Consider the following 461,373-nt stretch of genomic DNA (forward strand, 5'->3'; position numbering starts at 1 on the left):
GACGCGCTGGAACTTTGTTATGACGTGGTCAAACTCTCTCTCGGCCGTTCTGCGCTGCTGGATGCCGCTTTCGAGCGCGCCACGCTTTACCGCAACCGTCTCAAGCGCCTGAAAGATGTGTCGATCCCCGGTTACAGCTACTGGTACGAATGCAATTCACGTCATTTCGTCCTGGCGCTGACGCCGTTGTCGGTGACTGACAAGTTCAGCGAAATGATGAAAGAAAAACCGGGGGCATGGATTTTCACCTCTGCAACGTTGTCGGTGAACGACCAGTTGCATCATTTTACGGAACGGTTGGGTCTGGATGAGGCAGAAACGTTGTTGCTGCCGAGCCCGTTTGATTACGCCAGACAGGCTCTGTTATGTGTTCCGCGCTTTTTGCCCGAATCGAATGTGCAGGGCGGTGCAAAACAGCTGGCACGTATGCTGCGCCCGCTTATCGAAGCCAACAAAGGCCGCTGTTTCTTCCTGTGCACGTCTCATAAAATGATGCGCGAGCTGGCAGAAGAGTTCAGGGCCAGCCTGACGCTGCCGGTTTTATTGCAGGGTGAAACCAGTAAAGGTCAGCTGCTGGCGCAATTTGTCGAAGCCGGTAATGCGTTACTGGTTGCCACCAGCAGTTTCTGGGAAGGCGTGGACGTGCGCGGGGACACGCTGTCATGCGTGATTATCGACAAATTGCCGTTCACGTCCCCTGACGATCCGTTGCTCAAAGCCCGTATTGAGGATTGCCGTCTGCGCGGCGGAGATCCGTTTAATGACGTACAACTCCCGGATGCTGTTATCACCCTTAAGCAGGGCGTCGGACGTTTGATCCGTGATACGGATGACCGCGGTGTGATGGTGATTTGTGATAACCGGTTGGTTATGCGCCCTTATGGCGAAGTTTTCCTCAACAGTTTGCCGCCCACACCACGTACCCGTGATCTCACACACGCGATTCGCTTTTTACAGAACGCCGAAGAGCAGAATTAGCCCTTTGTTTATGCTAAGATGCCGCCCCGAAAAAGGCTCTTATACCCGTCACATTTCACGTTGCAGATGCGTTGACTGCGCTCGCTCACCCCAGTCACTTAGTTATCTAAGTTCCCGGGGATTCACGAGCTTGTGGTCTCCCTGCAACTCGAAGTATTTAGGGTATAACTTATTAATCTCCCCGCCTGAGGTCTGGCATGTCCACGCGAATTTTAGCAATTGATACGGCGACAGAAGCCTGTTCGGTTGCGCTTTACAATCAGGGCGAAACGCTCGCTCATTTCGAACTCTGCGCCCGCGAACATACGCAGCGTATTTTGCCGCTGGTGCAGCAAATTCTCGCCGAAGCGGGACTTTCCCTGAAACAACTCGACGCACTGGCTTTCGGCCGTGGCCCCGGCAGTTTCACCGGCGTGCGCATCGGTATTGGTATTGCCCAGGGCTTATCGCTTGGCGCGGAACTGCCTTTGTTACCTGTCTCAACGTTGCAAACGATGGCACAGGGTGCTTATCGCCAGACCGGCGCTGATCGTGTGCTTGCCGCCATTGATGCACGTATGGGCGAAGTGTACTGGGGGGAATTTACCCGTGATGTACAAGGTGTCTGGCACGGCGAGAATACCGAAAAGGTCATCAAACCTGAACAGCTTCTGGCGCGTGCAGGTGAGTTAACCGGGCGTTTTGCCACAGTAGGCACCGGCTGGGAAGCTTACCCAGATTTACTGGGTGAATCGCCGGTGGTGGAATTATTTGATGGCAAAATGTTACTGCCACAGGCGGAAGACATGCTGCCGCTGGCGCTCCGGCTCTGGGAAAACGGTGTTCGCGTTAATCCGCAAGACGCTGAACCGACTTACCTGCGTAATGAAGTTACGTGGAAAAAGCTGCCGGGCCGATAAACGATGGCAACTTGTGCATCAAAAGACGGTCAAAATGAAGAGTTTGCACAGGAGTCATCGTAATGCGTAAGTGGTCTGTTGTTCAGCAGTTATCAGGTATTGCGGGTAAGAAAATGGCGCTGAGTGCCGTGGCGCTCAGTGTGCTGGTATTATCCGGTTGTGTCACGGTACCCGATGAGATTCGGGGTACGACGGCTACGCCGCAAATGAATTTACAGGCCGTACAAGGTGCGCCTGGTTTGTATGTCGGCCAGGAGTCGCGTTTTGGCGGAAAAGTAATCTCTGTGACCAACCTGCAAAACAGGACGCGTCTGGAAATCGCCACCGTTCCGCTGGATGACGGTGCTCGTCCGATTTTAGGGGCGGCATCGCGCGGGCGTATCATGGCCTACATTAACGGCTTTGTGGATCCGGTGGATTACCGTAATCAACTGGTGACCGTCGTCGGGCCTATTACCGGTGTGGAAAAAGGCACCATCGGCCAGACGTCTTATGATTTCGTCACCGTTAATGTCAACAGCTACAAACGCTGGCGGATACAGCAACAAGTCGTTATGCCTCCGCAACCTATCGGTCCGTGGGGCTATGGTTTTGGTGGACCTTATGATTCCTGGGGGCGAGGGTTTGGTCCCGGCTGGGGGCCAGGCTGGTATAACGCCGCACCGGCACGGGTCGAAAACGTCGTCACCGAGTAGACCGCCTCCGCCGCACGGCGCACCGCCTGCTCGTGGCGCACCACGCCCGGCGGCAGTAAAACCGGCAGCGGCACATGGGGTTGTGCCGCTGCCAAAGAAATGACATGAAGAAAAGATCGTTGTTAAGGCGGCTTAATTGCCGCCTTTTTATTTTTCGCCATGGACGGTTTGGCAAAGTCAGGGCGCAGAAAAAGTGACCCGCCTCTCAACCTCGACATTGTTTGAAACGCAACTGGTAAGCTGAGTTAAAATATTGTTAAAGACGTGATAAAACTCGTCGAATAGAGACGGCAACAGAACATGATTTCAGGAGTGATACCTTGGAAAAGGTTTGGCTAAAACGATATCCGGCAGATGTTCCTGAGAACATCGATCCAGATCGCTACAGTTCGCTGGTCGAGATGTTTGAAAATGCCACACTGCGTTACGCAGACAACGCGGCATTTATCAACATGGGCGAGGTGATGACTTACCGCAAGCTCGAAGAGCGCAGCCGTGCTTTCGCCGCCTATTTACAAAATGAACTGGGACTCAGAAAGGGCGACCGCGTTGCCCTGATGATGCCTAATTTGCTGCAATATCCGATTGCCCTGTTTGGTGTATTGCGCGCCGGTATGGTGGTGGTCAACGTCAATCCGCTGTATACGCCGCGCGAACTTGAGCATCAGCTTAACGACAGCGGTGCCAGTGCCATTGTGATTGTTTCCAACTTCGCCCATACCCTGGAAAAAGTGGTGTACAAAACCCAGATTAAGCATGTGATCCTCACCCGGATGGGCGATCAGCTTTCTGCGGCGAAGGGTACCCTGGTTAACTTTGTGGTGAAATATATCAAACGGCTGGTGCCGAAATACCACTTGCCGAACGCGATTTCCTTCCGCACCGCCTTACAGCGCGGGCGTCGTCTGCAATACATCAAACCTGAAATCATTAATGATGATCTGGCGTTCCTGCAATATACCGGTGGAACCACAGGGGTGGCGAAAGGGGCGATGCTGACTCACCGTAACATGCAGGCGAATCTGGAGCAGGCGAAAGCAGCCTATGCGCCATTGTTACAACCGGGGCATGAGCTGGTAGTGACCGCGCTCCCGCTGTATCACATTTTCGCCCTGACGGTGAATTGCCTGCTGTTTCTTGAACTGGGGGGTAAAAGCCTGCTTATCACCAACCCGCGCGATGTCGCGGGGATGGTCAAAGAGCTCGGTAAATATCCGTTCACCGCCATCAGCGGCGTAAATACGTTGTTCAACGCGTTGCTCAATAATGAAGATTTCCGTGAGCTTGATTTCTCCTCGCTGCGTCTTTCGGTCGGCGGCGGAATGTCGGTTCAGAAATCAGTGGCTGAGAAGTGGGAAAAACTGACTGGTAAACATCTGCTGGAAGGTTACGGGCTGACAGAATGTTCACCCCTGGTGGCGGGCAATCCGTATGATCTGAAACATTACAGTGGCAGTATCGGCCTGCCGGTCCCGTCCACGGAAGTCCGTCTTGTGGATGATAACGGACAGGATGTTGCACCGGGCCAGCCTGGAGAGCTGTGGGTCAAAGGTCCACAGGTTATGCTGGGTTACTGGCAACGCCCTGCCGCCACCGACGAGGTGCTAAAAGATGGCTGGTTATCGACGGGCGATATCGTTACAGTGGATGAGCAGGGCTTCTTACGGATTGTCGATCGTAAAAAAGACATGATTCTGGTTTCCGGTTTCAATGTTTACCCTAACGAAATTGAAGAGGTGGTTTCACAACATGACAAGGTACTCGAAGTTGCCGCCATTGGTGTGCCGGATGAGTCGTCGGGTGAAATCGTCAAAATTTGCGTGGTGAAGAAAGACGCCTCACTGACCAGCGAAGAGCTACTCGCACATTGCCGCCGGTTATTAACCGGTTACAAAGTACCGAAGATTGTTGAGTTCCGCGATGAGTTGCCGAAGTCAAATGTCGGTAAAATCCTCAGAAGGGAACTTCGTGACGAGCAGGTGAAACCTAAAGCCCGTCCGAAGCAGGATGCGGCATAGCAGATTGCCTGTTCAGTCAGAAAGAGTCAGATTCATAACGCCGGCGCTGTCCGGCGTTATCACGTTATAACGCAGTAATGATTAAGAGAATGACGTTTTGAATTATCAGTTGATCACCACCAATGACGCGCTTGAGCAAGTTTGTCTTCAGGCAAAAGCGCACAGTAAAATTGCGCTGGATACCGAATTTGTCCGCACCCGCACTTACTACCCGCAACTGGGGCTCATCCAGCTATTTGATGGCGAACGTCTGACGCTGATTGACCCTTTGCCGATCACCGCCTGGCAACCTTTCATCGATTTGCTGGTTAACCCTGATGTTATCAAATTCCTTCACGCAGGCAGTGAAGACCTTGAAGTGTTTCTGAATGCCTTCGGGGTGATGCCTTCGCCGCTGATTGACACGCAGATCCTCGCCGCCTTCAGCGGGCGCCCATTATCCTGTGGTTTTGCGCGTCTGGTGGCGGAAACCACCGGCGTTGAGCTGGATAAAAGTGAATCGCGCACCGACTGGATCGCCCGTCCGCTGAGCGAAAAACAGTGCGTCTATGCCGCTGCTGATGTGTGGTATTTGCTGCCGCTGGCCGATCAACTGATGCGCGAAACCCGGGAAGCAGGGTGGATGGACGCTGCACTGGATGAATGCCTTGCCCTGTGCCGGCGTCGTAAAGAGGTGCTGCAACCGGAACTGGCTTATCTGGAAATCAGTAACGCTTTTCAGTTGCGTCCGCATCAGCTGGGTTGCCTGAAGTTGTTAGCTGCATGGCGCCTTAACCAGGCCCGCCAGCGTGATCTGGCCGTTAATTTTGTCGTACGTGAGGAAAACCTCTGGCAGGTGGCGCGCTATCAGCCAACGTCGCTGGGGGAGCTGGAAGCGCTGGGTCTGAGTGGTCCGGAAATTCGCTATCACGGACGTACGTTGCTGGCGCTGGTGGAAGAATCTCATGCACTGGAGGAAACTGAACTCCCCGCACCGGTTCTGAACCTGATTGACCAGCCGGGTTACCGCAAAGTGTTTAAGGATATTAAAGCACTCATTCAGACTGTCAGTGAGGAAAGCAAACTGAGCGTGGAAATGCTGGCTTCACGTCGCCAGATTAATCAGTTACTGACCTATCACTGGAAGTTAAAAGATAAAGAATCACAACCGGAATTAATCAGTGGCTGGCGGGGGAAGTTGTTAGCCGAAAGACTGAAAGAAATTTTGAGTAATTACTGATCCTTCTTTTATGAAAGAAAGTGGGTAAGCGTTAAAAAAAGAGCGGGCATATGTCCCGCTCTTTTAATTTTATATTATCCCGATAACGCTTAAGCATAAAAAATGCGTAGTAGGCAGTGTAGAGAGAGTAAATTCCAGCCTGAATAAGATGAGTCTTAATCAAATTTATCAATAATAAAAACAAACAGAGGGGAAATGAGTTTCTTACATGGATATATATACAGTGATTATTTACGGCGCAGAGACAATAACAGAAGGGATCGAGATAAAGGGCAGTAGCCCCCTGCGGTAACAGGGGGCGCTATACTGAAAAAAACACCTGCAAACAAGCTGCTGTCATTTAGGCGCTTCTTCTGATTCAGGCAGGGTGACGTTAAGTTCCAGTACGGAAATATCGTCACCTTTTTGCTCGAACTGAACCTGCAGCATTTCGGGGTCAATCTTAATGTACTTACAGATGACCGCCAGAATGTCTCGTTTCAGTTCAGGCAGATATGATGGTTCACTATCCCCTCGACGCCGTTCGGCTACGATGATCTGTAGCCGTTCCTTGGCTATATTGGCTGTCGATTTTTTGCGGGACAGAAAGAAATCTAACAATGCCATGGTTTATCCCCCAAAAAGGCGTTTCAGGAAACTCTTCTTCTCTTCCTCAATGAAACGGAATGCGCGTTCTTCCCCAAGCAGACGGCTGACAGTATCGTCATACGCTTTCCCTGCATCAGATTCCTGATCCAGAATGACCGGCTCGCCCTGGTTGGACGCACGCAGTACAGACTGATCTTCCGGAATAACGCCGATCAGAGGAATACGCAAGATTTCCAGCACATCTTCCATGCTCAGCATGTCGCCACGGCTGACACGGCCCGGGTTGTAACGGGTAAGAAGCAGATGTTCTTTGATAGGCTCTAAGCCTTGTTCCGCACGACGGGATTTTGAAGACAAAATGCCCAGAATGCGGTCGGAGTCACGAACGGACGAGACTTCAGGGTTAGTAGTAATCACGGCTTCATCGGCGAAATACAACGCCATCAGTGCGCCGGTTTCGATGCCCGCCGGAGAATCACACACGACGAAGTCAAATTCCATTTCGGCTAAATCGTTGAGGATTTTCTCTACGCCTTCGCGGGTCAGTGCGTCTTTGTCGCGGGTTTGTGAAGCCGGAAGAATGAACAGGTTTTCGGTGCGTTTATCTTTGATAAGCGCCTGATTCAGCGTGGCATCACCCTGGATCACGTTAACGAAATCATAAACCACCCGGCGCTCACAGCCCATAATCAGGTCGAGATTACGCAGACCGATATCAAAATCGATAACAACAGTCTTTTTGCCTTTTTGAGCTAAACCGGTAGCAATGGCCGCGCTTGAAGTGGTCTTGCCAACGCCCCCTTTACCCGATGTAACAACTATGATGCGTGCCATGAATGGATTCCTTGTCAAAAGGGCTTAGTTTAAAGGTTGTATGGTTAACACATTATTTAACAGGCTAAGGCGTGCAGCCTGACCGAGATAATCGGCCGGGATTTGATCACTCAGCCAGTATTGCCCTGCGATAGAGACGAGTTCAGCGCCTAGCTGCGTGCAAAAGATCTGACAATTTGCATCGCCTGCGGCGCCAGCCAGCGCTCTGCCTCTCATCATGCCGTAGATATGGATATTGCCATCGGCAATCAGCTCCGCACCTGCGCTGACACTGTTGGTTATGATGAGGTCGCTGTTACGGGCATAAATTTGTTGGCCGGATCTGACCGGGGTACTGACAATGCGGGTTTTAGCCGGGGCATTGTCGGGCACAACAGGAGCCGGTGGTTCTGAGGCGATACGCTGTGCACGGCCTTCACTCAGCAGCGGTAAGCCGGTGCGGGAAAGTGCGCGTTTTTGCGCTTCATCTTTGCAACCACTGATGCCAACAATGCGAAAGCCTGCAGAAGCGACAGCCTGTTGAATGTCTTTCCAGTTTGCTTCACCGTTCAGCGAGGCAACGTTGATAACAACAGGGGCATTTTTCAAAAAAGCAGGCGCTTGCTCCACTTTTTCCTGTAATGCCTGATAAATAACCTCAGGTTGTGAACTATGTAAATGAACAACCGATAAGGTAAAACTGCTGCCTTTTAGTTCTATTGGCGATTGTGACATCTATCCTGACTCAGTCTCAGCAACTCTAAATCCCCGGAATACCACTCGGGGGGCGATATTCCGATGTACGATAAGCATGTTATAGTTACAGTTATATCTAGGCAAGCCACCGTTTCAATAAAATAGAGTTAAAAAAATGCTTTGTGTGATCTATAGAAGTACTAAACGCGACCAGACTTATCTGTATGTCGAAAAAAAAGACGATTTTTCCCGTGTACCTGAAGAATTACTGAAAGGTTTTGGCGTGCCACAATTTTCAATGATGTTAAACCTGGCGAACCGTGAAAAACTGGCCACGGCGGATATTGCTAACGTGCGTCAGTCGCTGGAAGAACAGGGTTATTATCTGCAAGTTCCGCCGCCAGCAGAAAGTTTATTGAATATTCATCTTAACGACGCCAGTAAATAACGTATTCCTGACATTTGTTACGGCAATCCTCGAACTTTCGGACGGCATGACTTGCATTCAGGGTTGTCGTGCTCAAAGCTTAGAGTGATGAATCACTTGCAGAAGTCAAAAGGAAGAAATTGATGAAATTGTCGGCACTGGCCGTGTTAACACCGCTGATCATCCTCAGCGGTTGTGCAGCACAGAAAGCTACATCAGAGCAAACTCCCTCACCGTCCACTACGGCTAACCCGCCAATTGCCGCCGCACCGGCAGCGCCTTCAGGCAAAACATCTCTGGCTGAACAGGGGCGGGATCCTGCTGAATTTCCGGCTTATGTCGAACAACTCAAAGCACAAGCCCGCACACAAGGGATCAGCCAGCAGACAATAGACAGCACCTTCGCCAACATTCATTTTGTTGACCGCGTGATCAATTCAGATCGCAATCAGCTCGAAAAGAAAATTACCCTCGACGATTATCTGACCCGCGTTCTGCCTGAGTGGAAAATTAAGCAGGGACAGGAGCAGTTTCAGCGTAATTTGCCTGCGCTGACCCGCGCCAGCGACCGCTATGGCGTTCAGCCGCAGTACATTGTGGCGTTATGGGCTATGGAAAGCAGCTTCGGGAAAATACAGGGTAAAGAAGATGTCTTCTCCGCGCTGGCCACACTGGCTTTCGAAGGGCGTCGTGAAGCGTTCTTCACGAAAGAATTTATGTCTGCGCTTAAAATTGTCGATTCAGGACACGCCACCAGCGATATGATGAAAGGTTCCTGGGCAGGTGCGATGGGACAGTCGCAGTTTATGCCAAGTTCTTATCTGACCTACGGTGCTGACGGTAACGGCGATGGCAAAATAGACATCTGGAAAAACACCGATGATGTTTTTGCCTCTACAGCCAATTATTTAGCAAAAGAAGGTTGGAAGGGCGATCAGGGCTGGGGTCAGGAAGTGAAATTACCGGCTAACTTTGATGGCGCTCTGGCGGGGCTGAAAAACAACCAGATGCATCCTGCCAGTTACTGGCAGCAGCGCGGCGTAACGCAGGTTGACGGCAGCCCGCTGTCCTCGACAGCCACCCGTGCATGGATTATCACACCGGATGATACGCAGGGGCGCGCATTCCTGGTTTACGATAACTTCCGCACGATCATGCGCTGGAACCGTTCAACCTATTTCGCCCTGAGTATCGGCATGATGGCCAATGCCATTACGGGCGCTCAGGTGCCGGTGATTTCCGGCGATTCCGCTCCGGCACCTGCTGCACCGTTAGCGCCGGCACCGCATAACCCGTTCAGCGGCTGAAATTCCTAACCTCAAGGAGGGGCTGTATGTACCAACACAGAGACTGGCATGGCGCGTTACTGGATTTCCCGGTCAACAAAGTAGTGTGTGTCGGCAGTAACTATGCCGATCATATTAAAGAGATGGGCGGGAAGAAAGCGGCGGAACCGGTGCTATTTATCAAGCCGGAAACCGCCTTATGCGATTTTCGTCAGCCCATTGCCATTCCGAAGGATCTGGGTTCGGTACATCATGAAATCGAGCTGGCAGTGCTTATCGGCACACCGTTGAAGCAGGCGACGGAAGATCGTGTCGCCAATGCTATCGCCGGTTACGGGCTGGCGCTTGATCTGACGCTGCGGGATTTGCAGACGGCGTTCAAACAAGCCGGACAACCCTGGGAAAAAGCCAAAGGGTTTGACGGTTCCTGTCCGATGAGCGGATTTATTCCGGTGAGCGAATTTGGTGATGCACAACAGGCTGAACTCCGGTTAGAGATCAACGGAGAAGTCCGTCAGGCCGGGAATACCCGCGATATGCTGACACCGCTTCTGCCGCTGATTGCCTATATGAGCCGCTTCTTTACGCTGCGTGCGGGTGACATCATTCTGACCGGTACGCCACACGGCATCGGCCCGTTAAAAGCGGGTGACGAAATTGTGGCTACACTTAATGGTAAACAGGTTAACTCACGCGTGATCTGACGGTGTTTCTCCTCTCCGCCGGAGCTTTTTTCCGGCGGCTTTACTTGCATCTGCAGGCTAAAGCGTCTATATAAGCACCCTCATTTTCTCTATACCGGATGCACATCATGACTGAACCCGCTTTTTGGCAGCAAAAAACGCTGTCTGAAATGACCGACGAAGAATGGGAAGCATTGTGCGATGGCTGCGGACAATGCTGCTTGCATAAGCTGATCGATGAAGACACCGATGAAATCTACTTCACCAACGTTGCCTGTAATCAGCTCAACATCAAATCGTGCCAGTGTCGCAACTACGAACGTCGTTTCACGCTGGAAGAAGATTGCATCAAACTGACCCGCGAAAATCTGACAACCTTCGACTGGCTGCCGCCAACCTGCGCCTATCGTCTGATCGGTGAAGGACGCCCGTTGCTCCCGTGGCATCCGCTGCTGAACAAAGCATCAAAATCAGCCATGCACACGGCACAGATTTCCGTACGCTACATCGCTGTGCGTGAAGATGACGTGGAAGACTGGCAGGATCACATCCTGAACAAGCCAAGCTGGGCGAAATAAGCTGATTTTGTCCGTCATCAGAAAGCAAAAAGCCCCGGCAATTTATGGCCGGGGCTTTTTTATTACCGATGCTTTTACACTAGATCCCGGAGTCGGGTGTGACACCGTTCATGGCACTCAGTGCTTCAGCATCCAGCTCCGGATCGGCTTTATCAATCAGCCGGGTTAGTTCAATAAGCGCCTGGAATTGTTCGAACAAAATCGTCGCGTCTGATTTAAGCATCTCATCAGCAGAATCGAGCACTGAATTGATGGCTTTATTGACGCTTTCGATAGTTTCCTGGGGGCCGCCATTTTTACCAAGCGTTAAAAATACAGCACTCAGCAAAAGGGACTGAGCCTCAACCTGAGCGGTAAGTTGCTTGGAATCAGCTTCCATCCTGGAGATCTTTGCGACCATACTTAAGATGATATTTTTCATTCATTGCCCCTTCAGACAAAGAGTATTTGTTGCTTCTTATTTCTACGCCAGGTTATGAAAACTTCATAATCATATTTGGTAAAACTCAGCGGATTGTCGAAGCCGCTGAGAACATCAGGCATCAGGACGCTTTTTCCCTTCTTCGATAAAATCTTCATCAATCTCATCGGTATTATTCTGATGATCTCTGCCGGAAAGAATGTTCCAGCAGGCGATGAATAATGCTGCAATCAGCGGACCAATCACGAAGCCATTGATGCCATACACTTCCATGCCACCCAGGGTGGTGATCAGGATAAGGTAATCCGGCATTTTAGTGTCTTTACCGACCAGTAACGGGCGTAAGACGTTATCCACAATGCCAATCACCACAACGAAGAAGACCACAATAAAGATCCCCTGCCAAAGCATGCCGGACGCGAAGAAATAAATCGCTGCGGGTACCCAGATAATGGCCGATCCCACTGCCGGAATGATCGACAGGAACGCCATCAGCGCGCCCCAAAGCAGACTTCCGTCCAGACCGGCGATGTAAAATGCAACACCGCCCAGCGCACCCTGTACAATCGCCACCACAACGGTCCCTTTTACTGTCGCGCGCGAAACTGCTGCAAACTTCATAAACAGGTGATGCTTCACATAGCGTGACAGCGGCAGCGTGGCGAGAGTCATATTGACCAGATAAGCGCCATCTTTGATCAGGAAGAACAAGATATACAGCATGATGCCGAAACCTACGACAAAGCCGAACGTGCTCTTACCTATCACGAAAACACTCCCGGCAAGATACTGGCTGCCCTGAAGTGCTGCATCAGAAAGTTTTTTCTGGATCTCCGCCGTGCTGTCGAGATCGTTATCCGACAGGAAGTGTCGTGCCCACCGTGGTAAATGGTGGATAAAATCTGCCAGGATCACGGGTAACTGTGTCTGATTTCCCTGCAGTTTGGTGTAAACCGTATTGAATTCAAGCGCCAGCGACGAGGTTATAATCGCCAGCGGTGTGAAGACAATCAGACAAATAATCAAAACGGTCAGCAGAGAGACGATACCGTTACGATCGCCGACAACCTGTTTAAGCCGGTTTTTTAGCGGATTGAAGATGACAGCAAGAATAATTGCCCATAGTACGGAAGAATAGTAAGGCCTTAATACATCAAAAAAAGCCAAAGTTACGATAAGAAGAATCGCAATGAAAAAGCCTTTTGAAAATCCCTTAATGAACATGTTTTTTCCTCTGATAAATCTTTTAGCCCTCGTAGCATAGAATGCATTGAGAAATTTACAAAGGTAGGTTTCTTTTTATGCAGCGCAGCGTGCCGGGAAGGAGAAAATGTGACCTCTGATCAAAACCAACGTCGGGATTAATGGGACTCCGCCATTGCCCCCGCGTTAATACCTTGTCATTCCATTTCCCTTAAATGCCACTGCTGCCTTCTTCCCTGATGTTTAAAGTTTATTTAAACAGGCCGTATAACACGAAACCAGCGACGATCCAGAAGGCGACGCAGGCTCCAACACAAATGACCCAAATGGCCCAGACGGGAAGATTTTTCATTGCACGTTCCAATAATGGTAATAAAACTCACAGAGGCAGAAAGCCCGTGTTGATCGGGCGCTGCAGATAATACATCACGTCTGTTAGGGATAACATCTTCTCCTCCACAGACATAAAAAAAGCGCCATGATAGGCGCTTTTTTGTTTCAACGATAGTTTAATTAACGACCAAATAAATCGCGGCGTTTGGGTTTGACGAACTGAGCCAGCAGCACCAGAACAGCAATTACCATGAACACGCTGAAAATCACAACCAGCCACTGGGGCATGCCCAGTGACAGGAATTCCCACTGTTTTTCTGCACAATCACCGCTGGCGATAAACATCCACGGGAACCACTTGTCCAGTGGTAACCATGTTGGGAAACGCGCGGCAAAATCACAGGTGGCGAACGGAGAAGGGTGCAGCTGAATCATGGTGTGTTCCCATGACAGGCGGATACCTTCGTAAGCGCTGTAGATCCAGATAAGGATCCCGGCATAACGCAACCACGTAGAAGGCGCGATAGCACCGACGAGGCCAGCCAGCAGAATCCCCATCAGGGCACAACGTTCATAAATACACATGACACAGGGCTTAAGTAACATCACGTGTTGGAAATACAGTGCAACCAGCTCAAGTGCCAGTGCAGTCAGAGCCATCAGAAGCCATGCACCGCGGCCTTGTGAACAGCGGTTAAGATATTGCAACATAGAAAATTTTTCCCTGCAGTGAGCTACTGACACGCAGTGTAAACCAATTGCTTGCCGCTGCCAGCCTGTCCGATTAAATATTCGGTAAATAATTAATATAAATCGGACAATTCGACTTTAAATTCTGTAATTTTCTGAGTGAAGCCGTTTAGAGGAAATTACTGACTCACGCTTACCCCGATCAATGCACCGTCATGATTTGCGTTACCGGGGGCAAACTCAGCCATCCCATGTCGTTAAACCACTGCGTCATATCGGGCAGCAGATACTGAACACACAACAGGCCAACCAGCGTCATGACGACGGTGTATGGCAATGCCATCCAGACCATTCTTCCATAAGAAAGCCGGATCAGCGGTGCGAGGGCAGAAGTCAGCAGGAACAGGAATGCCGCCTGACCATTTGGTGTCGCCACGGAAGGCAGGTTAGTACCGGTATTAATCGCCACCGCCAGCATCTCAAATTGTTTCAGATCGATGATGCCATTTTCCAGCGCCGATTTTGCTTCGTTGATGTAAACCGTACCGACGAAAACGTTATCTGACACCGAGGAAAGCAATCCGTTGAACAGGTAAAATAGCGAAAGCTGGCTCGATGGCGCAGCCTGAAGCACAAAGTGAATGATAGGGCTGAACAGATGTTGTTCTACGATCACGGCGACAATGGCAAAAAACACCGTCAGCAGGGCGGTAAACGGCAGTGAATCCTGGAATGCCTTGCCGATCGCATGTTCATCCGTGACGCCGCATAATGCGGTTGCAAAGATAATCACCGTAAGGCCAATCAGGCCAACTTCTGCCAGATGGAATGCCAGCGCAACAATCAGCCACACGCCAATCAGCGCCTGTATGGCCAGTTTAATACGTTCCTGCCGGGTGCTGTTCTCGCTGTTCTTTTGATCAAACTTTTTAAGTACTTCATACACAGGGTGTGGCAGTTGCGCACCGTAGCCAAACCAGCGGAAGCGTTCTACCAGGGCACATACGATTAATCCGCAGATAAAAACGGGCACGCTGACGGGCGACATGCGGATCAGGAAATCGGTGAATTGCCAGCCTGCACTTTTCGCGATGATCAGGTTTTGCGGTTCGCCAACCATCGTCATCACGCCGCCGAGTGCCGTACCGACACCGGCGTGCATCATCAGGCTGCGTAAAAATGCGCGGAATTGTTCAAGTACCGCCTGGTGCTGCTGATTACCCGTAAACGAACTGTCATCGGTGATCTCAGCATTTTCGTTCTGATTTGAAGCAACGTTGTGATAAATCGAATAAAAGCCCGCTGAAACGCTGATCACCACGGCAATCACGGTCAATGCGTCCAGGAATGCGGAGAGAAATGCCGCAGCAAAACAGAAAGCCAGTGAAAGGGCGATTTTGTTGCGCAGATTCAATAACAGTTTGGTGAACACGGTTAACAGTAACTGCTTCATGAAATAGATGCCAGCAACCATGAAAATCAGCAACAAGATGACTTCCAGATTAGCAGAGACTTCTTCGCGGATGCGCTCTGCGCTGGTCATGCCGATCATCACGGCTTCGATGGCGAGCAATCCACCCGGCTGCAGCGGGTAGCATTTAAGCGCCATGCCTAATGTTAAAATGAACTCGACGACCAGCAACCAGCCCGCGATAAAAGGACTGACCAGGAAGAAAATCAGCGGGTTAATGATCAGAAAAGCCAGAATTGCTATTTTGTACCAGGCTGGCGACTGACCGAGAAAATTCTTTATAAATGCACGACTGTAGGTTGTTTCCATATTCCCTAAAGATCCTTTATATAGCTTGTCAATATGTCAAAAAGATAAGTAAGTTTAATCGTCTGACTGGATTTTTCCAATGCCAGGGACAAGGTAATAAACGCTTGAAAAAGGTGAAATTCTGTAAGCCCTTCCACAGTTTCAGCATTAGTTCCCTGCGGACGCTATAACAGGGCATTTTCATCTGGTATGATGAGCAGAACTATATCCCTAATAAAAGCCCCACACGGAACGACAAACACATGGTTATTAAGGCACAAAGTCCTGCCGGTTTTGCCGAAGAGTATATCATCGAAAGTATCTGGAACAGCCGCTTCCCTCCGGGCTCCATTTTGCCTGCTGAGAGAGAGCTTTCAGAACTCATTGGCGTGACCCGAACCACATTGCGTGAAGTGTTACAGCGGCTTGCCCGCGACGGTTGGTTAACTATTCAGCATGGCAAGCCGACGAAAGTGAATAATTTCTGGGAAACATCCGGCCTGAATATTCTTGAAACGCTGGCGCGTCTGGATCACGACAGCGTACCGCAACTGATTGATAATCTGCTGTCCGTGCGTACTAACATCGCGACGATTTTTATCCGTAAAGCGATGCGTACCAACCCGGAGGAAACCCAGCAGGTTCTCGCTAAGGCTACAGAGGTGGAAGATCATGCCGAAGCGTTTACGGCGCTTGATTACGGTATTTTCCGTGGTCTGGCATTTGCTTCCGGTAACCCGATTTATGGTCTTATCATCAACGGGCTGCGGGGTCTTTATACCCGCGTCGGACGCTATTACTTCTCCAACCCTGAAGCGCGCAAATTAGCCATCAGCTTTTATAAAAAACTGTCAGAAATTTGCCACGAAAAAAGCTACGAACAAATTGTGGATTGTGTGCGCAATTATGGACGTCAGAGTGGTGAAATCTGGCACAGCATGCAGGGCGCGATGCCGGGTGATCTGACTGAGCAAAAGCATCGTTAAGAGTGAGATAGACAAATATCAGAAAGGGCGCTCAGCGCCCTTTTTTAATGCCAGAAGCCTATTCAGTTACAGCGGCGTCGGACGTGGCGGGCAGCGCTCCAGCAGTTCAACGCTGCCATCTTCATTGAGTTGCTCGATGAAGACATCGAAGCCCCACAGACGGTGGACGTGTTTCATGACTTCACGACGGCTCTTATCAAGCGGCGCGCGATCCTGAGGAATATAGCGCAAGGTCAGCGAACGGTCTCCGCGCAAATCCACATTCCAGACCTGAATATTCGGTTCGTGATTGCTCAGATTGTATTGCGCCGATAATTCCTGACGGATTGCACGATAACCTTCCTCATTATGGATGGCGGCGATTTCCAGGTAGTTATTGTGATCATCATCGAGCACCGTAAACAAACGGAAATCACGCATCACTTTCGGTGAAAGAAACTGGCTGATGAAGCTTTCGTCCTTAAAGTCACGCATCGCAAAATGCAGCGTGTCGAGCCAGTCTGACCCGGCGATATCCGGGAACCAGTAGCGGTCTTCCTCCGTCGGCTCCTGACAGATACGCTTGATGTCCTGCATCATCGCAAAACCCAGAGCATACGGGTTGATGCCACTGTAATAGGGGCTGTTATAAGGCGGCTGATACACCACATTCGTGTGACTGTGCAGAAACTCCAGGATGAAACGGTCGGAGACTTTTCCTTCGTCATACAGATGATTCAGGATGGTGTAATGCCAGAACGTCGCCCAGCCTTCGTTCATGACCTGTGTTTGCTTCTGCGGATAAAAATACTGGCTGATTTTACGCACAATACGCAAAATTTCCCGCTGCCAGGATTCCAGCAGAGGGGCATTTTTTTCCATAAAATACAGCAGATTTTCCTGGGGTTCCGGCGGGAAACGGCGTGCCTGTTCTGGTGTGTCTACACTGTCTTTGCGCGGCAATGTTTTCCACAGGGAATTCACCTGGCTTTGCAGGTATTCCTCGCGGCTTTTTTGTCGTGCCAGTTCCTCCTGCAGCGATATTTTTTGCGGACGCTTATAGCGGTCAACCCCGTAATTCATCAGCGCGTGGCAGGAGTCCAGCAGTTTCTCGACTTCATCGACCCCGTAACGCTCTTCGCATTCGCTGATATAACGTTTGGCGAACAGCAGGTAATCGACGATGGAACTGGCGTCGGTCCAGCTTTTAAACAGATAGTTATTTTTGAAGAAAGAATTATGCCCGTAGCAGGCGTGCGCCATCACCAGCGCCTGCATGGTGATGGTATTTTCTTCCATCAGATAGGCGATACAGGGATTGGAGTTAATGACGATTTCGTACGCCAGACCTTGCTGCCCGTGTTTGTACAATTGTTCGGTTTCGATGAATTTCTTCCCGAACGACCAGTGTGTGTAATTGATCGGCATGCCAATACTGGAATAGGCATCCATCATTTGTTCGGAGGTAATGATCTCGATTTGATGCGGATAAGTTTCCAGCCGGTAGGACTTTGCCACCCGGTCAATCTCTTCAAGATAGGTTTGCAATAACTCAAACGTCCAGTCCGGTCCATCGCTAAGACGTTTGTCCTCAGTTTTATGCTCATGGGTCACTGTCGTCATAAGCCGCACCCTCATTCAGTTATGGACGTTACAGAGTGTTTGATTCACAACCTTTTCTTAAGATTTCGTACGTCCATTGATAATCGTAGCTCAATCTGAGTGTGTCGTTAGATAAACACCTTGAATCCCTTCCTCAACAAATCTATATCCTTATGGCAGGACACTGTCAATCGGGGGCCATGAAGAACCCAAAGCCGCAGGCAGTCAGGCTTTGGGTGAACAACCGGAGAGAATAAAACGAACGGCGGGGATTAACTGCGGATAAATTCTAACAAATCTTGATTTATCTGATCTTTATGGGTGCTGCACAAACCATGAGAGGCACCCGGATAAACTTTACGTTTACCATTCGGTAACAATTTAAGCGCGGCTTCGCTGGAGGATGCCGGTGGCACAATCTGGTCATCATCACCGTAAATCACCAGCGTCGGGATAGTCATTTTTTTCAGATCTTCGCGCTGGTCGGTTTCAGAAAACGCTTTGACACAATCATAAAGTGCCTTGATTGAACCCTGCATACCCTGCAACCAGAAGCTCTGACGCAAGCCTTCGGATGCCTGCGCACCCGGGCGGTTAAAGCCATAAAAGGCATCAGGCAAATCGAGGAAGAACTGTGAACGGTCTTTCCGTACGCCTTCACGGATCCCGTCGAAAACAGAAAGCGGCAAACCGACCGGGTTGAATTCAGTTTTGATCATAATCGGTGGCACCGCGCCAATCAGCACCGCTTTTGCCACACGTGAAGTGCCATGCCGGCCGATATAACGGGCCACCTCGCCACCGCCGGTGGAGTGCCCGACGTGAATGGCATCCTTAAGGTCCAGATGCGCTGTCAGCTCGGCCATATCATCACCGTACTGGTCCATATTATTGCCCTCCCAGGTCTGGGAAGAACGTCCGTGGCCGCGGCGGTCATGGGCGATAACGCGATAACCTTTATTCGCCAGAAACAGCATTTGATCTTCAAAAGCATCAGATGACAGGGGCCAGCCGTGACTGAAAACCACCGGCTGGCCGCTGCCCCAGTCCTTATAAAAAAGTTGTGTACCATCTTTAAGCTTCAGAAAGTTTGAGTTATTCACAGGCGACTCCTTATGGCTGAAATGAACAGTGCGGATATGAATCCACTCGAAGTGTAGGTCAGTAATTAAACAGTTGCGATGTGCATCACATTTTAAACTGACAATATCGCAGGACTGGGTGGCAAAAATTAACCGATGTTGAACGGGGGGGGATATATTGAAACCTGGTGTCCCGGTGACGCCGTCAGAATTTCGCTTATTAAGGGCACTATTCTTCCTGCTCTCTGCGCCTTACGGATCAGCTTCTGCTTTGCCTCGTTTATAAATCCCCGTTCAACCGGAACGTCAATTTTCTGTCCGGGACGAGGGAATATCACACTTGCGATGGTTTATGGTGTTTTGTTCTTTAAATGTAACGATATAAAAGAATAAAAAACTAAAACAAAACGCCGCCTGAAGTCCCGGATATCTTCTGATTTCAATGAAGTCATTGCTATCATATCGCCATAAATTTCTTCCCGGATGGCCAGAATGTTGCGAAATATCGTTATTTATTTGTGGCTATTGAAAAAAATGCTGTCATGAACGATAAATAAATGTGAAAGACCTCACGGTTATGAGTGGCTGTGTTGGTGATTTTTCTTAGTCAGGTTAATTTCCTGTCATCAGAATATTATGCTTTGTTTTGTCGCGGAGTGGAGTCGATATGCGTGTGGTGATTTTAGGCAGTGGTGTGGTCGGTGTCGCCAGTGCATGGTATCTGGCTAAAGCGGGCCATCAGGTGACGGTCATTGATCGTCAGCCAGGCCCGGCAGAAGAAACCAGCGCGGGCAATGCGGGACAGATCTCACCGGGCTATGCCGCGCCATGGGCGGCTCCGGGTGTTCCGGTCAAAGCCGTTAAATGGATGTTCCAGAAGCATGCGCCTCTGGCGATCCGTCTCGACGGAACGCAGTTTCAGCTGAAATGGATGTGGCAAATGTTGCGTAACTGCAATATGGACCATTATCAGACTAACAAGAGCCGCATGGTTCGTCTGGCGGAATACAGCCGTGACTGCATGAAAGCGCTGCGTGACGACACCGGCATTCAGTACGAGGGCCGGCAGGGCGGCACATTGCAGCTTTTCCGTACCGCACAGCAGTTCGAAAGTGCAGCGAAAGATATTGCCGTGCTGGAAGACGCCGGTGTGCCGTATCAGTTGCTCGAATCCAGCCAGCTGGCGATCGCAGAGCCGGCGCTGGCACAGGTCGCGCACAAACTGACCGGTGGCCTGCGTTTACCTAATGATGAAACCGGTGACTGCCAGATGTTTACCCGTAAACTGGCCGATATGGCGCGTCAGGCGGGCGTTGTTTTCGAATTCAACCGCACTGTAGATAAGCTGCATGTTGAAAATGGTGAGATCACCGGCGTGCAGTGTGGCAATGAGATCGTCAGGGCGGATGCTTACGTTGTGGCATTCGGTTCATATTCGACTGCGTTGCTGCGCGATCTGATCGCCATTCCGGTTTATCCGCTGAAAGGCTATTCGCTGACCATTCCGATTACCGATCCGGCCTCTGCACCGGTGTCTACCGTGCTTGATGAAACCTACAAAATTGCCATCACCCGTTTTGATAACCGCATCCGCGTGGGGGGGATGGCGGAGATTGTCGGCTTCAACCTGAAGCTGGCGCAGGCGCGCCGTGAAACGCTGGAGATGGTGGTGAAAGATCTCTATCCTCACGGCGGTAATGTCGGACAGGCAACCTTCTGGACGGGGTTACGACCGATGACACCGGACGGCACGCCGATTGTCGGACGTACGCGCATTAAGAATTTGTATCTCAATACCGGCCACGGGACGCTCGGCTGGACGATGGCCTGTGGCTCCGGGCAGTTGCTGTCGGATATTATGTCCGGCGTGACGCCTGCGATCCCGTCCGATGATCTGTCGGTTGAGCGTTACAGCCCGGATTTCATCGCCCGTCCGGCAGGTCCGCATAACATGCATCCGGTAGGCTGAATCTGCTGTAATCCCATCCCATACGGTGATTGACATTGTATGGGTTTTACTTTGCTTATTGCCGGAGCCGGTATGCCACGCCCGATTTCAGCCACATTATCCCTGTCTGCATTAACCCATAATTTACACCTCATTCGCGGCTTTGCCCCTCGCAGTAAAGTCTGGACGGTGGTGAAAGCGAACGGTTACGGTCATGGTATTTCCCGTATCTGGCGCAGTTTATCGGCCACCGATGGTTTCGCCTTGCTTGATTTCAATGAAGCCATTTTATTGCGTGAGTCCGGCTGGCAGGGGCCGATATTACTGCTCGAAGGTTTTTTTACGGCTGAGGATTTGACGAGGGTTGATCAATATCGTCTGACCACGTCCGTACACAGCGAATGGCAAATAAAAGCCCTTGCACATGCCAGCGTCAGCCAGCCGGTCGATATCTACCTGAAAGTAAACAGTGGTATGAACCGTCTGGGTTTTGCGCCGGAACGTGCCGGGGATGTCTGGCAGCAGTTACGCGAGCTGAAGCAGGTGGGAGAAATGACGCTGATGAGCCATTTCGCCACTGCTGACAGCGTGGAGGGGGTTGACGCGCAGATGGCTGCGATTAACCTCGCCGGGCAGAATATCCGCGGCCCGAGATGTCTGGCGAATTCCGCTGCGACGTTGTGGCATCCGCATACGCATCATGACTGGATCCGCCCGGGAATTATTATCTATGGTGCGTCGCCGAGCGGTGAGTGGAAAGATATTGCGCATACCGGCCTGCAACCGGTGATGACGCTTAACAGTGAGCTGATCGCCATACAGGAGCTTAACGCCGGCGCACGGGTGGGTTACGGCGGGCGTTACAGTGTCACGCGGCCTCAGCGCATCGGCGTGGTGGCCTGTGGTTATGCAGACGGATATCCGCGCCATGCCACTTCCGGTACGCCGGTTTGGGTTGATGGCGTGCGAACAACGACAGTCGGCACGGTTTCAATGGATATGCTGGCCGTGGATTTAACACCCTGTCCGCAGGCACAGATTGGTTCGCCGGTTGAGTTGTGGGGAAATAATTTACCGGTGGATGAAGTGGCAACGGCGGCCGGTACGCTGGGCTACGAATTGCTGAGTGCGCTGGCACCCCGCGTACCGGTATCGACAATCGGTTAGAAAGTATTACGGTTCCAGGCGGGTCAGACGGCCCGTCGATTTTTTGCTCGCACGACGTGCCAGCACTGCCAGACATCCGCCTGCCAGCATCACCAGCGACAGGCTCAGTTTAGGCTGTAACGGTAATGCCATGGCGATAAAACCGAGTAGTGCACCGCCCGCCATTTGCACCGAACCTACCAGGGCTGAAGCAACGCCTGCTTCGCCGGAGAACGGTTCCAGTGCATAACTGGTGGCCGGACCCACCAGAAACGCCAGACCGGCACAGGCGCTGGCGACCGGCAGCATATACAGCCAGGTGGCGGTTTGGTCTGCAGGTGAAACCAGCGTAATACCGGCAATCAGCCCGAGGCAACCGGCAAACATAAGAATGCCGCCGGCAGTCAGACAAACCGGGCGTCCCACTTTATGAATAATGCGGTTGGCGATAAAACTCACCGCCATAATCCAGAAGCCGTTCGCCCCGAATACCAGCGAAAATTGCAATGGCGTCAGCCCGGCGATGTTCATCAATACGGTCGGTGCCAGCGATACATACGTCAGCGCCATCCCCATGGCGCCGGCATTTACCAGTGCAAAGGTCATGAAGCGGGCGTTGAACAAAATGCGGGCATACTGACGGAAAGGCAGACCGCTGTTGGTCCGGGTATCAGCAGGGCGTGTCTCCGGTAGTTTGAATATCACCAGCAACATCACCGCCAGCGTATAACCGGCCAATGCCCAGAAAGGTGCACGCCAGCCATAATACTGGGCGATCAGGCCGCCGATCAGCGGGGCCAGTGCAGGGATAATATTCAGTGTGCCGTTGAGAAAACCATATGCGCGGGCGGCCTCATTGCCACTCATCCGGTCGCGCACGCTGCTGAAAATCACCACGGACGTGCAGCAGACAGCCAGCCCCTGAATGACGCGGGATAATAAAAACATCCACGGTGTGACGGACGTCGCGGCAACGATTGCACCCGCCAGATACACCACAACGCCGATAATGGCGATCGGGCGACGACCCCATTTATCAACCAGCGGACCGGCCACCAGCTGTCCGAGCCCCATCACCAGAATAAATAATGAAATTGAGGACTGGATCACCGCCTCGGTGCTCTGTAAACCGAGTGCAATGGCGGGAATGGCAGGCAGGTATAAATCAATACCTAAAGGGCCAAGCAGCACCATACTCAGCAGCAGGAAAAGAAATTTTTGCATTGAAAACATCACTGTCAGTCATCCGGAAGGACGCTAAGGGTAATGATTTCGTTAATGAATGGAAAGAAGCTTGTGATAATCAGACCGGTGAGCACGGTGAATAAATCCGGACACCCGCAGGTGCCCGGTAGCTAAGCCATGACGGAAGGCTTATTTTTTCTTCCAGAAATCATCAAATACGGTTACCGGCAGCTGACGTTTATGCTCAGTGCGCAGGTACCAGCCCTCAATAATGGCGGCATATTTATCGTCGATTTTCTTGCCTTCCAGATAGTCGTCGATCAAATCATAGGTTACACCGAGTGCGGCTTCATCCGGCAAGGCAGGGCGGTTGTCTTCAAGATCCGCCGTCGGGGCTTTTGTATACAGATGCGCCGGGCAACCCATTTCCCTGAGCAGTGCTTTCCCCTGACGTTTATTCAGACGGAAAAGGGGATTAATATCCGTACCGCCATCGCCATATTTGGTATAGAAACCGGTTACGGCTTCGGCGGCATGATCCGTCCCGACGACCACGCCTTTTTTCATCCCGGCGATGCTGTACTGCGCTTTCATGCGCTCACGGGCTTTTTCGTTCCCTTTAATAAAATCGCTCAGTTCAATGCCAATTTCACGTAAGGTCGCTTCGCTCGCCAGAACAGCATTTTTGATATTGACGGTCAGAACCTGATCCGGCTGAATGAACGCAATGGCATCCTGACAGTCCGATTCATCCGCCTGCACGCCATACGGCAAGCGCACGGCAATGAACTGGTAGTCGCCATCATGGGTTTGTGCACGTAATTCATTAATTGCTGTTTGGCAAAGTTTGCCGGTAAGAGTAGAATCTTGCCCGCCGCTGATACCCAGAACCAGTGTCTTGATGAACGGGTGGGCCAGCAGGTAACTTTTGAGAAAATCAACGCTGGCACGAACTTCCTGTGCGGCATCGATGTGGGGTTTAACGTGCAGAGCCTGAATAATCTCTTGTTGTAAAGCCATGACTACTCCTCCTGAAGGCTGCCTTCGAGGAACCCGAGGCAAAAATAAGACGTTATCAGGGTAAAACTACCCCGCATTACTCAAAAGGACAAGATTCAGCGACGAGTTAGGCGGAAATCTGTACGCTGCCGGCTCGCAATATTTCGAACCAAAGCGGCAGGAAGAAGTAAAGTGTGGCGCGTAATAAATCATTTTCGCCCCTCATTGGAATAAAAAATCAATGAACAGGATTGTAATGATTTCGTATGTTTCTATTGCCGGAAATATATGTCACTCGGAACTATCCAAAAAAGCCGCTTTATTAAGATATCCTGGGCTGAGTGCGTTATATTTGTTGCGGTAGAAATATTTGTATGCATATGCCATCGAAATGGAGTTGCCAGGCTTGATTAACGGATCCTAATTAATGGCATAAATCGTGTGGTTCCAGTGTCGTTATTTGCCTTAAGTCCTATTGGGGAAACAAAATGTTTTTTCGGGTTGTTCGTCGTTTACCAGCTTGTGCCGTAGTCTGCGGTGCAGCGCTGTTCAGTATTTCAAGCCTTGCAGACACCACCATTTTCACCGCGTTAGATGACCCTGCTCAGGCGAAAAAGCCGTTCGAGGGCAATGTTCAGGCGGGTTACAGTGCGCAAACCGGTAACACCAGCAACTCCACGCTGAATGCTGATACCACCATGACCTGGTTTGATACCAACACGGCATACAGCCTGTGGGGTTCTGCGCGTAATACCTCTTCTTCCGGTGTGCGTTCCTCCGAGAAGTATCAGGCCGGTGGCCGTACACGTTATAACCTTGACAACGCGAACTATGTGTTCGGTCAGGGCAGTTGGCTGAGTGACCGTTATAACGGTTACCGTTCACGTACTGTGGGTGCCGTCGGTTATGGACGTCAGATCTGGAGCGGTCCGGTTCATACACTGAATCTGGAAGCCGGTCCGGGTGTACGTCATGATGAATTCGAACAGGGCGGTAACACCACCCGTGCGCTGGCTTATGCCTCAGGCACTTACGGTTATCAGATCAGCGATACTGCGCGCTTCACGCAGGGTGTGTCTGTATTAGCGAACGACGAAACGACGCTGAACTCAGAAACCGCGCTGACCGTTGCGATCAACTCCCACTTCTCGTTGAAAGTGGCGTATGACGTCACCTATAACACCAAGCCACCCGCCAGCGCGCCGGATAAAACCGATACCGTGACGTCTGTAAACCTGGTGTACGGTCTGTAACTTCCTTTCGGGACGTTATGCCAAAAAGTCAGAGGAGAAATCCTCTGGCTTTTTTTATGGCTTATTTTGCCAGAATATTAAACTGGATTTTAAATAAGCGGAGGGCTGTTAAACGAAACGTCTGACTTTCATTGTCTGAATTCTGCTTTTTTTAAGCATACGAAAATACCTGGAAAAGACCGGTAACCCTGCAGGCAGCATAAACGGGATGAATACCCCTACAAATCATAATTTCTTATGATTCAATTTTTTCTCTTGTAGAATTTTTTACGGAAATTTAAAAAAAATGCCTAAAGTAAATTTTATCCCTGCCGATAGGAGGTGAATGTTTAATCTTAGATCAATGCCATAGCCATTTCTGATGCTGTGTTTTTGAGGCATACAGCAAAGTGGTGCAGGCCCGAGAAAACAGCGGATATGGAAATCATAAGCACTGTTACACCATTAGCCCGCACTGTTTCAGCGTACGTGCGTCTTGCCCAGCGATGGCGCGTTTCCTGTCTGCTGGTGCTACCGGTGATATTTTCCCTTGCCGTGCAGGCCGCGCCGCTCAGCCCCGCCGACCGCGACAGTATCGAACAGCAGCAGCGGCAACTTCTGCAGCAGAACCAGCAGCAGCGTCAGGAACTGGAGCGCAGCACGTCAGTCGCCCCCGCGCCGCAAACTCCCGTACACTCCGGCGGCCCGTGCTTTGATATTCACGACATTACCCTCAGCGGCGCAGACCATATGCCCGCGCGCATCCGGCAAAAACTCACTCAACCCTATCTGCAACAGTGCCTCGGTATTGGCCAGATTAATGCCCTGGTGAAACAGGTCTCCGACTGGTATATCGGCCAGGGCTATATCACCAGCCGCGCGTTTCTCACCGAACAGGATTTGTCTTCCGGCACGCTGCAACTCACGGTGATGGAAGGCAAACTCGAAGCCATCAAAATGGAAAACCAGCGCGGCGCAATGCTGGCGATGGCGTTTCCGGGGCTGACCGGTAAAATTCTTAACCTGCGCGATATCGAGCAGGGGATGGAGCAGATTAACCGGCTGCGCAAAACGCCGGTGCAGATTGAAATCCAGCCCGGCAGCCAGCCAGGATACTCCATCGTCAACCTCACCTCAAAGCCTGAGCTTCCCCTGCAGGCCAGCGCCGGTTTTGATAACTCAGGGCAGAAAAGCACCGGCACCGGACAGGTCAGCGGCTCGCTGACCGGCAATAACCTGCTCGGGCTGGCGGACCAGTGGTTTGTCAGCGCGTCACGCAGCAGCGACGGCGCAAGCGACCACGACGCGAAAAGCGTGCAGGCGGGCGTCAATCTGCCTTACGGCTACTGGCTGTTTGATTACAACTACAGCTACAGCGACTACCTGAGCACCATTGAATCGCAGGGCTATCTGTGGCGCTCCACCGGCGACAGCCAGGCGCACCGCTTCACCCTTTCCCGCGTACTGTTTCGCAACGGCGACATGAAAACCGCCGCCAGCCTCGGGCTGACGCACCGCCTCAACCGAAATTATCTCAACGATGCCCCGCTGGAAAGCAGCACCCGCAGCCTGACCAGCTGGACCGCCGGTATCAACCACAGCCAGAAACTCTGGGGCGGATACGCCACGCTTAACCCGGCGTTCAGCCGTGGCGTGCCGTGGTTTGGCGGCGAGAGTGATGAAGATAAAAACCCGGATGCCCCGCGCGCGGAGTTCTCTAAATGGACGCTGTCCACCAGCTATTACCGGCCTGTCACGCAACGCATTACCTGGCAGACCAGCGCCTACGGCCAGTGGGGCGATGACCGTCTTTACGGCAGCGAACGCCTGACGATTGGCGGCGAAAGCTCGGTGCGCGGGTTCAAAGAGCAATACCTCTCCGGCGACAACGGCGGCTACTGGCGCAACGAGCTGGATACCCAACTGTTCGCGCTGCCGGTGCTCGGACAAATCAGCGCCGTGACCGCGCTTGACGGCGGCTACCTGCAACGCAGCAATCACGACACCAATGCGTCCGGCACCTTATGGGGCGGGGCGGTGGGTTTATCGAGCAGTAACGCACATTTCTCCAGCCAGTTTACCGTCGGCTGGCCGCTGAGCTATCCGGACTCACTGGCACCGGATCGCGTCACGGTCTACTACCGCATCGGCTTTGCACTTTAGCGTTGTACCTCTACATAAGAGAGAAGGAATTCGGCGATGAAATCGATCACAGAGCAACCGGTCGCGTTATGGCGTAAAGCGCTGGCCTACGGGCTGATGGGATGGCTGGTCTGGCAACCGGTGATGCCCGCATTTGCGGCGGGTATCACGGTAGCCGAAGGCAACACCCGCACCGATCAGGCGGGTAACGGCGTGCCGGTGGTGAACATCGCCACCCCGAATCAGTCCGGGATTTCGCATAACAAATACAATGATTTCAACGTCGGCCAGCAGGGCCTCATCCTCAATAATGCCACCGGTAAACTGACCCGGACTCAGCTGGGCGGGCTGATACAGAACAACCCCAATCTTACGGCAGGTCAGGAAGCGAAGGGCATCATTAACGAAGTGGTGTCGTCGAACCCTTCGCAGCTTAACGGCTACATGGAGGTCGCCGGTAAAGCCGCCAACGTCATGGTCGCCAACCCCTACGGCATCACCTGTAACGGCTGCGGCTTCCTCAACACCCCGAACGCCACGCTGACCACCGGCCGTCCGGTGCTGGGCGCGGACGGTTCGCTCCAGTCCCTCGACGTCACGCAGGGTGCGATCACGGTTGAAGGTCAGGGGCTGGATGCCCGCACGAGCGACTCTTTTTCACTGATTTCCCGCGCCGCGCAGATTAACGCCGGGCTGTACGCCAGAGACCTGAACGTCACCCTGGGTGCCAATCACGTCGATGCGCAGGGTAATGCCACGCCGATATCCGGCGCAGGCGTACCGGCGGTGGCGATTGACACCGGCGCGCTTGGCGGTATGTACGCCAACCGCATTCATCTGGTCTCCAGCGACAAGGGCGTCGGGGTCAACCTTGGCAACCTGAACGCGTCGGTCGGCGATATGCAGATTGATGCCAGCGGCAGGCTGACGCTGAGTAATGCGACCGCCACCGGCAAGCTGACGGCGAATGCGCAGGCCATCGCCCTTAACGGTACCCAGCAGTCGGGCGGCGATATGGCGCTCACATCGGCGGGTGACCTCACCAGCAACGGCACACTGGTGGCGGGCGGTAACGCACAATTGCGGGCACAAACGCTGACCAACGGCGGGCTGATCCAGGCGCAGGGCGCACAGACCGTCAGTGCGTCGGCCCTGAACAACAGCGGCAAAATGCAGTCCGGCGGCGCGCAAAACATCACCGCTAATACCCTCAGCAATCAGGGGCTGATCGGCTCGCAGCAGGGGCTGGATTTACAGGTTGCGGACCAGATGGACGTGGGTGAACAAGGCTCGCTGTTTGCCGGTGACCGGCTGAACATCGGCGGCGGTCAGATGAACGTGGACGGTACACTGACCGGCAAAAATGGCCTGACGCTCAACAGTACTTCCCTGAACGCCGGGCAACACTCGCTGATCACCAGCCTCGGCGATATTCAGCTCAATGCCGCGCAGCAGGCGCTGGGCGGCCAGCTGTCGACCTCCGGCAACGTGGGCCTGAACGCTACGGATCTGTCCGTCGGGGCGCAGGGGTCCGTTCACAGCGATAAAGATTTATCCCTGACGGCAACCGGCAGCGCCACGCTGGCCGGTGCGCTCGACGGCAACACGCTGGAAGCCGGTGGCGGTACATTGCAGGTGACCGGCAGCGGTTCGCTGGCTTCAACCGGTGATATGCAGTTATCCTCCGCTCAGCAACAGCTCGATGGCACCACCAGCGCGGGCAATACTCTTTCGATTAACGCTGACCGGCTTAATGCCGCACAGGGTGGTAAAACCTCCGCACAAAATGACGTGCAGGCCACTGTTGCCAGCGGCGGGCAGTGGTCCGGCAGCCTGATTGCCGGGCGTGATCTGAACTTTACCGCACACGATTTCAGCAACGGCGGCACGCTGGCCGCCAACCGCAACGGTCAGTTCAGCTTCGGCACCCTGACCAATAACGGCCTGCTGCAGTCTCTCGGCACGCAGCAGCTTGACGGCGACACCTTCAATAACAACGGCACGGCGCAGTCCGGCGGTGACCAGACGCTGACCCTCAGTCAGTTCAATAATCAGGGGCTGACCGGTACCCGCGGCGACTTAGCGCTGACCGTGCGGGACGGCGTGACCAACGGTGATACGGCAACCTTACTGGCTGGCGGTCAGCTGACACTCAACACCGCACAGGCGGATCTGGGCGGCACGCTGACCGGCACGCAGGGGGCGACGTTTAACGCCACCGCGCTGACCACCCGCGCCGGATCGGTACAGTCCAGCCAGGGCGATGTGGCTCTGAAGACTGATACTGCGAACTTAAAGGGTTTTCTCTCCGCCGACGGCAACGCGGCGCTGACCACGCAACAGCTCACCACCGGCAACGGCTCGCAGACGCAGGGTAAAAACGCGCTGGGGATCAGTGCGTCTGAAAAAGCCGATCTGGCCGGGAAACTGGTGACACCGGGCACGCTGACGGTGCAGGCCGGTACGCTGACCAACGGCGCGGCGCTGGGCGCGGACACTGTGGATATCACGGCCACCTCGCTGACCAACAGCGGTGCCATCACCGCCGACGACGGCCTGCATGTGAAAGCCGGTACCTTGCAGCAGCAAGGCAGCCTGTCTGCGCTGAGCCAGATGACGCTGGAAGGCCAGACGCTGGTCAATCAGGGCAACGTGTCGGGCGGTAACGTCGGCGTGAATGTCACCGGCAGCCTGACCAATCAGGGCACCGGCGTGATATCGGCGGGTAATGGTCTGACCGTGACGGCACCGGTTGTGACCAACAGCGGCCAGCTTCTGGCACAAACGGTCGGCGTGAATGCCACGGGTATCAGCAATAACGGGCTGATGCAGGGCAACGGCGGCACCACGCTTACCGCCAGCACCTTAACCAACGGCGCGCAGGGGCAGGTATTGTCCGGCGGCACGCTGGGGGTGCGGGTGGGTGATACCCAGAATCAGGGACGTTTACAGGGCAGCCAGCTTACCCTGACCGGCAACAGCCTGACCAATGGCGGCACGGCATTAGGCACGAATGGCCTGAACGCACAGATGCAGGGGGATCTCACCAACAGCGGCAGCCTGCTCTCATCCGGTGATGTCACGGTGAACGCCGCCACGCTGGAAAACAGCGGCCAGTTGCTCAGCGATAAAACCGCCACGGTGACGGCTGACCATCTGACCAATCAGGGGCAAATCCAGGGCGACACGCTGGCGCTTACGGCGAACAACGCAGACAACAGCGGCAACCTGATTGGCCTGAAGGGCCTTACGGCGCAGCTGCAGCAGGATTTAACCAACGCCACGTCCGGCAAGATGCTGACGCAGGGCGCACTCACCGTCACCGCCGCGCACGTCACCAACAACGGCAACTGGCAGGCCGACAGCGCCGATGTACACGGCGGTCAGTTAGATCTTAACGGCGCGATCCAGACCGCCTCGCGCGCCAACCTCAACCTGACCGGTGCGCTCAACACGCAGGCGCAGGGCAAAATCATTTCCACCGGTCTGGCTATTTTGCAGGCGGCGAACCTGAATAATCAGGGGAACTGGTCGGCGGATAACCTGACCCTGACCGGTGATGCGCTGACCAGCAGCGGCGGCATCAGCGGTGTCAGCGCGCTTACGGCCACGCTCAGCGGGCAACTTCAGGTTCAGCAGGGCGGCACATTACTCAGCGGCGGCACCGCCACGCTGAACGCCGGGAATATTGCTAACAGCGGCACTCTTCAGGCCGGTAACCTGACGCTCACCACCAACAGCATTTTAAACGCCGGGCAGTTACAGGGCCAGCAAAGCCTGCAGGGCACGGTACAAAACGGCATCACCAACCTGAGCGGCGGCACCGTGCGCAGTCAGGGAACGTTAGATTTGGGCGCGCAGACGCTGCTCAATCAGGGGCAACTGCAGGGCGACGGCGTCACTCATCTGACCCTTTCCAATAATCTCAACAACCAGGGCACCTTACTGACCGGCGGCAGGCTGACGGTGTCTGCACCGGTGCTGACCAACAGCGGCACGCTGCAGGCGCAGGGCCTGACCCTGACCGGCGGCACGCTCAACAACAGCGGTACGCTGACCGGACAGGGCGACAGCGCGCTGAACGTCACGCAGATGACCAATCAGGGCCAGCTTCAGGGCGACCGGCTGACGCTGACCGGTAACGAACTGCATAACACCGGCACGGTATTGGGCAGCCAGTCGCTGGGGCTTAACGTTCAGAACGCCGACAACCAGGCGGGCGGCAGACTTTACAGCGCAGGCAACCTGACGCTGGTGACGCCGGTGCTCAATCAGGCGGGCAGCCTGCTGGCGCTGGGGGATATGACGCTGCAACTCGGTTCGGGTTTTACCCAGACCGGCACGCTGGCGGCAGGGCAGACCCTCAGCCTCAGCACGCAGGGCGACCTGAACGTGCTCGGCACCCTGCAGGGCAACGGCATCCAGCTCAGTTCCACGGGCAACTTTACCAACAGCGGTCAGTTGCGCGGCGGCGGTGGCACGGTGGGCGTGGACGCCAGCAGCATCCAGCTCAACGGCAGCGGCAGCGTGCAGTCCGGCGGGGATATCCGCCTGGCCAGCCGTGGCGTGCTTAACAACAGCGGCTTTGTCGGCGGGGCGGGCAACGTGGTGATGTCCGCAGCCGGGCAACTGACCAACAGCGCGCTGCTGTACGCCGGTAACAACATGCAGTTGCTGGCCGACAGTATTCACAATAACTACGGCGATATTCTGGCAGGCAACAGCCTGTGGCTGCAGCGGGACGCGGCGGGCAACGCCAACAGCGAAGTGGTCAACACGTCGGGGGATATTGAGACTACTAACGGCGATATCACCATCAATACCGGGCATTTGCTGAATCAGCGGGACGGGTTGAGCACGTCGAGTACCTATCAGGCGGCGAATAGCCCGGCATCGCTGGGGCAGGCCACGATGAGCATTCAGCTCGGCTTGTTAGATGATGATGAAATTGGGGTTTATACCGGAACGGGCTGGCGTCACACCGGTGGGAGCAATGGCAAAGGAGACGGCGCTGAAGAAGAATATACTTTTGTTGGTTTAGCGCCTACGAAAGCTGCCTCTGACAGAAAATTTCTTGTAGGTACTTCCACTGTAACCGCCATTGCCAGCGGCGGGGCGGGCCGCATTGCCGCAAACCGCAATTTAACGATATCTGGCGACACGTTAGATAATATTGCCAGTACTGTTCTTGCCGGAACCAACATAACGCTTTCCGGCACCAACCTGAACAACCAGTCCTATGAAAACAGCATTGAGAATGAGTACCTGACCTATCAGTACAGTGGCACAACAGGGGTGCAACCGGCCGATGCCACCGTTATCCCTGATATCCGGAAAGGGAAAAGAAGGGGGGTAGAGTACAGGACGGATTTAGGGGATAAGTTTACCTACACATTAACCGGTGGACCCGCTTACGAAACCCTCAGCACCGGCGAAGGTCTCCGCGCCGTTATTCAGGCCGGTGGGGCGGTTAACGCCAGTTTCAGTAATAACATCAGCAATACCACGACCTCTGCTAACGCAGGCGGTTTATCCCATGCGATAAGCGCACCGTCACTGAACGGCACGTCGGGCCTGCAACCGGTCAGCGGTTCGCAAAGCAAACAGCTGGCATCCGCTCAAAACCTGACCGTCGGATCCGTTCAGTGGAACAATTCCGTCACCGATGCGTTAAAGCAGATTGGCAATCAGGGCGCTGCGCTGACGGATTACCCGCTGCCGACCGGCAATAACGGTTTGCTTGTGGCGAGCACTAATCCTGCCAGCCCGTATCTGATCACTACCAACCCGCAACTGGGCAGTCTGGGGAAAACTGATCCTTCGCTGTTTAATGCGCTTAATGATTATCTCGCGCACCCGACGTCCGGCACGCTGACGCCTGCGGTTCAGCCCGGCACGCCGTCCAACCCGCGCATTGAAACGGCACCGGTCTATACCGACGAGAGCAAATTTCTCGGCTCGGCCTACTTTATGGACCGGCTGAAGCTGACGCCGGACTATGACTATAAGTTCCTCGGCGATGCCGCCTTCGATACCCGTTATGTCGATAACGCCGTGCTCAGTCAGACCGGGCAGCGCTACGTCGGCGGCACAGGGTCAGACCTCGCGCAGATGCAGTATCTGATTGATAACGCCGCCGAACAGCAGGCCGGTCTGGGTCTGCAACTTGGCGTTAGCCTGTCGCCGGAACAGGTCGCGGCCCTGACCAAAAGCATCGTCTGGTGGGAAAAAACCACCGTCAACGGCCAGACGGTTCTGGCCCCTAAACTCTATCTTTCTGCCAACGACACCCACGCGGTGACCGGCAGCGTGATTTCCGGGAACACCGTCAATCTCGACGCCGGGCATATCGTCAACGCGGGCAGTACCCTGCAGGCCCAGACGGAACTGGCCGCAAAAAGCAGCAGTTCGCTGGATAACCTCAGCGCCGGGCTGATTGCCTCTAACGGCAGCCTGCAGCTGAGCGCGCTGGGTGATATCAATAATATCGGTTCTTCGATTAGCGGACAGACCGTGGCACTGGCTTCGGTCAGCGGCGATATTAACAACGTCACGCAGGCGCAGCAGTGGACGGCCGCGCCGACCACCAGCAAAAGCAAAACGTCTCAGCTGACCTTCAGCCAGACCCAGACCGGCGACGTGGCCGGTATCTCGGCCACTGACGGGCTCTCGCTTACCGCCGGTCACGACATCAACAACACCGGCGCCCGGCTCACGGCGGGCAGTGACCTGCAGTTGGTGGCGCTGAACGACGTTAACATCACCGGCAACGCGCTCAGCACCAGCAAAACCACGGCGAAAAGCAGCGCGCAGACCACCGACAGCCAGGCCAGCACGGTCAGCGCGGGCGGTAATTTATCGGCCAGCGCGGGGCACGACCTGACGGTGGCGGGCAGCGCCGTGACCGCTAAAGGCGACGCCACGCTGGCAGCAGTTAACGACATCAACCTCAACACGATGGACCAGAGCAGCCATCAGACCAGCGGAAAAAATCAGGCTGACAGCAACAACGCCACCCGCACGGTGGTGAGCAGCGGCGGCGACCTGACGCTCAGTGCAGGCCGGGATTTGAACTCGCAGGCGGCGCAACTGACCGCCGATCTCAACGCCTCACTCAGCGCCGGTCGCGACGTCAACCTGAACGCGCAGCAGACCAGCACCTACAGCGAAACCCACGGCAGCAAAAGCGTGAGTATCCGTGAAAATGTCGGGCAGGAAGGGACAGCAGTGGTGAGCGGCGGAAGCACCAGCATTGCCGCCGGGCGTGACATTACGACACAGGCTGCGCAAGTACAGGCCACCGGCGACCTGACCCTGAACGCCGGGCGGGATGTGAATATCACTACCGCACAGGAAAGCCAGTACAGCTACGACGAAAAAACTAAAACCAAGAAACACCTGTTCTCCAGCACGACCACGCACACGGTCGCTGAGGACTATGCCACTACTGAAAAAGCCTCGCAGCTGAGTGGCGACAAGGTGTCAGTTGTTGCCGGGCAGGACCTGACGGTGAAAGGTTCATCCGTGGTCGGTGACGAGGATGTGACGCTGAAAGCGGGGAAAGATGTCAATATCCTTGCAGCCACCGATACCAGTTCCAGCTACCGCCTGAGCGAGACTAAAAAAAGCGGGCTGATGGGCACGGGAGGTTTTGGTGTAACCATCGGCAGCGCACAATCGCGACATCAGCTCAATGAAGATGGCACCACGCAAAGTCAGAGTGTCAGCACTATTGGTTCAACCGGCGGTAACGCAAATATTATCGCGGGTGAAAAAGCACATATCAGCGGCGCGGATGTGATTGCCGATAAAAACCTGAACGTTGTCGCGGGCGAAATTGTGGTTGACCCCGGTAACGATCTGTTGAGACGTAAAGAGAGTTACGAACAGAAAAAGAGCGGTCTGACATTGTCAGTGTCCAGCCCGGTGACCGATGCCATTCTTGCAGCGAACAGCACACTCAAACGAAGTGGGGAGGTCAGCGACGAACGGCTGAAAACGCTGTATGCCGTGCAGGCAGCAGATAACGCATGGATAGCTGTCGCGGGTGCCTCTTCCATGGCGACTGATGTAGCCCAGGGCAATCTGAACGCCGTGAAGGTGGAACTCAGCGTAGGTTCGAGTAAAAGCTCATCTGAATCCAGTTCCACACAAAATCAGGTACGCGGGAGCACCCTCAGCGCAGGCGGAAATACCACGCTGGTGGCTACGGGTAACAAAGGTACCAGCGGTGATCTTCATATCAGCGGCAGTGGTGTGACGGGCAATAATGTCACCCTTGTGGCGCAGAATGATCTGCTGCTGGATGCCGCATCGAACAACACCGAGCAAACCAGTAAGAATAACAGCAGCGGCTGGAATGTCGGTGTGCATATATCGCTGGGTCAGGAAACGGGAATTGGTGTGTCGGCCAGCGGTTACCAGTCAAAAGGAACGGCTGACGGTAAGAGTACCGAATATGTTAATACGCGGGTCAACGCCAGTGATGGGCTGAGCCTGAGCAGCGGACGGGATACGGTTATTTCCGGTGCGCAGGTGTTGGGTGAAAAAATCACTGCTGAGGTGGGGCGCGATCTGACCATAACCAGCCTGCAGGATACTGACGAGTACCACAGCCAGCAGAAAAGTGTGAGTGGCGGCGCCAGTTTCACTTTCGGGTCAATGACCGGTTCAGCCTCACTGAGTATTAATAAAAGTAAAACCGACAGCGACTATGCCAGCGTTGGTGAGCAAAGCGGGTTGTTTGCCGGGGATAAAGGGTTCGATATTACGGTAGGCAACCATACCCAACTGGGTGGTGCAGTCATAGCGAGCACTGCAACAGCCGATAAGAACCTTCTTGATACCGGTTCGTTGGGCTGGAGCGATATCAATAACGAAGCGCAGTACAGTGCCAGTAGCCAAGGGCTTGCCGGTGGCTTTTCATCGGAAAAAAATAATAAAGGCGAGCGGGTTAACGGCGGCGGCGTTGTCCCTGTTATTGGTGTTAAGAGCAGCGGTGACGCTTCAGGTACAACGCAATCGGCCATTGCTGCGGGCAGTATCGTCATCCGAGACAGTGAGAAGCAGACGCAGGATATTGCAGGGCTAAGCCGCGATACCGACAACGCCAATGGTCATATCGATAAGATCTTCGATGAGAAGAAAATTGCCGAGCAACAGGAACTGGCGGCGGTGTTCGGGCAGATGGCGAACTCAGCTGCCGGTGATCTTGGTGAGGCGATGGGCTGGGGACCGAATAGCCCCGAAAAAGCCGCGATCCACGGTGTGATAGGTGCAATCCAGGCGAGTTTCGGCGGCGGCAATGCGCTGGCCGGCGGGTTGGCCGGGATGAGCAGCGAAGCGTTTAGTCAGATGATCGATACTTATCTGAGTAACAACACACAACTGGACCGCAATGAAAGAGGGGCTATCACCCAGTGGGCCGCCACGTTAAGTGGTAGTGCAATTGGCGGAATTATTGGCGGAACGACCGGTGCACAGTCCGGCGCAGCCGTCTCACTGGATGCTGAACGCTATAACCGCCAGTTACACCCGGATGAAGTAGCCCGGATCAAGCAATTGTCCGGGGGGGATAAAGATAAAGAAGCGCGTCTGAAAGCGGCGGCCTGTGCGCTGGTGAAATGTTCCGCTGAGTTTGCGGAAGGTTCTGCGGATTATGTGAAAGCGCAGGCGCTGGAACAGTTAGGTAACAGTGATGCGTATGCCAGTGAGCGTACACTACTGGCATCACAGAGCGGCAACCAGCTGATCTACGCAATGGGCAGCTATGCCAGCGCCAGTTTGCCGATGTTCGGGTATTCGGTTAGTGATCAAACCGGGGATGCGCTATCTCACTACGGTGTGGGGACGCGTTTAGGTGGTTTGGTGCAAACCACCGGAGGAGAGCTGCAGGCGCTGGGCGGCATGGCAATGTGCACGACCGGCGTGGCTTGCCTGGCGGGTACTTATCTGGCAGCCTCTGGAATAGATACGGCTTACGCGGGTGCTAATAGTTTCCTGTCAGGCATCAACCAGAAAACCAGCGGTGCGTATTTACTTGAAGGATTGGGCGTTTCTCCGGAGTACTCGGAAGGGATTTATGGTCTGACGCAGGTGGGCGCGGCGGGGATTGGCGGAGTAGGAAAAGCGACGTCAGTTACTGCCGATGTAGGTACAAAAGGCGCTGGCAGTGTCACATTCCATGCGGCTGATGATATTCGGTTCTCGCAAAATAGCTTTTCATTCAATAAAACTGACCGAGACACGGGTAAAAATTACACATACGACGATTTGGTACAAAGCATGCGGACTAATGGTTGGAAAGGTGATCCAGTTGACGTCGTTAAAATGCCTGATGGCAAGCTGACTAGCATGGATAACACTCGAATTGCCGCGGCCAGAGAGGCGGGGATCGACGTTAAAGCTAGCGTCCGTGGATTTGATGATCCATTGACGCCAGCTATTCAAGAGGCTAGAGGGTGGCAGAATTTTAATACTTGGGGTGAGGCCATTACTGGTCGTATAAACAAACAGTCAGGGGGGTTTTCTACTTCTAATCCTTACGGTTCAACAGAACCACCACGTATTTCTGGAGGTGCTAAATAATGAAGCCTTTTTTGTACGACCTTCCAATTTTACCCAATAGTTTTGAATTCCCTGTTGATTATTTAGATGTGGTTTTAGCTGATGAGTTTTTAGATATAGAGCCTTGGCGGCTTCTATCGAAAGATATGGCGACATCTCTTTTTTATTACAGCTCGATGCTTTTGAAGTTTTCGGGGGCTGCCCTGGTTCCCTTTGCAATTATTCAAGATGAGTCAGGGCTGTATAATGATGGCTGGGTTGTTCTTGCTTGTTTTGATGGGGGAGGTAAGGATGGCACTACGGGTGTCCGGATTTATGATTATTCAAAACCGAAGTTAAGTCCTTGGGATAATTTGTCTTATTCTGGTTTCTCTGAATGGTTTAGTGCTGCCAAAGAAGAGTCTTCCCGCTATAAAGCCGAGCAAGTCGAAGACAAAGACAATGGCTATTCCTGATATATGAAAAAATTGGGGACATGGTTCGTTAACCATACGCCATTCTCAGCCTGAAAAAAGTTGAATCCCTGTTGGTGCATCCGCAGGGCTTCAACTTTTAGCACCGCAGGCTTTCCATATCGCTGTCCGACAGCTACGGCTGTGGTTATGTCTTGTGATAGATGCACATGGTGACGTGAACCTGCAATCAATCCTTGCTGAAGAATAGATTCAAGAAAGCGTGTTGCAGTGCCATGGTAGAGGAATTCTGGCGGTTTTTTCTCCATATATTGAAGGTTCACGTCTGGTGTAGAATGTCCCTGAACTGCACGAATACGCTGGCCATCTTCGGAGAGAGTAAAACGTTTCTTATCACTGCTATTTACTACTGTCTGAATTATTGCCTGATCAAGTACGCGGCCTTCTTTCGCCGCGCCGAGAATCAAAGTATTGATATCTGCCCAGCCTTCTACATCAAGTTGCAATCCGATGGTGTCAGGTTTATGACGTAAAATATAACTTAGAAATTTACTTATTTCGTTAAGCATCTTGCTGTCCATGATTGCCCTAATTATGTTTGCCATGGGTGTGATGCCTGAGATATTAGCACACCCAAAACACGTCTCTTCCACGTTTATGACCCTGACCCCGAATATTGACCTTACCCCAAAATCCTGCCCCATTCAGAAACAGGATTCCGGCATGATAATGACTCCCCTGAACGGAGGATGTGCCGATGAAAAAGTCACGATTCACCGAAGAGCAGAGTGTTTTTGCCCTAAAACAGGCCGAGCAGGGAACACCGGTGCCTGAAGTCTGCCGTAAATCGCAGGGGGAATAAGCCCGCTGATTGCCCGGGAAATCAAAAGTCACACGCTGAATGACGACGGTACGACCAATGTCGCGGCTAATGCGATGGCCCATGCCGTCTGGGGCGCTGTAGCAGCGCAAATGTCCGGAGGCAATGCAGCAGCGGGTGCTGCCGGCGCGTTCAGTGGTGAACTTGCCGCGCGTTATATAGCGGAATATTATTACCATGCGACCACTCAGGCGGATATAGATAAACTTTCGCAGAGCGACCGGCAGGAAATCAGCTTACTGAGTACGCTGGCGGCGGGTGTTGCCGGAGCAACAGCGGGCAATAACCTGTCTTCTGCGACGACAGGGGCGCAGGCGGGGAAGAATGCGGTTGAGAATAATGCGCTGGCATTAGGCAGCACTGCATCTGCACTGAATGCAGCAATCTCTGGTGCAATTGGAAATGGAAGCCAGCAACAACAGGATACTAAAGAAGATCAAGGTGCGGGATATACTTGTGAAGGTACCCGCGAACAGTGCGCGGTGCGTGACGGCACCCGTGGACCGGGGCATACGGAGTTACCGATAGCGGATAAAGATCCGACCGGCGGTAAGCTCGAAAATCCGGCCCCGGCGGAGAGCACAGCCACCACGCTGACGACCCCGGATCAGTCGGATAAGAACGGAGCCAGTCATACCGGAAATACCGATGGCGCACCGTCTACTGCCGGAAATACCACCACGACGCCGATCCCGGATGGGCCGAATAAGGATGACTTGGCTTATTTGGCTGATGGGCATATGTTGGGGGCCAATGGAGTTCAGACGTCCAGTAAAACTATATGGAAAGGTGCCGGTAAGGAACGAATAGATGTTGAAAATCCTGCACCAGGACAAAGAGCGGGGCAACTACATTATCAAGATAATAAGGATAATAAATATCTTTATGATCCCAAGACGGATTCATTCCCCGATGCACCTAAGTCGGTAAATAATCTATTGAATGACCCATCATTTAAGAAGGCGATCAATAAAGGGTTGACTCAGTATTTAGGAGAGAAGAAATGAAGTGTAATTATTTGATGGAAAAGGAAATGAAGGTTGCAGATTGGAGGGGGTTATCTCTTCCTGATGATTTGCAGTCATGGATTAATGGCGGTTTTTTAGAAGATAACGGCTGTGTTTTTTTACGCTCTCTATACAAAAATTACCAAGGGTTAGATAATTTCCCTGATAGGACAGGGGTTGAATGTTTTGTAAACTCTTTTCATATTGATGATTATGTATCCGAACGGTATCTGGATTACTCATTTTTATTTTGTGAGCAAATATTAGCTTGCTGGAAAAAATACAATCAGTCCCAGAAATTAAATGTGATTATTTCTCATGATGAATTTGGTGCAGTGGTTAAGTTTCATGTGAAGCGTCAGAACGAAAATTGGTTAAGTAGTAATCTTGAAGGATATAAGGAAGCAGTTTTAGAAACAAGTGAACCTATTTAACGTTAAAAACGTCCTAGCCCTCGCGCCGGGAACGTTATTTTTACCGGTCAGACTCTCCGTGCTGCCTTCATCCCATTGCTCTTGTTCGTGATCTTTGGCGGTTGCCTGGAAATGCTTCAGCAACCGGGCTGGAAATGTTTTGTCATTACCGTCATGCCGACGGTATGACGAAACCATCCGGTCAGGGCCATGCCCCGACACCCTAGCGTTAAAATAAAAACCCCGGCGCTGGCCGGGGATGAGGGTGTGATTACTCGGCAAACATCAGGCCGCCGGGGTAATGCTTCATCCATTTCGCTGCCGCGTCCGTGTCAAAGGCTTCGCAAAAGCTCAGTTTTATTTTTCAGCCTGTAAAAGCATCTGTAGGTGACTTACTGGCGGGCAAAGACGATCTGTAAGCGCCCCGCATATCAAGACAATCGGGAATTGTTAGCTATAAATATTTAAAATTCAGTTGGTGCTAAGAAACTGCTGGAGTTGTTCAAGATATTGCGCAGTCTGGGGGCGATGAGTGCCTGAATCTAAATAAGTCTCTGGCGAGTGAAGCGCAGTGGGCTGGTAATGGCGTTAAAGATCCGTTATATGATGCACCTAGTTAGCAGCAGAATGTGCTTACAAGGACGTAATATTTTCATTCATACACGTCATGGCCTCATAGGCAATCGTAAGAAAAGATTTTGCAGAGAGGAGCGCTTCCCCAGAATGAAGGGTAAATATCTGCTCTCATTGAAAAGGGAAAGGCGCTTGGGAAGAGGAAAAACAGCTGGATAATGCCACTTAACCAGCTGTTTTAAAGGCTAAACATCAGCGTTCTTGAACTTGTTTATGAAACAGCTCCCTGAATACCGGATAAATATCTTCCTGCTCGCGGATATGCTGCATAGCGAAATTATCGAATTTCTCCTGTAGCACTTCGTATTCACGCCACAGCGTCTGGTGGGCGCGGCGGGTGATTTCGATATAGCTGTAATAACGCACCATCGGCAGGATCTTCTGTGCCAGAAGCTGGTGACAGAGCGGGGAGTCGTCAGCCCAGTTATCGCCATCGGAGGCCTGCGCGGCATAAATATTCCACTGCGCCGGGTCGTAGCGTTCCTGAATGACTTCATCCATCAGTTTCAGGGCACTCGACACAATGGTGCCGCCGGTCTCCTGCGAGTAGAAGAACTCCTGTTCATCCACTTCTTTAGCTTGTGTATGGTGACGGATATAGACCACATCGACGTTTTTGTACGTCCGGCTCAGGAACAGATAAAGCAGGATATAGAAACGTTTGGCCATATCCTTGGTTGCCTGATCCATCGAACCGGAGACATCCATCAGACAGAACATCACCGCCTGGCTGGAAGGCTCGGGGCGACGTTCGTAGTTACGGTAACGTAAATCAAAGGTATCGATAAACGGCGTTTTGGCGATTTTTGCCCGCAGCTCAGCAATCTCTTTGCGCAACCGTTCTTCTTCCAGTAACTGTGCCGGTTCGCTGTGCTCGACCTCGGTCAGCGTCGATTCCAGTTGACGCAGCTCCCGTTTTTTACCCGCGGTCATCGCCGTACGGCGTGCCAGCGAGTTTTGCAAAGAACGTACCACACTGATATTGGCCGGCACGCCATTAGACGTGTAACCGGAGCGGTGGGTTTTGAATTCATTCAGCTGCTTGTGCTGGTTTTTTCTCAGGTTTGGCAGCGCCAGATCTTCAAACAGCAGATCGAGGTATTCGTCCTTTGAAATCTGGAATGAAAACTCATCTTCGCCTTCACCGTCCTGACTGGCTTCGCCCTGACCACTGCCGCCGCCGCCGCCCCCCTGCGGTCGTTCGATGCGGTCATTCTGTACAAAGTGGTCATTGCCTGGGTGAACACGGTGGCGCAAGCCACCGCGGCCCTGATGAAACATGGGCTCGTTGATATCGGAATTGGGGATCGAAACCGACTCCCCACTATCCACGTCGGTGACCGAACGCTTGTTGATGGCCTCGGCAATCGACTGTTTGATTTGCGACTTATAGCGGCGCAAAAAGCGCTGGCGGTTCACCGCGCTTTTATTTTTGCCATTCAGCCGGCGGTCAATAAAATACGTCATATTTCCCCCAAACGACGTTGCCAACGATCTTCTGTTATGAGGATTTTCTCACGCGCAGGTACCATTCACACAGCAGGCGGACCTGTTTACGTGTGTATCCTTTCTCCATCATTCTGTCGACAAAATCATCATGTTTTTTCTGTTCATCAGTCGACGTCTTGGCGTTAAACGAGATAACTGGCAGTAATTCCTCGGTATTTGAGAACATTTTTTTCTCAATCACCGTGCGCAGTTTTTCGTAACTGGTCCAGTTTGGATTGCGGCCGCTGTTATTAGCGCGGGCACGCAGCACGAAGTTGACGATTTCGTTACGGAAATCTTTTGGATTACTGATCCCGGCCGGTTTTTCAATTTTCTCCAGCTCGGCATTCAGCGATTCACGATCGAAAAGTTGTCCGGTATCCGGATCGCGGTATTCCTGATCCTGGATCCAGAAGTCAGCGTACGTGACATAACGGTCGAAAATGTTTTGTCCGTATTCTGAGTAGGACTCAAGATAAGCGGTCTGGATCTCTTTGCCGATAAACTCAGCGTATTTTGGGATCAGATAACCTTTCAGGTGCTCCAGATATTTCTCGGCGATATCCTGCGGGAACTGTTCACGCTCGATTTGCTGTTCCAGCACGTAGAACAGATGAACCGGGTTGGCGGCCACTTCGGCATGGTCAAAGTTGAAAACACGGGAGAGAATTTTAAATGCAAAACGTGTCGACAGCCCGTTCATGCCTTCGTCCACGCCCGCATAATCGCGGTATTCCTGATAGGACTTGGCTTTCGGATCGGTATCTTTCAGGCTTTCACCGTCATACACCCGCATTTTGGAATAGCTGCTGGAGTTTTCTGGTGTTTTCAGACGCGAGAGAATCGAAAAGCGCGCGAGCGTTTCCAGGGTTCCCGGTGCGCAAGGGGCATGCGAGAGCTCACTGTTGCTGAGCAGTTTATCGTAGATTTTCATCTCTTCAGACACACGCAGGCAGTATGGCACTTTGACGATGTATACACGGTCAAGGAACGCTTCATTATTCTTGTTGTTACGGAACGTCACCCATTCAGATTCGTTGGAGTGCGCCAGAATAATGCCATTGAACGGCAGGGCGGAGATCCCCTCCGTACCGTTATAGTTACCTTCCTGAGTCGCCGTCAGTAACGGATGCAGCACTTTAATCGGTGCCTTAAACATTTCGACGAATTCCATTAAACCCTGGTTTGCGCGGCATAATGCACCGGAATAACCGTAAGCATCCGGATCGTTTTGCGCGTGGTTTTCCAGTTTACGGATATCCACTTTCCCGACCAGCGCGGAAATGTCCTGGTTGTTTTCATCGCCCGGTTCCGTTTTAGCGATGGCGATTTGTTCGAGAATCGACGGCCAGACTTTCACGACTTTAAACTTCGTGATGTCGCCCCCGAATTCATGCAGACGTTTTGCCGCCCATGGCGACATGATCGTGCCGAGATAGCGCGGCGGAATGTTGTATTCTTTTTCGAGAATATGCGCATCTTCCTGCGGGTTAAACAGGCACAGCGGGTGATCGTTTACCGGGCTGCGTTCGCCGTTGGCGCTCAGCACGTAAATCGGGACGCGTTGCATCAGGGATTTCAGCCGTTCGGCCAGTGACGATTTACCACCACCCACCGGGCCCAGTAAATAAAGGATTTGTTTCTTTTCTTCCAGACCCTGCGCGGCATGTTTCAGGTAGGAGACAATCTGTTCAATAGCCTCTTCCATGCCGTAAAATTCTTCAAATGCAGGGTAACGTGCAACAACACGGTTCGAGAATAAACGCGACAGGCGTGGTTCAAGCGCGGTATCTACCATCACTGGTTCACCGATTGCCATCAACAGACGTTCCGCCGCATTGACATAAGCACTGCGATCTTGCCGTGCAATGGTAAGAAATTCCTGCAGTGTGAACTCTTCGTCCTTGGCAGCCTCATAGCGCTGGCGATAGTGGTCAAATATGTTCATACGATGCCCGTCCTTCGTTATTTTACCCTTCGTCTCTGGAACCACCAACGTGCTGTAATTCCAAATATTCGGGTAACGCACAGGTTAATGAGAGCTTTTTCAGCGCCCCCGGAAGAAAGATCTCCCACCTGATTACAGCAACCCTTATGCCAACTTGCAGAACCCTTCAAAGCTGACAGTCTTGATGATGTGTCACTGTCAGACCCGGTGGGACGGGCAACCGTTCAGGCTAAGTCTTTCATCTATTTATAAGCGTAGTTTGGCATTAAGAAAATTTCCTCTATGGTTTAGGCGTTTTTTAAGTCATATCAATGACTCAGTTATCAGGAATGCTCTGAAAAGCCTTACAGGACGTGCTCTGCAGAGCGGAAGTTGTTTCTTTAGTCATTTTTATTTCATATTTTGCAGTTAAATTGTGCGATCGCCACGGTTTTTCCGGAGATGTCTTTTTATAGGCCGAAAATTGCTAAGCGCGACGTTTACGGTTCATTTAAACTAGCGATGATTTTTTACTTAATGGAATTAAGACAATGAAAATGATTAATCTTAAAACACTGTCACTCGCCGGCGCGGCAGTGCTTTGCAGTCATGTTGCCGTTGCAGGGACCTGGCAGCTGGGTGCTTCAGCGTTAGTTGCCCCTGATCCGTATCGTGGGAATAACGATCATGTTTACCCGGTGCCGATCATCAACTACGACAATGATGACTTCTACTTCCACACCCTGATGGCGGGTTATTACTTGTGGAATGATGACGTCAACAAACTCAGCATCACCGGCAGCTACTTTCCATTAAGCTTCGACCCAAGTGACAGCGATGATAAGCGCATGAAGCGACTTGATAAACGTCACTCAACACTGATGGCTGGTCTGGCTTATTCGCATAACGCTGAGTGGGGGACTGTCCGCGCCAGCTTTAATGCCGATACGCTTGACACCAGCAACGGCATGACCGCTGATCTGGGTTATCTGTATGCGATTAAAGGGGCTAACTGGGCTGTGGTGCCGGGCTTTGGCGTGACCTGGTTCAGCTCGAATCTCAATGAGTATTATTATGGCGTCACCAAAGACGAATCTCGTCGTAGTGGCTTCGAAAGCTATTCCCCGGGCGACAGCTTTAGCCCGTACGTCGAAGTTTCCGCTAAATACAACTTCACGCCTGACTGGCAAGGATTCGTGACCGGCCGCTACCTGCGCCTGTCCAGTGAAGTGACTGACAGCCCGATCATTGAAAAAGAATGGACAGGCGTACTGTGGACGGGAGTGACTTACACCTTCTGATCTGATGCACTGTTCTGGTGAGTGATGTGCACAGTAATGGGGCGATTCGCCCCATTTGCACATTTATGGTTCAACGGGCTTTTCACCCATGACCCAACCGGAGGAAACAGATGAAAGCGAAAACCGTGCAGTTGCCTGATGGCACGACAATACCCGCAATCGGACAAGGTACCTGGTATATGGGGGAACGGAACAGCGACCTCCGTGCCGAAGTGAAAGCCTTACAGCAAGGGTTGGATAGCGGTATGACGCTGATCGATACCGCAGAAATGTACGCCGATGGCGGCGCGGAGAGGGTGGTAGGTGAAGCCATCGCCGGTCGTCGCGATGATGTGTTTCTGGTGTCAAAAGTCTATCCGCACCATGCAGGTGGTGCGAAAGCGATTGCCGCCTGTGAGCAGAGTCTGAAGCGATTAAAAACCGATTGTCTGGATCTGTATCTGTTGCACTGGCGTGGTTCGATTCCGCTACATGACACTGTCGCGGCGATGGAAACATTGCAGCAATCGGGCAAAATTCGCCGCTGGGGTGTCTCTAATCTGGACACTGACGATATGCAGGCGTTGTGGAAAATCCCCGGTGGCAATGAATGTATGACCAATCAGGTGCTGTATCACGCGGCGGCCCGTGGCATTGAGTTTGACCTGCTGCCATGGTGTGAGGAGCACAGTGTTCCTGTGATGGCCTATTGCCCGCTGGCACAGGCAGGAAAGTTACGTCACGAGGTGCTGACGGCACCGGTGATCCAGGAAATCGCCCAAACACGGGGTGTCAGCGGTGCACAGATTGCACTGGCCTGGGTAATACGCACGGGTAATGTCATCGCCATTCCTAAAGCGGTACAACCCCAGCACGTGAAAGAGAATGCGGCGGCGTTGACGCTTAGCCTGACGGAAGAGGAAATAGCACGAATTGACACAGCATTTCCGGCGCCGGATCATAAAACGCCGCTGGACATGGTCTGACATCAGCCCTTCATATCAATCCTCTGACGACAAAAAGGGGCAAAATTGCCCCTTTTTCGTCTTGATTACCCCCACAAACCGGTTATTTCCGGATTGAGAAGGTCACCGCCAGACGCGCCGGGGCAGCATGTGTTGATTTATGTGTCTGGGAAACCTGCGCTGTTTCCACACACACCATGGTTTTATACCCATCATCCGGCATATCAGCCATGCTCACCGAGAGTGCTGAACCCGGGTTCCAGGCCACTACATCAGCATTATTTTCATGCGCAACAACCAGCGTACGTTTCAGAACCGGATCAACGATTTCGCTGGTGGCTTGTGGCTGGGTATAGATGCGGTCAGTCTGGCCCGTGAAGGTCAGGTCACCTTCTTCCTGCTTGGCTTTTGCGCCATCGACTTTATCGATAAAGCTGTTGCCCAGACCTTTGATGCTGACACCGGCGATATCACCAATGTTGAAATAAGTGTGCAGGGCGCTGTTGGCTTCGAAATCACCGGTAGATTCCAGCTCGATATGGCAGGTTGAGCCGAGTGTGAAGCGTGCGGTCAGCGTGAACTCATGCGGCCACAACTCCAGCGTTTCAGGGGAGCTTTTCAGCGTTAAAGTCAGTACTACACCTTCAGCAGTTTCCTGATGATCAGTCAGTTCCCATGCCACGTTACGCGCGAAACCGTGGGAAGGTTTGCCTGCCGGACCAAACCACGGCCAGCAAATGGGAATACCGCCACGAATCGCGACGCCTTCTTTGAACGCACTGGCGCTGCTCATCCACAGTACAGGTGCTTCGCCTTCAGGCTGCCATGACAGCAGATGCGCGCCTTGCAGGGCAATCGCAGCACGTACTTTAGGATGGGTAACCACGAGCACCGGCAGTTCGTCGATAAGACGCTGGCTGACGGAGGTAGAGATCTGATTTACGACCGGAAGAGAAAAGAGTTGTTCTGTCATTATCTAAAGTCCTGTCAGGGTTAAACAATTACGATTTTGAACCAAGACTACACATGAACCAAACCTGTCTGTTTGATCGCACTCATGTGCTGATAAAAAAGTGCATCCGACAGAAAGCAAAAGGGCGACTTGCGTCGCCCTTCAATCAGTTCATCCACATTACCAATTATTTGGAAACGTGAGCGATCAGATCCAATACTTTGTTTGAGTAGCCAGTTTCGTTATCGTACCAGGAAACCAGTTTCACAAAGTTGTCGTTCAGCGCGATACCTGCTTTCGCATCGAATACGGAAGTCAGTTTTTCGCCGTTGAAGTCGGTAGATACTACGTCGTCTTCGGTGTAACCCAGAACGCCTTTCAGATCGCCTGCTTCAGAAGCTGCTTTGATTACTGCGCAGATTTCTTTGTAAGAAGCTGGTTTTTCCAGACGTGCAGTCAGGTCAACAACAGAAACGTTAGGAGTAGGAACGCGGAACGCCATACCTGTCAGTTTACCGTTCAGAGCCGGGATTACTTTACCTACAGCTTTAGCTGCACCGGTAGAAGAAGGGATGATGTTCTGGGATGCGCCGCGGCCGCCGCGCCAGTCTTTGTGAGACGGGCCATCGACAGTTTTCTGTGTTGCGGTAGTTGCATGCACGGTGGTCATCAGCGCTTCAACGATACCGAAGTTGTCGTTGATAACTTTAGCCAGTGGTGCCAGGCAGTTAGTGGTGCAAGATGCGTTAGAAACAATTTCCTGACCTGCGTATTCTTTATGGTTAACACCCATAACGAACATTGGCGTGTTGTCTTTAGAAGGACCAGTCAGAACAACTTTCTTAGCGCCCGCAGTGATGTGTTTACGCGCAGTTGCATCATCCAGGAACAAACCTGTCGCTTCAGCTACAACGTCAACGTTAACTTCGTTCCATTTCAGGTTAGCTGGATCACGCTCAGCGGTAACACGGATGGTTTTGCCATTAACAACCAGGTGACCGTCTTTAACTTCAACAGTACCGTTGAAACGACCATGAGTTGAGTCGTACTTCAGCATGTATGCCATGTAGTCCGCGTCTAACAGATCGTTGATTGCTACGATCTCGATGTCAGAACGTTCTTGAGCAGCACGGAAAACAATGCGACCGATACGGCCAAAACCGTTGATACCTACTTTGATAGTCATATATTCCACCAGCTATTTTTTTAGTGAATAAAAGGTTGGTTGTAAAATTACAAAAACCTTGCTGAGCGTCAAGCGGAATCGTGTCAATTATTGCTGTAAGTCAAAGCGACGACCTACTGCTGCTCGCTTATTGCACGTTCCGGTTTTTTAATCGGCTCACAACCACATGGGGGCGAAAAACAGAATATAAAGAGCCGGATGAACAAGAGTGTGATCGCCATCACAAGTTGTAAGCTGGCTAACGCTGATGCCATACAGTTTAGGACAAAACAGACAGACTCGTTGTTAATTTTTTGTTATTATAAACTGTTATTTACGTTGATTTTTATATTCGTCAGAGAACGAAAACTATGGGCATAGAAACTAAATCCTCCTGTACACTCGAACAACTCACTGAAATACAACGTTATGTCACACAGAAACGCGGCACTGAACCCCCGTTCACCGGCAAGCTGCTGCACAACCGCCGCGAAGGGATTTATCATTGCGTGGTCTGTGACTCAGCCTTGTTCTACTCTGATACCAAATACGATTCCGGATGTGGCTGGCCAAGTTTTTATCAACCCGTTCACCCGGATGCGATAAATTATCTCACTGATAATTCGCATAATATGGCGCGTATTGAAATCCGCTGCACCTGCTGCGGGGCCCATTTGGGACATGTTTTCCCGGATGGCCCGAAGCCGACGGGTGAGCGTTACTGCATAAACTCTGCTTCAATGAGCTTCACTGATGGCAAAAGCGGCGATAAAACCGCCGGTTAATGCGTATGAAAATGGTGATGTAATCTAACCGACAAAATCGATTCAGCTATTATTCAAACCGTATGAATAATCGCGCACGAAAACGAGGTGCCCAGATGGAAATTAATCAACTTATTGATGTGATGACGCCGGAAATTTATGCACGCCTCGCTCTGGCTGTCGAACTCGGGAAATGGCCCGATGGTGTCGCACTGACACCGCAACAGAAAGAACACAGCCTGCAGGCCGTAATGCTGTACCAGTCGCGTCACAATGTTGATGCCCAGCATATGAGCATTGGCACGGACGGGCAGATCGTTACGAAAAGCAAGCAGGAACTGAAACAGCAATTCGCGCAGGATATGCTGATTAAGCTTAAGCCTGAGTGAGTGCCCTGCTAGCGAAAGGGGGTGACTGAAAAAAGGCGCAGATGAGCGCCTTTAAGGATGAATTTTTTAAGGCAGCGGGAAGATATTGGCTCTATTTGACGGCACCTTCCGTCACGCCGCTGATAAATTTGCGCTGAAATGCCAGAAATACCGCCACGATGGGCAGAATAGCAATCATGGCACCGGCCATCAGTTCCGGAATATTTAAGGTGTTTTTATTCTGGAAAAACATCATGCCGATCGGCAAAGTGCGCAGTTCATCTTTATTGACCAGGATCAGCGGGATCAGAAACTCGTTCCAGGTCCAGATAAACAGTAACAGCGACAGCGTTGACAGCGTTGGCCAGATAGCCGGTACCAATATCCCCCACAAAATCTTGCTGCGGCTCGAACCGTCCATCACAGCCGCTTCGACCAGCTCTTTCGGCACCTGCTGGAACGCAGTGGCGACCATTAGCGTGCTGAAGGGGATCGAAAGCGCAACCTGCGGAATAATCAGCGCCAGATAAGTGTTTGTCATGCCCATCCAGTGCAACTCATGATAAAGCGGAATAATAAAAGCTTCCGAAGGTAAGACCATGCCCAGCCCCAGCAAAAATGCCAGGAATTTTTTCCCCGGCAGGCGCAAAAAAGCAAAACCAAATCCCGACAAAATCCCGGCAAAAATGCTGATGACGATCACCGGAATGACCACAATCACTGAATTCAGAAAGTAAACATTAAAATGACCTTCCCGCCAGGCGGAAAGATAGTTGCCGAGTTGCAGGCTGCCCGGCAGGGTGAAGGCTCCCTGAAACAGTTCTGCCTGGGTCTTGAAAGAGGTCATCAGGGCCAGCAAAAAGGGCAGAATAGTCATTATTGCTATCAGCCAAATCACACTGCGCGAGAAAAGAGAAGTGCTACGCATTAACGACGCTCCCTGAGTGCCAGATGGATGAATCCATTTAGAATAAACACCATCACCATACCGATAATCGCCACAGCGGAGGCATAGCCAAAATGGCGTAAGTCAAAACCTTGTTGATACATATAAATATTAGTGACCAGAGTCGAAGTACCAGGCCCGCCATGGGTCATGACGTAAACCAGGTCGAAGGATTTGATGCCCGCGATCACTGTCAACAGCAGCGCGACGCGGATTTCCGGTTTTAGGGCCGGCAGCGTAATGCGCATGAATTTCTGCCGGCGGCTTGATCCGTCAAGTTCCGCCGCCTCAAGCAGTGAGGGATCCATGCGTTGCAAACCAGCCATGAACAGCACCAGGCAGAAGCCAAAAAAATACCAGGTTGCGACGAAGCCCACCGCAGGCAGCGCCCAGTTAAAATCGCCCAGCCAGGCTACGGCGAGTTGTGGCTGTCCGACGGCGCGCAGCAATTGATCGATCGGGCCAAATGCCGGGTTGTACAGCCAGCGCCACACCACACCCAGCACCGCCATTGGCATGATATAGGGCAGGAAAAACAGAATACGCAGCATGCTGCGCTCAACGTGGTGACGGGTATCGTTAAGGAAACTGCACAGCGCGAGGCCAATGACTATCGGGCAAAGCGTATAAAACAGCAGCAGCAGGGCGTTGTTAGCAATGGAAGTCCAGAATGTTGCATCGGAAAACATACGAACAAAATTCTGTATGCCGATGAATACAGGCCACGAGGTTCCATCCCAGGCAGTAAAACTCGCCCAGATTGAAAACAGCAGCGGTGCCAGCAGAAATACGCCGTAGATCAGCAGCGACGGCAAAACAAAAAGCATATTTTGCAGCATTGATTTATTGAGCATGGATATGCCTCATGGTTACCCTCATCATGACCTTCTGCTTTACAGAGGTGACAACAGGCCCGTTAGCCTGTTGTCACATTTTGGGCTGTCTTTTCGCCTTAATGCTTTAGGGTTTTAAGGTATTGCTGGTAATTTTCGTCAAGCTTTTCAGTCAATTGCTGAGGTGTTATGCGTCCGGCCAGCAGTTGTTGCACGTTGGCATTCAATACGTCACCCATGGTCGGCGTTGCCCAGTCGACATAATGGCCCAGTCCGTCATTAGCATTGACGGTAGTCCAGACTTGGTACACGTCGGCCAGCAGCGGATTGTCAGCGGGAAGTTTGGCATTTTTATCTGCCGAGGCGGGCAGGAAACCGGCTTTAAGCCAGGCTTCGGCAACCTTGTCAGAAACAATGTAATTAATGTATTTCGCCGCAGTGTCCTGCTGCGCTTTGGTTTTGGCGGTGACTGTAATAGAGAACGGTAAATCAGTTCCGCCCACCATCAGCGGTGCTTTTACGCCTGGCACGGCAGGCATTGCCGAGAAATGAATGTCTTTATTCGGTTTAAACTGCCCCATGTACCAGGTGCCACTGATGAAAAAGGCGGCCTGGCCATTCTGAAACAGTGAAGCGGCATCATCGCGACCCATCCCCTGATAACCCGGGAAGAAATAGCCTTGGGCATTCCAGTCCTTCATGATTTGAGCGGCTTTTACCAGCCTGCTGTCTTTAAACGAACCTCCCACGTCATAAATCAGATCGTCCAGCGTTTTGCGATCGCTGCTTTCAATTTGCTCTTCCCAGAGGGTTGAAAGCAATTGCGCACCCACAGAACCATCGAGCAGACCCAGCATGATGGGCACGGTGCCTTGTTGTTTTAACCTGGCCAGCGCGGCTTCAAACTCCGGCATAGTTTTAGGTACCGGTATTCCGGCTTTATCCAGCACGGCTTTGTTGTAGTACAAACCCACCATTTCGCCGAGGCTGGCTACGCCATAAAGATGACCGCTGCCAAAGTCTTGTGTATCAGACCAACGGTTGCGTTTGAGGATCGAACTCGGAAAACGCGTTTCCCAGCCGTACTGCTTGGCGTAGGCGTCCATGGGAAAAAGCAACTTCTCTTTGACCAGAGCCCCCATGTCACCGCCGCCCTGGTTAACCTGTGCCACCTGCGGGCCTTCGCCGGAGGAAAGCGCCAGCTTCAGCGGAATGCGCGTGTCGTCAAAGGAGTGAACACTGCGGGTGATTTTCTCACCCGGATTCTGGGCCTCGAAATCTTTGATGGCCTGATCAATGACCTCAGTTTGCGAAGGGTAGTTATAGATATCCCAGGCAGCGATTGTCCCGGCCTGTGCCGGCAGGATACTCAGTCCGAGGGAGAGAGCCAGCAGTGAAAGCAGGGCGCGTGGCGCACGATTGCCGACGGTGTGATGAAGATGTGGTGCATGCAAGGCTTTAGACATGGTGGTGCGTTCCTCTCAATCCAACACAAACAGGCATCCCTTTCTTTGGCGGCAAAGGCACATCCGGCACTTTGCATGATGTTTTGACTCAAAATTCACCCGACTATCAATACTTACTTTAATCATAAAATAAAGTCAAACAGCTTTTAGTATGACTTGTGACCGATTTAAAACCAGATTAATCACTACTGTTAGGGCTAAATCATGCGGTTAAACACTGTACAATATGCTCACTGCAGCGCAATTATTTTAAATGTCAGCGAGAAATTCATATGAATATACTGAACAGTGATTTTCCGGCTAACTTATTGTCAGTCATAGGATAAATTTATGATTATGTGCACGGAGTTGCGTAATATTTACAGCGCGTTAGCCGGGTAATAAAGGATAGGATGTTAACGGGGAATGAGCCGGTAATCAGTTTTTCTTTTGGGTGAACCTGTGATCGTCGTCATAGGTTGACTGATTGCCCGGAATGGCAATTATTATATATTGCAAACTAAGTAGGCATTCTTTAGTTTAAAGACAGGTTTTATACAACCCTGGGGACTTTTTATGCCAACGCCGTCTGTTATTATTCGCCAGGCCACAACCGGTGACCTCGACGTCCTGTCCGCAATTTGTTTGAAAACGTCCGACGCCGGCCAGGATGGCACGGCGCTGTACAGCGATGCCACCTATCCTGGGCTGCGCTTCTCTGTACCCTATGCCGTATTAGAACCTGATTTAGCCTTTGTGCTGTGTCAGAACGATCAGGTTGTTGGCTATGTGGTCGGCACCCGGGATACGGTGGCGTTTAACCGGCGTCTCGAAACGCAGTGGTGGCCAGCCCTGCGTGAAAAGTTTGCCGGTCGTCAGCCTGTCGCGCCGCTTGATGACAAAGTGCTGGATGCCATTCGCCAACCTTCTCCTGCTTCCGATGAACTGACCGGCACTTATCCCGCACATCTGCATATTAATATCTTGCCCGCCGCACAGAAGGGCGGACATGGCCGGATGATGATTGAAACTGAACTCAATGCATTACGTGCAGCGGGCGTCAGCGGCGTACATCTTGGTGTCAGCCTGCAAAATGAGCAAGTTTGCGGGTTCTATTCCAGGCTGGGATTCAAATTTTTGATGCGCAGCAATGCCATTTATATGGGCTTAATCTTATAAAAGAGGACTTATGGCTAACCTACAGCTCAAGGCGATCAAGAAGTCCTATGAAAACGTCAATGTGATCCACGGCATCGATCTGGAGATTAACGACGGTGAATTTGTGGTGTTTGTCGGCCCGTCGGGCTGCGGCAAGTCAACGCTGCTGCGCATGATTGCCGGACTGGAAGAGATTACACAGGGAAGCCTCTGGGTAGACGGCGCAGATATGACTCAGCAACCCGCAACCGAACGCGGGATTGCCATGGTGTTTCAGTCTTACGCTCTGTACCCCAATATGACCGTGCGCGGTAATCTAAGCTATCCGCTGGAAGTGGCGAAACGCCCGAAAGCGGAGATCAAACGGCTGGTCGGGTTGACAGCACAGAAGTTGCATTTAAACGAACTGCTTGACCGCATGCCGCGCGCGCTCTCCGGTGGTCAGCGCCAGCGTGTCGCCATCGGGCGGGCGATTATCCGCGAGCCACGAATTTTCCTTTTTGATGAGCCGCTGTCGAACCTGGACGCCGAATTGCGTCTGCAAATGCGCATTGAAATTGCCAAACTCCATGAATCCCTGGGCAACACCATGATTTATGTGACTCACGATCAGCTTGAAGCGATGACGCTGGCGGACCGCATTGTTGTGCTGCGACAGGGCGTGATTGAACAGGTGGGTTCACCGCTCGGGCTTTACCATGATCCTGACAACATGTTTGTCGCCGGTTTTATCGGTTCTCCGCGGATTAACTTTATGGCGGCTGAGGTGGTGGTGGCCACCGGGGGGCACGTTCAACTACGTATTGCGGCGCTGGGTGTAGAAAGCCTGATTGTACCGCTCCTGCATCCACCGGGTGAGGGCGGAAAGGTCTGGCTGGGGATCCGTCCTGAACATTTCGTTTCTCCGGACAGCGCGGATTGCCAGTTCAGCGCCACATTAACCTTTGCTGAACGGCTGGGCCACACTAACTACCTTTATCTGGATTATGAGGACGAGAAAACGTTGGTTGTTGAACAACGTCAGCTGGAGTTGTGTGCCAACGGCGACACCGTCAGGTTTGGCATCAATGCAAAAGAGTGCCTGCTGTTTGCGCAAAGCGGTGAGAGAATTCGCTAAGTTTTTCCCGTCGGTTGCCTCCTCCCGACGGGAGGAGGCTCCGCTCAGTTACTCTTCGTCTGCCGATGCCGCTAAAATATCAATCAGTTTATTCACCGCAAAGCCCGCTGCGCCCAGCGCCCACATCCTGTTTGAATCAGTGAGAAACATCAGCGGCGTCAGTTGCGGCGTGAGTTTCAGGCGGTTTGCCTGAAAATTCATGGTGATGTTTTCCAGCAAGATCCGCGAGGCCATAGAAGGTTCCATCGCCAGATAAACAACATCCGGATCGAGTGCTATCGAGAGGTTGGCAAGTGAGATGCCGATGTACTGCCCGGCACTGGCCAAAATTTCAAGTGCGGCGGGAGAGGGATGTTGATCAATTTCAAGCAGATTGGTCATTTCAGGGGTATTAGTTTGTGCCGCCAGCGCCTTGAGAATAGCGCCTGAAGATGCCACTTCCTCCAGATTGGCTGATGTCCCGTCACCAATCAGGCCGTTTCCAATTTCTCCCGCCGTCCCGTGCCTGCCGCGATAGAGCTGGCGTTCGATAATGATCCCCGCGCCAATCCCCTTGCCGTAGGTGGCAATAATCGCCGACTGCGCATTGCCCAACTGACCGAACACCAGCGTGGCCAGTGCCATGGCGTTGGCATCGTTTTCGATATAAACCGGTATGTTGAAGCGCTCGGCCAGAATGTTGGCAATGGGCACATTTGTCCAGTCCAGGACTTTGGAGCGAACGCACGAGCCGCTGTCAGGGTCGACAATACCCGATAACGCCAGCCCGATTGCTCCGACTTTGTTGGCATCTACACTTTTAAGGAATTTCGCCAGCGCATCGCTGAGCTGCTTAGGTGTCATGGCACCGCTCGGAATTTGCTGTTCGCCAATCAGCCTGCCGTTAAGATCGGTCATCACAATCAGATTGCGTTCAGCGTTAAGCTGAATACCCACTACGGCTGCCTGATCCGGATCAAGACCCAGTAAAATTTTGGGACGTCCCATCGATTCCCGGCGCAGACCAAGTTCGTGGATGATGCCTTTTGCCAGCAGCCGGTTAGTGGCCTGAGAAACCGTCGACATACTTAATCCGCTGCGGACTTTCAAATCAGACTGGCTGATGGGGGCGTTTTCGACAATCAGACGCAGGAGGCGGGCCGAAACGTTAGGAGCAATTTTGTTAGCAGCGGTCATAATTTTAGGCGGTCATCTTTTGTGTAAGGGGGGCGTTGCGTTGAATTTAGCACAAGCGTTTGATGATGTGCTGCCAACAACAACGCGCCCTGCAGGGCATCACCCTGCGGTGCAACCAGTTGTTGCTGTAATTTGGGTGAAAGATAGGGAGTCACAGGTTGTGCAATGCCGCCCATCAGGCAAACTTTAGCCTGACTGGTGTTCACCAGAAAGGAAAGATGTTGCCCGATATCTGCGGCAAGGCGATGAACCAGCGACAGAGCGTTGCTGTCCTGACGCGCGGCATGTTCGAAAACCCACGGTGCAAATGTCCCCCATTGCGCGGGCGTTGCCGTAAGCGTCCACTGGAGCATATTTTCAGGGCTGTTGTCGAAATACGCCATGACGATATCTGTGAGCGGCGAGGGCGCGGAAAGACCCTCGTGGCAACGCAGGGCGAGCCGAAGTGCGCTGCGGCCCAGCTGCGCGCCGGAGCCGCCATCGGAAAGGGCAAATCCCCATCCACCGACGGAATGAAAATGCTGACCGTCGTAGGCTGTTCCCTGACTTCCGGTGCCGACAATCAGCACCGCGCCTGGCTGGCCCGCGTGTGCGCCGAGGCAGGCAATCTCCACATCGGAGGCGATGTCCCGTTGCAGAAAGGGCATCGGCCAGTCCAGCGCCTGCTGACGAATGCGGGTAACATTTGCACCGGCAAAACCAAAGGCGGCAGCGGTTTTTTGATGCGAACCTGCGGGGAGTTCAGCAATACTGAAGCAGTTTTCAACGGCGGCCAGCGCGGCGTCGATTGCGCCCTTAAAGTCGCTGAATATGTTGGCTGAGCCTGTGCTGCTATGTGCCAACACATTGCCCTGATGGTCGGTAAGTCGTGCCCGACATTGTGTTCCACCGGCATCAATTCCAACGAAGTATTCTGGTTGCAAAATTCCCCTCCTGCCTGACGCCGCAGCACAAGCCTTATAAGCTATTGAAACGGATGACCTGTGATGAGCCAAAAGATAGGGTAAAAAAACATAAATCGCAACAGTAAAAAACATCGAAAATAATTATAAAATTAATATCAATACATTCAATGATATAAATAAATAATGCTCTTTATGCGCTGTCAGGTTTGTTGACATTACTTTTATCACCGTAATAAGTTGGTGTTTAATCATTATACAATTGTATGCCGGGCGACCTTCCTCCGGCGCAGACCTTAGCATTGAGCTCACCTTATTAAGGCAGCCAGGGGATAAAACATGAAAGTAGGCATTGTCGGTCTCGGTTTTCGCATGTCCAATGTGGTTAATGAGTTTCATAAGGTAGACCCGGAATTTAGTATCGCCGGGTACGTTGACCCCGCGCCTGCCGGTCTGCCTAATCTTCATACCTTTGGTATCAAGCCGGGAGATGCGTATTCGTCGCTCGATGATCTGCTTAAAAATGCCGATTTCGACCTGTTAATGGTGGGCTCACCAAATTATCTGCATCTGGAGCATGTCAGGGCTGGCCTTGAGGCGGGTAAGCGAGTGTTTACTGAAAAGCCGGTGGTGATTAACGAAGAGCAAACCCTGGCGATGGCCGCGCTGATCAGGCAATACGGCTCAGACAATATTATTGTGGGTCTGGTGCTGCGCTATTCGCCGTTGTTTATTGATTTGATGCACGCCAGGCAGCAAGGGTTGTTGGGGGAGATTGCTTCGATTGAGGCCACCGAGCACATCCGCCCGTTCCATGGCGCTTTTTTCCAACGGGACTGGCGTCGCTATGAGAAATATGCCGGCCCGTACATTCTGGAAAAATGCTGCCACGATATCGATCTCTATCAGGGCCTGATGGGGGAAAGACCGGTGAGAGTGGCGAGTTTTGGCGGGCGAAAGTCGTTCACACCAGATCAGGAACCCCGGGGTGATTTTAACGCCAGTGCCGGGCTTTACCATAGTAAACCCAGCGGCTGGTCAGGTACCGATGCGGTATTTACCAGCGATGCCGACATTATCGATTACCAGACTGCGTTGATTGAATATAGCGGCGGTGCAACGCTGGCGTTTCACGCCAATCTGAACGTTCCTGATGAATTCCGCCGTTTCTGCGTGATTGGCTCACAGGGCATGGCAGAGGGGGACTTTGTACGTAATTTCTTCCGGGTTCATGATGCACGTTCGGGGGATAAAGTAATTTCTACCGAATACGAAGGTAATGCCTATGACGGTCATTACGGTGCGGATGCACTGATGGCCGAACATGTAGTGAAACATCTTAAGACCGGCAGCCCGCTTAATGTCTCTGTGGTGGATGCACTTGAGGCCGGGTTAACGGCAATAAAAATCGACGAAGCGCGAAAAAAACGTTCAGTCATCGATTTAACAGAAAGCTGGCAGCGTTTCGATCAAGAGTTAGGCCGCGTATCATCATCTTGACCCCCGACACCAGGGAAACCTTTGCGGCAAACCGCCCTCCTTTTCGGGGCGGTTTTTTTCATAAGCCGGGAGACAGCGTCAGCCGGTAATATCCGCAGACGTACTGATTTTCGCACCCGCCTTACGCAGGGTCACAACCGCTTCAGTACTGTCTTCTGGCTGTAAGTTGACACCACGGCAGCCGTCGGTCAGCAGGGTCACCTGATATCCCAGTTCCAGCGCATCCAGCACGGTGAATTTCACACAGTAGTCCGTCGCCAGCCCCATCACATATAAATGCGTGATCTGCGCCGCTTTCAGCCAGTCATTGAGCACCGTTGCAGCACGATGTCCGTTGTCGAAGAATGCACTGTAACTGTCGATGTCAGGATTGGTGCCTTTCTGCACCACAAAATCCACCAACGGCAGGTTCAGTGCCGGATGAAATTCTGCGCCCGGTTCATGCTGAACGCAGTGAACCGGCCACCAGACCTGCGGCAGGCCGTTAAGCTCGCCCTGCGTCCAGGGCTCCGCGCGGGAATTGGTAGCAAAGCTGCGATGACCGGCAGGATGCCAGTCCTGCGACGCCACCACGGCAATATCTTGTTCTTTACACCACGTCATCATTTTATTGGCGACCGCAACCGTGGCGTCGCCGTCAGTCACGGCCAGTGCGCCACCGCGACAAAAATCGTTTTGCAGATCGACCAGCAACAAAGCAGATTTCATCTCGCTCCCCTTATTTATTCAGTCAGTTCACCGCGCAGATTTTGCTGCATCAGTTCGCGGATGACCTGCGGAGAATGCGACTGACTCAGCAGATAATGCAGTTTAGTCAGCGCCGCTTCTACGGTCATATCAAAGCCGCTGATCACGCCTGAATGGGCAAGGGCATTGCCGGTGGCATAGCCGCCCATGTTGACGCGTCCTGAGATGCATTGGGTCAGATTGACTACCACGATGCCACGCTCAGATGCGTCTTTCAGCACTTTCAGCAGATCACCTTTTTGCGGGGCGTTACCGACGCCGTAAGAACGCAGGATCAGCGCTTTCACCGGTTGCATCAGGAAATTTTGTACCACTTCGGCTGAAATGCCCGGATAAATTGTCACCACGCCAATGGGCTGCGGTGTAATGTGGTGAACTTTCAGTTTCGCCGCAGGCACTTGTGGCAGTGAGGGTGTGGAAAGGCGGCGGATGTGGATCCCGGCTTCCAGCAGTGGCGAAAGGTTCGGTGACGCAAAGGCATCGAAACCATCGGCATGTGCCTTGGTGCTGCGGTTACCCCGGTACAGGCGGTTATTGAAGAACAGGGTGACTTCGTTGACCGGATGATTCGCCGCGATATACAGCGAGTTCAGCAGGTTGATTTGCCCGTCAGAACGCAATGCTTCCAGTGGGATTTGTGACCCTGTCACAATAACCGGCTTGCTCAGGTTTTCCAGCATGAACGACAGGGCGGAAGCGGTAAACGCCATGGTGTCGGTGCCGTGCAGGATAACGAAACCGTCATAGTCGTCATAATGCGCCTGGATATCGTCGGCAATGTGTTGCCAGTCTTCCGGCGTCATGTCGGAGGAATCCATCAGGGGCGCATATTCCTGAATAGTGAATTCAGGCATTTCCGGGCGGTGGAACTCCGGCATCAGCGCCAGCTGGCGTTGTAAATGGCCGGAAACCGGAATGTAACCCTGTTCAGAACGCTGCATACCGATTGTGCCGCCGGTATAGGCAACGTAAATAGATTTTTTAGTCATCGAGAGGTTCTTTTTTTAGAAAGGTGAAAGCAACTGCCCTAAGTATAAAGACTTCGCGGCTGGCGTCCCACCATAAAAAAGCCCGGAGTTCTCAGCAAGAAGCTCCGGGCTGTATATTAGGGTGATTCTTTATCCCAACACTGAACCTTACTTCACATCCCCACAGGTCAGGCAAAGTGCGTAACGGTTTTGCGGGTCATTCATATTGCTGAACAGATCAGCCTGCGATTTCAACTCCGTCGCCATTTTGCTGACAGGCGCAGGCAAATAAGCCTGGATCGCAGCCGGTAACATGGCATGGACCGATGTGCTGACCTGCGAGAACACCAGGTCGCTCAGGCTTGGTTCACTGACATACCAGTTCAGTTGCCAGTTTGGTAGCTTCGCCAGTTCAGCGGCTTTCTTCACGGCATCATCGAAATCACCCAGCTCATCCACCAGACCATTGGCTTTGGCATCAGAACCGATCCACACATGACCCTGGGCAATCTGATCGATTTGCTCAGGTGTTCTGTGGCGGGAATCGGCCACCAGACCCAGGAAGGTTTTGTAACCATTCTCAATGTTCAGCTGCATCATCTGCGAGAATTCTGGTGGCAGCGCTTTGGTGGAAGCGATATCCGCCAGCGGCGACGTTGCCACGCCATCGGTATGCACGCCCGCATAATCGAGCGTGTTCTGATAGGTGTTGATCACGCCAAAGATACCGATGGAGCCGGTGAGGGTGCTCGGGCTGGCGATAATATAGTTGGCCGGGGTTGAAATCCAGTAACCGCCGGATGCCGCCATCCCGCCCATTGATACCACAACCGGCTTGCCTGCGGCTTTTGCGGCAGCCAGTTCAGAACGGATCACTTCAGAAGCACTGACGCTGCCGCCCGGGCTGTTAACGCGCAGGATAATCGCTTTCACTTTCGGATCCAGACGGGCATCACGAATTTGCTGTGCTGTGGTGTCACCACCGACGGCACCCGGTTGTTCCTCACCGTCGTTGATCGCACCGGTCGCAAAGATCACTGCGATTTGCGGATCGTTATTGTCCGGTTTTGGTTTCGGCGAGTAATCGTAAATGCTGGTGTAATTAAAGTCTTTGGTGTTTTTATTCCAGCCAAAGGCTTTTACCATTTCATTGTCGGCTTCGGTGCGTGACGCCAGTGCATCAACGAGTTTGGCTTTCAGCGCATATTGCGCCATGTCACCGCCGGTTGCCTGCATCCCCGCCAGCACGCCCGCTGCCCCCGGGAACAATTGTTCAGGGGTTATCTGGCGGTTAGCTGAGACGGTATTGAGATAGTTGGTCCAGAGTCCGCCGATCCAGCGGCTATCGGCCTCACGGGCGGCAGGGGACATATCATCACGGATCAATGGCTCAACGGCAGATTTATAGGTTCCGACGCGGAAGATATGGGTGGTGACTTTCAGCTTATCCAGCAGCGATTTGTAATACAGATTATTGGTTGCAAAACCGTGAAGATCGACCGCGCCCTGTGGCGACAGGTAAATTTTGTTGGCATAGCTGGCCAGATAATATTGCGACTGGTTATAACTGTCGCCGATGGCGTAAACCGGTTTGCCTGTATCGCGGAATTCACGCAGTGCTTTACCGATATACTGCATCGATGACTGATCCGTACCGGTGAAATCGGTCAGCTGTAACACAATCCCGGTAACGTTTTTGTCATCTTTTGCCGCGCGAATCGTATCGACGAGATCAAACAGTGAGTTTTCCTGCAGACGGCTGCTCGAGGTGCCGAGCAATTCGCGACCCCACTGGCGAATTTTATTATTCACAGAAGGTTTATCGACCACCGTTCCGCTCAGGTCAACCAGCAGCGCGCCTTTAGTCGCCTCAACCGGTTTGTCCTGTACGGCATACCAGATGCCAACACCGGCCAGAATGATGAGGATCAGAAATACGTTGAGAATAAATTCTCTGACGAAATTAAGAAGACGCCAGGTCCACTTAAAAAAACCGGCGATAATTCGCCACAATGTGCGCATGGTCTCTCCAACAAGACAGATAAGTCCCGCTATCCTAATGACCCGCCAGAAAAATGTCAGCTTTAAATCATGTCAGAATTTGGCAGTGATGCATTATCTGAAAGCCATCTGACTGTTGGAAAAAGGCGTTACGCTTATGTTAACGTAATCCAAATAGCAATTATTCTCAGGAGAACACCATGGACGCTTTGGATTTATTACTTAACCGCCGTTCTGCTTCCCGTCTGGCTGCTCCGGCACCGGCGGGCGAAGCACTGCAAAATATCATCCATGCCGGTATGCGGGCTCCGGATCACGGTGCGCTCCAGCCCTGGCGGTTTGTGATTGCTGAAAACGACGGTCTGACCCGCTTCAGCGAAGTGCTGCGCGCGGCAGCCATCAAAGACGGTGCCGATGAAAAAGCCATCGAAAAAGCCACGCAGGCCCCCTTGCGTGCACCACAAATTATTACCGTGATTGCTGCCTGCAAAGAAAGCCCGAAAGTGCCACAGTGGGAACAGCTGCTTTCCGCCGGATGCGCCGTGCACGCCATGCAGATGGCCGCGCTGGCGCAGGGTTTTAATGGCATCTGGCGTACCGGCGCGTGGACCGATCATCCGGACGTGCGCAAGGCATTCAAATGCGGTGAAAACGATAAAATTGTCGGTTTCCTGTATCTCGGCACGCCGCAGCTGAAAGCCAGTCTGCAGGTGATCCCGGCCGACAGCTCACCCTTCGTCACGCATTTATAAAACCAGAATGCTCACTGATTAACCGGTTTTGATCGGCCTTTTCCGATTAAACCGGTTTTTTGCTGCCTAAATGAGCGACCACTCTCGCGGATCCTTTTAACCATCTTACTAATTACGCCGCCAGCGGCTAACATAGCCATTCTGCATGATGAGGACGTAGTGAAATGAAGGGTGGGAGAATGGAAATTTTTGTCGCGATTACACCGCAAACAGGTGCCTGTTGATGCGTCTGTTCATTGCCGAAAAGCCCAGCCTTGCCCGCGCGATTGCGGATGTCCTGCCGAAACCTCATCGCCGCGGTGATGGTTATATTGCCTGTGGTAACGATCAGGTAGTGACCTGGTGCGTCGGGCACTTACTTGAACAGGCGCAACCCGACGCCTACGACAGCCGTTTTGCGCGCTGGTCACTGGCGGATCTGCCCATTATTCCTGAAAAATGGCAGCTTCAGCCGCGCGCTTCAGTCGCCAAACAACTCAACGTGATTAAGCGTTTATTGCTCGAAGCCTCGCAGGTCGTCCACGCCGGCGACCCGGATCGCGAAGGGCAATTACTGGTGGATGAAGTGCTGGATTATCTCGAACTGACGCCGGAAAAACGCCAGGCTACCCAGCGCTGCCTGATTAACGATCTCAACCCGCAGGCCGTTGAGCGCGCTATTGAACGTCTGCGTGATAACCGCGATTTTATTCCGCTGTGTGTCTCCGCGCTGGCCCGCGCCCGCGCCGACTGGCTTTACGGCATCAATATGACCCGCGCCTATACCATTCTGGGGCGCAACGCCGGTTACAACGGTGTGCTTTCCGTCGGACGCGTGCAGACCCCGGTTCTCGGACTGGTGGTACGCCGCGACGAAGATATCGAAAACTTCGTGCCGAAAGATTTCTTTGAAGTAAAAGCCCACATTGTTACGCCTGCCGAAGAGCGTTTTGTGGCGCTGTGGCAGCCGAGTGATTCCTGCGAACCCTATCAGGATGAAGAGGGCCGTTTGCTGCACCGTCCGCTGGCCGATCACGTTGTGGCCCGCATTGCCGGACAACCGGCAATGGTCACCGGCTATAATGACAAGCGTGAGAATGACATTGCGCCGTTGCCGTTTTCGCTCTCCACATTGCAGATTGAAGGCTCAAAAGCCTTTGGCCTGAGCGCCCAGCAGATCCTCGATATCTGCCAGAAATTGTACGAAACGCACAAATTGATTACGTATCCGCGTTCGGATTGCCGATATCTGCCAGAAGAGCACTTTGCCGGGCGTCACGCCGTGCTGAACGCTATCGGTATTCACCGTCCTGATCTGATGCCACAACCGGTGATAGATACTGATTTGCGTAACCGCTGCTGGGACGACAAAAAGGTCGATGCGCACCATGCGATCATCCCGACAGCGCGCAGCAGTCACGTCAACCTGACCGATGACGAACGTAAGATTTACGGTCTGGTGGCACGTCAGTATCTGATGCAATTCTGCCCGGATGCGGTGTATCGCAAATGTGTGATCGACCTGGATATCGCGGGCGGTAAATTTATCGCCAAAGCGCGTTTCCTGGCTGAGGCAGGCTGGCGCACATTGCTGGGCAGTAAAGAACGCGACGAGGAAAACGAAGGTACTCCGCTGCCGGTGGTCGCAAAAGGTGATGAACTGTTGTGCGAGCACGGAGAAGTGGTTGAGCGTCAGACCCAGCCGCCGCGGCCTTTTACCGATGCGACATTACTTTCCGCCATGACCGGGATTGCGCGTTTTGTGCAGGATAAGGAACTGAAAAAAATTCTGCGTGCGACTGACGGACTGGGTACCGAAGCGACGCGTGCCGGGATTATCGAACTGCTGTTTCGCCGCGAATTTTTGTATAAGAAAGGGCGCTATATTCATTCCAGCGATACGGGGCGTGCCTTGATCCACTCGCTGCCGGACATCGCCGCCCGCCCGGATATGACTGCTGACTGGGAATCCACGCTGACGCGTATCAGTGAAAAAAGCTGCCGTTATCAGGATTTCATGCAACCGCTGGTCGCCACGTTGCAGAATCTCATCATGCAGGCCAAAACGAACCGGGTGTCTTCAGCATTCCGCAGTCTGCCTTCCAAACCAGCAGGCGCTGCAGCGAAAGGCAAAAGCGCCCCTAAACGACGCAAAGCGAGCACCAAAGGGAAGGACGCAAACAGTGATGAATAATATTTTTATCCGTAAAGCGCTGATGACATGGCTGATCAGTTCCGCATTACTGGCTGCACCCGCAATGGCTAACCGCAGCAATATTGGCAACGGCGCGGATGTTGTGGTGCCCTTGCCGCCGCAAATCTGGGAGAACAGCGGCAACAACAATAACAGTGCGCCGACCTGTCACAATTGTTGCATCTACAATAACCAGAGTTACAGCGAAGGTGCGGTGGTTACGGCTGACAGCGTGGTGTTGCAATGCTCACGTGACCCGAACGTGGTGGGCACCAACGAGCTGAAATGGGAAGTGTTGAAGAAATAACACCGTCTCAATCTTCAGATAAAGAAAAGGCGCGTGACGGGCAACAGTCCGCGCCTTTTTGTTTGCAGTAGCCGGTTACGTGGCAAGTTTCATCAGATAAGCTTCGATCAGCGGAATATCTGCCGGTGCCAGTTCAAACGATAACACTTCGGCGGGCGTTACCCAGCAGATTTCAGAGTGACACTGTAACATTATTGTCCCGGTGAATCCGCTGACCCGCCAGCCGTGCAGACGGATCCGCCGTGCAGCGTGTTGTACCTCGCTGGTGGCGACAAAACCGGTCACCGTCGCGTTAATGCGCATTTCTTCCCACAACTCACGCACTAATGCGGCGGGCTGACTTTCCCCGGCTTCCACTTTTCCGCCGGGGAATTCCCACAAACCGGCCTGATCGCCGGACGCATCCCGTCGGGCGATCAGCAATTTGCCTTCGCACTCAATCAGGGCGGCGACCACCTCAATCGTCTTCATGGCATTATTTCAGATCGAACGTTGCCCAGATAGGCGCATGGTCAGACGGTTTTTCCATCCCGCGGATAGCGTAATCAATCCCGGTGGCGGTGCAACGCGCGGCCAGCGGCGTGCTCGCCATGATCAGATCGATACGCAGACCGCGGTTTTCATCGAAGCCACGCGAGCGGTAATCAAACCACGAAAATTGATCGGCAGTGTCCGGGTTCGCCGCGCGGAAGGTGTCTACCAGCCCCCAGCCTTTCAGGCGATCCATCCACTCACGCTCTTCCGGCAGGAAGGAACATTTACCGGTGCGCAGCCAGCGTTTACGGCTATCTTCGCCGATACCGATGTCCAGATCAGTCGGACTGATATTCACATCGCCCATCACCACGACCGGATTATTCACCGACAAGCGGGTGGTCAGATAATCCTGCAAATCACGGTAAAACTTCTCTTTGGCCGGGAATTTGGTCGGATGGTCACGGCTCTCGCCTTGCGGGAAATAACCGTTGATCACCGTCAGAATACCTTGCGGCGTTTCGATATCGGTCATGATGATACGGCGCTGAGATTCTTCATCATCACCGGGGAAACCCCGGCGTACAGCGACGGGTTCTTGCTTCGTCAGCATGGCGACGCCGTAATGGCCTTTTTGTCCATGATAAAAGACGTGGTAACCATGCTGGCTGACTTCTTCCAGCGGGAACATATCGTCATGCACCTTGGTTTCTTGTAAACCAATAACGTCAGGCTGGTGCTGTTCGATTATTGCCGCAAGCTGATGTGGGCGGGCGCGCAATCCGTTGATATTAAAGGAGACGAACTTCATAGTCGGGAACCATTGGGCGATGAAATCAGAAGGGCGATAGTAGCAGAAAAAGGGCGAAGGGAGAAACCGGCATATGGCGGGTGCGGACAGCACAAATCACTGCCACAGCAAAATACAGACCGGATCATCAGGGTGGGCCGTGGTCATTAAGTGAATTATTTTGTCAACTTTTCGTGACAGTCTCTTCTTCCGCTGTACATGAAAGAGTATTATGCCTGCAGCGATTTCCGCACCGGCAGAAAAAGGTCAACACTGATGCGTCTGGAAGTTTTTTGCGAAGACCGCCTGGGTCTCACCCGTGAACTCCTCGATTTACTGGTTTTACGCAGTATCGATTTACGCGGTATCGAGATTGCCTCGATTGGCCGCATTTACCTGAATTTTTCCCAACTGGATTTTGATACTTTTCGCGCCCTGATGGCTGAAATCCGCCGCATTGATGGCGTAACGGATGTGCGGACCGTGCCGTTCATGCCTTCCGAGCGCGAACACCGCGCGCTGCGCGCTTTGCTGGTTTCCATGCCGGAACCGGTTTTTTCCATTGATATGAAAGGCAAGGTCGAACAGGCTAACCCGGCCGCGATGGCATTGTTTGAACTCGATGAAGACAAAATCCGCACCGTGACGGCAGCAAACCTGATCACCGGTTACAACGTCACGCGCTGGCTGGAAAGCGACAATGCCCAGCCACACACTGAACGTATTGTGATCCGCAGTCAGGATTTTCTGATGGACCTCACGCCAATCCACGTGGATGACGAAGACAAAAAAGGCGGGATTGCCGGCGCTGTTGTCATGCTCAAATCGGCCGCCCGCATGGGGCGCCAGTTGCAGGATCTGACCGTTAACGACGACAGCGAGTTTGACCACATCGTCGCGGTCAGTACCAAAATGCGTCACGTTTTAGATCAGGCGCGCAAACTTGCCATGCTGGATGCGCCGCTGCTGATTGTCGGTGACACCGGCACCGGCAAAGATTTACTGGCTCACGCCTGCCATCTGCGCAGCGCACGGGGTAAGAAACCGTTCCTCGGCCTTAACTGTGCCTCTTTGCCGGATGACGTAGTAGAAAGCGAGCTGTTTGGTTACGCTGCCGGCGCCTATCCGAATGCGCTGGAAGGCAAGAAAGGCTTCTTCGAACAGGCTAACGGCGGTTCCGTACTGCTCGATGAAATCGGTGAGATGTCACCCCGGATGCAGATCAAACTGCTGCGTTTTCTCAATGACGGTACCTTCCGCCGCGTGGGTGAAGAGCATGAAGTGAAGGTGGACGTCCGTGTGATGTGCGCCACCCAAAAAAATCTGGTGGAACTGGTGCAGCGTGGCGAATTCCGTGAGGATCTGTATTACCGTCTTAACGTGCTGAGCCTGACACTGCCACCACTGCGCGATCGCCCGGCGGATGTGATGCCACTGACCGAGCTGTTCGTGGCGCGTTTCTCTGATGAACAGGGCATGCCGCGTCCAAGGCTGTCCTCACAGCTGGCGAATTACCTGACGCATTACGGCTGGCCGGGCAACGTCCGTCAGTTGAAGAACGCCATTTATCGCGCACTGACGCAACTGGAAGGCGGCGAACTGCGCCCGCAGGACATCGTTCTGCCAGATTTTGATGCGGAAGTGACCCTCGGTGAGGAAGCGCTGAACGGCTCGCTCGACGATATCAGTAAACGTTTCGAACGTTCTGTGCTGACCCGTCTTTACCGCACTTATCCGAGTACGCGTAAACTGGCGAAACGTCTGGGGGTGTCGCATACGGCCATTGCCAATAAATTGCGCGAATACGGCCTCAGCAGCCGTCGGGGAGAAACGGGCGACAGCGAAGAGTAATTTGCTTCTCAGGGATCGCATACATAAAAAAAGCAACGGATTACGCCGTTGCTTTTTTTTCATCTGTTGCCTGTGAAGAGGTGATTACTTCAGCACAGCCAGCGCAGATTCATAGTCAGGTTCGGTGGTGATTTCATTCACCAGTTCGCTGTACAGCACGTTGTCCTGACCATCCAGAACCACCACGGCACGCGCGGTCAGACCCGCCAATGCGCCGTCGGTGATACCCACGCCGTATTCGGATTTGAAATCACCGCCACGCAGGGTGGACAATGTGACCACGTTAGACAGACCTTCCGCGCCGCAGAAACGGGACTGGGCGAAGGGCAGATCAGCCGAAATGCACAGTACCACGGTGTTGTCGATTTCACCCGCCAGCTGATTGAATTTGCGCACAGACGTGGCGCAAACGCCGGTATCAATACTTGGGAAAATGTTCAGGACTTTACGCTTGCCTGCAAAGCTGCTCAGGCTGACATCAGAAAGATCTTTAGCGACCAGGCTGAAAGGCTTGGCGACATCGCCTTTTTGTGGGATTTTGCCTGCAACGCTAACCGGGTTGCTCTGAAAGTGTACTGTCTGGGTCATGATTATTTCCTATGTCCATTGGAGTCAAACGGCTTTCAGTTTAGGGTAACAATGCTATGTTGGATATAGATTATTTGTTAATAACTTGTATATGTTGATTGTAACCCGCAGGGCGCATTTCACCACTGGAGACGTTATGAGAAATGTTCGTTTTTATCCGGAAGCCTGGCCGTTACATACACCGTTCGTCATTTCGCGTGGCAGCCGTACTGAAGCGCGGGTAGTCGTGGTTGAAATTGAAGAAAACGGCATTCGTGGCGTCGGGGAATGTACGCCGTATCCGCGTTATGATGAAAGTGAAACATCGGTGATGGCGCAAATTGGCAGCGTGGCAACGGCGATTGAACAGGGCGCTACCCGTGAACAATTGCAACATATGCTTCCGGCGGGTGCTGCACGTAATGCGCTGGACTGTGCGCTGTGGAACCTTGAATCCCGGACGAGTGGCCTGAATTTATGGCAACTGACCGGCACAGAACCACTGGCATCCGTCAGCATGGCGCAGACCGTGAGCATGGGTACGCCGGAAGCCATGGCCGAAGCGGCGCTGGCCTTGCAACAGAAGGGGGCGACGCTGCTGAAAATCAAACTTGATGACCGGCTGATCGCAGAGCGTCTGGTGGCTGTGCGGGCCGCCGTGCCGAATGCCTCGCTGATTGTCGATGCCAATGAAGCCTGGCACAGCGACGGGCTGGCGGCGCGCTGTCAGTTGCTGGCTGACCTTGGCATCCTGATGCTCGAACAACCGCTGCCCGCCGGTGAAGATTCGGCGCTGGAAAATTTTATCCACCCGCTGCCGGTTTGCGCCGACGAAAGTTGTCATACGGTGGAAGGCTTACCCGCGCTGAAAAACCGTTATGACATGGTGAATATTAAACTGGATAAAACCGGCGGTCTGACCGGCGCACTGCTGCTGGCAGCCGCCGCGCGTGAACAGGGTTTTGAGATCATGCCCGGCTGCATGTTGTGCACATCACGGGCGGTTCGCGCCGCTTTACCGCTGACGGCAGGGGCGAAGTTTATCGATCTTGATGGACCGACCTGGCTGGCACAGGATGTCGAACCGGCGCTGAAATTCCACTGCGGCGGCATTGATGTTGCCGGTTCGGACTGATTTCATCCGGCTTTTTATTCATCAAACCCGGCGGTTTTGTGCGTGAAGGCAAATCTGTAACGATTTCTTATAGGGGATTCTTACCGATAATGATAAAACTCGTGAATGTTTCAGGGCGTAGCCCTTTGTCAGTTCAGGAGAATTTATGCCGCAGGGAAATTCATTTCCGCTTTTATCCTATTCCGCATGCGCCGCACTGGTCGCACTGACTGCCGGTCAGGCTACGGCAGCACAGGTTCCCGCCGGTACCCAGCTTGCTGCGAAACAGGAAATTGTCCGTCATATTAAAGACGAACCCGCCTCACTGGATCCGGCTAAAGTTGTCGGTTTGCCTGAAGCGCAGGTGGCGCGTGACTTATTCGAAGGGCTGGTAAATCAGGATGCCACCGGGAAAAGTATTCCGGGCGTAGCGGAAAGCTGGCAAAACCAGAACAATCAGGTATTCCTGTTTACCTTGCGCAAAGACGCCAAATGGTCGAATGGCGATCCGGTGACTGCACAAGATTTCGTTTACAGCTGGCAGCGTCTGGTGGATCCGAAAGGGTCATCATCCGGCGCGTGGTTTGCCGGTCTGGCTGGTATTGCTAACGCTGATGCGATCATCGCCGGGAAAATGCCGGTGGATAAACTGGGCGTGACCGCTGTCAGCCCGACGCTTTTGCGCGTTACTCTGGATAAGCCGGTGCCTTATTTTGTCAGTCTGCTGGCGAACTTCAGCCTGTTCCCGGTACATAAAGCCACTGTTGAAAAATACGGCGATGACTGGACTAAACCGGGCAATCTGGTGGGTAACGGCGCGTATGTGCTGAAAGACCGCGTGGTCAATGAAAAGCTGGTGCTGGAGCCGAATCCGTATTACTGGGATCATGCCCATACGGTGCTGACCAAAGTCACTTTTGTGCCGATCAATAAAGAGTCCAACGCGACGAAACGTTATCTGGCTAATGATATCGATATCACCGAATCCTTCCCAAAAGACCAGTATAAAAAGTTGCTGCATGATCTGCCGGGACAGGTTTACACGCCGTATCAGCTGGGAACGTACTATTACGCTTTCAATACCCGCCGTGCGCCGACCGATGATGCCCGCGTGCGTCAGGCACTCTCACTGAGTATCGATCGTAAAATTATTGCTGAAAAAGTGCTGGGCACCGGTGAAAAACCGGCGTGGCGCTTTACACCGGATGTGACGAACGGCTTCAAACCGGCTGAAAGTGAGCTGCAACAATATTCGCAGGAAGAACTGAACGCACAGGCGAAAAGCCTGCTGGCGGCGGCAGGTTACGGCCCGGCTAAACCGCTGCATCTGACGCTGTTGTATAACACCTCGGAAAGCCATCAGAAGATTGCTATCGCAGTGGCCTCAATGTGGAAAAAAACGCTGGGTGCCGATGTGAAACTGGTGAATCAGGAATGGAAAACCTACATAGACAGCCGCAATACCGGCAATTTCGATGTGATCCGTGCCTCCTGGGTGGGCGATTATAACGAAGCCTCCACCTTCCTGTCGCTGCTGACGTCCACGCACAATGGCAACATCAGCAAATTCAGCAACGCGGAATATGACAAAGTCATCAGTGATGCCAGCCGCGAAACCAGCGAAACGCGACGCAACAATGACTATAACAAAGCCGAGCAGATCATCGCCGGGCAGGCACCGATTGCGCCAATTTATCAGTACACTAACGGGCGACTGATCAAGCCCTGGGTAAAAGGCTACCCGATTAATAATCCGGAAGACGTCGCTTACAGTCAGGAAATGTATATTCTGAAACACTGATCTGACTGACATAAAAAAGCGCCCGCAGTGAATAGCCGCGGGCGCTGATCTTTTATCCCACCCTTCAGCTTTTACGGCTGAACAGACGCAGCAAAAGTGCCGCACCCGCCGCAATCGTTGCCAACGCCACTACCCCCGTCCAGCCCCCGGTTGCCAGCGCTTTACTGCCCAGCGCCGCCCCGGCTGACATACCGATAAATACTACGGTGAACAGCAGGGCATTCAGACGACCACGGGCGGCCGGTTCAAGACCATAAACCAGCGTCTGATGGGCTACCAGCGTGGCCTGAATACCTAAGTCAAAACCGATGGCACTCAGAACAATCAGCGCCAGCTGAGCGTGCGGTGACAACAGCGGTAACAGAAACATTGCCGCAAAAGAAATCATCACCAGCGCTGAGCCCATCTGGGTTACGCGCGCCGGCCCTTTTTTATCCGCTAACGCACCGGCCAGCGGTGCTGCCAGGGCGCCTGCTGCTCCAGCCAGTCCAAATGCGCCGGCCACCGCACTGCCCAGGTGGAACTGTTCGTTGAGCATAATCGCCAGCGTGGACCAGAAGGCGCTGAACGCTACGGACAATAACCCCTGAGCCAGCGCGGCATGGCGTAGTGTTTTATAGTTTTTCCACAGACCAAACATTGAATGCAACAGGCTGGCATAACTTAGGCGTGTGTCCGGCGTAAAACGCGGCAGAACCCGCCACAACGCAATGCCAATCAGCGCGACGCTCAGCGCCGCCAGCTGATACATCACCCGCCAGCCAAAATACTCTGCCACAAAACCACTGAGTACGCGGGACAGTAAAATCCCGACCAGAAGTCCGGTCATCACGGTGCCGACCGTTTTCCCCCGTAGCGCGGCGGGTGCAAGATGCGCTGAGGCGGGCACGATATCCTGCGCCATGGTTGCACCGATGCCGGTGATCAGGCTGGCTACCAGCAAGCCGTGAATGCCCGGTACAAAACCACACAGCAGCAACGCCGCGGCCAGCAGCATGCTTTTCAGCAAAATAATGGTGCGGCGGTCATGGCGGTCACCCAGCGGAATGAGGAACAGGATCCCCAATGCATAACCGGCCTGAGTAAGCGTCGGGATAAGGCCGACAGATAGGGGGCTGGCGTGCAGATTATCGCCCATAATGCCGAGCATCGGCTGACTGTAGTAAATCGAGGCGACGCTTAATCCCGCACCGGCGGCCAGAGTAAAAATGATTTTGCCCGACAGGGCGGATCCCTCAACATGGGATGTGCTGGTAAGTTCTGACATGGCCTGACCCCTGAATAATAAGTTTATAACTGCAAGTACGTGGAATGCATTCTTCACCCAAACGGTTATAAGTGGTAGCCTGCAGAAAGGTAAAACTGTTATACGTGAGGCGTATGAACAATCCCGGCACCAGTGGTATCGACCGCATCGACCTGATGCAAACCTTTGTGCGGATAGTGGAAAGCGGCAGTTTATCCGCCGCCGCGACGCAACTGAGCACCAGCCAGCCGACTGTCAGCCGCCGTTTGCAGTCACTTGAGCGTCTGCTGGGTGCGAAACTTATCCTGCGCACCACCCACGCGATGAAGCTCACCGACGACGGTCAGCGGTGTTATGAGCAGGCAAAATTACTGCTTGAGCGGTGGGTTTCGCTGGAAGATCAGTTAAACGGTGCGGGCGATGAACCGGTGGGGATCCTGCGGGTGCGTGCGCCGCATGCGTTCGGGCAGGACCAGCTGATCGCGCCGCTGACCCGTTATTTACAGCGTTATCCGAATCTTTCCGTGGACTGGATGCTGAATGACCGCACGCCGGACTTCATTTCGGAAGATATCGATTGCGCCATTCAGGTGGGGAATATTGTCGATCCGTCGATGGTCGCCATTTTGCTGGCCGAGGTACCTCGTATTGTGGTGGCGACACCGGAACTGCTGCAACAGCATCCGGTTAACCGGGTCAGCGAACTGCCACAATTGCCCTGGATTTCTTTAAGCACCTTTTACCGCAACGAATTCGCGCTAAAACATGATAACGACGGCAGAATGGAAAGTTGCAGCATCTCGCCGCGTATGGCGACTGACAGTTTATACGCCGTGCGAAAGGCCGTTCTGTCGGGATTAGGAGCCGGCATTGTGTCGGCATGGATTGTTAAAGAAGATATCGCTGAAGGGCGATTGCAGCGGGTATTACCCGGCTGGAACGCCTTACCGCTGCCGGTGTATCTGGTTTATCCGTACTCCAGTTATTATCCGGCGCGCCTGCGTAAATTCCTCGAAATGATGCGCAGCGTGATGCCTGAACTGGCCGAAATGCAGGCGCCCGGCGGAGAGACACACTCTGTGATATCACGACATATTTAACAGCATATGTGTAACATCTTTAGATAAATCCCGTGGCATGATCTGCTTTGGCAGGGGATGCCAGCCATGTTGGCCTGAGTCGGGTTTTTGAATGTCAGAGACTTAACGCCAGACTTAACACTGATAACGAAGAAAAAGCGAGGAACGTCGTGGAAGTCATTAAGGGAAAAGAATTACAGGTTTCAGATGCCGTTTATGCTTTCCAGATGGACGGACAGGGCGGTGTGAATGTCATCAGCCCGCAATGTGTCGCCAGTGAAGATAAACCCTGTTGGTTGCATCTCGATTACACGCTTCCCGCCAGCGAACAATGGATTAACAGCACCCCGGTGCTGCCGGATACCGTGCGTGAAGCCCTGGCCGGGGACAGCGTCCGTCCGAAAGTCATGCGCGTTGGCGAGGGTACGCTGATCACCTTACGTAGTATCAACCTTAATGCAGATGCACGGCCCGATCAGCTGGTCACTATCCGCGTCTATCTTACCGACAAAATGATTGTTTCCACGCGTCACCGGAAAGTGTTTTCCATGGAAGAGATGATCGGGGATATGAAACAAGGCAGCGGGCCGAAGAATACGGGGCGCTGGTTGGTGGAAATTTGTGATGCGCTGACTGAACACACCAGTAATTTCATTGAAGACCTGCATGATAAAATTATCGATATTGAAGATGATTTGATGGAGCAGCAGGTGCCGGAGCGGGGCGCAATGGCGTTGCTGCGCAAACAACTTATTGTATTACGTCGCTATATGGCACCGCAGCGCGATGTATTCTCGCGCCTTGCCAGTGAACGCCTGCCGTGGATGAATGATGATGACCGCCGTCTGATGCAGGAAATTTCGGACCGTTTAGGACGCGGGCTCGATGATCTGGATGCCAGCATTGCGCGTACAGCGGTGCTCTCGGATGAAATCAGTTCACTGATGGCTGATTCACTGAACCGCCGCACTTACACCATGTCACTGCTGGCGATGGTCTTCCTGCCGGCGACGTTCCTGACGGGGCTGTTTGGGGTCAATCTGGGCGGTATTCCCGGTAATACGTCACCGTTTGGCTTCGGGATTTTCTGTGCCTGTCTGGTGGCACTGGGCGGAGGGGTGGCACTGTGGATGAAGAAAAGTCGCTGGCTGTAGAAGGTTAACCTGCTGAAAAAAAGCAAAAAAAAGCCGGTCATAAGACCGGCGTCGTTCGAATTAAATTGTGCTATGCATTAATTCTAAAAATTTGGAAATAAGACAATATGGAGCACAACGCCCATCGCTTGACGTTGCATTCACCTGCGGAATAGATATTGCACCGATCCGGCCCGTCTAATGTTGATTTCGCTCAATCTTTTTGGGGTTTCTCGCTGCGGAAGGCCTGCACAGGCATTTTCGCCTGACGATCTTATTTTCGACATAACAGGAGGTGGCTTTGCACACACGGGAAATTATTCATCAGGCGTATGAAAATACGACGGCTAAAACGTCAGAAATCTGGAATACCCACCGCGGAACGGGCGAAATCCGCACTGAACCTTTCTATCACCCGACACGGCTTGCTATCACCAGTGGTCATCGCGCAGGCTCCCCGATGGCAGCGTTACTGGACGAGTTAGCCACTGCGGCGCAGGGGGATCCGCTGGCCGATGTGGCACAGGTGAACGGAATGCATTTCACCTTTTTCGCCATCACGCAGGCGTTGTATGACAAACCGGGAGACGCGGAAGATCTCGCGGATCTGATCAGTATCTTTGAACAATATTGCCGCAGCCATGTTATGCAGATAAGCGATTTGCGGCTGGTGGCTTTACCGGATCAACTTTTGCTGGCGGGATTTCCGGATGCGGAAAGTTTGCGGGTGAGGCAGGCGCTGGTGGAACATTTACTGAATACGCCCTGGGCAGTAAAAATCAGAGAGCGATATCCCGACACGGAAATCCCGCAAGTCTTCTGGCACAGCACGTTGCTGCGTTACAGCGCGCAATACCTGCCCGAAACGCTGCGTGTCTGGTTCCGGGAAAACCGGCAGAAAGACTTTGGCTCGCTGAGTCTGCCGGTGAAACTGGTCATGACGAATTACAACTGGACTGAAACGTTCACATTAGCCTGAAAAACAAAAAGCCCGCATTGCGCGGGCTATAAGATTCACAACGAACGCTGCGCCGGAGACTATTTAATTTCCAGCACGTTCAGGCGCTCAGCCGGTGCAGCGACTTCATCTTCTTCCGGTTGCCAGCCAGCCGGTTGCAGCGGAATATCTTCGCGATCAAAGGCCAGGTCGCCGCCGTCCACAACCTCGTCGCCGTGACGGATCCCTTTAAAATCGAAAAGATTCATGTCGTTAAGATGTGAAGGTACCACATTTTGCATTGCGCTGAACATGGTCTCAATACGGCCCGGATATTTTTTATCCCAGTCTTTCAGCATGTCGCCGATCACCTGGCGTTGAAGATTTGGCTGCGAACCGCACAGGTTACAAGGGATAATCGGATATTCGCGCGCAATCGCAAAACGCTCGATATCTTTCTCGCGGCAGTAGGCCAGCGGGCGGATCACGATGTGTTTGCCGTCGTCGCTCATCAGTTTTGGTGGCATCCCTTTCAGCTTGCCGCCGTAGAACATATTCAGGAACAGCGTCTGCAGAATGTCATCGCGGTGATGGCCGAGGGCAATTTTGGTACAACCCAGTTCTGTCGCAGTACGGTACAAAATGCCGCGGCGCAGACGTGAACACAGTGAACAGGTTGTTTTGCCTTCCGGGATTTTATCCTTAACGATGGAATAGGTGTCTTCGGTGACAATCTTATATTCCACGCCCAGTGTTTCTAAATACTCAGGCAGGATGTGTGCCGGGAAACCCGGTTGTTTCTGGTCAAGATTGACCGCCACCAGTGAGAAATTCACCGGCGCGCTTTGTTGCAGATTGCGCAAAATTTCCAGCATGGTGTAGCTGTCTTTCCCGCCGGAGAGACACACCATAATGCGATCACCTTCTTCGATCATACCGAAGTCAGCAATCGCTTTCCCTACGTCACGACGCAGGCGTTTTTGCAATTTATTGAGGTTGTACTGCTCTTTTTTATTAACTGTTTGATTATCTGACATTTTTATGTTCGATTCATCTGATGACGCAACAGGGAAAACCTGTAACGCGAGTTTCTTGTTCAGCATACCGGTCGGGTCGCTTTCATGCTTTACCGGCGGATGATAAAAGGCGGGTTCGTTCCCGCAGTCAGCATCCGGCATGCGTACGTGTGGCGCGTATGATACGGATTACGCCGTGAAAAGTCAGCGCGTTTTATAGCAGCATTCCAGCATGCGCCGATTGGGGAAAGGGAGTCGCCGGTCTGTTAAGGGTTTTTGTGCTTTTAATGACGCGCCGCTTATAAAGTGACGAAGGGCAAATACAGATGTTTCTGAATGAAGAGTCTGAAATGTTAACTAAGCTTACTCAAAACATTGTTAAATCAGGATCCCTTTCAGGAGAGAAAGTATGAACAGGAAAAACCTTATTGCCGCATCACTTGCTGCCGTATCCATTCTTTTTGTTGCAGGTTGTGCGTCTAATCAGGCGATTAAAACCACGGACGGGAAAACCATCGTCACGGACGGTAAACCTCAGGTAGATGATGATACCGGTCTGGTGTCTTATAAAAATGCCGAGACGGGTAAAACCGAGCAGATTAACCGCGACCAGATTAAAAATATGAGTGAACTGGATAACTGATTTACCCTGAAACAACCCCTAAGGAGAGAACGATGAACAGGAATTTATTGCCACAAAAAATGCTATTACCTTTAGCTGCTATCATGTGTGTCGCTGCGCTATCAGGCTGCACCCGTACCAGTTATGCCATTCAGACCAATGATGCGCGAACCATAATCAGTGACGGTAAACCGAAAGAGGCCGATTCCGGCTTGCTCGAATACACTGATGCTAATGGTGTGAAACAGCAAATCAGCAAAACTGAAGTGAAACAGGTATCAGAACTCCCGAAATAAATCCGGTGCGTAATCTTTATTTTGTTTCCTATTAAAACCCGTCGTCAGGACGGGTTTTTTATGACATGAATACCGGTATCCGTTCCCCGCAATATGCTATTTTTCCCTGCTGAAAATCCCCGATAACTGTGTAGGAAAATATGCGCCAGAGAACTATTGTCTGCCCGTTAATTGAACATGAAGAAACATATCTGCTGTGTAAAATGCCCTCCGGCCGGGGTGTCTTTCCCGGTCAGTGGGCACTGTCAGGGGGAGGGATGGAGCCGGGAGAAACCATCGAACAGGCATTACTGCGTGAAGTGCGGGAAGAGTTGGGTGAATCGCTGGAACTGTCCCATATCACGCCCTGGACCTTCCGTGATGATATTCGCACTAAAACTTATCCGGATGGTCGCAAAGAAGAGATCTACATGATTTATCTGATCTTCCATTGCCAGGCGAAGAATACCCTCATCACCCTTAACGATGAATTTGAACGTTATGCCTGGGTGCGCAAAGAAGATTTGGCGAAGTACGATCTCAATGAAGCCACGCGCATGACGCTGAAACAGCGCGGATTGTTGTAAATAAACGGGCAGGGCTTCCGGCGGAAACCCTGCGTGATTTTCCCTATCGTTGTGACGTTACTACATGCCGTTTTAAGGCTTTTTCAGCCTGAGCCGCTTTCATGCCTTTTTCTGCGCTGCGATGCAATATCCAGCCAAAGAGCAGAATTGACAGGGCGCACAGCAGGAACAGGAGTCGTCCCCACAGCGGGTTAGGTACCAGCACCATCAGCAGCAAACCCGCACCCATGTACATCGAAATTCGGCCGATTTTATCGCGTTGCAACCGGTCAAATTCATCCTGTTCATGGTCGGCATAGACAGGCGTTTCCCTATCGGTGAAGAACTGTTTGCGCCGGGTTTCACGCGCTGTATTAGTCTCACGATAAAACAAGGTGGTCAGGCAGAAAAACCCGCCGGTAAACACCAGATGCGCAAAGATGTTCCACATGATGGCCACATCCAGCAGCTCACGTGTCGTCAGCGAGATACCCAGCAGGCGGGCGACATCCGGTGCCGTGAACAGATTGGCGACGACATAAGACACGCATAATCCAAACAGTACAGTCACCCACGCGGCCCAGTCCGGGGTTTTGCGGATAAACACGCCGAGGAACAGCGGGACGACAATCGGTGCCTGCATCAGCGTGCCGACTTTCATCATCAGATCGAACAGGCTGACCGTCTGCATGGTATGCATATACTGCGCGACCAGGATCACCAGTACACCATTCACCACGCAGGCAATCTGGCCAACGCGCAACTGGTATTTGTCGCTGCGCTCACTGTGGCGGTTGATGACGGGCGTCCAGAAACTGCGTACAAAAATTCCCGAGTTTCGGTTCAGTGCACAATCCATTGAGGACATGGTGGCAGCAAACAATCCGGCCATCAGCAGGCCCACGGTGCCTGCCGGCATCGCGCGTTCAGCGAAAATCAAATACACCGCATCCGTTGCGTTTTTGCCGAGTTCCGGATGTGCAGTTGCCGCGTCAGGATACAAGATCGCTACCGCCCATGGCGGAATGAACCAGATAATCGTACCGGCCAGCATCAACACTAACGCGAACAATGCCGCTTTTTTGGCATTGAAGCTGTCTTTAGCATTCAGGAAACGGTACGAATCCTGCAGGTTATTGATGCTCTGTACATTCTTGATAAAGAAGAACAGAAAACAGGCCACCAGCAGGGAAATGTAATGCGGCCCAACGTCAGGGCCGGTAATGAAGCCGGACGGAAACTCAGTCACCAGTTTGACCGGGCCGCCGACTTTAAACAGTGCCACTGCCGCACAGGCGATAGAAATAATTGCTACTACCAGCGTCTGCACAAAGTCACTGGCCACCACGCCCCAGGCACCACTCAGCAGTGAAATCACCAGCACCACGGTGCCCGTCACCCACAGTGTCAGCGTGATGTCATGCCGGAATACTGCGCTGGCAAACACCGCCAGGCTGTTCAGCCATACGCCGGCACTGAGGATGCTCAGCGGAATGATCATCCAGGTGAAAAACTGTTCGTTGCCTTTGCCGAAGCGATGGTTGATGGCCTCGGTGGCAGTATCGACGCGCAACTGGCGAAAGCGTGCGGCAAACCACCACCAGGCAATCAGATAACCGAACACGTTACCTGCAAATACGCTGACGACATTGAAACCGTAGCGGTAAGCCTGACCGGCCGCGCCGGTAAACGTCCAGGCGCTGAACTGAATCATAAAGGCGGTCGCGCCAACCATCCACCAGAGCATTCGCCCGCCGCCGCGGAAATAATGGCTGGAGGAACCGGACGCCATTTTTTTGAAGGCATAACTGATGGCAATCATTAAGACGAAGTAACCGATCATGACCAGAACGTTAATATCCATTGTCGTTACTCTCTCGTTTGTAGGGTGAGATGTTTTTTGGTTATGTAATGAGCAAGCGTAGAAGAGGGAATGGAAATTAAAAGTCGGACAAATAAGAAATGCTTAGTTTGTTATCAAATTGTGATTCTGGTCGCTATTTGGGCTTATTGTCTGCTTTTGAGTCAATTCCGACTGGCGAAACTAAAGGTTCATTGCTTTATTAGTATGACTAAAGCGTGAAATCTCAACGGAGCAGCGGCGTGTAGCCGGGAGAAAACATGAAGTTAATTCAGCGCTGTAATGTGAAAGATGCGGGAACGGGGATCACGGTGGGCGCGATGCTGATACTGACGCTGATGGCCGCTTCTGCGGATGCACTGGCGGGCGAACCGGCATTTTTAAATACGGCACAAATGGCCGTTGTCCGTCAGCAACTGCATGATCACCGTGCGGCACCGCAAACGGCAGAGGCCTATCAGCACTTGCTGGCGGCGGCGGATTCCGCGCTGAAGAAGCCTGAACTGAGCGTCACTGACAAAGGGATGACGCCGCCCGGGGGATCGAAGCACGATTATCTCAGCCTGAGTGCGTACTGGTGGCCGGACGAAAGTAAATCCGACGGGCTGCCCTGGATCCGCAAGGATGGCCATGTGAATCCCGCCAGTAAAAACGATCAGAGCGACGGGGTGCGGCTGGCCGATTTTACCGCACGGGTGCAGAACCTGACGCTGGCGTGGTATTTCTCCGGCGAACAGAAATACGCGGATAAGGCGGTCAGCCTGCTGCGTACCTGGTTTATCACGCCGGAAACGCGCATGAACCCGAATCTGAATTTTGCGCAGGGCGTACCGGGCATCTCGCCGGGACGCAACGCCGGTGTGCTGGATGGACGCTATTTTTCCACCCGGATCGTGGATTCATTAGTGTTGTTGCGCGGGGATCCGGCATGGACGGACAACGACGAACAGCAAATGCGGGCGTGGATGCAGGCGTATCTCCGCTGGTTACAGGGCAGTAAAATCGCGAAAAAAGAAGGGCGCACAGAGAACAATCACGGTAACTGGTATGTGACGCAGGTATCGGGCATTGCATGGTATCTGGGGGATAAGGCGGTGATTGGCGATATGGCGAAACTGATGAAAAGTAAGCTTGATGTACAGCTGAAACCTGACGGTACTCAGCCCGCCGAGCTGGCGCGCACACGTTCTTTTCATTACAGCTATTTCAATTTACAGGCGATCAGCATGATGGCGGTGCTGGCGCAGAAAAACGGCATTGACCTCTGGCATTACAAAACACCACAAGGCGGCAGCGTGCTGACCTCGCTGGATTTCATGGCGCGCTTTACCGATCCGTCGGTGCCGTGGCCGTACAAATCACTCGATCAGATCCGTGTGCGTCCGGTGCCTTTGCTCTCCTGGGCGGATAACGCGACGGGGGAAAAACGTTACGAACAGTACATCCGCAGCGCGAAATTTACCTTGCCGCCGGCGGTGAAACCGGCGTCCGGCGGTTATCACGAAGATGTTACGCGTGGTGCGGTAATGGAAGCCGAACGTGACACCTGGCTGCTCTCATTGCCGTCTTTTGCGGCTGGTTATGTCGCGCCGCAGCCGCCGGAGGTACAAAAATGAATCACTGGCAGCCGTTGCTGATAAGCCCTGACGGGGCGGAAAAACTGCACAGGCAGATTAACGCAGATTCCCCTCTGGGGGTGGCGCTGCGTGCGCAAATCGCCACGCTGGAAAACATGCTCATGCAGCCCGTGTCGGTTCCCGGCCAGGGTGAGGCGGGCGGCCCGGAGCATACGCAGCATAAGCAGAACTATCTGGGGATCAACCTGGCAGGGCGTTTCGCGTTGATCACAGGGGAGCCCCGTTATACGGATTACGCGCTGGCACTGCTGAACGCTTATGCTGACATTTATCCCTCGCTGGGCAGCGCAACCAGCAAAGACAGCAATGCTCCAGGACGCCTGTTCCATCAGACACTGAATGAGAATATGTTCTGGCTGTACGCCGCCGAAGGTTATCACTGCGTGATGCCCTCACTTGATGCAGCTCAGCGTGAATATATTGAAGCTAACCTGTTTCGGGTGATGGCGGATGATGCACTGAAGCGGCACAGCCGCGATTTTGATATCGTGCATAACCACGGGATCTGGTCGGTGGCGGCGGCGGCGATCAGCGGTTACGCGCTGGGCGATCCGGCGCTGGTCGAAAAAGCGTTGTATGGTCTGAAAGGTGACAGTGAAAGTGGCGGATTCTTTGCCCAGCTCAGTCAGCTTTTTTCGCCAGACGGTTATTACATTGAAGGGCCCTATTATCACCGTTTCGCGCTGCGCCCGTTGCTGCTGCTGGCGGAGGCCATTGAACGGCGTCAGCCGGCGTTAAAGATTTATCAGTTCCGCGATCAGATTATCCGTAAAACCTGTGAAGCCCTGATGCAGACGGCATTCCCCGATGGCGTCTGGCCTGCACTGAATGATTCCTCTAAAACCATCAATATCCGTGATGACGGCGCGGTGATCGCCGCCAGCGTCTGCTATTCCCGCTATGGTCACCACCCGCAGTGGATCGCTGTCGCGCAACAACAACAGACGGTATGGGCCAGTGAGGCTGCGCTGGAACTTTCAGCTGCCCTGAAAGATGCTCCGGCAACGCCCGTGGACTGGGGAAGCATCGAACTGCGTGATGGGCCGCAAGGCGCGCAGGGCGGCATCGGAATTTTGCGCAGTGGCGCAGAAAATCAGGCTATGGCGCTGATGTGGTATGGCCAGCACGGCAGTATCCCGCGCCTGCATTCGGCACTTAATCACGGCCATTTTGACGGACTGCATCTGAGCCTGTTCAGCTGCGGACGCGAGTTCCTGCGTGATTATGGCTTTGGCCGCTGGGTTAACGTCGAGCCCAAATTCGGTGGTCGCTATATTCCTGAAAACAATAGTTATTGTAAGCAGACCGTCGCACATAATACCGTGGTGGTTGACGAACAAAGCCAGAATGGCGGTAACAGTCTGGAGGCAGAAAAACGCTGGGGCGAACGGCATTTCTTTGTCACGGATAATCCGGCCGGACAAGGCATGAGTGCGCGGCTCGGCAGCTACTATCCGGGTGTCAATCAGCAACGCACGGTGCTGATGCTGAACCTGCCGGAACTGTCCTCGCCGCTGATCGTCGATGTATTCCGGCTTACCAGTCATGAACTCCATCAGTACGATTATTGCCTGCATCATCTCGGTCAGTTTGTCCGCACTGATACCAGCCTTCATGCAGCCAGCCAGCTAACGCCGCTTGGCGAAGGGCACGGATATCAGCATTTGTGGGATTGCGCACGGGCTGGGATGGCGGCGGGGGATTCGGCCTTATTCAGCTGGCTCGACGGTGACAGCTACCGCACGCTGATCAGCGCCTTCCCGGATGGCGGCGAACTGATTGTCGCCCGTACCGGTGCCAGCGACCCGCATTTCAACCTGCGTAATGAACCGGCATTACTGCTGCGAACCCACGGCACTCACGCCCTTTTTGCCAGCGTATTTGAAACTCACGGTAACTTCGATGAAGCCAGCGAAACGTCCCTGGACGCGCGTGGCAAGGTCGAGCGGGTCAGCGTGGTCAGTCATGATGATCAACAAACCGAACTGAATATTTTCTTTGCTGCTCAACGGACGCTAAACGTTCGTATCAGTAACCGCGACGCGCCGGCAGCGCAAGACGCTTTCAGCGTGGCGTGGCAATCCGTTTCACCCCTGAATATCCCTGAATCATAAAGGAGTCATTATGTTTAACGATTTGAAAGGTCAGCGAGTCCTGATCACCGGTTCAACCAAAGGCATCGGGCTGGCTGCGGCAAAAGCGTTCGCGGCGGCAGGCGCAAAAGTCGGTATTAACGGCCACCGTCATGATGCCAGTCTCGACAAACTGGCGACAGAAATCGCTACAAACGGCGGTGAGGTGGTCTATTTTGGCGCAGATGTCACAAAGTCTGCAGAATGCGAAACGCTGGTGGCGAACTTTGTCGAACGGTTTGGCGGCATTGATGTGCTGGTCAATAACGCAGGCGGACTCGGCGGACGGCAGGGGCTGGAAAACATCGATGATGATTTTTATGACCACGTGATGGATCTTAATGCCCGTTCGGCGCTGATGGTGACGAAATTTGCCATTCCGCATTTGCGTCACGCGGCGAAACAGAGCGGCAGAACCACCTCGGTGATCAGCACCGGCTCGATTGCCGGCCGGGAAGGCGGCGGGCCAGGTGCCAGTCTCTACGCCGCCTCGAAAGCCTGGCTGCACAATGTGCACCGCAACTGGGTGAAGGAGTTCACCCGGGACAACATCCGCTTTAACGTGATTGCGCCGGGCACCATCGACACCGTCTTCCATGCGGATAAAAGTGCGGAAGTGCGGGAGAAAATTGCCGGTTCCATCGCAATGGGGCGCTTCGGCACGGCTGAAGAGCTGGCACCGTCTTATCTGTTTTTCGCCTCGCATGCCTGCAGTGGCTACATAACCGGTCAGATTCTGGATGTGAATGGCGGCCAGATGGCGCCATAGCGCACAGTTCGGGAGTTTCAGTGCGGCGCAGGCATGCAGCTCACCGCCGCCTGAACTATGATGACGGCAACCTGCACAGGAAAAAGGGAAGAATATGACGATGCAGTTTGAAACCGCTGCAGGCATGACCCGTGGCCTGAATACCCATATCGCCCGCGATATCGCCCGCAAAATTCTGTCGGGCGAACTGGCGTCGGGCGCGATCCTGCCGAGTGAAATTGAACTGGGCGAACAGTTTGGCGTCAGCCGCACCGCGCTGCGTGAAGCGCTGAAATTACTGACCTCCAAGGGGTTACTTGAGTCGCGGCCCAAAATTGGTACCCGTGTGAAAGAGCGTCCGCAATGGAACATGCTGGATCCGCAGTTGCTGGAATGGATGCAGGGCATGGAAGCGACAGAAGAGATCTATCATCAGTTTCTGGAATTCCGCAAGGCGATTGAACCGCATGCTACCGCGCTGGCTGCGGTGAATGCCAGTAAAGAGCAACGCATTGAACTGTCGCGTATTTACCGCCAGATGTGCCACGTCGCTGAAAATTTCGATGCCCAACATTGGGTGGATATCGATACGCAGTTCCACAGGATGATCTTCATCGCTTCCGGTAACTGTTTTTACGTGCCGTTCGGCAACGTTCTGACCACCATTTTTAAATGGTTTTTTGAGTATTCCTCAAAAGAAGGGGGGATGTGCCTCAGCGAACATCAACGCATTTACGAAGCCATCATGGCCGGCGACGAAGGCGCGGCGTTTTCAGCCTCACTGAGCCTGATGAAAGGGCATAAGCACCGGTTACACCAGAGATAACGCCCAGTAAAACCGTCTCATTCTATTTCCCCGCTGCGCAGATCTTTCTGCGCATTTTTATGTCTGATGATCCCCGGAAGTGATTTCTGATACAAAAATGAAACAAATGTCACGGGCGGTTACGCCACAGTGCCAGTGGCTCATATAGACTTGTCATAATTATTACGGTCTAATCATTTTATCAGGAAAATATATTTTTATTACACACATTGATTAAAGTTAATTATTTTATTCATTAAGCCGGTGAATGTATGAAAATACTCAAGGTCAGTGATTTCTTCCTTTCGAAACATCATGCTTTTAGTTTATTCGATATGAACCGTCAGTCGATGGAAGATGTGCACAGGCATGAATTCGATGAGTTGGTTATTGTCCGCAACGGCAGCGGATTTCATATCATTAACGACCAGGTGGAATTTATTCATAAAGGCGATTTTTTTATCGTCAGCGCTCATGATGCCCACTGCTATGAATCCACCAATAAACTATCAATTACCAATATATTACTGCATAAACAACGACCCTTTCATTTTATCAATAACATTGATCAACTCACTGCGGGGATAAAAGAATATACCACCTCAATAAAAAAACGGCGTACCGGATTAACGGACGCGGAACTGACGACAGTGACTGAACTGACCGATAAAATTACCTGCCAGTGGGACACCCGTTATGATAACGCCTACTTTGCTGCTTCAGAATCTTATCTCTTATCGATGATAGTCATGCTGTACCAATGTGCCACCCGCAGGGAATGCCGGGCCAGTCCGACAGAATCCGGCAAGCGACATCTGCTGAATTATTTACGCGAAAATTACGCGTGCAGTATTAACTGGGATTATTTGTGTGAGGAAAGTGGTGTGGCAAAAAGAACCATGTTCAGATTTATCAAAGAAATGACCGGCTTTACGCCCGAAAAATTTCAGTTGCGTTACCGTTTATTAAAAACCCAGGAGTTATTACGCACCTCCGATTTAACTGTCGGCAAAATTGCTACCCGGTGCGGTTTCTCCACCACATCACGTCTGACGGAGGCCTATAAAAAACAATTTCACAGAACCCCCTCTCAGGAACGAATGAGAGTCAGTAATAGTGTCCTTAAAGCGCACTATTAATAATAACCGTCATAAACAAGAAACGTCTAATAGGGAATCATAATAACAGCAGGTGTTAAGGACAGCTCACGAATTATTTTTTTCACCGTTACCTCTGAAGGACATGATTATGTCAACCATTAAACAACCTAATCCCTGGTACGTCGGGGTGGTTTCCGGCATGGCATCATATATTGATTCTGCCGCAATTGTTTCAAACGGAACGGCCCTGGTTATTTATCAGAAAGCAATAGGAACAACATCGGCTCAGATCGGCATACTTTCCGGCATATTAACGCTGAGTATTGCACTGGGTGCTTTTCTGGGCGGCAGGCTGGGGGATTGTTATGGCAGACGCAAAGTCTTTATTGTCACTATGGCGATGATCATTATGGGTACGCTGTTGCTGGCTTTCGGTAATACCTTTCCGGTGCTGCTGACCGGCACATTGCTGGTCGGGCTGGCTACCGGCGCAGACTTGCCGGTATCTCTGGCGACCATTGCCGAAGCCGCAACGGATAAAAATCGCGGGAAAATTATCGGACTGTCGAATTTACTGTGGTTTTTGGGGATTGGTACAACCATGGCGATTTCAGCCATCGTCGGCGGCTGGGGGCGTCCGGGTGCGCAGATTATGTATCTGCATGTCTGCGCTGTGGCCGTGATTTTGCTGGCGTTGCGCTGGACAATCCCGGAGTCTCCATTGTGGCTGATTGCCCGAAACGAACGGCGTGCAGGGATTGTCACGGTACGTGCGCAGAAAGCCTCGTTTAAGGATCTTATTCACGGGAAATACCTGTGGCCTTTTGTAGCGCTGTGTCTGTTCTATGCCTTTACCAATCTGGCCGCGAATACCGGCGGTCAGTTTGGCACGTATATTGCGGTGAATGTCGTGGGTATTTCCGTCGGGCAACATTCACTGTGGAACCTGCTGACTATGCCGGTCGGTGTATTTGCCGGGATCATGTTTATGCGTTTTGTCGATACACCAAAACGCATCCCGGTATTTATTCTGGGGGCATGTTGTTTTGCGGGGGGATTCTTCCTGCCGGTATTATTTAAATTTTCTCCCGCATCCTGGTTCTGCTGCTTATTTTTTACTGCCATAGGCAGCGGCCTGGCATTTGAAGGGATAATGAAAGTCTGGTCGCAGGAATCTTTCCCGACCATGCTCCGCTCTACTGCGCAAGGTATTATCGTCGCTATTTCCCGGTTGTTATGCGGTGTACTGGCATTTATTACGCCTCTGCTGCTCGATGCCGGTCCGCTGGTGTTGTATACCCTTTTATCCGCTACGGTGGCTTCCGGTTTGTTGATCGGCTGGATCTGTTTCCATGGCAAACAACGGAATGAATTCAACAGCGAGGCCGGTACGGTGACTAAAGAAACGGCATCTGAATATCCGGCATCCGTTATCAAGCAAATCTAGTGGTTTATTTTACCGCTCAGGCAATATTACATGAGGACTCAGGAATATGCTCACAGTGATCAGACTTACATTAAATCAGGAATCAGCATTGTATGGTGTGCAGGAATTTCCGGTATTAGGCTGGGAAATTGCAAGCCATAACAGAAATGTCCGGCAAACCGCTTACCGGATCCAAATTAGCCAGGATCAGGGTTTTGATAAAATCCTGTTTCGGGGCGAATGGCAGGACGGCGAATATTCTAATAATGTCACCCTGAATGAATTCACTCTCATCTCTTCACAGCATTATTTTATCCGGGTGCAGATCCGTGATAATTATGGCGACACCAGTGCCTGGAGTTCGCCTGCGGAGATGATTTCCGGCGTGCTTTATCCCCGTGAATGGCTGGCTGATTTCATCACCGTCGAAACGCCGGCAGATAAAGATAATTCCAGGGCGACACTGTTACGGAAATCTTTTGTTCTGAACCGGGCAGCAGATATTCAGTCGGCTTTTATTCATGTCAGTGCGCTCGGGCTTTATGAATGCCATCTCAACGGTTGTAAAGTCGGAGAAGATAGCCTGACGCCGGGTTGGACGAGTTATCACAACCATTTACTTTATCAGACTTACGAGGTAACCGGTCATCTGAAAAAAGGTGAAAATGTCCTGGGTGCCATTTTAGGTGCAGGCTGGTACAAAGGTGACATGGGTTTCAGCCGTCATCGTAATTATTATGGTGAACGGAGCGCGCTTATTTCTCAGCTGATGATTAATTATAAAGATGGCTCACGTGAAATTGTGGTCAGTGATGAAAGCTGGAAGGGATACGATTCAGCCATTCTGTTTTCAGAAATCTATGACGGTGAAATTTACGATGCACGCCGGGAAACTCCCGGCTGGTGTGCGCAGGGTTTCGCAGAGGATGGCTGGCGGCCCGTCAGCGTGGTGGCGCATGAAAAATCCACGCTGGTGGCGCAGGGAAGTAACACGGTCAGAAAAATGGGAGAAATTAAGCCTGTTGCGCTGATCACGACGCCGCAGGGCGACACTGTTATTGATTTTGGCCAGAATCTCAGTGGCTGGGTTGCGTTCAGGGCCAGCGGCAAGGCGGGTGATAAAGTGGTATTGCGACACTTTGAGGTGCTCGATGCGCAGGGTAATGTGTATCTGGATAATCTGCGCACTGCCAGACAGCGAACCGAGTATGTGCTCAAAGGCGAGGCCGAAGAGACCTGGCATCCGCACTTTACCTGGCAAGGTTTCCGCTTTGTGAAAGTTGAGCAATATCCGGCGCCGCTGGATCTGAATAACTTCACCGCCATTGTTTTGCACTCCTCGATGGAACAGACCGGGCATTTCGCCTGCTCAGACCCGGCGCTGAATCAGCTACATCACAATATCCTTTGGGGGCTGAAAGGTAATTTTGTTGATGTGCCGACGGACTGCCCGCAACGCGACGAGCGGCTGGGCTGGACGGGCGATGCGCAGATTTTTTGCCGTACCGCGAGTTACCTGATGCAAACCCGTAATTTTTTCGCCAAATGGCTGACCGATCTTCGTTATGATCAGACGTCTGAGGGCGGTGTGCCTCACGTTGTCCCGGATATCCTGACCGGCTATTGTGGCAAAGACCGGCTGCTGTCCGAAGGCGGAACCCATTCCGCATCGGCCTGGGCGGATGCCGCAGTGATCAACCCGTGGACGATGTACCTGATGTATGGCGATACGCGGGTGCTGGAAAACCAGTACGCCAGCATGAAAGGCTGGATAGATTTCATGACCGCGCATGCTGAAAACCACCTCTGGCATTACAAATTACAGTTTGGCGATTGGGTGGCGCTGGATGCCAAAGAGGGCAGTTATTTCGGTGCCACGCCCGATGACCTGACGTGCACGGCGTATTATGCGTATTCCACGCAATTGTTCGCCAAAGCGGCGAAAGCGCTGAACCGCACTGAAGACTATCAGCATTACGATGCCTTACATCAGGCCATTGTCAGGCGTTTTCAGGAGGAATTCTTCACTCCATCCGGCCGTCTGGCGGCCAGAACGCAAACCGCACATATTCTGGCCCTGTACTTTAATCTGGTTCCTGATGCGTTCCGTCAGCGCACCACCGATACGCTGGTAGAACTGCTTAATGAACACGACGGGCATTTAGTCACCGGCTTCGTCGGCACGCCATATTTCTGTCACGCACTCAGCCAGAATGGCCGGAACAAAGAGGCGTGGAGTTTACTGCTGAAAGATGATTTCCCGTCATGGCTGTACCAGGTGAAAGCCGGTGCCACCACGGTCTGGGAACACTGGGACGGCATCAAACCGGACGGCAGCATGTGGAGCGCGGACATGAACTCCTTCAATCACTATGCTTACGGCGCGGTGGGCGAATGGCTCTACCGGGTGGCGGCCGGGATTGAAGCCGATGAAGAGCAGCCGGGTTTCAAACACGCCATCATCAGACCACAGACCGGCGGCGGCCTGAGCTGGCTGGATACCCGCTATCAGTCCATTTACGGTGCAATCGGTGTGCGCTGGGAAGTGAGCGGTCAGACCGTGTTCCTTAACGTCACTGTTCCGGCGAATACCTCCGCCACCGTGGTCCTGACGGACGGTCAATCTGTGCAGGAGGCGGACGGGATTGATTTTGTGCGCTGTGCTGACGGATATACCGCTGAGGTGGGTTCGGGGGAATATCGGATCGAGTACCGGTTAGTTTAAGGTCAAGACATTGGGTTGCCACCCAAACGGGCTTCAAGGTCAAGACCGTGGGCGTCGGCCCACACCGACCAGAGACCCGGTAACGCGCGGGCCTCTGGACTCCGCGCTTTTTTAACTGCCTGCTACCGCTTGCTGGCTATGTTTCAGGTACCGCAGTGACAGGCTTGAAATCTTGCCGCTGCGCGGTGCCTTCTCTCGGAGTTACTCGGCCTGTGGCCTCGCCCTTCGGGCCGTCACTTCGTGACGTTGTCTCGCATAGCTCGACCCGAGCCACAGGTCTCGAAGCCGCTCCGTTCAGCAAGATTTCTGAATCGCCTTCAGCTTTTTTAAAACCACAATCAGTTAAGTTGCGCAGTAGAAGCCAGAGGCCGGTTCCAAAATCACGCCGGACGAGAGGTGGAAAACCGCGCGGTATTTTGCGCGGGTTGTAACCCGATGGGAGGGCACCGCGCAGCGGCGGGATTTTGCGGCTATCACCGCGCCCGCTGAAACATAGCCTCCAGCGGAGCGCGCAGTGAAAGAGCCCGGGGGTCTTGGGGGCGGCGGCGATAAGCCGCCCCCAAGTCGGTGTGGGCCGACGCCCACGACTTTGAACTTGAAGTTGAGAAAAAAGACTCAAGACTCTGATTCGGTCTTCTTACCCGCCAGCATGGCCAAAAAGTCATATTTCTGTTGTAACTCTTTCTCCGCCGCCGCATACAACATGTCTGCCACTTCCGGCGGTTGGGCATTTAATCTTCTGAACCGCTGCTCATTATTGAGCGTATCGGTCAGCCCGCCGGATGGCGGTCTGGAATCGAGAGTCAGTGCCGGTTTACCTTCTTCCACGCGACGCGGATCGAAGCGGTACAGCGGCCAGAAACCGGTGGTGGTCAGTTGTTTCATCTGGTCGTGGCTGAGCGCCAGATCATAGCCGTGTTCTTCACACGGGCTGTACGCAATAATCAGCGACGGCCCCGGATACGCTTCGGCTTCCTGTATAGCTTTGACGGTCTGGTTAAGCTGGGCACCGAGTGATATCTGCGCGACATACACATGACCGTACATCATCATGCTCACCCCCAGATCTTTGCGCGATTTGCGTTTACCCTGCTCAGCGAATTTCGTGACTGCGCCGAGCGGGGTGGCTTTCGATTGTTGTCCGCCGGTGTTGGAATAACATTGTGTATCGAGCACCAGCACGTTGACGTTTTCGGTCAGACTCAGCACATGATCCAGCCCGCCGAAACCAATGTCATAAGCCCAGCCGTCACCGCCAATCAGCCAGATGGATTTGTCTACCAGATAATCCGCATCCGTTGATAACTGACGCGCATCCGGTGTGCCGATATCTGCCAGAATTTTACGCAACGCCGTGACATGTCCGCGTTTCACTTCCGGTGCGGAGGTGTCATCGCGCAGTCCGCCGAGCACGTCAGCCGGAATATGCTCTTCCAGTGAAGTCAGCAGACGCAGCACGCGGCGGCGATGCTGATCAACGGTCAGGCGGAAGCCCAGCCCGAACTCGGCGTTGTCTTCAAACAGAGAGTTTGCCCATGCCGGACCACGGCCATCAGCGTTGGTGGTGTAAGGCGTTGAGGGCAGATTACCGCCATAAATAGAGGAACAACCGGTGGCATTAGCGATCAGCAAACGGTCGCCATAAAGCTGGGTCAGCAGTTTGATGTAAGGTGTTTCACCACAGCCTGAACAGGCACCGGAGTACTCAAACAACGGGGTGATCAACTGAGAGGTGCGGATATCAATACGTTCCAGCGTGGTTTTATCAATTTCCGGCAGTTTAAGGAAGAAATCGTAACTGGCGCGTTCTTCTTCAAGATGGGTGATGCGATCCGCCATATTAATGGCTTTGACCGACGGATCCTGACGGTCTTTCGCCGGACAGACTTCAACGCACAGATTACAGCCGGTGCAGTCTTCCGGTGCGACCTGCAAGACATATTTCTGACCGCGCATGTCGCGGGATTTCACATCCAGCGATTGCAGCGCAGACGGGGCGTCTGCCATAAATTCCGGCTGAACCACTTTGGCGCGGATCGCCGAATGCGGGCAGGCGGCGACACAGTGATTGCATTGCGTGCACAAATCCGGCTTCCAGATCGGCACTTCTTCGGCAATGTTACGTTTTTCCCATTGGGTGGTGCCGGTCGGCCAGGTGCCATCCGGCGGGAAGGCCGAGACCGGCAGCGCATCGCCAAGACCTGCCAGCATAGTGGCAGTGACGGTTTTGACGAAATCCGGTGCTGCGTCGGACACAATCGGCGGACGTTTGCGGGGATTTTCAGGAACAGGTTGCAGCGGCACGGCGACCAGTTCTTCCAGCGTGGCGGCCAGCGCCATCCAGTTACGGGTCACGATCTCTTCACCTTTGCTGCGGTAACTGCGGGCAATCGCGCCCTGCAATTCTTTCAGCGCGTCATCGCCCGGCAGAATCTGTGTCAGGTGGAAAAACGCCATCTGCATGACGGTATTAATGCGTGCACCAAGTTTACATTCGCGGGCGATTTTGGCTGCGTTAATCACATAGAAACGCGCCCCGCGCTCAAGCAGTGTGGCCTGTACTTCGAGCGGTAAACGTGACCAGACCTCACCGGCGCTGAACGGGGTATTGAGCAGGAAAATGCCCCCCGGACGCAGACGTTCTGCCATCTGATACAAATCGATAAACTGCCACTGATGGCAGGCGACAAAATGCGCCTGACTCACCAGATAGGCGGATTTGATCGGCTTTGTACTGACGCGCAGATGCGACACCGTCAGGCCACCGGCCTTTTTAGAGTCATAAACAAAATAACCCTGTGCGTACATTGGCGTGCTGTTGCCGATAATCTTGATATTGTTTTTGGTGGCCGACACGGAACCATCGCTGCCCAGCCCGTAGAACAGGGCTTCGAGCGACGCGTGCTGTGGTAACTCTTCTTCTGCGACCGGCAGCGACAAGCCGGTGATGTCGTCATAAATGCCGACGGTAAAACGCGGGCGCGGCTGGCTGAGTGACAGTTCACGGAACACGGCGAGCACGCAATCCGGCCCGAATTCTTTTGAGGATAAGCCGTAACGGCCGCCGGTCACTTTTGGCAGTGAATCACGTTCGCCACGCGAATACGCTTCCGCCAGCGCAGTCATCACATCAAGGTATAACGGTTCTGCCAGCGCACCCGGTTCTTTGGTGCGGTCAAGCACGGCAATGCTTTTTACCGTTTGCGGCAGCACAGATAACAAATATTCAGCGCTGAATGGCCGGTACAGCCGCACTTTCAGCACGCCCACTTTCTCGCCGCGGGCCATCAGGGTTTCAATCACTTCTTCTGCGGTGCCGATCCCGGAACCCATCAGCACAATCACCCGTTCAGCCTGCGGATCACCGATATATTCGAACGGCTTATATTCACGACCGGTGAGGGCAGCAAAGGCCTTCATCGCGTCGATAACGTGCTGGCAGGTAGCATTGTAATAAGGATTAGTGGCTTCACGGGACTGGAAATAGGTGTCCGGGTTAGCCGAGGTGCCGCGGATCACCGGATGATCCGGTGACAGCGCGCGGGCGCGGTGGGCGTCAATCTGCGCCTGCGGCAACATCAGCCGAAGGGTGTCATCACTGAGCGGCGCAATTTTGTTGATTTCGTGTGAGGTACGGAAACCATCGAAGAAATGGATAAAGGGTACGCGGCTGTTGAGACTGGCAACCTGAGAAATCAGTGCAAAATCCTGCGCTTCCTGCACGCTGGCCGCAGAGAGCAGGGCGCAGCCAGTCTGGCGCACGGCCATGACATCAGAATGATCACCAAAAATTGACAACGCATGGGTTGCCACGGTACGCGCCGCCACATGCAGCACAAACGGCGTCAGCTCACCGGCCAGCTTGTACAGCGTCGGGATCATCAGCAACAGACCCTGCGACGACGTGAACGAGGTTGACAGTGCGCCGGTTTGTAACGCGCCATGGACGGTAGAAATCGCACCGGCTTCCGACTGCATTTCCATGACGGCCGGGACATCGCCCCACAGATTTTTCTTTCCTTCGCCTGACCAGGCTCCCGCAATTTCGGCCATGGTTGAACTGGGCGTGATCGGGTAGATAGCAATCACTTCATTGGTGCGATAAGCCACGGAAGCGACTGCATTATTACCATCAGTGGTGATCATGGAATACCTTTTGCTTTGCTCATAATGGCGGCCAGCGCAAAAGTCGTTTTGCTGGCGAGAATGTTAAAAGCTTAGCAGAGGCCGGATTAATCGATTTATCCTGATTGTGTGCAGGGCTATTTCAGCTGATATTTGAAGTGGTTACGCAATGACCACAGGCACTGGGATTATTATTAGCCGCTGTGCTTCAACCGGTTTGAGACAGCGGCTAAATAGGGTACAGAAGAAATGCCCGAGGGGATTAATTAATATCGATACGTTTTATTCCTTTCACCGACATCAGCGCTTCATACAATTTATCCACACTTTGTTTCGGCCGCAGGATCACATCCAGAACCAGTTCACATTTACTTTCATCTTCGTCGCGCTGATTAATTTTGATATGGCCCGGACGAATTCGCATTTTTTGTAACTCCAGTAACACCACCGGCACACTTTCCGGCAGCAGACGTATTTCAATTAAATGGTGATGTCCGACCCAGTGGTTGCTGATCTGGCGGAAAACCTCCAGCACAATTAATGTCATGAACGCGCCATAGATGCCGATTTCATAGAGTCCGCTACCTATCACCAGCCCGATGGCGGCGGTCACCCAGAGTCCGGCCGCGGTGGTTAAACCTTTCACAATCTGTTTCTGAATAATAATGGTTCCGGCGCCAAGGAACCCCATGCCACTGACCACCTGTGCCGCCACACGGCTCGGGTCAAAGCTGACGTGAGTTTGCATCAGAATATCGGCAAAGCCGTATTTCGATACAATCATAAACATAGCGCTGCCAATCCCTACCAGTATATGAGTACGCAGACCGGCCTCTTTGGCACGTAACTGACGCTCAATACCAATTAAGCCGCCCAGGGCACCGGCGAGGGCAATACGAAGTAAAAAGTCTGTCAGCATACAAGCTCCTTATCATTATATTTTCCAGACAATGCAGGGGAAAAAGTGGTTAATTACTGTTAATTTTATTAGCCAAAGAAATAACCCGTAGAAATAAAATGTGTCTGAGTGTTTAAATTTAAGATTATTTTAGGAAAAAGTTGATGTTATTTTACTGAAGGGCTCGACTCAGGCGAAAAACGTCGGATATGATGGCGACTCGCAAAAAAAACCGTCATATTCAGGAGCAGTACAGATGATCACTGCGTTTCGCGTGTTACTGGCCGCCGGTGTGCTGGTGTTAGCCGCATGCAGCAGCCATGACGATTCGGCTGATGTTCCCCAAAAAGGTAACAGCGTTAATATCGGGCAACGTACCGTGAACATGGACAGCCCGGCCTATGCAGCCTGTTCAATGGCGGGCGGGCAATTACGGATGGCGCCGCAACTCGATGGCAGCCGCGTCGGTATGTGTTCGCTGGCCAACGGTCGCCAGTGCTCGGAAAGTGCTCTGATGCAGGGCGTGTGTAAAGCCTGATAATCGCCAGACAGCCGTCTGGCGTTTTTGCATTTAACGCGGCAGCAAATTGCCCGTTTACATCCGGTCTTTCAAACGATAAACCAACTGGTGTTTGCCCTGGGTGAGGGTCAGCTTGCTATCCTGCAAGGTGAGCGCCGCACCGTTATTGAGCACATCACTGATCACATGATCCCATCTATTCAGGTTTTCATCCGGGCATAACATCATGGTGGATGCGAGCCCTTTTACGGTCAGTACATTATTATGCAACTGACCCTGACCCATGAAGTTATTACACATTTTGCCGGATATGTGCATGTCTGAGCCAAATTCAATTTCCGGAATGCGTCCTTGCGCAGCAGGGACAGTCTGCCCATCTACGCTCAGCAACTCAAAACGGTGATGCTGCAGATCAGTCTGTTTAACGCCAGTGTTCTGATTCATGCTGCAAGCCCCCAGAGTTATTGCGGCGGCCAGAACAAACAGTGACTTTTTCATCTTCTCTCCTGAGAAATATTCCTTTGATGCTTGCCATGTCGATACATTCAACTGACTTATGCGATATTTTCTGGAGCATTATAGCGTGAATGAATGAGAATTTTAAGCCCTTAACTCCCTCGCCTGCGAAGGGGAAGGAGCTTAAAACCTTGTCCGTCTTTATCCCGTCATCTTCCCATCATAAAAACGTCATTTTAGCCCGCTAGGTTATGCCCATCATGGTTCAGAGAGATGCATCGCGGCATGAGCTTTTTATCACTCCGTCATATCCGGAAATCCTGGGGAACAAAAATTGCACTCAATGACATCAGCTTTGATGTGGAAGAGGGTGATTTTATTGCCTTACTCGGCCCCTCAGGCTGCGGAAAATCGACATTACTACGGACCATTGCCGGGCTGGAAACAGCAGAAAGCGGCACGTTATATTTTCAGCAATCTGATGTCACCACGCTGACGCCTTCTCAGCGCAAGCTGTCGATGGTGTTCCAGTCTTATGCATTATTCCCGCACATGAATGTTCGCGAAAATCTGCTATTCGGATTGCGCGCACGCGGTGAAGACAAGCGGCATTTTGCGACGCGGCTGGCGGATGTCAGCAAGCTGATGGAACTGGAACCTCTGCTCGACAGGTTACCTGCGCAGCTTTCCGGTGGTCAGCAACAGCGCGTGGCGCTGGGCCGGGCGGTGATCGCCAATAACAGGCTGTGCCTGATGGATGAGCCGCTGTCTAATCTTGATGCCAAACTGCGCCAGAGTATGCGCCGCGAAATCCGTGCAATTCAGAAAAAGCTCGGCCTGACCTTGTTATATGTCACCCACGATCAGACAGAAGCGATGAGCATGGCCGACAAAATCATCCTGCTCAACGACGGCTGTATTGAACAGCACGACACGCCGGATAACCTTTACAACAACCCGACCAGTATTTTTGCCGCGCAATTTATTGGCGCGCCGCCGATGAATATTCTGCCGCTCGAACGCCGCGGGCAGCATCACTATCTTGCCGGTACGCCGTTGCCCGTGGTGGAAAACTTTAATGAAAACGATCTGAGTCTTGGCCTGCGAGCCGAAGATATTCAGCTGATTTCGCCTGAACACGCCAGTTTGACCGCGCAGGTGGTCAGCCATGAATACATGGGGGCAGATACCCTGGTGGCCTGCGCACTGACCGGCTATCCGGCGCTGCTGACAGTGAAAGTTGCGGGCATGAAACGTTTTGCCGACGGCCAGAGAATCGGGCTGCAATGGACCACGGGCGCACAATATTTTTTCATCACAGCAGACGGAAAACGCTGCTTCCACGCTGAGCAATCCTGTTTGCAGTCAGATCAGAGAGTTGCCGTGTAGTTGTCATTTTTTGCAGTTATTTATTTTTCTGACTCATACAACGCCTATTGCCGAAGGGAAAATTATGTCTATTGTTCACCGTTTTTCACGTCTTGCTACCGCCGTTCTGCTCATCACCAGCACCTCTGCTTTTGCAGCAGATCCGGTGAAACTCCAAATGTATTACCCGATTGCTGTCGGTGGGAAAATCAGTCACACGGTGGATACGCTGGTGGAAGATTTCCAGAAAACGCATCCTGATATCAGCATTCAGCCGGTCTATACCGGTGATTACGCCACGACGGTCACCAAAGCGCTTACTGCATTTCGTGGCGGCAATGCTCCGCAAATCGCGGTAATCGGCGATATCGAAGCATATTCCCTGATCGACGCGGGCGCGATTTTGCCAGTCAGCGATCTGGCGAATGACGCGGACGGCAAACAATGGATCGACGGTTTTTATCCGGCCTTTATCCGCCATATTCAGGGCAAAGTGTGGAGCATTCCGTTCCAGCGTTCGACGGTCGTGTTGTACTGGAATAAACAGGCGTTTGAGAAGGCCGGTTTGAATGGCGACACACCGCCTGCCAGCTGGCAGCAGGTGGTCGATTTCGGTAAAAAACTGGTCGTACATGACGGTTCTCAGGTGAAGCAGTGGGGCATTGAAATTCCTTCCACCCCAAACGGTTACTGGAATTTCCAGGGGATTGCAGCCACCAACGGCGGCCATCTGGATAATGGTAAAGGTACGGCGGTGACTTTCGACACGCCAGCCAACGTAGAAGCCCTGCAATGGCTGACTGATCTGGCGCAGAAGGAAGCGGTTTCACCGAAAGGTACTATTGCCTGGGGCACCACGCCGCAGGACTTTATCGACGGTAAAACCGCGATGATGGTCACGACCACCGGCAACCTGACTACCGTGCGTGAAAATGCCAAATTCCCGTTCGGCGTAGCGATGCTACCGGAGAAAACGCAGCGTGGCAGCCCGACCGGCGGTGGCAATCTTTACGTCTTCAAAAACACTACGCCGGAACAACAGAAAGCGGCGCTGGCGTTTATCCGCTGGGTTTCCGCTCCGGAGCAGGCCGCGCGCTGGAGCATCGCCACCGGGTATGTCGCGACATCGCCTGCCGCGTGGGAAACCCCGGTCATGCAGGATTATGTGAAACAGGTTCCGCAGGCACTGGTGGCCCGCGAACAGCTGAAATATTCACAGCCGGAACTTTCAACTTATAACAGTGTGCAAATCCAGGAACTGATGAACCACGCGATTGAAGCTGCCGTCACGCAGGCAAAAACGCCAGCCGAGGCGCTGAGTTCGGCGCAGAAACAGGCTGACCGGCTGCTGAAACCTTATCAGTAAGGATAAAAAGGAACAGCATGAGCACATTTCACGCGGTCCTTCCGGCCACCCGCACACGCGGGTTGTCATTACAACTTTATGGCTATCTGTTGGTGTTGCCTGCTTTAGGATTTCTGCTGTTATTTACCCACTATCCGGCGCTGGCAACGGTATGGGAAAGCCTGTTCAGCGCTGCCCGCAGCGGGCATCCGGCGCAGTTTGTCGGACTGGATAACTACCGTGCGCTGCTCGATGACGATGTGTTTATGTTGTCATTACGCAATAATTTACTGTACGCCCTGATCACCATTCCGCTGTCCGTCGCGCTTGCGCTGCTGATGGCGCTGGCGGTAAACCGCCGTCTGCGGGGGAATGCTCTGACCCGCGCCGCTTTCTTTATTCCTTCGCTGTTACCGATGGTGGCGATTGCCAATCTGTGGCTGTTTTTCTATACGCCTCAGCTCGGTTTGCTTAACAAAATGCTGGCGTTGTTTTCGTTGCCAGCGGTCAACTGGCTGGGCGAGCCGGGTACGGCACTTTACAGCCTGATGGCGGTTTCAGTCTGGCGTGAGGCCGGATTCTTCATGATTTTCTATCTGGCCGCATTACAGCAAATCGACCCGCGACTGGCTGAAGCGGCACAAATCGAAGGGGCATCGCGCCGCTATTTCTTCCGGCGGGTGCAGTGGCCATTGCTGATGCCGACCACATTATTCGTGCTGATCAACGCCTCGATGAATGCCTTCAGGATTGTCGATCAGGTGATTGCGATGACCAACGGCGGACCCGACAACAGCACCAGCTTGCTGCTGTTTTACATTTACCGCACGGCATTCAGTTACTGGGATTTACCGGCCGCGTCGGCAATGACTGTGGTACTGCTGGTGATCCTGGCCGTTATCGCGCTGATTAAATTTAACCTGCTGGATAAAAGGACGCACTATCAGTGAAACCATTTTCTTTCAGCCGTCTGATCCTGAATTTTACTATCTGGCTGGCGGCGTTACTGTGGTTTTTACCGGTGCTGGTCGCGGTCTGGGTGGCTATTCATCCGGCATCGGTGCAGGGCAGTTTTTCACTGTTTGCGCCGCTCACTTTGCAGAATTTCATTAATGCCTGGCAGGCGGCACCGTTTGCCCGCTACTTTATGAATACCACCTTGCTGGTGCTGATGATTGTGGTCTGTCAGCTGATTCTGGCAACACTGGCAGCGTATGCCCTGGTGCGGTTTAAACTCAAAGGTGCCGGGCTTATCTTCGCGCTGATCCTGCTGCAACTGATGATAAGCCCCGATGTGCTGATCCTGAATAACTACAAAACCATTGGTGCGCTCGGGTTGCGCGATACGCTGGCGGGCATCGCGCTGCCGTATTTTGCCTCGGCGTTTGCCATTTTCCTGCTGCGCCAGACGTTTAAAAGTATCCCGCTGGTACTGGAAGAAGCGGCGGTGGTGGAAGGTGCCAGCCGGTTTTATATCCTGCGCAAAATCTACATTCCGCTGGCGAAACCGATCTACGTCGCCTTCGCGCTGGTATCCGTCAGCTTCCACTGGAACGATTTCCTCTGGCCGTTAGTGATCACCGATTCAGTCAAAGTGCGGCCGGTCACGGTCGGATTGCAGTTATTTTCTGCGCCGGAGCAGGGCGTGCAATGGGCGCTGATCAGCGCCGCCACCCTGATGACGGTGTTACCGCTGCTGGTACTGTTTCTGATATTTCAGCGTCAGTTTGTTCAATCCTTTATGCGGGCAGGGATCCGGTAAGATCCCGACAGGAGAATATTATGACCGTGTCCATGTTATCCCCTTTATTATCTGAACGGCAGGAACAGGCACTGGGCAATGTCAGTTCGCTCTATCAGTTGCCGGAAGTCCACGACGCGCTGGTCAATGGCGCAAGGCTGCGCTTCGGGCTGATTGCTGACCCGCAATACGCCGATGCTGAACCAGAGAAAATCCGTTACTACCGCAACAGCCTGAATAAACTGGCCACCGCCATCAATGAGCTTAATGATCTCAAACTCGATTTTGTCGTCACCCTTGGCGATCTGGTGGACAGAGACTGGAGCAGTTTTCAGGCCGTTCTTGCCCGTTATGACGCGCTTCGTCACCCGCATGCGGCGGTGATCGGCAACCACGACGCACAGGTTATTTCCGAGCATCTCGGGGCGCAGAAACCGGCCATCGGCTTACCGAAAAGTTATTATTCCTTCAGTTTGCCGGGTTATCGTTTCCTGATCATCGACGGTAACGACGTCAGTTTGTACTGCAACCACGCCAATGGCGATGACCGTCAGTTAGCGGAATATATGCTGGCAGAACTGACCGAATGCCAGCAGTCACAGGCGCAGCCGTGGAACGGTGCTGTCGGGCGGAAACAACTTGAATGGATTGAGAAAAATCTGCATGAAGCGCGTGAGCAGCGCGAGGCCGTACTGGTTTTCGGTCATTACCCGCTGACACCGGTTAACAGCCACAACTTGTGGAATTGCGAAACGCTGGTGGAATTGCTGTGCCGTTACGACGTTCGTGCTTACTTCGCCGGCCACGATCACCGGGGTGGCTACGACCGTGTGGATAATACGGATTTTATTACCCTCAAAGGCATGGTCGACGGGGAAAGCAGCCTGCCATTTGCCTCGGTCACGCTGGCTGATGATGTGCTGACCCTCACCGGTTACGGCACGGAAATCAGCCGGGTGCTGAGTCGCTGAATGCGCTTCGGCAGTAATGCTAAAAGAAAAGGCTCACCTGAGTGAGCCTCAGACACCTGACCGGATAATGCGATCAGAGCAGATTCGGGCAGGCCACCCCTTTCGCCAGCTGATCAATATTCATCAGTGTGGTTTCTGAAATGCTGGTCAGCGCGTCGCTGGTCAGGAAGGCCTGATGGCCGGTGAACAGCACGTTGTGGCAGGACGACAGGCGGCGGAAAACGTCGTCAAGGATCACTTCATTAGAATTATCCTCGAAGAATAAATCGCGTTCATTCTCGTAAACGTCCATACCCAGCGCGCCGATTTTTTGCTTTTTCAGGGCATCGATAGCGGCGGTGGCATCCAGCAATCCGCCACGGCTGGTGTTGACGATCATCACACCGTCCTTCATTTTAGAGAACGCTTCTGCGTTGAGCAGATGATGATTTTCCGGCGTCAGCGGGCAGTGCAGGGAAATGACATCAGATTCTGCATACAGCGTATCCAGATCAACATATTCCGCACCGAGCTCCAGTGCCAGCGGGCTTGGATACGGATCAAACGCCAGAATGCGCATGCCGAAACCTTTCAGGATACGCATCGTAGCCACGCCAATTTTACCCGTACCGATAATACCTGCGGTGCGCTGATACATATTAAAACCGATCAGGCCTTCCAGCGAGAAGTTGGCTTCACGTGTGCGCTGATAAGCGCGATGAATGTGGCGGTTAAGACACATCATCATACCCACTGCATGCTCGGCCACCGCTTCCGGCGAATAGGCCGGTACGCGGACAACGGAAATCCCCAGTTCTTTCGCGGCGTCTAAATCGACATTGTTAAAACCCGCGCAACGCAGGGCCAGCGTTTTTATCCCCAAAGACGCCAGTTCCTGCAATACTTCGCGGCTGCCATCGTCATTAACGAAAAGGCAGACTGCATCGGCACCTACCGCCGTTTTCGCCGTTTGCGGGGTCAGCAAAAAATCGAAAAACTCCAGTTGATAGCCATAGTGTTCGTTGACCAGTTCCAGATATTTCCGGTCGTAATTTTTAGTACTGTAGACAGCCACTTTCATGGTGTTTCTCCGCAGTGAGTTTGAATCTCTGGCGAAAAGCTTTCTGCATGTTTTATAAGGAATAAACAGTTTCAGAAACTATTCGCAATATGTCACCAAACTAGCAGAGCGCAGGAAGGCAGACAATTTATCCTGTGCTATTTGATTCAGGCGTCCTGGCATTCCTGTCATCAGTTATTACGCTAATTATGATATCTTGCGGGCGTTTAGACCTTTTAGTGAAGCATAAGACAAGGCAAGTCATGAGGAACGGACTAAAGAAAGGCGCGCAGATACTCCTGAGTATAGTGGTGATTATGGCGCTGCTGCTGTGGGTGTTATGGAAAACTGTGCCGCGCTGGTTACCGGTTATCGCCAGCCACTGGCTGCCTGGCGGAACACAACTGGTGCTGAAGGGGACGCCGCGCTGGTCCGGCGGTAATCTGCAATTGCCGGGCCTGCGCTATCTGGCCGGCGACTGCACCCTTGCAACGGCGCGAAATGCCCGTCTTAGTCACGACACCGGTCGCTGGGCGCTGAAGCTCGATGCACTGACGGTCGACACCGCCTGTCTGGCAAAACTGCCCAAAAACGACAGTCAGACAACGTTTTCCCTCTCAGACATTCAAAACATGCTGCCTGCCGGCAGCGTCAGCATTGGTCAGCTTTCCGTAACGCCGTGGCAACGTTACGCCGCCAATGTTCAGATCACCAATCTTGACGGCGTACAGCATCTGTCGGTCAGCGGCGATGCCCTGAAACTTGAGGCCGAACTTGACGGCAACCTTCAGCTTGCCATCCGTTCATTCAGCCTGACACCGCCGGGCAGCCCGCAGCCGGTGATGCTCAGCGGTAAACTGCTGCTTCCGGCGAATCTCGATCAGTTGCCTGAATCCGGCGAACTGCATGCCGAAATGCAGACGGCACAAGTGCCTCAGCCGCTGGATATTACGCTGAACTGGCAGACAACCGAAGGCATACTGACGCTGGCCGAAAAGGGCAGCGATAAGCCTCTGGCGATGCTGCCCTGGAAACTCAACAATAACGAATTACAGATTACGCAGGGACAATGGCGCTGGCCTTATGCGACGCAACCGCTGGCCGGGGGCGTAAACCTGACGCTCAGCGACTGGTCACCGGCGTTTGATCAGACCAACATCACCGCCCGGCTGAACGTGCTGACGCAGGGCCACAACGGCAAGGCCAACGTGGTACTGACACTCGGGCCGGGACGCATTGGTTTACTCGACAGCGATGTAGGCTTTCGCCTGACCGGTCAGGCAAATCTCCAGGCCACGTCCCTGAGTGCGTCATTGCCCGGTCAGCTCAGCGGATCGCTGCTGAATCCGACGCTTTCGTTGCGCAGCGGTTCGCTGTTACGTGCATGGGGTAAGCCGACGCCGGAACTGACCATCAGCGATGCGCGATGGCCGCTGGCAGGGGTCAAAGTGTCCGCTGAGGGCGTGAGCGGGCCGTTACAGGCGATCCTGAAAGCCCGTCACCGTTTCTGGGGCGCGTTTGATCTGCATCTCAGCGGCAAGTCGCTGGCATTCTGGCCTGATGTCGGACTGTGGAATTTCAATTACTGGGGCAATGGCCATCTGCCGCCACTCAATGGCCGCTGGGACATGTCCGGCAAAGGCCAGTGGCATGATAATCTGATCAGCATTAATTCGCTCTCGACCGGATTTGACCGTCTGCATTACGGGCTGGTGGATGTCGATGCCCCACGTCTTACGCTTGTACACCCTTTACTCTGGAAACGTCCGCCCTCCGCCCGCTTCAAACCGCAGTATCCTGATATGCCGACGGCGTTTAAGGGGGACATCAGGCTGGTGGCCCGGAAGATTTCGCTGGCGAACGGAGGCTACCTGCCGCCTGCCACGCTGGCGTTACAGCTCAGCGGCGACAGTCCGGACAGTTTCATGATGCGCGGGATGCTGGATGCCAAACCGATCGGCCCGATCCGACTCAACGGACGCTGGGACGGCGAAAGGCTGCGCGGTGAAGGCTGGTGGCCGAAACAACAACTGACGGCATTCCAGACGCTGCTCACACCCGATCTGAACATCAAATTACGTGAAGGAACCTTCTACGCACAGTCGGCTTTTTCGGCTGCCCGTGGTCAGGGGTTTGTGGCCGGTGGCCACTGGGTGGTGAAAAACGGTGGCTTCTGGATGAAAGACGGCGACCTGAGCGGGCTGGATTTCAGCCTGCCGTACCGCCTTCAGGACCAGGTCTGGCAGCTTGGCGTGAAAAAACCGGTGACGCTGCGTATCGGCGAAGTGAATAATCTGGTCAAAATGCAGAACGTGACGGCCGATTTACAGGGGCATTATCCGTGGAGTGAACAATCGCCGCTGACCCTGAGCAATCTGGGCGTTGATATGTTGCGCGGCCATCTCAGCCTGTCGGCGCTGCGCATGCCGCAACATGATGCGGCAGTGCTGAAGCTCGAAAAAATCAATCTCAGCGAACTGTTTACGGCGCTTAAGCCTAAGCAACTGGCGATGTCGGGGGTGATTTATGGTGAGCTGCCGCTGTATGTGGAAAATCCGCAATGGATCATTCATAACGGCTGGATCAAAAACGACGGCAGCCTGACGCTGCGCCTCGATCCGCAGTTTGCCGATGCCATGGCCAGCGGTAATTTCGCCAATAGTATGGTAATTGGCCTGCTGCGGTATCTGGAAATCAGCCGTTCCGATGCGCGGGTCAGCCTGGATAATCTTGGTGTGCTGACCATGAAGGCCAAAGTTGACGGCGTGAATTACACCGACACGACGCACGGTGGCAACAAAGAAAAACGTGAAATCGTCCTCAATTATTCCCATGAGGAAAATATCTATCAGCTTTGGCGCAGTTTGCGTTTTGGCGACAATCTTCAGGAGTGGCTGCAACAGCAGATGTCTTTGCCTGCTGATGCGCTGTCAAAACGTCCGCCCGCAGCGGGACAGAAAAAGGATCCAACAGTGAGGAAGGAACAATGAAATTGCGACTTGTCGGCCCGGGCATGGTGCTTTGCGTAATGATGCTCAGCGGCTGTGTGCCACGTATCGAACTGGCCGCGCCGAAAGAGCCGATCACCATCAACATGAACGTGAAAATTGAACACGAAATTCATATTAAAGTGGATAAAGATGTGGAAGATCTGCTGAAAAATCAAAGTGATTTATTCTAGGAGCACGTATGTCCGGGCTATTTATCAAAAAGAACGGCATCAAAAAAATCAGCCTGATGTGGCTGATCAGCGGATTACTGTTTTGCAGCCAGGCATTCGCGTTAACGCTCAGTGAAGCCAAACAGCAGGGGCGCGTGGGTGAAACGCTGTCTGGCTATCTGGCTCCGCTTAAACAGGACCCGGAAAGTGTCGCACTTGCTGTAAAAATCAACGACGCCCGCAAGCAGCAATACACCCAAGTTGCGCGGGACAACAACGTCAGCACCGAGGATGTGGCTAAACTGGCCGGGCAAAAACTGGTCGCCAGAGCCGGTAAGGGCGAATATGTCCGGGGCATCAACGGGCAGTGGTTGCAAAAGTAAACGGGGAAAACACAGGGCAAAAAAATAGCGCGCCTTTCAGCGCGCAATAGCTTTATCACAACATCATCTGAGCGGAACGGACAGATTCTTAAGTGAATGGGTGCTCAGATTGTGATAACGATAATTATGCGGCAGACAGTTCTTTGATAGCGGCATCGATTGCTGTTTTCGCATCAGCCTGCGCTTTTGTGGCGACTTCAGGACCGTATGCGATGCCTTCCGCGTAAACGAACTCTACGTCGCTCATGCCCAGGAAGCCCAGGAACAGCGACAGGTATGGCGCAACCAGGTCACTCGGGGTGTCTTTATGGATGCCACCACGGCTGGTCAGAACGATAACACGTTTACCTTTCACCAGGCCTTCCGGGCCTTTCTCGGTGTATTTGAAGGTCACACCGGCACGTGCCACCAGATCAAAATAGTTTTTCAGCTGGGTAGGAATGTTGAAGTTGTACATGGGTGCCGCGATCACGATCACGTCATGCGCCTGCAATTCTTCAATCAGGGTATTGGACAGCGCCAGGGCTTCTTCCTGACGTGGTGTCAGCGGAGCATCGGATGGACGCAGTGCGCCAACCAGTTCACCGTCAAGTACCGGGATCGGATCAGCAGCCAGGTCACGAACTGTTACGGCAGAACCGCTGTTTGCAGCCTGATACTGCGCAACCAGGTAATCGGCCAGCTGGTTTGACTGAGAGAAGTTAGCCAGAATGCTTGATTTCAGAACGAGTATTTTGCTCATTAGTGAGTTCCTTAACGGTGTGATACATAGGGTATTGGTTTTTATAACCACGATGTCCCCGGAATGGAACTTACTTTATTCACAAAGCTTATTCAGTGATAGCGCAATATTTAGAGACCTATCATCGATTTTTTTGAACAACTTAAAATCCAGGCATCGCACGCCTGTTTTCAGCATGTTCAATCCCTTGTGTTAACATAGACGCAAGCAGGTAAGGCATAAACCTTCCTCATCACCCATTCAGATTCAGCCGGTGGCGGCCCATGTCCTCCGGCTGACATGCAACAAGGAATTGTGAACGTGAAATCACCGCTCGCGGCACTATCAGCGCAGTTAGACGGGCTGATGCTACGTGACCGGCAACGCCTGCAACGTCGTTTGCAGGGTGCCAGAAAGATTGATAAACCCGAAGCACTCGATGCGTTACGTGCTGAGATCCAGACTGCCATCAACGAGAGCCTGAAAAAAGTCAGCGCCCGTGAAGCCTCGCGGCCAAAAATCAGCTACCCGGAAAACCTGCCGGTCAGTCAGAAGAAAGACGATATTTATAACGCCATCCGTGATCATCAGGTGGTGATTGTGGCGGGTGAAACCGGTTCCGGTAAAACCACGCAGATCCCTAAAATCTGTATGGAACTCGGGCGCGGTATCAAAGGCGTGATTGGTCATACCCAGCCGCGTCGTCTGGCCGCGCGGACCGTGGCCAACCGTATTGCTGACGAGCTGGATACCACGCTGGGTAACACGGTCGGTTATAAAGTGCGATTTAACGATCAGGTCAGTGAAAACACCCTCGTTAAGCTGATGACCGACGGCATTTTGCTGGCCGAAATCCAGCAAGATCGCATGCTGATGCAGTACGACACGCTGATCATCGATGAAGCGCATGAGCGCAGCCTGAACATCGACTTTATTCTCGGTTATCTGCGCCAGTTGCTGCCCAAACGCCCGGATCTGAAAGTCATTATTACCTCGGCGACCATCGATCCTCAGCGGTTTTCACGTCATTTTAATCATGCGCCGGTCATTGAAGTCTCCGGCCGGACTTATCCGGTTGACGTGCGTTATCGTCCGATTGTGGATGACGCAGATGATGTGGATCGTGATCAGTTGCAGGCGATTTTCGACGCAGTCGATGAACTGGGTCGTGAAAGCATGGGCGACATTCTGATATTCATGAGCGGTGAACGTGAAATTCGTGATACTGCCGATGCACTGAACCGGCTCGATTTGCCGCACACGGAGATTTTGCCGCTGTATGCACGGCTGTCGAACAGCGAACAGAACCGCGTATTCCAGTCGCATTCCGGACGCCGTATCGTGCTGGCGACCAACGTTGCCGAAACCTCGCTGACCGTGCCGGGCATTAAATATGTCATTGATCCTGGCACCGCGCGTATCAGCCGTTACAGTTTCCGCACTAAAGTGCAGCGCCTGCCGATTGAGCCGGTTTCGCAGGCTTCCGCTAACCAGCGTAAAGGCCGTTGCGGACGCGTTTCTGAAGGTATCTGTATTCGCCTGTATTCTGAGCAGGATTTCCTGTCGCGCCCGGAATTTACCGATCCTGAAATCCTGCGCACCAATCTGGCTTCCGTCATTTTACAAATGACGTCGCTGGGTCTCGGTGATATCGCTGCGTTCCCGTTTGTTGAAGCGCCGGATAAACGCAATATTCAGGACGGCGTACGTCTGCTGGAAGAGCTGAACGCCATTAACAGTGCTGTCGATGGCCGCTATACGCTGACGCCGCTGGGGCGTCAGCTGGCGCAACTGCCGGTGGATCCGCGTCTGGCCCGCATGGTGCTGGAAGCACAGAAAAATGGCTGCGTACGCGAAGTGATGATCATTACCGCCGCGCTGTCGATTCAGGATCCGCGTGAACGCCCCATGGATAAACAGCAGGCGTCTGATGAAAAACATCGCCGTTTTGCTGATAAAGATTCTGATTTCCTGGCATTTGTGAATTTGTGGGATTATCTGAAAGTGCAGCAAAAAGAGCTGTCTTCAGCACAGTTCCGCAAGTTGTGCCGCAGCGATTTCCTCAATTATTTGCGCGTGCGCGAATGGCAGGATATTTATACCCAGTTGCGACAGGTAGTGAAAGAACTGGGGCTGCCGGTTAACAGCACACCCGCCGAATACCGTGAAATCCACTGTGCATTGCTGACCGGTTTGCTGTCGCATATCGGCCAGAAAGATGCCGATAAACAGGAATATACCGGTGCGCGCAATGCCCGTTTTGCCGTCTTCCCGGGCTCCGGATTATTCAAAAAGCCACCGAAATGGGTGATGGTGGCCGAACTGGTGGAAACCAGTCGTCTGTGGGGGCGCATTGCCGCACGAATCGAACCGGAATGGATCGAGCCGCTGGCCAGGCATCTGGCGAAAAGCAGTTACAGTGAGCCGCACTGGGAAAAAGCGCAGGGCGCTGTGATGGCAACGGAGAAAGTGACACTCTACGGACTGCCGATTGTGGCGGCGCGTCGGGTGAATTACGGCACCATCGATCCGGTAGTCTCGCGCGAACTGTTTATCCGTCATGCACTGGTGGAAGGCGACTGGCAGACGCGTCATGCGTTCTTCCGCGCTAACCTGCGCCTGCGTACCGAAGTGGAAGAGCTGGAACATAAATCCCGCCGTCGCGATATTCTGGTCGATGACGAGACTCTCTTCCTGTTCTACGAACAACGCATCGGGCAGGAAGTAGTATCGGCGCGTCACTTTGATACCTGGTGGAAAACGCAGCCGCAGGACAGCCTGAACTTTGAAAAAAGTATGCTGATTAAAGAGGGTGCGGGCAATATCAGCGCCCACGATTACCCGAATTTCTGGCATCAGGGTAACCTCAAGCTGCGTATTACGTACCAGTTTGAGCCAGGTACCGATGCTGATGGCGTGACCGTACATATTCCTTTACCTCTGCTCAATCAGGTGAGTGAGGAAGGTTTCGACTGGCAAATTCCGGGGATCCGCCGTGATCTGATTATGGCGCTGATCAAATCGCTGCCAAAACCGGTTCGTCGTAACTTTGTGCCCGCACCAAATTACGCCGATGCCTTGCTCGGGCGCATCAAACCGTTTGAGATGCCGTTGCTGGATGCGATGGAAAAAGAACTGCGTAAAATGAGCGGCGTGACAGTGTCACGGGAAAGCTGGCAATGGGATCAGGTCCCGGATCATCTCAAAATGACGTTCCGCATCGTCGATGATAAAAACAAAACACTTCGTGAGGGTAAGGATCTCACTGCGCTGAAATCGGGTCTGAAAGAGCAGGTGCAGCAAACGCTTTCTGCGGTGGCTGATGACGGCATCGAACAGCGCGATCTGCATGTCTGGAGTTTTGGCACTTTGCCGGAACGCTATGAACAAAAGCGCGGCGGCTATGAAGTGAAGGCTTATCCGGCGATTGTCGATGAAAAGGACAGCGTGGCAATCCGCCTGTTTGACAGTGAACTGGAACAGCAGCAGGCCATGCTCAGCGGGATGCGGCGTTTGCTGTTGCTGAACATTCCTTCGCCCGTCAAATACCTGCACGAGAAGTTGCCGAACAAAGCCAAACTGGGATTGTATTTTAACCCGTACGGTAAAGTGCTGGATCTGATTGACGACTGCATTTCGTGCGGCATCGACAAACTGATTGCAGAGTCCGGCGGGCTGGTGTGGCGCGAAGAAGATTTTGCCAAATTACATGAGCATGTTCGCGCAAATCTGAATGATACGGTGGTGCAAATCGCCATTCAGGTGGAACAGATCCTGACGACAGTATTCAACATTAATAAACGGCTGAAAGGACGAATTGATATCACCCTGGCACTGGCGCTTTCAGATATCAAGGCGCAGATGTCCGGACTGATTTATCGTGGATTCGTGACACAAAATGGCTGGAAACGGTTGCCGGATACGCTGCGTTATTTGCAGGCGATTGAGCGCAGGATGGACAAACTGGCCATGGACCCTCACCGCGACCGTGCGCAGATGTTGAAAGTAGAACACATCCAGCAGCAATGGCAGCAGTGGTTCAATAAATTGCCGCCGGTACGTCAGCAAAGTGAGGAAGTGAAAGAAGTGCGCTGGATGATTGAAGAATTGCGTGTCAGCTACTTTGCCCAGCAACTGGGTACCCCGTATCCCATCTCGGATAAAAGGATTTTGCAGACGATGGAGCAACTGATTTAACGGGTTCTCAACACTAAGAAACCGCCTTATACACACAAAGGCGGTTTTTTTATGTTCTGAAATGGTGATGCTTACGGTTACTGAGCGGGCATCGTTACCGCAGTACTCGCGCTGATTATCCCTGAAGAAAGGGTATTCAGGGCATCGCGGATAGCCGGAACGGCCAGTGCGCGGTTATCGGCCAGATACCGGTCTTTTGCTGCCGGCGCGGAGCTTTGAATTGCGACCAGCGACCAGCCATCGGCGTTTTTCAGCAACAGTGGTGAGCCACTGTCTCCCGGCAAAGTATCGCAGCGGTGCGATAACACGCCTGGCTGTGCCCATCCGGTGATCAGACAATCCTGATGGACGTACAAATCATCCAGATGATCTTCCGGGTATCCTGCCTGAGTCACTTTTCTGCCTTCCTGTTTTAGCAGAGCGGTCAGATCGTCGCGTGTGCCTTCCCACAATGGCAGGGGTTTAATCGGCAATGCCAGCTGTTCATCCGTCAGGCGAACCAGTGCAAAATCAAACGGCGCCGCCTTAGGCGGAACAATCCAGCCATCGCCATCGGCTTTCAGCTTCTTGCCCAATTTCGGATCGACCAGCGTTTGTAATGCGGTGATCTGATATCGCCATTTCTGATGATGAGAAATGAATCGCAGTGCCACAACTTTGTCTATTTTACCCGGAGGTGCCAGCACACAGTGGCCTGCCGTGAGGACAAGATGTTTAGAAATGAGGGTTGCAGTGCATAAATTGCCGCTCTCGGTTTCAATTTGCCCGATGGCCTGCCATGGCCAGTGCACCGCAGCGGCCACCGGTATGCGTTGATCGTGGCCAAAGAATAGGGCTGTTTTTTCTTTCAAACTGATTGAAGGTGTGTCGGAATCTGCATCATCAGGAGAGTCTGCATGTACGAGGGGACTGGCGGTAAAACAGAAAAAGCACAAAAACAGCGGTAACGCGATGCGCATAACATTCTGACCTTGAAAACAGGGAGAACCCAGGAAGCCGTTATTATGGAACGATTATAGACGGTTATATTTCGTGGTGGATATATTTGTCCGGTAACTCAGCCTTTTGAGCCGATGACGGGCGTCATCGCGGGGTACTTCAGAAGTAGAAGAACAGGGTGATCAGTCCGCAAAGGATCAGAGAGCACAGGGTGATTTCGAACAGATAGCGGCGCAGCATCTTCCATCAGTACCTCAAGATAGAAAACCGGAGAAAAAAACACCCGGCGAACCGGGTGTTAAATCATCAGTCTTGATAATGGTGAGTAGATACGCTCACAAAGACTTCTTACTGACTACTTATGCTGCTGGTGTTGCTTTTGCAGCCGGTGCAGCTTTTTTAGCGTGTTTTACGTGTTTTTTAGCAGCCTGCGCTTTCTGAGCTACAGGAGCCGCTTTTTTAGCGTGTTTCACGTGTTTTTTGGCAGCCTGCGCTTTCTGAGCTACAGGAGCTGCTTTCTTAGCGTGTTTCACGTGTTTTTTAGCCGCTTGCGCTTTCTGAGCTACAGGAGCTGCTTTCTTAGCGTGTTTTTTGTGTTTTTTAGCAGCCTGCGCTTTCTGGGCGACTTTCTTGTGAGTCTTGTGCTTAGTCACGTGCTTGGCAGCCGGTGCCGGAGCAGCGGTAGTTGCTGCAGCAGCAGGTGCCGGAGCTGCAGTAGTTTCAGCAGCGAAAGCGACAGAAGACAGACCCATTGCAGCGGCTACAACCAGAGCTAATACTTTTTTCATCTTTAATTCCTCAGAATTTTTGTTTAAGTGTCCACCCCACTGCGGGGCCGGTATGAGGAATACTAGGCGTGTCAGGTCAGGTTGTCCGTGAGTGATTGGTTTCGGCGTGTAACGGAATGTACAAAGGAGGGGTTTTAGGAAAATCAATAAGATAGTCTTTCAACTTCAAATTCAACTTCAACTTCAACTTCAAAACCGTGGGCGTCGGCCCACACCGACCAGAGACCCGGTAACGCGCGGGCCTCTGGACTCCGCGCTTTTTTCACTGCGCGCTTCGCTGGAGACTATGTTTCATCAGCCGCAGTGATAGCCGCAAAACCCCGCCGCTGCGCGATTCCCTTCGTTCGGGTTACAACCCGCGCAAAAAGATGCGCGGTTTTCCACCTCTCTCTCCGGCGTGATTTTGGAACCGGCCTCAGGCTTCTACTTCACAACCTCACTCTCTTTATTTTTTAAAAAGCTGCGGGCGATTCAGAAATCTTGCTGAACGGAGCGGCTTCGAGACCCAAGGCTCGAAGACCGAGAGAAGGCACCGCGTAGCGGCAAGATTTCCAGCCTGTCGCTGCGGTACCTGAAACATAGCCAGCGAGCGGAGCGCGCAGTAAAAGAGCCGGAGATTCTTAAGAGGTGCGGCGATAGGCGCCTCTTAAGGCCGGTTTGGGTGGCAACCCAAGGTCTTGACCTTAAGGCCTGTGTGGGTGGCAACCCACGGTCTTGACTATGCCCCTCCGCCTACAAGTATCGCCCTTCCAGATGCGCCCGGAAGAATGCCGGGTTCAGCGTTTCGCCTGTCGCGTTTTTCATCAGCTGATCTGTCGTGAACCGGCTGCCATGCTGCCAGATATTCTGTTGCAGCCACTGGAACAGCGCTGTCAGGTCGCCACGGACAATATCATCCTGCAACGTGGGTATGGCTTTATTGGCAGTCCGGAACAGTTGTGCAGCGTACATCGCGCCCAGGGTGTAGGTCGGGAAGTAACCGAAGCCGCCGTCGGTCCAGTGGATATCCTGCATACAGCCGTCGCGGTAGTTGCCAACGGTATCGATGCCCAGATATTCCTTCATCTTTCTGTTCCACAGGGCCGGGATATCATCCACTTCAATTTCACCTTCCATCAGCGCTTTTTCGATTTCATAACGCAGGATGACGTGCGCCGGATAGCTCAGTTCATCGGCGTCAACCCGGATAAAGCCCGGCTGGACGCGCTGGTTCAGCTTCATAAAGTTGCTTTCGTCCAGTCCTTCGCGATGGCCGAATTGTTCGATAACCAGCGGATAGACAGATTTCAGGAACGGCTCACTGCAACCCAGTTGCATTTCAAACAGCAGGCTTTGAGATTCGTGTACTCCCATTGAACGGGCGTTGGAAACCGGCTGGCCCAGCCATTCTTTTGGCAGATTTTGCTCGTAACGTGCATGACCGGTTTCATGGATAACGCCCATCATGGCGCTGAGGAATTCATTTTCGTTGTAACGGGTGGTGATACGCACATCCTGCGGGACACCGCCGCAGAACGGGTGCGCGCTGACATCCAGACGACCGGCATCGAAATTAAAGCCCAGTTTGCCCATCACTTTCAGACCCAGCTGGCGCTGTTTTTCGATGTCAAAGGGCCCCTGTGGCGCAATGCGTGTCTCCGTTTTTTGCTTTTCGACCACGGTTTGTAACAGATCCGGCAGCCAGGTTTTGAGATCGCCAAACAGCACATCCAGTTTCTGCGAGGTCATGCCCGGTTCGTATAAATCGAGCAGGGCATCATAGCGGCTTATGCCCGTGGCCTCAGCGCGTAACTGCGCCTCCTGACGGCTCAGTTTCACCACTTCTTTGAGATTTTCTGAGAAGCCTTCCCAGTCATTCGATTTACGCTGGATACGCCACGCCTGTTCACAACGTGCGCCTGCCAGCGATTTGGCCTGAACCAGGCTTTCCGGCAATAAAGCGGCCTGCTGATAATGACGGCGCATTTCACGCAGATTGGCCTGTTCCAGGTCATTAAGCTGTTCGCCGCCAGCCTGTTCCAGCCATTCACCAACCTGCTTCGCGGTGAGGATCTGATGCGTCAGCACGCTCAGCTCGGCCAGCGCTTCCGAGCGGGCCTGGCCGCCTTCCGGAGGCATCATGGCTGCCGCATCCCAGCCTGCAATCGCCGATAAATGGCCAAAGCGGGACAAGCGGGCGAAGGTATCGTGTAATTTTTTATAGGCGCTGGTCATTGTGGCTCCCTTCCTGATTTTCGTTATTAGGCTGTTCTGCAGCCAGGTTGAATGTGGGTTTTACCGGCCAGCTGAAACGCAGGCTGGCACCGCCGAGCGGGCTGCCGTCAACAGCAACCCGCCCCTGATAAGCGACGGCGATGGAATGGACGATTGCCAGCCCCAGCCCGCAGCCGCCGGTGGCGCGGTCGCGGCTCGGATCAAGGCGAACAAAGGGCTCAAAGATGCGGGTCCGTTCTTCCGGCGGGATGCCCGGCCCGTCGTCTTCCACCTGCAGGCAGGCCAGTTCACCGTCGAGCCACAGGCTGACGCGCAATGTCTCCTGAGAATAACGCAGACCGTTGTTGACCAGATTGTCGAGCACGCGTTCCATCAGGCGTAAATCCACGCCGCCGAAATCGGTATTTTGCGGCGCGTCATAAAGGATCGTGCGCGCGGTGATCAGCCGGAAATCATCGACTTTGTCTTCCAGCCATTCGGCCAGATTAACTTTTTCCAGATTAAGTGCCACCTGCGGACGGTCCAGGCGTGCATAAGTGAGCAATTCGTCTATCAGCGCTTCAAGCTGGCCGATATCGCGGTTAATGGCGTTTTGTTCCGACTCCGGCAGATTTTCACTGATTGCCAGCCGGTAACGCAGGCGCACCAGCGGCGTACGCAGTTCATGGGCGATGCCGTCAATCAGAAGTTTTTTACTGGCAACCAGGGTGCTGATGTTGTCTGCCATCTGGTTAAAGGCAACGCCCAGCCGGTTGAGGCTGGATGTCGAATCAAAATCAATACGTTCGTCGAGATGACCGTTACCGAGGCGCAGCGCGGAATTCTCCAGCCGCAGCAAATCCTGCCAGTGTGGGCGCATCCACAGAAATACCGGCAGGGCCAGCGATAAACCGATGAAGATCAGCAACCCCAGATCCAGCAGCCGCATTTCGTGCATATAAAACAGGTACGGAATAGGGCCAACGACCAGTACGTAATGGCTGCGCGGCACACGCTGAATAAAGGTATATTCGTCATCGAGCGCAATAATTTCGCCATCTTTAAGACGCTGATCCAGTGCGGGACTGAGTTTGCGTTTACCTAGCGGCTCGATATGCAGTTTGAAAGACAGATTCAGATCCAGCGTATTGATGGTCTTGTTCCAGTCTTTTATCGGAATTTCCCGCAGCTCACTACGCATCAGGTAGAGCGAGCTTTTCATCAAATCGTTCATGGACTGACGGCCGGTGCGTTCTGCGGTGACTTTGTAAACCAGCCCGACCAGCATCGCCATTACCAGAAAACAGACCAGCAGTAACAGAAAGAACTGAATGAAAAGCTTTTTCATTCCTGCAAGGTCTCCCAGGCATTGGGAGCAAACAGATAGCCTTTATTGCGTACGGTTTTGATGCGAAAGGGCTCCAGAGTGTTGTCGTACAGTTTGCGGCGCAGGCGGGAAATCGCGACATCAATGCTACGATCCAACCCGTCATAGCTGACCCCGCGAAGGTTTTTCAGCAGCGCTTCGCGATCCATAATGCGCCCTGCGTGTGTCGCCAGTTCCCACAATAAATCAAAGTCGGAAGTAGAAAGCACTATCGTTTCATCCACCAGCGTCACTTCACGGTTAACCGGGTCGATGCACAACTGACCGAAATGCAGGGCATTGCCACTGCGGAGTGTCTGAACCGGTTGTTCATTTTGGGTATTCTGCGCCGGACTCTGACGTAAATGCAGCCGCAAACGGGCCAGAAGCACCGCCGGTGGCGTCGTTTTCAGAATGTAATCGTTGGCCCCCATTTCCAGCGATAAAATGTGGTTCATGTCGCTGTCGAGCGACGTAAGCAACACAATTGGACCGGGGAACACCGGCCGTAAATCCCGGCACAGTGTCATGCCATCTTTGCCCGGCAACATGATGTCGAGCAGAACCAGATCGGGTTTTTCTTTTTCAATACGTGCCTGCGCGGTATCGCCACGTGGTTCAACCAGCACGTCAATATCATGTTTACCCAGATAGGCGGCGATCAGGTTGCCGACTTCTGCATCATCTTCAACAAAAACGATTTTATTCATTGGCTTGCTGCTTTAAGAAATCCGGTGATTAGCATAACGTGACCCGCAGGGCGACGCTATCGTGCTAGCGTAATAGAACATGTCAGTTTTGCGCGGTATTTTCCATAACCGCAAAATACTTTGGTCAAATTCTGAAATATTGCCGTTGTCAGTTTCCGTTACGCAAAGCACCGCAAGCGACTGGCAAAGTGTCAGTGAATTATGCCATTATATAGATGAATATCTTCGGCGTTATACATTGATTAAATAATTGATTGACCCTGACCAGGAAGAGGAAGAGGGGATGAATGAAAACCGCCTGGTACCCGATGCGCGCAGTCAAAAAGTATCCTTTGACTATATGGAATACTTGTCCGCATCCTGCAAAAAGAAATGGAGTTTTGTTGATGCTATTTATGGCGTGATGCCATTTTTTGGTATGGTTCTGAAATCCCGTTCGAAAAAAGAAAAATCCAGGCAGGAAGCTTTGCGTGCACTGGCCTTACAGGTGGTTTCCACCCAGGTCAGCGACGAGACCAATATTGTCCGGCTGATAGAACTGGCTGAGCAGCAAAATATGTACAGTATTGATATCAATCTGCCTTACTCGCTGACGGAAGAACAACTCACAGCAATAAAAGTAGAATGCAAACACCTGGTGCAGTTAAGCCAGAATAATGATCATTTGTTAGTCCAGATTATGCAGATGCCTCCCCGGCATTGATTTCCCCGGCTGCATTCATGAAAAAGACCGCTTTCGCGGCCTTTATGTTTTCAGGCTTTCCGCTTATTTTTTCAGTTCTGCGCGTAAGTCTTTCACGTCTGAGGCAGAAACCGGCGCGGCGGCATTTCCCCAGCTGTTACGGATATACGTCAGCACATTAGCCACATCGGCATCGCTCATGGTGGCATCAAACGATGGCATTGATGGCGCGGTCGGTTTGCTGTCCGTTGCCACAGGACGGCTGCCCGCCAGTACTACGCGCATAAGTGAAGTAGCGTCGGTCTGGTTGATAAGCGGTGAATCGGCCAGACGAGGGAACAAACCTTCCTGGCCCATACCGGTTGGGGTATGGCAGGCAGAACAACGATCAGCATAAATATTCTTGCCGGCTATCATCGCCTTATCGTCAGCTTTTACTGGCTCAGGGGCGCTGTTACCGCTGTCATGTCCGCTGTCTTTCAGATAAACCGCCACGGCCTTAAGATCATCATCCGTCCAGTGACGGGACGAATTGGTGACTTCTTCCGCCATCGGACCGGAAGCAATATCGAAACGGTTAGAACCGGTTTTCAGATATTGCATCAGATCTTCCTGCGTCCAGTTACCGACACCGGTGTGTTTGTTGCTGGTGATATCCGGCGCGACCCAGCCTTCTATCACGGTCCCTTGCAGGAATTCACTGTCTTTGTCGCCGCCAAGCAGGTTCTTCGGCGTATGACAGGTACCGCAGTGTCCCAGACCTTCAACGATGTAAGCACCGCGATTCCATTGCGCCGACTTATCCATCTGCGGTTTAAATTCGCCTTTGTTGAAGTTCAGCCAGTTCCAGCCCATCAGACTGGTACGCACGTTGAACGGGAAGGGCAACTGGTTGGTTTCAATTTCATTATGCACCGGTTGCAGAGTTTGCAGATACGCCCAGATGGCGGCGTTATCTTCGCGTGTCACTTTCGTGTACGCCGTGAACGGCATCGCGCCGTAAAGACGTTTTCCGCCGTGACCGATGCCCTCCGACATTGCGCGCTGGAAATCATCGAAACTCCATCTGCCGATACCGGTTTGCACATCCGGCGTAATGTTTGCACCGACTAAACGGCCGAACGGGGTTTCAATTGGCACACCGCCGGCAAAGGGTTTGGCGTCCGGCGTGGAGGCGGTATGACAGGCGGCGCAGTCGCCCACGGTTGCCAGATAACGGCCACGTTCAACCTGTTCGAAAGAGCCATCGCCCGCCGCGTGGCTCAGTCCGCTGATGCTCAAAGCCACTAAACCGAGTGAGAATGACGTTAACTTTTTCATGCGATCATCTCTCCCGGTTTTTTCAGATAGTAGTTACGGATTGCATGGGCGGCTTTAAACGCCAGTGCGCCGACGGTTCCGGTCGGGTTATAGCCCGGGTTTTGCGGAAAGGCAGACGCGCCGACCACAAACAGATTAGGCACATCCCAGACCTGCAGATGTTTATTCACCGAACTGGTGGACGGATCCGCACCCATCACAAACCCGCCGACGACGTGCGAAGACTGATACGGCGTACCGTTCCAGTGACCTTTCATCGGGGTGGCCACCAATTGACGAGGATTCATCGCCTTGGCGATTTCGGCTACTTTACCGGTGCAATAGGCGGCCATTTTCAGGTCATTTGCCGGGAAGTCAAAAGTGACGCGCAGCAGCGGACGCCCCAGACGGTCTTTATAGTTCGGATCAAGCGACAGATAGTTGGTTTTAGTGGTGTAGCTACTGGCTTCACAACCGATTGACATCGAACTGAGATAGTTGGCGACTGTGGCTTTTTTCCATTCGCTGCCCCATTTCGGCGTTCCCGGCGGAACAGGGCGGTAGCCGATGGGCGCTCCGCCGATGGGCGTTACGCGGATACTGCCACCGCCAAAGAAGCCCAGGCCGCTGTGGTCAAAGTTGTCGTTATTGAAATCATCAATGCCCATTCCAACCGCGCCTGCGCCGATGAACGGGTTAAAGTTTTTGTCATCAAAGAAGAGCTGTACGCCGTTCGCGGTCTGATAGGCATAATTACGGCCAGTGGTGCCGCTTAACGTGACCGGATCATAGGGTTTGCCGATGCCGGAAAGTAGCATCAGGCGGACGTTTTCGAAGGTAAACGCACTCACAATCACCAGGTCAGCCGGTTGTTCCCATTCATCGCCCGAAGAATCGATATAGACCACGCCCGTGGCGCGTTTGCCGGTAGAGTCGGTCAGCACCTGCATCACTTCACAGTTAGTGCGGGCTTCGAAATTCTCCTTGCGGATCAGCGCCGGTAATACGGTGGTGATGGCGCTGGCCTTGGAGTAGTTCGCGCAGCCGAAGTTTGTGCAGAAACCGCAGAAGGTGCACGGCCCCATTTTCACCCCGAGCGGATTAGTATAAGGCTCGGAAATCAGGGAGGAGGGCACCGGGAACGCTTTGTAACCCATATTGCGCGCCGCTTCAGCAAACAATGTCGGGCCATAGGGCTGATCGAGCGGGCGGGTCGGATATTCAATCGAGCGCATCCCTTCATACGGGTTACCGCCTTCATGATGTTCTCCCTTGACGTTGCTGGCTTTACCGGAAACCCCGGCCAGACGTTCGAAAGAGGCGTAATGCGGTTCCATTTCATCCCAGTCGGTGCCCCAGTCTTGCAGAACCAACTCTTCCGGGATGGCGTTAGCGCCGTAACGCTCGGTCAGATGACTTTTCAGGCGGAATTCATCCGGCTGAAAGCGGAAAGTAATCCCCGCCCAGTGGTTGCCTGCGCCGCCGGTGCCATTTCCCGGGTGAAAAGAACCCCATTCGCGCATCGGCAACGCGGTTTGCGCCGGGTTGTTGCGGATGGTAATGGTGTTCTGGCGGGTACGTAACATCAGTTCCTGCCGGGAGCTGTAGCGTAACTCATCTGTCACCGTCGACACGTTAAAATCACGGGCGGTATCACGCCACGGGCCGCGCTCAATCGCCACCACATTCAGCCCTTCGTCGCACAACTCATTGGCGATGATCGAACCTGCCCAGCCGAGCCCGATCACCACGACGTCGGTTTTAGGTAATTTTTTTGCCATAATCGTGTTCTGCCCTTAGCTTTTTATTTTCCATGCGTCACCGCCGGAAATACTCAGCGGTTCGAGATCGAGTTTCTGATTGTGCTTGCCGATATAGTCGCGGTAGTCGTAACGTGCGCCGGGGAAGCCCAGCATTTTCCACGACACCATATTGCGGTTACCGCCGTAAATCGGGTCAGCAAAGAAACCTTCCATCGTGTTCTTCAGTGCAATGGCAAAGAACATTTTAGAGTCGATCCCTTCAAGGGTGATTTTTCCGCTCTCGAGACCTGACAGGATGTGATCCTGCTGCTCACCGGGCAGATCTTTGAATAACTTCTGATGCTGTGACCGGGTGTATTTATCTAATGCGGCCAGGCCCAGACGGTAGCGCTGTTGCGGAACCAGCGACGACTGATCGCCTTGTTCCGGCGTGCCATCCTGGAAAGGGCCTTGCATATAAAGCCGGGAGGCGGTGCCGTAGAATCCGGCCAGCTGGCGGTCAATAAATACCGCGCATCCGGCGTCTTTTCCGCCCACGCTCAGATCATCGGCGGGCACCAGACGGTCAACAATGGCTTCCATGGCGGCGGCTTCGGCTTCGGTGAAGAACACCCAGCCATCGGTCTCGATGTGCGGCGGCGGGCTGGCGTCAAAGGGGCTCCACACGGGCGTGCCTTTGAGCGTCACCGCATTTGCGGCTTTGGCTGCACCCAATACTGCGGAGGCGGCCGTGAATGAGAGAATTTGTCTGCGGGTCACGCCGGGCAAGGTTTTTTTGCTCATTTATGTTCCCTGTTTGTACATATCACTTTAAGGTCCGGACGCACTCTGCCAGGGCAGTCGGGTGGCATCGGGATAATCGTTAACCTGCTAAGGATAAATGAAAATAGAATGTAAAGATAAATAGTTCGTTTGTTAAAAATGTTATTAAATGTGTGTGATTGATATCTTTGATGTAATTTTAGGCGATATTTTTTGCGATGTGGCAACAAATTAGCCCTGCGTTCACTCTGGAAATGAATGAGCATGATTTGACTGGCGATAAGGCGGTGTGTGGCCGTTCGTGGCGTGAAGGTTGAATTATGCTGACTGTACGGTAAGATCAAACCTTACTCATGAAATGTGTAAGGTATGACTGAAGTCACAGATTTTTTTTCTGATTTATTGAAGCGATTTGCAGGAAACACCTGCGCCTCTTTGCTGATTGCAGGGGGAGCCGCCTTCTATGCTGTAAGCGCCAGTGCGCTGACGGTAGGATCCGGCGAATACGGCGTTCCCGGTTATAACCTCAACGGTTTTCTGCCTGCCAGTGACCAAAGTTCTGTCTTTAATAACGGAACCCCGGCCCAACCTTCCCGGATGTTACCCAGCCTCGGCAGCCAGTACATACAGAACAATACCGGGCCTACGGCCATGGAAAAACAGCTTGCCACCGCTCTGAAAGAGCTGGGAACCACGACGGCGGACAGCGATGATCCCTTACGGGTGCAGGCGGAAACGCTGGCACTGAGTCAGGCGGCGAAACTGGTGCAAAAAGAAACCAGCAGTTTGCTTTCGCCGCTGGGCACCGTCAGCACCTCGCTGGACATGACCGGCCATAATCTTGACGGCAGTTCCGGTCGGTTATTCAGCCCGCTGTACCAGTCTGAAACCAATCTGGTTTACAGCCAGATCGGTCTGCAAAGCGAGACGGATGCCACGGTTGGTAATTTCGGCCTCGGCCAGCGCTTTAATACCGGTACCTGGATGCTGGGGTATAACGCGTTTGTGGATAACGACTTCGACCATCAGCTGACGCGCGGCAGTCTGGGCGCGGAGGCGGGGACAGATTACCTGCGCTTTTCTACCAATTATTATCAGCCGTTTTCCTCCTATAAAGCCGACAGCAGCACGTCTGCGCAACTGCGGCGTCAGGCGCGTGGCTACGACATTACCACCAAAGGCTATTTACCTTTCTACCGCCAGTTAGGCGCTTCGCTGAGTTATGAGCAGTATTTCGGTAATCAGGTGGATTTGTTCGGCAACGGCACGCGGCAGAGTAATCCGTCGGCAGTGTCGTTTGGCGTCAATTACACCCCGGTGCCGATCGTGACGGTGATGGCCGAGCATCAGGCCGGACAGGATGGGGATAATCAGGATGTAGTGAAACTGACACTGAATTACCGGCTGGGGGTGCCACTGTCGCAGCAGTTGTCCTCACAGAACGTCGCGGCAGCGCGCTCGCTGCGCGGAAGCCGGATGGACATGGTTGACCGCAATAATATGCCGGTGATGGAATTCAAACAGCGTAAGACCTTGTCGGTATTTCTGGCCACGCCGCCGTGGTCATTACAGCCAGGCGAAACGGTACCGCTGAAACTGCAACTGCACGCGCTGAATTCTGTGGTGGCGCTGAGCTGGCAGGGCGATACGCAGGCGCTGAGCCTGACGCCACCTGCGAATAACCGGAATCCTGATGGCTGGAGTGTGATTGTGCCACCATGGGATGATTCCCCGGACGCCACCAACATTTATCATCTGTCGGTGACTGTGGAAGACAGCAAATCGCAGAAAGTCACCTCCAACTGGATCACGCTGAATGTATCCCCGCCACTGACGGCTCAGCCGCAATACGGTAATGATTCAGGGCTGAATTTCTGATCGGGTTTTTCGCTCCCCCCCCTTCGCGGGGGAGAGTCACCACGCTTTATTACCCAAAACTTCATTTTCCTATCCTGCTCATTTCGTGGTCATGTAGTGGATGATGTTCACGTAGTTCTTACCTGCCAGACAATATTAAACGACTTATTAAGGGTTAAATGCATGAATAACCCTTTTAAATTTGGCTTATGTGAGGATAATTTAGATTAATTCAGGAAAAGAGATATGATGAAAACTTGATCAACTCAACCCGCAAGGATCAGCAGGTGGGACATATTTACTCTCTATAGACATAGTGATATTGAATGGCAGCTAACCCCCGAAGATTACCCCCTCGTTTTATCACCAGACAGAGCAATGGATCAGGTAAAAAAGGATTATGACCTTGATCAAAGTCACTACAACCATTTTGGGTATTTCGAGTTACCTGAGCGTTTGTCTTCATGCCCGCAAACGTGGCGACGTGCGCAAAGTGGATATGTCGATGAGGTTTACGATACCGTCAAAGACTCTCTCCGAATAGGCTGGCTGATTGGCATTGATTATATGGAGGATTGGCGTTCCTTTAATAATCCTTTCTATGTAGATGGAAATGGCGATCTGGTATGTGAAAACCCGTACTGGTATGACGAATGGTATCTTCGCGAAATTATTGACGGTTATAACAACGCAGTTGCCAGACGAAACGGCGTGAAGGCATCACCGACTCAGCGGCTTTCTTATGGCGGTTACTACACAGAGCCACAACAACATGCTCAGGCTGCAAGGACGATCAACAGCAAAGCAGCAGGCCGTTTATTGGCCGCCGGAGGCATTTATAATGGAAATAATGAAGGTTTTGCTAAAACAGCGCAGCAACTCGGCGGGGATGCTCAGGCCGGTTATGATCAGGTATTAAATGAGACAACTGTGGGTTCTGCTATTGCAATCACGTCAGTGGTGGCCGGGCTCGGGCTTAGTGGGTTAGGGGCTGTCAGTGAAATTTCCCAGTTAGAAAGACTAGCTCCAAGACACAGCACGTTAGCAGCAGGGGCTGTCCGCGCTAAGAAATTTTCAGGAAATTGGCCGACTGCGGATCTGGATGCAGCATTGAAGAAATTTGCCGGAAATCATCCTTTGGTTACAACTACGAACTCAGGAAAACGGATTTACGCTCACCCTGAGACTGGTGTACAAGTCGTTGAAGACTTAAACGGCGACTATTTCCGCATCAATGACCCCTCCCTGTCAGGCAAAAGAACCTATTTAGATCTTGATGGTATTGTTCCAAATAACAAAATACTTGAAGGGGGCAAGCAAATAGGAAGGACTCAGAGTGAATATAATGAAGTCACGCATTTTAACATTCCAGGACGTAAATAACATGAAATGTATCTCTGTACCGACCAGCCAAGATGCCATGCAACGTCTTGATCTTGATGTATCTCTTGAGGGAGATTTGATCGAAGTTACGATAACTGATGAACAATTTCAGTCTCTAATCGATACAGGTGTTATCAGTCAATTGAACCAGTTCATCGAAATTAACATAGACGAATTCGAAGATGAGAAAATTATCGGCATTCGTGATTTAACATTGGCTAAGAGTATTCTGGGGCAGGTTTCTCCATCAGATCGTGCCAATGCTGAAGTATTGGTGTCCCAAATAAATAAAGCGATTGAGTACAATACTGGCGTATTCTTTTATTTTTGACCTTAATACTCGGAGTGCTCCTCCACCTTCGCCTGTCTCTTGATCAGATCTCCTGATCAAGAGACTTCGCAAGTTTGTAGCCTTCAACGATATTCTGCAGCTTGAGCCAGCCTTCCCACATCACTATCCAGCCTGCACGACCCGTACGTTTGCTGTCGTATCAATGACCCATTTTCGCCAGCGCCGTTCGTAATAGCTGATGATCTGCCGCGCCTGGGTCACATTTTCTACCTGTAAAGAAGATCAACGGAGAAGGAAAAAGTTCAAAAAAAATCCCCGTCATGAATGCCGGGGATTTGTGTATAAGAGTCAGCCCTTCGCAGGGGAGGATTGGCAGGTGTTTAACGGCTAACGCCTGGTTAAAGCACATTACTCTGTAATACCCAAACTGCCGCTTCAACGCGGGATTTAAGTTTCATTTTCTTCAGCAGATGTTTGACGTGCACTTTCACTGTGCTTTCGGTGATATTCAGACGGCGGGCGATCATTTTGTTCGGCAAACCTTCGGCGATCAGTTTGATGATGTCGCGTTCGCGCGGCGTCAGGGACTGAATATCGCGGTCACCGCTCGGGCGGCTTTCTCGCAGGCTTGCCGCGAGAACGGGTGTCAGCGCTTCGCTCAGCACCATCTTCCCGGCGGCGGCGTTATGCAGCGCAGTGAGCAAATCTTCCGGCTCCATATCTTTCAGTAAATATCCATCCGCGCCACGTTTCAGGGCGGTTACCACATCATCTTCATGATTCGATACGCTGAAAACCACGATACGGCCTGAAAGGGCGGTCTGACGCATGCTGTCGAGTGTATCCAGCCCGTTCATGCCCGGCATATTCAGGTCCAGCAGGATCAGGTCCGGATCGAGCTGTTTTGCCAGTTCGACGCCCTGTTCGCCATTACTGGCTTCACCAATAACTTTAAGGCGTGAGTCCAGCGCGATCAGCTGTTTCACGCCGTTGCGCAGCATAGGGTGATCGTCAATCAGCAAAATAGTGGAAGGGGTGGTGTCGTTCATACTTGCTCCTGGGGATTAACTGGCAGGGCTTCGGGCCGGAAACGCACAGTGACTTCTGTGCCGCCCTCCGGGCGCCGGGCGACCCGACATTTGCCGTGTAAGGTACTGGCGCGATCCTGCATGATGATCAGCCCATAATGATTTTGCTGCCCGATGTCCTGCGAAATACCGTCACCGTTATCGCAAATATTCATGCTGATTTCGCCGTCATGACACTGTAATGAAAGCGATACCCGGGTGGCATTAGCATGTTTATAAACATTGTTCAGGGCTTCACGGGCAATGTGCAACAGGTGAATGCCCTGATTGGCCGGAACGGAACGCGGCGGGATCTGATAATCGAAATCAATGGCCAGGCCCATACGGCGTGAGAATTCATCTACGGTATGTTGCAGTGCGGCGTGCAGGCCGGGGGTGTTCAGCGTCAGGCGGAAGGTGGTCAGCAGTTCACGCAACTGGCGATAAGCGGTATTGAGTTCTTCCCGCATTTGTAGCAACAGATTTTTGTCTTCTTCCGGGAAGGCATCAGCGTGCATTTGCAGGCAGGCCACCTGAATTTTCAGGCATGACAGTGACTGCGCCAGCGAGTCATGCAGTTCACGGGCGATAGCCGAACGTTCCTCCATCAGCATCAGCTGTTGCTGATGTTCCGCCTGACGTGCCAGCATCAGAGTACTGGTGAGTTGTTCCAGCAGGGTGTGTATCAGTTGCTGCTGATCGTCATCCAGATACTGCCCTGGCGGCAACTGCGCCAGCAGCACACCGTAATTTTCGCGATCGTCGCGCAGGCTCCAGCTCAGGGACTCGCCACCGTCTTGTGCATGTTCACCGACCTCTGGGATGTCAGGCTGACGTGGCGAAGTGTGGCTGAATTCATTGAATACTTCCGCGCTGTTATTTTCGTATTGCCGCAACTGAATACCCTTCAGCGGGGTCAGTGACTGCAACTCTTTCAGCACCGGTTCCATGCGTGCCTCAGGCGGTGCACTGGTGTGAAGCTGACGGCTCACGCGGTACAGATAATCCAGCATCTGATTTTTTTGTTGCAGATCGGCGGTTTTTTCTGCCACGCGCTGGGCCAGCTTATCGACCATTTCCGCCAGGGCCAGAGACATACTGTTGAGTGAGTCGCCGAGGATATCCATTTCATTATGTGCATCGCCATTCACCACACGGTTACGCTGATAGCGGCGGCTGAAATCCCCGGCGGTAATGGCGCTGGCCTGTGAAAGCAGGCTTTTCCAGGGCGTCAGCAGATGGCGGCGCAGGAACCAGATGGTCAGCGCCATCAGTAAAAGAGTTACCACCAGAAGTCCACGTTGGATCAGCGAAATCTGCTGTAAATGGTATTCGGTTTTGTGCTCCAGTGCCGCGACCAGCTCATCAAGCTGGCCGACAAAGACGGCAATATTGGCCGAGACATCCTGCGGATGCTTAGCCGTAAGAAGCTGGTTGCGCAGGGTGGTTTGCCAGTACTGACGTAACGCCAGAAACTGTGGTTGCAGATTTTCGCGCTCAACAGCCTGTAATAAATCGGCGCTGTTTTGATCAGTTTCCATCTGGCTGATATAGCGGGCACTGGTTTCCTGCAGCGGTACTTCAGATAACAGCCGGTAACTTTGCATGCGCAGCGAACCCGCTTTATTGATCGCATGGGCATTGCCCTCGATACTGCCCGCCATCCACGCCGCCAGGCTCATTCCGCCAATGCCCAGAAGGCCGAGCAGCAGCATCAGCAAGGTGATCTGGCTGATGAGCGACAAAGAAGGCAGTACGCGTTTAAACATGAATAGTATTTCCTGAACCTATAGCGGACGCCGCAGATAACGTGCCGGAATGACACAAACCTGTACTGTGTGGGCATTTTTTATGATCAGGGAGCGTTTCCCTATACCCCCTTGTGATTACTCCTTTATTTCCATGTCATTCATGCTGTCGTTAACCCAAAGAATATCTCTTCTGCAACCTTTTGAATAAAAACAGTTTATTGATTTCCCGCCGGGTACTCACAAAGGATTTGTGGTGATTTTTCCGGCATTATCCACCTGCGTTTGCGTTGATTTGTATCAACATCCCGGGGTGGTGCTCTACCTAGTGTGTGCGACAGAACTCAATCATTACAACAACAATGCGTTGCCACCCGAGGTACACATGTCACATACATCAGCTTCACCGACGGAAAAACCGTCACGCCTGTTGCAGGACTGGCGTCCCGAAGACCCGGCATTTTGGGAAAAAACCGGGCATAAAGTGGCCAGCCGCAATTTATGGATTTCCGTGCCTTGTCTTTTGCTGGGATTCTGCGTCTGGATGCTGTTCAGCCTGGTCTCCGTTAACCTCAACAAAGTCGGTTTTAACTTCACGACGGATCAGCTGTTTATGCTGACCGCTATTCCGTCAGTATCCGGCGCTTTGTTGCGTGTGCCTTACTCCTTTATGATCCCGCTGTTCGGCGGTCGCCGCTGGACGGCCATCAGTACTGTATTTCTGGTGCTGCCATGCCTGTGGCTGGGTTTTGCGGTGCAGGATACCACCACGTCTTATAACGTTTTCCTGATCATTGCGCTGTTGTGCGGTTTCGGTGGCGCTAACTTTGCATCGAGCATGTCCAATATTAGCTTTTTCTTTCCGAAAGCGAAGCAGGGCGGCGCTCTCGGGATCAATGGTGGTCTGGGTAATCTTGGGGTGAGCGTGATGCAGCTGATTGCACCACTGGTCATCTCCCTGGGGGTGTTTGCGGCCTTCAGCGATAAACAGACGCTGGCGAACGGTACTGACATCTGGCTGCAAAATGCGGCCTGGATCTGGGTGCCATTTTTGATCATCGGTACCCTTGCCGCCTGGTTTGGTATGAACGATCTGGCCTCTTCCAAAGCCTCAATCCGCCAGCAATTACCGGTACTGAAACGCGGTCATCTGTGGATCATGAGTGTGTTGTATCTGGCGACTTTCGGTTCGTTTATCGGCTTTTCAGCGGGTTTTGCGATGCTGACCAAAACCCAGTTCCCTGACGTCAATATTTTGCAATTTGCCTTTTTCGGCCCGTTTTTTGGTGCGCTGGCCCGTTCTGCGGGGGGCATGTTGTCTGACCGCCTGGGTGGTATTCGCGTAACTCTGGTGAATTATATCGTCATGGCGATTTTTGCGGGTTTACTGTTTCTGACCTTGCCGGTCGGTGGCGCGGGCGGCAATTTCCCGGCGTTCTTCGCGGTGTTTATGGTGCTGTTCCTGACGGCCGGTCTGGGCAGTGGCTCCACCTATCAGATGATTGCGGTGATTTTCCGTAAACTCACCACTGATCAGGCTAAAGCCCGTGGTGCCAGCGATGATGAAGCGCTGCGTGAAGCGGTTACCGATACGGCGGCTGCGCTCGGTTTTATCTCTTCCATCGGCGCGATTGGCGGCTTCTTTATTCCTAAAGCGTTCGGGACATCACTGGCCATGACCGGTTCACCGGCGGGCGCGATGAAAGTCTTCCTGGTGTTTTACGTGGTTTGTGCGCTGATCACCTGGCTGGTGTACTGGCGTAAACTGAACAAAGGTTTTGCGACCAAACAAGTCAGAAAGTAATCTCAGCAGGCAGTGAATGGAATGAAAGGGGCTCCGGCCCCTTTTTGCGTGATCAGAACGCCGGGCACGTTTGGTATGACATCCGGGGTGGCCCTGCATTTCATGACAGCTTCCTCATGAGAAACCTACCTGTAATCAGTCATAAGCAATAACAATTCAGACTTTTTAAAACCGGTTCAGGGCGTTATAAATAACGGGACGATAACTGAAAAATGGATCCTGTGATGAAAACTGCCCACCTGGTTGACCCTGAACTGCGCCCGTTACTGGCCCTGATGCCTGCAAAAGTGCTGGAGGTATCCGCTTTGCCTGATATGCGCGCTCAGCGGCAGGCAGCGGCACTGGAAAGTTTATTGCAGGATGATGGCCTGCCTGTTTCCGTGGCCCATCATCACATTACGGGTAGCGAAGGCGCGCCGGCGGTGCGTGTGGTGGTGATTTCACCGCAACATGCACGCCAGGGGCGGATGGGTATTTTGCATATTCATGGTGGCGGCTATGTGCTGGGCAGCCCTGAGCAATCGATGCCGCTGACCCGTCCGACAGCGGCGCAGCACGACTGTGTCATTGTTTCGGTGGATTATCGCCTCGCGCCGGAAACACCGTTCCCCGGCCCGCTGGAGGATTGCTATGCCGCGCTGGTCTGGATGACCGCTCAGGCAGAAGCGCTGGGCATCGACCCCGAACATATCGGTGTAATGGGCGACAGCGCCGGTGCAGGGCTGGCGGCCTCGCTGGCGCTGCTGACCCGTGACCGCAATGGCCCGAAACTGGCGTTTCAAAACCTGATGTATCCGATGCTTGACGACCGCACCGTGACCGATCCCAACCCGAATCCGGTGACGGGTGAATTCTCCTGGACGCGCGAGGACAACCGTTTCGGCTGGCACGCCTATCTTGGTCATGACGCGGGTTTGCGGGATATTTCCTGCTACGCTGCGGCGGGCCGTGCAGAGGATCTGAGCGGATTACCGCCAGCCTGGATTGGCGTCGGTTCGATAGATTTATTCCTCGATGAGAATATCGACTATGCACGCCGGTTAATCCGTGCCGGCGTACCGGTGGAATTCAGCATTTATCCGGGCGGATTTCACGGTTTCAATGGCGATCCGGCCTATGCGCTGGCCCGCCGCGCACGTAAACAGCGTCAGGACGCCCTGGCCGGTTTTAATCCGCTGCGTCATCATCATGACTTTGGATTATAATCATCAGCAATCGACAGGGCACAACAACCGGCTGAATTAGAAAATAAATTGGATATCAAACAACTTATCTATTTGTGTAATCTCGAACGCGAACGACATTTCGGCAGGGCGGCAGAAGCCAGTTTTGTCAGCCAGCCGACGCTGTCGATGCGCCTTAAAAATCTCGAAAAAGAACTCGACCTTAATCTGATCAACCGCGGTAATAACTTTGAAGGTTTTACCGCCGAAGGCCTGCGCGTGCTGAGCTGGGCGCGTGAAATCGTCGCCGTCTATGAAGGGCTGAAACTGGAAGTCGAATCACTGAAACAGGGCATGAGCGGGACATTGCGTATAGGCGTGATGCCGCAATGCAGCGTGTCGTTGGCGCAGCTGATTAAGGCGGTCAGCGAGGCGCATCCGGGGCTGGATTATCGTGTCGCGGAAGTCAGTGCCGATCAACTGATAGAAGCGCTGAGCAGTCATTCAGTGGATGTCGGTATTGGTTTTTTTGAGTTCTCGACGCTCAATGAGCTGCGCTTTCAGCTGGTGCCGCTTGATGATGGCGGCGTTGATGTGGTCTATCACCCGGATCATTTTCCGCAGTTGCAGGACATCGGACTGATGACCGCTGAACAGGCAGTCACGCTGCCATTATGTCTGTCTGAGCCGAGCCGCTATTTCCGGCGTTATCTGGATAATTTTTTCCGCCAGGCCGGGCTTGAGCTGCGTCCGCGGCTTGAAAGCACCTCGATTTTCCAGCTGATGCAGGGCGTGTTCGTCGGGATTGGCTGTGCGCTGGTTCCGCGCGGACATCTGATTGATGAGATGCATCCTGTACTGAAACGTTGTCCGCTGGATATCACACCGATGAGCCGTCACGCCGCACTGGTGGTTGCCGAAGCGGGAAGGGCAACGCCACTGGCGCAGCATTTCTTCACAGCCGCCGGGCTTTGGCTGGCACAACAGCAGACAGAAAAACCCGACAGATAAACCATCCTACGACGGTTTATCTCCGCTATTCCTATTGATGAAAAGAATATTTAAGCTCAAGCTTTGGCGCAATATTGCGTTAAATGAATGGAGTAACACATGAAAACATTGAAAGCCGTTGTTCTGGCGATAGCCTCTGCAGGTATTTTGCTTTCAGCAGGTGCACAGGCGTCGAATAATCTTCTGGGACAACTGCAGCAGGCCGCCAACGAAGGACTGAACGGCGGCAGCAAATCCGGTTCCACCGGCACCACTTCTTCGCTGACCTCGTTGCTTAGCGGCGGCGACAGCGCATTAACCTCGACCAGCGCGAACAATGTCGCAGGTGTGTTGCAATATTGCGTGAAGAACAACGTACTTTCCAAAGCCAGCACTGAGAATGTGAAAGATCAGTTGCTGAGCAAGCTGGGTATCCAGACGGCAGAGGGTGCGGAAAGCCAGGATTATCAGCAGGGTCTGGGGGGATTGCTGAAAACCGGTAAAGATCAGAGTGTCGATCTGAATAACCTGGGGAACGGGCTGACGCAGGTAAAAGAGAAAGTGAAAACCAAGGCCTGTGATGTGGTGCTCAAGCAGGCGAAATCGTTTATTTGATTGCAGAGGCCGCTGCAATGGCGGCTTTTAACTTCAACTTCAAATTCAAGGTCAAAACCGTGGGTTGCCACCCACACTGGCCTTAAGAGGCGCCTATCGCCGCGCCTCTTAAGAATCTCCGGCTCTTTTACTGCGCGCTCCGCTCGCTGGCTATGTTTCATAAGCCACAGTGATAGCCGCAAAATCCCACCGCTGCGCGGTGCCCTACGTTCGGGTTGCAACCCGCGCAAAAAACGCGCGGTTTTCCACCTCTCCTCCGGCGGAATTTTGGAACCGGTCTCAGGCTTCAACTTCACAACCTCACTTTCTTAATCTTTCAAAAAGCTGCGGGCGATTCAGAAATCTTGCTGAACGGAGCGGCCTGAAGACCGAAGGCTTCAGGACCGAGAGAAGGCACCGCGTAGCGGCAAGATTTCCAGCCTGTCGCTGTGGTTGCTGAAACATAGCCAGCGAGCGATAGCGGGGAGTTAAAAGCGAAGGGAGATCCAAGAGGGAAAAAGCACTTTTCCCTCTGGTCGGTTTCGGCGCGAAAACGCATGTGATAACCGTAATTGAAAAACCGAAATTTTCTCGGTCGAGCCTTCAGTGCAACTGAGAAAATTTTAAAGAGATCCAAAGGGAAGCCCTTTCACTCCGCATAGACCTTCTCTTTACTCTCACACAAATCCTCAATCAGACAACTCCCGCACCGTGGCTTGCGGGCAATGCAGGTATAGCGGCCATGCAGGATCAGCCAGTGATGGCAGTCAAGTTTGAATTCGGCGGGAACCACTTTCAGCAATTTTTCTTCGACATCATCGACAGTCTTACCCGGCGCGAACTTCGTGCGGTTACAGACGCGGAAGATATGCGTGTCCACCGCAATGGTCGGCCAGCCGAAGGCAGTGTTAAGTACAACGTTGGCGGTTTTGCGGCCGACGCCTGGCAGGGCTTCAAGCGCGGCGCGGTCTTCCGGCACTTCACCGTTGTGTTTTTCCAGCAAAATACGGCAGGTTTTAATCACGTTCTCGGCTTTGGCATTAAACAGGCCAATAGTTTTGATGTATTCCTTCACACCGTCCACGCCAAGTGCCAGAACAGATTCAGGCGTGTTGGCGACAGGATACAGCTTTGCCGTCGCCTTGTTCACGCTGACGTCCGTGGCCTGCGCGGAAAGCAATACCGAAATCAGCAGTTCGAACGGGGTGGTGTACACCAGTTCGGTGGTAGGATGCGGGTTGTTATCACGTAAACGGCTGAGAATTTCGGTGCGTTTTTCCTTATTCATGAACACTTCCCTTTGGCAAACTTTCTTCAGCAGCAACGTGCTGTGCCGCTTTCCGTGCTTTCATGCGCTGATCAATAAGATATTTAGCGGCCAGCAACAGACCGAGGCCGATAAACGCGCCCGGCGGCAGCATGGCCAGCAGGAACGGGTTATCGAGATGCAGCACTTCGACACGCAATACTTTCGCCCAACTGCCGAGTAACAAATCAGCGCCGTTGAACAGTACGCCGCTGCCGAGAATTTCACGCATTGAGCCCAGTACAAACATCGCACAGGTTGCTCCGAGCCCGGTCATCGCACCGTCAAGCGCGGCCAGATGGATCGGACTGCTGGCTGCGCAGGCTTCGGCGCGTCCGACCACAATACAGTTGGTCACAATCAGCGGGATAAAAATCCCCAGCGCCTGATACAGACCAAACGCATAAGCGTTGATCAGCATCTGTACGGTACTGACGACCGAGGCGATAATCAGCACATAAATCGGGATGCGAATTTCATCCGGGATCCACTTACGGAATGCGGAAATCATGGCGTTGGTACAGGTCAGCACCAGCGTGGTCGCCAGGCCTAAACCCAGGGCGTTGGTGGCAGTCGAAGTCACGGCCAGCAGCGGACAAAGCCCCAGTAACTGAACCAGTGAGGAGTTATTGGTCCACAGACCCTGAACGATTATCTTTTTGGCTTCACTCATCACGTGCTCCACAAGGGGTGAGGTGGGAAAGCTGAGACGGTACCGTCCCGATAAACAGCGCCGTGCGTTTTACGGAGCGAACGACGGCGCGCGGTGTAATGGTCGCACCGGTAAACTGATCAAACATACCGCCGTCTTTCTTCACGGCCCAGCGCTCATCGCCTGCACCGTTAACGGTCTGATTGGCGAAATGCTTGATCCAGTCTGAAATGCGCACTTCAATTTTGTCACCCAGCCCCGGCGTTTCATGCTGTTCCAGCACGCGGGAACCGTAAACTTTGCCATGAAAATCAGCCGCCACCAGTAACCGGATCGCACCGGAATAACCATCAGGCGCAGTGGTTTCAACCACCGCGGCCACAGGCTGTCCGTTTTTGCGCGCCAGATACATACGGTGCGGCGTCATGTTACCCAGTGCCTCATCAGTGACGTTGTAACATTCGTTTTGCATGTCGTTGTCGTACACGCCTGCAGGGATCACCTGATCAAACAATGTTTTTTGTTGTAACAGTGCCTGATGTTCAATCGTCGGCTTGGTCATCAGGTTGACCAGTGCCGTCATGCCGGTCATCAGTGCGCCAAAGAAAGCCAGAATCAGGCCGTGGCGTCGCATGGTTGCTAACATCATTCTTCCTCAGCGATGCCCGTAAACGCGTGGTTGGGTGTAGTGATCAATCAGTGGCACGGTGATATTGGCCAGTAAAACCGCAAAAGCGATGCCATCCGGATAACCGCCGTAACTGCGGATCAGCCACACCAACAAACCAATCAGCGCACCGAAAATCAGGCGGCCTTTTGGCGTGGTGGACGCCGTCACCGGATCGGTGGCGATAAAGAACGCGCCGAGCATGGTCGCGCCGGAAAACAATCCGACCAGCGGTGAAGAGTAGCTTTCCGGTGCCAGACCCCACGCGATACCCGCGCAGACAGTCAGCATACCTAACAGGGCGACCGGAATGTGCCAGCTGATGATTTTGCGCCACATCAGGAACAGCCCGCCGGCGAGGAAACCCAGGTTAATCCACTGCCAGCCGAGACCGGCCAGCGTGCCGCTAAACAATGGTGTACTCAGGATCTGATCGGCGCTATGGCCGGAGCGCAGACCGGTTTTAAACGCATCCAGCGGTGTTGCCTGCGTCACGCCATCGACGTTCATATTGAGCTGATAGGCGGTCAGATCCAGACTGTTATGCCCGGTGAAAATAGTCAGCAGTGTATCGGTGAAGCCTGCGTGATGGTGTTGCAGGGTATCAGGCGGCAACCAGGTGGTCATTTGCACCGGGAAAGAAATCAGCAGTACCACATAACCTACCATGGCCGGGTTAAACGGATTCTGACCCAGACCGCCATAAAGTTGTTTGGCAATAATGATGGCGAAAATCGTGCCGAGTACCACCATCCACCACGGGCCCAGCGGCGGCAGGCTGATACCCAGCAAAACCGCGGTCAGCAGGGCGCTGTTATCCCCCAGACGTTTCGTCACCGGCTGTTTTCGCAGTTGTAACACGGCGCCTTCTGCCAGCAGAGCAATCACGATAGCCAGTGTCAGTTGTATCAGCGTGCCGTAACCGAAGAACCAGACCTGAGCGATCAGGCCGGGAATACACGCCAGGATCACCATCATCATGATGGTGCTGGTGTTCTGGCGATTATGCGTAAAAGGTGAACTTGCGATCCTGAAGGCCATCTATTCCTCGTTAGACATTGTTTGGGCGGCTTTACGGGCCTTAACCCGGGCGATCGCCGCAGCCACGGCGGCTTTGCGTGGATCGCTTTCTTGTTGTTTTGGCTCGGTTTCTTCTGCGTCCTGCGCGGCCGCTTTTTTGGCTTTGGCGCGGGCGATGGCAGCGGCTACTGCCGCCTTGCGTTTGTCGTCTGCGGAAGGTTCGGCAGGTGACGCTGTCACGTTTTCTTCACCGGCAGGCTGATGTGGTGCTGCGGCTTTCTTCGCTTTTACACGGGCAATCGCGGCAGCCACGGCGGCCTTGCGGGCATCTTCCTCAGCGGGCGGCTGAGAAACGGCAAGCTCGCTTTCTCTGGCTTCAACAACCACGCCAGTGTTGCCGGCTTTCTTCGCTTTCACCCTGGCAATCGCGGCAGCCACCGCAGCCTTACGGGCATCTTCCTCAGCGGGCGGTGCTGTTTCAGGCACCGGTTCAGAGGCCACAGGAATATCCTGCTGCGCGGCAGCTTTTTTAGCTTTAGCGCGGGCAATTGCCGCCGCCAGTGCGGCCTGGCGCGGATCGACTTCCGGCGTGTCAGCCACGGGTTTTTCTTCTACAGGGGCTTCTGCTGCCGGTGTCTCGCTGAGTTTTACAGCTGCTTTCTGATGCTTTTCTTCCCGCGCTAATTTTTCACGCTCCATACGCGCCTGTTTGGCTTCGAAACGCGCTTTGGCTTCCGTGGCACGTGCGGTTTCGTTATCGATGGCGCGGATTTCAGCCTTTTCCTGACGGTAATACTGCACCAGCGGAATATTGCTCGGGCAGACATAGGCACAGGCGCCGCATTCGATGCAGTCGAACAGGTTATGCTTGCGTGCTTTCTCGTGTTCCTCGCCTTTACTGAACCAGTAAAGTTGTTGCGGCAATAAACCGGCCGGACAGGATTCCGCGCACAGGCTGCAACGGATGCAGGCTTCTTCCGGCCCGGGCTGTCCCAGTTCGGATTCGGACGGTGCCAGCAAACAGTTGGAAATTTTGACCACGGGTACGTTGAGCGACGGCAGGGTAAAGCCCATCAGCGGACCGCCCATGATCACCATCTTTTTATTACCCTGCGGTTGTAACTGACCTTCCTGCATCAGGTGCTCAATGGGGGTACCCAGACGCGCCCAGACGTTGCCCGGTTTTGCCATTGCTTCACCGGTCAGCGTGACCACGCGTTCAATCAGCGGTTCGCCGTCAATGATGGCGCGTTTAATGGCAAACACAGTGCCGACGTTTTGCATCAGCACGCCGATGGACGACGAGTGATGGCCTTTTGGCACTTCGAGGCCGGTCAGGATTTTAGTCAGCTGTTTGGCACCGCCGGACGGGTATTTGGTCGGGATCACCCGCAGCTCGAAACGCACACCGTCGGAGATTTCAGCGCTGATCGCCGCTTTTAGTGCGGCAATCGCTTCAGGTTTGTTGTCTTCGATGCCGATCAGCACACGTTCAGGATGCAACATGTGGCAGAGGATTCGCGTACCCTGGAGGATTTCCATGGCATGTTCCTGCATCAGCCGGTCATCGGCAGTGATGTAAGGCTCACATTCGGCAGCGTTGAGGATCAGTGTGCGGGTCGAGGTCAGGCCCCCCGCCAGTTTACTTGCTGTCGGGAAACCGGCGCCACCCAGCCCGGCAATACCGGCCTGACTGATGCGCTGATTCAGTTCGTCAGCAGTAAGCTGACGGTAATCGGCCACGAATTCACGGTCACACCAGGTGTCCTGGCCGTCGGCGTCGATTAACACACAAAGCTCTTTCAGGCCGGAAGGGTGCGCAGTAATGTGTGGCCCGATGGCGGTAATCACGCCTGAGGTCGGCGCATGAACCGGCACGGTACGGCCACGACCGGTGGTCAGCGGCTGACCTTTTAACACGCGGTCGCCGGGTTTCACACACAGCTCGCCTTCAGGGCCAAGATGTTGCTGAAGCGGGATGATAAAGCGCTCAGGCAGTGGCACGTTGCGCAACGGAACGTGGCTTGACTGAGTCTTCATTTCCGGCGGATGAATACCGCCGTCGAAGTCCCAGATCTTGTCTTTTTTGAGCGCCGCAAACAGATTAAACATGTTACTCCGCATGGATGACCTGAACCGGAATGGATTTCAAATCCCACTTCCAGTTTGCGGTGGTGGTTTTTACCGGCAGCATTTCGATGCAGTCCGTCGGGCAGGGCGCGACGCACAGGTCACAGCCGGTACATAAATCGGTAATCACGGTATGCACGGCACGGGTGGCCCCTACAATGGCATCAACCGGACATGCCTGAATGCACTTGGTGCAGCCGATGCAGTTGCTCTCGTCGATGTAGGCCACTTTACGCACCGGTACTGCCGCCGCGGCGTCTTCACCCATCGGCTGAGGTTCAACGTTAAGCAGGGTTGCCAGTTTGAGCATGACCGCTTCGCCGCCCGGCACGCATTTATTGATGCTGTCGCCATTGGCGACCGCTTCGGCATAAGGTTTACAGCCGGGATATCCGCATTGCGCACACTGGCTCTGCGGCAGAATATCGTCAATCTGATCGACAACCGGGTTGCCTTCGACGGCAAAACGACGCGAGGCGTAACCCAGCAGCAGGCCAAAAACCAGCGCCAGAGCGGTCAGCGCGCCAATTGCTACCCATAATTCAAACATTAGAATTTCACCAGACCCGTGAAGCCCATAAAGGCCAATGACATCAGGCCGGCCGTGACCAGCGCAATCGAAGAACCTTTGAACGGTGCCGGAACATCAGCGACGACCAGACGTTCGCGAATGGCAGCGAACAGCACCATGACCAGCGAGAAGCCCAGTGACGCGGCAAAACCGTACAGCGCGGATTGCATAAAGTTGAACTGCTGGTTGATGTTAAGCAACGCCACACCGAGCACGGCACAGTTAGTGGTGATAAGCGGCAGGAAAATACCCAGCAGCCGATACAACGACGGGCTGGTTTTACGCACGACCATTTCGGTGAACTGCACGACAACGGCGATCACCAGAATAAAGGCCATGGTACGCAGATACACCAGCCCCAGTGGCATCAGAACAAAAGTGTTGACGATCCACGAGCAGATATTGGACAGGGTGATCACGAAGGTGGTGGCGAGCCCCATCCCGATAGCCGATTCCAGTTTCCTGGACACGCCCATAAACGGGCACAGGCCAAGAAATTTGACCAGCACAAAGTTATTGACCAGCACGGTGCCGACGAAGAGTAATAAATAAGAGGTCATAGCAATTGCCCGGACATAATAATCATTAAAAAATTCAGGGTTATTCCGTAAAGGTTTCTTTTACCCGCAGTGAGCGCTTGAAATAAGGCACAAAGACGGCGGCGGCCAATAAAGGTAACAATAAGTTACGCACGGCCAAATCATCGGTAACCGGTGAGAATGCAAAGGCTTTTACTGCCAGAAGCACGGTGCACAATAACCAGATAATATACATTTTAGGTAACGCTCTGGCGCGCTTACAAAATTGCCATAATACCGCAACGGTAAATAACCCCATCCCCAACGTGGTCACTACAGAGAAATACCATTGCAGGGTAAATGCCTGCGAGTTGGTGATTAAATATTCACGCGATTCCGGTACAAATAATGCCATTGAAAACAGAAACAGCATTAATACGACGCTGAGCAGCGTCACAATCAGATACGCCATCGGGGCCAGTAACCACCCGCCAATACGTTTATAGCCCGGATTATTCGACATAAAAGCTTTTCTCACGCTGGTTTTGCCATCAAATCAGCACAGGGAAACTTCCCCGACCTTCAAGGCGCAGTAGCTTAACCCGAGTTCGCTTCAGCCGATATCGTATTTATGTGATCAATACCTTAATCCTTCCGCCGTCTCTGCGTTGACTGCCTTCACGCGCCCCGGTCACAGACTTTTGTATGCTCCGGGGACACGCTCAGTGAACGCACTGATACAGCCTGAACGATTCAGGAATTAAAAGCGGGGAGGATTAGTGCACCGGCACCAGAATTTCGGTGGCGACGATCACCACAATCAGGCCAACCAGCACGGGAACGGAGGTCCGTTTAACCACTTCGAAAGGCGAGATTTTTGCCATGCCGGCCACTGCGACCACAACGCCGGAAACCGGGGAAAGGGTCCGGCCCAGGTTGGACGCCTGCAACATCGGAATGACCAGGTATTCCGGATTAATGCCCATTTTCGTCGCCAGTTTAGGGATGAGTTCAACGAAGGCATAGAACGACGCATTGCCGGATCCGGTAGTCATGGCGGCAAGCACGGTGATCACCACCAGTACCAGCATCATAACGATGCTGCCGGAACCGAAGTTTTGCGCCAGTCCGATCAGGCTGCTGATAAACCCGACAGTACTTAAACCCTGAGCAAACACGCCTGCCGCGACCAGCAACATCACCACGTTGGCGAATGCATCGGCCATGCCGCGATACGCCACGTCCAGACCGGCGAATACCGCTTTGCCGCTACGGTTACGCACGGTTTCAATCAGGGCGGTCAGCAGCATGCAGATCACCAGAATGGTGATGATATGCAGATTCGGCCCCCATTTTCCGTCAAAAATCAGCACACCGATAATCGGCGTGAAAGGCAAAATGGCGTAGAAAGCCGGAGCATTGGTTTCAGCCACATCGTCAGCATTTGAATCGACCGTATCCACCTGGGCTGTGGTATCGCGTTTATCCAGATAGCGTTGCCAGAAGAAATGCGCGACAGCCATTGCGGCGATGGCGGCAATCGAAATAGGCAGGGTGACTTTAAAGGCAAAATCCACCAGCGGCATGTTCGCCGCCTGCGCGGCCAGCACAACGTCACCGGATGTTGGCGAAAGGATGATTGCCGCAGGGGATGCACAAATCGCCGCCGCCGCGCCCCGGCTGATGCCGACGTTGACCATTATCGGGAACAGTGTCGCCATCAGTAACACGCCCAGACCGGTGGCGGAAGATACCGCCAGCGACATCAGACACGCCAGGATATAAGCCGCAACCATCAGAATGTACGGTGAGTTGATCATCTGTAACGGACGCGATGCCAGTTTGACGACCACATCATTGGCCCCAATATGTGTCATATAGGCCGCGAATCCGCACAGCATCATAATCATCATTCCCAGATCGCCACCGCGGCTCATCAGCAGAATTTTGACGTATTCAACGATATCTGTGGCATTCCAGCCGGTACTTTTTGTGCCTTCCGGCAGGATACTGTGGCCCATCATTGCACTGATAATCAGCAGCAATAAGCCACCTACCATCAGCACGCCGGTGGGTGAATAGCCTTTAATGATATAGCGTCCGACAAAGACGGCGACCACCAGCCCGATCAGTAATTCCAGCATTATTGTATTCCCCGAGATTAAATATGGATCCAAGTGAAAGGCGGGCACTTTGCCGAAATAGCTCACCGGGCGTAATGACGCTTATCAATTATGGGTGATGAAAAAGCGGGGAATATTTAAATTTGTGATGCTTAACGGGGAATCACGGGGGGGCGTTTAAAACAAACTTCAAGTTCAAAACCGTGGGCCGACGCCCACGACCTTGACCTTAAGGCCAGTTTGGGTGGCAACCCAAGGTGTTGACCTAAAGACGGTTCGGGTGGCAAACCCAAAATCAAAGCTTCGGGATTTCCCGATAAAATCCCACGCCGATGAGGCGTCCAAACAGAAATGGTATAAATTTCCTTCCCCGTAGCCAGATTTCCAGCCGTGAAGGGGCACGCTTCCTTTGTTTCTGTCCGGCCTTACTGATCATAATCTGTAACGCCTGCGTCGCCCAGGTCGGGAACATGCGACGGCGCTGAATGCGTTTTAAATGCCGCAGCGTCAGGCGTCCGGCCTTGAGCGGTTCAGTGATGATATTCGCCGTCGCCACGGCATCCTGAATGGCCAGATTCACGCCAACACCGCCGATGGGTGACATCGCATGCGCTGCGTCGCCGATGCACAGCAGCCCCGGTTTTGCCCACTCTTTCAGACGGTCAATGCGGATCACCAGCAGGCGTACGTCTTCCCAGCTGAGGATATCTTCCTGAAGACGCGGGCGTTCGAAGGGAGATACTTCGGTCAGCAGGTCGAGAAAGGGCGCGATGCCCTGCGCTTTGAGCGAATCCAGACTGCCTTTGGGAATCGAATACCCACACTGCCAGTAATCTCCCCGGTCAATCATGATGAAGTTTTTCTTCGGGCCGCGGTGGCCCATTGACCACTGCGGATCGTCCGGTCGTTTGTGAATTTTCAGCCATAACACGTCACGCGGCGTGCCATAACGGCGGACTTCCATCCCGGCCTGTTCCCGCACGATGGAATTACGGCCATCGCAACCGATCACCAGACCGGCATCAAAGTGCTGCGTTTCTCCGTCCACTTCAGCAATAACACCGGATACCTGCCCTTTATCCTCCTGCAACGACAGCACCTGTGCATTATGGATCAGCCTGAAATTGGGCAGTTGTGCTGCCTTACCGGCGATAAAGTTAAGGAAATCCCACTGCGGCATAAAAGCGATAAATTTACACTGCGTTGGCAGATGGCTGAAGTCCGCCAGCGTGGTTTCCTGGCCGTCGATTTCACCATATAGCTTTTCAGCGCGCTGGTGTGGCAGGGCGAGGAATTCGTCGAGGAAACCCAGTTGCCAGATGATGTCCAGCGTCGAAGGGTGAATGGTGTCGCCGCGAAAATCGCGCAAAAAGTCACGGTGTTTTTCCAGCACAGTGACGTCAATACCTTTACGCGCCAGAAGATATCCCAGCATTAAACCTGCGGGACCGCCCCCGACAATGCAGCATGATGCTGCTGAAGACTTTGTATCCGGTGTCATAACCACCTGCCTGACTGAATAAATTCATATGATAACAGTTATCATTTGCACTCCTGCGCGTCAATCCATCCCGTGCTACATCACTGAACATTACCTGCACAGCGGTACAACATATCCGGCTTTTTTTGCACCACCGCGATCTGCCCGCCATCTTCCCGCCTGGAACGTTATTTATTCATATTCCATTTTAATCAATTACTTAACGGCGGCTCTGCAAACTGGCAGACAAATTGCAATGTGGTCCACAGGTTGAGTTGTTGGGCCAATTTGGACCGGTGTCCGTTGAAAACAATGTGCGGAGAAGCCAATGAGCGGCGAAATAAATTTATTGCATCCGATCGCGCCACAACAAAGCGACACCCTGGTACTGGATGCGCTGACGCGTTATGTGGCGCAGTCCGGCACCCGTATCGGCGAGAAACTGCCTCCTGAGCGTGTGCTGGCTGAAGGTCTGGCGGTGAGCCGCAACACCGTGCGTGAGGCGCTCAAACGCTGGGAGGCACTGGGAATTATCGTGCGTAAAAAAGGCAGTGGCACCTTTTTGCAGTCTGAAATTACTGCTAACGACAGCTTTCTGTCCCTGCGCTTTAAAAATGATTCCGCCACCATGCTGCATGCGCTGGAAGTGCGCCGGATCATCGAATGTGAGGCTTCGGCAATGGCGGCAGTACGTGCGACGGAAAGCGATTTGCTGTTCATCGAACAGAAACTGGTTGTGATGGAAAAAGTACATCTGAGCATCGGTTCCGCAGGGGCAGAAGACTGGCAGTTTCACGCGGCGATCTACAGCGCCGCGCATAATCCGCTGCTGCTGCAAATGGTCGGCGGCATTTACGACCTGCTGCATGCCTTTTTCGAATCGCCACCGGAACAGGCGCTTTTCAGCGACTCTTTTCCGCTGCACCGCCTGTTATATGAAGCCATTGCGCGCCGCGAACCGGAAAACGCGCGCAGGCTGAGCAACGACATTCTGAACATAACCGAACGTGACATGAAGGAAGTGATCAATGCAGCAAGATGATAAGAGCCAGCCGGTTGAGTTAAGTGAAAACACGCATTTAGTGCATGACGGCCGCCACGATCGCGGGGCGATTTCACCCCCTATCTATCAGTCGTCGTTATTTAGTTTCACCGATTATGACAGCATGATTGCCCGTTTTCGTGGTGACAGCGACCACGCATTATATTCCCGCGTCGACAACCCGACCGTGATCGAATTACAGAAGAAGGTGGCGCAGCTTGAAGGCGGCGAAGCCTGTCTGGCGTTCGGCAGCGGCATGGCGGCGATCAGTAATGCCATTCTCAGCGTGGCCGATCCCGGCGATAAAGTCGTCTGTGTGAATCACGTTTATCCAGACACCTACCGTTTTCTGCGCGGTTTCTGCACCCGTTTCCAGATTGAATCACAGTTTGTCGATGGAGGTTCTCTGGCCGCACTCGAAGCGGCGATTCAGGGGGCGAAACTGTTATATCTCGAAAGCCCGAACAGCTGGGTGATGGGCGAGCAAAATCTGCCAGCCATTGCCGCGCTGGCCAAAAAATACGGCGTAATAACGATGATCGATAACAGCTGGGCGTCACCGGTTTTCCAGAAGCCGCTGGCGGCAGGCATCGATCTGGTTATTCATTCTGCGTCGAAATACATCAGCGGACACAGCGACGTCGTTGCCGGACTGGTGATTTCAAGTACAGAACACATCACTGCCATCAGTCGTTATATCAGCCCGTTTTTAGGCGGCAAACTCTCCGCGAATGAAGCCTGGCTGTTGCTGCGTGGCTTACGCACGCTGCCGCTGCGTATGCGCCAGCATCACGAAAGCGCGCTGGAACTGGCGCGCCGCCTGCAGGGCTATTCGCGTATCACGCAGGTGAATCATCCGGGGCTTGACCCGTTGCCGACTTCCACGCTGACCGGCTACAGCGGCCTGTTCTCCTTTGAGCTCAGCGAAGATATCGACATTCCAAGGTTCTGCAATGCGCTGACCTTATTCCGTATGGGCGTCAGTTGGGGCGGTTTTGAAAGCCTGGTGATGCCGGCCATTTCGGTGCTGAATCAGGCGGGTGAATTCAACTCGGCAAGAGATTTTGGCGTCTCACCCCGTGTGATCCGCATTTCAATCGGGCTGGAAGATACTGAAGATTTATGGCGTGACTTGAAAAATGCCATCGAAAGTGCTTGTTCCTGAAGCCATTTTTTGAAAATACCGTTCCTGTGTTCCGACTTTTTTCACCGTGGAGAATCAAGATTATGCGACACCCGAAACGTCATGTGCTCAGCCTGTTTTCCTGCGCCAGTTTTGCCGCCACTAAGCTGACGCTGGTGGAAGTGATCACCAGCCCGGCACGTACCGAAATGCTGCAAAAGATGTTAACCGCTTACAAAACACAGCATCCTGATGTCGAGATCGAGGTCGTGTCGCTGCCGTGGGGGCAGGCGTTTGAAAAGCTTGGCACCATGATTCAGAGCGGGCAGTACCCGGATGTGGTGGAAATGCCGGACACCTGGCAGGGGCTGTATGCCAGTAACGGTATGCTGGCTGATCTCGAACCCCGGCTGAAAGGCTGGACAGGCACGGCAGATCTGACCGACAAAACGCTGACCATGGCGCGTTCTTCCGGTGGCACCGCAACGATGATCCCGTACGGTTTTTATCTGCGGGCGATGTTCTGGAATAAAAAACTCTTTCAGCAGGCGGGCCTGACTGATGCGCCGAAAACCATGGATGAGTTTATGGCAGATGCGATGAAAATCAGCGCACTGGGCAACGGGATCAGCGGCTATTGCATGCGCGGTGGCGTCGGCGGCACGAATGCCTGGATGATGTTTATGGCGGCAATGAACGGCTCGCCGGACTTTTTCGATAAAGAGGGCAACAGCACGCTGACCAAACCGGGTGCGGTCAAAGGCGCGCAGTTCCTGGTGGACATGTACCAGAAAGGTTATGCACCCAAAGACAGTGTTAACTGGGGCTTTAACGAAATCGTTTCCGGTTTCTACTCCGGTAAATGCGCCATGCTGGATCAGGATCCGGACGCGCTGATCGCCATCAAGAACAGCATGAACCCGGACGATTTCTCCGTTGCGCCGATGCCGCTCGGGCCGAACGGTAAAGCCTACCCGACTATCGGTTATACCGGCTGGTCGATGTTCAAACAGGGCAAACATCAGGATCAAAGCTGGGATCTGATTTCCTTCCTGAGTAATAAAGAAAACAACCTGACCTGGTCGAAATTCGTCGGCACCTTACCGATTTATAAGGGTGCAGAGCAGGATGCATATTACCACGCGCCACAGTTTGCAGGCTGGTTTGCCGAGCTGAACAGCCCGGATTACATCCCGCTGACCATGCCGACGCACCTCAAAGGCTGGGGCTATTTTAACTCGGTGATTGTGAAAGACAGTTCGCAGGAAACGCTGCTCGGCCAGAACGACACCGAAAGCATGGTGAAAGATTGGGCGAAATACCTGACCAAAGAACAGAAAGCCTGGCTGGCTGCGCAAAAGTAAACCGGATGACTCCGGCACGGATCTGCTGCCGGAGTTCCCCATTCCTCTCAACGGAGACGCGTCATGATGTTGGAAGTTTCACCGCCAGACACCGCTGCCGCGCCGCGCTTCCCACGTTTGCGGGCGCTGCTGGAACCCTGGGTTTATCTCAGCCCGACGCTGGTGCTGATTGGCCTGTTTATCTTTGTTCCGATGGCTATCGGCATTTCCTATGCTTTTCAGAACATACAGTTGCTGAACCCGTTCGATACCGGTTGGGTGGGGCTGGATAATTTTCGTACCATGTTTGATGACCGGCATTTTTATGCCGCACTGCGCCATACCTTCAACTGGACACTGACTTCACTGGTGTTGCAGTTCGCGCTGGGGCTGGGCTTAGCTTTATTGCTCAACCGCGAATTCCCCGGCCGCCGCTGGGTGCAGGCGCTGGTGTTTCTGCCGTGGGCGGTTCCGGCGTTTCTCTCCGGCCTGACCTGGGCATGGTTGCTCAATCCGGTAATTGGCGTGCTGCCTTACTGGCTGGCTGATCTGCATATCATTTCCGAACCGTACAATATTTTGTCTGATCCGCAACTGGCGCTGTACGGCCCGGTAGTGGCGAACGTCTGGTTCGGCATTCCGTTCTTCGCCATTACCCTGCTGGCGGCGTTGCAATCGATTCCGAAAGATTTGTACGAAGCGGCGTCGATGGACGGGGCGAGCGGCTGGCAGCAGTTTTGCAAAGTCACGCTGCCGTTTCTGGCACCGATGATTGCCATCACGGTCATGCTGCGCACCATCTGGATCGCAAATTTTGCTGATCTGATTGTGGTGATGACCGACGGCGGGCCGGCAAATTCCACCTCGATTCTGTCGAGTTTCATCTTCACCACTGCATACCGCAAACTCGACTTTGGTTATGCGTCTGCGATGGCGGTGTTCCTGCTGGTGCTGATGACATTTTATGCGCTGGTTTTACTGCGCATCCGCCATCAGTTGCTGAAATAAGGGGCTCATATGAGTGCATTGTCAATTAACGCCTGGCTTCGCAAGGGCGGGCATCGGCTGGGGATTGTGTTCTATCTGGTGTTCGCGCTGTTCCCGATTTACTGGCTGATCAAAATCTCCATCACGCCGGATAAACTGCTCTACAGTGAAGGTGTGCGGATGTGGCCGGGCGAGATGACGCTGGTCCATTTTCAGCGTGTGTTTACTGAAAGCCAGTTTCCGCTGTATTTCTTCAACAGTCTGATTGTGTCATTCGGCACGGCATTTCTGACCACAATCATTGCTGCCGGTGCGGGTTTCGCGTTTTCCCGCTTCAGTTTTCGCGGCAAAACGGTGATGGCCGCGCTGCTGCTGTTTACCCAGATGTTCCCGCTGGTGATGATCCTCGCGCCAATTTACAAAGTGATGGCACCGCTCGGGCTGACCAATAGCCTGACCGGGCTGATTCTGATTTACACCGCTTTTAACGTCCCTTTTGCCACGTTCCTGATGCAGTCGTTTTTTGACAGTATTCCGAAGGATCTGGAAGAGTCCGCGATGCTTGAAGGGTGCAGCCGATTTATGGCACTGCGCAAAGTCATTATCCCGCTGACTCTGCCGGGGATGGCGGCAACCTTAGGTTTTGTGTTTACCGCCGCGTGGAGCGAATTGTTGTTCTCGCTGATGCTCATCAACAAAAACGACGTGATGACTTTCCCGGTTGGCTTACTCAGTTTTGTGTCGAAATTCGCGGTTTCATGGGGCGACATGATGGCAGCGGCTGTGCTGGCGCTCATTCCTGCCTGTCTGTTCTTTGCGTTCATTCAGCGTTACCTGGTTCAGGGGCTGACTGCCGGTGCGGTAAAAGGATAATTCTATGGCTCAGATTACGATTTCCGATCTTCAAAAACGTTACGAAAATGTCGAAGTATTGCGACACATTAACCTGACCATTAAAGATGGCGAGTTTGTGGTGCTGGTCGGGCCGTCCGGGTGCGGTAAATCGACCCTGCTGCGCACGATCGCCGGGCTTGAACTGGCGACGGCGGGGGATATTCATATCGGTTCACGTCTGATGAATCAGGTGGCTCCGAAAGACCGTGATATCTCAATGGTATTCCAGAGTTATGCACTGTATCCGCACATGACCGTGGCACGTAACATGGGATTTAGCCTCGAAGTCCAAAAGCGGCCGAAAGCGGAGATTGAGGCGGCGGTGAATAAAGCCGCCGATATTCTCGGGCTGACCGCGTTGCTGCATCGCCGTCCGAAAGAGTTATCCGGCGGACAGCGTCAGCGTGTGGCAATGGGCAGGGCGATCGTACGCGAGCCCCAGGTGTTTTTGTTCGATGAACCGCTTTCTAACCTGGATGCGCAATTACGGGGGCAGATGCGGATTGAAATCAAAAGCCTGCATCAGCGTATGAAGAACACCATCGTTTATGTGACGCACGATCAGGTGGAAGCCATGACCCTCGCTGACCGCATCGTCGTACTCAACCACGGCCTGATCCAGCAGGTCGGCACGCCGCTTGAACTGTACGACACGCCGGCCAATAAATTCGTCGCCAGCTTTATCGGTTCGCCGTCTATGAATTTCATCAACGGTACGCTGGAACTGGGGGATTCTGCGCCGCAATTGCGGATTAATGGGCAACTGACGCTGCCGGTAGATCCTTTAATCAAGAATCTGCAAAGTGGTACAGAGGTGATTTATGGCGTCCGCCCCGAAGCCATTGTGCTGTGCGAAGAGGGCGCGCCAGACGCGGTGCCACTGGATATCACGCTAATTGAACCTACCGGCCTGAGTGAACTTATTCACGGCAAATTTGGCACTGAAAAGCTGAGTGTTTACAGCATGGTCAGATCGGCCGCCGCGCCCGGAGACCGGGTATGGGTACAGATAGATACCGCGCGGATGCAGTTGTTTGAGGCGGATAGTCAGAAGCGGATGAGGAAAATGGGAGAGTGAAAAGCAGTAAATTTCTCGCGCGGGAATAAGTGAATCCCGGTCGGCTCCTCCCCCTTCGATGAACTGAACCCCTGAAGTTCATCGCAGGGGGAGGCGCGATAAGTTAAACCGCTTTTGCCTCAGGTAAGCGCATCAGCTTAAACCCGACGCCGACACCGGCAATCAGCATCAAACTGATGAATCCGGTGATCCCGTACCAGCCAAAGGAGTGCCAGAAGAATCCGCCTAACGTTCCGGCGACACTGGAACCCGCATAGTAGCTGAACAGATATAAAGACGATGCCTGACCTTTTGCACGACGGGCACGTCTGCCGATCCAGCCACTGGCAACGGAATGGGCGGCGAAAAATCCGCCGGTGACCAGGATCATGCCGACGAAAATCAGCCAGACCGGTGAAAAAGCGGTGATTAAAATGCCCAGCAGCATCAGCGACGTTGCGCCGATCAGCACAGGGCCGCGGCCATAAACGCCGGTCAGCGCACCGGCTTTCGGCGAGCTGTAGGTGCCCATCAGGTAAACGACAGATAAAATCCCGACTATCGCCTGGCTCAGATGGTAGGGCGATGAAAGCAGACGGTAACCGATGTAGTTAAACAGGGTCACGAAACTGCCCATCAGCAGGAAACCTTCGGCGAAAAGTAGCGGCAGACCGCTGTCGCGCCAGTGCAGTTTGAAGTTAATCAGCATCTTGCGCGGTTTCAGCGAGCTTGCCCGGAAATGTTTTGATGCAGGCAGAATGCGCCAGAACATAATTGCCGCCGCGAGGGCGAAGCAGCCCACGAATGCAACGGCGATACGCCAGGAGAAGAAATCCGTCAGCACACCACTGACTAAACGTCCGCTCATGCCCCCAATGGAATTTCCGCTAATGTATAAACCCATCGAGAAGGCGACCACGCTTGGGTGGATTTCCTCGCTGAGATAGGTCATGGCGACGGCTGCCACGCCGCTCAGCGATAAGCCAATCAGCGCACGCATGATGAGAATGCCGTCCCAGCTTTGCATAAAGGAACAGACCAGCGTGCAACCCGCAGCGAGAAATAACGCTACCACCATCACTGACTTGCGCCCGACTGCGTCAGAAACAGGCCCGGTGAACAACAGGCCAATGGCCATCAGACCGGTAGATAACGACAACGACAGGCTACTGGTGGCCGGTGAAACCCCGAAATCATGCGACAACACCGGCAGGATCGGCTGAACACAATACAGCAGGGCAAACGTCGCCAGCCCTGCTGAAAACAGGGCCAGCGTGACGCGGATAAACTCCGGTGTCCCACGTTTGATAAAGGGCGTTTTAAGTCCGGAGCGCGCGGCGGGAGTTTCAGGATTTAACTCGTCGTCGTTGACTGAATGACTGGCTGGTGCGGCAGAAATCCGCCGGGAGGTTTTCACGGTAAGTCCTTAATGCGGAGTGCGGTAAAACTTAATTTTAAAATGTATAAGAATTTTAACGCTGCAGCGGTTATTGTCTAATATATTAATCAGTCAAAAATGATATGTTTAAAATATCAATTGGGCTGGGTTAATCCACATCATGAATCATATCGAACTGCGTCATTTGCGTTATTTCATCGCCGTTGCGGACGAACTGCATTTCGGCCGTGCAGCGGAACGTCTGCACATTTCCCAGCCGCCGCTGAGTCAGCAAATCCAGGCGCTGGAAACCCATCTTGGCGCCACGCTGTTTTATCGTAACAACCGCACTGTAAGACTGACGCAGGCGGGACAGGCATTTTTGCTGGAAGCCCGGCAGATTTTGCAGCGGGTCGGTGAGGCCTCCGCTCAGGCAGCCCGCATTCATCGCGGTGAGTCAGGCAATCTGACGCTCGGGCTGACCTCTTCGGCACCTTTTTTACGCCGTGTTTCACGCACCTTACACCGTTTTCGTTTGTCCTATCCGGACGTCAATATCCGCATCGAACAACTCAACAGCAAACAGCAGATCGAACCTTTGCTGGAGGGAAAACTGGATTTGGGCATTATGCGCAATGGCGGGTTGCCGGAAGAGCTGGAACATCATCTGGTGCTGTCCGAACCGCTGATTGCCGTGGTGCACAGCGATCATCCGCTGAATGCGCTTAAAGAGGGTGAACTGACTTTTCAACACCTTGCCGATCAGCCGTTTGTGTTCTTCTCCAAAGATGTCGGCACGTCGCTTTACGATGACATTCTCGGTCAGCTCAAGGCACAGGGAATTACCCCCTATATTACGCAGGAAGTAGGGGAACCGCTGACCATCATCGGGCTGGTAGCCGCAGGGCTGGGCGTATCGATTCTGCCTGCTTCTTATCTGCGTATTCAGGTTGAAGGCGTGCGTTATTTGCGATTTGGTCACCGGCAGGGCACGACAGAACTCTGGCTGGTGAATCACGCGCGGCGTCCGGTGACCGCCGCAACCCGTGCATTTATGGAATTGTTGTTACGTGAAGAATAAGAAGCTGAAGTCAGAAGATGCTGTATTTCCAGTCAATTCCGAGCGTCTTTTACCGCAATTTGTGCACCGAATCACATAACGAATCAAATAGTTGACGACATATGACAAAAACCCCAACATAGCCCTAATCTTTATTTTGAAGCGCGAAAATAACAGGAGTTTCTTGAGTGATCCCCGACGGGCAACCAGGACATATCGATCAGATAAAACAAACCAATGTCGGTGCTGTGTACCGCCTGATAGATCTGTTTGGTCCTATTTCGCGTATTGAATTGTCGAAAAAGGCACAACTGGCTCCCGCCAGTATCACCAAGATTGTCCGTGAGTTATTACAGGCGCATCTGGTACTGGAAACTGAATTTCAGGATCCCGGCAGCCGCGGGCGTCCGGCCATTGGTTTAGCGCTCGACACTCAGGCCTGGCATTATCTTTCGGCACGTATCAGCCTGGGTTCAATCACACTCGGTTTACGTGATCTCAGCAGTAAACTGGTGGTGGAAGAGGTCCTTCCACTGCCGGAACAGGCGTCACAACCGCTGCTTAAACGTATTATTTCTGAAATTGACCAGTTTTTTATCCGCCATCAGCGCAAGCTCGAACGCCTTACTGCTATCGCCATTACCTTACCGGGCATGATTGACGCGCGTCGTGGCATTGTGCACCGTATGCCGTTTTATCATGATGTGTTCGATATGCCGCTGGGTGACACGCTGTCGGAACACACCGGTTTGCCGGTCTATGTACAGCACGATATCGGTGCCTGGACGCTGGCCGAGTCGTTATATGGTGCCTCGCGTGGCTGTAAAAATATGGTGCAGGTGGTCATCGATCATAACGTCGGGGCGGGAGTGATCACCGGCGGGCGCGTGCTGCACGCAGGCAGCAGCAGTGTGGCGGAAATCGGCCATACGCAGGTGGATCCTTACGGCAAGCGCTGTTATTGCGGTAATCACGGTTGCCTTGAAACCGTAGCCAGCACTGACAGCATTCTTGATCTCGTCCGTCAGCGTTTAACGGTACCCGTTCCGGCCAGCTTATTGCATGGCGTATCGCTGACCATCGAAGCCGTGTGTGATGCAGCAAACCGGGGCGATCAGCTGGCGCGCGACGTGATTATCAGCGTCGGACAGAGTGTCGGACGTATTCTGGCGATCATGGTCAATCTGTTTAATCCCGAGAAAGTACTGATCGGCTCACCGCTTAATTTGTCTCAGGATATTCTTCATCCCGCGATAATGTCCTGTATTCAACAGCAATCACTTCCCGCTTATAGCGAAAATATCAAACTTGAATCGACACAATTTTATAATCAGGGCACGATGCCCGGCGCGGCATTAGTCAAAGACGCGTTATATAGCGGTTCCCTGTTAATTAAATTACTGCAAGGTTAATATCCTTCAGCGTTCAAATTACCGCTGCGTTGGCTGCATTTGTTCGTCCGGATCACTGACATTAACCTGCTCAACGGGATTTTCTTTTACTGCCTTGTTGTCATTTTATTAATCTGGATAGATCTTTTATGTCTGTTTTTAAATAAAAAACATATAAGACCTGCACATTAACCGCACGTACAGTCAACAAAACATTGCGCTAACGCAAACTGCTCTGATCGCGCATCGCCTAGACTTTCTGTCGTTACTTTGTCTCTGGCGGTGTTTTCTTACCGGAGACTATCTTTCAATAAGACGGAGAGATCCCGGAGCCTGAATTCCATGTTAACGCACTTTTTCGTCACGGGGACAGACGCTCGTGTAGGTAAAACCATTGTCACACGTGCCTTGCTTCAGGCCTTAGCCGCGCAGGATCGCTGCGTTTTAGGCTATAAACCTATTGCAACAGGCAGCCAGGAGCTGGCCGACGGGGTTCGAAATAAAGATGCGGTAACTCTTCAGCAGTCATCTTCTATTTCTTATCCTTTTAATAAAATAACCCCGCTGGCCTTAACTGACGAAGACATTTATGCCAGCCAGATCCCCGAAAATGTTTTTGAAATAATGACTCATGGTCTTAATTTCATGCGTGAAGAGGCAGATTCTGTAGTGGTTGAAGGATGCGACGGGTGGAGAACGTTGATCACGCCGCAACTTTTATATTCTGACTGGGTACGTCTGCAAAATATGCCGGTAGTATTAGTGGTGGGTATTCAGGAGGGGTGTGTCAGCCACGCATTATTAACCGCACAGGCAATTATTGCGGATGGTTTACCGTTGCTCGGCTGGGTGGCGAACCGCATTAACCCGTGTCTGGCTCACTACCAGGAAACGATTGACGCGATCAGCGCCAATATTACAGCGCCGCTGCTGGGGGAAATTCCGTATTTACCCCGAGCTGAAAGCCGCGATTTAACCCGGTTTATTAATCTGTCCAGTTTTGATCTGAAGATGATGTCTCAGGCCTGATAGTGACGTTGTCACTACTAGTCTGTAATTAACGGGCGCTGTGTGCAAACTCAGCGCTTTTTTTTGTCTATAATTAAGTGTATCTGCCTGAGTGCACTCATCAAAGCAATGCTAAGAAAACAGAGAACATGGCCGTCAATCATTCGGAAGTCAAAACAGCTGCGGTTAAATCCTCTCATCGTCCGCTCATCCTCACTGCCTGCATGTTATCGATGTTTATGGCTGCGGTAGAAGTCACTATTGTCGCGACGGCCATGCCAACTATCATTGGCGATCTGGGGGGATTCTCGCTGCTCGGCTGGGTGTTTGCGGTCTATCTGCTGACACAGGCCATCACCGTGCCGGTTTACGGGCGTCTGGCAGATTTATACGGCTGTCGCAAAATGTTCTTTATCGGCACCACGCTGTTTTTGCTCGGTTCCGTTTTATGCGGGTTTGCGCCTTCGCTTGGCTGGATGATTGGTTTTCGTGCTTTACAGGGGCTGGGGGCCGGAGCCATCACGCCGGTTGCCACTACATTGATTGCCAATGTGTATGGTCCGCAGGAAAGGGCAAAAGCACAGGGATATTTGTCCAGCGTCTGGGGCGTCTCGGCGATTGTCGGCCCGCTGATGGGGGCATTCATCGTTTCTCATTTTCCGTGGGCAGTGGTGTTTTGGGTGAATGTGCCCATCGGTCTGGTGGCGATGATGATTCTGGTGAAATACCTGCCGCCGGACGGTCAGCGTAAACCGCACACGTTAGATCTTGCCGGTACCGGCTATCTGACACTGTCTGTCGCAGCCTTACTGCTGGCGCTGTTGCAGGCAGAGGAACTGGGATATCTGGCGCTGGCGCTGGTGGCCTTGTCAGTTTGCAGCGCCTGGTTGCTGGTCCGTCAGGAGCGTAAAACACCGGAGCCCCTGTTCCCGCTGGCACTGTGGCAAAATAAAGTCATTATTGCCGGAAACGTCGGCGGGGTGATCATTGGTGCCACCATGATGGGTATCAGCGCATTTCTACCCACCTATGTGCAGGGCGTGCTTGGCGGTACACCGTTACAGGCCGGCACCACGCTGGCTCTGATGTCGATTGGCTGGCCGCTGGCGAGCATGTTCAGCAGTCGTCTGATGCAGGCAACCTCATATCGCATGACGGCGGTCACAGGCGGATTATTGCTGGCAGGCGGCAGTCTTGCGCTGTTAGTGCTCTCCCCATCGTCCGGTTTGTGGATGGCGCGTCTTGCCGCTTTTTCGATTGGCGCTGGCATGGGGCTGTGCAACACCACGTTTATTGTGTCAGTGCAAAACAGCGTGGAGCCTGCCATACGGGGTATTGCTACCGCCTCGACACTTTTTACCCGCATGCTCGGTTCAGCCATGGGTACCGCATTGCTCGGTGCGACACTCAATCTCAATCTTCAGTATCGTCTGCCACAGGTGAGTGATCCCGTACAGCAACTGATGGATAAAGCGACGCGCGGTACGCTCGAAAGCAGTCAGCTGAATATGCTTACGGACAGCGTGGCGGCGTCGCTGCACTGGGTCTTTGTCGTGTCTGCGGTGATTTCGGTGCTGGCAGTTGCAGCCGGTTTACTGATCCCTTCAGGCGACCGCCCGCACTCCGAACCGCAGCGGGAAAACTAACTTGCGGTTCGTTGTTGTAGCCTGACTGCAATTAACATCAGCGTCAGGCTCAGAAACGCTGCCACTGACGCCATGGCCATACCATCACCGACAGAACCCTGTTCAAACTGGCGCCAGACATACACCGACACGGTTTGCACGCCCGCCGGTGACAGCAGCAGAGAGGTTACGAGCTCGCGCGACGCGACGGCGAACACCATCATCATTGAGGCAAGTAAACTCGGAAACACCAGCGGCAGCAGGATCAGGCGTAATGTTTGCGCCGCTGTGGCACCATGCACGCGCGCGGCGGCATCAAGATTTCCGCCTATCTGCTTTAATGCGGCGCTGACATAACGCACCGGATAAGGCAACAACAGGCAGCAGTACGCCAGCAGCAAAATACCCCAGGTGTTATACGGTGTCACCGGCCAGAAGCGCTGGTTCCAGGCCAGAATCAGACCCACACCGACCACAATCCCCGGTAGTGCCGCCGGCAGCAGCGATAAACCGTCAATCAATGCGGCACCGCGAATTTTGCGTGCCACCACCAGCCACGATGCCATCAATCCGGTTGCCCCTGCGATAAGTGCAGTGCCCAGCGCCAGACCGAGGCTGGTTGAAAGTGCGGCAGGGGCATCGCCATGTGCAGCAAACACATTGCCAAAGTGTCCTAAGGTCAGATTCTGCCACGAGAGCCCGCCGGACAACGTACGGGAAAACGCGGTGATCAGCATGGCGACAATCGGCAGCGCGACGGCGATCAGTGCCACCGCCATAAACAAAATCAGCACCGGGATAGTCCAGCCAGCCAGCGATTTCTGTGTGACGTCAGCCGGTTTGCCGGTCAGGCTTTCAACATTTTTACCCGCCAGTACCGCACGCTGCACGCTGTATGCGCAAAGCGCAATCGCCACCAGCATCAGCGAAAGCACCGCCGCACCGGGCAAATCGACCGGCCAGTCGGCGAGGCGTTGTTCGATACCTGTGGTGAGCATCAGAATACCGCTGCGCGAACCCAGTGCGCCGGGCACGCCGTATTCTTCAATCGACAGCGTAAACGCCAGCAATAAACTGGATGCCATCGCCGGTAACGCCATCGGCAGTGTGATGCGTATAAATGCCCGCCACGGACCTGCGCCGTGAATGCGCGCGACATCTGCCAGACGGCTGCCGCTGGCCGCCATGCTGCGTGAGACCGCAAAATACACCACCGGGAAAATATTCAGTGTCATCACCACCACCATGCCCGGCAGCGAAAACAAAAAATCATTCAGATGTAGCCATGGCAGCAGTTGCTGGACATAACCGTTAGTCTGTAACGCCAGCATCCAGGACAGCGCGGCAATATAGGGCGGCAACAGGAAGGGCACCAGAAACAGAATGTCCCACAGCGCGGCGGCGGGCAGCGCAAACAGGCCGCGTAAGGCACCCAATGGGATGCCAATCAGACCGCTGCATATCGCCACGCCCAGTCCGACCTTTAACGTGGTGGCGAACAATTTACGTAACTGAGGCTCTTCGAACACAGGGGGAAAGGCGCTGAACGGCGCGGAAAAGCTGCCTGTATCCAGATGCGGGAAGACAGCCTGCAAGGCGACAAACGTGACCGGCACTGCAACCAGCAACAGCAGTGCAATGCCCGTCACGCCCGGTAAAAAAGCGTTTCTGCTCATTAATGAAATCTCAAAAGCGGGCTGTAATGGTTAACAGCCCGTGAAAGGATTACTGCGGGCTGAACAGCTTCGCAAAACGGTCAAGAACGTCTTTACGTGACGCAGAAGCCTGAGAAACTTCCGGAAGCAATTTCAGTGACTTAAACAACGGACGTCTGGCGTCGATATCGGTACGGGCCGGCATCAGCCAGGCATCAGCCACCATTTTCTGGCCTTCAGGCGACAGTGCGTAATCGATAAAGGCTTTCGCTTCTTTTGGCTGCTGGCTGGATTTGAGGATCATCATCGGGCGCGGCGCGATGACCGTTCCGCTGTCCGGGAAAATCACTTTTACGGATTCGCCGTCCTGCATGCTGGCGTAAGATACATAATCAACCGCACCAAAGACGGCGGCTTTTGCACCCTGTAAGACCGGCGTCAGTGCCTGTGCGTTGGGTCCCGCTATGATCATGCCGTTGGCTTTCAGATCCTCAAACAGTTTCCAGGCCTGCTGTGCGTGGGCATTTTGTAACCCGATCAGCAAATCCAGAGACGCACCGGAAAGTGACGGATCCGGCGTAGTGACTTTGTCTTTGAATTCCGGTTTGGCTAAATCGCCCCAGTCTTTAGGCTCGGTAGTACCACTTTTGGTATTCCATACGATACCCAGGGCGGAAATTCCCTGTGCGACGTAATACGGTGTTTTAAACTGCGCCGGAACCTTTTCTGCGTTCGGGCTTTGGTATCCGAGCAACCAGCCGCGCTGTTCGAGATCGGTGGCGGTATCCCAGGATGCTGAGATAAGGATGTCGGCGCGCGGGTTTGCCTGTTCTGCTTCCAGACGCGCCATCACTTTGCCGGTCGTTGCCTGGAACACATCCACTTTTATGCCGGTTTGCTTTTCATATCCGGCTGCCAGTTTTTTTGCCAGAGAACCCGGCCCGGCGGTGTAGAGCGTCAGCGCCTGTGCACTGCCTGCTGCCATTGCGAGAGAAAGAGTCATTGCTGTCATTACGCCTGTTTGGATACGGGAAAACGTTTTGGAGGTTTTATTGTGTGTGCGGTTCATCATTTTCATTCCATCAAAGGTTAAGCAACAAAAGGTGAAACAACGGAAGGGTCAATCGGGTCAACGCTGGCGATTGCGCCTTTGTCCATGCGCGCAATGCAGTGTGCGAGTGCACGAGCTTCGTGCTGATCGTGGGTGACATACACCGCCGTGGTGCCGAGTTGGCGCAACAGGGTTGCCATTTCCTCGCACAGGCTTTCCCGCAGATCGCGGTCAAGATTCGACAGCGGCTCGTCGAACAGTAAAATTCGCGGCTCGGCAACGATGGCCCTCGCCAGTGCCACGCGCTGTTGCTGGCCACCGGAAAGCTCAGAAGGGCGTCTTGAAGCGAAACCCGCCAACCCGACGCGTTCCAGCGCTGCCATCACTTTCTCCTGCTGCGCTGCACCCCGGATATTGCGCATCTGCAACGGGAATGCGACGTTCTGCTGTACGGTCATATGCGGCCACAATGCATAATCCTGAAACGCCATGCCGAGATGGCGTTTTTCCGGTGGCATATTGATTTTTCCGCTGGCGACGATTATGCCATCGAAACTGATCTGCCCCGACGCCGGATGCAGCAATCCTGCCAGCATTTTCAGCAGCGTACTTTTACCGCAACCGGAAGGGCCAAGCAGGGCGAGGATAGTGCCTTCGGGCACCGATAAATTGACGCGATTGAGTACCGGGTGACTCCCAAAGAAATGGGAGACCTCATGGATGGCGATAGCGGGAGGAGAAGACATGCGCGCAGGCGCATTCCCGCTGATGGTAGCTGGAATGATCATGGTGGGGAACTATCCTCTTTGGGACTTAATTGTGCTGGTGAGCGTAAAGGGGGAATGTGACGGACGGATGACAACACCTTGGGGTGCCACCCAAACTGGCCTTAAGGTCAAAACCGTGGGCGTCGGCCCACACCGACCAGAGACCCGGTAACGCGCGGGCCTCTGGACTCCGCGCTTTTTCACTGCGCGCTGTCGCGGGTATGACGGACATGTTCTGATGCATTGGTGAGTGGCGCAAAATGTCATCGCTTCGCGATTCCCGAATTTCAGGTTTACTCGGCCTACGGCCTCGCCCTTCGGGCCGTCACTTCGTGACGTTGTCTCGCTCCGCTCGGCTCGAGCCATAGGTCTCGAACCGTTCATTCGGTGCCATTTTTGATCACGCCAATACACTTTTCTGAAAATATAAATTCATTCTGTTTTTGAATTTAAGATCGTGCGGCGGTTCAGAAAGCTTGCTAAATGAGAGGTTGCAGACCTGAGGCTGCAACCCCGAAATGAAGGTACCGCGTAGCGGCAAGATTTCCAGCCTGTCGCCGCGGCAACTGAAACATAGCCAGCGAGCGAAGCGCGTGTTGAAAAAGCGTGGGGAAATCCAAAAGGGGAAAAGCACTTTCCCCTTTTGGGCGGTTTCGGCGCAGCGCGTTAAGTGATCACCGCACGTAAGAAACCGAAATTTACGCTAACTCGCTTTAGCAGTGTAAGCCGCCATTGCAGCGGCCTTCTGCAAATAAATCAGCGGCTGCAAAGCTTGTAATACACCTCATTCCACCGGATCTGATTTTTGAAGTCCGGCAGCGTCGTCTCGTTATCAATCACCAGCAGTTCAATCCCGGAAAGCTCTGCATATAACCGCAGCGCGTCGATATCCAGTGCCTGTGAGAACACGGTATGGTGTGCGCCGCCGCCGAGGATCCAGGCTTCTGCTGCTGTCGCCAGTGATGGCTGGGCTTTCCAGATAGCGCGGGCAACCGGCAGTTTTGGCAGCGGATGCGGTTGTTCGATGGTATCCACCAGGTTGACCAGAAGACGGAAGCGGTCGCCCATATCGATGACGCTGGCATTGACCGCCGGACCCGCTGGCGTGGAGAAAATCAGACGTGCCGGATCCGCTTTACCACCTATGCCGAGATATTGCGCGTCAAGCAGCGGTTTCTCTTCTTTGGCAATCGACGGACACACTTCCAGCATGTGCGAGCCCACCACCAGATCACTGCCCGGCTTGAAGTGGTAGGTGTAATCCTCCATGAAAGACGTGCCGCCTTTCAGACCGCTGGCCATCACTTTCATGATGCGCAGCAGGGCAGATGTTTTCCAGTCACCCTCGCCACCAAAGCCGTAGCCTTTCTGCATCAGACGCTGAACGGCCAGCCCCGGCAGTTGTTTCATACCGTGCAGGTCTTCAAAGTTGGTCGTGAACGCGCCGAATTTACCCTGCTCGAGGAAGCGGGTCATGCCGAGTTCAATTTTGGCGGCATCCAGCAGATTTTCACGACGTTCGCCGTTGAGTTTTACCGCATCCGTCAGACGATAGGTGGCTTCGTATTCTTCTACCAGCGTATCGACGTCGCCTTTGCTGACTTCGTTGATTACGCTGACCAGGTCACCAATACCGTAGGCGCTGATGCTGTAACCGAACTGGATTTGCGCAGCCACTTTATCGCCTTCGGTGACCGCAACTTCACGCATGTTATCGCCAAAACGTGCCACTTTCAGATGCTGACTTTCGTTTTTCGCGGCAGCAACCCGCATCCACTGAGCGATACGGCGATGAGATTCACCGTCCTGCCAGTGACCGGCCACTACGGTATGTTGCTGGCGCATACGGGCACCGATGAAGCCGAATTCACGGCCACCGTGCGCAGTCTGGTTCAGGTTCATGAAATCCATGTCCATGGTTTCCCAGGGGATTTCGGCGTTGAACTGGGTATGGAACTGCATCAGCGGCTTATGCAGAATGCTCAGCCCGGCGATCCACATTTTGGCCGGTGAGAACGTATGCAGCCAGGTGATGATGCCCACACAGGCATTGTCATAGTTAGCTTCACGGCATAACGCGGTGATTTCGTCCGGCGTGGTCACCAGCGGTTTGAGCACCAGTTTGATCGGCAACCCGGCTTCGCTGTTCAGGCTACTGACCACCTTCTCGGCGTTCTCTTTTACCTGACGTAATGCCTGGGGACCATACAGATGCTGACTGCCAATGGCGAACCACACTTCGAGATGTTTAAACGCGTCCATTTATGACTCCTGAATATCGGATAGGTAAAATACGAATTAATGTGCCGGTTTTGCTGCAAACAGTGGTTCTGTCGTGGCACACCATTGCTGATAACGTGTGTACAGACGCTGATATTGCTCAACGCGCTGCGGATCCGGCAGCAGTGTGCGTTCAATGCTACAGGCCATTTTTTCCTGAGCGGCAGGGACATCGTTGAATTCCCCGGCGGCGACAGCGGCAAAAATCGCGGCACCCAGCGCGCAGCACTGATCCGAGGCGACAATTTGCAGCGGACGGTTCATGGCATCAGCACAAACCTGCATGATGACCGGCGATTTACGCGCGATGCCGCCGAGGGTAAGCACGTTTTCCACCGGAATATCCTGCTGTTCGAAACATTCCATGATGGCGCGTGCGCCAAAAGCGGTCGCCGCAATAAAACCGCCGAACAGTTCCGGCGCCTCTGTGCCCAGATTGATATCGGTAATGACACCTTTCAGACGCTGGTTGGCAAACGGTGTGCGGCGGCCGTTAAACCAGTCGAGCACCAGCGGCAGATGATCCAGTTTCGGATTTGCCGCCCAGGCAGCAGTGAGATCGGTCAGCAGATTTTTTTGCAGGCTGGTCAGTTGCGGTGCCATTTCAGGATGCGCTTTGGCTGCCTGAATCAGCGGCCAGCTCAGAAGACGGCTGAACCAGGCATACATGTCGCCGAAAGCGGATTGTCCGGCTTCCATTCCGATCATGTCCGGTACCACGCTGCCTTCGACCTGCCCGCAGATGCCGGCAATAGCACGGTCATTGACGCGTTCTTTATCGGCAATGAGAATGTCGCAGGTGGAAGTGCCGATCACTTTGACCAGCGTATAAGGTTGTGCACCCGCTCCGACGGCACCCATATGGCAGTCGAATGCACCGCCCGACAGCACCACGCTGGCCGGTAAGCCAAGACGTTCGGCCCATTCAGGCGTGAGTGTGCCAACAGCCTGTTCGGCGGTAACGGTATCGGTAAACAGCGGATACGGCAGATGTTCAACCAGCAACGGATCAAGTGCGGCAAAGAAATCTTTGGGTGGCAGACCGCCCCATGACGGATGCCAGAGCATTTTATGTCCGGCGCTGCAACGTCCGCGCACCACTTTATCCGGCGCGGTGGTGCCGGAAAGCAGGGCGGGCACCCAGTCGCACAATTCGACCCACGAGGCAGCGGCTTGTTTAACCGCCGCATCTTCACGCGATACATGCAGGATTTTTGCCCAGAACCATTCTGAGGAATAAACGCCGCCGATATAACGGGAATAGTCAGGGAAATTGCCGCTGCGACAAAGACGGTTGATCTCTTCGGCTTCTTCTATGGCTGTGTGATCTTTCCAGAGCACGAACATGGCGTTGGGGTTTTCGGCGAATTCCGGTTTCAGCGCCAGAATGTTGCCTTCTTTATCGACAGGGGCGGGGGTTGAACCGGTGGAATCAACACCGATACCCACCACGCGCGCAGCACGTTCGCTGCCCAGACGTTGCACCACATTTTTAATCGCCTGTTCCATTGCCTCTATGTAGTCGAGCGGGTGGTGGCGGAACTGATTTTTTGCCGCATCACAATAGCGACCTTCATTCCAGCGCGGATAATAAACCACATCGGTTTCCATCTCGGCACCGGTCTGGCAATCCACTGCCAGGGCACGGACGGAATCGCTGCCAAAATCAAGACCAAGAGCAATCGCACCTTGCGTCATTCTTTCTCACTCCTTCAGGTTTGCCGTAGTCATTACGGCGGCGAATCGAATTGCTCTAACAGTAGGAGGATGCAAAAAAGTGAGTGAGGAGGCGTTAGCTGGAAGTATGCACAAATCTGCTCCCAATGATGTTTCTGTGAGGTTGGTCAAATGTTAGCGTTTGGCTAAAATCGCTATATCTATGCACAAACCTGCTGTTTTCCCGCCGTGTGATAGCGCTCTACATTCCGTTGCAAAATTACCGCTAAAACTTAACCCGTCTTACAAGAGAGTGTGACGTAAATCCTCTATAAAACCGGACTTCGCCGCACTTTCACTTTGTTTCTTTACGCTACTGATAACGTTTTCACGATTGCGGTAAACCACCCGATGTAAGACTGCGATTGTGAAAAACAACAATAAAAGTCGGAGAACATCATGCATAAATTCACTAAGGCATTAGCGGCGGTCGGGTTAGCTGCCCTTATGTCACATTCAGCTATGGCCGCTGAGAATCCGAAGCTGGGATTCCTGGTTAAACAGCCGGAAGAGCCGTGGTTCCAGACTGAATGGCGGTTCGCAGATAAAGCCGGTAAGGATCTCCACTTCGACGTCATTAAAATCGCCGTGCCGGATGGTGAAAAAACGTTGAATGCGATTGACAGCCTGGCGGCCAACGGGGCGAAAGGTTTTGTCATCTGTACACCGGATCCGCGTCTCGGACCTGCCATCATGGCGAAAGCGCGCAGCTATGACATGAAAGTCATCCAGGTGGATGACCAGTTTGTGAATGCCAAAGGCAAGCCAATGGAAGAAGTGCCGTTAGTTATGATGGCCGCGACCAAAATCGGCGAACGTCAGGGGCAGGAACTGTACAAAGAAATGCAAAAACGTGGCTGGAAAGTGGCTGATACCGGGGTGATGGCCATTACGGCAGATGAACTCGATACGGCGCGCCGCCGCACCTCCGGTTCGATGGATGCGTTGAAAGCAGCCGGATTCCCGGAAAAACAAATCTATAAAGTCCCGACCAAATCTAACGACATACCGGGCGCACTGGATGCCGGTAACTCCCTGCTGGTGCAACATCCTGAAGTGAAAAACTGGCTGATCATCGGCATGAACGACAACACGGTATTAGGTGGCGTTCGTGCAACCGAAGGTCAGGGCTTTAAAGCCGCTAACGTCATCGGCATCGGCATCAACGGCGTGGATGCGGTGAATGAGTTGTCAAAAAGTGCCCAAACCGGTTTCTACGGTTCCCTGTTACCTAGCCCGGATATCCATGGTTACAAAAGTATCCAGATGCTGAATGAATGGGTCACCAAAGGCGTTGAACCACCGAAATTTACCGAAGTGACTGATGTTGTTCTGATTACCCGCGACAACTTCAAAGAAGAGTTGAAGAAGAAAGGTCTTATGTGATCTTCAGATGTGGTTGAAACAAGCAATACCCCTAAATAATTCGAGTTGCAGGAAGGCGGCAAGTGAGCGAGTCCCGATGAGCTTACATAAGTAAGTGATTCGGGTGAGTAAGCGTAGCCAACGCATCTGCGACTTGAAGTATGAAGGGGAGAGACGCTGCTGCAGAGTGGACGACAGGAAGTTTTACGAACTGTTTTCTGCTGTGCAGCGGCGTGCATCCATACTTACTCAACTTCCAGGTAGCCACTATGACTCAGCAATCTTTCGATAATAAGACGCCTTTGCTGACACCGTCCCTGACGGAGTTTGATGCGGCCAGGCCGTATCTGGAATTCCATGACATTGGCAAAACTTTTCCTGGCGTGAAAGCGCTGGACGGGATTTCTTTCAATTGTTATGCCGGGCAGATCCATGCGTTGATGGGCGAAAACGGCGCGGGTAAATCTACGCTGTTGAAAATCCTCAGCGGGAACTATCAGCCTTCCCAGGGCAATATTCACATCAAAGGCCAGCCGGTCGCATTCAGCCATACCACGGATGCGCTCGATGCCGGTGTGGCGATTATTTATCAGGAATTACATCTGGTGCCGGAAATGACGGTGGCAGAGAACATTTATCTCGGCCAGTTACCGAGCAAACATGGTTTCGTGAACCGAAAATTGCTGCGTTACGAAGCCAAAATTCAGCTTGAACATCTCGGACTGGATATCGACCCCGATACGCCGCTGAAATATCTTTCCATCGGCCAGTGGCAGATGGTTGAAATTGCTAAAGCGCTGGCACGTAATGCCAAAATTATTGCGTTCGATGAGCCGACCAGTTCACTTTCCGCCCGTGAAATTGAACAGTTATTCCGTGTTATCCGTGAGTTACGTGCTGAAGGGCGCGTGATTTTATATGTCTCGCACCGCATGGAAGAAATTTTCGCATTAAGTGACGCTGTCACTGTTTTCAAAGACGGGCGTTATGTCCGCACCTTCGACGATATGACGCAGGTGGATAACAGCAAACTGGTGCAGGCGATGGTTGGCCGTAATCTCGATGACATTTACGGTTACGCACCGCGTCCGCATGGCGAAATCCGCCTTGAACTGGAAGAGGTGAAAGCACCGGGCGTGAGAACACCGGTCAGCCTCACTGTACGCCAGGGTGAAATCGTCGGCCTGTTCGGGCTGGTGGGCGCAGGGCGCAGTGAGCTGATGAAAGGCTTATTCGGCGGCACGCGGATTACCGGTGGCACCGTCCGGCTCGACGGCGTAGCGCTGAATATCCGCAAACCGGCGGATGCTATCCGCCAGGGCATCATGCTATGTCCGGAAGACCGCAAGGCTGACGGCATCATTCCTGTGCACTCGGTGCGTGACAACATCAACATCAGCGCCCGTCGCAAAACAGTCAAAGCAGGGTGTCTGATCAACAACGCCTGGGAAGCGAAGAATGCGCGTAAACATATTGATGCGCTGAATATCAAAACCCCCAGCGATCAGCAACTGATCATGAATCTTTCGGGGGGTAATCAGCAAAAGGCCATTCTGGGTCGCTGGTTATCGGAAGAAATGAAAGTCATTTTGCTGGATGAACCGACGCGCGGTATTGACGTTGGTGCTAAGCATGAAATCTACAATGTGATTTATTCACTGGCAAAACAAGGCATTGCGGTGCTGTTTGCGTCCAGTGATTTACCGGAAGTGCTGGGTCTGGCCGACAGGATTGTGGTGATGCGCGAAGGTGCAATCTCCGGCGAACTGTTGCATGACGACGCCACCGAAGAAAAAGCGCTGGGGCTCGCCATGTTGCGGACACCCGTTCTTGATTCTGCCCATGACGCTGCCTGACTGAGGAGCAAAATATTATGTCGAGTATGACGACCAATTCAGCTAAACCGGATCAACCTTCAGCCGCCTCACGCGGCGGCCAGGGGCTGATGCGTATCTGGGACAGTTACGGCATGTTAGTGGTGTTCGCCGTGCTGTTTATTGCCTGTACCATTTTCGTGCCCAACTTCAGTTCTTTCATCAATATGAAAGGGTTAGGGCTGGCGATTTCAATGTCCGGGATGGTGGCTTGCGGGATGCTGTTCTGCCTGGCTTCCGGTGACTTCGATTTGTCAGTTGCGTCGGTGATTGCCTGTGCGGGCGTCACGACCGCCGTGGTAATCAATATGACCGAAAGCTTGTGGATCGGTGTCGCTGCCGGTTTACTGCTCGGTATGCTGACCGGTTTGCTCAACGGTTTTGTTATCGCCCGCCTGAAAATCAATGCGCTGATCACCACGCTTGCCACCATGCAGATCGTGCGCGGTCTGGCGTACATCATTTCCGATGGTAAAGCGGTGGGTATCGAAGACGAACGTTTCTTCACTCTGGGTTACGCCAACTGGCTGGGGTTGCCTGCGCCCATCTGGCTGACGGTCGGTTGTCTGATCATCTTTGGTCTGTTGCTGAACAAAACCACTTTCGGGCGTAACACGCTGGCGATTGGCGGTAATGAAGATGCGGCGCGTCTGGCCGGTGTGCCGGTGGTGCGTACAAAAATCATCATCTTCGTGCTCTCCGGGCTGGTGTCAGCGGCGGCGGGCATCATTCTGGCGTCACGCATGACCAGCGGCCAGCCCATGACCTCACTGGGCTTCGAATTGATCGTTATTTCTGCCTGCGTGCTGGGGGGCGTTTCCCTGAAAGGCGGCATCGGCAAAATTTCCTATGTTGTTTCCGGGATCCTTATTCTGGGTACCGTGGAAAATGCGATGAACCTGCTGAATATTTCTCCGTTCTCGCAGTATGTGGTTCGTGGTTTGATCCTGCTGGCGGCGGTGATCTTTGACCGCTACAAACAGAAAGCGAAAAAGACCGTTTAATCGGATTTTGTGATAACGCTTTCATCCTGTCATCGTCCGGCATTTAGCGCTATCACGGGTTAAATGCCGGGAAAACGCGTGTTTGTTCACAATATAGTAACCTTTACTGGCAGCGTTTTCACTGCCGGTTAGAATAGATGAAAAGTCCATAGCCATGTGAAGTTTCAGGAGGTTCGATGTATCACCGTATGATTCAGGATCAGCAGCAAAATCCGCTGTTACCGGGTTACAGTTTCAATGCCTATCTGGTCGCCGGTATGACACCAATCCTTGCTGACGGGCCACTGGATTTTGCCATTGACCGTCCCGGCGGCATGAAGGGCTATATCCTTAACCTGACGGTGAAGGGGCAGGGGAAAGTCTTCGACGGCGAAGATACCTTCTACTGCAACCCCGGCGATCTGCTGCTATTCCCGCCGAAAGCCCGTCATCTTTACAGCCGGTCTGCTAACGCTGATTCCTGGTATCACCGCTGGGTTTATTTCCGCCCGCGCGCCTACTGGGCTGACTGGCTCGAATGGCACACCAAAACCCGCGACGTCGGGCGTCTTTCTTTACCGAATAACACTTTGTTGCTGGAATTTGACCGTTTGTTTGCCAACATCGAACAAACGCAGAAATCGGGGCGACGTTTTTGTGAAGAGCTGGGGATGAATCTTCTGGAGCGTTTGTTGCTGCGCGCCATGGAAGAAGATCCGCAGAGCCCGCAAAAAATTATGGATCCGCGTGTTATCGAAGCCTGTCAGTTTATTACCGGCAATCTGGCGGGTGAATTGCGGATTGATGAAGTTGCCCGACACGTTTGCCTCTCACCCTCACGGCTGGCGCATTTATTCCGTGAGCAGGTCGGGATCAATATCCTGCGCTGGCGCGAAGATCAGCGGGTAATCCGCGCCAAATTATTATTGCAGACCACACAGGAATCCATCGCGACGATTGGCCGCGTGGTGGGATACGATGATCAGTTGTATTTCTCACGGGTATTCCGGAAACGTGTCGGGGTGAGCCCGAGTGATTTCCGCCGCCGGAGTGTCGAGATCAACTATCCGGCCAAGCCGTATAAATCCCATCCGTGGCCGGAGCAGGAAAACGCGGTGGCGTATCATTTTTGAGTTTGCAGAGGGGGCCGCTGCAAAAGGGGCGACCTTAAAACCTTGGGTTGCCACCCAAACTGGCCTTAAGGGTGGCTTATCGCCACCACCCTTAAGAATCCCAGGCTCTTTTTACTGCGCGCTTTGCTCGCTGGCTATGTTTCAGGCATCACAGCGATAGCCGCAAAATCCCGCCGCTGCGCGGTTCCCTCCCTTCGGGTTACAACCCGCGCAAAAAGACGCGCGGTTTTCCACCTCTCGTCCGGCGGTATTTTGGAACCGGCCCCAGGCTTATACTTCACAACCTCACTCATTGTGATTTTGTCTTTTAAAAAAGTCAGGGGCGATTCAGAAAGCTTGCTGAACGGAGCGGCTTCGAGACTTGAGGCTCGAAGACCGAGTGAAGGCACCGCAAAGCGGCAAGCTTTCCAGCCTGTCGCGGCGCTGCCTGAAACATAGCCACGAGCAGAGCGCGCAGTTCAAGACGTGGAGATCCCAAAGAGGGCTCGTCATAGCCCTCTTTGGTCGGTTTCGGCGCGAAAGGCCGATTGATAACCGTTATTGAAAAACCGAAATTTCACAATTCAGTTATTAAGAAGTGCGAATTCATTCGCTAAAGAAGCTTTGTTTCAAAGCCCGCTCCACACCCCGCAGTTCTGCCAGTCCCCGCAGGCGTCCAATCGCTGAATAACCCGGATTGGTTTTCTTATGCAAATCATCCAGCATCTGATGGCCGTGATCCGGACGCATCGGGATAGCGCGCAGATTGCCCGCGCGGCGACGGGTTTGCTCTTCGGTCAGAATCGCTTTGATTACCGCCACCATATCCACATCACCGTCTAAATGGTCTGCTTCATGGAAGCTTCCCGGTACGTCTTCCCGCTGCGTCGCACGCAGATGAATGAAATGCACGCGGTCGGCATAGGTGGTCATCATTTTCACCAGATCATTATCTTCACGCACGCCGTAAGAACCGGTGCAGAAGCAGAAACCGTTGTGAATACTGTCGACCGTTTCTTTCAGCCATTGCATATCTTCGATGGTGGAAATAATACGCGGCAGGCCGAGGATAGGGCGCGGAGGATCATCAGGGTGAACCGCCAGACTCAATCCACATTGCTCGGCAACCGGCACAATGCTGCGCAGGAAATGCGCCATGTTTTCACGCAATTTCGCTTTATCAATACCGTCGTAAGTGGCCAGACGTGCACGGAACTGATCCAGTGTGTAGCCTTCTTCCGCACCCGGCAAACCGGCAATAATATTAGACACCAGCTGATCTTTATCCGCCTGTGTCATTGCCGCAAAGTATTCGGCCGCTTGTTTTTGCTCATCCGCGCTGTAATAAGAAGTCGCGCCTTCGCGCTTGAGCAGATGCAATTCAAAAGCCGCAAACGCGATATGGTCGAAGCGCAGGGCGCGTGAACCATCCGGCAGTAAATAGCCGAGATCCGTGCGTGTCCAGTCCAGAACCGGCATGAAGTTATAGCAGACTGTATCGATGCCGCATTCCGCCAGGTTGCGGATAGATTGCTGATAGTTAGCAATATGTTTTTCAACATCTCCGCTACGGGTTTTAATTTCCTCATGCACCGGAATGCTTTCCACGACAGACCATACCAGCCCTTTGGCTTCAATTATGGACTTGCGTTTCTGAATTTCTTCCACCGGCCAGACTTCACCGTTCGGGATATGGTGCAGGGCGGTAACCACGCCGGTTGCGCCAGCCTGACGCACATCATCAAGTGAAACCGGATCGTTCGGGCCGTACCAACGCCATGTCTGTTCCATGTGTTTTCCTTAAAATTGTTAACTGACTGTCTGAATGTAGTTGACGCATGGCCGGTGATAAGTTCAATCTTAATGCGCGGTCTGGTCAGGTGGTCTGCTGGTCAGGCCATCAGACCGACATATGATTCAGCATCAAACCGATCTTTAATGTGATCGGGATAACAGATCTGGGATTCAGCATGAACACGGAGAAAATAATGGCATTACCCACCCTTAAAGTTGAACGGCTGTATCGCCAGATTTCTAATGTCTTGATTAATTGCATTAATACCGGTCAGTTTGCGCCGGGCGCGATGATCCCTTCTGAGCGCGATTTATCCAAACAGCTGGGGGTCAGCCGTTCATCCATTCGTGAAGCCCTGATTGCACTGGAAATCACCGGCTGGGTGGAAATCCGCACCGGCAACGGCGTATATGTCAGCGATCCGCTGCCACAGGCCACACCTGCGGTGCAAACGGTGAATACCGAAGAGGAATTCAGCCTGCAATCACTGGTAAAAGCACGTCAGGTTTATGAATCGATGACAGCAGAACTGGCGGCAATTAACGGCACTGACGATCAGCGCGAAAAGCTAAAAGCCATCGCCCGCGAATTAAACGAACTGAATGCTAATAACGACGCCTTCCTCGAAGCCGATCGCCGCTTTCATATGATGATCAGCGAAATGACCGGCAACGAAGTGCTGCACGATATGATGGGATATTTGTGGGATAAGCGACGTTCACGCCGGTTTATGCGCCTGGAGAGTCATTACACCGAAGTGGATTTCGCCCGTGAAATGAATGCCGATCATCAGGGGATCCTGGACGCCATTTTGGCGAAAGATGGCGCAGGGGCGCGGGCAAGAATGAGCCGCCATTTACAGCATGTGTATGACCAGCTATTTGCAGAATAAATGAAGAGAGCCTAAGCTCCCTCCCTTGCGAAGGGGGGAGCAAAAGAAGCTGCCCCTTAAAATTCATTATGTTCCGACCCGGCTTCACTCAGCTCGGATACGGCACCCACCCGCCGCCGTTGAGCCGGATGTAAATTTTCCCCTGATATTCCATCACCACCGAGTTCTCATTTTCTGATACCAGCGGCGTTTGTGGCAGGTTCGAGCCGAAAGTTTTCCAGTCCATTGTCGGGCTGTTAAATACTTTGCCATCGACTGCGCGGGCGACCATTTCTGAAATCGCCTGATAGCTGCTCTGACCCTCGATTTTCATCGGTGACGGCGCATGGGGGGCCTGCATACCAAAGAATTTCACGCCGACCGGAATGTGGGTAATGCCCGGGCTTGGAATGTCACGCAGACCCGATATTTGCATCTTATCGCCAACCAGGGCAGCACCATGCTCGGGCACCACCAGCAGCATGACTTTGCGGCCGGATTTATCCAGCTGATCCATAAAAGTATTCAGCTGATTCAGCAGGGTTTGTGCACGGTTATGGTAATCCGCGCCTTTATTGCTGCCCACATAACGGTTGCCGTCATGCAGCGGGATCAGGTTAAAGAAGGTCGCGGTGCGCGCGGTACCGGCTTTCTCCTGATTTTCCAGCCAGCGGGAGGACAGCTGCCCGTCGTTGAAAATCGGTGTGCCATCAAATGACGTCAGCTCATAACCCAGACCGGCCTGTGACATTAGCGGCGCTTTCATATCGGCATCATCACGCAAGTTACCGATGTAATTACCGAATACACCCGTATGATCCATAGCCAGTTGGGAAGTGAAGCCCAGACGCGCGAGATCGTCAAACAGATAACACTGCTGACCGGCAGGCTGATACAAATCATGATGCGAGGTCTGACCGCAACTGGCGCGCAGCAGGCGGATAGATGCCGGGCCGCTGTAGGCCGTGGCTGAATTAAAATTACTGAAGACAAAATCGAAACGTGACCACAGCGGTGAACTGGAAAGATTCACGGCATCCAGATCTGACCAGGCCAGCGAACAAATGTTGATCACCAGCAGGTCAAACGGCTGTGCATCAGCAGGCAACGCATCAGGGAATTTCGTCGTCTTGCGCCGTTCGTTTTGGTAAAACTGCTCCAGATAAGCGTTCAGATTGGCATTGGTCGGCGGACCATTCACGGTGTTATCCGTGGCTGATGGCGCAACGGTCACCGGTGTCGTCACGGTATTTTGGGCGATAGCCGGGGGCGTATAATGCGCGAAAAATGGCGTGATGAGGCCGCTGAGGTTAAGCCACAGCAGTGCAATAACGGTAAATGTGGTCAGCCGGATCCACTGGGAGATAAACAGATAACCAACCAGCAAAGCGAAACCGACGGCAATCCACTGCCAGTTGATAAAGCGATCGGCCAGTTCAAGCAGATAACTGAAACTGAAACCGGCAACGTCCGCCCCCTGATTGACGATTGAACGCCAGCCGGGCAGCCAGGTATCGTGATACAACAGTGCCAGCCCGAAAGGCAGGGCCAGCCACTGTCTCCAGCGATGCAGGCGCAGTGAACGTAACGGGAACAGCAATACTGCGGCAAAGACAAGATTGCTCAGTGCATCAAAATTCAGATACCCCATTGAAAGCAAAACAAATTTAAGTAAAAAATAGTAGTTTCAGGCACCCAGGCCGCGCCAGGATTGCCAGATCCGCAAATGCGGTAAAGAGGATTGCGATTCGTTCATAGTGACGTCTTGGATTTCCCTGTTGCGGCGGAGTCATCAGCCGGTTTACCGGAGCGTTTGCGGCTTTTACTGACGGAGCTGGCTGTTATTCGCGTTAAATAGCGCGGCGAAAGGAAAAGGGCCGCGAAACGGTTTTTCCAGCGAGGTAGCCGGTTGCGCAGTACATATCCTGCCGGGAAAAAAATCATCGCTGCCAGAATAAAAATTTCAATAATATCTCTGATGTCCATGCTGTTACTCCGGTGCCCGAATCACAGGCGAATCGCTCACGGCGAGCGTAACGGGCACGGGTTGGTGCACCTGCGCCCGTTTTAACGGTTCTGTTTTATGTTGCACGTATGTTTCTGCCGCCAGCACCGGTGTTGCCATCGGTGGCCTGGCGGCCAGACGGCGAACTTCTGTCTGGATATCCGGTTCCTGACTCCAGAACGTCTGGCTGGTGAACACTTCTTTGACCGGCAGGCTAAACAGAAATGTCAGCACATTTTCCACATCGCTGACCTGACAGTTCGACAGAAACAGATAAAGATGACGCCCGGTAACGGTCAAAATGTCACCGTCACGGCGCAGCGAACATAAAGACATCGCCTGCTGCGGGCTGATCCCGGCGGCAGGGCGCAGAGAAATTAAAATGCCCCGGGATTCCGTCGCCAGAGAGGCGTGATCCCAAATCTCGCGCATCACCTGGCAAAAAACCGGCAGTGGCAGATAACCCTTATGGTGGGTAGGCAGCCGGCTGTCGAGCAGCAATTCGATATCGTCCGGCACATGCCGGGTATACGTGAGGTTTTGCAGGTCATCCAGCAGGGTCAGGAAGTTGGAAAGGCGTGCCGCCTGCGGGACAACCAGATTCGCGCCACAGGCCTGAAGCAGGCGCTGATCGACATAACGCAAAGAGGCATTCATTTCACGCACGACAATTTTCAAACCCGTGCCGCGCTGCATACGTAAAAGATGAACCTGACGGGCCAGCACTTCCACTTCGTCATTGCCGGTAAGGGCGAAAATGACTGTCGCCGAGCGGGCATGCGCCGCTCGTGCGGCCAGTGCTTCGTTATCGTCAAACAGGAACCAGCGTTCTGAAAGCGCAGGCGCACCTTCAAGCACCGAGCGATCGGCCAGCAACATCCACTGGTCATCGCCGGTTTGGTCGGAAACTGCCGCAGAAACGTTTGTTTGAATTTCCCAGCCGGTGTGGTGGCGTATCAGCGGATAAAGCGTGTTGGCTTGCGCGCCCAGTGTGTCATGCCACCAGGAAATACCCCATTGATTAGGCTCAACATCCGTTTTCAAATCTGCAACGCCGTATATATTGCGGTGGTATAAGTGAAGCTGAGTTTTAACCGCATTAATACCGTTTCCATAGCAGATAATAAGGAGCGTTGCACCTTTATTATGGGTGCCAGAGCTCATTTCACTCAACCAGCGGGCGAATTGTTTATCACTTATCGCCTGCCAGGTACTGACCGGGAGTAATAGAATCATTAATGAGGCGGAGTGAGCAGGCAGACGATTAATATCGGCTGCAAGAGAGAGAAACGCTTTCTTGCCATTCGCTAACTGGTAATAAAAGGTTTTTTTCTGATACTTTTTCAAATAAGTGAGAAGAATGTCGTCATCCGGTACTCTGTTTTCATGTGCAGTGCAAAGTAAATTGTGCTGCGGAAAAAAAACACTGACCGGAACTTCACCTTGCTGAGCCTCAACAGTTTGACCGCAAAGATGATAAGCGGCTTCCTCACTGTCGGTATTAACCCAGTAAAGCCCCTGAGATTGCATCTGGGTTAATCCATTCCAGAATGGTTTCATGCCCAATGAAAAGGAGAGTGCCATATAGTTAATCTGCTTGTGTCATTTTTGATTAAAAGTCTGCTTGGGGCACACCGGGAATGTGAGTATAATAAATTCTAGCATTGCCACATTAAATAATCATAATACTTCATAATAATGTTTGGTACTAAAAAACCTAAACAGGTAAGGCCATTTTGGCCATGTTGTCTCAGTATTTAGATTGATGCAGGGAGAAAGAACCGGTGGGAGCCAATATTGCAGACCAGGAAGAATCCGAACCGAAAAAAGATGATGATTTTTTTGCGCTGAGTCGCCTTTTTTCTCTGTCAGAATTAAATTACGTCGATATAGCCCGTAAAGAAAAAATCCCGCAACTAATGTCCCGCTGGCCGTTACTGGCTGAGCTGGCGCAATACGGCGAACACAGCGCGGAGAAAAAATAATATGGCTGTCATTGCCTTACAGGGCGTTCGTGGCGGTACGGGGACCACCTCGGTCACGGCTGCACTGGCCTGGGGTCTTGCGCAATTAAATGAGAAAGTGCTGGTGATCGACTTTTCACCGGAAAACTTCCTGCGGTTGCACTTTGGTATGCCTGTCGCTCAGGCATGCGGATGGCGCTATGCGCACAATACGGGGACGTCCTGGCAAAACTCTGCACTGCGCTACCATTCTCATCTTGATCTCCTGCCTTACGGGCATGTCGCAACGGACGATAACAATCAGCCTGATTTCGACTGGCAAAAGGCGATCACTCAGCTTAAAAATACCGGTGTCTATGACTGGATCCTGATCGACTCTCCGGCAGCCGATCCCTTACCTGCACGCATACTTGCCGACCGCACCGTCGTGCTTCTCCATGCTGATACTCAGTCACACCTGCGTTTACATCAGTATGTGCTGCCAGCCAACGGGCATTATCTGCTCAACCAGTTCATTCCTTCCAGCCAGTTACAGCAGGATATTCTGTTGTTATGGCAGGAAACGTTGCCCGCCCTGATCCCGGTGATTTTACACCGCGATGAAGCAATGGCGGAGTCACTGGCGGCGAAACAGCCTGTCGGGGAATGGAAAAATAACAGCAAAATCAGCCGTGAGATTAACACACTGGCGAACTGGTTCCTGCTGCACTTACGCCATCCCGGGGACGTGCATAGCCAGAAAACGCCGCGGAGCCCGGCAAAATGAACCGTCTGCTCAATCTGTTTCTGGTGCCGCCGGTCGTTCTCGAATTACAAAATCGCTACCGGCATTATCGCGCCAGCCATTCCTCACGTATGGCCGCAGGTCTGATGATTATCTGTGTGGCGTTGTGCTGGTTGTTTTTACGTTTTGAATCCCCGTTCTGGCAGCGCGTTAATGCACAGCGCACCCGCTGGTATCCGCAAATTTCGCCCTCTCAGCCGCGTCTGGCCGATCCGTTGCGTTATATCGTGCAAAGTGTGTGGCTGCTGATCATCCTGCCATCTGAAGGCAGACGCGGGCGTGTGATCTATAGCCGCTGGCCGCAGCAGTTGCGCGGAAAAGTCCATTTGTGGCTCAGATCATTGCCCGGACAGGTCACCCAAAATCCGCTGGAAACTCAGGTCACACGACGTATCGGCAAAATGAACCGGCTTACTAAACGCATACTGGTGTTACTGACTGCTTTGCTGACGATCACGCTGGCGATGTTCTGCATTTCTCAGCCTTTTGGCTATATCGCGCAGTTTGTTTTCGTGGTGCTGCTGTGGAGTATTGCAATGATTATCCGCCGTATTCCGGGACGTTTCCCGGCGCTGATGATGATTGTATTGTCGCTGACCATTTCCTGTCGTTATTTATGGTGGCGTTACACGTCAACGCTGAACTGGGAAGATCCGCTGAGTCTGATTTGCGGTCTGCTGCTGCTAGGGGCGGAAACCTATTCCTGGACGGTGCTGGTGCTGGGGTATATCCAGACCATCTGGCCGCTTAACCGTAAACCGGTGCCCATGCCTGCGGATATCTCGACGTGGCCAACGGTGGATCTGCTGATCCCGACCTATAACGAAGATCTGAGCGTGGTGAAACCGACATTGTACGCCGCACTCGGGCTTGACTGGCCCCGTGACAAACTGACCATTTATCTGCTTGATGACGGCAACCGGCAGGAATTCGCGGATTTTGCCCATGAAATCGGCGTGAAATACATTGCCCGTGAAACGAATGAAAATGCCAAAGCGGGCAACATTAATCATGCGCTGAAACAGGCGAAAAGCCAGCTGGTGGCGATTTTTGACTGCGACCATGTGCCGACCCGTTCTTTTTTGCAACTGACCGTCGGCTGGTTCTTTAAAGATAAAAAACTCAGCATGTTGCAAACGCCGCACCACTTTTTCTCGCCCGATCCGTTCGAACGTAATCTGGGCCGAATGCGCCGTACGCCAAACGAAGGCGAACTGTTTTACGGACTGGTGCAGGACGGCAATGACCTGTGGGATGCCAGCTTCTTCTGCGGCTCCTGCGCTGTGTTGCGCCGCGACGCACTCGATGAAATCGGGGGTATCGCTATCGAAACGGTGACGGAAGATGCGCATACCTCGCTGCGAATGCACCGCCACGGTTACACTTCAGCGTATATTCGTATTCCGCAGGCGGCAGGGCTGGCGACGGAAAGTCTGTCTGCTCACATCAGCCAGCGTATCCGCTGGGCGCGCGGTATGGTGCAGATATTCCGCCTCGATAACCCGCTGTTTGGCAAAGGGCTGAAACTGGCGCAACGGCTGTGTTACGCCAACGCCATGTTACATTTTCTGGCCGGTATTCCGCGCCTGATCTTCCTCACCGCGCCCCTGGCATTTCTGCTGTTACATGCCTACATCATTTATGCACCGGCTGTTGCCATTGCGCTGTATGTGCTGCCGCACATGATTCATGCCAGCCTGACTAATTCGCGCGTACAGGGCAAATACCGTCATTCGTTCTGGAATGAAATCTACGAAACCGTGCTGGCGTGGTATATCGCCAGGCCAACGACGGTGGCGTTGTTTAATCCCCATGCCGGGACGTTCAATGTGACGGCAAAAGGCGGGCTGAACAAGCATGCTTACGTGGACTGGAAAATCAGCCGGCCATATCAAATCCTGATGTTGCTTAATCTGGCGGGTTTATTCTTTGGAATTTACCGCATTGTTTATGGACGCCCCGACGAAATTTTAACCGTACTGGTGAGCATGGCGTGGGTGATCTACAACATGATTATTCTGGGCGGGGCGATTGCCGTGGCGTTCGAATCCAAACAGGTTCGTCAGGCACACCGCGTAGAAGCCAGAATGCCCGCGTCATTACTCAAGCCAGACGGACATATTTATGTCTGCACCATCCAGGACTATTCCGACAGCGGTGTCGGGCTGGAAACCGCGAGTGCAAGCCAGTTTCAGTTTGGTGACAACGTCACGTTAATCCTGGGCCGCGGACAGCAGGAATATACCTTCCCGATGCAGATCAGCCGTGTGTTTGGTGAAAACATCGGTATGCAGCTATTGCCACTCACAACCCAACAACATATCGATTTCATCCAATGTACTTTTGCCCGGGCCGACAGCTGGGTATTACGCGAAGACAGTTTCCCTGAAGACAAACCGATGGAAAGCCTGCGTGAGATACTGGGGCTGGGCATCCGGGGTTATCTGCGGATGCTGGACATCGCCCCGCAACGCTACCGACCGCTGGTGTCCCGAACACGATCGTTTGGCCGCTGGTTGCTGTCTTTTGCTCCGCGTAATCCATCGCTGGCCGTTCAGCCTGTTGAATCCAACCTGATGATGACAAAACAATGAAAAAACTTCCGATCACCACTTTTATGGCATCCGCATTGATGACATTAGCGTTGGGTTCTGCTGCACCGGCCTACAGTGAACAGGCTACTGCACCGGTTGTGCCGGGCAATGAGATACCTGCGCCTCAGGTGACGTTGCCGCTGGTGGCACCGGCGGTGAACCCGATGATTATTCCGGGCGCGCCGGTGCGCAACGTGATATTACCTTTTGCCGATGTAGCACCGAGGCCAGGGGCCATCACCTTGCGCGGTATTCAGCCGAACGGGCAGATTGAATTCGGTGTGCGCAGTGACGAAGTCGTGACACAGGCTACGCTGAATCTCGAGTTCACGCCGTCGCCGTCGCTGATCCCGGTCCAGTCGCATCTTAAGGTGTATCTCAACGACCAGCTGATGGGCGTTGAAGTGATTGATAAAGATCAGCTCGGCAAGAAAAATCACTTACAGATGACGATTGATCCGCGCTATGTCACCGACTTTAACCGTATCCGCCTGGAGTTTATTGGTCATTACCAGAACGTCTGTGAAAACCCGGCAAACACCACGCTGTGGCTGGAAATCGGCAAGGGCAGTTCACTCAGTCTGCAATACCAGAAACTGCCGCTAAGCAACGATCTGGCGCATTTCCCGGTGCCATTCTTTGATGCGCGTGACAGCCGTCCGCTGAGCCTGCCGATGGTATTTGCCGCCTCTCCGGATGCCAGCCAGCAACAGGCGGCGGCGATTCTGGCCTCCTGGTTCGGCACCAAAGCCCAGTGGCGCGGGCAATCTTTCCCGGCGCTGTATAACCAGTTGCCGGAAAGCCACGCCGTGGTGTTTGCGACTAACGGTCAGCGCCCTGATTTCCTCAAAGAAATGCCGCCGGTGAAAGGGCCCGTCGTGCAGATGGTCAGCCGCCCGGATAATCCGTACGTCAAAATGCTGCTGATCCTCGGTCGTGATGATCAGGACTTACTGACGGCAGTAAAAGGCATTGCGCAGGGAAATATCCTGTTCCGTGGCGAAACGGTCGGTGTCGATAAAGTGGATCAGATCCAGCCACGCCAGCCGTATGATGCGCCAAACTGGGTGCGCACCGACCGTCCGATGAATTTTGGCGAACTGAAACAGTATGCAGAACAGTTACAGTCTGACGGCATCCAGCCGAACCCGGTCACGCTCAACATTAACCTGCCGCCGGATCTGTTCCTGATTAACAGCACCGGTATTGATATGCGGCTGAAGTACCGTTACACCTCGCCACAGCTCAAAAACACGTCGCGTCTGAGCATCAGCCTGAACAACCAGTTTGTGCAGGATCTGACCCTGAAAACCGGACACGATGAGGATTCCCGGTTACTGCATCTGTCCCTGTTGCAGGGGCTGCTGGATGGCAGCAAGGATCTGAATATTCCGGCGCTGAAACTGGGTGCGGTAAACCAGATGCGTTTTGATTTTGACTACACGTCGCTGCTGGCAAGCGGCAGCGAGGGCCGCTGTGAAACCTATAACACCGTGCCAAATCATGTAGTGATCGACGACAGCTCCACCATCGATTTCTCCGGATACCGTCATTTTATGGCGATGCCTGATTTGCGCGCCTTCGCGAATGCCGGATTCCCGTTCAGCCGCCTGGCGGATTTATCCCAGACGCTGATTCTGGTTCAGCCACAACCGCAACCTGAGCAACTCACCACGCTGTTTGATGCGATGGGCAATATTGGCGCACTCACCGGTTATCCGGCACTTGGCGTAGGGCTGACCGAAGATGCGGCAAAAGCAAGAACCACCGACGCCGATCTGCTGGTGATCGGTAACTTGCCTGCGGATTTGCGTGACGACAGCATGCGCGATGATAAAAAAGCTAACTTACTGATCGAGGCAGCCCGCGATGCGGTTAACACCCCAATCCGTCAGGCGTCGTTAACGGATAACAACTCACCTGCCAGCGATGCGCGGGTGGATGCCAGTGCGCAAATCAGTGCACAAGGTCCGATTGCGGCGATCGTCGGATTAAAGTCGCCATACTTTGATCAGCGCAGCGTGGTCGCGCTGATGGCAAACGGTCAGCAGGGCTTCGCAATGCTGAACACCTCAGTGCAGGATACCCGACAGCGTGCGCGGATCTTTGGTTCAGTGGCAGTGGTACGCGATTCCGGCATCAGTAGTCTGAAAGTGGGTGATACCTATTATGTGGGCCATTTACCGTGGTGGGAACGGGTATGGAACGCAATGGCGAACCATCCGGTATTGCTGGCAGTCATGGCGGTGATTCTGGTGTTCCTGGCGGCAATACTGCTATGGACCGGGTTACGTTCTCTGGCCCGTCGTCGTCTGTCTGATGATGATCAGGAATAATTTCGTGAACAGACACTCCACGAACCGGCTTTCCCGCAACAAACTGGCGCTGACCATTGCGCTGGCCCTGATGGCTGCGCCTGCGGTTTCTGCCCCGGTTGTGTCGCCGGAACAATGGTTGCTGGAACAGGTACGGATCGGTGAAGCCAGTCATCAGGATGATCTGGTACGTCAGTCACTGTTTCGCCTGGAATTAATCGATCCGCAGAACCCGAAAGTGATGTCCGCCCGTTTGCGTCTGCTTCTCCGCGAAGGTGACCAGACCAGGGCGCAGCAGCAGCTGGAAAAAATTAAACAGGTTGCACCCGGTTCGGATGAATATCAGCAGGCACAGCTGAGCCTGAAAATCGCCTCGCCGGAAATGCAGCAAAAACTCCAGCAGACGCGCTTACTGGCAACCGCCGGGCGGCTCGGTGAAGCTAAGGCGCAATATGACGAGTTGTTTGGCGGCCAGCCGCCGACGCTGGATCTGGCGGTGGAATACTGGCAACTGATTGCGCGCCTGCCGGGGCAGAAAGCCAGCGCACAGGCGCAGCTCCAGGCGCTGAATAACCGGTATCCGGGGGATGTGCAGTTACGCCTGCAACTGGCGCAGATGGCGTTTGATGCAGGGGATAATGCCAAAGCGGTGGCGCTGATTAAGCAAATCGCTGCCACCAATGAAGGGCGTTCGCCTGCCGCTGACTTATGGCTGGCCCAGATTAAAGACCAACCCGTGGGTCATCCGAGCGCTGAGGTCCTGCAAGAGTTTATTACTACGTTTGATACCGGTCCGCAGGTGATTGCCGCACAACAGGAGCTTCAGCGTCAGCAGGCGTTGCTGGCCGATCCGCGTTATCAGGCACGACTCCGGGGTCTGGCGCAAATTAATCGGGGTGGTTCAACCGGCGCGATTGCCCCGCTGAAGCAGGCATTGCAGGCGAAACCCAACGATGCCGAGGTTCTCGGGGCGATGGGGCTGGCTTACTCCCGTGCCGGTAACCGCCAGCAGGCGCTGACCTTATTCCGGCAGGCGAAAGCTGCCGAAACCGACGGCTATAATGCGGATAAATGGAACAGCCTGATCCAGACCAACAGTTACTGGCTGAAAATCGATCAGGGCGACAGGGCGCTGAAAACCGGACAGCTTGAACAGGCTGAAGCGGCCTACAACCAGGCACAGCGACTGGACTCCCGTGATCCGTGGGCGCAGATCGGGCTCGGCGATGTGGCGGTTAAGCGTAAAAATGACAGGCAGGCAGAGCGGGCTTATCGCCGCGCACTCAGGCTGGAGCGCGATAACAGCAGTGCCCAGCGCGGTCTGGCAAATATCTATCAGCGTCAGTCGCCGCAAAAAGCCCTGGATTACATCAGTTCACTGCCGGCTGCTTCACAGGCGAAACTCAGCGACAAACAGCGGGGACTTAAAAGTGACGTTGTCACAATGGAGGCGGAAAAATATGCTGCCCGGCACAACTGGAATCAGGCCGCGAACCGCTACGGCGAAGCGCTGAAGCTGAATCCGGACGATGTCTGGACGACCTACCATTACGCTAATGCCCTGCGTGAGGCGGGCGAACCGGCGCAGGCGGATACGGTTTTCGAACAGCTTGCGGCGAAACGTCCGGTGGATCCGCAACAGGTTTACGCTTATGCGCTCTATCTTTCCGGCTCCGGTCGTGATGATGCCGCTCTGCACCATCTGAATACATTGCCGCAGGCGAAATGGGACGCCAACATGCGTGAAGTGGCGCAGCGCATTCAGCTCGGTAAAACCCTGGCCGCTATCGATACTTCACTGGCCGCAGGTCATACGCAGCAGGCGAAACAGCAGTTGCAGCAGGCTGATCTGCATGACCTGAGCCTCAATCAGCAACGGCAGATCGCCATGGCCTGGCGTGATGTCGGTGACACGACCCGGGCCTTTGCGCTGATGCAGCCATTGAAAACGGCTGCGCGTTCACAACCGGCCGGACAAGACAAAGCACTGATTTATCGCAATGCCGCCAGCCTTGAGCAGCAGCTCGGCGAGCCAGAACTGGCGCGTCAGGATTACGGGCAGGCGATGGTCGCCAGTGGCATCACCGACAAAACGCCACAGGACAATGACAGTTATACACGTCTGATCCGCAACAATCCGGCGGATGACTGGCTGAAACGCGGTATCCGCTCTGACGCAGGTGATCTTTACCGTCAGCAGGATATCAATTTCACGGTGGATACGGATTCGTGGACCTCGAGCGGTACGCCGGGCAAATCTGATCTCACCGCCAACACCACCATGTTGCAGGCAGATATGCCGGTGTATCAGGGGCGGGGATTCCTGCGGGCCGACTGGGTGCGTATGGATGCCGGAACCTTTGATAACGAAAACGGTAATTACGAAGCCAGTTTCGGCACCTGTCGTGATCAGAACTGCCGCCGATATCGCAGCCAGACCGCTAACGGTGTCAGCCTTGGCGCGGGCTGGGAAAATGAACAATGGAAAGGGGATTTAGGCACCACGCCGCTGGGTTTTCCGGTGGTTGACTGGGTAGGCGGGCTGGCTTACAGCGGAGACTGGGGTGATATCGGCTGGACGACCACGGTTTCACGCCGTCCGGTGTCCAGTTCGTTACTTTCTTTCGCCGGCGCAAAAGATCCGGGCACCGGCACCACCTGGGGCGGCGTTCGCGCAACCGGTGCCAGCCTTGGGTTAAGTTACGATCAGGGGCTGGCCAACGGGGTGTGGGCTGACCTCAGCGCGCATCAGCTGACCGGTGAAAATGTCGAAGACAATACCCGCGAACGCCTGATGGGGGGGTACTACTACAAGGTTATCAACGAAGATAACCGCCGCGCGACAGTGGGCCTCAGCTCCATGCTCTGGCATTATCAGAAAGACCTTAGCGGCTACACCCTGGGACAGGGGGGATACTACAGTCCGCAACAATATTTCTCGGTTGCCGTACCGGTGAATTACCGGCAGCGCACGGAGAACTGGTCATGGCAACTCGGCGGCTCCGTCTCCTGGTCTCGCTCCTCAACCAGCGATCAAAAACGTTATCCGATCCAGAATCTGATCCCGGATTCATTACCGGATAAAAATGCCATTGAAACCGGCAGTAGTGGTTCTGGTTTTGGTTACACGTTGCAGGCACTGGTTGAACGGCGTGTCAGTTCTCACTGGACCATCGGCGGGGGAATTGATATTCAGCAAGCGAAGGATTATACGCCAAGCCATTTCCTGCTGTACGCGAGATACTCGATGAGCGGCTGGCAAGGGGATCTGGATATGCCACCGGAACCGTTAGTGCCGTACGCGGACTTTAAGTAATGCCAGACCGGGCATTAGGGCGGTTTCTTGCTTGCAGCGAAAGCTGAATCGAGATGATTTCGGTTTCTTAACAGCGGTTATGACGTTAAACCTCAAGACCTTGGGCTCGCCGCCCAAACTGGCCCAGAGGACGCGTAAGCGCGCGCCCTCCGGATTCCGCGCTTTTTCACTGCGCGCTTCGCTCGCTGGCTATGTTTCAGGTACCGCAGTGACAGGCTGGAAACCTTGCCGCGTTGCGGTTCCGTCACTCGGTCCTGGAGCCTTTGGTCTCCAGGCCGCTCCGTTCAGCAAGCTTTCTGAATCGCCCCTGGCTTTTAAAAAAACAAAACAAGTAAGGTTGCGACGTAGAAGCCTGAGGCCGGTTCCAAATACCGCCGGAGGGAGAGGTGGAAAACCGCGTGTCTTTTTACGCGGGTTGTAACCCGAACGAAGGGAACCGCGCAGCGGCGGGATTTAGCGGTTATCCTTAGCGGCCAGCGAAAAGTGAAATTAACCAGCGCCTTGTTTATAGCTGTCCGTCCCCCAATCCACCATTCCCTCCAGCAACTGCCTCAACAGCACCTGTAATTCGGCCGCCTTGTCAGGTGAATACGAAAACGGTTCAATCTCCTCCATATAATTCACCTGCGCCAGCTCAAGCTGAACGGCATGAATATCCCGGTCAGGCTGACCATAAGCTCTCGTGATATATCCCCCTTTAAACCGGCCATTAAGCACATGACTGAAGCGGGTTTGTTGCTGGCAGGTTCTGTCGAGAATTTCACTCAGCGCCGGTGAACAGCTTGCGCCGCTGTTGGTGCCCAGATTGAGATCCGGTAGCCGGCCGTCGAAAAGACGCGGTATCACTGACGCAATAGAATGTGCATCAAACAGCAGCGCATAGCCGGATTCCTGTTTCATACGCGCCAGTTCTGACTGTATTTTCTGGTGATAGGGTTGCCAGATTTGATCGAGATATTGCTGGCGCTGAGTGTCTGCCGGCGTCATGCCTGGTTTAAAGGTCTCGCGTCCGTCAAAAAGCGTCTCGGGGTATAAACCTGTCGTGGCGGTGGTATACAACGGTTTATCGTCAGCAGGCCGGTTCAGGTCGATAACGAACCGTGAATACTGGCCGACCAGAATACTGGCACCCAGTGAACGCGCAAAATCATACAGCTGCGGGATATGCCAGTCGGTATCGGAAAGCGGAAGAGCGGCATCGCTCAGACCGCTGGCCACTTCTGGCGTAAGCTGCGTCCCTGCATGGGGGATGCTGATCAGTAACGGCGCGGTACCCTGGGTAAAATGGTATGGCTCAGCGATAACATTAGCAGTTGAAAGACTCATGAACGGAACTCTCCTCGTACTTCTCCACGATAGACAACAGTGCAGGGCAACTGACCACCCAGCCAGTAAACCAGTTCCGCAGGACGTGACAGCGGCCAGTGTATAAAATCAGCAACTTTTCCCGCTTCCAGCGTGCCGTGTGTTTCCTGTAAACCGAGCGCGCGCGCACCGTGGCAGGTGATCCCGGCCAGTGCTTCCTCAGGCGTCAGTCGGAATAACGTACACCCCATATTCAGCATCAGACGCAAAGAAAGCGCAGGCGATGTGCCCGGATTAGCATCACTGGCCAGCGCCATCGGCACCTGATGTTTGCGGAACGCCTCCACAGGCGGGCATTGCGTTTCGCGCAGCAAATAATATGCCCCCGGCAGTAATACCGCGACGGTGCCGCCGGCGGCCATGGCCTGCGCATCTTCGTCCGTGGCGTATTCCAGATGGTCGGCTGACAGTGCATGATGTTTTGCCGCCAGCGCGCTGCCATGCAGCGAAGACAGTTGCTCGGCGTGTAATTTTACCGGCAAACCTAAGGCTTCTGCGGCATTAAAAACCCGTTCAACCTGGTCCGGTGAGAATGCCAGGTGTTCACAAAAGGCATCGACGGCGTCGGCCAGATTTTCACTGGCAACGACTGGCAGCAATGTATTGCAGATGAGATCTATATAGTCATCCGCGCATCCTTTGAATTCCGGCGGCAGGGCATGGGCGGCAAGGCAGGTGGATTTCACGTCGACCGGCAGCATGACGCCCAACCGGCGGATCACCCGCAGCATTTTCAGTTCACTTTCTACGCTCAGTCCGTAACCGGATTTAATCTCAACACAGGTCACGCCTTCGGCCAGCAACGGTTGTAAACGGAACAGCGCCTGTGCCAGAAGTTCATCTTCAGTGGCCTCACGGGTCGCATTCACGGTGGACAGAATACCGCCACCGCCTGCAGCAATTTCCGCATAGCTGACGCCGTTCAGTCGCTGTTCAAATTCTGCGCTTCGGTCACCGCCAAATACCAGATGCGTATGGCAGTCAACGAAGCCCGGGGTGATGATCCCGCCCTCGAATTCATGCTGTGTGGCGCCTGCGAAAACCGGATAATCTCGGGCGGGGCCGGTCCAGACGATCTTCCCGTCTGCGACCGCAATCGCGCCGTTTTCAATCAGGTTGTAATGCCCGTCCTGCATGGTCACAAGGGTGGCACCATGCCATACGCTGTCACAACGCGCAGGCGGCTCGGAGGAAAAAGAAGGGGATATTGCTACCGGCATGACAGGCTCCAGGCTGAATTCATCTTGTATAGACAACTAAAGTCAACCTAACGCATAACGGTAAAACCGGCAAGTCAGCCAGCGATAGTTTTTTCTTATTACGAGACGTCTTCCAAAATTCGAACGAAGCGATAGCGGCCATGCAAAGCCGCCATTAAGGTGTGCCGGAATCAGCCATGGCTGGTGAAACGTCCAAATAATTGATAACGGGAACCCGGATAAATCAGACGCGCGGAAGTCACTACGCGGCTGCCGCTCCAGGTCCGGCGGTGGATCAGGAGGCAAGGCTCATGTTCATTAAGTTGCAACAATTCGCGCTGCTCATCGCTGGCACTGATGGCTTCAACGCGATGTTCACCCGCCGTCAGCGGCGCGATTTCCATCAGATACGTATAGGGTGTCTGCTTGTTCAGCACCTGTTGCAGATAATCGGGGGCGGTTTCCGGGTTCACAAAACGGTCTTCAATCTGCACCGGTACGTTGTTCTCGTAATGAACAATCTGCGAATAAAATATCATCGTACCCGTGGCGATACCCAGTTGCAGCGCCTGATCAGCGTCGGCCAGGCGTGCCTCGCACACCAGAATCTTACTGTCATGACGATGACCGCGCCGGGCAATTTCATCGGCAATGTTGTGCACTTCCAGCATCGGGGTATAAGCCTTGGCTTCGGCCACGAAGGTTCCGACGCCCTGCATGCGGATCAAAAATCCCTCGCTGGTCAGTTCGCGCAGGGCACGGTTGATGGTCATCCGGCTGACGCCAATCTCATTGACCAGTTCACTTTCAGACGGCACCCGCTGATGCGGTTTCCAGACACCGGCGCGGATTTGGCTGATGATCGCCTGTTTAACCCGCTGATAAATTGGCGCGGGTGTATCGCTCATCGCGGCCGCCAGTTCAGACAATGTTTGCTGCGACACTCCCTGTTGTGGCACGGCACCATTTTGCAGAAGTGGTGTGGGCTCCGACATGACTCTTACCTCACTCAATGAAATTCCAGAAATATTGGGAAAGTTTGCCTGTCCGCCCGGCAGTTTCCATCAGAGGAAAGTAAACGGAAAGGGCGTGACAGAAAACGAAATTTATAAAAAAAGGGTTGTTGCAAGTTTACAGCGCAATCAGGCATATGTATATGTATAGACAAGTCGCTTAAAAGTTTTGCAATTGTTTCCATAAAATTGCGTTTATGTTTCTTCTTACTGCTCAGGAATGCTGTCATGCCTGCTTATTTTGCTCCACGCGCTTTACTTGCTGATGGCTGGGCGCACAACGTGCGGCTGGATGTCGATGTTGCCGGAATGCTGACTGCGGTGATCCCGGACGGCGATCCGCAGGGTTGTCTGCCCCTTTCCGGCCCGGTGGTTCCGGGCATGCCGAACCTCCATTCGCATGCATTTCAGCGGGTGATGGCCGGACTGGCGGAAATCGCCGGGGATCCTCAGGACAGTTTCTGGACCTGGCGTGATCTGATGTACCGCATGGTGCAGCGCCTTACACCTGAGCAGGTGGGTGTCATTGCGCGTCAGCTCTACATAGAAATGCTGAAAGGTGGCTACACACAGGTGGCCGAATTCCACTATCTGCATAATGATATCAGCGGACAGGCTTATGCCGACCCCGGCGAAATGGCCGCGCATCTCAGTGAAGCCGCCTCGCAAACCGGCATCGGGCTGACCATGCTACCGGTGCTTTACAGTTATGCCGGATTTGGCGCACAACCGGCACAGGCCGGACAGAAACGGTTTATTCAGGATACGGACAGTTATCTCAGGCAACAGGAAGTTATCCGTAAACGGCTCAGTGGTAAAAGCCTGCAAAATCAGGGGTTGTGCTTCCATTCCCTGCGCGCCGTAACCCTTGAGCAAATGCAGCAGGTGTTGCAGTCCGGCGATAAAACCCTGCCGGTGCATATTCATATCGCCGAGCAGCAGAAAGAAGTGAATGATTGTCTGGGCTGGAGCGGGCAGCGTCCGATTTCCTGGCTGTATGACAATCTGGATATTGATTCCCGCTGGTGCCTGATCCACGCCACGCACGCTGACCGTTTCGAGCTGGCAAGTATGGCAAACAGCGGAGCAGTCGCGGGGTTGTGCCTGACTACTGAGGCTAATCTGGGGGACGGGATTTTTCCCGGCGTCGATTATCTGGCACAGTCAGGGCGTTGGGGCATCGGTTCCGACAGCCATGTTTCCCTGAATGTGGTTGAAGAACTGCGTTGGTTTGAATACGGGCAACGCCTGCGTGACCAGCGGCGTAACCGGCTGACGACTTCAGCGCAAAACTCGGTGGGCGATGTGCTTTACACGCAGGCATTACAGGGCGGCGCGCAGGCTTGCGGCGCGGCCATCGGGCAGCTTTCTGTCGGTTATCGTGCCGACTGGCTGGTGCTCGACGGGCAGGATCCTTATCTCGCTGCGGCAAAAAATCATGAACTGCTTAACCGCTGGTTATTCGCCGGTAATGCCGGACAAATTCGTGATGTGTATGTTGGCGGCGTACCGCGCATCGTGGACGGCCAGCATGAGCAACAACAGGCTGCGGCGGCGGATTTTCTGGCGCTTCTCCGCCACCTTGCGGAGGATGTCGCATGATCGCCTGGCACCATTTTGCTTTCGATGAACTGCCGGTCAGCCCATGGCGTAACGGCGGTGGCGAGACCCGTGAAATCTTCAGTTTTCCTGCCGGTAGTCATGATTTTGACTGGCGCGCCAGCATTGCCACTATCGCACAGGACGGGCCGTTCTCGGCATTTCCCGGCATTGACCGCTCCATCACTTTGCTGAACGGGGAGGGCGTGCATCTGCAGGCACCGCCTGAGGTTGATCACTTACTCCATGTTGCCGGTGAGCCGTTTGCCTTCAGCGGTGATAGTGCGCTCAGTGCCCGTCTTCTGGGCGGTGTGACGACCGATTTTAACATCATGACGCGACGGACTGAATGTGTGTCACGGGTGGTTACCGCGCAACAACATCTTCATGTGACCCGTGAAAACGGCGGGGTGGTTTATGTTATCAGCGGGACGTGGCAACAGGCGGATGGCCAGCCCCTGCGGGCGGGCGAGGGATATTACTGGTCTGAAACAGCGGCAGCATCGCGACAGGCATCGGTGAGTCTGACCCCTGTTGATCAGGTACAGAGAGGCCTGCTGTTATGGGCGGCCATTACACGATAAATACTCTGCAGGGTTGCGCTAAAAGGGAGCATGCAACGCACTGAATTGATTCACCAGCCCGCATGGGACGAGGCGTAACCGCCGCCGGATGTGGCAAAACGGCATCAGCATAAACTGGCATAAAGCTTGCTTTGTTATTTTCGACTCACTTGTATAGACAAGAATATACAGTAGCGTAATTTGCTTGCGGCGTTTGACAGTCACAGGCATTTCCCCGAGACAGGCATATTGGCAGGAGTGGCAGATGAGCAACAAGATTACCAGGGTTGTACTGAAACGTTCGTTGTCGTTGTTAGGGCTGGCAGTAGCGCTGGGCAGTATGGCTGTCAGTGCGGCGCAGGCGGCCGATACGCCGGTTGCTGTGGGTATTTCGGGCTGGACGGGGTTTGCCCCCCTGACACTGGCAGACAAAGCGGGCATCTTTAAAAAGAACGGTCTGGATGTCACGTTAAAAATGGTGCCCCAGCAGTCGCGTCATCTGGCCATCGCTTCCGGTTCCCTGCAATGTGCGGCGACCACGGTTGAAACCTATTTAACCTGGAACGCCAGCGGCGTGCCGATCAAACAGATCGTACAGCTGGACAAATCCTACGGCGCGGACGGTATTGCCGTACGCAATGGCATCAGCAAAGTCAGCGACCTGAAAGGCAAAACCATCAGCGTGGATGCCCCGGGCACGTCTTCTTATTTCCTGCTGGCGTGGATCCTGGATAAAAACGGCATGACGATGAAAGACGTCAAACTCGCCACTCTCGGGCCGGACGCCGCCGCACATGCCTTTATTGCCGGACAGAATGATGCCGCCGTGACTTACGAACCCTACCTTTCCACCATCCGTCAGAGCCCGGACAAAGGAAAAATTCTGGCAACCACGCTGGACTATCCGATGGTCATGGACACGCTGGGCTGTACGCCAGCCTGGCTGGATAAAAACCCAAAAGCCGCGCAGGCGCTGGTGAACAGCTATTTTGAAGCGCTGGATATGATTAAGAACGAACCGGAAAAGTCCAACGAAATCATGGGCGCAGCGGCGAAAGAGACCGGAAAACAGTTTGCAGAAGAATCCAGTTATCTGCGCTGGCAGGATCGGGATGCCAATAAGAAATTCTTCAGCGGTGAGATTGTGACCTTCACTAACGAAGCGGCGCGACTGCTGACGGAGATGAAAATTCTGCGTAAAACGCCGGACATCAACACACTCTATGACGCGAAGTATGTGAAATAGCAATGAAGGACGGCGATATGAACACTCCTGTCAGTCAGGCAGCAGAACAACCCATGACGACAGAGTCAGCCTTACGTGAGCCGGCACCGTTGCCGGCAAGCAAAAAAGTCTGGCATAACCCCATGATGGTGCCTTTGCGGCCGGTTGCCGCGCGGCATCGCGTGTTCCTCGGGTTCTGTTTCTTTGTGCTGTTTTTTGCCGTATGGGCGCTGGTGACGTTTACCGGCCTCGTCTCCGCCACATTTCTTGCCAGTCCGGCGAGTATGTTGCAGGAAGGTATTTTACTGTTTACCGATTTTGATTTTACAACCGACATCGGCATGACCGTCATGCGGGTGCTGGGTGGATTTATTCTGGCTTGCGTCATTGCCGTTCCGCTCGGGATCTTCATGGGGTCTTACAAACTGATTGAGGCTTTTTTCGAGCCGTTTGTATCGTTTTGCCGTTATCTGCCTGCGTCAGCATTTGTGCCGTTGCTGATCCTGTGGGCGGGTATTGGTGAAATGCAGAAAATACTGGTGATTTTCATTGGCTCTTTTTTCCAGATAACCCTGATGGTGGCCGTGACCGTAGGTGCAGCGCGGCGTGATCTGGTCGAAGCTGCGTATACATTAGGCGCAACCAACCGGAGTGTCGTGCGCCGGGTAATCATTCCCGGTGCGGCACCGGAAATAGCCGAGTTGCTGCGCCTCGTGCTTGGCTGGGCGTGGACTTACGTGATTGTGGCAGAGCTTATCGGCTCTTCAAGCGGTATCGGTCATATGATTGTTAACAGCCAGGCGCTGCTCAATACCGGGCAAATGATCTTCGGCATTATCGTGATTGGTTGCATTGGTTTGCTCTCCGATCTGTTGTTCAAAGCGGCCAACCGTCGCCTGTTTGTATGGAGTTCATTGTGATGAGCCATCCGAAACTGAGTGTCCGTCAGGTTGAACGTATCTTTACCGGTCCGCAGGGTGAGAAAACACAGGCGCTGTTACCGGTGGATTATCAGGTTAATGAAAACGACTTTATCACCATCCTCGGGCCTTCCGGCTGCGGTAAATCTACATTACTGCGTATTGTTGCCGGGCTGGATCAACCGACGCGTGGCGAAGTGTGGTTAGACGGTGAACGCGTGGAGGGACCCGGTGCCGATCGTGGCATGGTTTTTCAAAGTTATACCTTGTTCCCCTGGCTGACCGTTGAGCAAAACATCTGTTTTGGTTTGCAGGAGCGTGGTGTAAGTAAGGCAGCGCAAAAAGAACGCAGCGACTACTTTATTCATAAGGTCGGGCTGCGGGGTTTTGAGCAGCATTTCCCGCGTCAGCTTTCCGGCGGGATGCAGCAACGTACCGCAATCGCCCGCGCGCTGGCGAATGATCCAAAAATTTTGCTGATGGATGAGCCTTTTGGCGCCCTGGATAACCAGACCCGCGTGATGATGCAGGAACTGCTGTTATCGATCTGGGAATCCTCACGCAAAACCGTGTTGTTCGTGACGCACGATATTGATGAAGCCATTTTTATGGCTAACAAAGTGGCGATTTTCAGTGCGCGACCGGGGCGGATCAAAACCGAAGTGGCGGTTAATTTCCTGCATCCGCGGGACTATACCCTGAAAACCTCGCCGGAATTTATGGCGCTGAAAGCGCAGGTTACCGAAGAAATTCGGACCGAAACGATGCAGACAATCGAACACTGATTTCGTTGCCATGTGTCTGCAGATAACAGGTTTTTGATTCGTCATGTAATGCATATATACCCGGCGGGCTGAGTCCTTCGCCGGGTTTACTTCCGGTTTAACTTGTCTATACAGGAATAGATTATGGCTTCTTCATCCCATGTGTTAACCCTTTGCCGCCTGCAACCGGGTCATGTTGATCTGCCGATGCTGCGCAAGATTTATCAGGGCAATGTTCGCCTTGAACTGGCTGAGGAGGCGCGCGCGGGCGTGCTGGCGTCACAGGAAACGGTCACCCGCATTGTTGAATCAGGAAAAGTGGTTTACGGCATCAATACCGGTTTCGGCAAGCTGGCCCAAACGCGTATTCCGGCGGAACGTCTGGCGGAACTGCAACGCAATCTGGTGTTGTCGCACAGCGTCGGGATTGGCAAGGATCTGGCGGATAACGTGGTGCGTCTGGTGATGGCGACCAAAGTGCTGAGTCTGTCGCGCGGCCATTCCGGTATCCGTATTGAGATTATCGATGCGCTGATTGCTTTGTTTAATGCCGGGGTTTATCCCTGCATTCCTGAGAAAGGCTCTGTGGGTGCATCCGGTGACTTAGCACCGCTGGCACATCTTTCCCTGATGCTGATTGGCGAGGGTCAGGTTACGGCACAAGGCGTAAAAATGTCGGCAACTGACGGTCTGGCGACGGCGGGTCTGAAGCCGTTTGAACTCGGTCCGAAAGAAGGGCTGGCACTGCTGAACGGCACTCAGGTTTCCACTTCTCTTGCACTGTCCGGCCTGTTTGAGGCCGAACGTGTATTTTCTGCCGGGCTGGTGGCGGGCGCATTGTCGCTCGAAGCGATTAAAGGTTCAGTGAAACCGCTGGATGCGCGGATTCACGAAGCCCGGGGGCAGCAGGGGCAGATGGGGGTTGCAGCCGCGTTGACTGCTATTCTCTCAGGTAGTGACATTGTCACGTCTCATGCGGATTGCGGCCGGGTACAGGATCCTTACTCCATCCGCTGTGTACCGCAGGTGATGGGGGCCTGTCTGGATAATCTGCACCACGCTGCGCGCATTCTGCGCATCGAAGCGAATGCGGCTTCCGATAACCCGCTGGTATTTTCCGAAAACGGTGATGTGATTTCCGGTGGTAACTTCCATGCCGAACCGGTGGCTTTTGCCGCCGATATCATTGCGCTGGCCGTCGCTGAGATCGGTGCGATTTCCGAACGCCGTATGGCGCTGCTGCTTGATACCGGGCTTTCCGGTTTGCCTGCGTTTCTGGTTAATGACGGTGGTGTGAATTCAGGTTTCATGATTGCGCAGGTTACCGCAGCGGCTCTGGCGTCGGAAAACAAATCGCTGGCGCATCCGGGCAGCGTTGACAGCCTGCCGACTTCGGCGAATCAGGAAGATCATGTATCCATGGCCACCTACGCCGCCCGCCGTCTGGGGGACATGTGTTTTAACACCAGTGTGGTCGTAGGCATAGAAGCGATGGCCGCCGCACAAGGTATTGATTTCCATCGTCCGCTGCGCAGTTCAGCCACGCTGGAAAATGAAATGAAAGCGATCCGTGAAAACGTAGCGTTTCTTGAAAAAGACCGCCTGATGGCACCGGACGTTGAAATGATGCGTCTTTGGGCTTCCCGCGAGCATTGGCCTGCTGCGATTGAAGCGCTGCTGCCAAGCTTTGCCTGAGCAATTTTGTCTTATACCGACTGATTTATAACCCCTTATTTTAGAGAAGGAAACGACGATGAACGCTCCACAAAAAACGGCCGTTGCCCGCGTTATCCGTGCGCCACAGGGCACGGAACTGAGCTGTCAGAACTGGCTGATTGAAGCGGCATACCGCATGATCCAGAACAATCTCGATCCGGATGTCGCTGAGCGTCCGGAAGATCTGGTGGTTTATGGCGGTATCGGTAAAGCGGCGCGCAACTGGCCGGCGTTTGAAGGCATTCTCGACAGTTTACGTAAGCTGCGTGAAGACGAAACGCTGCTGGTGCAATCCGGCAAGCCGGTCGGCGTTTTCCGCACGCATACCGATGCACCGCGCGTGCTGATTGCCAATTCCAACATTGTCCCGCACTGGGCAAACTGGGATCACTTTCATGAACTGGATAAAGCCGGCCTGATGATGTACGGCCAGATGACTGCCGGTTCCTGGATTTATATCGGTGCGCAGGGCATCGTGCAGGGCACTTATGAAACCTTCGCGGAAGCGGGACGTCAACATTACAACAGTGACCTGCGTGGCAAATGGATCCTGACGGCCGGTCTGGGCGGCATGGGCGGCGCTCAGCCACTGGCTGGCGTACTGGCCGGAGCCTGCGTGCTGGCGATTGAATGCCAGGAGTCGCGCATCGATTTCCGTCTGCGCACCCGTTATCTCGATTACAAAGCACACAGCATTGATGAAGCGCTGGCCATGATTGAAAAAGCCTGCGCTGAGAAAAAAGCCATTTCCGTCGGCCTGCTGGGCAATGCCGCAGAGGTGATGCCACAACTGGTTGCCCGCGCGAAAGAAGGCGGTCTGCGCCCGGATATTGTCACTGATCAGACCTCGGCACATGACCCGTTGAACGGTTACCTGCCGGAAGGCTGGAGCCTGGAAAAATGGCAGGATGCGCGGCAGGCAGATCCGCAATCGGTGGTGAAAGCTGCCCGTGCGTCAATGGCCAGACATGTTCAGGCAATGCTCGATTTTCATGCTATGGGCATTCCGACTGTCGATTATGGCAACAACATCCGTCAGGTTGCCAAAGACGAAGGCGTGGAAAATGCCTTTGATTTTCCGGGCTTTGTGCCGGCCTATATCCGTCCGCTATTCTGCGAAGGTAAAGGTCCGTTCCGCTGGGTGGCGCTTTCCGGTGACCCGGAAGATATCTACAAAACCGACGCAAAACTGAAGGAACTGTTCCCGGACAACGCAAACCTCATCAACTGGCTGGATATGGCGCGTGAACGCATTGCCTTCCAGGGGTTACCGGCGCGGATCTGCTGGCTGGGTCTTGGCGAGCGCCACCTTGCCGGTCTGGCATTCAATGAAATGGTCCGTAACGGTGAACTGAAAGCACCGGTTGTTATCGGTCGTGACCATCTCGACACCGGTTCTGTTGCCTCACCAAACCGTGAAACGGAAGCCATGAAAGACGGTTCTGATGCGGTTTCTGACTGGCCGCTGCTGAACGCATTGCTTAATACGGCGGGCGGCGCAACCTGGGTGAGTCTGCATCACGGCGGTGGCGTCGGAATGGGATTCTCACAGCACGCAGGAATGGTGATCGTTGCTGACGGTACCCGAGAAGCAGATGCCCGTCTTGAACGTGTGCTGTGGAATGACCCGGCGACAGGGGTGATGCGCCATGCAGATGCTGGCTATGAACAGGCACAAGACTGTGCTGAACGCCATCATCTGAATTTGCCGATGCCTGGTAAGTCATCACTGTAAGTGATTAATACGTCAGGAAATTAAATTGAACAATACTCACGGGCAGCGGCGCAGGCCGTTGCCCGTTTTGTTTCTAAAGTATTCGGAAAATGCTGCAAAAAGAGGCGTAAAACACCGCTGATTTACGGCATACTCGGGAGCAACTTAGCAGCGTGAGGTGAATAATGGCTTCAGATCTGGCAGTTTCTGATTCGGTATTTGAAAAGCAGCAACAGCTCCTGGAAAAACTGGCAAGGCCCGCAGCACGGTCGCTGAGCGCTTATAACGCCGGGCTTGCGGCAGAGGCTGTGCAAAAAAAATACGGCGTGACGCATGTTGCCAAACTGGCCAGTAATGAAAATCCGTTGGGTGCCAGTCCGCTGGCGAGGGCCGCATTAGAAGCGGACGCCTGTTTCAGTGCGATTTATTCTGATGCATCAAGCATGGCGCTGCGTGATGCGCTGGCAGCAGATACCGGGGTGGCAGCCGGAAATATTGTTATCGGCAACGGTTCGGAAGACATTCTGCATATGCTGGCGCTGGCGTTTCTTAGCCCCGGCGACCGCGTGGTCACGCTGATCCCCTCGTTTGGTTTACATGAAATCTTCCCGCGCATGATGGGTGCCGATGTCACCATGGTGGGTGTTAATGCACAGCAGGAATTTGATATCGAAGCCTGGGAAAACGCGCTGTCCGGACCGGCGAAGATGTTGATTTTCAGCAACCCTTCCAATCCGGTGGGCTGCATGCTCAACCGGGAAGGATTCGCCCGTATCATTAATGCCGCGCCAGCGGATTGTGTGCTGGTGATTGACGAAGCCTATTTCGAATATTGCGAAACCGATCCTGAATACCCTGACAGTCTGCGCGTACTGGCTGACCAGCCACGACCGTGGATCGTGCTGCGGACTTTCTCGAAAGCGTACGGGCTGGCCGGGTTGCGGGTGGGGTATGGTTTAGCCAGTCATCCTGAACTGGTTAACCTGCTGGACAGAGTGCGTACGCCTTTCAACATCAACCGTTCGGCGCAGATCGCTGCCGTGGCGGCATTGCGGGATAAAGATCATGTCCGCGAGAGCATTGCGCTGGTCAGCACGCAGCGCGGACGCGTTGCGACAGAACTTACCGCGCTTGGTTTTAACGTCGCCTCATCGTATGCCAACTTCCTCTTCTTTGATTGCGGCCGCCCGGCCACAGAACTGGCACAACGCTTGCTTAGTTTCGGTGTAATTATCAAACCCTGGCGGGAAACCGGTTATGAAAACTGGATCCGCGTGTCCATCGGTAATGAACAGGATAACCGTCAGTTTATCGACAGCCTGAAATGTATCCTGGCGGAGGGGGCAGCGTGAAACGTGTTGCGCTGAACATTGACGATTTGCGCCGGCAGGCGAAATGCGCATTGCCCCGTTTTGCATTCAGCTATGTCGAAGGCGGGGCGGATGATGAACAAACGCTGAAAGACAACCGGGAGATTTTCGGGCGCTGGCGCTTTATTCCGCCGGTGCTGAACGATTCCAGCCAGCGCGATTTATCCGTCACGGTGTGCGGACAGCGCCTTTCAGCGCCGTTGCTGATTGCGCCGACCGGCTATAACGGCATGTTGCGTTTCGGTGCGGATGCCATGCTGGCCCGTACAGCGAAACATGCGGGTATCGGTTATATCCAGAGCACCGTTTCAACTGCATCGGTTGAAGAAATCGCGGCAGAAAACCTGCCGCAGCATTGGTTTCAGTTGTATGTGCTCAAAGACCGTGCCGTCACTGCCGGACTTTTGGCGCGCGCGAAAGCGGCCGGTTGCACCACGCTGGTGGTCTCGGTTGATGCGGTGCATTTCGGTAACCGTGAAAAAGATAAGCGTAATTACCGGCGGCCAATGAAGCTATCGCTTTGGAGCATGCTTGATGTTGCGCTGCATCCGGGTTGGGTATGGCGAACCTTAAAACCGGCGGGAATGCCTGGGTTCGGCAATCTCAAACCCTATGTTCCGGCGGATAAGCAACGCGGGGCGGGTGGGGCGAGCTACTTCTCGGCGCAGATGGATACCCGTCTCAGCTGGGAAACTCTGCGCTGGATCCGCAGTCAGTGGCAGGGCGCCCTGTTGATCAAAGGGATCCTGGCGCCGGAAGATGCACAACTTGCTTTTGCGAGCGGAGCCGATGGCATTGTGCTGTCAAACCACGGCGGACGTCAGCTTGACGGCTCGGTGAGTGCGCTTGAAGTGCTGCCGGACATCCGGACACTGTGCGGTTCGCAGGCGACGATCCTTATTGACAGTGGCTTTCGCCGTGGCACTGATGTCGTGAAAGCACTGGCGCTCGGTGCGGATGCGGTCCTGCTCGGCAGACCGATGCTGTATGGCGTCGCCGCAGCCGGTGAGGCGGGTGCGCAACGGGCACTGGAGATTATTTTGCAGGAAGTTGACCGCACAATCGCGCAGCTTGGTTGCACGTCGGTCAGCCAGCTGGGGCCGCATTTGTTACGTCTTCAGCCATAAGCAGTTGAATGAACAGAAAGATCCTTTGAGCATTTTCATCCGATCCGTCAAACACAACATTACGAAGAGGCAGTTATGCAGGCACAGAATATTATCTTCCCGGCACAAATTCTGCGCGGGCCCGGCGTTATCTCTCAGCTTGGTGACATTTGCGCACTGCTGGGCACGCGTGCGCTGGTGATTGGCGGGCATCAGTCACTGGCCGTCGTGGGGGATAAAATCCGTCATCAGCTGGAAGGTTCTGCCGTGGAACTTGCCGGCAGTGAATGGTTCGGCGGTGAAAGCAGCGAGCGCCATATCAGCCGTCTGGCGAAAATCGTTAAAGATAAAAAAGCCGATATCGTGATTGGCGTGGGCGGCGGTAAATCTCTTGATACCTGTAAAGCGGTTGGCGCAGAAACTAACGTGCCGGTCGTCACGATCCCAACGATTGCTGCGACCTGCGCGGCCGTCACACCGCTGACCATCCGTTATCACGACGACGGTCATTTCCGGGATTTATTCCCGCTGTCACAGGCACCGGCTGCAGTGATTATCGACAGCGAAATTCTGGCCGCTTCACCTTTGCGCTGGCTGGCGGCTGGACTTGGGGACACGCTGGCGAAATGGTATGAATTTCGTGCCATCAGCACTCATCACGGTCAGCTGAGCGGCGTCGCACGTTCTTCCAGTGCCAACAGCCGGATCTGTTATGACCTGATCGCATCTTACGGCCCTGCGGCCTGCGACGCGGTCCGTGCCGGTAAACCGAACGCCGAACTTGATCAGGTGCTTGATGCCATTTTCATGTTTGCGGGCCTGACATCGCTGATGAGCAGCGGGGCGCACGCCGCTGCTTCCCACGCCATCTATGAAGGTTTTACGGTGTGTGATAAAACCCGCGAATTTGGCCACGGCCTGCTGGTCGGTTTCGGCAACCTGTGTCTGCTGGCGCTGGAAAACCGCAGCAATGAGGAATTGCTGGAAGCGATCAAACTTGCTAAGGCCTGCGCGGTGCCGCTGCGTCTGAGTGAGATAGCAGATCTCAATGAGGATGAGCTGGAAAGTATTGTGCAGGCATCACTGCACGCGCCAGATATGGAGAATATGCCGGGGCAGGTGACGGCAGAGACGTTGTATGCGGCGATTTCGCGGGTAGAGAAAATGGCGGATCGGGTTTACCAAGAGAGGTGAGGTTGTGAAGTAGAAGGCTGCGGCCGGTTCCAAAATCACGCCGACGGAGAGGTGAAAAACCGCGTATCTTTTTACGCGGGTTGTAACCCGAACGTAGGGAACCGCGCAGCGGCGGGATTTTGCGGCTATAGCTGTGATACCTGAAACATTGTCAGCGAGCGGAGCACGCAGTTTAAGACGTGGAGATTCCAAAGAGGGCTCGTCATAGCCCTCTTTGGTCGGTTTAGGCATGAGAGGCTGTGTGATAACTGTTATTGAAAAACCGAAATTGTCTCAATCCTGCACTACGCTGCAAGCGAAAAAGCCCTCACGGCAAGTGAGAAACCGCTTCGATGTCCGGTCTGACATCAGATCCCCGCCAGGTATCCCCCGTCCACATACAACACCTGCCCGGTGATATAGGCTGCTGCCGGACTGCTCAGAAACACGGCTGCGCCGATCAAATCATCCAGTTCACCAAATCTTCCCAGCGGGATTTTTGCCTGCATCTGCTGGCACCAGCTGGCGTTATCATAAAACTCAGCGGTGAGATCTGTTTTGAAATATCCCGGCCCGATACCGTTCACGCGGATGTTTCTGGCGGCCCATTCTGTCGCCAGAGTATGTGTCAGGCCAACCATGGCAGATTTCGATGCACCGTAGGCAGCCGCGCCGGGCACCCCGACCTGGCTGGTCAGGGAACACAAGTTCAGAATGCTGCCGCCGCCGTTTTCAGCCATCAGACGCGCAGCGGCCTGGGCACAGAAAAATGCGCCTTTGAGATTAGTGGTCAGAATGGTATCCCATAGCACTTCGTCAACCTCCATTGAGGGACATAATTGTTCGGTACCGGCATTATTAACCAGCACATCCGGTGGCGCGGACAGGGAGGCGAAAGCGTCGGCAAAGGTGGCGGGTTTTGTGACATCCAGCACCAGCGGTGTGGCATCACCGCCTTGCCGTCGGATCTGCTCACAAACGGTATTCAGGGTGGTGATATCGCGTCCGCTGACCGTCACGCGGGCCCCCGCCTGTGCCATGCCAGCAGCCAGTGCCTGACCGATGCCGCGTGAACTGCCGGTGATCAGCACCCGCCTGCCTTGCAGCGAGAAACGTTGCAGGGAGAAAGGAGATATCATAATGGTTGCTCCGCCGGGCTGATCCCCGCCAGCCAGTCGCTGAATTCATCAGTGTCTTCAACCGGTTCGCTCCCGAGCATCATTGCCATCGCCAGCCCGAGGGCGGAACTGGTCTGTGTATGGCCGCTGCCCCCCCCGGCGCGTAAATCAAGGACCAGCGTCGGGCAGCAGAACATGGCGAGCCGGAAAATCCGCTGCCAGTGGGGCGGCAGCCAGCCGCGGCGGGCGAGTTGCGCCAGTAACGGCTGCCAGTATTCCTCACCTTTATCGCGTAAAAATGCGGCGCGCAGCGGGGTTAACTGCCAGTTATGATCGACATATAATGTGTCACCCCGTCTCATGACGGTTACTTTGTAAAGTTCGCCGCAACGGGAAGGCTCATACAACCATAACGGATGGGCAAAAATGTTGTGGAAGGTGGCTTTTATTTCCGCCAGCAGCGCCGGAATATTGCGACCGGCAAACGCCGGGTCGAAGCTGACCAGTTGCGGAATTTCCTCCGAAGTGTCGTACCAGACATTCGCATTATGCGCATCACCGTGCGCGGTAATCACACCGTGTCCGGCCAGCGCTGACGGTGCCAGGCGGATCCCGGCTTCAGTGAATAATTGCCGCAGGCTGTGCTGATAGGTCACGCCGTTGATCACCCAGCGCAGGTTGCTCAGTGTCTGCCATTCCAGTTCTTCATCTTCCAGACGGAAAGTTTTACCGACGTAAAAACGGGCCACACGGCCACCCAAACCGGCAGTGATTTCCGGGTTTTCCGGAGAAATCAGACGGTGATAGAACAACTGATGGACAGGTTCGGCCGCCACCGCACTGACCAGGCCGGGCTTCAGCGTCGGCAGGGTATGGGTCAGAATATCGCGGTCGGCGCGACGCTGCGCTTCTTCAATTTCTGCTTCCTGATCCCACGCCTGTTGTTGTTCGATATCGCGGCAGATGTCTGCCATGCGCCGGTCATGACGCAGGGTGTACATCAGGATCTGCCGTCCCGGCTCGCCGCAGGCATACACCGGCACGTCTACCCGAAAGCCGCTTTCACGCAACAGTTCCGCGTTGTAATACTCCTCAATGGTTTTATCTTCGCCTTCTTCATTGTGATATTTGAAGAACAGGGCGCGGCCATCATCAAGGGTCACGGTGCCGTTGAGGGAGTTGAGGCTGTACTGATCGCGGTTGATGGTTAGCTGACCGGCTGCCACGCCGGTCACTTCGCCGATAAGCTGGCGCAAAACGTCCGCCGCCTGCTGCCATTCTCCCGCCTGCACTAACTGACGCGCCTGCGCGGCCAGCGGTTCACTGCCCGTCATATTGCTCATCATTACTGGCCTTTTTTGTTGAGGATCTCAGTGCGTAATGCCGATACCGCCAGCGCGTGGCCGGGGAATCCCTCATACAACGCAAAGGCGTGCGCTTTATCGGCCAGTGGCTGATAGCCTTCGCGGGTGACGTAGCCTACGGAGATCCGTTTCATGTAATCGAATACAGACAAAGGTCCGACAGTTTTGGCGGCACCGTTAGTCGGCAGAACCGCATTCGGTCCGAGAACGAAATTGCCCAGCGTGATCGGCGTGTAATTACCGAGCAGTATTTCACCGGCATTACGGATTTTGCCCATGACAGCCATCGGTTCCTCGGCCAGAATTTCCAGATGCTCCGGCGCGTACTGATTAACAAATTCAACGGCGGCAGCGAAATCTTCGGTCAGCACTACGCCGCCATGCGTTCCGCACAATACGGCCTGGGAGAATCCGGCCCGTTTTTCGTCGAGCTGTGCCCAGTAACCGGGCAGTGCGGCGATGGCCTGTTCCGCGACCCGACGGCTGCTGGTGACCAGATACGCCGAAGAATCCGGGCCATGTTCAGACTCGATAATCAGATCCAGCGCCGCCAGCGCGCCGTCCACACTGTCATCAGCGAGGATCAGACTTTCGCTCGGACCGGCCGGAACACCGGGGTCGATAAGACCGGAAAGCTGACGTTTGGCCGCCACCACCCACGGGCTGCCGGGGCCGACAATTTTCAGGCATTTCGGCACGGTTTCAGTGCCGAACGCCACGGCGGCCACGCCCTGTGCGCCGCCGCATTTGTACACTTCGGTGATGCCAACCAGACGTGCGGCCACCAGCGTGGCGTCATCGACTTTACCATCCGGCCCCGGCGGGGTAATGACAATGGCGCGTTTTACGCCTGCCACCACCGCCGGAATGGTGGTCATCAGTAATACGCTCGGGAATGAGCCTTTACCGCGTGGCACGTAACAGGCCACGGAATCGATCGGCACATGCCGGTCACCGGCAAACGCGCCCGGGCGGATTTCTTTCATCCACATATCTTCCGGTTTTTGTGCTTCATGGAACGCACGGACGTTTTCGACGGCGAAGCGGATCGATTCCACCACCTGCGGATCGAGGCGTTCGAATGCCGTTTCGAATTCCGTGTCTTCCGCCAGGATGCTCATATGCGGCACGCTAACGCCGTCGAAATCGCGGGCAAAACGGCGCAGGGCGGCATCACCTTCGGTACGCACCGCTTCAATGATCGGCGCGACGCGCTCGGTGAAAAAGGATAAATCGGCTTCTGTACGTTTGAACAACTCCGCTGGCAGTTCGGAAGAACCACTCAGATCATGAAAAGTCACGGCTTGAAAAGGTGCAGACATGGTCAATCTCCGGTTATCAGGCCAGTGCAGCGCGGGGATGGCCGCTGCGGATAGTATGCAGAACCTGGCGTTGCAGGTCGGTGAATTCAGGGCTGGCGGTGAGTTCCTCACGACGCGGACGGGGTAGCGGCACGTTGTAAGTCGCCGCAATCGTGCCGGGGCCCATCACCACAATACGGTCAGACAGATACACCGCTTCTTCAATATCGTGTGTGACGAACATGACGGTCAGCCGGTGCTGTTCCCAGATGCCGGTCAGTAATTCCTGCATCTGGTGGCGGGTCATGGCATCCAGCGCGCCAAAGGGTTCATCCATCAGCAAGATTTTAGGGCGGTAAGACAGTGCACGGGCGATGGCGACGCGCTGTTTCATGCCGCCGGAAAGCTCCGCTGGCCAGGCATCAGCAAACGATGTCAGTTGCACCAGTTCGAGATGCTCACTGGCCTTTTCACGACATTGTGCGCGGCTGAATCCGGCGGCTTTCAGCGCAAACTCAATGTTTTGGCGCGCCGTCAGCCAGGGCAGCAGGGTGTATGACTGAAACACCACGCCACGGTCAATGCCCGCGCCGCGAATGGTTTTGCCGTCCACCTGAACGTCGCCGCTGTCGTAATCTTCAAGCCCGGCCGCAATTGACAACAACGTACTTTTACCGCAGCCGGACGTACCGACCACCGAAACAAATTCATTGTCTGCCAGCGTCAGGCTGATGTCGTGCAATACCTCGCGCGTTTGCCTGCCAACCTGAAAACTTTTGTGCAGATGGGAAATGGTTAACACCGACATCAGGCACGCCTCTTGTTGTAGCGGAACAGTACGCGCTCCAGTGCACGCATTATCTGATCGCTGATTAAACCCAGAATACCCAGCAGCAGGATGTAACCGATGATGGTGTCAGTCTGGAAGAAACGTTGCGACACCACGATGCGGTAACCGAGGCCCGAAGTGGATGCCACCAGTTCGGCCAGCACCAGCCACGTCCACGCCCAGCCAAGACTGATGCGCAGGGCATCCCAGATGCCCGGCAGTGCGCCCGGTAACACGATACGGAACAGGATTTTGCGATCCGGCATGCCTAACGTGCGGCCTAAACCGACAAAATCGCCGGGTACCCGTTTCACGGCGTCAATCACCATCAGAACCTGCTGGAAGAAGGTGCCGATCCAGATAATCAGGAATTTTTGTACATCGTCAGTGCCGGTCCACAGAATGGTCAGCGGTACAAACGCCACCACCGGCATATAACGGATGAAATCCACCAGCGGTTCGGTCAGCGCTTTGAAGAAGCCGTAGCAGCCCGCCAGCACACCAATCACAATCGACATCACCGAGGAGATTGCGAAGGCAATACTGATGCGGTACAGGCTGCTTTTAATGTCGCTCCACAGCGTGCCGTCCTGCGCCAGACTGACCATCTTCAGCCAGACATCGGTCAGTTTGGGCAGGAAAATCGGCGGGATCGCGCCGCTGCGGGTTGCCAGTCCCCAGGCAAGAAACAGGACCACGAACAGCGCCACGGCGATGCCGACGAACAATTTGCGCGACGGCAGGCGGCCAATCACCATCAGATTGAGCGGCTTACGACGTGAACTCATGGCAGGCTGTTCACGAAGCTGGCGTCAATCACTTGCGCAGCTGTCACCGGTTTTGGAATAAGCCCGGCGGCCGTGGCGGCTTTGAGCACGTGCGCAAAGGTCTGGTCGGAGAAGGAATGGCTGAGTACCTGTTTGTTTTCCGCCAGCGAGTAATATTTCACGCCGTCAAACGCGGTTTCCAGATCAGCAGGTGTTGCGCCAACCGCTTTGGCGATGATGGCGCGATCCGCCGTGGTATTGGCCTGATAGTGGGTCAGGGCGGCGTCCCAGCTTTTAATCAGGGCGGCGATTTGCCCCGGTTTTTCTTTCAGCACCGAATCACGCACCACCAGCACATCGCCAATCAGTCCGGGATCGGAAGAGCCGCTGTAGAGCATTTTCAGTGACGGGTCCTGCTTTTTCGCGGCAGAAATATAGGGTTCGTAAGTCACGGCGGCAGTTACACGTTTAGCGATCAGCGCGCTGCCCGCTGAATCGGCTGGCATCGGCACTGGTGTGATATCACTCCATTTCAGACCTGCGGCATTCACCGCACTGTGCAGTAAAATATCGCTGGTCGTGCCTTCTTCAAAGGCTATCTGTTTGCCTTTCAGATCCTTAAGGGTAGTGATGTCTTTGCCGACCAGCAGGGCGTCAGCGGTTTCACTTTGATCCAGCAACAGCACGACTTTTATGGGTAAACCGGCGGACACCATCGCCATTGCGGTATGTGTGGCAATATTTGCACCGTCAATCTGGCCGCTGGCTAAAGCGGCGTTGATGTCTTTATCTTCGGCGAAGTTAACGATATCGACCTTTTCCAGCCCCTGCTGTTTAAAAATGCCCTGACTTTGCGCGACATGCCACTGGCCGTAACCCAGCCAGGGCTCAATGCCCATTTTGAAGGTGCCCGCTTCGGGTGCAGCAGCGGAGGCGCTCAGGCTGAATGTGCCGAGGGCACTAAGGCAGCAGGCCAGTGCCAGTTTGTTTTTGAAAAAGCCCGTAAAGGTCTGAGAAGGTGACATAATTTCCTCGCTTGGTGTGGGAAGAGAAAAAGACGGCTAATAAAAATCCTAATGTGCAACCCTGTATAGACAAGCTGATAAAGCAATTACCACGCCACAGTTGAAATCGCGGAAGGAAATCATGCAGGGCTTTGATGTTATACATTTTTAGATAATTGATGAGAAGAAGGTAAACGAATTTATAATTAAAAGTGATAATGTGCACCACAACATGACTTTCTTTGCTCTCTCAGGGTGCAGGAAAAGCGATTGTGCCCTAATAGCGCACAGGGTTTCAGCTGGCTCTGGCTTCAGGAACGGGGATTAATGCCTGTTTAAGTGCATTGGAGAATAAAGTCATTACAGAATTAAAAGGTGCACCTTTTTTCAGTACCAGACTGAACGGTGTAGCGATCTCAATATTATCCGGCATCAGTGCGCGAAGTTTTTGTCCTCCCATAAAGGCACTGGCATAATGTTCCGGCAGAAATCCGAGATAATTCCCCGTCATCAGTAACATGGTAACGGCTTCGACTTGTACCGCAATGGCATGTGAGGAAGTGACATCCGAAAAGATATTTTTCTTGCTGTGATTAGCATAAAAATGATTCACCATTTGTGATGATTTGATCTGCGACTCTTTTATTTCACTGGCAGGAAAACTGAACAGCGGGTGTTTATTTCCGCAATAAAGGTAGGCCATTTCGTGATAGAGAAAGTAATAATCAAACTCGGGTTTTTCCTGATATACCGGCATAATACCGCAGGTGAAACGTCCGTCGATAATCCCGCGTTCAATCTCGTCCAGCTGGGTGGCGTGCAGGCGTATACTGACCTTCGGAGCCTGGCGATAAATCTCGCCTAATGCACTGATTACCGGTGATTGCGGGTCGGTGATGGTGTTGTCGATAATACCAATATTCAGCTCGCCGAACAGCTCGTGACGGGCGTGATTGAGTTTGTCGCGAAACTGATTAATGGATGAAAATAAATCCAGGCATGCCTGATAAGCCACTTTACCGTGTTCGGTTAAATAAAATCCTTCACGCCCCCGGGTACAAAGTTTCATGCCAAAACGGATTTCGAGATCAGAGATTTGTTTGCTGATCGCCGCGAGTCCAATATTCAGTTCGTTGCATGCTGCGGTAAAGCCACCGGCTTCTACCACGGTTTTAAAGACGCGCAAAAGCTTTAAATCGGCGACGCCAAGGTTGTGCTGATTAATATCACTTTTTGCGGGTGATGTGTTTCCTGATTTGGAAAGTGGACTTTCCATAATTAATATTTACCCCCGCCTTTAAAATCTACAATATCAAATTCACCTAGCCTCAATCGTTATTACTTTGCAAGCCCGGATTGTTCAGTGCCCTTTGTCATGTGGCCGGAAGGAAGTTAATTTCACTCACCGCCAGACATGCTGCCCGAACCAGCTTTGCAACATTTATGCCATACAAGGAAAAAAATATGTCACAACAGCCAGAACTGCTTTGGGGAGCCCGTTTCAAACACGGTCCAGCTGCCACCTTAAGCGCGTTATCGCGCAGCCCGGAATATTATTTTTCCCTCGCTGAATATGATCTGGAAGGTTGCCGCGCCCATGCGTATGAATTAAACCGGGCCGGTTTGCTTGATGAAAACGAAACGGTTCTGATGGTCGATGCGATTAAACAACTGGCGAAGGATTTCCGTGCCGGCATTCTTGCGCCGATTCAGGCGGATGAAGACGTGCATACGTTTATCGAGCGCAGCCTGACCGGGCGGCTTGGCGAACTCGGCGGCAAATTGCGGGCAGGGCGCTCACGTAATGATCAGACCGCTAACGATTTACGTCTCTACCTGCGCGATAACGCCCGCAAGATTGTGGCGGCTCTGCTCGGACTTCAGACCGCGCTGGTGAAGCAGGCGGAACAGCATATTCATACGCTGGCACCGGGTTTTACCCATCTTCAGCAGGCACAGCCGATTGTATTCGGGCATCAGCTGATGGCGCATGCACAGTCATTTTGCCGTGACGTTGAACGTTTCCAGGACTGGGATAAACGTTGTGCACTGTCGCCGCTGGGCGCGGCGGCGATGGCCGGTTCAGCCATTGCCCTGCATCCTGAACTTTCCGCCAAAGATCTCGGTTACGACGGTGCCTGCGAGAACTCAATTGATGCCGTGGCCAGCCGTGATCATGTCGCAGAATTCCTGTTTGCAGGCAGTATGCTGAGCGTCAATCTTTCCCGCATCAGTGAAGAAGTGTGCCTGTGGGCCTCGCGCCAGTTCCGCTGGGTTGAGCTCGATGACGGCTACGCCACCGGCAGTTCCATCATGCCGCAGAAGAAAAATCCGGATATTGCTGAACTGACACGCGGTAAAAGTGGCCGGCTGATTGGCAACGTTACTGCCATGCTGAGCACCCTGAAAGGCCTGCCGCTCTCCTATAACCGTGACCTTGTCGAAGACAAACGTAATGCGATGGATACCGTTGAGCAGTTGCTGTTAGTGCTGCCTGCGATGGCGGGCATGATCGACACCATGACCGTCAATGTCGAGCGTTTGCGTGAACAGGCTCCGGAAGGTTTTACGCTGGCGACGGAAGTGGCCGACTGGCTCTCGCGTCGTGGTGTGCCGTTCAAGGAAGCCCACGAAATCACCGGCAAACTGGTGCAGGTGTGCGAGCAATACAATCTGGCGCTGCACGAAGTCAGTGATGCGCAGTTACTGGCGGTTGATGCCCGCCTGAGTGCTGATGTGCGTGAATGCCTGACACTGGAAGCGGCGATCAACGCCCGCAGCGGTAAGGGTGGCACGGCGCCGGTGCGGGTAGCAGAGCAGATTGCGCGGCTGAAAATCCGTCTCGAGGCGCAGGCAAACTGGGTCAATGGTTACGCTGGCCTGTCTTTATAATCGTGCGGGAGAAGCCTGATGACCCTTTACACTAAAACGTCAGAAAGTGCGAAAAGCGCAGAGATTGATCTCAGTGAATATCACGCTGTACCCCAGCGTTATTACGGCCGGATTTTTGCCTCGGCAGTGATCCTGCTGCTGCTGGCGTTGCTGGTGAACGCCTTTGCGCATGGCAAAATCGAATGGCAGTACGTGGCACAGTTTCTCACCGCCAAAGCCATTCTTTTTGGTCTGGGCAATACCATTGTCATGTCGGTGCTGGCGATGGCACTGGGGATCGTGTTCGGCGTGATTATTGCCGTCATGCGCATGTCACAAAATCCGGTGCTGCGCAGTGTGGCAATGGGGTATACGTGGATTTTCCGCGGCACACCGCTGATTTTACAATTGCTGCTGTGGTTTAACCTGGCACTGATTTTTCCGACCATCGCCATTCCCGGCGTATTCAGCCTTCAGACCGTTGACATCATGACGCCGTTCGCCGCCGCACTGCTCGGCCTGAGCATTAATCAGGGCGCGTACACCTCGGAAGTGGTGCGTGCCGGGCTGATTTCGGTCGATCTCGGGCAGTATGAGGCCGCGAAATCCATCGGTATGACCCGCCTGCATGCACTGCGGCGGATTATTTTGCCGCAGGCAATGCGGGTGATAATCCCGCCCATCGGTAACGAATTTATCAGCATGGTCAAAACCACCAGTCTTGCCAGCATGATCCAGTATTCCGAAGTGCTCTATAACGCACAGACCATTTACTTCGCCAATGCGCGGGTAATGGAACTGCTGTTTGTGGCAGGCATCTGGTATCTGGTGGTGGTGACTGTGCTGTCGCTCGGGCAGAACCGTCTTGAGCGTTATTTTGGCCGTGGCACCCGCCGCCGCACCCGCCACTGACAGGAGCCCGACCATGAAAAGCATTATCAAAGCCGTCAATGTTAATAAGTACTTTGATCAGTTTCAGGCGCTGAAAAACATCAATCTTGAAGTTAAACACGGTGAAGTGATGTGCATCATTGGCCCTTCCGGTTCAGGGAAAAGCACATTTTTGCGCTGCATCAATCAGCTCGAACGCATCGACAGCGGCGGGGTGTGGGTCGATGACGAACTGGTCGGTTACCGCATGGACGGCAAAAAGCTGTACCCGCTTAACGACCGGCAGATTGCCCGTCAGAGGCTGAAAACCGGCATGGTGTTCCAGCGTTTCAATCTGTTCCCGGATAAAACCGCGCTGGAAAATATCATTGAAGGGCCGTGTCAGGTGCTGCTGCGTCCAGTGAAAGAGGCCACACGGGAAGCGATGGCGCTGCTCGAACGTGTCGGGCTGGCGCATAAACGCGATGCTTATCCGCTGGAACTTTCCGGCGGCCAGCAACAACGCGTGGCGATTGCCCGGGCGCTGGCGATGAAACCCAAAGTGATGCTGTTCGATGAACCGACCTCGGCGCTCGATCCTGAGATGGTCGGCGAGGTGCTGGCGGTGATGCGCGGCCTGGCGGCAGAGGGCATGACCATGATTGTGGTCACGCATGAATTAGGTTTCGCGCGGGAAGTGGCAAACCGCGTGGTCTTTATGGACGAAGGCGGAATTATAGAAAGCGGTAATCCGGAAGATATTTTGCTCAACCCGCAAAATCCACGGACGCAGAACTTTATTTCTGCCGTCCTGATCTGACCTTTTTGACGTTAACTTTTGACTATGGGAATGCCTTTATGAAAAAAACATTGTTGTCCCTCATTACCGCCGGCGTCCTGCTGAACGGCGTTGTTTCCGGTGCCGGTGCGGCGGAGCTGAAGCAAAAAGACGAAATCAAAGTGGCGATGATGCCGAACTATCCGCCGCTGGAATTCAAAGATCCCGCGACCGGTAATCTGACCGGTATGGATTACGATCTGGGCACGGAAATCGGCAAACGCCTGAACCGCAAAATCAGCTGGCAGGAAATCGGCTTCGAACAAATGGTTAACGCCGTCGCCACTAAACGTGTCGATATGATCTTATCCGGCATGACCGACACCAAACCGCGTCAGGATATCGCGACCTTTGTTGATTACTACAACAGCGGACCGCAGTTCTATACCACCGTCGCGCACAAAGAAATCAATACCATGCTGGACTTGTGTGGCAAAAAAGTTGGCACCAGCCGCCGTACCACATTCCCGGCTGAAATCGCGGCATGGAGCGAAGCCAACTGTGTTCCGGCAGGCAAACCCGCCATTGTGGTGATTGGTGCGGAAGGTACGGCGGATGCACGTACCCAGCTGCGCCAGGGGCGCATTGAAGGCGTGGTGCAGGGCAGCGAAACCCTGCCGTACATCATGAACCTGGAAAAAGACACTTATAAACCACTGGGTAAAGCCTTTGCCTATCAGGTGACCGGCATGGGGATCAGCAAAGACGATCAGCCGCTGATTGATGCGGTGAAAGGTGCGCTGACCGACATGATCGCTGACGGCACTTATCTGAAAATCCTCACCAAATGGGGCCTGCAGGATGGCGCAATCAAAGAAGTGACCATTAACAAAGGCAAATAACCTCAGGCGACGGACTGACTCATGACGATTTCACAACAGGCGGCCAGTTTATGGCCGCAAGGCAAACGCGGCTGCATGGCGCTGGCGTTTGATCTCGACGGCCCGACCGGCGATGCAATGCTTAACGGCACCCTCTGGCAGAAAGCGGATTACTTTACCTTCGGCGCTTACGGGCCCTATCGCGCGCTGGAGCGCATCCTTGATTTGCTCGATGACCACCAGCTTCCGGCGACTTTTTTTATTCCGGCGTGGGTGGTGGAAAACTGGCCGAAACAGTGTCAGGCGATTGTCGGACGCGGGCATGAAGTGGCGTATCACGGCTATCGTCATGAGTCTTTTTACGCCATCAGCGCGGAGAAACAGTTATGGGTGATGCAAAAATCCCGTGAGATTTTCTGGCAGTTTCTGGGCATCCGTGCCGAAGGTTTTCGTACGCCTTCCGGTGACTGGCATCCGGAAACGCCTGCCATGCTACTGGAAGCCGGCGTGACCTATTCCAGCAGCATGCGCGGCGACGACCGGCCTTATCTCATCAGCGTTCCCGGTTATGAACGCCCGCTGGTGGAAATCCCCGGCCGCTGGGAAATGGACGATTACGCCTCTATAGCCTATACCCGCGAGCCGAATTTCCCCTCAGGGTTAGACCGCACCGCCAGTTATGAACTGACGCTGGATAACTGGTGCCGTGAATTCGACGGTGCCATGAACGAAGGGCTGAGTCTGACCACGTTGTTCCATCCGAAAATCAGCGGAAAACCTGGCCGCATTATGTTACTCGACCTTTTTTTTGCGCACCTGAAAGCGCGGGATGACGTGTGGTTTGCGCGTTGCCGGGAAGTCGCCCACTGGTGGATGCAGGAGCATGCCAATGACTGATCATAACTGGCCGGCAGGTTACCGCTCTGCAGTGGTAATCACCGTTGATTTCAATGATATTCACGGCATTCTCAGCCAGGTACCTGCGGTGGCCGGACGCGAAAAAACGTTGTCCGTCTGGCGTTATGGCACGCTGCGCGGTATCGACCGGTTGCTGGCGTTACTGGAGAGGAAAAATCTGCGCAGCTCGTGGTGTGTACCGGGCATTGTGGCGGATGAGAATCCACAAAAGATCCGTGACATAGACCGCGCCGGGCACGAACTGGCGACCTGCGGCTATGAATTCGCCCATTTTGACGGTCTGTCGTTGCATCAGCAAACTGACAGCCTGCAAAGAGGTAAAGCGGCGCTGAAAGCGCTGACCGGGAAAGTGCCGCGCGGCTTTCGTTTGCCTGCAGGTAACTGGGCACCGGGCTTTACGGATGTGCTGGCGGACGAAGGGTTCAGCTGGACATCCGGCTGGCGCGGCGATGATTTACCGTATTTCCAGCCGGTGCAGGACGGTCAGCCGTCGCGGCTGGTGGAATTGCCGCTGCATTATGAAATGGAAGACGAACCGTATTTCGCGTTTAACCTCAGCCCGGCGGTGCCGCCGGCACAGTCGCGGATTGCCTCTTACCGCCACACCCTCGGTAATATGAAGATGGATTTTGACGGATTTCACCGTTTTGGTTTGTGCTACGTGCTGCGACTGCATCCGGAAGTGATCGGCACGGCGGGGCGGATTGGTATGCTGGCGGAACTGTTGGATCACATCACGTCACATCCTGATGTCTGGGTAGCGACGGCCGGGGAAGTCGCTGACTGGTGGTCGCAGAACCGGCCGCAAAACGAGGCGTCGCATCCGGCGCAAATCTGGATGCAACACACTGCGCCGGGAGTCAGCCATGAGTAATATCACACAGCAGCAAATGTTGGCCGAATTCGTGGTGAATACCCGTTTTGATGATTTGCCAGGACGGCTGGTTGAGCGCACCAAACGACACATCCTCGACACGCTCGGCGCGGGGCTGGTGGGTTCCACCAGCGATGTCGCAAAAGAGGTGGCGGCGATGATCCTCAGTGAAGGCGCTTTCCCGATTTCGCCGGTGTGGGGCTATCGTGAACTGACATCGCCGCGCAACGCCGCGCTGCTTAACGGCGTGGCGGCACATGCGCTGGAACTCGATGACACCGGTGGCTGCGATCATTCCGGCGCAGTGGTCATTCCTGCTTTGCTGGCGGTCCTGCCGTTATGTCCGCAGCCGGTCAGCGGAAAAGCATTTATCACGGCGGTCGTGATCGGTTATGACGTGGCGCGCCGCGTGCTTGAAGCCTGTGGCGGATATTCACCCCATAATGGTGCGGGCTGGCATTCGACCTCTACCTGCGGTGTGTTTGGTGCGGCGGCTGCAGCCGGAAAATTAATGGGGCTGAATGCGGAACAAGTCAGCGCGGCGTTAGGCATTTCTGGCAGTTTCAGCGGCGGATTGTGGGCGTTTATCCACGACGGTTCGCAGAGTAAAAAATTGCATGCAGGACGCGCTGCCGAAGGAGGGGTGCTGGCTGCGCTGAGCGCCAGACAAGGCATCAGCGGACCGTCGCAGTTATTCGGGGACAAATGGGGTGGATTTCTTTCCACGCTGGCACCGGCCAGTGCGACGCCGCAAGCCCTGACGGCACAACTGGGGGAGATCTGGAAGCTGGAACGCTGTTCCATCAAACCTTATGCCTCGTGTCGTGGCACACATTCCGCCATCGATGCCACCGGTATTTTGCTGGAAAGGCTGAATGCCGGCGCAGGGGATGTCGAAAAAATCGTCGTGCGTCTTTGCCCGTTCCTCAGTGGCATGTGCGGTGACAACGAAATTGCCACACTGGCCGCCGCGCAGATGAGTATCCGTTACGCCATTGCCGCCCGCGTGGTGTTCGGACACGCAGGTCTGCCGGCGTATGACACCGATAAACGCCAGGATCCGGATTTACTGGCGATGATCCGCCGGATTGATTTGCAGGAAGACGATACCCTGAGTGCCGACGGCGAGCCGGATGTTACGCTCATCACCCGCTCTGGCGCATCGCAAACCGTGCGGGTAGATATTGCGCTCGGCGCACCGGGGAATCCGGTTTCTGATGAGCAACTGAAAGAGAAATTTATCTCGCTGGCGACACGGGTGATTTCGGTGGAAGGGGCAGAGAGGATATGGGAGCAGGGGATGCGGCTGGATCTGGCGCGAGATATTAATGCATTCATCGGGCGGTAACTCCCTCCCCTTCGCAGGGCGAGGAGCAAAACACCGACCCGGTTCTGTGTGGGAGAGGTGCAAAGAGACAGGACAAATTTTCACTTGTTCATCCTGCGGAGCTGGTGTCAAATCAGAGGATTAGCGTCCTGCAAATAAGACCGCCAAAAAAAGGAACCTCTCATGACCCAGACCCTACGTACAGGCCTTGTCGGCTACGGCTTCGCCAGCAAAACCTTTCATTCACCTCTGATTGACGGCACGCCCGGTATCGAGCTGGCGGTGGTTTCCAGCAGTGATGCGGGCAAAGTCCATGCGGACTGGCCCAATGTGGAGGTGATAGATTCGCCGGAAAAGCTGTTTGCCGATGCGTCCATTGATCTGGTGGTGATCCCGACGCCCAATACCACCCATTTCCCGCTGGCGAAACTGGCGCTGGAGGCCGGTAAACATGTCATCGTCGACAAGCCTTTTACCGTGACGCTGGATGAAGCCCGCGAACTTGACGCGCTGGCGCGTGAAAAAGGTAAGGTGCTGTCGGTGTTCCATAACCGTCGCTGGGATTCGGATTTCCTCACGGTTAAGACACTGATTGAAGAAGGTGCGCTCGGCGATATTGTCTATTTCGAATCCCATTATGACCGTTATAAACCCCAGGTGCTGCAACGGTGGCGTGAAAGTGAGGCGCCGGGCAGCGGCATCTGGTTCGATCTGGGTTCGCATCTGCTGGATCAGGCGCTGCAATTGTTCGGATTGCCGGAAACATTGCAGGCGGATCTGGCTGTACTGCGGCCGGGCGGTAAAGCCGTCGACTACTTCAACGCAGTGCTGACTTATCCGCGACGTCGCGTGGTGTTGCACAGCACGGTTTATGCCGTTGCTGAAACGGCGCGGTTTATCGTGCAGGGTGAAAAAGGCAGCTACGTGAAATTTGGGCTGGATCCGCAGGAAGATCGTCTGAAAGCCGGTGAACGTCTGCCGCAGCCGGACTGGGGGGTTGATAAACGTGATGGCGTCATTACGCTCAGCCACGACGGCGTATTGGCAGAGAAATCGCTGTTGACCATTCCGGGCAACTATCCGGCTTATTATGCCGGTGTACGCGATGCAATTAACGGGCTGGGTGAAAATCCGGTACCCGCCGGGGATGCCATCCGCGTGATGGAAATGCTCGAACTGGGGATGCAGTCCTCAGAACAACAGGCGACCCTGAAAGTCATCAGCAACTAACACAGGATCCCGTTTTCCAGAGTGTCACGCCGGTGACACTCTTATTTTTCATTTGTTATTCATTTTGCAAGGAAGGTTCATGTCCTGGTTACAACGTCTGAAAATCGATAAGTTTTTGCTGATCCTGGTCTGTGTTGTCGTGATCGCTTCATTTTTTCCCTGTGAAGGGATTTATAAAACCTTCTTCGGCTATCTGACCACAGCCGCTATTGCACTGCTGTTTTTCATGCACGGCGCGAAGCTTTCCCGCGAAGCGATCATGGCGGGTATCAGCCACTGGCGTTTGCATGTAGTGGTGTTCCTTAGCACTTTCGCGTTGTTCCCGCTGCTCGGTCTTGGCATGAAATGGCTGGTGCCGGTGGGCATTCTGACGCCGACGTTGTACTACGGTTTTCTGTATCTTTGTGCATTGCCTGCGACCGTGCAGTCTGCGATTGCTTACACCTCGGTGGCTGGCGGTAACATTCCGGCGGCAATTTGCAGCGCGTCGGCGTCCAGTATTCTCGGGGTGTTCCTTTCACCGGTGCTGGTTGGTTTGCTGATGCATACACAGGGCGGTACCAGTGACACCTTACATGCCATCGGTTCCATTGTGCTGCAACTGATGGTGCCGTTTATCATCGGGCATCTTTGCCGTCCGCTGATCGGTGCCTGGGTACAGCGGCACAAGAAAATCGTCAACGTCACCGACCGTTCATCGATTCTGCTGGTGGTCTATGTGGCATTCAGTGAAGCGGTTGTGCAGGGGATCTGGCATCAGATCAACGGCTGGTCGCTGCTGGCGATCCTCGGTTGTTCGATTGTTCTCCTGACCATTGTGCTGATCATCAACACCTGTGTGGCGCGGCTGTTTGGCTTTAACACCAAAGACGAAATCACCATTGTATTTTGCGGGTCGAAGAAAAGTCTGGCGAACGGTATTCCGATGGCGAACGTGCTGTTCCCGGCTGCTGCCGTGGGCGCGATGGTGCTGCCTCTGATGATTTTCCATCAGATCCAGCTGATGGTCTGTGCGGTACTGGCCTCACGCTATGCCAGACGTGTGGCGCGTGAAGACGCCGCCGCGCAGGTGAAGAAAGAAGAAGTGAAAACGGTGTAATCCGTTGAATGAAAAGAAAAGGGCGGAGAACATTCCCGCCCTTTTTTATTGGGTGAAAAGCGTTATGCCGACACTTTGTCGCGAATTGCCTGCTTCTCAGCGGCTGTCAGGAATGCCATCGTCAGGCCGTTTTCCTGTGCCTTGCGGATTTCGTTTTGCGTCAGTCCGGCAGCCGGTGCAGCGACATGATATTCGTTAGCAATCTCAATGCCCTGAACTGCCGGATCATCGGTATTGATGGAGGCCAGCACGCCATGGCGCAGAAAAATCGCCAGCGGATGCTGCTCAAAAGACGCGACGGTGCTGGTCTGAATGTTAGAGGTCAGGCAGGATTCGATACCAATCTGATGTTTGGCCAGAAAATCCATCAGTTCAGGATCCTGTGCGGCTTTTACCCCATGGCCGATACGCTCAGCGCCCAGTTCACGGATTGCCTGCCAGATGCTTTCCGGGCCTGCGGCTTCACCGGCATGAACGGTAATATGCCAGCCTGCGTCGCGCGCACGGTTAAAATGGCTGAGGAACAGACTTCCCGGGAAACCCAGTTCATCACCGGCCAGATCCAGCGCGGTAATGCCGTCGCGGTACGCCAGCAAACCTTCCAGTTCTTGCAGACAGGCGTCTTCACCAAACGTACGGCTCAGAATGCCGATCAAACGCACATCGATGTCATGATGCTGCTGACCTTCGCGGATCCCTTCAATGACCGCTTCCACCACACCCGCGACCGGAAGTTTGTGGTTCATTGCCATGTAATAGGGAGAGAAACGCAGTTCGGTGTAATGCAGACCGGCGCGCGCCGCATCTTCAACGTTTTCTTTAGCAATGCGGCGGCAGGCATCCAGATCGCCGAGCACTTTAACGCCCCAGTCGAGTTTCTGCAGGAAACTTACCAGATCCGGTTCAGTATGCATCACCTGTACATGCGGGCGCAGCGCTTCAAGTTCACTGGCAGGTAAGGTCAGATTAAACTGACGGCCTAAATCCAGAATAGTCTGAGCGCGGATGTTGCCATCAAGGTGGCGGTGAATGTCTGTCAGGGGAAGGCGTGTGTCGATCATGGTGTGCACTCATTATTATTGAAATGTGCGGGGCATTATAACGGGAGAATCACCCTGAATGAAATGTTGTTGCGCAACAAGAAGGGGGGTGAATTTGCTTCCTCCCCTTCGCAGGGGGAGGAGTTAGACCAACTCTCTGATGCCAGTGATTAATTTTTCAACACCGGCTTCCACCTTCGATCGCGGGCAGCCGACATTCAGACGCAGGAAACCGTTACCTTCTTCACCATAGGTATAACCCGGCATAATGGCGACTTTTTGATGCCCGGTCAGCTCATTTTGTAACTGCTTATCGTCAATACCCAGCGGGCGTAAATCAATCCACGCCAGATAGGTGGATTGTGGCGGCTGCCAGTTGAGCGGCGGGAATGCGGCGTTCAGTTGTTCCGCCACGTAACGCAGATTGCCCAGTAAATATTCCCGTAACGCATCCAGCCAGGGTTCACCGTGATGATAAGCCGCAACGTGCGCATGAACGGCAAGCACGGCCGGAGATGATAAGCCGTCGCAGGCTTTCAGCTGGTGCAGATACGCCTCGCGTGAGGCTTTATGGCTGATCAGTCCGTAAGCGCCGGTCAGCGCCGGAATGTTAAAACTTTTCGACCCGGAGGTCAGTAACGCCCATTCTCCGCGTCCCACGTCATTCCACGGCGTGTGGCGGTGTTCGCCCCAGACCATATCCATGTGAATTTCATCGCTGATCACCCGCACATTGTGACGCTCACACAGTTCAGCGATAAGTGTCAGTTCTTCCCGTGTCCAGACTTTACCGGTCGGATTGTGCGGGCTGCACAGCAACAGTACAGAACAGGTTGGTTGCACCAGCAGGCTTTCCAGATGTTGCGCATCCAGCGACCAGTCATTACTGTTTTTAAGCAGCGGGCAGGCCATCATATTGCGCTGATTACCGTTTACCACGTTGAAAAACGCATCATAGGCCGGAGTGAAGGTCACCACGCCATCATCCGGCTGGCTCCACTGACGGATCAGTTGCGCAACCATGTAAATCACCGACGGGCCGTAGACCACGCTTTCCCGGTCAATCCGGCTGTTAAAACGCTGCTGAAACCAGTGCGCTACCGCGCCGAGGAAATCATCGTGATGCCAGCGGCTGTAACCGAGTACGCCGTGTTGCAACCGTCTTTGCAGCGCATCGAGAATGCAGGGCGCGGCGGGGAAATCCATGTCGGAGATGGTAAATGGCAGTAAGTCTGCGCTGCCGAAACGGTCAGCGACGTAATCCCACTGGGTGCACCAGGTGCCATGACGGTCAGTAACGGTGGAGAAATCAAAAGTCATTTTTTCACTCCCTGAATAAAGCTGAAAAGGGCGACCGGAGGCGCCCTGTTAATCGTATTACGCTATCACCGGTTCCGGTTCCGGTGCTGGCTGACTGGCTGCGGTACGGATCAGATAATCCAGTTCATCTTTTACCGACTGTACCTGCGGACCAATGACGACCTGCAGATTATGCTCGTTAAGATGAACGACACCGATAGCGCGGTTAGCTTTCAGCGTGGCATCGTCAACCCGCGACATATCCGCAACGGAAAGACGCAGGCGGGTGATGCAGTTATCCAGTGAAACAATATTACCGGCACCGCCCAGCGCACTCAAAATAACCGGCACGTTGTAGCCAGATTTACTGGAAGACGGCACGGCGGCGGCAGCAGGCATATTCTCAGATTCACGACCCGGCGTTTTGATGTTAAAGCGCACGATAGAGAAACGGAAGATAGCGTAATAAGCCGCGAACCAGATAGCGGCCACTACCGGCACCAGATACCACTTGGTCGCAGTGCCATGCAGGATCCCGAATACCACAAAGTCGATGATATTGCCGTCGGTATTACCGATGGTCACACCCAGCACGGACATAATGGTGAAGCCCAGGCCGGTCAGGATGGCGTGGATCACATAGAGAACCGGCGCCACAAACAGGAACAGGAATTCGATCGGTTCAGTGGTGCCGCCAACAACGCAGGCTACGACGCCGGAAATAAGCAGGCCTTTAATTTTATGACGATTTTCAGGTTTCGCGCAGTGGTACATCGCCAGAGCCGCACCCGGCAGGCCACCGAGGAAGGCAGGCATTTTGCCCTGAGAAAGGAACTGCGTCGCGCTTTCAGAGAAACCGTGCGTGGTCGGGCAGGATAGTTGAGCCTGGAAGATGGTCAGTGCGCCGCTCACTTCGCGGCCACAGACATCCAGCGTGCCGCCAGCTTCGGTGAAGCGGATCAATGCAACCAGAATGTGATGCAGGCCAAAGGGTAACAGCAGACGCTCACCGGAACCGAAAATCATCGGGCCAAATACACCTGCTCCCTGAATAAGACGGCCCAGACCGTTAATGCCAGCAGCGAAGAAAGGCCAGATCAGGGGGATCAGCAAACCGACCAGACCAAGCACCACGGTGGTAACAATCGGGACGAAACGCGTGCCACCGAAGAATGCCAGCGCATCCGGCAGACGGATCGTGTTGTAGCGTTCGTGCAACATGTACACAATGATACCGACGATGACCGCGCCCAGAATACCGGTGTCGATAGACTGGATGCCGAGGATCATCTGGATATTATTGGCCTTCAGCACCAGCGGATCGACGGTAGGCAAGGTGCCGTTAGCGGTCAGAAAGAAATTAATCGCCAGATTCAGTACAGCGAAACCGACGAAACCGGAGAAGGCAGCAACGCCTTTGTTTTCACGCGCCATACCCAGCGGGATAGCGATAGCAAACATCACCGGCAGGAAACTGAAGGCAAACGACCCGACTTTGCTCATCCAGACGAAAACCAGCTGGAGGATCGGATTACCTAATGCGGGGATCAGCGTCACCACATCATGACTGCTTAACGAACTGCCGATGCCCAGCATGATGCCGCAAAACGACAGCAGAGCGACCGGCAGCATGAAAGTTTTCCCTAAGCTTTGGAAGAACTCCCAAAGCGTAACACGTTGTTTTTTGTTGGCAGGCATACCCGCTCCCTGAGTTGTTTTATTAAGCGACTTGTTGATGGCGGCTAAGATAAAACGTTTTACCTAAATAATACGTGTCTGAACTCACACTATTTGATGGTGCCTTCTGCAATATGGGTTAAATAAGGTTAAACGTTTTACTCGGCAGGCTGGATTAGGTATAACTGTCTGACCACGCTAATTATTCCGGTTTTCGGATACGGCGGGCGGGAAGGGATCCCGTTTTATGGAATTTCAAATGAACGACAACAGCCGATGAATCATAAAAAAATCACCATTACAGATGTGGCGCAGCATGCCGGCGTTTCCGTTACCACGGTTTCGCTGGTGCTCAGCGGTAAGGGGCGTATTTCCCGGATAACAGCAGAACGGGTTAACCGTGCGGTTGATGAGCTGGGTTTTGTGCGCAACCGTCAGGCGAGTACGCTGCGCGGTGGCGAATCCGGCGTGGTCGGGCTGATTGTCCGCGATATTTGTGAACCGTTTTATGCCGAAATGACTGCCGGTCTCAGTGAGATGTTTGAAGCGCAGGGCAAAGTGTTGTTTCTGCTGCAAAGCGGCCCGTCCGGTAAAGGGCTGATGCGCTGTTTCGAGACTTTGCTGACCCACGGCGTAGATGGCATTGTGATCGCCGGTGGCGTAAATACCCTCGCCGGGCTGAAAGAAAAGGCCGAAGAATATGACGTCCCGCTGATCTGCGCGGCACGTTCCGGGGGGATCGAAGGGGTTGATGTTGTCCGACCCGATAATATGCTCGCAGCGAAAATGGCCACCGAATATCTGATCAAACATGGCCACAAACAAATTGCCTATCTCGGCGGTTTGAGCAATTCGTTAACCCGCGCCGAACGTCTCGGCGGTTTCTGCGCCACGCTGCTGCAATACGGCCTGCCATTTCGCAGCGAATGGATTATCGAGTGTGATTATCAGCATAAATGTGCCGCCGATGCTGCCGAAACTTTATTATCCCGCTACCCGAAAATCAGTGCAATTGTCTGCCATAAATCATCCGTCGCGCTGGGCGCCTATTTCGGCGTGCTGCGTACCGGTGCGCAAGTGGGTGGCGGGGCGGTAGACAGCTTCTTCCAGCAAAAAATTGCCCTGATTGGAATGGAAGATGCGCCGGAATCGGAACTGACGGAACCGCCGCTGACCTCCATTGCCAATTCCGCACGCGAAATCGGTTATGCGACAGCGAGGCGCTTACTGATGAGGATTGGGGGACAAAATCTGGAAGCGCAGAATATTATCCTGCCGCCAGCGCTGGTGGAGAGGGAATCGGCTTAGCGGGTGACTGAGCGCGCATCCTTAAGGAGGGCGGCGACCCAGGGTATTGACCTAAAGGTCCGCCGGGTCGCCAGGCCCTAAAATCACTCGACAGTTGAATACTTCACATAATGGTTGGAACAGTTGAAGTGAGCGACATAACCCAGGGTACCATTCGGGCCTTTTGCGCTGAACGGGATGTGGTAAGTCCCTTTGTCTTCTTTAACATCATCGCTGATGAAATTCAGTACCGGCACTGATGTGCCCATATTGTCTTTGTCGTTACCCCAGTTTGGAATGCGGTTTTCCATGTAATCACGGGTAACAGTATCGATGGCATTGTTCTTGCTGATATCGGCACAGGCGCCTTCTGTGGAGCGTTGCATCCACCACGGATAGACATACACTGAGCCCAGCATCAGCACCATCAAAACGAAAATGACCGAAACAATCCCGATTAATACGACTTTACTCATAATGCTTGTCACTCCTGAAAAATATCAGTCAAATCATTAGCTGCCCGGATAAACCCATCGCTAACGCCAGGCACGAAAGCGCGTATGTTACGCCACTTAGTTAGCACAGGTTAAGTAATATCAGCCTTTCTGTTGCATTCGCTTACAGAAGCCATGCCGCGGACAGAGGGCCGGGGTGGTAGCCTTTTTATACATACATTATTCACGTAAGGAGTCAGGTATGAGTCAGCAACAACCCACGGTCGCGGTACTGGGTCTGGGCGCAATGGGGCATGCGTTCGCCGCTAACCTGATCAAAAAAGGGTTCTCTACCCGTGTCTGGAACCGGACGGCTTCACGCGGTGATGATTTGGTGGAAGCCGGTGCTACACAAGGCCGTACACCACGCGAAACGGCTGAAGGCGCGGACGTGGTAATCACGATGTTGTCCGACGGCAAAACGTCACTTGAAGTCTGTCAGGGGGACAACGGTGTGCTCGCCGGTCTGAAACAGGGAGGGATTATTGCCCAGATGGGAACCCTCGGCGTTGAAGCGACAGACGCGCTGATTGCGCTGATTAAAGCGCAGCGTCCTGATGTCGTATTCTTTGATGCACCGGTTTCCGGCACCAAAGCCCCGGCCGAGCAGGCGCAAATTGTGGTGCTGGCCAGCGGTGATCGTGAAGCCGGTGCCGCCATTGAACCGGTATTCGCCGCTATCTCCAAAGCGACAAAATGGCTCGGTGAAGCCGGACGTGCCTCCAGAATGAAACTGGTGGTCAATGCCTGGCTGATTGCCATGATGGAAGGTATTGCAGAAACGACGCAGCTTGCACAAGCACTGGGATTCACCACTGACGATCTGTGGAATGTGCTGGAAGGTGGTCCGCTGGCAGCCCCCTATATCAGGGGCAAAATGGAGATGTTCAAAAGCGATGATTATACCCCGCAGATGCAACTGACCTGGGCGCTGAAAGACATCAATCTGGCACTGGAGGCTGGCAGTCATCTTGAACTGCCGGTCATGAAACGAATCAGTCAGACCTGGCAGGGCGCGGTCGATGCCGGTTATGGCGGGAAGGATCTGGCGGTGGTATATCGCTATCTCGGCACTAAACGTTAAGTCTTTAAAAACCTGCGAATAAATGCGTTGTCCGGTCCACGGAAGGGCCGGATATTTTTGCCTTTCGTTCATAACCCTGAAGTATAAACCAGACCATCTGGCTATTGGTCTGTTATCGGGCAACCGTGATAGCGTTGATGATTATTAACAACATCACTGCGGAGCGCGCGATGAGCCAGATATCTTCCCCTATCCCTCTGATCGATTTCAGCCAGTTTTCCACAACGCCCGGACAGAGGGAAGAATTCCTTGCACAACTGCGTTACGCCGCCCGTGAGATTGGTTTTTTCTACCTCAAAAATCATGGCGTTGATGCGCAGTTACTGAAGGATGTTCAGCGGGTTGCCCGGCAATTTTTTGCACTGCCTGAGGAAGACAAACTGGCTGTGGCGATGATTAATTCGTCACACTTTCGTGGCTATAACCGTGCTGCCTCGGAGATGACCCGCGGTCAGCCGGACTGGCGCGAACAGTTTGATCTCGGCGCGGAGCGGCCAAAACTACCGGTGACAGAAAGTACGCCTGCATGGGCAAGATTACAGGGGCCGAATCAGTGGCCGGAAGCATTGCCGGAATTGCGCCCGTTATTGCTACGCTGGCAAAGGGAAATGACGGCGATGTCGTTGCGTCTTTTGCGTGCTTTTGCGCTGGCACTGAAACTGCCGGAAGAGGCCTTTGATCCACTGTATGGTGAAAAACCGAATGAACATATCAAACTGATCCGTTATCCGGGGCGTACGCCGGGTGCCGGAAACCAGGGGGTCGGTGCACATAAGGATTCCGGATTCCTCAGTTTTCTGTTGCAGGATGAACAGCGCGGTTTACAGGTTGAGGTAGAAGCAGGGCAGTGGGTCAACGTGTTGCCTGTCCCTGATACGCTGGTGGTCAATATCGGCGAGTTGCTTGAACTTGCTACCCATGGTTATTTGCGTGCTACGGTACACCGGGTTGTATCACCCCCTGAAGGGGATGAGCGCCTGTCGCTGGCATTTTTCCTGGGGGCTCAGCTTGATGCTGTTGTGCCATTATTTCCTTTGCCAGCCGAACTGGCAAAGGAAGCGCGGGGAGAGGCAAGCGATCCTCTGAATCCGTTATTCCGCGATGTGGGTTTCAATTATCTGAAAGGGCGGTTGCGCTCACATCCTGATGTCGCGCAGCGCTATTATTCTGACCTGCTTGTGGCGAATATTACTGGCTGACAGGCGCCTGCGCAGTATCTACGCTGACCACGGTCGACATTCCCGGCCGAAGACGTTCACTTTGTTGGCCAGGTTCCAGTTCAATGCGCACGGCGATACGTTGTGAAATCTTGGTGAAGTTACCCGTCGCATTATCCGCTTTAAGGATGCTGAATTCTGAACCTGCCGCAGGGGAAATACGGGCCACATGCCCTTTAAATGCCTGATCATTCAAGGCATCGACAGTGAATACCGCCGGTGTGCCAACAGCCATACCCGCCAGCTGGCGCTCTTTGAAATTGGCGGTCACCCAGACCTGTTTCGGCGTAACAGAGGTCAGTTGTGTTCCGGCACTGACGTACTGCCCGAGCCGTGCGCTGACTTCGCCGAGTTGTCCGTCTGACGGAGCAACGATCTGCGTATGCTGCAGATTGATTTGTGCCACTTCGACTCTGGCCTGGGCCGCCTTCAACGCGGCTGCCAGTGAAGCTTTGTTGGCATCGACCAGCGCCAGATTCTGTCGGGCAATATTCACCGAAGCACGGGCTTTAGCCACATTAGCCTGCGCAGTCAGCAGCGCGGCGTGAAGCTCGTCGCCGGTGGTTTTAGAAACCAGTCCTTTCTCCAGTAAAGGTCCGTTACGTCCGGTATCAAGCAAGGCTTTGCTGTGCGCGGCCTGGGCACTTTGCAGTTCAGCTTCCGCGAGTTGCAGGTTGGCCGCACCTGAGGCGCGGTTCTGCTCAAAGTTTTGCAGCGTCACCTGAGCCTGCGCGGCAGCCGCTTCTGCCTGTAACAACTCCTGACGGTAGGTACTGTCATCAATCACAAACAGCACGTCGCCTTTTTTGACTGGCATGAAATCTTGCACATTGACGTCAGTGATATAACCCGATACCTGCGGGCTGAGCAGGGTCACATTGCCCCGGATATAGGCATTATCCGTCGATTCCACCTGTGAGTTGAACGGGAACAATTGCCAGCTGTACAACACGATCATGACCCCGATAATACCCAGACAAAGCACCACAATAATCGATGGATAACGAAAGATATTTTTCATCAGTTTTTCCGCTTTACTCTTTTTATTCGTCTATAGAAACAAGGCAATTACCCGACAGTCTGTTTCTTCATCAGGATCCGTCCGACAATAATGTGTACGACAAGGACGGCAAAGCAGCCCAGCGACATATAAAAAACCACCCTGAAAACATCGTTATAGGCCAGCAATCCGGCCTGTTGTGTCACTTTCTGGCTCAGCAGGGCCAGACCTTCGGCATTGAGTTGCGTGCCGTCGTTTAATACCGGTTTCAGTAAATGGCTGTACTGCGCAACCCGTTCACTGACCAGCGGATTTTGCAGGCTGATGTTTTCGACCAATACGCTGGAATGAAATTTCTCTCTCAGGATCTGTATCGTCCCGAGGAAGGCGCTGCCAACCTGTGCGCCGACATTCTGAGTAGAGAGAAACACCAGGATAAAACTGATGATCTGGCTTTGCCCAAACTGCAGGGCGCGGATAAACCCGAGCCAGAGAGCGGTCGGCAGAAATACCGCCCCGGCAAAGGCGATCATTCCTTGTGTCAGGTAAAATTGCTCCGGGCGGGTATCCACCGTGGAACCGGCGTCCGTCAATGAGGCAATCGCAATCAGGGCAATCGAAAACAGATGGATGTATACGATCCGGTTGGCTTTGTGAATGATACTGACTACCACCAGTCCGGCGAAGGTTGCGACCAGAATGACGCAAAACAGCGCCATCAGCTGATCGTTAAGCAATCCGACCAGATTCAGAAACCCGACCATGCCGGTCGTTTGTTCCGACAACAGCATGCGTACGAAGAGCATCGACCCGGTGAACAGCACCATTTCAGGCGTCATCAGCCAGCGCAAATCGATAATGGGATTCTTGCGTTTCAGTTCGACCATAAATGACAGCGTCAGCGCAATAATCCCGACCACCAGCACTTCACCAATCCAGTCTTTTTCCTGCCACCAGTAATAACGGCCCATTGTCAGCACCACCGACATACAAGCCACCGCGGTGGCAATGAGCGGATAACTTATCCAGTCTGTACGTTCAAACACTTTCACCCGTGGCGGATGGGTAAGCGGCAAAATCCAGATAATGGTAAGGCAGATAAGTGAAAGGCCGGATTCCAGCGTCGCCAGTTGGTGCCAGTTGGTGCCAGTGGCCAAGATCTAACAAATGCGGGGATATAATGCGCGAGACAGGCAAAGCCAGCTGACTGCCCGCCAGCCCGAAACACAATCCAGCCGTCAGTTTTTTAGCCGGCGGAAAGATCTCAAACATATAAAATAATGCCAGCGGTCCGAGCGACGCCATTGCAAAACCCATGACAGCCCGCACGGCCAGGGCGGTCTGGAAATCATGAGTGAATGTCTGTCCCAAAGACGCCACAGCAAAAAACAGCAGCCCGTATTCACCAAACCGACGAAAACCAAACTGGGTACGGATTTTGTACAGCAGGATCGTGCCGGTAACGCTGGTTGCCGTATAGGCTGCCACCAGCCAGTAACTTTCCACATTGGAAATGCCCAGCGAGCCCTGTATGCCCGGCAGGTTGGAGCTGACCAGATTGATCCCAAGCCCCTGCGTCAGCCCGATAATCAGTGATGCTGTGGCATAGACAACCATCCGCAGACGCGGATAGTGCAGCAACCAGGTACTGACCTGAACGGCAAAAGGGTGATGTTGTGACGGCGGAACCGGCGCGGGTTTATCAGGTTTTACTGGGAGTTCTTTCTGTGGTGATGCTTCCCGTGTTGATAATTCACCGGCGTCCTGCCGGACATCTGAATCAGAACGCGTCGTCATCGTTATGCCTCGTAAGTCATTACCCTGCGAGTTTGTAGCTTGCTACATAATGTAATAATTCATCTCAAGGGTGTCTACCCAATTATTCATATTGATGATATTTACAAATGAAAATAACGGATAACTAATCAATAACCCAAGTGATGATTACAGGCGGGAAAGGGCATCAAACAAGGAAAAAGCGCCCTTTAAAGCGCAGCGATATTGGCGGTAATACTGGCGAGAACACCCCGGGCGATATCCACATCTTTTGGCTCAATGCCTTCCATAACGCTGATCAGAATATCATCCGTCATGATACGCACCTGATTTGCCAGTTCGGTTCCAGTTTCCGTCAGTTTGATATCTTTTGAGCGACGATCGGTTTCTCCGGGACAGCGCTCCAGCAGGCCCAGCTCAGCCAGGCTGTCGAACAGGCGAATGGCAGTAGGGTGTTCCACTTCCAGCAATGCTGTCAGTTCTCCCTGAGGCAGGCGTCCGCTGGCGGCTTCCAGATGCAGTAAGACCTGTCCCCGGGCCAGCGTCAGACCGATTGTTTTAAAACGTGAATCGCAATAAGTTCGTAACTGGCGGCCGATATGAATGGTTTCAGGCAGGAAACGGATGGCTGGCGAGGTCGCTTCCGGGCGGCGGCGTAATAGGGTCACAGGAGATCCTCACTGTCTGGGCTTAAGCGTGTTTTTGAGGCGTCAGATTAGCACGATATGCAACATTTACCAGAAAAGGCAGGCTGCCATTAACATTTTGAGACAAGTGAAAGATTCATTAGCCTCGATAGCGGAGCCAAAAGTCCGACTCTCTTTTTTGCTATATTAGTTACAACATACAATGTGTTATTTTAATACCGGTGATAGTCTGTCAGTCATAAAAAAACACCGCCTGAAGGCGGTGTCTGTCATTTTTCAGGCAGAGAGAGAGGGTTATAAACCCCGTTTTTCCATTAACAACGCCAGATCAACCAGACGGTTTGAAAAGCCCCATTCGTTATCATACCAGGCCAGAATCTTCACCAGCTTACCCCCGATCACCAGTGTGGAAAGCCCGTCAATAATAGAGGAGCGGGGATCTCCCCGATAATCGCTCGACACCAGTGGCTCTTCGCTGTAACCAAGAATACCTTTCAGCGGACCGGATTCAGCCGCTTTGCGGAACGCGGCGTTAATTTCTTCAACTGTCGCTTCACGTTTCAGGTTAACCGTTAAGTCAACGATGGAGACCACAGGAACCGGAACACGCAGGGAATAACCGGTCATACGTCCGTCCAGTTCAGGGATCACTTTCCCGATCGCCTTCGCTGCGCCGCTGGAATACGGAACAATCGAAACCGCTGCCGCGCGTGCACCCCGTAAATCTTTTTCAGGCTGATCATGCAACGCCTGGCTGTTCGTATAGGCATGTGTGGTGTTCATCAGACCGTGTTCAATACCGAAAGTCTGATGCAAAACCTGAGCGGCAGGGGCCAGACCGTTAGTAGTACAGCTGCCGTTACTGACCACTTTATGTTTTGCCGGATCGTACTCGCCGTCATTGACACCCATCACGATAGTGATGTCATCATTTTTGGCCGGTGCGGAAATAATGACGCGTTTTGCTCCGCCTTGGGTGATATGAACTTCGGCTTTAGCTTTTTCAGTAAAGAAACCGGTCGCTTCAATAACGATATCCACACCCACCGTGCTCCATGGAATAGCCGCAGGATCACGTTCTGAAAAAACGCGCACCGCTTTACCATCCACCCGCAATTCGCCGTCACCAGCTTCAACATCCGCTTTTAACGTACCGGAGAGTGAGTCATATTTCAGAAGGTGAGCGAGGGTCTTACTGTCAGTAAGATCGTTAATTGCCACCACCTGGAAATCATTGCGTCCGAGAGCGGCGCGCAAAACATTCCGTCCAATTCTGCCGAAACCATTAATGCCTACTTTGACCATGATGAACTCCTTAGTTATCTGCTTTACAGTTAATCTAGTACGGAGATGATTTGGCGGAAATGACAATAAAAGATCAATTTACGCCAATATTTTGGAACAAAAGCGTTCTCTGTATTCTGTGGGCGTCAGTTGTAAATTACGTTCGAAAACGCGGCGCAGGTTAAGCCCGCCACCGAAGCCGGTTGCGAGAGCGATGCGCTCTATGTTTTGTGTCGTTTGTTCCAGAAGCTGTCGCGCGGCACTCAGCCGGACTTCCTCAACATATTTTGCCGGGGTTATACCTGTTTCGCGGGTGAACACGCGCGTAAAGTTTCGCGGGCTCATCGCAACACGTTCAGCAAGACTTTCAACCGACAAATCATCCGTGAGATGTTCAGGTAACCACGTCTGAAGTTTGCGGATAGGGCCATCACTGGCCTGATTCAAAAGGTAGCGGCTGAATTGCGACTGTCCACCCGGACGCCGGAGAAACATGACTAAATCCTGAGCAACACTTTTGGCGATGCTGAAACCATGATCTTCTTCGACCAGTGCAAGGGTGAGATCAAAGCCCGAACTGACGCCGCCTGACGTCCATACCGGCCCGTCCTGAACATACATCGGGCCACGCTCAACCGTTACCTGCGGGTATTGTGACTGCAGAGTATCGATCAGACGCCAGTGGGTGGTGGCATGACGGCCGTTGAGTAATCCTGCCTGGGCAAGCAATAATGCGCCGCCGCAGACAGACACTACGCGGCGGGCAGAAGGTGCAGCCTGTTGCAGCCAGCGGACAACGTCTGAACCTTCTGCTTCAGACAGACCTTTGCCGGTCACTAAGATAGTGTCACGGGGCAATGTCGGGTCAAGATCGCACAACCGGTGATCCGCAAGAAGGTTAAGCCCTGAGACGCCGTGGACTACACGGTGCGGTTGCGTGGTCGCCACCGTGACCTGATAGGGTGCGTTTTTTGCTTCAGGATGAGTATCGGGCAACAGGCGGTTTGCCTGCGTCAGGATGTCAGCAATACCTGCTGCTTCGAATAGCATGCCCCCGTCGGGGACGATAATCAGAAATGTGTTCATGGCATTAAAAATACAATGTGTATTAAATATGTCAAATCCACAAATGCTTTTATTGAGTCCCTGAGCAAGCGGATCAAGGCGAGAGCAGGGCAGACATACCGCATTTCGCACTTTTAGTACGGCTGAATCGCGGTAAAACTCTCATTAATACATGATCCTGAGCGACGATAACGGTATCTTATCAGCGCGGAGAATAACTCATTTCAATTCTGGAAGATTATGATTTCATCGTTTAAAAAAACCAGAAAATTCAGCACGTTGGTTATGCTGATCATTCTGGCTGGCTGTTCAAGTAAACCCCATTATAAAAAATACGACACCCATGCCTGGGATGATGAAATTGAAGATGCAGCGGATGAATATAAAGTCGACCGTAAACTTGTTAAAGCCATTATTGAGGTCGAATCCGGATTTAATCCCGGGGCGGTCAGTCCTTCCAATGCCATTGGTTTGATGCAACTAAAAGCTTCCACCAGCGGTTGTGACGCTTACCGGTATAAAGGGAAACGAGGTTGTCCTGACGATGATGATTTACGGGATCCTGAAACTAACATTGATTTAGGCACGGCCTATATCAGTGCATTGCAACGTCAGCAGCTTAACTGGATTAACGATCCGGTGACGCGCCGTTATGCTACAGAAGTTGCGTATGCCAACGGTGCGGGAGCGCTGCTTCGGACGTTTTCCAGCAATCGTCAGACTGCAATCCAGATGATTAATCAGCTGACGCCGGAAGCTTTTAACTGGCATGTCCGTCAGTATCATCCGGCACCGCAGGCACCCAGATATATGGCCAAAGTCGAAAAGGCCTATGCGGGTTTATAGCATTTGAGAGAGTGGCTGCATGAATTCTGCAGTAGTCTTGTGCGCAGAGTAACGCAGAATTCACGTAGCGCGATCAAACATCATAGATGTACACACCAGGCCGGATGGGCAGTCTGAAGAAAATAACAATCTGGCCGGTGATCGATGACAGTCTGGAAATGTTCACCGAAGCAGGTGAGGCCTGATAAAGGACAGACAGCTAATGGGTGCGTAGCTGGATATCTTATTTAACATAATATACATTATGCGTACTTTGATTATCCAGCTTATCTCGTCTACATTGAATTGTTCTTATTCCGTTAACGGGATTTCTTCCGGGAGGTTTCTGGTGATTATTGCTCAGGTGTCCGACATTCATGCTGCAGAAAATAATGATAATCTCTCACGTTTTGAGCATGCACTGGCGTGGATTGATCTCATTACGCCTGACGCTCTTGTGCTGAGCGGTGATTTGATTGATGACAACTGGTGTGACGGTTATGCCGCCATCGCCGCTCAACTGAATAAAAGATCTTACCCGTCATTCATATTGCCCGGTAATTCTGATGACCGCACCTCAATGAAATCCATTTTGAAATGTCCTTACTGGAACAATACCTGCGAAGATGGCGCGCTGCATTTTGTTCTTGAGAAAACTCAGCGCGGTGACATGGATCTGACACACTGGCTGAGCTGGTTTTTGCAAATGCTTGAATCTACTGTGGATACGGCAATTCAGCGCATTGACCAGACGCTGGATAAATCGCGTTTCTGGCAGATTTATCACGCCAGCAATCTGTCTGCGGAACAGATAAAAGTGCTTAACCGTTTGCTCGATGGCGGCGAAAAAGGTTTCGCTGAAGGCATAAACGCAAGCCAGTATCAGAAAGTAGCAAAAGTCAGTAAGGCCACCGCAACACGGCATCTGACCGAACTTGTCTCGCGTGGCTGCCTGGTTAAATCTGCCTCGGGCGGGCGCAGCACGCGTTATCATATCCACCGGATCTTCAATTCTTATAATGCAGGAAAGTTTATGAAAAACATCACTTTTTACGGTCGTTTTGAGGCTGATATTCTTGCCGGACGTAAAACGATCACCCTGCGTGAAGCCAGCGACGCGAATTTTGCAGCAGGGGATCAGGTTCGCGTCAGCCGTTATGAAGACGACGTATTTTTCTGCAATATTGAGATCATCGCGATTACTCCCGTACAGTTCGCCGATCTGAACGATCAGCACGCCATACAGGAAAACATGACGCTGGCAGAACTGAAACAAGTCATCAGTGAGATTTATCCGGGGCTAAACGAACTGTTTATGATTGAGTTTCGTCTTCTATAGTGACTCAGGGTGCGACGGGATCCCTTCCCTGCGCGCCCTTCTCTTCAACCATTAATCAGATTTCTTTCGCCACCTGTGCCCGTCGGAAACAATCCGGATGATGAGTATTAATCAGGCCTGTGGCTTCCAGCCAGGCGTAAACAATTGTCGGCCCGACGAATTTAAAGCCGCGTTTTTTTAAATCTTTCGAAATACGTTCTGACATCGCATTCCGGGTGGGTACCGGACCGCTATGCTGAATTGCTTTTCCGCCGATTTGTGACCAAATCCACTCACCGAAATCTTCTCCGGCTTGCTGCATGGCGAGATACGCACGGGCATTCCCGATCACTGCCGTAATTTTACTACGGGAGCGGATAATATCGGCGTTGTTCATCAGCCGTTCGATGTCTTCTTCGGTAAATCCGGCGACTTTTACGGGGTCAAATTGGCAAAAAGCCAGCCGCAGTGCATCACGTTTTTTCAGCACAATCCGCCAGGATAATCCTGCCTGAAAACCGTCCAGCATCAGTTTTTCCCACAGGGCCCGGCTGTCCCGCACCGGCTTGCCCCATTCATGATCGTGATAATCCATCATAAGTGGGTCATTCGTACCCCACGGGCAACGGATTAGGTCAGTCATCACGAACTCCTAAAATCAGAAAGTCATTTATTCTAGCGAGATTGATTTTTGTCATCATCTTTTTTTCGTATAACCATTATATTGCGCTTCTTTAAAACAAGGATGGAACCATGTTTAGTCGTTTAGGCCGTTTAGGCCGTTTAGGCCGTTTAGGCCGTTTAGGCCGTTTAGGACGGTTCCTCATTGAAAGCCGCAAGCACTGAGTTTCTGTCTGGGTAAATTGTTTTTATGCGATGTTTATGATTTCCGCAAAGTTCATGTGTGCACATTGAATAATCTTGCCTATACTGTATGTTGTAACTAACTGGAGGATTTATGGCAGATTATGATTTAATTGCCCGGATGAACGGTTGTTTTAACGAGCTGGAAATCGCATTGCACGATCTGGGGAATTTTCTGGGGAAACTGGAATTATTACAGGCCCGGGTTTTTGCGCTGCCGGAAGTCGTGAAAGGCGAAGAACATAATCCGGCGGACAAAATTACGGTCACGCCTCATACCGGTGAAGATGCACAGCAACTGGCATTACAACATTTTAAGCGGCTGTTTATTCATCATAATAACGAGAATATCAGCAGCAAATCCGCCGTCCGTTTACCGGGTGTATTGTGTTATGCCGTAGACACGGCTGAGCATCAGTCAGCCCTGCTGCTGATTGAAGAAGTGAATAAGCTGAAAGCTGAACTGGAACACATCGTGACCGTCGAATCCGGTCTCGCCCGTGAACAGCGGTTTGAGTTTGTGCATACCCACCTTCGCGGCCTGATTACGCTGAACGCTTATCGTTCGGTGACTTATCTCAATGATCCGGATTCGGTGCGCTTTGGTTGGGCGAATAAGCACATCATAAAAAATGTAACCCGCGAAGAAGTCCTGGCCCAGTTGGAAAAAAGCCTGAATGCCGGACGCGCAGTCTCTCCTTATACACGGGAACAATGGATGGAGAATATTAACCGAGAGATGATAGACGTGAAGCGCCTGCCCGAACATGCCGCGCTCAAATTTAAACGTCCGGTGAAAGTGCAGCCCATCGCCCGTGTGTGGTATCGCAACAACCAGAAACAGGTGCAACACCCCTGCCCGCTGCCGCTGATTGCATTGTGCCTGCGTTCGCCGATGATGCAGGTGCCCAAGTTAGGGGAATTGCATGACTACGATGTATCTTCCGTTAAGCATAAATATAAGCCGCAGTCGCAACCTCTGCACCTGCTGATCAAACGTCTGCATTTATATACGGATTTTCCGTTGTAAGCCGCCCGGAACGTAAAAAGGTCCGGTTTCCCGGACCTCATTTCCTTATTAAAAAGCGGTCTCCTAGACTTTCATGCTGCCGACCATGGCTTCAGGACGTACCCACTCGTCAAACTGTTCTTCGGTAAGATAACCGAGTTTTAATGCTGAGGCTTTGAGGGTCAGCCCCTCTTTATGGGCTTTCTTGGCGATTTCAGCCGCCTTGTCATAGCCGATATGTGTATTCAGCGCAGTAACCAGCATCAGCGATTCATTCAGCAACTGAGTAATGCGGTCACGGTTAGGCTCGATGCCGGCTGCACAGTGTTCGTTAAAGCCGCTCATGCCATCTGCCAGCAAACGGACAGATTGGAGGAAGTTATGGATAACCAGCGGGCGAAATACGTTCAGCTCAAAGTTACCGGATGCGCCACCAATATTGACGGCGACATCATTTCCCAGCACCTGTGCGCACAACATGGTCATGGCTTCACACTGTGTCGGATTCACTTTGCCCGGCATGATTGAACTGCCCGGTTCGTTTTCCGGGATCGCGATTTCACCAATCCCGCAGCGCGGGCCGGATGATAACCAGCGCACGTCGTTGGCAATTTTCATCAGCGAAGCGGCCAGCCCTTTCAGCGCACCGTGGCCATGAACCAGTGCATCGCAGGTCGCCAGTGCTTCAAATTTATTCGGGGACGTCACGAAGGGTTGTTGAGTCAGTTCTGCCAGCGCTTTTGCCACCCGCACGGCGTATTCGGGGTGGGTATTCAGGCCAGTACCGACGGCGGTTCCGCCCAGCGCCAGTTCAGCAATATGCGGTATGCTGTTTTCAATGTGCGTCAGGCTGTGTCCCAGCATAGCTACCCAGCCTGAAATTTCCTGGCCCAGTGTCAGCGGGGTGGCGTCCTGCAAATGCGTACGACCAATTTTCACAATATCACGATAGGCCGTCGCTTTATCAGACAGTGTCTTATGCAGCACTTTCAATTGCGGGATCAGGGTTTCGCGCAGTTCAATCACCGCCGCCACGTGCATAGCTGTCGGAAAAACATCGTTGGAGCTTTGGCTCTTATTCACATCATCGTTCGGATGAACTTTACGTTCTTCCCCGCGCACACCACCGAGAATTTCACTTGCCCGGTTAGCCAGTACTTCATTCATATTCATATTGGTCTGGGTGCCTGAACCCGTCTGCCAGATGGACAGCGGGAATTCGGCAGAATGCTTGTCCGCAAGCACTTCATCAGCGGCGGCAATAATGGCCTTTGCCCGCTCAGCAGGCAGTAATCCGAGGTCCATATTGACGCTGGCTGCCGCACGTTTCGTCAGTGCCAGCGCGTGAATCAGCGCCGCAGGCATTTTTTCAGAGGAAATACGAAAGTGCTCGAGGGAACGTTGCGTCTGTGCGCCCCAAAGTTTATCTGCCGGAACATCAATTGGCCCCATTGAGTCTTTTTCAATGCGAGTAGATGCCATTACTGTCTCCTTAGATATTTATTACGATGAAAAATCAGTTTTTCCGCAGGTTTTTGTTTGCCGCACGCGCTCCCACGCTTCCGTTGGCGGCCTGTTGATTATAGTGACATATAAGGCAGGCGTATAATTCGATTCGATCTCCAATCTGAAAATACATGCCAGCCGCACTTTTTGGGCCTTCGCAGTTGTAAAGCCCCCGTCGTCATTGTTTACTAGGCAGCAATATTTTCTATTCAGGATGAAGCAATGCAAAAGATGCATAACGGTGTGCAAAATTACGCCTGGGGCAGCAAAGACGCGCTGACCAAACTCTATGGAATTAAAGACTCAGAAGGCCGTCCGATGGCTGAACTGTGGATGGGGGCGCATCCGAAAAGTAGCTCTCAGGTTGAGAATTCCCGCGGTGAGTCTGTCTCCCTGCGCGAACAAATCACCGCCGATCTGACTGCCCAGTTGGGCGCAAAAGTGGCCAGGCGCTTTGGCGAATTACCTTTCCTGTTTAAAGTGCTTTGCGCTGATCAGCCTCTGTCGATTCAGGTTCACCCGAGCAAGAGTGCAGCCGAAATAGGTTACGCCAAAGAAAATGCGGCGGGTATTCCGCTGGATGCGGCCGAACGTAATTACAAAGATCCGAACCACAAACCTGAACTGGTCTATGCCCTTACGCCTTTCCAGGCCATGAACGGTTTCCGCGAGTTACGCGAAATGGTTTCACTCCTGCAACCCGTCGCCGGTGCGCATCCCTTAATTGCGACTTTCCTGACGTCTCCGGATGTGGATCACCTGCGCACCTTGTTCGCAGGTCTGCTGAGTCTGGAGGGTGAAGATAAATCCCGGGCACTGGACGTGCTGAAATCGGTTCTGGATGAGCAACACGGTGAGCCGTGGGATACCATCCGCAGCATTTCTGAATTTTATCCTGATGACAGCGGCCTGTTCTCCCCTCTGCTGCTCAACGTGATCACCCTGCAACCGGGGGAAGGCATGTTCCTGTATGCCGAAACGCCGCATGCTTATCTGAAAGGGGTCTCGCTGGAAGTGATGGCAAACTCAGATAATGTTCTGCGTGCCGGCCTGACGCCGAAATACATTGATATTCCTGAGCTGCTGGCGAACCTGAAATTCAACGCTAAACCCGCGTCGGAATTGCTGACCACGCCGGTTGTCAAGGGGGCGGAACTCAACTTCCCGATCCCGGTCGAAGATTTCGCGTTTTCGATCCATAGCCTGGCGGCTGAACCACAAACACTGGAGCAGGACAGCGCCGCGATCATCTTTTGTATTGAAGGTCAGAGTGTTCTGTTAAAGAACAATCAAACTCTGGTGCTCAATCCGGGTGAGTCGTGTTTCCTGTCAGCCACAGAGTCACCGGTAACTGTCAGCGGTAACGGCCGCATAGCACGTGTGTTCAATACACTCGCTAAATGAACAGTAGATCAAACAAAATGGGGCTAACCGCCCCATTTTGGTGATTTATTTGCTGATTCAGCTACACTCTGTAGACTAATAACGCCGTAAGGCGTTTTTTATTTTCGGGATATTTCATAAGGATAAACAGAGATATGAAGAAGTCGTTAGTCGCTGTAAGCGTCATTGTAGTCCTTGGCGCGGCCTGGACAGGCGTCTCGTGGTATACAGGCAAACTGATCGAACAACATATGGATGAACAGATTGCGGCGGCCAACGGCCAGTTGCAAAGTGCTTATCCAAAAGCCGGGCTGAAAGTCAGCTATCAGGATTACCAGCGCGGTCTGTTCAGCAGCAAGATGCGTATTGTGCTGCAACCGGATCCTGCTGCCGCAACTGCGGGCACCAGCGTACTGAAAACCGGTGACGAAATTGCCTTTATCGAAACTATCGATCATGGCCCTTTCCCTGCCGCTCAGCTGAAAAAATTCAACCTGATCCCAAGCATGGCTTCCGTTCATTCAGAGCTGCAAAACACGCCAACGGTGAAAGGCCTGTTTGATGTGACTAAAGGCAAGTCTCTGGTCACGATTGACACCCGTATTTCCTACAGCGGTGCGAGTTCTTCGGCGGCTGACATCATTCCGGTAACCTATCAGAAAGATGAAAGCCAGCTGGCCTTCTCCGGTGGCAAAATTAATGTTGATGTGGACAAAGATCTTACGGCCATGAAACTGGACGCCAGCACCGACAGCGTCGCCCTGACCTCTAAAAATCAGTGGGGTCAGCTTGAAAAAGTGACCCTGGCCGGTTTCAGCATGGACAGTGATACGAAACAAGGTAAGTTCCAGGTCGGTGTAGGTGATCAGAATCTGACCGTGAAACACATCCTGGTGAATGTTGACGGCAAAGATGCGGGTTCACTCGACAATTTCAAACTGGTGAGCAAATTCTCTGAAAACGGCAATAACATCGCCGGCCAGCAGGATTACACCATCGATGCACTGAAAATTCAGGGGGCTGATTTCGGTTCAGCCAAACTGACACTGAAATTGGACAAGCTGGATGGCGCTGCGATGAAACAATTCGCAGACAACTACAATCAGCAATCCCGCGCACTTCTGATGCAACAGGGCCAGATTGATCCGGCTGTTTATCAGCAACAGGCCGCCGATTTACTGCTGGCTAACCTGCCTCTGCTGCTCAAAGGTAATCCGAGCATCAGCATTGCACCGCTGAGCTGGAAAAACAGCAAAGGCGAAAGCAGCTTCAACCTCCAACTGGATCTGAAAGATCCGGCCGCAACCCCGGCACCCGCTCAGGATCAGATGTTATCTCAGATGGTGAATAAGGTAGATGCTAAACTGACAATTCCTCTGCCGATGGCGACGCAGGTGACCACACAGGTGGCTCAGCTGGAAGGTTACAATGCAGACGACGCCGCTAAACTGGCGCAACAGCAGGTGCAGGGTCTGGCCGCGATGGGTCAGATGTTCAAACTGACCACGGTGAAAGATGACACAATTTCCAGCACCTTCCATTACGCTGACAATCAGGTTGACCTGAATGGCCAGAAAATGACGTTGCAGGAATTCGCAGGTCTGTTCGGGATCCTGGGCGGGCCGGCAGCGCCAGCACCAACCCCTGAACAGGAAGCACCGGTAGCCCCGACGCCAGCGCCGGTACCGGCTCAGTAATCCTCTTTACTCCTCTCCGGCTAAGGGGAGGAGTAAAACCTCCTTACCTAAGGATTTTTCAGGCGTGACCACTCCTACCGATCTCCTTCGTCTGCAAGACGTTTCTTTTACGCTTAACCATATACCGCTGCTCGAACCTGTTTCCCTCACCCTGAATCCGGGGGAATTTACCTTACTGACCGGTCCTTCGGGGAGCGGGAAAAGTACGTTGCTGAAGATTATTGCCTCATTGCAAAATCCGACCGGCGGAGAACTTTATTTCAAAGGCGAAAACGTTACGCAGATTAAACCTGAAATGTATCGCCAGCGCGTGTCCTACTGCTTCCAGACGCCGTCGCTGTTTGGCGAAACGGTTTACGATAACCTCGCCCTGCCTTATCAGATCCGCAATAAAAAGCCGGATGACACTCAGCTTCGCAGCTGGCTGCAACGGGTCAACTTATCCGCAGATATGCTGACCAAACGCACGCAGGAACTTTCGGGGGGGGAAAAGCAACGAGTCGCGTTGCTGCGCAATCTGCAATTTATGCCGGATATATTATTGCTGGATGAAATCACCAGCGCGCTGGATGAAGAGAATAAAATCAATATCAACGACATTATTGCCGGGCTGGTTGAGAAAGAGCAGATCGCCGTATTGTGGGTAAGCCATGATCTCAACGAAATCCGCCACGCCAAAAACGTCATTACCCTGTCCCGTCATTTACCAGGAAGCGCGGCGCATGAATCAGCATAATATTACCAACCAGTCTCTGGCTCTCGCGCTGATCCTGGTTGTCGTCGCCCTGCTCGTCAGCAAGAAAGAAAAACTCGGGCTGGAAAAAGACATTATCTGGAGTGTCGCCCGCGCTATCGTACAGCTGATCATCGTCGGCTACGTGTTAAAATACATTTTTGATATTAATAACAGCCTGTTAACCGTACTGATGGTGCTGTTTATCTGCGTAAATGCGGCCCTGAATGCCAAAAAACGCAGCCGCAATATTGATAACGGATTCATCATTTCGTTTATCGCCATTACAACAGGTACCGCGCTGACATTAACGATTCTGATCCTGAGCGGTTCGATTGAATTCCTGCCTATGCAGGTGATTCCGATTTCGGGGATGATTGCCGGAAATGCTATGGTGGCAGTCGGGCTGTGTTACAGCAACCTTAACCAGCGTTTTCTCGATAATCAGCAAAAAATCCTCGAGATGCTCAGCCTCGGTGCACCGGTAAAAATGGCTTCCGGCCGGATTATTCGCGACAGCATTCGTGCCGCCATGATCCCGACCGTGGATGCGGCAAAAACCGTCGGAATAGTCAGCCTGCCGGGCATGATGTCAGGGTTGATTTTTGCGGGTATCGACCCGGTGAAAGCCATTAAATATCAGATTATGGTGACGTTTATGCTGCTGGCGACCGCGAGTTTATCAACGATCATTGCCGGCTATCTTGCCTACAAACGTTTCTACAATAACCGTGCGCAGCTACGCGATTTGAGATCATCGTAACCTGTGCCGCTGCCCGCTGAAAAAACGGCGGGCAGACTTTTTCAGGTTTTATAAATCAGACAGCACCTGACGCAGATTGACCTCTCCGGCGGCCTCGTCACTCAGATCCAACACCCCTTCCAGATCATCCAGATGCTCCTGCATAATGACTGCCGCCTGCGCATTATCACCTGCTTCGAGCGCATCAATAATCGCATGATGTTCATCACACTGACACGACGGCACTTCATTACGCTGATACAGCGCGACGATCAGCGAGCTGCGCACCATCAGATTGGACAAAATTTCACTCAGCACATCGTTGCCAGACACTTCCCCGAGCATGAGATGAAATTCACTCAGCTCACGCACAATGGCGCGCCGGTCTTCGGATTGCACAGCTTCGCGTTCGCCGCGTAAATGGCTGTTGATGCGGTGACGGTGGCGGCGGATCACTTCCGGGCCAATGCATTCAACAATCGCCCGTTCGATAGCACGACGGGCGATAAATACTTCACGCGCTTCTTTTGCGGTCGGCTGCGACACCATGGCACCACGGTTAGGTTCAATGGTCACAATGCGTTGCATCGCCAGACGCTGTAACGCCACCTGAACGTGGTTACGGTTAGCGCCGAGCGCGTCAACAAGCTGTGATTCCACCAGACGGGTGCCGGGACGCAGACGTTGCTGCGCGATGGCTTTAGACAGAACATCGACAATGCGCTGAACTTCCAGCTGCTTGGCGGTTGTAGTTGGATTACTCATGGATTGCTAAATGGCCTCTCTCTGGCTGTTTCCGTGCAACCTACCACCCTCTGCCCACGTTCGTCATTAGTAAATGACGTTCAGTTCTAAATCATGTAACAAATCTCAACAAATAGCACATAACATTCATTGCAATTATCATTCCCGCACACATTCACAATCTCCCTGTTATGGGCTTGCGTATCCTTAAAAACTCTCACACTACACAGACAAATGTTCAGAACCGGTAAGTACGTACGTCAACCTGGTGAACACAGGACGATAATGAAACACATACTTTTGAAACACTTAATCAATTTTATCTTATTAGCACTGGGAGCCGTTTGTACCGCGCTGGTGATCTGGCTGGACGTGGCCGTCTTTAACGACGGGGTGCAGGAAATATCCGCCACTGAATTCCTGCAGGAAGTGATCCTTCTGACCATCAGTGCATTGTTTTTCTTACAGGCCAAAAAACATCCGGCATTGCGCGCGGGCATGATCCTGATTGGCGGATTTTTCAGTTGCATGCTGATCCGTGAGCTGGATGCGCTCTTTGATCTTATTCACTATGGATCATGGGTGTATTTTGCCAGCCTGTTCGCCGTCTATTGTATCGCCTGGGCCTGCATCTCACCCAAAACCAGCCTGCGCGGATTGTCGGCTTTTCTGGCTCATCCGGCCTGTCACTATATGGTTTGTGGTCTGGTACTGATCCTGGTGTTCTCGCGGGTGTTTGGAATGAACATAATCTGGAGAACGGTAATGCAGGGCGAATATGTGCGGACAGTGAAAAATATTGTCGAAGAAGGCACTGAACTGATGGGATATCTGTTGTGTCTGGGTTCTGCCCTGGCCTTCTGGCAGCGCAGTGAGCCCCTGAAAACCCTGTAAAATCCGGCCTGCTGCAAGTGGGTGCAGCAGGCTTTTTTCCAGGCTGATGAAAGACAGATAATGAGGGTGATATGTATTACTGATGCAGTATTGAGTGGCCAGCGTTGAACAATGAGCGCTGCTTTTTTCGAATATCTCAGCGCTTTCGCAAGGTTTATTTAAACAATACCAATGCAGACCTCATAATTAAAACGTATAGCCCAGGCCAACACGAAAACGACTTTGCCGTTCATCACTGTTACTGCGAACTGAAACATTACCCACTTCTACAAAAGGTGACCATGCACCGATAATATAAGCGGTTCTGAAATTGTATTCATAGTTGTACTTGCTGTTATTATAAAGGTCATATTTATCGGCTTTTTTATAAATACCTTCAAGCGTCCAGTCAAAGTTATTCCATTTATATCCCGCCCAGACATCCATACGATTTACCGTATCGTCTTCACGGGAGTCGGAAGAGCGCCGCGTGTACTCAAACCGATAACGTGCACCCAGCCACCATGCATCATTAATCGTCCAGGTCGTACGTAAATAGGGTTTGTAGGTGGAATAGCCACTGCCAGTTTCCAGTACGAATCCTGGCTGCCAGGCAACAGGCCCCTTGCTGAACTGGTAATTAACGGTATATTCGTTGCCCTGCACTTCAAGATCGTTAAACGCTTTGTTAGTGTCATCTCCACCGGATTTTGAAATGGCTTCAACAGCAAAACCAAAACCATTACTAAACCGGTTAGAGATATAGACACGATCATAGTTGGCTTTACTGTCATCAAGATATTCATGACGTACATCCATATAGACTGCATGCGCATTGGTAACGGCCAGAGAGAATGAGAGTAAAAGGTATTTTTTCATGTTAAACCCGTTTTTAAATAATTAACTGCAAAAGGAATCAAAGGCTGAACATGAATTTATTCTTAATGAAATGGCGTTTCAATATTTTAAAATTGTTTTTTGATAAAGTTGAATATTCATCACATGTATTAAATTAAGCGGGGTTTTAGAAATAAACTCAGGCAGTTATAAATATATTTAAAATGTGAAATATGAAAGGGGGTTCTTCATCTGGCTGCCAATTAATGATTTTTTTTGTCATTATAATCAAGGCAATTAAATAACAATGACAGGCATGAACAGATAGCTGCAATGCGTAGTTCTGAAACACAATCGCCGGATCGCGCTTTTCTGGTGTCTGGTCCGGCAGAGACGGAAACTTCACCCACTCATTTGCCAGCCTGACAATGTGCGCTATATGCCGCGATAAACTCTCCGGCAATCGCCACGGCAATTTCGGCCGGGAGTTTGCCGCGTACATCAGGCAACCCCACCGGGCAACGCATTCTCGACAGTTGTTGGTCAGAAATCCCTTTACCGGTTAAGCGGTAATCAAAGCGTTTACGCTTGGTCTGTGAACCAATCAGCCCGAAATAGCGAAAATCCCCCCGTTTCAGAATGCGTTCGCTCAGGGCGAAATCCAGTTGGTGATCGTGCGTGAGCACCAGAAAATAACTGTCAGCGGGCATCTGCGCCACCGTACCCTGCGGTTCGTCGTCCACGATGCAGGTAATTTGCGGGTCCACCTGTGGCGGAAACTCACTGGCGCGCGCATCCACCCAGGTAATACGGCAAGGTAACGTGCTGAGGATATTCACCAGTGCGCGCCCGACGTGGCCTGCACCGTAAACCACCACATGCGGTTGCCGTTGCCCGAGCGGTTCGAGTAACACAGAAGCCATACCTCCGCAGCATTGTCCGAGACGTGCTCCTAATGAAAATCGCTCAAAGCGACTGGTACTGGCGCCCTGTTGCAGCATTTCACGGGCAATGGCCGTGACCTGAAACTCAAGGTTACCGCCCCCCAGCGTATAAAATTGCCGGCTGGCGGTGATCAGCATTTTACTTCCGGCATCACGCGGCGTGGAGCCCTGATTCTCTACCAGGGTCGCCACCACACACGGCTCCCCGCGACTTTGCAGATCATGTAAACAGGTTACCCAGTCATCAGTACGCATAAGAACCTCCTTCAGCCGGCAACTTTTAGGGTGGTGGTAGCGATATCTGTGACAACGTCACCGTTAAAATGCAAGTGATTCACCGCGTTAAGCACTCTCTCCGGCGTGGCAGGGGCATCAAGCTGGGGATGCACCCGGTAATCAGCCAGGCTGGCAACCGCATCTTTAATCGCACACCAGACGGAGATCCCAAGCATAAACGGCGGTTCGCCCACCGCTTTGGAATGGAAAACGGTATCTTCGGGATTCTTGCGGTTCTCTACCAGTTTCACGCGCAGATCCTGCGGAATGTCGCCAATCGCCGGAATTTTGTATGCCGCCGGACCACTGGTCATTAAGCGCCCTTTGTCGTTCCACACCAGTTCTTCCGTGGTCAGCCAGCCCATACCCTGCACAAATCCCCCTTCCACCTGACCGATATCAATTGCCGGGTTCAGCGAGTCGCCCACATCATGCAGAATATCAGCCCGCAACAGTTTATATTCACCGGTTAAGGTATCGACCAGCACTTCCGCGCAGGCCGCGCCGTAGGAAAAGTAGTAGAACGGATGTCCGGCGGCTTTGCTGCGATCGTAGAATATTTTCGGTGTTTTGTAATAACCGGTAGCCGACAGCGGCACCTGATTCAGCCAGCACTGTGTCGCGACCTGCTCAAAGCTGAAATACTGATTTTTAACCCGCACCTGACCGTTGCTGAAGATAATGTCAGTGTCCTGCACATCATGGACACGCATCAGCATCTCCACCATGCGCCCTTTAATGATTTCCGCCGCGTTTTGCGCGGCCTTACCGTTGAGATCAGCGCCGGATGAAGCCGCAGTCGGTGAGGTATTAGGCACCTTGCCGGTATCGGTCGCGGTGATCTGAATACGGCTGATATCCACCTGAAATACCTCAGCAACTACCTGCGCGACCTTAGTGTTCAGCCCTTGTCCCATTTCGGTGCCGCCGTGGTTGAGCTGAATACTGCCGTCGGTATACACCAGCACCAGTGCGCCCGCCTGATTGAGAAAACTGGCAGTAAATGAAATACCGAATTTCACCGGCGTCAGCGCCAGGCCTTTTTTCAGATAAGGATTGCTGCGGTTAAATTTAGTGACAGCGTCACGTCTTGCTGTATATTCCGCACTGTCTTCCAGCTGTTGTGTCATCTCCTGCAGCAGGTTTTGCCCGACAGGCTGGTGATAATGCGTGATGTTGCGGTTTTCCTGACCGTAGTAATTATTTTTACGCACCTTCAGCGGATCCATCCCCAGTTCACGGGCGATGTGATCAACGATATGCTCAATCGCCACAATGCCCTGCGGACCGCCAAATCCGCGATAGGCCGTGTTTGATGCCATATGGGTTCTGCAGCGATAACCGGTGATCAGCGCGTCGCCAAGGTAATACGCGTTATCAGAATGAAACATGGCGCGATCGACAATCGAACCGGAGAGATCCAGCGAATACCCGCAGTTGGCCGCCAGTTTAATGTCGATACCGTGAATAACCCCGTCATCAGTAAAACCCACGTCATAGCTGACATGAAAAGGATGACGCTTGCCGGTGATCAACATATCGTCCTGACGTGACAACCGCATTTTTGCCGGACGTCCGGTAAGATGCGCCGCCAGAGCGGCAAGGCAGGCCGCGCCCGCTGCCTGTGTCTCTTTACCTCCAAAACCGCCACCCATGCGCCGCATATCGACCACGACTTTATGCATCGGTAAATCCAGCACTGAGGCCACCAGTTTTTGCACTTCAGTCGGGTGTTGCGTCGAGCTGTATACCAGCATCGCGCCGTCTTCGCCGGGCATCACTGAGGCGATCTGCGTTTCGAGATAAAAATGCTCCTGACCGCCAATTTCCAGCTCGCCCTGTAAACGGTGCGGCGCACAGGCCAGCGCCATTTCCGCATCGCCACGTTTATGTTGGTGAGGTTCCTCTACGTAATGTGCCTGTGCCAGCGCCTGCTTCACCGTCAGTATGGCCTCACGCTGCTGATACTCCACTTTTGCCAGCGCTACAGCAGCACGGGCGGCCTGGGCAGAAGTTGCGGCGACGACCAGCACGATCTGGCCGACATACTCCACGCAGCCCTGCGCCATCAGCGGATCGCCATGGGTCAGGGGCGCAATATCAAGGTTACCGGGCACATCTGCGGCAGTCATGACCCGCACCACGCCCGGTACGGTGTAACAAGGTTCGGTATCGATATGTAAAATACTGGCGTGCGCATGCGGGCTGAGCAGCGGTACCAGATGCAACTGATTGGGGAACTCCAGCCGGTCATCAACATAAACGGCTTCACCGCTGACGTGTTTATCCGCGCTTTCGTGTTTCTGACTTTTGCCCACCCCGCTCTGCAACCCGGTGCGGAACAACATTTCCATCTCAACCTGAGAAAGTGATGGTTTGGATTCAGACATAATGAGTTACCCGCATCAGTGTTTCAGGAGAAGTCATTTCAATATGGCAGCGGCGCAGCAGATTTTTCGCCACCTGCATGCGATATTCGCGGCTGGCACGGAAATCACTGATTGGTGTGAAATCCCGTTCCAGCGCCTGGCAGGCCCGCTCGATGGTTGCCGTCTGCCACGGCTGTCCGAGTAACTGCGCTTCACAGCCACTGGCCCGTTTCGCCACTTCCGCCATGCCACCGAACGCTACACGGGCATGCACCACTACGCCGTTTTGCACGTCAATATGCAACGCCGCGCAGACCGCAGAAATATCGTCTTCCAGCCGTTTCGACACTTTATAAACCCGTAACTGGCCTGCCACCGGCGTGTTGCGGGGAATGCGGATTTGTTCGATAAATTCGCCTGGCTGCAACGCCGTTTTACGGTAACCGAGGAAGAACTGGTCGAGGGGTAATTCCTGCCGTTCAGTGCCACGACGCAGCAGCAATGACGCCCCCAGCGCCAGCAATACCGGGCCGCCGTCACCGATGGGCGATGCATTGGCGATATTGCCGCCAAACGTGCCCTGATTCCGAATTTGTTGCGAGGCAAACCGCTCAAGCAGTTCGCCAAATTGCGGGTACTCACGCTGTAAAACCCGTTGGCATTCACTGAGCGGTGCCGCCGCGCCAATATGAATAGCCTGACCGGTCAGCGTAATCGCTTTGAGCTCAGGGATATGCGCGAGCGAAATCAGCTTCGGTATCTGCTGATAACGCTGAGTCACTTCCAGCGCCAGATCGGTACCGCCCGCGACCAGACGGGAATCCGGTTGGGCAAGATAACGTTCGGCCAGTTCATCAATACTCACCGGCTGTTCAGTCGCCGAAATCGCCGCGAGTTTATCCAGCGTTTGCCGGGCATCAGCATCAAACTGATCGGGCTGAGGCGATTCGCAGATTGCCTTTGCCGCCGCCATGATGGGCCGGTAACCGGTGCAGCGGCAAAGATTGCCGGAAAGCGTTTCCTGCACACCTTCAACCGTAAAAGCGGGTTTGTTTTTCTCCATCGCAAAAAGCGACATCACGAAACCCGGTGTGCAGAAACCGCATTGCGAGGCGTGATTATCAACCATCGCCTGTTGCACATGATGCAGCGCGCCATGATGTCTGAGATCTTCCACGGTGATCAGTTGCTTGCCATGCAGCGCAGGCATAAATGTCAGGCAGGCGTTAACCGTGCGGTAGACCAGCTGATCGTCCTGCTTTTCTGCCAGCACCACCGTACAGGCACCGCAGTCCCCGGAGGCACAACCTTCTTTGGTTCCACAACGCCCCGCGTCACGCCGCAGATAGTGTAATACTGTCGTGTCGGCTGGCAGATTTTCCGTGTGGATCCTGCCGTTCATCAGAAATTGGATCATGCGCAGTCTCCTTTCTTACAGCCGTTCAGTATCAGGGTCGTTACCTCATCAATAATGTGCTCACGCGCCTGTATATCACCCTGGAAATCACCGTACATATGCTTCACCTGCACGGCAAAGTCGGCGTAATACTGCGTCAGCGCCCAGATATGCATGATGAACAGACGGGCATCCAGTGCGCGGATTTTTCCCTGCACAATCCACTGATGGATCAGGTTCTCTTTGCCAAGAATATTCTGCGAAGCCTGAGGCCAGTATTTATGTAAATAATGACCACCGCCAAGCACTTCACTGGTAAAAATGCGCGACAGTTCAGGCTGGTCAAACGAGAAATTCAGCTTATTGCGGATATAGCGGCTTAGCACGGCTTCCGGCTCGCTGAGTGACGGGTCGAACTGAATAATGTCGCCCCAGGCTTTCAGCACTTTCTGCAAGAGTTCTTCGTAAAGTTCCTCTTTGCCTGCGATGTAATAGTGCAACTGGGCTTTTTTGATCCCCGCACGCTGCGCGATCGCCTGCGTGGTGGCACCCTGAAAACCTTTTTCGCTGAATTCTGCAATGGCCGCCGCATGGATATTCTCCAGCGTACGCTCACGTGCGAGACGGACTTTGCCGCCGGTATCACTGTTCATCATGCTGAAAGTACCTCCTGCTGAGCATCCCGTACATAAACCGGTTCGCCGTCAACGTAGGTGCAATACACATTGCGGTCATCTCCCAGCGTCATCAGCACAAACAACTTTTCAGCCAGCGTTTCACTGTTGGCGGCACGTAATTTTTGCAACGCACTGACACCCGGTTCGAGCACCACAAAATCCGCTTCTTTACCGGTATTAAAGTTGCCAATTTTATCGTCGAGATGCAGTGCCCGTGCCCCGCCGAGGGTGGCGTGATAGAAGGCTTCGAATGCAGACAAACGGTAGCGCTGAAGCTGTCCGACTTTGTAAGCTTCCGACAGGGTTTCCAGCATATTGAATGTGGTACCCGCACCGACGTCCGTACCCATGCCGACGCGGATTTGTTTCTGCCAGGATTTCTGTAAGTTAAACAGACCACTGCCCAGAAACAGATTAGACGTCGGGCAAAAAGCAATGGTTGAATCTGTATCGTGCAGGCAATCCCATTCGCTGTCATCCAGATGCAGACAGTGCGCAAACACGCAACGTTCGCCGGTCAGCCCGTACTGGTGGTAAACGTCAAGATAATGCTGATGATCAGGATGCATTTCTTTCACCCATGACAGTTCGGCGACGTTTTCGCTCAGATGGGTATGCATATACACATCGGGGAATTCCTGCTTCAACAGCCGCACTCTTTGCAGCAGTTCCGGTGAAGACGTTGGTGCAAAACGCGGTGTAAGGGCATAGCTCAGGCGCTGGCGGTTATGCCAGCGCGCAATCAGTCCACGCGTATCCCGTTCACTTTCTTCAGGGGTTTCCAGCAGGCCGGCGGGCGCATTTTTATCCATCATCACTTTGCCGGCCACCAGCCGCATATTGATGTCGGACGCTTCTTTAAACAAGGCGTCGACGGATTGCGGATGGACGGTGCCGAACACCAGTGCGGTGGTGGTGCCGTTAAGCAACAACTGGCTGATGAAGAATTTTGACATGCGCCTGGCGTAATCCGCACAGTGATATTGTTGTTCGGTCGGAAAGGTGTAGCGTGTCAGCCATTCAAGCAACTGTTCGCCGTACGCGCCGATCATTTCAGTTTGCGGATAGTGAATATGGGTGTCGATAAAGCCCGGGACGATCAGCTTATCGCGATAATCATCAATGTCCAGAACGGCAGTTTTGCGTGCCAGCGCCAGCTTGCCTTCACCTTCCTGCCAGCTTCCCAGCCAGACGATGGTGCCACCGCTGAGCAACATCAGGCCGTCTTCGATATAACGCACCTGCGCTTCACACTCTTCCGGTTGTAATACCGGCTCACGAATATCGAAGAAATTTCCGCGTACGGCGCGGGTGATGATCTGACTCATGGCATTTACCTTATCTGCAACGTTCTCGTTCACAATTGATAACAGAACTTTTGCAAATCTCATGCCAAACCTGACCATCTGGTCAGATTAATGAGTCAGACCGGATGGTCAGAAACCCAGTCAAGGTACCTGAATATCGTTACTTCAAAAGCACTTCATATTGCGGATTGAATTCGTCAAATATCGGCAGCGCGGCGGCACCCAGCGCAGGTGTGTCGCTGCCGGACATGCCGAGACGAATGCGCGCACTTTGCGCATAGCGGCTGCGCACTGAATTATACAGCGGTGTCAGGCGCTTAATTAGCTTTTCTACCAGCGGTTTCGGCATGGTTCCGCCGATAATGACGCTCTGCGCGTCAAAAACACATTCCATAATATTGATGGCCTGCAACGCGGGTTCGATGGCGGTATCCAGCCATTTATCAAACACCTTCTCACCGACGTTCAGCAGGTCCTCTGGCATGGCGGTCATCGGATCCAGGCCACAGGCTTCGTAGGCCGCCTGTAACGAAACATAGCGCTCCAGACACCCTTTGTTACCGCAATAGCATTCGCGACCGCCTGGTTGCACCACAATGTGGCCGACTTCGCCCGCATTGTGTGCATGACCGGTGTAAATCCGCCCGTCGGTGAAAATGCCTGCACCCAGTCCGGTACCAATATAGAGATACACAAACGACGATAATTGCTTGGCAATACCGTGAAAACGCTCGCCGATTGCGGCCACTGTCGCATCGTTTTCCAGCGTCACCGGCCAGCCGGTCGCGGCACTTAAACGCGCTTCAATATCAACATCATCCCAGCCATGCAACGTGGTCGGCCCTTGTGAGGAAATCCCTTCCACACCAAACGGACCCGGCATCACCACGCCCATTCCTAACATTTTTCGCCAGTCAATTTTCACCTGTTGGCGCATTTCTTGCAGCACCTGATCGATAAGAGCCAGCGTGGGCTCTGGCTGCGGTTTCTGCACATGGATCAGTTTGCGAAAACGAACGGTTCCGGTCAGATCCACCAGCACAGTCAGCAGCGACTGATGATCAAGATGGATGCCTATTGAATAGGCGCTGTCAGGATTGAGTGTCAGTGGCGTTGCTGGCTGACCACGCCCTCCCGCGCGGCGCGGCAGGTGGGAAGAGAGAATTCCCGCCTGTTCGAGCTCGGTGGCAATGTTGGAGACGGTTTGGGGAGTGAGCGACGTCAGCCGGGCGATTTCAGCCCGGGTCAGTTCACCGTTAAGGCGAATGGCTTCGATCACTACCCGACGATTGTGAGCACGGGCGTGCTCAAGATTGGTGCCAGAAGTTGTTATCACATCCCTCTCCACGGTGAAGACCTTGCGGGCAGTATGTGGCCAGTGAATACAGCAATCAAATTGATTTTATAAATTACAGAAGATGAATATGACGGTGGCATCACAGCTTTGAATGTTATTGGCATGTTAATAATAATCGCCAGTCACTATTGAGATTTGAATCATCCGTGTAGCACACGTTTTATACCCAAGATAATTCGGGTTGCAGGAAGGCGGCAAGCGAGTGAATCCCGATGAACTGACATAAGTCAGTGATTCGGGTGATGGAGCGCAGCCAACGCATCAGCAGCCCGAAGTATGAAGGGTAAATCCGGCAGGGACGCAGGGACTGGCAGAGTTATGCCTTCCCATTTTTTTTAGCCGATTAAAGCAATCAAATTGATTTAATAAACTTCACCCTGTTTTGGAGAATGACGATGAGCTTACGATTTACCCCTGCGGCCACCCTGTGCGCCCTCTCTGCCCTCACCCTGGGATATTCCGTCAGCGCGCTGGCAGAAACCACGCTCAGTGCCCTGTTTATGACTCAGGCGGCCTACAGTGAAGCGGATATCCGCGCAATGACCGCTGATTTCACAAAGCAGCATCCGGATATCAAAGTGAATCTGGAATTTGTGCCGTACGAAGCGCTGCACGATAAAATCGTTGCCGCACGCGGTGCCGGTGATAAAGGCTATGACGTGGTGCTGTTCGATGCGATCTGGCCGGCTGAATTTAACAAATACGGCCTGTTGCAGGATGTCTCGGCGCGCATTCCGGCTGAAGAAAGTAACAAGATCTTTGACGGTGCAATTTCCACCGTGACCTACAAAGACAAACGCTGGGGTATGCCGTGGATCCTCGACACCAAATATCTGTATTACAACAAAGCTATGCTGGCCAAAGCCGGGATCACCACCCCGCCGGCTACCTGGGCTGACGTTGAAAAACAATCTGAAATTCTCAAAGAAAAAGGCATCGTGAAATACCCGCTGGTCTGGAGCTGGTCACAATCCGAGGCACTGCTGTGCGACTACACCACGCTGGTGTCCGCATTCAAAGGGGATTTCTACAAAGACGGCAAGCTGAACTTCACCAATTCCGGCGCAATGAAAGCCATCAATTACATGAAAGAGACGCTGGATAAAGGGCTGACTAACCCGAATTCACGCGAGTATCTGGAAGAAGATGTGCGTAAATCGTTCTCCAACGGCGACGCGGCTTTCGCCCTGAACTGGACCTACATGTACAACATGGCCAATGACCCGAAACAAAGCAAAGTCGCGGGTGACGTGGGCGTCATTCCGGCGCCGGGAGAAATCGCGGGCGGCGCATCCGGCGTTAACGGGTCGATGGGACTGGGCATTGCCAAAGCCAGCGCACATCCGGATCAGGCGTGGGAATACATCAGTTATATGACGTCGCAACCGGTACAGAACAAATACGCCAAACTCAGCCTGCCGATCTGGAAATCCTCTTATGAAGATCCGGCGGTGCAGAAAGATCAGGAGCAGCTGATTGCAGCGGCGAAAACCTCGCTTAATGTCATGCTGTCACGCCCGGTCACCGCCGATTACTCCCGTTTATCCAATATATTGCAGCAAAATATTCAGGCGGTATTGCAGGGTAAAACCCCGGCACAGGACGGTATGGAAGCCGCAACCAAAGCCGCCGATCGTTTACGGTAAGTTTTTCGCCAACACTATGATTAAGCCCGCCGGGTTTCGTCCCGGCGGGCGTGGGAAAACCGAATGCTGACTTTACCCCAACGCGAGAAACGTCAGGCCTGGCTGCTGCTTGCCCCTATGCTGCTGATGATGTTCTTACTGACCGCCTGGCCGCTCGCCCGTACATTCTGGCTCAGCTTTACGGATGCCGGATTAATCGGCGATGGTTCTGCCCCCAACTGGGTCGGCAGCGAGAATTTCATCTATGCACTGACGGATCCGGATTTTCGCGCCGCACTCTGGCGGACGCTCTACTTCACTGTTGTCTCGGTGGTTATTGAAGGCATCATCGGCGTGCTGGTGGCCCTGTTACTGAACCAGCCCTTTTGGGGACGCAGCGCCCTGCGCGTGCTGGTGATTTTACCGTGGGCATTACCGACTATCGTCAACGCCACTATGTGGCGGCTGAACTTTAACCCGGATTATGGCAGCATCAACGCCCTGCTTTCTCAGCTCGGGCTGATTGATGCCTATCGCAGCTGGCTCGGAGACCCGGCTTCGGCGATCAATGCCGTGATGTTTGCAGACATCTGGAAAAACTATCCGCTGATCACTCTGCTGGTGCTGGCGGCATTACAAACCATCCCGGAAGATTTATTCGAAGCCGCCCGGCTCGACGGCGCTTCGGCTTTCCGTCGTTTTCGGAAAATCACCCTGCCGGCGATTGCCGCCCCTCTGGCGGTGGCGCTTGTGCTGCGTACCATCGATGCCTTTAAAATCTTCGATATCATTTATGTCATGACCCGTGGCGGACCGCTCGACAGTACCAAAACCGTCAGCTTCTTTGTTTATCAGGAATCCTTCAGCTATTTGCGTGCCGGCAGCGGTGCCGCGTACGCCATTCTGATGACGCTGATCTGCGCCCTGCTGATCATGATTTACATGGTGATGTTAGTGCGCCAGCGCCGTTCAGGGAGCAGTGAATGAAACAGAAAATCCGGCTCGTTTTACGCTACTTCGCGGCGCTGGTTCTGGCCGTCTCGATCCTTGCCCCGCTGCTGTGGATGTTCCTGATGAGCGTCAGCTCAGCGGAAGATCTGACCCGTATTCCGCTGGAGTGGTTGCCTCGTCACTGGGATTTCAGCCGTTATAGCCGTCTGCTGACCTTACAGGCCGGGACGCCCGGCGTACTGTTCCTGCATGCGCTCGGCAACAGTGTGCTGGTCGCCTGTGGCGCCACGCTGGTGTCGTTGTTACTGGCGATACCGGCGGCGTACAGTTTCTCCCGTTATCCTGGGCGCGACGGCTGGCTGTTTGGCAGCCTGGCGATCTACATGGTGCCGCCGGTAGCATTTGTGTTGCCGCTGTATTTCATCCTGCAACAGCTGACACTGCTGAACACCCATGTCGGGCTGATTCTGGTGTATTGCTCAATGATCCTGCCGTTCCTTACCTGGATGTTGAAAAATCAGTTTGACGCGCTGCCGGTGGATATCGAACAGGCATCGCGCCTTGACGGGTTGCGTTACTGGCAGGTGTTGCTGCGTATCACCTTGCCGCTGGCCAAACCGGCGCTGGGTGCCTCGGCCATGTTTGGCTGGCTGCTGGCCTGGGATGAATTTTTCTACGCCCTGCTGTTTACCAATAATATCGATGCCCAGACGTTACCGGTGACCATCGCCGGATTCACCGCCGGGCGCGCCACCGACGACGGTCTGATTGCCGCAGTCGGGATCCTTGCGGCCATTCCGCCGCTCTTTATTGCGCTCTGGCTGCAAAAAACCATGGTCAGCGGGTTAACCGCCGGCGGCAGCAAAGGCTGAATATGAACACCAGGGAATTCTCATTAATGACAACCAAACCTCAGACCCGCGCCACGCTGTATGTCACGGGCAATATTAACGTCGATTTGATCATGAGTACGCTGCATGAATGGCCGAAAAAAGGCACGGAGGCGATGCTCGAAAGCAGTTCATTGCGCCCGGGCGGTTCAGCGGGAAACTGCGCGCTGGCGCTCTCTGCGCTCGGTTCTCCTTTCCGGCTGGTGGCGAATCAGGGCAATGACCAGTTCAGCGGCTGGCTGGCGGGTATGTTTCCGGAAAGCGCATCGCGCTGGCCAACCTGTGACTGCGAAACCTCACTGACCTTTGGCGTGACGCATCCTGATCACGAAAGAACATTCTTCAGTAATCAGGGGCATATCGTGCGCCTGTCCATGCAGGACGTTCTGGGGCAAATCCCAGAAACGGCTCAGGACGGAGACTGGGTATTACTGTGCGGTACCTGGCTGTGTACCGCGCTGTATGCTGACTATCCGCAACTGCTGGCACAACTGAAACAGCGTGGTTACCAGGTGGCCGTCGACAGTGGCTGGCCGCCGGAAGACTGGAGCGATGCATTGCGCGAACAGGCAGCACAATGGCTGCCGTTCTGCGATGCACTGTTGCTCAATGAAGTGGAAACCCTCGGGCTGGCGGATGCCGTCACGCTGGATGTCGCCGCGCTGACGTTACTGGAACAGATGGCGGACAACGCTTTTTGCGTGGCGAAATGCGGACCGGATGGCGCACGTTTGTGGGCAAACAGCCTGACGCTGCATCAGCATGCTGAACCGGTCGGGGTGGTCGATACCATTGGTGCCGGAGACAGTTTTAATGCCGGATTTTTATCCGCGCTGATTTATGGCCTGCCGCCTGCCACGGCGCTGCAATGGGGAGTTCGCGTTGCCGGTTGTGCCATCAGCAGTTCCCCGCGCCGTTATCCTGACTGGCAATCGCTTTTTGGCCTTGTGGAGAAAATCTAAATGGCTCTGGTAGAACTGGTAAAAGTCGCCAAACATTATGGCAAAGTACAGGTGCTGAAACCGCTGGATCTGACCATCCCTGACGGCAGTTTCACCGTGCTGGTCGGCCCCTCGGGCTGCGGAAAATCTACCTTACTGCGCCTGCTGGCCGGTCTGGAATCCCTGTCTGATGGCGATATTCTGCTCGATAAAAAGCAGATCAACAATTTCGACCCCGCCGATCGCGATATCGCGATGGTATTTCAGAGTTACGCGCTGTATCCGCATCTGACCGTGGCCGAGAATATGGCGTTCCACATGCAGGTGAAGAAAGTGCCTAAAGCCGAGCAGCAGGCCAAAGTACAACAGGCCGCAAAAGTGCTGGGTATTGATCACTTACTGAAACGGCTGCCGAAAGATTTGTCCGGCGGGCAGCGTCAGCGTGTGGCAATGGGTCGCGCGCTGGTGCGTAATCCAAAAGTATTTTTGTTTGACGAACCCCTGTCCAACCTCGACGCACAGTTGCGCATGGAACTGCGCGCCGAAATCAAGTCTTTGCATCAGCAGTTCCGCACCACTACCGTTTACGTGACGCATGATCAGGTTGAAGCCATGACACTGGCCGATAATATCGTGGTAATGAAAGACGGTTTTATCGTGCAACAAGGCGACCCTCTGTCGATTTACGACAAACCGGTAAACACCTTTGTGGCGCGGTTTATCGGCTCACCGCCCATGAACCTGCTCAGCGGTGTCTTCTGCCATGTTGACGGTCAGCCCGGTGTGAACTGTAATCAGTTGTGGTTCGCACTACCGGAGAAGTGGGCATTGCAGGCGCGGCATTCTGAGGGAGAACCTGTCACGCTCGGTGTGCGTCCGCATGATTTAAAACCGGTAGCGCACAACGCTCAACCCGCCGCCACATTACGATTGCTGGAAGTGACCGGAGAAAGCAGCCTGCTGCACATCGACTGGAACGGTTTCCCGCTGCACGTTCAGTTCGCCGGACGCGCCCGAGTCAGTGCCGGTCAGCCGCTGTATCTGGATGCTAACTGCGAGGCGATCCATCTGTTTGACGCGCAAACGGGTGAACGGCTGGTGGAAGATTTGAGGTAAAAATGACTCTCGAGGGAGATAAATGATGGAATACCGTCTGTTAGGCCGGTCTGGCCTGAAAGTTTCAGTACTCAGTCTCGGCACCATGACATTTGGTGGTCAGGGCAAATTTGCCAAAACCGGGCAAACTGACGTTGAGGCCGCAAAGCGCCAGATAGGATTATGTCTTGATGCAGGGGTTAACCTGTTCGATACCGCCGATGTCTATTCAGGCGGTGAATCGGAAGTTATTCTCGGTAAAGCGCTGGGCAGTAAACGTCACGACGTACTGGTTGCCAGTAAAGCCCGCTTCCCGATGGGCGAAGGCCCGAACGACCGGGGTTCGTCACGTCATCATATTCTGCGCGCCTGTGAAGCCAGCCTGAAGCGGCTGAATACAGATTACCTTGATCTGTACCAGTTGCATGAATGGGACGGCCTGACACCGCTGGAAGAAACGCTGCGGGCGCTCGATGATCTGGTCAGCAGCGGCAAAGTGCGTTATGTCGGTGTCTCCAATTTCTCTGCCTGGCACGTGATGAAAACGCTGGGTGTAGCGGACGCTAATCACTTCATCCGTCCGGTCAGTCAGCAAATCCATTACACCCTGCAGGCACGTGAAGCTGAATATGAGTTGCTGCCCGCCGCGCAGGATCAGGGGCTGGGCGTACTGGTCTGGAGTCCGCTGGCAGGCGGCCTGCTTTCCGGTAAATATCGCCGTAATCAGGCAGCACCCGAAGGTACACGCCATCTGGCCGACTGGGGTGAACCGCCGGTGCGTGACGAAAGTGCTCTGTATGACATAGTCGATGTGCTGGTAGATATCGCCGAAGCACGTGGCGTTTCTGCGGCGCAAATTGCGCTGGCGTGGCTGATTGCCCGTCCGCAGGTAACATCGGTCATTGTCGGCGCGCGCAACGACGCACAGTTACAGGATAACCTGCTCGCCGCCGGTTTAACCCTCAATAACGAAGAAATTGAAAGACTTAATAAAGTCAGCCAGTTGCCTTTGTTGTATCCTTACTGGCATCAGGCGCAGACCGCACCGGATCGCTTGTCTGCGGCGGATTTATCGCTGATCGCGCCCTATCTGAAGAAGTAACTGCAATAAAATGATACGCACTGAGACCGGTTAACTCTGCCGGTCTCGTTATTTTTGTGTTAATACTTAAAGAGTTTCTTTAGTGGGCCTCGTGCACACCTTGCTTTAAAACAGAGGAATACCGGGATGATTATTTTTGTTACCGGCGCAACTGCCGGATTTGGTGCTGAAATCGCACGTAAGTTTGTTAAAGAAGGTCATAAAGTGATTGCCACCGGCCGCCGTAAAGAGCGTCTGGATGACCTGAAAGCCGAACTGGGAGATGCGTTGTACGCGGTTGAACTGGACGTGACTAACCGTGCTTCTATTGAAGAGGCTATCGCCAGCCTGCCTGCTGACTGGCGTAACATTGATGTTCTGGTTAACAACGCCGGTCTGGCTCTCGGTCTGGAAAAAGCGGATAAAGCCTCGCTGGAAGACTGGGACAAAATGATCGACACCAACACCAAAGGCTTGGTGTACATGACCCGCGCCGTGCTGCCGGGCATGGTGGAACGCAACACCGGTCATGTGATTAATATTGGTTCCACCGCAGGCAACTGGCCTTATGCGGGTGGCAATGTGTATGGCGCAACCAAAGCGTTTGTCCGTCAGTTCAGTCTGAACCTGCGCACCGACCTGCACGGCACTCATGTTCGCGTCACTAACATCGAACCGGGCCTGTGCGGCGGGACTGAATTCTCCAACGTACGCTTTAAAGGTGACGATGAGAAAGTCAGTAAAACCTACGACAATACGAATCCGCTGACCGCAGCCGATGTGGCCGAATCCGTATTCTGGGCATCCACCCTGCCGGCGCACGTCAACATCAACAGCATCGAAATGATGCCGGTCAGCCAGTCTCTCGCGGGTTTACAGGTACATCGCGAAGAGTGATATTGCTTGCTGATTGACAAAAAAGCAGCTCCGGCTGCTTTTTTTATTATCTGCACGTTATCAGTGCCTGCAAAAAAGGCGCGGCTATACTGCCCGCGCCCCCTTTTATGCTGATGACTGACGTAACGATTACGCGCTCAGCCAGCCCAGTTTAATCACGAACAGAATCGACAAGACGATAAGCGCTGCGTTCAGTTCACGTGCACGGCCGGTCAGCAGTTTTGCCAGCGTCCAGGTGATGAAGCCAAACGCGATGCCGTTGGCGATGGAATACGTGAACGGCATGGTCAGCGCAGTCACGGTAACCGGCGCTGCCACAGTGATGTCTTTCCAGTCAATTTCAGCCAGGCCGGACGTCATCAGCACCGCGATGAACAGCAGAGCCGGAGCCGTTGCAAAGGCCGGAACGCTACCTGCCAGCGGAGCGAAGAACAGGCTCAGCAGGAACAGGATTGCGACAACAATCGCCGTCAGACCGGTACGGCCGCCTGCGCTTACGCCTGCCGCTGATTCGATGTAACTGGTGGTCGTTGAAGTTCCGAGCAGTGAACCGAACAATGCAGCCGCGCTGTCCGCCACCAGTGCACGGCCCATTTTAGGGATGTTGCCATCTTCGTCGGCCAGACCGGCACGTTTGGTCACGCCAATCAGGGTGCCGGAGTTGTCGAACACATCCACGAACAGGAAGGCAAACACCACGCTTATCAGAGAAACGTTAAACGCGCCTTTGATGTCCAGTTGCATGAAGGTTGGCGCAATCGAAGGTGGCATCGACATCACGCCGCCGAACGGTGAGTAGCCGAGCACAATGGCCAGAACGGTCACGGCCAGCACGCCGATCAACACCGCGCCGGTGATTTTACGGGCTTCCAGCACCACAATCAGAATGAAGCCCAGCATCGCAAACAACGGACCCGGCTTGGTCAGATCGCCCAGACCCACCAGTGTTGCCGGGTTAGCGATCACGATACCGGCGTTTTCCAGCGCAATCAGCGCGAGGAATAGACCGATACCCGCCGCAATGGCCGAGCGCAGAGGCAGCGGAATACTGCGGATAATCCATTCGCGGATTTTAAAAATCGATAATGCGAAGAAAATACAGGCTGAAAGGAAAACAGCACCCAGCGCGATCTGCCAGGTGTAACCCATATGCAGAACCACGGTGTAGGTGAAAAAGGCGTTTAACCCCATGCCCGGTGCCAGTGCGATCGGGTAGTTGGCAATAAAGCCCATCAGTGCGGAACCGATTGCGGCAGCAAGACAAGTTGCCACGAAAACCGAGCCTTTATCCATCCCCGTCGCGCCCAAAATAGACGGGTTAACAAACAGAATATAGGCCATTGCTAAAAATGTCGTCAGTCCGGCCACAATCTCAGTCCGCACGTTAGTACGGTGAGCTTTTAACTTAAATAGTTTTTCTAACATGAGAAAGAATCTCTTGGTCGCGTGATCACTTTCAGTCTGGTGATCAAAAATGCACGCTTGTTATTAGTGTTGTTTTTCAAAACACGCACGCGCGACAGCAGAACGAACGCCACAATTCGTCCCACAATTATCCCGTGGAATAAGGCACGCGAGCTTAAACGTGTTTTGACGAACCCTGTCATTGCCCGCTTTGCCTGTAAAACAACCTGAGGTGATTGTTTTACAAAGGGGCATCGCACAATCTAGGAAAAATGAGTGATGCAGTCCATAATAGTTATCTCACTTATTCACTGCATAAATTAGTACACCCATGTCCCCATTCTCCCGTTTTTCGCAATATTTTACCGAAGTCGCCCGAACAGGAAGTTTGCGCAAAGCGGCAGAAGTGCTGCACGTCTCAGCATCGGCCATCAACCGGCAAATCCTGCAGGCTGAACAAACGCTGGAAACTCCGCTGTTCGAGCGCTTACCCACGGGCCTGAAACTGACGTCAGCAGGCGAAATTTTATTTGATGACATCCGCCGCTGGCGGAAAGAGTTTTCCCGCACACGCGAACGTTTTGATGAAATCCAGGGGCTGCGGCGTGGGCATGTCACCATATCCATGATTGCCGCACTCAGTGAAGGCATGGTGGCGGAGCTGATTGCCGATGTGGGTGCAGAGCACCCTTATCTGACTTTTGATATCCGCATCGAAGACAGCCGGAATATCAGTGAACAGGTCAGTTCAGCGGAAGTGGATTTTGGACTGTTGCTTGACCCCGTCGAGCATACCGGGCTGGAAGTGCGCGCTTTTGCGGAATTACCCATCGGCATCGCGATGCCGGTCGGACACAAACTGTCGCAGCAGGAATCCTTGTCGTTCAGTGATATTGCCGCTTACCGGCAGATCATTCCCTCTGAGCCGCTGATGGTGAATGCCCGCGCCAGATTGCTGTATAACCGTTATCAGCTACTGGAAACGCCGTCGATCGTCTGCAATGACGTGCGCATGATGCGCGAACTTATCCGTAAAGGGGCCGGTGTCGGCGTACTGAGTTTGTTAGACGTATTGCCGGATTTACAGGAAAAGCGGCTGGCGTTTGTGCCGTTGCAGGGTCGCAGTGCCAAACCGCTGACACTGGCGCTGTGTGTTGCGCCACGCCGCCAGTTATCCCGTGCGGCACAGATTGTGATTCAGAAAGTGATTGTGCTGATGGAAAGATTGTCGCATTAACGCTTCAGGATGGTTTCCAGCCTGAAATAATGATCAGCATCCCCGCCAGGGCGACCAAAGCGCCCAGCCAGTCGGTGGTGCTGAGCTTCATGCCATCGACAAAGCGCAACCACAGCATGGCGGTCATGACATAAACACCGCCGTAAGCTGCATACACCCTGCCGCTGGCCGCAGGATGCAGTGTCAGCAGCCAGACAAAGGCTGCCAGACTGACCGCCGCAGGCAATAACAGCAGCATACTTCCCCCTTTCCTCAGCCAGAGATAAGGTAAAAAGCAGCCGATAATTTCTGCCAGCGCAGTCGCAAAGAACAGTAAAGATGTTTTGAGCATAACAGGGCCAGGTTTACAGTCCGTAGTTCAATAGGATATCAACCAGTTTACAGGCAAAAGGTGACGTCATTCAGCCGGATGTTATAATTTAGGGATTCGCCTGAGCGATATGTCTATATAAAAGGATGAGCTAATGAATACAACGTTTATAACCCGACTGACCCGCAGTGTACTGCCGGTGGCTTTGCTGGTCATGACCGCCGGCTGGCAGGCGCCTGCGCTCGCGGCCACCAACTGTGCGGGGGGAACCTGTGTCTTTGGCGGAACCGGCAATGATGCCATGACCAACGAAGAAGCACGTCAGAGCAAAGAGCAATGGAATGAAACTCAGCGCCTGCGGGCCATGAAAAACCAGCGTAACGAGAAAGATTTCTCCAAATACGATAATTCAATTGATCTGCGTGACAAGTGTGAAGCCAGCCAGAACATCAATGCGTACTGGGAACCGAACACCGAGCGCTGTCTTGATCGCCGTACCGGCCGTCAGTTACTGGCTCCGTAAATCCTGTCTGCTAGACTCATAAGTACACTGGTTTTCATAAAAGGAATGAATGATGAAAAAGACACTTCTGGCGGCTCTGGCTGTCGTTATGCTCGCACCGCTGGTAGCACAGGCTTCCTGTGAAAGCGTGAAAGCGGACATTACCCAGAAAATCGTGGCAAACGGTTTGCCTGAATCAGGATTTAAACTGGATATCGTGCCCAATGATCAGGCCGATCAGGCCGGTGGTCAGGTGGTTGGTCACTGCGGTAATGACAGTCAGAAGATTGTTTATACCAAAACTGCAGACGCAGGTGATAATTCAGCAGCCAGTCCTAAGACCGGGACGAGCCAGGATTCACAGTGATCTCAGACCGGATATGACGGGACGGCTTTTCACTTGCAGTGAGGGTTTGATCGGGATGAGTAACCCGGCGGGAGGCCACCGCGCAGCAACAGGGGGTGTTTAGGTGGCAACCCAAAATGTTGCAGCGACTCCCGCGGTCATTTCGACTACACTGGTAGCCACTTTCCTCACAGGATGCAGTAAAAATGAAAAGACTGACCCAACAAGATATGACGGAAAGCGAACAGCGTGAGCTGAAAACTCTGCTGGATAAAGCCCGTAAAGCACAGGGCCGTGAGCTGACGAATTCGGAAAATAACCGGATTAAAGATGACTACATCGATACATTGATGGCAGAAAAAGAAAAAGTCGCTGCGAAAGCGCGTGCCGAAAAGCGCCGTAATAAAGCCGTTCCAAGCACCTCTGCAACATACGACTGGACAGCCCGCACGCATCCGCGCGGCCGCCGTTAAAAACTAACTGAACCTCTGCGTTCCTCACGCAGAGGCCTCAGCCTCAGGCTTCCGGTAATCTGAAACCATGCGTTCCGTCTTTTTCTAACTGCCCGACCAGCCCGTATTCCCAGTCCAGATAATCCTGCATCGCTTGCGGGCTGACATCCGTGCCTTCATATGGACGACGATACCTGTCCTGCGCATCGCTCAGATAAACAGAATCACCGCGTTCGAGCAGCAGCCCCTGATCAATCCAACCCACCGTGCCTCTTTCCAGCAAGTAAACCGGTTTGCCGGTTAATTCAGCCAATTCCGTGACAGCGTAACGTGCGAGTAAACCGCTGGTGCAGGTGACAACCCAACGTTCTTTCTCCGGCTGTAAGGCGATAATCTGCGGGATATTCCCCCGCGTGGTCCAGACTGCTCCCGGTATGCGCCGGTTACGGAAATTCGCGCTGGTCGTGAGATCGATAACGCCGGTATTGCCCTCACTCAGCCAGCCCAACAGTTGCTCCGGTTTGATGGATTCCACTGCCGGTGCAGGTGCAACCCGGGATTTCCAGTCGCCCTGTTCAGTCAGATCTTCGGGCTGAACTTCCGCGACATACACTTCCCAGTTCATCTGTGCCAGCCACGAAGCCGCCATGTGTGCACGCACACCATCATTATCCACCAGCACCACACGTGCGCCGCGAACGCTGGCGTAGTGATCGGTTTCCTGAACCAGTTGGCCGCCCGGAACGTGACGCGCCCCGGCCAGGTGCCCGGCACGAAATTCTTCTGCCGTACGCACATCAAACACGTATAACGTGCGCGTCTCATCTCGTTGCCAGTCACGTATTTGTGACAGCGTCACTGAGCGCACACCTGCGCGTAAAGCCAGCGTCTGTGCGCCTTTTGAGGCGAATCTGCGGGAGGTTTCAGTCAGCACCGGAAACTGGGTATGTTGCAGATGAGACAGCTTCTGTCGCGCCAGTGTCCAGCCAATTGTCCCGTTACGCAGTGCAGACACCGGCTGCGTAAATCCGGCATTAATCAGTGACTGAGCACCGATAATGCTGCGGGTACGCCCCGCACAATTAACGATCACGTGTGTGTTTTCATCAGGCACCACATCTTTCAGGCGCAGCACAAGTTCGCCTCCCGGCACGCTCACACCGCCCGGAATACTCATCACCTGAAATTCATCAAACCGGCGCACATCCAGTACGGCAATATTGGCGCCCTGCTGTTGCAACGCCAGCACCTGCTCCGCGCTCAGTGACGGTGTGCGGTAGTGATGTTCTACCCATTCCCCGAAGGCTTTGCTGGGCGCATTCACATCCGTAAATATCTCACCACCCGCCTCTTTCCAGCCCGCCAGATCGCCAGCCAGCAACGCGATATCCTGATACCCCAGCGATTTGAGTAATTGAGCCGCCCGCACAGTTTTACGCTCACCGCGCTGCACATTATAAAACTCGCCGTTATCATACAGCGTGACCGGTGTATGGCGGTTGGGAATGCGATCCTGCACCTCAAGTTCCAGTTTAGACAGGGCCAGGTTAGCGGCAAACAGCGGATGCCCGGTGGCAAATGCCGCTTCCTCACGCAGGTCAACCAGCGCCACCTCCTGACCGGCGAGCAGGGCTTCGCGAAGTTCGGAAAAGTGACGTAAAGGCAGCGAATTTGAATCAGACATGATTTTTCTCTTTTGACAGGTCCCAGATATTGGGAAGATGCGGGCTGGAATAGCCGGAAATAAAGGTTTTCTCTGTGCCGTCTGGCAGGTAAACCGCCCGTGATACCGCGCCGATATTACCGCCATAAACATGAATGCTGACCGATACCTGGTCCTGATAAAAATTGCTGACCTGGTGGATATCCAGCTGATCTGGCGCGATTTTTTCCACATCCCCCGGTTGCAGCGTCACCGCGTTTCCTTCGGGCTGCAGGGTACCATCCGGGTGGCGGATAAAATTCTGGCTGACTTCTGCGCCGCGCAGCATCCCTATCAACCCCCAGACGCGATGGTCATGTACCGGTGTTTTCTGCCCCGGACCCCAGACAAAACTCACTACGGAAAAGCGCGACAAGGGATCGGCATACAACAGATATTGCTGATAATGCCCGGGATGCGGCTGCGCAAACTCATGCGGCAGCCAGTTATCTTCACGGATTAGCCTGCCCAGCAGATGGCTTCCCTGCGCGAGTATTTGCGTCTGCTCATGCGGTTCCTGTACCAGCCGGGTGAAATCCGCCAGAAACTCTCTCAGCGGCGCGAGCTGTAAAGGGGTCATCGCTTTGCTCCTGTCTCATGATTTTCTTCACAGGCTAGCACCGGGCAGATGCAACCAAAATTCATTTTATGGATAAGCTAATATGCAAATCACACATAAAAATGTGCATCGGGATCCAGCTTCCTGCATAAAATTGTTTTATTCTGCCCGGATACGTTATGACTAATCCTGACACTGAGTGCCCATGAAAATTGAAGACCTGACTGCTTTCGTTGCTGTTATCCGCCTGCAATCGACCCGGCTGGCTGCTGATGAGCTGGGGCTGACCCAGCCGGCAATTACCCGTCGGGTACAAAATTTTGAGGAATCGCTGGGTATTGCGCTGCTCAACCGCCAGACCAAGCCCCTGAAACCGACGCTGATGGGCAACCGTGTTTATCAGCAATGTCGGCATATTTTACGTGAAGTGGATGCGCTCAGTGATTTGGTGGCCGCCGACAGCCCGCCGTCGGGACTTCTGCGCCTGGCCGTGCCACAAAGTCTGAGTGAAAGCAGTCTTTTACCCGCCCTGAAAACCCTGTCTGCACAGTTTTCGGAAATCCAGCCACGACTTTCCAGTGGCTGGGGCGAAGAGTTGTTGTTACGGGTACAGCAGCAGGAACTGGAAGCGGCGGTCGTGCTGTTCCCCGCCAGTAAGCAATTCCCGGAGGGTGTCGAAAGCCAGCCGCTCGGCACTGTCGATTTAGTGGTTGTCGGCCCGAAAGCCGCACAGGCTGAACCACAACGCCTGGAAGATTGTTATCAGCAAGGGTGGATCCTCAATCCGCAGGGTTGTGGTTTCCGTGCCGCCCTGCAACGCGCGCTGACAGAACAGGGTTTACCTTTGCTCATTAACCTTGAGGCATTTGGCACCACCTTACAGTTATCCCTTATCGCCGAAGGGCGCGGCCTCGGTCTGATGCCTCGCGCACTGGTTGAAAAACATGCACTACGTCCGGAACTGACATTGTATGCGCTGAAAGATTTCGCCCCCCGCAGCCAGTTGTGGCTGATTTATCCCAACGTTCCTGCAAGTCAGGTACCGGCAATAGATGCGTTTGCGGCGGCAATTGCTCACGGGCTGGATTTACCGCTGCACAGCGCGAACAGTTTTGGGGAATAATCTGGAACATCCCCGTTTGCGGGCAAAATAGTTATTTTCTGCCATGCTTTTTATTACTGGAAATAAGCAGAGGAAACTGATGATGAAATCATGGATTATTATTTTGCTGGCCGCATTCGCTATTAATACACAGGCTATGGCCGATACCGGTGGCGGATTTAAAAGTGACGACACGCCCCCGCCTCAGCAAAAACAGGACAGCGGTAAGCGTGGCACGCAGGATGCCCATGAGAATAATGTTGCCAATATCCAGAAAACACAGTCGCTCAACTGGGTGACGATTGAAGGATATTTAATTAAAAAGACCGGTGAAGATACGTATATTTTCCGTGATAAAACCGGCACGATGAATGTGTTTATTAAGAAATCAGCCTGGGAAGGTCAGGAAATTACCCCTGCGGATTTGGTGAGTTTAAGCGGACGCACCGAAAAGAAAGGGCACGAAATAGTGCTGAATGCTGAGCATTTACGCAAACAATAACCGTTTCTGTATGCCTGCCTCCCCGGACTGGCCTTAAGGCCGGCCGGGGTGTCACTCCCCCGCCCCGGTGATGCACATTTTTCATATTAGCTTATGAAGATAATGAATTTCTCACATAGTAAGTTGCCGTTTATGGTGATAACTCCTGCCAGCGCAGAATGTCATCCGCTGGCCTCATCACGAGGAGTGACAGCCTATGAGCGTGCAATTTATTGGTATGATCGGACACCGTCTGGCTTCTGAAATCATCCCGCCGACCGGTCCCATTTTCGATAAAAAATACATTTCTGATTTCGCCAAAGCCCATGAAGATGCCGGTTTTGACCGTATTCTGGTGGCTTATGCCTCCGACCAGCCCGATGCTTTTCTGGTCACCGCGCATGCCGGGGCCAGTACATCCCGCATTCATTTCCTTCTCGCTCATCGCCCGGGCTTTGTCGCACCGACGCTGGCTGCGCGAAAGCTGGCGACCCTCGATCATCTGCTGGATGGCCGCGTGGCGGTGCACATTATCAGCGGTGGCAGCGATGCGGAACAACGTCGTGACGGCGATTTCGTGGCGAAGTCCGGCCGCTATCAGCGCACGGATGAATATATCGATGTGCTGAAACAGAGCTGGTATTCAGAAACCGGTTTTGATCATCAGGGCGAGTTTTATCAGGCGGAAAATGCTTTCTCCGCCATTAAACCTTATCAGAAAAAACTGCCGGTATTTTTCGGCGGATCTTCCGATGATGCCATCCGCGTGGCGGGCAAACAGGCCGACGTGTTTGCGTTATGGGGAGAGCCACTGGCCAGTGCCGCAGAAACGGTGGAAGCCGTGAAAGCCTCAGCGGCAAAACACAACCGGGCGATCAACTTCAGTATTTCCTTCCGCCCGATCCTGGGTAAAACAGAGGAAGAAGCCTGGGCGAAAGCCGATGAAATCCTTGCGAAAGCAACAGCCCAGCAGGCTGAAAAAGGTCAGACGCTGGCAGCTAAACCACAAAGTGTGGGTGCTCAGCGTTTACTCAATGCCGTTGCGCAGGGTGACCGTCTGGATTCCTGCCTGTGGACTGGCATCGCCGGGCTGATTGGCGGCGGTTCCAACTCTACGGCCCTGGTCGGCACGCCGGAACAGGTTTCCGATGCACTGCTCAAATATTACGATCTGGGCATTACCACTTTCCTGATCCGCGGCTTTGATCCCCTTAACGACGCCGTCGAATACGGCAAAAGCCTGATCCCGCTGACGAAGCAGAAAATCGCTGCCCGTGAAGCCCGACAACACACCGCCGTTACCGCACTGAGTTAAGGAACCCCGATGCGACTGAATGTGAGAAATCTTTTTCTGCTGGTCACGCTGACCGGCGCCGTGTTTGCTGCCAGTGCCGGACAAATTACCCTGCGGGTCGCCGATCAGAAAGGCAACATGCGGGCACAGCTGGAAGCAGCGAATAAGCTGGAAAATCTGCCGTATAAGATTGAATGGTCAGAGTTCCCGGCCGCCGCACCGCTGGCAGAAGCGCTGAATGCGCAGGCGGTGGATGTGGGTATTATCGGCGATGCGCCGCTGTTATTTGCGCAAGCCGCAGGTGCGCAGGTGAAAGCCATCGCCGTGGATAAGTCAGACGCCTACGGCACCGCGCTGCTGGTAAAACCAGACAGCCCGCTCAAAAGTGCGGCGGATCTGAAAGGCAAAAGTATCGCGACCAACCGCGGTTCCATAGGCCATTTCGTTGCGCTGAAAGCCCTCGCCTCTGCCGGACTGAGCGCCAAAGACGTCACGTTCCGCTTCCTGCCACCCAGTGATGCGAAGCTGGCGCTGACGCAAGGTTCTGTGGATGTCTGGGCGACCTGGGAGCCCTACACTGCATTCGCAGAAACGCAGGATCACCTGCGTGTTTTAGTCAATGGTCGCGGTTTGTGGTCGGGTAACAGCTTCCTTGCTGCGACGGATACGGCACTGAAAGATAAGGCTAAACGCGAGGCCATCGCTGATTATCTGCAACGTCTGAGTGATGCGCAGGTATGGGCGTATAAAAATCTGGATACGTACAGCGAAAAACTGGCGAAAATCATCGGTTTCCCGCTGGAGGCCGCGAAGCTTGGGTTCGAGCGCCGTCAGTCCTACTGGCAACCAATAGATGCCACGACCGAGACGCAGCAACAGCAAACGGCGGATTTCTATCATGCGCAGGGATTATTGCCCGTCGCACTGAACGTCGCCGGTACCTTTGATCACTCGTTTCTGCTGAAATAATCGCGAAGAAGCATGACAACTGCCTGTTGCATCCCTCCCCGAAAAATCGGGGAGGGATATGTAGTCATCCGGATGTTAATTGACTACTCTGCTTAATCACTTTCTTTGTCAATCTGACCTCAGATGTCCGGCAAACAGGGAGCAGTAAATGAGCGACTTTCCGGCTTTATCAATCGGCATGCTTTTGTTTCCGCAACTTACACAATTGGATCTGACGGGGCCGTTTGAAGTCTTCGCCAGAGCACCGGGGGCCAAAATCCATCTTATCTGGAAAACGTCGGATCCCGTGACGTCTGACCGGGGCATGCGTATTTTACCCACCCATACATTTGAAAATTGCCCTGAACTGGATGTCATCTGCATCCCCGGTGGACCCGGCCAGATAAAACTGATGTCCGATGATGAGACGCTCACTTTTATTCGCCATAAAAGTGAAAATGCCCGGCTGGTGACTTCCGTATGCACAGGTTCTCTTGTGCTTGGCGCAGCTGGCCTGTTACAGGGGTACAAAGCCACGTCCCACTGGGCTTCGCTTGATCAACTTGCCTTACTCGGTGCCGATCCCGTGAATGAACGCGTGGTCAGGGATCGCAACAGGATTACCGGTGCGGGGGTAACATCAGGCATAGATTTCGCTTTAAATGTCATTGCCGATATTTATGGCAACGACATAGCGCAAGGTATTCAGTTGCAAATGGAATACGACCCTGAACCGCCCTTTTTATCAGGTTCTCCCCGTGTTGCATCCGCGAAACACGTTGAGCAGGCCAAAAAAAACATGGCCTCCTTTATTGAGACAAGGCGCCTCGCGACAGCCGCCGCAGGGCTTAAATTACCCAAAGGCTAGTTTATTCATACACAGATACGCTAAGTTTTCAGCGAGTTGGATAAACTGTGAACTGTCGCCCTGCAAGTAAAGCCCGGACGTGGTTAATAGAGGATGTCGCCCGAAATCAGGCTTAGCTAACAGGATGCAGCATGGAAAATTACGCCAACAAAAGCGGTGATTCACAGGTTGTCAGCTTCCAGATTGATGCCAATTCGATTAAAGTCCGCTTTAAAAATAATCACGTATATCTTTATGACATCCGTCATCCCGGCCCTGAACATCTTGAAAAGATGAAGGAACTGGCGCGTGCTGGCTGGGGATTAAATACTTATATCGAAAGCGAAGTGAAAACTGATTTTTCATCCAAAGTATTCTGAAGTTTCCGGGGCGTCCGTGAGCCGGTCGCCCCTCAGCGCTCTCCTGAATTACAGCTTGTTAACATTCATCTGTGACAACATCATAAAACCTCGCTAGTCTTCGTAAAAAGCCCAATGTTTTCCCGGAGCATCACCATGACCCGCAAAATTGTTCAGCAATATAAAGCTTATCGCGATGATATTCGTGATCTGCAAACCCGCCGGCCAGTCCCCGGACCGCAGCTCGAACAACTCGACCCTTTCCTGTTTCTCAATCATCACGGTCCGCAGGTGTATGCACCGGATAATCTCGGTCTGCCGTTTGGTCCGCATCCGCACCGCGGGTTTGAAACCGTGACCTTTATTCTCCGTGGTGGGCTGGCACACAGCGATACCGGTGGTCATGAAAGTATTATCGGCCCCGGCGGTGTGCAATGGATGACAGCCGGTTCCGGCCTGATCCATTCTGAACTGTCTCCGGAATCGTTTAAACGTAGCGGTGGCGAACTGGAAATCCTGCAACTGTGGATTAATCTCCCTTCACGTTTGAAAATGACAGCACCGGGCTATGTTGGTTTACAGGCAAACGAAATCCCGCAGATCCCGCTGAGCAAAGGTCAGGGTACGGTCAATCTGATTTCCGGCAGCGTAGCAGGCGTCACCGGCCCGATCGCTTCACTCACCGGCGTAACCATGATGACGGTAGAAATGACAGCGGGAAGTGAAGTGACCTTACCGGCACCCGCTGCGCGACAGGTGTTTCTGTATACCGTGAAAGGCCGCCTGACGATTGAGGGTGACGAGGCGCAAGCCTGGCATCTGATTGAGCTGGATAACAATGAAGATCGCGTCATCATTACTGCAAAAGATGACGCTACGTTCCTGTTCGGCCATGCCGATAAAATCAATGAACCGGTGGTGTCACACGGGCCGTTTGTGATGAACACCACACAGGAAATTAACCAGGCAATTCTGGATTATCAGGCCGGGAAATTTGATGTGAAGTTATGACAGGAAAGTATAAACAGCAAAAAGGCACCGAAAGGGTGCCTTTTTGCTGTTTAAAGTTATTCAGTCACGGGCTGCCTGCATAAAACGGGCGCGCCAGGGTTTCAGTACCCAGAGTGCCAGAATGGCCGTGACAAAATCCAGCGTGATGGCACAGGTGAATACAACGTTCCATCCTCCCGTGTGCTGGTAAATCAGTGCCGCAAGCGGGCCGCCAAAAATGGATCCTATGCCCTGCGACATATACAACCAGCCATAATTGGCTGTGGCATTCTGACTGCCAAAGGTGTCGGTCAGCGTTGACGGGAACAAGGAAAAAATTTCTCCCCAGCCAAAAAACACCACGCCGGAGAGCAGAACAAACAAGACAGCATTGTCGCGGCACATCAGCCACAAAATCATCGCACAGCCTTCCAGCGCAAATGCGATAAACATCGTCTGCTCACGACCAAATTTATCCGAAATAAAACCGAAAAGCGGACGTGTCAGCCCGTTGGTAAAACGGTCAATGGTCAGTGCGAGCGGCAATGCAGCCATGCCAAACACCACCGCCTCCGTGATACCAAAATCATGAGCAAACACCGCCATTTGCGATGTAACCATCAGCCCTGAAGTCGACATCATCGCCATCATGAAAAACATCAGCCAGAACAGGGGCTGCCTGAGCATTTGTTTCGGACGGTACTGTTTGCCTTCCGTAACCATGACCGGCACATCCTGACGCTCGCTGAGCGACGGCGGCAGCCGTAATCCCTGGCTGGCCAAAAAACCAATGACAGCGAAAATAACGCCAAAGACAATCAACGTACTTTCCAGCCCGCGACTGGTCAGTGACGTCGAAACCGGGAACGTGGTCAGAATTGCCCCCATGCCGTATCCGGCTGCCACCATTCCCGCCGCAAAGCCACGTTTATGCGGGAACCAGCGCACCATCAACCCGACGACACCGACATAAACAATGCCGGTACCCAGTCCGCCGATGCAGCCATAGACCAGATAAAGGCCGGCAATGCTGCTGACTTGTGAGGCCAGTACCCAACTGAACCCTGATAACAGCGTGCCGATTGAAATCAGTTTCCGCGGGCCAAAACGTTCAATCAGGCTGCCCTGAAAAGGAGAAAAGAAGGTCTGCAGAATAATCAGTAGCGAGAACGTAACCTGTAACTCTGCCAGCGGAACCCCCAGTTTAAGCGCGAGCGGTTTAGTCAGCAGAGTCCAGACATATTGCGGACTGGAAATCGCCGCCATACAAATCAGCCCCAGCACTAACTGCCGCCACCGTGCGCCAGCCGCGATTGTCATGGGCATATTCAATGTTGTCATTCGTCGTCTCCCTTATTTCCTGTCAACGCCAGCCAAAGATTTTTAACATTGCTAGCAAGAAATAAGTTCTCAGCAACAAACATGCCACATTGATTCGATAGGATTTTCAGGTAATTACACCTGCCCTGTCCGACCGACAGTCATAAAGATGTCACGCCGGTCTTGCAGAATGTTCACCTGTGGTGCAGCAGGTGCAAAAAAAGAGCCTGCTTTTCGGGCAGGCTCTTTTTGCTTTTTGTTTGCGTTCTGACAAGCGGGACAGCACTTAGATTTTCAGTTTCACATAATCAATCGCACGGCTGATGATCCCGCCCTGGGCAACATCTTCCAGCGCTACCAGCGGCACGGTTTTGATGACTTTGCCATTATCCACAATATTGATACTGCCGAGCGCCTGGCCTTTCTTCAGCGGTGCGTCAATTTGCGGATTACTCAGCACATACTGGGCTTTCAGTTTATCGGCATCGGCCTGCGGCACACTGATAAACACATCACTCAGGGAACCGACTTTGACCTGTGAATTCGCACCGAACCACACGTGTTCGTTGGAAACGGTCTGATCAGCTTTGAAAATCTGTTTACTGGTGTATTCGCGGAAACCCCAGGTCAGCAGTTTGCGCGCCTGTTCTTCGCGCCCTTTTGCACTTTTACCCCCCATCACAACAGCGATCAGACGGCGGTCACCCTGTGTTGCAGAGGCAATAATGTTGAAACCGGCGCTTTCGGTGTGACCCGTTTTCAGGCCATCCACCTGCAGGTTTTTATCCCACAAAAGTCCGTTACGGTTTTGCTGAGTGATGTTGTCATATGTCAGCGACTTCTCGGCATACATATGATATTCCTCGGGTTCCCCGCCGATAATGGCGCGGGAAAGTTTCGCCAGATCGTAAGAGGTGGTGTACTGCCCCGGCGCGTCCAGGCCATGTACCGTCTCGAAATGGGTATTGGTCAGGCCCATGCTGACCACGTACTGATTCATCATTCCTACGAATGAATCCTGGCTGCCCGCCACGTAATCAGCCATGGCTACGCAGGCGTCATTACCAGAAGTAATGATAATGCCACGGATCAGGTCACGTACGGTGACATGGTCGCCCGGCTTGAGGAACATCAGTGAGGAACCGGCCAGACTTTTATTACCGGCGACCCAGGCTTCCTGCGGAACGGTCACCACGTCATCCATGGTGATTTTTTTATGATCTAACGCGCGGTCAATGACATAACCGGTCATCAGTTTGGTCAGACTGGCCGGGTTACGGCGTTCATCCGGATTGCCGGCGGCCAGCACATCACCACTGGCATAATCCATCAGCACAAAAGACGCTGCGTCAATGCTCGGTGGCACGACAGGGAAATCCAGTGGTGCGATAGCTTTCGCACTGCCTGCGGAGAACATCAATACACAAGATAAAACACTCATTACACTACGTTTCACTGAATCTTCCTTAAACGCGCCATATTGCCGATCTATTTAACAGACGGGGCAATATATCAAAAACCTATGGGATAAAAATCTGCGGCATAGGTTGCACTAAAACCCCCGTCAGAAAAACCCTTAGTCTTTTGCTAACCATTTCATAGTGAAACGGTTCTGTTACAACTTGCGTTAATTTTCACCAAAAACCTCATCCGCCGCTGCAATCAGGTTTTGTTATCGCAACACGCTGTTTTCATAACAGATCAAATACAGGGATGAACCCCTTTTCTTTCAGGGAATTTCCGTTATTCCCCGATATTTTATTGCGATAGAGGATTTCTATCGCTCCATCACAGCATTCGATTAGACGTTCTTGCATGCCCCTCCTAAACTTGTGACATAAAATTAACAATCCGGATAACAATTCATCATCCGGTTTGTTCACAGACAAAACAAAAACCACCTGCGAAGCATAACTATGAAATTCAAAACTGAGATCAAACCCTACCACGGCGCGGCCGGCGGCTGGGGTGCACTTGAATCAACCACCCGTTTCGTCTTCGACAGTAAGAAAGTCCTTTCAAACTTACGTAACCTGATGCGTGTTAACAAAGGTCGAGGTTTTGACTGCCCGGGTTGTGCCTGGGGGGATGATAATCACAGTACTTTCAGCTTCTGCGAAAACGGTGCGAAAGCCGTCAGTTGGGAAGCCACCCGTAAAGCCGTTGAACCCGAATTCTTCGCTCAACACAGTGTGAGCAAACTGCGTGCGCAGAGCGATTACTTCCTCGAATATCAGGGTCGTCTGACCCATCCGATGCGTTATAACCGCACCACCGACCATTACGAACCTATCAGCTGGGATGCCGCATTCTCACTGATCGCCAGTCATCTGAATGGACTGGAAAGCCCGGATCAGGCGGATTTCTACACTTCCGGTCGTGCGAGTAACGAAGCCTCTTATTTGTATCAGGTGTTCGGCCGAATGTTCGGGACGAACAACTTCCCTGACTGCTCAAACATGTGCCACGAAGCCAGTGGTGTTGGCCTGAAACAAAGTATCGGCGTCGGTAAAGGCACCATCCGCCTGGATGATTTTGAGAAAGCCGATGCGATTTTCGTCTTCGGTCAGAATCCGGGCACTAACCACCCGCGTATGCTGCACAGCCTGCGTCATGCGTCCGACCGGGGTGCAAAAGTGGTCAGCTTTAACACCCTGCGTGAACGGGGTCTGGAGCGTTTCGCTGATCCGCAAAAACCGCTGGAAGTGGTGACACCGAAAGCCGGTCGCATCAGCGCAGCCTATTATCAGCCAAACCTTGGCGGTGATATGGCCGCTGTACGCGGAATGGTTAAAGCGCTATTGCAGACTCACCGCGAACGTATTGCTTCCGGCCAGCCTTCCCTGTTTGATGAAGAATTTATCGCAGCCCACTGTGCCGGTGTCGATGAGTATCTGGCCGTGGTCGATGCCACCAGCTGGGAAAAAATCACTGGACAGTCAGGTCTGAGCGAACAGGACTTGCGCGAAGCGGCATCTATTTATATGAATGCAGAACGTGTGATTTGTACCTGGGCAATGGGTGTGACGCAACATAAACACTCCGTACCGACCGTGCGTGAAATCACCAACCTTCAACTGTTGTTTGGTCAGCTTGGCAAGCCTGGCGCCGGTTTGTGTCCGGTTCGCGGTCACAGCAATGTGCAGGGTAACCGCACCATGGGTATCGATGAAAAAGCGCCAGCCGCCCTGCTGGATGCGATGGAAAGCCACTTCAAATTCACGCCACCGCGTGTACCGGGGCACAACACGGTTGAAGCACTGGAAGCCATGCTGCGTAAAGAAGCCAAGGTCCTGATCTGCCTCGGGGGTAATCTGGCGGCGGCGGCACCGGATACGCCACGTACCGAACAGGCGCTGAGCAATCTGGAACTGTCAGTTCAGATCAGCACCAAACTAAACCGTACGCACCTGACACCCGGCGCAGAAGCGCTGATTCTGCCAACGCTGGGCCGTACCGAGCTGGATATGCAGGCAACCGGTTCGCAATTTATCACGGTTGAAGACTCCTTCAGCATGGTCCATGCCTCCGAAGGTGTGGGGATCCCGTTATCCAAAGAGCAGCGTTCGGAAACGGCAATTGTCTGCGGTATCGCCAATGCCGTTCTGGGTGATAAATACCTTGACTGGATGGCGCTGGCTGACGATTACAATCTGATCCGTGATCATATTGAAGCCACCATTCCGGGTTTCAAAGATTTCAATGCGCGCTGCGATATTAAAGGCGGTTTCTATCTCGGTAATGCGGCAGCAGAACTGAAATTCAACACCCTGAGCGGTAAGGCGAATTTCAGTGCATCACCGTTGCCAGAAGTGTTGATTCCGATGGGCGACCGGAATGCACCGTTCACCCTGCAAACGTTACGTTCACACGACCAATATAACACCACCATTTACGGCCTTGATGACCGTTACCGTGGCGTTTACGGTCAGCGTGAGGTGCTGTTTATCCACCCGCAGGATCTGGCGGATCTCGGCCTGCAAGACGGCGAACTGGTAGAAATCGAAACGCTGTGGAATGACGGTATTGAGCGTAAAGTCACAGGTTTCAAACTGGTCAGCTATGATATTCCACGCGGTAACCTGGCGGCCTATTATCCGGAAACCAACCCGCTGGTGCCGATGTCCAGTTTTGGTGATCAGACCCACACCCCGACCTCGAAAGCTGTGCCGGTGACTATCCGTCGCTGCCAACCAAAAGTTGACCTGCAACGTATCGCATAAGTGTTACTTGCGAGACATCGCGCAAATCTCCCCTTTCGCTTCAGGGTTATGAGGCGAAAGGGGCAGATGCTGCTTGCCCGAAGGGGCCAGATCGCGTAAAACTGTCTGCCGCTAATTGAGCCACATTAACCCCCAATTCTCTGGACGATATGTTTCAAGATAACCCGCTGCTCGCGCAGCTAAAACAGCAACTTCACTCTCAGACTCCACGTGTTGAAGGCATCGTGAAAGGCACTGAGAAAGGCTTTGGCTTTCTTGAAGTAGAGGGTCAAAAAAGCTATTTCATTCCCCCTCCGTACATGAAAAAAGTCATGCACGGGGATCGCGTTATCGCTTCACTGCAAACCGAAAAAGAGCGTGAAGTCGTCCAGCCGGAAAAGTTGGTTGAACCTTTTCTCAGCCGTTTTGTTGGCCGTGTAACGAAGAAAGATGACCGCCTTTCTGTCATTCCTGATCATCCTTTATTACGTGATGCTATTCAGTGCCGCGTTGCCCGCAATATCAATCATGAAGTGAGCGACGGTGACTGGTGTGTGGCTGAGATGCGCCGCCACCCGCTGAAAGAAGGCGACCACAGTTTCCAGGCTGAAATCACCGAATGGATCACGACCGGGGCCGACGAACTTGCGCCGTGGTGGGTGACGCTGGCCCGTCATAACCTCGAACGTGAAGCGCCAAAAACGGATATTGCCGAACTGCGCGATGAAGGTCTGACCCGCGAAGACCTGACTGCCCTGCCATTTGTCACTATTGACAGCGGCAGTACGCAGGACATGGATGACGCACTGTATGTTAAAGACAACGGTGACGGCACCCTGCAAATGACTGTCGCGATTGCTGACCCGACGGCTTACGTCAGCGAAGGCAGCGATCTGGACAATATTGCGAAAAAACGCGCCTTCACCAACTATTTGCCAGGCTTCAACATCCCGATGCTGCCGCGCGAATTGTCCGATGATATCTGTTCACTGTGGCCGGACGTCAGCCGTCCGGTTCTGGCGTGTTCTGTTACCGTGGGCACTGATGGCTCACTGGGCAGCGACATTCGCTTCTTCGCCGCGACTATCGAATCAAAAGCCAAGCTGGCGTATGACGACGTGTCTGACTGGCTGGAAGCGGATGAGAAAAGCGAATGGCAACCGGCCAGCGATGTGATTGCCTCCCAGATCCGCCTGCTGAAACGCGTCTGTGACGTGCGCAGTGCATGGCGTACCGAGCATGCACTGGTGTTCAAAGATCGTCCTGATTACCGCTTCGTGCTGGGTGAGAAAGGCAATGTACTGGAAATCATCGCTGAGCATCGCCGTATTGCCAACCGCATTGTTGAAGAATCGATGATTGCCGCCAACGTCTGTGCAGCGATTGCCCTGCGTGACAGCCTCGGTTTCGGCGTTTACAACGTGCATACCGGTTTTGACCCGTTACTGGTTGAAAACGCAATCACCGTGTTGCAGGCCAATGACGTTGAGGCTAATGCTGAAGAACTGCTGACCCTGCCAGGTTTCTGCGCACTGCGTCGCAAGCTTGATGCTTTACCCACGCAGTTCCTTGACAGCCGCATCCGCCGTTTCCAGACCTTTGCGGAAATCAGCACCACACCAGGGCCGCACTTCGGTCTGGGCCTGGAAGCTTACGCCACCTGGACATCACCTATCCGTAAATACGGCGATATGGTGAACCACCGTTTGCTGAAAGCGATGATCCTGCAACAGTCGGCTGAAAAACCTCAGGATGACATGACCCTTCAGTTGGCTGAACGTCGCCGTGCTAACCGCATGGCCGAGCGTGACGTCGGTGACTGGCTGTATGCCCGTTATCTGGAAGATAAAGTCGGTACTGAGGTTAAGTTCAGCGCCGAGATCATCGATGTCACGCGCGGCGGCCTGCGTGTCCGTCTGCAAGATATCGGTGCCGTGGCATTTATCCCGGCTCCGTTCCTGCACAGTGTACGCGATGAGCTGGTCTGCAGCGCAGAGACGGGCACCGTGCTGATCAAAGGTGAAGTGGCCTATCGTCAGAGTGACATCATTGATGTGAACATTGCGGAAGTCCGCATGGAAAACCGGAATGTGATTGCCAAACCGGCAGTTTAAGGTTTCGCTTTCAGCGAAGATAAAAAACCGGTCATTTGACCGGTTTTTTTATGTCCTAAAGCGGCAGTGCTGAGAAAGTGCTCTGTTCGCTCCTCCCCCTTCGCAGGGAGCCAGCCCGTTATCTCAGATCTGATAGTCAATCACCGGTTCGCCGCCCGTTGCAAACACCTTCTCTTTAATCTCATTGACCGACAGCCCCGGATTACATAACTCGATAAATCGCCAGACGTAGTTTCTCTGCAACTGGGCTTTCTTCAGCCCCAGCCAGACCGTATTGGCTTCAAATAAATGTTCCGCGTTGATCAACTGAAGACCGGTATCACGGTTGGCTTCAAATGCTTTATCAGCCAGGATCCCCACGCCCAGTCCCAGTTCGACGTATGTCTTAATCACATCAGAATCCTGCGCACTCAGCACGATATCAGCGGTCAGTGCGGCACGGCTGAAAGCCTCATCAAGACGGGAACGTCCGGTGATACCCTGACGATAGGTGATCAAAGGCTGTTCGCTCAGATGCTGTAACGTCAGCGGGTGTTGCAGCGTCAGCGGATGCCCCTGCGGTACCACGATGGCATGATGCCAGCGGTAATAAGGAAATGCGGCGACTGACGGATCATTCATTAGCCTTTCACTGGCGATGGCCACATCCGCCTGCCCGCTGAGCAACATTGCCAGCACTTCCTGTGGTGAACCCTGGTGTAACTCGAGACGGACCCCCGGATAAATCGCACGGAAGGCTTTGATAACTTTAGGCAAACTGTAACGTGCCTGAGTGTGAGTGGTGGCGATGGTCAGCACACCCGCGTCTTCTTTGGAGAAAACATCCGCCAGACGCCGGATATTCTGCGCCTCGTTAAGAATTCTCTCGGCGACTGCCAGCAACTCTTTACCCGGCTCAGTCAGCCCCAGTAAGCGCTTTCCACGACGGATAAATATCTCAACGCCCAGCTCATCTTCCAGCTCGCGGATATGACGGCTGACACCTGACTGCGACGTGAACAGCATGTTCGATACTTCTGTCAGGTTGTAATTGCATCGCGCTGATTCCCGTATAATTTTGAGTTGTTGAAAGTTCACCGCAGTCTGCCTCTTTGCTTGCCGAAAACCCTATTGTTACGATCTGTTGCTATGCCAGACAAATAAGAAAAAGCGGTTACTTATGCTTTTTACGACTATAGGAGACAGGCGATGATTTTTGACGATCGTAAAAAACGCCGGTAACCGGCGTTTTCAGGTTTTAAAACCTCTCAGCAACATGCTAACAATCCGCAGATTACTCTGGCACCGGCGTCATGACCGGTTTCCCGCTAAAATGAGCCTCAAGGTTTGCCAGAACCAGTGTCAGCATGTTTTCGACGGATTCCGGCGAACGACCTGCAACATGTGGCGTGAGCACCAGATTATCCAGCGTGAACATTTCCGGCGGCACCTGCGGCTCACCGTCCACCACATCCAGCGCGGCACCGGCGATGGCATTATTGTGCAGGCTGACAATCAGTGCGGCACTGTCCACCACGCTTCCCCGCGCGATATTAATCAAAAAACCTTCAGGCCCCAGGGCATGAAGCACCGCAGCGTCCACCAGCCTGACGGTGTTTTTGCCGCCCGGCGTCGCCACCACCAGATAATCAGCCCATTCAGCCAGATCCGTGGTCGTGAGGAAATAACGGTACGGGCTGTCTTCCTGTTGCCGCCGGTTGTGATACCCAATCTCCATATCAAATCCGCCTGATGCGCGGCGGGCAATCAATGCACCGATGTTACCCAGGCCGATAATACCCAGACGTTTACCCGCCATTCCCGGTGTATTCCAGCGCGTTTTTTTCCATTCCCCCGTGCGTACGGCGGCATCAAATTGGGGAATTCTTCGGGTAATAGCCAGCATCAGGGCCAGCGTATGGTCCGCCACTGAGGCGTTATTGGTGCCGGGGCCATTGGTGACATGAATACCCCGTTGTCTTGCTGCAGCGACATCAATATGTTCAAAGCCCACTCCCTGCGCACAAATGATTTCCAGTGCCGGTAACACCTCCATTTCCGTTGCGCTTAATCCGATGCTGCCAATGGTTAATACCCCGCGGATTTGCCGGGCGATCTGCGGATCAAGGTTTGCGCGCTGTTCAGGCGAGGTCGCAAAATAAAGGCAAAAACCGGCGGCCTCAAAACGGCCAGGATAGCCAGCATCAAGTTCAATATGGCTGAGCAACGCAATGGTCATGGAGTTTCCTCGGGATAATGTCAGTCAATCACTAGCAGGCTAGCTTTTTCGCTTTCACTATCAACGATGCGCTTTCCCTTGTACAGCTTTTCGGCGGTTTACAGGAGAAGTTACCAAGTCCGGTCTACACTGCTTGTTATCGTCTGCATGCACGCAGTCGACCCCTTCGGCAATTTTTGTCAGATTTCCCTGAAACGGAGTGACGTCAAGTATGGCAAAGGCCCGATCCAGCAAGAAGATAAGTAAGCCTGTTGTAACAACGGAAGAAACCCGCACCATTCCGGCACATTTACAGGTTGATATTGCAGTAGATGAGTTTGGCGTGCGGATTATTGAGCCTTACAGTGATGGTGAGATTGTTCGCAGTTTCGATTCCGGGCACACCACACGGGTACGCGAAGGATTGCCGGTGCCACTGGGTGCGACCTGGGACGGACTGGGCGTCAATTTCGCGCTGTTTTCAGCTAACGCCACCAAGGTTGAGCTGTGTCTTTTTAACGAAGACGGTGAGCAATACGATGTCATCGAACTTCCGGAATATACCGATGAAGTCTGGCACGGTTATCTGCCGGATGCCCGTCCCGGCCTGCTGTATGCCTATCGCGTACACGGCCCCTATGCGCCGCACGATGGCCACCGGTTTAATCCCGCCAAGTTACTGCTCGACCCTTACGCCAAACAGATTGTCGGCGAACTGAAATGGGACGATGCGCTGTTCGCCTATGACCTGCAAAGCCCGAAGAAAGATTTGCACATTGATAATACTGACAGCGCCGCGTTTTTGCCTAAATGCCGGGTGATTGATCCCGCATTCTCATGGGCCCGTTCCCGAAAAAGACACATTCCCTGGGAAAAAACTCTGATTTATGAGACCCATGTCCGCGGTTATACCATGCGCCATCCGGCAGTACCCGAGCATCTGCGCGGCACGTTTTCCGGCATGAGCACGCCACATATCGTGGACTATATCCGTTCTCTCGGCGTCACGTCTGTCGAGCTGATGCCTGTTCATGCTTTTACCGATGACCGGCATTTGCAGGATAATGGTCTGCATAATTTCTGGGGCTATAACACGCTGAGTTTCTTTGCGCCGCATCCGCAATATATGGCGACGCAAACCGTTAATGAGTTCAAACAGATGATTGCCACCCTGCATGCCGCAGGCATTGAGGTCATTCTGGATGTCGTTTATAACCACACCGCCGAAGGTAACGAGCTGGGTCCGACGCTGTCTTTCAAAGGTATCGACAACGCCAGCTATTACCGGCTGATGCCGGACAATAAGCGTTATTACATAAACGATACCGGTACCGGCAATACGCTCAATCTCAGCCATCCCCGCGTATTACAGATGGTCACCGACTCGCTGCGATACTGGGCAACTGAAATGCAGGTCGATGGTTTTCGCTTTGATCTGGCAACCATCCTAGGACGTGAAAGCTATGGTTTTGATGAGGGCTGCGGCTTTCTCGACACCTGCCGCCAGGATCCTATCCTCAGCCAATGTAAACTGATCGCCGAACCCTGGGATTGTGGCCCCGGCGGATATCAGGTGGGCGGCTTCCCGCCAGGCTGGATGGAATGGAACGACCGGTTCCGTGACACGGTGCGTAAATTCTGGCGTGGCGATGAAGGTCAGCTGGCGCAGTTTGTTACACGACTTTCCGGTTCAGCAGACTTGTTTAATCACCGGGGCCGCAAGCCTTATGCTTCCGTGAATTTCATTACTGCCCACGACGGTTTCACGCTCAATGACTGGGTGTCGTATGCCAATAAACACAACGAGGCAAATGGCGAAAACGGCGAAGATGGCAGCGATAACAACATTTCCGCGAACTATGGTGTGGAAGGCCCGACTGACGATCCGGCCATCAATGAACTGCGACAGCGGCAAATGCGCAATATGCTGGCGACGTTGTTGCTTTCTCAGGGGACGCCGATGCTGCTTGCGGGTGATGAGTTTGGCCGCTCGCAGAACGGCAATAACAACGCCTATTGTCAGGACACGGATATTGCCTGGGTAAACTGGGATATTGGAGACAAAGGCAAGGCGCTGTTGCTATTCACCTACCGGCTCATTGCTTTGCGTAAACGCTTCCCGATATTGCACCGGGGACGCTTCCTGACTGGCGCGCTGCATGAAAAACTGGGAGTGAAGGATGTGAGCTGGTTCCAGCCACAGGGGCAGGAAATGTCCGATGCAGCCTGGAAAGATCCCCATGCCAAATGCATTGCGATGTTGCTCGATGGCCGTGCCCAGCCGACCGGTCTGGTGCGGCAGGGCTCGCTAAGCACGGTACTGCTACTGTTCAACGCGTCACATGAAGACGTGGTGTTCACGTTGCCTTCGGTGGCGCATGGTGAAAGCTGGCGACATATTTTCGATACCTTCCAGCCGGATGACATCAACGAGCATAACTTTGAATTTGGCCGCGAGTACATCTGCACGTCCCGCACTGTGGTGTTATTCGAGCTGCTCAGCACCGCGAAACACTAAGGTTTTGGCGCGGCTTCAGATTAATAAGCATCTGAAGCCGCGCCTGCCGCCCTGCTGCATAAAGTGCACAGTCATGCCTTCAGACAGCCCTGTTCCGCCGGGCTTTGCATCCAAACGGCACCGTGAGCCTTAACCTATTCCGGGTCTTTCAGATAGGCTTTGAATTGCTCAGACATGTAGCTTTTAAACGTGTCGCCGTCTTTGGTGATGAGGTACACCGCCAGATGTTGTTGCTCTGCCAGCGCCAGCGCTTTACGGGTCCCCAACACCATCAGGCCAGTATCCCAGCCGTCCGCTTCCAGCGCCGTCGGCGCAATCACTGTCGCCGATACCAGTTTGTGCGTGATCGGCGAACCGGTCGCCGGATCAATGATGTGCGAGAGACGTTTGCCATTGAGTTCGTAATAATTACGATAACTGCCGGAGGTGCTGATCCCCATGCCCTGTAAATCAACAATCGCCTGTACCGCCGTTTCTTTATCAGTTGGTTTCTGAATTGCCACCTGCCAGGGTTTGCCCTGCGCGTTATGCCCGCGGGAAACCACCGCGCCACCAACTGACACCAGATAATTGCTGATGCCGTTACCTTCTATTAAACGTGCCAGATGATCAGTCGCGTAGCCTTCGCCCACGGTCGAGAGATCAACATACATACCGGCTAAATCTTTTTGAAGGTACTGTCCGTCCCTTTGCTGGATCACTTTAAGATGCTGTAAACCGGTGCGGGCGCGGGCGGCATCGATTTGTTCCGGCGTCGGGATTTTTACCGGTTGTTTGTCCGGCCCGAATCCCCACAGATTCACCAGCGGGCCGACAGTGATATCCATCGCGCCGCCAGTGAGCCGGCCAATACGGAGGGAGGTGACAACCGCATCCGCCATCCCCTGACTGACGGGCTGCGGCACGTTGCCCTGATATTGATTAAAACGCGACAGTACAGAATCATCTTTGTAAGTCGACAACTGGTGATCATCTTCCTTGAGCTGCATTTCAATTTGTTCACGCAGCGCCGGTTCCCGGTTTTTATCCACGCCAGCCAGACTGACACGGTAAAACGTACCCATCGTTTTGCCCTCAATCACCAGTGGCTCAGGAACATTGCGATCGCAGGCAGATAAAAGGCTGACGCCGCACAACACAAGTGTACAGCGCAGATAAACCGGTTTTAAGAACATGGATATAACTCGATTAGGTGCCCGTCACCGGGCATGAAAAGTATCAGGACAGTAAAGGGTAATGCTTAAACCACGACACAACGGACACCCCGATGACCGGTCGCGCCATAAAAACTATCGGCTGCGTTTTGCATGGCGCTCCCAGTTCTCCTGTTTTGCCTGCGCGGTTTTCTTCAACGCGACATAACAGGCACCGGCTCCGCCGTCTTTCTGAACAGCAACGCAAAACACCTGCACGTCGTCGAGCTGCTGCAGCCATTTGGCAATATAACTGCGTACAATATTTGCATGGCTTTCATCTTCCCGACCACGCCCGTGAATGATCAGCAAAGTGCGTAAATTTTCAGCCTGCGCCTGACAGAAAAAAGTGAAAAGTTCCTGACGGCACTGCTCTACTGGCTTGCGCAGCAGGTTCAGGCTGGCTTCCAGCGGATATTTCCCCTGCCGGAGTTTATCCAGCACTCCCTGTTGCACACCGTCGTGTTTGTATTCGAGAGGCTCATCGCAAGGCTGAATATTCAGAAAACCGGTAGTCAGCGGATTCTCACGCACTTCTGACACCGTATCTGCACTCACCTTATGCCCGGAAGCGGAGTTTTTGAGGTAGACCACCCGTTTATCCGACGCCAGTGGCTGTACACCTGCCATCTCCTGACTGAATAAATCATCATCTTCGCTCATCTGATTACCTCTTTTTCAGCGGTGGAACTGCACCAAATTATCGCCATAAACCCGCTGCGGGTAAAGCCGCATGCCAGTGGAACTGCGCCGGTAAAAATTCCGGAAATGGCCTGACAACCGTTAAAACTCATTTTTATATCTATACTTAGCTGCTGGGGAAGAAGTAAACCATTGAGCTTACGCTGACATTCCCTGCCCCAATTGAGGAGAAAAGATGCCTTACCTTGATGATCCCTTGATTATTTTCACTGACCTGGATGGCTCATTGCTTGACCATCATGATTACAGTTGGCAACCCGCGCAGCCCTGGCTGGATAAACTCTCGGCGGCACAGGTTCCGTTAATTTTGACGACCAGCAAAACGTCAGCCGAAGTGGCGGAATTGCAATCTGCCCTGAACCTGACACAACAGCCTTTTATTGCAGAAAATGGCGCAATCATTCACTTGCCGCCTGACTGGCGGGACGAAGCCGCCGTGCCATTTCACATTTCCGGCGCGGGTTATCCTGAGATCCGCCAGATTCTGGTGGCTCTGCGCCAGCGTTATGATTTCGAGTTTCGTGGCTTTGGTGATGTCACGGCCAGGCAGGTTGCCCTGTGGACCGGACTCACAGAGGAAGAGGCAGCACTGGCGATGCAGCGTGATGCATCTGAACCGCTGCTCTGGTTCGGTAATGATCTGGATTTCGCACGCCTGAAAAAATGTCTGATGCGCGAAGGCCTCTCACTGACACGCGGCGGGCGTTTCTGGCATGTGATGGGAACCGGTGCCGGTAAAGGTCAGGCGGTGCAATGGTTATCAGATCGCTATCAGCAAAAACGCGGTCAGCCGGTGATAAGCATGGGTCTGGGAGATGGTCCGAATGATTTATCAATGCTGGAAGCGGTGAATTATGCCGTGGTGATCAAAGGCCATCATGAGCATGAGATGCCGCTGCAGCGGGAGGATGTGGCACATATTTTCCGCACTGATGAGCCTGGCCCGCACGGCTGGAGTCAGGGGCTGAATAATTTTATTACCCTTCGTTGAGGGTAATAAGTAAAAAGCAAATGACTTTATTAATAGATTGTTTTCACATTGTTTAACGTTTTGTGTTTACACAGAAGACTTCCAATAATTTTATCTATTCTAAAATTGGAGCATACCGTATGAGCGATTTTTATCAGGATGGTGTCATTACTAATTTCCATAATCTGACAAACCGTAAAGTTGAAGAACTCGAATACGATTTGCAGGTGTTCTCCGGCCGCCGTTCGATGGGATTAATATTACCGTCATTATTTTCCGAACTGGAAGGCCCGGCGCTGAGCCGTATCGTTGATGAGCTGACGAAAGTCCCCTATCTGGAAGAAATCGTTATTGGATTAGATCGCGCTGACCGCGATCAATTTTTATTTGCCCGCGAATTTTTCTCCCGACTGCCACAACGTCACCGCATTTTATGGAATGACGGTCCGCGCCTGACAGCACTGGATGAAGAGCTGAAGAAAGAAAATCTTTCGCCCAATGAACCCGGTAAAGGTCGTAATGTCTGGTTTTGTGTGGGCTACACGCTGGCCTCACGCCGCACCTCTGTCGTCGGGCTGCATGATTGTGACATTGTCACTTATAGCCGTGAGATGCTGGCGCGTCTGATGTATCCGGTGGCGAATCCGAACTTCCACTACGATTTTTGCAAAGGCTATTATGCCCGTGTGGCAGACGGAAAATTCAACGGTCGTGTCGGCCGCCTGCTGGTCTTCCCGTTGCTGAAATCCCTGCAAATCGTTTACGGCCACTCTGATTTTCTTGAGTATCTGCGTACTTTCCGTTATCCGCTTTCCGGTGAATTCGCGATGCGCACGCATGTTCTGAACGATTTACGTATTCCGAGTGACTGGGGGCTGGAAATTGGCGTGTTGTCAGAATTGCATCGAAATACGGCGACCAAACGTATTTGCCAGGTGGATATCGCCGACAATTACGATCATAAGCACCAGCCGATGTCAGAAGAAGATGCGTCAAATGGTTTACAGCGCATGAGTATTGATATTACCAAAGCGCTGTACCGTAAGATGGCAATTCTGGGTGTCAATATTACCAGTGAGTCTTTCCGGATACTGAAAGCCACTTATTACCGGAATGCGCTGGATATGATTGACGGATTTGAAAATGATGCGCGTATGAACGGTTTGTCTTTTGACCGTCACAGCGAGGAATCGGCAGTAGAATTGTTCTCGGGTGCGATCATGGAAGCAGGTCAGGCTTTTGTGGATACACCGAGCGAAAAACCCTTTATCCCCAGCTGGAGCCGCGTGCAATCAGCCTTCCCTGATATGCTTGACCGCATTCATGAGGCGGTTGAAAAAGATAACGAAGGCGACGTGTAACACCGTTTCAAACGAATGACCACTGAACGTAAAAACGCTGCAATCGCAGCGTTTTTTATGGGTGAATCTCAGGGTTGTGTTATACGGCGTCTTTTTTTCCGGGGAAAAGTAAGCTGGCAATAATACCTAACGCCAGAACGCCCAGCACCACATAAAGGCTGGCTAATGTGCTGATTTCAATACCATGATGCCACAAGTGATTACTGGCGTTCAGCGCCAGTTTGGCGGCCACGAAGAACAGCAGGAAAATTACTGATTTCTCCAGATGCACCAGATATTTACGCAGCGCTTCCAGCACAAAATACATCGTACGCAGACCGAGAACGGCAAACATCATTGCGGAATACACAATCAGGGGTTCACGACTGACAGCGATCACCGCGGGCACGCTGTCAAAGGCAAACATCAGATCAGAAATTTCCACCACGGCGATGCACAGCAATAACGGCGTTGCATAGCGCATGCCCTTCTTCACGGTAAAACTGAATCCCTGATTTTCAGGCTTTGCCAGTTCAGCTTCTACCTGCTCACTGCTGACCAGAAAATGTGGCCCCACCAGTTTAGGAAATACCGGGAAGAAACGGCGCACCAGTCGGTTGGCAATATGATCAGAGTAATCATCAGTTTCCTCATCATCTTTCCCGGCGCGCATCATCAGAATAGCGGTCCAGAGAATAACCACCGCAAATACCATTTCTACCCAGGGCCCCAGTGCCAGCAAACTGGTACCAATCACCACGAAAATGCCGCGGAAAACAATCGCGCCAATCACCCCCCAGTAAAGAATGCGGTGACGATAGCCATCCGGTACTTTAAACCAGGCGAAAATGGCCATAATCACAAACAGGTTATCAATGGAAAGTACCTGTTCCAGAGCATAACCGGTGAGGAAAAGACTGGCGACTTCCTTCCCGTGGTGAATATATAAAAATCCGGCAAAACTCAGAGAAACAGCGATCCAGAATACGGTCCAGAGGGAGGCACTTATCAGGCCGATAGGCTTATGACTGCGGTGGGCAAAGATGTCGGTCAGCAATGCCGCAACGGCTACAACAATAAAAACGATCGTGGTTTCAAACGGAAACCCCAGAGAATCAGACTGCATTACACCTTTCCTAAAAGTAAACGAAAGCTAAACGAATTAAGGCATTGTAAGCGGTTGTGAGGTGAATGGGTATCAAAGTCGATCCGCCACGGCGTTTTATGCCATAATCCGGAGCGTTTTTTTGCTGCCAGGATTCAAAAAATCTGACCGATACCGCCCCCAGACGGATATTGAAGTTCACATTTCCTCTCTTAAATTGATTCATTCGACTTATTTTCTTAAATCTCAATATTCATTTGCTTAATAAATTGATCCCGCTTTTAAGCTCATTGATTCTCAATTAGCTTCAATTCTTCGTGCAGATCAAAATAATTAGAAAAAAAACCCGTTAAAAAACGGGGTTTTTTAACATTTCGCCCTTTTAGCACCTTACAGCCACTTATCACTCGCTGCAAAAGATGTTAAAATTGACCCATATCAATATTGCCAGAGTGACTCTTATGATCCCGGAAAAGCGTATTATTCGACGTATCCAGTCTGGTGGCTGTGCAATCCATTGTCAGGACTGTAGCATCAGCCAGCTTTGTATTCCTTTCACCCTGAACGAACATGAACTCGATCAGTTAGACAACATTATCGAAAGGAAAAAGCCGATCCAAAAAGGTCAGGCATTGTTTAAAGCCGGTGATGAACTGAAGTCTTTATATGCGATTCGTTCCGGCACCATTAAAAGTTACACCATCACTGAGCAAGGCGATGAGCAAATCACTGGCTTCCACCTCGCGGGCGATTTAGTGGGTTTTGATGCCATTGGTGGTTTACAGCATCCAAGTTTTGCACAAGCATTGGAAACGTCCATGGTTTGTGAAATTCCGTTTGAGACCCTCGACGATCTCTCAGGAAAAATGCCGAATCTGCGCCAGCAAATGATGCGTCTGATGAGCGGTGAGATTAAAGGCGACCAGGATATGATCCTGCTGTTGTCGAAGAAAAATGCGGAAGAAAGACTGGCTGCATTTATCTACAACCTCTCCCGCCGCTTTGCACAACGTGGTTTCTCACAGCGCGAATTCCGCCTGACCATGACCCGTGGCGACATCGGTAATTACCTCGGCCTGACCGTGGAAACCATCAGCCGTTTACTCGGCCGTTTCCAGAAATCAGAAATGTTGAGCGTAAAAGGTAAATATATCACCATTGAGAATCATGAAATGCTTTCTCAGTTAGCCGGTCAGTCGGCCCCGGTTTCTGCCTGATAATTGTGAATCGGATCTGCAAGCAATAATTTGTTGATCCGACTCAATTTCTCCTCTGTCCGATTGCTTAATCTTGGTTTACTCTGTACTTAATACACTGACCGCCGTTCTTTTACAGGTGTTAAGGAGTCCCCATGGCTAAGTATCAGAATTTACTGGTTGCTATAGACCCCAATCAGGATGACCAACCCGCACTGCGTCGTGCCGTTTATCTGGTGCAACGTAATGGCGGCCGTATTAAAGCCTTTCTGTCCATTTATGACTTCTCCTATGAGATGACCACTATGCTGTCGCCAGACGAACGGACCAGTATGCGACAAAGTGTGATCAGCGAACGGGAAGAATGGATTAAAGAACAGTGTCGGTATTATATCGAAGCGGGCATTCCCATTGATATCAAAGTTGTCTGGCATAACAAACCTTTCGAAGCCATTATTCAGGAAGTCGTTTCCTCACATCACGACTTGCTGTTAAAAATGGCCCATCAGCACGATCGCCTTGAGTCAGTTATTTTCACCCCGACAGACTGGAACTTGCTGCGTAAATGTCCGTGTCCGGTGTGGATGGTGAAAGACCAGCCGTGGCCGGAAGGTGGCAAAGCGGTTGTTGCCGTCAACCTTTCCAGCGAAGAGCCTTATCACGATCCGCTCAACATTAAGCTGGTGAAAGAAACAATTGAATTGGCGTCTCACGTTAACCAGACGGAAGTACATCTGGTGGGCGCTTATCCGGTTACCCCTATCAACATTGCTATCGAACTGCCCGATTTTGACCCGAGCGTGTATAACGATGCAATCCGCGGTCAGCATCTGATCGCGATGAAAGCGTTGCGTCAAAAATTCCAGCTGGATGAGAAGTTCACGCATGTGGAAAAAGGTCTGCCCGAAGAAGTCATTCCTGACCTTGCAGAGCATTTGCAGGCGGGTGTCGTTGTTCTCGGCGCTATTGGCCGCACCGGCCTTTCCGCTGCATTTTTAGGTAACACAACCGAGCAGGTGATCGACCATCTGAAATGCGATTTGCTGGCAATCAAACCGGATGATTTCGAATGCCCTATTACGCCCGATGACGAAGAAGATGAAGACGAATAAAATCTGATTCATGCATAAATAAAGGCCAGTCGACTGACTGGCCTTTTTCATTACTGAGGGTGATTACAATGCACGCAGAATTTTCTCTACGCTTTCTTTGGCATCACCAAACAGCATTTGGGTATTTTCTTTGAAGAACAGCGGGTTCTGCACACCGGCATAACCGGTATTCATTGAACGTTTAAATACGATCACGTTCTGCGCTTTCCATACTTCCAGCACTGGCATACCCGCGATCGGACTGCGCGGATCTTCCTGTGCAGCCGGGTTCACGGTGTCATTGGCCCCGATAACCAGCACAACGTCGGTATCGCTGAAATCATCATTGATCTCATCCATTTCCAGCACGATGTCATACGGCACTTTTGCTTCGGCCAGCAATACGTTCATATGTCCCGGCAGTCGTCCTGCAACAGGGTGAATACCGAAACGCACCTTGATACCTTTTGCCCGTAATTTCGCGGTGATGTCATGTACCGGATACTGTGCCTGAGCAACTGCCATTCCGTAGCCAGGAGTAATGATCACTGAACTGGCGTTTTTGAGCATGTCAGCCACTTCTTCCGCGCTGGCTTCGTGATATTCACCCATCTCTTCAGCATCACCGGTAGAAGAACCATCAGTACCGAAACCGCCTGCAATCACGCTAATGAATGAACGGTTCATGGCTTTACACATGATATAGGAAAGGATTGCACCGGAAGACCCCACCAGCGCACCGGTGACGATCAGCAAGTCGTTGCTGAGCATGAAACCCGCTGCAGCCGCAGCCCAACCGGAATAGGAGTTCAGCATGGAAACCACAACCGGCATATCAGCGCCGCCGATTGAGGACACCAGATGCCAGCCAAACGCCAGTGCGATCACGGTCATGATCAGTAATGCGAGAACCTGAAGTCCGATGCTTTCAGTGCGAACAAACATCACCATCAGCAGGAAGGAAACAACCAGCGCCGCCAGATTCAGTTTATGACGGTGTGGCAACGCCAGCGGTTTGGAAGAGATAATCCCCCGCAGTTTGCCAAACGCCACAATCGATCCGGTAAAGGTCACTGCGCCGATGAAGATACCGAGAAACACTTCGGTCAGATGGATATTTTCCATCACGCCTTCCATCGGCACTGCACCATGATCCAGATAGCTGTTAAAGCCTACCAAAACCGCGGCCAGACCCACAAAGCTGTGCAATATCGCCACCAGCTCAGGCATTTCGGTCATTTCGACTTTTCGTGCCAGATAAACACCAATCGCACCGCCTATCACCATAGCAACGATGATCCAGCCAACATTGCCGGAGTCTGGCCCGAGGATAGTCGCGATTAACGCGATTGCCATCCCGGTAACACCGAAAATATTACCCTGCTTCGATGTCTCATGTTTCGACAGCCCCGCAAGGCTGCAAATAAACAAAATGGCGGCAACAATATATGCTGCTGTTACTAAACCCCCAGACATATGTTACCCCTTAGTTCTTACGAAACATCTTCAGCATGCGCTGAGTGACGGTGAATCCGCCGAAAATATTGATACTGGCAATCAGAACCGCGACGAAGGACAGGAAACTCACCCAACCGCCGTGGCCAATTTGCAGTACGGCACCGACCACGATAATCCCTGAGATGGCGTTAGTGACCGACATCAGCGGAGTATGCAGCGCATGACTGACATTCCACACCACGTAATAACCGACCACGCATGACAACGCGAACACGGTAAAGTGGGAAAGGAACTCTTTCGGAGCCACATTCGCCAGCCAGCCAAACAATACAATCGCTACCGCCATAATGATGAATTTGGTCCACGGCGACGCCGGTTTGGCTTCAACTTTGGCAACCGGTTCTGCGGCTTTCGCAGCCTGAGGCTGAGCAGATACCTGAATCGGCGGTGCAGGCCAGGTGACTTCACCGGATCTGACCACGGTTACGCCGCGCACAACGGTATCCTCGAAATCAATCTCAATTTCACCGTTCTTTTCTTTGCACAGCAGCTTCAACAGGTTAACCAGGTTGGTGCCGTAAAGCTGGGAAGATTGCGTAGGCAGACGACTTGGCAAGTCGGTATAGCCGATAATCTTCACGCCGTTTTCAGTGGTGGTAATTTTGTCGGCGACGGTCAGTTCACAGTTACCCCCGGTCTGAGCAGCCAGATCGACGATCACACTGCCCGGCTTCATGGATGCGACCATCTCCTGGGTAATGAGCTTCGGTGCCGGACGGCCAGGGATCAGCGCCGTCGTAACGATAATGTCCACTTCTTCGGCCTGCGCTGCAAACAGCGCCATTTCCGCTTTAATGAACGCTTCGGACATCACTTTGGCATAACCGTCACCGCTGCCCGCTTCTTCCTCGAAATCCAGCTCGAGGAATTCAGCTCCCATACTCTGGACTTGCTCTTTCACTTCAGGGCGGGTATCGAACGCACGGACGATAGCACCGAGGCTACCTGCCGCACCAATAGCAGCCAGACCGGCCACACCGGCGCCGATAATCATCACTTTTGCCGGAGGTACTTTACCCGCAGCGGTGATTTGCCCGGTAAAGAAACGGCCAAATTCGTGTGCCGCTTCAACGATCGCACGATAACCGGCGATGTTAGCCATGGAACTCAGGGCATCGAGGGATTGCGCACGGGAAATTCGTGGCACGGAATCCATAGCCATTGCGGTCACCTGGCGGTCGGCCAGTTTTTGGATCAGCTCAGGGTTTTGCGCAGGCCAGATAAAGCTGACTAACGTGGTGCCTGCCTGTAATTTATCGATTTCATCGTTTTCAGGCGCATTCACCTTCAACACGATATCGGATTGCCATACATCATCGCCACTGACGACCGTCGCTCCCGCTTGTTCATACGCAGAGTCTTCAAAGCTGGCTAACTTACCGGCCCCCTGTTCGATAGCGACCGTAAAGCCAAGCTTCAGCAACTGTTCCACCGTTTTCGGTGTAGCTGCGACCCTGGCTTCATTGGTCAACCGCTCTCTTGGTACACCAATACGCATAATTTATTCCCTTCACCCTTTTCATTGATGATTTTGTCATCGACATAACAAATCACGTACAAGCCTGTCGGTTAATAGCCGTCACCGAATTTTATTTTTTCAGGCTGCTTATAACCTACTGAATATCTAATCAATAATCTACGTATCACAGTGATAGACAGGTAATTAATAATAAAAAAATTGATATAGTCCGCAAACCTGCTGCAAACCTTGAGAACCAAGCCTTTAATCCACCTTATAACGCGCATAACGCCGGATCAATCACTCAGCTCCCCCTTCCTTAACCCGCTCATGGTGGGCATAGAAGTTAGAAAATAGTGAATAATTAACATTTATTTCACTACCTGGATTATTCAACAAACTTATATACGTTATGTGTAGTGAAAAAAGTAATGTGATATGTCGTACGTGCTCGCATTATTGCCATAAATTGCTGAGACACTCGGCATTGTTACATGCAATAATCGGCCGCTAACCTGTTACACATCAAAAATTCAGCACGTTTCAACATTACTGCGCAAGGTGAAAGGATTTTTATGAAGCTGACAAAAACGATCATCGCATCGGCCCTGTTTTCTGTTTCTGCGCTGTCTGCTGCACATGCCGCGCAGGAAATTAGCCCGCAGAAAGCAGCAGCCATCAAGCCTTTTGATCGCATTGTTATTACCGGGCGGTTCAACACGCTGGGCGACGCCGCTGACGCCGTTTCCCGCCGTGCCGATACGCTGGGTGCAGATTATTTTTATATTCAGGATACCAACAGCACTAACAATAGCGGCAACTGGCGCGTAGTTGCAGACATCTATAAAAAAGATGCGCCAGAAATCAGCAAAGATCCGCACTATCGTGTTATCAACGGGGTGGTTGAATTGCCTAAAGACGTTGCTTACGGCCTCGAACCTTTCGATACCGTCACAGTTAACGGTTTCTACCGCAGCCAGCCAGACGTCAACGATGCCATTACGAAAGCAGCGAAAGAAAAAGGGGCATATTCCTTCTTCATCGTTCGCCAGATTGATGCCAACAGCGGCGGCAATCAGTACATTACTGCATTTATTTACAAGAAAGATGCGCAAAAGCGTGTTGTCCAGTCTCCGGATGCTATCCCTGCTGATTCTGAAGCCGGTAAAGCAGCACTGGCAGCGGGCGGTGCAGCAGCAGCCAGGGTTGAGATCCCCGGCGTGGCTTCCTCTGGTAGCCCAAGCCGTGATGTCGGCCGTTTCTTTGAGACACAATCCTCAACCGGTCAGCGCTACACGGTGACTGCTACTAACGGTGCTAAGATTCAGGAAGTGAATGACGTGACCGCCGCTCAGATGGTTCCGTTTGATTCCACCACTTTCACCGGCCACTTCAACAGCACCACGGATGTTTCGCAAGAAGTCGCGAATCGTGCAGCGGCCAAAGGCGCCAAGTTCTACCACATTACCCGCCAGTGGCAGAACAAAAGCGGCGGCAACCTGACTGTGAGCGCAGACTTCTTCAAATAAGTCTGAATAACAGCAGCAAAAAGGCAGCCCCGGTGGCTGCCTTTTCTTTTTTTACCGCGAGAACCTTTCTGGTCAGATTAGCTTCCCCAGGTACGCTCCAGCACGTTCACCCAGTTTTTATAGCAGATTTTTTCCAGCAGTTCCTTGCCGTAGCCCGCTTTGCGCAACGCTTCAACCAGCACCGGTAACCCGCGCACATCTTTTAAAAACGGCGCCATTGAAGCTCCGTCAAAGTCCGATCCCAATCCGACCCCGTCCTCACCCAGGTGTTCAAGCAGATAATCCACGTGACGCACCATGATATCGGTGCCGGTATCATCGCTGCGCTTGCCATCTTCGCGCAGGAATGGCACCGCAAAGTTCAGCCCGACGAACCCCTGGCTTTCTCTGATTGCTCCCAGTTGTTGATCGGTCAGGTTACGTGACTGCGGGCAGATGCTGAATGCATTGGAATGGCTCGCCACCAGCGGCGCATCACTTAACTCAGCCACCTGCCAGAACCCTTTTTCGTTGAGATGAGAGAGATCAATCATGATGCGTTTCTGGTTACAGGCTTTCACCAGACGCACCCCCGCCTCCGTCAGCCCCGGCCCGGTATCCGGTGAGGTTTGATATTTAAACGGGACACCCTCACCGAAAATGTTAGGCCGGCTCCATACCGGCCCCAGAGAACGCAACCCCATGCTGTAAAGCACATCGAGATTATACAACTCCTCATCAATCGCCTCAGCGCCCTCAATATGCATAACCACTGCTAATGCATGATTATCCATTGACTGTCTGATCTCCTGCGCAGTGCGGCAAATTTTCACCTTCCCCTGCGACTGCGCTTCGATTCTCAGCAGGAATGCCATCATGCCAAATGTGACATCACGTGCAAAATCGAAAGAAGGTGTCGGGGAAAAATCAGGATGTTTTTGAGTACCTTCCGGCAGAAAACGCGTATCCACTGAACGATCCGGCACGCTATTTGCTAGATCAACATCAGGAGTCGGCACCCAGGCAGCGAAAAGCCCGCCAGCAAAGCCTGCTTCACGACAGCGCGGCAGGTCCAGTTGCCCGCTGGCGGGTCCCTGAAGGAATGCACGCTCAGGATCCTGGCGATGTGCTGTCCAAAGCTGCAGCAACACATCGTTATGTCCATCAAAAACCGGCATTAATTCTTCAGTTCCGTGCGCTACGTTATTCATAAAAAGCTCTACCTTTGATTAAGCATGACTAAGACAACGGAGATTTGTTCGTGCGGGGTGCAGTAAGACCGTCATGCTGCACCAGCGTTGAACAAAGACAGTACGCTTCAAATGCGTTTTCGATATGAGATGTCGACGACGTGTTTTTCATTTAAGCCCGTTGCCCGGAATTAAGTCAAGGGTAAGGCACTGTAATTTTTAATTTTACTTTTATATATCAATCTCATGGGAGTAGTTATGGTTACCAGGCGTCAATTTGTTACCGGTTTTTCCGCAATACCTGTGCTGTCCTACCTGAAGTTTGATGCCGTGTTTGCTGCCACTCCGGCATCAATACTGGTCATGGCCATTCAGCTCGACATCGTTACCAGCCTTGATCCGCATGAAAGCTTCGAATCCGTGGGCAGTGAAATTACCGGCAATATGTATCAGCAACTGGTGAAACCTAAACTGGCGTCCCCTGATGAAATCGAAGGTGATCTGGCTGTTTCATGGGCCGCTTCTGACGACAAAAAAACCTTTACCTTCAAACTGGATCCGAAAGCCAAATGGGCCGATGGCAAACCGGTCACCGCAGAAGACGCCGCTTTCTCCCTGCAACGCGTGGTAAAACTTGATAAGAGCCCGGCCTATATTATTAACCAGTTTGGTTACACCAAAGATAACGTCGAAAGCCTGATCACCGCCCCTGACGCCGAAACGCTGGTGATTAAAACCGCTGAACCGGCATCTGAATCCTTCCTGCTCTATTGCCTGACCGCCAACGTCGGCAGCATCGTGCAAAAATCTGCCTGTCTGGCGAATCAGGTTGGAGATGATCTGGGTAACGGATGGCTGAAGAAAAACAGTGCCGGTTCAGGTGCGTTCAAACTGCGCGACTGGAAAGTCAGCGAATCTGTGATTCTGGAAAGCAACAAAAACAACCCGCACGCGGGCAAGATCCAGCGCATTATTATGCGTCATATCATTGACCCTTCCGCACAGTTACTGATGCTGCAAAAAGGCGATGTGGATATCGCCCGGAACCTCACCACTGAACAGTTACGTCCACTGATCAACGACAAAAACTTCACGCTGGTACAAAAAGGTATCGCCGGTACCTTTATGCTGTCTGCCAATACCGCACATCCGAATCTGGCTAAACCGCAGGTCTGGCAGGCGATCAAATGGGCCATCGATTATGAGAATATCCAGCAGCATATCGTGCCGCTGACGCATAAAATCCATCAGAGCTTCCTGCCGGAAGGTTTCCCGGCGGCAGTGAATACCATCATGTACAAACGTGATGTGGCTAAAGCCAAAGCGTTGCTGGCCGAAGCCGGTTTCCCTAACGGTTTTGAAATTACATTAGATCACTACTCCGCCTCCCCCTCTTCTGACATTGTGCAGGCATTGCAGTCAAACCTCGCGGAAGTCGGGATTAAAGTCACGCTGCTGGCAGCGGAAAGTCGTCAGGTCCTGACCAAAATGCGTGCGCGTCAGCAACAACTGGCGATGACCCAATGGGGCGCGGACTACTTTGACCCTAACTCTAACGCCGAAGCCTTCTGCAGCAATCCCGATAATACCGACAAAGCCAAGAGTCGCACACTGGCATGGCGCTGCAGCTGGCAGGATAAAGAAATTTCAGATCTCAGCACCAAAGCGCTGAAAGAATCGGATCCGGCCACCCGCATCAAGCTGTATGAAGAATTGCAGACCAGACATATGGAAAACAGCCCGTTTGCCATCATGCTGCAACCGACCATGACCGCCGCCTGCCGCAACGTGATTTCCGGCGTGGTATTAACTGTAATGAGCACCAGCCCCTACGAGAAGGTTGTTAAAGCGTGAGCAAGAGACTCAAAGGATTTCTGAGTACCTGCATCAGCGTTTGTCTTACTTTGTTTGGTCTGTCGGTAGTGACTTTTTTCATTGGTCGCGTCATGCCGACGGACCCGGTTCTGGCTGCGGTTGGCGATAACGCCCCGCAGGCAGTCGTCGAACGGGTTCGTCATGAAATGGGGCTGGATCAGCCCCTCTGGTTGCAGTTTTTCCATTATCTCAGTCAGGTATTCCACGGTGATTTAGGGCGCTCCGCCCTGACCTCCAATCTGGTCACTACGGACATCGCCCGGTTTTTCCCCGCCACGCTGGAGCTGGCCACAGCGGCGATCATTATCGCCGCCATTGTCGGTATTCCGCTGGGTGTCTGGGCCGCTACCCGTCAGGGAAGCTGGATTGATCAGACTATCCGCGTGGTCTGTCTGGCCGGTCACTCGCTGCCGGTTTTCGTGCTGGCCCTGCTCAGCCTGCTGATTTTCTACTCCGCGCTGGGTATCGCGCCGGGACCGGGGCGCCAGGACATCATCTATCAGGATATGATCCCACAGGTGACCGGTTTACTGACGGTTGATTCCCTGCTGGCGGGTGATATGGGCGCATTTTGGGACGCGCTCGCTCATATGGTGCAGCCGGTTCTGATCCTCGCGTATTTCAGCATGGCCTACATTACCCGCATGACCCGCACTTTTATGCTCAACGCGTTGGGCGGCGAATACGTGATCACCGCCCGCGCCAAAGGCCTCCCGGCGCGACGGGTTATCTGGAAACATGCATTCCCCACCGTCGGCGTACAACTGATCACCGTGCTGGCCCTGACGTACGCAGGTTTGCTGGAAGGTGCCGTGGTCACAGAAAACGTCTTCTCCTGGCCGGGTCTTGGACAATATCTCACCGTGTCGCTGATGAACGCGGATATGAATCCGGTGATCGGCTCAACGTTGCTGATTGGCGCGATTTATGTGCTGCTCAACCTGCTGGCTGACCTTCTCTACCGACTATTGGATCCCCGCGTAAAATGAGCACTCTTCCTGTCACACCTCAACCCCGCGCGGGCAGCCGCGCCTGGCTGCTGGCGGATACGCCGCACACCCGTACGCAAGCCGTCTGGGGCCGCCGTTACCGTATCTGGCTTGGCCTGCGTAAAAATCCTCTGGCAGTCACCGGCCTGTTCACCGTACTGCTTGTCTTGCTGGTTTCCCTCTGCGCCCCCTGGCTGACCAGTTATGACCCAGGTGTACAAGACCTGGCGCACCGTCTGGCGAAACCCTCTTCCCTGCACTGGCTGGGCACCGATGAACTGGGCCGCGACACCCTGAGCCGCATTCTTTATGGTGGCCGGATTACGCTCGGTATGGTGATCGTGGTAGTCGCGATCGTCGCCCCGTTAGGCTTGCTGATCGGTTGCGTGGCGGGTTATGCCGGCGGTTTACTCGATCGCATCCTGATGCGCATCACCGACATCTTTCTGGCCTTCCCGCGCCTGATTCTGGCACTGGCCTTTGTAGCTGCGCTGAAACCCGGTATCGAAAGCGCCATTCTGGCTATCGCCCTCACGGCCTGGCCACCGTATGCCCGCCTTGCGCGCGCGGAAACCATGCAGGTGCGCGGCACGGATTACATTGCCGCCTGCCGTCTGACCGGTGCGACACCAGCCCGCATCGTGCTGCACCATATTATGCCGCTGTGTGTGCCGAGCCTGGTAGTGCGTATCACACTCGACATGAGTTCGATCATTATCACTGCCGCCAGTCTGGGCTTTTTAGGCATGGGCGCTCAGCCGCCATCACCGGAATGGGGCGCGATGATAGCCACTGCCCGCCGGTTCCTGTTCAGTGAATGGTGGGTACCGTTAATTCCGGCCATAGCCATTTTTGTGACCTCTCTGGCGTTTAACTTCCTCGGCGACGGGCTGCGTGACGTTCTCGATCCTAAGGAGCAATGATGCTGGTTGATATTAAAGACTTGCATATTACATTTCAGACCAACAGCGGCAGTTTCGACGCCGTTCGCGGCGTATCGCTGTCATTGGGCAAGGAGAAGTTTGGGATCGTGGGCGAAAGTGGCTCCGGTAAATCCCTGACAGCACGTTGCCTGATGAACCTTCTGCCTTCCGCTGCAAAGTGCCGCGCCGAAACGCTGTCTTTCGACGGCATCGATCTGCGCAATGCCAGCGAAAAGCAAATGCGTCAGATCCGCGGCAAGCGCGTGAGTTTCATTTTGCAGGATCCGAAGTATTCATTGAATCCGGTGATGCCGATTGGTAAACAGGTGGCAGAAGCCTGGCAAACACATAAAGGAGGCTCGAAAAAACAGGCGATGAATGCCGCCATAGAACTGCTCGATCAGGTGCGTATCCGTGATCCGCACAAAGTCGCGGGCCGTTATGCACATGAAGTCTCCGGCGGCATGGGCCAGCGCGTGATGATTGCCATGATGCTGGCACCGGATCCGGAGCTGATGATTGCCGATGAACCGACCAGCGCACTGGATGCCACCGTGCAGGCTGAGATTTTGCGTCTGCTGGATGACCTGGTGTCCGGTCGTGGTATGGGGCTGATTCTGATCAGCCATGATTTACCTCTGGTGTCGAAATTCTGCGACCGCGTGGCCGTCATGTACGCCGGGCGTATTGTCGAAACGTTACAGGCGGGTGATTTGCTCAAAGCACAACATCCTTACACGCGCGGACTGCTGGAATGTCTGCCGTCGCTCAAACATCCGCGGGACAGACTGCCGGTGCTGGTACGTGACGAAGCATGGAAAACCTCATGACAGTAGAATCCCCCCCTTTAGATAACAGCAAAATTATCCTCAATAACCTGCGCATCGCGTTCGGCGATACCGAGGTGGTGAAAGGCGTGAGTTTCAGTGTCGCACCCGGCGAATGTTTCGGCATCGTAGGAGAAAGCGGTTCGGGCAAATCCACAATTTTGCGCGCGCTGGCCGGGTTAAATCAGGCATGGTCCGGTGGGATGACCATTGGCGGCGAAGACCAGGTGCCGGTGCGTCAGAAACGCTTTTTCCGCCGCGTACAGATGGTATTTCAGGATCCGTACGGCTCGCTGCACCCGCGCCAGACCATTGACCGCATCCTCAGCGAACCGTTGATCGTGCACGGGTTTCTGAATATCGAAAAACGCATAACTGATGCGCTGGCTGAAGTCGGCCTGCCACAGGCGGTGCGTTTTCGCTTCCCGCATCAGCTTTCCGGCGGCCAACGCCAGCGGGTCGCTATCGCGCGGGCGATGATTTCAGAACCGGAAATTTTACTGCTCGATGAACCGACCTCGGCGCTGGATGTTTCAGTGCAGGCTGAGATCCTCAATCTGCTAAGCGACCTGCGTGAGCGCCGCAAACTGACTTATATTCTGGTCAGTCACAATCTGGCCGTCGTAACGCATCTTTGCACCAGCATTGGCGTGATGATTGGTGGTGAAATGGTCGAACTTCTGAGCGCGGACGATTTACGGATGGGCAACGTCAGCCATCCGCATACCGCTGAGTTGCGATCGTTAAGTCTCAGTTTAGAGGAACCCGAATAAACCTTCCTGCACGGAAGGTTTATGGATTTCACGGGCGGCCCACTTTTTCACTGAAAGATAGTCAGGAGACATTAATGACATCCACCGCACAGTCTGCATTACAGTGGCAGGCGGCTGAAGAAACAGCAAAGCGTATCACCCGGAACTGGGATAAACCCGGTGAACCGGGGGGTGCAATCACCCTTTTCGACAGTAAAGCTCTCCGTGGTTTCGCGACCGGCGGACTGGCAAATCTCAGCACCTCAATACCTTTTAGTATCGATTCTGTTGTCCGCTATGCCTCAGTCACGAAACATATTTTTTCCACCCTGGCTTTGCTGAAAAGCCATGCCGGTCTTTCGGCGAGTGATACCCTCGGCCAATATTTACCGCAACTGAAAGCGCCGATGTCTCGGGTCACTGTCGGGCAGGCGCTGGACATGACAGGCGGTTTGCCGGACGTGCGGGAAACCCTCTCTCTGCTGGGCATTTCGGTTTACAACGTCAGCGAAGCCGCTGCCATTATGGAATTTCTGGCGCAGGACGGCGCGCTGAACTTCAAGGCAGGTACTGAAATTTCCTACAGCAATACCGGTTACCGGCTGGTAGAAGAGATCCTCAAACAACAAGGCATTTTGTTTGAGGATCTGCTGCAAAAGCATATCGCGCAGCCGCTGGGGATCGCCTTTCATGCCCCGGAAACCTGGTTCGATATCGTCCCGGATCTGGTCCCCGGTTACTGGCAGGACACAACAGGCTGGAAAACAGCTGTCGCGGGTTTGCATTTGTCCGCATCCGGCAGCCTCACCGGCAGCCTGCGTTCGCTTTCAGTGTGGCTGCAAAGCCTGCTTTCACAAAGCGGACCCGGTGCGGGCGTACTGAAAACACTGACAGAACCACGCTATTTGCATGGCAATATTCCTTCCGCTTACGGACTGGGCATCACCTCGACACAAATCGGTGAACATAGGGTTTACGGCCACGGGGGTTCCCATGCCGGTTATAAAACCTATTTCCTGCTCCATCCTGAGCTTGACGCAGGCATTGCGCTGGTCTCTAACCGTGAAGACACCACGGCCTTTACCCACGCGCTGGACGTCATGTCGTCACTGTTAGCGACGCCGCTTCCGGCACGCAGTCATGCTTTGCCGGATGGCTTATATTCCAGCGCGGCTGAGCCTTACTGGTTGAAAGTGAGCAACGGCACTGCCAGTTATCTCGGTTCAGCGGATAATTTGTATCAGGGCGCGGATGTCGACGAAGCCATCACGCTTTCCGCGCATATGCCGATGCGTCTGCGCTGGAACGGCACCGCCATTCAGGGTGAGATCGGCCATGCACCACGTTATTTCACTCCCGTGGAACCCAACGATTGCCTGAAAATGGTACAGGGACGCTGGTATCATCCTCAATCGAAAGCCGCCTTTGATATTGAAGGCGATCAATTGCTTATCGGTGTCGGCACGTTACGCGCCAGTGGTCAGCTGACTTCGCTGGGTGCGGGACGCTTACTGGTGGAACTTCCTGACGGTCCGTGGAAGAAAAACTTCTGCCTGTATTTCCAGGGCTACACGGTAAAACTCATCTCCAACCGTAGCCGTGTATTGAATTTCCGCCGTGATGAGTGCCGCAGCACCTGGCATCCGGGAACATAACTTCTGTACAATCATCCTGCAGAACGCCCCCGGAGCACGTCTGGTGGCGTTTTTTTCATGCCAAGCTTGATTTATGTCTGCGCGATGCGGACCTGAAAGGCGTAGGCTACTCTTTTTCCGGTGAAGGAGTACCGGGTTCATATCCATTTTTCTGTCAGGTGATTTACATCCTATGAATACTTCAGGAAGACGCCATATCAGGCCTTTCAGCGCACTGATAGACGCCTGTTTTCGTGAAAAATATACGCTTCAACGTTTACTCAACGATGCCATTGCCGGCGTTACTGTGGGGATCATCGCCATCCCGCTGGCAATGGCACTGGCAATTGCCAGCGGTGTACCGCCGCAATACGGGCTGTATACATCGGCCATTGCAGGGATTGTCATCGCTGTTTTCGGTGGCTCGCGCTTCAGTGTTTCGGGCCCGACGGCGGCGTTTGTTGTTATTCTTTACCCTGTGTCGCAACAGTTCGGCTTGTCCGGTTTATTGCTGGCTACGCTGATGTCAGGTTTCATGCTTCTTCTCATGGGGATGGCGCGTTTTGGCAGGCTGATTGAATACATCCCGCTGCCTGTCACCCTCGGCTTCACCTCCGGTATTGCGATCACCATCGGTACCATGCAGTTCAAAGATTTCTTTGGTCTGACGATGGCGACAGTGCCGGAACATTATCTGAGTAAAGTGGCGGCGCTGGTAATGGCGCTGCCCACGCTGGATATTGGCGATGCCGCCACAGGCATTGTGACTCTTGGTATATTAATCTTCTGGCCAAAACTGGGATTGCGTGTGCCCGGCCATCTTCCGGCTTTGCTGGCTGGTTGTGCGGTGATGGCAATTTTCATGCAGGCAGGACACCCGATTGCCACCATAGGTTCACGCTTTCATTTCCTGCTGCCTGACGGTTCGCAGGGCAACGGTATTCCGTCAATTCTGCCGCAGTTCACCCTGCCGTGGACACAAAACGGCGGCGGGGGTCTGAGCTGGACGCTGGTGCAGGCGCTGTTACCGGCAGCGTTCTCAATGGCGATGCTGGGCGCGATTGAATCACTGCTGTGCGCCGTCGTGCTTGATGGCATGACCGGCAAAAAACACCATTCGGATAATGAACTGATCGGTCAGGGTATCGGCAATATGATCAGCCCCTTTTTTGGCGGCATCACCGCCACAGCGGCAATTGCACGTTCTGCGGCTAACGTTCGCGCGGGTGCAACCTCTCCGGTTTCTGCCATTATTCACTCGCTGCTGGTGATCCTCGCGCTGCTCATTCTGGCACCCCTGCTTTCCTGGCTGCCGCTGGCGGCGATGGCGGCGCTGTTGCTGATGGTGGCATGGAATATGAGCGAAGCGCATAAAGTGGTGGATTTACTGCGCCGCGCGCCAAAAGACGACATTCTGGTGATGCTGACCTGTATGAGCCTGACGGTGCTGTTCGACATGGTGATCGCGATTACTGCGGGTATCGTGATGGCGTCGCTGCTGTTTATGCGCCGTATTGCCAAACTCACCCGCCTGACCGAAGTCCTGTCCGAAACTCCCGAAGATGCGCTGGTTCTGCGGATCAATGGCCCGCTGTTCTTTGCTGCGGCGGAACGTATCTTCAGTGAATTGCAGGTACGCAGTGAAGGTAAGAAAGTGATCGTTCTGGTGTGGGATCGTGTGGCCGTGCTCGATGCCGGTGGCGTCAGTGCATTACGCCATTTCATCAATACCCTGCCGCCGGGCACGGAACTGAGAATCGCAGAGATTCCTTTCCAGCCGCTGAAAACACTCGCCCGCGCGAGAATGCAACCGGTTGAAGGCAAGCTAAGTTTCCACAGCTCCTTACAGGATGCGTTATAGCTCTGCGCGGTAAACGACAAAGGCGACCGGAGGTCGCCTTTGTTTTATCTGCACATTGTCAGTTATTTACTGGTATCGAGCGCCGGGAAGCTTTTCACCAGATCATCGATGGCTTTCATCTGGACCAGGAAAGGTTCCAGTTTATCCAGCGGCAATGCTGACGGACCGTCGCATTTTGCATGAGCCGGATCTTCATGAGCTTCAATGAACAGACCGGCGATGCCTACCGCCATACCGGCACGCGCCAGTTCAGCGACCTGAGCACGACGACCACCCGAAGCCGCACCGAAAGGATCACGGGTTTGCAGTGCGTGCGTCACGTCGAAGATCACCGGATGGCCGCCAGTGGCATTGATCATCACATTCATGCCCAACATGTCGACAACCAGGTTGTCATAACCAAAGTTGCTGCCGCGATCGCACAAAATCACCTGATCGTTGCCGCCTTCTTTGAATTTATCGACGATGTTACCCATCTGTCCCGGACTGACGAACTGTGGTTTTTTCACATTAATTACTGCACCGGTTTTCGCCATCGCTTCAACCAGATCGGTCTGACGCGCCAGGAAGGCCGGTAACTGAATCACATCAACCACTTCAGATACAGGCTGTGCTTGCCAGGATTCATGCACGTCGGTGATGATTTTCACGCCGAATGCTTTTTTCAGCTCCTGGAAAATTTTCATGCCTTCATCCAGGCCCGGGCCACGGTAGGAATGAATAGATGAGCGGTTGGCTTTATCGAAAGACGCCTTGAATACGTAAGGAATGCCGAGTTTCTGCGTCACAGTGACGTAATGCTCACATACACGCATCGCCATATCGCGCGATTCGAGTACATTCATTCCGCCGAACAATACAAACGGCAGATCATTGGCGACTTTGATGTCCTGAATGCTAACCACTTTATGTTTCATGCTTTGGCCTTTTTAGTGATAAATCTTTCATCCGGAAGTTACATAACGGATTGTTCTGGAACGGCATTCCGGATGTGATGTAAGGTAAGTATAAATTAGTGCAACGTGACTTGCTTGTGCTCAATCGAATGGATTTGCACTTTAATCACCTCTGAAATCGGGTCTTCCGGGCACTGCTCAACAAAATAGTTAAGATCAGAGATCGCCACATGATCGCATTCCAGCTGGGCATAAATCAGCCCGCGATCGCGGATTTCATACGGATCTTCCGGATCGAACTGCAGTACCGTTTCACTGGCGCGCAGGGCCAGTTCAAACTGTTTTTCTTCCATCAGCGCGGCTTTCAGTGTATCGAGCATTTTGCGAACGATCAGCGTGTTTTCCGCTTCTTCCAGATCGTCATCTTCTATTTCCGCCATCACGCCCAGATTCCCTTTCAGCCACACACTGAGCATATGCTCGTTGAGTGTATCGCCGTTGATCGGATTCAGCAGCCACATTTCTTCGTCAAGCCAGTCGGCACGCAAGATAAGCTGAGTGGGGAAAATTACCGGCATCAGCGGCAAACTCAGTTCATGGGCAATGTGCAGAAAAATCACACCCAGTGAAACCGGTGTACCCTGGCGTGAGGACAGTACTTTGTCGATCCAGATAGCGTCAGACAGACGATAAACGCCCCCCGCGCCACCAAAACCCCAGGTGCGGTAAAACAGTTCAATCAACACTTCGAGCTGCTGATCCTGATCAAGCTCTTCGGGAACGACGCGGCGGGCTTCATCGACCAGTGCCTGCAACTGGTGGCGAACGTCGTCCGCATTGAAATCGAAACGCACGGCTTCCGTTACTTTGATCACGCCGGTACTGAGCCGGGCGGTGTTAAATTCAAAATCAGCAAGGGTACTCATAGTTATCCCATTAGCAGCGGTATTTTTGTCAGCGCCAGTTTAAGAATCAGATACAAGCAAGCGAGCGCCAGAATAAAGGCCAGCCAGCGGGTGTTCTGGCTAACAGGTCGCTTGCTCAGAGCCACAAAACCCAGCGCGATATAGATAATAACGCCAAAAATCTTTTCGGTCAGCCAGGTTCCCTGAGGGCTGAACGGATAAAAGTGTGTGATGAAGATAAGCGAAATACCACTTAATAACAGTAAAGTATCCACCATATGCGGAACGATCTTCACCCAGCGTTTCTGCATCATAGCAGAACCCGCCCATTTCCAAAAAAATCGTAAAACAAACAATACAATACTCAGGGTTACAGTGAACAGATGCAGATACTTGATCCAGACATATGCCATGACCCGTTTCCTTTAAATTTACTTTCTTGGATTGATTTTCTTAGAATCCGCGTTAAGGGTGCCACTGTCCGAGGCTGACCCGATCGTTATCACCATAGTCTTTAATCGTCGCGATCTGCTGATAACCGGCATCGTGCAATAACGCCTGGACGTCAGCCGCCTGCTGCCAGCCATGTTCGAGCAGTAACCAGCCTCCCGGATGAAGATACGCGGGTGCAGCCTGAATAATATGCGCCAGATCAGCCAGACCGGCATTTTCTGCCACCAGCGCACTGGCGGGCTCAAAACGCACATCCCCTGCCGCCAGATGCGGATCGGCGGCATCGATGTACGGCGGATTACTGACTATCAGCGCGAAACGCTCACCGGCTACCGGTGAAAACCAGCTGCCGTGCAAAAAACACGCATTCAGGATATTTAACTTCTGCGCGTTATGTCGCGCGAGCCTGACGGCATCCGGTTGCAGATCGACACCGGTCACCTTGCAGTCAGGGCGTTCGCTGGCCAGCGCCAGTGCAACCGCGCCGGTTCCTGTGCCGAGATCCAGTATACTGACGGGTTCAGAAGGCAGACGGGCCAGTGCCTGTTCGACTAAGCATTCGGTATCAGGACGGGGAATCAATGTCGCGGGAGAGACTGACAGAGGCAACGACCAAAATTCACGCTCGCCGGTCAGATAAGCCACCGGTTCACCCTGCTCACGTCGCGCAAGCAAAGTATCCAGGCGTTGCAGTTGGTCGGCCGTCAGCGGTGTTTCACCAAAAGCCATAATAAAAGTTCTTGCCCGGCCGGTCACAAAGCCGAGCAAAATTTCAGCATCCCGCTTCGGGCTTTCACCCGCAGCAAGACGGCGGGCAGCCTCACGCAGCCAGGACTGAAAATCCATCAGTCCTGCTCAGATAACGCGGCGAGCTGATCGGCCTGATATTCCTGCACGATCGGCTGGATCAGACTGTCCAGTTTGCCTTCCATCACTTCATCCAGACGGTAAATGGTCAGATTGATGCGGTGATCAGTGACGCGCCCCTGGGGGAAGTTATAGGTACGATTACGATCTGAACGGTCACCGCTGCCAAGCAGGTTGCGGCGCGTCGAGGCTTCTTCAGCCTGACGTTTTGCCACTTCTGCCGCGCGGATACGCGCGCCCAGCACAGACATCGCTTTGGCTTTGTTTTTGTGCTGTGAACGTTCGTCCTGACATTCCACCACGATACCGGTTGGTATATGCGTAATACGAATGGCGGAATCGGTGGTGTTAACATGCTGACCGCCAGCGCCCGATGAGCGGAAAGTATCAATACGCAAATCACCCGCGTTGATTTCCGGCAGTTCAGCTTCCGGTATTTCTGGCATGACTGCGACGGTACAGGCCGATGTATGAATGCGTCCCTGAGATTCCGTTTCCGGCACACGCTGGACGCGGTGGCCGCCTGATTCAAACTTGAACTGACCATAGACGCCATCACCACTGATTTTGGCGATCACTTCTTTATAGCCACCGTGCTCGCCTTCGCTGGCGCTCACAATTTCCACCCGCCAGCGGCGCGCTTCGGCGTAACGGCTGTACATACGGAATAAATCACCGGCAAAAATAGCCGCTTCATCACCGCCGGTTCCGGCGCGAATTTCCAGGAAGCAACCGCGCTCATCATCGGGATCTTTGGGTAATAACAGAAGCTGTAGTTTTTGTTCGAGTTCTTCGATAGTCGTTTTGCAGTCTTTGATTTCTTCCTGCGCCATTTCGCGCATCTCAGGATCATCGAGCATCATTTCAGCCGCTTCTAAATCGTCCTGCGCCTGACGCCAGGCAAGGAAACATTCAGAGACGGCGGTTAACTGAGAATACTCGCGGGAAAGACTGCGGAATTTATCTTGATCGGCGATAACGCCGGCATCGCCAAGCATCGCCTGCACTTCTTCGTGGCGCTCTTGTAACGCTTCCAGTTTGGCAACAATAGAAGGCTTCATGCGTGGTGTATAACCCTGTGAGAAAAGGAGAACTATTGCTGACCCAGCCCGAGGCTGTCGCGTAAAATTTGCAAACGCTCCACGTCACCGTCGCTGGCTGCCTGTTGCAATGAACGGGTTGGCGCGTGAATAAGACGGTTTGTCAATTGGTGAGCTAATTCATGGATCACCGCTTCGACGTCAGCGCCCTGCGCAATGGCGGCCAGAGCTTTGGCCTGTGCGTCGGCGCGAATGATATCAGCACGCGAGCGATAATCACGAATAATTTCAACGGCTCCCTGCGAACGCAGCCAGGCCATGAAATTGGAACTCTCCTGCTCAACGATGGTTTCCGCCTGAACAGCCGCGGCTTTACGTTGTGCAAGATTGTTTTGAATGATGCTGTGCAGGTCATCGACACTGTACAGATAGGCGTTAGGCAGCTTACCTACTTCCGGTTCAATATCGCGCGGAACGGCAATATCCACCATCAGCATGGGTTGGTTACGGCGGGCTTTTAACGCACGTTCCACCATGCCTTTCCCGATAATGGGCAGCGGACTGGCGGTAGAACTGATGATAATGTCGGCTTCCGCCAGACGGGAATCGATATCCTGCAGGCTGATCACTTGTGCATTCACTTCGGTCGCTAGCGCCTGCGCACGTTCACGCGTCCGGTTGGCAATCATCATATGACGCACATTATGCTGATGCAGATGACGCGCGACCAGTTCGATCGTTTCACCTGCACCGACCAGCAACACGCTCACATCAGAAAGGGATTCGAAAATTTGGCGTGCCAGCGTACAGGCAGCAAACGCGACAGAAACGGCGCTGGCACCGATATCGGTTTCCGTACGCACTCGCTTGGCCACGGAGAAGGATTTCTGGAACAAACGCTCCAGTTCACCTGAAACCGCCTGCCCGTTTTGTGATTCTGCGAAGGCTTTTTTGACCTGCCCGAGAATTTGCGGCTCGCCCAGTACCAGAGAGTCCAGCCCGCTGGCAACACGCATCAGGTGGCTGACCGCTTCATTATCATGATGCCAGTACAGGCTTTTGCGCACTTCATCTTCACTCAGATGATGGTAATCGCATAACCACTTCACCAGCTGTTCCTGCAGGTTTTCCTGCTGCTCAACACTCAGGTACAGCTCAGTGCGGTTGCAGGTAGACAACACGACGCCGCCCTGCACCAGCGGTTGCTGGAGCAGACTGGAGAGCGCCTGATCGAGGGTCTCGGGTGAGAATGTTACCCGTTCACGCAGAGACACCGGGGCGGTTTTGTGATTGATACCTAATGCAAGCAGGGTCATAGGGAGAGCGATTTTCGGCTTATACTTTATAATAGTATGGGTTTACGTCTGTTGCGCATTCTACAAGATGCGCGAGATCAATAAAAGGTGAACAGCATCTTCGGTTAAATATGATGTGGGTTTATGTCTGTCCTGGGTGAAAAACCGCACAGATAGCGGCTTGCAGCATGATTTTTGGAATGTATCGCCCATACTGTTATTCCTGTTATTCATTTGCATTCAGCGCAGCATTGCCCCCCAAGAATTTTCATCGCAATGCATCATCCAAAAAAATAATTCGCCTGCACTTAAATTTGATGTTCCATCGTAAAAATAAGTTCCGTTTAATTGCTCAACCGTATCCATTCGTTATATCCATTCAATTTGAAGGGTTTTAAAATACTCTTGGTGGCTGTTGCAGGCAAGATTGTAAGGTTTGCTGACCCGCGTGTCGCGTGTCATGCCTTGAAAGATGTCATCTAAATTAAATCCTTTTACACATCAGCATTGTCCCAAAGTCTTTCAATCGCTGATCATCTGCGCAGGGTTGAGATCACCCGCCGCGCGGGCTGTGCTAAACTGACGCTCGCCACATTTGTCCTGGTAACTCATTTCGCCAAAGCACAAAGGATTTAATCGGTTATGCCAATGCGTAAAGCACATTTCGTTCGCCTTCTTCCTCTTGCAAGTTTAGTTCTTGCCGCCTGTTCCATAAATGCACCCAAAGGCCCGGCAACCAGCCCGACCTCTGCGCAATGGCGTGAGCATGAAGCTCAGGTTAAACAGCTTGAGCATTATCAGACCCGTGGCTCTTTCGCTTATCTTTCCGATAAGCAAAAAGTTTATGCGCGCTTCTTCTGGCAACAATATTCCCCGGACAGCTATCGTCTGTTGCTGACCAATCCGCTGGGCAGTACGGAAATGGAATTGAAAGTGCAAAGCGGGATTGCGCAGCTGACTAACAATGAAGGCAAGCATTACACCAGTGATAATCCGGATGACATGATCCAGAAGCTGACCGGTATGTCGATTCCGCTGGCTAATCTGCGTTTGTGGATGCTCGGTTTGCCAGGTGACGGCACCGATTTCACACTCGACAGCCAGTACCGCCTGTCACAAGTTAAGTTCACGCAGAACGGAAAACCGGGTACCGTGGTGTATCAGAGTTATGATGAAGATGCCAAACCGTCCCTCCCGCAACGTCTGGAAATGACTCAGGGCGAACAACGTATCAAGCTCAAAATGGATAACTGGACGCTAAACTGATATGACGCAGCAATGGTGGCCTTCTCCGGCTAAACTCAATTTGTTTCTTTATATCACCGGACAGCGTCCGGATGGCTACCATAATCTGCAGACCCTGTTTCAGTTTGTAGATTACGGTGACAGCCTGAGTTTTAACGTCCGCGCCGACGGCAATATCGTGCTGGCCACACCTGTTGAAGGCGTGGCGGATGCAGACAATCTGGTGACACGTGCCGCACGTCTTTTGCAACAGCACACGGGCACGTCTCAGGGCGCAGACATTACATTGCAAAAACGTATTCCGATGGGGGGCGGTCTGGGGGGGGGGTCTTCCAATGCCGCCACCGTGCTGGTGGCACTGAATGCAATTTGGAACTGCGGCCTTTCCGATCCTCAACTGGCTCAAATAGGGGTGACGCTGGGCGCGGATGTGCCCGTCTTTGTGATGGGCCATGCTGCGTTTGCTGAAGGCATCGGCGAGATCTTACAGCCGGTCGAACCGGCAGAAAAATGGTATCTGATTGCACATCCGGGTGTCAGTATTCCGACGCCGGTAATTTTTGGTGATCCTGATCTGACCAGAAATACACCAAAACGCACTGTTAATGTGCTTTTGGACACGCCTTACGCAAATGATTGCGAACCGATTGCGAGAAAACGTTTTTACGAGGTTGAACAGCTACTTTCTTGGCTGTTAGAATACGCGCCGTCGCGACTGACCGGAACCGGTGCCTGTGTGTTTGCAGAATTCAACACCGAATCTGCCGCCCGTCATGTTTTAGATAAAACACCGTCGTGGAGTCGGGGTTTTGTCGCACAAGGTGTTAATGTATCGCCATTACACCGTTTTCGTGACGTCTGGTTGAGAACTGCGGGCAAAGCGTAGAGAGTCACAGAGATTTTGTGTCTGTTCTTTGCCAGCCAATTATTCAACAGATTTAAGTAGTAAGATTTAGAAGTATCGTGAGCATAATGCTTTGGTACCGCTCACCGCCCGGTGGTGCCAAAAGCCAATGTCTTCCCTGGACGCAAGCCTGAGGTTCTTCTCGTGCCTGATATGAAGCTTTTTGCTGGTAACGCCACCCCGGAACTAGCACAACGTATTGCCAACCGTTTATACACCAGCCTTGGTGACGCCGCCGTCAGTCGTTTCAGCGACGGCGAAGTAAGCGTGCAAATTAACGAAAATGTACGTGGCGGAGATATTTTCATTATCCAGTCCACCTGCGCGCCTACTAACGATAACCTGATGGAACTGGTGGTCATGGTTGATGCCTTACGCCGCGCCTCCGCTGGTCGTATCACCGCCGTTATCCCTTACTTCGGCTATGCACGTCAGGATCGCCGGGTGCGTTCTGCCCGTGTGCCTATTACCGCTAAAGTTGTGGCTGATTTTCTGTCCAGCGTTGGCGTTGACCGTGTTCTGACTGTAGACCTGCATGCAGAGCAAATTCAGGGTTTCTTCGATGTGCCTGTAGACAACGTTTTCGGCAGCCCTATCCTGCTCGAAGATATGCTGCAACAGAACCTGGAAAACCCGATTGTTGTTTCTCCGGACATCGGCGGTGTTGTCCGCGCCCGTGCCGTGGCAAAACTGCTGAACGACACTGATATGGCTATTATTGATAAACGTCGTCCACGCGCAAACGTTTCTCAGGTAATGCACATTATTGGTGATGTCGCCGGTCGTGACTGTGTACTGGTTGATGACATGATCGATACCGGTGGCACGCTGTGTAAAGCGGCTGAAGCACTGAAAGAACGCGGTGCTAAACGCGTGTTCGCGTATGCCACTCACCCGATCTTCTCCGGAAATGCAGTAGAAAACATCAAAAACTCCGTGATCGACGAAGTGATTGTATGTGACACCATCCCGCTGTCCGCAGAAATCCGTGCACTGAAAAAAGTACGTACCCTGACCCTGTCAGGCATGCTGGCTGAGGCTATCCGCCGCATCAGCAATGAAGAATCCATTTCTGCAATGTTCGAGCATTAATCATCATGCCCCTGTGTTCAGGGGGCATTTTGCTTTTGCAGAACCTGAAATGCAAAAACCGTTATCGCGAAAGCGACAACGGTTTTTTTATGACCCGGAACATCAGAACATTCTCTGATACACTCAGGAATGACGGTGTGATTTACCGTTCGTGCAGCGGGAATCGAAATGACGCACCCACCAGTACCTGTCTGCAACACGCTCTTGCCCACCGACTCTGGCACCGGCCAGCCATAAAATAGCACCGATAAAGATACTCCCAATGGCTCCGTGGGCCAGAAATTGCGGTAACCCCAGTTCAGGCATCTGATTCAGGATAGAATAACCAACACCACCGACCATTGTGAGCAAACCGAGTCCCATCAGGCCATTGCCGATTATTGTTGCGGTTTTACGTTTCATAAGTCACCTCCGGTTGTCGATAGTCTTAGCATCATTGCTGTCTTGTCTTTTCCTGCCTTTAACTATAGACGTCCCATCCGGTTCACTTTGCGGTCATGATCACAGACAGAGCATATTGAATGACAAATCTTTACGTTTTCCAGACAGATACGTTCGAAAGGTTAATAGTCAGCGCCATGAACTATTCAGTTTCTGATGCATCGGCAGGAATTAACGCTGCCAGGTGTTTGGCACAACCACCAGCGACAGGTAAACTAGCCCGCTACACCTCACCGGATTAAAGAAGCGAACATCGTGAGCAGCATTAAATTGATCGTTGGGCTGGCCAATCCCGGCGCAGAGTACGCCCAGACCCGCCATAACGCCGGCGCCTGGTACGTCGACCTTCTCGCCCGTCAGCACAATCAGCAACTGAAAGAAGAAAGTAAGTTTTTTGGTTACACCGCCCGACTGTCACTGGCAGGTCAGGATGTCCGGCTGCTGGTGCCGACCACCTTTATGAACCTCAGCGGTAAAGCAGTTCTGGCGATGGCTCAGTTTTATCGCATTGAGCCGGATGAAATTCTGGTGGCACATGATGAGCTGGATATCCCACCCGGTATGGCGAAAATCAAACTGGGTGGCGGCAATGGTGGCCATAACGGCCTGAAAGATATTCAGAGTAAATTCGGCAATAACCCGAACTTTTACCGTCTGCGTATCGGTATCGGTCATCCTGGCGATAAAAGTAAAGTGGTAGGATTTGTGCTGGGTAAGCCACCGGCCAGCGAACAGAAGCTAATCGACGATGCGATTGATGAATCACTGCGCTGTACTGAGTTGCTGATGAAAGAAGGTTTGGAAAAAACCATGCGTCGGTTACATACTTTTAAAGCAGAGCTTTAAACACCACTTTGCGATCAGTACTGACGATAACGGGCGCAAATGTTTGCGCCCGTTTTACTTTCCATTAATTTATCTAAAGTGGTTCGTCAAAACGCAGCAAACGTCCGGCATTGCCCAGCACCAGCAAGGTACTCAGATTATGCAGCAGTGCCGCAATCAGCACACCGCCTACGCCCAGTAAACCGGTGGCGGCAGCCGCCATCACTAACAACGTCCAGCCCAGCCCGATGAACACATTGATTTTGAGCGTTTTACGGCACGCCCGGCTCAGGCGGACACAGGTGCCGAGACGACGCAAATCACTGCCAATCAGCACCACATCGGCGGAGGCCAGCGCAATATCGCTACCGCCCGCGCCCATCGCAATGCCGACAACGCCTGCTTTTAACGCCAGAGAATCATTTATGCCGTCACCGACCACCATCGGCCGGAATCCTTGCGCAATTTCCGCTGATACCTGATGCAGTTTATCTTCCGGTAAGGCCTGCGCGACCACATCACTGATGCCCAGCTCACTGGCAATACGCTCAGCCACACTGGCGCGGTCACCGGTTAGCAGAAGCTGTCGTTGCAGCCCCAACTGACGCAGTTCGGTTAAGGCGGTTAGTGCCTCAGGCCGTAAAGAATCTGACAGAAGTAACCAGCCGAGAAAACGCCCGTTTAGCGCCAGCCCGACCAGCGGTCCGTCATGCTCAGGTTCGGCAGTCACCGGGATAGCATTCCGGCTGAAAAATGCCGGACGCCCTAACAGGGCCTCGCCTTGCGCCGTTCGCGCACGCACTCCCATCCCCTGTTGTTCTGATATATCTTCCAGCGGCAAGTATTGTTCACGCGGCAGTAACTTCGCCAGCGCACGGCTGACCGGATGGCTGCTCGCGGCACCGAGACTGGCTGCCAGACAGAGCACAGCGTCAGAAGATTCCTGTCCGGCCAGAACCGTACGCTGCAAATGCAATTCACCGTGCGTCAGCGTGCCGGTTTTATCGACCACGATGGCATTCAGATCCGCCAGTTCCTCAAGAAATGCCGAGCTGCGGATCAGAATGCCGTGACGCGCGGCCACAGCGATACCGGCTATTGCCGTCGCGGGTGCGGAAAGCACCAGCGCGCAGGGGCATGCTGCCACCAGCACCGCCAGCATGGAATGGGCATCCTGCGTGACGAACCAGGTCGCGGCGGCAATCAGCAGAATAAGCACCAGGTATTGCCCGGCATAACGCTCAAGCAAACGGGTGATCGGCGGTTTGGCATGCTCCGCTTTTTGCATCAACGCAATCACTTTTCCGAGCGTAGCATCCGCACCGGTGCGCGTGACTTCAACGCAAAGCAATCCGTCGAGATTAATGGCACCGCCGAACACATCGTCACCCACGCGGGCTTCCTGTGGTACTGATTCTCCGGTGATCGGTGCGGTATCGAGGCTGGCGCTGCCCGTTAACACGCGGCCATCGGCGGGTAACCGGTCACCGGCGCGCACTTCAATCCGGTCACCGGTTCGCAACCGGTGGTTATCGATTTCCTCAATCTCACCGCCGGGCAACATCCGCCGGGCGCGGCTGCGGGTCAGATGGCTGAGTGCATTGATGGCTTCCTGCGAACCGATAACGCTGCGCTCTTCTAGAATATGACCCAAAATCATAATGCCCGGTAACAGTGCCGCGGTCATCAGATCACCCGTAGCCCAGGCCCCCAACATCGCCAGCGCAATCAGCTGATCGGTAACGCCATGCAGGCTGGGGCTGCGTAAACTGTACAGGGCCGAGCGCAGCACCGGAACCGCCACCAGCAGTGACGCCACACCAAATAAAATTTGCCCGATGTCACTTTGCTGCGCAAACAACCACTGCCAGATCCAGCCGCACAGCAACAGACCAAACGCCGCCATTGCCAGAAGTAACTGCACCGCCATGTTTCGTTGCTCATGACGCGTTAACAGCACACTTTTTGCCGGCGATGTTTGCGGTTCTTCAGAAGAAAAAGAAGTCACAGGAGCAATACCTCAGGGTTGAGATGATGGACGGTCTGGCCCCGGCAGGATCAGATGCGCGTCGTCATGGGGATCAACAGCCGTGACGCTGCCGGCATGGGCGAGGATCCCCGGCATCCGTTCACGCCATAAACGCCACAGCAATTCAGGCGAGTGGTCGTTAGCCAGTTGTACAATGGTTGCTGTATCCGTTGAGGCGCGCGCGATCTGCTCGCTGGCTTTGGCATGGGAAACCTGCACGGCACGATCTGCCGACTGAACCGCCTCCTGATGAACATGTGCGGCCTCGTTACGGGCAGTGGCGATGTTCTGTTCCGCTTGCTGGCTGGCCGTCAGTACGGCATTAAAGGCATCAACCGCCGCCGGTGGCAGTGAAGATTGCACATCAACGCGACGGACTTCGATCCCCGGGCTACTGCCCGCCGCCGTCAGCGCGGCAAGTTGCTGATTAATTGCCTGACGTAAATCACCACGCAGCCGCTCACGGCGTTCTGCAACAGAGATGCCGTTACTCACCATTTCAGGCCGGGCGACCAGAATGGTATCCAGATCACGGGAAGCACAAATCGCGACCGCCGCATGCTCAGTTAAACGATCCAGGGCCGGTAACACATGTTCCCCTTGCAACACAAACGCGACCGGATCGGTTATCACGTAATATACCTGCACATCCAGCTGAACCACGCCGGAATCGCCGGTCAGTAAATACCCCGCACCTGCGACAGCATCATTTTTCTCACCGCCGGTATTGGTCCAGGCAGGCACAATATTCTCTCTGAGCAAAGCCGTAACGTGATGTTCGATCACCCGGTCGGCGGCAGGCAAAATTTCAACATGTTCCAGCGGTTCCGGCCACGCCAGCAACAACCCGGCCCCCGCCGTACGCGAAACAGCCCCGAAGCGCATCACCACCGCGCGCTTATCCGGTGCTATCTGCCGGACATTAGAGAACAGCCAGTTTGCGGCCGCAATCAGCGTCATGGCAAACAGCGCCAGGTAGGCCATACGCCCTGCCTGAAACCACGCATTTCCGTGAAAACGGGACAGCGGATTCATGGCGGCGTCCCGTTACTGGCGGCAGGTAATGACGGCGGGCCTTCCACCAGTTGCCGGAACGGTGCCGCATCAGTGCGCAATATCAGCTGAGTGCCTGGCGTGATCACGTTGTTGAGCGTGTCCAGCGATCGCAGCAGATCGTACAATTCGGGGTTACCGGCCCGGGCTTTGGCGTATATTGCCGTGCTCTCCAACTGCGCCTGCGCCTCAATATTGGCCGCGCTGACCAATGCATCGGCCTTAATCACGCGGGCATCGCGCTCAGCGGATGAGCGGATTTCTGCCGCCTGACGCTTGCCTTCAGCAGACCGCTCGGTGGCAATGGTTTCGCGTTCTGCCCGCATACGATCTACCGTGGCATCTAAGGTGACCGACGGCAATGTCAGGCGTTCAACGCCGACCTGCACCAGTTCGATGCCGTAGCTGTCAAGCAACTGACGGGCAATCTGATCATGCAAATGCTGTTCGAAGCCGGAAAGGCGGATTTTGCCGGCGTCTGTGTTCACCAGATCAGCCAGCGCAAAACCGCTGGTGGTGGTTTCCAGCGCCGAGCCGATAAAGGTGCGTATCTGCGCGGCGGCGATATCCGGCTGATTTTGTACCGCACGGATAAAACGCTGTACATGTTGGGAATCGTTTTTCACCTGCCAGACGGTATAAGCCTGCACGATGATCCGTAGCCCGTCACGCGTGCCGACATCCTGCAAGCCACTGGACGTTGTACGGATACGTAAATCCACCGGGATCGCCGTTTCCAGCGGCACCGGCAGATGCCACGCCAGCCCGGGTTGCAGCAGTACACGCACCGGATTACCAAAGCGTGTAATTACCATCGCCTCACCGGAACGCACCTGTACCAGACAGGCTGTGGCGGCAATCAGCGCCACCAGGACAACGGCAATCGTGACCCGCCGCCAGAGTCCGGGGGTTGCAGGCCCGGAATGATGATGGTGATGATGTCCGGCGCCGTGATGATGCCCACCATGTGCGTCATGATCATGTCCGTGGACTTCAGGTTGTGGGGAATCAGTCACCGGGTAGTCTCCGCTTTAACAGAATGCGCCGCTTTATCCGCTGCGGGCGTAAATGGCAGGGTAAAACTTCTCAGATCCAACACCGGTGGCGTTCCGCCGCTGATACGATGATCGATAATCAACACCTTCGGATGCTGCTGCATTGCCAGCGCCAGCTGACTGAAATAACGCCCGGTCAGGAACGACTGCCCGCCGGCCTGATATGCCTGATTTTCTGCGTTGAAGCGCAGCGCCATGATCTGCGCCTGATCGCGATTTTCGTCATTTTTGGCGCTGGCGGCATCCAGCGCCAGACGGGCAAATTGCTGTGCCGCATTCAGTTGCTGTGCGGCTTGCCCTTTCTCACCGGCAATCGCGCTTTGCGCCAATATTTGTGCCGCCTGTACGCCATGATAAGCATCCGCCGCACCTGCAGGCGGATGGATCGATTCAATCACTGTGGCCAGCAATTCCACGCCACTGTTGAGATGATCAAGCTGACTCTGCACTTTCCGGCCAATGTCAGCGGCAAGGCGTGTCTGTTCGCTACCCAGCAGACTGTCGAGTGTGCGCGAAGAAAAATCATGTACCAGTACCTGATTGGCGATACTGCGGATCAGCACCGGTATATTTGCGGTGTGATAAAGGCTTGCCATGGCAGCATCATCGTTCATGGCGACCCGGTATACGAAGCGCACGTCCATGTCCATGATTTGGAAACTTTGCCGGTCGTTCGCGGCGCTGGCGATAATTTGGGATTTGTCGCTGCTGTGGCCGGAGTCCCACAGACGGTTGGCACTTTCCGGCGCCGGACCTTCGGCGGTGTCAGCCACCGTGACGGATGCGAGCGTCGCAGCGTCTTCTGACCCCGTGGTAAGTTCATGCACCTCACCGTTATCGACCAACAGCGTGCGGCCAAAAGGCCATGGCAGCCCGGTATGCAAACCCGGTTGCCTGACTGCCACCGGTTTACCGAAGGATTCATAGATCCCACGCTGGGTCAGTGGCACCTCGCTGATGCCCGTCAGCAGCCAGCCGGTCAGTAACAAAATTGCGGCCAGAGGTAACAGCGCACGGCGCATAAAATGAAATGCCCAAATCTGACGAAGATCGATACCAAAATGCTGATGCAGTTCGTTTTGCACAAACTGTAACGGACGCGGCGGCCAGCAAATTTGTGCAGCCAGCAGACTGCCCGCAATAAACTCAGGTTCTTTACCCTCCCGCAGCGGCGAAAACATCGCCATCAGCGCCCGCAGGACAAGCTCCAGCGCCACCAGTCCCGGTAACAATCCGGTAAACATCAGCAGATGCGCCGGCCACACCGAAGCACCATGGGCAAACATCAGCGCTAATGCACTCAGCAAAAAAACGCCAATCAGCATACGCAATATTGGCGCGAGTTTTGCCGCTTCCGGCCATTCCAGCGGGCTTTTAAGCGTCCAGTGACGCTCCAGAACCAGCACCGCAAAAGCGCAAAGAATGAATACCGTACCGGCAAAATACCCCGCAGCACCGGCGTCATTTGCCGGTAACGGTAATCGCCACAATAATGCGATAAGTAATAGTGCCGCTAACGCGGGAAATGCCTGAAAGAACACCTGCGCGTTGACATAACGTAAAACCGGGCGTATCCATGACCGGGACGCCAGGCGTTGAGAAAATCCGGAAGAGGTATGTGGTGTGATGGTTTCAGCCGCCATGTCAATGGCAGGCGCAAACTGTTGCTCACGCCAGCGACTGATGCGCCTCGCGCATTGCAGAGAGGCCGCACAAACCCACATCGCGGCCATGATATTGCCGGTCACCCACGGCCAGACCGATTCCGGTGATACCAGATAAAACATCAGCAATATCAGGTACATCAGGCTGCTGATCACCATGATGGCGTTCATCAGCCCGCTCAGCCAATGTGTGTGGGAGGCGGCTGACTGAAAGCGCAGTGGTTTACTGTTGTTATCAGTCCCGGATGCCTTATCTGTGCTCATGTCCGCTCCGGCAAAGGAAAAAAAACCGCAGAACAGGCCTGAAACCTGTTAATGCGAAATTGACCGGTCGTAACGGTATAACATTACAGAATTTTCAGCGATATGAATTTGGCCGTTTTTTGCCATGAATTGTAAGCGTTTATCTTAAAAGTATGCGGACAGGCAGGCCTGCCCGCTGTCAGCGGTTTGACATCTGCGAGGCCAGGGAATGACACCCACAGATCTTCACCGGAGGCTCCGTTAATCTCTGCATTACTGACTAACGACAATCTGCCCGGAGAAATAAAAACGACCGTATAGGTTGTAAAGTATTGCCTCTATTTCTTTATTAGGATCTCTGCCATCTATGCGATATAACCCATAATTAGGATCAAGAAAATAAGTCAGAATCTCACTCATTCTTATAGCAGCGGTAACATGAAGGTTCTGATTTTCCCTGAGAAGATCAACAGATATGATCACCCCTTGTTTCGTAGATGAGTATGCATTCTCAACATCCAGCCCTTTAATATCCCTGTAATAAGTAAGTGGGTATTCTCTGTAGTATAACCCCGGGACATTGCGTTTAATTTCATTTATTCGTTGTTTTTTGTCCTTGTAAGCGGCTAAGAATTTCAAATGGGACTCTTTACCACCTGATAATACGTAGGCACGAATTCTGTCCATATAATGCGTCTGTTTTCTTGTTGAACGCTCAAATAAGACTTGCAGTGCTGCCTCATCAACATCTTTCGGGAAAACAGACTTTTGTAAGCATTTTTCAGCACTCTGACCCATGGGGCTTTTTAAAACATCGCCAAGCCATGTCAGCACCATTCCCATACACGCGCCTTTAGTTCCAATCTTATCCGCATACCGAACATAAGCTGGCATAATATTACTTATTAATCTATACATAGATCATCCTTAACTTCCCTTCCATTTAAACGAGTTTAATCTGTTAACAGCGAAAGCTATTCACCACCCCGCTGAATGACCAGGATATGAAAACCATACGCTTTTTATATAACAATCAATGATTAATAACTATTAAATATGATTCAGAGTATACCGTTCGGAAAATGAGATGATTATAGTAAAGTGTAAAAATAAAATAGATAACTGAATTTATAATTTCAAATTCAGTTATCTGTCAGATCCACAAAGATGGAAAATAAATTACATTTAACCTATTCGTTACAAATTATCTTCCGCAACATAATATTGCGGATCGTCGAGTTCATGAGAGCAGAAAGGCCCGGCTTTCTTAAGCAGACTGATGCAGTCATGACTCAGATGGCGCAGGCGGATGCTTTTACCGGCTTCAAGATAACGCGCAGTCAGCTTATCAATCGCCTCCACCCCACTGGAATCCATGACCCGCGTACCGGCAAAATCCAGCACCACATTTTGCGGATCGTTTTCAGGATTAAACAGTTCAGCAAATGTCGCCGCAGAACCGAAGAACAGCGGCCCGTCTAGTTTATACACCGTCAGATCGCCTTTGGTTTTGTGCTCACGAATACGGATACGCGCCTGTTGCCAGGCAAAAACCAGCGCTGAGATAATGACGCCGCTGATAACCGCCACAGCAAGATCGGTGAAAATCGTGATGACCGTGACAATCAGCATTACCAGCACGTCGGCTTTCGGCATACGGCGAAGACGCCGCAGCGAACTCCACTCAAAAGTGTTGTAGCAGACAACCAGCATAATCCCGGCCAGCGCCGCGACGGGCAGCAGACCAATATAACCGGAGAGACTGACCACAAACAGAATCAGCAGGATGGCCCCCACCGTACCTGAAATCCGCCCGCGACCGCCGGAGGTAAAATTAATGATCGATTGCCCAATCATCGCACAACCGGCGAAGCAACCGAACAACCCGCAAATGGCATTGCCCGCGCCCTGGGCGATACTCTCGCGGTTACCGTTGCCCTTCTGATTCCCCATTTCATCCAGCACCGTCATGGTCAGCAGCGATTCAATCAGGCCGACCAGCGCGATCACGACGGCATAGGGCAGCACGACTTTCAGCATATCCACATTGAATGGTGCAACCGGCAGGCTGAAATGCGGCAATGCTCCTGAGATATCCGCCAGATCACCCACCCGCAAGGTATGCAGGTTAAAACCGATCGCGACGGCAGAAACGATGATCAGCGCCGCCAGCGAAGCGGGAATGATTTTGGTCAGTTTCGGGAACAGCACCACCACCAGTATCGCCAGTAGCACCAGCCCGTACATCAGTGGCCCCTGCCCGGCAATCATGTGCAACTGAGCCAGCATAATGACAATCGCCAGACCGTTCACGAAGCCGTGAACCGCAGGCAACGGCACCAGCCGGATAAATTTTCCGAGGCGGAAAACCCCAATCAGTATCTGGATCATCCCGGCAAAAATGGTCGCCCACAACACGTATCCCATACCGTGTTGCGCCGCCAGACTCATCAGCACAACTACAATGGAACCCGCCGCACCCGAGACCATGCCCGGTTTACCACCAAACAGTGCCGTTACCAGCCCGATAATAAACGCCGTATGCAGACCGACAATCGGTGACAACCCGGCAACCAGTGAAAAACCGACCGCCTCAGGGATCATTGATACCGCCACCACGAATCCGGCCAGCGTTTCATTCTTCACTTCAGACAACTTCAGACCACGCGGACTAAACATAGAACATCCGGTACATTTCCCGATCAGTTAAAAAATTGTGACAAGTATCTAAAAATGAACCAGACGAGGCAAGGTTTATCCTGTGTGCTGATATCAGGGACGGCCACAAGCGGATCGAGATAAATGTGGTTCTCGTGTATAATGCGGGGAATTGTGGTCATTACATCGTGCGGTTATATTTAATCGTTTGATAATTAAGATATTAAGGTGAGAAAAACATGGGATTCAAATGCGGTATCGTCGGCCTGCCGAACGTCGGTAAATCTACGCTGTTCAATGCGCTGACCAAAGCGGGTATCGAAGCGGCAAACTTCCCGTTCTGCACCATCGAACCGAATACCGGTGTGGTACCTATGCCCGATCCGCGTCTCGACCAGTTGGCAGAAATTGTAAAACCCCAGCGTATCCTGCCTACTACCATGGAATTTGTGGACATCGCGGGCCTGGTAAAAGGTGCCTCTAAAGGCGAAGGTCTGGGTAACCAGTTCCTGACCAACATCCGTGAAACCGAAGCGATCGGCCACGTGGTGCGCTGCTTCGAGAACGACAATATTATTCACGTTAACAATAAAGTGGATCCGGCTGATGACATTGATGTCATCAATACCGAACTGGCGTTATCTGACCTTGATACCTGCGAACGTGCGATTCATCGTGTGCAGAAACGCGCCAAAGGCGGCGACAAAGACGCGAAAGCAGAACTGGCCGCACTGGAAAAATGCCTGCCACAGCTGGAAAACGCCGGCATGCTGCGCGCGCTGGCTCTGACTGAAGAAGACAAAGCGGCCATCCGCTACCTGAGCTTCCTGACACTGAAACCCACCATGTACATCGCGAACGTTAATGAAGACGGTTTCGAGAACAATCCTTACCTCGACGTTGTGCGCAAAATTGCAGAAGCGGAAGGCTCAGTCGTCGTTGCTGTTTGTGCTGCGGTTGAATCGGACATCGCTGAACTCGACGATGCTGACCGTGAAGAATTTATGGCTGAGCTGGGTCTGGAAGAACCGGGCCTGAACCGCGTGATCCGCGCCGGTTATGAGCTGCTGAATCTGCAAACTTACTTCACCGCCGGCGTGAAAGAAGTCCGTGCATGGACCATCCCTGTTGGCGCAACGGCGCCGCAAGCTGCAGGTAAAATCCACACTGATTTTGAGAAAGGCTTTATCCGCGCACAAACCATCGCATTCGACGATTTCATCACCTACAAAGGTGAGCAAGGCGCGAAAGAAGCGGGCAAAATGCGTTCAGAAGGCAAAGACTACATCGTTAAAGATGGCGACGTGATGAACTTCCTGTTTAACGTCTGATTCCAAACTCAGCGCATATTGTTCTGAAACCTCTGCGAAAATCCACGTCATGGCGTGGATTTTTCTTTTTATCGCAAAGGTCTGCTTAAAAGTGGCTGTCCGGGCCTTCTTTCATTTCTCCTTCTGCCGCATTACGGGATATATTAGCGGCACAAACGTAAAATTATCTTTTTGTAACGGATAACATTTCAATGGCACTGATCCCAAAAAACTACCAGCGTCTGGAAAGCGGATATCGCGAGAAAGCGCTGAAAATCTATCCGTGGGTATGCGGGCGCTGTTCGCGGGAGTTTGTTTACTCAAACCTGCGTGAATTAACGGTTCACCATATCGACCATGATCATACCAATAATCCGGAAGATGGCAGTAACTGGGAGTTGTTATGTCTGTATTGCCATGACCACGAACATTCAAAATACACTGAGGCTGACCAGTACGGCACAACCGTTGTGGCAGGAGAAGATGCACAAAAAGATGTTGGCGAAGCCACCTACAATCCCTTTGCCGATTTGAAATCGATGCTTAATAAGAAAAAATAGAATCCGATGCCGTAACCCTGCGCATTCGCTTAAAATCCACGCCCTGCCGTGGATTTTTTTATGCTGTCTCCGCCCGCTCTCCCGAAAACATTTGCCCCTGAGATTTTTCTTGCATCCCAAAGCGCCATACGCATAATCGCAAATTCAAATAATAATGATTCTCAGTCCTTTTTACATTAGGGTTACACTATGCGCGAAAAAATTTCACCTGCGGGGTTTACACCGACCCTGCTGGCCCTGTTTGTCAGCGTCAGCTGCACGCCTGCACTCGCGGCCACAGCCCCTGCTCCGGCGACCGGTTCAACAGCTGCGGCGGGCGATACGATGACCATCGTCAGTACGCCGGATAATGAATTCCGGCCCGGCGGTAATCAGCTGGTTCCGGCCTATCTGGACGGCCAGGTGGCACATGGTGGCCGTCTTGGTATGCTTGGCGAACAGAATGCGATGGATGTGCCGTTTAACATCATCGGCTTCACCTCAAAATTGATGCAGGATCAGCAAGCCAGAACCATTGCTGACGTCGTGCGCAATGATGCCGGTGTTCAGAACGTTCAGGGGTATGGCAACTTCGCGGAAACCTACCGTATCCGTGGCTTCGAACTCGATGGTGATGACATGACGTATGGCGGATTACCCGGCGTGGTTCCCCGTCAGGTAATTGATACGTCATTAATTGACCGGGTGGAAATCTTCAAGGGTGCGAACGGATTACTGAACGGCGCGGCGACAAGCGGCGTTGGCGGCATGATTAACCTTGAGCCAAAACATGCGGATGACCTGCCTCTGACCCGCGTGGGTGTGGATTATACCTCTTCCTCGCAGGTCGGCGGCACGCTGGATCTGGGCCGTCGTTTTGGTGATGACAATCAGTTCGGTGTCCGTCTCAATGCCGTTAACCGCGAAGGTGAAACCGGTATTGATGGTGAGAAAAAACGCACCACCGCAGCCTCGCTGGGCCTTGATTATCGCGGTGATCGACTTCGTACCTCGGTGGATATGGGCTATCAAAAGAAAACCTTCCACGACGCCCGTCTTGGCGTAAATATCAGTGGTGTGGATTTCATCCCGAAAGTGCCATCCAACAGTCACAATTACAGTCAGGACTGGATATACAGCAATATTGAGTCCGAATTTGGTATGGCCAAAGCGGAATATGATGTGACCGATAACTGGACAGTGTATGGCGGCGTGGGTGCACAACATTCGCATGAAACCGGTGACTATGCCTCCCCTGCGCTGAAAGAGGCTGACGGAACGGCAACAATAGGCCGTCTGGATACCAACCGCATCATCAATAACTTCAGCGGAATGGCAGGCATTCGCGGCAATTTCGATACCGCATTTATTACCCACAAGGTCAATTTCGGTTATTCCGCCATGACTTCACGCAATAATACCGCGTGGCGTATGGCCTACGGTGCCAATGCCGAAAACACCAATATTTATCACACCACGAATGTCCCGAACCCGACACCTAATCTGTCTGGCGGTCATTATGACGACCCGCTGACCACCGGGCGTAACCGGACTCAGGGCTATCTGTTAGCCGACACGCTGGGCATTCTGGATGACACCGTACTGTTCACCGTCGGTGCCCGTCATCAGAAAGTGATCGTACGTAATTACAAGAATGCGACCGGCGCTGAAGACGTGTCATCACGTTACAGCGACAGCCGCTGGATGCCGACGTACGGCGTTGTGTACAAACCGTGGCAGGTTATTTCCCTGTACGCCAACCACACCGAATCTTTACAACCCGGTGATGTGGCACCGGACACAGCGAAAAACTACGGTACAACCACCGGCATTGCGCATTCAAAACAAAACGAAGTGGGTGTAAAAGCGGACTTCGGGCGTGTTGGCGGTTCGTTTGCGTTATTTGAAATCAAAAAACCTTCAGGCATCCTCAACAGTCAGGATTTCTACGGCATGGACGGTGAGCAACGTAACCGGGGTGCAGAACTGAACGTCTTTGGCGAGCCGGTGCTGGGCCTGCGTCTGAACGGCAGCGCCACCTGGATTGATCCGGAAATGACCAAAACAGAAGACAATACCTACAACGGTAAAGATGCGATTGGCGTGCCGCGTTACAACCTGGTTCTGGGGGCGGAATATGACATTAAACCGGTTGACGGCCTGACGGCCACCGCGCTGGTGAATCATTCCGGCTCCCAGTGGGCAGACTCCGCCAACACGAAGAAAATTGACGCTTATACCGTTCTGGATCTTGGCGTGCGCTACCGGACCAAAATTAACCAAAATGATATGGTCTGGCGTGCGGGTGTTGATAACGTGACCAACGAAAAATACTGGTCAAATATCGACAGCACCGGAACCTATATCTATCAGGGAGAACCGCGTTCGCTCAAAGTCTCAATGACGTACGACTTCTGATCCTGATGTAAAAAACCGATATAAAAAAGGGATGCACACAGCATCCCTTATTTTTTGCAGTGCGGAGTTTTTATTGGCTGTTTTCCGGCGGCGGTAAGATGACCGTGATCTTCAGCCCGCCCTGCGTTTTCTTCGCTGCACGGATCTGCCCGCTATGAGCTTCACAAATCGCACGGGCGATGGATAAACCTAATCCGCTACCCCCGGAATGCCTTGCACGAGAAGATTCTGCCCGGCTGAAGCGTTCAAACATAACAGGCAGAAAACTGTCATCCACACCCGGCCCCTTATCCTGAAACGTTATCTCATAACCGCCATTGCGGGGGGCGATCGCGATGTCCAGACGCTGTCCTTCCAGCGCATAACGCAATGCATTCTCCATCAGAATGGTAAATACCTGCCCGAGCCGAAACGGATCACCGATATAACGGCACGGGGCACCCGGCGTCAGGGTGATATCAAAACCGGCTTTCGCCGACTGAGGTTTCAGCCATGTAATCCGCTCGCGCAGCAGTTCTGCCAGATCCAGCTCTGTCTTACTGAGGTTCAGCTGACCGGCATCCGCCAGCGACAGCAAATGCAGTTCGTCGATCAGACGGTTCAGATGCAAAAGCTGTGTCATCACCATCTGCAACTGCTGCGGCTCCGGGCGGAACACACCGTCCAGCATGCCCTGTAAACGCCCGACCGCCGCCGTGAGCGGCGATCGCAGTTCATGCGCCATCGCCACATGGGAGGCCCGCAACTCCCGCTCATAGCGTGAAAGTTGCAGCATCATGGCGTTAAAATCATCGGTGAACTGTATCAGCTCCGCCGGGGCATTTTTCACCGGCTCAGCCCGCGTATTGAAATCCCCCTGCGTGACCGCACGCGCCACCTGCGCCAGACGGCTAAATTGCGACGAAAGCGGACGCGCGGCTTTTAATCCCAAAATAGCGATAAACGGCGTCACCACTAATACCAGGATGCCAACCATAAGCCAGTCGGCCGAAGCGATGGAAGGATCGGAGTACCGCGCCCCCCAGCCCTGATCGACAATCTCATGAAAGCGCGTGAGGTTAAGATCCGGATTGTCCCGCAGCAGGTAGAATTCTGCCCTGAGCGCGGGAGACATATGGTGCAATACCCAGAGATTCTGAATGGCAAAACGCAGCCACATGCACAACGCGATCACGACCACACTGCCGATGGCCAGCGTCAGGACCCGCACACAAATCCAGCGCCACAAGGACTGATAATTTGACGGATTCATGGTTGTCTGAACCGGTAACCGACGCCACGCACGTTGACTAATACGTTAACGATACCTGCGGACTCGAGTTTTTTGCGCAGGTTATAGACATGCGTATCAACCACCCTTTCCAGCGCCTCGCTTTCCGGCAGACAATGTTCCAGTAAGTACTGACGTGAGAACGGGCGTGTCGGTGCCCGCATCAGTGTGCTCAGAACGCCAAATTCTGTTGGTGTTAAATCAAGATAATGCGATTCGCCCGAGGTTGAGCGAACCGCCGCCGTCAGCGCCTCGACATCCACGTCGAGTCCCTGCCAGCGCAACACGGCGGGGGTGCTGTTTTCCTCTGCTGCAACACGGCGCAGCACTGCCTGCACCCGGGCCACCACTTCCCCCGGATTATAAGGTTTGACCACATAATCATCCGCACCGAAACGCAGCGCGCCAATTTTATCGGGCATGTCGCCCATCGCTGTCACCATGATCACCGGCGTGCTGCTTTCACGCCGCAGCGATGCCAGAACATCGGTGCCACGCATTCCCGGCAGCATGACATCCAGCAGAATGAGATCCGGCTTCCAGCGCAGCGCGTGCTCCAGCCCGGAAAGGCCGTCACCGGCAATTTGCACGTCATACCCTTCACGTTTTAAATAAGCATCGAGAACATCTGCCGCATCGGCATCATCTTCAATAATCAGGATCCGCTTTGTCTGCATCGTGGTCGCCTTGACTGTTTCATCATAAATTCCCGGCAGTTTACTGCACTGCCTCTTCTTACTTCAGGTTTCAGACGCGGCTGCAATCCGCTACGAAACATACGTTTGGGTGATGAGGGATTATAATGATATCCAGAAAACTAATACTGCACATTACCTGTTTCAGTGTTTCCTGTATTGCCTCCCGGTTCGGCCTCCGGCGGGTGATCGTTACTGTCACCCGATCCGCAGGCAAAACCCTGCAAATTTCGCGGGCCACGCGCTTTCTGAGGGCTCAAAAGCATAAAACCCCGGATCCGGTTCATGCGATTATCGGGCGGCTATTTCGGGGATAATTGTCACAGGCAACGCCCCGCTTCCAAATTTATCCTTCAGGAAAAAAAGATGACGACCTTAAACGAAAAACTGGCCTGGCGTTACGCAACCAAGAAGTTTGATGCGACCAAAACGGTACCGGCCGAAAAGATTGAAAATATTATTGAGGCCGTGCGTCTGGCACCGACCTCAAGCGGCCTGCAACCCTTCGAACTGTTAGTGATCACCAATCCTGATATTCGTGCAAAAATCCGCACCGTTTCCTGGGATCAGGCACAGGTTACTGACTGTTCTCACCTGCTGGTATTCGCAGCATGGGATGACATCACACCTGAACGCGTGAACATGATGTTTGACCTGACCAATGAAGTCCGTGGTTTTAAAAACGAAGGCTGGGAAAGCTACCGCCAGAAGCTCTTGGCTATCGTTGCTGAACGCGGTACCGAAGCCAATTATCAGGCCGCCGCGCGTCAGGCCTACATTGGTTTAGGCGCCGCGTTGATTGCCGCCGCGTTTGAAGAAGTTGATGCGACGCCGATGGAAGGGTTTGATCCTATTGCCGTGGATGGAATCCTCGGCCTGAAAGACAAAAACCTGCGCAGTGTCGTGATCCTGCCGCTGGGCTATCGCGCCCATGAAGGTGACTGGCTGGTGAACCTGAAGAAAGTTCGCCGCAGCCGTGAAAACTTCGTGACTGAAATTAAGTCATAAACACAGCTGTCCCATCTTTTGCAGTATCGCCTTATTATTAAATGGCATTGCAGAAGGTGGGATTCACTTCTTTTCATTTAATTAACAAATTAAATTCATACGTCCCTTCCCCGTTGTATTATTACATCCCTTTTGTAGAATTATTTAATTCCGATTTAAAATCCGAATTTGGACAACTATGAAATTACTATAGCTATAACATCAATATGCCTCTATAGTTAGCATGCTCTATATAATATGTATTTATTATATTTAGGTTGGTAAGGATTCCTTATACGGATAGATACATCGAGCATTACTCGTAAATTAAAGGATTAAATATGAACAAAAAATTACTTCCTGCATCCATAGCAGCATTAATGATGATTGGCGGTATTAATACTGCTTCTGCTGCTTCTATACTTTTCACCGGTTCAATAACTGCGCATAGTTGCATCCTTGATGTGAATAACAGTGGTTCTACGGTAGGCGATGTGGATATGGGCAGCATTTCGGTCAAGACGCTGACCGCTAATACCGGCGCAACTTCGACGCCCGTTCCGTTCACTATAAGCCTTAAAGAGTGCACCGGTGCTTCATCTTATTCAATTGAATTTGCTGGCAACAGTGCATCTTTTAATAACAATTACTTCCGTGCTCCGGATTCAATGGGCTCCGGTGTATTCTATGAAATCAAAGACAGTGAAGGCCGGAACGTCCAATCTAATGAGATACTCGAAACCAATATCTCTAAAGATGAACAGTCTGCTGACATGAATTTCACTGTAAACTTACTGGCAATAAACAATGTAGTTAATCAAGGTAATTTCGTTATGTCTAATGGTATAAATGTTCATTATGAATGATGCTTGATGCCGAGTTTTTCATTCTGCAACAATAATTAACATTAATAAACACCACCAATATATGGATATATTATGAACAAAAAAATTATCGCACTTCCTTTGAGTATCTTACTTACTCTGGGCTTAATGGAAACCGCCTCGGCAACCGGTACCGTTAATTTTAAAGGAAGTTTAGCAGGCAGCATCTGCACAATTGATATCAATAATAGTGGTCTGGACAATAGCAATATCGATCTGGGCACTATCGAGGCTAACACTCTCAATACTGTGGGAGCAACTTCGCCGGCAGTCCAATTCAATGTGGATATGACAGATTGCCCGACAGGTTATTCCAGTTTTCAGTTCCAGTTTTCTGGTGATGAATATGGTTCAACGGGCGACTTCGCTGTATCGCATGAACATGATGACGGTGTCGTTATTGAACTGAAAGATATGAATGGCGCCCAGGTATCACCTAACACGCCGATTCAGGTGGCAGCAGCGGCCCAAAGTGATTCAAAAATAAGACTGCCTTTCACTGCAAACATTCGCTCTACCAAAGGTGAAGCCGCAGTCGGTCAGTTTGTTATGGCTACCAATATTTCTGTTCAGTACGAATAACAGATAGCCGTAAAAAATGGTCCTCTATGAGACAGCCTGAAAAGGAGGTCTCATTGAATAAGGTTCACTATATTTTCAATTTTTGGATCTCTTTATGTCCTTTGTGAAAAAGGCCCTGTTGCCTCTCATTCTATTCACCCAATCATCATTCGTTTTTGCGGGTATACAAATCGGCGCAACGCGTGTTATTTATGAGGAACAGAAACAGGATTCCGTCATAAAAATATCAAACCCAGACAAAACCAACAATTATCTGATCCAGTCGTGGGTTGAATCATTATCAGACACCCCTTCTGCAACAGATGCCATAAAGAAAAAATCAAAATCTAAAATTAAATCTCCTTTTATCGTTACTCCTCCACTCTTCAGCCTTTCTGCAGGCGAAGAAAATGTGTTGCGTATTATTCATAATGGTGCCGCCCTGCCCGAGGATCACGAATCCCTCTTCTGGCTGAATATAAAGTCTATACCTGAGACCGAAAAGAAAGACTCGAACACGATGGTATTTTCAGTCAAGTCAACGTTGAAACTTATTTATCGTCCTGAAGCGCTCTCCGGGGATAAAGCAACCCGTGCTTATCAAAAAATCACGTTCAAAAAACAGGGAAACCAACTCGTTGCCACGAACCCAACCCCGTATTATCTGACATTTTCCTCACTCAAGGTTGATGACAAAGAGCTGGTGATTAAAAACAAAGCAATGCTCGCACCCAATTCGTCAATGACTTATGACTTAGGGAATTCGTCAGGCAAAGCGACCGCCTCATGGACAACGCTGGGCGATCAGGGCCAGACAACACCTGCAGAATCATCGAAACTCTGATTTTTAAGTGAGTTTTCTCATGCCGTCCGCATTTACTGATGAGGGTGGCATTTTGTGTTTTTACTTAACAATTCTCACTGACAAGACGTCAGAATTGCTCCCTTTTTATTCATATCAAAGGAAGGCGTAGCTGTAAGATTAAAGGATTGATCATGTCAACATTGCTCTACCCGAAAGCCGCAAAAAGGCCAAAATATTCCTGGCGTAAAATAGCCTGCATAACGTGTGCTGAATTATTGATCATCCTCAACCCGACGTTAGCCTTAAGCGCAGAAAAATATTATGACGCAAGCGCACTCGAATTAGATGGCCCTGGAGGTGGACAGCAGGTAGACCTGTCTCGATTCAATACGCCGGGTAAACAGCTACCGGGTATATATCACGTCGAAATATTTATAAATGAAAAAAACATCGGACAACGGGATATTAATTTTGTAGAGAATGAGAAAGGCGAATTGGAGCCAGAGATCCCATTGAGCCAATACCGAAAAGCAGGTGTTAAAATTGATGAAATACCTGCATTTGCACATATTGAAGACGATAGCATTATTGTAGATATTGATAAGGAAATTGAAGGAGCATACGCTAAATTTAATTTCAAACAACAACGCGTTACCGTTAACATTCCACAGATCTTAATGAAAAATATCCCTTCCGATTACATTGACCCCGAACAATGGAGTCAGGGACTGGCAACTGTTTTTACCAGCTATGACTTTAGCGGTGCCCAAACCCATGACAAAAATATTGATTCTGAAGAAGGCAATCAATACCTTAATTTACGTAATGGCGTAAATCTGGGAGCATGGCGATTAAGGAATTACACAACCTGGAGTCATAATTCCAGTGGTGATAAATGGAACAATATCAATACTTACCTGCAGAAGGATATTGCTAAACTAAAAGGGAAATTAACATTGGGTGACGATTCAACCCAAAGTGATGTCTTTGATAGTTTCGCCTTTCGCGGGGTAGAAATGGCCTCCGAAGACAGAATGATGTCAAGCAGGGAAAGTGGCTTTGCTCCTGTTATCCGCGGCATAGCAAATACCGCAAATGCTCAGGTCACGGTCAGTCAGGATGGGTATGTAGTTTATCAAACCTATGTGCCCGCGGGTCCGTTTGAAATAACTGATTTATTCCCCAGTACGGGGGGTGGGGACCTAGACGTCACCGTTAAGGAAGCTGACGGAAGTGAACGCAAATTTACGCAAAGTTTTGGCTCAGTCCCTGTAATGCAGCGGGAAGGACATCTGAAATACGAAGTTATGGCGGGGAAATATAACAATGACAGTGGTTCCGCTCAAGATCCTAATGTTGCTTTAATTACCGGGCTTTACGGTTTGCCACATGATACAACCGTATACGGTGGTTTGACCAACAGTGATAAATATACAGCGCAACAGCTTGGCTATGGCCTCGGATTAGGGCCATTCGGTTCGGTGTCTGTTGATGCGACACATTCGGAAACGCGCACTGACCGTAAAGTTTTTTCAGGAGAGTCATACCGTTTAAAGTATGCAAAATCTCTTAACAGCATGGGAACACAAATTAATTTATCCGCCTTCCTGTTTCCGGGTAAAGACTATTATTCTTTTGAAGATGCGTTGGACATTATCAGTAATGACTCAAACTTATCATCTGGCCAAAAACATGACCGATATGAAGTGAGTTTCAGCCAACCATTGAAAGATTATGGTTCCATTTCAGTCTATGCATATAGACAAAACTATTGGGATCAGGAACCCGATAATTATTTTTCAGTTTCCTATAGCGGTAGTTATGGGGCTATGACACTAAGCATTAACTATAACTATACACAGAGCGAAAACGGCGAACCAGATAAACAACTCGCCTTAACTCTTCAGGTACCTTTAGAAAGTTTATTACCGCAAACCTGGGCGACATATTCCATGACATCAGACAGTTCCAACCACATTGTCCAGACGGCAGGAATCAATGGCACCCTTCTTGAAGGCAACAATCTGAATTATGGTATCAATTCCACTGTGGGAAATGATAGTGATGGGGGAAGCATTAATGCCGTCTACAAAGGATCATCTGCTGAACTGACCAGTAATTACAGCGAGTCTTTAGCAAACCGGCGATTAAGTTATGGTATCCGCGGTGCAATACTGGCACATCCTTATGGTGTAACACTCTCCCAACCATTATCTTCCGATGCCCCCATTGCATTGGTCAGAATACCTGATCAGGAAAATATTTCGATTACAAATGGTGTCGGAATTAAAACCGACAGCCGGGGATATGCCGTCGTGCCAAATATACAGCCCTACAGGATTAATGCAATTGGGCTCGACACCGATACTCTGGCCAGCAATTTAGAGATTGCCACAACGATGAATAATGTCATCCCTACTGATGGTGCATTAGTATTAGCTGACTTTAATGTCCGTTCAGGAGAGCGTGTATTAATGACATTATCGCGCCCTGACAATCATGAAATTCCTTTTGGCGCGACAGCAACAGCTGGTGAAAATAGTAGCAACAGTATTGTTGCAGATAATGGCTTAGTGTATTTGATTGGTATGCCAAAAAAAGGAATCGTGACCGTAAAGTGGGGAGATGAACAAGATGAGCAATGCCAGGCAGCGTTTGAACTTCCTGCTCTTCCCAAAGACAGTAAAGACAGTAAAGACAAAAAATTCTCAATGGTTGAAGTTAATGGATTATGTGTTTAGGAGATAAATAATGTTACAACCAGGAACAACAAGAAAGCCAGTGACAAAAATGTCACTTTTACTCACGAAGACAGGGATATTTTTTCTCTTCTTTTTTCCTGTACTAAGCCATGCTCAATGCACATCGACTGAGCAGGCGCGTGAATTAACATTTACTCCCGGACATATCGTGATCCCACACAATCGTCCGGCGGGCTACGTGCTTTATGAACAAGTATTGACAGACCCTTCCAGTGGCGGAGCCAGTAAGATACTCAACTGTCAGGGTGGGGGTAAAATAAACGCCAGAATTAATTTAGGAAATTTATTAAAAAACAATATTTACAGTACAAACATTCCGGGTGTCGGATATCGTTTATCATTAACTGAGCACCCGTTCCCCTGGGATCTTGATTTAAAATGTAACAATACGATTTGCCAACGTGATATCCCGGTTAATACACAATACAAACTAGAATTAATTAAAACCAATGACCGTAAGACAACGGCCGGTGTGTTATCCGCGGGGCGTTATGCAAAATTAATCACTGATGGCGGGAGTGATATTACTCACATTAATATTGGCAGTACCCTAATCGCACCCTCTGCCTGTACACTTTCCGATGAAAACATTCACGTTGATTTAGGACGCTTTGATGTTAAAGATTTCAAAGGACCGGGTAGCAGTGTAGGCGAGCGGAATTTCAGAATTGATCTCAATTGTGATGCCCAAATGCAATACAGTATTGTATTTGATGGCATTGAACCTGAAGCAAAACCTTCCAATGGGCTGATCGCATTAGATAAAATCCCAGGAAGTGCCGAAGGGATCAGTCTAAGAATTAAGCATAACAGTCAGCCAGTTGAATTGAGGAAAGATATCCCCTTCACATCAGACGTAATGGGTACAACCTCGTTATTATTCAGTGTTGAATACTACCAGATAATGGATAACGTGGTCGCGGGTAAAGCCAATGGTAAAGCGACATTTAATATACGCTATGATTAATACGTTTATGAGGGGGGTCATCGGTGACTCCCTCATAAGTCATCAGTATTTCTCAGGGAGTTTATTAATTTTTATCAACTTCCCTCTTTTTATTTCAACATATCCGCCTTTACGCAGATCAGAGAGAATCTTCATTATTCCACTTCTGCCAAGGTAACATCTTTCGGAGATATATTTTTCGATACTATAATTTTGGATTATTTCATCAGGCTCATTGCTCATTTCGATCAACAATGACTTAATCACCAGATAGCTACTTCTATGCGAAATATCATAGTATCGGCTGGAGAGAAAGCCGATCTGAAATGCCAGAAAATGCGCCAGAGAACTCCAGCATTGTTTTTTTGAAATTATTTCAATGGCGCGCTGACTTTCTAACCGGTAAATCACACCATCTGAAATATGTTCAATAGCCAAAAGATTCATTTTTTCCGGATATAACCCTTGAGCCATACCTAAAATATAAGGTGCTGATACCGTTTTTATGCTCATTCCCGCAGAGAGGTCTTTGACGAGAAAATGACCAGACTTCACTAAATAGATAAATGAAACATTATTTTCATCAGTAAATAAAAATTCACTACCCCCCATCACTGCAAGTTCTGTCGAATATGGAAAAAGGAAATCAAAGATTATTCTAGTATGCGCATTGAGGATATCTCTTTTTGTTTCAAAAAGCATTATTTTTAGAGCTCCGCACTAAATAAAAATGTGATTATACCCTTTAAGAGAGTAGAGTGGCACTCTATTTTTATTCGGTCAAACTTAAAAACATTAACTACTTTAATTCATAAGTCAGATATTTCCCCTGCCGACATTCTGCTGCTGAATGCCATCACTGAATTTCACAACCGTGAATCAAAAGTTAAACACTTTCGGGGTAGCAGCGCCCAAATAATATTGAACAGATATTTTAACTGCCAATACCATTTATTTACCTTAGATGCCCGTGATGCTAAAAGACAAACAGGCGGCGTGGTGCTGCTCGTCGTGACGATGGCATGGATCATCGCGTTGTTTACGCTGATCAGTGCCAGGATTGTGCTGACCACAAGAGTTGTCGCCATAGCTGGCAATTGACAGCGCGCTCAGCCCGCCCCCTTGTGCAGGGGACGAGCAAGATAATACCTCTCTTTTTTATCTTCCTGCCGGTTCCGGCCTGACTGCGCCTTCCAGCGCAGCCTTTAATTCACTTTCGGTCATCCGCACACAATAGGACGGCATGCCGCGCTGGAAGCGCCAGCCTTCGGAAAGTGCGCCGACATCAACGGCGTCGAAACCAAATGCGTCGTATAACGCAATGACCGTTTTTTTCGTTTCCGCATCATCGCCGGCGACAGGCAATGCCCGGCGTTGCGGGTTTCCGGCAGGTAAGCCGTCTTTTTCAAGATCCGTCATCTGAATCGCATTGAACGCTTTGGTGATTTTTGACTGTGGCAGGAAGCCTGCAAGATATTCGCTGGTGGTCGTGGTCTGATTGTCCAGTTCTGCCACCTGACCGTCACGTTCGGGATAATAATTCACAGCATCGATGACCGGTTTTCCGGCGATTTCCGCGACCGGCAATTGCCCGATAGCCGTCAGTGGCACAGCAATCACCACGATATCGCCAAAAGTAGCCGCTTCTGTGGCCGTACCGATTTCACACCCGATCATCGGCCTGAGGCTGAATAGCGTCTGAGGCCCCCGCGAATTACTGAGCATGACCTGATGTCCGGCTTTTATCGCCAGTTTCGCCACTGCCCGGCCCACAAAACCTGCCCCGATAATGCCTATTTTCATGATTTTTACCTTTCATTTTGTTGTCGATAGGTTAAGAATAATTCCCTACTCAATATTGATAAATCGTCGCTATCGACACACACAAACAACATATAAGAGGGAATCGTGGATCGTTTAACCAGCATGAATGTATTCGTCAGAACGGCCGATCTCGGTTCTTTCGCGGCCGCAGCTGAGGCATTACGTATTTCCCCGCAAATGGTCGCGAAGCATATTGCCCATCTCGAATCGCGACTGGGGACGCCACTGATCAACCGCACGACGCGGCGTCAACATCTTACGGATATCGGACGCAGTTATTATGAGCGCTGTAAAATCGTGCTTTCAGAAGCCGAAGCGGCGGATGCCATCGCCCTTGAGATGAAAATCACGCCTTCAGGCACTTTGCGCGTTAACGCTCCGGTTACCTTCGGCACATCCTCGCTGACGCCTTTCATCACGCACTATCTTGCACAATATCCGGAGACACAAATAGAGCTGACCCTGAGCGACCGTCTGGTCGATCCGGTTGAAGAAGGTTATGAGGTGATCCTGCGAATTGGTGAACTCACTGACAGCCAGATGATTGCTTATCCGCTGCGACCGTACCGGCTGATTGCCTGTGCGTCTCCGGACTATCTTGCCCAAAATGGGGTGCCGGAAACGCCTGCAGAACTGGCCAACCATTCATGTCTGGTTTACGGTATCTGGTCGCCACAGGCCCCCTGCCGCTGGCAATTTTATAAAGAAGGAAAAATGCAGGAAATTCACCCAGAGGGCCGTTTGCGCTCGAACGACTGGCGCGCGCTGCTGCACGCCGCTGTCAGCGGATATGGCGTGACACTGGGGCCGGAAGATGTGCTGAAGGAAGAAATAAATGCAGGACGGCTGATACAGGTTTTACCCGGCTACGAAGGCCCTTCGCGACCAATGCATGTACTGACACCTGCCGGTTTACGGCAAACTGTGAAGATCCGCAGTTTTATTCAGGCTGTAAAACAAGCATTTGGCTGAACCCCCGTGCCAAAAAAAATCCACGCTTGTGCGTGGATTTTCACTTTGACGCGGTGAACAGTGAGAAGGTTACCGTTTCGCCAGCGCCGCCGCATTTTTACCGGCCAGAATGCCGAAGATAATAATATCGGCGACAGCATTACCACCGATGCGGTTCGCACCGTGGATACCACCGACCACTTCGCCTGCGGCCCAGGCACCGGTGATCGCCTGTTTCTGCACATTGAGCACGGCGGTATCAGGGTTAATGGTCACGCCACCCATGGTGTGATGCACACCCGGTGCGATGCGGATGGCAAAGAACGGGCCCTGATTAAGCGGGTGACGCAGCGCAGTCGTGCGGCCAAAGTCTTCGTCTTTTTTCTCCACGACAAACAGGTTGTAGCGCAACAACGTTTCCGACAGCGTGTGCGGATCCATATTCAGCTTCACCGCCAGTTCTTCCGGCGTAGGCGCGCTGATCACAAAGCCTTTGGCGATATACTCGTCGGCCGCTTTGTTACCCGCCCGCACCTGTTCGTCGAAGATCACCCATGCACTTTTTTCCGGTAACGCGATAATCCCGGCAGATACTTTGTCGCGGGTTTCCATTTCATTATAGAAACGCTTCCCGGCCTGACTGATCAGGATCGCACCCCCGCCACGGATCGCCTCTGAAATCAGATAAGAAGTCGTCTGCTCTACCGTCGGGTGGATCTGTATTTCGCCCATGTCAACGGTATCTGCGCCCAGTTTCTGCAGCAAGGCAATCCCGCTGCCGGTTGCACCTGCATGGTTCGTGGTCACGAAACCATCCAGTTCAGGGCGATATTTCACCACCATCTCGCGGTTGGCACTGAATCCTCCGGTGGCGACAATCACGCTTTTGGCATTCAGAATGCGGCTGTCATTGTATTCATCCACCACTTTAACGCCGGTCACCACGCCATTTTCAGACAGAATTTCGGCGACGGTGGTTTCGAGCAGCACTTCGATATCGCGCTTGTTGATGTTTTTCACCAGACCGCTGATCAGGAAGCCGCCGACTGCTGAACGATCCGCCGGACGATGCGTGCGGTCGATGCTCATCCCGCCGGTGATGGTGATATCGTTCAGTTCGATCTCTTTCGCCGCCAGCCATTCAACCGCTTCCGGGGCCAGTTCCACAAACTCTCTCAGCAGCACCGGATTGTTTTTGAATTTGCCGCCCTTCAGCGTTTCGTCATAAAACAGCTCTTTGCTGTCTTCGATGCCTTTCAGTTTCTGGAAACGGGTTTCTGCGGCGTTCATCCCCACTGAAGCTTTGATGGTATTGCCGCCGATGGTCGGCATTTTTTCGATAATCACCACATGCGCGCCTTCGTCATGTGCCTGAATCGCCGCAGCCAACCCTGCGCCACCGCTGCCCACCACCACAACATCATAGTTTTGCGGCGCCTGCGGGTTACCGCCCTCTTCAATAACATGTTCTTTACTGGACGTCGCCAGCGCACGTGAGACCGCTTTTTTCAGCGCCTCACTCTGGGTGGTCGCGCCGGTAATGGCATCGACATGCGGACTGTTGGCGACCAGCATACGGGTTCGCAGGCTTTCAAACGTGGTGGTGAAATCGACGTCCAGCGAGTCATCTTTGACCAGTGCAATATCAGTAATACGGTCAGTATCGAGCGTAACGCTGATCTTCAGCTTCAGCGCTTCAGCTTCGACTTTTTCCTGATAAACCCCGGCTTTGTATTTACGGCCGGTGACGCTGGTGTCGCGGATCATGGCATCAACCAGCGAGAAGCGCCACAGCGGCTCAGGGATGTTCAGTTCTTCGCGTTTATGGCTGTCGATAAACAGCTCGAGATGATCGTTATTGATAATACGGTCAGCCCAGTCCGGATAAGCAATACAGGCTTTCCCGACGGCGATCAGATCAAAGCCGTATTCCAGCCCCTTTTCGGCATCAGCTTTATTGATCACCCCGCCGACGCCAATCACCGGCACTTTGGCGAGGGTTTCAGATCGCATGGCACGGTATTTAGTGATGAGTGGCGTCGGATCCTGGGTATCGACAATGGAAGGACGCAACAACTGCCCGACTGAGAAGTGTACGTAGTCCAGCCCGCGGGCGGCGAGTTTTTCCAGCAGATACATTGTATCGTCAAAACGGATACCGGGGACTTCCAGTTCTTCCGGCGAGAAGCGGTAGCCGATAATAAAAGACGCATCCGCCAGGCGTTCCGCCATTTTGTGGGTGATCTCGAGGACTTCCAGCGGGAAACGTGCGCGTTTGTCGCGGTCACCGCCCCATTTATCAGTGCGCTGGTTGGAGTTCGGCGAGTAAAACTGCTGGATCAGGTAGGTGTTTGCGCCATGGATTTCCACGCCATCGAAACCGGCTTTAATGGCACGGTTCACGGCATCACCAAACTTGGTGATCAGCGTGTCCACTTCTTCGCCGGTCAGCTCTTTCGGCCGGGTCGCACCTTCACGCGGCGCAGCAATGGCGCTTGGTGCCACTGGCGTACGGCCGCCGATCAGTTCCGGCTCCACCATTCTGCCGCCGTGATAAATCTGCAGAATCGCTTTTGAACCTTTAGATTTAATGGCATCAGCAATTTTCTTCAGACCGGAAATTTTGTTGTCGCTGTCGATAGCGATCGCGCCCGGGAACGCCGGCCCCATACGGTCAATGAAGCAGCATTCGACGATGATTGTACCGATACTACCGGCACGGTCGCGGTAGTATTCCACCAGTTCACTGGTCACGGTACCGTCATAAAAGCCGGTACAGGTCGTCATGGGGGCCATCAGCAGACGGTTTTTCAGTACCGCACCGTTAGGAAGCGTGAGCGGATTAAGTACCGGTGTCAGCTTATTCATTATGATCAACTCCGAAATGTGTAAGTCTTGAATTTTTTCGTGGCCGCATTGCTTATCCTTGCTTACCGTAAATAAAAACTACCATTTAATTAAGCAACCCGGAGCAGGTGATGAATACAGAAATCTGTGGGCTAATGTATTTATATCAGACGATAAAATTAGCGTTATAAACGTTGTTTAAGCAGGAGTTGTTTATTTAACCGGCATGAAAACCGATACCATCATCAATTGTTAATGATGAGTTGACAAAAATCAACTTTAGAATAACATAAAAAACTCCACCTTGAAAATCAGTACGTTGACCGCAAAACTGGCGTTTACTCAAATTTACTCTACAGTCATTTAAACGGATTAACGTCAAAAAAAATTAACCACAATTTCTGTAATGTCATGTGTTGCTGAATGAATGCATTACGCCATTTTGCCTGAGAACATTTACCTCAGAATAATAGTAACGTCTTAATTTCGTCACAAAGGATCCACCATCATTACGTACCGCTTAACGCATTTCAGATCGAAAGAATAATTAATGGTTTTCTGAATCAGAACACCCTCTCAGATAACCGTGGCGTAACGCTCACTCTCAATTACGGGCAGACAAAATTTATGAAACCCACATCCACATTGAATGATCCCGGCACAGCCGATCCGGCCTCCGGGGTACTCACAAAACGTCTGATTATGCTGTTCCTGCCGGTGCTGGTGGCGGTGCTTTTACTGCTGACCCCGGTCCCTGCCGGGCTTGAACCCTATGCGTGGCATTTCTTCGCTATCTTTGTCGGCGTCATAGTCGGCCTGATTTTTGAACCCTTGCCTGGCGCCGTGATCGGCCTGACCGGTGTGGTGGTAATCGCCCTGTTCAGCCAGTGGCTGTTATTCAGCCCGGCCGAAATCGCTAATCCAAAATTTAAGATGCCCGCCGAGGCATTCAAATGGGCGGTGAGCGGCTTCGGCAACTCGACGGTCTGGCTTATCTTTGGCGCGTTTATGTTCGCCGCCGGGTATGACAAAACGCAGTTTGGCCGCCGTCTGGCGCTGATCCTGGTGAAATATCTCGGCCGCCGCAGCCTGACGTTAGGTTACGCCATTACCTTTGCGGATCTGCTGCTTGCACCTTTCACGCCATCCAACACCGCACGCAGCGGCGGGACCATTTACCCGATCATTGCCAACCTGCCACCCTTATATGGCTCCAAACCGAATGACCCGAGTGCGCGTAAAATCGGCTCTTATCTGATGTGGGTAGCGATTACCGCGGCATGTATCACCAGTTCGATGTTCCTGTCGGCGCTGGCCCCGAACCTGCTGGCGCTGGCGTTAGTCAAAAGCATCACCGGCTTTACTATTTCCTGGGGGATGTGGTTCCTGGCCTTCCTGCCCCTGGGCGTACTGCTGATCCTGACCATGCCACTGCTGGCCTATTGGTTCTATCCGCCGGAAGTGAAAATTAATGATGAGGTGCCGCGCTGGGCGAAAAGTGAGCTGGAGAAACTGGGTAAGCTGTCGCGCAACGAGATCCTGCTGCTGATCTTCGTGTGTTCTGCGCTGCTGATGTGGATTTTCGCTGCGGCGTGGATTGAACCCGCGCTGGCTGCACTGCTGGTCGTGGTGCTGATGCTATGGACCGGCGTGCTGAACTGGAACGACATCACCAGTAACAAACCGGCCTGGAATACCTTTGCGTGGTTTGCCACTCTGGTGGCGCTGGCGGATGGCCTGGCCCGTGTCGGTTTTATCGCCTGGCTGGGTAAAGAAGGCGGCCAGTTGCTTAACGGTTTCGACCCGCAGGTCGCCGCTGTTATGCTGCTGATTGCATTCTTCCTGCTGCATTACCTGTTCGCCAGTACCACGGCACACACCACCGCTCTGTTACCGGCTATGCTGACAATCGCGGCGGCCATACCGGGCATAAACATGCCGGTTTACTGCCTGATGATGGTGACCTCGCTGGGTGTGATGGGGATCATCACCCCGTACGGCACCGGCCCCAGCCCGATTTATTACGGCAGTGGCTATCTGCCGACCAAAGATTACTGGCGTCTCGGTACCATTTTTGGTGCGATTTTCCTCGGTAGCATGATGCTGATTGCCTACCCGTGGATGGTCATGATGTTCTGATACGTGCCCCCGCCAGACTGCCTCCCGCAGTCTGGCAACCCTTTTTGCATCACCGCAACCATCTGTCATTCCTGTAGAAAATAATGCTTACTCAGGATGGCCGCGCCGTCATCAATCGATTTGTGGATAAGCTTCACGCAGCGTTTATCATCACCGGCTTCCAGCGCCAGTAACAACTGATCGTAATTGTGCTGCCCCTGCGCCATATGCGGCGACTGGGGATAAAGATAGTTAAAGCAAGGGCCAATCTGCACCCACAGTTGCTCAATCAGCGCGGTCAGCGTGGGCATCGCGGCCATGTCATACAGCGTAAAGCGAAACTCCCGGTTCGCCTCTAAAGCGCCCTCCACGTTATTTTCCACTTTCGCTGCCATAAATCGGGCATTCAGGGTTTTCAGTAAGGCAATCTGTTCCGCAGTGATCTGCCCGCAAGCTTGCGACACCGCCAGACCTTCAAGATTTTTACGTATAAGCGTAATTTCCTGATAGCGCGCAGGTGCAATTTTAGGCACCAGAAAGGCCTGTGCCGGTGTGGCATCAAGCGCACCGGCCGATACTAAACGCAGCAACGCTTCGCGCACCGGCGTCACGCTGGTACCCAGTTTTTCAGCGATTTCTTTGGTCACCAGCCGCGCGCCTGGTTTGAGTACGCCGACGATTAATGCCCCTTTCAGTTTGGCTTCCACCTGCATGGTCAGGCTGACACGCTGCGCTTTTTCCATCTCAAACATGTGACGTTTTCCTTTAGCAAAATAATGGCTTTTCTTTTGCGGTTTAATCCGTAGCTTGCAAAAAATACATTATATAGGATATATCATGTATTGAAGAATTGAATATTGACTGACCTTTTTTGTGACGCACACCTTCACGTTAATTCCGTCAACTCTTCTGACGGCTTCACTTTGGGAATGACCGTAATGAGAATACCTGCCTTCAAACTGGCTTCACTCGCCCTGCTTATCAGCCTGGCAACACCGGCTGCTTTCGCCTCTGAACTGGTGATCGGCCAACCGGCTTCCGCCACGGCCATGGATCCGGGCTTCCTGAAAGAGTCTGCCACACTGGTGGATAACCTCTTCGATACGCTGGTGCTGCGCGACGCCAATATGCAGTTGCAGCCTGGGCTGGCGACAAGCTGGAAACCACTGGATGATACCACCTGGACCTTCACCCTGCGTCAGGGCGTGAAGTTCAGCGACGGCGAGCCGGTTGATGCGAAGGCGGTAAAATTCTCCATTGACCGTATTCTTGACCCTGCTAATCACGCACCGACCATTTCCTATATCCGCACCATCAAATCCGTGGAAATCACCGGCGAGTATCAGGTGAACATCCACACCGCCGGCCCCGACCCGCTGCTGCCAACGCGCATGAGCCGCTACCCGACCTATATTGTGCCACCGGCGTATGTCACCAAAGTCGGTGCGGCAGAATTTGCCCGTAAGCCGGTCGGTTCAGGCGCCTATACCCTTACCGCGTTTATTCCCGATGAAAAAGTGGTGATGCAGGCCAATCCGGATTACTGGCGCGGCAAACCCGCCATTGATACCGTGACCTGGCGTCCGATCCCGGAGGCTACCGGACGCATCACTGCTCTGCTGACCGGCGAAGTACAGCTGGTTGATGGTGTACCGGCTGATCTGGTACCGGCGCTGAAAAACAAGCCGGGCGTACATCTTGAGCAGGTAAAAAATGGCGGGCTGACCATTTACCTCGGACTGAAGAATGACCAGAAACCGCTGAACGATGTGCGCGTACGCCAGGCGTTATCACTCGCACTGAACCGTGCGGCTTATACCCGCGATTTATTGCACGGTTTTGGCACACCGACCGGCACCATGGCCGGACCGAAAGATTTTGGTTATGAGGCCATCCCCGCCCCCGCTCAGGACATCGCCAAAGCCAAAGCGTTGCTTGCAGAAGCTGGCTATCCGCAAGGTTTCACCCTGCGCTTCCAGGCTCCCCGCCGTTATATTGCCAGCGCCGACGTCGCCCAGGCGATTGTGCAGGATCTGGCTGCGATCGGCGTGAAAGCGCAACTCGAGGTGCCGGAATGGTCGGTCTATACCCAACAGGTAGCGGCGCAAAAACAGGCACCGATGTACATGCTGGCATGGGGTTCAACCCAGACGCTGGACGCCGATGCCGCGCTTTATCCGATCCTGCACTCCGGCGAGCCGTATTCCACGGTGAATTCGCCAGAGCTGGATACTCTGCTCAACAGCAGCCGTACCCTCGTCGATCCGGCCAAACGTGAGAAAATTTTGCAGCAGATACAGGAGGTTGTCGCCAGGCAGCAACCGCTTATCCCGCTGTACAAAGAAGATTCCCTGTATGCCAGCGCCGACAACGTAGCCTTCACCGGCCGCGCTGATTCGCGGATCCCGCTGTTTGATCTGAGGATTAAATGATTTCACTGCGTACAACCCTGCAACGGAAATCCCGCCGCCGGTTTTATGGCGACGGGGTCCTCGGCGCACTGTTGCTGTTACTGGTGATTGTCCCGGCGCTGCTGGCGCCGTGGCTGCCCCTGCCTGATCCGCTGACAAACAATCTGGCTGCGGCCTTTTCACCGCCGGACGGTCATCATTTGCTGGGCACCGATCAGCTGGGGCGTGATTTGCTGTCGCGGATTTTATCGGGTACGCGTCTCTCGCTGATGGTGGTGATGCTGGCCGCAGTCATTGCCGCCGTTATTGGCTCGGCGCTGGGCATGATTGCCGGTTACACCGGCGGCTGGCTTGATGCGCTGATCATGCGTCTGATGGACATTCAGCTGGCGGTGCCTTTTATCCTGCTGATCCTGCTGGTAATGGCGCTGTTCGGCGCGTCGCTGACTAATATTATTCTGATCATGGGCGTGACCAGCTGGGCGATTTATGCCCGCGTCGCCCGCGCCAAAACGCTGGAGATCCGCGAGCTGGAATTTATCGAATCGGTCAAAGCCATGGGATTTTCCACCCCGCGTATTGTGCTGCGCCATGTGCTGCCCAATCTGATGACGCCGCTGATTGTGCTGCTGACGCTGGATATCCCGCGCCTGATCGTACTGGAAGCCTCGATTGGTTTTCTCGGCATGGGCATTCAGCCGCCGACGCCAACACTCGGCAATCTGATCGGCGAAGGCCGTTCTTACATGCTGCTTGCACAGTGGCTGGTGCTGTACCCGGGGCTGGTGATTGCGGCACTGGTCATTGGCTGCAATCTGCTTGGCGACAGCCTGCTGCGTAAAACCCACACGAGGCTCGACTGATATGCTGCGTTATATTTTGCAACGCCTCGGACAATCGGTACTGGTGATGTTTGGTGTGTCACTGCTGATTTTTTACAGTCTGCACCTGACCGGTGACCCGGCGGCGGTGATGATGCCGCCGGGCTCCAGCCAGCAGGAAATTGATAACTTCCGGCACAGCATGGGTTTTGACCGTTCACTGACATGGCAGTACTGGCATTATCTGACCGGTGTTTTACAGGGCAACCTTGGCGAATCGCTGCGCTACAGCCAGCCGGTCACTGAACTGATTGGCCAGCGCGTTCCCGCCACCCTGCTGCTGGCCTTTACCGCGTTACTCTGGAGCACTGCCGCCGGTTTACTGCTCGGCATCATCAGCGCGTTATATCAGAACACAGTGTGGGATCTGATTTCGCGCCTGCTGGCTTTCAGCGGCCAGGCGGTGCCGGTGTTCTGGCTTGGCCTGCTGCTGATTATCGCCTTCAGCCTTAACCTGCGCTGGCTGCCTTCCGGCGGTTATGGCAGTGCCAGTCAGCTGGTGATGCCTGCCATCAGCCTTGGTGCGTATTACATGAGCGCCATTGCGCGTCTGATCCGTGCCAGTCTGATTGACGTTCTTCAACAAGATTACATCCGCACCGCCCGCGCCAAAGGGCTGAGCCGCTGGCGTATTGTGGTTCGCCACGGTTTACGCAATGCGCTGATCCCGGTCATTACGGTGCAGGGCATGTATTTTGCCTCGCTGCTTGGCGGTGCGCTGGTAACTGAAATCATTTTTGCCTGGCCGGGTATCGGCCGCCTCGCGGTCCAGGCGATCCAGAACCGCGATTTCCCGCTGGTACAGGCCATTGTGCTGCTCGCCGCGCTGGTGTTTGTTGGCATTAACCTGATCATCGATTTGCTCTATGTGGTACTCAATCCGAGGATCCGCCTGTGACACGTTCCATTTCCCCCTCACTGCAAGCGACGCTCGATTTACTCAATGCGATGACGCCGTTTGCCAGTGTGTCCGGCCAGCTCAGCCAGCAGCGCGAACTGGCACAGTGGCTGGAAGACTGGATCCGCCAGCAACTGAACGGCGTGCCGGTGTTGCCGGTCAGCCTGCAAAACGACGAAAGCACCCCGCCGCTGGTACATATGCGCATTGAGCGTCAGGCGGCGAAAACGCTGGTGCTGTACAACATGTACGACGTGATGCCCGCCACGGATGAAGGCTGGGAATTCCCGCCTTTCACCGGCGGCATGACTGAATGGCCGGGCACCGGCGCGGTGTATATCGCACGCGGTGCGGAGAACAATAAAGGGCCGCTGGCAGGCATGCTGATGGCGATAAAATCGCTGTGCGACACTGGCGGGCTGGACGTCAACCTCGAGATCATCCTCGAAGGCGAAGAAGAAACGGGCAGCGGCCGGTTACGCCGTTATCTGGCGCAGGAACCGTGCCCTGTGCCGCCCGCCGGTGCAGTATTTTTCCCCTCGCTGTGCGAGTACGGCGGGGGCGAACCCCGCGTGTATCTTGGTTTCAGCGGACTGAGCGGCGGCCGTTTACGCGTCAGTGGCGGCGCATGGGGCGGCCCTCATGCAGCGATCCACGCCAGTAATGCCAACTGGATTGCCAACCCCGTCTGGCGGCTGATTCATGCCCTACATACCATTGCGCCCGCCGTAAACAGCGGCGTCATCGCGCGTCTGCCCGTCGATGAGGCGGCAAACGAGCTGCTGCATACGCTGGCGGAACACTTCAGCATTCGCGATGAACTGCGCTTTCGCCACAGCGAAACCTTATCGGTCAGCGGCGATACGCTGGCCTGCCTGCAACAACTGATTAACGGCGCGGTGCTTAACATTTCAGAAATCCGCAGTGACCCGCAACAGGCACGGGGTGTAATCCCGCACAGCGCCAGCGCGGAACTCGCCCTGCGCGTGCCGCCGGGCATTGACGGTGAAAATCTGCTGGCAGACGTCCGCCGGACGCTCAGCCAGGCGGAATTTGGCGGCGTGGAGCTTGAGCTGGACGACAGCTATCCCGGCCACCGTTTCCCGCGCAACAGCCCCGGCGTCGATGCCCTGCTTGCCAGCTACCAGCTACAGGGCGCAAAACCGCAGATCTGGCCGTGGGCACCAGGCTGCGCACCGGCGTATACCTTTGCCCGCATCGCACCGGCCTTCCTGATTGGCGGCCTGGGTCACGGTGGCAATGCGCACGGCGTGAATGAATTTGTCACCCTGCACGGGCTGGAGCGCTTTCAGCAATCCGTCACTGACTGGATCCGTTTTTATACCCATGACAGCTCTTTTTCTGCTTTGCCGGAATAAGCCGGCGAAGCTTTGCGTCAACATCCGGGAATATTTAAAAGATAATCAGCAGGAAAATTATGATGAAACAAACAGATGATTTTGAACGTGTTTCACTGGGATTTTTCCCCACACCGCTGGAGCGCCTGAACACACTTGGCGATTCACTTGGCATCACGCTGGATATTAAACGTGATGATTACACCGGTTTTGGCGGAGGCGGAAACAAAGTCCGCAAACTGGAATATCTGATGGCCGACGCCTGCCGTCAGCAGATCAATGTGGTGATCACCACCGGCGGACATCAGTCCAACCACGCCCGCATGGTAGCGGCAGCGGCACGTAAGTTCGGCATGAAACCGGTGCTGGTGTTGCGTGGCAATCAGCCGGATGTCTATCAGGGCAATCTTCTGCTCGATAAGTTGTTCGGTGCGGAGCTGGAATTTCTCGATCCCGAGGGCTATTTCACCCAAATTGAAGGCGCGATGAATGCCCATGCCGACGCCGCACAGGCGCGGGGCGAAAAGGCGCTGATTATTCCGCTCGGCGGCGCCACACCGCTCGGGGCACTGGGTTACGTGCGTGCCATAGAAGAAATGGACGCCCAGCTGAGAGAACGCAATCAGTTGCCGCCGGACGTGATTGTTGCCCCGACCGGTTCCGGCGGCACGCTTGCCGGGCTTTACGTCGGCGCACGCAAATACTGGCCGGACACCAGAATTGCCGGCATCAGCGTCAGCGCCAAAGCAGAATGGTTTCAGACACGGATTTCCGCTATGGCGCAGGATTGCGCGGATTTGCTGGAATGGCCGCAAAACTGGACGCCGGAAGATATCTGGATTGAGGACGGATTCGTCGGCACCGCGTATGGCGTGCCGTCTGACGGCGGCATTGAAGCCATCTATCGCGTCGCCCAGGCCGAAGGTTTACTGCTGGATCCGGTCTACACCGGCAAAGCCATGCACGGGCTGATCAGTCTGGTGGAGCAAGGTAAAATCCGCGCCGGTTCACGGGTGATTTTCGTCCATTGCGGCGGCTCTCCGGCGCTGTACCCCTTTGCGCAGACCTTGCTGGAGCACTGAGATGACGCAGGGTTTCCGCTATCTGAGTCAGCAGGATGTGATGACGCTCGGCGGTACGCAGGCGCAGGCTGCACTGGATGATATTCGTGACGTTGTCACCTTAATCCGTCAGCAACAGGCGCAGATGCCGTCGGAAACCCATGTCACTCTCGGTGGCGACCGGGGAAAAGCCTACGCGCTGCCCGCCAGTGTGGGCGGCCGTTTCAATGCCGCAGGGGTGAAATGGACGGCACATCGCCCCGATGCACACGACGGTCTGCCGCAGGCGATGGCGATGACGCTGATTAACCGCGCAGATAATGGTTTGCCACTCGGGCTGGTGGAAAGCGCCGCGCTGACGGCCACCCGCACCGCCGCCGTCTCGGCGCTGGCGTTGCGCCATGCCGCACCGCGCCCGGTTCAGCACGTCCTCCTGCTCGGCACCGGCGTGCAGGCCACGGCGCATCTTGAGATGCTGCGCCAGCTTTTCCCTGAGCTGAAACAGGTCAGCTGGTGGAGCCGCAGCGCAACGGTTTTTGCCCCGGACAGCGAAAATCTGCCGTGGCCGCTGATCAGGTTCAGCAATTTACAGCACGCCTGCGCACAGGACGCCGGTGCGGTGATCACCTGCACCAGCGCCGCAGAACCCCTGCTGGGCACGGAGGCAATCCGTCCCGGAAGGCTGGTTATCCAGGTGGGTTATCACGAAGTCGCGTTCGAAGCGATTGCCCGCGCCACACGGGTGGTGGTCGATTTGTGGGGAGATTTCTGCGAAACCAGCGCCAAAAGTCTTTTTCAGATGTACCGCGCCGGAAAATTTTCGCCGGACCGCGTAGATGCCGATTTAACCCATCTGCTGCTCGATGGCTGGCGGCCTGCGCCGGATGACAGTGTGTATTTCTCCTCGTTTGGCCTCAACGTCTTCGACATCGCCCTGGCAGCCCGCGTACTGGCACTCGCGCAGCAACAGGGAACCGGTACGTTATTACCGCTTTTTCCGGAGTCATTTTACCTTGACTGATTATTCTGCATTACCCTTGCCGCGCATCCTTATCAGCGCCGCCGAACTGCTTGAACGCCACAAAAATGGCGAACAGTTTGCGCTGATTGATGTCCGTGAAATCACGCAGTGGCAGGCCGGAACCCTGCCGGGCGCACTTCACCTGAATGTCTATGATTACTTTATTCCCGACAGCACCCAGGCCGGTGTGAACAGCCTGTTCAATGCCTTTCGGTCTGCCTGGCAGGAACTGGCTATAAGTGACAGCGTCACGCCTGTTTTCTTTGAACAACAGGTCGGTATGCGCTCCCCGCGCGGTGCATGGTTTGCGCTATGCGGCGGTATCTGTCAGCCACTGGTGCTCGATGGCGGACTGGATGCCTGGCAACGCGCAGGCGGCGATCTCATACCGGGAACCGGCAACAGCGCAGTGATAAGCGCCGACAATCCGGATTACCGTACGGACGCCAGCATGAACATCGCACTGGCGGCCACGCGGGCCGAAGTGCTTGCGGCACAGGCAACGGGCGCAGAGATTGTGGACGCACGCCGTCCGTCAGAATTCACGGGGGAATTTGCGCATGAATGCTGTCAGCGGGCAGGAAGGATCCCCGGTGCGAAGTTGCTGTTCTGGGAGGATGTGGTGCATAACGGCGGGTTTCTGGATGCCGGCGAAATCCGCCATCGCGCGGAAAAAGCCGGACTGCGGCCCGACCGGCGGAACATTATTTATTGTCACCGGGGCGCACGCGCCGCCACAGTATTCATCGCTTTGCAGCTGGCGGGTTACCGGCAACTGGCCATTTATGTCGGTTCCTGGCATGAATGGGCAGGTCATCCTGAACTGCCCCTGCTGACGGATTTTAACTGACATTGCGCAGTTTCAGCGCCTGCGTGATATCCGGCGCTGCCGCCAGTAAAGTTTGTGTGTAAGCATGCTGCGGCGCGCCCAGCACCTGTGCAGTGAGTCCGCTTTCCACAACCTTGCCATGATAAAGTACCACCACGCGGTCACATACTTGTTTCACCGCGGCGAGATCATGGCTGATAAACAGCACGGTCAGGCCGAGTTGCCGGCGAAGTTCATCCAGCAATGCCAGTATCTGCCCGCGAACCGAGAGATCTAACGCCGACACGGCTTCATCCGCCACCAGTAACTCTGGCTCTAATGCCAGCGCACGGGCAATGGCCACGCGCTGACGCTGACCGCCGGAAAATGCGCCGGGCAAGCGGCTGGCGTGATGTGCTTCCAGTCCCACCCGTTTCAGTAATTCCTCTACCCGCGCCTGAATCTGTCCGGCAGGACGCAATTTCCAGACACGTAGCGGCTCAGCAATTTGCTCACCGATGGTCATTTTGGGGTTCAGACTGGCGTAAGGATCCTGAAAGATAATCTGCGCACGGCTGCGCATTTTTTGCCGTGTGGCGTGACTGGCGCGGGTCAGGGAAACGCCGTCAAATTCGATATCACCGCTGTCAGTTTCCGTCAGGCCAATGATCGCCCGGCCCAGCGTGGTTTTCCCCGAGCCGGATTCACCGATCAGCCCCAGAATTTCACCGCGACGGATATCCAGTGTTGTCGGGAAAAGCACGGTCTGCCGTTTTGCCGGTACAAAAGGGAGATGCTGCGCCTGCGGATAGCTTTTGCTCACGTTGTGTAAACGAACCAGCGGCGATGCCGCGCAGATTGCTGCGGTGACCGGGCGCGGTTCCGGCTGGGAAGCGGCAATCAGTTTACGGGTGTAAGGCTCCTGAGGATCGGTCAGCAGTTTTGCCACCGGCCCTTCTTCCACCCGACTTCCCTGATGCATGACGTAAGCACGGTCGGCGTAACGCGCTACCACGCTCAGGTCATGGGTGATCAGCAGCACACCCATCTGCATTTCCTGCTGCAATTCCAGCAGCAACGCCAGAATTTGCGCCTGAATGGTGACGTCCAGCGCGGTGGTTGGTTCATCGGCAATTAGCAGTGACGGTTTACAGCTGATCGCGCTGGCGATCATGACCCGCTGACGCATGCCGCCGGAAAGCTGATGGATATATTGTTTCGCCCGTTGCTCCGGATTCAGAATACCGACGCGATCCAGCAAAACGATGGCCTCACGGTGTGCCTGTTTCCAGTCCAGCCCCTGATGACGTACCAGCACTTCGGCTATCTGTTCCCCGACTTTGAGCACCGGATTCATACTGGTCATCGGTTCCTGAAAAATCATCGCCAGCCGTTTACCCCGCGCAGATGCGTCAAACGTCCTCTGCGGACTGGCAATGGATTTACCGGCCAGCCAGATTTCTCCCCCCGTCATACTCACTCCCGGCGGCAGCAATCCCATCAGCGCCAGCGAACTCAGTGTCTTACCGGAACCGGACTCCCCCACCAGTGCCACCATTTCACGGCGGTTCACCTGCAGGGAAAGCGGTTTGACCAGCGGTAATCCGGCATCGGTATGAATGGCGAGGTGGCGAACGTCGAGCAAAGGTCTGGCAGTCGTCATGGCGGTGATCCGGCGAAGAATTAAGCATTAAGGATATATCGTATATCTTCGAGCGACAATCCTTAAAATATCCCATCCATAGATTAATTTCTGCTAATTAAGCATGATTTATCAGGGTTTATCCCTCAGACGCAAAAAATTGCCGACAGTCTCACCGTCGGCCGAGTGTCGTGGGGAAAACGCCTCATACCTGCGCCATACCGCCATCAACAAACAGTTCGGTGCCGTTGATAAAGCTGGCAGCATCCGAGGCCAGATACGCCACAACTTTGCCGATTTCTCCCGGTTCTCCCAGACGACCCAGCGGCACCTGTGCGGCAGGCGCATCAAATAAGCCCTGACGGTGCTCATCCGGCACCCGTCCACCCAGACCTGGCGTCCGCACCGGACCGGGGCTGACAACATTCACGCGGATCCCACGTCCCTTGAGATCCAGCGCCCAGGAGCGGACAAAGGAGCAACCTGTCTGTGGATCCTTGAAGCGACATACGAAGAGTGGAAAGCAGACAACGCCCGCAAGGTTGAGTAATATTATCCTCTGAAGGACAAAACCCGGTCGGCTGACCGGGCTTTCCTCACGTTCCATCCCCATTGATTTCCCGTGTAAATTCTCCTTAGTCGCTGAACCCCCTCAGCCGCTTTCGCACGTCTTCAGCTAGCACAATACCCCTACTTGTTAACGTGGCTTTCACCACCCGATGCTACTGGCAGCAGTGGAGCCGGTACGGCTGTCTCCATTGTTCCTAAATCAAAACTCGTCATGATTTGGGAGCGTACAGCCTGAAAAAATACCCTACTCATAGGGGCATTCATCACTCTTATCTTCCGGTTCTTCACGATGTCGGCAGCGATTTACGAGAAAGCCAACCATCAGCCACAGCACCATAAAAACCGTAAATATCTTCCAGAACATGACACGTCTCCTTAAGTTTTGGAGACCATATCCAGATAAACCACAAGATGATAATGGTTAATAACGATCAAATTGTTGGTATTGATCGGTGACACCGATCAATATTTTTTAAGCGGGTTATCAGGTGCGGGGTTTTAACGGCGTTACAATCAATTCCGGACAGTCCAAAAGAGGCATTTTAAAGGTCGTTAGACAGTCCGGAATTGAGCGCGAAACAGTCCGGAAGATTTCGCCGCGCTACAATTATTGGGCCGACACTATTATCGGGTGGCATAAGTTTCTTACCACTTTTATTGAAGTATATTTTTATGCGCACGGGGCAATGGGAGTTTTACATCTGTTAATTGAACGATATAAAAACCACTCCCCGGCTATTAATGATTAAATTATTGCCGGGTGAATGATGACATTCAGCAATTTTTAATTATGTGATACCGCCTTTCGCACAATAGCGGCTGCAAGATTCTTTTTGTGATCAGACGGGTCGACCCAATTGTTGCCAGAGCTGCGGGGCAAAGTGACATTCACACTCAGGCCCGGATTTTGCGCTTAAGACAGATAATTTGCCGTACCGATTCGCGCAAGCTGATGGTACGGAATATATCGCGCATCATCGATATATCGGCCTGTAATCCACGCCACCAGCCGATTTTAGCGGCTTTATACGGGCTGATAACGCCCTGCCATCTGATGACCTGTAAGCGAAATCCGGCGGCAATCCAGCGCTGATTGATCCAGACTTCCAGCCCGAAATGCGGCAACCGGCGGATCTCCCCGAGATGCTTCGCCACTAACCCGCGCGCAAACACCCGTTCACCGGAGATATAATCCAGCCCGATAAACCGCCAGACCCACGGGCTGTTACGCCTCAGGCTTATCGTGACATCAGCCTGATGTTGCATCACCGGCCGGATGAGCGCGGTAATATCGTCATCATTCAGCCCGACAAGATCTGCGTCAAGCATCAGCAGATGGCTGCCCGTTGCCACAGCAATGCCTTCGGCCACGGCGTAACTTTTACCGCGATTTTCAGGCAGGCTGATCACCCTGATCCCCCTGCCTTGTGCGACTTGTGCGGTATTATCGCCGGAGCCGTCATCCACCACGATAATCTCCAGCAGCAAAGGGTGATTCTGCACCACATCCAGCACCCTGCCGATACGACCGGCCTCATTGTGTGCCGGAATAATGCAACTCACCGTGATCATTGTTTAGACCTCACCCAGAGCACCCCCGTCACGGCCAGCAGGATGAACAGGCCAAGGGATACCCAGGCTATCCAGTTATTCACCTCTGCGATAATATCGCCGAACATCCAGCCGAGGCCCAGAAGAAACAGGCTTTTAGGAATGGCCGCGATGATGTTATAGAACAGAAAAGGCACCAGCGGCATCCGCGCTATTCCCGCGCCGGTCAGCACCAGTGCGCCAGCGGAATGGGTCAGTTTGGCGAGCACCAGCAACCGCCCGCCTTTGCGATCAAAACTTTTCACCATTTTTTCCAGCCGCGGCTGTGTCAGTCCAAGACGGGCCAGCCAGCCGGGCGGTTGTCCGTCAGCTTTGATCACCAAGCGTCCGAGCGAGTAAAAAATGATATCCCCCAGCACTTCCCCCACCATCACCACGGTAAACATGGCGGACACGCTGAAATAGCCGAGACGGGCGAAGTAGCCTGCAATCACCGTCACTACCGGCCCTTCAAGGATGGCCAGCGGCGTCATGATCAACAGGCCGTGCGTTCTGATAAGCGTTTCGAGTGTTTCAAGAGAAAACATGCTGTCCTTATTTCCCTGAGTGCTGACTGGCAGACACCGGTTGTTTTTTGCCTAAGTGCCCTTCACCCAAAATAGTGCCGCGCCACGTAAAACCGCGCCCGGTCCAGCACCATAACCACAAGGCGGGCAGCAGGATATCGCGGATGCACATCGCCAGAATATCTCTTAGCTGATGCGGCCAGCCGAGCGCTTTGGCCAGCGCCCATTCGCCGCCATACCACAACACAAAAAGCACAGGAGCTGCAAACAGGGGTAAATCACCGCGGAGGGTCAGCCAGACCACTGCTGCCAGAGCAGGCAGGAAACCCATAATAATTTCAGGCACAAACAGCCAGAAAAAACCGGCACGCCGGATGCGCGCCCAGCGCAGTTGTCTGCTCCAGACCGCTTCCAGGCTGCGATGCCCGATAGGCTGCACAAAAGGTTGCGCGGGCAGACGGACTTTCAGCCCCGCGCGGCGTACCAGTTTGGTTGAGGCGACATCTTCCGCCAGCTCACTGCCCAGCGCTGCCATTCCGCCACCATTATCAAGCACCTCGCGCCGCCAGCACAACGTTTTCCCCTGCGCAAAACCGTTACCCAGAAAATCCGACAGATACTGCCAGCGCGCCTGATGCGTATTCAGCATTGCGGCTTCTACGGCACCCCATAAATTCTCCGGGATCATCCCGACTGCCGGAGAACTCACCAGCCCGGTCTGACTGTCAAAAGTATTCGCCAGTGAACGCAGATAATCCGGCGGTAACAGCAGATTGCTGTCTGCCATTGCCACCACGCCTGCGGTGGTATTGCTCCAGGCTTTATTAAGATTATTCACTTTCGGATTGGCGGATATCTTGTCATCGCCAATCAGCAGTCGTGCAGGCTTATCGGGGAATTCCGCCATCAGTTTTTCCACCAGCGGGATCACCGGATCAAACCGTGACGCCACGCAAAACACAATTTCATAAGCGGGATAATCCTGATAAAAACTGGAGCGCATGGTCTCCTCTTCGAAGGCGTTATGCCCGCACAATGGCCGCACCAGCACGATAAATTCCGAGGTTTCATGCACTTCATCGCGCAGGACGCCACTGCGCATCCGCCACCAGGCGATGACGAGAGAGGAAAACTGAAGGGTAATCAGTACGCTGCCAATCGTGGCGGTCACTGCGGTGTTTAATACCATGACGATGCCCCTTTATTGAAAATATCTGCGATGAGAATTCCAGACTTCCGGCAGTCAGAACGCTCATCCTACAGACGTTACGTTAAGGAATTCTTAAAGGGACATCGCGGGGACACGCTATCCGTCACGTTCAGTTAAAAGTAATACAGCAGGCACCCTGTTCCGTGCCGGAAAGCGGGCTGCGCACGGCCATAACCGATATGTTCTGCGCTCAGATCAGGCTGATAAGGCTGACGTTGTGCCAGTACGGCAGGTTCAAACTTAATTATTAGCAGTGAAACATTTTCCGGGTTACGTATTAACAGGCAAATAACATACACAGCGGGTATTAAATCCCCGGGGATGTTTGCGCGGGATTGATGGTTTAACACCGTATTCGCCGCTTAATTTTCCTTTCCGCCTTGTAATTATTTACTTCCTTGTCTATTACTAAATGCAGTGATAACTCATTGTTTAAAAGGTGGGTTATTGTTTAACAGGGATTTCAATCAATAAGCGTCTTCCTGTTGTTCTCCTTCAATTTACTGAGCAATTTTAAATCTGAGGCTTACATGAAAATATCTAAAGCTCTGCTGGCACTGGCTGTGATGGGTTGTGTCTCTTTTAGCGCTTATTCAGCTGAATTAATGAAGAAAGTAGATTTTGAAAAAGTGGCTTCGCAGTATACCAAAGTCGGTTCTGTCACTACCTCAAATAAAACCTCACAGTCCGGTGCCATTGAAGATCTCTCGAAGAAAGCCGATAAAAAAGGCGGCGATGTATTTGTATTAACCTCCGGTAATACCAACAATAAAATTCACGGCACTGCTGACGTTTATAAGAAAAAATAAATCTTTTGGTTGATACTCAATATAAAAAGGCCCGCGAAAATTGCGGGTTTTTTGATGCACACTGATGCTGATTATCATTTCCTGTTTCTGGCCGTAAGCCGGACCTTTGCTTCCTCTTCTTGAAAGGGACATTTTATGCTGCTGTCGGCTCCGCTGATGCTGGTTGTAATTGGCCTGGGATCGTTACTCGCGCAGTGGCTGGCCTGGTTGCTGAAAATCCCCGCGATCCTGCCTTTGCTGTTACTGGGTGTAGTGCTGGGGCCGGTCACGCACGTCGTTATGCCCGATGCCCTGTTTGGCGATTTGCTGTTTCCGCTGGTCTCAATATCGGTGGCTATCATTTTGTTCGAGGGCGCGCTGACGCTCAGAATTGATGAAGTCCGCGGATTGGGTGGCGTGGTCCGCAATCTGGTCACGATTGGCATGCTGGTCACGTTCTGCGTGATCAGCCTCGCCTGCTGGTGGCTGCTCGGGTTTGAACCGGAACTGGCAGCGCTGGTCGGTGCGGTAACGGTGGTGACCGGTCCGACAGTGATTGCACCGTTAATGCGCGTGGTTCGCCCGAACACGGCGATTAATCAGGTTCTGCGCTGGGAAGGAATTGTGATTGACCCGGTAGGCGCGATTTTCACGCTGCTGGTATTCGAATTCATCACCCTGCGCCAGCACGCCGAATCACTGATGCATCTGTTCTGGACACTCGGTGCAACCGTCGCCGTCGGGCTGGTGCTGGGCTCGGTTTTTGGTTATGCGCTCGGCGTGGCCCTGCGCCGCGTATGGATCCCCGCCTATCTGCAAAACCTGGGAGTACTGGCGGTGATGCTGACCGCTTTTGGCGTTTCCAATGCCATTGCCGATGAATCGGGCATGCTGACCGTCACCGTGGCGGGCATCTGGCTGGCCAATATGCGTGATGTGGATACCACCGACATTCTGGCATTTAAAGAGGAACTGTCAGCAATTCTGATCTCCGCACTGTTTATCATTCTGGCTGCCAGGCTGGATCTCCATGCACTGATGGCGATGGGCTGGCCACTGATTATTTTGCTGCTGGTGGTGCAGTTTGTTGCGCGTCCGCTGTGTATAGCCGTGTCAACCTGGCGGTCATCGTTGCACTGGCGGGACCGGTTATTACTGTGCTGGATAGCGCCGCGGGGCATTGTCGCCGCCGCCGTCAGCTCCCTGTTCGCCCTCACGCTACAACGCATGCATTACCCGCAGGCCGACAAACTGGTGACCGTGGTCTTTGCCGTGATCATCGGCACCGTGGTATTACAAAGCCTTTCCAGCCGTGCCATCGCACGCGGATTACGGGTGCAACAAAAAGCACCGCGCGGCGTGCTGATCATCGGCGCGAACGGTGTGGCCAGAATGCTGGCAAAAGTACTGATGAAGCAGGATATTCCGGTGCGGCTCACCGACAGCAGCTGGGAATATTACCGGCAGGCGCGGATGGACGGCATTCCGGCGTATTACGGTAACGCGTGGTCTGAACATGCGGAAAACTATCTGGATCTGAGCAGCACCGCGCAGGTGCTGGCACTGTCTCCGAACCGCCATCAGAATGCGCTGGCAGTCTACCATTTCAGCCACATTTTCGGCCGGGAAAAGGTATTTGCCGTACGCTCAGGTCCGGTGCCCAAAGGCGGACGCTCGCAGGAAAACAGCCGTTTTCAGCGTCACGAAGTGCTGTTCAGCACCGAAGCCACTTACTCCAGGCTGAGTTCCCTGCTGGCGAAAGGCGCGGTGATTAAGGCCACACAGTTAAATGAGAGTTTTGGCTGGATTGATTATCTTGAGAAAAACAGCGGCGTGCTGCCGCTGTTTGCCGTGCGCGAAAACCATTCACTGACAATATTAAAAGAAGGCAATATTCCGCCGGTGCCTTGCACCCTGATTGCTCTGGTGAACGGCGAGTCATAGCGCCATACGGATAATGAATAAATTTTAGAAAGGCCTGATTATCGCCAGAATACCGATGAAGATCACACCGGTAATAATGACCACACCGGCGTTGCGCACCAGCGCAAAATCTTTGACCGGCTGACCGGTGGCGCGGCGGCGTAAATCCCCGGAAAGCAGGCCGTGCAGCGCGGAGAGGATCAATACCACGACCATTTTTATCAGCAGCCAGGCATGCGGGAATTTGCCATAACTGACAATCATCACGATGCCCGCCACCCACAACAGGATCATCGCCGGGCTGGTGACACTGCGCGTCCATTTGCGCACCGTCTCAAGCAGTAACTTCTGCCCTGCACTTTCCGCCGCGCCGGATGTGCGCGAATATGCCATCGACACCAGCGCCATGGCCAGCATGCCGCCAATCCACAATACACCCGCAATGATGTGCAAGGCGTTGAACCACTCATGAAGCATTTTTATCTCTCCGGAAGTTAACAACAATTCTGCCTGCGGCGGATGGCTCCAGCCCGCTGTCTCTGCGCCGCTTTTAACGGATTATGTCTCTTTCCCGTACTAAAGGCACGGTTAAGTCGTCACTTTTTCTTATTCATACCGGGTGTTTACAATCAGTAGGTAGACTGGTATACCTACTCATATCTGTACAAGACGAGATAAATAAAATGTCCACACCTGAATCCGCACGTGACCGGCTGCTCGGTGCCGCCCGCGTTCTGTTTTATAACGACGGCATTGCCGCGACCGGGATTGATGCCATCGTCAAACGCGCCGGTGTCGCCAAAAAAAGCCTCTATAACAATTTCGAATCCAAGGCTGCACTGGTCGCGACGTACATTGAAATCCGTCACGATGAATGGCTGGAGCTGTACGCCCTGCGCGTTAAAAAAGCCAAAACACCACAGGAAAAAGTGCTCGCCGTATTTCAGGCCTATGACGATCACGCTGAATTTGCCTATGAGCGTGGTTTTCGTGGCTGCGGGTTGCTGAATGCCGCCGCCGAACTGCCCGCCGGAGCTCCCGGCAGACAGGCCGTGCGCGGGCATAAAGAACATGTCGAAGCCATCGTAACCGCACATCTTCTGGAACTGTTTCCTGATGACGACGCGAAAGCCCGGCTGATGGCACGGCATTTTTCCTTTTTACTGGAAGGTGCGATTTCGCGTGCGGGTCTGGAGGGCAACGGTCAATGTGTCCGTCAGGCGATGGACATGGCGGCCTCAATGATGGAGGCATCATGACGATAACGCCTCGTGAACGCATGACAGGTGTACTCGCCGTGGTATTTGCTTCCTTTCTCTGGGGGTCAACCGGTACGGCTGCGACATTTGCACCCGACGTCAGCCCGCTGGCGATCGGGGCCGTGGCGATGGGGCTGGGCGGATTGTTGCAGGCGCTGATTTCCGCCAGAGGGATTGTCGCCAGCCGGGTAACACTGCGGCAAAACGGCCGCATGTTACTCACCGGCGCACTGGCGGTCGCGGTTTATCCCCTGGCGTTTTACGCATCGATGCATCTGGCGGGCGTCACGGTCGGCACGGTGATTTCCATCGGTTCCGCCCCGCTGCTGTCAGCGCTGATTGAATATTATCTCGACGGACAACGCCTTACCCGCCGCTGGATGACCGGTGCGGCTATTGGCGTAGCGGGCATGGTGTTGCTTTGCATCGGCAAAAGCGCAGGTCATGCCGTCTCCGGTCAGGGCGACCATACGATTGCCGGTGTGACGCTTGGCCTGATTGCCGGGCTGACTTACGCGCTTTACTCCTGGGCGGCACGTCATTTAATGCAGCGCGGCGTCCCTTCCCGTGCGGCAATGGGTGCCACCTTCGGGCTCGGCGGTTTATTGCTGATGCCGGTACTGTGGGTAACCGGCGCGCCGCTTCTGGCCTCGTGGAATAACGCCCTGGTCGGCGCCTACATGGCGCTGATCCCGATGTTTGTAGGTTATGTCTGTTTCGGCTATGCCCTTGCGCGCATTCCGGCCAGCATGGCAACCACCATAACCTTGCTGGAACCGGCGGTCGCGGCGGTGCTGGCGGTCGTGATTGTCGGTGAACGTTTGCCGCCGATGGGCTGGACGGGCATCGGCCTGGTCGTCGCATGCCTGATTTTCATCACTGTACCGCTGAAAAGACGCGCAACCGTACCGGTTTCTGCCTGAAAAAATGGCTCCCGCAGGAGCCATTGCTGTTTTACTTACGCAGGGAGATTACACCACCGCAGGCGCGGCCAGCGAGGCCATATCAATCACAAAACGATAGCGCACATCGGCCTTTTCCATACGCTCAAACGCTTCATTAATTTCATCCATGCGGATCATTTCGCAATCCGGCAGAATGTTTTTCTCCGCGCAGAAATCGAGCATTTCCTGCGTTTCGCGGATCCCGCCAATGGGAGAACCCGCCACGCGGCGACGGCCTAACAGCAGCGGAACGGTGTTAAATTCTTCCATCGGCCCGACCTGCCCGACCAGCACCAGCGTGCCGTCCACATCCAGCAACGGCAGATACGGCGTGATGTCGTGTCTGACCGGTACGGTATCGATGATCAGATCAAAATGATCGTGTGCCTGCGCCATGGCGTCACTGTCGGCACTGACCAGCAGACGGCTTGCGCCTAATTCCAGCGCATCGGCTGCTTTGGCATTGGAACGGCTCACGACCGTAACCTCTGCCCCCAGACCGGCCGCCAGTTTGACCGCCATATGCCCCAGACCGCCCAAGCCGATCACGCCGACGCGGCTGCCCGGCCCGACGTTCCAGGTCTTCAGCGGCGACCAGGTGGTGATACCGGCGCACAGCAGCGGCGCGGCTTTGGCAAGATCTAACCCTTCCGGCATGCGCAGACAAAACTCCTCGCGCACCACTAAATGCTTGGAGTATCCGCCCTGCGTCGGTGCTTTGGTGAAACGGTCATAACCCGCGTAAGTGCCGGTATTACCTTCGCGGCACAACTGTTCTTCACCTTTTTTACACTGATCGCATTCCTGACAACTGTCTACCATGCACCCCACAGCGACATGATCGCCCGGTTTATAGCGGGTGACGCCTTTACCAATCTGTGTGACGCGCCCGACGATTTCATGGCCGGGAACAATCGGATAGTAGCTCCAGCCCCAGTCATTTCTTGCGGTATGTAAATCAGAATGGCAAACGCCGCAATACAGAATTTCCATTGCGACATCGTTATCACGCAGGCCGCGACGTTCAAAGGTAAACGGTGCCAGCGGTTTTTTAGGATCGTAAGCAGCAAATCCGACAGTTTTCATCAGTCAATTCCTGAGTCGTTAATGACCTATTCACTATAGAATTTAACGCCGAAGTCACAAGCCACAGTCCTCCGGAATCCTTGCCTGATCCTGCCCGGTTTATTTCTTAAAGCTGCCGAACATCTTGTAACGGCCGCCCGGATATAACAGCCGGGCGCAGGTGACGACTTTTTCATGATGCCAGGTCCGACGTAGGGTTTGCAGGCATGGCTCGGTCTGATGAATATTCAGCAGGCGCTGCTCGTCGTTACCGGCCATCACGGCCTCAATGGTATGTTCACCCGCCGTCAGCGGTGCCAGCTGGGTGAGATAGGCGAAAGGCGTCGTTTTAGTAAAGTCCTGCTGTAAATACAACGGTGCAATATCCGGATTCACCAGCCGGTCCTCCAGCTGTACCGGAATATCATTTTCGTAATGCACGATCAGCGAATGGAACAACGCTACGCCGAGCGGCAGCATAAATTTCATTGCCATATTGTGACTGGCAATTTGCTCATCCAGTTGCAAAACGCGGGAAGTATGAAAATGCCCGCGGTTTTTGATCTCATCAGAAATGTTATTGACTTCCAGCATCGGCGTAAACGCCTTCATTTCATTGACAAAGGTGCCAACGCCCTGTAAACGCAGCAGGTAGCCTTCGGTGGTTAATTCGCGCAGTGCCCGGTTGATGGTCATCCGGCTGAATCCCAGCTCGGCAACCAGTTCACTTTCTGAAGGCACACGCTGGCGCGGTTGCCAGTGCCCGTGCAGGATCTGGTTGATGATCCCCTGTTTCACCTGCTTATACAGCGGAGATGGCTCGTCTCCGGCGTCCGCAATGACTTCGGATAGCGTTCTGTTTGTTGACATCATTCCTGCCTTGTATATTGCCTGGCGCGCGTTGCCGGAGGTCATTCGCCGGTAAACACCGCCTGTTCTTTCGCCGCCAGTGCGCGCATGCCTTCGTTGCGGTCTTCGCTGGCCGCAATCAGGGCGGACAACGAACGCTCATAACTGATGCCTGCCGTTAAGCCCATATCGAAACTCGCCAGCACGGCTTTTTTGGCCATCTTAATAGCCAGCGGTGCGGCACGGGAAATATTATGCGCAATCGTCAGCGCCTGTGCCGTTAATGCTTCAGGTGTGGTGATGCGGCTGACCAGCCCGGCAGCCAGCGCTTCGGTGGCGCTGATTTTTCGCCCGGCGAGGATGATTTCCATCGCCAGTGATTTCCCCACAGACCTGACCAGCCGCTGCGTCCCCCCTGCGCCGGGGATAATCCCGATATGTGTTTCCGGCAGCCCGATAACGGTTGTGTCATCAGCAATCACGATATCGCACAGTAACGCCAGTTCCAGTCCGCCACCCAGCGCATAACCGGACAGTGCCGCGATCACGGGTTTTTCAATGGCGGCGATCTGATCCCATTTTTCGCTGAAACCGCTGGTGTAAAGGGCTATCGCTGAGGCGGTAGCCAGCGTGCCGGTGTCAGCGCCGGCGGCAAACGCCCGCGCTGAGCCGGAAATCACCATGGCGCGGATCTGCTTATCCCCGTCCAGTTCACGCATTTTCTCCAGCAATTGCGTCAGCATCTCCGCACTCAGTGCATTGAGTTTTTCCGGCCGGTTAAGGGTGATATGCGCCACGCCCTGATGTCGTTCACAGCGGATAAGTTCGCTCATGGTTTTTGCATCCTGCTGATGGCGCGGATTGTGGTATTACGGTGCGCGAGCCCTTCTTCAATATCCTGTGCCGTCCACGGATAAAACCCGGCGCCGGTTTTGGTACCCAGGTGGCCCTGCTCAATGTGCTCCAGCAACCACGGCGGCAACGCGTCGTCACGGGATAACACCGGCAATAAGATCGCCGCAACATTCTTCACCGTATCCAGCCCGGCAAAATCCATCAGTTTCAGCGGCCCCATCGCCGACCAGCGCGGTGCAAGTGTGCTTTGCACAGCAAAATCTACGTCTTCGATGCTGGCTATACCGGCCGTCACCAGATGCAACGCCTCGCGCAGCATGGCGTATTGCAGCCGGTTGACGATAAACCCTGGCACGTCTTTATGAAGGGTCACTGTCTGTTTGCCCAGTTGCTGACACAAGGCACCGGCCTGCTGACGCGTTTGGTCACTGGTTTGCGGCCCGCAGACAATTTCCACCATCGGCATGACATCAGCCGGATTAAACCAGTGCAGGCCAATAAAACGCGACGGCACCGCCAGCGAAGAGGCAATCTGCCCGACAGGGACGCTGGAGGTGTTGGTGGTCAGCAGACAGTCGTCACTGACCTGTTTTTCGATCTCCTGAAAAATCTGCTGTTTGAGTGCCAGCACCTCAGCGATATTTTCCGAAACAATCTTCGCGCCTTTCAGACATTCCGCCAGGGATGTCGTAAAAGTGACCGCTGATGCCAGTCCGGCGTCGATGCTGTCGATCACTTTTGCAGCCTTGTGCAGCGAGTTTTCCGTACGCGAATAAAGCGCCACCTTAAAACCGCTGGCGGCAAATACCGCCGCGATGCGCGCACCCATGGTGCCCGCGCCAATCACCGCAACCTGTGTTGATGCCATATTATCTGCCTCCGGTTAAATAACGCCCTGTTGCTCCAGTGTGTCCATCTCCTGCGAAGACAGCCCCAGTTGCGCGCTGAGAATGGCGCGCGTGTGTTCACCAAGCCGTGGCGGCATTAAATCGGGTATCTGATGCATGCCGCTCAGCTTCACCGGCTGCGGTAATATGCTGATTTCACCGGCAACCGGATGTTTCACCTGATGCAGTAGTCCCCGTTCAGCGGCATGCGGGCTTTGCAGCAGTTGATCCAGCCCCCAGACCGGGGCGGCAGGAATGCCGTCTGCATCAAGCAGGGCGAGCGCCCCGTCCACGGTTTTGTCGTGCAGCCATTCTTCAATCAGCACCCGTAATGCGTACTGATGTTTCAGGCGCTGCGGATCCGTGGCAAAACGCACATCCTGCACCACTTCCGGTTTACCTATAGTCTGTGCCAGACGGCGGAACAGGCTGTCATTCGCCACGGCAATCACCAGATAACCGTCGGCCGCACGGTAGCTGTCCATCGGGGCGCTGATGGGATGTGCATTGCCCAGTCGCCCGGCCAGCGGCATGCCGCCCAGCAGTTGTGTCAGCGAGACCATTTGCATCGATACCATCGCGTCGAGCATGGCGACATCCACATGCTGCCCGAGACCGCTGATGCCCCGTTGCAGCAATGCCGCCAGAATGCCCCACGAACAGTACAGCCCCGACACCACATCACCAATCGCATCCCCCACCCGGGTCGGTTCACCATTCGCCCAGCCGGTGACCTGCATAATGCCGCCCATCGCCTGGATCACATGGTCATAAGCTGCTTTGTGCGCCAGCGGCCCGTGCTGACCAAAGCCGGAAATACTGGCATACACCAGCTTCGGATTGATCTTCTTCACAGCGTCATAATCAATGCCCAGACGCGTGGTCACGCCGGGCCGGAAGTTTTCCACCAGCACATCCGCGCCTTCAATCAGTTGTTCCAGCACCGCCCGTCCCTGCGGAGATTTCAGATTCAGCGTCAGGCTTTTTTTGCCGTGATTAAGCAGCATGAAGTAGGTACTTTCACCATGAATATGCGGCGTGAAATCACGGGAGTCGTCACCTTTACCCGGCATTTCAATTTTGATCACTTCCGCACCCAAATCATTGAGCAGCGAAGCGCAGTAAGGCCCGGCCAGCACGCGGGAAAGGTCAAGCACTTTGACCCCCTCCAGCGGCCGTGATGTCGCGGATGTACTCATACATTTTCTCCGTCAGCAAGGTCTGCGAAAATCAGGGGGGTCAGCGCGCGCAAGATATCGCCCTGTCCGATCAGCTGACGGATAGCCAGCATATCCGGATACATTTCCTCGTCACTCTGCCGGAAGGCCACCTGCCCGCGCACCAGAGACAATACGGTTTCCGTGCCCGCTGAGGCGCGCAGCGGACGGTGGAATTCCACCGCCTGCGTGGCACACAAGATTTCTATCGCCACGATATCAATGGCATTTTCAACGGCATCAATCGCTTTACGCGCCGCTGTTACTCCCATGGAAATGTGATCTTCCTGTCCGGCACAGGTGGATACGGTATGCACGCTGGCCGGTGCTGCCAGTGCACGATTTTCCCCTGCCAGCGCGGCCGCAGCGTAAGGCGGGATCATCATGCCTGAATGCGCCCCGCCATTGGCCACCAGAAAAGCCGGTAATCCGCTGAGATGACTGTTTGTCAGTCGGTCAGCGCGGGCCTGCGAACCGGTGCTGAGTTGCGCAATGGCAATCGCCAGTGCATCCAGACACAACGCCACCGGCGCACCGTGCCCGTTGCCGCCCGGCAAAACATTCAGCACCCCCTCTTCCACGATAAACACCGGATTATCTGTGACCGAATTAACTTCGGTAGTCAGCGTTTTCAGGCAGTAACTCAGTACATCCCGTACCGCGCCATGCATTTGCGGAATGCAGCGCAGGCTCAGTGCGTCCTGAACGCGAAAATCCCGGTATTTATCCAGGATCTCGCTGTCGCGCAGGAAACAGCGCAAAATCCGCGCGGTTTCCTGCTGGCCGTCGTGCGGGCGCAATGCGTGAAGGCGGGCATCATACCCGCGGATATTCCCCTTCAGCACTTCCAGGCTCATGCCACCAGCAGCATCCGCCGCCGGCAGTAATTCGCGGAAGGCTTGCGCCGCCAGACAGCCCAGCGCAGTGATTTCATAGGTGCCGCTGACCAGCGCATGGCCTTCGCGCGGACCGGGAATGCGCACGGCAATCCCCGCCCGCTCCAGCGCTTCCCGTGCCGGTAACAGTTCGCCCTGATAGAACGATTTTCCGTAACCAAACACCGACAGCCCGATATGCGCAGTGGCAATCAGGTAACCAACCGACCCCTTGGCAGGCGACCAGGGCGTCACCCCCTTGTTAAGCATGTCGGCCATCGTTTGCACCAGCGCCGGGCTGACGCCACTGTAGCCCTGCAGCAGCGACTTCATCATCACCGCCATCATCGCCCGCACTTCATGCTGCGCCAGCACCGGCCCCGTACCGCAGGCGTGACTTTTCAGCATATTGAGCTGTACGTCAGAAATTTGCTCCGGTGATAAGCGCTGAGTGACCAGGTCGCCCACGCCGGTGGTCAGGCCGTAAATGACTTTGTTGTCGGCAATCGCCTGCCTGATTTTCTCATGCACGATCAGCATGGCATCTGACGCTGACGGGTCCGGCAACACCGGTGCCCCGTAAGCGATATCCGCGATATCACGGACGGAGGTTTCCGCCGTGCCTAAGATGACAGTGCGCGTCATCATTTATCCAGCCCGTGCCCGGCCAGCCACTCTTTTGCTACGGCATCCACACTTTCAAAATTCGCCAGTTTGCCGTTCATCACGATCAGATCGCTGGTGGTCAGTTGTCGGGACACGTTGTTCAGCGTGGTTTCGACCACCTCGCTGGCTTTGTCTTTAGCAATCAGCGGCACAATATTTTGCGCCGGGAATAAGTGTCTGGAATCTTCCAGCGCCACCAGATTTTTCGTTTTAATCGCCGGATCGGTTGAGGTCATGTCCGCGACCTGAATCTGATTATTGGTCAGCGCAGACAGTGTCAGCGGGCCGGCGACGTCGAGCACTTTGAAGTTTTTAAAGGTCAGGCCGTACACTTCGCTCAGCCCTCTCACCCCTTCACGACGGGTTTTCCATTCTGCCGGACCGCCCAGAACCAGCGTTTTCGCCACCGGTGCCAGATCACTGATGTCTTTCAGATTGTGTTTTTTGGCCGTTTTCTCAGTCACAGCCAGCACATCACTGTCCTGCGCGGCTGAGATATCCAGCATTTTGATTTTTTCCGGTAAAGCTTTTGCCAGTGCCGCCGCCACATCTTCAGAAGAATGAGCCTGCGTTTTTTCGTCGAGATAACTCAGGGTGGCACCACTGTATTCCGGGATCAGATTAATGGAGCCATCAAGCAGCGCGGGCATATACACCTCACGGCTGCCAATATTAAGTTTGGTTTCCACCTTCACATTTTTTGCTGCCAGTGCCTGCTCATAAATAGTGGCAATCAGCTGGCTTTCGGGGAAATCCGCTGAGCCGATGATAATAGTGCCCCCCGTATCAGCGGAAAACGCAGCAGGGACGTGTACGACGGCAGCAGAAAACAGGGCAACGGCGAGCAAATTTTTCAATTTCATTTTTGTCAGGCTCCGGAATGAGTGAGTAGATAATTCAGTGATTCGATAAAGGAATGGTTTTTTTACGGCGGCGCTCACGCTGCCGCAATCCTGGTGAAACAATGAAACGAATTAAAAAAGAGAAAAATACATCAACCAGTAACGCTAATATTCCCACCATAAAAGCACCCGCAACCATTTGCGGATAATCATTCTGTGCACGGCCATCAATAATCAGCCGCCCTAAGCCACCAAGCGAAACATACGCTGCAATCGTGGCTGTAGACACAATTTGCAGCGCAGCACTGCGGATACCGGATAATATCAGCGCCAGTGCGCAGGGTATTTCTACCGCCAGCAACAGTTTCAGCGGTGAATACCCCATACCGGTTGCGGCATCAATAACTGCCGGATTAATTGCCCGGATGCCGGAATACACCCCCATCATAATGGGCGGTAAGGCCAGAATAATCAGCACAATCAGACAAGGCACAATAAAAGCCAGGTCCGATTCAAATACCGGCCCGAACAGAATTACCAGCAAGATGATTAACCCGAATGAAGGCAGCGCCCGCATGGCATTGGCGCTGCCGATTAATAGCGTCGCACCTTTACCGGTATGGCCGACATAGCAACCGATCGGAAAAGCAATAATCACCGCGATGAACAACGCTTCAATGCTGTAAATCAGATGCTGAAAGATGAGCATCAGCAAACCGTCATCATTGAGCCAGTGACCGGAGTCCAGCAACCAGTTAATCATTTCGCATTCCTTTTCGGTTGCCATGTGGTCATTTTATTGCCGGTACGCAGCACCAGATTATCCAGCAGCAACGCCAGCACAATGCACAGGAAAATACCGGCAATAATCGGTGTCAGGAAATGCAACTGAAAACCCTGGGTGAACAATGCCCCCAGTTGCGGCATGCCAACCAGCGCCGAAATCGACACAATACTGACATTCGAAACCACCACCACCCGCATACCGGCGGCGATGACCGGCACGGCCAGCGGTAATTCCACGCTCAGGAAACGCTGCAAGGGTCGGTAGCCCATGGCGACAGCGGCCTGGCGGGTATCATCCGCCACAGAATCCAGTCCGTCGCATACGGTGCGGATCAGCAACGCAAATGCATACAATGTCAGGGCCACCACGACATTAACCACATCCAGAATCTTTGTGCCCAGCAGACCGGGCAATAGAACAAATAACGCCAGTGAAGGAATGGTATAAAGCAATCCTAATAAATTCAGAATACCGTCTTTAAATTTTCCGCATCGGTGTAAAACACCGCCTACCGGAATAGCCAGTGCCAGCCCGATCAATACCGGAATAACAGACAGGTAAATATGCCAGCCGAGCAGCGTTAATATATTTTCCCGCTGCTGAAATAACCAGTCAAAACGCATGGCACTACCTCACAGTCCGGGAATAAGAAAGTGAAAAGACGTGTTCTATAGTGGCCGTGCCGATAAAACGCTGATGTTCATCTACCACAATACCGCGCTGACAGGGAGAACTTAATACGGCATCCATTAGCTGTCGCAGCGTGCCATTTTTCGGCGCGAAGGTACTGCCGAGATTAATATCTTCCGCATCCACGTTTATTTTATTTTGTGTGACATCATACCAGCCGAGCGGACATTCATTTTCTACCACCAGCACCCAGGCACTTTCTCCGGCAAGGGCTCTGGCTGCATTGACGGAAATACCCGGCTCGATGACAGGTTCTTTCGTCAGACTGATATTCCCGGGGATGCTGTCGAAGGAAAGTTTACGGTATCCGCGATCACGACCAATAAAATCAGCAACAAACGCATCCTGTGGTTCATTGAGTAATTTCACCGGCGAGGCGACTTGCGCCAGACGCCCCCCGGGGCGGAAAACGGCGACCTGATCGCCTAATTTCATCGCCTCATCAATATCGTGAGTAACCATAATAATGGTCTTGCCGATTTCACGCTGTAACCTTAAAAACTCATCCTGTAACTGTTCGCGCACCACCGGATCGACAGCGCTGAAAGGTTCATCCATCAGCATAAATTCCGGGTCCGATGCCAGCGCACGCGCCACGCCCACCCGTTGTTGCTGACCGCCGGATAACTGCCACGGATAGCGCTCCGCCATCGACAGGGAAAGCCCGACCAGCTCAAGTAATTCGAGGGCCTTTTTACGCGCAGCCGTACGTGTCGCACCGTTGAGCAACGCCGTGACCGCGATGTTGTCCTGCACGGTTTTATGCGGAAACAGCCCCGCGTTCTGGATCACATAACCTATTTTGCGGCGTAATTTTACCAGGTCCATTCCGGCGGTCGGCTGCCCGTTCAGCAAAATGCTGCCCGAAGAGGGTTCGATTAACCGGTTGATCATACGCAGCGAGGTGGTTTTGCCGCAGCCCGAGGGCCCGACCAGCATGGTGATTTTCCCTGTCGGCGCACTGAACGACAGCCTGTCTACAGCCACCGTACCATCTGCGTAAAATTTGCTTATGTTCTCAAATGAAATCATTACATTTCCAGCCACATTACGGAGTGTTTTTCACAGGACGCCTGCTTGTGATCATTTCGCAGACCTGACATGTACTAACTTGTATGTACAACCTAGCAAGCAGAATGCCAACTTATCAAAACGGAGGAATAGCGGCAGAATATGGCGATTGTGACGGGCAGTGAGGCATAAAAGTGAACAAAAAATGACGTTTTTTTGCACCAGAAAAAAACAATTCGCCCCATTGCGGTGCGGAATGTTTTACTTTCTGGCTACAGGCTGGCTACGACTTTCGATCCGACAACTGGCTCAGCCACTGACTGCGATATTCAGAAGGCGAACGGGCGGTGCTTTTGCGAAAAACGCGGCAGAAATAGTTGCTGTCAACAAAGCCGCTGCTGGCTGCCACTTCTTTGATTTTCAGCTCATAGCCTTTAAGCAGCAGTTTCGCCTTTTCCAGCCGGACATGATTCAGATACTCACTGAAGCCGATATCACCGGATTTCCGAAATAAATGAGACAGGTAATTGGGGGTGATATGGAAACGCTTTGCCACGTTTTCGCGCGTCAGCGGCAGTGCGGCATTCTCTTCAATATATTTTTTGATGACCTCAAACAGCGCACCGCTGCGGGTGAGGATCTGCGCCCGGTTGGCGAGCTGTTCCTGACAATGACTTAACAACCCCGCGACCACGCAGCGCGCGGTTTGCTGGTCGTCAGGATTAGAGATAATTTCATTCATCGCCTGCAACAAAAACGAGCCTACCCGCGGACCAAGGCGCGAAACACTTTGCTTATCGGTACCGGTAAATGTCACGCCATCCCAGAACTGCAAACTGAAACCCAGTTTTTCTTTACTGAACAGAATACTCAGCACTGTCGCGGACTGATCCCACACCATCAGATTCCACTTCCCGCCCGGAATATACAGTGCATCGCCCTGCCTCAGCAGCCCTTTACCGGCGGCGATGCTGCGATCACGGACTTCGCCTTCAACCACAAATTCGATACGCGGAAAACTAACCACCGAGGCCAGCTCGGGCGCAGGCAGGGAATTATCAGGGAACCGGACAGCAAACGCATCACTGCCGGATACCGATCGGAACAGTGTTTCTATCACGTCTTGCAGCATGGCAGCCTCTCAGAGGATTTCTTTTGATCATAACATACACCTAACAAATACGCGGTAATCCCGCCTGCCACACCGTGCCCCTTCTGGTGTCCATTATAAGACCCGGTAAAATGCAATAAAAAAGCCTGACCGGCGGCCAGGCCCGGAGGGAAACAGCCATTCAGAGCACGTCGAGCAACCATTTTTGCGCAGGCGTCAGGCGGCTTGCCGTTTCCGGCGTCAGCCATTTACGCTGATCCTGCTGCTGCGCATCGGCACGATCAATATACAAACTGTGCAGCACCCGGCGACGTGTGCCGGCGTGGTTATTGGTACCACCGTGCCACGCATGAGCGTTATAGATCATCACACTGCCTGCCGGTGCCTCAAACACCACCTCATCCGGATGCGGCAATTCGACATCCGCCAGCACGTCCTCCGGCAATTCCGGGCGGTGATGAGTGCCCGGAATAATACGTGGCGCACCGTTGGCGGCACTTAAATCGTCAATCGCCACGATAGCATTGACCAGATGCACCTTTGGGAAATCCGGACGCGGTTTTTTCCAGTCAGCATGCAGCGGCTGATGTCCTCCCCGGTGCAGCGCTTCACGACCATTGAGACTCGAAACCTTAAACGCGCCGCCGAAAATATGGTGGCACACGGACAGGATCAGCGGATGCGACCAGACCTTTTCCCACACAGTGCCTTTGTTGATCATATTGGCGATACGGGTGGCGGTGGCTTCCTGATGATGTTCCACCGCGAGATTATCGCCCTCTTTTTCCACCAGCGCGTCAAACGTGACACGCATATCCGCCAGCCAGTCCTGGTCAATCACATCATGAATAATCAGGTATCCGCGCGTCTCCAGTTCGTCCGCCTGTGCCGGTGTTAACGGTTGTGTTGCGCCCAGTGCTGCAAGATATTGCTCAGATGAATGATTCATTTCCCGCCCCTTCAGTTAACGTTTGCGTAACATGAAAGTACGGCAGTTTTTATAGGAAAAAACGATGCTAATCCTACGAAACACTGGATTTATGTGTGATCGCCAAAAAAGTGTGAGACAGATCGGCTTACATCCGCAGCATGTCTCTCAGACCGCCACCAGCAGTTGTGCCTTGAGTCTCTCCTGTAAAAAGTCGAGAAATACCCGGGTGACTTCGCTGCGCTGACGATGCTGCGGATAAAGGGCGTGCAGGCTCAGCGGGCCGGGATGAAACGCATCGAGTACGCGAACCAGCGCCCCGTATTGCAGTGCCGGGCCGACGATAAATTCCGGCAGTAATACCAGCCCCAGTCCGGCGACGGCCGCATCGCGTAACACTTCACCGTTATTGCTGACAATCGGCCCGCGCACATCAAACAGACGGCGTTTGCCGTGCAGCTCCAGCTCCCAGCCGGTCTGTCCTTCACGCCCGTAACGCAGGCAGTGATGGCTGAGCAAATCCTCCGGCGTTTCCGGCGTTCCCTTGCGCTGAAGATATTGCGGGCTGCAACAGATCACCCGCTTCAGCTCGCCCAGGCGCCGCGCCACCAGCGACGAATCGGCCAGATTACCAATGCGCAACGCAATGTCGAAACCTTCACCCACCAGGTCAACATAGCGGTCGACCAGTTCTACCTGAAACTGAATAGCCGGATGCTGACCTAAAAACTCGGCAATCAGCGGTGAGAGATGGCTGATGCCAAACGACATCGGAATGCTGATGCGATATGCCCCCTGAAGCGCCTGCCGTTTGGGCGACACCGCGCGTTCGGCTTCTTCGATGTCATCGAGGATCCGCTGAGCATGTTGCGCGAACAACTGACCGGATTCGGTCACCGACAGTTTACGGGTGTTGCGGTTGAGCAGCCGGGCATTTAAGCCAGCCTCCAGCGACGCCATACGGCGACTGACATATTGTTTTGATAGCATCAGTTGTTCAGCCGCTGCGGTAAAACTCCCGGCCTTTACCACCGCAACAAAAATACGAAGATCTTCTATCTGCATCTTATCCGCATCCTTGATTATCATGCCGCTGATTGTCCACCAAAACGTGACAGTGATAGTCAAACCAGCGCATTGTTGAGCAAATTAGTTTACGTGTATTCTCTGTTCATCGGAAGCGCAAACGCACTTCCCCCCTGACAAACTGAGGAGCACATCATGATCGAACAACGTCTCTCTGAACAACGCGGCCTGGGTGATCACGGCTGGTTGCATTCACGCCATACTTTTTCCTTCGCCAGTTACTGGGATCCGAAACAGGTCGGTTTCTCAGACCTGCTGGTCATTAACGATGATCAGGTTGCACCGGGCCGCGGCTTTGGCGCACATCCGCACAGCAATATGGAAATTATCTCTTATGTTCTGGAAGGCGCGCTGGAGCATAAAGATTCGATGGGTACCGGTTCTGTGATTGTTCCCGGTGATGTACAGCTGATGAGCGCCGGTTCCGGTGTGACACACAGTGAGTTCAACCACTCCGGCGACGAGAATGTCCATTTCCTGCAAATCTGGATTGTGCCGTCTGAAACGGGTACCAAACCGGGTTACCAGCAAGTTTCTGTGGCTGAAGCGGAAAAACGTGGCCAGTTCCGTCTGGTTGTCTCGCCGGAGGGTGACAACGGCTCACTGACGGTGCGTCAGGACATGAAGATTTACGCGGGTTTCTTCGACGGCGCAGAACAGGCCACGTTTGATCTGGATCCTGACCGCTATGCCTATATCCATGTGGCACGCGGCAGCATCAAAGTGAACGGCATTGAGTTCAGAAACGGTGACGGTGCCCGTATCCGTCAGGAAGATAAACTCACCTTTACGGACGGTGATCAGGCAGAAGTATTACTTTTTGATTTGCGACCGGTGGAAGTGAATCACCCGTCCCGCTAATTAAAGCACTTAACAGGCATATTGCAGACATTTTCAGCAATATGCCTGCCTTTTTGCGCCCTCTCCCTCATGGGTAAAAATGCCTGCTGCAAAGCTCTGCAACATATATTTTTCTCTGGAAAGCAAATCCCATCTCAGTGGTTATCCAGTTGGTTTAGCACCCTTGCTTACGTTATATTTGCCTTGCTGCGTCAAAAAAACGCGGCGAGGTTTCGCAGCCTGAATACCACATCGGAAATACATATGTAATAATTATGTATTAGCCTCGGTACACCTGTCAGATGCAGATGCTTGTAATTTGTACATCCTATGGTGACTCAGGCAAGGCAGCCCCCGGGCTGGCCGGATTCCGATGTGACCGGTACTGCGAACCTTGTCTGAGCCACCACCAAAAAGAGTTTCGCAGCTCCGGTGGTGGTTAACTATCACATCGGAGAATACACATGAAACTGCCCCATAGTCCGACATTTCTGCCGTTTCCTACCTCATATATTCAGCAACATGAGGGGGAAATCCTGATTAATCAGGACTGGCACCCTGCCGACATCATTGCTGCACTGCGCAAAAAAGGCACCACCCTGTCTGCGGTTTCACGCGCGGCGGGTTTATGTTCAACCACCTTAGCCAATGCGCTTACCCGTCCCTGGCCAAAGGGTGAGTTGCTGATTAGCCAGGCTATCGGTGTGCCGCCTTCTATCATCTGGCCAAGCCGGTATTTCGATAAGCGCACCATGCAATTTGTTGAACGTCCGCTGCGTACACCGGCCAAGAAACCCCCTACAGACGAGTAGTAGCATCTCCTCAGGGCGTTGTAAAAACGCCCTTTTCCTTCCTCTCCCTGCTCTTAACTCCCTGTTTTCAGCACCATACCTTCTGCCGTGGCGCGGGAAAAAGCCTGCGCGCTGTCGCCAGACACTCTGTTTCAGTTGGCGCCGTGACAGGCTGGAAATCTTGCCCGTAGGATCTTAAATGCAAAGGAAGATAGTTTTTCTCTTTACTTCTCCCCTGCGAAGGGGAGGGAGTTTTATGACCGCCCCTATTCCATCTCCCGCAACTGCATAGCAACTATTGTTGTTTTACATCGCTTGTCCCTGACTTTAATAATCATTGTTAACGATGTGTTGTGAACTAAAGGAACGGAATATGAGCCATGTGATCCGCCTTGCTCAGGAGTCTGAAGCAGCGGCGCTGCACAGTCTTTTGCAAAAGGCTTACGAGCCGCTGCTGGAACATAACATTCATTTCACCATTACCCGCGCCAGCGTTGAGGATGTGCGGGATGTTATCCGTAATGAAACCACTTATGTGCTGGAAAAAGACGGTGTACTGACCGCGACGCTGACCACCCGTTTTCTGTGGACACCCGCGAAAAATCATCTTGCGCCATGGCCGTTTGTGCACTGGTTTGCGGTGGCAGAACACGCCAAAGGCCAGGGATTTGGCAATGAAATTATCCGCTACGTGGAAGAGACGTTTTTGCGGGACACGCTGAAATCACCGGCGGTGTATCTGGCAACGGCGGTGAAACATCCGTGGCTGACCGGGTTGTATCAGCGACGGGGTTATGAGCCATTTCATACCGCGACCAACCCGCTGGGTGTGGAACTGGTCTATTTGCGCAAAATTCTCAACCAGCAGGCATTCGAAGCACTGGAACAGGCACCGCTGGTGCGCTCTATCGCTGAATTACGCACGCTGGTTTAACAGCGGCTGAATAATATATTCTTAAGGATGAAACAATGAGTCAGAAAAAACAAATACGCCTGGGTGCCATTATTCAGGGCGCATCCGGAAATATGTCTGCATGGCGTCATCCGGATGCGGTTGCTGATGCCAGTATTAATATTCAGTTCTGCCAGCAATTAGCGCAACGAGCTGAACAGGCTAAATTTGATTTCTTATTTGTCGCCGACGGACTTTATATTACTGAGAAATCTATTCCGCATTTCCTCAACCGTTTTGAACCGATTACCCTGCTTTCTGCCCTGTCGCTGGTCACCCGCAAAATCGGACTGGTCGCCACATTATCCACCTCCTACAGCGAGCCGTTTACCGTCGCGCGTCAGTTCGCCAGCCTCGATCATCTGAGTGGTGGCCGGGCGGGCTGGAACGTCGTGACCTCACCGCTGGAAGGCTCGGCGAAAAACTTCTCCCGCGATAAACATCCGGAACATGATGAGCGTTACCGCATCGCCAGTGAATACGTCAGCGTGGTGAAAGGACTGTGGGATTCCTGGGAAGAAGATGCCTTTGTGCGCAACAAAGCCACCGGCCAGTTCTTTGTGCCGGAGAAACTGCACACACTTAATCATCACGGCAAATACTACTCGGTGCAGGGGCCGCTGAACGTCGGACGCTCGCCGCAGGGCCGTCCGATCGTCTTTCAGGCCGGAGCATCGGAACAGGGCAAAGCTTTTGCCGCCGAAGCCGCTGATGCCATTTACACCCGTCAGGAAACCCCTGAACTGGCCCGCGAGTTCCGGCTCGACGTCAGGCGTCAGCTGGTGTTAAACGGCCGTGACGCTGACGACATCCGCGTCTTTCAGGGTATCAGCGTGATTATCGGTGACTCGCCCGCCGACGCCGAACGCAAATATCAGGAAACGGCGCAACTGGTGACGCTGGAAAGTGCTCTGGATTATCTTGGCCGCTATTTCGAGCATCACGATTTTGCGCAATATGACCCCGACGCCCCCTTCCCCGACATAGGTAATTTGGGGCAAAACAGCTTCCGCAGCACCACGGATGAAATCAAACGCAACGCCAGCGAGCGCGGGCTGACCCTGCGTCAGGCCGCGCTGGAAGCCGCCACGCCACGCCCGACCTTCTCCGGTACTGCCGAAGACGTTGCTGACGGACTGGAACATTGGTTCACGTCGGGCGCTGCCGACGGCTTTATTGTCCGCGGCGGAACCCCGACGGCGTTCGATGATTTCACCGACAGTGTGATCCCGATTTTGCAGGCACGGGGAGTGTACCGGACGGAATACGAAAGTGAGACGTTGCGGGGAAATCTGGGGTTGCGGGAGCCGGAGAATCAATTCACTGCTAAGAGTGTGCCTTCCGATGCACTGACGGTTTAGAATCAATACCTTGGGTTGCCACTCAAACTGGCTTTAAGGTCAAGGTCGTGGGCTCGCCGCCCACACTGGCCCAAAGGGTTTTAAACGAAACCCTTTGGAATCCTGCGTTTTTTAACTGCGCGCTCCGCCCGCAGTGAAAGAGCCTGGGGGGTCTTGGGGGAGTGGGCCGACGCCCACGACCTTGATCTACGGCAGTCTGGATGCTAATCCAAGATTCCCCCTGAAATCCTCCTCCCCGTATTCGGTATCGATAAGTTTCCTTTTCCGTAACTCCGGCAACAGGCCGTTGATCAGCAAGTCTTCCTGATCCACCTGCCCGAGGCCATGCAGGGAAATGACATCCAGCACACCGGCGCGGTAGCGTTCTTCGATGGCGTCGGCCAGCTGTTCCGGCGTACCGGCGACAAACCAGTGGCCGGTTTCCTGCGCCTGTATGATCAGTTCGCGCAGCGTCAGTCCCTGCAAGGCGAAACGCTTAAAAATCTCTGCCCGGCCGCGACGGCGGTTTATCTGATCGACATCCGGTAACAACCGCAGCGGAACGGGCTGATCCAGCGCAAGGTCGCGCAAATCAATGTCACCGCCCAGCATATCCGCCACTTTAAGACGCCCCTGCTGATAATCAATACGCTCGTGTTTTTCGAACAACCGGCGCGCCACATCAGAAGGGCCTGAGCCGATGACCGAGTGGAGCGAGTTCATGATGAGCGGCCGGTTTTCATGTCGTCCGAAGGCATCAGCATGATGATGAACGCGCTCCACGAAGGCCCGGGCGTCTTCCAGTGTGGGTTGCGAGGTGTAGATCACCTCCGCGTATTTCGCGCCAAGTTTCAGCCCTTCTTCTGACTGCCCGGCCTGAAACTGTACCGGCCGGTGTTGCGGCGGCGGCGGAACGTTCAGCGGGCCCTGGACGCGGAAAAAATCCCCGTGATGATTGATCGGATGCAGCTTGCGCGGATCTATACTCACCCCGCCGCTTTTGTTGCGCACCACGGCATCCGGCTGATTGGCATCGAACAGCGCGTTAATCACTTCAATAAACTCTGTGGCTCTGGCGTAACGCACTTCAGGCGCAGGCAGCCGGATATCGCCGAAATTCTCTTCGCCGACTGAAGACGTTACTGCGTTCCAGCCCGCACGCCCGCCGCTGACGTGATCAAGCGTGCCGATCAGCCGCGCCAGATTATACGGATGCTGATAGGTGGTGGAAACCGTGGCTATCAGACCGATTTGTGACGTGACCTGACTCAGCGCCGCAAGGGTTATCAGCGGATCCTGACTCCCGGTCGGGCCGGAAAGCCCGTCAGGATCAGCCTGTAATAAATCGGCCGTAAACAGCCCGGTGATTTTTTCTTTTTCTGCGATATTAGCCAGCGTGATGGCACGTGAAATACCCGTCTGGCGGCGGGTATCGTTCGAGGCGTGGATCACGCTTCCTGCCCCGACCAGGGTCTTTAAGCGTCTGCGGGATGTATTCGTCAAGCTGCTCTCCTTTATCTGCACATAACTGCCTGCGTTTAAATTGCCTGCGTTAAAAATAGAGACCGCCGCTGATTACACCACGAAGAAAAAAGCATTTTATTACCCTCAAATGAGATAAGCCGGTATTTCGCCTCTTGGTTAAGCCATAGAAACCCCTTAAGTCATTTATTGTTTCTGAAAAGCAAATATTGTGATTTTACAACTTAGCAACGTGACATTAATAATCCCTCAAGCCGCCCGGAATAAAGCGGCGTTACAGGTTGAGTTTATTTGAATAATTCACGGTTTATCATCTGACGGGAAATGTATGAAATCCTCTGTTCACGTTCGTTCTCTCTCTGCGCTCGCGCTGTTAGTGCTCTCTTCCGGCCAGCCGCTGTATGCAGCTGAACAACCGCAACAAGGTGGCACACTGACGTGGGGCGTGGAAACTGAACCTAATACGCTCAATCCGCAGTTAAACGGCCAGTCAAAAGCCGAGCTGATCCTGCGCGTCGCTTATGAATCACTGTTAGCGCGCAAGCCGGACGGTTCGTATATCCCGTGGCTGGCCACCGGCTATAACGTGTCTGGCGACGGCAAAACCTATACGTTTACCCTGCGCGATGACGTGAAATTCTCCAATGGAGAAAAATTCGATGCCGCCGCCGTCGCCGCAAACTTCCGTCATGCACAAGATCCGGCGTATTGCGCAGGGTCGAGTATTTGTGCGCTGGCCGGGCGAATCGCCAGCGTCGCTACGCCGGATGCACACACCGTCAGCATTACGCTGAAAGATGTTTACAGTCCGTTTCTGTCCTTTGCTGCCGGTCTGAAGCTGATTTCGCCCTCTTCCTGGTCTTCGCCGCAGCTGAAATCCGGAGGCACCGACATCGCGGGTACCGGCCCGTTTATTCTGAAACGCTATGAGAAAGGCCAGCAGATTGAGTATGTGCGTAACCCCGCTTACCACTGGGCATCAGCCAATGCTAAACATCAGGGCGCGGCGTATCTCGAGGGGGTGACTTACCGTTTCCTGCCTGAATCGTCAGTGCGCACCGGCGCTCTGCTTTCCGGCCAGGTGGATGTCATTGAAGGCGTTTCGGGTAACGATGCCGGTGAGTTCAAAGATAATCCTGATTTCTCTTACCAGCACGCACTCAATACCGGCACGCCTTATTCATTGTTTCTTAATGTGAAATATGGGCCGACACAGGATGTGAATGTCCGTCAGGCGATTTTACAGGGGCTGGATATTTCCCCGATCTTGCAGTCGATTTATCGCGGCGAACGCACCCGCGTCTGGGGCATTACATCACCGGTGGATCCGCTGTATGACGCCAGCCTGAGCGGTAAATACGGCAATAACCCGACCCTCGCCAACCAACTGCTTGATGACGCAGGCTGGAAAACCAGAGGGGCTGACGGTATCCGCACCAAAGACGGCCAGCCCCTGCGCATTGAAATCATTCAGGCACAGGCAACGGTGCGCGATCAGCGTGATGTGCTATTACAGGCAATACAGGCGCAGGCACGGCAACGCCTGGGCATCGACCTGAAAATTCGTTATGTCGATTCCGGGACCTATACCGAAGTGCGCAAAACCGGTCAGTTTGGCTCGATTGCTAACTCCAATACGGATACCGACGGCATCGATATTGAAAACCACTATTTGCCGGTCGAGGGCGGCGGTTCAATCAACTACAGCCGCACCGATGCGCCGGAAATCATTCCGCTGCTCAAAGGCGCGTCGCTGACGCAGGATAATGCACAGCGCAAAACGTTCTACGGGCAGTTGCAGAATTTCGCGGTGTTGCAGCAGGCGCTGGCGATCCCGCTTTACGAGCCGGAAGACCAGATTGCGGCAGCGGCTTACGTCCACGGTGTCGGCTTCAGGCCGTTCAAACAGATGCCGGAAAATGCCTATGACGTCTGGCTGAGCAAGCATTAATCAGAAGTAAGGAGTCAGCACATGTCGGCTGAAACTGCATTTATTTCACCCCGCAGGCCGAAGGCCAAACCGTCATGGGGCGGGCGGATCACCCGGCGGATACTCACCGGCGTGCTGGTACTCTGGGCGGCGGTCACTTTGTCGTTTATCAGCGTTTACCTCGCGCCGGGCGATATTGTCAGTTTACTGATGGGCGAACAGGTGCACACCCCGGCGATTGAGGCGGCGATCCGCGCTGAATGGGGATTGGATCAGCCGTTGTATCTGCAATATCTGCATTACCTGTGGCGGGTATTGCACGGCGATTTTGGCCGTTCGTACCTGCTTAATACGGACGTCAGTTCACTGGTGTTATCGCAACTGTGGCCAACGCTGAAACTCACCGCTCTGGCGCTGGTGGTCAGCCTGGTCTTTGCCGTGCTGATGGCGGTCACTACCGCGCATCGTCGCTGGGGACAGCGTATCGCCGGTTGCGTGGAACTGATTCTGGCCTCTACGCCCTCTTTCTGGCTTGGCATCGTGCTGCTGTTTATCTTCAGCTTTACCCTGCGCTGGTTTCCGGTCGCCGGTGACCGCAGTTTTTCGTCACTGGTGTTACCGGCGCTGTCACTCGGGCTGGCACAAGGCGCTGTCGTTTCGCAGGTGCTGCGGCGCGGGCTGGAAGATGCACTCAATGAACCTTTTGTTCTGACGCTGCGCGCCTGGGGTTTGGGTAACACCGTTATCCGTTTACGCCATGCGCTGCGCCATGCCGCGCTGCCTGCCGTCACCCTCACCGGCTGGCTGATCGGCGGTCTGCTCAGCGGTGCGGTGATCACTGAACAGGTGTTTGGCCGCCCGGGTTTGGGCAAAATTACCGTCGATGCCGTGCTGGGTAAAGATTTGCCGGTAGTACTGGCGGTGGCGATTTTCTCGGCACTGGTGTACGTGGTGCTGAGCACACTGGTGGACATTTTGTACCTGTTTATCGATCCGCGCCTGCGCGACGCACCCGCTGCCGGAGAGGAAAATCCATGAGTCAGTTTCTGATGTCCGGGCGCATCACACGCCGCTTTCCCGCCGGCTATTTGCTGGCTGCCGGTTTTTTATGTCTGGTGCTGCTGGCGGTGGTCTTCCCCGGTTTGCTGACCCATCACGACCCGTTAAATGCCGATCCGGTCAATGCGCAGCTTCCCCCTTCTGCCGGGCACTGGCTGGGCACCGATCAGCTTGGCCGCGACGTGCTGGCGCGCATTATTTATGGCAGCCGCTATTCCCTGCTGATCAGTCTGGCGGCGATGGCCGTGGCAGTGAGTATTGGCAGCCTGCTCGGCCTGCTGGCAGGCTTGTTCAAAGGACCTGCGGATGAACTGATCAGCCGCGCGGTGGACGTGGTTTCTGCCTTTCCCGATCTGCTGCTGGCGCTGATGCTGATCGCGTTTACCGGCCCCGGCACCACCAATCTTATCTTCGCCCTGGGGGTGGCCTCGGTGCCTCGCTTCACCCGCGTGGTGCGGGCACAGACCTTCGTGGTGATGTCTTCCGGTTATGTCGAACAGGCCCGCACGCTGGGGCTGAAACGTCATGTGCTGGTCTGGCGTCACGTTTTGCCGCACGCCATTGCGCACGTTCCGGCGCTGGCTACGCTCGGGCTGGGCACAGCAATTATCGGCACCGCCGGGCTGAGTTTTCTCGGTATGGGGCCGCAACCGCCGACCGCCGAATGGGGGCTGATGCTGGCCGAAGGCCGTAATTATTTGCGCAATGCCTGGTGGATTGGCGTCTGGCCGGGTGTGGCAATCACCCTGACCGTCATTTCTGTGAATACCCTCGGGCGTCACTGGCAGGCGACTTTTGAAGGAAAACGCCCATGAGCAGCGAACTGTTTATTGATATCCGAAACTTGTCGATTTTCTTTCCGCCTGCGGGTGGTGAGAAAGCGGCGGTCAGCGGGCTGAATCTGCAACTCCGGCGCGGTGAATCCATTGCGTTTGTCGGCGAATCCGGTTCGGGGAAAACGGTCACGGCGCGCAGCCTGCTTGGCTTGCAGGATGACAAAGCGCGTATTACTGCGGATCGTTTTATGATCGGCGGCGAAGACATGCTCGGCGCGAGCCAGCGACGCTGGCGTAAAATTCGCGGCAGCCAGATTGGCTATGTATTGCAGGATGCGCTGGTCTCACTCGATCCGCTGCGACAGATTGGACGACAACTTCGCGATGCGCTCACTGCCAGCCGCCAGACCGATCCGAAGACACTCAGTGCACAGGTGATCGCTTCGCTAAAATCGGTGGGATTTCCCGATGCGCAAAACCGCCTCGGTGCCTATCCGCATCAGCTTTCCGGCGGTTTGCGCCAGCGTGTTTTGATTGCCAGCGCGCTGGCCGGAAATCCCTCTTTGCTGATTGCCGATGAACCCACCACTGCCCTGGACATGACAGTGCAAAAGCAGATTTTAGATCTGCTCCAGCAGCGGCGTGACAACGGCCAAAGCCTGCTGCTGATCAGCCACGATTTGTCGGTCGTCGGGCAACTGGCAGACCGCATTCTGGTGATGCATCAGGGGAAAGTGGTCGAAGAAGGCCCCGGTGAAAAACTGCTGACCGCACCGGATCATCCGTATACGCAACAGTTGCTGGCGGCGGTTCCGAGCCCGGCAACGCGCGGTTTGCAGCTCTCCGGTCAGCGTGGCGTCCCCCTGCCTGCGCGCAATATCTCAACGCAAAATCCTGTACTGGAAGCCAGTAATCTCAGCAAAGAGTACGCCGGGAAAACGGTGGTCAGTCACGTCAGTCTGCACCTGTTTGCCGGAGAAACGCTGGGCATTGTCGGCGAATCCGGCTCAGGGAAAACCACGCTGGCGCGCATGATCCTCGGGCTGACCGAACCGGTTTCCGGCACCATTAACATCCAGGGACAGCGCTGGAGCCAGGTTGAGGAAGCGCAGCGCAGGCTGCGACGCCGGGGTATTCAGCTGATTGCACAGGATCCGCTGAGTTCGTTTGACCCGCGCTATAACGTGGAGAAAATCATCGGCGAAAGCCTCGACAATGCAGGCATTTTTGGCGCACAGCGGCGCAACCGCATCCGGCAGTTGCTCGATGAAGTGCAGCTGGGCGACAGTTTTTTGCACCGTTATCCGCGCGAACTTTCCGGCGGCCAGCGTCAGCGTGTGGCGATTGCCCGCGCCTTTGCCCCGAATCCGGCGCTGCTGGTGGCCGATGAGCCGGTGAGTGCGCTGGATGTCTCCGTTCAGGCCCAGGTGCTGGACTTACTGGCAAAAATGCAGGCCGAGCACCGTACCGCGCTGTTATTTATCTCGCACGATTTAGGTGTAGTCCATCATCTGGCTGACCGGGTAATGGTGATGAAAGACGGCAGCGTGGTGGAGCACGGGCAGGTCGATGATGTGTTTCACCGCCCTGCCCATCCGTGGACGCGGCAGCTTATCCACGCGCTGCCGTCGGCGGGTTTAGGTGTGCAAACGGCGGCGACGCCGTAAGGCTTTACCGGCTAACGCAGCAAGCGACGCGCACAGCAGGTAATACATCAGCCCGACAAACAGGAAGATTTCCGCCGGGTAAATTTGCACCCGGTTATTGACCTGCCCGGCCACGGTGGTCAGCTCCGGCACATTCACGATGAACGCCAGCGACGTATCTTTCACCAGCGAAATCAGCAATCCGAGATATGACGGCAACAGGTTCGGCCATGCCTGCGGCAGTAACACGAACAACAGCACCTTGCCGTAGCTCATGCCGGACGCGATCCCCGCTTCGGTTTGCCCGCGCGGCAAGGCTTCCAGACCCGCCAGCGTCGAATGCATCACCGCCGCCGAGGTAAACCAGGCCAGTGCCAGGATCACCGTCAGCGGGCCGGGAATCGATCCGCCAAACACCACCGGCAGCAGGAAATACAGCCAGAAAATCACGAAAATCAGCGGAATCCCGCGGATAAAGGATGCCCAGATGAACAGAATTTTTCGCGTCCGGCCGCCGAAACGCCACGCCAGTGCCGCCATCAGCACCCCGGCCAGTAACGCCAGAACGCCCGCCGATGCCGCCATGATTAATGTGAGCAACACCCCGCCCGGCTCACCGTCGGCCAGTCTTCCCCACAGCAGATAAGTGAAATTATCCTGCAAAACAGACCAGTCAAATTCCATCGCGGGTTTCCTCCGTCATTGCCGCCTGCGGCCTGCGCTGCGGACGTTTCGGACCAAACGCCGTCATCAGCCCGCCGAGGAACAGTCCGAGCGCCAGATACAGCAATGTTCCGACCGCAAACCCTTCGAAGGCGTGTGCGTTATAGCTTTCAATCTGACTGACCTGATACGTCAGTTCCGAAAAACCGATGCCGGTCGCCAGCGAGGAAAGCTTCATCAGATTCAGATACTGGCCGGTGACTGGCTGCCAGGCGTTGGTCAGCGCCTGCGGCAAAAGAATGGAAAGCAGCAATGTCTTGCGGCTGAACCCCTGCGAAATCGCCGCTTCAGTCTGGCCTTTGGGCACGGAATTCAGACCCGCCTGCACTTCTTCCACCAGAAACGCCGCCGTGAACAGCGCCAGCCCCCAGGCGGCACACAAAAATTCCGGCGTCAGCCAGGCAATGTTGCCCGGAAACGTCGCCCACGGATGATTGTCGCCGATGTAAAAACGCCAGCTTTGCGGCAACGCGCCGTAAGCGGCGAAATACCAGAACAACAGTTGCACCAGCAACGGCGTATTCCTGAAAACAGAAACAAACGCCACCACTGCGCCGCGGGCAATACGTGACGTGCTCAGACGCAGCGCGATCAGCAGCACTGTCAGTAACGTGGCGATCAGACTGCCCGCAAGGCTGACATACAGCGTGGTAAGAAAGCCGGAGATAATCCACTGCAACGGCTGGCCGCTCAGCACACCCGCCCAGTCAGGATGCCAGATCATCGCCCTGCTCCTGTCTGCGGATGCAGCGGAAACAATACTTTCTGCAAAAACCGCTGCGCACGCGGGTGCTGCGGACGCAGGAAGAAATCTTCCGGCTGTGCCTGTTCAAGAATTTCGCCTCCGTCCATAAAAATCACCCGGTCGGCAATTTCACGGGCGAAGCTCATTTCGTGCGTTACCACGATCATCGTGATGCCACTTTTCGCCAGCTCCTGCATCACCAGCAATACTTCGCCAATCATTTCCGGATCGAGCGCTGATGTCGGTTCATCAAACAAAATAATGCCCGGATCGGTGACCAGCGCACGGGCAATCGCCACGCGCTGCTGCTGACCGCCGGATAGCTGCTCGGGATAATGCAGCGCTTTATCGCCCAGCCCGACACGCCCGAGCAATGCCCGTGCTTTTTCGCGTGCCGCATTTTTCTTCCAGCCATGCACTTTGATCAGCGCCAGACTGACATTGTCCTCGGCAGTGAGATGCGCATACAGGTTGAACTGCTGAAACACAAAGCCGATATGCGTACGTAACTGGCGTAATGCCGCACCTTTGAGGTTTTGCGCCGGCTGATCGTTGATGAGAATTTCACCGTGGGTGACGGATTCAAGCTGGTTTATCAGGCGGATCAGGGTGGATTTGCCGGAACCGGAAGGCCCGCAAACGGCCACCACTTCGCCGCTGTCCACACGCAAATCGACGTTGCGGATCACCTCATGCGGACCAAAAGATTTACTGACCTGACGAAATTCGACGGCGGCGGTTTTAGCGGCCGGTGAATGTGAAAAAACCGCAGGCGATGCTGCGGTTGAGATAGTGTCCTGCTGCATGTGTCTTACCTTGCATAAAACAAATTATTTGGCTTCAATTTTGAACAGTCGCGGCTGAGGAGATTTAGTCTGCGGGCCGAACCAGACGTTATAAATGCTGACCGCCTGGCCATTTTTCTCCAGATTCAGCAGTTCGTCGTTGACCACTTTCAGCAGGCTGGTTTCGCCTTTTTTCACGCCAACGCCAATCTCTTCCTTGCTCAGTAATTCAGGCAGCACTTTGTATTTTGCCTTGTCCGGCGCGCCATCCAGCAGACCGGCCAGAATGGTGCTGTCCTGGGTAATCGCCTGCACGTTGCCGTTACGTAAAGCGGAAAGCGCCAGCGGAATATCGTCATAAGACAACACACGGGATTGCGGGAAGCGGTTATGCAACTCCTGCTCGCCGGTGGTGCCTTTCACCGCGCCAATGCGCGCCGTGGCATAGGCATCCAGTTTATCCGGTGAACCCGCAGGCACCAGGAACTGCTGGCCGGTGACGAAATAAGGCACGGAGAAGTCGATTACTTTCGCGCGTTCCGGGGTGATGGTGATATCAGCCACAATCAGATCCGCCTTGCCGGACTGCAACAACGGAATACGGTTGGCCGGATTAGTCGGCACCAGTTGCAATTTCACACCCAGTGTTTTCGCCAGCGCTTTGGCGAAATCGACGTCATAACCGACAATATCGTGCGTTTTCGCATCCACAGACCCAAACGGCGGATTGGAATCAAAAGTCGCCACTTTCACAACACCGGCTTTTTTGATATCCGCCAGCTGGTCAGCGTGAGCAGCAAAAGTGGAAAGCGTGCTGAGTGCCAGAAACAAACCGGCAGCAATTTTGCTTGTTGTCATTTGACGTTTATTAAACTGAATAACGGCCATCGTTTTTCCTTATGAATAGTCTGCAGAGGGCTCGCGCCCCAAATTTACAAAGCAGGAGATTTAATTTTTTTTCTTTTGTGAGTCAGAGGATTGCATAAGGAATGAGGTCGGTGCCACTAACAAAAAAGGATATAGATGGATCAATTAAGCATAAGCTTTTCGGATGATCGTACGGGGAAATTGTGCATGCAGGCCATTCAGGGATCTTGCTTAACGGAGCAGCCTGGAGAGCAAAGGCTCCAGGCCGGAGAGATTTAAGAGGCGCGGCGGTAGTCGCCTCTTAAGGCCAGCGGGAGTGGCAACCCACAGTCTTGACGCTGCCCCTCTGCCCGGTACATCCCCACCACCTCACCGACAATCAGCAGCGCAGGCGTTTGCACCTGTCCGGTAAGGATCATGTCTGCCAGTGTCTCCAGCCTGCCGGTCAGTACCCGCTGTTCCGGCCGGGTGCCGCGCTCAATGACTGCGACCGGGGTCGTCCCCGGTAAGCCATGCGCCATCAGCTGGTGGCTGATGGTTTCGCTGTTGGCAATGCCCATATAAAACACCAGCGTCTGACGCGCTTCGGCCAGCGCCCGCCAGTCAACATCCGGCTCACCCTGTGCGCCATGACCGGTCACAAACCGTACCGATTGCGCCAGACTGCGGTGGGTCAGCGGAATACCCGTGGATGCCGCACACCCCATCGCCGCCGTGATACCCGGCACGATGTGACACAGCACGCCGTGCTGCTGGCAATGTGCCATCTCCTCGCCGCCGCGACCGAACACAAACGGATCGCCACCTTTGAGGCGCACCACGCGATACCCGGTCTGGGCCAGACTGACCAGCAACTGATTAATTTCTTCCTGTCCCAGCGTGTGATTGCGCGTCGATTTACCGGCATCGATACGCAGCGCCTCGTCCGGGATCAGCGCCATCACCGGCTCAGACACCAGCCGGTCAAACACCACCACATCCGCCTGCTGGATCACGCGCAGCGCTTTCAGGGTCAGCAGCTCGACATCCCCCGGCCCCGCTCCGACCAGCCAGACTTCACCGCGACACACCGGATTACGCCGGCTGGCACCCGCCAGAATTTGCGCGATCTGCTGCATCTGTAATGTTTTTTCGGGAATGTTGTTCATTGGCTGTCTCCCGCCGTCAGCGTGGCACGCTGACCGGCAATGATTTTTTTGAGTTCAGGAATGCATGAGCCGCAATTTGTGCCGCATTTTAGTTTTTCGCCAAGCTGTTGCACGTTGTGACATCCCTGGCGGACGGCTTCAGTGATTGGCATTTCCCCCACGGCATAACAGCTGCAAATAATGGCACCGGCGGGTTTTTTATCGCTGCCGGCACGGCCGGCCAGTAATGCCAGTCGCTGCTGTGCCGTATGCGGCGGTGTGGTGAATGCCGCCAGCACAGCCTGCCGGTCGGGTGACGGCGGCCTGCGGCGGGCATAGAACGCCAGTTGTAACGCGCCGTCAGACCAGGCCAGCAGGCTGAAACCGTCATCGCCCAGTTGCGCGGTCTGGCAGATCAGGTTGTCCGTGGCGTAAGACTCCTTCAGCCACGCCATCCAGTCTGCCGGCAGCGAAGAGTCGGCCAGCGTAAAGTGGGTCACACCCGGCTGGGTGATCAGGCTCCAGTACGTCGTCACTGGTGGCGTAATATTTTCACCACGCACAAACAGTTCGGCCTGCCACGCGGCAGGCCAGCGGCTCAGACTGACCGGCATATGTTTGCTTTCCGGCTGTCCCGACAGCGGATCAACATGCGCTTCAATCAGCGCATCAACCCGTGCCTGCTGGCTGAACCGGCTGTTCCAGTGCATCGGCACAAACACACTGCCGCGCCGTTGCAGAGGATCAGGTTGGGCGCGCAGCAACAACCAGCCGTGCGAGGAGGCAACGCGCACCAGATCGCCGGACCGGATCTGCGGCGCATCGTCGGGATGAAACTGACAAAACGGTTCACTGATGTGCTGCATCAGCCGCGCTGACTTACCGGTGCGCGTCATCGTGTGCCACTGGTCACGAACCCTGCCGGTGTTCATGATCAGCGGATATGCAGCGTTTGGCTGATTGACCGGCAGCCTGGGCGTGACCGGGATCAGCCGCGCTTTGCCGTCAGGATGGAAGAACGTGTTATCCGTAAACAGGCGCGTCGTGCCCTGCGGATTTGCCGCATTCACCGGCCACTGTACAGGCCGCAGGGTGTCCCATTCCTCATCCGAAAGCTGCGCCAGCCCGCTGATATCAAATGCCCGCGAACCGTGATTTTCAAAGCCGGAAAGCGCCGCATGTTCACGGAAAATCTCCGCCGGATGCTGCCAGGCGAATGCTTCGGCAAACCCCAGACGCTGCGCGACCTGACAGAGGATCCACCAGTCCGGTTTCGCCTCACCCGGTGCGGGCAGAAACGCACGCTGGCGCGAGATACAGCGTTCGGAATTGGTCACGGTGCCGTTTTTCTCGCCCCAGCCCAGCGCGGGCAGGCAGATATGCGCGGCGCGGGTGGTATCGGTGTCACGCATCATGTCAGAGACTATCACCAGCGGGCAGCGCGCCAGTCCGGCCCGCACCCGGTCGGCATCCGGCAGCGATACCAGCGGATTAGTGCCCATGATCCACACCGCTTTTATCCGGCCTTCTTCTACCGCGCGGAACAGATCCACAGCGTTCAGTCCGGCTGTTTTTGTTACGGCGTCACTTTTCCAGAAGCGCCCTACGCGGCTGATATCTTCCGGCGTAAAGCCCATGTGCGACGCCAGCTGATTGGCCAGCCCGCCGACCTCCCGTCCGCCCATCGCGTTCGGCTGACCGGTAATCGAAAACGGTCCGCAGCCCGCGCGCCCGATATGGCCGGTTGCCAGGTGCAGGTTAATAATGGCGTTGCATTTATCCACGCCGGAACCGGACTGGTTGATCCCCATCGAATACAGCGTCACCAGCCGCTGGCTGTGGCCTATCATCTGGTAAAACGCCAGCAACTGATCCACCGGTAATCCGCAATACGCGGCGGTACGCGCCACTGTCCAGTCCCGCGCCGCCCGCAAGACATCTTCAGCCCCCTGCGTATGGTGTTGCAGGTAAGCGCTGTCGAGTTTTCCGCTCTCCGCCATCGCGTTCAGCGCACCACAGAACAACGCCGCGTCACTGCCAGGTTGCAACGCCAGATGCAAATCGGCGATATCACAGGTGGCGGTCTGGCGCGGATCAATAACAATAATGCGCATCTGTGGCCGGTCCTTTTTGGCCTGTGCCAGCCGCTGATACACGACAGGATGCGCCCATGCTGTATTCGACCCGGTCAGCAAGACGCAGTCGGCCAGTTCCAGATCCTGATAACTGCACGGCACGGCGTCGGCCCCGAACGCGCGTTTGTAACCCGCCACGGCAGAAGCCATGCACAGCCGAGAATTGGTATCCATATTTCCCGCGCCGATAAAGCCTTTCATCAGTTTATTGGCGACATAATAATCTTCGGTCAGTAACTGACCGGAACCGTAAAACGCCACCGCCTGCGGCCCATGTTCGCCGATGACCGCCCGCAACCGCTGCGCTATCGTATCGAGAGCCAGCGCCCAGCTGACCGGCTGATGATCAATTTCCGGCTGCAACAGCCGCCCCTGTAAACCCAGCGTTTCTCCCAGCGCGCTGCCTTTTACGCATAAACGCCCGTGACTGGCCGGATGTGTTTTATCACCGCTGGCACTGAACCCTCCGGCCTGCGGCTGCATGCTGACACCACACCCGACGCCACAATAGGCGCAGGTGGTCAGTGCTGGTGTTGTGGCAACAGTTTTTTTCATACACTGACCGTCGCGATAATGTCGGTGTCGGCGGTTTTCACCCCCGGCTGTTCCTGTACCCAGACGCGGCCATTTTCCACTTTCACCGGCCACACGTTCAGTGTCGTCTGCGCGTCGTCTACGCTGCGCCCGTCGTGTAAACGGAAACGCTGTTTGTACAGCGGCGAAATTACCACCGGCTCACCTTTCACATCACCCACCAGCCCGCGTGCCAGCACGTTGGCGTCGCTGTCCGGCTCATGGTTACTCAGCGCGAAAACCTGCTGCGGATGATCCGGCAAATGGAACAGCGCAATCTGCCGGTTAGCCAGCCGCGCCGCCATACCGGCATTGGCCGGTATGGCACTCAGATCGCACAAAGCCACCCAGCCCTGCACCGCCATCACCGGCGGGTTGACCGCGTTAACGGCAATAACAGCCCGTTCCTGCGACGTTGCCGGTCGAACCTGCTGACGCTCCGTCACCATCACTACCGTTTCATCCGGCTCGCTGCTGTTGACGAACGGGCGGAACAGCGCCAGCCGGTCCGGATCTGCCAGCGTGGTTTGCCATTCGCACTGATACGTGCCGACCACTGCGTTCATCTCACTTTCCAGTTCTGCGCCGATGTGCAGGCTGTCTTCCAGCACCACCTGACGCAGATAATCCATACCGCCCTCGAGATTATCCATCCAGGTACTGGTACGTTGCAGACGGTCAGCGGTACGGATGTAAAACATCAGAAAGCGGTCTACGGTGCGGATCAGATCTTCCGTGCTCATGTCCTGCGCCAGTAAATCAGCGTGGCGCGGTTTCATGCCGCCGTTGCCGCACACGTAGAGGTTCCAGCCCTTTTCGGTGGCAATCACGCCGACGTCTTTGCTCTGTGCTTCGGCGCATTCACGGGTACAACCCGAGACCGCCATTTTGATTTTATGCGGGGAGCGCAGCCCCTTGTAACGATTCTCCAGTTGCAGCGCCAGCCTGGTGGAATCCTGCACCCCATAGCGGCACCAGCTTGAACCGACACAGGATTTCACCGTGCGCAGCGATTTGCCATAGGCGTGACCGGTTTCAAACCCGGCGTCCACCAGTTGCTGCCAGATTTCCGGCAGTTGTTCGAGGCGGGCACCGAATAAATCCACCCGTTGCCCGCCGGTAATTTTGGTATAGAGGTTGTAACGTTTTGCAATCTGGCCGATAGCGATAAGCCCGTCGGGGGTGATTTCACCGGCCGGAATGCGCGGCACCACGGAATAAGTTCCGTCTTTCTGAATGTTGGCGAAGTAACGATCGTTGGTGTCCTGCAACGGTAAATGCTGCGGTTTGAGCAGGTAATCGTTCCAGCAGGACGCCAGAATGGATCCCACCAGCGGCTTGCAGATTTCACAGCCGCGACCATGGCCGTGTTTCTCAATCAGTTCATCAAAGCTGCGAAGCTTGCCCATACGCACCAGGTGATAAATTTCCTGACGCGAATAGGCAAAGTGCTCGCAGACGTCTTTTTTCACTTCTACGCCCATTTCGGTCAGCGCGAATTCCATCACCTGTTTGGTCAGCGCTGCACAGCCGCCGCAGCCGGTCGCCGCTTTGGTGCAGGCTTTGACCGCCGCCATATCGCCGCAACCGCCCTTCACCGCGTCACAGATATCTGATTTGCTGACGTTATGGCAGGAACAAATTTGCGCGCCGTCCGGCAGTGCCGCGACGCCCGGCGTGTGTGGCGCTGCACCGGCACTGACGGGCAGGATCAGGTTTTCCGGACTGGCGGGCAGCGGCATATCGTTAAGCATCATCTGCAACAACGTGCTGTATTCGTTGCTGTCGCCGACCAGCACCGCGCCGAGCAGGCGTTTGCCGTCCTGCGAGACCACGATTTTTTTGTACACTTCCGCCGGACCGTCGACCCAGCTATAACTCTGACTGCCCGGCGTGCGGCCATGCGCATCGCCGACTGAGGCCACTTCTACGCCCAGCAGTTTCAGTTTAGTGCTCATGTCCGCGCCTTTAAACGCCACCTCGCTGCCGGAAAGCGTATCGGCCAGCGTGCGCGCCATCTGGTAGCCGGGGGCGACCAGACCGAAAATCTGCCCGTTCCATAAGGCACATTCGCCGATAGCAAAAATGGCCGGATCAGAGGTACGGCACTGATCGTTAATCACAATGCCGCCACGCGGCCCGACCTCCAGCCCGCACTCTTTTGCCAGCTGATCGCGCGGACGGATACCGGCGGAGAACAGCACCAGATCGGTTTCCAGATGACCGCCGTCAGCAAATTCCATGCGATAGCGACAGGTTTCACCGGTCACGATAGCGCGGGTTTCTTTGCCGGTATGCACCTGCACATCCAGCGCTTCAACTTTGCGGCGCAGCATAGCGGCACCACCTTCATCAAGCTGAACACCCATCAGCCGGGGCGCAAACTCCACTACATGTGTTTGCAACCCGAGATGTTTCAGTGCATTCGCTGCTTCCAGCCCCAGCAAACCACCGCCCACCACCACACCGGTTTTGCCGGTGGCTGCACAGGCCTGAATCGCCGCCAGATCATCCAGCGTGCGGTAAACCAGGCAGCCCGGCGCATCGTTGCCCGGAATTGGCGGCACAAACGGGTAAGAACCGGTCGCCAGTACCAGCAAATCGTAAGCCGTCTGGCGCCCCTGATGATCGACCACAAACCGGTGGCGGGTGTCGATATGACCGATACTGTGCCCGAGGCGCAGTTCAATGCCGGTCGACTCAAAGAAACCCTCTTCTACCACCGACAGCGACTCAGCACTGCGACCGGAGAAAAACTCAGACAAATGTACCCGGTCGTAAGCGGGTGACTTTTCTTCTGCAAAAACAATTACCTGGTATTGAAGATGCAATTCACGCTCGACCAGTTGTTGCAGGAAATGGTGGCCGACCATGCCGTGTCCGGCCATAACTAATACGGGTTTCGACATTACTGTGCTCCTGGTTACCCCGGCGGGTAACTGTTCTGATTTAACGGGCGGAAGGCCGTCAGCGGCCGGTTCATCGCCGGGGCTGAAGATGCTCAGTGGCATCCGGTGGATGACGGGATTACTGATGCGGGTGAAGTACGCCGGTCCGTCGCTGATATCGCCCCACAGCAGTACGCCGGTAAGCTGGTTGTCGCGCAGCAACAGGCGGCGGTAGTGACCGACAACCGGATCAGACATCGTGTGAATTTGTTCGCCGTCACCGCCGTGCAGTTCACCGGCGCAGAACAGATCAATGCCGGTTACTTTCAGACGCAGCGGTGCCCTGTGCTCCACCGAAGAAACGACCGGTGCACCCGCCAGACGGGCCGCCAGCGTCTCAGCCTGTTGCCAGCACGGCGCGACCAGACCGGCGGTCAGGTTCCCCTGCTGACAGCATTCACCGATGGCCGAAATAGCCGGGTCGGTGGTTTGCAGCGTGTCGCTGACCAGAATGCCGCGATCACAATCCAGTCCGGCAGCCTGCGCCAGCGCAATATCGGGCCGGACACCGGCGGCCACCACCACGCGCCGCGCAGGAATTTCACGCCCGTCGCTGAGTATCACCGCTCTGACGTTGCCGGAAGGGTCACCGGCATATGCCACCGTCTGCGCCTGCAAAACCGACCTGATACCGCGTGTCCCGAGGCTGACACGAAGCAGTTCTGCGGTATGTTCATCAAGCTGGCTGTCCATCAGATGAGCGCCGCGATGCAACAGGCTGACCTGCATGCCTCTCAGCGCCAGTGCGGCGGCGGTTTCTACCCCTAAAACGCCGCCGCCAATCACCGCGACCGGTTGTCCGTCGTCCTCTCCGCGGAGGATGTTTTCCACATCCTGCTGATTTCTGAAACCGTGAATACCCTGCAGTTGTGCGCCCGGCACCGGCGGCATAAAAGGCCGCGAACCGGTGGCGAGCACCAGATGGTCATAATCAAACACCCGCCCGCCAGCCCGCACCCTGCGGGCAGCGCGGTTAATTTCTGTCGCCGCCTCCCCGGCGATAAACGTGACGTTGTGACGTTTGTACCACTGCGCGTCATGGGTCACGATCTCATCGAAATGTTTCTCCCCGGCAAGTACCGGTGTAAGCAGAATGCGGTTATACGCGGGTTGATTTTCTTCGCCGATGACCAAAATGCGGTAACGGTCCGGCGCACGTTCGCACAGCCTTTCCACCAGCCGTACGCCCGCCATTCCGTTGCCGATCACTATCAGAGTGGGTTTATCCATTGCGCTTATCCCGCCTGCTGAATCAGGCAACCGACCGGTGTTTTTCATACAGGAACTGCAGAACCTGCTGACGGTACTGGTGGAACATAGGGTCGTTCGCCAGTGCCAGCCGTGAGCGCGGGCGCGCCAGTTCCACCTGCAACACGTCGCCGACTTTTGCTGCCGGTCCGTTGGTCATCATCATTACGCGATCCGAAAGCAGCACCGCTTCGTCCACGTCATGTGTAATAAGCAAAATCGTGGTTTTCAGGCGCGACTGGATCTCCATCACCGCATCCTGCAAATGCGCACGGGTTAAAGCGTCGAGTGCGCCGAAGGGTTCATCCATCAGTAACACTTTCGGTTTCATCGCCAGTGCACGGGCGATGCCCACCCGCTGTTTCATACCGCCGGAAATCTCACCCGGACGTTTATCGGCAGCGTGTCCCATGTGCACCAGGTCGAGGTTGTGCGAAATCCAGTCACGCATTTCACTTTTACTCATTACCCCTTTGAACACCTGATTCACCGCCAGCGCGACGTTCTCAAAAGTGGTCAGCCACGGCAGCAGAGAATGGTTCTGAAACACCACGCCGCGTTCCGGGCCAGGACCGGTAATTTCCTGGTTATCACACAGCAGCACGCCTTCCGTCGGACGGCTCAGCCCGGCAATCAGGTTCAGCAAGGTGGATTTTCCGCAACCGGAATGACCAATCAGGCTGACCGTTTCACCCTGTGCAATATCAAAGCTGACATTGTCGAGCGCCAGAAACGGGCCTTTGGCGGTCGGGAAACTCTGGCTGACGTTCTGCACGCGGATAATGGCTTGGTTGTTTTTCATCTCAGGCTCCTAACGGTTGTCATAACTGAAGCGGCGGGCAATGGCCATCAACCCCTGTTCCAGCACCATCCCCACAACCCCAATCAGCAGAATGGCGATAATGATGTTTTCCACGTTGAGGTTGTTCCATTCGTTCCAGATCCAGAAACCAATCCCGACACCACCGGTGAGCATTTCGGCGGCAACAATCACCAGCCACGCGATACCAATCGACAGACGTACACCGGTGAGGATGTAAGGCAGTACGGCAGGAAAAAGGATCTTGCGCATCACGGTGAATTCACTGAGTTTCAGCACCCGCGCGACGTTGAGATAATCCTGCGGAATACGCATTACGCCCTCAGCCGTGTTGAGGATCATCGGCCAGATCGAGCAGATAAAAATGGTCCACGCCGAGGCAGGTTCTGCGCGCTGGAATAACAGCAAACCGATAGGCAACCAGGCCAGCGGACTGACTGGTCGCAGCAATGAAATGATCGGATTGAGCATGCTGGCGATAAAACTGAAGCGCCCGATCAGAAATCCCGCCGGGATGCCGATCAGTGCCGCCAGCCCGAAGCCCATCGCCACACGTTTAAGCGACGCCAGAACGTTCCAGCCAATGCCCATGTCGTTCGGCCCGGCGATGTAAAACGGATCGGCGAAAATCACTTTCGCCGCTTCCCAGGTTTTCAGCGGGGTCGGAAACCCTTTACTGCTGAGCGCGGCAATTTGCCAGATGGCGATCAGTACGATGGCTCCCAGCAGCGCCGGAATAGCTTTTTGCAAAACACGGTGCATCACGACGCGCAACCGTGCGGTATCAGTCGTTTTTACGGCACTGACCGGCGCGGCTGCGTTCTGCGTTACCGGGGCGATCGGTACAATTTGTGCACTCACCGGTTCAGGCAGCGCGACAACATGAGATTTTGAATTCATGGACATCAGCGACCTCACTTAACGTTTCATGGCAAAACTGTTGGCATATTCAGCAGGGTTGCTGCCGTCCCAGACTTTTCCGTCTATCAGCGTGCTGCTGCGCATATCACCGGACGGCAGGTTGATGCCACCGGCTGCAGTCGCCGCCTGTTTATAGACGTCAATACGGTTAATTTTTTGGGCGACGGCCAGATAGTCCGGATCATTGTTCAGCAATCCCCAGCGTTTGTGCTGAGTCAGGAACCACATGCCGTCGGAGAGATACGGATAGTTGACCGCGCCGTCGTTGAAGAAACGCATGCTGTGTGCGTCTTTCCACTTTTTGCCCAGTCCGTTTTCGTAATCGCCAAGCATCCGTCCCTGAATCGTTGCCACCGGCGTATTGATGTAGGCTCGTGCTGAGATAACCTGCGCGGTTTCGATACGGTTGGCGTCAGAAGTGTCAATCCAGCGTGAGGCGTCAAGTACCGCAGCGGTCAGCGAACGGGCGGCGTTGGGATTAGCCGCGACCCAGGCCGACGTGGTGCCGAGAATTTTTTCCGGATGATCCGGCCAGATATCCTGTGACGTGACCGCAGTGAAACCTATTTCGTCCTGAATGGCGCGCTGATTCCAGGGTTCGCCGACGCAGTAACCGCTCATGTTGCCGATCTTCATGTTCACTGCCATTTGCGGCGGCGGCACGACCACGTTACGCACATCGTTAAACGGGTGGATACCGGCGTTCGCCAGCCAGTAATACAGCCACATGGCGTGAGTACCGGTGGGGAAAGTCTGCGCAAAGGTGTAGGTGCCTTTCGCGCTGGCATCGACCCTTTTTTTCAGCGAGTCCCCGTCGGTGACACCGGCCTGTTTCAGCTGATTAGAAAGCGTGATCGCCTGTCCGTTATTATTGAGCGACATCAGCATTGCCATGTCGTGCTGCGGACCGGATACGCCCAGTTGCAGGCCATACACCAGCCCGTAAAGCACATGCGCGGCATCGAGTTCGCCGGACACGAGTTTGTCGCGCACTGATGCCCAGCTCGATTCCTTGCTGGGGATAATTTTGATGCCGTACTTTTCATCAAATTTTTTCACTGCCGCCATCACCACGGAGGCACAATCGGTCAGCGGAATAAATCCGACGCGGATTTCTTTTTTCTCGGGCGCATCTGAACCGGCCGCCCAGACGCTGTTCATAAAGCCCGGCATCATCATGCTGCCGCCCAGTACCGCACTGCCGGCAATAAAGCGGCGGCGGGAGAATTGTCCCGGAGTTTTTTTATCATCTGGCGTCATTGCGGCTTCCTGTGATGTTGAAAAATGAACAAAAAAAAAGCGTCCAGTCAGCGCTCAGTTTCCTGAACGCTGACGGACGCCTTTATCCGTAATCCTGACTAAACCGCCATTGGTTTAGTCCTTATGTCGTAAAAACAATGCAGCTTATATGCCAACTTCGTACATCACTGTAAAAACAGACTGTTAGCGGCTTTGCCGCGTCATTCCCGCCGCCCGGTGCACCGCGACAGCACGTGGTGCACATCACAATGGCACACCAACAGTGCAGATACTCCTTAAGGATTAATCACTTTTCTTCCCTAATACTGCCGACACCGCAAGCATCGCTTCGGCGATGTCCGACAGTTTCTTGTTCTGGTTCATCGCCATATCACGCAGGGTTTTATGTGCCTGCGGTTCGGTCAGCCCGTGATGTTGCATCAGCAATCCTTTGGCGCGTTCCACCAGCTTTCGCTCAGCCAGCGTCGCGCGAAGCCCGGCCAGTTCAGCGTCGAGCGCCTGTAACTGACGGGATTGCTGCTCGACCAGTTCCAGGACGGAACGACTCAGTTGCGGCGGGATCAGCGCCGGATAATGCGAATCCTGCGGGGGAATTTGCCCGATATCCTGCTGCTGAAGGGCAAGAGACGCCTGCGCTTCACGGATCCGCTCGCGGCAGCACGCCATCAGAACGTCTTCAAGCACATCTTCCACCACTTTCATCCCGTCAATACGTGCCGTGGTCACCTCAAACCAACGCAGTGCGGCAGCCGGACCCTCGTCCGCCGGTGTGGTGCGGGTACAGGCAATTCGCCGCAGGCGCTCGAACTCGCTGCTGTCGGTGTCCAGTTGCTGTTGCCACTGCGCCAGACAGCGGGCATCGGCAAACTCCCTGAAGGTTTGAAAACACCGCTCCTGGCCTTCGATCAGTGCCAAAAGCTGCTGGTGTGCCACGTCATCGAAATGCCGTGCGGCAAATCCTGCTGCGCCGGTTGCACGCTCCTGTCCGGCCAGTTCTTTACCCTGCATAAAACTGAACATTGCCAGTAACGTACGCGAAATAGACGGATCACCTGAAATATCAGCGGCTTCAAACACCAGCGCCAAATGTGTGCGGATAACCTCGCTGTATTGCCGCATCGCTTCCGGCTGGCTGATATCCTGTACCTGCACCTGACGGCGCAACACCGGCAAGGTGCTGAGGCTGTGTAAGACGGCAGCGATACGGCTGAACAGACGCGGCGCATTACCTATGCTCTGACCGTTCAGATCCAGCGCAAGCAACTGCTGATCCACTGCCTGTTCCGCCATCCGGACCTGTAGCGCCCGCTCACCCAGTTGCTCCGCCCACAGTTCGCCGTGCGAACATAAATAGATATTCGCCGTGCCCCGTTCACGTTGCAGCATGTGGATCAGCCTGCTGACCGCGCCGACCAGCCTGCCCATTTCCAACAGCTGTTGCAGGCAGAGAATTTCACTTTTTTTCGATGCCAGTACAAAATTAAGGGCAGAAAGGGACATGAATGAACCTGATATTGGCCAGAGATTGAGAAAGTAAAGCAAGAAGTGTGCCGGAAGGGGTAAGGCAAAACGGCCCGGTCAGCGCCCTCTCCTGCGAAGCGGAGAATCGGGGTGGGTATGACAGAAAGATTCAGAAATTTAAGTGGAGGTAAACGGGAAATTCCGGGCGCATTACTGTGCCCTTTTATGATAAACCGGTGAAAGTCATCTTAAAGATAAATATATTGTTCATAAAAAGCTCTCCCTGATGATAATTGACCGTATCAGGTATTTTGCGGTGCTTAATAAGTGATTCATCAAATCACACGCAGGCCACACAACCCCTATAAAAACAGAGAGTTGCAAAAGCTCCTATCCGGCGTGAAATTTATCTGACTATTAAAATCTTCCGGCAGGCGTTATATTTCTGCCGGTTTGTGATCCGGCCTGTGAGGCCGCGAATATTCAGAAATACCTGAACATCATATATATATGAAGAAATTTATAACACCGGAGGTTATATGTATTTACTGGGCTACCATGGCACAAGTGCCGCTTCTGCTTTGCAATTAGTAAAATATGGCCCCAGGGAAAGCCATGCCTACGCTGCTTTAGGTTCAGGGTTATATGTCGCAAGAGATGATGATTTTTTAGTGGGTTATTTTTCACGAGCCGCCGAGTCACGTGATATGTTCAATCCCGCGCATCATGGAAAAAAAGCTGTCGGTATTAATCCTTTCAAAGGCCCCACTATTTTGAAAGTATTTTCGCGTGTACCTTTATTCCAGCTGAAGGAATGCCGCTGGGATATTATGGAGTACAGTCAGTGTAAATTCCATTGCCGCGATAATTTAAATGACTTACAAGGCATGGCTAATAATCTGCAAATGGTTATTCCCCCGCAATATTTCCGATTCCTGCGTATAGTTCAGCATGTAAAAACAACGGCCAGAAGTGAACGTCCGGTTTCCTGGCCGGTTAATGAGTCTCCGTTAAGCAATAGCCGGGATAAGGCGTTGCCCCTTAAGAGACGTCACTCTTTTTAACACGCGTTAAACGGCGCACCAGATCCATTTCGGCGCGCCGGAACGGAATACCGTATTCGTCGAGTACGTCGTGAAACCATAAATGAGCGTAATCGTGATTGCCCTTGCGTACCGAAGGCCAGGGCAGTGTCGTCTGGGTTTTGCCGCGCACTAATCCCCATTGATAACACCCGGCATTCAACGCGCTGAACAGGGGAAGTTGCTCCTCGAATACGCTGCCGACATGGCGCGCCAGCCACTCGGTACATAATATCGGGCGGCCAAATTTCTGCCAGAAACGCAATGCCTGTAAAAGTTTTGGTGTTGCGACATACGCATGAAAACTGATGACATCAGAAAGCCCGGCCGCCGCAACGTCAACCGGATGCGTGAAAAACTCGCTTTCGGGCTGATCCAAATCCTGTGAGACATGCCATGCCCCCACGGTCAGCGGCTGAACCGGATCCTCCCCGCGCGCCCAGACAAACACCTTTTGCATCAGTTCGAGAGCAAATACTTCCAGTTTTTCGTCATACAACACTTCTTCCAGTCCGGTAGCGAACGTGCCACGGTTTCCCGGCTCGTTGTACAAATCCCAAATGGCAACGCGGTCATCGGTGCGGAAATGACGGATGATGTCACGCACATAGCGTTCCACTTCCGGCCACATCTCGCGGTTGCAGACCACATCACGCCCCGGACTGGCGGCCGCCTGACTGTTGTGTTTACCCGGTTCCGGCGCTTTTTGCGGCCCCAGAAACGGCTCGTCACCGGAAAATCCGCAATCGTCCAACAGCGTGAGCATGACCCTGATTTCATGACGACTGGCAATACTGAGAAACTGATCGATGCGCGACAGCAAACCGTCGCGATCGGCCTGCCAGACGATGAACGGCAGGTTGATGCGCAACTGGTTATAACCCGCATCCTGCGCCCAGCCGAGTTCCTGATCAATGGTCAGTGCATCAAAGGTTTCACGCTGCCACAGTTCCGTCCAGTTCACCGCCGTGCGCGGCAGATAATTAAATCCGCAAATCCAGCCCTGTTGTTCACTCCACACTGCCGCCTCTTCCCTGCTCCATTGCGCTTTCATTTATCGCTCCTGATATAAAATGCATTAACGTCTATAAAGAGCCATTTTTTATTCCCTCTTAACCACGACGGCAAATTGCATGTCCGGGTTATTCAATTGAGATCACACTCTTTTTACGTAATTTGCAGAGCCGGCAGGCAAATTTAAGCATTCTGAAAGCGTGTAAAAGGCAAAATACGGCGACGTGATGCCCCGCAGGGAGAGGCGGGAATACCCGGTTTGGGTATTCCCGTGACGGGTCAGTCCAGATCTGCGCCGTTACTGGCAATCACTTTCTTATACCACCAGAATGATTTCTTTCTCTTTCTTTCCAGCGTGCCATTCCCGGCATCGTCGCGGTCGACATAAACGAAGCCGTAGCGCTTGCTCATTTCACCGGTCGAGGCGGACACCAGATCGATACAGCCCCATGACGTATAACCGATCAACGGAACGCCGTCGGTGATCGCCTCCCCCATGGCGCGGATATGTTCACGCAGGTAGCTGATGCGGTAATCGTCATTGATTTCACCCTGCGCGTTGATTTCATCTTTCGCGCCGAGGCCATTTTCGACCAGGAATAATGGCTTCTGGTAACGGTCGTACATCATATTCATGGTGATGCGCAGACCAAGCGGATCAATGCCCCAGCCCCATTCGCTGGCTTCGATGTACGGGTTTTTGAGTGATTTAACGATATTCGCCGCGCTGCTGTTGTTGTCGTTCATATCTGCCGACGCACAGCGTGAGGCGTAGTAGCTAAAGGATACGAAATCGACGGTGTTTTTCAGGATGTCATCGTCGCCCGGCTCGGTCACCACGTTCACGCCCTTCTCTGCAAACACGCGCCGGGTATAAGACGGATATTCGCCCCGTGCCTGAACATCAATGAAAAACAGGTTCTCCCGGTCCTTTTGCAGGGCCGCCCACACGTCAGCCGGTTTGCAGGTTTGCGGATAGAAGTTCCCCCCCGCCAGCATACAGCCGACCTGATTATCAGGATTCACTTCATGGGCAATTTTTGTCGCTAAAGCACTTGCCACCAGCTCATGGTGCGCCGCCTGATATTTCACCTGTTCCTGATTTTCACCCTCTTCAAAGACCAAACCGGCACCGGAGAACGGGCTGTGCAGCAGGATATTGATCTCGTTAAAGGTCAGCCAGTATTTCACCAGCCCGTCGAACGCTTCAAAGCAAGTTCGGGCATAGCGGGCGAAAAATTCCACCATTTTACGGTTGCGCCACGAGCCGTATTCGATCACCAGATGCATCGGCACATCAAAATGGCATAACGTTACCAGCGGCTCAATGCCATGCTTTTTGCACTCCGCAAACACATCCCGGTAAAACGCGATACCTTCTGCATTCGGGGTCAGCTCATCACCTTTCGGATAAAGACGGCTCCAGGCAATCGAAGTGCGAAATACGGTAAAACCCATTTCTGCCATCAGCGCGATGTCTTCTTTGTATCGATGGTAGAAGTCAATCGCCTGATGCGCCGGATAAAATTCACCGGCCCTGAGGGAGAAACGTTTTTCCTGACCGGTTTTGACTGCCAGACGCTGCGCGCCATGCGGGATCATATCTACCGTCGTCAGTCCCTTACCCCCTTCAAAACTGCCACCCTCGGCCTGGTTTGCGGCAATTGCGCCGCCCCATAAAAAGCCCTCAGGAAATGCTGATGCTGCCATGTGAAATCCTCTTCTTTAATGTGATTTTGCCGCGCCTGGTGAAACCGCAAAGGCAACGGAAGCCGAGGTATCTGCCGTTTTTATCTCTTTCGGCGTCACGGTTTCGACAGGAATGTCTTCAAATCCGAGCAGCAGCGTGGTGAAGAAGGAAATCACCACGGCGAGGACCATCACGCCCGCCACCCAGACAATGCTCATCGGATTCGACGGGTCGAAGAACTGCACACTGGTAAACAGCCCCGGCGATGCCATCGAATGGCTGGCGAGTCCGCCTAATCCCGCCACACCCCCGCAGATAAATCCGCTGATTAAGCAGGCGATCAGCGGACGTTTGAGGCGCAGCGCCACACCATACAATGCAGGTTCGGAAATCCCGGCGACAATGGCTGAAGCCGCCGCGGCCAGCGCCGTCTGACGCAGTTCCGGATTTTTGGTACGCCATGCGACCGCCAGTGAAGAACCGCCCAGGGACAGGTTTGCGCCGATTTCGGATGGCATGACCATGCCTTCTTTACCGGTTTCAGCGATGGTCTGAATAATGGTTGGCGTAAACACACGGTGCATGCCGGTCATCACCAGCAGCGGCCAGGCCGCCCCCATAATAGCGACTGACAGCCAGCCCAGATAACTGTGTACGGTATACACCGCCGCAGAAATCCCGGTGCCAATCCAGATGCCCAGCGGGCCGATCAGCATGATGGCAACGGGGGCTGCGATCAGCATAATCAGCATAGGTTTCAGGAAGTTTTTAGTGACGACCGGCGTGATACGGTCCACCCATTTTTCAATGTAAGACAGCAGCCAGGTCATGCACAGCGCCGGAATAACGGTGTAGGTGTATTTCACCGCCGTGACTGAAATGCCGATAAATTCGACTTTCTGCCCCTGCGCCGCTTTCGCCATTAAATCGATAAATGCAGGATGGACAAGGACACCGGCAATCGCAATCGCCAGCGACATATTGGTTTTGAACTTCACCGCCGCTGATGCCGCCACCATAACCGGCAGGAAGAAGAATGCGCCGTCGCCAATGGTGTTGAGGATGACGAGCGTTGAAGCGCCCTTACCTAACACACCGGTCATATCCAGGATCATCGCCAGCAATTTCACCATTGACCCGCCGATAATGGCCGGGATCAGCGGTGACATAGTGCCGATCAGCGCATCCAGGATGCCGGAGCCGATGCGTTTGAGGGTAATTTTGTTTTTTGCCGGCACGTCATTGTTACCGGCAGAAAACCCTTCCGGCAGCAATTTCAGCACTTCAGCGTACGCCTGGGAAACGTTGTTACCGATGATCACCTGACACTGTTTTTCGTTGCGCACCACGCCCATCACGCCGCTAATGGCTTTCAGTGTCGCGGCATCAACGGCCGATTCGTCATTCAGTACGAAACGTAGCCGCGTCATGCAGTGCGTCACTGCCGCCACGTTCTGTGGGCCGCCGATGGCATCAACAATCGACTGTGATATTGCTGCAAAATTTTTAGACATGAGTGACAACTCTCTCGGATTCATAGGGTTATGAATGTTTTTCAGAAGCACTGACTTCTGTGAAACCGCTTTTTATGAAACATGGTGGTTTTGGTGAAACAATAGGTAACCGGTTTCACACGAGAATGTGCAGTTCCTTGCGAGACTTCAATAAAAAATTGCAACGTCGTTTTATTTTTGTGATGGTGATCTCTCACTATCGTTCTGTTATGCCAAAAACATCGCAAAACCGCTGAAATGTGTAGAATGGCGGCTCATTTTTATCTTTCAGGAAACCCTGATGTCGACAATGCAGGAAGTGGCAACCAAAGCGGGCGTTTCCAAAGCCACCGTTTCCCGTGTGCTTTCCGGTAAAGGTTATGTAAGCCAGGAAACCAAAGATCAGGTCTTTAAAGCCATCGAGGAAGCGGGATACCGGCCGAATTTACTGGCGCGCAACCTGGCGACCAGCAAATCGATGTGCATCGGTCTGGTGGTAACCAACACGCTGTATAACGGCAACTATTTCAGTGAGCTAATTTCTCAGGCGGCCAAAAAACTCGACGCCAACGGACGTCAGCTGATCCTGGTTGATGGCAAACACAGCGCCGAAGAAGAACGCGAAGCCATTCAGTTTCTGCATGATTTACGCTGTGACGGCATCATTATTTATCCGCGTTTTTTATCCGTGGATGAAATGGATGAACTGATCGACAAATATAATAAGCCGGTGATGGTCGTTAACCGTAAACTGCGCAAACATCAGAGCCATTGTATTTATTGCGACCACAAAGGATCCGGTTATAAGGCCACGCAGGCGCTGATTGAACGTGGCCACCATCATATTGCGTTTATCACCGGCTCCCTGGATTCCCCGACAGCCATTGAACGTCTTTCCGGTTATAAAGAAGCGCTCGCAGCAGCCGGACTGCCGGTCAAGGAATCGCTGATTGTGCAGGGGAAATGGTCTGCGGCCAGCGGTGCTGCCGCCGTCGAAACCCTGCTGACGAGCGGCGAACCGTTCAGCGCTATTCTGGCCAGTAATGATGAAATGGCGATTGGCGCGATGAAAAAACTCAACGAAGCCGGTATTTCGGTACCTTCACAGGTTTCGGTGATCGGGTTTGATAATATTCCCACCGCACCGTTTCTTATTCCCGCATTGTCGAGCGTGAAAGACCCGGTCAGCGATATGGTCAGTGAAGTCATTAATCAGATTATTTCTATGCTCGACGGCGGCTATTTATCTGAACAGAATAAATTCGTGTCAGAGCTTATTCTGCGGGAGTCGGTGATTGACGGGCCTTATCTAAACCGAGCTGACGTGGTAGACTTAAACTGTTAATTCGTTGTTTTTATGGGTGTTATTATTGAAATTATTTATAGGGAATAGTTAGTCAAACAAGTGTTTAGAAGGAGTTAAACGATGAGTGAAATGATTCACAAAAATATTCGCACGCCAAAAATTTTATCAGAAGGTGATATTGGACGCCCTGTCAGTGCAGGCGCAATGACAATTCAAAACTGTGCCGTTATGCGCCCGCTTCCCTGTATTGTCATTCTCGTCCACGGCGTGAATGATGTCGGTGAGGCTTACCAGGATCAGGATACCGGCATTTGTGCCGGACTGAATACCCGCCTCGGGCGTCAGGATCTTCATCCCCATGAATGGAAAACGCACGAATTCATGATTTCCGACGCCGGTGACAATGTCGCGAAACTCACCTGTAGTGTGCAGGATCACACCTGTATCGGGGTCGCTAACCGCTCACCGGTTATTCCGTTTTACTGGGGTTATAAACCGGTCGACCATAACACCTGGGAGCAGGATCAGAAGCAGTACCGAAAAGACTTACCCGAAAAACACCATAACGCTGACCTGCCTTATGATACCTACCGCGAAAATGATGCTGTCAAAATACGACAACATGACAATCAAAATATCGACAATCTCAATAACTGGCTTGACCCGACATCCGCCAAAGGCGGCGGCACTTTTGCCAATGCCACCACCTGCATTCCGGATATGTTTGGTCCCGGTGCATCCGGCCGTATTTTAGAAGCCGTCGGGCTGTTCAAATCCCGCAGTGATCTCGAAAATCACGGCGACTGGAGTCATCCGATTTACCAAAACCCGCACCGGATTTATCAGGCTTATGCCGCACGCCGACTGGCGGATCTGATTTTAGATATCAGACAAAATCCGTTAACTCAGAATGACACCATCAATATTGTTGCCCACAGTCAGGGCACGATAATTACCATGCTGGCCAACATGTGGGTGCAGGCTGAAGGCGCGGCACCCGCCGATTGCGTAATACTCAATCATTCACCGTATGCGCTGGAAAACCGCTGGCTGGAAAACGCCATGCCCGGAAATCAGCAAACCCGTCAGGGACGACAAAAAACGCTGCGCAATTTTTGCCAGCTTATGTCTCAAAACGCTCTCTACGCACCGGGTGCAACCTCTCATGACAGTGCCTATCTTCAGCAATTGCACGACACCGGCTGTATTTCATTAAATAAATCGCCGTGGGACGACCCGCTATATAACCGTAATAATTTCGGCAAGGTGTATAACTATTTTTGTCCTAACGATCAGGTGGTCTCCATGTCGCCCATTCAGGGGTTCGGCTGGCGGGGGATCCCCGATAAAATCAAAGCACAGTCAGGTGACAACCTCTATCAGCGTGTTTTCTGTAAAGACGTCATCGTCGGCGATAAGACAGCGTTTCATTTTGAGATGCCTGCACGTCAACCTGATGACTCAGCCGATACCGGCTATTCATTTACCGACGTCACCGTCAATGCCCCGGTTTTACCCGATCCTTTTGTCTTTAAGCTGATGGCACAGGGAAAAGGTTATAAGGCGGCGCTGAGCGGTAACGATCCTAAAATGGCTAAAGCCGCGATGAAAGCCGAACGTTTTCCTGCCGAATGTATTGATGTCCCCGCCTCCGCACAATTTCAATATCTGGATAATGGTGTGGCGCTGAACGAAGCCCAGCTGGAAGAGCTGAGAAGCCAATATCCCTGGGATATTGTCAGCGGCATTTATCATGAACTTAATGGCTATTTCCGCCAGCTGGTAGTGCTGCGCCGGATGACAGATAAAGAACTGAACCGGGCAATAAAAATGGATACCACGTTCAGCCAGCACTCCTCTATTGTGACCAACATTGAAGTGGCGCAGAAATCTACCGCGTTTGATCTGGCCATCGGACAATGTCAGGCATTTGAATATCAGGTGTTTTGGGAAGGATTGTTATTAAAGGCTGACTGGCGTCGTGAAATGAATCCGGATCCAAGTGTTAAAAAGTACTATCTGGATGGCGTACTACCGAAAGCAGTAAAGGCACTTATGAACAAACCCGAACGGGAAAAAGGAATGCCTATGGGAGATTTCGGTGTTTTGAATGATTATGGCGCTCGTGTCAGGCCAAATAGTCTGGGTACGAATCTGACAGATGTTTTGCAGTGGGAAATGCCAGCGCCTCAGATTTGAGCAAGGAAGTTCTATGAAAAGCACTAAAATAACATTAACAAGCCTGTTGATTTTTTGGTCTGGAGTCGGACAATCAACCCCCTACAAGACGCCTCTACAAGTTGTTTATCAATTTGACGCTCATCGTTATCTCGAACTTGAAGGAAATCATTGCGAAGGCGCGTTGTGGTACGTCGACATAACAAGAAATATACGGACTGAAGTGGTCCATCGTGACAACCCAATATTTCGGATTTCATTTTTTAAATTTGTGCATCCATCTGAAAAATATATTGCAATTCCATGGGATGACTTATCTGGTTTCTTGATTTCAAAAGATTATGGCCGTACATGGGAGGGAGCCCGTTTCTCCCCCGGTACCGGCGCGGTTCAGTACGGGGCTGACGGCCCACAACGGGACGAAATCGAATCCATCACTGTCGTCAACGATCAGGGCTATGTGTTGACCAAACACGGCGACCTTTATATGAGTTCAAAACCGTTTGACGACCCGCGGCTTGAACCCGGCGGTAGCGGCATTGATTACACATTCAGTAATAGTCGCGGACAGTCTCAAACTAACCATATAAGGCCAGGATATGGCGGGGGGAAATGGGGAGAAAATTACGTTTCATGGAATTCATTGCAGGGTACACCACCACGAACCATTTTCGCTTACAGAGCCAATTTCCAGAACATCCCCAACAAAGTCCCAGAGGTGAAAAATTATACCGGCTGGGATCGTATGCGGTGTGATCCGGATTTGGGTTTATCGGCAAAATGAAGCCGAAACCGCAAATAAAACCTGAGTGCTTTTAAGCGCCAAAGATGAAGCCGCACCCTGTTGCGGCTTTTTTATTGAAATTTTAACAGTATGTAAAACATGAACATTCTGTGCCTTTTTATTAAAGCCTTAATCTGTGCTGCCGATAACTTCCCTGTTATTTAAAACTCCAATAACAAATTTCACTTAAGACCGTTATTTTTGCTAAATATTCTTAAATTTAAGTAGGTTAGAAGCAAAATTTGGCGAAGTGAGAATTTTCTTATGCTAACGTTTCACAAGCACACCACAGCAAAAATGCGTCGGGAACAGGCGCACTATTTAGCCGGACTCTGATTTGGACGGACCCCGTGCAGAGACGGCCAGCTATCAGGCAAATAATATGAGTGAAGATTCTGATGTACTTTATCGATTGCTGGTTCAGCGCGTAGAAGACTACGCTATTTACATGCTGACGCCCGATGGCCATATTGCGAACTGGAATGCCGGTGCGCAGCGGGCAAAAGGTTATACGCCAGAAGAAGTTGTCGGTAAGCATTTTTCCTGTTTTTACACCGAAGAAGACCGACAAAACGGATGGCCACAACGCGGGCTGGAAACAGCACGTTCCACCGGCCGTTACGAATCCGAAGGCTGGCGACAGCGCAAAGACGGCACGCGCTTCTGGGCGCACATCATTATTGAAGCCTTGCGCGAAGCCGGGGAGATCATCGGATTTGCCAAAATCACCCGTGATATCACGGAGCGTCGCGAAACGGAACAGGCACTGTTACAGGCCAAAGAACTGGCCGAATCCAACAGCGAACAACTGTCGTCTTTATCACAGTTCCTTAATACCGTGATCGCGAATATCCCCTCCTCGGTGATTGTCGAGAATGCTGTCTCACGTGAAATTCTGCTGGTCAACCGCCAGGCAGAGCGTCTGCTGGGGATCCCCCGCGATAAAATGCTCGGCAAGCGCCCGCAGGATTGTATGGGTGTCGGGCTGAGCACTTTTATTAATAAACAGTCGGATGAATGTCTGCGTGCAGAAGGCGTACACCGCAGCGAGCAGCAATTGCTGACCGCCATTGGCGACCGGACATTGCAGACCACCAGTTCAGTGATCCGCGGGCACGATCCGCAGACCAGTTACGTTATGATGATTGCCGATGACGTGACAGATCAACAGGCCGCGCATGCCCGTATTCATCACATGGCGCATCATGATAATCTGACCAGTCTGCCGAACCGTATCCTGTTCAGCCAGCGCCTCAACGAGGCGTTGCAGCGCGACAGCTATACGCAAAGCCATACTGCCACGCTGTGCCTGGATCTCGATAATTTCAAGAATGTGAATGACGCGCTTGGCCATCAGATTGGTGATGAGCTGCTGCGTGCAATTGCCAAACGTCTGCGCATGACGCTGCGCGATGACGACACACTGGCGCGCATCGGCGGTGATGAATTTGCCGTGGTGCTGCCGGGGCTGAAAGACATTTCCGCCGCACATCAGATTTCCAAACGTCTGATTGAATCGGTACGTCCTCCGGTGATCATCGACGGCCATTCACTGACCGTCGGCCTGAGCATCGGTATTGCGCTCGCCGGTTCGGCGCAAAGCACCCCGGATCAACTGCTGCGTCGTGCGGATATGGCATTATATGAAGCCAAACGTAACGGCCGTAACCGTTACGAAGATTTCCGCCTTGAGATGGATGCCGCCGCGCGCAAACGCCGTGTGGTGGAAATGGATTTACGCGACGCTATTACCTGTAATCAGTTACGTCTTTACTACCAGCCGATCACTGATGCCCGTCACGATGCGGTGATAGGTTACGAGGCGCTGATGCGCTGGCATCACCCGGAAAACGGGCTGATCATGCCGGTCGATTTCATTCCGATTGCCGAAGAAACAGGGCTGATCCACAGTCTGGGTTCCTTTGCCTTGCACGAAGCCTGCCGCGAAGCCGCCACCTGGAAAGACAATCAGACGATTGCCGTTAACCTTTCGCCAGTACAGTTCAAAAACAGCGGCCTGGTGTCGGTGGTGGAATCAGCACTGGAAGCCTCGGGTCTGGATCCGTCACGTCTGGAAGTAGAAATCACGGAATCGGTACTGCTCGACAATACGCTCGGTAATATCAGCACATTGAGAAAACTCAAATCGCTGGGTGTACGGATTGCGCTGGACGATTTCGGCACCGGTTATTCATCGCTGAGTTATCTGCGGTCATTCCCGTTCGACAAAATCAAAATTGACCGGTCATTCATTAACGACATGCATGACAGCCGCGAAGCCCTGGCGATCATCCGTGCCATTACCGGCATGAGCCGCAGCCTTGATATTCAGACCACGGCAGAAGGTGTGGAAACTGATGAGCAGTTCCGGCGTCTGAAAGAAGAAGGTTGTACGTTGTTCCAGGGATATTTCTTCGGACGACCTCAACCCTCAGAGTTACGACTAACCGGGTTTGCACCCCTCTGATGATAGTTATTAGACACGGGTTTTGTCGGGAGTGATTGGGGGAACAGCGGTATATAAACCTGTTATTTCTGACGATAACCTCAAACAAAGACCGTGGGTTGCCACCCACACTGGCCCTAAGAGGCGCCTGTCGCCGCGCCTCTTAGGAATCTCCGGCTCTTTCACTGCGCGCTCCGCTCGCTGACTATGTTTCAGGTATCTCAGCGACAGGCTGGAAATCTTGCCGCTTCGCGGTTCCTTCACCCGGTCCTGGAGCCTCTGGTCTCCAGGCCGCTCCATTCAGCAAGATTTCTGAATCGCCCGCACGATCTTAAATTCAAAGGCGGATTATTTTGGGTTTTGCCCTGCACGCTCCCTGCGAAAACCTGACCAGTAGTCACAAACTGGCAGACGAAACCACTGCCCGCATCCTCTCCGGCCTGCGAATTATTCCTTAATACCCCGCCCGACCCTTTCCTTCTTTGGTGAAGCAACGATATAGCGAACCATTAGCTAAGTTATTCCGCTTATTTGATCGACTTCTCATACCGATAAATCACGCACCATGACGATCCGTTAACATTATTTTAACGCACTACACTTGTGCATATCAGATAAATATCAATGTCTTATAAACCATAAATCGATCCTCTCTCTAAAGCGGGTGATTTTTTATACATTTGAAATTAAAAACAAATTCTCCGTTTTGCAAAACTTTCTCATGAACCATTACAAAATTGGTTCGGAAAATGCAAAGGACTGACTAACGATTTAATTCCCAGCGGGAAACTGAAATATGACAACACACTCCGGGGCGCAATCTCCTTCTAACGGCACCTCGAATTCAGCACTTGAACAGCTGCGACAGCTGATACAACAGCATCCGGATCAGACTCAACCGCTGCCGGCAGAACGCGATCTGATGCAGATGTTTGATGTCGGCCGCCGGGAAATCCGCCGGGCGCTGGATGTGCTGGAAGAGGAAGGCCGGGTGTGGCGCAAGCAGGGGAAAGGTACGTTTATCGGACCGAATGGCCCTGCCCGGCCGCTGAGTCTGCAGGCGTTGCCGAAACAATCTAATTTGCAGGAAGTGATGGAAGCCCGTCTGCAAATTGAACCGGGGCTGGCGAAATATGCCGCCCTGCGTGCCACGCCGGAACAGATCCAGCTTATGCGCCGTTTACTGGACAAGGTGAAAACGATGTCACGCGGCGACCCGGATCAGATTGAGCTTTGGGACAGCGCCTTTCACCGCGCCATCGCCGATGCCGCCGGTAACCGGTTGTTGCTCGGTCTGTTCGATGCCGTCGACGCCATACGTCGGGATCCGAGCTGGCTGGCGGTGCGCAACGCGGCGCGTAATCAGGAGCGCCTGAACCGTTACGACGATCACCACGAACGCATCGTAGAACACATTGCCGCACGCCAGCCGAAAGAGGCCGCAAAAGTGATGCGCGAGCATCTTCTGGCGCTGCAACAGGCATTTCTTTCCACCCTGCATGATGAGGAGGATTTTACTGATGACTGACCCGGCAGGCCCCGTCACACCACTGTTACACATCAGCAACCTGCGTGTGCAGTTTTCCGGTTCACCGGCCACCGTACTCGACGACATTTCCTTACAGCTTGAAGCCGGAGAAACACTGGCGCTGGTGGGCGAATCCGGTTGCGGTAAAAGCGTCACTTCGCTGGCACTGATGGGATTATTGCCCGCCGGCGCAAAAGTATTGCAGGGGGATATCCGCCTGAATAATACCTCCCTCACCGGTCTGTCGGAGCGTCAGTATGCTGACCTGCGCGGTCAGGAGCTGGCAATGATTTTTCAGGAACCGATGACTTCACTCAATCCGGCGCTGACACTCGGCGATCAACTGGCCGAAGCGGTGATGCGTCATCAGGGCGCCGGCAAAAAACCGGCTCGTGAACAGGCCCTGGAAATGCTCAAAAAAGTGCAGATCCCGGCCCCGGAACTGCGGATGGATGCCTATCCGCACCAGCTTTCCGGCGGCATGCGTCAGCGTGTGATGATTGCCATGGCACTGGTCAACCGTCCGCAACTGCTGATTGCCGATGAACCCACTACCGCGCTGGACGTCACCATTCAGGCGCAGATCCTCGCCCTGCTCAACCGTATTCAGCAGGAAACCGGCAGCGCGTTATTGCTGATTACACACGACCTGGGCGTGGTGGCAGAAGTCGCCGACAGCGTGGCGGTGATGTACGCCGGGCAGATTGTCGAGCAGGGTCAGGTAGCCGATATTTTCAATAATCCGCAGCACCCTTATACCATCGGACTGATGGGGTCGATGCCATCGCTGGCCTCACGTCAGGGTGCACTTTCCACCATCCCCGGTGCCGTGCCGTTACCCAAAGACATGCCGCAGGGATGCCGTTTTTCAACGCGCTGCCCGTTTGCCGCCGAACGCTGCCACCGGGAGCGCCCGCCGTTGCGCGCCCTGAATCAGTCGCCGCACCACGTCGCCTGTTTCTTCGCACCGCTGGAAAACCATTTCACGTTGTCCGCCGAAGGAGCCTGCGCATGAGCCTCGCCCCCCGCCCCATTCTGGAAGCCGCCGGACTGAGCAAAGTCTTTAAAGGCCCGTCATCATTATTCAGCACACCGAAAATCGTGCAGGCAGTCGATCGTGTGTCCTTACGCGTCTGGCACGGCGAAACGCTGGCGATTGTCGGCGAATCCGGCTCAGGAAAATCGACACTGGGCCGGCTGTTGTTGCAACTGCTCAGCGCCTCTGACGGTGACGTATTCTACGAAGGCGAAAACCTGAAACAGTTTTCCGCTGACCAGATGAAAAAACTGCGCCGCGACCTGCAAATCATCTTTCAGGATCCGTTTGCCTCACTCAACCCGCGCATGACCGTGGAAGAGATCGTTGGCGAGCCGCTGTGGCTGCACAACATTGTCAGGGGTAAAGCGGACAGGCAGGCGAAAGTACGTGAACTGCTGACCACCGTCGGCCTGCCATCCGCTTTCAGTAACCGCTATCCCCATGAGTTTTCCGGCGGCCAGCGCCAGCGCATCGGTATCGCCCGCGCGCTGGCGTCCTCGCCGAAACTGCTGCTGGGAGATGAACCGGTGTCGGCGCTCGATGTGTCGGTGCAGGCGCAGGTGGTCAATCTGCTGGAAAGCCTGAAACAACAGTTCGGGCTGACGATGATTATCGTCGCACACGGTCTGGCCGTGATCCGCCATATGAGCGACCGCGTAGCGGTGATGTACCTCGGGCAAATCGTCGAACTGGCCAGCACCGATGACATTTTTGATCAGCCGCTGCATCCGTATACCCAGGCGCTGATTGCGTCCGCGCCGTTGCTCACGCCCGGCGTTAAACGGCCGGTGCCGGTGCTGCAGGGCGACATGCCCAATCCGGCCAATATGCCTTCCGGCTGCCGTTTCCATACCCGTTGCGCCTATGCCATCGACGCATGTCGGCAGGTGGAGCCGCAACTTGAAACTGTCAGTGACAACCGCATGGTGGCCTGCCACCGCTGGAGCGAACTGCAACGGGATCGCACCTCGGTGCTGATTCCGTCGCCGTCCGCTGCATTTACCTTACGGCGTGCGCTGTTTGAACAGGCAAGCCAGTCCCGGCTTTCACTTTCCACCCCAACATCAACCCAGGGAACCCGACCATGAGATATGCACCCCGCTTAACTGCCTGCATTCCGGCCTTAATGTTGCTGACGTCTGCGGGCCTTGCCCACGCAGAAAGCACCCTGCGCGTCGGCCTTGGCAGCGATCCTGACATGCTGGATCCGGCCACGGCGCGCACCTATTACGGACGTTTCGTGTTCAGCGCCATGTGTGAGCGTCTGGTGGATGTCGATCAACACCTTAAAATCGTGCCGGGCCTGGCGAAAGACTGGTCATACAGCGAGGACGGCAAAACGCTGACCATGAATTTGCGCGAAGGCGTGACCTTCCATGATGGCGAGAAATTTGATGCACAGTCGGTGAAATACAACATCGAACGCTACCTGACGCTGCCGGGTTCCCTGCGTAAAAGTGAGTTGTCATCTGTTGAATCCGTCGACGTCACCGCGCCGTACACCGTGGTTTTCCACCTGAAAACGGCAGACGCCGCGCTGCTGATGCAACTGACCGACCGCGCGGGCACCATTCTGGCCCCTGCGGCCACTGCGGCCACTGCCAAAGGCAACGTGGCGGCGCACCCGGTCTGTTCCGGTCCGTATGAATTTGTCAGCCGCGTTCAGCAGGACCGCATTGTGCTCAAACGCTTTGATAACTACTGGAACAAAGGCGCGTATCACTTTGATAAAGTGGTGTTTCTGCCGATTCCGGATGCGTCCGTACGCTTAGCCAACCTGCGTGCAGGCGATCTGGATATTACCGAAGGCATTGCTGCCAGCGACACCGCAACTGTCAAAGCCGACAGCAATTTGCAACTGGCGAGCACCACCGGCCTCGGGTACATGGGGCTGACGATCAATATCGCCAACGGCACCGCCAACACCAATACGCCGCTGGCGAAAGATGCCCGCGTGCGTCAGGCATTGTCGCTGGCGATTGACCGCGACGCACTGAACCAGGTGGTCTTCCAGGGGCAATACACCCCGGCGAATCAGGCCTTCTCACCTGCCAGCCCGTATCACGCTGACATTGCGGTGCCCAAACGCGATATCGAAAAAGCCAAAGCGCTGCTGGCACAAGCCGGTGTAAAAACCCCACTGACTATCGATTTCCTGGTCGCCAACAACCCGACGTCACAGCAGGTTGCGCAGGTACTTCAGGCGATGGTCAGCGAAGCGGGCATTAACCTGAATCTGCAAATGACGGAGTACGCCACGCTGCTTGATCGCCAGCAACGCGGTGAATTCAAAATGAGCATGTCCGGCTGGTCAGGACGTCCGGATCCTGATGGCAATATTTTCTCATTCATCCATACCCAAGGCGGCCTGAACGACGGCAAATACAGTAATCCGCAGGTCGATCAGTGGTTACAGGAAGCGCGTCTGACCAGCGATGTGGAAAAACGTAAGGCACTGTACAAACAGGTGGTTGAGCAGGAAAACATCGACGACCCGCTGTTATACCTGTACTTCGAACCGCGTATTTTCGGCATGAGCAAAAAAGTCAGCGGTTTTGTGCCTTACGCCGACGGCCTGATCCGGTTACGGGGTCTGACACTGAACAAATAATTGACTGGGGATAGACGATGTTAGAACTGGTGATGAAACGGCTGATTTCAGCCATACCGACACTGTTTCTGGTTACGCTGATGGTGTTCTCGTTGCAGAAATTACTGCCCGGCGACCCGATCACTGCGATGGCCGGTGAGGAGCGGGATCCGGCAGTGATTGCGCAGTTACGCGAGCAATATCATCTTAATGACCCGATCCCCAGCCAGTATTTCCACTGGGTCGGCAACGCGCTGCGCGGCGATTTCGGCACCTCGCTGCGCACGCAGGAACCGGTATTACAACTGATCGCCAGCAAACTGCCGGTCACGCTGGAACTGTCGCTGCTGGCAATGATCGTGGCGCTGATTATCGGCATCACCATGGGCGTGCTCGCGGCAGTTCATAAAGGCACATGGATAGATAACGGTACCAATTTTCTGGCGCTGTCGGGGATTTCGATCCCTCATTTCTGGCTGGGTGTGCTGCTGATTATTCTGTTCTCGGTGAAACTGCACTGGCTTCCGGCGTCCGGTTACGTGCCGTTCTCAGAAGATCCGCTGCAAAACCTGAAAACCATGCTGCTGCCTGCGGCGGTGCTCGGTACCGGGCTTTCTGCCACCCTGATGCGCCACACCCGTGCGGCGATGATTGCGGTGCTGAAAGCCGATTACATCCGCACTGCCCGTGCCAAAGGCCTGCTGCCGAAAAAGGTGATCATGAAACACGCGCTGCGCAATGCGCTGGTGCCGGTCATCACGCTCACCACGCTGCTGTTCGGCGAACTGCTGGGCGGCGCGGTGCTCAGCGAGCAGGTTTTCACTATTCCGGGCTTTGGCAAAATGATCGTTGATTCGGTGTTCAATCGCGATTACGCCGTGGTTCAGGGCGTGGTGATGGTGGTCGCGGTCGGTTTTCTGCTGATGAATCTGCTGGCCGACGTGCTGTACGTGCTGGTCAACCCCCGCATGCGGAGAGCCTGAGATGAGCGTTTCTGTGATTTCCGTGACAACGTCACTCCCTGCCCGTGAACCGAACCGCGTGCTGCGCAAATTCCTGCGCAACAAAAGCGCGGTGACTGGCGCGGTGCTGGTCGCAATGTTCGCGATTATGGCGTTGCTCGCCCCGTGGATTTCGCCGTTTGACCCGATCAAAGCGGATTTTATGGCCGTGCGTAAAGCCCCCTCCGCTCTGCACTGGCTGGGCACCGATGAACTGGGGCGTGACATTTTATCGCGCCTGTTCTGGGGAGCCCGCACCTCGCTGATGGCCGGTTGTGTGTCGGTGATTATCGCGATTGTGATCGGCGTTCCGCTGGGGCTTATCGCCGGTTTCTGGCAGGGCTGGCTGGACAGCATTATTTCCCGTGTGGTTGAAGCGTTGCTGTCGTGTCCGTTTCTGGTGCTGGCGATTGCGCTGGGGGCATTTCTCGGCCCGAGCCTTGGCAATGCGATGATCGCCATCGGGCTTTCTGCCATGCCGATTTTCGCCCGCCTGACCCGAGCGCAGGTAATGAGTATCCGCAACGAAGAATATATTGAAGGGGCGCGGGCAATCGGCCTGCCCGACCGCTGGATCCTCTGGCGCTATGTGCTGCCGAATGTGTTATCGCCGATCCTGGTGCAGGCGACGCTGGCGATTGCTTCGGCGATCATCACCGAAGCCAGCCTGTCGTTCCTCGGCCTCGGCCAGCAACCGCCGGACGCCTCGTGGGGGGCGATGCTCAACACGGCGCGCAGCTTCCTTGAGCAGTCGCCATGGATGTCGATTTTCCCCGGTCTGGCAATTTTCCTCACTGTACAGGGTTTCAATTTGCTGGGTGACGGGCTGCGTGATGCGCTCGACCCGCGTTCCGAATAAACCGCTTGCTGCTTTTTTAAGGAAGAATACATGTCTGAGAATTACGATTTTAACGTGGCTTATCCGACCCTGCGTCCGACCATGATGGGCGACAATGCGGTCTGCGCATCACAGCCGCTGGCCGCCCAGGCGGGCATGAAAATGCTGATGCTGGGCGGAAACGCCGCCGACGCGGCCATCGCCACCGCCATCGCACTCACCGTGCTCGAACCCAGCGGCAACGGCGCAGGCAGCGACGCATTCGCGATCGTCTGGGACGGCAAAAAAGCCCACGGACTTAATGCATCAGGCCGTTCACCGGCAGCGTGGACGCCGGAATATTTCGCCGCCAAAGGGTTCGACGCCGTACCGACCTATGGCTGGGATGCGGTCACCGTACCGGGCGCCGTCTCCGGCTGGGTGGCACTGGCAAAACGCTTCGGCACCCTGCCGCTGTCCACACTGGCACAACCGGCGATTGATTATGCCCGCAACGGTTTTCCGGTATCGCCGCTGATTGGTCGCCTGTGGGAGATCGCGGTGAAAAAATTGCATAACCAGCCAGGCTTTATGGAATGTTTCGCCCCAGACGGACGTGCGCCAAAAATCGGGGAAATCTTCCGTAATCCGGCACTGGCCGACTCGCTGGAACTGATCGCTAACACCGAAGGTGAAGCGTTTTATCGCGGTGAACTGGCCGAAAAAATGGTAGCGCACTGTCAGGCTAACGGCGGTGCGATGACGCTGGACGATCTGGCGAACCACCAGGCCGACTGGGTAGAAACCCTGCAGCAATCCTTTGCGGGTGGTTCGGTTCATGAACTGCCGCCGAACGGTCAGGGCATCGCCACGCTGATTGCACTGGGCATTCTCGACAAGCTGAATGTCGGCAGCCAGCCGGTGGATTCAGTGGAAACCACGCATCTGTGCATTGAAGCGATGAAACTGGCACTGGCAGATCTGGATCAGCATGTCACCGACAGCGACCATATGTTCTTCGATCCGCAACTGTTCCTGAACGATGATTATCTGGCAGAACGGGCAAAACTGATTGACCGCACAAAAGCCAGTGACGTGACCTACGGCGCGCCGCGTCCGGGTGGCACCGTATATCTGACCACCGCGGATGCCAGCGGCATGATGGTGTCTTTCATTCAGTCAAATTACATGGGCTTTGGTTCCGGCATTGTGGTGCCGGGCACCGGCATCAGCCTGCAAAACCGTGGTTGCGGCTTCACCCTCGACCCGACCCACGCCAACTGCGTCGCGCCGGACAAACGCACATTGCATACTATTATTCCGGCCTTCGCACAGGACGCTGCGGGAAAACCGCTGATGTCGTTCGGCCTGATGGGCGGCCCGATGCAGGCGCAGGGGCATCTGCAACTGGCGCTGCGCGTGATGCTGTATAAGCAAAATCCGCAGGCGGCTATTGATGCGCCGCGCTGGCGCATCAACGGCGGCCGCCAGGTGGCGATTGAATCAACGTTTAACCACAATACGCTGGCGACACTGCGCGCTATGGGCCATGAACTGATCGTTGAAGACCCGCTCGGCGGCCATTCATTTGGCGGCGCGCAGGTGATTGTCACTAATCCGGCAGGCGGTTATCTGGCTGGCACCGAATCCCGTAAAGACGGACAAGCACTGGTGATGTAGGTCTGGTTTCACTCTGCACCGCAAGTCGGTTTTGCCTTGCTCCTCCCCCAAAGCGAAGGGGGAGGGAGTTACCGCCATCTTTGTGACTTCCCTTCCAGATATCGGCTAAATCACTGTAATTCGATCCCATCGCTATAAATATTTGAAACAGCGTTCTATAAATGAATGGGTGAGTACTTTACCCTTTCATATGGAGAACGAATGTATGACCAGCCCACTGTTTCATGGCGTGATCCCCCCTGTCGCAACGATCCTCAATGAGAATGAGCAGCTTGACCGACCGGGGATGGCGCGTCTGATTGATTTTGCTATTGAAGGCGGCGTAAACGGCCTGTTTTTCCTCGGCAGCGCGGGAGAATTCGCGCATATGTCTCAGGCGCTGCGTCATGAAGTGGCGGAGTTTTGCACGGAACATGTCGGCGGGCGCGTACCGGTATTGATTGGCGCGGCGCATCCGGGCACGGCAGAAACGCTGGCGTTCGCACAGCACGCGAAAAGCGTCGGTGCCGACGGCGTCGTGGTGGTGAATCCCTACTACAACCCGGTAACCGAAGATGCGCTGTATCTGCATTACCGCACAATTGCTGAAGGTGCCGGTTTGCCGGTGATCATGTACAACTATCCGGGACTGACCGGTCAGCCGCTGCCTGTCAGCCTGATCACACGTCTGGCGCTGGAGTGTCCGAACATTGCCGGCCTGAAGGACACCGTTGACAGCCTGAACCATATCCGCGAAACGATTCAGGCCGTGAAACCCCATCGCCCTGATTTCGCCGTATTCTCCGGTTATGACGAATATCTTTTTGGCACGCTGATACTGGGCGGCGACGGTGCTATTCCCGCCAGCGCCAATTTTGCCCCGCAACTCACCTGCGGGATTTACCGCGCCTGTAAAGAGAAAGATTTCGCCACCGCCGTGGAACTGCAACAGCGGTTATCTTTCCTGCCGCCGCTTTATACACTGGATACGCCGATCTACAACGTCATCAAATACGCCATCTCTCAGGTCATCAGTGAAATACCGGTGTATTCACTGAAACCGGCTCTGCCGCTGAGCAATGAGAAGCAAAAGGTTGTCCGTGAGATTTTGCAGAAAGCAGGTGTGTTGAACTGACCGCATTGGCTGCAAAACCTTCTCCCGTCATTTCTCTTCACCGGGAGAAGGAATCTAAATCGAAATCATTACTATTCCGCTTTAATATTCGTTACTCTATTCCTATGATTTATCGAGCCGAATGACTTTCATAGCGTAATGATGCAAACACTCCTCGACAGTTTCCGCGAAACGCCGGTCAGCTGGGTGGCAGAAACGTTCAAACCCATGTCGCCTCTGGTGACCAATGCGGTGCCTATGTTGCGACTGACCACTGCAGAAGGCTGCGCCAGCGTGCTTAAACGTTATCTGGACGCCAATGCGGCCGATGCCGCGCAGTGCGATAAGCGCCGGGCGCGGATTTCAATGTGGTCGCAATGGTATTTTGCCACCCTGTTGCCAGCCTGGGTGATTGTCTCCCTGCGTCACGGCTGGCAGTTACCTATCGCCGCCGACAATGTCTACCTGTGCATGCAGGAAGAAGGATTACCGGCGCAGATTTATCTCGACGGTGAAGGTGAAGCCCTGATATCCGCAGAACCGATGGCGCGCTTTGATGTGATGATCGAGCAGCAATTGCGCCCCGTTTGCGAAGCGCTGGCGGAATTCTCCGGCCTGAAACCGGGGATTTACTGGAGCAATGCGGCGATCCGTGTCGGCTGGGGCATTAAGCAGGCAGAGCTGGTCGGTGCGGATATCTCAGACGGCATGCGCCTGATGGAATCGCGCGAGCTGCGTTATGGCGGTAAAAATCCGTTATTTCAGCCACTGCGTGCTGAAGATCCTTCTGATCCTGACAGTCCGCAGTACCGTAAACAGTGCTGCCTGCGCTACGATCTGGAAGACCACGCCATGTGCCCTTCCTGCCCGTTATTGCTAGCAGAACGCAAATCCGGCAAAAGACGCAAAACCGTTGCCGGTTAAATCAAACACTTACAAACGCTGACTAAGCTTAGCGTAAAAAATGATTGGATCTTAGCGGCAGATAATTATAAGAATTGGGTTATATAGACCAACGAGGTATTTATCATGACTATGAAAAAACCTGAGAGCTGGCCCTCGGCTCTTAACTCGCTGGCCTCAGAGGTGATGGTTTCTCTGGCGCAACCCGTTAACCGCGTATGGAACACGTTAACCGGCAGGCAGCAGCCGCTCAGAGCAAGGATTGTTCATCGTTATGCTATTCCGTCTACCCGGACCATCAGCGTAACGGAAGGATTCTTCGGTTTTATTCCGGTTGAATCCTATGAAAACGAACGTTTTATTCTGGAAGTCGCTTACGCTGACAAACAGTATCAGGTAGAAGTCCCGCGGGCTTACTATCAGAAAAGTAATATCGGCGACGGCATCGATATCCACACGCTGTAACCGCAACGTGTTTAAACAGGCTGCTCCTTTCGAGGCGCAGCCTTTTTTTATGCCAAAAACCTGTCTGACCCCGCAGTTCCCGCTTTAATTTTGTTCAATACATGAAAATTATTGACATAATAATCACCGGAATTTAGAAAATTATTTACATCCTATTCTTATAACAAAGATCTTTTGCTGAAGAGGTTAATGATGACCCGCACCGGACAGATTTCCCCAGCCACCGCCAGTCAGTCACGCCGCGCCCTCGTCGCCGGTTCGGTCGGTAATTTTATCGAATGGTATGAATTTGGCGTTTACGGTTATCTGGCGACCCTGATTGCCGGTAACTTTTTCACCCTGGAAGGCCAGACCGGCATGACCGGTTTACTGCTCACTTATGCGTCGTTCGCGCTGGCGTTTTTCTGCCGCCCGATTGGTGCGATCATCTTCGGGCGTATCGGTGACCGCATCGGCCGTAAACCGACACTGATTGCCGTCGTTCTGCTGATGACGCTGGCCACCGCGATCATTGGTCTGCTGCCGACTTACGCGCAGATTGGCGTGGCCGCCCCGTTATTACTGACCCTGATGCGTATGTTCCAGGGCCTGTTTGCCGGCGGTGAATTCGGCGGAGCGGTCTCCCTGATGACCGAATTCGCGCCGAAAGGTAAACGCGGTATTTATGGCGCGTGGCAGTCGTTTACCGTGTCGCTGGGTCTGCTGACCGGCGTGGCGCTGGTGGCATTGCTGGTCCAGACCCTTCCTGAAGCACAAATGAAAGACTGGGGGTGGCGGATTCCGTTCCTGCTGGCCCTGCCGATGGGGCTGGTGGCGCTGTACCTGCGCCTGAAGCTTGATGAAACGCCGAACTTTGTCGCCAGTCAGAAAGACGAACCTGAAGTACAAAAAACGGCAGCCGGAAAAGCATCGGCTGTCGCTACTGCCAAGGCCATCGCACTGGGAATTGGCCGCATGATGGGATGGTCGGCGGGCGGTTATACCTTCCTGGTGGTCATGCCGTCATATTTGCAAACTTCCCTGCATGCCACTTTTTTACAGGCGCTGGTCGCCACCGTGCTGGCGAACGTCGGTTTCGCGCTGGCCATCCTGCCTTCCGGCTGGCTGAGCGATAAAATCGGCCGTAAAAAGGTCATGATGATTGCCGTCTTCGCCGTGATTGTGCTGAGTTTCCCGCTGCTGCATTTGCTGCAAAACCCGCAAAGCAGCCTGCTGGTGAAAGGTATTGCAGTGCTGATTGCCGGCGCAACAATAGGAATGATTGCCGGTCCCGGCCCGGCGATGCTGGCAGAAATGTTCCCGACCCGCGTGCGTTATACCGGTCTGGGATTATCCTATTCCCTGTCGAATGCCGTGTTTTCAGGCTGTGCCGGGCTGATTATTACCGGTCTTATCAAAGAAACCGGCAATCTGGATATTCCGGCCTATTACGTAGTCGCTACCTGTCTGGTCAGCCTGTTTGCACTGATGACGTTGCGCAAGGATGATCATTTGCGTGATCTGGATGAATAAGCGATGAACGACACGCATTTGCAGTCGCGTCTGAACGCATTACAGGGCAGCTTCTCGCCGGCGGAAAAGCGGATCATCACTCTTATCCGCCTTGATCCGCCGGGTGTGGCCAACATGGGCGTGACAGAACTGGCGAAATACGCCGAAACCAGCACTGCCACGGTGGTGCGCACCAGCAAACGGCTGGGTTTTAGCGGCTATCCGGCGCTGCGTCTGGCATTAGCCGCAGAATCATCCAGCCCGATGCCCGCCGGAATGCCGCTGGCGGCGGATATCAGCGACAATGATCCGCCCAAACAGATACTGCAAAAACTGCTGGAGTTCGAGGTCAAAGGCGCGACCGAAACCACGCAACTCCTCAGCGCAGCCACGCTGGAGCAGGCAGTCAGCCTGCTTGCACAGGCGCACCGGATTGATATTTACGGTGCCGGTGCCTCGGCACTGGTGGCGCAGGATTTTTGTCAGAAATTGCGACGCATCGGCGTTGTCGCCCAGACTTTTGGCAGCAGTGATGAAAGTCTGGTCAGCGCCTGTCAGTTAACAGCTGCGGATGTTGCGCTGGCGATTTCCCACTCCGGTCAGACAGCGGATGTGATTGAAGCCCTTGCGCAGGCAAAAGCGGCAGGCGCGAAAACGCTTGCCATTACCGCTAACGGCCGGGCTGCCCTCGCCCGTAAAGCAGATGTCGTGCTGCGAACCAGCAATCGTGAAATGGGTTTTCGCGCAGCGGCGATGGCGAGCCGTACCAGCCAGCTGCTGATCATCGACTGCCTGTTTATCGGTGTCGCCCAGCGCCTTCCGGGCGCGCGCGACGCCTTGCGTAAAACCCATGATGCCGTACGCAGGCGACGCCGCTGATATTCTTACGTTCTCCGGCACGCCTTCTATACTTCATAAAACACCGGAGTTTATGAGGGCATGCATGTTCACCCATCGTTTGGTCTTTCCTGCCAGCGTACTGCGCGGGCGCGGCGCCATAAAACATCTGGGCGCGATGTGCGGGCGCTTAGGCCAGCGGGCAATGTTAGTGGGCGGCAAACGCGCCATTGCCAGTGTCGAAGCGAAAGTAGCGGATCAGCTTGAACAGCAGATGGTCAGTTATCTCGGCAGTGAAATCTTCAACGGCGTGTGTTGTCAGGAAGAAATCAACCGTCTGGCGGACGTTTTCCGTACACAGGGCGTGGAGGTGATTATCGCCACCGGCGGCGGCAAAGCTCTGGATACCGCTAAAGCGGCAGGCGTGGCGTGCAATATTCCGGTCGTAACCCTGCCGGGCATTGCGGGCACCTGTTCGGCGGTGACCTCGCTGGCGTTCCGTTATCATCAAAATGGGGAATTCCGCGACATGATGCCTTTGTCCAGTGGCCCCGCCGCGGTAGTGATCGATGCGGATTTGCTGGCAACCTCACCGCTGCAATGGCTCTCGGCAGGTATCGGCGATACGCTGGCAAAATGGTATGAATACCGCGCCATCAGCGATCTCAGCCAGCTGACCGGCCTGGCGGGCGTCGCCAGAACCCACAGTGAATTGTGTTATACCCTCATCAGGCATTTCGCCGCCGGTGCCTGTTTCGCGGTGCAGGACGGTAAAGCCAATAACGCGCTCGAACAGGTGCTCGATGCTATTTTCCTCTACGCCGGTCTGACCTCAGTCATGAGTAACGGCGCTCACACCGGTGCTTCTCATGCACTCTACGAAGGCTTCACCGCCTGTCCGAAAACCCGCCATATTCCTCATGGTTTGCTGGTCGGTTACGGTAACCTGTGCCTGCTGGCACTGGAAAACCGCAGCGACGATGAACTGCTGGCCGCTCTCGCGCTGGCCCGCGCCAGTGCCATACCGACGCAGTTAGCGCATATCGCCACAGGGCTGACAGAGCAGGATCTGGCCGTGATTATCGACCGCAGCCTCACCACACCGGATATGGCGAACATGCCAGGTGATATTACATTTGAAGATGTCAGAGGTGCGGTAGAAAGAGTGGAGAGACTCGGGGCAAAAATTAATTGATGTGAGAACGCACATCAGAACGTTTTTGAAAGATAAATGGTGAAAGTTTCGGTTTCTCAATTGCCGTGATCACTTATCGGGTTGCGCCGAAACCGCCCAAAGGAGGAAAGTGCTTTTCCTCCTTTGGATTCCTCCTCGCTTTTTCAACAAGCGCTCCGCTCGCTGGCTATTTTTCAGGTATCGCAGCGACAGGCTGGAAATCTTGCCGCTTCGCGGTGCCTTCATTTCGGGATTGCAGCCTAGGGTCTGCAACCTCTCATTCAGCAAGCTTTCTGAAACGCCCGCAGGATTTTAAAGTCAAAACCAATCCGCTTTGCATATCAAAATCAGTAAGGTTGTGAAGTAGAAGCCTGAGGCCGGTTCCAAAATACCGCCGGACGAGAGGTGGAAAACCGCGCATGTTTTTGCGCGGGTTGTAACCCGATGGGAGGGAACCGCGCAGCGGCGGGATTTTGCGGCTATCACTGCGGCTGATGAAATATAGTCAGCGAGCGAAGCGCGCAGTGAAAGAGCCGGGGGGGTCTTGGGGGGCGGCGGCGATAAGCCGTCCCCCAAGTCGGTGTGGGCCGACGCCCACGACCTTGAATTTGAAGTTGAATTTGAAATTAAGCCGGGATTCAAAAAGGCCCCCCTTTTTTTCAAATCTCCATCACTTCCCTCGGTAACCGGCTCATTCTGATTCCGCCTTCCGGCCTCACCACGACCGTCTCGCTGAACGCCAGTCCTGCCGCCGAGGTGTACATATGAAATACCATGTTTTCTTCAAGCCGCCAGTCTGCCGCCGGCGTGAAACAGTGCGAGAAATCACTCGGACGCGGCGTACGGGTGTAAAGTCCGAGCGCATAACCGGTAACATTGCCATATTCTGCACGTAAACCGGCGGCGAGCACGCCGTTGCGTAAAATCGCATCGACATCACTGGCTCTTGCACCTGGCTTCATCGCGGCGATCTGCGCATCCTGCAGGGCAATCAGCTGACGGGCGATATGCTGCCGCTCTGTGCTTACCCCCCCAGAAATAAACGGGCGCATCAGGCGGGCACTGTAATGTTTTACCTTCGGGATCAGCTCCACATGCAGAATGTCGCCGTCGCGGATAATGTCCTCGTGCGTCTGCGCATGCAGAAAACCGCTGTCACCGGCGGAACGGACGACAGGCCCCGTTTCGCCGGTATCCGCGCCTTCGGAAAGGAAGACCCCCGCCGCCAGCGAAGCCACATCCCGCACGCGCCAGCCCGCTTTCACCTGCTCTTTCAGTGCCAGAAAGGTGGTATCGGCGATAAACGCCGCCTGCTGAAGACTGTCCAGCTCGTAATGGAATTTCACCTGCCGTATACGATCACTGACACCCGGCATCGGCCGCCAGACAGCATCAGGTAAATATTCGGAAAGCTGCTGCCAGGTATCCACCGTCATGCCATACGAACGGGTATCCGCCCCAAGACGGCAATCGCGATATCCCCGGGCAATAAGACTGTCTGCCACGCATTTCCACGGATCCTGATGGTCAGAGTAAGTGACAACGTCACGAAACCAACTCAACTGACGACAAGGCGCTTCATCAAGCTGGCGTAACACGATCCAGGGCTCACCACTCAGCGGCACCAGACAGGCACGGTACAGCGTTTCCGATACGGTAAAACCCGTCAGCCATGCCAGCAGTTCCCCGCTGTCAACCAGCATCACTTCTGCATCAGCCATGCGCATGGCATCACGCAGGCGGCTCAGTGCCGCCAGATTCACAGGCATCGACATCCGTTTATCCTCTTTCAGGCGTCAACCGGCTGGCAAATTTCGAGGATGGCCAGCAGATAAACCCGCACGGTATCGAGGAAATCTTTAATGTGAACCCGCTCGTCCGGCATGGTGTTGAACTTGCCGCCGGGCCCGCATACCACGCCTTCCATGCCCAGCATCTGATAGAAATGCGCGGCGTCAGTGCCATAAAATGCCGGTGGTGTGATAACTCCGGTGGGCTGTTGTTCACCGCGCACCGTCTGATAGGCACGGTTCACCGCTTTAACGATGAGGGACTCCGGTGACACTTCGAATGGCAGCATGGTCGGGCGATGACGTTTACCGTCATCAAACAGTTCCGCCTGCAGGCCGGGGAATTCACCGCACAGGTTATCGAGCAACGCCTGTAAATCGGCCAGTACGGTATCGACAGTTTGCCCCGGTGCAAAACGCGCAGACCCGCTGAGGCGCACAAAGTCAGCCACCTGCGGCGGACGCCATTCCTCTAAATCACGCCCCAGCGCACCGTGAATGGTGCCGACATGCCCACGGTTAATCTTGCGGTGATCGTCCGTTTCCGCACCGGTAAAGGTGATGTTATTGATTTGCGGGATTAGCCTGATGGCCGCCTGTATGGCATCAACCGCTTCTTCGCGTTTTGAAAGATGGCGCGTGTCGCCGGTCAGTTCGATGGTGAACATCAGCGACCCGGCGTGCATGGTCATCGCCTGCACATCAGTCGGTTCTGAGTTAATAAAATAGTCCGCCCGGATGCCCTGTTCGATGGCCGCAATGGTGCCGATCCCGCCCTGCAACTCGCCGACCACATAAGTCAGGATCACGTCACCTTTGAGTTTCACGCCATTGTCGATCAGCGTTTTCAGCGCGCAAAAATACGCGGCATCACCGGCTTTCATATTGGAAACACCGATGCCATAGATGAATTCATCATCGATTTTTCCTGCCCACGGATCCACCGTCCAGCCTTCGGTCACCGGATTGGTATCGAGATGGCCGTTGAACAACAGGCTATGGCCGCCGCCCTCTCCGCGCAGCGTACCAATGGCGTTCAGACGCTCACCCGGCACCGGTTGCAGCTGCGTCTCGAGCCCGAGCATCTGCATCTGGCTGGCCATGTACTCTGCCAGTCTGCGCTCGCCGTCTGTCTGACTGTAACTCTTGTGCTGTACCATCCGCGACAGAAAATTCAGGCAATAGTCATTGTCAATGGCGGCCAGTAATTGTTGAGAATTCATGTGTAACCCTTTCAGTATCAAAAATGGTCTGTAACGGCCGTTTCGGGCGTATGCACCGCCGCCAGCAACGCCTTCGTATAATCATGACTGGCGTGTTGCACCATGGCGTCGCCCGGCAGCACTTCCAGTAAATCCCCGCGATACATCACCGCCACGCGGTGTGCAATCTGGCGGATCAGGTTCAGATCGTGGGTAATAAACAGGTAAGCGGTGCCGTAACGACGGCGCAGTTCCAGCAATAATTCGATGACCGTCGCCTGTACGGAGACATCCAGCGCGGCGGTGATTTCATCGCATATCACCAGTTCGGGTGGGTGCGCAAATGCCCGGGCAATCGCCACACGTTGCTTCTGTCCGCCGGAAAGTTCATGCGGAAAACGCCGGGCGAAGCTGGCTGGAAGACGCACATCTTCCAGCAAACGCGCTACGGCCTGCGCCTCGGTTTCGCCGTCCGGCAAACCGTACAAACGCAACGGACGGGCGATAATCTCGCCGATACGCTGACGCGGATTGAGGGAGGCATCCGGATGCTGGAAAATCATCTGCACACGGCGGCGGTAGTCTTTGTCCATTTCCGCACGGCCAAACAGGTTATACCCCCTGAAATCAACCTTACCGCTGAACGGCACCAGCCCGGTCAGCGCTTTCGCCAGCGACGATTTACCGGAACCGGATTCACCCACCACGCCGACGATTTCCCCGCGATGCACCGTCAGGCTGACATCCGATGCGGCACGGGTTTTGCCGTTTTCACGGCGAAACAGCCGGTCGAGCAAACCGTGACGACCATAATCAATATTGATGTTTTGCAGGCTGAGTAACGGCTGCGCGCAAACCGGTACGGCATCTGTCAGACGGTGAGCGGGATCCGGCACTGCCGCCACCAGCTTTTGCGTATAAGCATGTTGCGGCGAAAGGAACAGCGTGCGTGCACTGGCCTGTTCAACGATGTGGCCTTTTTCAAGCACACAAACACGGTCTGCCACGGCCGACACCAGTGCCAGATCGTGCGAGATATACAGCGAGGCAACACCGGTTTCTTCACGCAGGCGGGCAAACAGCGCCAGAATTTGTGCCGAACTGATGACATCGAGAGCGGTCGTCGGTTCATCGAAAATCAGACATTGCGGTTCGCAGGCAAACGCCGTGGCGATCAGTACCCGCTGTTTTTCGCCGCCGGAAACCTGATGCGGATAACGCTTCATCATCGCCGCCGGATTTTTCAGCTCGACGTTGCCAAGCAACTCAATGCCCAGCTCCCGTGCCTGTCTGGCATCCAGCCCGCGATGGCGGATCAGCACTTCGGTCACCTGCTCACCCAGTGTCAGCGTCGGGTTCAGCGAGGCGCCCGGATCCTGAAAAATCATGCCGAGTTTGCCGCCACGCAGGTTTTCAAGCTGCGGTTTCGCCATCTGGCATAAATCTTCGCCCGCCAGCAAAATACGCCCGCTGCGTTCCCGCGCATTCGTCGCCATATAACGCATTACCGACCAGCCCAGTGTGGTTTTACCCGAACCGGACTCCCCTACCAGCCCGACCACTTCGCCGCGCTGCACACTGAGTGAAATGTCCTGCAAAACCTGTAACGGTTCGGCATGAGGCAGCAGGTAATCGAGGCTGTAATTCTCTATCGCTAATACGGCTTCGCTCATCAGTGGCTCCTTGGGTTAAGCGCATCGCGCAGGCCATCGCCCAGCAGATTAAAACCAACCGCCACCAGCGCGATCGCTACACCTGGTATCAGCATCATCCACGGCGCATTAAAGAAATAAGCGCGGGCTTCTGACACCATCAGCCCCCATTCCGGCTCCGGCGGTTGTGCGCCAAGGCCGAGAAAACTCAGTGTGGCAAACAACATGATGGCGAAGGCCACGCGGATAGTGGCTTCCACGATGATCGGCGCGACAATATTGGGCAACATTTCACGCAAAATGATGTAGTGCGTGGCTTCACCACGGGCAATCGCCGCGCTGATGTAATCCTGCTGACGCGCAGCCAGCGAGACGCTGCGGGCAATGCGCACCATGCCGGGCACAAATGCGATGGTGATCGCCAGTACCGCATTGAAGCTGCTCTGACCGAGAGTGCTGACAATCAGCAGCGCAAACAACAGACTCGGGATCGACATGACCGCGTCCATTGTGCGCATAATGGCTTCGTCGGTTTTGCCGCCCAGATAGGCGCTGGCTGTGCCGATCACGGCACCTATTACCATCGACATCAGTGTCGCCAGCAGTGAAAGCACAATGGTGGCGCGGGCACCGACCATCACACGGCTGAAAATATCGCGCCCGAGCTGATCGGTACCGAACCAGTGTTCTGCTGAAGGTGCTTTGTACCGTGCCAGAATAGAAATAGATTCCGGATCATAAGGCGCGATATGCGCCCCGCCGCACACCATCAGCGCAGCCACCGTTAAGATAAACAACCCGACAGCGCCCTGCGGCGAACGGATTAAATGCTTCATCACATCACGCATAACTGATCCGTTTATCGAGGAAAACATAGGCCAGATCGGCCAGGAAATTAACGACGGAATAGGTCGCGGCAAGGATTAATACCCCGGCCTGAATGGTGGGTAAATCCCGTGCCTGCACGGCCACGATCAGTTCGCGACCAATCCCCGGAATGGCGAAAATTTCTTCCACCACCACGATGCCACCAAGCAGATAACCCACGTCGAGCGCCACAATAGTGATGGTGGGCAGCAGGCCGTTACGCAGCGCGTGACGCCACAAAATCCTGCGGCGCGACAAACCTTTGAGATGTGCGGCGCGGATATAATCGGTCTGCAACACATCGACCATCTCCGAACGCACCATGCGTGAAACATGGGCCACCAGAATCATTGCTACTGTCACCGACGGCAGGATCAGATGACTGATGCCACCCCGGAAATCCTCCGTCAGGGGTACATAACCGGTCGCGGGCAGGATCTGCCAGACATCAGCAAACAGCAGCAATAACAATGTGGCGGTCACGAATTCCGGAAAAGAAATGCCGACATATGACAGTACGCTGACCAGCATATCGGCCAGTTTCCCGCGACGGACCGCCGCCCAGATCCCCAGCGGAATCGCGACCACCAGCATCAGCAACAGTGCACAGACCGCCAGCAGCAGGGAACGCCCGAGCGCGGCCATAATGGTCGGCGCCACCGGCAAACCATTACGCATTGAGACGCCGAAATCACCGTGCAGCACGCCGTGCAGCCAGTGCCAGTATTGCAGCCACGCCGGATCACTGAGTCCGAGACGCGCACGCACGGCAGCCAGCGCTTCCGGCGTGGCGTTCTGCCCCAGCAGGGTTACTGCGGCATCCGCCGGTAACAATTGCGTGATCCCAAACACCAGCAGCGACACCACCAGCAGGGTGTAAATCACCAGCATGAAACGTTTAAACAGATAACTCGCCGTCACTCTCAATGCCCCCTGCTATTTTCGGGTCGGGGCTTTCGCCGTCAGCCACACATGATCAAGACGGAACACCGCACCGCGCGGATGAAGCTGATAACCGGCAACGTAATCCCGCCCTGCCGCCAGCAAATCGAAGAATGCCGGGATCAGCGACGGCACGTCGTCGTGCATCAGCTTCTGTGCCTTGCCGTAAAGTACGGTGCGTTTTGCCGGATCGGCGGTTTCACGCGCCGCTTTTACCGCCGCATCAAATTCAGCGTTATTCCAGCGGGTCTCATTCCACGAGGCCGTTGAGGTGTAAAGCAGCGAGAAAACCGCATCCGGTGTGGGTTGCATGTTGTAGAAGCCAACGTAAAAATTGCCTTTTTTCCATACCTGGTCGAGGTAGGTGCTGTGTGCCATCGTCTGCACCTTAATGCGAAAACCGCCCGGTTTGGCCATTTCACGCAGTGCAATCCCGAGCTGGGTGCGGGTGGAGGGTTTATCCGAAGCGATCAGCGTCAGATCTATTCCGTCGGGATACCCGGCATCTTTCAGCAATGCTTTGGCTTTGGCATAATCCGGCGCTTTCAGCGGCTCATTCAGGTAATACGGATAGGCTGTGTTAAGCGGGGTATCGTTGCCTGCCGTGCCGTAGCCTTCGGCGACAAAATCCACGGTAGCCTTGCGATCCACACACAGCGCCAGCGCCTGACGGACGCGCACATCGTTAAACGGTTTGGTGTCACACCCCATGTTCACGTTGAGGAACTGACCGGACGGTACACGCAGCGGCACTATGCCGGAAGACTTTGACAGGCGCGCAAATTCGGTAGAGGCGGCGGAAAGCATCAGATCGGTGTCACCGGCAATCAGCGCGGAGCCTTCAGCGATTGCATCCGGATAAACCACCACTTCAACGCGATCCAGATGCGGACGTGACGGGTCGTAATAATGCGGATTACGCTCAACCACAATCAGGCGTTCAGGGTCAAACGACACCAGTCTGAACGGCCCTGTGCCGATGGCTTCCTTGCTCAGACGTTCAAGCTGGCCGCCCGCAATCGCCGCAGGAATAATCTTCGCATCGGGATAGGCCAGCATCACTGGCAGATCGGCGTAAGGACCGTCGGTGCTAATCACCACAGTGCTGGCATCCGGTGCGGTCACTGTTTTGAACGGACCGATATTGTGCTGACCGGGAGAGGCATTTTTCGGGTCAAGTATGGCGTTCAGGCTGGCGACGACATCGGCAGACGTACAGGCAGAGCCGTCATGGAAACTGAGATTTTGGCGCAGGATAAAAGTCCACTGCGTCAGATCGTCGCTGGCTGTCCAGGACGCGGCTAAATCCGCTTCAGCTTTCATATCCTGCGTCAGACGGGTCAGGCCGCTGTACAGCAATTCGGCCACCAGATATTCCGGATTGACGCGCGCCTGCTGCGGATTAAGCATGCCTGCCGCCTGGTCCACACTGATGCGCAGTACTCCACCTTTGCGCGGTGAACCGCCGGAACCGGTGGCGCTGGACACGGCAGCGGCAACATTACCCGACCACGGTAACAGTGCCGCGCCGGTGAGAATGGTAGATCCTGCGATAAACTGACGGCGGTTAACGCCTTTCATTGCACACATTATTGAACCCTCTCTGCGGAATTCGAAAAGCCCTGGGTTGGCGAATTTTCTGTGGGAATAAAATCAGAAGCTAAATAAGCAAGAATGGACTGCGATAACGCGACGACGTCCTGCATGGTTGTATATTCATCCGATGCATGGATACGGTTTTCCGGCCGGGCAAGCCCGCCGAGTAATATTTCCTGAATGCCTGCCTGCTGAACCCAACCCATGTCAGAACTGGTGGAAGAACCCCAGACAGCGAAATCGTTTGCGTGGAAACCAAAACCCTGACCGAGTGCTGCGAGCCAGCGCGGCCAGTGGGGTCCGGTTGGATCACTGACCGGGGCCAGATGGCCAATCAGGTGATACTCCACTGACAGCGCGGCTGAGTCTTTCATGGCCTGGGTGATGCAGCCGGTGAGTTCTTTAAAGACCCTTTCAAAAGGTTCTTCCGGCGAATAGCGGCGGTTGACCAGCAGTTCAAAGCGCGCGGGAATGGTCGAGCCTTTGCCACCGCCCTGCGCGGCCGCCAGGGTGAGACGGGACGTGAGCGACCGTCCTTCAAAATGTGGCGGCGCAGGCATGGCTGAGGCACGTTGTTCGACATCGTGTTTCAGCGCATGCAGCGCATTCATCAGCGGCAGACTTTCTTCAATAGCATTAATGCCACCCACCGGATCGCCGGAATGCGCCGAGCGGCCGGTGATACAAATTTTGAGATCGATACTGCCGAAGCAGCCCCCCCAGATACGCGGCACCGCCCCGCCGTTAAAGCTCAGCATATGACCGGCAAATAATTTCTGCTCAGCCAGATAACGCACACCGGGATACAGCCCGCCTTCCTCATCGGTACACAACAGCAGAACCGGATTAAATTTCAGCACCAGCCCGTGACGTTGCGCAGCGCGAATTGCTGCAAGTGTCGCGACAATCGTGCCTTTCATGTCAGCGGCACCGCGGCCAATCAGTTTGCCCTCCGCCTGGGTAAGCGCCAGCGGCGGGTAATTCCAGCCATCACCGGCAGGCACGGTATCCACATGAAAATAGAGATTACAGGCTTCGGTCGCGCTGCCCGGTAACGTAGCAATCACATTGACCCTCTCACCCTGTGCGCTGCCGTCCGGCGTTTGCCACAGATTTTCCGGCACGCTGACGCGCTGACAGGCAAAGCCCATCGGCTCCAGCAGAGATTCCATCAGGGCGGCAAATGCCGGATAACCGGTGCCCGGGGGGAAGCAGGTATCCACTGCCAGCATCTGGCTGAGATCCTGTAAAATGGCGGTTTCGTCCTGCCGGATGGAGTCCAGCGCAATTTGCAAACTTCCTTCGCACGACATGCTATACTCGCTTCATTCTATTTCTATATAGTTTATAGATAAAGCAGATACCCGTTCAGGTCAATAGGTAATCAGGTATGACACAACAAAATAAAGCAGAGCAGGACGCTTCCCCTTTTGGCCGGTTAAGCGAAAGGGAATCCGCGCCGTTATACGAAGTGGTGAAACGTCACATCAGCGAATCCATTCTGATTGGCGAGCTGCCGCCGGGCACGGTTTTACCGAGTGAAAACGCGCTGGCGGCTGATTTCGGGGTTTCGGTCGGTACGGTGCGCAAAGCGCTGTCGGCGCTGACCACAGAAGGCATGCTGATGCGGCGTCGCAAGACGGGCACCGTGGTCACCGGCTGGGCACCGTTGCACAATCTCAGTTATTTCTTCCAGTATTTCCGCCTGCATGGCCGTGATGGCGCACTGCTGAACTCCGAGACGATTTTGCTCGATCACCAGACCGGCCAGGCCAATGCCCGTGAGGCTGAAAAGCTGCAAATTGACGACGGCGCACCGGTTATCCGCATCCGTCGTTTACGCCGGGTAAAAGGCATTCCTGCCATGCACGAACGGCTGGTGTTACCGGCAGAACGCCTGCCGGATTTCCCTGCTGCCAGTGATTTGCCTCCGCTGCTGTACCGTTTTCTGCTGGAAAAATACGGTGTCCGCGTGGCGGCCGTGCGCGAGCAGTTGATCGCTGAAATGGCCGATGCAGACGACCTGAAATGGCTGGAGCTTGAAGCGCCACACGCGGTGATGGTGATCGACGAAGTGTCGTTTGATCAAAGTGCCGTGCCGGTGATCATGGCGCACCACCGGTTCAGCACAGATCATTTTATGTATGTGAATGAGATCCGGTAGTTGCAGGGGGGCGGCTGCAACGGGGCCGCTTTAAAATCAACTTCAACTTCAAATTCAAGGTCGTGGGCTCGCCGCCCACACTGGCCCAGAGGACGCGTAAGCGCGCGCCCTCTGGACTCCCGCGCTTTTTCACTGCGCGCTTCGCTCGCTGGCTATGTTTCAGGTAGCACAGCGACAGGCTGGAAATCTTGCCGCTGCGCGGTGCCTTCTCTCGGTCTTCGAGCCATAGGTCTCGAAGCCGCTCCGTTCAGCAAGATTTCTGAATCGCCTTTGGCTTTTTTAAAAGACAAAATCAGTGAAGTTGTGCAGTTGAAGCCTGAGGCCGGTTCCAAAATACCGCCGGACGAGAGGTGGAAAACCGCGCGTGTTTTTGCGCGGGTTGTAACCCGATGGGAGGGAACCGCGCAGCGGCGGGATTTTGCGGCTATCACTACGCTCACTGAAACATAGCCAGCGAGCGGAGCGCGCAGTGAAAGAGCCCGGGGGGTCTTGGGGGGCGGCGGCGATAAGCCGCCCCCCAAGTCGGTGTGGGCCGACGCCCACGACCTTGAATTTGAATTTGAATTTGAATTTGAAATTAAAAACTAAACGGGATCGAAAGGCCCCCCTTTCAACTCCCCCACTTTCTGCCTGATCAGCTGTCTGAGCCTGATCGCCGCCTGCGATGCTGGCTGGTCCCGCCTGCTCAGCAAAATCACTTCAAACGGCAGCGGTTCCACAACCTCAACAATCTTCAACTGACCGATATACCGCCGGGCGGTAAACGTATCAACCACACCGACACCGCCGCCCGCCAGCACCATGTCGGCGATCACCGAATAGGTTTTGATATACAACGCAGAGTGTGACATCAGGCCGTTCTCGCGCAGGACGCGGTTGAGCACCTGTCCCAGCGGATCCTGTTGCTGTAACATCAGCAGATCGTTCGCGCACAACCATGCCAGTGATACCGGCCCTTCGACCGGAGAATCCTTAGGCAACAGCGCGACCATATTGGCCTGATAAATAGACTCGGCAATCAGCTCCTGCGTAGCCTGCTCGCCAAACGCCAGCGCAAAATCCATTTTATATTGCAGCAGATCCTGACTCAGCGTATTGAAATGGCCGGTCACCAGTTCAACACTGCCGCCGGGGGTCTGACGACGAAAATCCACTAACACCGGTGCCATCACGCTGTGGCCAAGCGCATGCGCCGAACCGATGCGCACATGCTGGCCTTCACCCTGACGCAACTGTTCCGCCAGCTCACCGATGGCCTGAATATGGCTGAATAACGCTTCGACTTCCGGCATTAGCCGCCGCCCTTCCGGCGTCACAATCAGCCCCTGCGGTGTGCGGTCAAACAGCGCGAAACCCAGTTGCTGTTCCGCGTGATTCAGCACGCGGCTGACATTCGGTTGCGAGACGTTCAGCAGGCGTGCCGCCCCGCTGACACTGCCCGCCTGTAACACGGCCTGAAACACTTCAATGTGGCGTAAGCGCATTGCTGCCCTATTTCTGGGTGGTCGCTAAGTATGAGAAAGCACTTAACAGGCTGATAATATTTGCCACCGTCGGGCTGTGATAACCGACAGTAACGGCATCGAGACGCTCGACGCCGGGGATCAGGCCGAACAAATCTGCCAGAACCGGTTTCGCGGCCATCAGTTCGAGATGATACGGGGCACTGAATCTGGCGGCGGTAAGCGGTGCCGGTTTGCTGACGGCGATCGTCGCCTGTTTGCGGATTTTCGCGCAGGCAATCGACGGACTGTCAGATTCCGCAGCATTGGCGGAAATCGCACGTTTGACGCAGACATACTGCGATTCCGGATAATAACGGCGGATCCAGGTTTCAAGATGATCATCGCCGGTCACCAGCCATAAAGGAACGTTCAGTTCCGCACCGGCAGCGGCGTATAAATCGCTTTCGCCCACCACGTTGCCGTTGAGTTTGACGCGGTAAAAGGCACGGCCATTGATAGTATGCGCCAGAACGCCGTTTTCGCCTGCGGCGGTGTGATAGCCGACAAACATCAGGCCGTCGTATTGCTGTTGTTGCAGCCCTTCGACCATCGACAATCCGCGTGGTTTGCCCTGTACCAGCCGGGCGCGCGGGTCGATTTTATCGGCGCGCAGATTTTGCATCATCGCGTGGCTGTCGGCCACCGTCACTTCCATCGCGCCACCGGCAAACGCGCCATCAATGGCGGCGTTAACTTCACCTTCCATCAGCGCACGGGCGGCGTCGTAATCCGCATGTCCCGGGCTGCACTGTTCAGGACGCATGACACCGGCAATACCTTCAATGTCCGCAGAGATAAACACTTTCATCAGTCGTTCCCTATGTGGTGTAGTTATCAGGCGGAGGGTAAACCCACACCCCAGCCTTCCCCCCGAGAGAAGGAAAGGAGTAAAGCTAGTTCGCCAGGTTATCTAATACTTCACTTAACCCCAGACGGTAATGGCCGTCGAATCCGCAAACAGTTTCAGCACTCAGTAAGGCATCAATAATAGCGTGTTCTGTCGCGTCTGCCGCCAGCGCCAGTAAAGATTCCAGTTGCGCATCAGGCAGCGTGACACCGTCACGTTGCGTCGAGAATGCCAGCGCAATATCCCCTGAACCATGCCCCCAGTAACTGCCAAGACGTCCCAGTCCGGCACCGGCGCGTTTGGCGATGCGGCTAAGCTGGCGACTGTCGAGATAGCGGTCGCAGGCCATCACAATGATCACCGAACCGGCATCTGCCTGCGGCGCCAGTTGCGGCTGGATTTGTGCGATGGTTTCTCCGGCGCGTATGCCGTCAAGCGTCAGTTCCGAGAGTTTGCCAAAATTCGCCAGCACCAGAACGCCCAATGTGGCGTTGAGTGCTTCACACCGGCGCGAGGCCGTGCCGATACCGCCTTTTAAGCCGAAACAGCTCATGCCCCGTCCGGCCCCTACGCTGCCACGGGCGAAGGTATTTGCCGCGGTGTCCAGTGCGGCCAGCGCGTCGTCTTCACTGACCGCCATCGCCTGGATATCATTAAGATAGAAATCGTTGCATTCCAGGATAACCGGATTGATGGTGGCATCCGGACGCCCCATTTGCGGAAATTGCTGACAGCTGCGCTTTATCAGCGCGTTAAACAACGTGCCCGTGGCAAACGTATTACTGAGCAAAACCGGCGTTTGCAGCTCACCCAGTTCCATCACCTGAATCAGCCCCATCGGTTTACCGAAACCGTTTAATACCGCCACACCGCAAGGCAGGGGTTTTTCATACAAATTATCGCCAGGCGGCACAATGGCCGTGACGCCGGTCTGCACATCGCCAGCCGCTAAGGTGCTGTGACCGATACTCACACCGGCGACGTCGGTTATGGCATTGGTCGCGCCGCACGGAAATCGCGGGCGGAAAATCTGGCGTGTGGTGCGCCAGCGTTGCAGTAAGGCAGACAGCGCCTGCTGCTGAAATTCGTCTTCACATTCTTGCAGATGCATCAGTTTCCCGTATCAGATATTCATTTCACGATGACTTTTTCAGTTTAGGATCCAGCGTGTCACGCAGCGCATCACCGAGCAGATTGAATGCCAGGACGGTGAGGAATATTGCCAGTCCGGGGAACACGCTGACGTTCCATTTGCCTGCCATCATCATATTACGGCTCATCGCCAGAATATTACCCCACTCCGGCACATCCGGTTCCGGCCCCAGACCGATAAAACTCAGGCTGGCTGCGGTCAGAATACTGGTGCCGATACGCATGGTGAAATAGACGATAACGTTTGAGAGCGTGCCCGGCAGAATATGGCGTAAAATTACCACTCTGTCCGGTGCACCGATGCAGCGAACCGCTTCGACATAGGCACTGTGTTTAATCGATAACGTGGCCGCACGTACGATGCGGGCAAATACCGGCACACTGAAAACGGCGACCGCGATAATCACATTATTCAGCCCCGGCCCCAGAATAGCCACCACGGCAATCGCCAGCAACATACCGGGGAAGGCAAACAGCACGTCGGAGCCGCGCATGATCAGCATATCCAGCCAGCGGCCGTAATATCCGGCCAGCAGCCCGAGTATCACACCGGCAGCCATGCCGAGCGTGACTGAAAAAATACCCACATAAAGGGAGATACGCGCGCCATAAATGATACGGCTGAGGACATCGCGACCTAAATCGTCCGTGCCGAACCAGTGTTGCGGCGTCGGACCGGCGCCGAGCGCCATCCAGTCCGGTGTCATCGGGTCAAAAGGCGCCAGCCAGGGTGCGAACACCGCGACAAATACCAGCAGCAGGATGAATCCCCCCGATATCAGCGCCATCGGATGACGGATAAAGGTATGGAAAAAGTCGTACCACGGTGAACGGATGTTATCGTTCTGCGAGGCCGGCTCAGCCGGTCGGATTTCTCCCGCAGAAGAGACAGGATCGGTCATAATCAGCTCCTAACGCAGACGGATAGCCGGATTGACCACCGCATACAGCATGTCAACCAGCAGGTTTATCACAATAAATTCAAAGACAAACAGCATGACCAGTGCCTGAATCACCGGCTGATCCTGCGTTTTGATGGACTCGATCAGTAACCAGCCCAGCCCCGGCCAGCTGAAGACACTTTCGACGATAATCGAGCCGCCGAGCAGGAAACCAAATTGCAGACCAAGCATGGTAATAATAGGGATCAGTGCATTGCGCATGATGTGCTTCCACGTCACCAGCCGGGCACGTAATCCTTTGGCATTCGCGGTGCGCACATAATCTTCCTGCGCCACATCAAGAAACGCCGAGCGGGTGAAACGTGCCATGACCGCCGCCACCGACGAACCCAGCGTGATTGCCGGTAAAATGATATCGGCTGGCTGGTTAAATCCGCTGACGGCGAATACCCCGAACGGCATGGCAACAAACTGGATCAGTAACAATCCGAGCCAGAACGGCGGCATGGAAATGCCGCCGACCGCCATACTCATCAGTGTCCAGTCCTGCCATTTTCCGCGTTTCAGTGCGCAGACAACACCAATCACCAGCCCCAGCACCACCGACCACGCGAAGCCCGCCAGCGCCAGCAGCAGCGTTGGCATAAAGCCGCCTTCAATCACACTTAATACCGGCTGACGCGTGCGGTAAGTCATGCCCAGATCACCATGAACCATGCCGTCCAGCCAGTGCCAGTACTGTGCAGGCAGCGGATCGTTCAGACCCAGCAACTGACGCGCTGACTCAACCGCTTCAACCGGTGCATCCTGACCGGCATAAATACGCGCAGGATCGCCCGGCAGCAGTTTGATAAATCCGAAAACCAGTAATGACACCACCAGTAAGACGGGGATCATTTCCAGTATCCGGCGGATAAAGTAGGTCAGCATAAAAATGATTCCCTGAATTCAGTAAACTCCCTCCCCTGCGAAGGGGAGGGTTGGGGTGGGGTATTAATGGCAACTCTGAATCTGAAGTTGCCTGCTAAACCCCCTCCCAGCCTCCCCCTTCGCAGGGGGAGGAGCAAAAAAATTATTTAAACTGTGCCTGATTAAAAATCAGCGAGCCGTCGGCCAGCATGTAAACACCGGAGAGATCTTTGCTCTTGCCCACCAGGTTGTCAGGCACGCCGAGATAGGCCACCGGTGCATCCGCCCACAACAATTTCTGCGCATCGGCATAAGCCGCTTTACGTTTTTCGACGTCAGCGGTTTGCAGACCGGCGGTGATTGCCGCATCCACTTGTTTGTTGCTGTAATAAGAGACGTTATAGGCCGACGGGATCCAGGATTCGGTGGCGAACAGCGGACGCAGCGCCCAGTCTGCATCGCCGGTCGAGGCTGACCAGGCGCCGTAATACATTTCCACTTTGGCATCTGCCGGTTTCGGCGTGCTCCACAGACGTTGGGTCAGCGTTCCGGCATCCATCGGCACCAGTTTCACACGCACGCCAATCAGAGAAAGTTGCTGTTTCAGGAATTGCGCGCTGCGGATTCGGTCGGTTTTGTTCGAGCTCCACATTTCAACATCAAAGCCGTTCCCGTAACCGGCTTCTTTCATCAGCGCTTTCGCTTTGGCGATGTTGTAGCTGTAATCCGGCGTGGTTTGTTTCTGATAGAACTGGACATTTTTCGGCAGCGGCGAAGTAGACGGCGAACCCAGACCGGCAAAACCGACTTTCAGCCACAGATTACGGTCGATAGCGTAGTTAATTGCCTGACGGACACGCACATCCGAGAACTCTTTTTTCTGCGTATTGAAGGCGATGTAATACAGATAGATGCCCGGATCTTCGGCAATATCCAGTTTCGGATCGCTTTTCACGGTATCCACCAGATCGGACGGCAGCGGATATACCGCGTCCACACCGCCGGATTTCAGTTTCGCCACCTGAGTGGAGTCTTCCGGCGTCGGATATAACGTGACGGCATCCACTTTCGGCCAGCCTTTCTGCCAGTAATTGTCGTATTTCACCAGTTTGACATCTTTACCCTGCTGCCATTCCACAAACTTAAACGGGCCGGTTCCCACCGGATGTACGCTCAGATCCTGTTCATTCGGGTATTGTTTTAATGACGCCGGGCTGTGCATCACCGCAGACGGGTGCGCCAGGGTGTTAATCATGGCTCCAAAAGGTTTGTTCAGCGTGATTTTCACCTGATACGGGCTGAGCACTTCAACAGATTTAATCATGCTGAACAAGGAGTTGCGCTTGAGGTGATTGGCAGGATTTGCCAGACGATCAAGGTTAATTTTTACCGCATCCGCATTGAACGGCGTGCCGTCCTGGAACGTCACGTCATGGCGCAGATTAAGGGTGAATTCGGTGGCATCACTGTTGCTGGTGTAATCCGTTGCCAGCACCGGCACAACAGCCATTTTGCTGTCGAACTGGAACAGGCGTTCAAAAATGCCGCTCTGAATGGAATAGCTCAGCGTATCTGTGGTGTCGTGCGGGTCAAAACCGGTGACGTCAGCGTACATGGAAATACGCAGATCTTTGGCCTGAACCGACGCGGCAAAACAAAGCGCCAGTCCGGCGGCAAGCAGGCTTTTGCGCACTAAAGTCGGATGCATGGTGTTCTCCTGTGTGTCCCAAAAAAAAGAAGAGTGAGTTATCCCTGTGCGACCCAGTGATGTTCACTGACGCGGGAATATTGACGTTTTTCTATCTGTACACCCGCCGGATGCACCGGCGATTTCACTTCCTCATCATCAAAATTGCGTAAAGCACGTTGTGTCGGATCCGCCACCGGTACCGAACTGAGCAGACGCCGGGTATAAGGATGTTGAGGATTACTAAACACTGCGTCACGCGGGCCAATTTCAACAATCTGTCCGCTGTACATCACCGCCACCCGGTTGGCGATCCTTTCCACTACCGCCATGTCATGCGAAATAAACAACCAGGCAACGCCGGTCTCACGCTGAAGATCCATCATCAGATTAACGACCTGCGCCTGAACTGACACATCCAGCGCCGACACGGCCTCGTCGGCAATAATTACCTGTGGTTGTAATGCCATGGCGCGTGCGATCGCGATGCGCTGACGTTGGCCGCCGGAAAATTCATGCGGGTAACGCCGCGCATGGGAAGGTTCAAGACCGACACTTTTCAGCAACTGACTGACCACAGGGGTGGCATCGGCCAGGGACTTTTTCAGGCCATGCAGTAATAAAGGTTCAGCAATGGAAAACCCGACGGTCAGGCGCGGATTAAGTGACGCGTACGGGTCCTGAAACACCATCTGGATCTGGCGGCGCACCGCCTGAAACGGGGTGTCACGCATCAGGGTAATTTCTTTGCCTTCAAGATGAATGCTTTCAGATTCGCTGCCGACCAGCCGTAAAATTGCGCGACCGGTGGTGGATTTGCCGCACCCGCTCTCGCCCACCAGTGCCAGCGTTTCGCCCGGCCAGAGGGAGAAGTCGATTTGTTCTACTGCGTGCACTTCCTGGGTCACGCGTGACAATACGCCGGAACGGATCGGGTAGCAGACACGCAGCCCGCGTACATCCAGCAAAGGGGGGACCGTGTAATTTGCTGTTTTTTGATCCCCGTCATCGGCTGGAATGTGAGGGAGATCACCTGCAACCGATTGCTTTTCTGGCGAAATAGCTGGACCCGTTTTGTCTCCTGAAAGCGGGAAGCGCCGCGGCCATTTCAACCCCTGCATGTCACCTAATTTCGGTACGGCGGCCAGTAAGGCGCGGGTATAGGGATGTTGCGCGTTGGCGAAAATCTCCGTCACGCTGCCCTGCTCTACCACTTTGCCCTGGTACATCACCACCACGCGATCGGCGATTTCCGCCACCACACCCATATCGTGGGTGATAAACAGAACTGACATGTCAGTGCCCTGTTGCAGATCGCGCAAAATTTGCAGGATACGCGCCTGCACCGTGACATCCAGCGCCGTCGTAGGTTCATCGGCAATCAGCAGCGCCGGGTCGCAGGCCAGCGCCTGCGCAATCATCACACGCTGACGCATGCCGCCGGAAAGTTCATGCGGATAACATTTAAGGATACGTTCAACGTCAGGAATGCGAACCTGTTTGAGCAACTCGCGGGCTTTGTTCAGCGCCGTGGTTTTATTCGCCAGGCCGTGATCCAGCAGCCCTTCGGTGAGCTGATCGCCCACGCGCAGCACAGGATTAAGCGAGGTCATCGGCTCCTGAAAAATCATCGACATTTCCTGCCCGCGCAGTTTACGGCGCGAGGATGCCGGCAATGACGTCAGCGTATGGCACACACCGTTGCGGCCAAAAAACGCAATACTTCCCGCATCGACATGTGCAGAATCCGGCAGCAACCCCATCACGCTCAGTGAAGTGACGGACTTGCCGGATCCGCTTTCGCCGACCACGGCCACCACTTCACCTTTATTAACTGAGAAGGAAACGCCTTTCAGCGCCTGCGTTTTGCCTTGCCGGCCGGAGAATGTCACCGACAAATCGTTAATCTGCAAAATGGGCACTGTCATCAATAAACGCCTCCTTTATAGGCCGAACTGTTAAAGCCAGACTTCACCGTTTTCATAGCGCAATGCCGGTTCGGCGTCCTGCGCCAGCCAGATCGGGCCATCAAGATCGACCCGTTCCGCCTGCACCGCCACCGGCAGCGCCGCCTCCATCGCCAGGGATGAACCGAGCATACAACCAACCATAATGCGCAAACCGAACTGCCGCGCCACCTCGGTCATGGCCAGGGCTTCCGTCAGGCCACCGCATTTATCGAGCTTGATATTGATCATCTCGTAACGGTCACGCAGCCCTTCGATATCCCCGCGTTCATGACAGCTTTCGTCGGCGCAGACAGGAACAGGATGCAAACAACGCACCAGATCGTTGTCATTACCGGCAGGCAGCGGTTGTTCGATCATCGCCACATTCAATTCGTACAGCGCCTGAAACAGGCTGCCGAGATCCAGACCCGACCAGGCTTCGTTAGCGTCCACCACCAGCGTAGCCTGTGGTGCAGCGGCACGGATGGCCGCCACTTTCTCGATAATCTGCTCGCGGTCGAGTTTGATTTTCAGCAGTTGCGCGCCACCGGCGACGGCCACAGCGGCGGCATTTGCCATGTTTTCCAGCAGATCCAGACTCAGGGTTTCGGCGGTAATCACCGAAACAGGCTTAGGCATATCAAGCAGTTGCCACAGGTCTTTGCCCTGTTTTGCCGCATCGAGACGCCACATTGCACAATCGAGGGCATTGCGCGCCGAACCAGCCGGTAACGCCTGTTGCAGCGCTTCGCGACTCAGCCCCTGTTCAACTTGCGGGCGGATAAGCTCCAGTTGCCCGCACACACTTTGCGGGGATTCCTGATAATGCGCGGTCGGTGTACATTCCCCGACAGCGGTAAATTCACCCTCGGTCAGAGAAACGCGCACCACCGTGACAGCGGTACGCGTGCCACGGGAAATCGCAAAGGGTTTTGCCAGCGGCAGTTCAACGGCCTGGAAAGTCATCTGAATCATTACGCGTTTTCCTTGATCCATTGCGCGATGTTTTTGATCCCGAAACGCACCGGATCGGTAGCCGGTACGCCGAACTCTTCGCTGATTTCCGCCAGCGCAATTTTGGCTTCTTCTTCGCTGACAGAGGACGTGTTAAGCGAGAAACCGGCGAGTCTGACATCTGGGCTGGTGAGGCTGGCAGCCGCCAGATTGGTATCGAGGCACTGGCGCAATGTCGGCATAAACTGATGCGGGAGATGGCGCATATGCGGGCGACCCAGTTCATGGCACATCACCAGTAAATGCGCCTGCGCACCATGGATCAGGCCCATGCTGACACCGGCAAAGGACGGGTGATACAGCGAACCCTGGCCTTCAATGATGTCCCAGTGGTCATCATCATTAGCCGGGGAAAGCGCTTCGACAGCACCGGAAATAAAGTCAGCAATCACGGCATCAATCGCGATACCGGCACCCGCCACCAGCACGCCGGTCTGGCCCGTCGCGCGAAAATCAGCCTTTAAATCCAGCTCGCGCATGGCAGCCTCCAGCGCCAGCGAGGTGTACATCTTGCCGACCGAGCAGTCAGTGCCGACCGTCAGAATACGCTTACCGCTGCGTTTTTTACCGGTGCCGGTATCCAGCGCCGGTTGCATGTGGCGCACATCGAACAGTTGCACATTATTTTCTGCGGCCAGCGCGACCAGCTCAGGAATGTCATTCAGCCCCTGATGCAGGCCATTCGCCACATTCAAACCGGCAGTGATCGCCGCTTTGATGGAATCAATCCAGTGCGCAGGCAGTTTGCCGCCGGAGTTTGCCGTACCCAGCACCATAGTTTTCGCACCCTGCAATTTTGCCGTGGCGATATCCAGATCCGGCAAGCCTAATGACACGGAATCTGTCGCCAGACGGATTTGCCCGATGCAGGCTTCCGGGCGCCAGACCTGAATACCGCGCGCCGTTTTTGCCGCCAGCGGATCCATCACATCACCAAGGAATAAAAGATACGGCTTTGGAATTTGCTGCATGTCAGTTTCTCCGGGAACATTTTTTTAATGAGGATTAAATCGGACTGCAGAGAATATTCCACGGGAGAAACCGGCTGACGAATACTTGTTTAGCGTTAGGGTATAACGTGAGGCTATAGCTTTAGCTATATGAATTTATTGTGGTTATTTGACAAGGGAAATCAGCGATGACGAGGAGGAATGACGTGAAATGACAGGCATAAAAAAAGGCAGAGCCAATGAACTCTGCCTTTGCGATTACCTTTTTCAGACACAGAATGGGGTAATAATGTAATCCACTAACTTAGAAGCGGTAAGTCAGTGCAACAGCCACGATGTCGTCAGAGCTTACGCCCAGTTTATTGTTGTCATCGATCTGATTGATCATGTAGTCAACGTAGGTATACATGTTTTTGTTGAAGTAGTAAGTCGCACCGATTTCGAAGTATTTGACCAGGTCAGCATCGCCAACGCCTTCAACATCTTTCGCTTTAGACTGCACGTAACCGATTGACGGACGCAGACCATTTTCGAACTGGTACTGTGCAACTAACTCATAACCCTGAGTTTTGTTAGCGTAACCACCCTTGATCGGTGCCAGATTGCGGGTTTCGTTATACATTGCAGAGAGATAAATCTGGTTTGCGTCATATTTCAGCGCAGTTGCCCATGCAGAAGCTTTATCACCCGCACCGATTGCGGAGCTGGTTTGTGCATTAGTACGGTCAGAAGAAGAACCCGCAATAACTGCACCGATACCAGAACCTGCGATATCTTCATAATCGATGGATGCACCGTAACCGTCGCCGTTGCCTTTAGACGCTGAACGACCGTCGTTTTCGTTTTTACCCTGATATTGCAGTGCAATGTTCAGGCCGGTAACCAGACCGAAGAAGTCCTGGTTACGGTAAGTGGCCAGGCCATTTGAACGACCTACCATGAAGTTGTCATTGTTAGCCGTATCACCACCAAACTCAGGCAACATATCGGTGAAGCCCAGTGCGTCGTAAACCACACCGTAGTTACGGCCGTAATCAATAGAACCGAAATCTTTAATTTTCAGGCCAGCAAAGCCCAGACGCGTTTTAGTCCCTTCGGTACCGCCGTGGCTGCTCGTAGTCCCATCTGAATTCAGGGTAGTTGAAGTACTTTCAGTATGGTTAGCCTGAATATTGTATTCCCACTGGCCATAACCGGTCAGTGTGTCGTTAATTTGAGTTTCGCCTTTAAAGCCCAGACGCGCATACGTCATGTCCCCATCAGAACTGGTGTCATCGGAGAAATAATGCTTAGCGGTTACACGACCGTAAAGGTCCAGTTTGTTACCGTCTTTATTATAAATCTCTGCTGCATTTGCGGTAGATCCCACTGCAATTAAAGAGACCGCTAAGGCCAACACACTGCGCTTCATCATTATTTAAGTTTCCTTGATTTTTTTATAAAGGAGTTCTCATGCCCGCTTTCTTTTATATGTCTGGAATATCGGGCTGTGAGTATTTGTACATGTTTTTAAATACGTCTGTCTGTAAAACGATTTGAACCTTAACACTGAGCACGAAAAGTTAAAATGGAAAAGTTCGCTTCGGTAAGTCTTTTTTGGGTAAAGAGTTGTAACACAATGTTTCAATAACAACTCACTAACTCCCTGATTATATGCGGTTTTCGCATAACAAATTGCACCAAAATGGTGCCATGCATTTTTATGGTGCAACCGGGTGTAGGTTTTGTAAAGTTGTTGCAAGCCAGATCACCTTTATCAAAAGGTTTTTTTCTGTTAACAATCGTTAATGAATTATGAGGGGAGTTTGATACGTTGCATTTAAATAGTGCATAGCAGGATAATCATTTCATCAGTAAGTTCATTATCACAATAATAGAAAAAGCAGCCATAAGATTTTTGTACCAGGCATTTTTTTGCCATTTAGGATTTTTAATAAAGTCATTGTGCAAAAATAATCCAAATTTAAGATAATAATAATTACCTGCGTGATTGAATTGAACAAAACGTAATTTTTTTATTTGCCCGAATTGGGCTTTTTTTATTCAAAGCGGGCTTTTAATAAAAAGGGGCATTAAAAGAAAGATCATATCTAAAAAGAGATCGGGGAATTTCGGAGAAAATTTTACTCCCTCTCCTTCGCAGGAGAAGGAGTAAAAGACTAACGGAACTGTGCGGCGTGAAGTTGTGCGTAACGCCCCTGACGGGCCAGCAGTGATTCATGTGTGCCCTGCTCAACAATGCCTTCTTTATCGACCACAATAATGCGGTCCGCATTCTGAATTGTCGCCAGACGGTGGGCAATCACCAGGGTGGTCCGGCCCTCAGAAAGCTCCGCCAGCGACTGCTGAATAGCCTGCTCCGTCGCAGTATCCAGCGCTGACGTGGCTTCGTCGAGGATCAGAATTGGCGGGTTTTTGAGGAAGATACGCGCAATCGAAAGACGCTGTTTCTGGCCACCGGAGAGCTTCACTCCCCGTTCACCAATTACCGTGTCCATTCCCAGCGGCAATGCGTCAATCACATCATCAAGCCGTGCACGGCTGGCCGCCAGGCGGATTTCTGCTTCGCTGGCATCGAGCTTACCGTAAGCAATGTTTTCACGGATCGTTCCGCCAAACAGGAAAACATCCTGCTGCACAATGCCAATATTGTGACGTAGCGAGCGCTGGGTCATGTCGCGGATATCGATGCCATCGATGGTGATACTGCCGCTGTCCAGCTCATAGAAACGGGGCAACAGCGAACATAACGTGGTTTTTCCCGCGCCGGAAGGCCCGACGAACGCCAGCGTTTCTCCGGCATTAATCGTCAGCGTAATGCCGTTGAGAATTTTACTGACGGGGGTGTAGCCGAACACTACGTTGTCATAATGAATATCGCCCCGTAACTGGCTGACTGCCTGCGCGCCCGGCCGGTCAGTGATATCCGGCGAGGTATCGATAAGCTGCGTAAAGCGTTTAAACCCGGCGATCCCTTTCGGATAGCTTTCCAGTACTGAGCTGATTTTCGCCACCGGGCGGAAGAACACTTCCACCAGCAGCAGAAAACCCACGAACCCGCCGTAGGTCAGCTGGTCGTTAATCACATACCAGGTACCTGCGACCATCACAATCAGCTGAACCAGACGCGTGCTCAGATAACTGAGCGTCAGGCTGGCGGTCATGATCTGATAGGCTTTCAGCTTAGTAGTGCGGTAATTAGCATTATCAGAAGCAAACAGCTTTTGCTCATGTTCTTCGTTGGCGAATGCTTTTACCACGCGGATACCGCCGATACTTTCTTCTATACGTGCGTTGAAATTACCGACCTGCCCGAACAAACGCCGCCAGGTTTCAGTCATCTGAGCACCATAGCGGCTGACCATCCAGGTCATCGCCGGCACGATAATGATGGTCATCAGCGCCAGCTGTAAATGGACCGTTGCCATCAGAATGAATGCGCCGATAAAAGTCATTACCGCGATAAATACATCCTCCGGCCCGTGATGCGCGACCTCGCCCACTTCTTCCAAATCTTTGGTGACGTGGGTGATGATATGGCCGGTTTTTGTATTGTCGTAATAACGGAAAGACAGTTTCTGTAAATGGCTGAATGCCTCGCGCCGCATGTCGGTTTCAATACCAACACCCAACGCATGCCCCCAGTAATTGACGATAGCCATCAGTGCCGTATTGAAAAGGTAAATCAACAACAGACCGACCGTCGCGCCGATGATCAGCACCCAGTCGTGCGCAGGCAGTAATTTATCGATGAAAGTTTTAATCGCCATCGGAAAGCCCAGTTCCAGCAATCCGGCGAGGATCGCGCACCCGAAGTCGAGGAAGAACAGCTTTTTATAGGGTGCGTAATAAGAGAAGAAACGGCGGAGCATCAGACATCCTTATAAGATAGCCAGAAAGCGAAGCCGTTAGTCTAGATGAAAACGGTTATCAGTCAGAGAGTTTTAGAGAAATAAACAGGCAAGATCGCAGACGCCGGTTCACACCCTCTTAAATGCAAAACCGCTGACTTTTACATTTCAACCTCAGTGAAGTTGTGAAGACAACCCGGGCTTTTGGCAGTAAAACTGTATTAACGGCTTGTCGCCTCTACCGCCATCGCCACATAAATCTCCCGCAATTTTGCGGCAACCGCGCCCGGTTTTCCGTCCCCGACCGGCTTCCCGTCCAGCGCAATCACCGGCCAGATAAAGGTGGTGGCGGAGCTGATAAAGATCTCCCGCGCATTCAGTGCCTCATCCAGCGTGAACGGACGTTCCTCAAAGTGGATATGGTGCTGCTTCGCCAGTTCCAGCAGTGCCTGACGGGTGATGCCATGTAAGATGTGCGTGCTGAGCGGGCGGGTGATCAGCGTGCCTTCAGCATCGACGATCCAGGCATTGCTGGAGCTGGCTTCGGTGATCAGACCATTTTCGATCAGTAAGGCATCGTCGGCGTCATGCTGATGGGCATACTCTTTCGCCAGACAAGGGGCCAGCAGGCCAACGGTTTTGATGTCACGACGCTGCCAGCGGATATCTTCAACGGAAACCATGCGGATACCGCTTTTTGATTTCGGGTGGTCTGTCAGCGGGCGCGCCTGCGTAAACATCAGAAAAGTTGGCGTTACGCTTTCACCGGGGAAATCAAAATCACGGTCGCCGCTGTTGCCGCGACTGATTTGCAGATACACCGCCCCTTCCAGCAGATTGTTTTCAGTGATCAGACGTTTTTGCAGAGTCTCAATATCACTGAGCGCACAAGGCAGACGCAGGTTCAGCGCCTGACAGGAACGCGCAAGCCGCGCCAGATGAGCCGTGTTGTCGAGCAGACGTCCGTTCAGCACGGCGCTGACTTCATAGACGGCATCAGCAAATAAGAAACCGCGATCAAATACCGACACCTTCGCGTCATGCTCGGCAACAAACTCCCCGTTGAGGTATACCGTTCTGGTCATGTTATTTTTCCTGGACAACGTTGATTAGGATTTTTATTAGCTGTAATACGAGTGAAAGAATAAATTGCGTGAAAACTGAGCGCGTGACGTTGACGTAACGCAGGTTTACGCCACTGCTGACATAAAAAAAGCGCCCTGATGAGCGCTGATTCGGTGTGTAGCGAAAGATCAGAGTTCGCCTTTTTTCTTTTTGTTGCGGATCACTAACCCGCTGATCAGCGCCATCACGCAACCGATAAAGATAAACCAGATGCCCAGCATCAGTTGCGGTGCCATTTCTCCCGGCGGGGTTTCCGGACTGCCAACCACTAAACCGTGGATCGTGGCAACAATACCGATAACCAGTAAAATCAGGCTGTTGCGAAGTAAACGGCGGGCTACGGTCATAGGTTGTCTTGGTGTGGCCATCAGATGCGTCCTTGAGCAATAAAATAAAGAGAAGGGCGCATCATAGCGCCCTTCGTTTTTATGTCAAAATTGCCCGTTCACAATCCGTGAAGGTCAGTCAGCGACGATTACGTACCAGCTGATAACGGCGGGTGAGATATTCCACCGGCGCGCTCCAGATATGCACCAGACGGCAGAACGGGAACAACAGGAACAGCGTCATCCCCAGCACCAGATGCACGCGGAAGATAAATGCCACGCCATCGAGATGTGCTGCCGCACCGCCACGGAACGTCACCACTGACTGCGCCCAGCCGACCAGTTTCATCATTTCGCTGCCGTCCATATGCTGCGCGGAGAACGGAATGGTGCTCAGCCCCAGGGCACATTGCACTACCAGCAGAATGATGATCATGATGTCACCAAAACTCGAGGTCGCCCGCACGCGCGCGTTGCTCAGACGCCGCCACACCAGCATGCCGCCGCCAATCAAAGTCATCACGCCACAGGCACCGCCCGCCCACATCGCCATCTGCTGTTTCACCGGCACCGGCAGGAAAGATTCATACATCCAGTGCGGCGTCAGCATCCCGAAGGCATGGCCTGCAAAAATGCCGAGAATGCCGACATGGAACAATGGCGAAGCAATACGCAGCGTTTTTTTCTCCAGCAACTGACTGGAACCGGCGCGCCAGCTGTACTGACCGTAGTCATAACGCAGCCAGCTACCGGCCAGGAATACCGTGCCGCACAGGTACGGATAGATATTGAAGAAGAAGTTGTTGAGGAAGTCGGTCATTTGCGTGGTTCCCCCGCAGGCGTGTCATCAAGGTTCAGATACTGTGGTGCGACCGCACCGGCGAAGCGTTTCTGGTGCGCAGCTTCATCGCCCGACGCACAGCTTTGCTCGCCGAGGAACGTGATTTGTTCCTCTTCCCACACCGCGTCCAGCGCGGCAGGTGTGTCATCACGGGCTTCCTGTTTGATCCCCTCGCGCACCGTGGCGGTCGCGATATCGCTGCCGGACAGTGCCAGCAGCAGATCAAACAGTTCCGCGTAATGACTGTTCCGCTCCTGCATCCGGGCGCTGAGTAATGCCAGGATCGGCGCGATGTCACGCAGCCCTTCCCGCGCCTGATGTTCATCACGGGTGGTCAGGTATTCCAGATACAGCGGCAGGTAATCCGGCAGCTCGCGGCTGTCGATTTCCAGCCCGGCTTCGCGGTATTGCGCCATCAGATCGACCATCGCCTGACCACGGTCACGGGATTCGCCGTGCACATGTTCAAACAACAGCAACGAGGTGGCGCGACCCCGATCGAACAAACCGGTGTACGCCGACTGCGCATCCAGCAAATCCTGTTTGCAGAACGCCGTGATGTACAGCGCCAGATCGTGGCGCTGTACATCAGTCAGTTCCGCAGATTCTGTCACCGCTTCGAGCAGCTCCGTCTGGTGTTCCCACAGCTCATCAGACGGGTAATCGAGCAATAAACCAATGAGTCGTAAGCTGTTCATCAGTTGTTCCTTTCTGTTTTCGCGCCGATGTCGATGGCATCGATGCGTTTACTGTTGAACAGGTTAAATTTGCTGTCGCTGCCGTGGCAGCCGTCGCCGAAGCTGAAACCACAGCCTTTGGCTTCCGGGAAGGCTTCACGCGCCTGTTCACGATGGCTGGAAGGGACCACGAAACGATCTTCGTAGTTGGCAATCGCCAGATAGCGGTACATTTCTTCGGCCTGCGCCGCAGACAATCCGACCTGTTCCAGCGCACTGGTGTCCGTTACGCCATCCACCGTTTCAGCACGTTTGAAATGACGCATCGCCAGCATGCGCTTCAGCGCACGCAGCACCGGCGCGGTGTCACCGGCGGT

General features: G+C 53.5%; 383 protein-coding genes, 2 other RNA genes and 8 pseudogenes (2 of these 393 only partly in view). 203 read left to right on the forward strand and 190 right to left on the reverse strand.

Annotated elements, in window-relative coordinates:
- The 5 genes from ETV65_RS00740 to rnd form a co-directional block, all read left to right on the forward strand.
- A protein-coding gene (locus tag ETV65_RS00740) for an ATP-dependent DNA helicase (protein ID WP_129951108.1) crosses the window boundary here: on the forward strand, positions 1-978 show its 3' portion. It extends 936 nt beyond the left edge of the window; only the last 978 of its 1,914 coding nucleotides appear in the window; its start codon lies beyond the left edge, outside the window; it ends in the stop codon at positions 976-978.
- 197 nt (positions 979-1,175) lie between these two features.
- Positions 1,176-1,877 (forward strand): tRNA (adenosine(37)-N6)-threonylcarbamoyltransferase complex dimerization subunit type 1 TsaB, encoded by a 702-nt coding sequence (tsaB, locus tag ETV65_RS00745; protein ID WP_129951109.1) that lies wholly within the window; start codon positions 1,176-1,178, stop codon positions 1,875-1,877.
- 62 nt (positions 1,878-1,939) lie between these two features.
- On the forward strand, positions 1,940-2,572 hold the full coding sequence (locus ETV65_RS00750) for a Slp family lipoprotein (protein ID WP_129951110.1): 633 nt from the start codon (positions 1,940-1,942) through the stop codon (positions 2,570-2,572).
- A 320-nt stretch (positions 2,573-2,892) separates the two neighbouring features.
- Positions 2,893-4,590: a long-chain-fatty-acid--CoA ligase FadD gene (fadD, locus tag ETV65_RS00755; RefSeq protein WP_129951111.1), complete on the forward strand. Its 1,698-nt coding sequence runs from the start codon at positions 2,893-2,895 to the stop codon at positions 4,588-4,590.
- Between the two features lie 97 nt (positions 4,591-4,687).
- Positions 4,688-5,809, forward strand: a complete 1,122-nt coding sequence (gene rnd, locus ETV65_RS00760; protein WP_129951112.1) for a ribonuclease D — start codon at positions 4,688-4,690, stop codon at positions 5,807-5,809.
- Between the two features lie 336 nt (positions 5,810-6,145).
- On the opposite strand, the gene minE is transcribed toward rnd, so the two are convergent.
- From minE to minC, 3 genes are read right to left on the reverse strand one after another with little or no spacing between them, the layout of a single operon-like run.
- A complete protein-coding gene (gene minE / locus ETV65_RS00765) occupies positions 6,146-6,415 on the reverse strand; it encodes a cell division topological specificity factor MinE (protein ID WP_112290033.1) in 270 nt (89 codons plus the stop codon).
- 3 nt (positions 6,416-6,418) lie between these two features.
- Complete coding sequence (minD, locus tag ETV65_RS00770; RefSeq protein ID WP_013575324.1) at positions 6,419-7,231, reverse strand: septum site-determining protein MinD; 813 nt, start codon at positions 7,229-7,231, stop codon at positions 6,419-6,421.
- A gap of 24 nt (positions 7,232-7,255) precedes the next feature.
- The gene (minC, locus tag ETV65_RS00775) at positions 7,256-7,945 is read right to left on the reverse strand and encodes a septum site-determining protein MinC (protein WP_129951113.1); all 690 of its coding nucleotides are present in this window, start codon (positions 7,943-7,945) and stop codon (positions 7,256-7,258) included.
- Between the two features lie 136 nt (positions 7,946-8,081).
- On the opposite strand from minC, the gene ETV65_RS00780 reads away from it, so the two are divergent.
- The 4 genes from ETV65_RS00780 (at position 8,082) to ETV65_RS00795 (ending at position 10,880) form a co-directional block, all read left to right on the forward strand.
- The gene (locus ETV65_RS00780) at positions 8,082-8,354 is read left to right on the forward strand and encodes a YcgL domain-containing protein (protein WP_129951114.1); all 273 of its coding nucleotides are present in this window, start codon (positions 8,082-8,084) and stop codon (positions 8,352-8,354) included.
- Positions 8,355-8,476: 122 nt separating this feature from the next.
- Positions 8,477-9,640 carry a lytic murein transglycosylase gene (locus ETV65_RS00785; protein ID WP_129951115.1) on the forward strand — a complete coding sequence of 388 codons (1,164 nt, stop codon included), beginning with the start codon at positions 8,477-8,479 and terminating at the stop codon, positions 9,638-9,640.
- Between the two features lie 26 nt (positions 9,641-9,666).
- A complete protein-coding gene (locus ETV65_RS00790) occupies positions 9,667-10,323 on the forward strand; it encodes a fumarylacetoacetate hydrolase family protein (RefSeq protein ID WP_129951116.1) in 657 nt (218 codons plus the stop codon).
- Between the two features lie 107 nt (positions 10,324-10,430).
- The gene (locus ETV65_RS00795; RefSeq protein WP_129951117.1) at positions 10,431-10,880 is read left to right on the forward strand and encodes a YcgN family cysteine cluster protein; all 450 of its coding nucleotides are present in this window, start codon (positions 10,431-10,433) and stop codon (positions 10,878-10,880) included.
- A gap of 79 nt (positions 10,881-10,959) precedes the next feature.
- Here the strand turns inward: ETV65_RS00795 and iraP are convergent, their stop codons facing one another.
- From iraP to nhaB, 4 genes are all read right to left on the reverse strand, one after another.
- Positions 10,960-11,301: an anti-adapter protein IraP gene (iraP, locus tag ETV65_RS00800; RefSeq protein WP_129951118.1), complete on the reverse strand. Its 342-nt coding sequence runs from the start codon at positions 11,299-11,301 to the stop codon at positions 10,960-10,962.
- A gap of 114 nt (positions 11,302-11,415) precedes the next feature.
- The gene (locus tag ETV65_RS00805) at positions 11,416-12,525 is read right to left on the reverse strand and encodes an AI-2E family transporter (RefSeq protein ID WP_129951119.1); all 1,110 of its coding nucleotides are present in this window, start codon (positions 12,523-12,525) and stop codon (positions 11,416-11,418) included.
- Positions 12,526-13,017: 492 nt separating this feature from the next.
- Positions 13,018-13,548, reverse strand: coding sequence for a disulfide bond formation protein DsbB (dsbB, locus tag ETV65_RS00815; protein WP_015697193.1), 531 nt, complete (start codon positions 13,546-13,548; stop codon positions 13,018-13,020).
- Between the two features lie 181 nt (positions 13,549-13,729).
- Positions 13,730-15,307: a sodium/proton antiporter NhaB gene (gene nhaB / locus ETV65_RS00820; RefSeq protein WP_129951120.1), complete on the reverse strand. Its 1,578-nt coding sequence runs from the start codon at positions 15,305-15,307 to the stop codon at positions 13,730-13,732.
- A 242-nt stretch (positions 15,308-15,549) separates the two neighbouring features.
- Here nhaB and fadR point away from each other — a divergent pair, with 242 nt between their 5' ends.
- On the forward strand, positions 15,550-16,272 hold the full coding sequence (gene fadR, locus ETV65_RS00825) for a fatty acid metabolism transcriptional regulator FadR (RefSeq protein WP_129951121.1): 723 nt from the start codon (positions 15,550-15,552) through the stop codon (positions 16,270-16,272).
- Positions 16,273-16,338: 66 nt separating this feature from the next.
- Here the strand turns inward: fadR and ETV65_RS00830 are convergent, their stop codons facing one another.
- Together ETV65_RS00830 and ETV65_RS00835 are read right to left on the reverse strand one after the other, a co-directional pair.
- Positions 16,339-17,874, reverse strand: a complete 1,536-nt coding sequence (locus ETV65_RS00830) for a SpoVR family protein (RefSeq protein ID WP_129951122.1) — start codon at positions 17,872-17,874, stop codon at positions 16,339-16,341.
- Between the two features lie 251 nt (positions 17,875-18,125).
- Positions 18,126-18,956 carry an alpha/beta hydrolase gene (locus ETV65_RS00835; protein WP_129951123.1) on the reverse strand — a complete coding sequence of 277 codons (831 nt, stop codon included), beginning with the start codon at positions 18,954-18,956 and terminating at the stop codon, positions 18,126-18,128.
- Positions 18,957-19,602: 646 nt separating this feature from the next.
- Between ETV65_RS00835 and ETV65_RS00840 the strand changes: the two genes are divergently transcribed.
- Together ETV65_RS00840 and dadX are read left to right on the forward strand one after the other, a co-directional pair.
- Entirely contained in the window at positions 19,603-20,904 is a 1,302-nt protein-coding gene (locus ETV65_RS00840) for a D-amino acid dehydrogenase (RefSeq protein ID WP_129951124.1), read from the forward strand.
- A 72-nt stretch (positions 20,905-20,976) separates the two neighbouring features.
- Positions 20,977-22,050: a catabolic alanine racemase DadX gene (gene dadX / locus ETV65_RS00845; protein WP_129951125.1), complete on the forward strand. Its 1,074-nt coding sequence runs from the start codon at positions 20,977-20,979 to the stop codon at positions 22,048-22,050.
- 6 nt (positions 22,051-22,056) lie between these two features.
- On the opposite strand, the gene ETV65_RS00850 is transcribed toward dadX, so the two are convergent.
- Both ETV65_RS00850 and nadE read right to left on the reverse strand, forming a co-directional pair.
- Positions 22,057-23,253 carry a multidrug effflux MFS transporter gene (locus ETV65_RS00850; RefSeq protein WP_129951126.1) on the reverse strand — a complete coding sequence of 399 codons (1,197 nt, stop codon included), beginning with the start codon at positions 23,251-23,253 and terminating at the stop codon, positions 22,057-22,059.
- A gap of 150 nt (positions 23,254-23,403) precedes the next feature.
- The gene (gene nadE, locus ETV65_RS00855) at positions 23,404-24,234 is read right to left on the reverse strand and encodes an ammonia-dependent NAD(+) synthetase (RefSeq protein WP_129951127.1); all 831 of its coding nucleotides are present in this window, start codon (positions 24,232-24,234) and stop codon (positions 23,404-23,406) included.
- 467 nt (positions 24,235-24,701) lie between these two features.
- On the opposite strand from nadE, the gene ETV65_RS00860 reads away from it, so the two are divergent.
- The 4 genes from ETV65_RS00860 to ETV65_RS00875 all read left to right on the forward strand — a co-directional run bounded on the left by ETV65_RS00860 (position 24,702) and on the right by ETV65_RS00875 (position 38,608).
- A complete protein-coding gene (locus ETV65_RS00860; RefSeq protein ID WP_129951128.1) occupies positions 24,702-25,466 on the forward strand; it encodes a DUF481 domain-containing protein in 765 nt (254 codons plus the stop codon).
- A 417-nt stretch (positions 25,467-25,883) separates the two neighbouring features.
- On the forward strand, positions 25,884-27,608 hold the full coding sequence (locus ETV65_RS00865; protein ID WP_240782799.1) for a ShlB/FhaC/HecB family hemolysin secretion/activation protein: 1,725 nt from the start codon (positions 25,884-25,886) through the stop codon (positions 27,606-27,608).
- 36 nt (positions 27,609-27,644) lie between these two features.
- Positions 27,645-38,174, forward strand: a complete 10,530-nt coding sequence (locus tag ETV65_RS00870) for a hemagglutinin repeat-containing protein (RefSeq protein WP_129951129.1) — start codon at positions 27,645-27,647, stop codon at positions 38,172-38,174.
- Positions 38,174-38,608 carry a hypothetical protein gene (locus ETV65_RS00875; protein WP_013575348.1) on the forward strand — a complete coding sequence of 145 codons (435 nt, stop codon included), beginning with the start codon at positions 38,174-38,176 and terminating at the stop codon, positions 38,606-38,608. The genes ETV65_RS00870 and ETV65_RS00875 overlap by 1 nt, the downstream gene beginning before the upstream one ends.
- On the opposite strand, the gene ETV65_RS00880 is transcribed toward ETV65_RS00875, so the two are convergent.
- Positions 38,599-39,147 carry an RNA 2'-phosphotransferase gene (locus ETV65_RS00880; RefSeq protein ID WP_129952107.1) on the reverse strand — a complete coding sequence of 183 codons (549 nt, stop codon included), beginning with the start codon at positions 39,145-39,147 and terminating at the stop codon, positions 38,599-38,601. The two genes, ETV65_RS00875 and ETV65_RS00880, sit on opposite strands and share 10 nt — an antisense overlap.
- Positions 39,148-39,323: 176 nt before the next feature.
- Here ETV65_RS00880 and ETV65_RS25065 point away from each other — a divergent pair.
- The 3 genes and pseudogenes from ETV65_RS25065 to ETV65_RS00890 all read left to right on the forward strand — a co-directional run.
- Positions 39,324-39,413 (forward strand): annotated as a pseudogene (locus ETV65_RS25065) (transposase); the annotation flags it as partial.
- 89 nt (positions 39,414-39,502) lie between these two features.
- A complete protein-coding gene (locus tag ETV65_RS25070; protein ID WP_217138567.1) occupies positions 39,503-40,453 on the forward strand; it encodes a VENN motif pre-toxin domain-containing protein in 951 nt (316 codons plus the stop codon).
- The gene (locus tag ETV65_RS00890) at positions 40,450-40,887 is read left to right on the forward strand and encodes a hypothetical protein (RefSeq protein WP_015697206.1); all 438 of its coding nucleotides are present in this window, start codon (positions 40,450-40,452) and stop codon (positions 40,885-40,887) included. Before ETV65_RS25070 ends, ETV65_RS00890 begins: the two co-directional genes overlap by 4 nt.
- An 804-nt stretch (positions 40,888-41,691) precedes the next feature.
- Here ETV65_RS00890 and ETV65_RS00895 read toward each other — a convergent pair.
- Both ETV65_RS00895 and yeaG read right to left on the reverse strand, forming a co-directional pair.
- Positions 41,692-42,966: a YeaH/YhbH family protein gene (locus tag ETV65_RS00895; protein ID WP_129951130.1), complete on the reverse strand. Its 1,275-nt coding sequence runs from the start codon at positions 42,964-42,966 to the stop codon at positions 41,692-41,694.
- 34 nt (positions 42,967-43,000) lie between these two features.
- Positions 43,001-44,935: a protein kinase YeaG gene (yeaG, locus tag ETV65_RS00900; RefSeq protein ID WP_129951131.1), complete on the reverse strand. Its 1,935-nt coding sequence runs from the start codon at positions 44,933-44,935 to the stop codon at positions 43,001-43,003.
- 530 nt (positions 44,936-45,465) lie between these two features.
- On the opposite strand from yeaG, the gene ETV65_RS00905 reads away from it, so the two are divergent.
- Together ETV65_RS00905 and ETV65_RS00910 are read left to right on the forward strand one after the other, a co-directional pair.
- Complete coding sequence (locus ETV65_RS00905; protein ID WP_129951132.1) at positions 45,466-46,215, forward strand: MipA/OmpV family protein; 750 nt, start codon at positions 45,466-45,468, stop codon at positions 46,213-46,215.
- A 110-nt stretch (positions 46,216-46,325) separates the two neighbouring features.
- A complete protein-coding gene (locus ETV65_RS00910; protein ID WP_129951133.1) occupies positions 46,326-47,180 on the forward strand; it encodes an aldo/keto reductase in 855 nt (284 codons plus the stop codon).
- An 82-nt stretch (positions 47,181-47,262) separates the two neighbouring features.
- Here ETV65_RS00910 and ETV65_RS00915 read toward each other — a convergent pair whose 3' ends face one another.
- Together ETV65_RS00915 and gapA are read right to left on the reverse strand one after the other, a co-directional pair.
- Entirely contained in the window at positions 47,263-48,132 is an 870-nt protein-coding gene (locus ETV65_RS00915; RefSeq protein ID WP_129951134.1) for a D-hexose-6-phosphate mutarotase, read from the reverse strand.
- Between the two features lie 166 nt (positions 48,133-48,298).
- Positions 48,299-49,297 (reverse strand): glyceraldehyde-3-phosphate dehydrogenase, encoded by a 999-nt coding sequence (gapA, locus tag ETV65_RS00920; protein ID WP_013575362.1) that lies wholly within the window; start codon positions 49,295-49,297, stop codon positions 48,299-48,301.
- A 350-nt stretch (positions 49,298-49,647) separates the two neighbouring features.
- Here gapA and msrB point away from each other — a divergent pair, with 350 nt between their 5' ends.
- Together msrB and ETV65_RS00930 are read left to right on the forward strand one after the other, a co-directional pair.
- Positions 49,648-50,061, forward strand: coding sequence for a peptide-methionine (R)-S-oxide reductase MsrB (gene msrB / locus ETV65_RS00925; RefSeq protein ID WP_129951135.1), 414 nt, complete (start codon positions 49,648-49,650; stop codon positions 50,059-50,061).
- A 95-nt stretch (positions 50,062-50,156) separates the two neighbouring features.
- Entirely contained in the window at positions 50,157-50,429 is a 273-nt protein-coding gene (locus tag ETV65_RS00930; protein ID WP_129951136.1) for a DUF1315 family protein, read from the forward strand.
- A gap of 91 nt (positions 50,430-50,520) precedes the next feature.
- On the opposite strand, the gene ETV65_RS00935 is transcribed toward ETV65_RS00930, so the two are convergent.
- The 3 genes from ETV65_RS00935 to ETV65_RS00945 all read right to left on the reverse strand — a co-directional run bounded on the left by ETV65_RS00935 (position 50,521) and on the right by ETV65_RS00945 (position 53,653).
- Positions 50,521-51,336: a carbohydrate ABC transporter permease gene (locus tag ETV65_RS00935; RefSeq protein ID WP_129951137.1), complete on the reverse strand. Its 816-nt coding sequence runs from the start codon at positions 51,334-51,336 to the stop codon at positions 50,521-50,523.
- A complete protein-coding gene (locus ETV65_RS00940) occupies positions 51,336-52,208 on the reverse strand; it encodes a sugar ABC transporter permease (protein WP_129951138.1) in 873 nt (290 codons plus the stop codon). The genes ETV65_RS00935 and ETV65_RS00940 overlap by 1 nt, the downstream gene beginning before the upstream one ends.
- 98 nt (positions 52,209-52,306) lie before the next feature.
- Positions 52,307-53,653 (reverse strand): extracellular solute-binding protein, encoded by a 1,347-nt coding sequence (locus ETV65_RS00945; protein WP_129951139.1) that lies wholly within the window; start codon positions 53,651-53,653, stop codon positions 52,307-52,309.
- A gap of 555 nt (positions 53,654-54,208) precedes the next feature.
- On the opposite strand from ETV65_RS00945, the gene ETV65_RS00950 reads away from it, so the two are divergent.
- Both ETV65_RS00950 and ugpC (ETV65_RS00955) read left to right on the forward strand, forming a co-directional pair.
- Positions 54,209-54,811 carry a GNAT family N-acetyltransferase gene (locus ETV65_RS00950; protein WP_129951140.1) on the forward strand — a complete coding sequence of 201 codons (603 nt, stop codon included), beginning with the start codon at positions 54,209-54,211 and terminating at the stop codon, positions 54,809-54,811.
- A gap of 10 nt (positions 54,812-54,821) precedes the next feature.
- A complete protein-coding gene (gene ugpC / locus ETV65_RS00955) occupies positions 54,822-55,907 on the forward strand; it encodes a sn-glycerol-3-phosphate ABC transporter ATP-binding protein UgpC (protein WP_129951141.1) in 1,086 nt (361 codons plus the stop codon).
- 48 nt (positions 55,908-55,955) lie between these two features.
- Here ugpC (ETV65_RS00955) and ETV65_RS00960 read toward each other — a convergent pair whose 3' ends face one another.
- A complete protein-coding gene (locus ETV65_RS00960; RefSeq protein WP_129951142.1) occupies positions 55,956-57,083 on the reverse strand; it encodes an ROK family transcriptional regulator in 1,128 nt (375 codons plus the stop codon).
- Positions 57,080-58,006, reverse strand: coding sequence for a BadF/BadG/BcrA/BcrD ATPase family protein (locus ETV65_RS00965; RefSeq protein WP_129951143.1), 927 nt, complete (start codon positions 58,004-58,006; stop codon positions 57,080-57,082). The genes ETV65_RS00960 and ETV65_RS00965 overlap by 4 nt, the downstream gene beginning before the upstream one ends.
- A gap of 318 nt (positions 58,007-58,324) precedes the next feature.
- On the opposite strand from ETV65_RS00965, the gene ETV65_RS00970 reads away from it, so the two are divergent.
- Positions 58,325-59,485 carry a Gfo/Idh/MocA family oxidoreductase gene (locus ETV65_RS00970; RefSeq protein ID WP_129951144.1) on the forward strand — a complete coding sequence of 387 codons (1,161 nt, stop codon included), beginning with the start codon at positions 58,325-58,327 and terminating at the stop codon, positions 59,483-59,485.
- Positions 59,486-59,563: 78 nt separating this feature from the next.
- Here ETV65_RS00970 and pncA read toward each other — a convergent pair whose 3' ends face one another.
- From pncA to sppA, 3 genes are all read right to left on the reverse strand, one after another.
- On the reverse strand, positions 59,564-60,193 hold the full coding sequence (gene pncA / locus ETV65_RS00975) for a bifunctional nicotinamidase/pyrazinamidase (RefSeq protein ID WP_129951145.1): 630 nt from the start codon (positions 60,191-60,193) through the stop codon (positions 59,564-59,566).
- Positions 60,194-60,207: 14 nt separating this feature from the next.
- Entirely contained in the window at positions 60,208-61,221 is a 1,014-nt protein-coding gene (gene ansA, locus ETV65_RS00980) for an asparaginase (RefSeq protein ID WP_129951146.1), read from the reverse strand.
- 147 nt (positions 61,222-61,368) lie between these two features.
- The gene (gene sppA / locus ETV65_RS00985; RefSeq protein ID WP_129951147.1) at positions 61,369-63,222 is read right to left on the reverse strand and encodes a signal peptide peptidase SppA; all 1,854 of its coding nucleotides are present in this window, start codon (positions 63,220-63,222) and stop codon (positions 61,369-61,371) included.
- Positions 63,223-63,401: 179 nt separating this feature from the next.
- Here sppA and ETV65_RS00990 point away from each other — a divergent pair, with 179 nt between their 5' ends.
- The 3 genes from ETV65_RS00990 (at position 63,402) to ETV65_RS01000 (ending at position 66,433) form a co-directional block, all read left to right on the forward strand.
- The gene (locus ETV65_RS00990; protein ID WP_129951148.1) at positions 63,402-63,953 is read left to right on the forward strand and encodes an NAD(P)H nitroreductase; all 552 of its coding nucleotides are present in this window, start codon (positions 63,402-63,404) and stop codon (positions 63,951-63,953) included.
- Positions 63,954-64,176: 223 nt separating this feature from the next.
- Entirely contained in the window at positions 64,177-66,126 is a 1,950-nt protein-coding gene (locus ETV65_RS00995) for a DNA topoisomerase III (RefSeq protein WP_165383681.1), read from the forward strand.
- Positions 66,119-66,433, forward strand: coding sequence for a DUF1496 domain-containing protein (locus tag ETV65_RS01000; protein WP_129951150.1), 315 nt, complete (start codon positions 66,119-66,121; stop codon positions 66,431-66,433). Before ETV65_RS00995 ends, ETV65_RS01000 begins: the two co-directional genes overlap by 8 nt.
- 75 nt (positions 66,434-66,508) lie before the next feature.
- On the opposite strand, the gene ETV65_RS01005 is transcribed toward ETV65_RS01000, so the two are convergent.
- Positions 66,509-66,904 carry a pyrimidine (deoxy)nucleoside triphosphate diphosphatase gene (locus tag ETV65_RS01005; RefSeq protein WP_129951151.1) on the reverse strand — a complete coding sequence of 132 codons (396 nt, stop codon included), beginning with the start codon at positions 66,902-66,904 and terminating at the stop codon, positions 66,509-66,511.
- Positions 66,905-66,908: 4 nt separating this feature from the next.
- Positions 66,909-67,718 (reverse strand): exodeoxyribonuclease III, encoded by an 810-nt coding sequence (xthA, locus tag ETV65_RS01010; protein WP_129951152.1) that lies wholly within the window; start codon positions 67,716-67,718, stop codon positions 66,909-66,911.
- 255 nt (positions 67,719-67,973) lie between these two features.
- On the opposite strand from xthA, the gene tyrR reads away from it, so the two are divergent.
- Positions 67,974-69,548, forward strand: a complete 1,575-nt coding sequence (tyrR, locus tag ETV65_RS01015; protein WP_129951153.1) for a transcriptional regulator TyrR — start codon at positions 67,974-67,976, stop codon at positions 69,546-69,548.
- A gap of 84 nt (positions 69,549-69,632) precedes the next feature.
- On the opposite strand, the gene tpx is transcribed toward tyrR, so the two are convergent.
- Positions 69,633-70,136, reverse strand: coding sequence for a thiol peroxidase (tpx, locus tag ETV65_RS01020; RefSeq protein WP_129951154.1), 504 nt, complete (start codon positions 70,134-70,136; stop codon positions 69,633-69,635).
- A gap of 136 nt (positions 70,137-70,272) precedes the next feature.
- Between tpx and ycjG the strand changes: the two genes are divergently transcribed.
- Positions 70,273-71,250, forward strand: coding sequence for an L-Ala-D/L-Glu epimerase (gene ycjG, locus ETV65_RS01025; protein ID WP_129951155.1), 978 nt, complete (start codon positions 70,273-70,275; stop codon positions 71,248-71,250).
- Between the two features lie 145 nt (positions 71,251-71,395).
- Entirely contained in the window at positions 71,396-73,030 is a 1,635-nt protein-coding gene (locus tag ETV65_RS01030; RefSeq protein WP_129951156.1) for an ABC transporter substrate-binding protein, read from the forward strand.
- Between the two features lie 64 nt (positions 73,031-73,094).
- Here ETV65_RS01030 and ETV65_RS01035 read toward each other — a convergent pair whose 3' ends face one another.
- The gene (locus ETV65_RS01035; RefSeq protein ID WP_129951157.1) at positions 73,095-74,297 is read right to left on the reverse strand and encodes an MFS transporter; all 1,203 of its coding nucleotides are present in this window, start codon (positions 74,295-74,297) and stop codon (positions 73,095-73,097) included.
- Positions 74,298-74,410: 113 nt separating this feature from the next.
- Here ETV65_RS01035 and ETV65_RS01040 point away from each other — a divergent pair, with 113 nt between their 5' ends.
- The 3 genes from ETV65_RS01040 (at position 74,411) to ETV65_RS01050 (ending at position 77,467) form a co-directional block, all read left to right on the forward strand.
- A complete protein-coding gene (locus tag ETV65_RS01040; RefSeq protein WP_129951158.1) occupies positions 74,411-75,376 on the forward strand; it encodes a LysR family transcriptional regulator in 966 nt (321 codons plus the stop codon).
- A gap of 149 nt (positions 75,377-75,525) precedes the next feature.
- Positions 75,526-76,509, forward strand: coding sequence for a zinc transporter ZntB (zntB, locus tag ETV65_RS01045; protein ID WP_129951159.1), 984 nt, complete (start codon positions 75,526-75,528; stop codon positions 76,507-76,509).
- Between the two features lie 274 nt (positions 76,510-76,783).
- Positions 76,784-77,467: a hypothetical protein gene (locus ETV65_RS01050; protein WP_240782800.1), complete on the forward strand. Its 684-nt coding sequence runs from the start codon at positions 76,784-76,786 to the stop codon at positions 77,465-77,467.
- Between the two features lie 59 nt (positions 77,468-77,526).
- On the opposite strand, the gene ttcA is transcribed toward ETV65_RS01050, so the two are convergent.
- Both ttcA and ETV65_RS25075 read right to left on the reverse strand, forming a co-directional pair.
- The gene (ttcA, locus tag ETV65_RS01055) at positions 77,527-78,462 is read right to left on the reverse strand and encodes a tRNA 2-thiocytidine(32) synthetase TtcA (protein ID WP_129951161.1); all 936 of its coding nucleotides are present in this window, start codon (positions 78,460-78,462) and stop codon (positions 77,527-77,529) included.
- A 101-nt stretch (positions 78,463-78,563) separates the two neighbouring features.
- Positions 78,564-78,695 (reverse strand): annotated as a pseudogene (locus ETV65_RS25075) (site-specific integrase); the annotation flags it as partial.
- 155 nt (positions 78,696-78,850) lie between these two features.
- Here ETV65_RS25075 and ETV65_RS01060 point away from each other — a divergent pair.
- The 3 genes from ETV65_RS01060 (at position 78,851) to nudI (ending at position 79,925) form a co-directional block, all read left to right on the forward strand.
- On the forward strand, positions 78,851-79,084 hold the full coding sequence (locus tag ETV65_RS01060; RefSeq protein ID WP_129951162.1) for a YgdI/YgdR family lipoprotein: 234 nt from the start codon (positions 78,851-78,853) through the stop codon (positions 79,082-79,084).
- A 47-nt stretch (positions 79,085-79,131) separates the two neighbouring features.
- Positions 79,132-79,359, forward strand: coding sequence for a YgdI/YgdR family lipoprotein (locus tag ETV65_RS01065; protein ID WP_195817515.1), 228 nt, complete (start codon positions 79,132-79,134; stop codon positions 79,357-79,359).
- Between the two features lie 140 nt (positions 79,360-79,499).
- Positions 79,500-79,925, forward strand: coding sequence for a nucleoside triphosphatase NudI (gene nudI, locus ETV65_RS01070; protein WP_129951164.1), 426 nt, complete (start codon positions 79,500-79,502; stop codon positions 79,923-79,925).
- 43 nt (positions 79,926-79,968) lie between these two features.
- On the opposite strand, the gene ETV65_RS01075 is transcribed toward nudI, so the two are convergent.
- A complete protein-coding gene (locus tag ETV65_RS01075; RefSeq protein WP_129951165.1) occupies positions 79,969-81,768 on the reverse strand; it encodes a transporter in 1,800 nt (599 codons plus the stop codon).
- A gap of 257 nt (positions 81,769-82,025) precedes the next feature.
- Between ETV65_RS01075 and ETV65_RS01080 the strand changes: the two genes are divergently transcribed.
- From ETV65_RS01080 to ETV65_RS01110, 7 genes are all read left to right on the forward strand, one after another.
- A complete protein-coding gene (locus ETV65_RS01080) occupies positions 82,026-83,381 on the forward strand; it encodes an alginate lyase family protein (protein WP_129951166.1) in 1,356 nt (451 codons plus the stop codon).
- On the forward strand, positions 83,378-85,516 hold the full coding sequence (locus ETV65_RS01085) for a heparinase II/III family protein (protein ID WP_129951167.1): 2,139 nt from the start codon (positions 83,378-83,380) through the stop codon (positions 85,514-85,516). The genes ETV65_RS01080 and ETV65_RS01085 overlap by 4 nt, the downstream gene beginning before the upstream one ends.
- A 10-nt stretch (positions 85,517-85,526) precedes the next feature.
- Complete coding sequence (locus tag ETV65_RS01090; protein WP_129951168.1) at positions 85,527-86,303, forward strand: SDR family NAD(P)-dependent oxidoreductase; 777 nt, start codon at positions 85,527-85,529, stop codon at positions 86,301-86,303.
- Positions 86,304-86,397: 94 nt separating this feature from the next.
- On the forward strand, positions 86,398-87,108 hold the full coding sequence (locus ETV65_RS01095) for a FadR/GntR family transcriptional regulator (protein WP_129951169.1): 711 nt from the start codon (positions 86,398-86,400) through the stop codon (positions 87,106-87,108).
- A gap of 251 nt (positions 87,109-87,359) precedes the next feature.
- Entirely contained in the window at positions 87,360-88,226 is an 867-nt protein-coding gene (locus ETV65_RS01100; RefSeq protein WP_129951170.1) for a helix-turn-helix domain-containing protein, read from the forward strand.
- A 109-nt stretch (positions 88,227-88,335) separates the two neighbouring features.
- Positions 88,336-89,634, forward strand: coding sequence for an MFS transporter (locus ETV65_RS01105; RefSeq protein WP_129951171.1), 1,299 nt, complete (start codon positions 88,336-88,338; stop codon positions 89,632-89,634).
- A 46-nt stretch (positions 89,635-89,680) separates the two neighbouring features.
- The gene (locus tag ETV65_RS01110) at positions 89,681-92,338 is read left to right on the forward strand and encodes a glycoside hydrolase family 78 protein (RefSeq protein ID WP_129951172.1); all 2,658 of its coding nucleotides are present in this window, start codon (positions 89,681-89,683) and stop codon (positions 92,336-92,338) included.
- Positions 92,339-92,540: 202 nt separating this feature from the next.
- Here ETV65_RS01110 and ETV65_RS01115 read toward each other — a convergent pair.
- The 3 genes from ETV65_RS01115 to ETV65_RS01125 all read right to left on the reverse strand — a co-directional run bounded on the left by ETV65_RS01115 (position 92,541) and on the right by ETV65_RS01125 (position 97,382).
- A non-coding RNA gene (locus ETV65_RS01115) (RtT sRNA) lies at positions 92,541-92,623 on the reverse strand.
- A gap of 330 nt (positions 92,624-92,953) precedes the next feature.
- A complete protein-coding gene (gene nifJ, locus ETV65_RS01120) occupies positions 92,954-96,484 on the reverse strand; it encodes a pyruvate:ferredoxin (flavodoxin) oxidoreductase (protein ID WP_129951173.1) in 3,531 nt (1,176 codons plus the stop codon).
- A 241-nt stretch (positions 96,485-96,725) separates the two neighbouring features.
- On the reverse strand, positions 96,726-97,382 hold the full coding sequence (locus ETV65_RS01125) for an MgtC/SapB family protein (RefSeq protein WP_129951174.1): 657 nt from the start codon (positions 97,380-97,382) through the stop codon (positions 96,726-96,728).
- Between the two features lie 235 nt (positions 97,383-97,617).
- Here ETV65_RS01125 and ETV65_RS01130 point away from each other — a divergent pair, with 235 nt between their 5' ends.
- Positions 97,618-97,899 carry a DUF333 domain-containing protein gene (locus ETV65_RS01130; protein ID WP_129951175.1) on the forward strand — a complete coding sequence of 94 codons (282 nt, stop codon included), beginning with the start codon at positions 97,618-97,620 and terminating at the stop codon, positions 97,897-97,899.
- Positions 97,900-97,956: 57 nt separating this feature from the next.
- Here the strand turns inward: ETV65_RS01130 and hslJ are convergent, their stop codons facing one another.
- Positions 97,957-98,379 (reverse strand): heat shock protein HslJ, encoded by a 423-nt coding sequence (gene hslJ / locus ETV65_RS01135; protein WP_129951176.1) that lies wholly within the window; start codon positions 98,377-98,379, stop codon positions 97,957-97,959.
- Between the two features lie 243 nt (positions 98,380-98,622).
- Between hslJ and ETV65_RS01140 the strand changes: the two genes are divergently transcribed.
- The 5 genes from ETV65_RS01140 to ETV65_RS01160 all read left to right on the forward strand — a co-directional run bounded on the left by ETV65_RS01140 (position 98,623) and on the right by ETV65_RS01160 (position 103,762).
- Positions 98,623-99,726, forward strand: coding sequence for an ABC transporter ATP-binding protein (locus ETV65_RS01140; protein WP_129951177.1), 1,104 nt, complete (start codon positions 98,623-98,625; stop codon positions 99,724-99,726).
- 64 nt (positions 99,727-99,790) lie between these two features.
- Positions 99,791-101,071 (forward strand): ABC transporter substrate-binding protein, encoded by a 1,281-nt coding sequence (locus ETV65_RS01145; protein WP_129951178.1) that lies wholly within the window; start codon positions 99,791-99,793, stop codon positions 101,069-101,071.
- A gap of 17 nt (positions 101,072-101,088) precedes the next feature.
- Positions 101,089-102,000 carry a sugar ABC transporter permease gene (locus ETV65_RS01150; RefSeq protein WP_129951179.1) on the forward strand — a complete coding sequence of 304 codons (912 nt, stop codon included), beginning with the start codon at positions 101,089-101,091 and terminating at the stop codon, positions 101,998-102,000.
- On the forward strand, positions 101,997-102,812 hold the full coding sequence (locus ETV65_RS01155; protein WP_129951180.1) for a carbohydrate ABC transporter permease: 816 nt from the start codon (positions 101,997-101,999) through the stop codon (positions 102,810-102,812). Before ETV65_RS01150 ends, ETV65_RS01155 begins: the two co-directional genes overlap by 4 nt.
- Positions 102,813-102,832: 20 nt before the next feature.
- Positions 102,833-103,762 (forward strand): metallophosphoesterase, encoded by a 930-nt coding sequence (locus ETV65_RS01160; protein ID WP_129951181.1) that lies wholly within the window; start codon positions 102,833-102,835, stop codon positions 103,760-103,762.
- 73 nt (positions 103,763-103,835) lie between these two features.
- On the opposite strand, the gene ETV65_RS01165 is transcribed toward ETV65_RS01160, so the two are convergent.
- Positions 103,836-104,822: a 2-hydroxyacid dehydrogenase gene (locus ETV65_RS01165; protein ID WP_129951182.1), complete on the reverse strand. Its 987-nt coding sequence runs from the start codon at positions 104,820-104,822 to the stop codon at positions 103,836-103,838.
- A 242-nt stretch (positions 104,823-105,064) separates the two neighbouring features.
- On the opposite strand from ETV65_RS01165, the gene ETV65_RS01170 reads away from it, so the two are divergent.
- Genes ETV65_RS01170 through ETV65_RS01180 form a run of 3 tightly spaced genes read left to right on the forward strand, consistent with a single transcriptional unit; the run spans position 105,065 to position 108,344 of the window.
- Positions 105,065-107,791 carry a YdbH family protein gene (locus ETV65_RS01170; RefSeq protein WP_129951183.1) on the forward strand — a complete coding sequence of 909 codons (2,727 nt, stop codon included), beginning with the start codon at positions 105,065-105,067 and terminating at the stop codon, positions 107,789-107,791.
- Complete coding sequence (locus ETV65_RS01175; protein ID WP_129951184.1) at positions 107,788-107,982, forward strand: YnbE family lipoprotein; 195 nt, start codon at positions 107,788-107,790, stop codon at positions 107,980-107,982. The genes ETV65_RS01170 and ETV65_RS01175 overlap by 4 nt, the downstream gene beginning before the upstream one ends.
- Before the next feature lie 56 nt (positions 107,983-108,038).
- Entirely contained in the window at positions 108,039-108,344 is a 306-nt protein-coding gene (locus tag ETV65_RS01180; protein WP_129952108.1) for a YdbL family protein, read from the forward strand.
- 124 nt (positions 108,345-108,468) lie between these two features.
- Here ETV65_RS01180 and ETV65_RS01185 read toward each other — a convergent pair whose 3' ends face one another.
- Complete coding sequence (locus ETV65_RS01185; RefSeq protein ID WP_129951185.1) at positions 108,469-109,086, reverse strand: FMN-dependent NADH-azoreductase; 618 nt, start codon at positions 109,084-109,086, stop codon at positions 108,469-108,471.
- A gap of 300 nt (positions 109,087-109,386) precedes the next feature.
- Here ETV65_RS01185 and hrpA point away from each other — a divergent pair, with 300 nt between their 5' ends.
- The gene (gene hrpA, locus ETV65_RS01190) at positions 109,387-113,262 is read left to right on the forward strand and encodes an ATP-dependent RNA helicase HrpA (RefSeq protein ID WP_129951186.1); all 3,876 of its coding nucleotides are present in this window, start codon (positions 109,387-109,389) and stop codon (positions 113,260-113,262) included.
- A gap of 77 nt (positions 113,263-113,339) precedes the next feature.
- Here the strand turns inward: hrpA and ETV65_RS01195 are convergent, their stop codons facing one another.
- The 5 genes from ETV65_RS01195 to rstA form a co-directional block, all read right to left on the reverse strand.
- Complete coding sequence (locus ETV65_RS01195) at positions 113,340-114,221, reverse strand: serine protease (protein ID WP_129951187.1); 882 nt, start codon at positions 114,219-114,221, stop codon at positions 113,340-113,342.
- Positions 114,222-114,560: 339 nt separating this feature from the next.
- Entirely contained in the window at positions 114,561-114,989 is a 429-nt protein-coding gene (gene asr, locus ETV65_RS01200; RefSeq protein ID WP_129951188.1) for an acid resistance repetitive basic protein Asr, read from the reverse strand.
- Positions 114,990-115,721: 732 nt separating this feature from the next.
- The gene (locus ETV65_RS01205) at positions 115,722-117,203 is read right to left on the reverse strand and encodes a carboxypeptidase M32 (RefSeq protein ID WP_129951189.1); all 1,482 of its coding nucleotides are present in this window, start codon (positions 117,201-117,203) and stop codon (positions 115,722-115,724) included.
- The gene (gene rstB, locus ETV65_RS01210) at positions 117,187-118,530 is read right to left on the reverse strand and encodes a two-component system sensor histidine kinase RstB (RefSeq protein WP_129951190.1); all 1,344 of its coding nucleotides are present in this window, start codon (positions 118,528-118,530) and stop codon (positions 117,187-117,189) included. The genes ETV65_RS01205 and rstB overlap by 17 nt, the downstream gene beginning before the upstream one ends.
- The gene (gene rstA, locus ETV65_RS01215; protein WP_129951191.1) at positions 118,527-119,258 is read right to left on the reverse strand and encodes a two-component system response regulator RstA; all 732 of its coding nucleotides are present in this window, start codon (positions 119,256-119,258) and stop codon (positions 118,527-118,529) included. The genes rstB and rstA overlap by 4 nt, the downstream gene beginning before the upstream one ends.
- A gap of 283 nt (positions 119,259-119,541) precedes the next feature.
- Between rstA and ETV65_RS01220 the strand changes: the two genes are divergently transcribed.
- Positions 119,542-119,961, forward strand: a complete 420-nt coding sequence (locus ETV65_RS01220) for a hypothetical protein (RefSeq protein WP_129951192.1) — start codon at positions 119,542-119,544, stop codon at positions 119,959-119,961.
- A gap of 63 nt (positions 119,962-120,024) precedes the next feature.
- Here the strand turns inward: ETV65_RS01220 and ETV65_RS01225 are convergent, their stop codons facing one another.
- The 3 genes from ETV65_RS01225 to ETV65_RS01235 are packed head-to-tail and all read right to left on the reverse strand — an operon-like array spanning position 120,025 to position 123,785.
- Positions 120,025-121,260: a cytochrome c gene (locus ETV65_RS01225; protein WP_129951193.1), complete on the reverse strand. Its 1,236-nt coding sequence runs from the start codon at positions 121,258-121,260 to the stop codon at positions 120,025-120,027.
- On the reverse strand, positions 121,257-123,020 hold the full coding sequence (locus ETV65_RS01230) for a GMC family oxidoreductase (protein ID WP_129951194.1): 1,764 nt from the start codon (positions 123,018-123,020) through the stop codon (positions 121,257-121,259). The genes ETV65_RS01225 and ETV65_RS01230 overlap by 4 nt, the downstream gene beginning before the upstream one ends.
- Positions 123,021-123,035: 15 nt before the next feature.
- Positions 123,036-123,785 (reverse strand): gluconate 2-dehydrogenase subunit 3 family protein, encoded by a 750-nt coding sequence (locus ETV65_RS01235; protein ID WP_129951195.1) that lies wholly within the window; start codon positions 123,783-123,785, stop codon positions 123,036-123,038.
- Positions 123,786-124,133: 348 nt separating this feature from the next.
- Here ETV65_RS01235 and ETV65_RS01240 point away from each other — a divergent pair, with 348 nt between their 5' ends.
- From ETV65_RS01240 to ETV65_RS01250, 3 genes are all read left to right on the forward strand, one after another.
- The gene (locus ETV65_RS01240; protein WP_129951196.1) at positions 124,134-125,642 is read left to right on the forward strand and encodes a YchO/YchP family invasin; all 1,509 of its coding nucleotides are present in this window, start codon (positions 124,134-124,136) and stop codon (positions 125,640-125,642) included.
- A 357-nt stretch (positions 125,643-125,999) separates the two neighbouring features.
- Positions 126,000-127,004 (forward strand): hypothetical protein, encoded by a 1,005-nt coding sequence (locus tag ETV65_RS25080; RefSeq protein ID WP_240782801.1) that lies wholly within the window; start codon positions 126,000-126,002, stop codon positions 127,002-127,004.
- Between the two features lies 1 nt (position 127,005).
- The gene (locus ETV65_RS01250; RefSeq protein ID WP_129951197.1) at positions 127,006-127,335 is read left to right on the forward strand and encodes a hypothetical protein; all 330 of its coding nucleotides are present in this window, start codon (positions 127,006-127,008) and stop codon (positions 127,333-127,335) included.
- A gap of 359 nt (positions 127,336-127,694) precedes the next feature.
- Here the strand turns inward: ETV65_RS01250 and narL are convergent, their stop codons facing one another.
- Both narL and narX read right to left on the reverse strand, forming a co-directional pair.
- On the reverse strand, positions 127,695-128,345 hold the full coding sequence (gene narL / locus ETV65_RS01260) for a two-component system response regulator NarL (protein WP_129951198.1): 651 nt from the start codon (positions 128,343-128,345) through the stop codon (positions 127,695-127,697).
- Positions 128,342-130,132 (reverse strand): nitrate/nitrite two-component system sensor histidine kinase NarX, encoded by a 1,791-nt coding sequence (gene narX, locus ETV65_RS01265; RefSeq protein WP_129951199.1) that lies wholly within the window; start codon positions 130,130-130,132, stop codon positions 128,342-128,344. Before narX ends, narL begins: the two co-directional genes overlap by 4 nt.
- Positions 130,133-130,496: 364 nt before the next feature.
- Here narX and ETV65_RS01270 point away from each other — a divergent pair, with 364 nt between their 5' ends.
- The 4 genes from ETV65_RS01270 (at position 130,497) to ETV65_RS01285 (ending at position 134,683) form a co-directional block, all read left to right on the forward strand.
- Positions 130,497-131,915 carry a NarK family nitrate/nitrite MFS transporter gene (locus ETV65_RS01270; RefSeq protein ID WP_129951200.1) on the forward strand — a complete coding sequence of 473 codons (1,419 nt, stop codon included), beginning with the start codon at positions 130,497-130,499 and terminating at the stop codon, positions 131,913-131,915.
- Positions 131,916-132,139: 224 nt separating this feature from the next.
- Positions 132,140-133,120 (forward strand): alpha/beta hydrolase, encoded by a 981-nt coding sequence (locus ETV65_RS01275; protein WP_129951201.1) that lies wholly within the window; start codon positions 132,140-132,142, stop codon positions 133,118-133,120.
- Positions 133,121-133,168: 48 nt separating this feature from the next.
- A complete protein-coding gene (locus ETV65_RS01280) occupies positions 133,169-134,089 on the forward strand; it encodes a LysR family transcriptional regulator (RefSeq protein ID WP_129951202.1) in 921 nt (306 codons plus the stop codon).
- Positions 134,090-134,188: 99 nt separating this feature from the next.
- Positions 134,189-134,683 (forward strand): DUF2501 domain-containing protein, encoded by a 495-nt coding sequence (locus ETV65_RS01285; protein WP_129951203.1) that lies wholly within the window; start codon positions 134,189-134,191, stop codon positions 134,681-134,683.
- A gap of 316 nt (positions 134,684-134,999) precedes the next feature.
- Here the strand turns inward: ETV65_RS01285 and ETV65_RS01290 are convergent, their stop codons facing one another.
- The 11 genes from ETV65_RS01290 to ETV65_RS01340 form a co-directional block, all read right to left on the reverse strand.
- Complete coding sequence (locus ETV65_RS01290) at positions 135,000-135,299, reverse strand: hypothetical protein (protein ID WP_129951204.1); 300 nt, start codon at positions 135,297-135,299, stop codon at positions 135,000-135,002.
- A 12-nt stretch (positions 135,300-135,311) separates the two neighbouring features.
- Positions 135,312-135,950, reverse strand: a complete 639-nt coding sequence (gene nth / locus ETV65_RS01295; RefSeq protein WP_129951205.1) for an endonuclease III — start codon at positions 135,948-135,950, stop codon at positions 135,312-135,314.
- A complete protein-coding gene (locus tag ETV65_RS01300) occupies positions 135,943-136,641 on the reverse strand; it encodes an electron transport complex subunit E (protein WP_129951206.1) in 699 nt (232 codons plus the stop codon). Before ETV65_RS01300 ends, nth begins: the two co-directional genes overlap by 8 nt.
- Positions 136,634-137,266 (reverse strand): electron transport complex subunit RsxG, encoded by a 633-nt coding sequence (gene rsxG / locus ETV65_RS01305; protein ID WP_129952109.1) that lies wholly within the window; start codon positions 137,264-137,266, stop codon positions 136,634-136,636. Before rsxG ends, ETV65_RS01300 begins: the two co-directional genes overlap by 8 nt.
- A 9-nt stretch (positions 137,267-137,275) precedes the next feature.
- Positions 137,276-138,328 carry an electron transport complex subunit RsxD gene (gene rsxD / locus ETV65_RS01310; RefSeq protein WP_129951207.1) on the reverse strand — a complete coding sequence of 351 codons (1,053 nt, stop codon included), beginning with the start codon at positions 138,326-138,328 and terminating at the stop codon, positions 137,276-137,278.
- The gene (rsxC, locus tag ETV65_RS01315) at positions 138,329-140,419 is read right to left on the reverse strand and encodes an electron transport complex subunit RsxC (protein ID WP_129951208.1); all 2,091 of its coding nucleotides are present in this window, start codon (positions 140,417-140,419) and stop codon (positions 138,329-138,331) included.
- Between the two features lies 1 nt (position 140,420).
- Complete coding sequence (gene rsxB, locus ETV65_RS01320) at positions 140,421-140,987, reverse strand: electron transport complex subunit RsxB (protein ID WP_129951209.1); 567 nt, start codon at positions 140,985-140,987, stop codon at positions 140,421-140,423.
- On the reverse strand, positions 140,987-141,568 hold the full coding sequence (gene rsxA / locus ETV65_RS01325) for an electron transport complex subunit RsxA (RefSeq protein ID WP_015697462.1): 582 nt from the start codon (positions 141,566-141,568) through the stop codon (positions 140,987-140,989). Before rsxA ends, rsxB begins: the two co-directional genes overlap by 1 nt.
- A 40-nt stretch (positions 141,569-141,608) precedes the next feature.
- Positions 141,609-142,049, reverse strand: coding sequence for a DUF2569 domain-containing protein (locus tag ETV65_RS01330; RefSeq protein ID WP_129951210.1), 441 nt, complete (start codon positions 142,047-142,049; stop codon positions 141,609-141,611).
- A 253-nt stretch (positions 142,050-142,302) separates the two neighbouring features.
- Complete coding sequence (gene dcuC / locus ETV65_RS01335) at positions 142,303-143,670, reverse strand: anaerobic C4-dicarboxylate transporter DcuC (RefSeq protein WP_129951211.1); 1,368 nt, start codon at positions 143,668-143,670, stop codon at positions 142,303-142,305.
- A 274-nt stretch (positions 143,671-143,944) separates the two neighbouring features.
- Positions 143,945-145,150 (reverse strand): FAD-dependent oxidoreductase, encoded by a 1,206-nt coding sequence (locus ETV65_RS01340; protein WP_129951212.1) that lies wholly within the window; start codon positions 145,148-145,150, stop codon positions 143,945-143,947.
- A gap of 307 nt (positions 145,151-145,457) precedes the next feature.
- On the opposite strand from ETV65_RS01340, the gene ETV65_RS01345 reads away from it, so the two are divergent.
- The 6 genes from ETV65_RS01345 to ugpC (ETV65_RS01370) all read left to right on the forward strand — a co-directional run bounded on the left by ETV65_RS01345 (position 145,458) and on the right by ugpC (ETV65_RS01370) (position 151,596).
- Positions 145,458-146,171: a FadR/GntR family transcriptional regulator gene (locus ETV65_RS01345; RefSeq protein ID WP_129951213.1), complete on the forward strand. Its 714-nt coding sequence runs from the start codon at positions 145,458-145,460 to the stop codon at positions 146,169-146,171.
- The gene (locus ETV65_RS01350; protein WP_129951214.1) at positions 146,158-147,336 is read left to right on the forward strand and encodes an aminotransferase class I/II-fold pyridoxal phosphate-dependent enzyme; all 1,179 of its coding nucleotides are present in this window, start codon (positions 146,158-146,160) and stop codon (positions 147,334-147,336) included. The genes ETV65_RS01345 and ETV65_RS01350 overlap by 14 nt, the downstream gene beginning before the upstream one ends.
- A 62-nt stretch (positions 147,337-147,398) precedes the next feature.
- Entirely contained in the window at positions 147,399-148,658 is a 1,260-nt protein-coding gene (locus ETV65_RS01355) for a sugar ABC transporter substrate-binding protein (protein WP_129951215.1), read from the forward strand.
- Between the two features lie 63 nt (positions 148,659-148,721).
- On the forward strand, positions 148,722-149,645 hold the full coding sequence (locus tag ETV65_RS01360; protein ID WP_129951216.1) for a sugar ABC transporter permease: 924 nt from the start codon (positions 148,722-148,724) through the stop codon (positions 149,643-149,645).
- A 9-nt stretch (positions 149,646-149,654) separates the two neighbouring features.
- Complete coding sequence (locus tag ETV65_RS01365; protein WP_129951217.1) at positions 149,655-150,497, forward strand: carbohydrate ABC transporter permease; 843 nt, start codon at positions 149,655-149,657, stop codon at positions 150,495-150,497.
- Positions 150,498-150,501: 4 nt separating this feature from the next.
- Entirely contained in the window at positions 150,502-151,596 is a 1,095-nt protein-coding gene (gene ugpC, locus ETV65_RS01370) for a sn-glycerol-3-phosphate ABC transporter ATP-binding protein UgpC (protein WP_129951218.1), read from the forward strand.
- Between the two features lie 103 nt (positions 151,597-151,699).
- On the opposite strand, the gene ETV65_RS01375 is transcribed toward ugpC (ETV65_RS01370), so the two are convergent.
- The gene (locus ETV65_RS01375; protein WP_129951219.1) at positions 151,700-152,992 is read right to left on the reverse strand and encodes an MFS transporter; all 1,293 of its coding nucleotides are present in this window, start codon (positions 152,990-152,992) and stop codon (positions 151,700-151,702) included.
- Positions 152,993-153,134: 142 nt separating this feature from the next.
- On the opposite strand from ETV65_RS01375, the gene ETV65_RS01380 reads away from it, so the two are divergent.
- The 4 genes from ETV65_RS01380 (at position 153,135) to ETV65_RS01395 (ending at position 158,058) form a co-directional block, all read left to right on the forward strand.
- Positions 153,135-154,034, forward strand: coding sequence for a LysR substrate-binding domain-containing protein (locus ETV65_RS01380; protein WP_129951220.1), 900 nt, complete (start codon positions 153,135-153,137; stop codon positions 154,032-154,034).
- A gap of 167 nt (positions 154,035-154,201) precedes the next feature.
- Positions 154,202-155,425: an ROK family protein gene (locus ETV65_RS01385; RefSeq protein ID WP_129951221.1), complete on the forward strand. Its 1,224-nt coding sequence runs from the start codon at positions 154,202-154,204 to the stop codon at positions 155,423-155,425.
- Positions 155,426-155,746: 321 nt separating this feature from the next.
- Complete coding sequence (gene bioD, locus ETV65_RS01390; RefSeq protein ID WP_129951222.1) at positions 155,747-156,433, forward strand: dethiobiotin synthase; 687 nt, start codon at positions 155,747-155,749, stop codon at positions 156,431-156,433.
- A 128-nt stretch (positions 156,434-156,561) separates the two neighbouring features.
- On the forward strand, positions 156,562-158,058 hold the full coding sequence (locus ETV65_RS01395; RefSeq protein WP_129951223.1) for an MDR family MFS transporter: 1,497 nt from the start codon (positions 156,562-156,564) through the stop codon (positions 158,056-158,058).
- Here ETV65_RS01395 and ETV65_RS01400 read toward each other — a convergent pair.
- The 6 genes from ETV65_RS01400 to ETV65_RS01425 form a co-directional block, all read right to left on the reverse strand.
- Complete coding sequence (locus ETV65_RS01400) at positions 158,055-159,713, reverse strand: iron ABC transporter permease (RefSeq protein WP_129951224.1); 1,659 nt, start codon at positions 159,711-159,713, stop codon at positions 158,055-158,057. The two genes, ETV65_RS01395 and ETV65_RS01400, sit on opposite strands and share 4 nt — an antisense overlap.
- A 49-nt stretch (positions 159,714-159,762) precedes the next feature.
- Positions 159,763-160,704 (reverse strand): ABC transporter substrate-binding protein, encoded by a 942-nt coding sequence (locus ETV65_RS01405; RefSeq protein WP_205951558.1) that lies wholly within the window; start codon positions 160,702-160,704, stop codon positions 159,763-159,765.
- 77 nt (positions 160,705-160,781) lie between these two features.
- Positions 160,782-161,531 carry an ABC transporter ATP-binding protein gene (locus ETV65_RS01410; RefSeq protein ID WP_129951226.1) on the reverse strand — a complete coding sequence of 250 codons (750 nt, stop codon included), beginning with the start codon at positions 161,529-161,531 and terminating at the stop codon, positions 160,782-160,784.
- A 273-nt stretch (positions 161,532-161,804) separates the two neighbouring features.
- Positions 161,805-161,886: non-coding RNA, RtT sRNA (locus ETV65_RS01415), on the reverse strand.
- A 380-nt stretch (positions 161,887-162,266) separates the two neighbouring features.
- Positions 162,267-163,772 (reverse strand): L-arabinose isomerase, encoded by a 1,506-nt coding sequence (gene araA / locus ETV65_RS01420; protein ID WP_129951227.1) that lies wholly within the window; start codon positions 163,770-163,772, stop codon positions 162,267-162,269.
- Between the two features lie 36 nt (positions 163,773-163,808).
- Positions 163,809-165,488, reverse strand: a complete 1,680-nt coding sequence (locus tag ETV65_RS01425; protein WP_129951228.1) for a ribulokinase — start codon at positions 165,486-165,488, stop codon at positions 163,809-163,811.
- A 417-nt stretch (positions 165,489-165,905) separates the two neighbouring features.
- On the opposite strand from ETV65_RS01425, the gene ETV65_RS01430 reads away from it, so the two are divergent.
- The 4 genes from ETV65_RS01430 (at position 165,906) to araC (ending at position 170,861) form a co-directional block, all read left to right on the forward strand.
- Positions 165,906-166,892, forward strand: coding sequence for an arabinose ABC transporter substrate-binding protein (locus tag ETV65_RS01430; RefSeq protein ID WP_015697441.1), 987 nt, complete (start codon positions 165,906-165,908; stop codon positions 166,890-166,892).
- A 248-nt stretch (positions 166,893-167,140) separates the two neighbouring features.
- A complete protein-coding gene (gene araG, locus ETV65_RS01435; RefSeq protein ID WP_129951229.1) occupies positions 167,141-168,727 on the forward strand; it encodes an L-arabinose ABC transporter ATP-binding protein AraG in 1,587 nt (528 codons plus the stop codon).
- A gap of 17 nt (positions 168,728-168,744) precedes the next feature.
- Positions 168,745-169,749, forward strand: a complete 1,005-nt coding sequence (gene araH, locus ETV65_RS01440; RefSeq protein WP_013575455.1) for an L-arabinose ABC transporter permease AraH — start codon at positions 168,745-168,747, stop codon at positions 169,747-169,749.
- A gap of 176 nt (positions 169,750-169,925) precedes the next feature.
- Positions 169,926-170,861: an arabinose operon transcriptional regulator AraC gene (gene araC / locus ETV65_RS01445; protein ID WP_095922099.1), complete on the forward strand. Its 936-nt coding sequence runs from the start codon at positions 169,926-169,928 to the stop codon at positions 170,859-170,861.
- Positions 170,862-171,446: 585 nt separating this feature from the next.
- On the opposite strand, the gene uxuA is transcribed toward araC, so the two are convergent.
- Positions 171,447-172,631 carry a mannonate dehydratase gene (gene uxuA / locus ETV65_RS01450; protein ID WP_129951230.1) on the reverse strand — a complete coding sequence of 395 codons (1,185 nt, stop codon included), beginning with the start codon at positions 172,629-172,631 and terminating at the stop codon, positions 171,447-171,449.
- A 197-nt stretch (positions 172,632-172,828) separates the two neighbouring features.
- On the opposite strand from uxuA, the gene ETV65_RS01455 reads away from it, so the two are divergent.
- Positions 172,829-173,527 carry a FadR/GntR family transcriptional regulator gene (locus ETV65_RS01455; RefSeq protein ID WP_129951231.1) on the forward strand — a complete coding sequence of 233 codons (699 nt, stop codon included), beginning with the start codon at positions 172,829-172,831 and terminating at the stop codon, positions 173,525-173,527.
- An 88-nt stretch (positions 173,528-173,615) separates the two neighbouring features.
- On the opposite strand, the pseudogene bcsG reads toward ETV65_RS01455, so the two are convergent.
- The 3 genes and pseudogenes from bcsG to bcsE form a co-directional block, all read right to left on the reverse strand.
- Positions 173,616-175,262, reverse strand: a pseudogene (bcsG, locus tag ETV65_RS01460) (cellulose biosynthesis protein BcsG).
- Entirely contained in the window at positions 175,259-175,492 is a 234-nt protein-coding gene (gene bcsF, locus ETV65_RS01465) for a cellulose biosynthesis protein BcsF (protein ID WP_129951232.1), read from the reverse strand. The pseudogene bcsG and the gene bcsF overlap by 4 nt, the downstream one beginning before the upstream one ends.
- 4 nt (positions 175,493-175,496) lie before the next feature.
- Entirely contained in the window at positions 175,497-177,095 is a 1,599-nt protein-coding gene (bcsE, locus tag ETV65_RS01470) for a cellulose biosynthesis protein BcsE (RefSeq protein ID WP_129951233.1), read from the reverse strand.
- Positions 177,096-177,295: 200 nt separating this feature from the next.
- Here bcsE and bcsR point away from each other — a divergent pair, with 200 nt between their 5' ends.
- The 5 genes from bcsR (at position 177,296) to ETV65_RS01495 (ending at position 186,484) form a co-directional block, all read left to right on the forward strand.
- Positions 177,296-177,496 (forward strand): cellulose biosynthesis protein BcsR, encoded by a 201-nt coding sequence (gene bcsR / locus ETV65_RS01475; RefSeq protein WP_129951234.1) that lies wholly within the window; start codon positions 177,296-177,298, stop codon positions 177,494-177,496.
- 1 nt (position 177,497) lies between these two features.
- Positions 177,498-178,241, forward strand: coding sequence for a cellulose biosynthesis protein BcsQ (gene bcsQ / locus ETV65_RS01480; protein ID WP_129951235.1), 744 nt, complete (start codon positions 177,498-177,500; stop codon positions 178,239-178,241).
- Positions 178,238-180,853 carry a UDP-forming cellulose synthase catalytic subunit gene (gene bcsA, locus ETV65_RS01485; RefSeq protein ID WP_129951236.1) on the forward strand — a complete coding sequence of 872 codons (2,616 nt, stop codon included), beginning with the start codon at positions 178,238-178,240 and terminating at the stop codon, positions 180,851-180,853. Before bcsQ ends, bcsA begins: the two co-directional genes overlap by 4 nt.
- Positions 180,850-183,189, forward strand: a complete 2,340-nt coding sequence (bcsB, locus tag ETV65_RS01490) for a cellulose biosynthesis cyclic di-GMP-binding regulatory protein BcsB (RefSeq protein WP_129951237.1) — start codon at positions 180,850-180,852, stop codon at positions 183,187-183,189. The genes bcsA and bcsB overlap by 4 nt, the downstream gene beginning before the upstream one ends.
- A gap of 70 nt (positions 183,190-183,259) precedes the next feature.
- Positions 183,260-186,484 (forward strand): cellulose synthase subunit BcsC-related outer membrane protein, encoded by a 3,225-nt coding sequence (locus ETV65_RS01495; RefSeq protein WP_240782815.1) that lies wholly within the window; start codon positions 183,260-183,262, stop codon positions 186,482-186,484.
- A gap of 489 nt (positions 186,485-186,973) precedes the next feature.
- Here the strand turns inward: ETV65_RS01495 and hutG are convergent, their stop codons facing one another.
- The 3 genes from hutG to hutC (ETV65_RS01510) all read right to left on the reverse strand — a co-directional run bounded on the left by hutG (position 186,974) and on the right by hutC (ETV65_RS01510) (position 190,043).
- The gene (gene hutG, locus ETV65_RS01500) at positions 186,974-187,810 is read right to left on the reverse strand and encodes an N-formylglutamate deformylase (protein ID WP_129951238.1); all 837 of its coding nucleotides are present in this window, start codon (positions 187,808-187,810) and stop codon (positions 186,974-186,976) included.
- Positions 187,807-189,069, reverse strand: coding sequence for an imidazolonepropionase (gene hutI / locus ETV65_RS01505; RefSeq protein WP_129951239.1), 1,263 nt, complete (start codon positions 189,067-189,069; stop codon positions 187,807-187,809). The genes hutG and hutI overlap by 4 nt, the downstream gene beginning before the upstream one ends.
- 170 nt (positions 189,070-189,239) lie before the next feature.
- The gene (gene hutC, locus ETV65_RS01510; protein ID WP_129951240.1) at positions 189,240-190,043 is read right to left on the reverse strand and encodes a histidine utilization repressor; all 804 of its coding nucleotides are present in this window, start codon (positions 190,041-190,043) and stop codon (positions 189,240-189,242) included.
- 246 nt (positions 190,044-190,289) lie between these two features.
- Between hutC (ETV65_RS01510) and ETV65_RS01515 the strand changes: the two genes are divergently transcribed.
- The 10 genes from ETV65_RS01515 to ETV65_RS01560 all read left to right on the forward strand — a co-directional run bounded on the left by ETV65_RS01515 (position 190,290) and on the right by ETV65_RS01560 (position 202,232).
- Entirely contained in the window at positions 190,290-191,663 is a 1,374-nt protein-coding gene (locus ETV65_RS01515) for a formimidoylglutamate deiminase (protein ID WP_129951241.1), read from the forward strand.
- Positions 191,660-192,244, forward strand: a complete 585-nt coding sequence (locus ETV65_RS01520) for a HutD family protein (RefSeq protein WP_129951242.1) — start codon at positions 191,660-191,662, stop codon at positions 192,242-192,244. The genes ETV65_RS01515 and ETV65_RS01520 overlap by 4 nt, the downstream gene beginning before the upstream one ends.
- A gap of 244 nt (positions 192,245-192,488) precedes the next feature.
- Positions 192,489-193,469, forward strand: coding sequence for an ABC transporter substrate-binding protein (locus ETV65_RS01525; protein WP_129951243.1), 981 nt, complete (start codon positions 192,489-192,491; stop codon positions 193,467-193,469).
- 17 nt (positions 193,470-193,486) lie between these two features.
- Positions 193,487-194,368 carry an ABC transporter permease gene (locus ETV65_RS01530; RefSeq protein WP_129951244.1) on the forward strand — a complete coding sequence of 294 codons (882 nt, stop codon included), beginning with the start codon at positions 193,487-193,489 and terminating at the stop codon, positions 194,366-194,368.
- Positions 194,368-195,153, forward strand: a complete 786-nt coding sequence (locus ETV65_RS01535) for an ABC transporter ATP-binding protein (RefSeq protein ID WP_129951245.1) — start codon at positions 194,368-194,370, stop codon at positions 195,151-195,153. The genes ETV65_RS01530 and ETV65_RS01535 overlap by 1 nt, the downstream gene beginning before the upstream one ends.
- 123 nt (positions 195,154-195,276) lie before the next feature.
- Positions 195,277-196,827 (forward strand): histidine ammonia-lyase, encoded by a 1,551-nt coding sequence (gene hutH / locus ETV65_RS01540; protein ID WP_129951246.1) that lies wholly within the window; start codon positions 195,277-195,279, stop codon positions 196,825-196,827.
- Between the two features lie 58 nt (positions 196,828-196,885).
- Positions 196,886-198,583 (forward strand): urocanate hydratase, encoded by a 1,698-nt coding sequence (gene hutU, locus ETV65_RS01545; protein ID WP_129951247.1) that lies wholly within the window; start codon positions 196,886-196,888, stop codon positions 198,581-198,583.
- Positions 198,584-198,747: 164 nt separating this feature from the next.
- Positions 198,748-199,914, forward strand: a complete 1,167-nt coding sequence (gene hisC / locus ETV65_RS01550; protein WP_129951248.1) for a histidinol-phosphate transaminase — start codon at positions 198,748-198,750, stop codon at positions 199,912-199,914.
- Positions 199,887-201,059: an alpha-hydroxy acid oxidase gene (locus ETV65_RS01555; RefSeq protein WP_205951547.1), complete on the forward strand. Its 1,173-nt coding sequence runs from the start codon at positions 199,887-199,889 to the stop codon at positions 201,057-201,059. Before hisC ends, ETV65_RS01555 begins: the two co-directional genes overlap by 28 nt.
- A gap of 75 nt (positions 201,060-201,134) precedes the next feature.
- On the forward strand, positions 201,135-202,232 hold the full coding sequence (locus ETV65_RS01560; RefSeq protein ID WP_129951250.1) for an iron-containing alcohol dehydrogenase family protein: 1,098 nt from the start codon (positions 201,135-201,137) through the stop codon (positions 202,230-202,232).
- 347 nt (positions 202,233-202,579) lie between these two features.
- Here the strand turns inward: ETV65_RS01560 and ETV65_RS01565 are convergent, their stop codons facing one another.
- The 7 genes from ETV65_RS01565 to ETV65_RS01595 form a co-directional block, all read right to left on the reverse strand.
- The gene (locus tag ETV65_RS01565) at positions 202,580-203,350 is read right to left on the reverse strand and encodes an SDR family oxidoreductase (RefSeq protein ID WP_129951251.1); all 771 of its coding nucleotides are present in this window, start codon (positions 203,348-203,350) and stop codon (positions 202,580-202,582) included.
- Positions 203,347-204,672 carry a hypothetical protein gene (locus ETV65_RS01570; protein WP_129952111.1) on the reverse strand — a complete coding sequence of 442 codons (1,326 nt, stop codon included), beginning with the start codon at positions 204,670-204,672 and terminating at the stop codon, positions 203,347-203,349. Before ETV65_RS01570 ends, ETV65_RS01565 begins: the two co-directional genes overlap by 4 nt.
- Positions 204,673-204,674: 2 nt before the next feature.
- The gene (gene hisD / locus ETV65_RS01575; RefSeq protein WP_129951252.1) at positions 204,675-206,015 is read right to left on the reverse strand and encodes a histidinol dehydrogenase; all 1,341 of its coding nucleotides are present in this window, start codon (positions 206,013-206,015) and stop codon (positions 204,675-204,677) included.
- 16 nt (positions 206,016-206,031) lie between these two features.
- Entirely contained in the window at positions 206,032-206,802 is a 771-nt protein-coding gene (locus ETV65_RS01580; RefSeq protein WP_129951253.1) for an ABC transporter ATP-binding protein, read from the reverse strand.
- Positions 206,802-207,611, reverse strand: a complete 810-nt coding sequence (locus ETV65_RS01585) for an ABC transporter permease (RefSeq protein ID WP_129951254.1) — start codon at positions 207,609-207,611, stop codon at positions 206,802-206,804. Before ETV65_RS01585 ends, ETV65_RS01580 begins: the two co-directional genes overlap by 1 nt.
- Positions 207,608-208,615, reverse strand: coding sequence for an ABC transporter substrate-binding protein (locus tag ETV65_RS01590; RefSeq protein ID WP_129951255.1), 1,008 nt, complete (start codon positions 208,613-208,615; stop codon positions 207,608-207,610). Before ETV65_RS01590 ends, ETV65_RS01585 begins: the two co-directional genes overlap by 4 nt.
- Positions 208,616-208,889: 274 nt before the next feature.
- Entirely contained in the window at positions 208,890-209,870 is a 981-nt protein-coding gene (locus tag ETV65_RS01595) for a LysR family transcriptional regulator (protein ID WP_129951256.1), read from the reverse strand.
- Between the two features lie 188 nt (positions 209,871-210,058).
- On the opposite strand from ETV65_RS01595, the gene argH reads away from it, so the two are divergent.
- The 9 genes from argH to ETV65_RS01640 all read left to right on the forward strand — a co-directional run bounded on the left by argH (position 210,059) and on the right by ETV65_RS01640 (position 219,442).
- Positions 210,059-211,486, forward strand: coding sequence for an argininosuccinate lyase (gene argH / locus ETV65_RS01600; protein WP_129951257.1), 1,428 nt, complete (start codon positions 210,059-210,061; stop codon positions 211,484-211,486).
- An 18-nt stretch (positions 211,487-211,504) separates the two neighbouring features.
- A complete protein-coding gene (locus ETV65_RS01605; protein WP_129951258.1) occupies positions 211,505-212,377 on the forward strand; it encodes an amino acid ABC transporter permease in 873 nt (290 codons plus the stop codon).
- A gap of 13 nt (positions 212,378-212,390) precedes the next feature.
- Positions 212,391-213,155: an amino acid ABC transporter ATP-binding protein gene (locus ETV65_RS01610; RefSeq protein WP_129951259.1), complete on the forward strand. Its 765-nt coding sequence runs from the start codon at positions 212,391-212,393 to the stop codon at positions 213,153-213,155.
- A gap of 38 nt (positions 213,156-213,193) precedes the next feature.
- Positions 213,194-214,015 carry an ABC transporter substrate-binding protein gene (locus ETV65_RS01615; RefSeq protein ID WP_129951260.1) on the forward strand — a complete coding sequence of 274 codons (822 nt, stop codon included), beginning with the start codon at positions 213,194-213,196 and terminating at the stop codon, positions 214,013-214,015.
- A 21-nt stretch (positions 214,016-214,036) separates the two neighbouring features.
- Positions 214,037-214,891: a polysaccharide deacetylase gene (locus ETV65_RS01620; protein WP_129951261.1), complete on the forward strand. Its 855-nt coding sequence runs from the start codon at positions 214,037-214,039 to the stop codon at positions 214,889-214,891.
- Complete coding sequence (locus ETV65_RS01625; protein ID WP_129951262.1) at positions 214,884-215,786, forward strand: polysaccharide deacetylase; 903 nt, start codon at positions 214,884-214,886, stop codon at positions 215,784-215,786. The genes ETV65_RS01620 and ETV65_RS01625 overlap by 8 nt, the downstream gene beginning before the upstream one ends.
- Complete coding sequence (locus ETV65_RS01630; protein ID WP_129951263.1) at positions 215,779-217,134, forward strand: MmgE/PrpD family protein; 1,356 nt, start codon at positions 215,779-215,781, stop codon at positions 217,132-217,134. The genes ETV65_RS01625 and ETV65_RS01630 overlap by 8 nt, the downstream gene beginning before the upstream one ends.
- 162 nt (positions 217,135-217,296) lie before the next feature.
- On the forward strand, positions 217,297-218,343 hold the full coding sequence (locus ETV65_RS01635; RefSeq protein ID WP_129951264.1) for an oxidoreductase: 1,047 nt from the start codon (positions 217,297-217,299) through the stop codon (positions 218,341-218,343).
- A gap of 79 nt (positions 218,344-218,422) precedes the next feature.
- Positions 218,423-219,442, forward strand: a complete 1,020-nt coding sequence (locus ETV65_RS01640) for a bile acid:sodium symporter family protein (RefSeq protein WP_129951265.1) — start codon at positions 218,423-218,425, stop codon at positions 219,440-219,442.
- A gap of 62 nt (positions 219,443-219,504) precedes the next feature.
- Here the strand turns inward: ETV65_RS01640 and add are convergent, their stop codons facing one another.
- From add to malX, 3 genes are all read right to left on the reverse strand, one after another.
- A complete protein-coding gene (gene add, locus ETV65_RS01645; protein WP_129951266.1) occupies positions 219,505-220,503 on the reverse strand; it encodes an adenosine deaminase in 999 nt (332 codons plus the stop codon).
- Positions 220,504-220,626: 123 nt separating this feature from the next.
- On the reverse strand, positions 220,627-221,802 hold the full coding sequence (locus ETV65_RS01650) for a MalY/PatB family protein (protein WP_129951267.1): 1,176 nt from the start codon (positions 221,800-221,802) through the stop codon (positions 220,627-220,629).
- 57 nt (positions 221,803-221,859) lie between these two features.
- Positions 221,860-223,479 carry a maltose/glucose-specific PTS transporter subunit IIBC gene (gene malX / locus ETV65_RS01655; RefSeq protein ID WP_129951268.1) on the reverse strand — a complete coding sequence of 540 codons (1,620 nt, stop codon included), beginning with the start codon at positions 223,477-223,479 and terminating at the stop codon, positions 221,860-221,862.
- Between the two features lie 255 nt (positions 223,480-223,734).
- On the opposite strand from malX, the gene malI reads away from it, so the two are divergent.
- Complete coding sequence (gene malI / locus ETV65_RS01660) at positions 223,735-224,766, forward strand: Mal regulon transcriptional regulator MalI (protein WP_129951269.1); 1,032 nt, start codon at positions 223,735-223,737, stop codon at positions 224,764-224,766.
- 83 nt (positions 224,767-224,849) lie between these two features.
- On the opposite strand, the gene ETV65_RS01665 is transcribed toward malI, so the two are convergent.
- Positions 224,850-225,221 carry a protein YebF gene (locus tag ETV65_RS01665; RefSeq protein ID WP_129951270.1) on the reverse strand — a complete coding sequence of 124 codons (372 nt, stop codon included), beginning with the start codon at positions 225,219-225,221 and terminating at the stop codon, positions 224,850-224,852.
- Positions 225,222-225,414: 193 nt separating this feature from the next.
- Between ETV65_RS01665 and ETV65_RS01670 the strand changes: the two genes are divergently transcribed.
- Together ETV65_RS01670 and ETV65_RS01675 are read left to right on the forward strand one after the other, a co-directional pair.
- The gene (locus ETV65_RS01670) at positions 225,415-226,323 is read left to right on the forward strand and encodes an NAD(P)-dependent oxidoreductase (protein ID WP_276320330.1); all 909 of its coding nucleotides are present in this window, start codon (positions 225,415-225,417) and stop codon (positions 226,321-226,323) included.
- A gap of 137 nt (positions 226,324-226,460) precedes the next feature.
- Complete coding sequence (locus ETV65_RS01675; RefSeq protein WP_205951548.1) at positions 226,461-227,522, forward strand: isopenicillin N synthase family oxygenase; 1,062 nt, start codon at positions 226,461-226,463, stop codon at positions 227,520-227,522.
- Here ETV65_RS01675 and ETV65_RS01680 read toward each other — a convergent pair.
- The 6 genes from ETV65_RS01680 to ETV65_RS01705 form a co-directional block, all read right to left on the reverse strand.
- Positions 227,512-228,561 carry an HlyD family secretion protein gene (locus ETV65_RS01680; RefSeq protein WP_129951273.1) on the reverse strand — a complete coding sequence of 350 codons (1,050 nt, stop codon included), beginning with the start codon at positions 228,559-228,561 and terminating at the stop codon, positions 227,512-227,514. The genes ETV65_RS01675 and ETV65_RS01680 overlap by 11 nt on opposite strands.
- A gap of 47 nt (positions 228,562-228,608) precedes the next feature.
- Positions 228,609-229,697, reverse strand: coding sequence for a hypothetical protein (locus tag ETV65_RS01685; protein ID WP_165383682.1), 1,089 nt, complete (start codon positions 229,695-229,697; stop codon positions 228,609-228,611).
- Positions 229,579-230,337 carry an MFS transporter gene (locus ETV65_RS01690; RefSeq protein ID WP_129951275.1) on the reverse strand — a complete coding sequence of 253 codons (759 nt, stop codon included), beginning with the start codon at positions 230,335-230,337 and terminating at the stop codon, positions 229,579-229,581. Before ETV65_RS01690 ends, ETV65_RS01685 begins: the two co-directional genes overlap by 119 nt.
- A 188-nt stretch (positions 230,338-230,525) precedes the next feature.
- On the reverse strand, positions 230,526-230,984 hold the full coding sequence (locus tag ETV65_RS01695; protein WP_129951276.1) for a MarR family transcriptional regulator: 459 nt from the start codon (positions 230,982-230,984) through the stop codon (positions 230,526-230,528).
- A gap of 273 nt (positions 230,985-231,257) precedes the next feature.
- Positions 231,258-232,268 (reverse strand): type I glyceraldehyde-3-phosphate dehydrogenase, encoded by a 1,011-nt coding sequence (gene gap / locus ETV65_RS01700; RefSeq protein ID WP_129951277.1) that lies wholly within the window; start codon positions 232,266-232,268, stop codon positions 231,258-231,260.
- Between the two features lie 78 nt (positions 232,269-232,346).
- Positions 232,347-233,333 (reverse strand): helix-turn-helix domain-containing protein, encoded by a 987-nt coding sequence (locus ETV65_RS01705; RefSeq protein ID WP_129951278.1) that lies wholly within the window; start codon positions 233,331-233,333, stop codon positions 232,347-232,349.
- A gap of 219 nt (positions 233,334-233,552) precedes the next feature.
- Here ETV65_RS01705 and ETV65_RS01710 point away from each other — a divergent pair, with 219 nt between their 5' ends.
- From ETV65_RS01710 to yqfB, 4 genes and pseudogenes are all read left to right on the forward strand, one after another.
- Positions 233,553-234,158 (forward strand): transglycosylase SLT domain-containing protein, encoded by a 606-nt coding sequence (locus tag ETV65_RS01710; protein WP_129951279.1) that lies wholly within the window; start codon positions 233,553-233,555, stop codon positions 234,156-234,158.
- Between the two features lie 244 nt (positions 234,159-234,402).
- A pseudogene (locus ETV65_RS01715) lies at positions 234,403-234,717 on the forward strand (metallophosphoesterase); the annotation flags it as partial.
- A 51-nt stretch (positions 234,718-234,768) separates the two neighbouring features.
- Positions 234,769-235,128 (forward strand): annotated as a pseudogene (locus ETV65_RS25085) (DUF4172 domain-containing protein); the annotation flags it as partial.
- A gap of 42 nt (positions 235,129-235,170) precedes the next feature.
- On the forward strand, positions 235,171-235,476 hold the full coding sequence (gene yqfB / locus ETV65_RS01720) for a N(4)-acetylcytidine aminohydrolase (RefSeq protein WP_129952112.1): 306 nt from the start codon (positions 235,171-235,173) through the stop codon (positions 235,474-235,476).
- 55 nt (positions 235,477-235,531) lie between these two features.
- On the opposite strand, the gene ETV65_RS01725 is transcribed toward yqfB, so the two are convergent.
- Positions 235,532-236,098, reverse strand: coding sequence for a DNA-3-methyladenine glycosylase I (locus ETV65_RS01725; protein ID WP_129951280.1), 567 nt, complete (start codon positions 236,096-236,098; stop codon positions 235,532-235,534).
- A gap of 315 nt (positions 236,099-236,413) precedes the next feature.
- Between ETV65_RS01725 and tus the strand changes: the two genes are divergently transcribed.
- Positions 236,414-237,349: a DNA replication terminus site-binding protein gene (tus, locus tag ETV65_RS01730; RefSeq protein ID WP_129951281.1), complete on the forward strand. Its 936-nt coding sequence runs from the start codon at positions 236,414-236,416 to the stop codon at positions 237,347-237,349.
- A 63-nt stretch (positions 237,350-237,412) separates the two neighbouring features.
- Here the strand turns inward: tus and fumC are convergent, their stop codons facing one another.
- Positions 237,413-238,810 (reverse strand): class II fumarate hydratase, encoded by a 1,398-nt coding sequence (gene fumC, locus ETV65_RS01735; RefSeq protein WP_129951282.1) that lies wholly within the window; start codon positions 238,808-238,810, stop codon positions 237,413-237,415.
- A 246-nt stretch (positions 238,811-239,056) separates the two neighbouring features.
- Here fumC and manA point away from each other — a divergent pair, with 246 nt between their 5' ends.
- From manA to fetB, 4 genes are all read left to right on the forward strand, one after another.
- Positions 239,057-240,238, forward strand: a complete 1,182-nt coding sequence (manA, locus tag ETV65_RS01740; RefSeq protein WP_129951283.1) for a mannose-6-phosphate isomerase — start codon at positions 239,057-239,059, stop codon at positions 240,236-240,238.
- Between the two features lie 134 nt (positions 240,239-240,372).
- On the forward strand, positions 240,373-241,914 hold the full coding sequence (locus ETV65_RS01745; RefSeq protein ID WP_129951284.1) for a YdgA family protein: 1,542 nt from the start codon (positions 240,373-240,375) through the stop codon (positions 241,912-241,914).
- 64 nt (positions 241,915-241,978) lie between these two features.
- Positions 241,979-242,650 carry an iron ABC transporter ATP-binding protein FetA gene (gene fetA / locus ETV65_RS01750; RefSeq protein WP_129951285.1) on the forward strand — a complete coding sequence of 224 codons (672 nt, stop codon included), beginning with the start codon at positions 241,979-241,981 and terminating at the stop codon, positions 242,648-242,650.
- Entirely contained in the window at positions 242,637-243,410 is a 774-nt protein-coding gene (fetB, locus tag ETV65_RS01755; protein ID WP_129951286.1) for an iron export ABC transporter permease subunit FetB, read from the forward strand. Before fetA ends, fetB begins: the two co-directional genes overlap by 14 nt.
- Before the next feature lie 48 nt (positions 243,411-243,458).
- Here fetB and ETV65_RS01760 read toward each other — a convergent pair whose 3' ends face one another.
- Positions 243,459-244,154 (reverse strand): GntR family transcriptional regulator, encoded by a 696-nt coding sequence (locus ETV65_RS01760; RefSeq protein ID WP_129951287.1) that lies wholly within the window; start codon positions 244,152-244,154, stop codon positions 243,459-243,461.
- A gap of 264 nt (positions 244,155-244,418) precedes the next feature.
- On the opposite strand from ETV65_RS01760, the gene ETV65_RS01765 reads away from it, so the two are divergent.
- Entirely contained in the window at positions 244,419-245,027 is a 609-nt protein-coding gene (locus tag ETV65_RS01765; protein ID WP_129951288.1) for a hypothetical protein, read from the forward strand.
- A gap of 186 nt (positions 245,028-245,213) precedes the next feature.
- Here the strand turns inward: ETV65_RS01765 and ETV65_RS01770 are convergent, their stop codons facing one another.
- From ETV65_RS01770 to ETV65_RS01800, 7 genes are all read right to left on the reverse strand, one after another.
- Positions 245,214-245,885: an oligogalacturonate-specific porin KdgM family protein gene (locus tag ETV65_RS01770; RefSeq protein WP_129951289.1), complete on the reverse strand. Its 672-nt coding sequence runs from the start codon at positions 245,883-245,885 to the stop codon at positions 245,214-245,216.
- Between the two features lie 368 nt (positions 245,886-246,253).
- Positions 246,254-247,042, reverse strand: a complete 789-nt coding sequence (gene xdhC / locus ETV65_RS01775) for a xanthine dehydrogenase accessory protein XdhC (protein ID WP_129951290.1) — start codon at positions 247,040-247,042, stop codon at positions 246,254-246,256.
- A gap of 11 nt (positions 247,043-247,053) precedes the next feature.
- Positions 247,054-249,453: a xanthine dehydrogenase molybdopterin binding subunit gene (gene xdhB, locus ETV65_RS01780; RefSeq protein WP_129951291.1), complete on the reverse strand. Its 2,400-nt coding sequence runs from the start codon at positions 249,451-249,453 to the stop codon at positions 247,054-247,056.
- Positions 249,446-250,849 carry a xanthine dehydrogenase small subunit gene (gene xdhA / locus ETV65_RS01785; RefSeq protein WP_129951292.1) on the reverse strand — a complete coding sequence of 468 codons (1,404 nt, stop codon included), beginning with the start codon at positions 250,847-250,849 and terminating at the stop codon, positions 249,446-249,448. Before xdhA ends, xdhB begins: the two co-directional genes overlap by 8 nt.
- On the reverse strand, positions 250,846-251,484 hold the full coding sequence (locus ETV65_RS01790; protein ID WP_129951293.1) for a TetR family transcriptional regulator C-terminal domain-containing protein: 639 nt from the start codon (positions 251,482-251,484) through the stop codon (positions 250,846-250,848). The genes xdhA and ETV65_RS01790 overlap by 4 nt, the downstream gene beginning before the upstream one ends.
- Complete coding sequence (gene guaD / locus ETV65_RS01795; RefSeq protein ID WP_129951294.1) at positions 251,481-252,833, reverse strand: guanine deaminase; 1,353 nt, start codon at positions 252,831-252,833, stop codon at positions 251,481-251,483. The genes ETV65_RS01790 and guaD overlap by 4 nt, the downstream gene beginning before the upstream one ends.
- Before the next feature lie 139 nt (positions 252,834-252,972).
- On the reverse strand, positions 252,973-254,145 hold the full coding sequence (locus ETV65_RS01800) for an ROK family transcriptional regulator (RefSeq protein WP_205951560.1): 1,173 nt from the start codon (positions 254,143-254,145) through the stop codon (positions 252,973-252,975).
- Between the two features lie 419 nt (positions 254,146-254,564).
- On the opposite strand from ETV65_RS01800, the gene ETV65_RS01805 reads away from it, so the two are divergent.
- The 7 genes from ETV65_RS01805 (at position 254,565) to ydfG (ending at position 261,649) form a co-directional block, all read left to right on the forward strand.
- Positions 254,565-255,815 (forward strand): extracellular solute-binding protein, encoded by a 1,251-nt coding sequence (locus ETV65_RS01805; RefSeq protein ID WP_129951296.1) that lies wholly within the window; start codon positions 254,565-254,567, stop codon positions 255,813-255,815.
- 63 nt (positions 255,816-255,878) lie between these two features.
- A complete protein-coding gene (locus ETV65_RS01810) occupies positions 255,879-256,781 on the forward strand; it encodes a sugar ABC transporter permease (protein WP_129951297.1) in 903 nt (300 codons plus the stop codon).
- On the forward strand, positions 256,778-257,617 hold the full coding sequence (locus tag ETV65_RS01815) for a carbohydrate ABC transporter permease (protein WP_129951298.1): 840 nt from the start codon (positions 256,778-256,780) through the stop codon (positions 257,615-257,617). Before ETV65_RS01810 ends, ETV65_RS01815 begins: the two co-directional genes overlap by 4 nt.
- 26 nt (positions 257,618-257,643) lie before the next feature.
- Positions 257,644-258,597 carry a carbohydrate kinase family protein gene (locus tag ETV65_RS01820; protein WP_129951299.1) on the forward strand — a complete coding sequence of 318 codons (954 nt, stop codon included), beginning with the start codon at positions 257,644-257,646 and terminating at the stop codon, positions 258,595-258,597.
- On the forward strand, positions 258,598-259,692 hold the full coding sequence (ugpC, locus tag ETV65_RS01825) for a sn-glycerol-3-phosphate ABC transporter ATP-binding protein UgpC (protein ID WP_129951300.1): 1,095 nt from the start codon (positions 258,598-258,600) through the stop codon (positions 259,690-259,692).
- A 25-nt stretch (positions 259,693-259,717) separates the two neighbouring features.
- Positions 259,718-260,773 carry an aldo/keto reductase gene (locus ETV65_RS01830; RefSeq protein ID WP_129952113.1) on the forward strand — a complete coding sequence of 352 codons (1,056 nt, stop codon included), beginning with the start codon at positions 259,718-259,720 and terminating at the stop codon, positions 260,771-260,773.
- Between the two features lie 126 nt (positions 260,774-260,899).
- Positions 260,900-261,649, forward strand: a complete 750-nt coding sequence (gene ydfG, locus ETV65_RS01835) for a bifunctional NADP-dependent 3-hydroxy acid dehydrogenase/3-hydroxypropionate dehydrogenase YdfG (RefSeq protein ID WP_129951301.1) — start codon at positions 260,900-260,902, stop codon at positions 261,647-261,649.
- Between the two features lie 129 nt (positions 261,650-261,778).
- Here ydfG and ETV65_RS01840 read toward each other — a convergent pair whose 3' ends face one another.
- The gene (locus ETV65_RS01840) at positions 261,779-263,074 is read right to left on the reverse strand and encodes an NCS2 family permease (RefSeq protein WP_129951302.1); all 1,296 of its coding nucleotides are present in this window, start codon (positions 263,072-263,074) and stop codon (positions 261,779-261,781) included.
- Positions 263,075-263,384: 310 nt separating this feature from the next.
- Between ETV65_RS01840 and ETV65_RS01845 the strand changes: the two genes are divergently transcribed.
- A complete protein-coding gene (locus tag ETV65_RS01845) occupies positions 263,385-264,290 on the forward strand; it encodes a LysR family transcriptional regulator (protein WP_129951303.1) in 906 nt (301 codons plus the stop codon).
- Between the two features lie 4 nt (positions 264,291-264,294).
- On the opposite strand, the gene ETV65_RS01850 is transcribed toward ETV65_RS01845, so the two are convergent.
- Positions 264,295-264,621: a YnfA family protein gene (locus ETV65_RS01850; protein WP_129951304.1), complete on the reverse strand. Its 327-nt coding sequence runs from the start codon at positions 264,619-264,621 to the stop codon at positions 264,295-264,297.
- A gap of 133 nt (positions 264,622-264,754) precedes the next feature.
- Here ETV65_RS01850 and ETV65_RS01855 point away from each other — a divergent pair, with 133 nt between their 5' ends.
- From ETV65_RS01855 to ETV65_RS01865, 3 genes are all read left to right on the forward strand, one after another.
- On the forward strand, positions 264,755-265,123 hold the full coding sequence (locus ETV65_RS01855; RefSeq protein WP_129951305.1) for a DUF1283 family protein: 369 nt from the start codon (positions 264,755-264,757) through the stop codon (positions 265,121-265,123).
- A gap of 52 nt (positions 265,124-265,175) precedes the next feature.
- Complete coding sequence (locus ETV65_RS01860) at positions 265,176-265,469, forward strand: DUF1161 domain-containing protein (protein ID WP_129951306.1); 294 nt, start codon at positions 265,176-265,178, stop codon at positions 265,467-265,469.
- Between the two features lie 185 nt (positions 265,470-265,654).
- A complete protein-coding gene (locus tag ETV65_RS01865; RefSeq protein ID WP_015697358.1) occupies positions 265,655-265,921 on the forward strand; it encodes a DUF3811 domain-containing protein in 267 nt (88 codons plus the stop codon).
- Positions 265,922-265,964: 43 nt separating this feature from the next.
- Here ETV65_RS01865 and ETV65_RS01870 read toward each other — a convergent pair whose 3' ends face one another.
- Both ETV65_RS01870 and ETV65_RS01875 read right to left on the reverse strand, forming a co-directional pair.
- Positions 265,965-267,584 (reverse strand): rhodanese-like domain-containing protein, encoded by a 1,620-nt coding sequence (locus ETV65_RS01870; protein WP_129951307.1) that lies wholly within the window; start codon positions 267,582-267,584, stop codon positions 265,965-265,967.
- Positions 267,577-268,182, reverse strand: coding sequence for a cysteine dioxygenase (locus ETV65_RS01875; protein ID WP_129951308.1), 606 nt, complete (start codon positions 268,180-268,182; stop codon positions 267,577-267,579). Before ETV65_RS01875 ends, ETV65_RS01870 begins: the two co-directional genes overlap by 8 nt.
- Before the next feature lie 184 nt (positions 268,183-268,366).
- On the opposite strand from ETV65_RS01875, the gene ETV65_RS01880 reads away from it, so the two are divergent.
- From ETV65_RS01880 to ETV65_RS01910, 7 genes are all read left to right on the forward strand, one after another.
- Positions 268,367-269,284 carry a LysR family transcriptional regulator gene (locus ETV65_RS01880; RefSeq protein ID WP_129951309.1) on the forward strand — a complete coding sequence of 306 codons (918 nt, stop codon included), beginning with the start codon at positions 268,367-268,369 and terminating at the stop codon, positions 269,282-269,284.
- 79 nt (positions 269,285-269,363) lie between these two features.
- Positions 269,364-269,765, forward strand: coding sequence for a NirD/YgiW/YdeI family stress tolerance protein (locus ETV65_RS01885; protein WP_165383683.1), 402 nt, complete (start codon positions 269,364-269,366; stop codon positions 269,763-269,765).
- 196 nt (positions 269,766-269,961) lie between these two features.
- Positions 269,962-271,059, forward strand: coding sequence for an LLM class flavin-dependent oxidoreductase (locus ETV65_RS01890; protein ID WP_129951311.1), 1,098 nt, complete (start codon positions 269,962-269,964; stop codon positions 271,057-271,059).
- 9 nt (positions 271,060-271,068) lie between these two features.
- Complete coding sequence (locus ETV65_RS01895) at positions 271,069-272,007, forward strand: ABC transporter substrate-binding protein (RefSeq protein WP_129951312.1); 939 nt, start codon at positions 271,069-271,071, stop codon at positions 272,005-272,007.
- Between the two features lie 148 nt (positions 272,008-272,155).
- Complete coding sequence (locus ETV65_RS01900) at positions 272,156-272,854, forward strand: DJ-1/PfpI family protein (protein WP_129951313.1); 699 nt, start codon at positions 272,156-272,158, stop codon at positions 272,852-272,854.
- A gap of 131 nt (positions 272,855-272,985) precedes the next feature.
- Positions 272,986-273,213 carry a hypothetical protein gene (locus tag ETV65_RS01905; RefSeq protein ID WP_015697366.1) on the forward strand — a complete coding sequence of 76 codons (228 nt, stop codon included), beginning with the start codon at positions 272,986-272,988 and terminating at the stop codon, positions 273,211-273,213.
- A 135-nt stretch (positions 273,214-273,348) separates the two neighbouring features.
- Positions 273,349-274,203 carry a pirin family protein gene (locus tag ETV65_RS01910; protein ID WP_129951314.1) on the forward strand — a complete coding sequence of 285 codons (855 nt, stop codon included), beginning with the start codon at positions 273,349-273,351 and terminating at the stop codon, positions 274,201-274,203.
- 60 nt (positions 274,204-274,263) lie between these two features.
- Here the strand turns inward: ETV65_RS01910 and oxlT are convergent, their stop codons facing one another.
- Both oxlT and ETV65_RS01920 read right to left on the reverse strand, forming a co-directional pair.
- The gene (gene oxlT, locus ETV65_RS01915; RefSeq protein WP_129951315.1) at positions 274,264-275,523 is read right to left on the reverse strand and encodes an oxalate/formate MFS antiporter; all 1,260 of its coding nucleotides are present in this window, start codon (positions 275,521-275,523) and stop codon (positions 274,264-274,266) included.
- 265 nt (positions 275,524-275,788) lie between these two features.
- The gene (locus tag ETV65_RS01920; RefSeq protein WP_129951316.1) at positions 275,789-276,958 is read right to left on the reverse strand and encodes a serine hydrolase; all 1,170 of its coding nucleotides are present in this window, start codon (positions 276,956-276,958) and stop codon (positions 275,789-275,791) included.
- A gap of 460 nt (positions 276,959-277,418) precedes the next feature.
- Here ETV65_RS01920 and ETV65_RS01925 point away from each other — a divergent pair, with 460 nt between their 5' ends.
- Together ETV65_RS01925 and ETV65_RS01930 are read left to right on the forward strand one after the other, a co-directional pair.
- Positions 277,419-279,725, forward strand: a complete 2,307-nt coding sequence (locus ETV65_RS01925) for an FdhF/YdeP family oxidoreductase (RefSeq protein ID WP_129951317.1) — start codon at positions 277,419-277,421, stop codon at positions 279,723-279,725.
- A gap of 149 nt (positions 279,726-279,874) precedes the next feature.
- Complete coding sequence (locus ETV65_RS01930) at positions 279,875-281,818, forward strand: exoribonuclease II (protein WP_129951318.1); 1,944 nt, start codon at positions 279,875-279,877, stop codon at positions 281,816-281,818.
- 123 nt (positions 281,819-281,941) lie between these two features.
- On the opposite strand, the gene cbl is transcribed toward ETV65_RS01930, so the two are convergent.
- On the reverse strand, positions 281,942-282,895 hold the full coding sequence (cbl, locus tag ETV65_RS01935; RefSeq protein WP_129951319.1) for an HTH-type transcriptional regulator Cbl: 954 nt from the start codon (positions 282,893-282,895) through the stop codon (positions 281,942-281,944).
- A 196-nt stretch (positions 282,896-283,091) separates the two neighbouring features.
- Positions 283,092-284,036, reverse strand: a complete 945-nt coding sequence (locus ETV65_RS01940; RefSeq protein WP_129951320.1) for a 2-hydroxyacid dehydrogenase — start codon at positions 284,034-284,036, stop codon at positions 283,092-283,094.
- Positions 284,037-284,247: 211 nt separating this feature from the next.
- On the opposite strand from ETV65_RS01940, the gene glgX reads away from it, so the two are divergent.
- Positions 284,248-286,533, forward strand: a complete 2,286-nt coding sequence (glgX, locus tag ETV65_RS01945) for a glycogen debranching protein GlgX (RefSeq protein ID WP_129951321.1) — start codon at positions 284,248-284,250, stop codon at positions 286,531-286,533.
- A gap of 134 nt (positions 286,534-286,667) precedes the next feature.
- On the opposite strand, the gene apbE is transcribed toward glgX, so the two are convergent.
- Together apbE and smrA are read right to left on the reverse strand one after the other, a co-directional pair.
- Positions 286,668-287,708, reverse strand: coding sequence for an FAD:protein FMN transferase ApbE (gene apbE / locus ETV65_RS01950; protein WP_129951322.1), 1,041 nt, complete (start codon positions 287,706-287,708; stop codon positions 286,668-286,670).
- A 114-nt stretch (positions 287,709-287,822) separates the two neighbouring features.
- A complete protein-coding gene (gene smrA / locus ETV65_RS01955) occupies positions 287,823-288,389 on the reverse strand; it encodes a DNA endonuclease SmrA (protein WP_129951323.1) in 567 nt (188 codons plus the stop codon).
- 214 nt (positions 288,390-288,603) lie between these two features.
- Here smrA and ETV65_RS01960 point away from each other — a divergent pair, with 214 nt between their 5' ends.
- The gene (locus ETV65_RS01960) at positions 288,604-289,419 is read left to right on the forward strand and encodes a mannosyl-3-phosphoglycerate phosphatase-related protein (protein ID WP_129951324.1); all 816 of its coding nucleotides are present in this window, start codon (positions 288,604-288,606) and stop codon (positions 289,417-289,419) included.
- 119 nt (positions 289,420-289,538) lie between these two features.
- On the forward strand, positions 289,539-290,759 hold the full coding sequence (locus tag ETV65_RS01965; RefSeq protein WP_129951325.1) for a glycosyl transferase: 1,221 nt from the start codon (positions 289,539-289,541) through the stop codon (positions 290,757-290,759).
- 79 nt (positions 290,760-290,838) lie between these two features.
- On the opposite strand, the gene ETV65_RS01970 is transcribed toward ETV65_RS01965, so the two are convergent.
- The gene (locus tag ETV65_RS01970) at positions 290,839-291,864 is read right to left on the reverse strand and encodes a TerC/Alx family metal homeostasis membrane protein (RefSeq protein ID WP_129951326.1); all 1,026 of its coding nucleotides are present in this window, start codon (positions 291,862-291,864) and stop codon (positions 290,839-290,841) included.
- A 440-nt stretch (positions 291,865-292,304) separates the two neighbouring features.
- On the opposite strand from ETV65_RS01970, the gene ETV65_RS01975 reads away from it, so the two are divergent.
- A complete protein-coding gene (locus ETV65_RS01975; protein WP_013575564.1) occupies positions 292,305-293,060 on the forward strand; it encodes an FNR family transcription factor in 756 nt (251 codons plus the stop codon).
- A 134-nt stretch (positions 293,061-293,194) separates the two neighbouring features.
- A complete protein-coding gene (gene uspE, locus ETV65_RS01980) occupies positions 293,195-294,151 on the forward strand; it encodes a universal stress protein UspE (protein ID WP_129951327.1) in 957 nt (318 codons plus the stop codon).
- A 63-nt stretch (positions 294,152-294,214) separates the two neighbouring features.
- On the opposite strand, the gene pntB is transcribed toward uspE, so the two are convergent.
- Together pntB and pntA are read right to left on the reverse strand one after the other, a co-directional pair.
- Positions 294,215-295,606, reverse strand: coding sequence for a Re/Si-specific NAD(P)(+) transhydrogenase subunit beta (gene pntB, locus ETV65_RS01985; protein ID WP_129951328.1), 1,392 nt, complete (start codon positions 295,604-295,606; stop codon positions 294,215-294,217).
- Positions 295,607-295,616: 10 nt separating this feature from the next.
- On the reverse strand, positions 295,617-297,146 hold the full coding sequence (gene pntA, locus ETV65_RS01990; RefSeq protein WP_129951329.1) for a Re/Si-specific NAD(P)(+) transhydrogenase subunit alpha: 1,530 nt from the start codon (positions 297,144-297,146) through the stop codon (positions 295,617-295,619).
- A gap of 536 nt (positions 297,147-297,682) precedes the next feature.
- Here pntA and ydgH point away from each other — a divergent pair.
- Positions 297,683-298,636 carry a DUF1471 family protein YdgH gene (gene ydgH / locus ETV65_RS01995; protein ID WP_129951330.1) on the forward strand — a complete coding sequence of 318 codons (954 nt, stop codon included), beginning with the start codon at positions 297,683-297,685 and terminating at the stop codon, positions 298,634-298,636.
- Between the two features lie 77 nt (positions 298,637-298,713).
- Here the strand turns inward: ydgH and ETV65_RS02000 are convergent, their stop codons facing one another.
- Entirely contained in the window at positions 298,714-299,826 is a 1,113-nt protein-coding gene (locus ETV65_RS02000) for a dipeptidase (protein ID WP_129951331.1), read from the reverse strand.
- Positions 299,827-300,063: 237 nt separating this feature from the next.
- Here ETV65_RS02000 and ETV65_RS02005 point away from each other — a divergent pair, with 237 nt between their 5' ends.
- The 7 genes from ETV65_RS02005 (at position 300,064) to dauA (ending at position 308,666) form a co-directional block, all read left to right on the forward strand.
- The gene (locus ETV65_RS02005) at positions 300,064-301,659 is read left to right on the forward strand and encodes an ABC transporter substrate-binding protein (protein ID WP_129951332.1); all 1,596 of its coding nucleotides are present in this window, start codon (positions 300,064-300,066) and stop codon (positions 301,657-301,659) included.
- Positions 301,656-302,669 carry an ABC transporter permease gene (locus ETV65_RS02010; RefSeq protein WP_129951333.1) on the forward strand — a complete coding sequence of 338 codons (1,014 nt, stop codon included), beginning with the start codon at positions 301,656-301,658 and terminating at the stop codon, positions 302,667-302,669. Before ETV65_RS02005 ends, ETV65_RS02010 begins: the two co-directional genes overlap by 4 nt.
- On the forward strand, positions 302,666-303,592 hold the full coding sequence (locus ETV65_RS02015; protein ID WP_129951334.1) for an ABC transporter permease: 927 nt from the start codon (positions 302,666-302,668) through the stop codon (positions 303,590-303,592). The genes ETV65_RS02010 and ETV65_RS02015 overlap by 4 nt, the downstream gene beginning before the upstream one ends.
- Positions 303,592-304,422, forward strand: a complete 831-nt coding sequence (locus ETV65_RS02020) for an ABC transporter ATP-binding protein (RefSeq protein WP_129952114.1) — start codon at positions 303,592-303,594, stop codon at positions 304,420-304,422. The genes ETV65_RS02015 and ETV65_RS02020 overlap by 1 nt, the downstream gene beginning before the upstream one ends.
- Positions 304,419-305,192, forward strand: a complete 774-nt coding sequence (locus tag ETV65_RS02025; protein ID WP_129951335.1) for an ABC transporter ATP-binding protein — start codon at positions 304,419-304,421, stop codon at positions 305,190-305,192. Before ETV65_RS02020 ends, ETV65_RS02025 begins: the two co-directional genes overlap by 4 nt.
- Positions 305,193-305,266: 74 nt before the next feature.
- Entirely contained in the window at positions 305,267-306,826 is a 1,560-nt protein-coding gene (locus tag ETV65_RS02030; RefSeq protein WP_129951336.1) for a serine hydrolase domain-containing protein, read from the forward strand.
- A gap of 172 nt (positions 306,827-306,998) precedes the next feature.
- On the forward strand, positions 306,999-308,666 hold the full coding sequence (dauA, locus tag ETV65_RS02035; RefSeq protein WP_129951337.1) for a C4-dicarboxylic acid transporter DauA: 1,668 nt from the start codon (positions 306,999-307,001) through the stop codon (positions 308,664-308,666).
- A 62-nt stretch (positions 308,667-308,728) separates the two neighbouring features.
- On the opposite strand, the gene kdsA is transcribed toward dauA, so the two are convergent.
- From kdsA to ETV65_RS25295, 7 genes and pseudogenes are all read right to left on the reverse strand, one after another.
- The gene (gene kdsA / locus ETV65_RS02040; protein WP_015689950.1) at positions 308,729-309,583 is read right to left on the reverse strand and encodes a 3-deoxy-8-phosphooctulonate synthase; all 855 of its coding nucleotides are present in this window, start codon (positions 309,581-309,583) and stop codon (positions 308,729-308,731) included.
- 95 nt (positions 309,584-309,678) lie between these two features.
- Entirely contained in the window at positions 309,679-310,488 is an 810-nt protein-coding gene (gene sirB1, locus ETV65_RS02045) for an invasion regulator SirB1 (RefSeq protein WP_129951338.1), read from the reverse strand.
- Between the two features lie 2 nt (positions 310,489-310,490).
- Positions 310,491-310,880 carry a SirB2 family protein gene (locus tag ETV65_RS02050; RefSeq protein WP_129951339.1) on the reverse strand — a complete coding sequence of 130 codons (390 nt, stop codon included), beginning with the start codon at positions 310,878-310,880 and terminating at the stop codon, positions 310,491-310,493.
- A 52-nt stretch (positions 310,881-310,932) separates the two neighbouring features.
- Entirely contained in the window at positions 310,933-311,766 is an 834-nt protein-coding gene (gene prmC / locus ETV65_RS02055; RefSeq protein ID WP_129951340.1) for a peptide chain release factor N(5)-glutamine methyltransferase, read from the reverse strand.
- Positions 311,766-312,848 (reverse strand): peptide chain release factor 1, encoded by a 1,083-nt coding sequence (prfA, locus tag ETV65_RS02060; protein WP_129951341.1) that lies wholly within the window; start codon positions 312,846-312,848, stop codon positions 311,766-311,768. The genes prmC and prfA overlap by 1 nt, the downstream gene beginning before the upstream one ends.
- Positions 312,849-312,880: 32 nt before the next feature.
- Positions 312,881-314,143 carry a glutamyl-tRNA reductase gene (gene hemA, locus ETV65_RS02065; protein ID WP_129951342.1) on the reverse strand — a complete coding sequence of 421 codons (1,263 nt, stop codon included), beginning with the start codon at positions 314,141-314,143 and terminating at the stop codon, positions 312,881-312,883.
- Between the two features lie 258 nt (positions 314,144-314,401).
- A pseudogene (locus ETV65_RS25295) lies at positions 314,402-314,488 on the reverse strand (STM2901 family protein); the annotation flags it as partial.
- A gap of 276 nt (positions 314,489-314,764) precedes the next feature.
- Here ETV65_RS25295 and lolB point away from each other — a divergent pair.
- The 3 genes from lolB to prs all read left to right on the forward strand — a co-directional run bounded on the left by lolB (position 314,765) and on the right by prs (position 317,363).
- Positions 314,765-315,388, forward strand: a complete 624-nt coding sequence (gene lolB, locus ETV65_RS02070; RefSeq protein WP_129951343.1) for a lipoprotein insertase outer membrane protein LolB — start codon at positions 314,765-314,767, stop codon at positions 315,386-315,388.
- A 1-nt stretch (position 315,389) separates the two neighbouring features.
- Positions 315,390-316,253: a 4-(cytidine 5'-diphospho)-2-C-methyl-D-erythritol kinase gene (ispE, locus tag ETV65_RS02075; RefSeq protein ID WP_129951344.1), complete on the forward strand. Its 864-nt coding sequence runs from the start codon at positions 315,390-315,392 to the stop codon at positions 316,251-316,253.
- A 162-nt stretch (positions 316,254-316,415) separates the two neighbouring features.
- The gene (prs, locus tag ETV65_RS02080) at positions 316,416-317,363 is read left to right on the forward strand and encodes a ribose-phosphate diphosphokinase (RefSeq protein WP_013575591.1); all 948 of its coding nucleotides are present in this window, start codon (positions 316,416-316,418) and stop codon (positions 317,361-317,363) included.
- A 123-nt stretch (positions 317,364-317,486) separates the two neighbouring features.
- Here prs and ychH read toward each other — a convergent pair whose 3' ends face one another.
- The gene (gene ychH / locus ETV65_RS02085) at positions 317,487-317,765 is read right to left on the reverse strand and encodes a stress-induced protein YchH (protein WP_129951345.1); all 279 of its coding nucleotides are present in this window, start codon (positions 317,763-317,765) and stop codon (positions 317,487-317,489) included.
- A 294-nt stretch (positions 317,766-318,059) separates the two neighbouring features.
- Between ychH and pth the strand changes: the two genes are divergently transcribed.
- Positions 318,060-318,650, forward strand: coding sequence for an aminoacyl-tRNA hydrolase (pth, locus tag ETV65_RS02090; RefSeq protein ID WP_037034067.1), 591 nt, complete (start codon positions 318,060-318,062; stop codon positions 318,648-318,650).
- Between the two features lie 73 nt (positions 318,651-318,723).
- On the opposite strand, the gene ETV65_RS02095 is transcribed toward pth, so the two are convergent.
- From ETV65_RS02095 to ETV65_RS02120, 6 genes are all read right to left on the reverse strand, one after another.
- Positions 318,724-320,637: a cation-translocating P-type ATPase gene (locus ETV65_RS02095; RefSeq protein WP_129951346.1), complete on the reverse strand. Its 1,914-nt coding sequence runs from the start codon at positions 320,635-320,637 to the stop codon at positions 318,724-318,726.
- Positions 320,638-320,649: 12 nt separating this feature from the next.
- Positions 320,650-321,693 carry a protease modulator HflK gene (locus tag ETV65_RS02100; RefSeq protein ID WP_129951347.1) on the reverse strand — a complete coding sequence of 348 codons (1,044 nt, stop codon included), beginning with the start codon at positions 321,691-321,693 and terminating at the stop codon, positions 320,650-320,652.
- A complete protein-coding gene (locus tag ETV65_RS02105; protein WP_129951348.1) occupies positions 321,690-322,727 on the reverse strand; it encodes a protease modulator HflC in 1,038 nt (345 codons plus the stop codon). Before ETV65_RS02105 ends, ETV65_RS02100 begins: the two co-directional genes overlap by 4 nt.
- Positions 322,724-324,694 (reverse strand): SPFH domain-containing protein, encoded by a 1,971-nt coding sequence (locus tag ETV65_RS02110; RefSeq protein ID WP_129951349.1) that lies wholly within the window; start codon positions 324,692-324,694, stop codon positions 322,724-322,726. Before ETV65_RS02110 ends, ETV65_RS02105 begins: the two co-directional genes overlap by 4 nt.
- A 252-nt stretch (positions 324,695-324,946) precedes the next feature.
- The gene (locus ETV65_RS02115) at positions 324,947-325,591 is read right to left on the reverse strand and encodes a hypothetical protein (protein ID WP_129951350.1); all 645 of its coding nucleotides are present in this window, start codon (positions 325,589-325,591) and stop codon (positions 324,947-324,949) included.
- Positions 325,592-325,870: 279 nt separating this feature from the next.
- On the reverse strand, positions 325,871-327,352 hold the full coding sequence (locus ETV65_RS02120; RefSeq protein ID WP_129951351.1) for a SulP family inorganic anion transporter: 1,482 nt from the start codon (positions 327,350-327,352) through the stop codon (positions 325,871-325,873).
- Between the two features lie 218 nt (positions 327,353-327,570).
- On the opposite strand from ETV65_RS02120, the gene ychF reads away from it, so the two are divergent.
- The 3 genes from ychF (at position 327,571) to ETV65_RS02135 (ending at position 331,598) form a co-directional block, all read left to right on the forward strand.
- On the forward strand, positions 327,571-328,662 hold the full coding sequence (ychF, locus tag ETV65_RS02125; protein ID WP_129951352.1) for a redox-regulated ATPase YchF: 1,092 nt from the start codon (positions 327,571-327,573) through the stop codon (positions 328,660-328,662).
- Between the two features lie 191 nt (positions 328,663-328,853).
- Positions 328,854-329,201: an HNH nuclease YajD gene (yajD, locus tag ETV65_RS02130; RefSeq protein ID WP_129951353.1), complete on the forward strand. Its 348-nt coding sequence runs from the start codon at positions 328,854-328,856 to the stop codon at positions 329,199-329,201.
- A gap of 189 nt (positions 329,202-329,390) precedes the next feature.
- Positions 329,391-331,598, forward strand: coding sequence for a TonB-dependent siderophore receptor (locus ETV65_RS02135; RefSeq protein WP_129951354.1), 2,208 nt, complete (start codon positions 329,391-329,393; stop codon positions 331,596-331,598).
- Positions 331,599-331,668: 70 nt separating this feature from the next.
- Here the strand turns inward: ETV65_RS02135 and ETV65_RS02140 are convergent, their stop codons facing one another.
- The gene (locus ETV65_RS02140) at positions 331,669-332,850 is read right to left on the reverse strand and encodes an ATP-binding protein (protein WP_129951355.1); all 1,182 of its coding nucleotides are present in this window, start codon (positions 332,848-332,850) and stop codon (positions 331,669-331,671) included.
- Positions 332,847-333,545 carry a response regulator gene (locus ETV65_RS02145; RefSeq protein ID WP_129951356.1) on the reverse strand — a complete coding sequence of 233 codons (699 nt, stop codon included), beginning with the start codon at positions 333,543-333,545 and terminating at the stop codon, positions 332,847-332,849. Before ETV65_RS02145 ends, ETV65_RS02140 begins: the two co-directional genes overlap by 4 nt.
- Before the next feature lie 384 nt (positions 333,546-333,929).
- On the opposite strand from ETV65_RS02145, the gene ETV65_RS02150 reads away from it, so the two are divergent.
- The 6 genes from ETV65_RS02150 (at position 333,930) to ETV65_RS02175 (ending at position 340,529) form a co-directional block, all read left to right on the forward strand.
- On the forward strand, positions 333,930-334,571 hold the full coding sequence (locus tag ETV65_RS02150) for a nitroreductase family protein (RefSeq protein ID WP_129951357.1): 642 nt from the start codon (positions 333,930-333,932) through the stop codon (positions 334,569-334,571).
- Positions 334,572-334,891: 320 nt separating this feature from the next.
- Positions 334,892-335,416 (forward strand): fimbrial protein, encoded by a 525-nt coding sequence (locus ETV65_RS02155; RefSeq protein WP_129951358.1) that lies wholly within the window; start codon positions 334,892-334,894, stop codon positions 335,414-335,416.
- A 72-nt stretch (positions 335,417-335,488) separates the two neighbouring features.
- On the forward strand, positions 335,489-336,016 hold the full coding sequence (locus tag ETV65_RS02160; protein ID WP_129951359.1) for a fimbrial protein: 528 nt from the start codon (positions 335,489-335,491) through the stop codon (positions 336,014-336,016).
- Positions 336,017-336,110: 94 nt separating this feature from the next.
- Complete coding sequence (locus tag ETV65_RS02165; protein ID WP_129951360.1) at positions 336,111-336,839, forward strand: molecular chaperone; 729 nt, start codon at positions 336,111-336,113, stop codon at positions 336,837-336,839.
- 152 nt (positions 336,840-336,991) lie between these two features.
- Positions 336,992-339,541: a fimbria/pilus outer membrane usher protein gene (locus tag ETV65_RS02170; protein ID WP_129951361.1), complete on the forward strand. Its 2,550-nt coding sequence runs from the start codon at positions 336,992-336,994 to the stop codon at positions 339,539-339,541.
- Between the two features lie 10 nt (positions 339,542-339,551).
- The gene (locus tag ETV65_RS02175; protein WP_129951362.1) at positions 339,552-340,529 is read left to right on the forward strand and encodes a fimbrial protein; all 978 of its coding nucleotides are present in this window, start codon (positions 339,552-339,554) and stop codon (positions 340,527-340,529) included.
- Positions 340,530-340,571: 42 nt separating this feature from the next.
- Here ETV65_RS02175 and ETV65_RS02180 read toward each other — a convergent pair whose 3' ends face one another.
- Positions 340,572-341,210 (reverse strand): winged helix-turn-helix transcriptional regulator, encoded by a 639-nt coding sequence (locus tag ETV65_RS02180; RefSeq protein WP_129951363.1) that lies wholly within the window; start codon positions 341,208-341,210, stop codon positions 340,572-340,574.
- A 30-nt stretch (positions 341,211-341,240) separates the two neighbouring features.
- Between ETV65_RS02180 and ETV65_RS02185 the strand changes: the two genes are divergently transcribed.
- Positions 341,241-341,609, forward strand: coding sequence for a hypothetical protein (locus ETV65_RS02185; protein WP_129951364.1), 369 nt, complete (start codon positions 341,241-341,243; stop codon positions 341,607-341,609).
- Between the two features lie 57 nt (positions 341,610-341,666).
- On the opposite strand, the gene ETV65_RS02190 is transcribed toward ETV65_RS02185, so the two are convergent.
- Positions 341,667-342,311, reverse strand: coding sequence for an NAD(P)-binding domain-containing protein (locus ETV65_RS02190; RefSeq protein ID WP_129951365.1), 645 nt, complete (start codon positions 342,309-342,311; stop codon positions 341,667-341,669).
- A gap of 105 nt (positions 342,312-342,416) precedes the next feature.
- On the opposite strand from ETV65_RS02190, the gene ETV65_RS02195 reads away from it, so the two are divergent.
- Positions 342,417-343,304: a LysR family transcriptional regulator gene (locus tag ETV65_RS02195; RefSeq protein ID WP_129951366.1), complete on the forward strand. Its 888-nt coding sequence runs from the start codon at positions 342,417-342,419 to the stop codon at positions 343,302-343,304.
- 69 nt (positions 343,305-343,373) lie between these two features.
- On the opposite strand, the gene ETV65_RS02200 is transcribed toward ETV65_RS02195, so the two are convergent.
- On the reverse strand, positions 343,374-346,151 hold the full coding sequence (locus tag ETV65_RS02200) for a flavocytochrome c (protein ID WP_129951367.1): 2,778 nt from the start codon (positions 346,149-346,151) through the stop codon (positions 343,374-343,376).
- Between the two features lie 606 nt (positions 346,152-346,757).
- Between ETV65_RS02200 and ETV65_RS02205 the strand changes: the two genes are divergently transcribed.
- On the forward strand, positions 346,758-348,269 hold the full coding sequence (locus ETV65_RS02205) for an anion permease (protein WP_129951368.1): 1,512 nt from the start codon (positions 346,758-346,760) through the stop codon (positions 348,267-348,269).
- 65 nt (positions 348,270-348,334) lie between these two features.
- On the opposite strand, the gene ETV65_RS02210 is transcribed toward ETV65_RS02205, so the two are convergent.
- Positions 348,335-349,000: a GntR family transcriptional regulator gene (locus ETV65_RS02210; RefSeq protein WP_129951369.1), complete on the reverse strand. Its 666-nt coding sequence runs from the start codon at positions 348,998-349,000 to the stop codon at positions 348,335-348,337.
- Between the two features lie 186 nt (positions 349,001-349,186).
- Between ETV65_RS02210 and ETV65_RS02215 the strand changes: the two genes are divergently transcribed.
- The 7 genes from ETV65_RS02215 (at position 349,187) to ETV65_RS02245 (ending at position 356,728) form a co-directional block, all read left to right on the forward strand.
- A complete protein-coding gene (locus tag ETV65_RS02215) occupies positions 349,187-350,680 on the forward strand; it encodes an ABC transporter substrate-binding protein (protein WP_129951370.1) in 1,494 nt (497 codons plus the stop codon).
- A complete protein-coding gene (locus ETV65_RS02220; RefSeq protein WP_129951371.1) occupies positions 350,677-351,522 on the forward strand; it encodes an ABC transporter permease in 846 nt (281 codons plus the stop codon). Before ETV65_RS02215 ends, ETV65_RS02220 begins: the two co-directional genes overlap by 4 nt.
- A 1-nt stretch (position 351,523) precedes the next feature.
- Positions 351,524-352,438: an ABC transporter permease gene (locus ETV65_RS02225; protein ID WP_129951372.1), complete on the forward strand. Its 915-nt coding sequence runs from the start codon at positions 351,524-351,526 to the stop codon at positions 352,436-352,438.
- Positions 352,435-353,817 carry a M20/M25/M40 family metallo-hydrolase gene (locus ETV65_RS02230; RefSeq protein WP_129951373.1) on the forward strand — a complete coding sequence of 461 codons (1,383 nt, stop codon included), beginning with the start codon at positions 352,435-352,437 and terminating at the stop codon, positions 353,815-353,817. The genes ETV65_RS02225 and ETV65_RS02230 overlap by 4 nt, the downstream gene beginning before the upstream one ends.
- A gap of 62 nt (positions 353,818-353,879) precedes the next feature.
- Positions 353,880-354,878: a D-cysteine desulfhydrase family protein gene (locus ETV65_RS02235; RefSeq protein WP_129952115.1), complete on the forward strand. Its 999-nt coding sequence runs from the start codon at positions 353,880-353,882 to the stop codon at positions 354,876-354,878.
- A 1-nt stretch (position 354,879) separates the two neighbouring features.
- Positions 354,880-355,878: an ornithine cyclodeaminase gene (locus tag ETV65_RS02240; RefSeq protein WP_129951374.1), complete on the forward strand. Its 999-nt coding sequence runs from the start codon at positions 354,880-354,882 to the stop codon at positions 355,876-355,878.
- The gene (locus tag ETV65_RS02245; RefSeq protein WP_129951375.1) at positions 355,871-356,728 is read left to right on the forward strand and encodes a rhodanese-like domain-containing protein; all 858 of its coding nucleotides are present in this window, start codon (positions 355,871-355,873) and stop codon (positions 356,726-356,728) included. The genes ETV65_RS02240 and ETV65_RS02245 overlap by 8 nt, the downstream gene beginning before the upstream one ends.
- Here ETV65_RS02245 and ETV65_RS02250 read toward each other — a convergent pair.
- Together ETV65_RS02250 and ETV65_RS02255 are read right to left on the reverse strand one after the other, a co-directional pair.
- Positions 356,721-358,349 (reverse strand): ABC transporter ATP-binding protein, encoded by a 1,629-nt coding sequence (locus ETV65_RS02250; RefSeq protein WP_129951376.1) that lies wholly within the window; start codon positions 358,347-358,349, stop codon positions 356,721-356,723. The genes ETV65_RS02245 and ETV65_RS02250 overlap by 8 nt on opposite strands.
- A 184-nt stretch (positions 358,350-358,533) precedes the next feature.
- Positions 358,534-358,806 (reverse strand): annotated as a pseudogene (locus ETV65_RS02255) (SDR family oxidoreductase); the annotation flags it as partial.
- A gap of 706 nt (positions 358,807-359,512) precedes the next feature.
- On the opposite strand from ETV65_RS02255, the pseudogene ETV65_RS25090 reads away from it, so the two are divergent.
- Positions 359,513-359,647, forward strand: a pseudogene (locus ETV65_RS25090) (cytochrome b/b6 domain-containing protein); the annotation flags it as partial.
- Positions 359,648-359,792: 145 nt separating this feature from the next.
- On the opposite strand, the gene ETV65_RS02265 reads toward ETV65_RS25090, so the two are convergent.
- The 3 genes from ETV65_RS02265 to ETV65_RS02275 are packed head-to-tail and all read right to left on the reverse strand — an operon-like array spanning position 359,793 to position 362,204.
- A complete protein-coding gene (locus tag ETV65_RS02265) occupies positions 359,793-360,470 on the reverse strand; it encodes a glycosyltransferase family 2 protein (RefSeq protein WP_129951377.1) in 678 nt (225 codons plus the stop codon).
- Positions 360,467-361,036 (reverse strand): VTT domain-containing protein, encoded by a 570-nt coding sequence (locus tag ETV65_RS02270; protein ID WP_129951378.1) that lies wholly within the window; start codon positions 361,034-361,036, stop codon positions 360,467-360,469. The genes ETV65_RS02265 and ETV65_RS02270 overlap by 4 nt, the downstream gene beginning before the upstream one ends.
- A gap of 7 nt (positions 361,037-361,043) precedes the next feature.
- Positions 361,044-362,204 carry a ceramide glucosyltransferase gene (locus tag ETV65_RS02275; RefSeq protein ID WP_129951379.1) on the reverse strand — a complete coding sequence of 387 codons (1,161 nt, stop codon included), beginning with the start codon at positions 362,202-362,204 and terminating at the stop codon, positions 361,044-361,046.
- 551 nt (positions 362,205-362,755) lie between these two features.
- Here ETV65_RS02275 and yahO point away from each other — a divergent pair.
- Positions 362,756-363,034, forward strand: a complete 279-nt coding sequence (gene yahO, locus ETV65_RS02285; RefSeq protein WP_129951380.1) for a DUF1471 family periplasmic protein YahO — start codon at positions 362,756-362,758, stop codon at positions 363,032-363,034.
- 135 nt (positions 363,035-363,169) lie between these two features.
- Complete coding sequence (locus ETV65_RS02290; protein WP_129951381.1) at positions 363,170-364,957, forward strand: sodium:proton antiporter; 1,788 nt, start codon at positions 363,170-363,172, stop codon at positions 364,955-364,957.
- Positions 364,958-364,981: 24 nt separating this feature from the next.
- Here the strand turns inward: ETV65_RS02290 and ETV65_RS02295 are convergent, their stop codons facing one another.
- Positions 364,982-365,413 carry a CopD family protein gene (locus ETV65_RS02295; protein WP_129951382.1) on the reverse strand — a complete coding sequence of 144 codons (432 nt, stop codon included), beginning with the start codon at positions 365,411-365,413 and terminating at the stop codon, positions 364,982-364,984.
- Between the two features lie 206 nt (positions 365,414-365,619).
- Here ETV65_RS02295 and ETV65_RS02300 point away from each other — a divergent pair, with 206 nt between their 5' ends.
- Complete coding sequence (locus tag ETV65_RS02300) at positions 365,620-366,195, forward strand: TetR/AcrR family transcriptional regulator (RefSeq protein ID WP_129951383.1); 576 nt, start codon at positions 365,620-365,622, stop codon at positions 366,193-366,195.
- Complete coding sequence (locus tag ETV65_RS02305; RefSeq protein ID WP_129951384.1) at positions 366,192-367,118, forward strand: DMT family transporter; 927 nt, start codon at positions 366,192-366,194, stop codon at positions 367,116-367,118. The genes ETV65_RS02300 and ETV65_RS02305 overlap by 4 nt, the downstream gene beginning before the upstream one ends.
- Positions 367,119-367,166: 48 nt before the next feature.
- On the opposite strand, the gene ETV65_RS02310 is transcribed toward ETV65_RS02305, so the two are convergent.
- From ETV65_RS02310 to ETV65_RS02370, 13 genes are all read right to left on the reverse strand, one after another.
- Positions 367,167-368,225 (reverse strand): NAD(P)-dependent alcohol dehydrogenase, encoded by a 1,059-nt coding sequence (locus tag ETV65_RS02310; protein WP_129951385.1) that lies wholly within the window; start codon positions 368,223-368,225, stop codon positions 367,167-367,169.
- A gap of 99 nt (positions 368,226-368,324) precedes the next feature.
- Positions 368,325-369,074 carry a histidine utilization repressor gene (gene hutC, locus ETV65_RS02315; RefSeq protein ID WP_129952116.1) on the reverse strand — a complete coding sequence of 250 codons (750 nt, stop codon included), beginning with the start codon at positions 369,072-369,074 and terminating at the stop codon, positions 368,325-368,327.
- A 41-nt stretch (positions 369,075-369,115) separates the two neighbouring features.
- A complete protein-coding gene (locus tag ETV65_RS02320) occupies positions 369,116-369,886 on the reverse strand; it encodes an enoyl-CoA hydratase-related protein (RefSeq protein ID WP_129951386.1) in 771 nt (256 codons plus the stop codon).
- Positions 369,883-370,776, reverse strand: a complete 894-nt coding sequence (locus ETV65_RS02325; RefSeq protein ID WP_129951387.1) for a 3-hydroxyacyl-CoA dehydrogenase family protein — start codon at positions 370,774-370,776, stop codon at positions 369,883-369,885. Before ETV65_RS02325 ends, ETV65_RS02320 begins: the two co-directional genes overlap by 4 nt.
- A gap of 15 nt (positions 370,777-370,791) precedes the next feature.
- Complete coding sequence (locus ETV65_RS02330; protein ID WP_129951388.1) at positions 370,792-371,994, reverse strand: CoA transferase; 1,203 nt, start codon at positions 371,992-371,994, stop codon at positions 370,792-370,794.
- Positions 371,991-373,535, reverse strand: coding sequence for an aromatic amino acid ammonia-lyase (locus ETV65_RS02335; RefSeq protein ID WP_129951389.1), 1,545 nt, complete (start codon positions 373,533-373,535; stop codon positions 371,991-371,993). Before ETV65_RS02335 ends, ETV65_RS02330 begins: the two co-directional genes overlap by 4 nt.
- Positions 373,532-374,416 (reverse strand): ABC transporter substrate-binding protein, encoded by an 885-nt coding sequence (locus tag ETV65_RS02340; RefSeq protein WP_129951390.1) that lies wholly within the window; start codon positions 374,414-374,416, stop codon positions 373,532-373,534. Before ETV65_RS02340 ends, ETV65_RS02335 begins: the two co-directional genes overlap by 4 nt.
- Positions 374,417-374,450: 34 nt before the next feature.
- Positions 374,451-375,158, reverse strand: coding sequence for an ABC transporter permease (locus ETV65_RS02345; RefSeq protein WP_129951391.1), 708 nt, complete (start codon positions 375,156-375,158; stop codon positions 374,451-374,453).
- Positions 375,155-375,805: an ABC transporter permease subunit gene (locus ETV65_RS02350; RefSeq protein WP_129951392.1), complete on the reverse strand. Its 651-nt coding sequence runs from the start codon at positions 375,803-375,805 to the stop codon at positions 375,155-375,157. Before ETV65_RS02350 ends, ETV65_RS02345 begins: the two co-directional genes overlap by 4 nt.
- A 4-nt stretch (positions 375,806-375,809) precedes the next feature.
- Complete coding sequence (locus ETV65_RS02355; protein WP_129951393.1) at positions 375,810-376,904, reverse strand: ATP-binding cassette domain-containing protein; 1,095 nt, start codon at positions 376,902-376,904, stop codon at positions 375,810-375,812.
- Positions 376,905-377,166: 262 nt separating this feature from the next.
- On the reverse strand, positions 377,167-378,015 hold the full coding sequence (locus ETV65_RS02360) for a helix-turn-helix domain-containing protein (RefSeq protein ID WP_129951394.1): 849 nt from the start codon (positions 378,013-378,015) through the stop codon (positions 377,167-377,169).
- Between the two features lie 160 nt (positions 378,016-378,175).
- Positions 378,176-378,943, reverse strand: a complete 768-nt coding sequence (locus ETV65_RS02365) for a phytanoyl-CoA dioxygenase family protein (RefSeq protein WP_129951395.1) — start codon at positions 378,941-378,943, stop codon at positions 378,176-378,178.
- A 147-nt stretch (positions 378,944-379,090) separates the two neighbouring features.
- A complete protein-coding gene (locus ETV65_RS02370) occupies positions 379,091-379,987 on the reverse strand; it encodes a LysR family transcriptional regulator (protein ID WP_129951396.1) in 897 nt (298 codons plus the stop codon).
- A gap of 156 nt (positions 379,988-380,143) precedes the next feature.
- Between ETV65_RS02370 and ETV65_RS02375 the strand changes: the two genes are divergently transcribed.
- The 4 genes from ETV65_RS02375 to ETV65_RS02390 all read left to right on the forward strand — a co-directional run bounded on the left by ETV65_RS02375 (position 380,144) and on the right by ETV65_RS02390 (position 383,952).
- On the forward strand, positions 380,144-380,869 hold the full coding sequence (locus tag ETV65_RS02375; protein ID WP_129951397.1) for a pirin family protein: 726 nt from the start codon (positions 380,144-380,146) through the stop codon (positions 380,867-380,869).
- Between the two features lie 515 nt (positions 380,870-381,384).
- Positions 381,385-381,660: a helix-turn-helix transcriptional regulator gene (locus ETV65_RS02380; RefSeq protein ID WP_235174269.1), complete on the forward strand. Its 276-nt coding sequence runs from the start codon at positions 381,385-381,387 to the stop codon at positions 381,658-381,660.
- A 352-nt stretch (positions 381,661-382,012) separates the two neighbouring features.
- Positions 382,013-382,573, forward strand: a complete 561-nt coding sequence (locus ETV65_RS02385; RefSeq protein ID WP_129951399.1) for a GNAT family N-acetyltransferase — start codon at positions 382,013-382,015, stop codon at positions 382,571-382,573.
- A 35-nt stretch (positions 382,574-382,608) separates the two neighbouring features.
- Positions 382,609-383,952: an LLM class flavin-dependent oxidoreductase gene (locus ETV65_RS02390; protein WP_129951400.1), complete on the forward strand. Its 1,344-nt coding sequence runs from the start codon at positions 382,609-382,611 to the stop codon at positions 383,950-383,952.
- Positions 383,953-384,138: 186 nt separating this feature from the next.
- Here the strand turns inward: ETV65_RS02390 and ETV65_RS02395 are convergent, their stop codons facing one another.
- A complete protein-coding gene (locus tag ETV65_RS02395) occupies positions 384,139-385,434 on the reverse strand; it encodes an NtaA/DmoA family FMN-dependent monooxygenase (RefSeq protein ID WP_129951401.1) in 1,296 nt (431 codons plus the stop codon).
- Between the two features lie 307 nt (positions 385,435-385,741).
- Between ETV65_RS02395 and ETV65_RS02400 the strand changes: the two genes are divergently transcribed.
- From ETV65_RS02400 to ETV65_RS02415, 4 genes are read left to right on the forward strand one after another with little or no spacing between them, the layout of a single operon-like run.
- Positions 385,742-387,364, forward strand: a complete 1,623-nt coding sequence (locus ETV65_RS02400) for an ABC transporter substrate-binding protein (protein WP_129951402.1) — start codon at positions 385,742-385,744, stop codon at positions 387,362-387,364.
- A 21-nt stretch (positions 387,365-387,385) separates the two neighbouring features.
- Entirely contained in the window at positions 387,386-388,381 is a 996-nt protein-coding gene (locus ETV65_RS02405) for an ABC transporter permease (protein WP_129951403.1), read from the forward strand.
- 11 nt (positions 388,382-388,392) lie between these two features.
- Positions 388,393-389,217: an ABC transporter permease gene (locus ETV65_RS02410; protein ID WP_129952117.1), complete on the forward strand. Its 825-nt coding sequence runs from the start codon at positions 388,393-388,395 to the stop codon at positions 389,215-389,217.
- Positions 389,214-390,845 (forward strand): ABC transporter ATP-binding protein, encoded by a 1,632-nt coding sequence (locus tag ETV65_RS02415; RefSeq protein ID WP_129951404.1) that lies wholly within the window; start codon positions 389,214-389,216, stop codon positions 390,843-390,845. Before ETV65_RS02410 ends, ETV65_RS02415 begins: the two co-directional genes overlap by 4 nt.
- On the opposite strand, the gene ETV65_RS02420 is transcribed toward ETV65_RS02415, so the two are convergent.
- The 11 genes from ETV65_RS02420 to ETV65_RS02470 all read right to left on the reverse strand — a co-directional run bounded on the left by ETV65_RS02420 (position 390,816) and on the right by ETV65_RS02470 (position 406,476).
- Positions 390,816-391,508, reverse strand: coding sequence for an ABC transporter permease subunit (locus tag ETV65_RS02420; RefSeq protein ID WP_129951405.1), 693 nt, complete (start codon positions 391,506-391,508; stop codon positions 390,816-390,818). The two genes, ETV65_RS02415 and ETV65_RS02420, sit on opposite strands and share 30 nt — an antisense overlap.
- Positions 391,498-392,271: an amino acid ABC transporter permease gene (locus tag ETV65_RS02425; RefSeq protein ID WP_129951406.1), complete on the reverse strand. Its 774-nt coding sequence runs from the start codon at positions 392,269-392,271 to the stop codon at positions 391,498-391,500. The genes ETV65_RS02420 and ETV65_RS02425 overlap by 11 nt, the downstream gene beginning before the upstream one ends.
- Positions 392,268-393,098, reverse strand: coding sequence for an amino acid ABC transporter ATP-binding protein (locus ETV65_RS02430; RefSeq protein WP_129951407.1), 831 nt, complete (start codon positions 393,096-393,098; stop codon positions 392,268-392,270). Before ETV65_RS02430 ends, ETV65_RS02425 begins: the two co-directional genes overlap by 4 nt.
- Positions 393,099-393,122: 24 nt before the next feature.
- A complete protein-coding gene (locus ETV65_RS02435; protein ID WP_235172886.1) occupies positions 393,123-393,935 on the reverse strand; it encodes an ABC transporter substrate-binding protein in 813 nt (270 codons plus the stop codon).
- A gap of 284 nt (positions 393,936-394,219) precedes the next feature.
- Positions 394,220-395,092: a uroporphyrinogen-III C-methyltransferase gene (gene cobA, locus ETV65_RS02440; RefSeq protein WP_129951409.1), complete on the reverse strand. Its 873-nt coding sequence runs from the start codon at positions 395,090-395,092 to the stop codon at positions 394,220-394,222.
- Positions 395,089-397,761 (reverse strand): nitrate reductase, encoded by a 2,673-nt coding sequence (locus tag ETV65_RS02445; protein WP_129951410.1) that lies wholly within the window; start codon positions 397,759-397,761, stop codon positions 395,089-395,091. The genes cobA and ETV65_RS02445 overlap by 4 nt, the downstream gene beginning before the upstream one ends.
- Positions 397,758-401,957 (reverse strand): nitrite reductase large subunit NirB, encoded by a 4,200-nt coding sequence (gene nirB / locus ETV65_RS02450; protein ID WP_129951411.1) that lies wholly within the window; start codon positions 401,955-401,957, stop codon positions 397,758-397,760. The genes ETV65_RS02445 and nirB overlap by 4 nt, the downstream gene beginning before the upstream one ends.
- A 22-nt stretch (positions 401,958-401,979) precedes the next feature.
- Entirely contained in the window at positions 401,980-402,777 is a 798-nt protein-coding gene (locus ETV65_RS02455) for an ABC transporter ATP-binding protein (protein WP_129951412.1), read from the reverse strand.
- A gap of 9 nt (positions 402,778-402,786) precedes the next feature.
- On the reverse strand, positions 402,787-403,701 hold the full coding sequence (ntrB, locus tag ETV65_RS02460) for a nitrate ABC transporter permease (RefSeq protein ID WP_129951413.1): 915 nt from the start codon (positions 403,699-403,701) through the stop codon (positions 402,787-402,789).
- 12 nt (positions 403,702-403,713) lie between these two features.
- Positions 403,714-404,976, reverse strand: a complete 1,263-nt coding sequence (locus tag ETV65_RS02465) for a CmpA/NrtA family ABC transporter substrate-binding protein (protein WP_129951414.1) — start codon at positions 404,974-404,976, stop codon at positions 403,714-403,716.
- 282 nt (positions 404,977-405,258) lie between these two features.
- The gene (locus ETV65_RS02470) at positions 405,259-406,476 is read right to left on the reverse strand and encodes a nitrate regulatory protein (protein WP_129951415.1); all 1,218 of its coding nucleotides are present in this window, start codon (positions 406,474-406,476) and stop codon (positions 405,259-405,261) included.
- Between the two features lie 500 nt (positions 406,477-406,976).
- On the opposite strand from ETV65_RS02470, the gene ETV65_RS02475 reads away from it, so the two are divergent.
- On the forward strand, positions 406,977-407,501 hold the full coding sequence (locus ETV65_RS02475) for a hypothetical protein (protein ID WP_129951416.1): 525 nt from the start codon (positions 406,977-406,979) through the stop codon (positions 407,499-407,501).
- On the opposite strand, the gene ETV65_RS02480 is transcribed toward ETV65_RS02475, so the two are convergent.
- The 3 genes from ETV65_RS02480 to ascF form a co-directional block, all read right to left on the reverse strand.
- The gene (locus tag ETV65_RS02480; RefSeq protein ID WP_129951417.1) at positions 407,479-408,573 is read right to left on the reverse strand and encodes a cellulase family glycosylhydrolase; all 1,095 of its coding nucleotides are present in this window, start codon (positions 408,571-408,573) and stop codon (positions 407,479-407,481) included. The two genes, ETV65_RS02475 and ETV65_RS02480, sit on opposite strands and share 23 nt — an antisense overlap.
- Positions 408,574-408,812: 239 nt before the next feature.
- The gene (locus ETV65_RS02485) at positions 408,813-410,243 is read right to left on the reverse strand and encodes a 6-phospho-beta-glucosidase (protein WP_129951418.1); all 1,431 of its coding nucleotides are present in this window, start codon (positions 410,241-410,243) and stop codon (positions 408,813-408,815) included.
- Between the two features lie 15 nt (positions 410,244-410,258).
- Positions 410,259-411,737, reverse strand: coding sequence for a PTS cellobiose/arbutin/salicin transporter subunit IIBC (gene ascF / locus ETV65_RS02490; protein WP_165383684.1), 1,479 nt, complete (start codon positions 411,735-411,737; stop codon positions 410,259-410,261).
- Between the two features lie 280 nt (positions 411,738-412,017).
- Between ascF and ETV65_RS02495 the strand changes: the two genes are divergently transcribed.
- The 17 genes from ETV65_RS02495 (at position 412,018) to ETV65_RS02575 (ending at position 433,069) form a co-directional block, all read left to right on the forward strand.
- On the forward strand, positions 412,018-413,061 hold the full coding sequence (locus tag ETV65_RS02495) for a LacI family DNA-binding transcriptional regulator (protein ID WP_129951419.1): 1,044 nt from the start codon (positions 412,018-412,020) through the stop codon (positions 413,059-413,061).
- 81 nt (positions 413,062-413,142) lie between these two features.
- Complete coding sequence (locus tag ETV65_RS02500) at positions 413,143-415,221, forward strand: DUF3274 domain-containing protein (RefSeq protein WP_129951420.1); 2,079 nt, start codon at positions 413,143-413,145, stop codon at positions 415,219-415,221.
- Positions 415,222-415,234: 13 nt separating this feature from the next.
- Positions 415,235-415,984 (forward strand): hypothetical protein, encoded by a 750-nt coding sequence (locus tag ETV65_RS02505; RefSeq protein ID WP_129951421.1) that lies wholly within the window; start codon positions 415,235-415,237, stop codon positions 415,982-415,984.
- A 382-nt stretch (positions 415,985-416,366) separates the two neighbouring features.
- Positions 416,367-418,451: an EAL domain-containing protein gene (locus tag ETV65_RS02510; RefSeq protein WP_129951422.1), complete on the forward strand. Its 2,085-nt coding sequence runs from the start codon at positions 416,367-416,369 to the stop codon at positions 418,449-418,451.
- 775 nt (positions 418,452-419,226) lie between these two features.
- A complete protein-coding gene (locus ETV65_RS02515; protein WP_047612502.1) occupies positions 419,227-419,958 on the forward strand; it encodes an FCD domain-containing protein in 732 nt (243 codons plus the stop codon).
- The gene (locus tag ETV65_RS02520) at positions 419,951-420,973 is read left to right on the forward strand and encodes an ABC transporter ATP-binding protein (RefSeq protein ID WP_129951423.1); all 1,023 of its coding nucleotides are present in this window, start codon (positions 419,951-419,953) and stop codon (positions 420,971-420,973) included. Before ETV65_RS02515 ends, ETV65_RS02520 begins: the two co-directional genes overlap by 8 nt.
- Positions 420,970-422,085, forward strand: a complete 1,116-nt coding sequence (locus ETV65_RS02525) for an oligopeptide/dipeptide ABC transporter ATP-binding protein (protein ID WP_129951424.1) — start codon at positions 420,970-420,972, stop codon at positions 422,083-422,085. The genes ETV65_RS02520 and ETV65_RS02525 overlap by 4 nt, the downstream gene beginning before the upstream one ends.
- On the forward strand, positions 422,082-423,608 hold the full coding sequence (locus ETV65_RS02530) for an ABC transporter substrate-binding protein (RefSeq protein ID WP_129951425.1): 1,527 nt from the start codon (positions 422,082-422,084) through the stop codon (positions 423,606-423,608). The genes ETV65_RS02525 and ETV65_RS02530 overlap by 4 nt, the downstream gene beginning before the upstream one ends.
- 17 nt (positions 423,609-423,625) lie before the next feature.
- A complete protein-coding gene (locus tag ETV65_RS02535) occupies positions 423,626-424,570 on the forward strand; it encodes an ABC transporter permease (protein ID WP_129951426.1) in 945 nt (314 codons plus the stop codon).
- A gap of 1 nt (position 424,571) precedes the next feature.
- On the forward strand, positions 424,572-425,447 hold the full coding sequence (locus ETV65_RS02540; RefSeq protein WP_129951427.1) for an ABC transporter permease: 876 nt from the start codon (positions 424,572-424,574) through the stop codon (positions 425,445-425,447).
- 30 nt (positions 425,448-425,477) lie between these two features.
- A complete protein-coding gene (locus tag ETV65_RS02545) occupies positions 425,478-427,085 on the forward strand; it encodes a gamma-glutamyltransferase family protein (RefSeq protein ID WP_129951428.1) in 1,608 nt (535 codons plus the stop codon).
- A 205-nt stretch (positions 427,086-427,290) separates the two neighbouring features.
- On the forward strand, positions 427,291-428,199 hold the full coding sequence (locus ETV65_RS02550; protein WP_129951429.1) for a dihydrodipicolinate synthase family protein: 909 nt from the start codon (positions 427,291-427,293) through the stop codon (positions 428,197-428,199).
- Positions 428,200-428,337: 138 nt separating this feature from the next.
- A complete protein-coding gene (fhuF, locus tag ETV65_RS02555; RefSeq protein ID WP_129951430.1) occupies positions 428,338-429,102 on the forward strand; it encodes a siderophore-iron reductase FhuF in 765 nt (254 codons plus the stop codon).
- 105 nt (positions 429,103-429,207) lie between these two features.
- Positions 429,208-429,546 (forward strand): hypothetical protein, encoded by a 339-nt coding sequence (locus ETV65_RS02560; RefSeq protein ID WP_129951431.1) that lies wholly within the window; start codon positions 429,208-429,210, stop codon positions 429,544-429,546.
- 192 nt (positions 429,547-429,738) lie between these two features.
- Positions 429,739-431,058, forward strand: coding sequence for an MFS transporter (locus ETV65_RS02565; RefSeq protein WP_129952119.1), 1,320 nt, complete (start codon positions 429,739-429,741; stop codon positions 431,056-431,058).
- Between the two features lie 3 nt (positions 431,059-431,061).
- Positions 431,062-431,916 (forward strand): MurR/RpiR family transcriptional regulator, encoded by an 855-nt coding sequence (locus ETV65_RS02570; RefSeq protein ID WP_129951432.1) that lies wholly within the window; start codon positions 431,062-431,064, stop codon positions 431,914-431,916.
- Between the two features lie 64 nt (positions 431,917-431,980).
- Positions 431,981-433,069: an iron-containing alcohol dehydrogenase family protein gene (locus tag ETV65_RS02575; protein WP_129951433.1), complete on the forward strand. Its 1,089-nt coding sequence runs from the start codon at positions 431,981-431,983 to the stop codon at positions 433,067-433,069.
- 638 nt (positions 433,070-433,707) lie between these two features.
- Here ETV65_RS02575 and ETV65_RS02580 read toward each other — a convergent pair.
- The 7 genes from ETV65_RS02580 to ETV65_RS02610 are packed head-to-tail and all read right to left on the reverse strand — an operon-like array spanning position 433,708 to position 442,410.
- The gene (locus ETV65_RS02580) at positions 433,708-434,823 is read right to left on the reverse strand and encodes a Xaa-Pro peptidase family protein (protein WP_129951434.1); all 1,116 of its coding nucleotides are present in this window, start codon (positions 434,821-434,823) and stop codon (positions 433,708-433,710) included.
- Positions 434,824-434,837: 14 nt separating this feature from the next.
- Complete coding sequence (locus tag ETV65_RS02585) at positions 434,838-436,061, reverse strand: M20/M25/M40 family metallo-hydrolase (protein WP_129951435.1); 1,224 nt, start codon at positions 436,059-436,061, stop codon at positions 434,838-434,840.
- A 17-nt stretch (positions 436,062-436,078) separates the two neighbouring features.
- Complete coding sequence (locus ETV65_RS02590) at positions 436,079-437,713, reverse strand: ABC transporter ATP-binding protein (RefSeq protein WP_129951436.1); 1,635 nt, start codon at positions 437,711-437,713, stop codon at positions 436,079-436,081.
- A complete protein-coding gene (locus ETV65_RS02595; protein ID WP_129951437.1) occupies positions 437,713-438,540 on the reverse strand; it encodes an ABC transporter permease in 828 nt (275 codons plus the stop codon). The genes ETV65_RS02590 and ETV65_RS02595 overlap by 1 nt, the downstream gene beginning before the upstream one ends.
- Positions 438,533-439,480 carry an ABC transporter permease gene (locus ETV65_RS02600; protein WP_129951438.1) on the reverse strand — a complete coding sequence of 316 codons (948 nt, stop codon included), beginning with the start codon at positions 439,478-439,480 and terminating at the stop codon, positions 438,533-438,535. Before ETV65_RS02600 ends, ETV65_RS02595 begins: the two co-directional genes overlap by 8 nt.
- 15 nt (positions 439,481-439,495) lie before the next feature.
- Entirely contained in the window at positions 439,496-441,091 is a 1,596-nt protein-coding gene (locus tag ETV65_RS02605) for an ABC transporter substrate-binding protein (protein ID WP_129951439.1), read from the reverse strand.
- Entirely contained in the window at positions 441,091-442,410 is a 1,320-nt protein-coding gene (locus ETV65_RS02610; protein ID WP_129951440.1) for a M20 family metallopeptidase, read from the reverse strand. Before ETV65_RS02610 ends, ETV65_RS02605 begins: the two co-directional genes overlap by 1 nt.
- A gap of 77 nt (positions 442,411-442,487) precedes the next feature.
- On the opposite strand from ETV65_RS02610, the gene ETV65_RS02615 reads away from it, so the two are divergent.
- Complete coding sequence (locus ETV65_RS02615) at positions 442,488-443,261, forward strand: GntR family transcriptional regulator (protein WP_129951441.1); 774 nt, start codon at positions 442,488-442,490, stop codon at positions 443,259-443,261.
- 584 nt (positions 443,262-443,845) lie between these two features.
- Here the strand turns inward: ETV65_RS02615 and ETV65_RS02620 are convergent.
- The 16 genes from ETV65_RS02620 to narH all read right to left on the reverse strand — a co-directional run.
- Positions 443,846-444,745 (reverse strand): LysR family transcriptional regulator, encoded by a 900-nt coding sequence (locus tag ETV65_RS02620; RefSeq protein WP_129951442.1) that lies wholly within the window; start codon positions 444,743-444,745, stop codon positions 443,846-443,848.
- Between the two features lie 7 nt (positions 444,746-444,752).
- Positions 444,753-445,574: a M55 family metallopeptidase gene (locus ETV65_RS02625; RefSeq protein WP_129951443.1), complete on the reverse strand. Its 822-nt coding sequence runs from the start codon at positions 445,572-445,574 to the stop codon at positions 444,753-444,755.
- Positions 445,575-445,659: 85 nt separating this feature from the next.
- Positions 445,660-446,724: a P1 family peptidase gene (locus ETV65_RS02630; RefSeq protein ID WP_129951444.1), complete on the reverse strand. Its 1,065-nt coding sequence runs from the start codon at positions 446,722-446,724 to the stop codon at positions 445,660-445,662.
- A 25-nt stretch (positions 446,725-446,749) separates the two neighbouring features.
- Entirely contained in the window at positions 446,750-447,667 is a 918-nt protein-coding gene (locus ETV65_RS02635) for an ABC transporter permease subunit (RefSeq protein WP_129951445.1), read from the reverse strand.
- Positions 447,668-447,676: 9 nt separating this feature from the next.
- Entirely contained in the window at positions 447,677-448,597 is a 921-nt protein-coding gene (locus ETV65_RS02640; protein WP_129951446.1) for an ABC transporter permease subunit, read from the reverse strand.
- A gap of 142 nt (positions 448,598-448,739) precedes the next feature.
- Positions 448,740-450,284 carry a glutathione ABC transporter substrate-binding protein gene (locus tag ETV65_RS02645; protein WP_129951447.1) on the reverse strand — a complete coding sequence of 515 codons (1,545 nt, stop codon included), beginning with the start codon at positions 450,282-450,284 and terminating at the stop codon, positions 448,740-448,742.
- A 38-nt stretch (positions 450,285-450,322) separates the two neighbouring features.
- The gene (locus tag ETV65_RS02650) at positions 450,323-452,191 is read right to left on the reverse strand and encodes an ABC transporter ATP-binding protein (protein WP_129951448.1); all 1,869 of its coding nucleotides are present in this window, start codon (positions 452,189-452,191) and stop codon (positions 450,323-450,325) included.
- 30 nt (positions 452,192-452,221) lie between these two features.
- Positions 452,222-453,187 carry an N-acetyl-D-Glu racemase DgcA gene (gene dgcA, locus ETV65_RS02655; protein WP_129951449.1) on the reverse strand — a complete coding sequence of 322 codons (966 nt, stop codon included), beginning with the start codon at positions 453,185-453,187 and terminating at the stop codon, positions 452,222-452,224.
- Positions 453,187-454,197 carry an N-acetyltransferase DgcN gene (gene dgcN / locus ETV65_RS02660; RefSeq protein WP_129951450.1) on the reverse strand — a complete coding sequence of 337 codons (1,011 nt, stop codon included), beginning with the start codon at positions 454,195-454,197 and terminating at the stop codon, positions 453,187-453,189. Before dgcN ends, dgcA begins: the two co-directional genes overlap by 1 nt.
- 283 nt (positions 454,198-454,480) lie before the next feature.
- Positions 454,481-455,590, reverse strand: coding sequence for a porin (locus ETV65_RS02665; RefSeq protein ID WP_129951451.1), 1,110 nt, complete (start codon positions 455,588-455,590; stop codon positions 454,481-454,483).
- Between the two features lie 745 nt (positions 455,591-456,335).
- A complete protein-coding gene (locus ETV65_RS02670; protein WP_129951452.1) occupies positions 456,336-458,048 on the reverse strand; it encodes an ABC transporter ATP-binding protein in 1,713 nt (570 codons plus the stop codon).
- 200 nt (positions 458,049-458,248) lie between these two features.
- Entirely contained in the window at positions 458,249-459,112 is an 864-nt protein-coding gene (locus ETV65_RS02675) for a D-amino-acid transaminase (RefSeq protein WP_129951453.1), read from the reverse strand.
- Positions 459,113-459,280: 168 nt separating this feature from the next.
- Positions 459,281-459,520 carry an LPXTG cell wall anchor domain-containing protein gene (locus tag ETV65_RS02680; protein ID WP_015697512.1) on the reverse strand — a complete coding sequence of 80 codons (240 nt, stop codon included), beginning with the start codon at positions 459,518-459,520 and terminating at the stop codon, positions 459,281-459,283.
- A gap of 97 nt (positions 459,521-459,617) precedes the next feature.
- On the reverse strand, positions 459,618-460,298 hold the full coding sequence (gene narI, locus ETV65_RS02685) for a respiratory nitrate reductase subunit gamma (protein ID WP_129951454.1): 681 nt from the start codon (positions 460,296-460,298) through the stop codon (positions 459,618-459,620).
- Entirely contained in the window at positions 460,295-461,017 is a 723-nt protein-coding gene (narJ, locus tag ETV65_RS02690; protein WP_129951455.1) for a nitrate reductase molybdenum cofactor assembly chaperone, read from the reverse strand. The genes narI and narJ overlap by 4 nt, the downstream gene beginning before the upstream one ends.
- Positions 461,017-461,373, reverse strand: the 3' portion of a protein-coding gene (gene narH / locus ETV65_RS02695) for a nitrate reductase subunit beta (RefSeq protein ID WP_129951456.1). It continues 1,179 nt past the right edge of the window; 357 of the gene's 1,536 nt are visible here — the last part of the coding sequence; the start codon falls outside the window, past its right edge; its stop codon occupies positions 461,017-461,019. The genes narJ and narH overlap by 1 nt, the downstream gene beginning before the upstream one ends.

The organism is Rahnella sp. RFA10(1/100), assembly GCF_004195115.1.
In the GTDB taxonomy this organism is placed as follows: domain Bacteria; phylum Pseudomonadota; class Gammaproteobacteria; order Enterobacterales; family Enterobacteriaceae; genus Rahnella; species Rahnella perminowiae.

Excerpts from the sequence above, each read along its gene's own strand:
- ETV65_RS02340 (WP_129951390.1), bottom strand. The coding sequence starts at position 374,416 with ATGAAATTGAAAAATTTGCTCGCCGTTGCCCTGTTTTCTGCTGCCGTC.
- ETV65_RS01285 (WP_129951203.1), top strand. The coding sequence starts at position 134,189 with ATGAAAACATTGAAAGCCGTTGTTCTGGCGATAGCCTCTGCAGGTATT.
- ETV65_RS00850 (WP_129951126.1), bottom strand. The coding sequence starts at position 23,253 with ATGCAAAAATTTCTTTTCCTGCTGCTGAGTATGGTGCTGCTTGGCCCT.
- ETV65_RS02015 (WP_129951334.1), top strand. The coding sequence starts at position 302,666 with ATGAGCACTCTTCCTGTCACACCTCAACCCCGCGCGGGCAGCCGCGCC.
- araH (WP_013575455.1), top strand. The coding sequence starts at position 168,745 with ATGTCGAGTATGACGACCAATTCAGCTAAACCGGATCAACCTTCAGCC.
- ETV65_RS01125 (WP_129951174.1), bottom strand. The coding sequence starts at position 97,382 with ATGCTGACAGACTTTTTACTTCGTATTGCCCTCGCCGGTGCCCTGGGC.
- ETV65_RS02030 (WP_129951336.1), top strand. The coding sequence starts at position 305,267 with ATGACATCCACCGCACAGTCTGCATTACAGTGGCAGGCGGCTGAAGAA.
- dauA (WP_129951337.1), top strand. The coding sequence starts at position 306,999 with ATGAATACTTCAGGAAGACGCCATATCAGGCCTTTCAGCGCACTGATA.
- ETV65_RS00895 (WP_129951130.1), bottom strand. The coding sequence starts at position 42,966 with ATGACGTATTTTATTGACCGCCGGCTGAATGGCAAAAATAAAAGCGCG.
- ETV65_RS02540 (WP_129951427.1), top strand. The coding sequence starts at position 424,572 with ATGAGCGTTTCTGTGATTTCCGTGACAACGTCACTCCCTGCCCGTGAA.
- ETV65_RS00950 (WP_129951140.1), top strand. The coding sequence starts at position 54,209 with ATGCCAACGCCGTCTGTTATTATTCGCCAGGCCACAACCGGTGACCTC.
- bcsA (WP_129951236.1), top strand. The coding sequence starts at position 178,238 with ATGAACCGTCTGCTCAATCTGTTTCTGGTGCCGCCGGTCGTTCTCGAA.
- ETV65_RS01530 (WP_129951244.1), top strand. The coding sequence starts at position 193,487 with ATGAACACTCCTGTCAGTCAGGCAGCAGAACAACCCATGACGACAGAG.
- smrA (WP_129951323.1), bottom strand. The coding sequence starts at position 288,389 with ATGAGCGAAGATGATGATTTATTCAGTCAGGAGATGGCAGGTGTACAG.
- ETV65_RS01620 (WP_129951261.1), top strand. The coding sequence starts at position 214,037 with ATGACGATTTCACAACAGGCGGCCAGTTTATGGCCGCAAGGCAAACGC.
- ETV65_RS00935 (WP_129951137.1), bottom strand. The coding sequence starts at position 51,336 with ATGCGTAGCACTTCTCTTTTCTCGCGCAGTGTGATTTGGCTGATAGCA.
- ETV65_RS02445 (WP_129951410.1), bottom strand. The coding sequence starts at position 397,761 with ATGAAAAAAACTGTTGCCACAACACCAGCACTGACCACCTGCGCCTAT.
- tus (WP_129951281.1), top strand. The coding sequence starts at position 236,414 with ATGGCAGATTATGATTTAATTGCCCGGATGAACGGTTGTTTTAACGAG.
- ascF (WP_165383684.1), bottom strand. The coding sequence starts at position 411,737 with ATGTCTAAAAATTTTGCAGCAATATCACAGTCGATTGTTGATGCCATC.
- ETV65_RS02465 (WP_129951414.1), bottom strand. The coding sequence starts at position 404,976 with ATGACGCCAGATGATAAAAAAACTCCGGGACAATTCTCCCGCCGCCGC.
- ETV65_RS01340 (WP_129951212.1), bottom strand. The coding sequence starts at position 145,150 with ATGACACCGGATACAAAGTCTTCAGCAGCATCATGCTGCATTGTCGGG.
- ETV65_RS01900 (WP_129951313.1), top strand. The coding sequence starts at position 272,156 with ATGAGCGACTTTCCGGCTTTATCAATCGGCATGCTTTTGTTTCCGCAA.
- kdsA (WP_015689950.1), bottom strand. The coding sequence starts at position 309,583 with ATGAAACATAAAGTGGTTAGCATTCAGGACATCAAAGTCGCCAATGAT.
- ETV65_RS02525 (WP_129951424.1), top strand. The coding sequence starts at position 420,970 with ATGAGCCTCGCCCCCCGCCCCATTCTGGAAGCCGCCGGACTGAGCAAA.
- ETV65_RS02470 (WP_129951415.1), bottom strand. The coding sequence starts at position 406,476 with ATGTCCCTTTCTGCCCTTAATTTTGTACTGGCATCGAAAAAAAGTGAA.
- ETV65_RS02670 (WP_129951452.1), bottom strand. The coding sequence starts at position 458,048 with ATGCTCCGCCGTTTCTTCTCTTATTACGCACCCTATAAAAAGCTGTTC.
- nirB (WP_129951411.1), bottom strand. The coding sequence starts at position 401,957 with ATGGATAAACCCACTCTGATAGTGATCGGCAACGGAATGGCGGGCGTA.
- ETV65_RS01615 (WP_129951260.1), top strand. The coding sequence starts at position 213,194 with ATGAAAAAAACATTGTTGTCCCTCATTACCGCCGGCGTCCTGCTGAAC.
- ETV65_RS01960 (WP_129951324.1), top strand. The coding sequence starts at position 288,604 with ATGCCTTACCTTGATGATCCCTTGATTATTTTCACTGACCTGGATGGC.
- yqfB (WP_129952112.1), top strand. The coding sequence starts at position 235,171 with ATGAAAAACATCACTTTTTACGGTCGTTTTGAGGCTGATATTCTTGCC.
- ETV65_RS00785 (WP_129951115.1), top strand. The coding sequence starts at position 8,477 with ATGAAATTGTCGGCACTGGCCGTGTTAACACCGCTGATCATCCTCAGC.
- ETV65_RS02160 (WP_129951359.1), top strand. The coding sequence starts at position 335,489 with ATGAACAAAAAAATTATCGCACTTCCTTTGAGTATCTTACTTACTCTG.
- ETV65_RS01650 (WP_129951267.1), bottom strand. The coding sequence starts at position 221,802 with ATGACTTTTGATTTCTCCACCGTTACTGACCGTCATGGCACCTGGTGC.
- ETV65_RS02180 (WP_129951363.1), bottom strand. The coding sequence starts at position 341,210 with ATGCTTTTTGAAACAAAAAGAGATATCCTCAATGCGCATACTAGAATA.
- ETV65_RS02220 (WP_129951371.1), top strand. The coding sequence starts at position 350,677 with ATGATTTCACTGCGTACAACCCTGCAACGGAAATCCCGCCGCCGGTTT.
- ETV65_RS02335 (WP_129951389.1), bottom strand. The coding sequence starts at position 373,535 with ATGATGACGCGCACTGTCATCTTAGGCACGGCGGAAACCTCCGTCCGT.
- ETV65_RS01940 (WP_129951320.1), bottom strand. The coding sequence starts at position 284,036 with ATGACCATTGCGTTGCTCAGCCATATTGAACTTGATGCTGGCTATCCT.
- ETV65_RS01765 (WP_129951288.1), top strand. The coding sequence starts at position 244,419 with ATGAAACACATACTTTTGAAACACTTAATCAATTTTATCTTATTAGCA.
- ETV65_RS02020 (WP_129952114.1), top strand. The coding sequence starts at position 303,592 with ATGCTGGTTGATATTAAAGACTTGCATATTACATTTCAGACCAACAGC.
- ETV65_RS02630 (WP_129951444.1), bottom strand. The coding sequence starts at position 446,724 with ATGCATCTGCAAGAATGTGAAGACGAATTTCAGCAGCAGGCGCTGTCT.
- ETV65_RS02265 (WP_129951377.1), bottom strand. The coding sequence starts at position 360,470 with ATGATCACGGTGAGTTGCATTATTCCGGCACACAATGAGGCCGGTCGT.
- dsbB (WP_015697193.1), bottom strand. The coding sequence starts at position 13,548 with ATGTTGCAATATCTTAACCGCTGTTCACAAGGCCGCGGTGCATGGCTT.
- ETV65_RS02305 (WP_129951384.1), top strand. The coding sequence starts at position 366,192 with ATGACGATAACGCCTCGTGAACGCATGACAGGTGTACTCGCCGTGGTA.
- iraP (WP_129951118.1), bottom strand. The coding sequence starts at position 11,301 with ATGAAAAATATCATCTTAAGTATGGTCGCAAAGATCTCCAGGATGGAA.
- nhaB (WP_129951120.1), bottom strand. The coding sequence starts at position 15,307 with ATGGAAACAACCTACAGTCGTGCATTTATAAAGAATTTTCTCGGTCAG.
- ETV65_RS02320 (WP_129951386.1), bottom strand. The coding sequence starts at position 369,886 with ATGAGCGAACTTATCCGCTGTGAACGACATCAGGGCGTGGCGCATATC.
- argH (WP_129951257.1), top strand. The coding sequence starts at position 210,059 with ATGTCACAACAGCCAGAACTGCTTTGGGGAGCCCGTTTCAAACACGGT.
- minE (WP_112290033.1), bottom strand. The coding sequence starts at position 6,415 with ATGGCATTGTTAGATTTCTTTCTGTCCCGCAAAAAATCGACAGCCAAT.
- ETV65_RS01240 (WP_129951196.1), top strand. The coding sequence starts at position 124,134 with ATGACTGAAGTCACAGATTTTTTTTCTGATTTATTGAAGCGATTTGCA.
- hutU (WP_129951247.1), top strand. The coding sequence starts at position 196,886 with ATGAACGCTCCACAAAAAACGGCCGTTGCCCGCGTTATCCGTGCGCCA.
- ETV65_RS01360 (WP_129951216.1), top strand. The coding sequence starts at position 148,722 with ATGATGTTGGAAGTTTCACCGCCAGACACCGCTGCCGCGCCGCGCTTC.
- ETV65_RS01860 (WP_129951306.1), top strand. The coding sequence starts at position 265,176 with ATGAAAAAGACACTTCTGGCGGCTCTGGCTGTCGTTATGCTCGCACCG.
- ETV65_RS01365 (WP_129951217.1), top strand. The coding sequence starts at position 149,655 with ATGAGTGCATTGTCAATTAACGCCTGGCTTCGCAAGGGCGGGCATCGG.
- nudI (WP_129951164.1), top strand. The coding sequence starts at position 79,500 with ATGCGCCAGAGAACTATTGTCTGCCCGTTAATTGAACATGAAGAAACA.
- ETV65_RS02275 (WP_129951379.1), bottom strand. The coding sequence starts at position 362,204 with ATGGTATTAAACACCGCAGTGACCGCCACGATTGGCAGCGTACTGATT.
- asr (WP_129951188.1), bottom strand. The coding sequence starts at position 114,989 with ATGAAAAAAGTATTAGCTCTGGTTGTAGCCGCTGCAATGGGTCTGTCT.
- ETV65_RS01925 (WP_129951317.1), top strand. The coding sequence starts at position 277,419 with ATGAAATTCAAAACTGAGATCAAACCCTACCACGGCGCGGCCGGCGGC.
- ansA (WP_129951146.1), bottom strand. The coding sequence starts at position 61,221 with ATGACTAAAAAATCTATTTACGTTGCCTATACCGGCGGCACAATCGGT.
- ETV65_RS01745 (WP_129951284.1), top strand. The coding sequence starts at position 240,373 with ATGAAGAAGTCGTTAGTCGCTGTAAGCGTCATTGTAGTCCTTGGCGCG.
- ETV65_RS02675 (WP_129951453.1), bottom strand. The coding sequence starts at position 459,112 with ATGACCAGAACGGTATACCTCAACGGGGAGTTTGTTGCCGAGCATGAC.
- ETV65_RS01805 (WP_129951296.1), top strand. The coding sequence starts at position 254,565 with ATGAGCTTACGATTTACCCCTGCGGCCACCCTGTGCGCCCTCTCTGCC.
- ETV65_RS02140 (WP_129951355.1), bottom strand. The coding sequence starts at position 332,850 with ATGAATCCGTCAAATTATCAGTCCTTGTGGCGCTGGATTTGTGTGCGG.
- ETV65_RS01145 (WP_129951178.1), top strand. The coding sequence starts at position 99,791 with ATGTCTATTGTTCACCGTTTTTCACGTCTTGCTACCGCCGTTCTGCTC.
- ETV65_RS02575 (WP_129951433.1), top strand. The coding sequence starts at position 431,981 with ATGTTCACCCATCGTTTGGTCTTTCCTGCCAGCGTACTGCGCGGGCGC.
- ETV65_RS02350 (WP_129951392.1), bottom strand. The coding sequence starts at position 375,805 with ATGCGTTTTGACTGGTTATTTCAGCAGCGGGAAAATATATTAACGCTG.
- ETV65_RS01165 (WP_129951182.1), bottom strand. The coding sequence starts at position 104,822 with ATGAAAGTGGCTGTCTACAGTACTAAAAATTACGACCGGAAATATCTG.
- ydgH (WP_129951330.1), top strand. The coding sequence starts at position 297,683 with ATGAAGCTGACAAAAACGATCATCGCATCGGCCCTGTTTTCTGTTTCT.
- ETV65_RS01605 (WP_129951258.1), top strand. The coding sequence starts at position 211,505 with ATGACCCTTTACACTAAAACGTCAGAAAGTGCGAAAAGCGCAGAGATT.
- ETV65_RS01845 (WP_129951303.1), top strand. The coding sequence starts at position 263,385 with ATGTCCCCATTCTCCCGTTTTTCGCAATATTTTACCGAAGTCGCCCGA.
- xdhB (WP_129951291.1), bottom strand. The coding sequence starts at position 249,453 with ATGTCTGAATCCAAACCATCACTTTCTCAGGTTGAGATGGAAATGTTG.
- ETV65_RS01890 (WP_129951311.1), top strand. The coding sequence starts at position 269,962 with ATGAGCGTGCAATTTATTGGTATGATCGGACACCGTCTGGCTTCTGAA.
- ETV65_RS01005 (WP_129951151.1), bottom strand. The coding sequence starts at position 66,904 with ATGAAGACGATTGAGGTGGTCGCCGCCCTGATTGAGTGCGAAGGCAAA.
- ugpC (WP_129951300.1), top strand. The coding sequence starts at position 258,598 with ATGGCTCTGGTAGAACTGGTAAAAGTCGCCAAACATTATGGCAAAGTA.
- nifJ (WP_129951173.1), bottom strand. The coding sequence starts at position 96,484 with ATGATCACCACTGATGGTAATAATGCAGTCGCTTCCGTGGCTTATCGC.
- ETV65_RS02585 (WP_129951435.1), bottom strand. The coding sequence starts at position 436,061 with ATGAATTCTCAACAATTACTGGCCGCCATTGACAATGACTATTGCCTG.
- ETV65_RS02485 (WP_129951418.1), bottom strand. The coding sequence starts at position 410,243 with ATGGCAGCATCAGCATTTCCTGAGGGCTTTTTATGGGGCGGCGCAATT.
- pntA (WP_129951329.1), bottom strand. The coding sequence starts at position 297,146 with ATGCGTATTGGTGTACCAAGAGAGCGGTTGACCAATGAAGCCAGGGTC.
- ETV65_RS02640 (WP_129951446.1), bottom strand. The coding sequence starts at position 448,597 with ATGCTGACCTACTTTATCCGCCGGATACTGGAAATGATCCCCGTCTTA.
- oxlT (WP_129951315.1), bottom strand. The coding sequence starts at position 275,523 with ATGACAACATTGAATATGCCCATGACAATCGCGGCTGGCGCACGGTGG.
- ETV65_RS02565 (WP_129952119.1), top strand. The coding sequence starts at position 429,739 with ATGACCCGCACCGGACAGATTTCCCCAGCCACCGCCAGTCAGTCACGC.
- ETV65_RS02560 (WP_129951431.1), top strand. The coding sequence starts at position 429,208 with ATGACTATGAAAAAACCTGAGAGCTGGCCCTCGGCTCTTAACTCGCTG.
- ETV65_RS02570 (WP_129951432.1), top strand. The coding sequence starts at position 431,062 with ATGAACGACACGCATTTGCAGTCGCGTCTGAACGCATTACAGGGCAGC.
- ETV65_RS00795 (WP_129951117.1), top strand. The coding sequence starts at position 10,431 with ATGACTGAACCCGCTTTTTGGCAGCAAAAAACGCTGTCTGAAATGACC.
- dadX (WP_129951125.1), top strand. The coding sequence starts at position 20,977 with ATGCCACGCCCGATTTCAGCCACATTATCCCTGTCTGCATTAACCCAT.
- ETV65_RS01690 (WP_129951275.1), bottom strand. The coding sequence starts at position 230,337 with ATGACGACGCGTTCTGATTCAGATGTCCGGCAGGACGCCGGTGAATTA.
- ETV65_RS02500 (WP_129951420.1), top strand. The coding sequence starts at position 413,143 with ATGAGTGAAATGATTCACAAAAATATTCGCACGCCAAAAATTTTATCA.
- ETV65_RS01570 (WP_129952111.1), bottom strand. The coding sequence starts at position 204,672 with ATGAGCAATATGACGGGCAGTGAACCGCTGGCCGCGCAGGCGCGTCAG.
- ETV65_RS02205 (WP_129951368.1), top strand. The coding sequence starts at position 346,758 with ATGAAACCCACATCCACATTGAATGATCCCGGCACAGCCGATCCGGCC.
- ETV65_RS02650 (WP_129951448.1), bottom strand. The coding sequence starts at position 452,191 with ATGACAGTGCCCATTTTGCAGATTAACGATTTGTCGGTGACATTCTCC.
- ETV65_RS02455 (WP_129951412.1), bottom strand. The coding sequence starts at position 402,777 with ATGAAAAACAACCAAGCCATTATCCGCGTGCAGAACGTCAGCCAGAGT.
- ETV65_RS01535 (WP_129951245.1), top strand. The coding sequence starts at position 194,368 with ATGAGCCATCCGAAACTGAGTGTCCGTCAGGTTGAACGTATCTTTACC.
- ETV65_RS01665 (WP_129951270.1), bottom strand. The coding sequence starts at position 225,221 with ATGAGTAAAGTCGTATTAATCGGGATTGTTTCGGTCATTTTCGTTTTG.
- manA (WP_129951283.1), top strand. The coding sequence starts at position 239,057 with ATGCAAAAGATGCATAACGGTGTGCAAAATTACGCCTGGGGCAGCAAA.
- ETV65_RS02120 (WP_129951351.1), bottom strand. The coding sequence starts at position 327,352 with ATGTTTAGTCCGCGTGGTCTGAAGTTGTCTGAAGTGAAGAATGAAACG.
- narX (WP_129951199.1), bottom strand. The coding sequence starts at position 130,132 with ATGTTTAAACGCGTACTGCCTTCTTTGTCGCTCATCAGCCAGATCACC.
- ETV65_RS01875 (WP_129951308.1), bottom strand. The coding sequence starts at position 268,182 with ATGACCCCTTTACAGCTCGCGCCGCTGAGAGAGTTTCTGGCGGATTTC.
- ETV65_RS01710 (WP_129951279.1), top strand. The coding sequence starts at position 233,553 with ATGATTTCATCGTTTAAAAAAACCAGAAAATTCAGCACGTTGGTTATG.
- ETV65_RS01830 (WP_129952113.1), top strand. The coding sequence starts at position 259,718 with ATGGAATACCGTCTGTTAGGCCGGTCTGGCCTGAAAGTTTCAGTACTC.
- ETV65_RS01595 (WP_129951256.1), bottom strand. The coding sequence starts at position 209,870 with ATGGAAAGTCCACTTTCCAAATCAGGAAACACATCACCCGCAAAAAGT.
- ydfG (WP_129951301.1), top strand. The coding sequence starts at position 260,900 with ATGATTATTTTTGTTACCGGCGCAACTGCCGGATTTGGTGCTGAAATC.
- ETV65_RS01035 (WP_129951157.1), bottom strand. The coding sequence starts at position 74,297 with ATGTCAGAACTTACCAGCACATCCCATGTTGAGGGATCCGCCCTGTCG.
- ychH (WP_129951345.1), bottom strand. The coding sequence starts at position 317,765 with ATGAAACGTAAAACCGCAACAATAATCGGCAATGGCCTGATGGGACTC.
- rstB (WP_129951190.1), bottom strand. The coding sequence starts at position 118,530 with ATGAAAAAGCTTTTCATTCAGTTCTTTCTGTTACTGCTGGTCTGTTTT.
- ETV65_RS02480 (WP_129951417.1), bottom strand. The coding sequence starts at position 408,573 with ATGAAAGCGCAATGGAGCAGGGAAGAGGCGGCAGTGTGGAGTGAACAA.
- dcuC (WP_129951211.1), bottom strand. The coding sequence starts at position 143,670 with ATGCTGGAATTACTGATCGGGCTGGTGGTCGCCGTCTTTGTCGGACGC.
- ETV65_RS01300 (WP_129951206.1), bottom strand. The coding sequence starts at position 136,641 with ATGAGTGAAGCCAAAAAGATAATCGTTCAGGGTCTGTGGACCAATAAC.
- narI (WP_129951454.1), bottom strand. The coding sequence starts at position 460,298 with ATGACCGACTTCCTCAACAACTTCTTCTTCAATATCTATCCGTACCTG.
- sppA (WP_129951147.1), bottom strand. The coding sequence starts at position 63,222 with ATGCGCACATTGTGGCGAATTATCGCCGGTTTTTTTAAGTGGACCTGG.
- ETV65_RS02435 (WP_235172886.1), bottom strand. The coding sequence starts at position 393,935 with ATGACAACAAGCAAAATTGCTGCCGGTTTGTTTCTGGCACTCAGCACG.
- ETV65_RS01970 (WP_129951326.1), bottom strand. The coding sequence starts at position 291,864 with ATGCAGTCTGATTCTCTGGGGTTTCCGTTTGAAACCACGATCGTTTTT.
- ETV65_RS02605 (WP_129951439.1), bottom strand. The coding sequence starts at position 441,091 with ATGTGTGCAATGAAAGGCGTTAACCGCCGTCAGTTTATCGCAGGATCT.
- ETV65_RS02610 (WP_129951440.1), bottom strand. The coding sequence starts at position 442,410 with ATGTCGTGCGAAGGAAGTTTGCAAATTGCGCTGGACTCCATCCGGCAG.
- narJ (WP_129951455.1), bottom strand. The coding sequence starts at position 461,017 with ATGAACAGCTTACGACTCATTGGTTTATTGCTCGATTACCCGTCTGAT.
- ugpC (WP_129951218.1), top strand. The coding sequence starts at position 150,502 with ATGGCTCAGATTACGATTTCCGATCTTCAAAAACGTTACGAAAATGTC.
- ETV65_RS02625 (WP_129951443.1), bottom strand. The coding sequence starts at position 445,574 with ATGAAAGTGTTTATCTCTGCGGACATTGAAGGTATTGCCGGTGTCATG.
- ETV65_RS01425 (WP_129951228.1), bottom strand. The coding sequence starts at position 165,488 with ATGACGCAAGGTGCGATTGCTCTTGGTCTTGATTTTGGCAGCGATTCC.
- malI (WP_129951269.1), top strand. The coding sequence starts at position 223,735 with ATGAATCATAAAAAAATCACCATTACAGATGTGGCGCAGCATGCCGGC.
- ETV65_RS00990 (WP_129951148.1), top strand. The coding sequence starts at position 63,402 with ATGGACGCTTTGGATTTATTACTTAACCGCCGTTCTGCTTCCCGTCTG.
- ETV65_RS01840 (WP_129951302.1), bottom strand. The coding sequence starts at position 263,074 with ATGTTAGAAAAACTATTTAAGTTAAAAGCTCACCGTACTAACGTGCGG.
- ETV65_RS01220 (WP_129951192.1), top strand. The coding sequence starts at position 119,542 with ATGAATGAAAACCGCCTGGTACCCGATGCGCGCAGTCAAAAAGTATCC.
- dgcA (WP_129951449.1), bottom strand. The coding sequence starts at position 453,187 with ATGATTCAGATGACTTTCCAGGCCGTTGAACTGCCGCTGGCAAAACCC.
- ETV65_RS02115 (WP_129951350.1), bottom strand. The coding sequence starts at position 325,591 with ATGTATAGATTAATAAGTAATATTATGCCAGCTTATGTTCGGTATGCG.
- ETV65_RS02175 (WP_129951362.1), top strand. The coding sequence starts at position 339,552 with ATGTTACAACCAGGAACAACAAGAAAGCCAGTGACAAAAATGTCACTT.
- ETV65_RS01030 (WP_129951156.1), top strand. The coding sequence starts at position 71,396 with ATGCCGCAGGGAAATTCATTTCCGCTTTTATCCTATTCCGCATGCGCC.
- ETV65_RS02025 (WP_129951335.1), top strand. The coding sequence starts at position 304,419 with ATGACAGTAGAATCCCCCCCTTTAGATAACAGCAAAATTATCCTCAAT.
- ETV65_RS02345 (WP_129951391.1), bottom strand. The coding sequence starts at position 375,158 with ATGATTAACTGGTTGCTGGACTCCGGTCACTGGCTCAATGATGACGGT.
- ETV65_RS02240 (WP_129951374.1), top strand. The coding sequence starts at position 354,880 with ATGACGCAGGGTTTCCGCTATCTGAGTCAGCAGGATGTGATGACGCTC.
- ETV65_RS01130 (WP_129951175.1), top strand. The coding sequence starts at position 97,618 with ATGATCACTGCGTTTCGCGTGTTACTGGCCGCCGGTGTGCTGGTGTTA.
- ETV65_RS01430 (WP_015697441.1), top strand. The coding sequence starts at position 165,906 with ATGCATAAATTCACTAAGGCATTAGCGGCGGTCGGGTTAGCTGCCCTT.
- ETV65_RS02620 (WP_129951442.1), bottom strand. The coding sequence starts at position 444,745 with ATGCGCTTACGCCACATTGAAGTGTTTCAGGCCGTGTTACAGGCGGGC.
- ETV65_RS02270 (WP_129951378.1), bottom strand. The coding sequence starts at position 361,036 with ATGTTTTCTCTTGAAACACTCGAAACGCTTATCAGAACGCACGGCCTG.
- ETV65_RS01380 (WP_129951220.1), top strand. The coding sequence starts at position 153,135 with ATGAATCATATCGAACTGCGTCATTTGCGTTATTTCATCGCCGTTGCG.
- ETV65_RS01790 (WP_129951293.1), bottom strand. The coding sequence starts at position 251,484 with ATGATGAACAGTGATACCGGCGGCAAAGTCCGTCTCGCACGTGAGCGT.
- ETV65_RS02100 (WP_129951347.1), bottom strand. The coding sequence starts at position 321,693 with ATGAATCCGCTGTCCCGTTTTCACGGAAATGCGTGGTTTCAGGCAGGG.
- bcsB (WP_129951237.1), top strand. The coding sequence starts at position 180,850 with ATGAAAAAACTTCCGATCACCACTTTTATGGCATCCGCATTGATGACA.
- ETV65_RS01975 (WP_013575564.1), top strand. The coding sequence starts at position 292,305 with ATGATCCCGGAAAAGCGTATTATTCGACGTATCCAGTCTGGTGGCTGT.
- ETV65_RS01150 (WP_129951179.1), top strand. The coding sequence starts at position 101,089 with ATGAGCACATTTCACGCGGTCCTTCCGGCCACCCGCACACGCGGGTTG.
- ETV65_RS01705 (WP_129951278.1), bottom strand. The coding sequence starts at position 233,333 with ATGAACACATTTCTGATTATCGTCCCCGACGGGGGCATGCTATTCGAA.
- ETV65_RS01495 (WP_240782815.1), top strand. The coding sequence starts at position 183,260 with ATGGCTGCGCCTGCGGTTTCTGCCCCGGTTGTGTCGCCGGAACAATGG.
- rsxB (WP_129951209.1), bottom strand. The coding sequence starts at position 140,987 with ATGTTTGAATTATGGGTAGCAATTGGCGCGCTGACCGCTCTGGCGCTG.
- ETV65_RS01170 (WP_129951183.1), top strand. The coding sequence starts at position 105,065 with ATGAGGAACGGACTAAAGAAAGGCGCGCAGATACTCCTGAGTATAGTG.
- xdhC (WP_129951290.1), bottom strand. The coding sequence starts at position 247,042 with ATGCGTACTGATGACTGGGTAACCTGTTTACATGATCTGCAAAGTCGC.
- ETV65_RS02390 (WP_129951400.1), top strand. The coding sequence starts at position 382,609 with ATGAGTCAGAAAAAACAAATACGCCTGGGTGCCATTATTCAGGGCGCA.
- ETV65_RS01525 (WP_129951243.1), top strand. The coding sequence starts at position 192,489 with ATGAGCAACAAGATTACCAGGGTTGTACTGAAACGTTCGTTGTCGTTG.
- ETV65_RS02510 (WP_129951422.1), top strand. The coding sequence starts at position 416,367 with ATGAGTGAAGATTCTGATGTACTTTATCGATTGCTGGTTCAGCGCGTA.
- ETV65_RS02680 (WP_015697512.1), bottom strand. The coding sequence starts at position 459,520 with ATGGCCACACCAAGACAACCTATGACCGTAGCCCGCCGTTTACTTCGC.
- ETV65_RS01180 (WP_129952108.1), top strand. The coding sequence starts at position 108,039 with ATGTGGCTGATCAGCGGATTACTGTTTTGCAGCCAGGCATTCGCGTTA.
- ETV65_RS01635 (WP_129951264.1), top strand. The coding sequence starts at position 217,297 with ATGACCCAGACCCTACGTACAGGCCTTGTCGGCTACGGCTTCGCCAGC.
- ETV65_RS02355 (WP_129951393.1), bottom strand. The coding sequence starts at position 376,904 with ATGATTTCATTTGAGAACATAAGCAAATTTTACGCAGATGGTACGGTG.
- minC (WP_129951113.1), bottom strand. The coding sequence starts at position 7,945 with ATGTCACAATCGCCAATAGAACTAAAAGGCAGCAGTTTTACCTTATCG.
- ETV65_RS00930 (WP_129951136.1), top strand. The coding sequence starts at position 50,157 with ATGGAAATTAATCAACTTATTGATGTGATGACGCCGGAAATTTATGCA.
- ETV65_RS02505 (WP_129951421.1), top strand. The coding sequence starts at position 415,235 with ATGAAAAGCACTAAAATAACATTAACAAGCCTGTTGATTTTTTGGTCT.
- ETV65_RS01870 (WP_129951307.1), bottom strand. The coding sequence starts at position 267,584 with ATGTCTGATTCAAATTCGCTGCCTTTACGTCACTTTTCCGAACTTCGC.
- ETV65_RS00830 (WP_129951122.1), bottom strand. The coding sequence starts at position 17,874 with ATGACGACAGTGACCCATGAGCATAAAACTGAGGACAAACGTCTTAGC.
- ETV65_RS01965 (WP_129951325.1), top strand. The coding sequence starts at position 289,539 with ATGAGCGATTTTTATCAGGATGGTGTCATTACTAATTTCCATAATCTG.
- rsxC (WP_129951208.1), bottom strand. The coding sequence starts at position 140,419 with ATGTTTAATCTGTTTGCGGCGCTCAAAAAAGACAAGATCTGGGACTTC.
- xdhA (WP_129951292.1), bottom strand. The coding sequence starts at position 250,849 with ATGATCCAATTTCTGATGAACGGCAGGATCCACACGGAAAATCTGCCA.
- ETV65_RS02515 (WP_047612502.1), top strand. The coding sequence starts at position 419,227 with ATGACAACACACTCCGGGGCGCAATCTCCTTCTAACGGCACCTCGAAT.
- ETV65_RS02635 (WP_129951445.1), bottom strand. The coding sequence starts at position 447,667 with ATGACCGATCCTGTCTCTTCTGCGGGAGAAATCCGACCGGCTGAGCCG.
- araG (WP_129951229.1), top strand. The coding sequence starts at position 167,141 with ATGACTCAGCAATCTTTCGATAATAAGACGCCTTTGCTGACACCGTCC.
- ETV65_RS00945 (WP_129951139.1), bottom strand. The coding sequence starts at position 53,653 with ATGTCTAAAGCCTTGCATGCACCACATCTTCATCACACCGTCGGCAAT.
- ETV65_RS02170 (WP_129951361.1), top strand. The coding sequence starts at position 336,992 with ATGTCAACATTGCTCTACCCGAAAGCCGCAAAAAGGCCAAAATATTCC.
- hisD (WP_129951252.1), bottom strand. The coding sequence starts at position 206,015 with ATGTCTGCACCTTTTCAAGCCGTGACTTTTCATGATCTGAGTGGTTCT.
- ETV65_RS01880 (WP_129951309.1), top strand. The coding sequence starts at position 268,367 with ATGAAAATTGAAGACCTGACTGCTTTCGTTGCTGTTATCCGCCTGCAA.
- ETV65_RS01580 (WP_129951253.1), bottom strand. The coding sequence starts at position 206,802 with ATGTCGGTGTTAACCATTTCCCATCTGCACAAAAGTTTTCAGGTTGGC.
- sirB1 (WP_129951338.1), bottom strand. The coding sequence starts at position 310,488 with ATGAGTACCCTTGCTGATTTTGAATTTAACACCGCCCGGCTCAGTACC.
- ETV65_RS01355 (WP_129951215.1), top strand. The coding sequence starts at position 147,399 with ATGCGACACCCGAAACGTCATGTGCTCAGCCTGTTTTCCTGCGCCAGT.
- ETV65_RS02370 (WP_129951396.1), bottom strand. The coding sequence starts at position 379,987 with ATGCAGATAGAAGATCTTCGTATTTTTGTTGCGGTGGTAAAGGCCGGG.
- ETV65_RS01060 (WP_129951162.1), top strand. The coding sequence starts at position 78,851 with ATGAACAGGAAAAACCTTATTGCCGCATCACTTGCTGCCGTATCCATT.
- ETV65_RS02050 (WP_129951339.1), bottom strand. The coding sequence starts at position 310,880 with ATGGCATATGTCTGGATCAAGTATCTGCATCTGTTCACTGTAACCCTG.
- ETV65_RS02005 (WP_129951332.1), top strand. The coding sequence starts at position 300,064 with ATGGTTACCAGGCGTCAATTTGTTACCGGTTTTTCCGCAATACCTGTG.
- hisC (WP_129951248.1), top strand. The coding sequence starts at position 198,748 with ATGGCTTCAGATCTGGCAGTTTCTGATTCGGTATTTGAAAAGCAGCAA.
- ETV65_RS01910 (WP_129951314.1), top strand. The coding sequence starts at position 273,349 with ATGACCCGCAAAATTGTTCAGCAATATAAAGCTTATCGCGATGATATT.
- glgX (WP_129951321.1), top strand. The coding sequence starts at position 284,248 with ATGGCAAAGGCCCGATCCAGCAAGAAGATAAGTAAGCCTGTTGTAACA.
- ETV65_RS02155 (WP_129951358.1), top strand. The coding sequence starts at position 334,892 with ATGAACAAAAAATTACTTCCTGCATCCATAGCAGCATTAATGATGATT.
- ntrB (WP_129951413.1), bottom strand. The coding sequence starts at position 403,701 with ATGTCCATGAATTCAAAATCTCATGTTGTCGCGCTGCCTGAACCGGTG.
- ETV65_RS01640 (WP_129951265.1), top strand. The coding sequence starts at position 218,423 with ATGTCCTGGTTACAACGTCTGAAAATCGATAAGTTTTTGCTGATCCTG.
- ETV65_RS01350 (WP_129951214.1), top strand. The coding sequence starts at position 146,158 with ATGCAGCAAGATGATAAGAGCCAGCCGGTTGAGTTAAGTGAAAACACG.
- ETV65_RS02550 (WP_129951429.1), top strand. The coding sequence starts at position 427,291 with ATGACCAGCCCACTGTTTCATGGCGTGATCCCCCCTGTCGCAACGATC.
- ETV65_RS02520 (WP_129951423.1), top strand. The coding sequence starts at position 419,951 with ATGACTGACCCGGCAGGCCCCGTCACACCACTGTTACACATCAGCAAC.
- ETV65_RS01080 (WP_129951166.1), top strand. The coding sequence starts at position 82,026 with ATGAAGTTAATTCAGCGCTGTAATGTGAAAGATGCGGGAACGGGGATC.
- ETV65_RS02250 (WP_129951376.1), bottom strand. The coding sequence starts at position 358,349 with ATGACGACTGCCAGACCTTTGCTCGACGTTCGCCACCTCGCCATTCAT.
- ETV65_RS00890 (WP_015697206.1), top strand. The coding sequence starts at position 40,450 with ATGAAGTGTAATTATTTGATGGAAAAGGAAATGAAGGTTGCAGATTGG.
- ETV65_RS01175 (WP_129951184.1), top strand. The coding sequence starts at position 107,788 with ATGAAATTGCGACTTGTCGGCCCGGGCATGGTGCTTTGCGTAATGATG.
- rsxG (WP_129952109.1), bottom strand. The coding sequence starts at position 137,266 with ATGTTAGCAACCATGCGACGCCACGGCCTGATTCTGGCTTTCTTTGGC.
- ETV65_RS01815 (WP_129951298.1), top strand. The coding sequence starts at position 256,778 with ATGAAACAGAAAATCCGGCTCGTTTTACGCTACTTCGCGGCGCTGGTT.
- tyrR (WP_129951153.1), top strand. The coding sequence starts at position 67,974 with ATGCGTCTGGAAGTTTTTTGCGAAGACCGCCTGGGTCTCACCCGTGAA.
- ETV65_RS00780 (WP_129951114.1), top strand. The coding sequence starts at position 8,082 with ATGCTTTGTGTGATCTATAGAAGTACTAAACGCGACCAGACTTATCTG.
- ETV65_RS01850 (WP_129951304.1), bottom strand. The coding sequence starts at position 264,621 with ATGCTCAAAACATCTTTACTGTTCTTTGCGACTGCGCTGGCAGAAATT.
- nth (WP_129951205.1), bottom strand. The coding sequence starts at position 135,950 with ATGAATAAGGAAAAACGCACCGAAATTCTCAGCCGTTTACGTGATAAC.
- ETV65_RS02295 (WP_129951382.1), bottom strand. The coding sequence starts at position 365,413 with ATGCTTCATGAGTGGTTCAACGCCTTGCACATCATTGCGGGTGTATTG.
- pncA (WP_129951145.1), bottom strand. The coding sequence starts at position 60,193 with ATGAAATCTGCTTTGTTGCTGGTCGATCTGCAAAACGATTTTTGTCGC.
- add (WP_129951266.1), bottom strand. The coding sequence starts at position 220,503 with ATGATCGACACACGCCTTCCCCTGACAGACATTCACCGCCACCTTGAT.
- ETV65_RS01085 (WP_129951167.1), top strand. The coding sequence starts at position 83,378 with ATGAATCACTGGCAGCCGTTGCTGATAAGCCCTGACGGGGCGGAAAAA.
- ETV65_RS02410 (WP_129952117.1), top strand. The coding sequence starts at position 388,393 with ATGTCCGGGCGCATCACACGCCGCTTTCCCGCCGGCTATTTGCTGGCT.
- ETV65_RS01395 (WP_129951223.1), top strand. The coding sequence starts at position 156,562 with ATGGCCGTCAATCATTCGGAAGTCAAAACAGCTGCGGTTAAATCCTCT.
- ETV65_RS02145 (WP_129951356.1), bottom strand. The coding sequence starts at position 333,545 with ATGCAGACAAAGCGGATCCTGATTATTGAAGATGATGCCGATGCGGCA.
- ETV65_RS01225 (WP_129951193.1), bottom strand. The coding sequence starts at position 121,260 with ATGAAAAAGTTAACGTCATTCTCACTCGGTTTAGTGGCTTTGAGCATC.
- ETV65_RS02200 (WP_129951367.1), bottom strand. The coding sequence starts at position 346,151 with ATGAATAAGCTGACACCGGTACTTAATCCGCTCACGCTTCCTAACGGT.
- ETV65_RS01195 (WP_129951187.1), bottom strand. The coding sequence starts at position 114,221 with ATGCGCATCGCGTTACCGCTGTTTTTGTGCTTTTTCTGTTTTACCGCC.
- gapA (WP_013575362.1), bottom strand. The coding sequence starts at position 49,297 with ATGACTATCAAAGTAGGTATCAACGGTTTTGGCCGTATCGGTCGCATT.
- fhuF (WP_129951430.1), top strand. The coding sequence starts at position 428,338 with ATGATGCAAACACTCCTCGACAGTTTCCGCGAAACGCCGGTCAGCTGG.
- ETV65_RS00970 (WP_129951144.1), top strand. The coding sequence starts at position 58,325 with ATGAAAGTAGGCATTGTCGGTCTCGGTTTTCGCATGTCCAATGTGGTT.
- minD (WP_013575324.1), bottom strand. The coding sequence starts at position 7,231 with ATGGCACGCATCATAGTTGTTACATCGGGTAAAGGGGGCGTTGGCAAG.
- bcsF (WP_129951232.1), bottom strand. The coding sequence starts at position 175,492 with ATGGACATCAGAGATATTATTGAAATTTTTATTCTGGCAGCGATGATT.
- ETV65_RS00940 (WP_129951138.1), bottom strand. The coding sequence starts at position 52,208 with ATGCTCAATAAATCAATGCTGCAAAATATGCTTTTTGTTTTGCCGTCG.
- ETV65_RS02400 (WP_129951402.1), top strand. The coding sequence starts at position 385,742 with ATGAAATCCTCTGTTCACGTTCGTTCTCTCTCTGCGCTCGCGCTGTTA.
- ETV65_RS02310 (WP_129951385.1), bottom strand. The coding sequence starts at position 368,225 with ATGAAAACTGTCGGATTTGCTGCTTACGATCCTAAAAAACCGCTGGCA.
- tpx (WP_129951154.1), bottom strand. The coding sequence starts at position 70,136 with ATGACCCAGACAGTACACTTTCAGAGCAACCCGGTTAGCGTTGCAGGC.
- ETV65_RS02290 (WP_129951381.1), top strand. The coding sequence starts at position 363,170 with ATGCTGCTGTCGGCTCCGCTGATGCTGGTTGTAATTGGCCTGGGATCG.
- ETV65_RS02580 (WP_129951434.1), bottom strand. The coding sequence starts at position 434,823 with ATGTCGATGCCTGTGAATCTGGCGGCACTGAGCCGCCTGCGTGATGCC.
- ETV65_RS02375 (WP_129951397.1), top strand. The coding sequence starts at position 380,144 with ATGATCGAACAACGTCTCTCTGAACAACGCGGCCTGGGTGATCACGGC.
- fadR (WP_129951121.1), top strand. The coding sequence starts at position 15,550 with ATGGTTATTAAGGCACAAAGTCCTGCCGGTTTTGCCGAAGAGTATATC.
- ETV65_RS01330 (WP_129951210.1), bottom strand. The coding sequence starts at position 142,049 with ATGTCGAATAATCCGGGCTATAAACGTATTGGCGGGTGGTTACTGGCC.
- ETV65_RS02645 (WP_129951447.1), bottom strand. The coding sequence starts at position 450,284 with ATGCATCCGACTTTAGTGCGCAAAAGCCTGCTTGCCGCCGGACTGGCG.
- ETV65_RS00865 (WP_240782799.1), top strand. The coding sequence starts at position 25,884 with ATGGAAATCATAAGCACTGTTACACCATTAGCCCGCACTGTTTCAGCG.
- ETV65_RS02590 (WP_129951436.1), bottom strand. The coding sequence starts at position 437,713 with ATGAGCGAAGCCGTATTAGCGATAGAGAATTACAGCCTCGATTACCTG.
- ETV65_RS01770 (WP_129951289.1), bottom strand. The coding sequence starts at position 245,885 with ATGAAAAAATACCTTTTACTCTCATTCTCTCTGGCCGTTACCAATGCG.
- ETV65_RS01090 (WP_129951168.1), top strand. The coding sequence starts at position 85,527 with ATGTTTAACGATTTGAAAGGTCAGCGAGTCCTGATCACCGGTTCAACC.
- rsxA (WP_015697462.1), bottom strand. The coding sequence starts at position 141,568 with ATGACCTCTTATTTATTACTCTTCGTCGGCACCGTGCTGGTCAATAAC.
- ETV65_RS01625 (WP_129951262.1), top strand. The coding sequence starts at position 214,884 with ATGACTGATCATAACTGGCCGGCAGGTTACCGCTCTGCAGTGGTAATC.
- ETV65_RS01725 (WP_129951280.1), bottom strand. The coding sequence starts at position 236,098 with ATGACTGACCTAATCCGTTGCCCGTGGGGTACGAATGACCCACTTATG.
- ETV65_RS01810 (WP_129951297.1), top strand. The coding sequence starts at position 255,879 with ATGCTGACTTTACCCCAACGCGAGAAACGTCAGGCCTGGCTGCTGCTT.
- ETV65_RS25080 (WP_240782801.1), top strand. The coding sequence starts at position 126,000 with ATGGATCAGGTAAAAAAGGATTATGACCTTGATCAAAGTCACTACAAC.
- bcsQ (WP_129951235.1), top strand. The coding sequence starts at position 177,498 with ATGGCTGTCATTGCCTTACAGGGCGTTCGTGGCGGTACGGGGACCACC.
- tsaB (WP_129951109.1), top strand. The coding sequence starts at position 1,176 with ATGTCCACGCGAATTTTAGCAATTGATACGGCGACAGAAGCCTGTTCG.
- yahO (WP_129951380.1), top strand. The coding sequence starts at position 362,756 with ATGAAAATATCTAAAGCTCTGCTGGCACTGGCTGTGATGGGTTGTGTC.
- ETV65_RS00905 (WP_129951132.1), top strand. The coding sequence starts at position 45,466 with ATGAAAATGATTAATCTTAAAACACTGTCACTCGCCGGCGCGGCAGTG.
- ispE (WP_129951344.1), top strand. The coding sequence starts at position 315,390 with ATGACGCAGCAATGGTGGCCTTCTCCGGCTAAACTCAATTTGTTTCTT.
- uxuA (WP_129951230.1), bottom strand. The coding sequence starts at position 172,631 with ATGGAACAGACATGGCGTTGGTACGGCCCGAACGATCCGGTTTCACTT.
- ETV65_RS01520 (WP_129951242.1), top strand. The coding sequence starts at position 191,660 with ATGATCGCCTGGCACCATTTTGCTTTCGATGAACTGCCGGTCAGCCCA.
- ETV65_RS01865 (WP_015697358.1), top strand. The coding sequence starts at position 265,655 with ATGAAAAGACTGACCCAACAAGATATGACGGAAAGCGAACAGCGTGAG.
- bcsE (WP_129951233.1), bottom strand. The coding sequence starts at position 177,095 with ATGGCACTCTCCTTTTCATTGGGCATGAAACCATTCTGGAATGGATTA.
- ETV65_RS00915 (WP_129951134.1), bottom strand. The coding sequence starts at position 48,132 with ATGACAGAACAACTCTTTTCTCTTCCGGTCGTAAATCAGATCTCTACC.
- narL (WP_129951198.1), bottom strand. The coding sequence starts at position 128,345 with ATGAACGACACCACCCCTTCCACTATTTTGCTGATTGACGATCACCCT.
- ETV65_RS01895 (WP_129951312.1), top strand. The coding sequence starts at position 271,069 with ATGCGACTGAATGTGAGAAATCTTTTTCTGCTGGTCACGCTGACCGGC.
- ETV65_RS00875 (WP_013575348.1), top strand. The coding sequence starts at position 38,174 with ATGAAGCCTTTTTTGTACGACCTTCCAATTTTACCCAATAGTTTTGAA.
- ETV65_RS02330 (WP_129951388.1), bottom strand. The coding sequence starts at position 371,994 with ATGAGTACATCCGCGACATCACGGCCGCTGGAGGGGGTCAAAGTGCTT.
- rstA (WP_129951191.1), bottom strand. The coding sequence starts at position 119,258 with ATGAATAAAATCGTTTTTGTTGAAGATGATGCAGAAGTCGGCAACCTG.
- ETV65_RS01675 (WP_205951548.1), top strand. The coding sequence starts at position 226,461 with ATGATTATTAACAACATCACTGCGGAGCGCGCGATGAGCCAGATATCT.
- ETV65_RS01275 (WP_129951201.1), top strand. The coding sequence starts at position 132,140 with ATGAAAACTGCCCACCTGGTTGACCCTGAACTGCGCCCGTTACTGGCC.
- ETV65_RS02165 (WP_129951360.1), top strand. The coding sequence starts at position 336,111 with ATGTCCTTTGTGAAAAAGGCCCTGTTGCCTCTCATTCTATTCACCCAA.
- araC (WP_095922099.1), top strand. The coding sequence starts at position 169,926 with ATGTATCACCGTATGATTCAGGATCAGCAGCAAAATCCGCTGTTACCG.
- ETV65_RS01185 (WP_129951185.1), bottom strand. The coding sequence starts at position 109,086 with ATGAGCAAAATACTCGTTCTGAAATCAAGCATTCTGGCTAACTTCTCT.
- ETV65_RS00910 (WP_129951133.1), top strand. The coding sequence starts at position 46,326 with ATGAAAGCGAAAACCGTGCAGTTGCCTGATGGCACGACAATACCCGCA.
- nadE (WP_129951127.1), bottom strand. The coding sequence starts at position 24,234 with ATGGCTTTACAACAAGAGATTATTCAGGCTCTGCACGTTAAACCCCAC.
- ETV65_RS01410 (WP_129951226.1), bottom strand. The coding sequence starts at position 161,531 with ATGATCATTCCAGCTACCATCAGCGGGAATGCGCCTGCGCGCATGTCT.
- uspE (WP_129951327.1), top strand. The coding sequence starts at position 293,195 with ATGGCTAAGTATCAGAATTTACTGGTTGCTATAGACCCCAATCAGGAT.
- dgcN (WP_129951450.1), bottom strand. The coding sequence starts at position 454,197 with ATGCAGCAAATTCCAAAGCCGTATCTTTTATTCCTTGGTGATGTGATG.
- ETV65_RS01565 (WP_129951251.1), bottom strand. The coding sequence starts at position 203,350 with ATGATATCTCCTTTCTCCCTGCAACGTTTCTCGCTGCAAGGCAGGCGG.
- ETV65_RS01630 (WP_129951263.1), top strand. The coding sequence starts at position 215,779 with ATGAGTAATATCACACAGCAGCAAATGTTGGCCGAATTCGTGGTGAAT.
- ETV65_RS01110 (WP_129951172.1), top strand. The coding sequence starts at position 89,681 with ATGCTCACAGTGATCAGACTTACATTAAATCAGGAATCAGCATTGTAT.
- ETV65_RS00860 (WP_129951128.1), top strand. The coding sequence starts at position 24,702 with ATGTTTTTTCGGGTTGTTCGTCGTTTACCAGCTTGTGCCGTAGTCTGC.
- prmC (WP_129951340.1), bottom strand. The coding sequence starts at position 311,766 with ATGGATTTTCAGTCCTGGCTGCGTGAGGCTGCCCGCCGTCTTGCTGCG.
- ETV65_RS00805 (WP_129951119.1), bottom strand. The coding sequence starts at position 12,525 with ATGTTCATTAAGGGATTTTCAAAAGGCTTTTTCATTGCGATTCTTCTT.
- ETV65_RS01515 (WP_129951241.1), top strand. The coding sequence starts at position 190,290 with ATGCCTGCTTATTTTGCTCCACGCGCTTTACTTGCTGATGGCTGGGCG.
- ETV65_RS02000 (WP_129951331.1), bottom strand. The coding sequence starts at position 299,826 with ATGAATAACGTAGCGCACGGAACTGAAGAATTAATGCCGGTTTTTGAT.
- ETV65_RS02665 (WP_129951451.1), bottom strand. The coding sequence starts at position 455,590 with ATGATGAAGCGCAGTGTGTTGGCCTTAGCGGTCTCTTTAATTGCAGTG.
- ETV65_RS00790 (WP_129951116.1), top strand. The coding sequence starts at position 9,667 with ATGTACCAACACAGAGACTGGCATGGCGCGTTACTGGATTTCCCGGTC.
- ETV65_RS02215 (WP_129951370.1), top strand. The coding sequence starts at position 349,187 with ATGAGAATACCTGCCTTCAAACTGGCTTCACTCGCCCTGCTTATCAGC.
- ETV65_RS02150 (WP_129951357.1), top strand. The coding sequence starts at position 333,930 with ATGACGACCTTAAACGAAAAACTGGCCTGGCGTTACGCAACCAAGAAG.
- ETV65_RS02535 (WP_129951426.1), top strand. The coding sequence starts at position 423,626 with ATGTTAGAACTGGTGATGAAACGGCTGATTTCAGCCATACCGACACTG.
- ycjG (WP_129951155.1), top strand. The coding sequence starts at position 70,273 with ATGAGAAATGTTCGTTTTTATCCGGAAGCCTGGCCGTTACATACACCG.
- ETV65_RS01140 (WP_129951177.1), top strand. The coding sequence starts at position 98,623 with ATGAGCTTTTTATCACTCCGTCATATCCGGAAATCCTGGGGAACAAAA.
- gap (WP_129951277.1), bottom strand. The coding sequence starts at position 232,268 with ATGGTCAAAGTAGGCATTAATGGTTTCGGCAGAATTGGACGGAATGTT.
- ETV65_RS02325 (WP_129951387.1), bottom strand. The coding sequence starts at position 370,776 with ATGGCATCAACACAGGTTGCGGTGATTGGCGCGGGCACCATGGGTGCG.
- ETV65_RS02190 (WP_129951365.1), bottom strand. The coding sequence starts at position 342,311 with ATGAAAATAGGCATTATCGGGGCAGGTTTTGTGGGCCGGGCAGTGGCG.
- ETV65_RS01230 (WP_129951194.1), bottom strand. The coding sequence starts at position 123,020 with ATGGCAAAAAAATTACCTAAAACCGACGTCGTGGTGATCGGGCTCGGC.
- ETV65_RS01160 (WP_129951181.1), top strand. The coding sequence starts at position 102,833 with ATGACCGTGTCCATGTTATCCCCTTTATTATCTGAACGGCAGGAACAG.
- ETV65_RS01040 (WP_129951158.1), top strand. The coding sequence starts at position 74,411 with ATGAACAATCCCGGCACCAGTGGTATCGACCGCATCGACCTGATGCAA.
- ttcA (WP_129951161.1), bottom strand. The coding sequence starts at position 78,462 with ATGTCAGATAATCAAACAGTTAATAAAAAAGAGCAGTACAACCTCAAT.
- ETV65_RS01885 (WP_165383683.1), top strand. The coding sequence starts at position 269,364 with ATGATGAAATCATGGATTATTATTTTGCTGGCCGCATTCGCTATTAAT.
- hutG (WP_129951238.1), bottom strand. The coding sequence starts at position 187,810 with ATGAGTCTTTCAACTGCTAATGTTATCGCTGAGCCATACCATTTTACC.
- ETV65_RS02415 (WP_129951404.1), top strand. The coding sequence starts at position 389,214 with ATGAGCAGCGAACTGTTTATTGATATCCGAAACTTGTCGATTTTCTTT.
- ETV65_RS01235 (WP_129951195.1), bottom strand. The coding sequence starts at position 123,785 with ATGAGCAAAAAAACCTTGCCCGGCGTGACCCGCAGACAAATTCTCTCA.
- ETV65_RS01455 (WP_129951231.1), top strand. The coding sequence starts at position 172,829 with ATGGCATTACCCACCCTTAAAGTTGAACGGCTGTATCGCCAGATTTCT.
- hutC (WP_129951240.1), bottom strand. The coding sequence starts at position 190,043 with ATGTCGGAGCCCACACCACTTCTGCAAAATGGTGCCGTGCCACAACAG.
- ETV65_RS01075 (WP_129951165.1), bottom strand. The coding sequence starts at position 81,768 with ATGGATATTAACGTTCTGGTCATGATCGGTTACTTCGTCTTAATGATT.
- ETV65_RS25070 (WP_217138567.1), top strand. The coding sequence starts at position 39,503 with ATGGCCCATGCCGTCTGGGGCGCTGTAGCAGCGCAAATGTCCGGAGGC.
- fumC (WP_129951282.1), bottom strand. The coding sequence starts at position 238,810 with ATGGCATCTACTCGCATTGAAAAAGACTCAATGGGGCCAATTGATGTT.
- lolB (WP_129951343.1), top strand. The coding sequence starts at position 314,765 with ATGCCAATGCGTAAAGCACATTTCGTTCGCCTTCTTCCTCTTGCAAGT.
- ETV65_RS02405 (WP_129951403.1), top strand. The coding sequence starts at position 387,386 with ATGTCGGCTGAAACTGCATTTATTTCACCCCGCAGGCCGAAGGCCAAA.
- ETV65_RS01820 (WP_129951299.1), top strand. The coding sequence starts at position 257,644 with ATGACAACCAAACCTCAGACCCGCGCCACGCTGTATGTCACGGGCAAT.
- ETV65_RS02530 (WP_129951425.1), top strand. The coding sequence starts at position 422,082 with ATGAGATATGCACCCCGCTTAACTGCCTGCATTCCGGCCTTAATGTTG.
- ETV65_RS02360 (WP_129951394.1), bottom strand. The coding sequence starts at position 378,015 with ATGCTGCAAGACGTGATAGAAACACTGTTCCGATCGGTATCCGGCAGT.
- ETV65_RS02385 (WP_129951399.1), top strand. The coding sequence starts at position 382,013 with ATGAGCCATGTGATCCGCCTTGCTCAGGAGTCTGAAGCAGCGGCGCTG.
- ETV65_RS02300 (WP_129951383.1), top strand. The coding sequence starts at position 365,620 with ATGTCCACACCTGAATCCGCACGTGACCGGCTGCTCGGTGCCGCCCGC.
- ETV65_RS02235 (WP_129952115.1), top strand. The coding sequence starts at position 353,880 with ATGAAACAAACAGATGATTTTGAACGTGTTTCACTGGGATTTTTCCCC.
- cobA (WP_129951409.1), bottom strand. The coding sequence starts at position 395,092 with ATGAACAACATTCCCGAAAAAACATTACAGATGCAGCAGATCGCGCAA.
- ETV65_RS02225 (WP_129951372.1), top strand. The coding sequence starts at position 351,524 with ATGCTGCGTTATATTTTGCAACGCCTCGGACAATCGGTACTGGTGATG.
- xthA (WP_129951152.1), bottom strand. The coding sequence starts at position 67,718 with ATGAAGTTCGTCTCCTTTAATATCAACGGATTGCGCGCCCGCCCACAT.
- ETV65_RS01400 (WP_129951224.1), bottom strand. The coding sequence starts at position 159,713 with ATGAGCAGAAACGCTTTTTTACCGGGCGTGACGGGCATTGCACTGCTG.
- ETV65_RS00870 (WP_129951129.1), top strand. The coding sequence starts at position 27,645 with ATGAAATCGATCACAGAGCAACCGGTCGCGTTATGGCGTAAAGCGCTG.
- hutH (WP_129951246.1), top strand. The coding sequence starts at position 195,277 with ATGGCTTCTTCATCCCATGTGTTAACCCTTTGCCGCCTGCAACCGGGT.
- hutC (WP_129952116.1), bottom strand. The coding sequence starts at position 369,074 with ATGTCAACAAACAGAACGCTATCCGAAGTCATTGCGGACGCCGGAGAC.
- yajD (WP_129951353.1), top strand. The coding sequence starts at position 328,854 with ATGGCACTGATCCCAAAAAACTACCAGCGTCTGGAAAGCGGATATCGC.
- ETV65_RS01930 (WP_129951318.1), top strand. The coding sequence starts at position 279,875 with ATGTTTCAAGATAACCCGCTGCTCGCGCAGCTAAAACAGCAACTTCAC.
- ETV65_RS01855 (WP_129951305.1), top strand. The coding sequence starts at position 264,755 with ATGAATACAACGTTTATAACCCGACTGACCCGCAGTGTACTGCCGGTG.
- ETV65_RS01905 (WP_015697366.1), top strand. The coding sequence starts at position 272,986 with ATGGAAAATTACGCCAACAAAAGCGGTGATTCACAGGTTGTCAGCTTC.
- ETV65_RS02615 (WP_129951441.1), top strand. The coding sequence starts at position 442,488 with ATGACACAACAAAATAAAGCAGAGCAGGACGCTTCCCCTTTTGGCCGG.
- hutI (WP_129951239.1), bottom strand. The coding sequence starts at position 189,069 with ATGCCGGTAGCAATATCCCCTTCTTTTTCCTCCGAGCCGCCTGCGCGT.
- ETV65_RS02110 (WP_129951349.1), bottom strand. The coding sequence starts at position 324,694 with ATGAGCACAGATAAGGCATCCGGGACTGATAACAACAGTAAACCACTG.
- ETV65_RS00960 (WP_129951142.1), bottom strand. The coding sequence starts at position 57,083 with ATGACCGCTGCTAACAAAATTGCTCCTAACGTTTCGGCCCGCCTCCTG.
- fetB (WP_129951286.1), top strand. The coding sequence starts at position 242,637 with ATGAATCAGCATAATATTACCAACCAGTCTCTGGCTCTCGCGCTGATC.
- ETV65_RS01270 (WP_129951200.1), top strand. The coding sequence starts at position 130,497 with ATGTCACATACATCAGCTTCACCGACGGAAAAACCGTCACGCCTGTTG.
- prfA (WP_129951341.1), bottom strand. The coding sequence starts at position 312,848 with ATGAAGCCTTCTATTGTTGCCAAACTGGAAGCGTTACAAGAGCGCCAC.
- ETV65_RS01105 (WP_129951171.1), top strand. The coding sequence starts at position 88,336 with ATGTCAACCATTAAACAACCTAATCCCTGGTACGTCGGGGTGGTTTCC.
- ETV65_RS01610 (WP_129951259.1), top strand. The coding sequence starts at position 212,391 with ATGAAAAGCATTATCAAAGCCGTCAATGTTAATAAGTACTTTGATCAG.
- malX (WP_129951268.1), bottom strand. The coding sequence starts at position 223,479 with ATGCCTGCCAACAAAAAACAACGTGTTACGCTTTGGGAGTTCTTCCAA.
- ETV65_RS02595 (WP_129951437.1), bottom strand. The coding sequence starts at position 438,540 with ATGCGTGATGTGATGAAGCATTTAATCCGTTCGCCGCAGGGCGCTGTC.
- ETV65_RS02210 (WP_129951369.1), bottom strand. The coding sequence starts at position 349,000 with ATGTTTGAGATGGAAAAAGCGCAGCGTGTCAGCCTGACCATGCAGGTG.
- ETV65_RS01760 (WP_129951287.1), bottom strand. The coding sequence starts at position 244,154 with ATGAGTAATCCAACTACAACCGCCAAGCAGCTGGAAGTTCAGCGCATT.
- ETV65_RS01100 (WP_129951170.1), top strand. The coding sequence starts at position 87,360 with ATGAAAATACTCAAGGTCAGTGATTTCTTCCTTTCGAAACATCATGCT.
- apbE (WP_129951322.1), bottom strand. The coding sequence starts at position 287,708 with ATGTTCTTAAAACCGGTTTATCTGCGCTGTACACTTGTGTTGTGCGGC.
- yeaG (WP_129951131.1), bottom strand. The coding sequence starts at position 44,935 with ATGAACATATTTGACCACTATCGCCAGCGCTATGAGGCTGCCAAGGAC.
- ETV65_RS02425 (WP_129951406.1), bottom strand. The coding sequence starts at position 392,271 with ATGATCTGGCATCCTGACTGGGCGGGTGTGCTGAGCGGCCAGCCGTTG.
- ETV65_RS02430 (WP_129951407.1), bottom strand. The coding sequence starts at position 393,098 with ATGCAGCAGGACACTATCTCAACCGCAGCATCGCCTGCGGTTTTTTCA.
- ETV65_RS00750 (WP_129951110.1), top strand. The coding sequence starts at position 1,940 with ATGCGTAAGTGGTCTGTTGTTCAGCAGTTATCAGGTATTGCGGGTAAG.
- ETV65_RS01345 (WP_129951213.1), top strand. The coding sequence starts at position 145,458 with ATGAGCGGCGAAATAAATTTATTGCATCCGATCGCGCCACAACAAAGC.
- araA (WP_129951227.1), bottom strand. The coding sequence starts at position 163,772 with ATGGACGCGTTTAAACATCTCGAAGTGTGGTTCGCCATTGGCAGTCAG.
- ETV65_RS01680 (WP_129951273.1), bottom strand. The coding sequence starts at position 228,561 with ATGAAAAATATCTTTCGTTATCCATCGATTATTGTGGTGCTTTGTCTG.
- guaD (WP_129951294.1), bottom strand. The coding sequence starts at position 252,833 with ATGAGTCAGATCATCACCCGCGCCGTACGCGGAAATTTCTTCGATATT.
- ETV65_RS02135 (WP_129951354.1), top strand. The coding sequence starts at position 329,391 with ATGCGCGAAAAAATTTCACCTGCGGGGTTTACACCGACCCTGCTGGCC.
- ETV65_RS02545 (WP_129951428.1), top strand. The coding sequence starts at position 425,478 with ATGTCTGAGAATTACGATTTTAACGTGGCTTATCCGACCCTGCGTCCG.
- ETV65_RS00880 (WP_129952107.1), bottom strand. The coding sequence starts at position 39,147 with ATGGACAGCAAGATGCTTAACGAAATAAGTAAATTTCTAAGTTATATT.
- pntB (WP_129951328.1), bottom strand. The coding sequence starts at position 295,606 with ATGTCTGGGGGTTTAGTAACAGCAGCATATATTGTTGCCGCCATTTTG.
- ETV65_RS01590 (WP_129951255.1), bottom strand. The coding sequence starts at position 208,615 with ATGTCACCTTCTCAGACCTTTACGGGCTTTTTCAAAAACAAACTGGCA.
- ETV65_RS01000 (WP_129951150.1), top strand. The coding sequence starts at position 66,119 with ATGAATAATATTTTTATCCGTAAAGCGCTGATGACATGGCTGATCAGT.
- ETV65_RS01095 (WP_129951169.1), top strand. The coding sequence starts at position 86,398 with ATGACGATGCAGTTTGAAACCGCTGCAGGCATGACCCGTGGCCTGAAT.
- ETV65_RS02420 (WP_129951405.1), bottom strand. The coding sequence starts at position 391,508 with ATGGAATTTGACTGGTCTGTTTTGCAGGATAATTTCACTTATCTGCTG.
- ETV65_RS01250 (WP_129951197.1), top strand. The coding sequence starts at position 127,006 with ATGAAATGTATCTCTGTACCGACCAGCCAAGATGCCATGCAACGTCTT.
- ETV65_RS01205 (WP_129951189.1), bottom strand. The coding sequence starts at position 117,203 with ATGACCAGCGCCTATAAAAAATTACACGATACCTTCGCCCGCTTGTCC.
- hslJ (WP_129951176.1), bottom strand. The coding sequence starts at position 98,379 with ATGAAAAAGTCACTGTTTGTTCTGGCCGCCGCAATAACTCTGGGGGCT.
- ugpC (WP_129951141.1), top strand. The coding sequence starts at position 54,822 with ATGGCTAACCTACAGCTCAAGGCGATCAAGAAGTCCTATGAAAACGTC.
- msrB (WP_129951135.1), top strand. The coding sequence starts at position 49,648 with ATGGGCATAGAAACTAAATCCTCCTGTACACTCGAACAACTCACTGAA.
- rsxD (WP_129951207.1), bottom strand. The coding sequence starts at position 138,328 with ATGGCCTTCAGGATCGCAAGTTCACCTTTTACGCATAATCGCCAGAAC.
- ETV65_RS01555 (WP_205951547.1), top strand. The coding sequence starts at position 199,887 with ATGTATCCTGGCGGAGGGGGCAGCGTGAAACGTGTTGCGCTGAACATT.
- ETV65_RS02495 (WP_129951419.1), top strand. The coding sequence starts at position 412,018 with ATGTCGACAATGCAGGAAGTGGCAACCAAAGCGGGCGTTTCCAAAGCC.
- ETV65_RS01560 (WP_129951250.1), top strand. The coding sequence starts at position 201,135 with ATGCAGGCACAGAATATTATCTTCCCGGCACAAATTCTGCGCGGGCCC.
- bioD (WP_129951222.1), top strand. The coding sequence starts at position 155,747 with ATGTTAACGCACTTTTTCGTCACGGGGACAGACGCTCGTGTAGGTAAA.
- ETV65_RS00995 (WP_165383681.1), top strand. The coding sequence starts at position 64,177 with ATGCGTCTGTTCATTGCCGAAAAGCCCAGCCTTGCCCGCGCGATTGCG.
- hemA (WP_129951342.1), bottom strand. The coding sequence starts at position 314,143 with ATGACCCTGCTTGCATTAGGTATCAATCACAAAACCGCCCCGGTGTCT.
- ETV65_RS02475 (WP_129951416.1), top strand. The coding sequence starts at position 406,977 with ATGTATTTACTGGGCTACCATGGCACAAGTGCCGCTTCTGCTTTGCAA.
- ETV65_RS01585 (WP_129951254.1), bottom strand. The coding sequence starts at position 207,611 with ATGAGTTCACGTCGTAAGCCGCTCAATCTGATGGTGATTGGCCGCCTG.
- ETV65_RS01405 (WP_205951558.1), bottom strand. The coding sequence starts at position 160,704 with ATGACAGCAATGACTCTTTCTCTCGCAATGGCAGCAGGCAGTGCACAG.
- ETV65_RS00840 (WP_129951124.1), top strand. The coding sequence starts at position 19,603 with ATGCGTGTGGTGATTTTAGGCAGTGGTGTGGTCGGTGTCGCCAGTGCA.
- ETV65_RS02365 (WP_129951395.1), bottom strand. The coding sequence starts at position 378,943 with ATGAATCATTCATCTGAGCAATATCTTGCAGCACTGGGCGCAACACAA.
- ychF (WP_129951352.1), top strand. The coding sequence starts at position 327,571 with ATGGGATTCAAATGCGGTATCGTCGGCCTGCCGAACGTCGGTAAATCT.